Annotated in this window: 394 protein-coding genes, 7 tRNA genes, 3 rRNA genes, 2 other RNA genes and 2 pseudogenes (2 of these 408 running past the window's edge); 265 read left to right on the top strand and 143 right to left on the bottom strand. The window is 70.8% G+C overall.

The genetic code is table 11. The annotated features are described in order from the left end of the window. A protein-coding gene (locus tag AAEP80_RS15465; protein WP_420365046.1) for an acetate/propionate family kinase crosses the window boundary here: on the top strand, positions 1-147 show its final stretch. 1,050 nt of this gene lie to the left of the window's left edge; 147 of the gene's 1,197 nt are visible here — the last part of the coding sequence; its start codon lies off the left edge, out of view; the stop codon is at positions 145-147. A 15-nt stretch (positions 148-162) separates the two neighbouring features. Here AAEP80_RS15465 and AAEP80_RS15460 read toward each other — a convergent pair whose 3' ends face one another. Beyond that, the gene (locus AAEP80_RS15460) at positions 163-837 is read right to left on the bottom strand and encodes an NAD(P)H-binding protein (RefSeq protein ID WP_420365045.1); all 675 of its coding nucleotides are present in this window, start codon (positions 835-837) and stop codon (positions 163-165) included. A gap of 36 nt (positions 838-873) precedes the next feature. Here AAEP80_RS15460 and ffs point away from each other — a divergent pair. From ffs to AAEP80_RS15385, 15 genes are all read left to right on the top strand, one after another. Next, an RNA gene (gene ffs / locus AAEP80_RS15455) (signal recognition particle sRNA small type) lies at positions 874-970 on the top strand. Positions 971-1,144: 174 nt separating this feature from the next. Further along, positions 1,145-8,692, top strand: a complete 7,548-nt coding sequence (locus tag AAEP80_RS15450; protein WP_420365044.1) for a choice-of-anchor G family protein — start codon at positions 1,145-1,147, stop codon at positions 8,690-8,692. Positions 8,693-8,854: 162 nt separating this feature from the next. Next, positions 8,855-11,545, top strand: coding sequence for a DNA polymerase III subunit gamma and tau (locus AAEP80_RS15445; RefSeq protein ID WP_420365043.1), 2,691 nt, complete (start codon positions 8,855-8,857; stop codon positions 11,543-11,545). Next, positions 11,545-12,144, top strand: a complete 600-nt coding sequence (recR, locus tag AAEP80_RS15440) for a recombination mediator RecR (RefSeq protein ID WP_144763514.1) — start codon at positions 11,545-11,547, stop codon at positions 12,142-12,144. The genes AAEP80_RS15445 and recR overlap by 1 nt, the downstream gene beginning before the upstream one ends. Positions 12,145-12,289: 145 nt before the next feature. Next, the gene (locus AAEP80_RS15435; protein WP_420365042.1) at positions 12,290-13,552 is read left to right on the top strand and encodes an aspartate kinase; all 1,263 of its coding nucleotides are present in this window, start codon (positions 12,290-12,292) and stop codon (positions 13,550-13,552) included. Positions 13,553-13,563: 11 nt separating this feature from the next. Then, positions 13,564-14,619: an aspartate-semialdehyde dehydrogenase gene (locus tag AAEP80_RS15430; protein WP_420365041.1), complete on the top strand. Its 1,056-nt coding sequence runs from the start codon at positions 13,564-13,566 to the stop codon at positions 14,617-14,619. Between the two features lie 155 nt (positions 14,620-14,774). Beyond that, positions 14,775-16,262, top strand: a complete 1,488-nt coding sequence (locus tag AAEP80_RS15425; protein ID WP_420365040.1) for a malate:quinone oxidoreductase — start codon at positions 14,775-14,777, stop codon at positions 16,260-16,262. Positions 16,263-16,299: 37 nt separating this feature from the next. Further along, positions 16,300-17,436: an Rv2578c family radical SAM protein gene (locus AAEP80_RS15420; RefSeq protein WP_420365039.1), complete on the top strand. Its 1,137-nt coding sequence runs from the start codon at positions 16,300-16,302 to the stop codon at positions 17,434-17,436. Between the two features lie 157 nt (positions 17,437-17,593). Continuing rightward, on the top strand, positions 17,594-18,823 hold the full coding sequence (locus tag AAEP80_RS15415; protein ID WP_420365038.1) for a sensor histidine kinase: 1,230 nt from the start codon (positions 17,594-17,596) through the stop codon (positions 18,821-18,823). A gap of 44 nt (positions 18,824-18,867) precedes the next feature. Then, positions 18,868-20,013 carry a hypothetical protein gene (locus AAEP80_RS15410; RefSeq protein WP_420365037.1) on the top strand — a complete coding sequence of 382 codons (1,146 nt, stop codon included), beginning with the start codon at positions 18,868-18,870 and terminating at the stop codon, positions 20,011-20,013. Beyond that, positions 20,000-20,701 carry a DNA-binding response regulator gene (locus AAEP80_RS15405; RefSeq protein WP_281265086.1) on the top strand — a complete coding sequence of 234 codons (702 nt, stop codon included), beginning with the start codon at positions 20,000-20,002 and terminating at the stop codon, positions 20,699-20,701. Before AAEP80_RS15410 ends, AAEP80_RS15405 begins: the two co-directional genes overlap by 14 nt. Continuing rightward, a complete protein-coding gene (locus AAEP80_RS15400) occupies positions 20,701-21,333 on the top strand; it encodes a thymidine kinase (protein WP_413601513.1) in 633 nt (210 codons plus the stop codon). Before AAEP80_RS15405 ends, AAEP80_RS15400 begins: the two co-directional genes overlap by 1 nt. Before the next feature lie 58 nt (positions 21,334-21,391). Continuing rightward, the gene (locus AAEP80_RS15395; RefSeq protein WP_420365036.1) at positions 21,392-21,535 is read left to right on the top strand and encodes a hypothetical protein; all 144 of its coding nucleotides are present in this window, start codon (positions 21,392-21,394) and stop codon (positions 21,533-21,535) included. A gap of 73 nt (positions 21,536-21,608) precedes the next feature. Continuing rightward, positions 21,609-22,649 carry an LLM class flavin-dependent oxidoreductase gene (locus AAEP80_RS15390; RefSeq protein ID WP_281265084.1) on the top strand — a complete coding sequence of 347 codons (1,041 nt, stop codon included), beginning with the start codon at positions 21,609-21,611 and terminating at the stop codon, positions 22,647-22,649. 116 nt (positions 22,650-22,765) lie between these two features. Further along, positions 22,766-23,386 (top strand): hypothetical protein, encoded by a 621-nt coding sequence (locus tag AAEP80_RS15385; protein WP_420365035.1) that lies wholly within the window; start codon positions 22,766-22,768, stop codon positions 23,384-23,386. On the opposite strand, the gene AAEP80_RS15380 is transcribed toward AAEP80_RS15385, so the two are convergent. From AAEP80_RS15380 to AAEP80_RS15370, 3 genes are all read right to left on the bottom strand, one after another. Then, entirely contained in the window at positions 23,383-24,006 is a 624-nt protein-coding gene (locus AAEP80_RS15380; RefSeq protein WP_420365034.1) for a response regulator transcription factor, read from the bottom strand. The genes AAEP80_RS15385 and AAEP80_RS15380 overlap by 4 nt on opposite strands. Beyond that, complete coding sequence (locus AAEP80_RS15375; protein ID WP_420365033.1) at positions 24,003-25,028, bottom strand: sensor histidine kinase; 1,026 nt, start codon at positions 25,026-25,028, stop codon at positions 24,003-24,005. Before AAEP80_RS15375 ends, AAEP80_RS15380 begins: the two co-directional genes overlap by 4 nt. 112 nt (positions 25,029-25,140) lie before the next feature. After that, positions 25,141-25,214: transfer RNA gene (locus tag AAEP80_RS15370), tRNA-Pro, on the bottom strand. A gap of 129 nt (positions 25,215-25,343) precedes the next feature. On the opposite strand from AAEP80_RS15370, the gene AAEP80_RS15365 reads away from it, so the two are divergent. Beyond that, positions 25,344-25,733, top strand: a complete 390-nt coding sequence (locus AAEP80_RS15365) for a peptidoglycan-binding domain-containing protein (protein ID WP_420365032.1) — start codon at positions 25,344-25,346, stop codon at positions 25,731-25,733. A gap of 18 nt (positions 25,734-25,751) precedes the next feature. On the opposite strand, the gene AAEP80_RS15360 is transcribed toward AAEP80_RS15365, so the two are convergent. Together AAEP80_RS15360 and AAEP80_RS15355 are read right to left on the bottom strand one after the other, a co-directional pair. After that, positions 25,752-26,705 carry a metallophosphoesterase gene (locus AAEP80_RS15360; RefSeq protein ID WP_420365031.1) on the bottom strand — a complete coding sequence of 318 codons (954 nt, stop codon included), beginning with the start codon at positions 26,703-26,705 and terminating at the stop codon, positions 25,752-25,754. Further along, positions 26,702-29,341, bottom strand: a complete 2,640-nt coding sequence (locus tag AAEP80_RS15355; RefSeq protein WP_420365030.1) for a transglycosylase domain-containing protein — start codon at positions 29,339-29,341, stop codon at positions 26,702-26,704. The genes AAEP80_RS15360 and AAEP80_RS15355 overlap by 4 nt, the downstream gene beginning before the upstream one ends. Before the next feature lie 50 nt (positions 29,342-29,391). On the opposite strand from AAEP80_RS15355, the gene AAEP80_RS15350 reads away from it, so the two are divergent. Both AAEP80_RS15350 and AAEP80_RS15345 read left to right on the top strand, forming a co-directional pair. Next, positions 29,392-29,550 (top strand): hypothetical protein, encoded by a 159-nt coding sequence (locus AAEP80_RS15350; protein ID WP_022907077.1) that lies wholly within the window; start codon positions 29,392-29,394, stop codon positions 29,548-29,550. Next, positions 29,547-30,008, top strand: a complete 462-nt coding sequence (locus AAEP80_RS15345) for a RidA family protein (protein WP_420365029.1) — start codon at positions 29,547-29,549, stop codon at positions 30,006-30,008. Before AAEP80_RS15350 ends, AAEP80_RS15345 begins: the two co-directional genes overlap by 4 nt. 78 nt (positions 30,009-30,086) lie before the next feature. On the opposite strand, the gene acs is transcribed toward AAEP80_RS15345, so the two are convergent. Beyond that, a complete protein-coding gene (acs, locus tag AAEP80_RS15340) occupies positions 30,087-32,054 on the bottom strand; it encodes an acetate--CoA ligase (RefSeq protein ID WP_420365028.1) in 1,968 nt (655 codons plus the stop codon). A 626-nt stretch (positions 32,055-32,680) separates the two neighbouring features. On the opposite strand from acs, the gene AAEP80_RS15335 reads away from it, so the two are divergent. From AAEP80_RS15335 to AAEP80_RS15280, 12 genes are all read left to right on the top strand, one after another. After that, complete coding sequence (locus tag AAEP80_RS15335) at positions 32,681-33,706, top strand: TadA family conjugal transfer-associated ATPase (protein ID WP_420365027.1); 1,026 nt, start codon at positions 32,681-32,683, stop codon at positions 33,704-33,706. Positions 33,707-33,744: 38 nt separating this feature from the next. After that, positions 33,745-34,593 (top strand): hypothetical protein, encoded by an 849-nt coding sequence (locus tag AAEP80_RS15330; protein ID WP_420365026.1) that lies wholly within the window; start codon positions 33,745-33,747, stop codon positions 34,591-34,593. An 83-nt stretch (positions 34,594-34,676) separates the two neighbouring features. Continuing rightward, positions 34,677-34,889, top strand: coding sequence for a DUF4244 domain-containing protein (locus tag AAEP80_RS15325; protein WP_420365025.1), 213 nt, complete (start codon positions 34,677-34,679; stop codon positions 34,887-34,889). After that, positions 34,873-35,223: a TadE family type IV pilus minor pilin gene (locus tag AAEP80_RS15320; RefSeq protein ID WP_420365024.1), complete on the top strand. Its 351-nt coding sequence runs from the start codon at positions 34,873-34,875 to the stop codon at positions 35,221-35,223. Before AAEP80_RS15325 ends, AAEP80_RS15320 begins: the two co-directional genes overlap by 17 nt. Then, entirely contained in the window at positions 35,133-35,723 is a 591-nt protein-coding gene (locus tag AAEP80_RS15315; RefSeq protein WP_420365023.1) for an Rv3654c family TadE-like protein, read from the top strand. The genes AAEP80_RS15320 and AAEP80_RS15315 overlap by 91 nt, the downstream gene beginning before the upstream one ends. Next, the gene (gene topA, locus AAEP80_RS15310; protein ID WP_420365022.1) at positions 35,699-38,464 is read left to right on the top strand and encodes a type I DNA topoisomerase; all 2,766 of its coding nucleotides are present in this window, start codon (positions 35,699-35,701) and stop codon (positions 38,462-38,464) included. The genes AAEP80_RS15315 and topA overlap by 25 nt, the downstream gene beginning before the upstream one ends. Continuing rightward, positions 38,461-39,093: a dTMP kinase gene (gene tmk, locus AAEP80_RS15305; RefSeq protein WP_413601528.1), complete on the top strand. Its 633-nt coding sequence runs from the start codon at positions 38,461-38,463 to the stop codon at positions 39,091-39,093. Before topA ends, tmk begins: the two co-directional genes overlap by 4 nt. A 52-nt stretch (positions 39,094-39,145) precedes the next feature. After that, positions 39,146-40,288: a DNA polymerase III subunit delta' gene (locus tag AAEP80_RS15300; RefSeq protein ID WP_281265066.1), complete on the top strand. Its 1,143-nt coding sequence runs from the start codon at positions 39,146-39,148 to the stop codon at positions 40,286-40,288. 42 nt (positions 40,289-40,330) lie between these two features. Further along, positions 40,331-40,966 (top strand): TetR/AcrR family transcriptional regulator, encoded by a 636-nt coding sequence (locus AAEP80_RS15295; RefSeq protein WP_413601529.1) that lies wholly within the window; start codon positions 40,331-40,333, stop codon positions 40,964-40,966. Positions 40,967-41,010: 44 nt separating this feature from the next. Further along, positions 41,011-41,083, top strand: a tRNA-Thr gene (locus tag AAEP80_RS15290). Positions 41,084-41,226: 143 nt separating this feature from the next. After that, entirely contained in the window at positions 41,227-42,159 is a 933-nt protein-coding gene (locus tag AAEP80_RS15285) for an ABC transporter ATP-binding protein (protein ID WP_420365021.1), read from the top strand. Then, a complete protein-coding gene (locus AAEP80_RS15280) occupies positions 42,156-43,010 on the top strand; it encodes an ABC transporter permease (RefSeq protein ID WP_420365020.1) in 855 nt (284 codons plus the stop codon). The genes AAEP80_RS15285 and AAEP80_RS15280 overlap by 4 nt, the downstream gene beginning before the upstream one ends. Before the next feature lie 87 nt (positions 43,011-43,097). Here the strand turns inward: AAEP80_RS15280 and AAEP80_RS15275 are convergent, their stop codons facing one another. Together AAEP80_RS15275 and AAEP80_RS15270 are read right to left on the bottom strand one after the other, a co-directional pair. Beyond that, positions 43,098-44,786 carry a glycoside hydrolase family 13 protein gene (locus AAEP80_RS15275; RefSeq protein ID WP_420365019.1) on the bottom strand — a complete coding sequence of 563 codons (1,689 nt, stop codon included), beginning with the start codon at positions 44,784-44,786 and terminating at the stop codon, positions 43,098-43,100. A 51-nt stretch (positions 44,787-44,837) separates the two neighbouring features. Further along, entirely contained in the window at positions 44,838-46,517 is a 1,680-nt protein-coding gene (locus tag AAEP80_RS15270; protein ID WP_420365018.1) for an HAD family acid phosphatase, read from the bottom strand. Between the two features lie 129 nt (positions 46,518-46,646). On the opposite strand from AAEP80_RS15270, the gene AAEP80_RS15265 reads away from it, so the two are divergent. From AAEP80_RS15265 to AAEP80_RS15255, 3 genes are read left to right on the top strand one after another with little or no spacing between them, the layout of a single operon-like run. Beyond that, entirely contained in the window at positions 46,647-47,696 is a 1,050-nt protein-coding gene (locus AAEP80_RS15265; RefSeq protein WP_420365017.1) for a Gfo/Idh/MocA family protein, read from the top strand. Positions 47,697-47,707: 11 nt separating this feature from the next. Continuing rightward, on the top strand, positions 47,708-49,186 hold the full coding sequence (gene dacB / locus AAEP80_RS15260) for a D-alanyl-D-alanine carboxypeptidase/D-alanyl-D-alanine endopeptidase (RefSeq protein WP_420365016.1): 1,479 nt from the start codon (positions 47,708-47,710) through the stop codon (positions 49,184-49,186). A 23-nt stretch (positions 49,187-49,209) separates the two neighbouring features. After that, a complete protein-coding gene (locus AAEP80_RS15255) occupies positions 49,210-49,830 on the top strand; it encodes an isochorismatase family protein (protein WP_413601535.1) in 621 nt (206 codons plus the stop codon). Between the two features lie 10 nt (positions 49,831-49,840). Here the strand turns inward: AAEP80_RS15255 and AAEP80_RS15250 are convergent, their stop codons facing one another. The 10 genes and pseudogenes from AAEP80_RS15250 to AAEP80_RS15205 form a co-directional block, all read right to left on the bottom strand. After that, a complete protein-coding gene (locus AAEP80_RS15250) occupies positions 49,841-51,688 on the bottom strand; it encodes an ABC transporter ATP-binding protein (RefSeq protein WP_420365015.1) in 1,848 nt (615 codons plus the stop codon). A gap of 6 nt (positions 51,689-51,694) precedes the next feature. Continuing rightward, entirely contained in the window at positions 51,695-51,910 is a 216-nt protein-coding gene (locus tag AAEP80_RS15245) for a hypothetical protein (protein ID WP_123656074.1), read from the bottom strand. A 538-nt stretch (positions 51,911-52,448) separates the two neighbouring features. After that, positions 52,449-53,888, bottom strand: a complete 1,440-nt coding sequence (locus AAEP80_RS15240; RefSeq protein WP_420365014.1) for an MFS transporter — start codon at positions 53,886-53,888, stop codon at positions 52,449-52,451. Between the two features lie 199 nt (positions 53,889-54,087). Then, a pseudogene (gene ribA / locus AAEP80_RS15235) lies at positions 54,088-54,711 on the bottom strand (GTP cyclohydrolase II); the annotation flags it as partial. 29 nt (positions 54,712-54,740) lie between these two features. Continuing rightward, positions 54,741-55,799, bottom strand: a complete 1,059-nt coding sequence (gene ribD / locus AAEP80_RS15230) for a bifunctional diaminohydroxyphosphoribosylaminopyrimidine deaminase/5-amino-6-(5-phosphoribosylamino)uracil reductase RibD (protein ID WP_420366879.1) — start codon at positions 55,797-55,799, stop codon at positions 54,741-54,743. 75 nt (positions 55,800-55,874) lie between these two features. Continuing rightward, entirely contained in the window at positions 55,875-56,447 is a 573-nt protein-coding gene (locus AAEP80_RS15225; protein WP_413601538.1) for a GNAT family N-acetyltransferase, read from the bottom strand. Positions 56,448-56,449: 2 nt separating this feature from the next. Then, positions 56,450-57,460 carry a tryptophan--tRNA ligase gene (gene trpS / locus AAEP80_RS15220; RefSeq protein WP_420365013.1) on the bottom strand — a complete coding sequence of 337 codons (1,011 nt, stop codon included), beginning with the start codon at positions 57,458-57,460 and terminating at the stop codon, positions 56,450-56,452. 36 nt (positions 57,461-57,496) lie between these two features. Beyond that, positions 57,497-58,339: an exodeoxyribonuclease III gene (locus AAEP80_RS15215; protein WP_420365012.1), complete on the bottom strand. Its 843-nt coding sequence runs from the start codon at positions 58,337-58,339 to the stop codon at positions 57,497-57,499. 114 nt (positions 58,340-58,453) lie between these two features. Then, positions 58,454-58,726, bottom strand: a complete 273-nt coding sequence (locus AAEP80_RS15210; RefSeq protein WP_111106577.1) for an HPr family phosphocarrier protein — start codon at positions 58,724-58,726, stop codon at positions 58,454-58,456. 71 nt (positions 58,727-58,797) lie between these two features. Continuing rightward, positions 58,798-59,568: a DeoR/GlpR family DNA-binding transcription regulator gene (locus AAEP80_RS15205; RefSeq protein ID WP_420365011.1), complete on the bottom strand. Its 771-nt coding sequence runs from the start codon at positions 59,566-59,568 to the stop codon at positions 58,798-58,800. A 308-nt stretch (positions 59,569-59,876) separates the two neighbouring features. Between AAEP80_RS15205 and ptsP the strand changes: the two genes are divergently transcribed. From ptsP to AAEP80_RS15170, 7 genes are all read left to right on the top strand, one after another. Then, entirely contained in the window at positions 59,877-61,532 is a 1,656-nt protein-coding gene (gene ptsP / locus AAEP80_RS15200) for a phosphoenolpyruvate--protein phosphotransferase (RefSeq protein ID WP_413601540.1), read from the top strand. A 64-nt stretch (positions 61,533-61,596) separates the two neighbouring features. Beyond that, a complete protein-coding gene (locus AAEP80_RS15195) occupies positions 61,597-63,135 on the top strand; it encodes a PTS mannitol transporter subunit IICB (protein WP_420365010.1) in 1,539 nt (512 codons plus the stop codon). A gap of 73 nt (positions 63,136-63,208) precedes the next feature. After that, on the top strand, positions 63,209-63,646 hold the full coding sequence (locus tag AAEP80_RS15190) for a PTS sugar transporter subunit IIA (protein WP_281265048.1): 438 nt from the start codon (positions 63,209-63,211) through the stop codon (positions 63,644-63,646). Further along, the gene (locus AAEP80_RS15185) at positions 63,643-64,803 is read left to right on the top strand and encodes a mannitol-1-phosphate 5-dehydrogenase (protein WP_420365009.1); all 1,161 of its coding nucleotides are present in this window, start codon (positions 63,643-63,645) and stop codon (positions 64,801-64,803) included. Before AAEP80_RS15190 ends, AAEP80_RS15185 begins: the two co-directional genes overlap by 4 nt. A gap of 91 nt (positions 64,804-64,894) precedes the next feature. Next, on the top strand, positions 64,895-65,812 hold the full coding sequence (locus AAEP80_RS15180) for an NADP-dependent oxidoreductase (protein WP_420365008.1): 918 nt from the start codon (positions 64,895-64,897) through the stop codon (positions 65,810-65,812). 20 nt (positions 65,813-65,832) lie between these two features. Further along, positions 65,833-66,321, top strand: a complete 489-nt coding sequence (locus AAEP80_RS15175) for a DUF805 domain-containing protein (RefSeq protein ID WP_420365007.1) — start codon at positions 65,833-65,835, stop codon at positions 66,319-66,321. 97 nt (positions 66,322-66,418) lie between these two features. Further along, positions 66,419-66,988 carry a DUF805 domain-containing protein gene (locus tag AAEP80_RS15170; RefSeq protein ID WP_420365006.1) on the top strand — a complete coding sequence of 190 codons (570 nt, stop codon included), beginning with the start codon at positions 66,419-66,421 and terminating at the stop codon, positions 66,986-66,988. Positions 66,989-67,051: 63 nt separating this feature from the next. Here AAEP80_RS15170 and AAEP80_RS15165 read toward each other — a convergent pair whose 3' ends face one another. From AAEP80_RS15165 to AAEP80_RS15140, 6 genes are all read right to left on the bottom strand, one after another. Next, positions 67,052-67,696, bottom strand: a complete 645-nt coding sequence (locus AAEP80_RS15165) for a TNT domain-containing protein (RefSeq protein ID WP_420365005.1) — start codon at positions 67,694-67,696, stop codon at positions 67,052-67,054. Positions 67,697-67,747: 51 nt separating this feature from the next. After that, positions 67,748-68,518: a succinate dehydrogenase iron-sulfur subunit gene (locus AAEP80_RS15160; protein WP_402729691.1), complete on the bottom strand. Its 771-nt coding sequence runs from the start codon at positions 68,516-68,518 to the stop codon at positions 67,748-67,750. Continuing rightward, positions 68,518-70,311 carry a succinate dehydrogenase flavoprotein subunit gene (gene sdhA / locus AAEP80_RS15155; RefSeq protein WP_420365004.1) on the bottom strand — a complete coding sequence of 598 codons (1,794 nt, stop codon included), beginning with the start codon at positions 70,309-70,311 and terminating at the stop codon, positions 68,518-68,520. Before sdhA ends, AAEP80_RS15160 begins: the two co-directional genes overlap by 1 nt. Before the next feature lie 61 nt (positions 70,312-70,372). Continuing rightward, entirely contained in the window at positions 70,373-70,819 is a 447-nt protein-coding gene (gene sdhD, locus AAEP80_RS15150; protein WP_413601548.1) for a succinate dehydrogenase, hydrophobic membrane anchor protein, read from the bottom strand. A 14-nt stretch (positions 70,820-70,833) separates the two neighbouring features. Then, the gene (gene sdhC / locus AAEP80_RS15145; RefSeq protein WP_281265038.1) at positions 70,834-71,283 is read right to left on the bottom strand and encodes a succinate dehydrogenase, cytochrome b556 subunit; all 450 of its coding nucleotides are present in this window, start codon (positions 71,281-71,283) and stop codon (positions 70,834-70,836) included. Between the two features lie 75 nt (positions 71,284-71,358). Beyond that, positions 71,359-72,597, bottom strand: coding sequence for a glycosyltransferase family 4 protein (locus tag AAEP80_RS15140; RefSeq protein ID WP_420365003.1), 1,239 nt, complete (start codon positions 72,595-72,597; stop codon positions 71,359-71,361). 151 nt (positions 72,598-72,748) lie between these two features. On the opposite strand from AAEP80_RS15140, the gene AAEP80_RS15135 reads away from it, so the two are divergent. The 13 genes from AAEP80_RS15135 (at position 72,749) to AAEP80_RS15075 (ending at position 87,005) form a co-directional block, all read left to right on the top strand. Further along, positions 72,749-73,861: a mannose-1-phosphate guanylyltransferase gene (locus AAEP80_RS15135; RefSeq protein WP_420365002.1), complete on the top strand. Its 1,113-nt coding sequence runs from the start codon at positions 72,749-72,751 to the stop codon at positions 73,859-73,861. A 197-nt stretch (positions 73,862-74,058) separates the two neighbouring features. Then, on the top strand, positions 74,059-75,132 hold the full coding sequence (locus AAEP80_RS15130) for a BMP family lipoprotein (RefSeq protein WP_420365001.1): 1,074 nt from the start codon (positions 74,059-74,061) through the stop codon (positions 75,130-75,132). Between the two features lie 80 nt (positions 75,133-75,212). Then, positions 75,213-76,733, top strand: coding sequence for an ABC transporter ATP-binding protein (locus AAEP80_RS15125; RefSeq protein WP_420365000.1), 1,521 nt, complete (start codon positions 75,213-75,215; stop codon positions 76,731-76,733). After that, positions 76,730-78,058 (top strand): ABC transporter permease, encoded by a 1,329-nt coding sequence (locus AAEP80_RS15120; RefSeq protein ID WP_420364999.1) that lies wholly within the window; start codon positions 76,730-76,732, stop codon positions 78,056-78,058. Before AAEP80_RS15125 ends, AAEP80_RS15120 begins: the two co-directional genes overlap by 4 nt. After that, positions 78,055-79,347, top strand: coding sequence for an ABC transporter permease (locus tag AAEP80_RS15115; RefSeq protein ID WP_420364998.1), 1,293 nt, complete (start codon positions 78,055-78,057; stop codon positions 79,345-79,347). The genes AAEP80_RS15120 and AAEP80_RS15115 overlap by 4 nt, the downstream gene beginning before the upstream one ends. A gap of 16 nt (positions 79,348-79,363) precedes the next feature. Further along, positions 79,364-79,843 carry a cytidine deaminase gene (locus tag AAEP80_RS15110; RefSeq protein WP_420364997.1) on the top strand — a complete coding sequence of 160 codons (480 nt, stop codon included), beginning with the start codon at positions 79,364-79,366 and terminating at the stop codon, positions 79,841-79,843. Between the two features lies 1 nt (position 79,844). Then, positions 79,845-81,131, top strand: coding sequence for a thymidine phosphorylase (locus tag AAEP80_RS15105; protein ID WP_420364996.1), 1,287 nt, complete (start codon positions 79,845-79,847; stop codon positions 81,129-81,131). Positions 81,132-81,251: 120 nt separating this feature from the next. Then, entirely contained in the window at positions 81,252-82,367 is a 1,116-nt protein-coding gene (locus AAEP80_RS15100) for an adenosine deaminase (RefSeq protein WP_281265031.1), read from the top strand. Positions 82,368-82,371: 4 nt separating this feature from the next. Continuing rightward, a complete protein-coding gene (locus AAEP80_RS15095) occupies positions 82,372-82,818 on the top strand; it encodes a PTS sugar transporter subunit IIA (protein ID WP_420364995.1) in 447 nt (148 codons plus the stop codon). Further along, on the top strand, positions 82,815-83,102 hold the full coding sequence (locus AAEP80_RS15090; protein ID WP_420364994.1) for a PTS sugar transporter subunit IIB: 288 nt from the start codon (positions 82,815-82,817) through the stop codon (positions 83,100-83,102). Before AAEP80_RS15095 ends, AAEP80_RS15090 begins: the two co-directional genes overlap by 4 nt. A 62-nt stretch (positions 83,103-83,164) precedes the next feature. Continuing rightward, positions 83,165-83,992, top strand: a complete 828-nt coding sequence (locus AAEP80_RS15085; RefSeq protein WP_420364993.1) for a purine-nucleoside phosphorylase — start codon at positions 83,165-83,167, stop codon at positions 83,990-83,992. 56 nt (positions 83,993-84,048) lie between these two features. After that, positions 84,049-85,692: a phospho-sugar mutase gene (locus AAEP80_RS15080; RefSeq protein ID WP_420366878.1), complete on the top strand. Its 1,644-nt coding sequence runs from the start codon at positions 84,049-84,051 to the stop codon at positions 85,690-85,692. 191 nt (positions 85,693-85,883) lie between these two features. Continuing rightward, positions 85,884-87,005 carry a hypothetical protein gene (locus AAEP80_RS15075; protein ID WP_420364992.1) on the top strand — a complete coding sequence of 374 codons (1,122 nt, stop codon included), beginning with the start codon at positions 85,884-85,886 and terminating at the stop codon, positions 87,003-87,005. Here AAEP80_RS15075 and AAEP80_RS15070 read toward each other — a convergent pair. Further along, positions 86,938-88,716, bottom strand: coding sequence for an acetyl/propionyl/methylcrotonyl-CoA carboxylase subunit alpha (locus AAEP80_RS15070; protein ID WP_420364991.1), 1,779 nt, complete (start codon positions 88,714-88,716; stop codon positions 86,938-86,940). The two genes, AAEP80_RS15075 and AAEP80_RS15070, sit on opposite strands and share 68 nt — an antisense overlap. Before the next feature lie 79 nt (positions 88,717-88,795). Continuing rightward, positions 88,796-89,575, bottom strand: a complete 780-nt coding sequence (locus tag AAEP80_RS15065) for a Maf family protein (protein WP_420364990.1) — start codon at positions 89,573-89,575, stop codon at positions 88,796-88,798. 14 nt (positions 89,576-89,589) lie between these two features. On the opposite strand from AAEP80_RS15065, the gene AAEP80_RS15060 reads away from it, so the two are divergent. Genes AAEP80_RS15060 through AAEP80_RS15045 form a run of 4 tightly spaced genes read left to right on the top strand, consistent with a single transcriptional unit; the run spans position 89,590 to position 93,956 of the window. Next, the gene (locus AAEP80_RS15060; protein ID WP_420364989.1) at positions 89,590-90,849 is read left to right on the top strand and encodes a class I SAM-dependent RNA methyltransferase; all 1,260 of its coding nucleotides are present in this window, start codon (positions 89,590-89,592) and stop codon (positions 90,847-90,849) included. A gap of 59 nt (positions 90,850-90,908) precedes the next feature. Continuing rightward, complete coding sequence (locus AAEP80_RS15055) at positions 90,909-91,673, top strand: response regulator (protein ID WP_413601562.1); 765 nt, start codon at positions 90,909-90,911, stop codon at positions 91,671-91,673. A 7-nt stretch (positions 91,674-91,680) separates the two neighbouring features. Next, positions 91,681-92,907 carry a sensor histidine kinase gene (locus tag AAEP80_RS15050; protein ID WP_420364988.1) on the top strand — a complete coding sequence of 409 codons (1,227 nt, stop codon included), beginning with the start codon at positions 91,681-91,683 and terminating at the stop codon, positions 92,905-92,907. Continuing rightward, a complete protein-coding gene (locus tag AAEP80_RS15045; protein WP_420364987.1) occupies positions 92,904-93,956 on the top strand; it encodes a hypothetical protein in 1,053 nt (350 codons plus the stop codon). Before AAEP80_RS15050 ends, AAEP80_RS15045 begins: the two co-directional genes overlap by 4 nt. A 637-nt stretch (positions 93,957-94,593) precedes the next feature. Here AAEP80_RS15045 and AAEP80_RS15040 read toward each other — a convergent pair. Beyond that, on the bottom strand, positions 94,594-94,851 hold the full coding sequence (locus tag AAEP80_RS15040; RefSeq protein ID WP_420364986.1) for an acyl-CoA carboxylase subunit epsilon: 258 nt from the start codon (positions 94,849-94,851) through the stop codon (positions 94,594-94,596). Continuing rightward, the gene (locus AAEP80_RS15035; protein WP_420364985.1) at positions 94,848-96,443 is read right to left on the bottom strand and encodes an acyl-CoA carboxylase subunit beta; all 1,596 of its coding nucleotides are present in this window, start codon (positions 96,441-96,443) and stop codon (positions 94,848-94,850) included. The genes AAEP80_RS15040 and AAEP80_RS15035 overlap by 4 nt, the downstream gene beginning before the upstream one ends. Before the next feature lie 74 nt (positions 96,444-96,517). On the opposite strand from AAEP80_RS15035, the gene AAEP80_RS15030 reads away from it, so the two are divergent. Genes AAEP80_RS15030 through AAEP80_RS15020 form a run of 3 tightly spaced genes read left to right on the top strand, consistent with a single transcriptional unit; the run spans position 96,518 to position 99,218 of the window. Continuing rightward, on the top strand, positions 96,518-97,324 hold the full coding sequence (locus AAEP80_RS15030) for a biotin--[acetyl-CoA-carboxylase] ligase (RefSeq protein ID WP_420364984.1): 807 nt from the start codon (positions 96,518-96,520) through the stop codon (positions 97,322-97,324). Between the two features lie 4 nt (positions 97,325-97,328). Then, complete coding sequence (locus tag AAEP80_RS15025; RefSeq protein ID WP_420364983.1) at positions 97,329-97,856, top strand: PH domain-containing protein; 528 nt, start codon at positions 97,329-97,331, stop codon at positions 97,854-97,856. A gap of 54 nt (positions 97,857-97,910) precedes the next feature. After that, positions 97,911-99,218 (top strand): UDP-glucose dehydrogenase family protein, encoded by a 1,308-nt coding sequence (locus tag AAEP80_RS15020; RefSeq protein ID WP_420364982.1) that lies wholly within the window; start codon positions 97,911-97,913, stop codon positions 99,216-99,218. A gap of 57 nt (positions 99,219-99,275) precedes the next feature. Here AAEP80_RS15020 and AAEP80_RS15015 read toward each other — a convergent pair whose 3' ends face one another. After that, a complete protein-coding gene (locus tag AAEP80_RS15015) occupies positions 99,276-99,824 on the bottom strand; it encodes a GtrA family protein (RefSeq protein WP_420364981.1) in 549 nt (182 codons plus the stop codon). Between the two features lie 103 nt (positions 99,825-99,927). Here AAEP80_RS15015 and AAEP80_RS15010 point away from each other — a divergent pair, with 103 nt between their 5' ends. The 3 genes from AAEP80_RS15010 to purE all read left to right on the top strand — a co-directional run bounded on the left by AAEP80_RS15010 (position 99,928) and on the right by purE (position 103,743). Then, on the top strand, positions 99,928-101,091 hold the full coding sequence (locus AAEP80_RS15010; RefSeq protein ID WP_420364980.1) for a 5-(carboxyamino)imidazole ribonucleotide synthase: 1,164 nt from the start codon (positions 99,928-99,930) through the stop codon (positions 101,089-101,091). Between the two features lie 120 nt (positions 101,092-101,211). Next, on the top strand, positions 101,212-103,191 hold the full coding sequence (locus AAEP80_RS15005) for a glycoside hydrolase family 6 protein (RefSeq protein WP_420364979.1): 1,980 nt from the start codon (positions 101,212-101,214) through the stop codon (positions 103,189-103,191). Between the two features lie 42 nt (positions 103,192-103,233). Continuing rightward, the gene (purE, locus tag AAEP80_RS15000; protein ID WP_413601573.1) at positions 103,234-103,743 is read left to right on the top strand and encodes a 5-(carboxyamino)imidazole ribonucleotide mutase; all 510 of its coding nucleotides are present in this window, start codon (positions 103,234-103,236) and stop codon (positions 103,741-103,743) included. A 24-nt stretch (positions 103,744-103,767) separates the two neighbouring features. Here purE and AAEP80_RS14995 read toward each other — a convergent pair whose 3' ends face one another. From AAEP80_RS14995 to AAEP80_RS14980, 4 genes are all read right to left on the bottom strand, one after another. Beyond that, entirely contained in the window at positions 103,768-104,697 is a 930-nt protein-coding gene (locus AAEP80_RS14995; protein WP_420364978.1) for a GH25 family lysozyme, read from the bottom strand. A 98-nt stretch (positions 104,698-104,795) separates the two neighbouring features. Beyond that, positions 104,796-105,449, bottom strand: a complete 654-nt coding sequence (locus AAEP80_RS14990; RefSeq protein WP_413601575.1) for a hypothetical protein — start codon at positions 105,447-105,449, stop codon at positions 104,796-104,798. A 100-nt stretch (positions 105,450-105,549) separates the two neighbouring features. Then, a complete protein-coding gene (locus AAEP80_RS14985; RefSeq protein ID WP_413601576.1) occupies positions 105,550-106,692 on the bottom strand; it encodes a glycosyltransferase family 4 protein in 1,143 nt (380 codons plus the stop codon). Between the two features lie 82 nt (positions 106,693-106,774). Further along, the gene (locus tag AAEP80_RS14980) at positions 106,775-107,830 is read right to left on the bottom strand and encodes a lysylphosphatidylglycerol synthase transmembrane domain-containing protein (protein WP_413601577.1); all 1,056 of its coding nucleotides are present in this window, start codon (positions 107,828-107,830) and stop codon (positions 106,775-106,777) included. A 29-nt stretch (positions 107,831-107,859) separates the two neighbouring features. Here AAEP80_RS14980 and AAEP80_RS14975 point away from each other — a divergent pair, with 29 nt between their 5' ends. Next, positions 107,860-109,041 (top strand): glycosyltransferase, encoded by a 1,182-nt coding sequence (locus AAEP80_RS14975; RefSeq protein ID WP_420364977.1) that lies wholly within the window; start codon positions 107,860-107,862, stop codon positions 109,039-109,041. Positions 109,042-109,077: 36 nt separating this feature from the next. On the opposite strand, the gene AAEP80_RS14970 is transcribed toward AAEP80_RS14975, so the two are convergent. Genes AAEP80_RS14970 through AAEP80_RS14940 form a run of 7 tightly spaced genes read right to left on the bottom strand, consistent with a single transcriptional unit; the run spans position 109,078 to position 117,474 of the window. Next, the gene (locus AAEP80_RS14970) at positions 109,078-110,577 is read right to left on the bottom strand and encodes a hypothetical protein (RefSeq protein ID WP_420364976.1); all 1,500 of its coding nucleotides are present in this window, start codon (positions 110,575-110,577) and stop codon (positions 109,078-109,080) included. After that, a complete protein-coding gene (locus AAEP80_RS14965) occupies positions 110,574-111,581 on the bottom strand; it encodes an NAD-dependent epimerase/dehydratase family protein (protein WP_413601580.1) in 1,008 nt (335 codons plus the stop codon). The genes AAEP80_RS14970 and AAEP80_RS14965 overlap by 4 nt, the downstream gene beginning before the upstream one ends. Further along, positions 111,578-112,429 (bottom strand): dTDP-4-dehydrorhamnose reductase, encoded by an 852-nt coding sequence (gene rfbD / locus AAEP80_RS14960; protein WP_420364975.1) that lies wholly within the window; start codon positions 112,427-112,429, stop codon positions 111,578-111,580. Before rfbD ends, AAEP80_RS14965 begins: the two co-directional genes overlap by 4 nt. A gap of 27 nt (positions 112,430-112,456) precedes the next feature. Continuing rightward, positions 112,457-113,443, bottom strand: coding sequence for a dTDP-glucose 4,6-dehydratase (rfbB, locus tag AAEP80_RS14955; RefSeq protein ID WP_281265003.1), 987 nt, complete (start codon positions 113,441-113,443; stop codon positions 112,457-112,459). Further along, entirely contained in the window at positions 113,440-114,987 is a 1,548-nt protein-coding gene (locus tag AAEP80_RS14950; RefSeq protein ID WP_420364974.1) for a hypothetical protein, read from the bottom strand. The genes rfbB and AAEP80_RS14950 overlap by 4 nt, the downstream gene beginning before the upstream one ends. Next, the gene (locus tag AAEP80_RS14945) at positions 114,984-116,540 is read right to left on the bottom strand and encodes a glycosyltransferase family 39 protein (RefSeq protein WP_420364973.1); all 1,557 of its coding nucleotides are present in this window, start codon (positions 116,538-116,540) and stop codon (positions 114,984-114,986) included. The genes AAEP80_RS14950 and AAEP80_RS14945 overlap by 4 nt, the downstream gene beginning before the upstream one ends. Beyond that, positions 116,533-117,474 carry a glycosyltransferase family 2 protein gene (locus AAEP80_RS14940; protein WP_281265000.1) on the bottom strand — a complete coding sequence of 314 codons (942 nt, stop codon included), beginning with the start codon at positions 117,472-117,474 and terminating at the stop codon, positions 116,533-116,535. The genes AAEP80_RS14945 and AAEP80_RS14940 overlap by 8 nt, the downstream gene beginning before the upstream one ends. 171 nt (positions 117,475-117,645) lie before the next feature. Here AAEP80_RS14940 and AAEP80_RS14935 point away from each other — a divergent pair, with 171 nt between their 5' ends. Beyond that, positions 117,646-118,743, top strand: a complete 1,098-nt coding sequence (locus AAEP80_RS14935) for a hypothetical protein (RefSeq protein ID WP_420364972.1) — start codon at positions 117,646-117,648, stop codon at positions 118,741-118,743. A gap of 26 nt (positions 118,744-118,769) precedes the next feature. Here the strand turns inward: AAEP80_RS14935 and AAEP80_RS14930 are convergent, their stop codons facing one another. Continuing rightward, the gene (locus tag AAEP80_RS14930) at positions 118,770-120,311 is read right to left on the bottom strand and encodes a DUF2142 domain-containing protein (RefSeq protein ID WP_420364971.1); all 1,542 of its coding nucleotides are present in this window, start codon (positions 120,309-120,311) and stop codon (positions 118,770-118,772) included. A 133-nt stretch (positions 120,312-120,444) separates the two neighbouring features. On the opposite strand from AAEP80_RS14930, the gene AAEP80_RS14925 reads away from it, so the two are divergent. The 3 genes from AAEP80_RS14925 (at position 120,445) to AAEP80_RS14915 (ending at position 123,915) form a co-directional block, all read left to right on the top strand. Further along, positions 120,445-121,053: a dTDP-4-dehydrorhamnose 3,5-epimerase family protein gene (locus tag AAEP80_RS14925; protein ID WP_413601586.1), complete on the top strand. Its 609-nt coding sequence runs from the start codon at positions 120,445-120,447 to the stop codon at positions 121,051-121,053. A 67-nt stretch (positions 121,054-121,120) separates the two neighbouring features. Continuing rightward, positions 121,121-121,984: a glucose-1-phosphate thymidylyltransferase RfbA gene (rfbA, locus tag AAEP80_RS14920; RefSeq protein WP_281264996.1), complete on the top strand. Its 864-nt coding sequence runs from the start codon at positions 121,121-121,123 to the stop codon at positions 121,982-121,984. Between the two features lie 2 nt (positions 121,985-121,986). Beyond that, complete coding sequence (locus AAEP80_RS14915) at positions 121,987-123,915, top strand: glycosyltransferase family protein (RefSeq protein ID WP_420364970.1); 1,929 nt, start codon at positions 121,987-121,989, stop codon at positions 123,913-123,915. On the opposite strand, the gene AAEP80_RS14910 is transcribed toward AAEP80_RS14915, so the two are convergent. The 6 genes from AAEP80_RS14910 to AAEP80_RS14885 all read right to left on the bottom strand — a co-directional run bounded on the left by AAEP80_RS14910 (position 123,912) and on the right by AAEP80_RS14885 (position 131,864). Then, a complete protein-coding gene (locus AAEP80_RS14910) occupies positions 123,912-125,057 on the bottom strand; it encodes a glycosyltransferase family 2 protein (protein ID WP_420364969.1) in 1,146 nt (381 codons plus the stop codon). The two genes, AAEP80_RS14915 and AAEP80_RS14910, sit on opposite strands and share 4 nt — an antisense overlap. A gap of 53 nt (positions 125,058-125,110) precedes the next feature. After that, positions 125,111-125,956 carry a glycosyltransferase family 2 protein gene (locus tag AAEP80_RS14905; RefSeq protein ID WP_420364968.1) on the bottom strand — a complete coding sequence of 282 codons (846 nt, stop codon included), beginning with the start codon at positions 125,954-125,956 and terminating at the stop codon, positions 125,111-125,113. Then, positions 125,953-127,068: a glycosyltransferase family 4 protein gene (locus AAEP80_RS14900; protein ID WP_420364967.1), complete on the bottom strand. Its 1,116-nt coding sequence runs from the start codon at positions 127,066-127,068 to the stop codon at positions 125,953-125,955. Before AAEP80_RS14900 ends, AAEP80_RS14905 begins: the two co-directional genes overlap by 4 nt. Before the next feature lie 16 nt (positions 127,069-127,084). Then, positions 127,085-128,326, bottom strand: a complete 1,242-nt coding sequence (locus AAEP80_RS14895; protein WP_281264991.1) for an ABC transporter ATP-binding protein — start codon at positions 128,324-128,326, stop codon at positions 127,085-127,087. Positions 128,327-128,330: 4 nt separating this feature from the next. Further along, entirely contained in the window at positions 128,331-129,227 is an 897-nt protein-coding gene (locus AAEP80_RS14890) for an ABC transporter permease (protein ID WP_402729995.1), read from the bottom strand. Positions 129,228-129,296: 69 nt separating this feature from the next. Beyond that, positions 129,297-131,864, bottom strand: a complete 2,568-nt coding sequence (locus tag AAEP80_RS14885) for a glycosyltransferase (protein WP_281264989.1) — start codon at positions 131,862-131,864, stop codon at positions 129,297-129,299. 122 nt (positions 131,865-131,986) lie between these two features. On the opposite strand from AAEP80_RS14885, the gene AAEP80_RS14880 reads away from it, so the two are divergent. The 3 genes from AAEP80_RS14880 (at position 131,987) to AAEP80_RS14870 (ending at position 137,420) form a co-directional block, all read left to right on the top strand. Next, a complete protein-coding gene (locus AAEP80_RS14880; protein ID WP_420364966.1) occupies positions 131,987-133,015 on the top strand; it encodes a glycosyltransferase family 2 protein in 1,029 nt (342 codons plus the stop codon). A 218-nt stretch (positions 133,016-133,233) separates the two neighbouring features. After that, positions 133,234-135,327 (top strand): hypothetical protein, encoded by a 2,094-nt coding sequence (locus AAEP80_RS14875; protein ID WP_420364965.1) that lies wholly within the window; start codon positions 133,234-133,236, stop codon positions 135,325-135,327. Between the two features lie 26 nt (positions 135,328-135,353). Then, complete coding sequence (locus AAEP80_RS14870; RefSeq protein WP_420364964.1) at positions 135,354-137,420, top strand: DUF7657 domain-containing protein; 2,067 nt, start codon at positions 135,354-135,356, stop codon at positions 137,418-137,420. 32 nt (positions 137,421-137,452) lie between these two features. Here the strand turns inward: AAEP80_RS14870 and AAEP80_RS14865 are convergent, their stop codons facing one another. Then, on the bottom strand, positions 137,453-137,929 hold the full coding sequence (locus tag AAEP80_RS14865; RefSeq protein WP_420364963.1) for a GtrA family protein: 477 nt from the start codon (positions 137,927-137,929) through the stop codon (positions 137,453-137,455). Between the two features lie 123 nt (positions 137,930-138,052). On the opposite strand from AAEP80_RS14865, the gene AAEP80_RS14860 reads away from it, so the two are divergent. After that, positions 138,053-139,096, top strand: a complete 1,044-nt coding sequence (locus tag AAEP80_RS14860) for a glycosyltransferase family 2 protein (RefSeq protein WP_420364962.1) — start codon at positions 138,053-138,055, stop codon at positions 139,094-139,096. Then, positions 139,093-139,827, top strand: coding sequence for a polyprenol monophosphomannose synthase (locus AAEP80_RS14855; RefSeq protein ID WP_420364961.1), 735 nt, complete (start codon positions 139,093-139,095; stop codon positions 139,825-139,827). Before AAEP80_RS14860 ends, AAEP80_RS14855 begins: the two co-directional genes overlap by 4 nt. A 9-nt stretch (positions 139,828-139,836) precedes the next feature. Here the strand turns inward: AAEP80_RS14855 and AAEP80_RS14850 are convergent, their stop codons facing one another. From AAEP80_RS14850 to AAEP80_RS14830, 5 genes are all read right to left on the bottom strand, one after another. Beyond that, positions 139,837-141,729, bottom strand: coding sequence for a hypothetical protein (locus tag AAEP80_RS14850; RefSeq protein WP_420364960.1), 1,893 nt, complete (start codon positions 141,727-141,729; stop codon positions 139,837-139,839). 72 nt (positions 141,730-141,801) lie between these two features. Next, positions 141,802-143,133, bottom strand: coding sequence for a hypothetical protein (locus AAEP80_RS14845; RefSeq protein WP_420364959.1), 1,332 nt, complete (start codon positions 143,131-143,133; stop codon positions 141,802-141,804). Between the two features lie 125 nt (positions 143,134-143,258). Further along, complete coding sequence (locus AAEP80_RS14840; protein WP_420364958.1) at positions 143,259-145,205, bottom strand: hypothetical protein; 1,947 nt, start codon at positions 145,203-145,205, stop codon at positions 143,259-143,261. 38 nt (positions 145,206-145,243) lie between these two features. Next, entirely contained in the window at positions 145,244-147,244 is a 2,001-nt protein-coding gene (locus tag AAEP80_RS14835) for a hypothetical protein (protein ID WP_420364957.1), read from the bottom strand. 122 nt (positions 147,245-147,366) lie between these two features. After that, positions 147,367-148,680: an exopolysaccharide production protein gene (locus AAEP80_RS14830; protein WP_413601600.1), complete on the bottom strand. Its 1,314-nt coding sequence runs from the start codon at positions 148,678-148,680 to the stop codon at positions 147,367-147,369. 111 nt (positions 148,681-148,791) lie between these two features. Here AAEP80_RS14830 and AAEP80_RS14825 point away from each other — a divergent pair, with 111 nt between their 5' ends. Then, a complete protein-coding gene (locus AAEP80_RS14825; protein ID WP_420364956.1) occupies positions 148,792-150,114 on the top strand; it encodes a hypothetical protein in 1,323 nt (440 codons plus the stop codon). A gap of 27 nt (positions 150,115-150,141) precedes the next feature. Here the strand turns inward: AAEP80_RS14825 and AAEP80_RS14820 are convergent, their stop codons facing one another. Both AAEP80_RS14820 and AAEP80_RS14815 read right to left on the bottom strand, forming a co-directional pair. Beyond that, positions 150,142-151,521: an O-antigen ligase family protein gene (locus AAEP80_RS14820; RefSeq protein ID WP_420364955.1), complete on the bottom strand. Its 1,380-nt coding sequence runs from the start codon at positions 151,519-151,521 to the stop codon at positions 150,142-150,144. 19 nt (positions 151,522-151,540) lie between these two features. Further along, on the bottom strand, positions 151,541-153,667 hold the full coding sequence (locus AAEP80_RS14815; RefSeq protein ID WP_420364954.1) for an acyltransferase family protein: 2,127 nt from the start codon (positions 153,665-153,667) through the stop codon (positions 151,541-151,543). 78 nt (positions 153,668-153,745) lie between these two features. On the opposite strand from AAEP80_RS14815, the gene manA reads away from it, so the two are divergent. The 5 genes from manA to AAEP80_RS14790 all read left to right on the top strand — a co-directional run bounded on the left by manA (position 153,746) and on the right by AAEP80_RS14790 (position 160,971). Continuing rightward, the gene (gene manA, locus AAEP80_RS14810) at positions 153,746-154,963 is read left to right on the top strand and encodes a mannose-6-phosphate isomerase, class I (protein WP_420364953.1); all 1,218 of its coding nucleotides are present in this window, start codon (positions 153,746-153,748) and stop codon (positions 154,961-154,963) included. Positions 154,964-155,029: 66 nt separating this feature from the next. After that, positions 155,030-155,992 (top strand): UDP-glucose 4-epimerase GalE, encoded by a 963-nt coding sequence (gene galE, locus AAEP80_RS14805; RefSeq protein WP_420364952.1) that lies wholly within the window; start codon positions 155,030-155,032, stop codon positions 155,990-155,992. A 272-nt stretch (positions 155,993-156,264) separates the two neighbouring features. Continuing rightward, the gene (locus AAEP80_RS14800) at positions 156,265-156,597 is read left to right on the top strand and encodes a WhiB family transcriptional regulator (RefSeq protein ID WP_413601606.1); all 333 of its coding nucleotides are present in this window, start codon (positions 156,265-156,267) and stop codon (positions 156,595-156,597) included. Positions 156,598-156,724: 127 nt separating this feature from the next. Further along, a complete protein-coding gene (locus tag AAEP80_RS14795) occupies positions 156,725-159,577 on the top strand; it encodes a glycosyltransferase (RefSeq protein ID WP_420364951.1) in 2,853 nt (950 codons plus the stop codon). After that, entirely contained in the window at positions 159,574-160,971 is a 1,398-nt protein-coding gene (locus AAEP80_RS14790) for a DUF5719 family protein (RefSeq protein WP_420364950.1), read from the top strand. The genes AAEP80_RS14795 and AAEP80_RS14790 overlap by 4 nt, the downstream gene beginning before the upstream one ends. 31 nt (positions 160,972-161,002) lie before the next feature. On the opposite strand, the gene AAEP80_RS14785 is transcribed toward AAEP80_RS14790, so the two are convergent. After that, positions 161,003-161,443: a metallopeptidase family protein gene (locus AAEP80_RS14785; protein ID WP_420364949.1), complete on the bottom strand. Its 441-nt coding sequence runs from the start codon at positions 161,441-161,443 to the stop codon at positions 161,003-161,005. 57 nt (positions 161,444-161,500) lie between these two features. Here AAEP80_RS14785 and AAEP80_RS14780 point away from each other — a divergent pair, with 57 nt between their 5' ends. Then, positions 161,501-161,722, top strand: coding sequence for a DUF3499 family protein (locus AAEP80_RS14780; RefSeq protein ID WP_420364948.1), 222 nt, complete (start codon positions 161,501-161,503; stop codon positions 161,720-161,722). 76 nt (positions 161,723-161,798) lie between these two features. Continuing rightward, positions 161,799-163,277 (top strand): adenosylhomocysteinase, encoded by a 1,479-nt coding sequence (gene ahcY, locus AAEP80_RS14775; protein WP_413601609.1) that lies wholly within the window; start codon positions 161,799-161,801, stop codon positions 163,275-163,277. Positions 163,278-163,425: 148 nt separating this feature from the next. On the opposite strand, the gene AAEP80_RS14770 is transcribed toward ahcY, so the two are convergent. Next, entirely contained in the window at positions 163,426-164,295 is an 870-nt protein-coding gene (locus AAEP80_RS14770) for an RDD family protein (RefSeq protein ID WP_420364947.1), read from the bottom strand. A 48-nt stretch (positions 164,296-164,343) separates the two neighbouring features. Here AAEP80_RS14770 and AAEP80_RS14765 point away from each other — a divergent pair, with 48 nt between their 5' ends. Next, positions 164,344-165,339, top strand: coding sequence for a stage II sporulation protein M (locus AAEP80_RS14765; RefSeq protein ID WP_420364945.1), 996 nt, complete (start codon positions 164,344-164,346; stop codon positions 165,337-165,339). A 70-nt stretch (positions 165,340-165,409) separates the two neighbouring features. Here AAEP80_RS14765 and AAEP80_RS14760 read toward each other — a convergent pair whose 3' ends face one another. Genes AAEP80_RS14760 through AAEP80_RS14740 form a run of 5 tightly spaced genes read right to left on the bottom strand, consistent with a single transcriptional unit; the run spans position 165,410 to position 170,808 of the window. After that, on the bottom strand, positions 165,410-166,741 hold the full coding sequence (locus AAEP80_RS14760; protein WP_420364944.1) for a DUF58 domain-containing protein: 1,332 nt from the start codon (positions 166,739-166,741) through the stop codon (positions 165,410-165,412). Further along, entirely contained in the window at positions 166,741-167,745 is a 1,005-nt protein-coding gene (locus tag AAEP80_RS14755; protein ID WP_420364943.1) for an AAA family ATPase, read from the bottom strand. Before AAEP80_RS14755 ends, AAEP80_RS14760 begins: the two co-directional genes overlap by 1 nt. Then, positions 167,742-169,028, bottom strand: a complete 1,287-nt coding sequence (locus AAEP80_RS14750) for a DUF4350 domain-containing protein (protein ID WP_420364942.1) — start codon at positions 169,026-169,028, stop codon at positions 167,742-167,744. The genes AAEP80_RS14755 and AAEP80_RS14750 overlap by 4 nt, the downstream gene beginning before the upstream one ends. Continuing rightward, positions 169,025-169,666, bottom strand: a complete 642-nt coding sequence (locus tag AAEP80_RS14745; protein ID WP_420364941.1) for a DUF4129 domain-containing protein — start codon at positions 169,664-169,666, stop codon at positions 169,025-169,027. Before AAEP80_RS14745 ends, AAEP80_RS14750 begins: the two co-directional genes overlap by 4 nt. Then, on the bottom strand, positions 169,666-170,808 hold the full coding sequence (locus AAEP80_RS14740) for a glycerophosphoryl diester phosphodiesterase membrane domain-containing protein (protein ID WP_420364940.1): 1,143 nt from the start codon (positions 170,806-170,808) through the stop codon (positions 169,666-169,668). The genes AAEP80_RS14745 and AAEP80_RS14740 overlap by 1 nt, the downstream gene beginning before the upstream one ends. Before the next feature lie 280 nt (positions 170,809-171,088). Between AAEP80_RS14740 and mtrA the strand changes: the two genes are divergently transcribed. The 6 genes from mtrA (at position 171,089) to secA (ending at position 179,741) form a co-directional block, all read left to right on the top strand. Then, positions 171,089-171,763: an MtrAB system response regulator MtrA gene (gene mtrA / locus AAEP80_RS14735; RefSeq protein WP_281264960.1), complete on the top strand. Its 675-nt coding sequence runs from the start codon at positions 171,089-171,091 to the stop codon at positions 171,761-171,763. A 5-nt stretch (positions 171,764-171,768) separates the two neighbouring features. Continuing rightward, positions 171,769-173,433 (top strand): MtrAB system histidine kinase MtrB, encoded by a 1,665-nt coding sequence (gene mtrB / locus AAEP80_RS14730; protein ID WP_413601616.1) that lies wholly within the window; start codon positions 171,769-171,771, stop codon positions 173,431-173,433. Next, positions 173,430-175,154 carry a GerMN domain-containing protein gene (locus tag AAEP80_RS14725; protein ID WP_413601617.1) on the top strand — a complete coding sequence of 575 codons (1,725 nt, stop codon included), beginning with the start codon at positions 173,430-173,432 and terminating at the stop codon, positions 175,152-175,154. The genes mtrB and AAEP80_RS14725 overlap by 4 nt, the downstream gene beginning before the upstream one ends. Before the next feature lie 143 nt (positions 175,155-175,297). Further along, a complete protein-coding gene (locus tag AAEP80_RS14720) occupies positions 175,298-175,948 on the top strand; it encodes a ComF family protein (RefSeq protein WP_420364939.1) in 651 nt (216 codons plus the stop codon). Positions 175,949-176,121: 173 nt separating this feature from the next. Next, a complete protein-coding gene (gene hpf, locus AAEP80_RS14715) occupies positions 176,122-176,817 on the top strand; it encodes a ribosome hibernation-promoting factor, HPF/YfiA family (RefSeq protein WP_413601619.1) in 696 nt (231 codons plus the stop codon). A gap of 146 nt (positions 176,818-176,963) precedes the next feature. Further along, positions 176,964-179,741, top strand: coding sequence for a preprotein translocase subunit SecA (gene secA, locus AAEP80_RS14710; RefSeq protein WP_413601620.1), 2,778 nt, complete (start codon positions 176,964-176,966; stop codon positions 179,739-179,741). 69 nt (positions 179,742-179,810) lie between these two features. On the opposite strand, the gene AAEP80_RS14705 is transcribed toward secA, so the two are convergent. Next, on the bottom strand, positions 179,811-180,251 hold the full coding sequence (locus tag AAEP80_RS14705; RefSeq protein WP_420364938.1) for an Rv3235 family protein: 441 nt from the start codon (positions 180,249-180,251) through the stop codon (positions 179,811-179,813). Positions 180,252-180,369: 118 nt separating this feature from the next. Between AAEP80_RS14705 and AAEP80_RS14700 the strand changes: the two genes are divergently transcribed. Beyond that, the gene (locus AAEP80_RS14700) at positions 180,370-181,869 is read left to right on the top strand and encodes a sensor histidine kinase (RefSeq protein WP_402730029.1); all 1,500 of its coding nucleotides are present in this window, start codon (positions 180,370-180,372) and stop codon (positions 181,867-181,869) included. A 316-nt stretch (positions 181,870-182,185) separates the two neighbouring features. On the opposite strand, the gene AAEP80_RS14695 is transcribed toward AAEP80_RS14700, so the two are convergent. Further along, entirely contained in the window at positions 182,186-182,434 is a 249-nt protein-coding gene (locus AAEP80_RS14695; RefSeq protein WP_017888820.1) for a WhiB family transcriptional regulator, read from the bottom strand. Between the two features lie 266 nt (positions 182,435-182,700). Here AAEP80_RS14695 and AAEP80_RS14690 point away from each other — a divergent pair, with 266 nt between their 5' ends. Beyond that, positions 182,701-183,123, top strand: coding sequence for a hypothetical protein (locus tag AAEP80_RS14690; RefSeq protein WP_420364937.1), 423 nt, complete (start codon positions 182,701-182,703; stop codon positions 183,121-183,123). Positions 183,124-183,250: 127 nt separating this feature from the next. Here the strand turns inward: AAEP80_RS14690 and bcp are convergent, their stop codons facing one another. Continuing rightward, a complete protein-coding gene (gene bcp, locus AAEP80_RS14685) occupies positions 183,251-183,721 on the bottom strand; it encodes a thioredoxin-dependent thiol peroxidase (RefSeq protein ID WP_281264951.1) in 471 nt (156 codons plus the stop codon). Between the two features lie 114 nt (positions 183,722-183,835). Between bcp and AAEP80_RS14680 the strand changes: the two genes are divergently transcribed. The 9 genes from AAEP80_RS14680 to AAEP80_RS14640 all read left to right on the top strand — a co-directional run bounded on the left by AAEP80_RS14680 (position 183,836) and on the right by AAEP80_RS14640 (position 189,798). After that, positions 183,836-183,908, top strand: a tRNA-Lys gene (locus AAEP80_RS14680). Between the two features lie 58 nt (positions 183,909-183,966). After that, positions 183,967-184,407, top strand: coding sequence for a hypothetical protein (locus tag AAEP80_RS14675; protein ID WP_281264950.1), 441 nt, complete (start codon positions 183,967-183,969; stop codon positions 184,405-184,407). After that, positions 184,404-184,865, top strand: coding sequence for a hypothetical protein (locus tag AAEP80_RS14670; RefSeq protein WP_402730036.1), 462 nt, complete (start codon positions 184,404-184,406; stop codon positions 184,863-184,865). The genes AAEP80_RS14675 and AAEP80_RS14670 overlap by 4 nt, the downstream gene beginning before the upstream one ends. Further along, the gene (locus AAEP80_RS14665) at positions 184,862-185,788 is read left to right on the top strand and encodes a hypothetical protein (RefSeq protein WP_420364936.1); all 927 of its coding nucleotides are present in this window, start codon (positions 184,862-184,864) and stop codon (positions 185,786-185,788) included. Before AAEP80_RS14670 ends, AAEP80_RS14665 begins: the two co-directional genes overlap by 4 nt. Continuing rightward, entirely contained in the window at positions 185,778-186,623 is an 846-nt protein-coding gene (locus tag AAEP80_RS14660; RefSeq protein WP_420364935.1) for an alpha/beta hydrolase, read from the top strand. Before AAEP80_RS14665 ends, AAEP80_RS14660 begins: the two co-directional genes overlap by 11 nt. Positions 186,624-186,733: 110 nt before the next feature. Next, positions 186,734-186,946: an SCO4848 family membrane protein gene (locus AAEP80_RS14655; RefSeq protein WP_402730039.1), complete on the top strand. Its 213-nt coding sequence runs from the start codon at positions 186,734-186,736 to the stop codon at positions 186,944-186,946. Positions 186,947-187,142: 196 nt separating this feature from the next. Continuing rightward, positions 187,143-187,820 carry a response regulator transcription factor gene (locus tag AAEP80_RS14650; protein ID WP_420364934.1) on the top strand — a complete coding sequence of 226 codons (678 nt, stop codon included), beginning with the start codon at positions 187,143-187,145 and terminating at the stop codon, positions 187,818-187,820. Continuing rightward, a complete protein-coding gene (locus tag AAEP80_RS14645; protein ID WP_420364933.1) occupies positions 187,813-189,135 on the top strand; it encodes a sensor histidine kinase in 1,323 nt (440 codons plus the stop codon). Before AAEP80_RS14650 ends, AAEP80_RS14645 begins: the two co-directional genes overlap by 8 nt. A 48-nt stretch (positions 189,136-189,183) precedes the next feature. Next, complete coding sequence (locus AAEP80_RS14640; RefSeq protein WP_420364932.1) at positions 189,184-189,798, top strand: PepSY domain-containing protein; 615 nt, start codon at positions 189,184-189,186, stop codon at positions 189,796-189,798. 46 nt (positions 189,799-189,844) lie between these two features. Here the strand turns inward: AAEP80_RS14640 and AAEP80_RS14635 are convergent, their stop codons facing one another. Next, the gene (locus AAEP80_RS14635; protein ID WP_420364931.1) at positions 189,845-190,429 is read right to left on the bottom strand and encodes a TetR/AcrR family transcriptional regulator; all 585 of its coding nucleotides are present in this window, start codon (positions 190,427-190,429) and stop codon (positions 189,845-189,847) included. A 78-nt stretch (positions 190,430-190,507) separates the two neighbouring features. Here AAEP80_RS14635 and AAEP80_RS14630 point away from each other — a divergent pair, with 78 nt between their 5' ends. Beyond that, positions 190,508-191,419, top strand: a complete 912-nt coding sequence (locus AAEP80_RS14630; protein ID WP_420364930.1) for an aldo/keto reductase — start codon at positions 190,508-190,510, stop codon at positions 191,417-191,419. A gap of 19 nt (positions 191,420-191,438) precedes the next feature. Here AAEP80_RS14630 and AAEP80_RS14625 read toward each other — a convergent pair whose 3' ends face one another. Next, positions 191,439-191,744, bottom strand: a complete 306-nt coding sequence (locus tag AAEP80_RS14625; protein WP_420364929.1) for a hypothetical protein — start codon at positions 191,742-191,744, stop codon at positions 191,439-191,441. Positions 191,745-191,816: 72 nt separating this feature from the next. Continuing rightward, entirely contained in the window at positions 191,817-193,364 is a 1,548-nt protein-coding gene (locus tag AAEP80_RS14620; protein WP_413601630.1) for an amino acid permease, read from the bottom strand. Between the two features lie 429 nt (positions 193,365-193,793). Here AAEP80_RS14620 and AAEP80_RS14615 point away from each other — a divergent pair, with 429 nt between their 5' ends. The 4 genes from AAEP80_RS14615 to AAEP80_RS14600 all read left to right on the top strand — a co-directional run bounded on the left by AAEP80_RS14615 (position 193,794) and on the right by AAEP80_RS14600 (position 198,274). After that, the gene (locus AAEP80_RS14615; protein ID WP_420366877.1) at positions 193,794-195,119 is read left to right on the top strand and encodes a quaternary amine ABC transporter ATP-binding protein; all 1,326 of its coding nucleotides are present in this window, start codon (positions 193,794-193,796) and stop codon (positions 195,117-195,119) included. Further along, the gene (locus tag AAEP80_RS14610) at positions 195,116-196,081 is read left to right on the top strand and encodes an ABC transporter permease (protein WP_420364928.1); all 966 of its coding nucleotides are present in this window, start codon (positions 195,116-195,118) and stop codon (positions 196,079-196,081) included. The genes AAEP80_RS14615 and AAEP80_RS14610 overlap by 4 nt, the downstream gene beginning before the upstream one ends. A 14-nt stretch (positions 196,082-196,095) precedes the next feature. Continuing rightward, complete coding sequence (locus tag AAEP80_RS14605; RefSeq protein ID WP_420364927.1) at positions 196,096-197,010, top strand: glycine betaine ABC transporter substrate-binding protein; 915 nt, start codon at positions 196,096-196,098, stop codon at positions 197,008-197,010. Between the two features lie 103 nt (positions 197,011-197,113). Then, entirely contained in the window at positions 197,114-198,274 is a 1,161-nt protein-coding gene (locus tag AAEP80_RS14600; RefSeq protein WP_420364926.1) for a mechanosensitive ion channel family protein, read from the top strand. A 99-nt stretch (positions 198,275-198,373) separates the two neighbouring features. On the opposite strand, the gene AAEP80_RS14595 is transcribed toward AAEP80_RS14600, so the two are convergent. Continuing rightward, entirely contained in the window at positions 198,374-198,565 is a 192-nt protein-coding gene (locus tag AAEP80_RS14595; RefSeq protein ID WP_281264934.1) for a hypothetical protein, read from the bottom strand. An 86-nt stretch (positions 198,566-198,651) separates the two neighbouring features. On the opposite strand from AAEP80_RS14595, the gene AAEP80_RS14590 reads away from it, so the two are divergent. Next, complete coding sequence (locus AAEP80_RS14590; RefSeq protein ID WP_420364925.1) at positions 198,652-199,803, top strand: SLC13 family permease; 1,152 nt, start codon at positions 198,652-198,654, stop codon at positions 199,801-199,803. Between the two features lie 27 nt (positions 199,804-199,830). Here the strand turns inward: AAEP80_RS14590 and AAEP80_RS14585 are convergent, their stop codons facing one another. Then, positions 199,831-200,802: a magnesium transporter CorA family protein gene (locus AAEP80_RS14585; protein ID WP_420364924.1), complete on the bottom strand. Its 972-nt coding sequence runs from the start codon at positions 200,800-200,802 to the stop codon at positions 199,831-199,833. Positions 200,803-200,880: 78 nt separating this feature from the next. Then, positions 200,881-203,346 (bottom strand): hypothetical protein, encoded by a 2,466-nt coding sequence (locus AAEP80_RS14580; RefSeq protein ID WP_420364923.1) that lies wholly within the window; start codon positions 203,344-203,346, stop codon positions 200,881-200,883. Between the two features lie 136 nt (positions 203,347-203,482). Here AAEP80_RS14580 and otsA point away from each other — a divergent pair, with 136 nt between their 5' ends. From otsA to AAEP80_RS14455, 25 genes are all read left to right on the top strand, one after another. Then, on the top strand, positions 203,483-205,066 hold the full coding sequence (gene otsA / locus AAEP80_RS14575) for an alpha,alpha-trehalose-phosphate synthase (UDP-forming) (RefSeq protein WP_420364922.1): 1,584 nt from the start codon (positions 203,483-203,485) through the stop codon (positions 205,064-205,066). Continuing rightward, entirely contained in the window at positions 205,059-205,856 is a 798-nt protein-coding gene (gene otsB / locus AAEP80_RS14570) for a trehalose-phosphatase (RefSeq protein ID WP_420364921.1), read from the top strand. Before otsA ends, otsB begins: the two co-directional genes overlap by 8 nt. Before the next feature lie 92 nt (positions 205,857-205,948). Continuing rightward, complete coding sequence (ilvD, locus tag AAEP80_RS14565; protein ID WP_402730053.1) at positions 205,949-207,643, top strand: dihydroxy-acid dehydratase; 1,695 nt, start codon at positions 205,949-205,951, stop codon at positions 207,641-207,643. Positions 207,644-207,690: 47 nt separating this feature from the next. Continuing rightward, a complete protein-coding gene (locus tag AAEP80_RS14560; protein WP_402730054.1) occupies positions 207,691-209,514 on the top strand; it encodes an acetolactate synthase large subunit in 1,824 nt (607 codons plus the stop codon). Then, positions 209,511-210,011 carry an acetolactate synthase small subunit gene (gene ilvN / locus AAEP80_RS14555; RefSeq protein WP_144763790.1) on the top strand — a complete coding sequence of 167 codons (501 nt, stop codon included), beginning with the start codon at positions 209,511-209,513 and terminating at the stop codon, positions 210,009-210,011. The genes AAEP80_RS14560 and ilvN overlap by 4 nt, the downstream gene beginning before the upstream one ends. 46 nt (positions 210,012-210,057) lie before the next feature. Then, the gene (gene ilvC / locus AAEP80_RS14550) at positions 210,058-211,083 is read left to right on the top strand and encodes a ketol-acid reductoisomerase (RefSeq protein WP_402730055.1); all 1,026 of its coding nucleotides are present in this window, start codon (positions 210,058-210,060) and stop codon (positions 211,081-211,083) included. Positions 211,084-211,296: 213 nt separating this feature from the next. Beyond that, positions 211,297-212,487, top strand: a complete 1,191-nt coding sequence (locus AAEP80_RS14545) for a mannitol-1-phosphate 5-dehydrogenase (RefSeq protein ID WP_420364920.1) — start codon at positions 211,297-211,299, stop codon at positions 212,485-212,487. Positions 212,488-212,548: 61 nt separating this feature from the next. Continuing rightward, positions 212,549-213,013 carry a hypothetical protein gene (locus AAEP80_RS14540; RefSeq protein WP_281264924.1) on the top strand — a complete coding sequence of 155 codons (465 nt, stop codon included), beginning with the start codon at positions 212,549-212,551 and terminating at the stop codon, positions 213,011-213,013. Further along, the gene (locus AAEP80_RS14535; RefSeq protein WP_420364919.1) at positions 213,010-213,387 is read left to right on the top strand and encodes a hypothetical protein; all 378 of its coding nucleotides are present in this window, start codon (positions 213,010-213,012) and stop codon (positions 213,385-213,387) included. Before AAEP80_RS14540 ends, AAEP80_RS14535 begins: the two co-directional genes overlap by 4 nt. Before the next feature lie 147 nt (positions 213,388-213,534). Continuing rightward, positions 213,535-215,124 (top strand): phosphoglycerate dehydrogenase, encoded by a 1,590-nt coding sequence (serA, locus tag AAEP80_RS14530; RefSeq protein WP_420364918.1) that lies wholly within the window; start codon positions 213,535-213,537, stop codon positions 215,122-215,124. 10 nt (positions 215,125-215,134) lie between these two features. Next, positions 215,135-216,202, top strand: a complete 1,068-nt coding sequence (locus tag AAEP80_RS14525) for a 3-isopropylmalate dehydrogenase (RefSeq protein ID WP_420364917.1) — start codon at positions 215,135-215,137, stop codon at positions 216,200-216,202. Positions 216,203-216,217: 15 nt separating this feature from the next. Then, positions 216,218-217,327: a branched-chain amino acid aminotransferase gene (locus tag AAEP80_RS14520; RefSeq protein ID WP_413601640.1), complete on the top strand. Its 1,110-nt coding sequence runs from the start codon at positions 216,218-216,220 to the stop codon at positions 217,325-217,327. Positions 217,328-217,357: 30 nt separating this feature from the next. Next, the gene (locus tag AAEP80_RS14515; RefSeq protein ID WP_281264919.1) at positions 217,358-218,128 is read left to right on the top strand and encodes a fumarylacetoacetate hydrolase family protein; all 771 of its coding nucleotides are present in this window, start codon (positions 217,358-217,360) and stop codon (positions 218,126-218,128) included. A gap of 516 nt (positions 218,129-218,644) precedes the next feature. Further along, positions 218,645-220,166 (top strand): 16S ribosomal RNA (locus AAEP80_RS14510). Between the two features lie 425 nt (positions 220,167-220,591). After that, positions 220,592-223,720, top strand: a 23S ribosomal RNA gene (locus tag AAEP80_RS14505). 134 nt (positions 223,721-223,854) lie between these two features. Continuing rightward, positions 223,855-223,971, top strand: a 5S ribosomal RNA gene (rrf, locus tag AAEP80_RS14500). Together the 16S, 23S and 5S rRNA genes form the textbook arrangement of a ribosomal RNA operon. A 138-nt stretch (positions 223,972-224,109) precedes the next feature. Further along, positions 224,110-225,597 (top strand): glutamate--tRNA ligase, encoded by a 1,488-nt coding sequence (gene gltX, locus AAEP80_RS14495; RefSeq protein ID WP_420364916.1) that lies wholly within the window; start codon positions 224,110-224,112, stop codon positions 225,595-225,597. Between the two features lies 1 nt (position 225,598). After that, the gene (locus tag AAEP80_RS14490) at positions 225,599-226,522 is read left to right on the top strand and encodes an NAD(P)/FAD-dependent oxidoreductase (RefSeq protein ID WP_420364915.1); all 924 of its coding nucleotides are present in this window, start codon (positions 225,599-225,601) and stop codon (positions 226,520-226,522) included. A 45-nt stretch (positions 226,523-226,567) separates the two neighbouring features. After that, positions 226,568-226,639 (top strand) — tRNA-Gln (locus tag AAEP80_RS14485). A 205-nt stretch (positions 226,640-226,844) separates the two neighbouring features. Next, complete coding sequence (locus AAEP80_RS14480) at positions 226,845-229,577, top strand: alpha/beta fold hydrolase (RefSeq protein WP_420364914.1); 2,733 nt, start codon at positions 226,845-226,847, stop codon at positions 229,575-229,577. Positions 229,578-229,920: 343 nt separating this feature from the next. Then, the gene (locus tag AAEP80_RS14475; protein WP_420364913.1) at positions 229,921-230,745 is read left to right on the top strand and encodes a glycosyltransferase family 2 protein; all 825 of its coding nucleotides are present in this window, start codon (positions 229,921-229,923) and stop codon (positions 230,743-230,745) included. Beyond that, positions 230,742-231,713: a glycosyltransferase family 2 protein gene (locus AAEP80_RS14470; protein ID WP_420364912.1), complete on the top strand. Its 972-nt coding sequence runs from the start codon at positions 230,742-230,744 to the stop codon at positions 231,711-231,713. Before AAEP80_RS14475 ends, AAEP80_RS14470 begins: the two co-directional genes overlap by 4 nt. After that, on the top strand, positions 231,710-235,276 hold the full coding sequence (locus tag AAEP80_RS14465; RefSeq protein ID WP_420364911.1) for a glycosyltransferase: 3,567 nt from the start codon (positions 231,710-231,712) through the stop codon (positions 235,274-235,276). The genes AAEP80_RS14470 and AAEP80_RS14465 overlap by 4 nt, the downstream gene beginning before the upstream one ends. After that, positions 235,263-237,143 carry a DUF7402 domain-containing protein gene (locus AAEP80_RS14460; RefSeq protein WP_420364910.1) on the top strand — a complete coding sequence of 627 codons (1,881 nt, stop codon included), beginning with the start codon at positions 235,263-235,265 and terminating at the stop codon, positions 237,141-237,143. Before AAEP80_RS14465 ends, AAEP80_RS14460 begins: the two co-directional genes overlap by 14 nt. Then, on the top strand, positions 237,128-238,126 hold the full coding sequence (locus tag AAEP80_RS14455) for a glycoside hydrolase family 16 protein (protein WP_420364909.1): 999 nt from the start codon (positions 237,128-237,130) through the stop codon (positions 238,124-238,126). Before AAEP80_RS14460 ends, AAEP80_RS14455 begins: the two co-directional genes overlap by 16 nt. A 3-nt stretch (positions 238,127-238,129) precedes the next feature. Here AAEP80_RS14455 and AAEP80_RS14450 read toward each other — a convergent pair whose 3' ends face one another. From AAEP80_RS14450 to AAEP80_RS14435, 4 genes are all read right to left on the bottom strand, one after another. Continuing rightward, positions 238,130-239,281: a glycosyltransferase family 4 protein gene (locus AAEP80_RS14450; protein ID WP_420364908.1), complete on the bottom strand. Its 1,152-nt coding sequence runs from the start codon at positions 239,279-239,281 to the stop codon at positions 238,130-238,132. A 44-nt stretch (positions 239,282-239,325) separates the two neighbouring features. After that, on the bottom strand, positions 239,326-240,792 hold the full coding sequence (locus AAEP80_RS14445) for a lipopolysaccharide biosynthesis protein (protein WP_420364907.1): 1,467 nt from the start codon (positions 240,790-240,792) through the stop codon (positions 239,326-239,328). Further along, positions 240,789-241,697 (bottom strand): beta-1,6-N-acetylglucosaminyltransferase, encoded by a 909-nt coding sequence (locus tag AAEP80_RS14440; protein ID WP_420364906.1) that lies wholly within the window; start codon positions 241,695-241,697, stop codon positions 240,789-240,791. Before AAEP80_RS14440 ends, AAEP80_RS14445 begins: the two co-directional genes overlap by 4 nt. A gap of 93 nt (positions 241,698-241,790) precedes the next feature. Beyond that, positions 241,791-241,955, bottom strand: a complete 165-nt coding sequence (locus tag AAEP80_RS14435; protein WP_413601652.1) for a hypothetical protein — start codon at positions 241,953-241,955, stop codon at positions 241,791-241,793. A gap of 159 nt (positions 241,956-242,114) precedes the next feature. Here AAEP80_RS14435 and AAEP80_RS14430 point away from each other — a divergent pair, with 159 nt between their 5' ends. Next, the gene (locus AAEP80_RS14430) at positions 242,115-243,425 is read left to right on the top strand and encodes a glycosyltransferase family 2 protein (RefSeq protein WP_413601653.1); all 1,311 of its coding nucleotides are present in this window, start codon (positions 242,115-242,117) and stop codon (positions 243,423-243,425) included. An 85-nt stretch (positions 243,426-243,510) separates the two neighbouring features. Here the strand turns inward: AAEP80_RS14430 and AAEP80_RS14425 are convergent, their stop codons facing one another. After that, positions 243,511-244,842, bottom strand: coding sequence for a glycosyltransferase (locus AAEP80_RS14425; protein ID WP_420364905.1), 1,332 nt, complete (start codon positions 244,840-244,842; stop codon positions 243,511-243,513). 322 nt (positions 244,843-245,164) lie between these two features. Between AAEP80_RS14425 and AAEP80_RS14420 the strand changes: the two genes are divergently transcribed. The 8 genes from AAEP80_RS14420 to AAEP80_RS14385 all read left to right on the top strand — a co-directional run bounded on the left by AAEP80_RS14420 (position 245,165) and on the right by AAEP80_RS14385 (position 250,936). Then, positions 245,165-246,445 carry an ABC transporter substrate-binding protein gene (locus AAEP80_RS14420; RefSeq protein ID WP_413601655.1) on the top strand — a complete coding sequence of 427 codons (1,281 nt, stop codon included), beginning with the start codon at positions 245,165-245,167 and terminating at the stop codon, positions 246,443-246,445. Between the two features lie 97 nt (positions 246,446-246,542). Next, positions 246,543-247,565, top strand: coding sequence for a carbohydrate ABC transporter permease (locus AAEP80_RS14415; protein WP_413601656.1), 1,023 nt, complete (start codon positions 246,543-246,545; stop codon positions 247,563-247,565). A 50-nt stretch (positions 247,566-247,615) separates the two neighbouring features. Beyond that, on the top strand, positions 247,616-248,473 hold the full coding sequence (locus AAEP80_RS14410) for a carbohydrate ABC transporter permease (RefSeq protein WP_413603018.1): 858 nt from the start codon (positions 247,616-247,618) through the stop codon (positions 248,471-248,473). Between the two features lie 5 nt (positions 248,474-248,478). Next, positions 248,479-248,916: a hypothetical protein gene (locus AAEP80_RS14405; RefSeq protein WP_420364904.1), complete on the top strand. Its 438-nt coding sequence runs from the start codon at positions 248,479-248,481 to the stop codon at positions 248,914-248,916. 21 nt (positions 248,917-248,937) lie between these two features. Then, on the top strand, positions 248,938-249,942 hold the full coding sequence (locus AAEP80_RS14400) for a LacI family DNA-binding transcriptional regulator (RefSeq protein ID WP_420364903.1): 1,005 nt from the start codon (positions 248,938-248,940) through the stop codon (positions 249,940-249,942). Positions 249,943-249,990: 48 nt separating this feature from the next. Continuing rightward, a complete protein-coding gene (locus tag AAEP80_RS14395) occupies positions 249,991-250,620 on the top strand; it encodes an MBL fold metallo-hydrolase (protein ID WP_420364902.1) in 630 nt (209 codons plus the stop codon). A 128-nt stretch (positions 250,621-250,748) separates the two neighbouring features. Continuing rightward, positions 250,749-250,824 (top strand) — tRNA-Glu (locus AAEP80_RS14390). A gap of 36 nt (positions 250,825-250,860) precedes the next feature. Next, a tRNA-Glu gene (locus AAEP80_RS14385) sits at positions 250,861-250,936 on the top strand. 64 nt (positions 250,937-251,000) lie between these two features. Here the strand turns inward: AAEP80_RS14385 and AAEP80_RS14380 are convergent. The 3 genes from AAEP80_RS14380 to AAEP80_RS14370 are packed head-to-tail and all read right to left on the bottom strand — an operon-like array spanning position 251,001 to position 253,437. Continuing rightward, entirely contained in the window at positions 251,001-251,939 is a 939-nt protein-coding gene (locus tag AAEP80_RS14380; RefSeq protein ID WP_420364901.1) for a sucrase ferredoxin, read from the bottom strand. Continuing rightward, positions 251,936-253,183, bottom strand: coding sequence for a cupin domain-containing protein (locus tag AAEP80_RS14375; protein WP_420364900.1), 1,248 nt, complete (start codon positions 253,181-253,183; stop codon positions 251,936-251,938). The genes AAEP80_RS14380 and AAEP80_RS14375 overlap by 4 nt, the downstream gene beginning before the upstream one ends. Beyond that, the gene (locus tag AAEP80_RS14370; protein WP_420364899.1) at positions 253,180-253,437 is read right to left on the bottom strand and encodes a BatC protein; all 258 of its coding nucleotides are present in this window, start codon (positions 253,435-253,437) and stop codon (positions 253,180-253,182) included. The genes AAEP80_RS14375 and AAEP80_RS14370 overlap by 4 nt, the downstream gene beginning before the upstream one ends. A gap of 83 nt (positions 253,438-253,520) precedes the next feature. Between AAEP80_RS14370 and AAEP80_RS14365 the strand changes: the two genes are divergently transcribed. From AAEP80_RS14365 to AAEP80_RS14355, 3 genes are read left to right on the top strand one after another with little or no spacing between them, the layout of a single operon-like run. Next, positions 253,521-253,988: a fluoride efflux transporter FluC gene (locus tag AAEP80_RS14365; protein WP_420364898.1), complete on the top strand. Its 468-nt coding sequence runs from the start codon at positions 253,521-253,523 to the stop codon at positions 253,986-253,988. Then, entirely contained in the window at positions 253,985-254,359 is a 375-nt protein-coding gene (crcB, locus tag AAEP80_RS14360) for a fluoride efflux transporter CrcB (protein ID WP_420364897.1), read from the top strand. Before AAEP80_RS14365 ends, crcB begins: the two co-directional genes overlap by 4 nt. Then, entirely contained in the window at positions 254,356-254,958 is a 603-nt protein-coding gene (locus tag AAEP80_RS14355; protein ID WP_420364896.1) for a histidine phosphatase family protein, read from the top strand. Before crcB ends, AAEP80_RS14355 begins: the two co-directional genes overlap by 4 nt. A gap of 28 nt (positions 254,959-254,986) precedes the next feature. Here the strand turns inward: AAEP80_RS14355 and AAEP80_RS14350 are convergent, their stop codons facing one another. Both AAEP80_RS14350 and AAEP80_RS14345 read right to left on the bottom strand, forming a co-directional pair. Then, the gene (locus AAEP80_RS14350) at positions 254,987-255,397 is read right to left on the bottom strand and encodes a GNAT family N-acetyltransferase (protein WP_420364895.1); all 411 of its coding nucleotides are present in this window, start codon (positions 255,395-255,397) and stop codon (positions 254,987-254,989) included. Positions 255,398-255,446: 49 nt separating this feature from the next. Continuing rightward, positions 255,447-256,514, bottom strand: a complete 1,068-nt coding sequence (locus AAEP80_RS14345; protein WP_420364894.1) for an FUSC family protein — start codon at positions 256,512-256,514, stop codon at positions 255,447-255,449. Between the two features lie 182 nt (positions 256,515-256,696). Here AAEP80_RS14345 and leuC point away from each other — a divergent pair, with 182 nt between their 5' ends. From leuC to AAEP80_RS14315, 6 genes are all read left to right on the top strand, one after another. Then, positions 256,697-258,133, top strand: coding sequence for a 3-isopropylmalate dehydratase large subunit (gene leuC / locus AAEP80_RS14340; protein WP_420364893.1), 1,437 nt, complete (start codon positions 256,697-256,699; stop codon positions 258,131-258,133). Beyond that, positions 258,133-258,729, top strand: a complete 597-nt coding sequence (gene leuD, locus AAEP80_RS14335; RefSeq protein ID WP_420364892.1) for a 3-isopropylmalate dehydratase small subunit — start codon at positions 258,133-258,135, stop codon at positions 258,727-258,729. The genes leuC and leuD overlap by 1 nt, the downstream gene beginning before the upstream one ends. Beyond that, positions 258,729-260,096 (top strand): UDP-N-acetylglucosamine 1-carboxyvinyltransferase, encoded by a 1,368-nt coding sequence (gene murA, locus AAEP80_RS14330; protein ID WP_281264891.1) that lies wholly within the window; start codon positions 258,729-258,731, stop codon positions 260,094-260,096. Before leuD ends, murA begins: the two co-directional genes overlap by 1 nt. Further along, the gene (locus AAEP80_RS14325; RefSeq protein ID WP_420364891.1) at positions 260,093-260,935 is read left to right on the top strand and encodes a lysophospholipid acyltransferase family protein; all 843 of its coding nucleotides are present in this window, start codon (positions 260,093-260,095) and stop codon (positions 260,933-260,935) included. Before murA ends, AAEP80_RS14325 begins: the two co-directional genes overlap by 4 nt. Positions 260,936-261,038: 103 nt before the next feature. Next, on the top strand, positions 261,039-262,052 hold the full coding sequence (locus AAEP80_RS14320; RefSeq protein ID WP_281267598.1) for an NAD(P)H-dependent glycerol-3-phosphate dehydrogenase: 1,014 nt from the start codon (positions 261,039-261,041) through the stop codon (positions 262,050-262,052). Positions 262,053-262,084: 32 nt separating this feature from the next. Then, complete coding sequence (locus AAEP80_RS14315) at positions 262,085-263,173, top strand: D-alanine--D-alanine ligase family protein (protein ID WP_420364890.1); 1,089 nt, start codon at positions 262,085-262,087, stop codon at positions 263,171-263,173. A 97-nt stretch (positions 263,174-263,270) separates the two neighbouring features. On the opposite strand, the gene AAEP80_RS14310 is transcribed toward AAEP80_RS14315, so the two are convergent. Further along, complete coding sequence (locus tag AAEP80_RS14310; protein WP_420364889.1) at positions 263,271-263,756, bottom strand: DUF3515 family protein; 486 nt, start codon at positions 263,754-263,756, stop codon at positions 263,271-263,273. Positions 263,757-263,781: 25 nt separating this feature from the next. Here AAEP80_RS14310 and thiL point away from each other — a divergent pair, with 25 nt between their 5' ends. Further along, on the top strand, positions 263,782-264,771 hold the full coding sequence (thiL, locus tag AAEP80_RS14305) for a thiamine-phosphate kinase (protein WP_420364888.1): 990 nt from the start codon (positions 263,782-263,784) through the stop codon (positions 264,769-264,771). Positions 264,772-265,016: 245 nt separating this feature from the next. On the opposite strand, the gene AAEP80_RS14300 is transcribed toward thiL, so the two are convergent. Continuing rightward, entirely contained in the window at positions 265,017-265,580 is a 564-nt protein-coding gene (locus AAEP80_RS14300; protein WP_420364887.1) for an RsmD family RNA methyltransferase, read from the bottom strand. 139 nt (positions 265,581-265,719) lie between these two features. Between AAEP80_RS14300 and AAEP80_RS14295 the strand changes: the two genes are divergently transcribed. The 7 genes from AAEP80_RS14295 (at position 265,720) to AAEP80_RS14265 (ending at position 274,893) form a co-directional block, all read left to right on the top strand. Next, positions 265,720-267,909 carry an ATP-dependent DNA helicase RecG gene (locus AAEP80_RS14295; RefSeq protein WP_420366876.1) on the top strand — a complete coding sequence of 730 codons (2,190 nt, stop codon included), beginning with the start codon at positions 265,720-265,722 and terminating at the stop codon, positions 267,907-267,909. A gap of 30 nt (positions 267,910-267,939) precedes the next feature. After that, complete coding sequence (gene coaD / locus AAEP80_RS14290; RefSeq protein ID WP_413601671.1) at positions 267,940-268,431, top strand: pantetheine-phosphate adenylyltransferase; 492 nt, start codon at positions 267,940-267,942, stop codon at positions 268,429-268,431. Positions 268,432-268,501: 70 nt separating this feature from the next. Next, positions 268,502-269,017: a YceD family protein gene (locus tag AAEP80_RS14285; protein WP_420366875.1), complete on the top strand. Its 516-nt coding sequence runs from the start codon at positions 268,502-268,504 to the stop codon at positions 269,015-269,017. 85 nt (positions 269,018-269,102) lie between these two features. Next, complete coding sequence (gene rpmF / locus AAEP80_RS14280; protein WP_058728177.1) at positions 269,103-269,306, top strand: 50S ribosomal protein L32; 204 nt, start codon at positions 269,103-269,105, stop codon at positions 269,304-269,306. A 13-nt stretch (positions 269,307-269,319) separates the two neighbouring features. Continuing rightward, entirely contained in the window at positions 269,320-270,114 is a 795-nt protein-coding gene (gene rnc / locus AAEP80_RS14275; RefSeq protein ID WP_420364886.1) for a ribonuclease III, read from the top strand. Between the two features lie 3 nt (positions 270,115-270,117). After that, positions 270,118-271,089: a bifunctional DNA-formamidopyrimidine glycosylase/DNA-(apurinic or apyrimidinic site) lyase gene (gene mutM / locus AAEP80_RS14270; RefSeq protein WP_420364885.1), complete on the top strand. Its 972-nt coding sequence runs from the start codon at positions 270,118-270,120 to the stop codon at positions 271,087-271,089. 66 nt (positions 271,090-271,155) lie between these two features. After that, positions 271,156-274,893 (top strand): chromosome segregation SMC family protein, encoded by a 3,738-nt coding sequence (locus tag AAEP80_RS14265; RefSeq protein ID WP_420364884.1) that lies wholly within the window; start codon positions 271,156-271,158, stop codon positions 274,891-274,893. Positions 274,894-275,012: 119 nt separating this feature from the next. On the opposite strand, the gene AAEP80_RS14260 is transcribed toward AAEP80_RS14265, so the two are convergent. Further along, complete coding sequence (locus tag AAEP80_RS14260) at positions 275,013-276,044, bottom strand: TerC family protein (protein WP_420364883.1); 1,032 nt, start codon at positions 276,042-276,044, stop codon at positions 275,013-275,015. A gap of 204 nt (positions 276,045-276,248) precedes the next feature. On the opposite strand from AAEP80_RS14260, the gene ftsY reads away from it, so the two are divergent. Together ftsY and AAEP80_RS14250 are read left to right on the top strand one after the other, a co-directional pair. Continuing rightward, a complete protein-coding gene (gene ftsY, locus AAEP80_RS14255; RefSeq protein ID WP_281264880.1) occupies positions 276,249-277,118 on the top strand; it encodes a signal recognition particle-docking protein FtsY in 870 nt (289 codons plus the stop codon). Between the two features lie 58 nt (positions 277,119-277,176). Continuing rightward, the gene (locus AAEP80_RS14250) at positions 277,177-277,335 is read left to right on the top strand and encodes a hypothetical protein (protein ID WP_281264879.1); all 159 of its coding nucleotides are present in this window, start codon (positions 277,177-277,179) and stop codon (positions 277,333-277,335) included. Positions 277,336-277,486: 151 nt separating this feature from the next. Here AAEP80_RS14250 and lipA read toward each other — a convergent pair whose 3' ends face one another. Together lipA and lipB are read right to left on the bottom strand one after the other, a co-directional pair. Next, the gene (gene lipA / locus AAEP80_RS14245) at positions 277,487-278,470 is read right to left on the bottom strand and encodes a lipoyl synthase (protein ID WP_420364882.1); all 984 of its coding nucleotides are present in this window, start codon (positions 278,468-278,470) and stop codon (positions 277,487-277,489) included. Then, positions 278,467-279,174 carry a lipoyl(octanoyl) transferase LipB gene (gene lipB, locus AAEP80_RS14240; RefSeq protein ID WP_420364881.1) on the bottom strand — a complete coding sequence of 236 codons (708 nt, stop codon included), beginning with the start codon at positions 279,172-279,174 and terminating at the stop codon, positions 278,467-278,469. The genes lipA and lipB overlap by 4 nt, the downstream gene beginning before the upstream one ends. 93 nt (positions 279,175-279,267) lie before the next feature. On the opposite strand from lipB, the gene ffh reads away from it, so the two are divergent. Beyond that, positions 279,268-280,818 (top strand): signal recognition particle protein, encoded by a 1,551-nt coding sequence (ffh, locus tag AAEP80_RS14235; RefSeq protein ID WP_420364880.1) that lies wholly within the window; start codon positions 279,268-279,270, stop codon positions 280,816-280,818. Positions 280,819-280,887: 69 nt separating this feature from the next. On the opposite strand, the gene AAEP80_RS14230 is transcribed toward ffh, so the two are convergent. After that, positions 280,888-282,027: a glutamate--cysteine ligase gene (locus AAEP80_RS14230; RefSeq protein WP_420364879.1), complete on the bottom strand. Its 1,140-nt coding sequence runs from the start codon at positions 282,025-282,027 to the stop codon at positions 280,888-280,890. Positions 282,028-282,145: 118 nt separating this feature from the next. Between AAEP80_RS14230 and aroA (AAEP80_RS14225) the strand changes: the two genes are divergently transcribed. From aroA (AAEP80_RS14225) to trmD, 8 genes are all read left to right on the top strand, one after another. After that, positions 282,146-285,304 (top strand): 3-phosphoshikimate 1-carboxyvinyltransferase, encoded by a 3,159-nt coding sequence (gene aroA, locus AAEP80_RS14225; protein ID WP_420364878.1) that lies wholly within the window; start codon positions 282,146-282,148, stop codon positions 285,302-285,304. A 5-nt stretch (positions 285,305-285,309) separates the two neighbouring features. Then, the gene (locus tag AAEP80_RS14220; RefSeq protein ID WP_420364877.1) at positions 285,310-286,467 is read left to right on the top strand and encodes an acyl-CoA dehydrogenase family protein; all 1,158 of its coding nucleotides are present in this window, start codon (positions 285,310-285,312) and stop codon (positions 286,465-286,467) included. 88 nt (positions 286,468-286,555) lie between these two features. Then, complete coding sequence (locus AAEP80_RS14215) at positions 286,556-287,395, top strand: SDR family oxidoreductase (protein WP_420364876.1); 840 nt, start codon at positions 286,556-286,558, stop codon at positions 287,393-287,395. A 2-nt stretch (positions 287,396-287,397) separates the two neighbouring features. Continuing rightward, positions 287,398-289,521, top strand: coding sequence for an FAD-dependent oxidoreductase (locus AAEP80_RS14210; RefSeq protein ID WP_420364875.1), 2,124 nt, complete (start codon positions 287,398-287,400; stop codon positions 289,519-289,521). A 168-nt stretch (positions 289,522-289,689) separates the two neighbouring features. After that, positions 289,690-290,103, top strand: a complete 414-nt coding sequence (gene rpsP / locus AAEP80_RS14205; RefSeq protein WP_413601682.1) for a 30S ribosomal protein S16 — start codon at positions 289,690-289,692, stop codon at positions 290,101-290,103. A gap of 4 nt (positions 290,104-290,107) precedes the next feature. After that, positions 290,108-290,344, top strand: a complete 237-nt coding sequence (locus AAEP80_RS14200; RefSeq protein ID WP_022905822.1) for an RNA-binding protein — start codon at positions 290,108-290,110, stop codon at positions 290,342-290,344. After that, positions 290,301-290,906, top strand: coding sequence for a ribosome maturation factor RimM (gene rimM / locus AAEP80_RS14195; RefSeq protein WP_402730161.1), 606 nt, complete (start codon positions 290,301-290,303; stop codon positions 290,904-290,906). The genes AAEP80_RS14200 and rimM overlap by 44 nt, the downstream gene beginning before the upstream one ends. Before the next feature lie 3 nt (positions 290,907-290,909). Continuing rightward, entirely contained in the window at positions 290,910-291,602 is a 693-nt protein-coding gene (gene trmD / locus AAEP80_RS14190) for a tRNA (guanosine(37)-N1)-methyltransferase TrmD (protein WP_420364874.1), read from the top strand. A 135-nt stretch (positions 291,603-291,737) separates the two neighbouring features. On the opposite strand, the gene map is transcribed toward trmD, so the two are convergent. Further along, positions 291,738-292,520: a type I methionyl aminopeptidase gene (gene map, locus AAEP80_RS14185; RefSeq protein ID WP_420364873.1), complete on the bottom strand. Its 783-nt coding sequence runs from the start codon at positions 292,518-292,520 to the stop codon at positions 291,738-291,740. A gap of 167 nt (positions 292,521-292,687) precedes the next feature. On the opposite strand from map, the gene rplS reads away from it, so the two are divergent. From rplS to AAEP80_RS14125, 12 genes are all read left to right on the top strand, one after another. Beyond that, positions 292,688-293,044: a 50S ribosomal protein L19 gene (rplS, locus tag AAEP80_RS14180; RefSeq protein WP_144765525.1), complete on the top strand. Its 357-nt coding sequence runs from the start codon at positions 292,688-292,690 to the stop codon at positions 293,042-293,044. A gap of 109 nt (positions 293,045-293,153) precedes the next feature. Next, on the top strand, positions 293,154-293,900 hold the full coding sequence (gene lepB, locus AAEP80_RS14175) for a signal peptidase I (protein WP_420364872.1): 747 nt from the start codon (positions 293,154-293,156) through the stop codon (positions 293,898-293,900). Beyond that, positions 293,897-294,664, top strand: a complete 768-nt coding sequence (locus tag AAEP80_RS14170; protein WP_420364871.1) for a ribonuclease HII — start codon at positions 293,897-293,899, stop codon at positions 294,662-294,664. The genes lepB and AAEP80_RS14170 overlap by 4 nt, the downstream gene beginning before the upstream one ends. Further along, the gene (locus AAEP80_RS14165) at positions 294,657-294,980 is read left to right on the top strand and encodes a DUF2469 family protein (RefSeq protein WP_214978948.1); all 324 of its coding nucleotides are present in this window, start codon (positions 294,657-294,659) and stop codon (positions 294,978-294,980) included. The genes AAEP80_RS14170 and AAEP80_RS14165 overlap by 8 nt, the downstream gene beginning before the upstream one ends. Positions 294,981-295,089: 109 nt before the next feature. Next, the gene (locus tag AAEP80_RS14160; protein ID WP_420364870.1) at positions 295,090-295,440 is read left to right on the top strand and encodes a histone-like nucleoid-structuring protein Lsr2; all 351 of its coding nucleotides are present in this window, start codon (positions 295,090-295,092) and stop codon (positions 295,438-295,440) included. A 138-nt stretch (positions 295,441-295,578) separates the two neighbouring features. Continuing rightward, the gene (locus AAEP80_RS14155) at positions 295,579-295,932 is read left to right on the top strand and encodes a YraN family protein (protein WP_413601688.1); all 354 of its coding nucleotides are present in this window, start codon (positions 295,579-295,581) and stop codon (positions 295,930-295,932) included. After that, the gene (locus tag AAEP80_RS14150; protein WP_420364869.1) at positions 295,929-297,461 is read left to right on the top strand and encodes a YifB family Mg chelatase-like AAA ATPase; all 1,533 of its coding nucleotides are present in this window, start codon (positions 295,929-295,931) and stop codon (positions 297,459-297,461) included. Before AAEP80_RS14155 ends, AAEP80_RS14150 begins: the two co-directional genes overlap by 4 nt. Next, positions 297,458-298,699, top strand: a complete 1,242-nt coding sequence (gene dprA / locus AAEP80_RS14145; protein ID WP_420364868.1) for a DNA-processing protein DprA — start codon at positions 297,458-297,460, stop codon at positions 298,697-298,699. Before AAEP80_RS14150 ends, dprA begins: the two co-directional genes overlap by 4 nt. A 54-nt stretch (positions 298,700-298,753) precedes the next feature. Next, entirely contained in the window at positions 298,754-299,059 is a 306-nt protein-coding gene (locus tag AAEP80_RS14140) for a site-specific integrase (protein WP_420364867.1), read from the top strand. Continuing rightward, a complete protein-coding gene (locus AAEP80_RS14135; protein WP_420364866.1) occupies positions 299,041-299,670 on the top strand; it encodes a hypothetical protein in 630 nt (209 codons plus the stop codon). Before AAEP80_RS14140 ends, AAEP80_RS14135 begins: the two co-directional genes overlap by 19 nt. A 4-nt stretch (positions 299,671-299,674) precedes the next feature. Further along, a complete protein-coding gene (locus AAEP80_RS14130) occupies positions 299,675-300,412 on the top strand; it encodes a hypothetical protein (RefSeq protein ID WP_420364865.1) in 738 nt (245 codons plus the stop codon). A gap of 405 nt (positions 300,413-300,817) precedes the next feature. After that, positions 300,818-301,771, top strand: a complete 954-nt coding sequence (locus AAEP80_RS14125; RefSeq protein ID WP_420364864.1) for a tyrosine recombinase XerC — start codon at positions 300,818-300,820, stop codon at positions 301,769-301,771. 206 nt (positions 301,772-301,977) lie between these two features. On the opposite strand, the gene AAEP80_RS14120 is transcribed toward AAEP80_RS14125, so the two are convergent. Further along, positions 301,978-302,538, bottom strand: coding sequence for a murein hydrolase activator EnvC family protein (locus AAEP80_RS14120; protein ID WP_420364863.1), 561 nt, complete (start codon positions 302,536-302,538; stop codon positions 301,978-301,980). A gap of 396 nt (positions 302,539-302,934) precedes the next feature. Between AAEP80_RS14120 and AAEP80_RS14115 the strand changes: the two genes are divergently transcribed. The 7 genes from AAEP80_RS14115 to AAEP80_RS14085 all read left to right on the top strand — a co-directional run bounded on the left by AAEP80_RS14115 (position 302,935) and on the right by AAEP80_RS14085 (position 309,517). Continuing rightward, positions 302,935-304,377, top strand: a complete 1,443-nt coding sequence (locus AAEP80_RS14115) for a sugar porter family MFS transporter (RefSeq protein ID WP_420364862.1) — start codon at positions 302,935-302,937, stop codon at positions 304,375-304,377. A gap of 261 nt (positions 304,378-304,638) precedes the next feature. Then, positions 304,639-305,559, top strand: coding sequence for a 30S ribosomal protein S2 (gene rpsB / locus AAEP80_RS14110; protein WP_420364861.1), 921 nt, complete (start codon positions 304,639-304,641; stop codon positions 305,557-305,559). An 84-nt stretch (positions 305,560-305,643) separates the two neighbouring features. Then, complete coding sequence (tsf, locus tag AAEP80_RS14105) at positions 305,644-306,471, top strand: translation elongation factor Ts (protein ID WP_281264855.1); 828 nt, start codon at positions 305,644-305,646, stop codon at positions 306,469-306,471. Between the two features lie 120 nt (positions 306,472-306,591). Then, the gene (gene pyrH, locus AAEP80_RS14100) at positions 306,592-307,311 is read left to right on the top strand and encodes a UMP kinase (RefSeq protein WP_281264854.1); all 720 of its coding nucleotides are present in this window, start codon (positions 306,592-306,594) and stop codon (positions 307,309-307,311) included. Between the two features lie 46 nt (positions 307,312-307,357). Further along, on the top strand, positions 307,358-307,912 hold the full coding sequence (gene frr, locus AAEP80_RS14095) for a ribosome recycling factor (protein WP_144765499.1): 555 nt from the start codon (positions 307,358-307,360) through the stop codon (positions 307,910-307,912). Further along, positions 307,912-308,910: a phosphatidate cytidylyltransferase gene (locus tag AAEP80_RS14090; protein WP_420364860.1), complete on the top strand. Its 999-nt coding sequence runs from the start codon at positions 307,912-307,914 to the stop codon at positions 308,908-308,910. Before frr ends, AAEP80_RS14090 begins: the two co-directional genes overlap by 1 nt. A gap of 49 nt (positions 308,911-308,959) precedes the next feature. After that, a complete protein-coding gene (locus tag AAEP80_RS14085) occupies positions 308,960-309,517 on the top strand; it encodes a DivIVA domain-containing protein (protein WP_413601696.1) in 558 nt (185 codons plus the stop codon). A 3-nt stretch (positions 309,518-309,520) separates the two neighbouring features. On the opposite strand, the gene AAEP80_RS14080 is transcribed toward AAEP80_RS14085, so the two are convergent. After that, positions 309,521-310,105, bottom strand: a complete 585-nt coding sequence (locus AAEP80_RS14080) for a hypothetical protein (RefSeq protein ID WP_420364859.1) — start codon at positions 310,103-310,105, stop codon at positions 309,521-309,523. A 288-nt stretch (positions 310,106-310,393) separates the two neighbouring features. Between AAEP80_RS14080 and AAEP80_RS14075 the strand changes: the two genes are divergently transcribed. From AAEP80_RS14075 to AAEP80_RS14065, 3 genes are read left to right on the top strand one after another with little or no spacing between them, the layout of a single operon-like run. Beyond that, positions 310,394-311,248 (top strand): transglycosylase SLT domain-containing protein, encoded by an 855-nt coding sequence (locus AAEP80_RS14075; protein ID WP_420364858.1) that lies wholly within the window; start codon positions 310,394-310,396, stop codon positions 311,246-311,248. 15 nt (positions 311,249-311,263) lie between these two features. Then, positions 311,264-311,572 (top strand): hypothetical protein, encoded by a 309-nt coding sequence (locus tag AAEP80_RS14070; RefSeq protein WP_413601698.1) that lies wholly within the window; start codon positions 311,264-311,266, stop codon positions 311,570-311,572. Next, positions 311,569-312,345 carry an alpha/beta hydrolase gene (locus AAEP80_RS14065; protein ID WP_420364857.1) on the top strand — a complete coding sequence of 259 codons (777 nt, stop codon included), beginning with the start codon at positions 311,569-311,571 and terminating at the stop codon, positions 312,343-312,345. The genes AAEP80_RS14070 and AAEP80_RS14065 overlap by 4 nt, the downstream gene beginning before the upstream one ends. Positions 312,346-312,410: 65 nt before the next feature. On the opposite strand, the gene AAEP80_RS14060 is transcribed toward AAEP80_RS14065, so the two are convergent. After that, on the bottom strand, positions 312,411-314,222 hold the full coding sequence (locus tag AAEP80_RS14060; protein WP_413601700.1) for a hypothetical protein: 1,812 nt from the start codon (positions 314,220-314,222) through the stop codon (positions 312,411-312,413). A 187-nt stretch (positions 314,223-314,409) separates the two neighbouring features. On the opposite strand from AAEP80_RS14060, the gene AAEP80_RS14055 reads away from it, so the two are divergent. Together AAEP80_RS14055 and AAEP80_RS14050 are read left to right on the top strand one after the other, a co-directional pair. Beyond that, a complete protein-coding gene (locus tag AAEP80_RS14055) occupies positions 314,410-316,152 on the top strand; it encodes a hypothetical protein (RefSeq protein ID WP_420364856.1) in 1,743 nt (580 codons plus the stop codon). Next, the gene (locus AAEP80_RS14050; RefSeq protein ID WP_420364855.1) at positions 316,149-317,132 is read left to right on the top strand and encodes a tetratricopeptide repeat protein; all 984 of its coding nucleotides are present in this window, start codon (positions 316,149-316,151) and stop codon (positions 317,130-317,132) included. The genes AAEP80_RS14055 and AAEP80_RS14050 overlap by 4 nt, the downstream gene beginning before the upstream one ends. Positions 317,133-317,212: 80 nt before the next feature. Here the strand turns inward: AAEP80_RS14050 and glgB are convergent, their stop codons facing one another. From glgB to AAEP80_RS14035, 3 genes are all read right to left on the bottom strand, one after another. After that, positions 317,213-319,885 (bottom strand): 1,4-alpha-glucan branching protein GlgB, encoded by a 2,673-nt coding sequence (gene glgB / locus AAEP80_RS14045; protein WP_420364854.1) that lies wholly within the window; start codon positions 319,883-319,885, stop codon positions 317,213-317,215. Further along, positions 319,882-321,882 (bottom strand): maltotransferase domain-containing protein, encoded by a 2,001-nt coding sequence (locus AAEP80_RS14040; RefSeq protein WP_420364853.1) that lies wholly within the window; start codon positions 321,880-321,882, stop codon positions 319,882-319,884. Before AAEP80_RS14040 ends, glgB begins: the two co-directional genes overlap by 4 nt. A 291-nt stretch (positions 321,883-322,173) precedes the next feature. After that, positions 322,174-324,201 carry a glycogen debranching protein gene (locus AAEP80_RS14035; RefSeq protein ID WP_420364852.1) on the bottom strand — a complete coding sequence of 676 codons (2,028 nt, stop codon included), beginning with the start codon at positions 324,199-324,201 and terminating at the stop codon, positions 322,174-322,176. A 59-nt stretch (positions 324,202-324,260) separates the two neighbouring features. Between AAEP80_RS14035 and AAEP80_RS14030 the strand changes: the two genes are divergently transcribed. The 12 genes and pseudogenes from AAEP80_RS14030 (at position 324,261) to AAEP80_RS13975 (ending at position 335,542) form a co-directional block, all read left to right on the top strand. Then, positions 324,261-325,424, top strand: coding sequence for a cysteine desulfurase family protein (locus AAEP80_RS14030; protein WP_420364851.1), 1,164 nt, complete (start codon positions 324,261-324,263; stop codon positions 325,422-325,424). Positions 325,425-325,469: 45 nt separating this feature from the next. Continuing rightward, complete coding sequence (locus AAEP80_RS14025; RefSeq protein WP_420364850.1) at positions 325,470-325,898, top strand: 2'-5' RNA ligase family protein; 429 nt, start codon at positions 325,470-325,472, stop codon at positions 325,896-325,898. Between the two features lie 182 nt (positions 325,899-326,080). Next, positions 326,081-327,244: an MFS transporter gene (locus AAEP80_RS14020; RefSeq protein WP_420364849.1), complete on the top strand. Its 1,164-nt coding sequence runs from the start codon at positions 326,081-326,083 to the stop codon at positions 327,242-327,244. 178 nt (positions 327,245-327,422) lie between these two features. Further along, on the top strand, positions 327,423-328,427 hold the full coding sequence (locus AAEP80_RS14015) for an alpha/beta hydrolase (RefSeq protein WP_420364848.1): 1,005 nt from the start codon (positions 327,423-327,425) through the stop codon (positions 328,425-328,427). A gap of 9 nt (positions 328,428-328,436) precedes the next feature. Continuing rightward, positions 328,437-328,799, top strand: coding sequence for a hypothetical protein (locus AAEP80_RS14010; protein WP_413601710.1), 363 nt, complete (start codon positions 328,437-328,439; stop codon positions 328,797-328,799). A 132-nt stretch (positions 328,800-328,931) separates the two neighbouring features. Continuing rightward, complete coding sequence (gene prfB / locus AAEP80_RS14005; protein WP_281264837.1) at positions 328,932-330,041, top strand: peptide chain release factor 2; 1,110 nt, start codon at positions 328,932-328,934, stop codon at positions 330,039-330,041. Between the two features lie 61 nt (positions 330,042-330,102). Beyond that, positions 330,103-330,804 (top strand): annotated as a pseudogene (gene ftsE, locus AAEP80_RS14000) (cell division ATP-binding protein FtsE); the annotation flags it as partial. A gap of 53 nt (positions 330,805-330,857) precedes the next feature. Beyond that, complete coding sequence (gene ftsX, locus AAEP80_RS13995; RefSeq protein WP_402728954.1) at positions 330,858-331,772, top strand: permease-like cell division protein FtsX; 915 nt, start codon at positions 330,858-330,860, stop codon at positions 331,770-331,772. A 116-nt stretch (positions 331,773-331,888) separates the two neighbouring features. After that, positions 331,889-332,365 (top strand): SsrA-binding protein SmpB, encoded by a 477-nt coding sequence (smpB, locus tag AAEP80_RS13990; protein WP_144765472.1) that lies wholly within the window; start codon positions 331,889-331,891, stop codon positions 332,363-332,365. 96 nt (positions 332,366-332,461) lie between these two features. Further along, positions 332,462-332,839: a transfer-messenger RNA gene (gene ssrA / locus AAEP80_RS13985) on the top strand. Between the two features lie 117 nt (positions 332,840-332,956). Beyond that, a complete protein-coding gene (locus tag AAEP80_RS13980; RefSeq protein ID WP_420364847.1) occupies positions 332,957-333,748 on the top strand; it encodes a hypothetical protein in 792 nt (263 codons plus the stop codon). A gap of 126 nt (positions 333,749-333,874) precedes the next feature. Then, positions 333,875-335,542: an APC family permease gene (locus AAEP80_RS13975; protein WP_402728952.1), complete on the top strand. Its 1,668-nt coding sequence runs from the start codon at positions 333,875-333,877 to the stop codon at positions 335,540-335,542. A gap of 91 nt (positions 335,543-335,633) precedes the next feature. On the opposite strand, the gene AAEP80_RS13970 is transcribed toward AAEP80_RS13975, so the two are convergent. Further along, entirely contained in the window at positions 335,634-336,941 is a 1,308-nt protein-coding gene (locus AAEP80_RS13970) for an LLM class flavin-dependent oxidoreductase (RefSeq protein ID WP_420364846.1), read from the bottom strand. After that, positions 336,942-338,324, bottom strand: coding sequence for an O-acetylhomoserine aminocarboxypropyltransferase/cysteine synthase family protein (locus AAEP80_RS13965; protein ID WP_420364845.1), 1,383 nt, complete (start codon positions 338,322-338,324; stop codon positions 336,942-336,944). Between the two features lie 99 nt (positions 338,325-338,423). On the opposite strand from AAEP80_RS13965, the gene AAEP80_RS13960 reads away from it, so the two are divergent. Next, entirely contained in the window at positions 338,424-339,638 is a 1,215-nt protein-coding gene (locus tag AAEP80_RS13960) for an amidohydrolase family protein (RefSeq protein ID WP_420364844.1), read from the top strand. 18 nt (positions 339,639-339,656) lie between these two features. On the opposite strand, the gene AAEP80_RS13955 is transcribed toward AAEP80_RS13960, so the two are convergent. From AAEP80_RS13955 to aroA (AAEP80_RS13920), 8 genes are all read right to left on the bottom strand, one after another. Continuing rightward, the gene (locus AAEP80_RS13955; protein WP_420364843.1) at positions 339,657-340,196 is read right to left on the bottom strand and encodes an NUDIX hydrolase; all 540 of its coding nucleotides are present in this window, start codon (positions 340,194-340,196) and stop codon (positions 339,657-339,659) included. Positions 340,197-340,443: 247 nt separating this feature from the next. Further along, the gene (locus AAEP80_RS13950; protein ID WP_420364842.1) at positions 340,444-341,160 is read right to left on the bottom strand and encodes a M50 family metallopeptidase; all 717 of its coding nucleotides are present in this window, start codon (positions 341,158-341,160) and stop codon (positions 340,444-340,446) included. Positions 341,161-341,294: 134 nt separating this feature from the next. Beyond that, positions 341,295-343,076 carry a glutamine--fructose-6-phosphate transaminase (isomerizing) gene (gene glmS, locus AAEP80_RS13945; RefSeq protein WP_420364841.1) on the bottom strand — a complete coding sequence of 594 codons (1,782 nt, stop codon included), beginning with the start codon at positions 343,074-343,076 and terminating at the stop codon, positions 341,295-341,297. A 468-nt stretch (positions 343,077-343,544) separates the two neighbouring features. Beyond that, positions 343,545-346,256, bottom strand: a complete 2,712-nt coding sequence (locus AAEP80_RS13940; protein WP_420364840.1) for an AAA family ATPase — start codon at positions 346,254-346,256, stop codon at positions 343,545-343,547. Positions 346,257-346,845: 589 nt separating this feature from the next. Beyond that, a complete protein-coding gene (locus tag AAEP80_RS13935) occupies positions 346,846-347,628 on the bottom strand; it encodes an inositol monophosphatase family protein (RefSeq protein ID WP_420364839.1) in 783 nt (260 codons plus the stop codon). Positions 347,629-347,648: 20 nt separating this feature from the next. Next, entirely contained in the window at positions 347,649-348,812 is a 1,164-nt protein-coding gene (locus tag AAEP80_RS13930; RefSeq protein WP_420364838.1) for a hypothetical protein, read from the bottom strand. 298 nt (positions 348,813-349,110) lie between these two features. Then, a complete protein-coding gene (gene rsgA, locus AAEP80_RS13925; protein ID WP_281264823.1) occupies positions 349,111-350,169 on the bottom strand; it encodes a ribosome small subunit-dependent GTPase A in 1,059 nt (352 codons plus the stop codon). A 4-nt stretch (positions 350,170-350,173) separates the two neighbouring features. Next, a complete protein-coding gene (aroA, locus tag AAEP80_RS13920; RefSeq protein ID WP_420364837.1) occupies positions 350,174-351,574 on the bottom strand; it encodes a 3-phosphoshikimate 1-carboxyvinyltransferase in 1,401 nt (466 codons plus the stop codon). A gap of 36 nt (positions 351,575-351,610) precedes the next feature. Here aroA (AAEP80_RS13920) and AAEP80_RS13915 point away from each other — a divergent pair, with 36 nt between their 5' ends. Together AAEP80_RS13915 and AAEP80_RS13910 are read left to right on the top strand one after the other, a co-directional pair. Next, a complete protein-coding gene (locus AAEP80_RS13915) occupies positions 351,611-352,480 on the top strand; it encodes a sigma-70 family RNA polymerase sigma factor (protein WP_420364836.1) in 870 nt (289 codons plus the stop codon). Beyond that, positions 352,477-352,719, top strand: a complete 243-nt coding sequence (locus AAEP80_RS13910) for a zf-HC2 domain-containing protein (protein WP_281264820.1) — start codon at positions 352,477-352,479, stop codon at positions 352,717-352,719. Before AAEP80_RS13915 ends, AAEP80_RS13910 begins: the two co-directional genes overlap by 4 nt. Before the next feature lie 11 nt (positions 352,720-352,730). Here AAEP80_RS13910 and AAEP80_RS13905 read toward each other — a convergent pair whose 3' ends face one another. Together AAEP80_RS13905 and AAEP80_RS13900 are read right to left on the bottom strand one after the other, a co-directional pair. Further along, entirely contained in the window at positions 352,731-354,146 is a 1,416-nt protein-coding gene (locus AAEP80_RS13905; RefSeq protein WP_420364835.1) for a LamG-like jellyroll fold domain-containing protein, read from the bottom strand. Positions 354,147-354,190: 44 nt separating this feature from the next. Next, positions 354,191-354,772, bottom strand: coding sequence for a hypothetical protein (locus AAEP80_RS13900; RefSeq protein WP_420364834.1), 582 nt, complete (start codon positions 354,770-354,772; stop codon positions 354,191-354,193). 118 nt (positions 354,773-354,890) lie between these two features. Here AAEP80_RS13900 and AAEP80_RS13895 point away from each other — a divergent pair, with 118 nt between their 5' ends. After that, complete coding sequence (locus tag AAEP80_RS13895) at positions 354,891-355,331, top strand: GNAT family N-acetyltransferase (protein ID WP_420364833.1); 441 nt, start codon at positions 354,891-354,893, stop codon at positions 355,329-355,331. Positions 355,332-355,356: 25 nt separating this feature from the next. On the opposite strand, the gene AAEP80_RS13890 is transcribed toward AAEP80_RS13895, so the two are convergent. Then, a complete protein-coding gene (locus tag AAEP80_RS13890; RefSeq protein WP_420364832.1) occupies positions 355,357-359,085 on the bottom strand; it encodes a multifunctional oxoglutarate decarboxylase/oxoglutarate dehydrogenase thiamine pyrophosphate-binding subunit/dihydrolipoyllysine-residue succinyltransferase subunit in 3,729 nt (1,242 codons plus the stop codon). A gap of 144 nt (positions 359,086-359,229) precedes the next feature. Between AAEP80_RS13890 and AAEP80_RS13885 the strand changes: the two genes are divergently transcribed. After that, positions 359,230-360,669: a GuaB1 family IMP dehydrogenase-related protein gene (locus tag AAEP80_RS13885; RefSeq protein ID WP_420364831.1), complete on the top strand. Its 1,440-nt coding sequence runs from the start codon at positions 359,230-359,232 to the stop codon at positions 360,667-360,669. Between the two features lie 72 nt (positions 360,670-360,741). Here the strand turns inward: AAEP80_RS13885 and AAEP80_RS13880 are convergent, their stop codons facing one another. The 4 genes from AAEP80_RS13880 to AAEP80_RS13865 all read right to left on the bottom strand — a co-directional run bounded on the left by AAEP80_RS13880 (position 360,742) and on the right by AAEP80_RS13865 (position 365,012). Further along, positions 360,742-361,782, bottom strand: coding sequence for a hemolysin family protein (locus AAEP80_RS13880; protein ID WP_413601728.1), 1,041 nt, complete (start codon positions 361,780-361,782; stop codon positions 360,742-360,744). Further along, positions 361,779-363,140, bottom strand: coding sequence for a hemolysin family protein (locus tag AAEP80_RS13875; RefSeq protein WP_413601729.1), 1,362 nt, complete (start codon positions 363,138-363,140; stop codon positions 361,779-361,781). Before AAEP80_RS13875 ends, AAEP80_RS13880 begins: the two co-directional genes overlap by 4 nt. A 160-nt stretch (positions 363,141-363,300) precedes the next feature. Beyond that, positions 363,301-364,383 (bottom strand): NADH:flavin oxidoreductase/NADH oxidase, encoded by a 1,083-nt coding sequence (locus AAEP80_RS13870; RefSeq protein WP_420364830.1) that lies wholly within the window; start codon positions 364,381-364,383, stop codon positions 363,301-363,303. Further along, positions 364,380-365,012, bottom strand: coding sequence for an HAD family hydrolase (locus tag AAEP80_RS13865; protein WP_420364829.1), 633 nt, complete (start codon positions 365,010-365,012; stop codon positions 364,380-364,382). The genes AAEP80_RS13870 and AAEP80_RS13865 overlap by 4 nt, the downstream gene beginning before the upstream one ends. Positions 365,013-365,036: 24 nt before the next feature. Here AAEP80_RS13865 and AAEP80_RS13860 point away from each other — a divergent pair, with 24 nt between their 5' ends. Both AAEP80_RS13860 and AAEP80_RS13855 read left to right on the top strand, forming a co-directional pair. Beyond that, positions 365,037-365,882 carry an ADP-dependent NAD(P)H-hydrate dehydratase gene (locus AAEP80_RS13860; RefSeq protein ID WP_420364828.1) on the top strand — a complete coding sequence of 282 codons (846 nt, stop codon included), beginning with the start codon at positions 365,037-365,039 and terminating at the stop codon, positions 365,880-365,882. Positions 365,883-366,676: 794 nt separating this feature from the next. Continuing rightward, complete coding sequence (locus AAEP80_RS13855; protein WP_420364827.1) at positions 366,677-367,456, top strand: glycoside hydrolase family 16 protein; 780 nt, start codon at positions 366,677-366,679, stop codon at positions 367,454-367,456. Positions 367,457-367,472: 16 nt separating this feature from the next. Here AAEP80_RS13855 and AAEP80_RS13850 read toward each other — a convergent pair whose 3' ends face one another. After that, entirely contained in the window at positions 367,473-368,186 is a 714-nt protein-coding gene (locus tag AAEP80_RS13850) for a YceI family protein (protein ID WP_420364826.1), read from the bottom strand. 61 nt (positions 368,187-368,247) lie between these two features. Here AAEP80_RS13850 and AAEP80_RS13845 point away from each other — a divergent pair, with 61 nt between their 5' ends. From AAEP80_RS13845 to AAEP80_RS13830, 4 genes are all read left to right on the top strand, one after another. Then, positions 368,248-369,618, top strand: a complete 1,371-nt coding sequence (locus AAEP80_RS13845) for a hypothetical protein (protein ID WP_420364825.1) — start codon at positions 368,248-368,250, stop codon at positions 369,616-369,618. Beyond that, positions 369,615-369,923 (top strand): MTH1187 family thiamine-binding protein, encoded by a 309-nt coding sequence (locus tag AAEP80_RS13840; RefSeq protein ID WP_413601735.1) that lies wholly within the window; start codon positions 369,615-369,617, stop codon positions 369,921-369,923. Before AAEP80_RS13845 ends, AAEP80_RS13840 begins: the two co-directional genes overlap by 4 nt. Positions 369,924-369,998: 75 nt before the next feature. Continuing rightward, a complete protein-coding gene (locus AAEP80_RS13835; RefSeq protein WP_413601736.1) occupies positions 369,999-370,217 on the top strand; it encodes a hypothetical protein in 219 nt (72 codons plus the stop codon). A gap of 253 nt (positions 370,218-370,470) precedes the next feature. Further along, entirely contained in the window at positions 370,471-371,736 is a 1,266-nt protein-coding gene (locus AAEP80_RS13830; RefSeq protein WP_420364824.1) for an MFS transporter, read from the top strand. A gap of 242 nt (positions 371,737-371,978) precedes the next feature. Here the strand turns inward: AAEP80_RS13830 and AAEP80_RS13825 are convergent, their stop codons facing one another. The 6 genes from AAEP80_RS13825 to AAEP80_RS13800 form a co-directional block, all read right to left on the bottom strand. After that, complete coding sequence (locus AAEP80_RS13825; RefSeq protein ID WP_402728925.1) at positions 371,979-372,650, bottom strand: response regulator; 672 nt, start codon at positions 372,648-372,650, stop codon at positions 371,979-371,981. Positions 372,651-372,740: 90 nt separating this feature from the next. After that, positions 372,741-374,063 carry a hypothetical protein gene (locus AAEP80_RS13820; RefSeq protein ID WP_281264801.1) on the bottom strand — a complete coding sequence of 441 codons (1,323 nt, stop codon included), beginning with the start codon at positions 374,061-374,063 and terminating at the stop codon, positions 372,741-372,743. Then, entirely contained in the window at positions 374,060-375,067 is a 1,008-nt protein-coding gene (locus AAEP80_RS13815; protein WP_420364823.1) for a sensor histidine kinase, read from the bottom strand. The genes AAEP80_RS13820 and AAEP80_RS13815 overlap by 4 nt, the downstream gene beginning before the upstream one ends. 93 nt (positions 375,068-375,160) lie before the next feature. Continuing rightward, positions 375,161-376,360 carry a homoserine O-acetyltransferase MetX gene (gene metX, locus AAEP80_RS13810; RefSeq protein ID WP_420364822.1) on the bottom strand — a complete coding sequence of 400 codons (1,200 nt, stop codon included), beginning with the start codon at positions 376,358-376,360 and terminating at the stop codon, positions 375,161-375,163. A gap of 302 nt (positions 376,361-376,662) precedes the next feature. Further along, a complete protein-coding gene (locus AAEP80_RS13805) occupies positions 376,663-377,994 on the bottom strand; it encodes a bifunctional o-acetylhomoserine/o-acetylserine sulfhydrylase (protein ID WP_420364821.1) in 1,332 nt (443 codons plus the stop codon). 140 nt (positions 377,995-378,134) lie between these two features. Continuing rightward, entirely contained in the window at positions 378,135-379,226 is a 1,092-nt protein-coding gene (locus AAEP80_RS13800) for an acyltransferase family protein (RefSeq protein ID WP_420364820.1), read from the bottom strand. Positions 379,227-379,312: 86 nt separating this feature from the next. Between AAEP80_RS13800 and AAEP80_RS13795 the strand changes: the two genes are divergently transcribed. The 5 genes from AAEP80_RS13795 to AAEP80_RS13775 all read left to right on the top strand — a co-directional run bounded on the left by AAEP80_RS13795 (position 379,313) and on the right by AAEP80_RS13775 (position 382,807). Beyond that, on the top strand, positions 379,313-380,089 hold the full coding sequence (locus AAEP80_RS13795; RefSeq protein WP_420364819.1) for an SDR family oxidoreductase: 777 nt from the start codon (positions 379,313-379,315) through the stop codon (positions 380,087-380,089). Between the two features lie 91 nt (positions 380,090-380,180). Beyond that, positions 380,181-380,711, top strand: coding sequence for a phosphoribosyltransferase (locus tag AAEP80_RS13790; protein ID WP_281264794.1), 531 nt, complete (start codon positions 380,181-380,183; stop codon positions 380,709-380,711). Beyond that, on the top strand, positions 380,708-381,427 hold the full coding sequence (locus AAEP80_RS13785; RefSeq protein WP_413601740.1) for a Type 1 glutamine amidotransferase-like domain-containing protein: 720 nt from the start codon (positions 380,708-380,710) through the stop codon (positions 381,425-381,427). Before AAEP80_RS13790 ends, AAEP80_RS13785 begins: the two co-directional genes overlap by 4 nt. 8 nt (positions 381,428-381,435) lie before the next feature. Then, positions 381,436-382,122: a uracil-DNA glycosylase gene (locus AAEP80_RS13780; RefSeq protein WP_420364818.1), complete on the top strand. Its 687-nt coding sequence runs from the start codon at positions 381,436-381,438 to the stop codon at positions 382,120-382,122. A gap of 58 nt (positions 382,123-382,180) precedes the next feature. Continuing rightward, the gene (locus AAEP80_RS13775) at positions 382,181-382,807 is read left to right on the top strand and encodes a GNAT family N-acetyltransferase (RefSeq protein ID WP_420364817.1); all 627 of its coding nucleotides are present in this window, start codon (positions 382,181-382,183) and stop codon (positions 382,805-382,807) included. 89 nt (positions 382,808-382,896) lie between these two features. On the opposite strand, the gene AAEP80_RS13770 is transcribed toward AAEP80_RS13775, so the two are convergent. Next, positions 382,897-383,601 (bottom strand): FadR/GntR family transcriptional regulator, encoded by a 705-nt coding sequence (locus tag AAEP80_RS13770; RefSeq protein WP_420364816.1) that lies wholly within the window; start codon positions 383,599-383,601, stop codon positions 382,897-382,899. A 202-nt stretch (positions 383,602-383,803) separates the two neighbouring features. Between AAEP80_RS13770 and AAEP80_RS13765 the strand changes: the two genes are divergently transcribed. After that, complete coding sequence (locus AAEP80_RS13765) at positions 383,804-385,306, top strand: GntP family permease (protein WP_420364815.1); 1,503 nt, start codon at positions 383,804-383,806, stop codon at positions 385,304-385,306. Continuing rightward, entirely contained in the window at positions 385,303-385,848 is a 546-nt protein-coding gene (locus tag AAEP80_RS13760) for a gluconokinase (RefSeq protein ID WP_420364814.1), read from the top strand. Before AAEP80_RS13765 ends, AAEP80_RS13760 begins: the two co-directional genes overlap by 4 nt. On the opposite strand, the gene AAEP80_RS13755 is transcribed toward AAEP80_RS13760, so the two are convergent. Then, complete coding sequence (locus AAEP80_RS13755) at positions 385,841-386,749, bottom strand: L,D-transpeptidase (RefSeq protein ID WP_420364813.1); 909 nt, start codon at positions 386,747-386,749, stop codon at positions 385,841-385,843. The two genes, AAEP80_RS13760 and AAEP80_RS13755, sit on opposite strands and share 8 nt — an antisense overlap. Before the next feature lie 20 nt (positions 386,750-386,769). Next, on the bottom strand, positions 386,770-388,413 hold the full coding sequence (locus tag AAEP80_RS13750) for an ABC-F family ATP-binding cassette domain-containing protein (RefSeq protein WP_420364812.1): 1,644 nt from the start codon (positions 388,411-388,413) through the stop codon (positions 386,770-386,772). Between the two features lie 14 nt (positions 388,414-388,427). Between AAEP80_RS13750 and AAEP80_RS13745 the strand changes: the two genes are divergently transcribed. Together AAEP80_RS13745 and AAEP80_RS13740 are read left to right on the top strand one after the other, a co-directional pair. Continuing rightward, positions 388,428-389,312 carry an oxidoreductase gene (locus tag AAEP80_RS13745; protein ID WP_420364811.1) on the top strand — a complete coding sequence of 295 codons (885 nt, stop codon included), beginning with the start codon at positions 388,428-388,430 and terminating at the stop codon, positions 389,310-389,312. A 21-nt stretch (positions 389,313-389,333) separates the two neighbouring features. Then, positions 389,334-390,071 (top strand): sulfite exporter TauE/SafE family protein, encoded by a 738-nt coding sequence (locus tag AAEP80_RS13740; RefSeq protein ID WP_420364810.1) that lies wholly within the window; start codon positions 389,334-389,336, stop codon positions 390,069-390,071. Positions 390,072-390,158: 87 nt separating this feature from the next. Here AAEP80_RS13740 and AAEP80_RS13735 read toward each other — a convergent pair whose 3' ends face one another. Genes AAEP80_RS13735 through AAEP80_RS13725 form a run of 3 tightly spaced genes read right to left on the bottom strand, consistent with a single transcriptional unit; the run spans position 390,159 to position 392,225 of the window. Further along, the gene (locus tag AAEP80_RS13735) at positions 390,159-391,031 is read right to left on the bottom strand and encodes a phosphotransferase family protein (protein ID WP_420364809.1); all 873 of its coding nucleotides are present in this window, start codon (positions 391,029-391,031) and stop codon (positions 390,159-390,161) included. Continuing rightward, positions 391,028-391,549 carry an AAA family ATPase gene (locus tag AAEP80_RS13730; RefSeq protein ID WP_420364808.1) on the bottom strand — a complete coding sequence of 174 codons (522 nt, stop codon included), beginning with the start codon at positions 391,547-391,549 and terminating at the stop codon, positions 391,028-391,030. The genes AAEP80_RS13735 and AAEP80_RS13730 overlap by 4 nt, the downstream gene beginning before the upstream one ends. Positions 391,550-391,559: 10 nt before the next feature. Then, positions 391,560-392,225: a YigZ family protein gene (locus AAEP80_RS13725; protein ID WP_420364807.1), complete on the bottom strand. Its 666-nt coding sequence runs from the start codon at positions 392,223-392,225 to the stop codon at positions 391,560-391,562. Positions 392,226-392,302: 77 nt separating this feature from the next. On the opposite strand from AAEP80_RS13725, the gene AAEP80_RS13720 reads away from it, so the two are divergent. Then, entirely contained in the window at positions 392,303-393,742 is a 1,440-nt protein-coding gene (locus AAEP80_RS13720) for an amidase (RefSeq protein ID WP_420364806.1), read from the top strand. A 371-nt stretch (positions 393,743-394,113) separates the two neighbouring features. On the opposite strand, the gene AAEP80_RS13715 is transcribed toward AAEP80_RS13720, so the two are convergent. From AAEP80_RS13715 to AAEP80_RS13690, 6 genes are read right to left on the bottom strand one after another with little or no spacing between them, the layout of a single operon-like run. After that, complete coding sequence (locus tag AAEP80_RS13715; RefSeq protein WP_420364805.1) at positions 394,114-394,893, bottom strand: ABC transporter ATP-binding protein; 780 nt, start codon at positions 394,891-394,893, stop codon at positions 394,114-394,116. Then, entirely contained in the window at positions 394,890-395,708 is an 819-nt protein-coding gene (locus AAEP80_RS13710; RefSeq protein WP_420364804.1) for an ABC transporter ATP-binding protein, read from the bottom strand. The genes AAEP80_RS13715 and AAEP80_RS13710 overlap by 4 nt, the downstream gene beginning before the upstream one ends. Further along, positions 395,705-396,625 carry an ABC transporter permease gene (locus tag AAEP80_RS13705; protein WP_420364803.1) on the bottom strand — a complete coding sequence of 307 codons (921 nt, stop codon included), beginning with the start codon at positions 396,623-396,625 and terminating at the stop codon, positions 395,705-395,707. The genes AAEP80_RS13710 and AAEP80_RS13705 overlap by 4 nt, the downstream gene beginning before the upstream one ends. Continuing rightward, the gene (locus tag AAEP80_RS13700) at positions 396,622-397,572 is read right to left on the bottom strand and encodes an ABC transporter permease (RefSeq protein WP_420364802.1); all 951 of its coding nucleotides are present in this window, start codon (positions 397,570-397,572) and stop codon (positions 396,622-396,624) included. The genes AAEP80_RS13705 and AAEP80_RS13700 overlap by 4 nt, the downstream gene beginning before the upstream one ends. Positions 397,573-397,597: 25 nt before the next feature. After that, positions 397,598-399,112, bottom strand: coding sequence for an ABC transporter substrate-binding protein (locus AAEP80_RS13695; RefSeq protein ID WP_420364801.1), 1,515 nt, complete (start codon positions 399,110-399,112; stop codon positions 397,598-397,600). 57 nt (positions 399,113-399,169) lie between these two features. Beyond that, positions 399,170-400,111, bottom strand: coding sequence for an alpha/beta fold hydrolase (locus AAEP80_RS13690; RefSeq protein WP_420364800.1), 942 nt, complete (start codon positions 400,109-400,111; stop codon positions 399,170-399,172). A 65-nt stretch (positions 400,112-400,176) separates the two neighbouring features. On the opposite strand from AAEP80_RS13690, the gene AAEP80_RS13685 reads away from it, so the two are divergent. Together AAEP80_RS13685 and AAEP80_RS13680 are read left to right on the top strand one after the other, a co-directional pair. Next, complete coding sequence (locus AAEP80_RS13685; protein WP_281264773.1) at positions 400,177-401,070, top strand: siderophore-interacting protein; 894 nt, start codon at positions 400,177-400,179, stop codon at positions 401,068-401,070. 20 nt (positions 401,071-401,090) lie between these two features. Beyond that, positions 401,091-401,882, top strand: coding sequence for an ABC transporter ATP-binding protein (locus tag AAEP80_RS13680; protein WP_413601760.1), 792 nt, complete (start codon positions 401,091-401,093; stop codon positions 401,880-401,882). Between the two features lie 285 nt (positions 401,883-402,167). On the opposite strand, the gene AAEP80_RS13675 is transcribed toward AAEP80_RS13680, so the two are convergent. From AAEP80_RS13675 to AAEP80_RS13655, 5 genes are all read right to left on the bottom strand, one after another. Then, the gene (locus AAEP80_RS13675) at positions 402,168-402,524 is read right to left on the bottom strand and encodes a Fe-S oxidoreductase (protein ID WP_420364799.1); all 357 of its coding nucleotides are present in this window, start codon (positions 402,522-402,524) and stop codon (positions 402,168-402,170) included. 3 nt (positions 402,525-402,527) lie between these two features. After that, complete coding sequence (locus tag AAEP80_RS13670; RefSeq protein WP_420364798.1) at positions 402,528-403,931, bottom strand: dihydrolipoyl dehydrogenase family protein; 1,404 nt, start codon at positions 403,929-403,931, stop codon at positions 402,528-402,530. A gap of 57 nt (positions 403,932-403,988) precedes the next feature. Continuing rightward, positions 403,989-404,810, bottom strand: a complete 822-nt coding sequence (locus AAEP80_RS13665) for an arginase family protein (protein ID WP_420364797.1) — start codon at positions 404,808-404,810, stop codon at positions 403,989-403,991. 55 nt (positions 404,811-404,865) lie between these two features. Next, positions 404,866-405,591 (bottom strand): PspA/IM30 family protein, encoded by a 726-nt coding sequence (locus AAEP80_RS13660; protein WP_402728895.1) that lies wholly within the window; start codon positions 405,589-405,591, stop codon positions 404,866-404,868. A gap of 64 nt (positions 405,592-405,655) precedes the next feature. Next, a complete protein-coding gene (locus tag AAEP80_RS13655) occupies positions 405,656-407,647 on the bottom strand; it encodes a TPM domain-containing protein (RefSeq protein WP_420364796.1) in 1,992 nt (663 codons plus the stop codon). A 211-nt stretch (positions 407,648-407,858) separates the two neighbouring features. Between AAEP80_RS13655 and AAEP80_RS13650 the strand changes: the two genes are divergently transcribed. Together AAEP80_RS13650 and AAEP80_RS13645 are read left to right on the top strand one after the other, a co-directional pair. Continuing rightward, on the top strand, positions 407,859-408,062 hold the full coding sequence (locus AAEP80_RS13650; protein ID WP_144765352.1) for a hypothetical protein: 204 nt from the start codon (positions 407,859-407,861) through the stop codon (positions 408,060-408,062). A gap of 108 nt (positions 408,063-408,170) precedes the next feature. Beyond that, the gene (locus AAEP80_RS13645) at positions 408,171-408,758 is read left to right on the top strand and encodes a 4'-phosphopantetheinyl transferase family protein (protein ID WP_420364795.1); all 588 of its coding nucleotides are present in this window, start codon (positions 408,171-408,173) and stop codon (positions 408,756-408,758) included. Here AAEP80_RS13645 and AAEP80_RS13640 read toward each other — a convergent pair. From AAEP80_RS13640 to AAEP80_RS13625, 4 genes are all read right to left on the bottom strand, one after another. Continuing rightward, a complete protein-coding gene (locus AAEP80_RS13640; protein ID WP_420364794.1) occupies positions 408,755-410,068 on the bottom strand; it encodes a M1 family metallopeptidase in 1,314 nt (437 codons plus the stop codon). The two genes, AAEP80_RS13645 and AAEP80_RS13640, sit on opposite strands and share 4 nt — an antisense overlap. After that, a complete protein-coding gene (locus AAEP80_RS13635; protein ID WP_420364793.1) occupies positions 410,065-413,988 on the bottom strand; it encodes a Pls/PosA family non-ribosomal peptide synthetase in 3,924 nt (1,307 codons plus the stop codon). The genes AAEP80_RS13640 and AAEP80_RS13635 overlap by 4 nt, the downstream gene beginning before the upstream one ends. Before the next feature lie 44 nt (positions 413,989-414,032). Further along, on the bottom strand, positions 414,033-415,079 hold the full coding sequence (locus AAEP80_RS13630; protein ID WP_420364792.1) for a Gfo/Idh/MocA family protein: 1,047 nt from the start codon (positions 415,077-415,079) through the stop codon (positions 414,033-414,035). Positions 415,080-415,142: 63 nt separating this feature from the next. Further along, a tRNA-Arg gene (locus tag AAEP80_RS13625) sits at positions 415,143-415,214 on the bottom strand. 91 nt (positions 415,215-415,305) lie between these two features. Here AAEP80_RS13625 and AAEP80_RS13620 point away from each other — a divergent pair. Next, the gene (locus AAEP80_RS13620) at positions 415,306-416,034 is read left to right on the top strand and encodes a gamma-glutamyl-gamma-aminobutyrate hydrolase family protein (protein WP_420364791.1); all 729 of its coding nucleotides are present in this window, start codon (positions 415,306-415,308) and stop codon (positions 416,032-416,034) included. Positions 416,035-416,092: 58 nt separating this feature from the next. Here the strand turns inward: AAEP80_RS13620 and AAEP80_RS13615 are convergent, their stop codons facing one another. Beyond that, positions 416,093-416,701 (bottom strand): hypothetical protein, encoded by a 609-nt coding sequence (locus tag AAEP80_RS13615; protein WP_402728888.1) that lies wholly within the window; start codon positions 416,699-416,701, stop codon positions 416,093-416,095. 69 nt (positions 416,702-416,770) lie between these two features. Here AAEP80_RS13615 and argS point away from each other — a divergent pair, with 69 nt between their 5' ends. The 9 genes from argS (at position 416,771) to prmC (ending at position 428,645) form a co-directional block, all read left to right on the top strand. Beyond that, positions 416,771-418,435 (top strand): arginine--tRNA ligase, encoded by a 1,665-nt coding sequence (gene argS, locus AAEP80_RS13610; protein WP_420364790.1) that lies wholly within the window; start codon positions 416,771-416,773, stop codon positions 418,433-418,435. Positions 418,436-418,539: 104 nt separating this feature from the next. Further along, a complete protein-coding gene (locus tag AAEP80_RS13605) occupies positions 418,540-419,301 on the top strand; it encodes an LmeA family phospholipid-binding protein (protein WP_420364789.1) in 762 nt (253 codons plus the stop codon). A 93-nt stretch (positions 419,302-419,394) separates the two neighbouring features. Then, a complete protein-coding gene (lysA, locus tag AAEP80_RS13600; RefSeq protein ID WP_420364788.1) occupies positions 419,395-420,819 on the top strand; it encodes a diaminopimelate decarboxylase in 1,425 nt (474 codons plus the stop codon). A 29-nt stretch (positions 420,820-420,848) separates the two neighbouring features. Continuing rightward, positions 420,849-422,156: a homoserine dehydrogenase gene (locus AAEP80_RS13595; protein WP_402728885.1), complete on the top strand. Its 1,308-nt coding sequence runs from the start codon at positions 420,849-420,851 to the stop codon at positions 422,154-422,156. A gap of 70 nt (positions 422,157-422,226) precedes the next feature. After that, complete coding sequence (gene thrC / locus AAEP80_RS13590; protein ID WP_413601773.1) at positions 422,227-423,306, top strand: threonine synthase; 1,080 nt, start codon at positions 422,227-422,229, stop codon at positions 423,304-423,306. Between the two features lie 74 nt (positions 423,307-423,380). Next, entirely contained in the window at positions 423,381-424,295 is a 915-nt protein-coding gene (gene thrB / locus AAEP80_RS13585) for a homoserine kinase (protein ID WP_420366874.1), read from the top strand. Positions 424,296-424,477: 182 nt separating this feature from the next. Beyond that, positions 424,478-426,673 (top strand): transcription termination factor Rho, encoded by a 2,196-nt coding sequence (gene rho, locus AAEP80_RS13580; RefSeq protein WP_420364787.1) that lies wholly within the window; start codon positions 424,478-424,480, stop codon positions 426,671-426,673. A gap of 3 nt (positions 426,674-426,676) precedes the next feature. Further along, positions 426,677-427,756: a peptide chain release factor 1 gene (prfA, locus tag AAEP80_RS13575; protein ID WP_281264754.1), complete on the top strand. Its 1,080-nt coding sequence runs from the start codon at positions 426,677-426,679 to the stop codon at positions 427,754-427,756. A gap of 16 nt (positions 427,757-427,772) precedes the next feature. Next, positions 427,773-428,645, top strand: coding sequence for a peptide chain release factor N(5)-glutamine methyltransferase (gene prmC / locus AAEP80_RS13570; RefSeq protein WP_420366873.1), 873 nt, complete (start codon positions 427,773-427,775; stop codon positions 428,643-428,645). Here prmC and AAEP80_RS13565 read toward each other — a convergent pair. Next, positions 428,642-429,304 (bottom strand): HAD-IA family hydrolase, encoded by a 663-nt coding sequence (locus tag AAEP80_RS13565; RefSeq protein ID WP_420364786.1) that lies wholly within the window; start codon positions 429,302-429,304, stop codon positions 428,642-428,644. The two genes, prmC and AAEP80_RS13565, sit on opposite strands and share 4 nt — an antisense overlap. Before the next feature lie 37 nt (positions 429,305-429,341). On the opposite strand from AAEP80_RS13565, the gene AAEP80_RS13560 reads away from it, so the two are divergent. The 22 genes from AAEP80_RS13560 to AAEP80_RS13455 all read left to right on the top strand — a co-directional run bounded on the left by AAEP80_RS13560 (position 429,342) and on the right by AAEP80_RS13455 (position 456,630). Beyond that, a complete protein-coding gene (locus tag AAEP80_RS13560) occupies positions 429,342-430,016 on the top strand; it encodes an L-threonylcarbamoyladenylate synthase (RefSeq protein WP_281264752.1) in 675 nt (224 codons plus the stop codon). Beyond that, a complete protein-coding gene (locus tag AAEP80_RS13555; protein WP_420364785.1) occupies positions 430,013-431,245 on the top strand; it encodes an MraY family glycosyltransferase in 1,233 nt (410 codons plus the stop codon). The genes AAEP80_RS13560 and AAEP80_RS13555 overlap by 4 nt, the downstream gene beginning before the upstream one ends. Next, positions 431,242-431,718: a hypothetical protein gene (locus tag AAEP80_RS13550; RefSeq protein WP_420364784.1), complete on the top strand. Its 477-nt coding sequence runs from the start codon at positions 431,242-431,244 to the stop codon at positions 431,716-431,718. Before AAEP80_RS13555 ends, AAEP80_RS13550 begins: the two co-directional genes overlap by 4 nt. A 153-nt stretch (positions 431,719-431,871) precedes the next feature. Further along, on the top strand, positions 431,872-432,684 hold the full coding sequence (gene atpB, locus AAEP80_RS13545) for a F0F1 ATP synthase subunit A (protein ID WP_420366872.1): 813 nt from the start codon (positions 431,872-431,874) through the stop codon (positions 432,682-432,684). A 61-nt stretch (positions 432,685-432,745) separates the two neighbouring features. Continuing rightward, positions 432,746-432,982: an ATP synthase F0 subunit C gene (gene atpE, locus AAEP80_RS13540; RefSeq protein ID WP_027465781.1), complete on the top strand. Its 237-nt coding sequence runs from the start codon at positions 432,746-432,748 to the stop codon at positions 432,980-432,982. 9 nt (positions 432,983-432,991) lie between these two features. Beyond that, the gene (locus tag AAEP80_RS13535) at positions 432,992-433,558 is read left to right on the top strand and encodes a F0F1 ATP synthase subunit B (protein WP_281264748.1); all 567 of its coding nucleotides are present in this window, start codon (positions 432,992-432,994) and stop codon (positions 433,556-433,558) included. A 2-nt stretch (positions 433,559-433,560) separates the two neighbouring features. After that, positions 433,561-434,355, top strand: a complete 795-nt coding sequence (locus AAEP80_RS13530) for a F0F1 ATP synthase subunit delta (protein WP_420364783.1) — start codon at positions 433,561-433,563, stop codon at positions 434,353-434,355. A 107-nt stretch (positions 434,356-434,462) separates the two neighbouring features. Then, complete coding sequence (atpA, locus tag AAEP80_RS13525; RefSeq protein ID WP_420364782.1) at positions 434,463-436,091, top strand: F0F1 ATP synthase subunit alpha; 1,629 nt, start codon at positions 434,463-434,465, stop codon at positions 436,089-436,091. After that, positions 436,092-436,994, top strand: coding sequence for a F0F1 ATP synthase subunit gamma (locus tag AAEP80_RS13520; RefSeq protein WP_281264745.1), 903 nt, complete (start codon positions 436,092-436,094; stop codon positions 436,992-436,994). Positions 436,995-437,041: 47 nt separating this feature from the next. Beyond that, positions 437,042-438,496: a F0F1 ATP synthase subunit beta gene (gene atpD, locus AAEP80_RS13515; protein WP_420364781.1), complete on the top strand. Its 1,455-nt coding sequence runs from the start codon at positions 437,042-437,044 to the stop codon at positions 438,494-438,496. Position 438,497: 1 nt separating this feature from the next. After that, complete coding sequence (locus AAEP80_RS13510; protein WP_056124084.1) at positions 438,498-438,761, top strand: F0F1 ATP synthase subunit epsilon; 264 nt, start codon at positions 438,498-438,500, stop codon at positions 438,759-438,761. Then, a complete protein-coding gene (locus tag AAEP80_RS13505; RefSeq protein WP_420366871.1) occupies positions 438,758-439,528 on the top strand; it encodes a YaaA family protein in 771 nt (256 codons plus the stop codon). The genes AAEP80_RS13510 and AAEP80_RS13505 overlap by 4 nt, the downstream gene beginning before the upstream one ends. Before the next feature lie 98 nt (positions 439,529-439,626). Continuing rightward, on the top strand, positions 439,627-440,181 hold the full coding sequence (locus AAEP80_RS13500; RefSeq protein ID WP_420364780.1) for a hypothetical protein: 555 nt from the start codon (positions 439,627-439,629) through the stop codon (positions 440,179-440,181). Positions 440,182-440,248: 67 nt separating this feature from the next. Then, complete coding sequence (locus AAEP80_RS13495; protein WP_420364779.1) at positions 440,249-441,004, top strand: hypothetical protein; 756 nt, start codon at positions 440,249-440,251, stop codon at positions 441,002-441,004. Between the two features lie 3 nt (positions 441,005-441,007). Further along, the gene (locus tag AAEP80_RS13490) at positions 441,008-441,829 is read left to right on the top strand and encodes a PP2C family protein-serine/threonine phosphatase (RefSeq protein ID WP_420364778.1); all 822 of its coding nucleotides are present in this window, start codon (positions 441,008-441,010) and stop codon (positions 441,827-441,829) included. Positions 441,830-441,954: 125 nt separating this feature from the next. Further along, positions 441,955-443,367, top strand: coding sequence for a serine/threonine-protein kinase (locus tag AAEP80_RS13485; RefSeq protein WP_281264741.1), 1,413 nt, complete (start codon positions 441,955-441,957; stop codon positions 443,365-443,367). Beyond that, positions 443,364-449,219: an Ig-like domain-containing protein gene (locus AAEP80_RS13480; protein ID WP_420364777.1), complete on the top strand. Its 5,856-nt coding sequence runs from the start codon at positions 443,364-443,366 to the stop codon at positions 449,217-449,219. Before AAEP80_RS13485 ends, AAEP80_RS13480 begins: the two co-directional genes overlap by 4 nt. A gap of 50 nt (positions 449,220-449,269) precedes the next feature. Beyond that, entirely contained in the window at positions 449,270-450,241 is a 972-nt protein-coding gene (locus AAEP80_RS13475) for an AAA family ATPase (RefSeq protein ID WP_281264739.1), read from the top strand. Next, positions 450,238-451,650: a DUF58 domain-containing protein gene (locus AAEP80_RS13470; RefSeq protein WP_420364776.1), complete on the top strand. Its 1,413-nt coding sequence runs from the start codon at positions 450,238-450,240 to the stop codon at positions 451,648-451,650. Before AAEP80_RS13475 ends, AAEP80_RS13470 begins: the two co-directional genes overlap by 4 nt. Further along, positions 451,647-454,121, top strand: coding sequence for a transglutaminaseTgpA domain-containing protein (locus AAEP80_RS13465; protein WP_420364775.1), 2,475 nt, complete (start codon positions 451,647-451,649; stop codon positions 454,119-454,121). Before AAEP80_RS13470 ends, AAEP80_RS13465 begins: the two co-directional genes overlap by 4 nt. A gap of 68 nt (positions 454,122-454,189) precedes the next feature. Next, positions 454,190-455,860, top strand: a complete 1,671-nt coding sequence (locus AAEP80_RS13460; protein WP_420364774.1) for a hypothetical protein — start codon at positions 454,190-454,192, stop codon at positions 455,858-455,860. Positions 455,861-455,982: 122 nt separating this feature from the next. Further along, entirely contained in the window at positions 455,983-456,630 is a 648-nt protein-coding gene (locus AAEP80_RS13455; protein WP_420364773.1) for a hypothetical protein, read from the top strand. Here the strand turns inward: AAEP80_RS13455 and AAEP80_RS13450 are convergent. Further along, complete coding sequence (locus AAEP80_RS13450; RefSeq protein WP_420364772.1) at positions 456,627-457,619, bottom strand: asparaginase; 993 nt, start codon at positions 457,617-457,619, stop codon at positions 456,627-456,629. The genes AAEP80_RS13455 and AAEP80_RS13450 overlap by 4 nt on opposite strands. 54 nt (positions 457,620-457,673) lie before the next feature. On the opposite strand from AAEP80_RS13450, the gene AAEP80_RS13445 reads away from it, so the two are divergent. The 4 genes from AAEP80_RS13445 to AAEP80_RS13430 all read left to right on the top strand — a co-directional run. Then, positions 457,674-458,204: an OsmC family protein gene (locus tag AAEP80_RS13445; RefSeq protein WP_420364771.1), complete on the top strand. Its 531-nt coding sequence runs from the start codon at positions 457,674-457,676 to the stop codon at positions 458,202-458,204. Continuing rightward, positions 458,205-459,179: an FKBP-type peptidyl-prolyl cis-trans isomerase gene (locus AAEP80_RS13440; RefSeq protein WP_420364770.1), complete on the top strand. Its 975-nt coding sequence runs from the start codon at positions 458,205-458,207 to the stop codon at positions 459,177-459,179. Between the two features lie 4 nt (positions 459,180-459,183). Continuing rightward, a complete protein-coding gene (dxr, locus tag AAEP80_RS13435; RefSeq protein ID WP_420364769.1) occupies positions 459,184-460,290 on the top strand; it encodes a 1-deoxy-D-xylulose-5-phosphate reductoisomerase in 1,107 nt (368 codons plus the stop codon). A gap of 141 nt (positions 460,291-460,431) precedes the next feature. Next, positions 460,432-461,373, top strand: partial view of a M50 family metallopeptidase gene (locus AAEP80_RS13430; protein WP_420364768.1) — the 5' portion only. Its footprint extends 387 nt past the window's final position; only the first 942 of its 1,329 coding nucleotides appear in the window; the start codon lies at positions 460,432-460,434; its stop codon lies off the right edge, out of view.

Raw genomic sequence — 461,373 nt, 5'->3', positions numbered from 1 at the left:
GGGATCGAGGTCGACAACGACCGCAACGAACTGCACTCGAAGGAGGCGCGACTGATCTCGACCGACTCCTCCCGCGTCGCGGTGCTCGTGGTCCCCACGAACGAGGAGCTCGAGATCGCCCGGCAGTCCGCCGCGGTCGCGCTGTAGGGGGAGTGCTGCTCGTCAGCTGATCGCTGCCAGCGCCGCCGGGATCGGGGTGTTGCCGCTCGTGACCTCGAACTGCACGCCGACCGCGGTGTCGTCGAGGAGCGCGTGCAGGACGACAGCGGCGACGTCGGCACGGGGGATCGACCCCCTGGGGACCGTGCTGCCCACGGCTATCGTGCCCTGCGGCGGGGTGTCGAGCAGGCCACCTGGTCGGACGATCGTCCACCGCATGTTCCGCGCCCGCAGGTCGGCGTCCGCCTCGGCCTTCGCGCGGAGGTACACCTGGAACACCGCGGCGTCGTCCTTCGCCGGGACGACCGCGAGTTCCGGGTCGTAGGTGTCCGCGGCCATCGCCGACACCATGACGTACCGGTCGATCCCCGCCCGTTCGGCGGCGTCAGCGAGCAGGGCGGCGGCGTCGCGGTCGACGGAGAGCTTCCGTTCCGCACCGCTGCCCGGGCCGGCACCGGCGGCGAAGACGACTGCGTCGACACCGCGGAGTCGGAGTGCGAGCTGGTCGTCGTCGAGCTGCTCGAGGTCGGCGACGATCGCGGCTGCTCCCGTCTGCTCGACGTCCGACACGTGGGCGGGGTTGCGGACGATGCCGATGGCCTCGTGTCCGGCTTCGGTGATCAGGCGGGCGAGGAGCAGGGCGATCTGGCCGTGTCCTCCGGCGATGGCGATCTTCATGGTTCGATCGTGCTCCTCGTGTCCGGTAGACTGCTTGGCGGCTCCTCACGTGACGCCATCCAGGCCAACTCCCCCAGGGCGGAAACGCAGCAAGGGTAACCGGGCTCTGGCGGGTGCGTGAGGAGTCTTTTTCGTCCGCCTGGGGTGCGTGAGGAGTCTTTTTCGTCCCGGGACGCACATCCAGCCTGAACGTGTGCCAAGATCGCCCTCAGGAACTCCCAACCAGGGTTCCTGCCCTCACCGGCTCACCACCGGCGGGGATCCGAGGATCAGGTGGCGGGCATGCCCGCCAGGATGAGGAACACACATGCGCAAGCACGTGTCGCTCCGTGGTACCCGCGTACCCACCGGAGCCGGCGATGGCACACGACAGACCACTCCAGGCCGACGGGAACACCGACGACGAGCACCAGGCGGTGATCGGCTGCTGCTCCGCGGCGGCGTCGTCGCCACCGTGACCGCGCTCATCGCCGCGACGGTCGCGATCCAGCCGGCCGCCGCCGCGCCGAGCGACGTCGCGGAGAGCGAAGGCGTGCTGCTCGGCGGGTCCGGGCTGGTCGACGCCGACGCCATCGTGCAGTTGGCCGGTGCCTACTCCGCCCGTGGCGCGACCTCCGGTGGCGGGACCACCAGTCAGCCGGTGGACGTCACGGCACTGAACGCGGTGAACCTGGACCTCGGCAACGACATCGACCTCCTCGGGACGAACGGCATCCTGACCCTCGGCGCGGCCGGGCAGTACGCGACGTCCTCGGCGTCGGGCGCGACCGCGTCGTCCGGGCTCATCACCGGCAACGGCGGCATCGGTGTCGGCAACGGCGCGAACGGGTCGGGTGCTTCGGTGAACCTCGACCCGCTGCTGTCCCGCGTCGGCGCGAGCTCCAGCGTCCTCGCCGACGGCCGGCTCGAGGTCGGTGCGCTCGCCTCGACGATCTCCGCGACGCGCGGTACCTCGGTCGGGACGACGAGCGACTACCAGATCGCCGGGGCGAAGCTGAACCTGCAGAGCCCTGCGGTGTCGGGGCTGACGACGTCGCTCCGGAGCGACCTCAGGACGTTCTCGTCGGGGGTGAACTCCACCATCGGCGCGAACGGCGCACTCTCCGACATCACCGGGCAGCTGACCACCGGGCTCACGGGTGCGCTGTCGTCACTCGGTCTGATCTCGCTGAGCGGGACGACGGCGCAGGCGACCGTGAACCTGAACCTGGACGACACGCTCACCCAGGTGCTCGCCCAACCGCTCACCTCCGGGGCCGTCACGATCACGCCGGCCACCGGCGCGGTGTCGGTCGACCTCGACCAGCTCACCGCCCTGAACGGCCAGCCGGCGAACACCCCGGTGCTGACGCAGCAGGCGGTCACGTCGATCAACACGGCGATCGCGGACATCCTCGAACGCCAGCTGCCCTCGGCACTGCAGACCGCCGTCGTGAACACGATCAACTCGACCGCGATCTCGATCCGCGTCACCGCGAACGCCACGCTCGCCGGACTGCCGATCACCGGGTTGACGCTCAACGTCGCCACCACCCTCGGGCAGGTGCTCGGCACCGCGACGGGCACCACGACGGTGACCGCGTCCGGGCTCACCGGCGCCGCGCTCGTGCCGCTCCTGACACCCGTCGTGAACACCACCCTCATCCCGCTCGTCCGCGGGGTCGTCGGCCCGCTCCTCACGGGCGCCGCGATCACGACGCTCGGGCAGACCCTCACCACGACCACCACCGCGGTGGCGAACCTGCTGTCACCGGCGGTCCTGCTGCTGCGCCAGGTCATCGACCTGACCGTGAACGCGCAGGACACCACGACCGGGTTCCGTGACCCGCGCGGTTCCGACGCCGGAGCCAGGAGCGTGCACGCCCTGCGGCTGTCGATCCTGCCCGGTGCGAACGTCGCCACCGTCGACCTCGCGACGTCGACGGTGCGTGCCAGCGCGGTCGCTCCGGTGACGATCGCCACGCCGACCGCGAACCAGCAGTTCAGCGTCCCGTCCGCGTCGTCGACCAGGTCCATCACCGTCAGCGGTACCGGCGAACCCGGGGCGACCATCGCGGTCGACCTCGGTACCGGCCGGACGGGAACCGCCACGGTGGCCGCGAACGGCACGTGGACGACCTCGATCGCGGACGTACCGACCGGTGACCACACCGCGACGGCGACGCAGACCGTCGGCGGTGCGACGGCGGGGACGGCCACGCAGCCGTTCTCGGTCGTCGCGCAGCAGGCGCTGACGATCACGACACCCACCGCCGGGCAGACCTTCACCATCACGGGTGCCTCGACCCCGGTGACCCTCACCGGCACCGCGACCCCGAACTCCACGGTGGCCGTCGACCTCGGCGGCGGTCGTACCGGCACCGGCACCACGAACGGCTCGGGCGCATGGAGCGTCACCGTCCCCGGTGTCCCGGCGGGCAGCTACACCGCGAGCGTCACGCAGACCGTCGGTGACTCGACGTCGAACGCGGTCACCCGGGGGTTCCGGGTCGTGCAGGCCGCCGGTCTGACGGTCGCGACCCCGACTGACGGGCAGGACTTCGCGGTGGCCGACGACGGGACGCGCGACGTCCCGTTCTCCGGTACCGCCCAGCCCGGCGCGACGGTCGACGTCGACGCCGGTGACGGCCACACCGCCAGCACCACGGCCGGTGCGGACGGCACCTGGTCGACCACGGTCACGGGCATCCCGGCCGGCGAGCACACCGCGTCGGTGACCCAGACGGTCGGCGGATCGACGAGCGACCCGGTCGAGCGTGCGTTCTCGGTGACCGCGGCAGCGGCACTCACGATCACCGCTCCGACCGACGGCAGCGTCATCACGGTGGCCGACGCATCGTCCACCACGCCCGTGACGGTCAGTGGTTCAGCGGCGCCGGACGCCCGCGTCTTGGTCGGGATCGGCGGTGCGTTCACGGCGATCGTCACGGCGGACGACGACGGCGACTGGACGACGACGTTCCAGGGCGTCCCGGTCGGCGGCCGAACCGTGACCGCGACCCAGACCGTCGGTGGGACCACCTCGGCCGCGGTGACCTCGACCTTCTCCGTCAGCGCCGGCGATCCGATCGTGATCACCGCTCCGGCGGACGGCGCCGTGGTCACGGTGCTCGCGGGCACCACGGCGGACCTCCCGGTCTCCGGGACCGCCCAGGCCGGCGCCGACGTCGCGGTCGACCTCGGCGGCGGCCGGACCGCGTCCACGACCGCTGACGACGACGGCGACTGGTCGGTCACCGTCGACGACGTCCCGGTCGGCCGGTACACGATCGCGGCCACGCAGACCGTGAACGGCACCACCTCGCCGGTGCTCCGGCAGGTGGTGACGGTGCGGGCCGCGGCGGCGCTCGCCGTGACCGGGCCGGCGCAGGGTTCGACGACCACGGTCGCGCAGGACTCCTCGACGATCGACGTCCCGGTGACCGGGACCGCCGAGCCCCGCGCCGACGTCAGCGTCGTGTTCGACGGCGGGACACCGGTCTCCACGACCGCGGACGACAGCGGCGCATGGAGCGTCACGCTGCCCGACGTCGGGACCGGCGACCACACCGTGTCCGTCACGCAGACCGTCGGCGGGCAGACCTCGGCCGCCGTGGACCGGGACTTCTCGGTCGAGGCCGGTGACGCCCTGACCATCGACACGCCGACCGACGCGCAGGAGGTCCCCGCAGGTGGCGGGGGCACCGCCGGCGTCATCGCGAGCGGCACCGCAGAAGCCGGGGCGACCGTCACGGTCGTCTTCGACGGCGGTGACCCGATCACGGTGACGGCCGGGGCCGACGGGCGCTGGACGGCGCCGGCGACGGGCAGCACCACGCTCGGCATCGGCAGCCACACCGTCAGCGCGACGCAGACCGTGAACGGCACGGACGGTCCCACCGTGGAGCGTGACTTCACCGTGGTGCCCGGCCGTGCCGTCACCATCGACACCCCGCCGACCGGCTCCCGGTTCGTCGTGGTGGACGCGGACGCGACGACAGACGTGACGATCACGGGCACCGCGGAGCCGGGGGCCGACGTCTCCGTGTCCGTCGGCGGCCGGACGCCGCTGACGACGACCGCCGACGCGACGAGCGGGACGTGGACGGTCACGGTCGAGGGTCTCGCGCCCACCGGCACGTACACCGTGAACGCGACGCAGTCGATCGAGGACGTCGAGACGAGTGCGCTCCCGACCACCTTCCAGGTCGTGACCGCGTCGCCGGTCCGGATCACCGCACCGGGCGCCGACGCCACGACGGTCGTCGCGGGTCCTGACGTCTCCACCGACGTCACGGTCTCCGGGACGGCGCAGCCGGGAGCGACCATCACGGCGGGAACCGACGGAGCCGACGACCAGACCACCACGGTCCGGGCGGACGGCACCTGGTCGGTCACCTTCCCCGGCCTCGGCGTGGGAGCGCACCCCGTCTCGGTCACGCAGACCATCGGGGACGCCACGTCGAGCCCGGTCGACCGCACGGTGCGCATCGAGGCGGCCGACCCCGTCACGGTCACCGACCCGGCGGCGGGTGACGTCCTGTCCGTCATCGGCGACGACGGCACGCGTGACGTGACGGTCCGCGGCACCGCCGCCGCGAACGCACCCGTCACGGTGCGGCTCGGCGACGACGAGGCCACCACGACGGCGAACGGCGACGGCGCCTGGACGGTCACGTTCACCGACGTCGGGGTCGGTGTGGTCCCCGTGACCGCCACCCAGAGCGTCAACGGCACCACTGCCTCCAGTCCGGACCGCACGGTCGACGTCCGCGCCGTGGACGGCGTGGTCATCGACGCGCCGTCGGACGGCGAGCAGCTCACCGTGGCGGACCCGAGCGGGACGGCCGACGTCCGTGTGGCCGGGTCCGCGCAGGCGGGCGCCGACGTCACCGTCACGCTCTCCGATGGTTCCACCCACACGGTCACCGCCGACGACGGGGGCGACTGGGAGTGGACCTTCGCGGACAGGCCGGTCGGCGACTACCGGGTGACGGCGACCGAACGCTTCGACGGCCAGACGTCGCCGGCTGCGACCGTCGGCGTGTCCGTCGTCGCCGGAGCGGCGCTGACCGTCACCGACCCGGCCGGCGCCACCCGTGTCACCGTGGCCGACGGTGACGCGACGACCGACGTCGACTTCTCCGGGACCGGGGCACCCGGTGCGACGGTCACCGTCGACCTCGGTGGCGGCGGCTCGGCGACGGCGACCGTCGACGAGAACGGTGACTGGGCGACGACCGTCGAGGGGATCCCGACCGGGTCCTGGACGGCATCGGTGACCCAGGCGCTGAACGGCACGACGAGCGCCGCGGTCGAACGACCGGTGTCCGTCGTCCCCGCCGCCGACCTGACGATCCGCCAGCCGGGCGCCGACGAGCCGATCACGGTCGCGGACGCCGACCAGACGACGACCGTGACGGTCGCCGGTGACGCCCAGCCGGGTGTAACGGTGTCCGTGACGATCGACGACCGTGACCCGGTCGACGTCACCGCCGGACCGGACGGCACGTGGGCGCTCGACGTCGACGGCCTGGGTGTCGGGGACCACGACGTCAGCGTCACGCAGACGGTCGCCGGATCGACCTCGACGACCCCCGTCGAGTCGACGTTCACCGTCGAGGCCGGTGCACCGGTCGAGGTGACCACGCCGGAGACCGACCAGGAGTACACCGTGGCCGACGACGACGCCACGACCACCATCACGGTCAGCGGCACCGCCGAACCGGGCGCGACCGTGGTCGTCGACCTCGGCGGCGGACGGAGCGAGTCGACCACGGCCGGGACCAGCGGCGCGTGGAGCGTCGACGTGGCGGACGTGGGCGCCGGCGACCCGGTCGTCAGCGTCACGCAGCGCATCGGCGACACGGAGTCCGCTCCGGTCACCGTGCCGATCCACGTCGTCGTCGCCGACCCGATCACGATCGCGACCCCGGTCGCCGACTCGACCATCCGGGTGGCGGAGGACGACCAGACCACGACGGTCACCGCGACCGGCGCCGCCCAGTCGGGCGCCACCGTCCGGGTCACGCTCGACGACGGCGACCAGCAGACGGTCACCGCGACGGACGCCGGGACGTGGTCGGTCGAGTTCGACGGCGTCGGGATCGGCCAGCACACCGTGCGGGCCACCCAGACGACCGGTGGCTCGACCTCGGCACCGGTGGCCTCCCGCTTCACCGTCGCCGGCGCGACGACGCTCGCGATCGACGCCCCGGCAGCGGGGTCGACCATCACGGTTCCTGCGGGCGCCACGGGTGCGGACGTCGTCGTGAACGGCAGCGGCCAACCGGGCGCCACGGTCCGCGTCGTCGCCGACGGGCGTGACCCGGTCGAGACGATCGTCGGTCAGGACGGCCGCTGGACGACCACCGTCGACGGACTCGGCGAGGGAGACCACACCCTGTCCGTGACGCAGGTCGTGAACGGCACGACGTCCGATCCGGCCGGCCGTGGGTTCTCGGTCGCGATCGCCGACGCCGACGCGATCGTCGTCACGTCGCCGGCAGCCGGTACGGCGTACCGGGTGCTCGGCGGGTCGACGGACGTCACCGTCACCGGCGCGGCCGCTCCGGACGCACCGGTGTCGGTCACGATCGACGGCGGCACGCCGGTCACGACCACGGCGAACGGCGACGGGGCCTGGACGGTCACCGTGCCTGGGATCGGGCAGGGGCAGCACACGATCCGCGCGACGCAGACCGTCGGCGGGACGGACGTCGCCGCTCCGGAGGTCGGCTTCTCGGTCGTCGCCGCCACGCCGGTCTCGGTGACGAGCCCGTCCGACGGTCAGGTCGTCCCGATCACCGGCGGCAGCGCGTCGATCCCGGTGAGCGGCACCGCCGAGCCCGGGGCCACCGTGACCGTCGACATCGACGGCACCACGGTGAGCACGACCGCGGGGACCGACGGATCCTGGACCGTCACGGTGGGCGACGTCCCGCCGGGCGACCACACGGTGTCCGTCACCGAGACCGTCGGCGGCCGGACCTCCGACCCGGTCACCAGCGGGGTGACGGTCGTCGTCGCCGAACCGGAGGACGTGGTGATCACCTCGCCGGTCCCCGGCCAGCTGATCCCCGGCACCGGGGCGGGCGACACCGGGTCCTTCACGGTCACGGGCCACGCCACACCGGGTGCCACGATCACGGTCACGCTGTCGACCGGGCAGGTGCGCACGACGACGGCCGACGCGAACGGCAACTGGAGCGTCAGCTTCGACCGCGTCCCGGAGGGACGCTGGACGATCCGCGCCGTGCAGACGGTGAACGGGACGAACAGCACCGCTGCCGAGGTCCCGATCGTCGTCAGAGCGGTCGACCCGCTCGCGGTCACGTCGCCACCGTCCGGGTCGCACCGGACCGCCGGCAGCGACGGGTACGTCGACTGGCCCGTGACGGGCACCGCCGAACCGGGCGCGACGGTGACGGTCACGGCGGACGGAGGCGACCCCGTGACGGTGACGGCAGGGACGGACGGGACCTGGCGGGTCGTGCTGCGCCTCGCGGTCGGCACGCACCGGATCACGGCGACCCAGACGGTCGACGGTGCGACGTCCGAGCCACAGGTGTGGACGATGATCGTCGACGCAGCGGTCGCCCCGGGCGGCCCCGGCACGCCGGGCGATCCCGGTACGCCTGGGACGCCGGGCGACCCCGGTGCGCCGGGCACGCCGGGCACACCTGGGCTGCCGGGGACCGGCGCGGGCAACGGCGGCTCCGGGAACGGCGTCGGCAGCACCGCAGGCGGTCTCGCCTTCACCGGTGCCGACGTCGCCCCGCTCGCCGGGGCAGCTGGTGGCCTGGTGGTCCTCGGGTTCCTGCTGCTCGGCCTCTCCCGGCTGGCGCGCGGCATCCGCCGCCGCAACCAGGGGTAGGTCAGCACCTCCCGCAGCGCGCCTCCCGGTCGTCGTCCTGACGGCCGGGAGGCGCGGTGCCGTCCACGCACGCACCCGGCGTCACGACGTGGTCGGGTCCACCCCGCGCGGCGGCTCTCCACACCGGCCCCGGCTGTCGGTCGTCCCGGCTACCCTTGTCGCGTGGTCACCGCCCTGTATCGCCGTTACCGGCCTGAGAACTTCGCCGAGCTCATCGGGCAGTCGCAGGTCACCGACCCGCTGCGCACCGCGCTCCGGACCAACCGGGTCAACCACGCGTACCTGTTCAGCGGCCCGCGCGGCTGCGGCAAGACGACGTCGGCCCGCATCCTGGCGCGCTGCCTCAACTGTGCGGAAGGCCCGACCGACACCCCGTGCGGCGTCTGCCCGAGCTGCGTCGAGCTGGCGCGCGGCGGCAGCGGATCGCTCGACGTCATCGAGATCGACGCCGCCAGCCACAACGGTGTCGACGACGCCCGTGACCTCCGCGACCGGGCCGTGTTCGCGCCGGCTCGCGACCGCTACAAGATCTTCATCCTCGACGAAGCGCACATGGTCACGCCGCAGGGCTTCAACGCGCTGCTGAAGCTCGTCGAGGAACCGCCGGAGCACGTCAAGTTCATCTTCGCGACGACCGAACCGGAGAAGGTGATCGGGACGATCAGGTCCCGCACGCACCACTACCCGTTCCGCCTGGTCCCACCGGCGGCGATGCTCGAGTACGTCGAGCAGCTCTGCACGCAGGAGTCCGTGTCGGTGGCACCCGGTGTGCTGCCGCTGGTCGTCCGGGCCGGCGGCGGCTCCGTCCGCGACACGCTCTCGCTGCTCGACCAGCTCATCGCCGGCAGCGAAGACGGCGCGATCGCGTACGAACGTGCGGTCGCCCTGCTCGGGTACACCGACAGCGCGCTGCTCGACGACGTGGTCGACGCGCTCTCGGTCGCCGACCCTGGTTCCGCCTTCGCGGCGATCGACCGGGTGATCCAGACCGGGCAGGACCCCCGACGCTTCGTCGAGGACCTCCTCGAGCGGCTCCGCGACCTCATCGTCGTCGCCGCCACCAACGAGAGCGCCGGGGCGGTGCTCCGCGGCGTCTCGCCGGAAGAACTCGACACGATGACCCGTCAGGCGGGCGTGTTCGGCGCGAACGGGCTGTCCCGTGGTGCCGACATCGCGAACCGCGCCCTCACCGAGATGACCGGGGCGACCTCGCCCCGCCTGCACCTCGAGTTGATGATCGCGCGGATGCTCGTCCCCGAAGCCGACGACACGCAGCGTGGTGCGCTCGCACGGGTCGAGCGGCTCGAACGCCGGGTCGGTGTCGGCGACGCCGGTGGACACCAGGGTGGCCCGGAAGCCGTGCCGTCGGGGGCAGCCGCGGCAGCTCCCCGCCCGGCCCAGGCCGCTCCGACCGGCCAGGCAGCTCCGTCCGGCCAGGCAGCTCCGGCGGCGAAGACCGCTCCGGAGCAGCGCCGTCCCGAGCCCTCGACCACGCCGGCTGCTGCACCGCGCCCTGCCGAACCCGCGCCGGTCGAGGCCACCCCACCGACCAACGCCGCGCAGGACGCGGCTGCGTCCTGGGCGGCCGTCGCACCGGGGACACCCGAGGCCGCGCCTGCACCCGCACCGAGCGCTCCGCAACCGGACGGACACGCATCGGCGTCGTCGACGGGCATGGGCTCCGTCATCGGCACCGAGCCCGCGATCCAGCCGATCGCCGCGGTCGGGCTGCAGCAGATGCGGGACGCCTGGTCGCAGGTGCTCGAGCACGTCCAGCGCGCGAAGCGGTCGGCGTGGACCGTCGTCCAGCCGGCGCAGGTCACCGCCCTGCGTGACGACGTCCTCACGCTGACGTTCCCGAGTCAGCAGGACGTCGCCTCGTTCAAGGAGATGTCCGACCCGGCGACCAGCGTCAGTGAACTCGTCCGAGCCGCGATCATCGACGTGCTCGGGTTCCGCGTGAAGTTCGTCGCGCGTGGTCCCGGAGGTGCCGGTGGCCCCGGAGGAGCCCCACAGCGTCCGGCCCCGCGCCAGGACACGCCCGCAGCGTCCGAGCCCCCGTCCGCTCCTGCGCCGTCGGCCCCGGCCACCGCGTCGGCGGCGCCGGCTCCCGTGTCGGCGGCGCCGTCCCCGGCACCGCAGCCGCCCGTGCAGCCGACGAACGCCGACACCCCGGCCCCCGCCCCGAGTCCTGCACCGGCTGCGGCACCCGTCGCGGAGACCGCCGCAGCGCCGACCCCCGAGACACCGACCCCCGAGACACCGGCGCCGTCGGGCCCGGTCACCGAGTGGGCCGTCGCGACCATCCCGGCGACGGACCCCACCGTCGGTGCCGTCCCGGACGACGTCGAACCGACCTGGGCCGCACCGATGGGCTCGATCGGTCCGGACGACACGGTCGCTCCCGCGTCGACGCCCACGTCGGGACCGGTCGCCGAGACCCAGGCTGCCCTCGACGCCCTGAAGGCCGGCGGCCGTGGGCCCGTCGCGCAGCCGGCACCGGCGGCGGCACCGGCACCGGCGGCGCCAGACGTCCCCGTCGACGACTACCCGCTGGACGACGAACCGTTCGACGACGGCGCGCCGTTCCCCGACCCGGGGCCCGGCGGAGCACCGGCGCGGAGCGCCCAGACCCGGACCGCGCCGGCACCCACGCAGGCGCAGGCACCGGCCCAGGCACCCGCACCCGCACCGGCCCAGGCACCCGCGGCACCGGCACCCGCCGCGCCCGCCCAGCAGGCGGCTCCGCAGGTCCGTCGCCCGCCCGTCCCCGGTCGGTACGGCGAGGCGGTCGTGCGTGAGATCCTCGGCGCGCAGTTCATCGAGGAGACCTCCCTGAGCGAGGGCATCTGATGTACGACGGCATCGTGCAGGACCTCATCGACGAGTTCGGTCGTCTGCCCGGCATCGGACCGAAGTCGGCGCAGCGGATCGCCTTCCACATCCTCCAGAGCGAGTCGTTCGACCCATCACGGCTGTCCGAGCTCCTCGCCGACGTCAAGGAGCGGGTCCGCTTCTGCGAGATCTGCGGCAACGTGACCGAGTCGGAGCGCTGCAGCATCTGCCGCGATCCGCGACGCCAGCCCGCCGTGATCTGCGTCGTGGAAGAAGCGAAGGACGTCGCCGCGATCGAACGCACCCGCGAGTTCCGCGGGCTGTACCACGTCCTCGGCGGCGCGATCAGCCCGATCGACGGCGTCGGCCCCGACGACCTCAGGATCCAGCAGCTCATGACCCGGCTCGCGGACGGTACCGTGGAAGAGGTGATCATCGCGACCGACCCGAACCTCGAGGGCGAAGCGACCGCCACCTACCTCAGCCGCCTGCTCGTGCCGATGGGCATCCGCACGACCAGGCTCGCGTCCGGCCTCCCCGTCGGCGGCGACCTCGAGTACGCCGACGAGGTCACCCTCGGGCGTGCCTTCGAGGGGCGCCGGCTCGTCGGGGGCTGACCCGCGTCACCGCTGTGCCGCGCGGGCATCGTCACGCACGATCGTTGCGTGGACACCCGCTCACACGCAACATCCCCGAAACACCCCCTACCATTGTGGAAGCCGCGCATCGTCGCGGAACCGTCGTCCCCAGGAGTACCGACCCGTGGCCTTGATCGTGCAGAAGTTCGGTGGATCGTCCGTCGCGAACGCCGAGAGCATCAAGCGCGTGGCCAAGCGGATCGTCGAGACGAAGAAGGCGGGGAACGACGTCGTCGTGGCCGTCTCCGCCATGGGTGACACCACCGACGAACTGGTGGACCTCGCGCACCAGGTCACCCCGATCCCGGCCGGCCGTGAGCTCGACATGCTCCTCACCGCGGGGGAGCGCATCTCGATGGCGCTCCTGGCGATGGCGATCAAGAGCCTCGGCGTCGAGGCCTCGTCGTACACGGGCAGCCAGGCCGGCATGCTCACCGACGCCCAGCACGGCAGGGCCCGCATCGTCGACGTCACCCCGAAGCGCGTGCGTGAGGCGCTCGACGCCGGCCACGTCGCCATCGTCGCGGGTTTCCAGGGCTTCAACCGCACCACGGGTGAGATCACCACCCTCGGACGCGGCGGCTCGGACACGACGGCCGTCGCCCTCGCAGCCGCCCTCGACGCGGACATCTGCGAGATCTACACCGACGTCGACGGCATCTTCTCCGCCGATCCCCGTGTCGTGCCGAAGGCCCGCAAGATCGACCGCATCACCAGCGAGGAGATGCTCGAACTCGCAGCCTCCGGTGCCAAGGTCCTGTACATCCGTGCCGTCGAGTACGCCCGTCGGCACGGCGTCACCCTCCATGTCCGCTCGTCGTTCAGCAACGTCGAGGGAACCATCGTCTACAACCCTGCAGAGGGGGAAACCGTGGAAGAACCGATCATCACCGGCATCGCCGGAGACCTCTCCGAGGGCAAGATCACCGTGGTCGGCGTGCCCGACCAGCCGGGCAAGGCGGCCGAGATCTTCACGATCGTGGCCCGCGCCGGTGCGAACATCGACATGATCGTGCAGAACGTGTCGGCCTCCAACGGGCGTACCGACATCTCGTTCACCCTCCCGAAGGACCAGGGCCAGAGCGTCCTGACCGCACTCGGTGTCGCGAAGTCGGAGATCGGCTTCGAGGGGATCCAATACGACGACCAGATCGGCAAACTCGCCCTGGTCGGCGCCGGGATGCGCACGAACGCGGGCGTCTCCGCCGAGCTCTTCCGCGCGCTGCACCAGGCGTCGATCAACATCGAGATGATCTCCACGTCCGAGATCCGCATCTCGGTCGTCACCCGCGCCGACACCCTGAACGACGCCATGCGCGTCGTCCACCAGGCGTTCGGTCTCGATGCCGACAACGAAGCCGTCGTGTACGCCGGCACCGGCCGCTGAGAGGAGCAGCCATGTCCCAGGAGCTCACCGTCGCCGTCGTCGGCGCCACCGGCCAGGTCGGCGCCGTGATGCGCCGCCTGCTCGAGGAACGCGACTTCCCCGCCACCTCGGTCCGCTTCTTCGCGAGCGCCCGCTCCGCCGGCACGACGCTGTCGTTCCGCGGGCAGGACGTCGTCGTCGAGGACTCCGAGACCGCCGACCCGTCGGGCATCGACATCGCGCTCTTCTCGGCGGGTGCCACGGCGTCCCGCGCCCTCGCGCCGAAGTTCGCCGCAGCGGGCGCGCTCGTGATCGACAACTCGAGCGCCTGGCGGATGGACCCCGAGGTGCCGCTCGTCGTGAGCGAGGTCAACCCGCACGCGATCGAGACGGCGCAGAAGGGCATCGTCGCGAACCCGAACTGCACCACCATGGCGATCATGCCGGTGCTCAAGGTCCTCGACGCCGAGGCGGGGCTCCGTCGTCTCGTGGCGACGACCTACCAGGCGGTGTCGGGCAGCGGGCTCGCCGGCGTCGACGAACTCCTCGGGCAGGCAAAGGCCGCGCTCGAGCAGGACACCGCTCGTCTCACCCACGACGGCGGCGCCGTCACCTTCCCCGACCCGGTGAAGTACGTCCGCCCGATCGCCTTCGACGTGGTCCCGCTTGCCGGCAGCATCGTCGACGACGGCATGGGGGAGACCGACGAGGAGAAGAAGCTCCGCAACGAGAGCCGCAAGATCCTCGAGCTGCCAGACCTGCTCGTCGCCGGGACCTGCGTGCGCGTGCCCGTGTTCACGGGGCACTCGATCTCGGTGAACGCGGAGTTCGAGCGGACCCTCACGCCGGAGCGCGCGACGGAGATCCTCGCGAGCGCTCCGGGTGTGGAACTCTCCGACGTCCCGACGCCGCTGCAGGCCGCCGGGCAGGACCCGACGTTCGTCGGCCGCATCCGCGTCGACCAGTCCGCGCCAGCCGGCCACGGCCTCGCGCTCTTCGTGAGCAACGACAACCTGCGGAAGGGCGCAGCCCTGAACGCGGTGCAGATCGCGGAGGTCGTGGTCGCGCGTCGCGCGGTCGCCGCCTGACCACACTGCGGACTGGGCCCACGCCGCCGGTTCCGGTGCGACGCGCCAGCGGCGCGCCGGCCGTGTCGGTGGGGAGAGGCTCGTGGCGGATCCGCCACGAGCCTCCCGTCCGTTTCCTTGGTCGCCTTGTCAGCGCACGCCGGTAGGATCGTCGGGTGGCAGTGAAGCAGGTGGAACCGATCGACGTCGTCCTCATCGGGGGTGGCATCATGAGCGCCACGCTCGGCGCACTGATCCACCGGCTGGAGCCGAGCTGGAAGATCCGCGTGTACGAGCGCCTCGGCAACGTCGCGCAGGAGTCGTCGAACCCGTGGAACAACGCCGGGACCGGTCACTCCGCCCTCTGCGAGCTGAACTACACGCCGGAGCTGCCGGACGGCCGGGTCGACATCGCCAAGGCCGTCGTCGTGAACGAGCAGTTCCAGGTCTCGCGCCAGTTCTGGTCGTTCCTCGTCGAGACCGGCGCCCTGCCGGACCCGAAGAACTTCATCAACCCGACGCCGCACATCTCCTTCGTCTGGGGTGCCGACAACGTCGAGTACATGCGGGCCCGCTACGAGGCCATGAAGGACCACCCGCTCTTCGCCGGGCTCGAGTTCAGCGACGACGCCGAGCAGATCCGGAAGTGGGCACCGGCGCTCATCCCCGGTCGCAAGAAGGACCAGCCGATCGCGGCGACGTACTCCGCGGCAGGTTCCGACGTCGACTTCGGGTCGTTGACCCGCCAGCTGTTCGACCAGCTCGAGGTGGACGGCGTCGAGTTCGAGGCGAACCACCAGGTCACGAACATCAGCCGCGGCAAGGTGTTCGACGGCTGGGCGCTCGACGTCTTGAAGGAGGTCGGTCGTTCGAAGCAGTCGATCGCCGCGAAGTTCGTCTTCGTCGGCGCCGGCGGCGGTGCGCTGCACCTGCTGCAGAAGTCCGGCATCCCGGAGATCCGCGGGTACGGCGGCTTCCCGGTGTCGGGGGAGTTCCTGCGCACCGACGACCCCGAGGTCGTCCAGAAGCACTCGGCGAAGGTCTACGGCAAGGCGAGCGTCGGCGCGCCCCCGATGTCCGTGCCGCACCTCGACACCCGCATCGTCGACGGCAGTGCATCGCTGATGTTCGGCCCGTACGCCGGGTTCAGCCCGAAGTTCCTGAAGCAGGGGTCGCTGTTCGACCTGGTCCGGTCGATCCGGCCGCACAACCTCCGCCCGATGCTCAGCGTCGCGTTCTCGAACTTCGACCTGGTGCGCTACTTGATCGGGCAGCTGCTGGCGTCGAAGTCGACGAAGTTCGACGCCCTGCGTGACTTCATGCCGGCGGCGCAACCGGAGAACTGGCACAAGATCATCGCCGGGCAGCGCGTGCAGGTCATCAAGCCCGACAAGGACAAAGGTGGGGTGCTGCAGTTCGGGACCGAGGTCATCACGGCAGCCGACGGCTCGATCGCCGGGCTGCTCGGTGCGTCGCCGGGTGCGTCCACCGCCGTGCCGATCATGCTCGGACTGCTCCGCAAGTGCTTCCCGGACCGCTGGGACCGCTGGGAGGACGCGGTCCGCGTGATGGTCCCGACCTACGGCAAGGACCTCGGCGACGACGCGCAGCTCGCCGACGAGACGCTCGAGCGCACGGCGAAGGTGCTCGGACTGCACCACTGACCTTGCCATCCGTTCGAACGTGTGTTCGAATTGCTGGATGCGGTGGGACGGACAGGCGATCGACGCGTCGGGCAGCGACATGCTCCCCGGGCTCGAGTCGAACAGCGGGTTCGTGCGCAGTGTCACCACGCCCGAGTTCGCCGGCGTGACCTTCCACGAGGTCCTCGCGAAGTCCGCCCTGAACCGTGTCGGCGCGATCGACGGCGGCACGTGGGGGATGACCATCAACCCCTATCGCGGGTGCTCGCACGCGTGCGTCTACTGTTTCGCGCGTCCGACGCACACGTACCTGGAGTTCGACGGCGGCTCGGACTTCGACCAGCAGATCGTCGTGAAGACCAACGTCGCCGACGTCCTGCGGCGTGAGCTCGCGAAGCCCACCTGGGACCGCCACCCCGTCGCGCTCGGCACCAACACCGACCCGTACCAGCGGGCAGAGGGCAAGTACCGGCTCATGCCCGGCATCATCGACGCCCTCGCTGACTCGGGGACGCCCTTCAGCATCCTGACGAAGGGCACGCTCCTGCGACGGGACATCCCGGCGCTCGTCGCGGCGTCGGAGCGGGTCCCGGTCGACCTCGCCATGTCCATCGCGGTCTACGACGACGAGCTGCAGCAGTCCGTCGAACCAGGCACCCCGACGACGACGGCACGGCTCGCCACGGTGCGGGCGGTCCGGGACGCCGGGCTCTCGTGCTCGGTGTTCCTGATGCCCGTCCTGCCGTTCATCACCGACACGAAGGCGCACCTCGACGACGCGATCGGCCGCGCGGCGGCTGCCGGTGCCACCAGTGTCATGTACTCCGCGCTCCACCTGAAGCCCGGCGTCAAGCCCTGGTACATGGACTGGCTCGCTCGTACGCACCCGGACCTCGTCGGCAGGTACCGGTCGATGTACCTCGACAACACCTACCCGCCGAAGGACTACCGACGGTGGCTCGGCGAGCGGATCCGCCCCATCATGCGGGCGCACGGCGTCGGTCTCGGGCGGGTGGACCCGGCGACGGGCTCGATGGGGTTCTCGGTGGACGGCCCGGGGAGCGACCGGGCGGCGGGGGTCTCGCCGCTCAAGCGCGCCGATCCGGGCTGGGAACGTGGCCTCAGGCAGCAGGCGCTCGCACCCACCAGGTCCCGGGTGCAGGGCATCACGAACGGGGTGCCGACGCTCTTCTGACGATCGCTCGGTGCGCGTTCGGGGGACAGCAGGGGTGCAGCCATGCCCGGTATCATCGACCCAGTCGTCGCCCGGTGCCCGATCCGGGGTACACGGCCGGACCATCGGTGGTTGGATCGTGGGCGGCGCTCCCTGGCTCCCGGAAGGACGATGCACCGTGCTCGGCATCCCCACGCACCTCGCTCCGCGCGTGAACGCGTGGTCGACGGTGCGGGCGTTCCACGCGGCGGCCATCGGCTCCCTCGTCGCGGCAGCGATCACCCTGCTGCTGTTCCGTGCCAGCGACCCCGATGTCCGCGTCCTCGGCGCCGTGCTCGCGCTGGTGCCGATGCTCGGCATGATCGGCGTGCACGTGCAGTTCGGCACGTGGCGGTCGGCGATCGCCTTCCTGGTCGTCGGCGGGGCGTGCGCCTGGTGGTTCACGCACGTCGTCCAGAGCGAGATCGCCGTGCCGTGGGTGACCTCGTACCTGTTGTCGCTCGTCGTGATCCCGCTCGTGCTCGTCGGCGGTGCCGGCGCGGTGCCTGGCAGGGTCGTCCTCTGGTCCATCGCCGGCCTCGTCGTCGGCCGCATCGCCACGACCATCGCGATCGTCCAGGTCGGCGGTGCCGGCCATCCGCTCGTCCTGGCGTGGGTGACGCTCGTGTTCGTCGTGGCGATCGTGCTGGTCGCCGGCCGCAGCACGGCACGGTCGCAGCGCGTCCAGCCGGAGCTCCTCCGCTCGGCGCGCGAGGAGCACGTGTCGGCGTACCGCTCCGGCGTCGAGGCAGAGGCCTCCGCGATCCTGCACGACACCGTCCTCAACCACCTCGGCGCGATCGCGCTGGCACCGGACGGCCCGATGGACCAACACCTCGCACGCACCGTCGAGTCCGACGTGGCGATGCTCACCGGCCGCGAGTGGCTCGATCCGGAGCCGCGCGCCGACGGGGGAGCGGCGGTCGAGGCATTCGAACGCGTCGTCGAGGAGCACCGCGCCCACGGACTCGAGGTCGTCGTCACCGGGGATCCCTCGGTCATCGCGCGACTCGAGCCGGCCGCGGTGACGGCCCTCGTCCGAGCGGTCGGGCAGTGCCTGGCGAACGTGCGGAAGCACGCCGGCACCGACACCGCCGAGGTGAGCGTGTTCGACGACGGCGTCGCGTGCACGGTCATGGTGGTCGACGACGGCCGCGGCTTCGACGAACAGCAGACCGGCGCCGACCGGATGGGGCTGCGAAACTCGGTCCGGGAGCGCGTCGGCCGTGTCGGCGGCGACGTGCAGGTGTGGTCGTCACCCGGGACCGGCACGAGCGTGATGATGACGGTGCCGTACGGCGCGCTGACCGGGTCCGTCCGGTCGATCGGTCGCACCGACGGCGACGACCACCTGGAGTCCGCGTCGTGAGCGGCGGCCGGATCGGGTCGGCGCCGGACTCGACGACACGGAGGATGATCCGTCGCGCAGTCCTGGGCAGGACCGCGCAGCAGTACGACCCGCTCGGGGCGATGGGATCGAGGCCGCTCGCCGTGGTGCTCGGTGCGGTCGGCGTGGTGTGGGCGATCATCGTCTCGGTGTTCGACCGTGACGTCGTCGGCAGCCCGACGCTCAGCGCCCTGACCGTCCTGCTCCTCGCGGCGTCCGCAGCGGTGGTGATCACGGCGTCGAGCCCGTTCCGCGCGCCCTTCCCGCGCTGGGCGTTCGTCCTCCACGTCGGGCTGCTCGCGCTGGCCGCGGTCACGAGCGTCGCCGCGCAATGGGGGCCGGACGAGAGCGCACTGAACGACTTCATGTCGCTGCTCACGGCGACGGGCATCGTGATGGTGGCCCCGTACCGCCCGTGGCGTGACCTCGTGGTCGGCGGCGTGGTCCTCGCGGTGGTCGACGGTGTCGCCTGGGGCGTCGCGGCGGAGCAGTTCCCGAACGGCGTGCCGGTGGCCGTCGCGGCCTTCCTCGCGGCTGCTCCGACCCTGGTCCTCACCGCGGCCGCCGGGGTCTTCGCCTGGACGTTCGGCGGTCTCGCGGAGCGTGTCCAGATCCGCGCGGGCTCGTACTCGGTGGCGCGGGCCGAGCGCGACGGCATCGCCGCGAGCGTGCAGCAGGACCGCTCGATCATCCTCGCGCGGGACGTCGCACCGTTCTTCGCCGAACTCCGCACCCGCGAGACGATCACTGACGCGGACCGGGCCCGTGCCAGGTCGATCGCCGACGGGATCCGCCGCGCGATGGTCGCCGACGCCGACCGGACGTGGTTCGAGCAGGCCGTCCGTGCCGAGGGCGGCGCGGGAGCGGCGATCGACGATCCCGACGGGCTCATCAGCACGCTCGACGCCGACCAACGCACGGTCGTCCGCACGTTCGTCCGGGCCGCGCTCCGCGCCTCCACCGTCGATCCCGCGGGCTTCCGCGCCTCCGTGCAGCGCGTCGCGGACGACCGCGTCGAGATCGCCCTCGACGTCGCGGTCGCCGACTCGGACGTCGGCATCCACCGCACGTTCGACCCCTACTTCGCCGTCCTCCGCGTCACCTTCCCCGACCTCGACGTCGCGGTCCGTCCCTCGTCCCTCGCACTAAGGTTCTCGTATGACCAGCACTGACCCGAACAGGCTGACGGAAGGGATGCCAGCCCTGCCGAACCCCGGATCCCGCCGGGTACGACTGGCCATCCTCGACGACCACGAAGTCCTCCTCGACAGCCTGTCGAGCTGGATCGCCGTGAACGCCTTCGACTTCGACCTGGCCCTCACCGCGCACACGTGGCTGGAGATGGTGCACAGCGACAGCTTCCCGACGGACCTGGTGTTCCTGGACTTCCAGCTCAAGGAACCCGTCTCGATCGAGGCCCGCGTCCGCACCTGCCGCGCCGCGGGCGCGAAGGTCATCGTCCTGTCGAGCGTCGACACCCGGGAGTCCCGCGACCGGGCGCTCGCCGCCGGTGCCGCTGCCTTCCTGTCGAAGTCGCTCCCGATGCGCGAGGTGATGGACGTCGCCCGCGACGTGATGGGCGTGGAGCGGGAGACCCCGACCCAGCGTGAATGGCGTCCCCTCCCGACCGGCGCGACGGCCCACCAGCGCCCGAAGCTCAGCCACGGCGAGGAAGAGGCGCTCCGGCTGTACGTGTCCGGCTACTCCACGAACGAGGTCGCGTCGCAGATGAACGTGCAGTACGAGACCGCGAAGACCTACCTGCGCCGCGTCCGCGAGAAGTACGCCAAGGTCGGCCGTCCCGCGTCGAAGAAGTCCGACCTGATCCGTCGCGCGGCGGAGGACGGCTTCCTCTCCTAGTGGCGAAGCTGTACTTCCGCTACGGGGCGATGAACAGCGGCAAGAGCACGGGGCTCCTGCAGGCCGCGTACAACTACGAGGAGCGCGGCCACCGCGTGCTCCTCGCGAAGCCGTCCGTCGACACGAAGGGGGACCGCGAGATCGTCTCCCGCCTCGGCGTGACGCGGGAGGTCGACATCGTGCTGCCGGCCGATGTCGACGTGCGTGGTGCGGTCACCGACGCCGGTGCCACCGACCCCGAGTCCGACCGGCTCGACGGCATGGTCCGTCCGGTCAGCTGCGTGCTCGTCGACGAGGCGCAGTTCCTCACCCCGATCCAGGTCGACGACCTGCTGCGCATCGCGGTCCTCGACGAGATCCCGGTGATCGCGTACGGCATCCGCACCGACTTCCGCACAGAGGCCTTCCCCGGCAGCCGGCGCCTGCTCGAGGTCGCGCACTCGCTCGAGGAGCTCAAGACGATCTGCCGCTGCGGCCGCAAGGCCGTGTTCAACGCCCGCAAGGTCGACGGCCGCTTCGTGTTCGACGGGTCGCAGGTGGCGATCGACGGGGTCGACGTCGAGTACGAGTCCCTCTGCGCGAACTGCTACCTGACGGAGTCGGGCGGCCGTCTCGACGGCGAACCGGCCTGACCGCTCGCGCCCAGGCACGCGCGGGTGCAATGCCTGCACCGGGGCGACGCGACCGTCCATGGTCCGCCGTCGTCACCGGTCCGCCGTCGTCACCGGTCACGACACACCGCTCGCGTCCGGCGAGCGGCCGCAGATCGTCGTCGTCGGTGACGCCGCGCGACGAGTCGTGACCACCCGGCGGACGGGCGGCGGTGTGTCGTGACCGCTCGGCCCTCCGGCAGCGCTGCACCTGCGTACCGCGGAATGCACGCGCGGCGGCAGGCGTTGCCGCCAACATGAGCGACGCATCCGTGCACCTGTCCGTCCTCGACCTGGCGACCCGCGAGTACGGCCAGTCCAACACCGAGGCGCTGCAGGGCTCCATCGACATGGCCGTGCACGCCGAGAAGCTCGGCTACGAGCGGTTCTGGGTCGCCGAGCACCACGGCATGCCCGGGATCACCTCGTCGGCTCCTGCCGTGCTCCTCAGCGCCGTCGGGGCCGCGACCAGCACCATCCGCATCGGCTCCGGCGGGGTGATGCTGCCGAACCACGCGCCGCTCGTCGTCGCCGAGCAGTTCGGGACCCTCCGCGCGCTCTACGGCGACCGCGTCGACCTCGGCCTCGGGCGTGCCCCCGGGACCGACGGGGCCACCGCGATGGCGCTCCGCAGGACCGACCGGCTCGACGTCGACGACTTCCCCGAGCGGCTCGCCGACCTGATCGGGTTCTTCACCGGCATGGACGAGTCGAACCCGCTCGCGCGCATCCGCGCCGTCCCTGGGTACGGAGACGTGCCCGAGTTCTGGCTGCTCGGGTCCTCCGGCTACAGCGCGCAGGTCGCTGGCGCGCTCGGCATCTCGTTCGCGTTCGCGCACCACTTCGCGTCCGACAACACCGAGGCCGCGCTCGCGCTCTACCGGGACTCGTTCCGTCCGTCGCGCTTCCGGTCGGAGCCGAACGCGCTCATCGGCGTGCAGGTCGTCACGGACGAGGACCCCGCCGTCATCGAGGAGCAGAGCGCCCCGGGCATGATCTCGTTCATCCGGATGCGGCAGGGGGCGAAGCCCGAGCCGGTCTCGATGGACGAGGCCCGTGCCTACGAGTTCAGTGACCTCGAGCGCCGGTTCATCGCGGCGCGCACGGAACGCCAGGCGTACGGGTCCGCGGACCAGGTCGCGTCGAAGATCAACTCGCTGCTCGAGTCCACCGGGGCGAACGGCGTGATCGTCGCACCTGGTGCGGCACAGGCGCGGTACCGGCACCAGGCGCTCGACGTCGTGGCGTCGCTGCACGAGGCCGGCCGCCTGGTGCGGCCGTCCGTCGCGGTCGGCTGAGGGGAGCTGCTCGTCCGTCCGCGCTGATCCGGTCCGCCGGCTGTCGAGCCTGTGTCCGATGACACAAGCCGGCGAGACACGTCGCTGGCCGTGGTCGAACACGGCACGATGAGGTCGTGGCCATTCCGACCCCCACCGCCGTCCTCGGGGCCGCAACGTTCGGTCTGGCGCTCGCGGCCGCCGCATGGTGCGCTCTCGACGCAGCGGCGGCCGGTTCCCCCGGACAGCGGTTCGTCGTGGGTTCGATGGGTACCGGCTCGCTTTCCGTGGTCGTGTGGGTCGTCGGGTTGGTGTTCCTCATCGTGGCAGCCTCCGGGTGGACCTGGCGCGGTACACGACGGGCTCCGAGCGTGGTCCGCATCGCCGTGCGCATCCTCGTGACGTCGGCTCTCGTCGTCGCTGCTGCAGGGTCCGTCGCGACCCTGTTCTTCGTTGCGATGCTCGGGGCCCCGCCGGCGTACGTCGATGTCGGCACCGTCAACGGGCACACCGTCGTGGTCAGCGAGTCGGCCTCGCTGGGTGGATTGAGCACACAGATCGGGATCCGCGACGGTTTCTTGGTGCGGATGGCCACCGGCGAGCACGCGTTCGTCACCGTGGACGGGCTCCCGGGTGGACGGCCACCGTCGAGGACCGACGGCTACCGCCTCACGGAGGAGCACGGTCAGGCTGTGGTCCGGTTCACCCTCGGTGGCCGTCAGGAAATGCGGTTTCCCTTGCCGGGAGGCTCGGGCTAGGTGAGCAGGCCGAGTCGCGTGGCCGTCGCCACGGCTCCCACCCGGCTGGTCACGTCGAGCTTCCGGAACACGTTGTAGACGTGGCGCTTCACCGTCCCGATCGCGAGACCGAGGTCGGTGGCGATCTCGGCGTTCGAGCGCGCCGCGGCGACGAGCCGCAGCACCTCGATCTCCCGGTCGCTCAGCGGGGAGCCGGCGCGGGCGTCGGTGACCACGTCCACCGGGAACGTCACCGGTGCGGCGGGCTGGGTGCTCGCGCGGGCGATGCGCTCGACGAGCTCGCGGCTCGGGGTGTCCTTCGTGACGAAGTCGACGGCGCCTGCGTCCAGGAGCGTCCGGCGCAACACGGCGTCCCGGTGCATGGTCAGCACGACGACGGCGATGCCCGGGTGGTTCCGGCGAACGGTGGCGATGGTCGTGCGGGCGGGAGGACCGTCGAGCTCGACATCGAGGAGCAGCACGTCGATCGCCGCCGCCTCTGCGCCGTCCAGGACCTCGGCCGGGCGCTCTCCATGGGCGACGACGCGGATCGTCGGGACCGACGACAGGATCGTCGCGAGCCCCTCGCGGAACAAACGGTGGTCGTCGACGATCGCGACGTGCGTGACGGTCGGGTTCACAGCGTTCCCTTCGGCACGACGAGCGTGACGGTCGTGCCGGCGCCAGGTACGCTCGCGACGTCGATCCGTGCGCCGACGAGCGCGGCACGTTCCCGCATCGTGGACTGACCCAGTCGGCCGTCGGTGCTCCCGTCGGTGTCGAACCCGGGACCATGGTCCCGCACGGTCACGGTGAGGGCCTCGGCACCCCAGTCGAACCGGACGTGGACGGCGGCGTCGCGCGCGTGCTTCCACCAGTTGGTGAGTGCTTCGAGGAGGATCGTCAGCGACTCCTCGGCCCGCCAGTTCACGAGCGGCACCGGTGTGCCGTGCGACTCGATCGTCACCCGCTCGGTGTCCGGAAACAGGTCCTTGACGTGCCGGGCGAGCGCGGCGTCCAGGACGTCGTCCCCGACGCGGGCGTGCAGGGCGACGGCGAGGTTCTGGACGTCGCCGAGCGCGCGGCGCAGCTGCGTCGCGGCGGCCTCGAGCTGAGCGGTGCGCTCCGGGGCCGGGGGATCGGTGAGCAGCGCCAGGTCGATGCGCTGCAGTCCGGCGAGGATCCCGTGCGCGACCCGGTCGTGCAGGTCGCGGGCGATGTGCGCACGCGAGTCGAGGTTCGCCGTCGTGACGCGTTGCCGGAGCGCCTCGGTGTAGGCGACCGCTCCGGCGGGGAACCGGCTCCAGATGCCCCCGTGGAGGGCCCTGGAAGCACGCAGGAGCTCAGCAGGGGTGCTGGCGCCGACCTCCTCGACGAAGACCGGCAGGTACTCGTCGAAGAGCACCTCGGCCGCGAGCATCGCTCCTGCCGGGTGCTGCATGTGTTCGGCGTGCAGGGCGCCGGTGGCGAGGTGCTCGTCGGCGAGGAGGAGGTCGCTCGTGATCGACCCCTCGAGCCCCTCCGCGTAGCGACGATGGGCGTCTGCGAGCATCGACGTCACGTTCTCGAACAGGCTGGCGGCCATCACGGGGTCGTCTCGGAGTTCGGGGAACATCGTGCCGATGCGGGCGACGACGGGTGCGAGGCGGTCGGGGGTCTCCATGTCGCAGATCAGGCTAGCGTCGGCCGGCGGGGCCACGTCGTGGCGCACCGGTCGGTGTGTCCCCGGGCACACGGAGAAGGCCCGGATCCGTGCGGATCCGGGCCTTCATCTGTCGGGGTGACAGGATTTGAACCTGCGACCTCCTCGTCCCGAACGAGGCGCGCTACCAAGCTGCGCCACACCCCGAGGTGTGCTGGTCACTCCGTGAAGCGACCTGCAGAAGTCTAGCGGATGATCCGGGGTGCTCACGACCATCACGGCAAATCCTGTCGCATCTGCTTGCATGTCACATTCCACATCGGTCAGGATGAGCCCGTGACCCTGAACCGACGCAAACGGCTCTACCTCGTCGTCGTGGTGATCGCCACCGCCACCGCGACACCCCTCATCGCCGCCCCACCCTCGGCCTCCGCGGCACCGGCCGGGTGCGTGTCGAAGGTCCTGCGCGCGGGGATCGCCGACGAGTTCTGCGTCGCCCGACTGCAGTCGCTCCTCAACTACGACCGCTTCCGCTACGGGCAAGCGCCGATCGCCGTCGACCGGCGGTTCGGGCCGCTCACCGACGGTCGGGTCCGTGTCGTGCAGAGCCGGTCGTGGATCACGATCGACGGGATCGTCGGCCCGGGGACCTGGCGCGTGCTGTGTGTGCCGGAGGCCGCCGGGTTCACCGCGATGCAGGTCTCGGTGGGATGCGCGACGCTCTGACCGGGCTGGAGCGGCTGGTCAGACGCGGGCGGTCAGGGTGACGACGACTGCCTCCGGGCGGCACGCGAACCGCACCGGCGCGTAGATCGACGTCCCGAGGCCGGCCGACACCTGCAGCCAGGCCCAGTGCGTCCGGTTCTGCCAGCGGTGGAGGCCACTCGCGTACTTGCGGGGGAGGTCGCAGTTCGTGACGAGGGCACCCACACCGGGGACGGCGACCTGCCCGCCGTGCGTGTGCCCGGCGAAGATCGCGTCGGCACCCTGTCGGACGAACGCGTCGAGCACGCGGCGGTACGGGGCGTGCGTGACGCCGATCGACACCGGTGCCGGACCGTCTTCGTCCTCGGACCAGGGGACGTCGCCGCGCATCTCGTCCACGTTCGTCGGGAGCAGGTCGAGGCGATCCCAGTCGCGGTGTGCGTCGGACGTGCCGAAGAGCTCGAAGCGCGAGCCACGGACCTCGATGGCATGTGCCTTGTCGTTGAGGTCGAGCCAGCCGAGCGACTCGAAGAACGCTGTCTGGCGTTCGATGTCGAGGTCGACCGGCTTCGCGGACGCGTGCAGCTTGCTCGGGCCGCCGAAGTACTTCAGCGGGTTCCGGGGGGAGGGGCCGTAGAAGTCGTTCGAGCCGTACACGAACGCACCGGGGACACCACGGAACGGCTCGAGCGCGTACTCGACCGCTGCGTTCGCCGTCGGGTGCCCGAGGTTGTCACCGGTGTTCACGATGAAGTCGGGTTCGACCAGGCTCAGGTCGCGCAGCCACTGCTGCTTGTCCGCCTGCCAGGGCGCCATGTGGATGTCCGACAGGTGCAGGACGACGACGTCACGCGAACCAGGCGGCAGGATCGGCATCGTCTCCCAGCGGATCTCGAACCGCCGCCGTTCGACGAGCGTGCCCCACGCGGCAGCGCCGGCGCCGGCCGCAGCTCCTGCTGCGCGGACGCCGAGCGCTGCCCGGCCGCGGGTCACTTGCAGTCCTTGGGGGCCTTGCCGTCCTTGTTGCCGAACAGGGTGAGGTTGATCGTGGTGTCCTTCGACGCAGCGGTTCCTGCACCCGGATCGACCGCGGCCACCTTGCACTGGTTCTTGCCGTCCCCGGGCTGGTACTGATCGGAGACGCTCACGTTCCCGTAGCCGGCACCGTTCAGCGCCGAGCGGGCGTCACCGACGGACTTGCCCGCCACCTCCGGCACCGTCGACTGGGAACCGTCCGTCGTGTAGACCGTGACGCTCGAGCCCTTCGACAGCGCGGAACCACTGGCCGGGGAAGTCGACAGGACGGTCCCGGCAGTCCCTGCCCCTGGCTGCGTGCCGCCGTCGACGTAGGTGAACCCGGCACCGCTGAGCGTGGCGCGGGCTTCGTCGGTGGTCTTGCCCGCCACGTCCGGGACGGTGATGCTGTTCCCGCGGATCGACGACGAACTCGGCGCCTGGAACGGGGCCCCTGCGTACTGGGTGTTGACGATGCTCTGCGCCTGACGCCACAGCGACGTTCGCGACAGCGAGTAGAGGCCGTGTGGGCCGGCGACCTTGCGCAGACTCTGCTTGCCCTCGATGTTGCCGAGCCACGTGGCGGTCGCGATCTTCGAGGTGGAGCCGACGAGCCAGATCTGGTCCGCTTCGTCGGTGGTGCCCGTCTTGCCGAACTCGTCGTAGCCGTCCGGCGTCCGGCCGCCACCGGCGGTGCCGACCGTCAGGACCTTCTTCATCGCGTAGATGGCGGTCTGAGCGACCGAGGGGTCGATCGCCTGCGTGCACTCCTTCTGCTGCCCGCCGAGCGCCTTGCCCTCGGCGTTCGTGACGTTGTCGATCACGATCGGGCGGCAGAACGTGCCGTTGTTGGCGATTCCGGCGTAGGCGGCGGCCATGGTGAGCGGCGCGATGTAGTTCGTGCCGAGGACGGCCGACGCGTTCAACGCGATGTCCGTGGTCGTCTTCTGCGACATGTCGTCGCCGTAGCCCTGCACGGTGGCCCGGGGGTTGGCGAGGTGGACGCCGAGGCTGTCCGCGGTCTTCCGGATGTCGCAGTAGTCGAGCTTCTGCGCCATGTTCACGAAGGCGACGTTGACCGAGCGGTACGTCGCACTCTCGACGGACATGTTCCCGCCCTCACCGGCGGAGTCGTTCTTGGGCGTGTAGCCGCCGCCGATCCCGGAGCGGGAGCCGCAGATCGGGTAACTCGTGAAGGCACGCGGCGTCCCGCTCACGGTCTCGTTGAGCCCGTGCCCGTTCTGCAGCCAGTTCAGGAGCGTGAAGACCTTGAACGTCGAACCCGTCTGGAAGCCCTCACCGCCGCCGTACTTCGAGTCGACGTTGAAGTTGATGCCGGAGTCCGTCGACGGCGCACACGCGTTCGGATCGGCCCCCTGCACGTCGCACCCGACCAGCTGGTTGTAGTTCTTGTTCTGCACCATCGTGACGACCCGGCCGGTGTCGGCCTCGACGGAGTCGATGGTGCCGCCGAGCTTGAACCGCGCCTCGGTGTTCGGCGCGTAGCTGTCGATGAGGTCCTTCTGCTGGTTGTTCAGACCGACGTCCAGCGTCGTCTGCACGGTGTAGCCGCCGTTGCGCCAAGCAGCCTTGCGCTCCTTCGCGGTTGCGCCGAGCTGGGGCATCTCCTTGACGACCTGCACCGCGTAGTCGCAGAAGAACTGCGACCCGAAACCAGCCGAGGCCTTGCAGCCCTGCGTCGGCGCGGTGAGGTGCACGTAGTCCGCCGGCTTCGACGCGATGGCCGCGTCGAACTGCTCCTTCGTCAGGTGCTTCTGGGCGTACATCGACTTGAGGATGACGTCGCGACGCGCGACGTTGGCGTCGTAGTACTTCGGGTCGGAGAGGTTCCTGGTGTTCGGCGACTGCACGATGGCCAGGATCGACGCGGCTTCCTGCGGGGTGAGGTCGGTCGCGTTCTTGTTGAAGTAGTGCTGTGCGGCGGCCTGCACGCCGTAGGTCTGGTCGCCGAAGTACGCGATGTTGAGGTACCCGGTGAGGATCTCCTTCTTCGAGTACTTCTTCGCGAGCCCGATCGCGAGCTTCATCTCCTCGAGCTTGCGGGGGATGGTCTGCTCGACGGCGTCCTTGTACGCCTTCTGCTGCTCCTCCAGCGTCGGGAGCTCCAGTGCCTGCTGCATCTTGATGTTGCGGACGAGCTGCATCGTCAGGGTGGAGCCACCACCGGACTCGCCGAGCCCACCGGCGAGCGAGCCGACACCCGCGCGGACGAGCGAGGTCATGTCGACGCCGCCGTGGTCGTAGAAGCGCTTGTCCTCGCCGTCGATGGCGGCGTTCTTCAGCTGGTCGCTGATCTGGTCGAACTTCAGCTCCTGACGGTTCTGGTCGTAGACCGTCGCCAGGTGGACCGGCTGACCGTTCTGGTACGCGAGGACCTCGTTGCGCTGCGGGAGTTCGCCGATCTCGATGTACTCCGGGAGCGACTCGAACACGCCGATCGTCGAGGTCGTGGTGACCCCGGCGACGGCGATGGCCGGGGTGACACCGATGGTGACCAGGAGTCCGGCGAGCACACTGAAGCCGACGAATCCGATGAAGGCGCCGACTGCAGAGACGGGCTTGGTCCGCGAGGCAGACGTCTTCTGGGCAGACATAGGATGCAGCCTAAACGACACCCACGACCGGAAGGCTGGCAAGGAACCGCATGACTCGCTGGGAATACCTCACGACGCCGTTGATCATCCACAACACCACCGCCATCCTCAACAACTTCGGTGACGAGGGTTGGGAGCTGGTCCAGGTCGTCACCGGCCCCGAGGGCGGGCTCGTCGCGTACCTGAAGCGCCCGAAGGCCGACGCATGACCGTCGCGGCACGTCTCGCCGAACTCGGCCTCGAGATCCCCACCGTCGCGGCCCCCGTCGCCGCGTACGTCCCGGCGGTCGTGACCGGGCAGTACGTCTACACGGCAGGGCAGCTGCCCTTCGTCGACGGCGCGCTGCCCGTGACCGGCAAGGTCGGCTCCGAGGTCGACGCGGACACCGCGACGGCACAGGCGCGACAGGCGGCGCTGAACGCGCTGGCGGCCGTGCAGTCCGTCGCCGGGTCGCTCGAGCACGTCGCCCGTGTCGTGAAGGTCACGGTGTTCGTCGCGTCCGCCCCGTCGTTCACGGGACAGCCGGGCGTCGCCAACGGCGCGTCGACGCTCGTCGGCGAGGTCTTCGGTGACGCCGGCGTCCACGCGCGGAGCGCGGTGGGCGTCGCGGTGCTCCCGCTGGACGCGCCGGTCGAGGTCGAGCTGGTGGTGGAGCTGACCGCCTGACGGACCGTCAGCGACGCACCGAACGCAAGCAGGGCCTCCCGTCTGGACTGACTGGAGGCCCTGCTCGCGTTCCGTGCTCTACATCAGATCAGCGATGGTCGCCATGATCGTCGGGTCGGCCAACGTCGTCGTGTCGCCGATGCGACGGCCCTCCGCCGCGTCGCGGAGCAGCCGGCGCATGATCTTGCCCGACCGCGTCTTCGGCAGCTCCGGCACGATCGTGATCTGCCGAGGCTTCGCGATCGCTCCGATGCGCGTGCCGACCCAGGCGCGGAGCTCGGCGGCGACGGCATCGCGGTCGACGCCCTCCGCCGCTTCGGACGTCAGGATCACGAACGCGACGATCGCCTGACCCGTGGTCTCGTCGGCCGCGCCGACGACGGCCGCCTCGGCCACTCCCTCGTGTCCGACGAGTGCCGACTCGATCTCCGCGGTGGAGAGCCGGTGTCCGGAGACGTTCATGACGTCGTCGACTCGGCCCTGCACCCAGATGTCACCCTGCCCGTCGAGCCGCGCCCCGTCTCCGGCGAAGTACCGGCCGGGGAAGCGGTCCCAGTACGTCTCGACGAACCGGTCCGGGTCGCCCCAGATGCCGCGCGCCATCGACGGCCACGGCTCGGTGATGGTGAGGTAGCCGCTCTCGCCGGGGTCGGCGCGGTGGCCCTCGTCGTCGACGATCTCGGCGACGATGCCGGGCAGCGGGGTCTGCGCCGCGCCCGGCTTGAGCTTCGTGACGCCGGGCAGCGCCGAGATCATGATCGCGCCGGTCTCGGTCTGCCACCACGTGTCCACGATGGGCGTGCGGTCGTGGCCGATCACCTGGCGGAACCAGTGCCACGCCTCGGGGTTGATCGGTTCGCCGACGCTGCCGAGGAGTCGCAGGGTGTCCAGGCTCCGCGCGTCCGGCACCTGGCGCCCGCCCTTCATGGCGGCGCGGACCGCGGTCGGTGCCGTGTAGAGGACCGTGACGCCGTACGCGTCGACGATGTCCCACCAGCGGCCGGGCTTCGGCTCGTCGGGGGTGCCCTCGTACAGGACCTGCGTCACGCCGTTCGCGAGCGGGCCGTAGACGACGTACGTGTGCCCGGTGATCCAGCCGATGTCGGCGGTGCACCAGTAGACGTCCTTGCCCGGGTGCATGTCGAACACGTTCTTGTGCGTGTACGCGGCCTGCGTGAGGTAGCCGCCCGAGGTGTGCACGATGCCCTTCGGCTTCCCGGTCGTGCCCGACGTGTAGAGGATGAAGAGCGGGTTCTCCGCGGGAAAGGCCTGCGGCTCGTGGGTCGGGTCCGCCTTGGCGAACTCGTCGTGCCACCAGCGGTCGCGGTCGTTCCACGCGATGTCGTTGCCGCCGCGCTTGACGACGACGACGTGCTCGACGCTGTCGGTGCCCTCGCCCTGCAGCGCCTCGTCGACCGCGGGCTTCAGTGGGGCGACGGCCCCGCGGCGCCAGCCGCCGTCAGCGGTGACGACGAGCTTCGCGCCGGCGTCCTCGATGCGGGCGCGGAGGCTCTCGGCGCTGAACCCGCCGAACACCACGGAGTGCACGGCGCCGATGCGGGCGACCGCGAGCATCGTGACGACGGCCTCGGGGATGAGCGGCATGTAGACGACGACCCGGTCGCCCTGCTCGACGCCGAGGTCGGTCAGCATGTTCGCGGCGCGCTGCACGTCGGCGGTCAGCTCGGCGTAGGTGATGCGCCGCGTGTCGCCGGGAGCGCCCTCGAAGTGGATCGCCACCCGGTCGCCGTTGCCAGCGCGGACGTGCCGGTCGAGGCAGTTCTCGGCGACGTTCAACGTGCCGTCGTCGAACCACTTCGCGAACGGCGCCCCCGACCAGTCGAGGGTCCGCGTGAACGGCGTGCGCCAGTCCAGCAGGCTCTTCGCCTGCTCGGCCCAGAACGCCTCGCGGTCGGCGGCGGCGGCGTCGTGCAGACCCTGGTCCGCGACGGCGTCCGCGACGAACTCCGGGGGCGGCGGGAAGGTGCTGCTGTCGTCGTGGTGGCCGTCGTCGTGTCGTTCGTCGACGTTGGTCGGAGTGGACATCGATGTCCTTTCGCGTCGTTGCGTCCGGGGGTGCAAACGGAGACTACCCCTCGGTGTGGACCCGTCGTGCGCGGGGCCGCCAAGGCGTTCCGGGTGGTGGAACCCGTGTGTCGTCGACGGGTCCTCGTTCCGGTCGGAGGGATTCGGTGAGGACTCGGCGCGTCGGGGTTGCCCGCAGGGCCTCGTCGTGGGGTACAGTAGATCCCGCCGGACTCGTTTCCGGCGGCATCGGATCGGATTCCCCCCAATCCTCCGTTGTCCTGGCGGCACCTGTTCCCCCCAACCGGTGCCGCCTCTTCTTTTCCCCGGACCGGTCCGCCGTGCAACGTCGCACGACGGACCGGTTCCGTTCGGGACGATCCGCGTCCGTCCGCGGAACGGTGGACAGACCGGTCCATGCTGCCGCATCGACCTCCGGTGGCGTCGGGCCGACTCCGCGGCGCCTCGGACGGCGCGTGTCGGCGCTGCGCGGGTCGCACCGCGGCGTCGACCGGCGTCCGAGCGCTCCGGGGTACGCGCATTGTGACCGGGGGACAAAACTGTCCACTGGTGTGGACGACGAGCCCGTCCTCCCCGATTCGCGGCGAGCGGCGAGCAGAGCGGCGCGCAGACCTAGCGTTCCGGAGATGCACCGCCACCGCGCCGTCCCCTCGCCGTTCCTCCCGGGTGCGGCCGTGCCCCGACGCGCCCGACGGGGGATCGACCCGGTCGAGTTCGAGGAACTCGCCCCGCTCGTGACGGACGACAGCGTCACCGACGTGCTGGTCTCCGGCGGTCTGGGCGTGTGGATCGACCGGGGCGACGGGCTGGTCGACTCCGGGATCGTGCTGGACGAGGAACGGACACGCGAACTCGCGACACGACTGGTCGCGCTCGGCGGCCGGCACGTCGACGAGAGCGCCCCGGTCGCGGACGTCCGGCACGGTGACGGGGTCCGGGTGCACGTCGTCCTGGCGCCGGTCTCCGTGCGGGGGACGACGCTGTCCCTCCGCCTGCCTCGTGGTGCACCGCCGACGCTCGATGCGCTCGAGCGGAGCGGGACCTTCGAGCGGGTGCCTCGCGATCTCGTGGAGGACGCCGTCCGGCGCCGGCGCAACGTGCTCGTGTCCGGGGCGACGGGCAGCGGGAAGACGACGCTTCTCGCCGCGATGCTGGCCACCGTGCCGCGCGACGAGCGCATCGTGACGGTGGAGGACGTCGCAGAGCTCCGGATCGACCACCCGCACGTCGTGTCGCTCGAGTCGCGACAGGCCAACGCCGAGGGCGCCGGAGCAATCGGTCTCGACCGGCTCGTCCGCGAATCCCTCCGGATGCGCCCCGACCGGATCGTGGTGGGGGAGTGCCGCGGGGCAGAGGTCCGCGAGCTCATGTCCGCGCTCAACACCGGACACGACGGCGGAGCCGGCACGGTCCACGCGAACGGACTCGACGACGTCCCCGCACGCCTCGAGGCGCTCGGCGCGCTCGCTGGGCTCGGGCCGACCGTGCTGTCCCGGCAGGCGGTCAGTGCGTTCGACCTGGTCCTCCACGTGGAGCGTCGGCGGGGCGTGCGTCGGCTCGCAGCGGCCGGGAGGCTCGGGGTCGACCCGGCAGGGCGGCTCACCGTCGAACCCGTGGTCCTGGGTACCGGCCGGTCGGGTCGGCGCGGGTGACGCGTCCTGGTGGTCCTGGTCGTCCTGGTCGTCCGAGGGTGCTGCGTCCTGCCCGGCGGGGCGCGGCGGACGCTGTCGGCGCGGCTCGGCTGCTCGACCGTGTCGCGACGCTCGTCGCCGCCGGGGTACTGCCGTCCCGGGCGTGGGCGCTCGCGGCGGCGGCCGGCCCGCCCGTGGTAGCCGGCCCCGCATGGGAGGACGTGCGCGCCGTCACGACGGTCGCCGCCAGGACCGGTGCGCCGATCGCGCCGACGCTCCGCGCCCTGGCCGCGGCGCTCCGGCGGGCAGCGGCAGGGGACCGAGCCGTCCGGGTGGCGCTCGCCGGGCCCCGGACGAGCGCGAACGTGGTCCTCACGCTGCCGGTGCTCGGACTGCTGCTGGGATCGCTGTGGGGGATCGACACGGTCGGCGTGCTCACCGGGACGCCGATCGGCTGGGCGTGCTGCACCGGTGCCGCCCTGCTCGTCGGGGTCGGCCGCGCCTGGTCGACCCGACTCGTCCGCGCAGCGGCGCCCACCGGACGCATCCCCGGCGTCCTGCTCGACGCCTGGGCCGTGGCACTGTCCGGCGGCGGGTCCTGGTCCGGCGCCGGCGAAGCCGTTCGCACGGCCCTGCCAGACCGCGCCGAGGACGCTGCGGAACGACGACGGCTCGCCGAGGTGCTCGATCTCGCACGGCGCGCGGGGGTGCCGGCGGCAGCACTCCTGCGCAGTGCGGCCGAGGACCTGCGGGACGACGTCGCGTCGGAGTCGCTCGCGGTGGCGGAGCGGCTCGCGGTGCGCCTCGTGCTGCCGCTCGGGACCTGCGTCCTGCCGGCGTTCGTCCTCGTCGGGGTGGTGCCCGTCGTCGTCGGGATCCTCTCCTCCACCGTGACCGGAACGGGGTGATCGCTCCACGGGTTCGCCGCTCGTGGTCCGGCTCGGGCGGGTGATGGCGAGGCTGGATGCACCAGATCAGAAGGGACCCCATCATGACCGAACGACCGAACCCACCATCCGCACCGGCTCGCCGAACCCCGGGACTCGCTGCCCGGCTCCGCGACGACCGTGGTTCCGCGACCGCCGAGTACGCCGTCGTCATCCTGGCCGCCGTGGCGTTCGCGGGGGTCCTCGTCGCGGTGATGCGCTCCGGCGAGGTCCAGGCGATCCTGACCGAACTCGTCCGCGGTGCCCTTTCGCTGTGAGCGCGGGTCCGACGAGCGCGGGGCGGTCACCGTCGAGTTCGCGGTCGCGCTCCCCGTGCTCGCGGTCGTCGTGTCGCTGGCCATCGGGGGCGTCGTGCTCGTCGACGGGCAGGGACGGCTCCAGTCCGCTGCAGCGACTGCCGCCAGGGCGTACGGCCGTGACGACGACGCTGCTGCGCGAGCGGCGCTCGCCGGGATCGCCCCGGGAGCGACGAGCTCCGTGACCCGGTCAGACGAACTCGTGTGCGTCGTCGTCGAGCGTCGGTCAGGGCCGGGGCCGCTCGCGGCGATCACCCTCCGTGGTGCGTCGTGCGCGGCGACGGGCGGCCGGTGAACGAGCAGGGGTCGGCGACGGTCCTGCTCGTCGCGGTCGTCGCCGCGGCCACGATCGTCGTCGGCTCGGTGCTCACCGCCGCCGGTGCTCGGGTCGTGTCCGTCCGTGCGCAGTCGGCGGCGGACGCCGCCGCGCTCGCCGGTGCCGCGGCCGCCGTCCGGCTGGTGTCCGGTGCACCGTGCGACGCCGCGTCGCGGGTGGCCAGGCGCGGCGGGGCGGACCTCACCGGTTGCTCGACGAGCGGCGCGTTCGTCCGCGTCGTCGTCGAACTCCGGTCCGGTCCGCTCCGTCTCGGGGCGACCGCGGTCGCCGGTCCCCGACGGACCCCTGCCGATCGACCGGACCGACATCGTCCGGCGGGCATCCCCGCCACTGTGTGTATGGTGTGCCTGTCGGCCCGCCGGTCATCGATGTCCCGGTCGACCCGGACGCTTCCGTGTCCCAGGGCCGACAGCACCATCGATCAAGGAGTCACGTGCCAGGCACGAAGAAGCTCGTGATCGTCGAGAGCCCCGCGAAGGCGAAGACGATCGCGCAATACCTCGGTGACGGATACGAAGTCCAGGCGTCAGTCGGACACATCCGTGACCTCGTCGAGCCCAAGAATCTCCCGGCAGAGCTGAAGAAGGGCTCGCTCGGCAAGTTCTCGGTCGACGTCGACAACGGGTTCGAGCCGTACTACGTCGTCTCCGACGCGAAGAAGAAGACCGTCGCGGAACTCAAGCGTGCCCTCAAGGACGCCGACGAGCTCTACCTCGCAACAGATGAAGACCGCGAAGGCGAAGCCATCGCGTGGCACCTGCTGCAGGTCCTGAAGCCGAAGGTCCCCGTCAAGCGGATGGTGTTCCACGAGATCACCAAGGAAGCGATCAAGCGCGCCCAGGAAGCGACGCGCGAACTCGACACGGCACTCGTCGACGCGCAGGAGACCCGCCGCATCCTCGACCGCCTCTACGGGTTCGAGGTCTCTCCGGTGCTGTGGCGCAAGGTCGGTCCGGGGCTCTCGGCCGGTCGTGTGCAGTCCGCTGCCACCCGCCTCGTCGTGGATCGTGAGCGCGAGCGTCTCGCGTTCGTCTCGGCGAACTACTGGGACCTCACCGCACGGTTCGAGAAGGCCGGGGACAGTGCGTTCACCGCCAGGATCGCGCGGATCCACGGCACCCGTGTCGCATCCGGCCGTGACTTCGACGACCGGGGCACGACGACCTCGGACGCCGTCGTCCTCGACGAGGCCTCGGCAACCGCCCTGAGCTCCGTGCTCGAACGCGCCGGCGACGCCGTCGTCCGCAGCGTCGACTCGAAGCCCTACACGCGTCGTCCCGCCGCGCCCTTCACGACCTCGACACTGCAGCAGGAAGCCGCTCGCAAGCTCCGCTTCTCGGCCCGCCAGACGATGAGCGTCGCGCAGTCGTTGTACGAGAACGGCCACATCACCTACATGCGAACCGACTCCGCGTCGCTCTCGCAGCAGGCGATCGCCGCCGCCCGGAAGCAGGCAGCCGACCTGTACGGCGCCGAGACGGTGCCGGACAAACCCCGCAGCTACGCCGGCAAGAGCAAGAACGCCCAGGAAGCGCACGAGGCGATCCGCCCGGCCGGAGACGTGTTCCGCACGCCGTCGCAGATGGAGAAGGTGCTCCGCGGCAACGACTGGAAGCTCTACGACCTCATCTGGAAGCGTACGGTCGCCTCGCAGATGGCGGACGCGAAGGGATCGACCGCGTCGGTCGTCCTCGGCATCACCTCGACGGAGCCCGTCGAGGGCATCGCCTCCACCGCGAACGGCACGGACGTCGAGTTCACCGCGTCCGGGACCGTGATCACGTTCCGCGGCTTCCTCAACGCGTACGAAGAAGGCAAGGACGAGGAACGCCACGAGGCATCGTCGAACGGCGCGGACGCCAAGCTGCCGTCGATGACCGAAGGCGACCACCTCGGCGTGGACGAGGTGGAGGCGAAGGGCCACGACACGTCCGCCCCGCCGCGCTACACCGAGGCGAGCCTGGTCAAGACCCTGGAAGAGCTCGGCATCGGTCGACCCTCGACCTACGCGGCGATCATCTCGACGATCGTGGACCGTGGGTACGTCACGCCCCGTGGCAGCTCGCTCGTGCCGAACTGGATCGCCTTCAGCGTGGTGCGACTGCTCGAGGACTACTTCGGCGACCTGGTGCAGTACGACTTCACCGCCGAGATGGAGAACGACCTCGACCGCATCGCCAGCGGCGAGGAAGACCGCGTCGACTGGCTCAACGGGTTCTACTTCGGCGGCGGCGACCAGCGCGGTCTCCGGACGGTCATCGACAACCTCGGCGAGATCGACGCGCGAGAGATCAACTCCGTCGAGCTCTCGCCCGGCCTCACGCTCCGCATCGGCCGTTACGGCCCGTACATCGAGACGCCGAGCGACGACCCGGAGAAGCCGCGTCGGGTGAACGTCCCCGAGGACCTCGCCCCCGATGAGCTCACCGCCGAGAAGGCCCGTGAGCTGGTCGAGGCACCGGTCGTCGGTGACCGCGTCGTCGGCATCAACCCGGAGAGCGGGAAAGAGGTCCTCGCCAAGGACGGCCGGTTCGGCCCGTACGTGACCGAGCGCACGCCGGAGCCGGAGCCCGAGGTCGACCCGTCCACGGGAGAGGTCCTGAGCAGCAGCGCGTCGACCGCGACCGCGACCGCCACGAAGGCCGAGCCCGCCACGAAGGCGAAGAAGGCGACCAAGAAGGCCGCAGCGCCGAAGGAGCGCACGGCGTCCCTGTTCAAGTCGATGGACCCGCAGTCGGTCGACCTCGAGACGGCGCTGAAGCTCCTCGACCTGCCCCGCACGGTCGGCACCGACCCCGAGTCCGGCGACGAGATCACCGCGCAGAACGGTCGCTACGGCCCGTACCTGAAGAAGGGGACGGACACCCGCACGCTGCCGAGCGAGGACGCGATCTTCGACGTCGACCTCGCCGGTGCGCTCGAGCTGTTCGCGCAGCCGAAGTACGGCGCGAAGCGTGCGGCCAGCGCCGCGCTCAAGGAGTTCGACGCCGACCCGGTGTCCGGCAAGCCGATCAAGATGAAGGACGGCCGGTTCGGTCCCTACGTCACCGACGGTGAGACGAACGCGACCATCCCGCGCGGCGAGGACGTGGAAGCGGTCGACTTCGAACGTGCCGTCCAGCTCATCGCGGACAAGCGTGCAAAGGGCCCGGTCAAGAAGAGGACGACGACCCGGCGCGCTCCCGCCAAGAAGAAGTGACCGGCCGGTTCATCACCCTCGAGGGCGGCGACGGCGCGGGGAAGACCACCCAGGCCGAGTTGCTCACCGAGTGGCTCGAAGCGAACGGACGCACCGTCGTGCGGACGCGTGAGCCAGGGGGGACGGACCTCGGGCTCCGCATCCGCGAGATCGTGCTGCACGAACGCGGCCACGTGTCCGCCAGGGCCGAGGCGCTGCTCTACGCGGCGGACCGTGCCCACCACGTCGAGACGGTCGTGCGTCCGGCGATCGCCCGTGGCGACGTCGTGCTGCAGGACCGCTACATCGACTCATCGGTGGCGTACCAGGGTGTCGCACGCGGCCTCGGTGCCGAGCACATCCGCTCGGTGTCGGACTGGGCGGCCGCCGGCCTCGTGCCGGACCGGACGGTGCTCCTCGACCTCGACGTGACCGAGGGACGTGCCCGTGTGGCGGCCGCCCGCGGCGACACCTTCGATCGCCTCGAGTCCGAAGCCGCTGCCTTCCACGAATCCGTCCGCTCGGCGTTCCTCGACATGGCCGCTGTCGAGCCCGAGCGGTTCCTGGTCGTCGACGCTGCCGAGCCCGCCGACGTCGTCCAGCAGCGGATCCGTCGCGCACTCGCCCCGCTCGTCGGGATCGACGCGTGACCGGGCTCGTGGCTCGATCCGCGGCGTCGGTGGTCCCTGCGAGGATCTCCCTGTGAGCGTGTGGGACGGCCTGACCGGTCAGGAAGAAGCGGTCGCCGCCCTCCGCAGCGCCGCCGAGGCCCCGGACGGCACCGGTGGCATGACCCACTCGTGGCTGATCACCGGCCCTCCAGGGTCAGGTCGGTCGAACGTCGCGACGGCGTTCGCCGCCGCCCTCGTCGGCTCCGGCCCGGACGACGACCACACGCTGCGGCAGATCACGGCCCACACGCACCCCGACGTCTCCGTGCTCACGACGCAACGGGTCATCATCACCATCGACGAGATCCGCCAGCTCGTCACGTCCTCGTACTACTCGCCGTCGGTCGGTCGCTGGCGCGTGGTCATCATCGAGGATGCCGACCGGATGACGGAGCGCACGTCGAACCTGCTGCTCAAGGCGCTCGAGGAACCGCCGGAGCGCACGGTCTGGATCCTCTGCGCCCCGAGCGAAGCCGACCTGCTGCCGACGATCCGCTCCCGCGTCCGGTCGGTGCGGCTTCGGGTCCCCGGCATCGAGTCCGTCGCCGACCTCATCGTCGCGCGCACCGGTGTCGACCGTTCGCTCGCCATGGACGCCGCCCGGCAGGCGCAGAGCCACATCGGCATGGCGCAGCGCCTGGCCACGAGCGAAGACGCCAGGGACCGCCGACGACGGACCCTGCAGACCGTGCTCCGGATCCGCAGTGTCGGTGACGCCGTGACGGCCGCGGCGGAACTCCTCGCGGTCGCCGACGAAGACGCGAAGGCGATCACCCAGCAGCGGGATGCCGAAGAGCGGGACGCGGCACTCCGGTCGCTCGGGGTGGAGCCGGGCGGGACGGTGCCGCCGGCGCTCCGGTCGCAGCTCCGTGCGATGGAAGAAGACCAGAAGCGTCGTGCCACCCGGAGTCTCCGTGACGGCCTCGACCGGATCCTGGTCGACGTCTCCTCGCTGTACCGTGACCTGTTGCTCATCGGACTCGGTGCACCGGGGGAGCCGGTGAACCTCGCCATGCAGGACGACCTCGACCGGGTCAAGCAGTCGGTCCCGCCGGCCGCCGCCCTCGAGATCCTCGACGCGATCGCATTGGCGAGGCAGCGCATCGCCGCGAACGTGGCGGCACTGTTGGCACTCGAAGCGCTCCTCGTCACGGTGGTCCGGGCGCTGCGCTGACGCAGGCGTGGGGACCTGACCCAGACGTGGGACAATCAGCCCATGCCCGATGCAGAACCCGGCCTGCGTGAACGGAAGCGACGCGCCACCCGACTCGCGATCCAGCAGGCTGCCCTCCGCATCGCGGTCGAGGACGGCCTCGCCGCGGTCACAGTGGACGAGGTCTCACGCCGCGCCGACATCTCGCCGCGGACGTTCTTCAACTACTTCCCGAGCAAGGAGCAGGCGATCCTCGGGGACGACCCGACGCTGCCGGCGGACGAGGTGCTCGACGCCTTCGTCGCCGGCGGGCCGGCCGGGGACCTGCTCGCGGACGTCGGCGCCCTGCTCGTGCACTCGACGCAGGAGCTCATCGAGGAGCGCGGCCTGATCGAGGAACGGCAGCAGGTGCTCCGCGCCAATCCGGAACTCTTCAGCCAGCGCATGGCGTCCATGAAGGAGTTCCAGTCGACCCTCGAGTCCGTGATCGCACGGCGGCTCGCGAACGACGACCCGACCTTCGCCGAGGACGAGGTCGCGCTCCGTCGCCGCGCCCGGCTCGCCTCGCTGGTGTCACTCGCCACACTGCGACACGCATGGTGGGAGTGGTCGGAGTCCCCGGCCGAGTCCCACCTGGTGGACGATCTGCGGCGATCCTTCGACGAGCTCGGGGCGCTCGTTTCGCGCTCGCTCGTCTGAACCTGTATAGTTGTGACCCGTGCCGCTCCGGGAACGGAGCGTCCGCCGCCTTAGCTCAGTCGGTAGAGCGATTCACTCGTAATGAATAGGTCGTCGGTTCGATTCCGACAGGCGGCTCCGCCAAGAACCCCTCGTTTCCCCGGAAACGAGGGGTTCTTCCGTTCGCCGACCGCCCCTCCACCGCAGGGTGGAGGAAAGGTATGCCGCATCTCGTACGCAGGGATGACGCGCCCCGAACGGGGGTCCCGTAGCGTTGCCGCGTGATCGAAGTCGACCATCTCACCAAACGCTACGGTCCGAAGCTCGCCGTCGACGACGTCTCGTTCGTCGTGCGGCCGGGCAGCGTGACCGGCTTCCTGGGCCCGAACGGCGCCGGGAAGTCCACGACGATGCGCATGATCATGGGGCTGGACCGGCCGACAGCCGGCCATGCCATCGTGAACGGGCGGCCGTACCAGGCCTTCCGTGACCCCGTCCGCCAGGTCGGGGCGCTGCTCGAGGCGAAGGCGGTGCACCCCGGCCGGAGTGCGTACAACCACCTGCTCTCCCTCGCGGCGACCCACGGCATCCCGAAGTCGCGGGTGCACGAGGTCATCGACATGACGGGGCTCGACTCCGTCGCGCGCAAGCGTGTCGGCGGGTTCTCGCTCGGCATGGGGCAGCGTCTGGGAATCGCTGCCGCGCTGCTGGGCGACCCGAAGACCCTGATCCTCGACGAGCCGGTGAACGGCCTCGACCCGGACGGAGTCCTGTGGGTCCGGCAGCTCGCCCGGCGCATGGCCGCCGACGGTCGTACGGTCTTCCTGTCGAGCCACCTGATGAGCGAGATGGCGCAGACCGCCGACCGCGTCGTCGTCCTCGGTCGCGGCAAGGTCCTCGCCGACGCTCCGATCGCGGAGTTCGTCGCCGGTGCCGGGAACGCCGGTGGCGCTGCCGGCGGCGGCTCGCGGGTCGTCGTCCGGACGCCGTCCCCTGACCAGCTGTTCGCGGCGATCGGCCCGAACGCCGGCGTCACCGCACGTGACGACGGCTCCTTCCTCGTCGTGGGTCCCGATGCGCCGACCGTCGGTGCGATCGCCGCCGGTGCCGGGGTCGTGCTCCACGAGCTCACTCCGCAGGGCGCGAGCCTGGAAGAGGCGTACATGGCCCTCACCCGGGACGACGTCGAGTACCGATCGGAGGGCACCCGATGACCACCCAGCACGCGATGGCCACACCGGACACGATGTCCGGCGTGCGTCTGTCCTTCCCTCGTCTCGTCCGCAGCGAGTGGATCAAGCTCCGGAGCATCCGATCCACCGTCTGGTGCTTCGCGATCCTCGTCGCCCTCACCGTCGCGATGGCGGTGCTCCTCGGCACACTCGTGAACCAAGGTGGGCAGGCGATGCCGACGGACGCCGCGAACGGCACGCTGGTGAGCGTCAACACGGCGAGCGTCTCGTTCACCGCGCTCGTCGTCGGGGTGCTCGGCGTGCTCATCATCACCGGCGAGTACGGCACCGGGCAGGTGCGCTCCACCTTCACGGCCGACCCCGGCCGCACCGGCGTGCTGCTGGCGAAGGCCGTCGTGCTTGCCGTGAGCACCTTCGTGGTCAGCGCCGTCTCGACGTGGATCGGTGTCCTGATCTCGACACCGCTGCAGGCGGGCAACGGCGTGGAGGCCGACCTCGGGGATCCCTCGGTGTTCATGCCGATCCTCGGCAGCAGCGTCTACGTGACGCTCCTCGCGCTGCTGGCCTTCGGCATCGGGCTGCTCGTCCGGTCGAGCGCCGGCGGCATCGCGATCACGCTCGGCATCCTGCTCGTGCTGCCGATCATCCTGTCGCTCCTCAGCAGCCTGATCGACGCGCAGTGGATCCTCGACGTCGCTCGGTTCCTGCCGTCGGACGCGGGGGCGCAGCTCTACGCCTATTCGTCGTCCGGGCCGGCCCCTGACCAGCCGGGTGTCGTGTTGAACGGCTGGGGTGGGTTCGGCGTCCTCCTCGCAGAGGTCGTCGTGGTCGGTGGCGCCGCCATCGCCGCGGCGCGCACACGCGACGTGTGAGCGGGCCGACGACGCGTCGCTGACGCGACTGACGACCGACTGGAGGCTCGGTGCCGGACCGGCACCGAGCCTCCAGTCCGTCCGTGGTCACCCGAACTCGTGAATCCGCGCCTCCCACGGGCGCAGCGCGCCCGTCTCCGGCACACCGAGGTTGCCGAGGACCAGGTCGCCGAGGCGGGACCCCACGTCCTCCGGGAGTTCCTGGGCGGAGGACGACAGGTTCGCGACCACCGCGAGGCACGGCTCGGACTCGTCCGGCAGGGACCGCGTGAACGCCCACAGCGACGGGTGATCGGCTTCGAGCAGCTCGAACGCACCGAGCCGGACCGTCCGCGACGTGTGCCGGAGATCGATGAGTCGGCGCGTGTGCGCGAACACCGAGCGATCACCTGCTGCACGGTCCGCCGCCACCGTCACGGCAGGCCATCCCTGCCCCATGCCGATCCACGGCGTGGTCGAGGAGAATCCGCCGGCTGGCTCGCTGTCGTCCCAGGGGATCGGCGTCCTGGCGTTGTCCCGGCTGCGGAACGCCAACGCGTCGAGCGCCTCGGCCACGGGCATGCCGCGCCCGACCGCCCCACGGTACCAGTTGAGCGACTCGATGTCGCGGTACTCGTCGATCGTCCGGAACCCGGCGTTCACCATGCCGATCTCGTCGCCCTGGTAGACGTACGGCGTCCCGCGGTGCAGGTGCAGCACGGTCGCGAGGAGCGTCGCGGACTCGTAGCGGAACGCGAACGGGTCGGCCCCGAATCCGGCCGCTGCGGCCACGGCCGCGGCGCCGAACCGCGACACTGGCCTCGGCTGGTCGTGGTTGGCGAGGTAGAGCGAGTTCCAACCGGTCTCCGCGAGCGCGGTCTGCCACCGGGCGAGCGAGGCCTTGAGCGTCGGCAGGTCGAACGGACGGTTGTCGAACTTGGTCGTGGGCCCGTGGTCGAGTCCGACGTGCTCGAACTGGAAGACCATGTCGAGCTCGTGGCGGTCCGGATCCGTGAAGAGCGCGGCGTCCTGGACGGTGACACCGGGCATCTCGCCGACGGTGAGCATGGCATCGCGCCCGGCGAACACCCGTTCGTGCATCTCCTGCAGGTGGTCGTGGATGCGCGGCTGCATCACGTACGCGGCGCTGCCGTCCGACAGCGCTGCCGGGTCCTTCGCGATGTGGTTGATCACGTCCATGCGGAACCCGTCGACCCCGCGGTCCAGCCAGCCGTTCATCATGGCGTGGACGGCCGCCCGCATGTCCGGGTTGTCCCAGTTCAGGTCGGGCTGCTGCGGCGTGAACATGTGCAGGTAGTACTGGCCCGTGCCCGGGTCCCATGTCCACGCGGGCCCGCCGAACGCCGACCGCCACTCGTTCGGCTCGTGGCCGTCCACCGGGTCGCGCCAGATGTACCAGTCGTGCTTCGGGCAGGCCCGGGACAGCTTCGCGGCCTGGAACCACGGGTGCTGGTCGCTCGAGTGGTTCACGACGAGGTCCATGACGAGCTTCATGCCGCGTCGGTGCACTTCGACGAGCAGCGCGTCGAACTCGTCGATCGTGCCGAACAGCGGGTCGATGTCCTCGTAGTCGCTGATGTCGTACCCGTTGTCGGCCTGCGGCGACCGGTACACGGGGGAGAGCCAGACGACGTCGACCCCGAGGTCCGCGATGTGGTCGAGGTGCTGGCGGATCCCGGCCAGGTCGCCGACGCCGTCGCCGTTGCCGTCCGCGAAGCTCCGCGGGTAGACCTGGTAGACCACCGCGTCCGTCCACCACGGCTCCGGTGCGGTCACGGCAGACGCCTCCTCGCGTTCACTTCCCCCTGTGACGGACGGTACTTCTGATCAGGGCAGGTAGTACGTCGGATTCGGCAACTTCACGGCTCGGTCGGCCGAGCCGCCCGTGAGATCGCTGTACTGGTCGCCCACGTTCGCGACGATGTCGTACCGTCCGCCCGAGGCCGACTCGATGTGCGCGCGGGTCTGCGACTTGTACTCGATCGTCGTGCACTTCGCCGTCGCGCACTGGACGTACGACGGCTGCTGCGACGCGCCGACACCGGTCCACTTCGTGTAGTAGGTCTGCGTGCCGCGCTGCTCGGCGCGGAACTGCGGGTACCCGACCTTCTGCAGGTTCGCGATGGTCGCCGTCTTCTGGTCGTCGTTCCGACCGGTCAGCCCGATCACGGTGCAGCCGGAACGCTGGGCGATCGACACCAGGGACGTCATCGACGGGGTGGCGGGGAAGCGCTGGTCCTGGACCCAGACGTCCTGCTCGGTGGGGTCGAAGACGAAGTGCATGTCCGCGACCTCCATGTCGTAGGTCCACAGCGTGGTGTCGTCGGCGTCGAGCACGATCGCCGGGTTGCTGTGCTTCGCCCGGCCGACGGCGCACTGTGCAGCGATCACCGGGGCCTGGCGCGCCACGATCGACCGCATCTCGCGGATGTAGGGCGAGTCGGTGCGGTTCGCGATCCCGGTGCCGGGGTCGCCGTAGTACGTCGCGATCGTCTTCTTCACGGAGTCGATGTTCGGGATGCCCTCACCGCCCTGCGTCGCACCGGACGACCCGTCCGCGGCCATCGTGAAGTGCGTGCGAGGCGCCAGCGACGGCTCGGAGACCCCGGGGAGGTCGGCAGAGGGGAGGTAGTACGTGGGGTTCGGCAGCTTGAGGTTCCGGTCGGCGTACCCGCCCTGCAGGTCGCTCCACTGGTCGCCGATGTTCAGCGCGATGTCGTACCCGAGGTCCTGCTCGATGTGCTTGCGGGTCTGCGCCTTGTACTCGACCGTGGTGCACGACGCCGTCGCGCACGTGATGTACGACGGCTGCTGGCTGGTGCCGACGCCGGTCCACTTCGTGAAGAAGTGGTCCGAGGAGAACCCCTGGTAGCCGACCTTCGTCAGGTTGGCCACCGTCGCTGCCTTCTGGTCGTCGTTCCGCCCGGTCAGCCCGAAGACCGTGAACCCCATCGCCGATGCGGTGTTGACGAGGCCGACCATCGACGGGGTGGCGGGGAAGCGCTGGTCCTGGACCCAGACGTCCTGTTCGGCGGGGTCGAAGACGAAGTGCATGTCCGCGACCTCCATGTCGTAGGTCCACAGTGTGGTGTCGTCCGCGTCGAGCACGATCGCGGGCTTCTCGCCCTTCCGGACCGCCCGGTCGTGGATCTGCCGCAGCTGCGCGGTCTGCCGCGCGACGATCGACCGCATCTCGCGGATGTAGGGCGAGTCGGTGCGGTTCGCGATCCCGGTGCCGGGGTCGCCGTAGTACGTCGCGATCGTCTTCTTCACGGAGTCGATGTTCGGGATGCCCTCACCGCCCTGCGTCGCGCCGGAGGACCCGTCCGCCGCCATCGTGAACGAGGTCCGCGGCGTCAACCCGGCGTCCGGATCGTGTCCGTGCCCCGGGGACCCCCAGCCGTGCGCTGATGCGGGCGCGCCGCCGACGACGGTCGCCGCGACGACGATGGCCGCGCCGACGGCGATGGCGGAGAGGAGCCGGGAAGGAGACACGGGTCGACGCATGGCGTTCCTGATCGTCGGGGAGTGGCCCCCGGTCGGGGGACGTTCCAGCACGCTAGCTGGCAATCGGCAGTGGAGTCCATACCCGGGTGCTGGATGTGGACAACTCGTCGACGCTGGTAGACAGGGCACATGACGGTTCGCTGGGGAGTCATCGGCACGGGCGGCATCGCCCGGTCATTCGTGGGCGACTGCACCGCTGCGGGGGTGGAGTTCGTCGCGGTCGGCAGCCGCACCCGGGCGAGCGCCGACGCGTTCGCGGCGGAGTTCGACATCCCGCGGGCCCATGGCAGCTACGCGGACCTGGTGGCCGATCCCGACGTCGACGCCGTGTACGTCGCGACACCGCACTCCCGCCACGCGGAGGACGCCCTGCTCGCGATCGACGCGGGCAAGCACGTCCTCGTCGAGAAGGCCTTCACGATCACCGCCGAGCAGGCGCGTCGCGTGGTCGATGCCGCTCGCCGGGAGGACGTCGCGGTCATGGAGGCCATGTGGACGCGCTTCCTGCCGCAGATGACCATGATCCGAGAGCTCATCGCGGAAGGACGGATCGGTCGCCCGCGGTTCGTGGAGGCCACGCACCACCAGGCCCTCCCGACGGATCCGCACCACCGGCTGCGTGACCCGGACCTCGGGGGTGGCGCGATCCTCGACCTCGGCGTGTACCCGATCTCGTTCGTGGTTGACGTCCTCGGCGTCCCGACCGACGTCGTGGCGGCCGGCACGCTCAGCGCCGAGGGAGTGGACACACAGATGGGGATCGTGACGACCCACGACGGGGGAGCGCAGTCGATGGTGCACTTCTCGCTGGACGTCAGGAGCCCGAACACCGCATCGATCATCGGCGACGACGGACGGATCGACATCGACGCCACCTGGTACACGCCGACGACCTGGCGGGTGCGCGACCGCGACGGAGCGGTCGTGGAGGAGTACGACTCGCGTGAGGAACTCACCGGCTACGCGCACGAGGTCCGCGCGTTCGAGGCGATGATCGCCTCCGGCGACCACGAGGGTGGCGCGATGGACCCGGAGCAGACGGTCGCGATCATGGCGGTGATGGACGAGGCACGCAGGCAGGTCGGGGTCCGGTACGCGGCGGACGGCGGGTCGGCAGATGGCGAGTCGGCAGACGCCGAGTCGGCAGCAGGCCTGGAGGCTCCTCCCGCAGTTCCGTAGGATCGGTCCCGATGTCCGAGCACGAGTCCGTCCCCGACCGCCTCCGCGGCGTGTTCACCGCGATCCGCGGGTCGATCGCGCAGAAGCCCCTGCCGTGGGCGATCGGTGGCCTCGCCGCCGTCCTGGTGCTCGGCTCCGGCGGTGCCGTCGCGGTCGCCGCGGCGACCGCCCCGACCGGATCGGCGTCCAGGGCGCCGTCGGCCGCGGGGACGACGAGCAGCACCGCGACGCCGACGGCGAGCACGACGCCGACCCCGACGGTGGCACCCCGCACGGTGCCGTCCGACGCCCCCGGGCCGTCAGCGCTCCGGACCTGCTCGATCGCCGGCCCGGCGTCCGCCGCCGGTCTCGGGAACTTCGAGGGCTACGTGATGAACGCCTCCACCGGGGAGATGCTCTTCTCCAAGAACGGCGACACCGCCGCGCAGACCGGGAGCGTCATGAAGACGCTCACGACCGCGACCGCGCTGGCGGTGCTCGGCGGCGACCACACGATCCCGACGACGGTCACCGACGAGGGCAGCGGCACGATCGCACTCGTCGGACACGGCGACGCGACGCTCTCGGCGGGCGGCGCGACGGTGTACCCGGGCGCCCCGACCCTGGCCCAGCTCGCGCAGCAGGTGAAGACGAAGCTCGGCGACACCGCGGTCTCGACGATCGTCACCGACGACACCTACTGGAACGACGCCGACGCCTGGGACCCGACGTGGCCCGTCAGCGAGCGGACGATCGGGTACCAGCCGGAGGTCACCGCGTTGATGGTCGACGGCGACCGCGCGAACCCCGCCGCCGCGACCTCGCCCCGCTCCGAGGACCCGGTCGGGCGTGCAGGTGCGGCGTTCCGGACGGCCCTGGCGAACGCCGGCGTCGTCGGTGCCGCGAACGCCCAGATCGTGAAGCGCGCGACCACCAGCCAGAGCACCATCGCGCAGGTGTCGTCGCAACCGGTGTCGACCCTCATCGGGCAGATGATCCCGAACTCGGACAACACCCTCGCCGAGATGCTCGCGCGGATCTCGTCGAAGGAGTCCGGTTCAGACGGGTCTGCGGCGTCACTGACCGGCGTCTACCAGAAGGCCCTCGCGTCGTACGGCGTCGACCCAGCCGGCATCGTCATCAAGGACGGCTCCGGCGAGAGCGCCTCGAACGCCGTCTCGCCGAACTTCGTGGCGCACCTGATGGTCCAGGTCGCGGCCGGGGCGAAGGGCCTCGGGACGCTCGCCCAGGCGCTGCCGGTGTCCGGCCAGTCGGGCACGTTGTCCAGCCGCTTCACGGGGGCGAACGCCGTCGCGCGCGGCAAGGTGCACGCCAAGACCGGGTGGATCGACAGCGCGAACACGCTCGGCGGGTACATCGACGCGGCCGACGGCACGAAGCTGACGTTCGCGTTCTACGCCATCGGGTCCTCCCGCGCGGCCGCGCTGCCCGCCCTCGACGCGGTCACCGCTGCCGCCTACTCCTGCGGGAACAAGCTCACCAACTCCTGATCGACGTGGTGTTGGATGGGCCCATGACCAGGGCTCTCCTCGTGGTGGACGTGCAGAACGACTTCACCGAGGGCGGCGCGCTCGGCGTCGTCGGCGGTGCGGAGGTCGCCACACGCATCACGGCGTTCCTCGGGCGGCACGCCGACGAGTACGACCTCATCGTCGGGTCGCGCGACTGGCACCACGGCGACGACGACAACGGCGGCCACTTCGCGGTGGGCGGCGAGCCCGACTTCGAGACGACCTGGCCGGTGCACTGCGTCGCCGGGACCCCCGGTGCCGACTACCACTCGGGACTCGACACCGCACCCATCGACGTCCACGTCGTGAAGGGGCAGGGGGCGCCCGCGTACTCAGCGTTCGAGGGCACGACCGAGTCCGGCGAGGACCTCGCCGACCTGCTCTTCGACCGCAAGGTGCACGCCATCGACATCGTCGGCATCGCGACCGACCACTGCGTCCGGGCCACCGCGCTCGACGGTGTCCACGCGGGCCTCGACGTCGGCGTCTACACCGACCTCGTCGTCGGCGTGGATCCGGCGCGCAGCGAGGCGGCGCTGGCCGAGATCGCTGCCGCCGGCGGCCATGTCGAACGCAGCGACATGGACGAGGGGCTCGCGAACCCCGGCGGCGCGCAGCTCTGAGCCGAGCGGGTCAGACCAGGAGCTGGTGCTTCGCCAGCTCGCGGTACAACGGCGTGGACTCGACCAGCTCCGAGTGCGTCCCGACGCCGACGACCCGTCCGTGCTCGAGCACGACGATGACGTCCGAGTCGACCACGGTGGACAGTCGGTGCGCGATGACGAGCAGCGTGCGGTCCTCGGCGACGGCGTCGATCGCCAGGCGCATCTTCTGCTCGTTCACGCCGTCGAGCGACGACGTGGACTCGTCGAGCAACAGGATCGGGGGAGCGGCGAGCAGCGCACGGGCGATCGCCAGACGCTGGCGCTCACCACCGGAGAGCATCACGCCGTCCTCGCCGACCTGCGCGTCGAGCCCGCGGGGGTCGCGGTGCAGCACGTCGCCGAGGTTGACGGCCTCGAGGACACGGACGCAGTCGTCCTCGCTGGCGTTCGGCGACCCGAGCAGCAGGTTCGCCCGGATGGTGCCGGCGAGCACGGGAGCGTCCTGTTCGACGTACCCGATCTGTGCGCGGAGTTCGTCGCGGTCGAGCCCGCGGACGTCGATCCCGCCGAGACGGATGACGCCGTCGGCCGGGTCGTAGAAGCGCTCGATCAGCGCCAGGGTCGTCGACTTCCCGGCGCCGGACGGGCCCACGAGGGCGACACGTGCGCCTCGTGGCACACGGAACGACACGTCGTGCAGCACCGCCTGCTCGTCGTCGCCGACGTCGCGGCGGCGATCCGGGCCTCCCGGCTGGCCGCTGGCGGCTTCTGCGCCGTCGGGACCGGACGCGTCCGCGGAGCGGGCGTACCGGAACGACACGTGCTCGAACGTGATGGCGTCGTCGGTCGCGATGGCGGCGGCGGGGTGCACGGCGGCGTCGTCCTGGTCCTCCGTCGGCAGGTGCAGGATCTCCTCGATCCGGCCGAGCGCGCCGAGTGCCTGCGCGACGGCGACCGCCGCACCCATCGCCTGGCCGAGCGGCATGATCATCATGAAGAGCAGCAGGATGAACGTGATCAGCGTGGCGATCGTGATCGTCCCCGCGGCGACCTGTGCGCCACCGACGCCGAGCACGGCGATGAACGCGACCTGCATCACGATGCTCGCGACGGGCACGACGAACGCGGACATCTTCGCGATGTCGAGGCCGCGCTTGTACGCCTCGGTCGCGTGGCCGTCGACCTCGCGGACCTCGCGCTCGGTGGCGCCGGCGGCGCGGATGGTCCGGACGGCGCCGATGCCGCGTTCGACCGCGGCGGTGAGGTCGCCGACCTTCTCCTGGGCGCGCTTCGACGCGATGCGGATGCGGCGGCTGAGCCCACCGACCACGACGATCGCGACGATGACGATCGCGACGGTGATGCCGAGCAGCAGCGGGTCGATGATCGCCATCGCGATGATCGCCCCGATGAAGGTCAGCATGCCGCCGATGGACTCGATGAGGCCCTGTGTGAGGACGGCTCGGAGCAGGGTCGTGTCGCTGCCGACGCGGGACACGAGGTCGCCGGTGCGCCGGGTGTCGAACTCGGAGATCGGCAGGTTGAGGATGCGGGCGATCAGCTTGCGACGCGTGGAGAGGACGACGCCTTCACCCGCGCGCTGCAGCAGGAAGTGCTGGACGCCGTTGAGCACACCAGCGACGATCACCAGCACGACGAGCGCCCACACGAGCATGCTCAGCGTGTTGCCGTGCTGGACCGCGGTGACGACCTGGTTCACGAGCAACGGCTGGGCGAGTGATGCTCCGGCGCCGAGGATGCTCAGCACGATGATCACGACCATCGCGGGCTTGTTCTCGAACAGGTAGGACAGCAGGCGGCCGAAGGTGGCGCGGGGTCCGTCGGTCTGCTTCGGGCGGGCGAAGGGGGAGCTCATCGATTCCTAGTTTCTGCCGTACTTCTTGTGCACTGCCTGACGGCTCACGCCGAGGAGCGTCGCGATCTCCTGCCACGAGGCTCCGGCGTTCCGCGCACGGCGAGCAGCGAGTTCCTCGGTGCGGTCGAGCTCTCGGCGGAGCTCGCGCACGCTGGCGAGGGCGGAGAACGGATCGTCTCCCGCTGCCCCCGCCGCGAGGTTCGTGATCGTCGGCCGGTCCATGCGTGTCAACCTACATTGACGCCCCGACACTTGTCAACCTGAGTTGACGCGCAGGGTGCGGTGTGGGGTGGGGTGGGTGCTCTGGGTGCTCTGGGTGCGCTGGGTGCTCTGGGTGCGCTGCTGGCTTCGGCGGACTGACGGGATCGACTCGGAACGACACGATCGCTGTCGTACGACATCGACTTTGTCGCTGCGACGCGTCTGCAACATCCCGCGCGCGCAAGGAACGACAGCACCGCTGTCGTACGACAGCGATGCTGTCGTTCGGGAGCGGGCCGGGCCGCGGCGGGTCGCGTCGGGGCGGAGCGGGGCGGCGGAGCGGGGCGAGCGGTGCGGCGGAGCGTGGCGAGTAGAGCGCGGCGGGGTGGTCGAATCGCGCGGAACAGGTGGAATCGCGCGTAGGTGGCCCGTTGTTCCGCGCACCGACGCGCGATTCGGCTTTCCATCGCCCGCGTTGTGGGTGGGAACGTGCGCGCAGACGGACGGGAGGCCCGGTGCCAGCTGGCACCGGGCCTCCCGTCTCGGACGATGGTCGGGTCTACGGCGCGAGGCTGCCGGACGTGTGCACGTGCCCGTCCGAGGCGGTCGGGTCGGCGTGGACGCGCGGTGCGTCCCCGTCGCCGAAGTCCCCGCCCTTCGTCTCGCGGATGAAGAGCAGCGCGACGAGGGTGACGACCGCGGCGATGGTCAGGTACAGCCCGACCAGGAAGATGTTGCCGTCGGGCTTCCACAGCGCGAGCGCGATCGTCGGTGCGAGCGACGCCCCGAGGATCGACGCGACGTTGTACGCGATCGCCGAACCCGTGTAGCGGACGTTCGTCGGGAACAGCTCGGGGAGCAGTGCGCCCATCGGGCCGAACGTCAGCCCCATCAGCGACAGACCGACGATGAGGAAGGTGACGACGGTGATCGGGCCGGTCGAGGCGGCGAACCAGAACTGGAACGTCAGGCCGAAGAGCGCGATGCCGATGGTGGTCGGGATGAGGGTCTTCCGACGGCCGAACCTGTCGGCGAGGAACCCGGCGATCGGCGTGAAGATGCCGAAGAACACCACGCCGATCATCAGCAGCGTCAGGAACTCGCCGCGCGAGTAGCCGAGGCCGACCTTCGGGACGAGTGCCGAGGCGGTCGATCCGGTGGTGCCGTAGGACAGCGTGAAGGTCGTCATGAAGTAGAAGAGCACGTAGGTGGCGACCATGCCGAGCGTGCCGACGATGAGTGCGCGCCACGAGGTGCGGAACACCCGGCCCAGCGGGACCTTCGCGACCGTGCCGGACTCCTGCACGCCGCGGAACACCGTCGACTCGACGAGTCGGAAGCGGACGTACAGCCCGACGAGCACCAGCACGGCCGACAGCAGGAACGGCAGCCGCCAGCCCCATGCCTGGAAGTCGGCGTTCGGGGTGCCGTCGGCGCCGGCGGGCATCGCGGCGTTGATCGCGATGAACAGGCCGTTCGCGAGCAGGAAGCCGATCGGGGCGCCGAGCTGCGGCATCGAGCCGAAGACGCCGCGCTTGCCCTTCGGGGCGTTCTCGGTCGCGAGCAGGGCCGCACCGGACCACTCGCCACCGAGGCCGACGCCCTGTGCGAAGCGCATCACGGCGAGGAGGACCGGTGCCCAGATGCCGATCGAGTCGAACGTCGGCAGGCAGCCGATCAGGAACGTCGCCGTGCCCATCACGAGCAGCGATGCGACGAGGGTGGTCTTCCGGCCGATGCGGTCACCGAAGTGGCCGAAGATGATCGAGCCGACGGGACGCGCGAAGAACGCGAGCGCGAACGTCACGAACGACGACAGCTGCGACGCGGTGGGGTCCTCGTTCGGGAAGAACAGGGTCGGGAAGACGAGGACCGCGGCGGTCGCGTAGACGTAGAAGTCGTAGAACTCGATGGACGTGCCGATGAGGCTCGCGACGACGACGCGGGAACGCGGGTTCGTGGCGGGTGCGGGTGCTGGTGCTGCCGATGTGGCGGACATGGGACGGTGTGGACTCCGAGCAGAGCGTCGTGCAGGCGACGCAGCGGTACCGGACTGCGGACACCGATCGGTTCGCGCAGGTGGCGCTGGTGTTCGACCGGGTGCGTTCGGTTGGTGGTGTACCGCTTGTGACGGGAGACCTCAGTGTACGACGGATGTCGGCAACCTGCGAATCCGCCGAGGAGCTGGTATCCCAGTGTCAGTTGTGCGCGCCGACCTGCAGGTGTCCGGGGAGTTCGTGGCCCATGCGGTCGCGCTTGGTGTCCAGGTACCCGGCGTTCTGCGCCGAGACGCCGACGACCAGGGGGACCAGCGTGTCGACCGTGATGCCGTGCTCTTCGAGCTGACGACGCTTCTCCGGGTTGTTCGACAGCAGCCGCACCCGGCCGATGCCGAGGTCGGTGAGGATGCCGGCGGCACCGCCGTACTCGCGGGAGTCCGCGGGGAGACCGAGCGCCAGGTTGGCGTCGAGCGTGTCGAGGCCGTCTTCCTGCAGTCGGTAGGCCTTCAGCTTGTTGACGAGTCCGATCCCGCGTCCTTCGTGGCCACGCAGGTAGACCACGACGCCGCCTTCCGTGGCGATCGTGTCGAGGGCGGCGTCGAGCTGCGGACCGCACTCGCACTTCAGCGAACCGAATGCCTCTCCGGTCAGGCACTCCGAGTGCACACGCACGAGCGCGCCGTCGGTCGGTGCGGAGCCGTCGGGCAGGGCACCGATGATCGCCACGTGCTCGGCACCGGTCACCAGGTCGCGGTACGCGCGCATCTCGAAGGTGCCGTGGCTGGTCGGGACGTTCGTGGACACCTCGAACTGGACCGGACTCCCGGGGGTGGGGGAGGTCAGCGCGTCGGTCATGGGGTACTCCGGTCGTTACGGGCCCCGTCGTTCGTGTGGTCGTCGTGGCGGTGTCGCTCAGGGTCGCGACCGGACGGACGTGCACGCACCAGCAGGTCAGGGCCGAGGCTGGTTGTCGATAGTACGTCCAACCGCAGACGTTCGTTCATGCTTCCCACACCGACGTCACCGAGCGCGACACGGGGGCCGCCGAGCAGGACCGGCGCGACGTAGACGAGGTACTCGTCGACGAGTCCGGCGGCGATGAACGCCGACGCGACGGTCGGGCCGCCCTCGACGAAGACCGTGCGGACACCACGGTCGCCGAGCGCGCGGAGCGCCGCATCGAGGTCGTGTCCTGGCAGCTGCACGAAGCCGCGGGGGTGGCGTCGGACGGCGGCGTCTGCGGGGACGGGGCGGTCGCCGAGGACGACCGCGAGGGGCTGGTCGGCGAGGAGTTCGCCGGCGTCGCCGCGTGCCGTCAGGGACGCGTCGTCGGCGAGCACGGTGCCCGTCCCGACGACGATCGCGTCGTGCGAGGCGCGCTGCTCGTGCACGTGCTGGCGAGCAGCCGCTCCCGTGATCCACTTGCTCGTGCCGTCGGCTGCTGCTGCCCGGCCGTCCAGACTCGACGCCCACTTCACGGTCACCCAGGGGCGTCCCCGGCGGACCGATGCGAGCCAGCGTTCGAGGAACGCGGAGGCCTCGTCCGCCAGGACACCCGACACGACGTCGACACCGGCGGCTCGCAGTCGGTCGGCACCGCCGTGCACGTCCGCACCTGGGTCGTCGATCGCGTACACGACACGCCCCACGCCGGCCTCGATCAGCGCCACGGAGCACGGGCCGGTCCGCCCGGTGTGGTCACACGGCTCGAGCGTCACGACGACGGTCGCCCCGCTGAGATGCTCGGGTCGGAGCTTCGCCATCGCGTCGACCTCGGCGTGCGGCGTCCCTGCGCCCTTGTGCCAGCCCTCCGCGAGCACCTCGCCGGAGGGGGAGAGCACGACGGCGCCCACCCGGGCGTGGTCGCCGAGAACGGGGCCGAGCGCTGCCAGTTCGAGCCCGCGGCGCATCGCCCGGACCTCGGCCGGCGATGCCGACGGGGCCGGGTCGGGAGTCGTCGGTGCGCTGCCGTCCACGGTCCGAGACTACCGGGCGGCCGCGAACGACTCGGCGGGCCAGGCGAGGTCGGACGCGGGCGTGCCGTCCGCGCGACGGAGCCCCTTCCAGGCCGAGGCGGGCGTGCCGTCCCGGTTCGGGATCACGGCGTCGCCGGTACCCGTGTACGAGAACCCGGCACGCCGTGCGACGCTCGCCGATGCCACGTTGCCCTCGTAGCACTCCCAGTACACGTCGGGGGCGCCTCGGTCGAACGCCCAGTCCACGACGAGCGTGACCGCTTCGTGTACGAGTCCGTGGCCGCGCGCGGACGGCGCGAGCCAGAACCCGAGGTCGCGGCGCTGGGTGCGGTACGAGATGACGCCGACGAGCCAGGTGGAGCCAGGCTGCCGGATCGCCCACGTGTACTCACGGTCGGACGCCCACCCCGGCCCCACGAGCGCGTCGACGAACGCGTTCGCGTCCTGCGGCCGGTACGGCGTGGGGATCGTCGTCCAGCGGATGACGTCCGGGTCCTGGCACGCCTCGGTGATCGCGACGGTGTCCGCCCGGGTGGGGAGGTCGAGCCGGACCCGCTCGGACGCCAGCGTGACGGGGAGCACGGTCAGCGCCGGACGCGCGGGACGAACCCGATGCGGTCGTACACGCGCGCCAGGGTCGCATCGGCGATGGACTCGGCACGCTCGGCGCCGACGGCGAGCAGGCGGTCGAGCTCCGCCGGGTCGTCGAGGAGCTCGAGCGTGCGGGCGCGCACCGGCTCGAGCTCGGCGACCACCGCATCCGCGACCTCGCCCTTCAGGTCGCCGTAGCCCCGTCCGGCGAACGACGACTCGAGATCGGCGACGGGAGTGCGCGTGAACGCCGACAGGATCGCGAGCAGGTTCGTGACACCGGGCTTGGCGGCACGGTCGGCCCGGATCTCGCGCTCGGTGTCGGTCACCGCGGACTTGATCTTCTTCGCCGTGCGCTTCGGGTCGTCGAGCAGGCGGATGAGCCCGTTGTCCGACGCGGCCGACTTGCTCATCTTGCTCGTCGGGTCCTGCAGGTCGTAGATGCGCGCGGACTCGGTGCCGATCTGCGCCTTCGGGACGACGAAGGTGTCGCCGAACCGCGAGTTGAACCGGTTCGCCAGGTCGCGGGTCAGTTCGACGTGCTGCCGCTGGTCGTCGCCGACCGGCACCACGGCGGTGTCGTAGAGCAGGATGTCCGCTGCCATCAGGACGGGGTAGGTGAAGAGCCCCACCGACGCTGCCTCGGTCCCCTGGCGCGCCGACTTGTCCTTGAACTGGGTCATGCGGCTCGCCTCACCGAAGCCCGTCAGGGTGTTCAGCACCCACGCGAGCTCGGCGTGCGCGGGCACGTGGGACTGCACGAAGAGGGTCGACTTCGACGGGTCGATGCCCGACGCGATGTACTGCGCAGCGGTGGCGCGGGTGCTCGCGCGGAGCTCGGCCGGGTCCTGCGGGCTCGTGATGGCGTGCATGTCGACGACGCAGTAGATCGCGTCGTGGTCGTCCTGCAGGTCCCTCCACTGCATGAGGGCGCCGATGTAGTTGCCGAGGTGCAGCGAGCCGGCGGACGGCTGGATGCCCGAGAAGATGCGGGTCGTGGTCATGGTGGTGTTCCTGTACTGCTGGGAGAGGGTGGGGAGTCAGAGCTCGTAGTCGACGACCACGGGGGCGTGGTCGGACCATCGCTGGTCGTACGCCGCGGCGCGGTCGACCGTGTAGGAGCTCACCTTCGCGGCGAGGTCGGGCGTGGCCATCTGGTAGTCGATGCGCCACCCGGTGTCGTTGTCGAAGGCCTGACCGCGCCAGGACCACCACGTGTACGGCCCGTCGACGTCGCCGGCCTGGTCACGACCCACGTCGACCCAGCCGAGGCCGGTGCCCGTCGACCCGTCGGCGCCCTCGACCTGCTCGCCGTCGGCACCGAAGAAGCGGCTGAAGTACGCGCGCTCCCTGGGCAGGAAGCCGGCGCGCTTGACGTTGCCCTTCCAGTTCTTGATGTCGCGCTCGTCGTGACCGACGTTGAGGTCACCGACGACGACCGCGAGCCGGTTGTGCTCGCGGAGTTCCGGCAGTCGCTCCGTCATCGCGTCGAGGAACTTCCACTTCTCGTCCTGCTTCTCGGTGCCGACCTCGCCCGAGTGCACGTACGTCGACACGACCGTCACGAGGGTGCCGTCGATCTCGTAGTCGGCTTCGAGCCAGCGACCGGCGGAGTCGAACTCCGACGGTCCGAGCTCGACGCGGTGGATGTGCGCTCGGTGCCGTGACGCGATCGCGACGCCAGCGCGGCCCTTCGCCGAGGCGGGGTCGTGCACGATGTCCCACCCGTCGCCGAGGAGCCCGGTGAGGTCGTCGGTCGACGCGCGGACTTCCTGCAGGGCGAGGACGTCGACGCCCCGCCCGTCGAGCCAGTCGCCCATGCCCTTGCGGAACGCGGCGCGGACGCCGTTCACGTTGACGGATGCGAGGCGCAGGCGTGTCATGCAGAACACCTTATCGGCGGCCGCCGACAGCCCTGGACGCGACCAGGAAAGACAGGAGGCACGGTGCCATCCGGCACCGTGCCTCCCGTCAGGACGTGGTCGCGACGCGCGCGATCAGGCCGCGTCGTGGTCCGTCTTCAGGAACTCGACCAGGCTGTCGGCAGTCGTCTCGGCGTCGTCGCCGGAGACGGTGAGCGTGACCTCGTCGCCGTTCTCGACGCCGAGCCCGAGGAGCCCGAGGATGCTGCCGGCGTTCGCGGACTTGTCACCCTTGGCGATCGTGACCTGGTGACCCGACGCGGTGACGGTCTGGACGAAGAGCGACGCGGGACGGGCGTGCAGACCGGATCCGCTGGCGACGGTGACGGTGCGGGTGGCTTCGGACATCGATGAACTCCTAGTCGATGGGTGGTGCGCTCATGGTAGCGAGCAGGGGGTGGACGGAACCGGGCGGGCGGTCAGGGACGGCCGGGCCAGAAGACCTCGGTGCCTGCTGCCTCGACCTCGCGGACGAGGTCCAGGTTGACGGCGGGGTCGGTGATGATCGTGTCGATCGCGGCCAGTGGGGCGACGCGACCGAACTCCTCCCGGCCGAACTTCGTGTGGTCGGCGAGCAGGATGCTCCGACGGGCCGACTTGATCATGGCGCTCTTCACGGCGGCCTCCGCCATGTTGTGCGTCGTGAGGCCACGCTCCGGGGTGATGCCGTTGATGCTGATGAAGGCGACGTCGACGCTCACCATGCCGATGAGCTGGTGTGTCCAGGTGCCGACCCCGGCCAGGGAGTCGCTGCGGATGTTGCCGCCGAGCAGGTGCAGGTCGATCCCCGGGCGGTTGGCGACGGCCATCGCGACGGGGAGCGAGTGCGTGACGACGGTCAGGCCGCGGTCGGTGGGGAGCATCTCGGCGAGGCAGATCGTGGACGTGCCGGCGTCGATCATGACCGAGCCGTTCTCCGGCAGTTCCTCGAGGGCGGCCTCGGCGATGACCATCTTCTCCGCCTGGTTGATGCCGCCACGATCGCCGACACCGGGGTGCAGCGTGATGCGCTCGACGGGGATCGCACCACCGTGGGCGCGGCGGACGAGGCCGCGACGCTCGAGCGACGTCAGGTCACGCCGGATCGTCTCCGGAGTGACCTCGAGCAGCTCGGCGAGGTCCTTGACGTCGACCCGGCCGTTGGCACGCGCCTGCTCGACGATGCGCTGGTGGCGCTCTGGTGCGTACATCGGACCTCGGTGTCTCGGGAGGGTGTCGGATGGAACGGTCCGGCCCCGAACGGATCGGAACGGGCACGGATGGCGGTGTTCGTCGGGATCGACGCCCGAACTGGGGGCGGCTCAGACCGAAACGGGCATCTGTTTGTGCATTTTTATCCCCGGATGTGTTTGTTTGTCAACGCGGATCGATGTAGTGTGCTGCCAAGCCGCACGGGCGTGGTCCGTTCGTGCCGCTGCGCACCGAACCACCAGGACCACCAGAACGACCTGAACCACCGGCCCCCACCGCAAGCGCGCGTGAGATGAAGGAGTCTCGAATGTCCGAACTGCTCGGAACCGGCGTCGGCCGCGGCGTTGCCCACGGCCCCGTGCTCCGGATGGCGGACCCGCTCGGCGAACCGTCGACCACCGCGCTCGAGGGCTCGGCGGACGACGCGAAGCAGGCGGTGCACGAAGCGCTCGCCGCGGTGGCGGAGGACCTCACGAAGCGCGGGCAGCTCGCCGGTGGCGACGCCCAGGCCGTGCTCGAGGCGCAGGCGCTCATGGCGCAGGACCCGACGCTCCTCGACGACGTGCACACCCGCATCGACGGCGGCACCAACGCCGAGCGTGCGGTGTTCGAGGCGTTCGGCCAGTTCCGCGACCTGCTCGTCTCGATGGGCGGCTACATGGGGGAGCGCGCGACGGACCTCGACGACGTCGCCCAGCGCATCATCGCCAAGCTCCGCGGCGTGCACGCACCCGGCGTCCCCGAGTCGGACACCCCCTTCGTGCTCGTCGCCCGCGACCTCGCCCCCGCCGACACCGCGCTCCTCGACCTCGACAAGGTCCTCGCCCTCGTCACGCGTGACGGCGGCCCGACCTCGCACACCGCGATCCTCGCCCGCGCCAAGGGCATCACCGCGATCGTCGGCGTGACCGGCGCCGACGACCTCGCCGACGGACAGACGGTCGTCGTCGACGCCGCTGCCGGCACCGTCGTCACCGAGCCGTCCGCCGAACTCGTCGCCGATGTCGAGCAGCGCATCGCAGACCGCCTCGCCGCTGCCGCAGCACCGCTCACCGCTGGTGCTCTCGCCGACGGCCACGTCGTGCCGCTCCTGGCCAACCTCGGGAGCCCTGCAGACGCCGCCGGCGCCGTCGCTCTCGGTGCGGAGGGCGTGGGGCTCTTCCGCACCGAGTTCCTCTTCCTCGACTCCCCGAAGGCCCCGACGGTCGACGAGCAGAAGGAGTCGTACAAGCAGCTCCTCGCCGCGTTCCCCGGCAAGAAGGTCGTCGTCCGCGCGCTCGACGCCGGCGCCGACAAGCCGCTGCCGTTCCTCACCGACAAGGACGAGGAGAACCCGGCACTCGGACGCCGCGGGCTCCGTGCGCTCCGGAACCACCCCGAGGTGCTCCGCGACCAGCTCACCGCGCTCGCGCAGGCCGACGCCGAGACCGAGGCCGACCTCTGGGTGATGGCCCCGATGGTCGCCGACGCCGAGGAGACCGAGTACTTCGTCGACCTGGCCCGTGAACTCGGGATCAGGACCGCCGGCGTGATGGCCGAGGTACCCTCGCTCGCGCTGATGGCCGAGCAGGTGTTCCAGTCGGCCGACTTCGTGTCGATCGGCACGAACGACCTGACCCAGTACACGATGGCGGCCGACCGCATGCTCGGCACCGTCGCGAGCTACCAGGACCCCTGGCACCCCGCCGTCCTCCGTCTCGTCGCGCAGCTCGGCACCGCCGGTGTCGGCGCGTCGAAGCCCGTCGGCATCTGCGGCGAGGCCGCCGCCGACCCGCTCCTCGCCGTCGTCCTCGTCGGACTCGGCGCAACCACCCTCTCCATGACCCCCGCAGCCCTCGCCGACGTGCGTGCCGAACTCGGCAAGCACACCCTCGACGAGGCCCGCGAGATGGCCCAGGCGGCACTCGCCGCGTCCACGGCGGCAGCAGCCAAGTCCGCCGCCGCGGCCGCGCACGCCGTCTGAGCCCACCCAGCACCACCCCCTCCCTGACACAGCAGCAGCACCACCACACAGAAAGTCACCGCACATGACAACGTCGTCCGTTGCAGCGCCCGACGCCCCCGCGAAGTCGCGGGGCGGCGCACGCGTCGCCGTTCAGAAGTTCGGCACGTTCCTCTCCGGCATGGTCATGCCCAACATCGCGATCTTCATCGCGTGGGGCATCATCACGGCCTTCTTCATCGAGACCGGCTGGACCCCCGTGGGCATCCTCGGCGGGTTCGGCGAGACGAACGGCGTGGCCAACATCGGCCTCGTCGGTCCGATCCTGACCTACCTCATCCCGCTCGCGATCGCGATCCAGGGTGGCCGGATGGTCTACGAGACCCGCGGCGCCGTCGTCGGCTCGATCATGACGATGGGTGTCATCATCGGAGCCTCCGGCACGACGATGATCCTCGGCGCGATGATCTGCGGTCCGCTCGGCGCGTACCTCATCAAGCAGATCGACCGCATCTGGGACGGCAAGATCAAGCCGGGCTTCGAGATGCTCGTGAACAACTACGCGGCCGGCATCCTCGGCTTCGTGCTCGCGATGATCGGGTTCTTCTGGCTCGCGCCGCTGTTCAAGCTCATCGCCGAGGGCCTCGGTGACGTGGTGAACTTCCTCGTCCAGCACTCGCTGCTGCCGCTCGCCAGCGTCATCATCGAGCCGGCGAAGGTGTTCTTCCTCAACAACGCGATCAACCACGGTGTGCTCGACCAGCTCGGTGCGCAGCAGGTCCAGGAGTCGGGCAAGTCGATCCTGTTCCTCCTCGAGGCGAACCCCGGCCCCGGTCTCGGCATCCTGCTCGCCTTCACGTTCTTCGGTGTCGGCATCGCCCGCTCGACCGCTCCCGGCGCGATCATCATCCAGTTCCTCGGTGGCATCCACGAGATCTACTTCCCGTACGTGCTGCAGAAGCCGGTCCTCTTCATCGCCGTGATCCTCGGTGGTGCGACCGGTGTCGCGACGAACGTGGCGTTCCACTCCGGCCTCGTCGCCCCGGCATCGCCCGGATCGATCTTCGCCGTGCTCGGTGCGACCGCGAAGGACAGCTTCGTCGGCGTCATCCTGTCCGTGCTCTTCTCCGCAGCGGTGTCCTTCGCCGTGGCGTCGTTCTTCCTCATCGCCACCCGCAAGCGCGACCTCGCGTCCGGTGGCGGCGACATGGCGGCGGCGTTCGACAAGATGCAGGCCACCAAGGGCCGTGACGCCAACGCGGCGACCGCCGGTCTCTTCGGCGGCAACGCCCCGGCGAACGCCGACGAGGCAGCTGCCGTCGGCGGCACCACGACCGCGACCCGGGTCGAGAACGTGGTGTTCGCCTGCGACGCCGGCATGGGCTCGAGTGCGATGGGTGCGAGCGTCCTCCGCAACAAGATCAAGAAGGCCGGCATCGAGGGCGTCACCGTCGTCAACAAGGCCATCGCGAACCTGTCCGGCGACGAGGACCTCGTCATCACGCAGGAAGAGCTGACGGATCGCGCCAAGCAGAAGACCCCGAACGCACAGCACGTGTCGGTCGGCAACTTCATGAACGCGCCGCAGTACGACCAGGTCGTCGAACAGCTCAAGAACCAGTAACGCAGTGCAGTATCGGAGGGGGTGGGCCACGGCCTGCCCCCTCCACCACGTCCACGAAGCAAGGAGAACACCCATGCCCGTCCTGCAGGAGAGCCAGATCCGCATCCACGCCGAGGACACCGCTCCGACCAAGTCGGAAGCGATGAAGGAGGCGGCCGAGATCCTCGAGGCTGCAGGCGCGGTCACCGGTGAGTACTACCCGGCGATGCTCGAGCGCGAGAAGAGCGTCTCGACGTACATGGGCAACTTCCTCGCCATCCCGCACGGCACCAACGACGCGAAGGACGCCATCAAGTCGTCCGCGCTGTCGTTCATCCGCTACGCGGCCCCGATCGACTGGGACGGCAACGAGGTCCGCTTCGTCGTCGGCATCGCCGGGGTGAACAACGAGCACCTCGACATCCTGTCCAAGATCGCGATCGTGTTCTCCGACGAGGACCAGGTCCAGGCGCTCACGGACGCCCCCGACGTCGCCGCGATCCTGGCCATCCTCGGCGAGGTCAACGAGTGACCGACCAGCGCACCGCCGTCCACTTCGGCGCGGGGAACATCGGTCGCGGCTTCGTCGGGCTGCTCCTGCACGAGGCGGGCTACGAGGTCGTCTTCGCCGACGTCGCCGCGCCGCTGATCGACGCCCTGGCCGCCGCCGACTCGTACACCGTGCACGAGGTCGGTGCCGGTGCCCGTGACCACGAGGTCACGGACTTCCGTGCACTCAACAGCGCCCAGGACGAAGCCGCCGTGGTCGCCGAGATCGCGGCGGCCGACATCGTCACCTGCGCCGTCGGTCCGAACGTCCTGAAGTTCATCGCCCCCGTGATCGCCGCGGCACTGCAGGCACGACCGGCCGACGCCGCACCGATCGCCGTGATGGCGTGCGAGAACGCCATCAACGCGACCGACCGGCTCCGCGAGTTCATCGTCGACGCGCTGCCGTCGGACGCCCGCGACCAGGCGCTCGCGAAGGCCGTCTTCGCGAACACCGCGGTCGACCGCATCGTCCCGGCCCAGCCGGAGGGCGCCGGCCTCGACGTCACCGTCGAGACGTACTTCGAGTGGGCCATCGACCGCACGCCGTTCGGGGGCTCCGAGCCGGAGATCCCCGGCGTGCACTACGTCGACGGCCTCGCGGCGTCGATCGAGCGCAAGCTCTTCACGGTGAACACCGGGCACGCCACGGTCGCGTACCACGGGTTCCTCGCGGGAGCGGACAAGATCTCCGACGCCATCGCGATCCCCGCGGTCCGGTCCGAGCTCGAGTCGGTGCTCGCCGAGACGAGCGACCTCCTCGTCCGTCGCCACGAGCTCGACCCGGAGGTGCACCGCGCCTACGTCCAGGCGATCATCGGCCGGTTCGAGAACCCGCACCTGCCGGACACGGTCACCCGTGTCGGTCGGCAGCCGCTCCGCAAGCTCTCCCGCGACGAGCGATTCGTCTCACCGGCAGCGGCACTCGCGGAGGACGGCACCGAGCCCGTCGCGCTCCTCGACGCCATGGGCGCTGCGCTCCGCTTCGACGTCCCCGACGACGAGCAGAGCGTCGAACTGCAGGCACTGCTCGGATCCGACAAGTCGGATGCCGACGTGGTGACCGAGATCACGGGTCTGGGTGCGGAACACCCGCTGCACGCGGCGTTCGCGGACCGCGTGCGCGTGGCGCGCTCCTAGCCACGCGCGGACGGGAGGCCCGGTGCCAGCTGGCACCGGGCCTCCCGTCTGTCTCGGACTCCTGTCCAGGGCGGCGGGTACCGTCCGGGACATGACGACACAGTGGGTGGCGCCGCGTCCCGGCGGCAGCGAGGTCCTGGAAGCGATCGACGTGGAGGTCCCGGCGCCGGGACCCGGCGAGGTCACGATCGAGGTGCGCGCCGCTGGCATGAACCCCGCCGACACGAAGCACACCCGCGGAGGCGACCCCTCCGCGTACCCGATGCCGATCGGCTACGAGGTCGCCGGGGTCGTCTCCGCCGTCGGACCCGACGTGTCGTTCGTGGTCGGCGACGAGGTCCTGGCCTTCCGCATCGCCGGCGGGTGGACGGCATCGCTCACGGTGCCAGCGGTCGACGTCTTCCGGAAGCCGGCATCGCTCGGGTTCCCGGAGGCTGCGAACCTGCTGCTCGCCGGGGCCACGGCGGCCGACGTGATCCGGGTCACCCGGGCCTCCGGCAACGACACGGTGCTCGTGCACGGCGCCTCGGGTGCCGTCGGGCTCAGTGTCCTGCAGCTGCTCCGTCCGCTCGGAGCCCGGGTGCTCGGCACTGCGTCGGAGCGTGGAGCAGCAACCGTCCGGCGGTACGGCGGCGAATGGGTGCCCTACGGTGACGGGCTCGAGGACCGGGTGCGCGAGGCCGCACCGAACGGGGTCGACGTCGCGATCGACTGTGTCGGGACCGACGAGGCCGTCGACGTCTCACTGGCACTCGTCGCCGACCGGAGCCGCATCGTCACGATCGCCGCGCAGGCCAGGGCGGCGGCGGACAGGTTCCCGGCGGTCGGCGGTGCCCAGCCGGAGAGCAAGGCGTTCCGGGACTCCGTCCGGCAGCGGCTGGTCGACCTCGCCGGAGCCGGTCAGCTCGACGTGCTGGTCGCGCGGACGTTCCCGTTGGCGTCGGCACGCGAAGCCGCCGAACTGCTGGAGTCCGGGCACCCGGGCGGGAAGCTCGCACTCGTTCCCTGAGGATGTGCCAAGATCACGGTGTGAGCGATCAGTATCCACCGTACGGCCAGCCGAACCACAACCCGTACGGGCAGAACCCCTCCGGTCAGCAGCCGACCTCGGGCCAGCCGCCGCTCTGGGCGCCCTGGTACGGGATCCCGTTCCCGCAGGCCTTCCTGCGGTTCTGGAAGAAGTACGTCCGCTTCGACGGACGCGCCAGCCGCAGCGAGTTCTGGTTCTGGGCGCTCTGGTACGTCCTCGGCAACGTGGCGACCGGCATCGTCGGGGGCGTCTTCAACGCGCTGCCGTTCATCGACAACGCGGACGACGGGCTGAGCAGCCTGTGGGCACTGGCATGCGCGCTCGGGTTCATCGCGCTGACCGTCCGTCGCCTGCACGACGTGAACCTCAGCGGCCTGTTCGCGCTGCTCTTCATCATCCCGCCGATCGGTGTCCTGTTCTCCCTGATCGTCGGGTGCCTGGGGACGAACCCGCAGGGACAGCAGTACGACCGGCCGGACCGCGGCTGACATCGAGCATCGGCGGGAGTCGAGACTTCTTCGGACGGACGGGTGCCGTTCTGATTGACTCTGACAGGAGTATCAGCCGACACCCAGGGGGTCCACCATGACCGATCAGTACCCGTCCGACAATCCGTACGGGCAGCAGCCCGCCGGCCACACGCCGCAGTACGGCGCGCCCGCATCGACGGGGCCTGATGGCGAGCCGCCACTGTGGGCACCGTGGTACGGGATCTCCTTCGGGGGAGCCGTCCGCCGGTTCTTCAAGAAGTACGCCCGGTTCGACGGTCGTGCGAGCCGCAGCGAGTTCTGGTGGTGGTACCTCGCGAACACCATCATCGGCATCGTGCTCGGCATCCTCTACGGCATCGGCGTCGCCACCTCCGGGCGATCGACGATGACGTCCACGACGTCGACGTCGGCCAGCTACCAGACCATGATCACCGATCCCTCGGCGCTCTTCATCATCATGGCGATCGTCATCGGCATCTGGTCGCTCGCGATCATCGTCCCGTCGATCGCCCTGTTCTGGCGCCGCCTGCACGACGCGAACCTCGCCGGGCCGTTCTGGTTCCTCGGGTTCATCCCGTTCGTCGGCGGGATCATCCTCATCATCCTGGCGATCCTGCCGTCGAAGCCCGAGGGGCAGCGGTTCGACCAGCCCGGTCGCGGCTGACCGGTCAGACCACGAAGCAGGGCCCCGGCACACGCCGGGGCCCTGCTTCGTCATGGGGAGGCGTCAGATCGCGCGGACGCGGACCAGGGACCCGTCGACGACGAGGTCGCGGATGGTCGTGGTCGGGTCGGCGATCTGGAAGCGGAGCGCACCACCCGGCTGCTCGAACCACGGCTGCACGAACCGGACCGACACCAGGAACGGACGGTCGACGACGTAGCGGTGCACCTCGGGTGCCGCGGCGACGTGCGGGGGGAGTGACCGCGACGGCATCGGGGTGTCGAGGGGGTGCAGCAGGTACCCGTCCGGACCGCCGATGCGGTCGACCGGGACACCGGCCGGGATCTGGATGGTGAGGCCGTCCGGGCCCGCCTGCGACACCTGCTGCGCGAGCTGCGGGTACGTCGACGCTGCGCGGTCGCGGAGCCCGTCGAGCTCGTGCCGCTGGATGTCGCGCGGCGCGGGGAAGGGACGGTTCAGGAACCGGCGGAGCATCTCGACCGCGTCCGACTCGCCACGAGCCGTCGCCAGCCGCCGCGCGGTGCCGTAGTCGACGACCTCGAGCGCGAAGGTGTCCGCGCCGTCGGCCGGCACGAGGCGCAGCGCACCCTCGACGGGAGGCTCGTGCAGTGTCTCTCCGGGGAGCTGCACGTAGCGGATCGTGTAGCCGAGCTGGTCGAGGATGGGGCGGGTGTCCGCGAACGTCATGAGCGGGAGCCTAGTGGTCTGACCTCTGCCGATCCTGGTGCCGCGACGGACCTACGCCCGACCACGCATGACCGCCTGCTTGACCTCCGAGATCGCCTTGGTGACCTGGATGCCGCGGGGGCAGGCGTCGGTGCAGTTGAAGGTCGTGCGGCAGCGCCACACGCCTTCCTTGTCGTTGAGGATGTCGAGGCGCACGTCGGCCGCGTCGTCGCGCGAGTCGAAGATGAAGCGGTGCGCGTTGACGATCGCGGCGGGACCGAAGTACTGGCCGTCGGTCCAGAACACCGGGCAGGACGACGTGCACGCTGCGCAGAGGATGCACTTCGTGGTGTCGTCGAAGCGGGCGCGGTCGGCGACGGACTGCACGCGCTCCTTGCCCTTCTCCGGCGTGGAGTTCGCCTGCAGGAACGGCTGGACCTCTCGGAAGGACTTGAAGAACGGCTCCATGTCGACGACGAGGTCCTTCTCGAGCGGCAGGCCCTTGATCGCCTCGACGTAGATCGGCTTCGACACGTCGAGGTCCTTGATGAGGGTCTTGCACGCCAGACGGTTGCGCCCGTTGATGCGCATCGCGTCGGAGCCGCACACGCCGTGCGCGCAGGAGCGGCGGAAGGTCAGCGACCCGTCCTGCTCCCACTTGATCTGGTGCAGCGCGTCGAGGATGCGGTCGGTCGGCAGCATCATGACGTCGAAGTCCTGCCACCGCGGCTCGTCGTCGACGTCCGGGTCGAAGCGCCGGACGATGATCGTGACGGGGAACGACCCGGGAGGTGCTGTCGCCGCGTCGGTGCGGGGGGCGTCGGAGACCAGGGTGTCGGTCATCAGTACTTCCTCTCCATCGGCTCGTACCGCGTCACGACGACGGGCTTCCAGTCGAGCGTGATGTGGTCGTCGGCGAGTGACGAGTGCGGGTCGCCCGTCAGGTACGCCATGGTGTGCTTCATGTAGTTCTCGTCGTCGCGCTTCGGGTAGTCGTCGCGCATGTGGCCGCCGCGGGACTCCTTGCGGTTGCGTGCCGAGTAGACGACGACCTCGGCGAGGTCGAGCAGGAACCCGAGTTCGACGGCCTCGAGCAGGTCCGTGTTGAACCGCTTGCCCTTGTCCTGCACGGCGACGTTCATGTACCGGTTGCGCAGCGTGTGGATGGTCTCGGTGACGCGTGCGAGCGACTCGTCGGTGCGGAACACCTGCGCGTTCTTGTCCATCTCCTCCTGCAGCTCCTTGCGGAGCGCGGCGACGCGTTCGGTGCCGGTGGAGGCGCGGAGCTGTTCGAGCATGCCGCGGACGTTCGCGGCCGGGTCCTCGGGCAGGGGCAGGAACTCCGCCGTCTTGACCCACTCGGCGGCGTTGTTGCCGGACCGCTTGCCGAAGACGTTGATGTCGAGGAGCGAGTTGGTGCCGAGACGGTTCGACCCGTGCACGGAGACGCACGCGCACTCGCCGGCGGCGTACATGCCCGGCACGACGTGGTCGTTGTCGGACAGGACCTCGGCGTTGGTGTTCGTCGGGATGCCGCCCATCGCGTAGTGCGCGGTCGGCATCACGGGCACCGGCTCGGTCACGGGGTCGACGCCGAGGTAGGTGCGGGCGAACTCGGTGATGTCCGGGAGCTTGGTCTCGAGGACCTCGGCACCGAGGTGCGTGCAGTCGAGCAGCACGTAGTCCTTGTTCGGGCCGGCGCCTCGGCCCTCCGCCACTTCCTGCACCATGCACCTCGCCACGATGTCGCGTGGGGCGAGGTCCTTGATGGTGGGGGCGTAGCGCTCCATGAAGCGCTCACCAGAGGCGTTGCGGAGGATCGCGCCCTCGCCGCGGGCGCCCTCGGTCAGCAGGATGCCGAGTCCGGCGAGCCCGGTCGGGTGGAACTGGAAGAACTCCATGTCCTCGAGCGGCAGGCCCGTCCGCCACAGGATGCCGACGCCGTCACCGGTGAGGGTGTGCGCGTTGGACGTCGTCTTGTACATCTTGCCGAAGCCGCCGGTGGCGAAGATCATCGCCTTGGCGTGGAAGACGTGCAGCTCGCCGGTCGCGAGCTCGAACGCCACGACGCCGGCGGGCTGCTTGCGGGTGACGCCGTCCTCGCCGACGACGTCCACCATGATGAGGTCGAGCGCGTAGAACTCGTTGAAGAAGTTCACGCCGAGCTTCACGCAGTTCTGGAACAGCGTCTGCAGGATCATGTGGCCGGTGCGGTCCGCGGCGTAGCAGGCCCGTCGGACGGGGGACTTGCCGTGGTCGCGGGTGTGGCCGCCGAATCGACGCTGGTCGATCTTGCCCTCTGGCGTGCGGTTGAACGGCAGGCCCATGTTCTCGAGGTCGATGACCGCGTCGATGGCCTCCTTCGCCAGGATCTCGGCGGCGTCCTGGTCGACCAGGTAGTCGCCGCCCTTGATCGTGTCGAACGTGTGCCACTCCCACGAGTCCTCTTCGACGTTCGCGAGCGCGGCCGCCATGCCGCCCTGCGCCGCACCGGTGTGCGAGCGGGTCGGGTACAGCTTCGAGATGACCGCGGTGTTCGCCTTCGGGCCGGCCTCGATCGCGGCACGCATGCCCGCGCCGCCCGCGCCGATGATGACGATGTCGAACTGGTGGTGATGGACGGTGATGTCGGTCACGTGGATCTCTCGAGTCAGGGGTGCAGAAGGAAGAAGTGGTGTGCCGCGGCTAGTGGACCGTCTACTGCGCCGGGCAGAACGACGGCAGGTCGGCGGCGGCAGCGCCGGCGGGGCACGGGTCGAAGGTCCAGCAGACCAGCGTGCCGAGGACGATGAGCAGCACGCACGCGACCAGGATGGCGACGAGCAGCGTCTTGCGGATGCCGGGCTTCGACACGTAGTCGTTGACGATCGTGCGCATGCCGTTCGAGCCGTGGATCAGCGCGAGCCAGAGCATGAGGGTGTCCCACACCTGCCAGAACGGGTTGGCCCACTTGCCGGCGACGAAGGCGAAGTCGATCTGCTTGACCCCTTCGCCCGCGACCATGTTCACGAACAGGTGGCCGAAGATCAGGACGACGAGCAGGACGCCGGATCCGCGCATGTAGATCCAGCCCCACTTCTCCCAGTTGGTGGAGCGGCGGGCGGCCTCGGAGCTGCGAGGGGGTGCGATGGTGTCGGTGGTCATGTGGTGCCCCCTGGTCAGTGGAAGTCGGCGACGAGGTTCATGAGCTGGCGCGGCAGGAAGCCCGCGATCGCGATCGCCCACAGGACGATGACGATCCAGAACATGGCCCGCTGGTACTTCGGCCCCTTGGACCAGAAGTCGACCAGGATGATGCGCAGCCCGTTGAACGCGTGGAAGACGATCGCCATCACGAGGGCGATCTCGCCGAGGTTCATGATCGGGGTCTTGTACGTGCCGATGACCGCGTTGTAGGCCTCTGGCGACAGGCGCACGAGCGCGGTGTCGAGGATGTGCACGAGCAGGAAGAAGTAGATCGCGACGCCGGTGATGCGGTGCAGGACCCACGACCACATCCCGGTGCTACCGCGGTACAGCGTCCCCTTGGGGGTCCGAGACGCGCGGGGCGCCTCGATGGTCACCTGTGGCACGGCTGTCGCCGTACTCCCTGCGGTCTGCTCGGCCATGAGCTCGCCCTCCGTTGAGACCGGGGCGCCGATCGGCGCACCGTTGCCGTCGTGTTCGTGTGGAACACGACCATCCTATGACCGCGAGCTGACCTTCTCGTTCCACTCGGCACGGACACCCCGTGCGGCGGCGGGCGGCGCGCCGATGTTCCTCGCCGTGTCGTGGTGCGCCAGCAGCTGGTCGCCGACCGCCTCCCACGTGGTGCCCTCCACCCGCAGCCGCCCGGCCGACCCCATGCGCGCGGCGCGGCCCCGGTCGAGGTGCAACCCGACGACCGCCTGCCGGAGCGCCTGCGGTACCTCCGGGTCGTAGAGCTCGCCGTCGAGCCCCGGCGCGACGAGGTCGAGCGGCCCACCGGATGCCGGCGCCACCACCGGCAGGCCGGTGGCGTGCGCCTCCTGCAGCGTCTGTCCGAAGGTCTCCGCCGGTCCGGTGTGCACGAACACGTCGAGTGCCGCGTAGGCGTCGGCGAGGGCGTCGCCGCGCAGCGGACCGGTGAAGGTCACGTCCAGGTGGCGGAGCCGTCGCTCCAGTACCTGCCTGGAGGGCCCCCCTCCCGCGACCACGATCCTGATGCCCGGGATACCGCCGAGTTCGGCGAGTCGTTCGACCTCCTTCTCCGGTGCGAGCCGGCCCACGTAGCCCACGACGGTCTCGCCGCGCGGAGCGAGTCGCCTCCGGAACGCGCGGACGTGCGCCGACTGCCGTCGCGACGGGTGGAACAGGTCGGTGTCCACGCCGCGACCCCATCGCGTGACGCGCGGGACGCCGTCCGCGGCCAGCATGGCCGCGGTCGCGGACGACGGCGCGAGCGTCAGCGACGCGCCCTGGTGGATCCGGGCGAGCACCCGTCTCGCCAAGGGGGCGGCAGCTGCCAGGCCGTTGCGGCGGGCGAACCCGGCCACGTCGGTCTGGAACACGGCGACGGACGGGATGCCGAGCCTCCCGGCTGCCGTGATCGCGCGCCCACCCAGCAGGAGCGGACTGGCTGCGTGCAGCACGTCGGCGCCGGAGGCGGCGAGGATCGTGTCGAGGACCGGGTGGGGGAGGGCGACCGGGAACTGGCGGTACGCGACCGCCGGCACACGGTGCACGTCGAACCCGCGGTACCGCTCGAGCTCGGTGCGGGATCGCCAGGCCGCGAGACCAGGGGCGTCCGGCGCGATGACGACCGCGCGGTGGCCGCGGCGCTCCAGGTGGTCGAGGACCGCCAGGACGCTGGTGGTCACGCCGTTGAGGGTGGGCAGGAAGCTCTCGGTCACGACGGCGACGGTCCGCTGGACCTGGCCGCGCTCCACGCTGCGTGCGTTCATGGCACTCGCCATGCTCCGCGGCGCACGTGACGCGGACGGGGGCCGCACGGTGAACGGCGCGTTCGGCGGGGGTGAACAGGTCGTGCGGCTTCCCGCACATCCGAGCGGTCGGTACCCAGGAACGGCGACGACCGGACGGTACGGTGAGCGGGTGGCTGACCCTCTCGACGACTTCTACGCGATCATCCCCGCCGGTGGGATCGGTTCGCGCCTCTGGCCGCTGTCGCGCGCCGACGCCCCGAAGTTCCTCCACGACCTGACCGGCTCTGGCACCTCGCTCCTCCGGCAGACGTGGGACCGCCTCGCGCCGCTGTCCGGGGACCAGCGGATCATGGTCGTGACCGGGCGTGCCCACCGGGTCGCGGTCGAGTCGCAGCTGCCGGGCATCGACGACCACAACGTCGTGCTCGAGAGCGAGCCGAAGGACTCGACGGCCGCCATCGGTCTGGCCGCAGCGATCCTCCGCCGGCGCGAGCCCGACGTGGTCATCGGGTCGTTCGCCGCCGACCACGTCATCGGCGACGCCCGCGGGTTCCGCCGGTCGGTGCGCGAAGCGGTGCTCGCGGCCCGCGCCGGCTACGTGACGACCATCGGCATCACGCCGTCCGAGCCAGCGATCGGGTTCGGGTACATCCACGCGGGCGACTCGCTCGGCATCGACACCGCCCCACGTGCGCACGCCGTGCTGGACTTCGTCGAGAAGCCGGACCTCGACACCGCGACGGGGTACCTCGCCGACGGCAGCTACCTCTGGAACGCCGGCATGTTCATCGCCCGCGCCGATGTGCTCCTGGCCGAGATCGGTCGGAACGAGCCCGACCTGCTCGCCGGGATCGAGGAACTCGCCGCCGCGTGGGACACCTCGTCCCGGGGCGCCGTCGTCGACGCGATCTGGCCGGGGCTGAAGAAGATCGCGATCGACTACTCCGTCGCCGAGCCGGCAGCCGCCGCCGGTCGGCTCGCCGTGGTGCCCGGCGACTTCGACTGGGACGACGTCGGCGACTTCGCGTCCCTCGCGAAGCTGCAGTCCGGTGGGCGGACGAACAACCTCGCGGTGCTCGGCGACAACGCCCGCATCCTGGCCGACTCGTCGAGCGGCATCGTCGTCGCGCACAGCCAGCGGCTGATCTCGCTCATCGGCGTCGAGGACATCGTCGTCGTGGACACCCCCGATGCGCTCCTCGTCACGACGAGCGCGAACGCCCAGCGGGTCAAGGGTGTGGTGGATGCACTGAAGATCAGCGGCCGGGACGACGTCCTGTAGCGCTCCACCACGAAATCCCCCGAACTGGGGACACCGGCGTTGCGCCGCGTTACGAGCCTGTTACGGCGCGGTCGCGATCCCGTAACCGATCATCCGGGTGGCCGGAACGGGCTCTGTACCGGCCGGGCGGTCGTGTACTGTCGCCACGATCGCCCGGTGCGCAGTGACCCGGGCCCTTGCTCCCGGAGGAACATCCCGTGTCATCTCGTACCCGTCAGATCGCACTCAGCGGCCTCGCGCTCCTCGGCACCGCCGCCGTCCTGGCCGGCTGCTCGGCCGCTCCGTCCGACTCCTCGTCGGCGAAGTCCACCGACTTCCGCCCGTGCATGGTGTCGGACTCCGGCGGCTTCGACGACAAGTCCTTCAACCAGCTCGGCTACGAGGGGCTCAAGGACGCCGCCAAGGAGCTCGGCGCGACCTACAAGTCGGCCGAGTCGAAGGACTCGACGGTCTACGACTCGAACATCGAGCAGCTGATCAACCAGAACTGCAAGCTCATCGTCACGGTCGGGTTCAACCTCGCCGACGCCACGAAGAAGCAGGCGGCGGCGAACCCCGACACGGACTTCGCGATCATCGACGACAACTCGATCGACGCCAAGAACGTCAAGCCGATCACGTTCGACACCTCCCAGGCGGCGTTCCTCGCCGGCTACGCGGCCGCGTCGTACTCCAAGAGCGGCGTCGTCGGTACCTTCGGCGGCATGCAGATCCCGACCGTCACGATCTTCATGGACGGCTTCGCGGACGGCGTGAAGTACTACAACGAGCAGAAGAAGAAGGACGTCAAGGTCGTCGGCTGGGACGTCGACAGCCAGAAGGGCTCCTTCACCGGTGGCTTCGAGGCCGGCACGCAGGCCAAGTCGGTCGCGCAGACGCTCCTCGACCAGAACGCCGACGTGATCCTGCCCGTCGGTGGCCCGATCTACCAGTCGGCGGCGGAGGCGATCAAGGACGCGAACAACGGTTCCGTGCTGATCGGTGCGGACAGCGACCTCTACGAGGCCGACCCCCGCTACAAGGACATCGCGCTGACGTCGGTCGAGAAGGGCATGCGCCCGGCGACCAAGGACGTCGTCGAGCAGGCCGCCAAGGGCGACTTCTCGAAGACCCCGTACGTCGGCACGCTGAAGAACGACGGCGTCGGCATCGCGCCGTTCCACGACTACGAGTCGAAGGTCGACTCGGGTCTGCAGAAGGAGCTGGACACCATCAAGTCCGGCATCATCGACGGCTCGATCAAGGTCGAGACGAAGGCGACCGTCAAGTAGCACGATGTGATGCGGGCGGGGGAGCAGTCCTCCGCCCGCATTCCCGTGCGCTCCGCAGCGACAGAAACGTAAACCCCGACATGAAGCTCGAGCTCCGCGGCATCACCAAGCGGTTCGGCCCCCTGGTCGCGAACGACCACATCTCCCTCACCGTCGAACCGGGCGAGGTGCACTGCCTCCTCGGCGAGAACGGTGCAGGCAAGTCCACCCTGATGAACGTGCTCTACGGCATGTACCAGGCCGAAGAGGGCGAGATCCTCCTGGACGACGTCGTCCAGGACTTCGACGGCCCAGGCGACGCCATGCGTGCCGGCATCGGCATGGTCCACCAGCACTTCATGCTCGTCCCGGTCTTCACCGTGGCCGAGAACGTCATGCTCGGACAGGAGGAGACGTCCTTCGGTGGCCGTCTCGACCTCGCCGGCGCCCGGAAGCGCGTCCGCGAGATCTCCGAGCGGTTCGGCTTCGACGTCGACCCGGACGCGAGGGTCGAGGACCTGCCCGTCGGCGTGCAGCAGCGCGTCGAGATCATCAAGGCGCTCTCCCGCGATGCCTCCGTGCTGGTGTTCGACGAGCCGACGGCCGTCCTCACGCCGCAGGAGACCGACGAGCTGATGGGCATCATGCGCCAGCTCCGCGAGGCCGGCACCGCGATCGTCTTCATCACCCACAAGCTCCGTGAGGTCCGCGAGGTGGCGGACCGCATCACGGTGATCCGCCTCGGCAAGGTCGTGGGCGAGGCATCGCCCACCGCGACGAACAACGAGCTCGCAGCGCTCATGGTCGGCCGAGCAGTGTCGCTCGTCGTCGAGAAGGAGCCCGCGACCGGCGGCGAGGACGCCCTCGTCGTCGAGCACGTCACCGTCACCGACCCGTCCGGCATCGTGCTCGTCGACGACGTCTCGTTCACCGTCCGTCGCGGCGAGGTCCTCGCGATCGCCGGCGTGCAGGGCAACGGCCAGACCGAGCTCACCGAGGCGATCATCGGCCTCGAGCACATGCGCTCCGGCCGGATCACCCTCGACGGCCGCGAGATCAGCGGCCGCAGCGTCAAGCAGATCCTCGACGCCGGGGTCGGGTTCGTCCCCGAGGACCGGAAGGAGGACGGGCTCGTCGGCGAGTTCACGATCGCCGAGAACCTGATGCTCGACCGCGCCGACCACGCCGAGTTCGTCCGCGCCGGCACCATCCGGTCGGCCGAGCGGGACGCGTTCGCCGACGAGAAGATCGCCGAGTTCGACATCCGCACGCCCTCGCGCACCACCGCCGCCGGTCGGCTGTCCGGCGGCAACCAGCAGAAGATCGTGCTGGCACGCGAGCTCAGCCGCGAACTGCGCCTCTTCGTCGCCGCGCAGCCCACGCGCGGCATCGACGTCGGGTCGATCGAGTTCGTGCACAAGCGCATCGTCGCCACCCGCGACACCGGCGTCCCGGTCATCGTCGTCTCCACGGAGCTCGACGAGGTCGTGGCGCTCGCCGACCGCATCGCCGTGATGTACCGCGGCGCGATCATCGGCATCGTCCCCGCGGACACCCCGCGTGACGTCCTCGGCCTCATGATGGCCGGGGAGCTTCCCGAAGGAACGGAGCTGGCAGCGTGAGCACCCCCACGCCAGACGAGACCCCGCAGACCGACGACCGACTGCAGGACGTCGAGGGCACGCCGCACCTGATGACGGACTCCGCCGACGACACCGAGCGTCGCGCCGGCGACTCGGGCGGCGACCGCTGGAACACCGCGCTGCAGAGCATCCTGAACGGCTCCGTCCTCGTCACGATCCTCGCGATCGTGCTCGCGCTCGTGGCGTGCGGCGTCCTCATCGCGGTCACCGACCCCGCCGTGCAGCAGGCCGCCGGGTACTTCTTCGCCCGTCCCGCCGACACCTTCCAGGCGATCTGGACCGCCGTCGGCGGCTCGTACGCCTCGCTGTTCCAGGGCTCGGTCGTCAACTTCGGCGCGAGCTCGTTCGCGCAGGCGATCGTCCCGATCACCCGGTCGATCGACTACGCCGTCCCGCTCATCGCCGCGGGTCTCGGCATCGCGCTGTCGTTCCGTGCCGGCCTCTTCAACATCGGTGGCCAGGGGCAGATCCTGATGGGGGCTGCGGCCGCCGGGTGGGTCGGCTTCGCGTTCGACATGCCCGCGATCATCCACATCCCCCTGACCATCGTCGCCGGCATCGTCGGCGGTGCGGTGTGGGGCGGCATCGTCGGCGTGCTGAAGGCGCGGACCGGTGCGAACGAGGTCGTCCTGACGATCATGCTCAACTACGTCGCGCTGTACCTGGTCAGCTACCTGCTCCGCACGCCGGGGCTGCTGCAGGCACCGGGGAGCCCGAACCCGATCTCGCCCGCCATGAAGGACTCCGCGGTGCTGCCGGCGCTGTTCGGGCCGCGCTACGGCGTCGACCTCGGGTTCATCGTCGCGATCATCGCCGTCGTCGTCGTGTGGTGGCTCGTCAACAAGTCGTCGCTCGGCTTCCGGTTCCGCACGATCGGTGAGAACCCGCGTGCGGCACGCGTCGCCGGCATGAGCGTCCCGTCGCTGACCATCTGGGTGCTCGTCATCTCCGGTGCCCTCGTCGGCATCGCCGGGGCGTACCAGGTGCAGGGTGCCGTGACGAGTGGCTTCACCTCGAACATCGACGCGGGCATCGGCTTCGACGCCATCACCGTGGCGCTCCTCGGCCGCTCGAAGCCGTGGGGCACCTTCTGGGCGGCGATCCTGTTCGGCGTGCTGAAGAACGGTGGCTACGCGATGCAGGCCGCCAACGGCATCCCGATCGACATCGTCGGTGTCATCCAGGCCCTCATCGTCCTCTTCATCGCGGCACCGCCGCTCGTCCGCGCGATCTTCCGGATCCCGCAGCCGGGCGCCCGCCGCAAGGTCTCCAAGAAGTCCCAGCGGAAGGCAGTCGCCGCGTGAGCACCATCAGCCCCTCCATGCCCTCCGGAGCGGAGACGCTGGCCGACCGCGCCGTCGAGTCCACCCGCAGCTGGAAGGCCCCGATCGCCTTCGCCGTCTTCACGGTCGTCGCGTTGGTGTTCTTCGTCCTGCTCGGCCGTGACGGCTCGGCGACGTTCCGCCTCGCGAACGCGGGCGACTTCGTCCAGCTGCCGGACGTGCAGCTCCCCGCCACGGGGACCGGCATCACCGTCACCGTCCTGCTCGCCCTGGCGACCGTGTACGCGTTCGTCCAGGCGAACGGGTACCGGAGGATCCCGCTCTGGGTCACCTCGGTCTTCGCCGTCCTGTTCGTGGTCGGGTTCCTCACCTGGGCGGCGGCCGGTGCGACGATCCCGCTCCCGGGGCTGCTCGTCGGCGCGCTCGGCCTGAGCGTCCCGCTGGTCTTCGGTGCCCTCGGCGGCGTGATCTCGGAGCGCGTGGGCGTCGTGAACATCGCGATCGAGGGGCAGTTCCTCGCCGGGGCGTTCGTCTCCGCGATGATCGGCTCGCTCACCGGTTCCGCATGGGTCGGTCTCGTCGGTGCGCTCGTCGCCGGTGTCCTGGTGTCGTTCGTCCTCGCGACGTTCAGCATCAAGTACCTCGTCGACCAGGTCATCGTCGGTGTCGTCATCAACGCGTTCATCTCCGGACTGACCGGCTTCCTCTACTCGCAGGTGCTCTCGCCGGCCGAGCAGACGCTCAACGTCGGCATCCGGTTCCCGGTCCTGCCGATCCCGGTCCTGCACCAGATCCCGGTCATCGGCCCGGTGTTCTTCGAGCAGAACGTCATCGTGTACCTGGCCTACATCGCGGTCGCGGTCGTCACGTTCGCCCTGTTCAAGACGCGATGGGGCCTCCGGCTCCGCGCGGTCGGCGAGCACCCGCAGGCAGCGGACACCGTCGGCATCAACGTGCTCAGCACGCGGTTCTGGAACGTCTCGCTCGCCGGTGCCATCGCTGGGCTCGGTGGCGCCTACTTCACGCTCGGCTCCGTCGGGCCGTTCGCCAAGGACATGACCGCAGGGGCCGGCTACATCGCCCTCGCCGCGGTCATCTTCGGCCGCTGGGACCCGATCCGCGCGACGCTCGCGGCGCTGCTGTTCGGCTTCGCGTCGAACCTGCAGAACGTCCTCGGGTCGATCAACTCGCCCGTCCCGAGCGAGTTCCTGCTCATGCTGCCCTACGTGGTGACGATCTTCGCGGTGGCCGGCCTGGTCGGGCAGTCGCGCGGTCCCGCCGCGTCCGGCAAGCCGTACATCAAGAGCTAGCCGGGAGGCTCGGCACATGACCGACACGAACGCATCAGGTGACCGGGGGGTCACCGACACCGCCGCTGCGGACCCGGCCAGGAGCCTCCCGTCCGATCTGGACTGGGCGTCACTGCGTGACGCGGCCACGGCCGCGATGCGGCACGCCTACGCGCCGTACTCGTCGTTCCCGGTGGGTGCCGCTGCGCTCACCGACGACGGCCGGATCGTGTCCGGCTGCAACGTCGAGAACGCCTCGTACGGGGTGACCCTCTGTGCGGAGTGCTCGCTCGTCTCGCAGCTGCACATGACCGGCGGCGGCAAGCTCGTCGCGTTCACCTGCGTGGACGGCGACGGCGCGACGCTCATGCCGTGCGGTCGGTGCCGGCAGCTGCTGTTCGAGCACTCGGCCGAGGGCATGCTGCTCGAGACCGTCTCCGGGATCCGCACCATCGACGAGGTGCTCCCGGACGCCTTCGGGCCGCGCACCCTCGTCACGTACCAACAGGAGCACTGACATGGCCGTCGAGCCCTTCGACACCGTCGACCTCATCCGCACCAAGCGTTCGGGTTCCGCATTGAGCACCCCCGAGATCGACTGGCTCGTCGACGCCTACACGCGCGGCTACGTCGAGGACCCGCAGATGGCGGCGCTCGCGATGGCGATCTTCCTGAACGGCATGGAGCGTCGGGAGATCAAGGACCTGACGCTCGCGATGATCGCGTCCGGGGAGCGGATGTCGTTCTCCTCGCTCGGCAAGACGACCGTGGACAAGCACTCCACCGGTGGTGTCGGCGACAAGATCACGCTGCCGCTCGCACCGCTCGTGGCGTCGTTCGGGGTGGCGGTGCCGCAGCTGTCCGGCCGTGGGCTCGGGCACACCGGGGGCACGCTCGACAAGCTCGAGTCGATCCCGGGGTGGCAGGCGTCGCTGTCGAACGACCGCATGATGTCGATCCTCTCCGACGTCGGAGCGGTCATCTGCGCGGCGGGGTCCGGCCTCGCCCCTGCCGACAAGAAGCTCTACGCGCTCCGGGACATCACCGGCACCGTCGAGTGCATCCCGCTCATCGCGTCGAGCATCATGTCGAAGAAGATCGCCGAGGGCACCGGTGCGCTCGTGCTGGACGTGAAGTTCGGATCCGGGGCGTTCATGCCGACGTACGAGGCGTCCAGGGAACTCGCGCAGACGATGGTCGACCTCGGGAAGGACGCAGGGGTCGCCACCTCGGCGCTCCTGACCGACATGGAGGTCCCGCTCGGCCTGACGATCGGCAACGCGCTCGAGGTGCGGGAGTCGATCGAGGTGCTGGCGGGCGGTGGACCGTCGGACGTCGTGTCGCTGACGCTCTCGCTGGCTTCCGAGATGCTCCGGCTCGCTGGTCTGCCGGACGCGGACCCGGCTGCGGCGCTCGCCGACGGACGCGCGATGGACACGTGGCGGCGGATGATCTCGGCGCAGGGCGGCGACCCGTCCGCCGCGCTCCCGGTGGCCCGCGAGCAGCACGTCGTCACCGCGCCGTCCTCCGGCGTGCTCGTGACGCAGGAGGCCCTGCCGTTCGGCGTCTCCGCCTGGCGTCTCGGCGCTGGTCGAGCCCGTGCGCAGGACCCGGTCCAGGCGGGTGCCGGCATCGAGCTGCACGTGAAGCCCGGCGACGAGGTCGTCGAGGGGCAGCCGCTCTGGACCCTGCACACGGACGAGGAGTCCCGGATCCCGCGCGCGCTCGAGGTGCTCGAGGGGGCATGGTCGATCGGGACGTCCGCTCCCGAGCGTGGACCGATCGTCCGTGAGCGCCTGACCTGACCTGCTCGGTTCCGCGGCGTGAGCCGGTCGGCTCACATGTAGCGAGCCTCCAGTCAGTTCTCCACAAACCTGTGGGACGTCACGGGCGAGGCGGACGCGACCACCGATAGCCTGGTCGTCATGAGCGCCCACGACGCCCCCACGTACCGACTGCCCGACGCGGGTGCCGTGATCAACGACCTGCCGAAGGTCTCGCTGCACGACCACCTCGACGGCGGACTCCGCCCCGAGACGATCGTCGAGCTCGCCTCGGACGGCGGCATCGACCTGCCGACCACCGACCCGGCAGAACTCGGCCAGTGGTTCGCCGACCAGTCGAACTCCGGTTCGCTCGTCGAGTACCTCAAGACCTTCGACGTCACCACCAGCGTGATGCAGACCGCGCACGGCCTGACCCGCGTCGCCCGCGAGTTCGTGGAGGACCTCGTCGCCGACGGCGTCGTCTACGGCGAGATCCGTTGGGCGCCCGAGCAGCACCTGCAGGGCGGCCTGACGCTCGACCAGACGGTGGAAGCCGTGCAGGCCGGCATCGAGGAAGCGGTCGTCGCAGCGGACGGCGCGATCCGCGTCGGGCAGCTCGTGACGGCCATGCGCCACGCGGACCGTGCGCTCGAGATCGCCGAGCTCGCCGTCCGCCACCGTGACCACGGCGTGGTCGGGTTCGACATCGCCGGGGCCGAAGCCGGGTTCCCCGCGTCGAACCACCGCGCGGCGTTCGACCACCTCGCGTCCGAGCTCTTCCCGGTCACCGTGCACGCCGGAGAGGCGGACGGCATCGCCTCGATCCGTTCGGCGCTCGTCGACGGCCGAGCCCTGCGGCTCGGGCACGGCGTCCGCCTGTTCGAGGACATCCAGCTCTCGGACGCCGGTGACGGTTCGACGCTCGCCTCCCTCGGCGAGGTCGCCTCGTGGGTCCGCGACCGGGAGATCCCGCTCGAGCTCTCGCCGCAGTCGAACCTGCAGACCGGGGCGATCGCGGCGTGGGGCGACGACCTCGCCGACCACCCGTTCGACGTGCTGTACCAGCTCGGCTTCCGGGTCACGGTGAACACCGACAACCGCCTGATGAGCAACACCTCGCTCAGCAAGGAGCTCGCGCTCCTGGCCGGCACCTTCGGCTACGACCTCGACGACCTGGCCGCGTTCCAGATCAACGCGGCGCTCGGTTCGTTCCTGCCGCTCGAAGACCGCGAGGAGATCATCTCGATCATCACGACCGGGTACGCGGAGGCCTGATCGCATGGGTCTCCCGCCGCTGTCCGACGACGCCGTCGTGCTCGGTGCGTCCGCGCCGTCGTGGCGTGACGCGCTCCGGCTCGCCGGTGGTGCGCTCGTGTCGTCGGGCGCGGCGACGGACGCCTACACGGACGCCATGATCGCCATGGTGGACGAGCACGGGCCGTACATCGTGATCTCACCAGGGCTGGCGTTCGCGCACGCCCGGCCGGGGTCCGCGGTGCTGCGGGACGGCCTGTCCGTGGTGACCCTGGCATCGCCGGTCGCGTTCGGCCACCCGCACAACGACCCCGTGTCGGTCGTGCTCGGGCTCGCCGTCGCCGAGGTCGGCACGCACCTGGAGTCGATCGGCGAGATCGCGAACCTGTTCAACGACGCGTCGGTGACCTCGCGGCTCGCGGCGGCGTCCTCCGCTGCCGAGGTCAGGACGATCATGGGGGTGTCCACGTGAAGATCGTGACCATCTGCGGCGCAGGCATCGGGTCGAGCGGCATCCTCAAGGTGAACGCCGAGAAGGCCCTCGCGGCGCTCGGGCTCTCCGCCGAGGTGGTGGCGGCCGACGTGGCATCCGTGCGAGAAGTCTCCGAGGACGCGAACGTGATCCTCACCTCGGAGGAGTTCGTCGAGGCGATCGGCAGCACCTACGCCGAGGTCATCGTCATCCGGAACCACTTCGACCAGACCGAGATCACCGCGGCGGTGCAGAAGTCGCTGGGGGATCCGACAGCCCCGTAGGAGTCGGTGGCGGGGTCCGCCCACGGTCCCTGGGTCGGGTGCCCGCCCCGTAGCATTGCCACATGGCAAGTACGAACCCGCTCAACGACCCCTCCGTCGACCCGTTCGACGTCGCACGCGACGCCGCAGCCGTCATCGCGGAGCGGTCGGGCATCGAGCGTCACGACATCGCCCTGACCCTCGGGTCCGGATGGGGCAAGGCCGCCGACCTCATCGGCGAGACGGTGTCGTCGATCGACGCCGCCGACGTCCCCGGTTTCAGCGCGTCCGCGGTCCCCGGACACTCCGGCACGGTCCGGTCCATCCGGCTGACGGACGGACGGCACGCGCTCGTCATCGGTGCGCGGACGCACTACTACGAGGGGCACGGGGTCCGTCGTGTCGTGCACAGCGTCCGGACCGCGGCGGCGACCGGTGCGACCACCATGGTGCTCACGAACGGTGCCGGTGGCATCAAGGAGCACTGGACGCCCGGCACCCCGGTGCTCATCAGCGACCACATCAACCTGACCGCCGACAGCCCGCTCGAGGGCGCGACGTTCGTCGACCTGACCGACCTGTACTCGGCGCGGCTGCGTGCCGTCGCCCGGTCGATCGACCCGTCGCTCGACGAGGGCGTGTACACGCAGTTCCGCGGGCCGCACTACGAGACGCCGGCCGAGGTCCAGATGGCCAAGACGATCGGCGGGCACATCGTCGGCATGTCCACGGCGCTCGAGGCGATCGCGGCGCGACAGGCGGGGATGGAGATCCTCGGGTTCTCGCTCATCACGAACCTGGCTGCCGGCATCCAGAAGACGCCGCTCTCGCACGCCGAGGTGCTCGAGGCCGGCAAGTCGGCCGAGCCGGTGATCGCCGACCTGCTCGCGCGGGTGGTGGCGGCGCTGTGAGCCCGTACACGGGGGCGTCCGACGGGGCGATCGGGGACGGGGACCTCGCCGAGGACGTGTCGGTCCTCGACGTCGCGCGGGCCTGGCTCGCGCAGGACCCTGACGACACGACGCGGGACGAGCTGTCCGAGGTGCTGACCTCGGCGACCTCCGGCGATCCGACCGCGCTCGCGACGCTCGACGAGCGGTTCGCCGGGCGCCTGCAGTTCGGCACCGCTGGTCTCCGAGCCGAGCTCGGGTGGGGGCCGTTGCGGATGAACCGCGTGGTGGTCTCCCGAGCGGCCGCCGGGCTCGCTCGCTTCCTCATCGACACCGGGCGCGACCGCAGTGTGGTGATCGGCTACGACGGACGCGTCAACTCGGACGTGTTCGCCCGTGACTCGGCAGAGGTCATGCGGGGCCTCGGCCTCGACGTCACGCTGCTGCCGTCGGCGCTCCCGACTCCCGTGCTGGCGTTCGCCGTCCGGCACCTCGGCGTCGGCGCGGGGGTGATGGTGACCGCGAGCCACAACCCGCCACGGGACAACGGCTACAAGGTGTACCTCGGCGGGGACGACGACGGCTCCCAGATCGTCCCGCCCGTCGACGCGTCGATCGCCGACGCCATCGCGTCGGTGGGCCCCGTCAGCGGGCTCGACCGGGCGACGGACTACACCGTCGCCGGTTCGGAGCTCGTCGACGCCTACGTGGCCGCGACAGCCGCGATCGTGCCCGCCCCGGCGCTGCCGGTCGATGCGCAGCCCTCGGTCGTCTACACGGCCATGCACGGCGTCGGGTGGGAGACCGCGCGGGCCGTGTTCGCCGCGGCCGGGTTCGCCGAGCCCGCGGTCGTCCCGGAGCAGATCGAGCCGGACGGCGCGTTCCCGACGGTGTCGTTCCCGAACCCGGAGGAACCCGGCGCGATGGACCTCGCCACGGCCAGGGGCACGGAGGTCGGCGCCGACCTGGTCATCGCGAACGACCCGGACGCGGACCGACTCGCGCTGGCGATCCCGGACGGTTCCGGTTCGTTCCGCCGACTGTCCGGCAACGAGGTCGGGTGGCTGCTCGGCTGGCGTGCGGCGTCCCGTGCCGTCGACGCCGGTGCGTCGGGCGTGCTCGCCGCCTCGATCGTGTCGTCGCCGGCGCTGTCCCGCGTCGCCGCACGGTACGGACTCGGGTACCGCGACACCCTCACCGGCTTCAAGTGGGTCTCCCGCGTGCCCGATCTGCTCTTCGGGTACGAGGAGGCACTCGGCTACCTGGTCGACCCCGAGGTCGTCCGTGACAAGGACGGCATCTCCGCAGCCCTCGTCCTGCTGGACCTCGCGACGTCGCTCGCTGCGGCCGGCTCGTCCATCGCCGGGCAGCTGGAGGCGTTCGCCGCGGAGTTCGGCGCGTTCGCGTCCGGGCAGGTCGCGACCCGCGTGGACGACCTCGCCCGCATCGGCCACATCATGGCGGCGCTGCGGACCTCCCCGCCTGCCACGCTCGGTCCGCTGACGGTCCTGTCGACGACGGACTACGCGTCGGGCGTTGACGGCTTCCCGCCATCGGACATCCTGCGCTACGACCTCGAGGGCGACGCGCGCGTCATCGTCCGCCCGAGCGGCACCGAGCCCAAGGTGAAGGTCTACATCGACACGGTGGCGTCGACCCCCGCCGAGGCCCAGTCGCTCGTCGACGCCCTCGCCGACGCGATCCGCCCCCGGGTCTCGTAGGCGGCGGGCCAGCGTCGGCGCGTTCGCACAACCGAAAGCGATGCGCACCACGTCTCGACGTGGTGCGCATCGCTTCGTGTTGTGCGAACGTACCGCGCACCTTCCTCCACAAGCGAGCCGGTCGCGGTCGCCCTCCACACCGCCGGCCGGGTGGCTCCGCTCGCTGAGCTGGATCGGCCAGCGTCATGCGCATGGCGCGTTTGGAGATCATCGTCGGGGGCACGGCGGACACGACCGGCCGGCGTGGCCGCGCGCTGCGAGCCGAGGAACGGAACGGCGGTGTCGTCCGACTCGCACCGGGGCGGTTCGTGGACGCCGACGCCTGGCGTGCGGCGAACGCCGCCGAGCGACACATCGCTCGGATCAAGGCGCTGCACGACCGGCTGGCGTCACGACTCGTGGTGTCGCACGCCTCCGCGGCGGCGCTGCACGGACTTCCCTGGCCCGGCGAGTTCCCCGAGGTGATCGACGTCCTCGACCCGGAGCGGGCAACGCCGCAGAGCCTGCGCGGTGTCCACAAGCGAGCCGGCGCGGGCAGGTCGATCGCCACGAAGACGATGACCGCGACGGGCCGACAGCTGACCGATCTCGTGGTGACCGGGGTCGACCTCGCGATCACGCAGCCGCTGCGGACCAGCGTGCCCGCGCTCGACGTGGTGCTGGCACGAGGGGTGACACGATCGGCTCTCGAGACGGAGCTGGCGGAGCGCGGTCCGGTCCACGGGCGCCATCGAGCCGAGCGGGCGATCGAGCTCGCCGATGGACGTTCGGGATCACCAGGTGAGTCCGTGGCGCGGGTCGCCCTGGACGAGGTCGGGGCGCCTGTCCCGGTCCTGCAGCAGCGGTTCGACGACGGGCAGGGGCACATCGGGACCGTCGACTTCTGGTTCCCCGAGCAGCGTGCGGTCCTCGAGTTCGACGGCCGCGTGAAGTACAGCGACCCGTCGATGCGGCGGGCGGGACAGACCGCGGCGGACGTCGTGGTCGCGGAGAAACGTCGTGAGGACCGTCTCCGACGCCATACAGTCGTGGACGCTGTCGGGCGGATCGGGTTCGCGGAGACCAACGACACCGAGGCCCTCCGTGCGGTCCTCCGCGCGATCGGCGTACCGTCCCGAGTCCGGCGCTTCACACGCTTGCGCTCACCTGGTGCCGATCGAATCCGCACAACCGAAAGCACTCCGCACCGCCGAAGTCAGTGGTGCGAAGTGCTTTCGGTTGTGCGAACGCGAAGCGGCCGAAGCGCTACGCGAGCTCGAGCAGCACGTGGCCGGACGAGATCGTCTGGCCGACGGGGGCGTTCAAGCCGGTGACGACGCCGTCCTTGTGGGCCTGCACGGGCTGTTCCATCTTCATGGCCTCGAGCACGACGAGCAGGTCGCCCTTGACGACGGTGTCGCCCTCGGCCACGGCGAGCTTCACCACGGTGGCCTGCATCGGCGACGCGACCGAGGAACCCGATGCGGCACGGCCACCCTTCACCGCCGACGAACGACGACGCGGGGGAGCGGACGGACCGGCAGGGCGACGGGCGGCGCCACCGGCACCACCACCGACGATCGACGGCATGGTGACCTCGATGCGCTTGCCCTGCACCTCGACGACGACCGAGTCGCGTGCGGCCGGTGCCGGGAGCTCCTCGGGGGAACCGCTCCACGCCGGGATCTCGTTCACGAAGTCGGTCTCGATCCACTGCGTGTAGACGCTGAACGGGGTGGAGTCGTCCGTCGCGAACGCCGGGTCCGACACGACCGCACGGTGGAACGGGATCACGGTGGGGAGCCCGGCGACCTCGAACTCGGCAAGCGCACGACGAGCCCGCTCCAGCGCCTCGGCACGCGTGGCACCGGTGACGACGAGCTTCGCGAGCATCGAGTCGAACGAGCCGGAGACGACGTCACCGGACACGACGCCCGAGTCGACGCGGACGCCGGGGCCGGACGGCGCGTGGAACACGTGCACCGGGCCTGGTGCCGGGAAGAAGTTGCGACCGGGGTCCTCGCCGTTGATGCGGAACTCGAAGGAGTGGCCGCGGGGCGCGGGGTCCTCGTAGTCGAGCACACCGCCCTCGGCGATGCGGAACTGCTCGCGGACCAGGTCGATGCCGGTGACCTCCTCGGACACGCAGTGCTCGACCTGCAGACGGGTGTTCACCTCGAGGAACGACACGGTGCCGTCGGCCCCGATGAGGAACTCGCACGTGCCGGCACCGACGTAGCCGACCTCGCGGAGGATCGCCTTGGATGACTCGTACAGCCGGTCGTGCTGCTCCGCCGTGATGTACGGCGCCGGTGCCTCTTCGACGAGCTTCTGGTGGCGACGCTGCAGCGAGCAGTCGCGCGTGGAGACGATGACGACGTTGCCGTGCTCGTCGGCCAGGCACTGGGTCTCGACGTGGCGCGGCTTGTCCAGGTACTTCTCGACGAAGCACTCGCCGCGGCCGAACGCCGCGATGGCCTCGCGGGTCGCCGACTCGAACTGCGAGACGATCTCGTCGCGCGAGCGCACGACCTTCAGCCCTCGGCCACCGCCGCCGAACGCCGCCTTGATCGCGACGGGCAGTCCGACCTGGTCGACGAAGTCGAAGACCTCGGACACGTCCTGCACGGGCTCGATGGTGCCCGGGGCGAGCGGCGCGCCGACCTTCTCGGCGACGTGCCGCGCGGAGACCTTGTCGCCGAGCTGCTCGATGGACTCGGGCGACGGGCCGATCCAGATCAGCCCGGCGTCGATGACGGCGCGGGCGAAGTCGGCGTTCTCGGCGAGGAAGCCGTAGCCGGGGTGCACGGCATCGGCGCCGGAACGGCGGGCGACGGACATGATCTTGTCGATGACCAGGTACGTGTCCGCGCTGGTGGTGCCGTTCAGCGCGTAGGCCTCGTCGGCGAGGCGTGCGTGCAGAGCGTCACGGTCCTGGTCGGCGTAGACCGCGACCGAGGCCTTTCCAGCATCGCGGGCCGCGCGGATGATGCGGACGGCGATCTCGCCGCGGTTCGCGATGAGGACCTTGCTGATACGGGGCATGGTAAGTCAGCGTATTCGTGCTGCGGGAGTGCGAATTGACCGGCATCCACAAAGAACGGCGCCGAAGCAGTGTGGATGTCTACAGTGCCCAGAAGTCGTGCCACGCCACGCCGAAGCCCCGCAGCAGCATCGACCGGAGCACGGGCAGCGACAGCCCGACCACGGCGGACGGCGCGCCGTCGATCCGGGTGATGTACGCAGCGGCCCGACCGTCGATCGTGAACGCCCCGGCGACCTCGAGCGGCTCACCGGTCGCCACGTACGCGTCGATCTCGTCCGCGGACACGTCGTCGGCGAAGGTCAGGACCGCGCTGTCGACCGCGACGACGCGGTCGCCGTCGGCGACGAGTGCGGAGCCGCCGGGCGCGACCTCGCTGAGCGGACCGGCCCACGGCCCGAGACCGGAACCGGGGCGGACGGGAGGCTCGGTGCGGGCCACACCCGGGCCTCCCGTCCGGTGGGCGGTGACGTCCAGGTCCCGGCGCCGGTCGACCACGCAGTGGCCGCTCCAGAGCGTGCCGCCGCCGGCGGCCAGCATCTGCCGCCAGCGTTCCTTCGCGACGGCCGGGTCGTGCGGTTTGCCGTACAGGTGCCCGTCGACCTCGAACGCGGAGTCGCCGCCGAAGACGAACCCGTCGACCGGGGAGCCCGCCACCTCGGCGTCCGCGACCGCCGACGCCTTGGCGACGGCGAGGAGCGCGACGAGCTCCGGACCGGTGAGGTCGCGCCCGAGCGATGCCGAGGCTGCTGCCGCCGCTGCGTCCTCGTCGACCCCGGGGGAGACGAGCACCGGCTCGATCCCGGACTGGGCGAGGAGTGCTCGACGGGCGGGGGAGGTACTCGCGAGGTACAGACGCATGGGAACATCGAACCATGGGTGAATCCGTCGGAACGCTGCTCGAACTCGACGTCACCGGGATCGCCCACGGCGGCATCTCGGTGGCACGGCACGAGGGGCGCGTGGTGTTCGTCTCGGACGCGATCCCGGGCGAGCGTGTCGTCGTGCGGGTGACCGAGGACCGGAAGAAGTCGTTCTGGCGTGCGGACACCGTCAGCGTCGTCACCCCGAGCGAGCACCGCGTCGACCACGTCTGGCCCGAAGCCGGCCTCGACCGCGACCCCGCCGTCCGCCCGGGCGGCGCGGAGTTCGGGCACATCGCCCTCGCCCACCAGCGCACCCTGAAGCACGACGTGCTCGTCGACTCCTTCTCCCGCTTCGCACACATGGACCTGGCCGAGGTGCTCGGGCACGACGTGGTCGTCGAGCCGGCTCCCGGTGACGACGAGGCGAACGGTCTCGGCTGGCGCACCCGCGTCCGGTTGCACGTCGACGAGGAGGGCACGGCCGGGCCGTTCGCCGCGCGTTCGCACGACGTCGTGCAGGTGTCCTCGCTGCCCCTGGCCACCGCTGCCGTGCAGGAGAGCGCGCCGATCGGCCGGGCGGCGATGCCCGGGGCATCGGTCGTCGACGTCCTCGCGCCGAGCAGCTCCGACGGGGCGCGCCTCGTCATCGACGAGCAGAAGCCGACGATCGTGACCGAGGTCGTGGGGGAGCGGATGTTCCAGGTCGACGACAACGGCTTCTGGCAGGTGCACCACCGTGCCGCCGAGGTGCTGACGGCTGCCGTGCAGGACCTCGTCGACCGGGACCGGCTCGACCCGGAGGGCACCCACCTCGACCTCTACGGCGGTGTCGGCCTGCTCGCCGCGGCACTCGGCGACCTCGTCGGACCCAAGGCGCGCATCACGAGCGTCGAGAGCGCCCCGCGCGCGACCGAGCACGCGCAGGAGAACCTCGCCGAGTGGATCGGGGCCCGCGCGGAGACCGGTCGGGTCGACCGCTGGCTGTCGCGCACCACGTCGACGGCGTCCGCGGCCGAGAAGCAGCGCTTCCGGGCCGGGACGGTCGTGCTCGACCCGCCGCGTGCCGGTGCCGGGCGCGAGGTCGTCGTGCAGATCGCCGCGCTGCAGCCCGCGCAGGTCGTCTACGTCGCCTGCGACCCGGTCGCGCTCGCGCGGGACGTCGCCACGTTCGCCGACCTCGGGTACCGCCTCGAGGCGCTGCGTGCGTTCGACCTGTTCCCCCACACGCACCACATGGAGGCCGTCGCACGCCTGGTGCCGACCGCATAGCGCAGACTGTGTGTGGCGAGACCTGAACCTGAGACGGACCTGGGTATCCTTGGTTGCTGATGGCAACCCGGTTTCAGGGGCCGGGCCCGTCGGAACGAGAGGTCACCGTGCCAGCAGAATCGACCACCACCACAGGGACGACCGGACTCACCACGAGGCCGGTCCGCGTCGCGATCGTCGACGACCACGAATCCGTCCGGCTCGGCATCCAGGCCGCATGCCAGAACGAGGGGTTCGAGGTCGTCCTCACCGCAGCGAGCGTGCCCGAGTACATCGCGAACCTCGAGGGGCGAGAGGTGGACGTCGTCGTCCTCGACCTGTCGCTCGGCGACGGTTCGACCGTGACGGAGAACGTCAAGGGCGTGCAGGGGACCGGTTCGGCCGTCCTCGTGCACAGCATCGCCGACCGCGTCGCGAACGTCCGTGAGGCACTGGCGGCAGGGGCCGCCGGGGTCATCCCGAAGTCGTCGGCGACGAAGACCGTGATGGCGGCCGTCGCCACGGTCGCGCGCGGCGACGTCCTCAACAACCTCGAGTGGGCGAGCGCGATCGACGCCGACCGCGACTTCGCGAAGGCGCAGCTCGGCCGTCGTGAGCGCGAGATCCTCCACCTCTACGCATCCGGCCTGCCCCTCAAGCTCGCGGCGCAGCAGCTCGGCATCGGGTACTCGACCGCGCGCGAGTACCTCGACCGGATCCGTGTGAAGTACGTGGAGGTCGGCCGTCCGGCCCCGACGAAGGTGGACCTGCTCCGCCGTGCGGTCGAGGACGGCATCCTGCCGGGGCTCGACTCCGGGATCGATCCGGACAGCGACGGACGCTGATCCGACCATGACGACGGAGGCCGCGCCCTTCGGCGTGGACCCGGCGCGGAGCGTCCGGGCGACCATCACGCAGGCGTCCACCGAGCGGGCGTTCGCGATCCTCCTCGCCGTGGCCGCGATCGGCTTCGGCGCGGCCTTCGCCCCGTCGGTGGTCACGCAGCTGCCGTACCTCGACCCGGTGTGGGGGCCCGCCTCGGCGCTCGCGGTGGGGGCGTCCTTCGTGCTGGTCGGGGTGTCGGCGTTCGTGCAGCGCCTCGCCCAGCCGGCGCAGATCATCTGCGCGCTGCTGTTCCTCGTCGCGCTCGTCACCTGGCCGATCACGGTCAGGGACGTGCTGCCGTCGACACAGCTGCCGTGGCCGTGGTGGCTCTGCAACGTCGCCACGATCGCCGCAGCGATGGGGTTCGCAACGTGGCGTGCGAGCGTGTACAACGCCCTCGTGCCGGCGGTGTACGTGCTGATCCGGTTGACCCCGGCCGGCGGTGGGGTGGGGATCTCGCGTGCCCTCCTCGACGGCGTCTACACGGCCATCCTCGGCGGTGCGGCGCTCGTGCTCATCGTCGTGCTCCGACGAGCGGCAGCGGACGTCGATGCCGCGCAGGCGACCGCCGTCCGCCGGTACTCGCGGGCGATCCGGGAGCACGCCACCGAGGTCGAACGCGTGCAGGTGGACGCGATCGTGCACGACAGCGTCCTGACGACGCTGCTCTCCGCTGCCCGTGCCGACACCATCGAGGCGAAGACACTGTCGGCACGGATGGCCAGGAACGCGATCGACCACCTCGATGCGGCGGCGTCCGACGGACCGGGAAGCACGGTCCCGCCGGTGCCGCTCGTGGAGCTCCGGCAGCGCATCGCCGCCGCGGTGTCCGCACTCGCGGCGCCCGTCGACGTCCACGGCGGCCCGCTCGGGTCGCGGACCGTGCCGGCGGCGGTGGCGGACGCCATGGCCTCCGCCGCGTTGCAGGCCGCCGTCAACAGCGTCCAGCACGCGGGCGCCGGCGTCTCCAGGTGGGTGGTCGTTCGGCAGGAGCGCGACGCCGTGACCGTCGAGATCGGAGACGACGGCACCGGATTCGACATGTCGTCGATCCCCGCGGAGCGCCTCGGGGTCCGCCGTTCCATCGTCGAGCGCGTCGCAGCGGCCGGTGGTGTCGCGGACGTCCGGACGGCACCGGGCGCCGGCACCACGGTCGTCCTGACCTGGTCGGCTGCGAAGGAGACCAGCGAGTGAGGGTCTCGATCCCGGCCGGCATCGCGACGAGCCTCGCCGCGCTGTTCTCGGTCTACCACCTGGTCCTCGCCGCCACGACCCTCCCGAGGGTGTCCGACGTCGGGCCGGTCGTGGCCTGCATGGTCCTCTACGCAGCCGCGACCGGGGTGGCCCTGTTCGTCAAGGGCACTGCGCTGCCGGTGTGGGCCACCTGTTTCGCCCTCGCCACCGCGGTCATGATGCCCGTCGTCGCGGCGCCGGTCGTCGAGCCGGGGGTGGCACCCGGGTACACGACGTGGTGGATCGCCGCCGTCGGCACGCTCATGGTGATCCTGGTCGTGCGGCAACGAGGTCCGTTCGCGTGGGCCGGAGTGCTGTTCCTCGCCGTGCACACCGTGCTCTGGGCCGGCCTCGGAGCGCTCGGCTCCCTCGGGGTGCTCGGCAGCGTGACGTGGGTGGCGGTCGCGACGGCCTTCGCCGCTGCGACGAACCGCGCGACCCGCATCACCAGGGACTTCGTCCGAGCCGAGCGGGAGACTGCCGACTGGCAGGCGGCGCAGGACGCCCACGTGTTCGAGCGGCAGTTCCGCCTCAGCCAGACCACCAGGATGGCGCTGCCGATGCTGCAGCGCATCATCGACTCGTGCGGGGACCTCACCGACGCCGAGCGCACCGAGTGCCTGCACCTCGAGCAGGCGATCCGCGACGAGATCCGCGGCAGGTCCCTGCTCTCCGACGACGTCCGTGAGGAGGTCATGCGCCTCCGTCGCCGTGGTGCGGTGGTCCAGCTGCACGACGACGGTGGTCTCGACGAGCTCGAGGCCGACGACGTCCGGCGCATCCACGCACAGCTCGCAGACGCGCTCCGGCAGGCGTGGGACGCGGACAACGTGATCGTCCGGACGGTGCCGGAGGGGTCGGGCGCTGCGGTGACGGTGGTCGGCCTGCGGCTCGACGTCGCCGCGAGCGAGTCGGCGGCGCTGGGCACCGCCCACGATGACGACGATGACGGCGACGAGGACGACTCGGTCGCGCTCTGGCTCGAGATCCCGCGGCACGAGCGCGCGTAGCCGGCGCGGCCCTGGACGCGCTCCGCGCCGGACGGGAGGCCCGTGGCGGCGCTGCCACGAGCCTCCCGTCCGACGGGTGGTCGCGACCACAGCACGTGGTGCGGTGCCGGCGCTCGTTGCGTCCGCAACGAGCGACAGCGTCGTTGTCGTACGACAGCGGTCCTGTCGCTGGTGCGCGCGTGCAACAGTTGCGCGCGCGTGCTGACGACAGCGTCGTCGTCGTACGACAGCGAGTCTGTCGTTCCGAGTCGGCAGCGCCCGAGAAGCGGCGGCGCACGAGACGCGGCGGCGCACGAGACACAGCACGCCCGAAACGGGGAACGGGCCGGTCAGGAAACCCGACCGGCCCGTTCACGACCCGAGGCAGAGCGACAACCCGAATATCGCCCTGGCTCGCAGCGGACAGTGGCGTCGTACCCTAGTCGGCCACCGTCCGGCGATGTACTTCGTACACCGAACACCAGTAACTATGCCCGGAAGTACGCATCGTGTCAGTCATCATTATGGGGGACAAACACGCCCTTTCCGGTCCCCCTCGAGCGACACGTGTCCCCCGCACGAGGGGAGACCGACCGGGAAGTGCACCCTGCAACGCGCATACCGCCTGGTATCCCAGGGGTACATCGCAGCCCGGTCGTCAGCGCAGCGAACGGACCCAGGCACCAGGACCGTGGGGCAGTGGGCCGCGGAGCCCACGAGCGGAGGTCTCCCAGCCCACGCGCGGAGACACCTCGATCTGCGCACGGCCAGCGGCCGCCGCTTCGTCGGCCTGGTGCTGCAGGACGGCGATGACCGCGGCGAGCTCCTCGGGCGTCGGCTCGCCGGAGACGACGTGGACGTCCGCGACCGGGGTCGGTTCGTCCGCGGGGACGGCTGCTGCGTGGCGCGGCGTCACAGCGGGATGTTCCCGTGCTTCTTCGGCGGCAGTGTCGCCCGCTTGCCGCGCAGCGCCCGCAGCGCCTTGATGACCGAGACGCGCGTGGCGTGCGGCTGGATGATGCCGTCGAGCTCCCCGCGCTCGGCGGCGAGGTACGGCGACGCCACGTTGTAGGTGTACTCGTTCGCCAGGCGGGAGCGGACGGCTGCGACGTCCTCGCCCGCCTCCTCCGCGCGCTTGATCTCGCTCCGGTAGAGGATGTTCACGGCGCCCTGGCCGCCCATCACGGCGATCTCGGCGGTCGGCCACGCCAGGTTGATGTCGGCGCCGAGCTGCTTCGACCCCATCACGATGTACGCGCCGCCGTAGGCCTTGCGCGTGATGACGGTGACGAGCGGGACGGTGGCCTCGGCGTACGCGTAGAGCAGCTTCGCGCCGCGTCGGATGACGCCGGTCCACTCCTGGTCGGTGCCTGGCAGGTACCCGGGGACGTCGACGAGCGTCAGGATCGGGATCCCGAACGCGTCGCAGAACCGCACGAAGCGCGCCGCCTTCTCGCCGGCGTCGATGTTCAGTGTGCCGGCCATGGCCTGCGGCTGGTTCGCGATGATGCCGACGGTACGTCCCTCGACCCGGCCGAAGCCGATGAGGATGTTCGGTGCGAAGAGCGGCTGCACCTCGAGGAAGTCGGCGTCGTCGACGATGTGCTCGATGATCTGCGTGACGTCGTACGGCTGGTTCGCGGAGTCCGGGATGACGACGTCGAGTTCGCGGTCGGCGTCGGTCGTCTCGAGCTCGGGCGTCAGGTCGTAGGCGGGTGCGTCGGAGAGGTTGTTGTCCGGCAGGAACCCGATGAGCGAGCGCGCGTAGTCGAGCGCGTCGTTCTCGTCGTCGGCGAGGTAGTGCGCGACACCGGAGACCGCGTTGTGGGTCTGTGCGCCGCCGAGCTCCTCGAAGCCGACGTCCTCACCGGTGACGGTCTTGATGACGTCGGGGCCGGTGACGAACATGTGGCTGGTCTTGTCGACCATGATCACGAAGTCGGTGAGTGCGGGGGAGTACACCGCGCCGCCGGCCGCCGGGCCCATGACGATCGAGATCTGGGGGATGACGCCGGACGCCTGCGTGTTGAGGCGGAAGATCTCGCCGTACTTGCCGAGCGCGACGACGCCTTCCTGGATGCGGGCGCCGCCGGAGTCGAGGATCCCGATGATCGGCACGCCGGTCTTCAGCGCGTGCTCCATGACCTTGACGATCTTCTCGCCGGCGACCTCGCCGAGGGAGCCGCCGAAGACGGTGAAGTCCTGCGCGTACACCGCGACCTGTCGGCCGTGGATCGTGCCGAGTCCGGTGACGACCGCGTCGCCGTACGGCCGCTTCGACTCCATGCCGAAGGCGTGCGTGCGGTGCCGGACGAACTCGTCGAGCTCGACGAACGAGTTCTCGTCGAGGAGCAGCTCGATGCGCTCGCGCGCCGTCATCTTGCCCTTGGCGTGCTGCTTCGCGATGGCTGCCTCGCCCGCAGCGGTCACGGCCTCGTGGTACCGCTCGCGGAGGTCGGCCAGCCGGCCTGCCGTCGTCGAGAGATCGGGGGTGTCTCCTGAAGTCACCCGCTCACCCTACCGGCGGCGGGGCGGGCGTCGGTTGGAGGACCTCCACGGTTCCTGCCCGTAGATTTGCGTGCATGTCCACACCGGTCCTCCCGCTCTCGCGCGCCGCACTCGACCGGGCGGGTGCCGTCCTCGACGTCCGCGACACCACCGGTTCGACCAACGCGGACCTGCTCGCTGCCGCGTCCGATCTGCCGGACGGCAGCGCGATCGTGACGCTGGACCAGACCGCCGGCCGCGGACGCCTCGACCGTTCGTGGTCGGCACCGGCCGGGGAGACCCTCGCTGCGAGCGTGCTCGTCCGTGCCGCGCTGTCCGATCGCGACCGCGGCTGGCTGCCCCTGGTGGCCGGCGCGGCGATGCGCGACGCGGTGAGCGGAGCGCTCGAGCCGAGCCGACCCTCCCCGTCGGAACGGGTGCTTGTGAAGTGGCCGAACGACGTCCTGGTGGACGGCAGGAAGCTCTGCGGCATCCTCTGCCAGGTCGCCGCCGACGGCTCCGTCGTCGTCGGCGCCGGCGTCAACCTGACCATCCCGGCCGACCGGCTCCCGACCCCGACGTCCACCTCGCTCGCCGTGGCCGGAGCGACCGGCGAGGCGGTCGACCTGGCCGACGCGGTCCTGTCCGCCTTCTGGTCGGGCGTCCGGGAGGCCGTGGTCGCCCTGGTCGCCGGCGGCGCGGCTGCCGAGGCGGTGCGGTCGCACGTCCGCGCCGGCTGCGGCACGATCGGCGCGCGGGTGCGCCTCGAGCTGCCGGACGGCAGCACCGAGGAAGCCGACGCGACCGGCATCGACGACGACGGCCGGATCACGATCCGGGATCGAGACGGCGCGGAGAGGGGCGTCGCCGTGGGTGACGTCACTCACCTGCGGTATGCATGACGGCATGACCGCCGAGCCACCGCCCGAACGCGTCGTGGCTCGGCTCCGGCCCCACGCGCGTCGTCTGGTGCGTCCGGCGGTGTTCGTCGTCCTGGTCGCGGTCGCCGGTGGGTTCGGGTTCGGGGTCTTCCAGGCGCAGCTCGCGTGGGTCAACGCCGTGGTCGCAGGACTCGTGCTCGTACTGGTGCTGTTCGGCGGCGTCGTGCCGCTGGTGCGGTGGATGACCGAGCGGTACGTGGTCACCACGAGGCGACTCGTCGTCGTGCACGGCTTCGGCACCAGGACCCGGCAGGAGCTCCTGCACTCGCGCGGGTACGACGTGACCGTCCGGCGGCGTGGGCTGCAGGGGCTGTTCCGGTCCGGAGACGTCCTCGTGTTCCCCGGCGACGACCCCGCCGTGGTGCTCGCCGATGTGCCGCACGCCGACCTCGTCGTCGCGGTGCTGCACGACATGGTCGAGGCGTACGAGGCCCGCCGTCGGCACCGCGAGCCGGACTGGGACGAGATCGTGCGGGGCCCTGACCGCTCCTGAGACGTCGTCATCGCTCTCGGCGGAAGTTCGCGCGGGGTCCGGTACCGTCGTCCCGTGCGTATCTCTGTCATCGGCTGCGGGTACCTCGGTGCCGTGCACGCCGCATCCATGGCCAAACTCGGACACGAGGTCGTCGCGGTCGACGTCGACCCGGTGAAGATCGAGCGGCTTGCCGCGGGCGACGCCCCCTTCTTCGAACCAGGACTCCCCGAGATCCTCGCCGAGGCGATCGCCTCCGGCCGCATCCGCTTCACCACGGACTACGCCGAGGTCGCCGGGTCCCGCGTGCACTTCCTCGCCGTGGGGACTCCACAGGGGCCGAACGGCGCTGCGGACATGACCTACATCGACTCCGCGATCGCGTCGCTGACACCGCACGTGGCCGCCGGGGAGTTCGTCGTCGGCAAGTCGACCGTGCCCGTCGGGACCGCTGCTCGGCTCGCCGCCGGCCTGCAGGACGCGGTGCCCGGCGCGACGCTCGTGTGGAACCCGGAGTTCCTCCGCGAGGGCTTCGCCGTGCAGGACACCATCTCGCCCGACCGGCTGGTCTACGGCGTGCCGTCCGGTCCAGCGGGATCGTCGGCGGTCGAGGCCCTCGACGAGGTGTACGCGACGACGCTGGCCGAGGGGACCCCGCGTCTCGTCGTGAACCTGCCGACGGCCGAGCTCGTCAAGGTCAGCGCGAACGCGTTCCTGGCGACGAAGATCTCCTTCATCAACGCGATGGCCGAGATCGCCGAGGTCGCCGGGGCGGACGTGACGGCGCTCGCCGACGCGATCGGGCACGACGACCGGATCGGCCGCAAGTTCCTGAACGCCGGACTCGGGTTCGGCGGCGGCTGCCTGCCGAAGGACATCCGCGCGTTCCAGGCCCGTGCCACCGAGCTCGGCGTGGGGGAGTCGCTCGACTTCCTGGCCGACGTCGACGCGATCAACCTGCGTCGCCGCGCCCACGTCGTGACGCTCGCTTCGGAGCTGCTGGGCGGCGCGGTCGCCGGCAAGCGGGTCGCGGTGCTCGGGCTCGCGTTCAAGCCGAACTCCGACGACGTCCGCGACTCTCCGGCGCTCGACATCGCCGCGCGCCTGCTCGAGCTCGGCGCCACCGTGTCCGCGTACGACCCGGAGGCGAACCACACCGCGGCGCGCATCCACCCGTCGCTGTCCTACGTCGACAGTGCGTCCGCCGCGCTGCAGGACGCGGACCTCGTGCTCGTGCTCACCGAGTGGAACGAGTTCCGCACGCTCGACCCGGCAGCGGTGGTCGCGCAGGTGGCGAGCCCCGTCGTGATCGACGGACGGAACTGCCTGGATCAGGACGCCTGGACCGCGGCGGGCTTCACCTACCGCGGGATGGGGCGCTAGTCAGCGCTGCTCGCTGCTCGCTGCTCCCTGCTCCCTGCTCGCTGACCGCGCTTCGCGTCAGCGTGCGACCGGTTCGTCCGTGACGGCGTCGGTACCGATGGTGCCGGCGCCGTTCGCGCCGGCGCCGTTCGCGCCGGTGCCGGTCGTGCCGGTGCCGTCCGCGACCGGGCGGTCGGCGGTCTGGCGGTCGGGGTGGTACACCCAGACGCGGTAGAGCCAGAAGCGGAACGCGGTCCCGAGCAGCAGCCCGATGACGTTGCCGGAGATGTTGTCGGCGAGCGCGGACGTGAACCCGAACACGTAGTGGGAGAGACCCAGGCAACCGAGCGAGATCACCATGCCGCCGAGCGAGACGACCACGAACTCGAAGCCCTCTCGTGCAGCCACGGCTCGGCGCTGGTCGCGGAACGTCCAGTAGCGGTTGCCCATCCAGTTCACGAAGATCGCGACGACCGTCGAGATGACCTTCGCGATGAACGGGCCGGCGTGGACGTCCTCCGGCGCGAGCACCGTCGCGCGCAGCACGTTGAAGATGACCGTGTCGACGACGAAGCCCACGGCCCCGACGACGCCGAACCGGGCCAGCTGCGCAATGAGTCGCCGCACGTGTTCTCCAGTGTCCGTAGAGTTGTCGCTGACCGCTCCGGCGGTCCCGGCCGGTGAACACCCGGCCGAACAGCGATTGTAGACAGCGCGCACTCACCGTGCGGTGAGAGCGGCGGAAGGAACACACAGCATGGCGTTGCGGGTCGGTGTGATCGGCGGAGGACAGCTCGCCAGGATGATGGTCCCGGCGGCCGTCGAACTCGGCATCGACATCCGCGTGCTCGCGGAGGGGCCCGGGATGTCGGCTGCCATCGCCGCGACCGCCGAGGGCGACTACCACGACGCCGAGACGGTGCTCGCCTTCGCCCGCGACGTCGACGTGGTCACCTTCGACCACGAGCACGTGCCGCAGAGCGTCCTCCGGGCACTCGTCGATGCCGGTGTGGCCGTCCGACCAGGGCCGGAGCCCCTCGCGGTCGCGCAGGACAAGATCACGATGCGGACCCGCCTGACCGAGCTCGGGCTCCCGGTGCCCGACTGGGCAGCGGTGCACGACCCCGACGAGCTCCGTGCCTTCATCGACGAGCACGGCGGTCGTGCGGTCGTGAAGACCCCGCGCGGCGGCTACGACGGCAAGGGCGTCCGGGTCGTGTCCGACCCCGCCGAGGTCGAGGACTGGTTCATCGCCGTCGCCGAGGCCGGTGGCGGGCAGTCGCTCCTCGTCGAGGAACTCGTCTCGTTCACCCGGGAGCTCGCGCAGTCGGTGGCACGTCGCCCGTCCGGCGAGATCGTCGCGTGGCCCCTCGTCGAGACGGTGCAGCGCGACGGCGTGTGCGCCGAGGTGCTCGCGCCGGCACCGGACAGCGCCGGCCGGATCGCGGACCTGACGGAGTCGATCGCCGTGCGGGTCGCGGAGGAACTCGGGGTGACGGGAGTCCTCGCCGTCGAGCTGTTCCAGACCGACGACGAGCGGATCCTGATCAACGAGCTCGCGATGCGGCCGCACAACACCGGGCACTGGACCATCGACGGCGCGACCACGAGCCAGTTCGAACAGCACCTGCGTGCCGTCCTCGACCTGCCGCTGGGCGCCACCGGGATGAACGCCCCCGTCGCGGTCATGATCAACGTCCTCGGTGGTCCGTCGGACGGCGACCTCGCCGGACGCTACCCCGCCGCGCTCGGGGCGTTCCCGGAGGCGAAGTACCACTTCTACGGCAAGGCACCCCGGCCCGGCCGGAAGATCGGGCACGTCACGGTCACCGGAGCGGACCCGGACGACGTCGTGTACCGGGCACGGTCGGCAGCGTCGCACTTCGACGACTGACGAGCGCCCGGTGCGGGTGCCACCCGTCGTGGTGGCACCCGTTCTGGCGGCTGGTTGCACGAGGCAACGCATGGTGCCATGGATCGGTCAGGGGACGACCGACCAGCCAGGGGATCGCGCATGCGCACCAGTACCGCCCTCACCGTCTGCATCGCGCTCGCCGGGGTGCTCGGTGGTGTGATCGCGCCCGTCGCGCCGATCGGGGCCGACCGCGCGACCGCCGCGACGACGGCGGCCGACCTGCGCTCGCGGACGGCGGCGCAGCTGTTCGGCAACGGGCAGTACAACTCGCCGACGAGCGAGGCCGCGAAGAACGCCGCTGCCCTCGCCTCGAGCGACCCGGCGGGCGCTGCGGCCGCATCGACGATCGCGAAGTACCCGGTCGCCACGTGGCTCGGCGAGTGGTCGACCGGCACCGGCCTGACGAAGACGCTCCAGAGCGCGACTGCGGGGGCCGAGGCGAACGGCACCACGGCGGTCTTCGTCACCTACGCGATCCCGGAGCGTGACTGCGGCGGCTACTCGGCAGGCGGGTTCGACGAAGCCGGGTACGACGCCTGGGTGGACCAGATCGTCGCGGGGCTCGCCGGGAAACGTGCTGCGGTCATCGTGGAGCCGGACTCCCTCGCCATGCTGAGCGACAGCAGGTGCACACCGGCGCTCGACCAGCAGCGGTACCGGATCCTCTCGAGGGAGGTCGCCGCGCTCACCGCGGCCGGCATCCCCGCGTACCTCGACGCCGGCAACTCGAACTGGGTGCAGCCCGCGACGATCGCCGCCCGGCTCGACGCCGCCGGCGTGCGGCAGGCCCGCGGGTTCTTCACCAACGTCGCGAACTACTACCCGACCGCACAGGAGCAGTCGTACGCGCAGAAGGTCTCCGCACTCACCGGCGGCTCGCACTACGTGATCGACACCTCCCGGAACGGTCGTGGGTGGCGGGGGACGTGGTGCAACGGCCCCGGCGCCGGACTCGGGACCTCGCCGCGGGTGGCGACGGACGGGACGGCCCTCGACGCGCTGCTCTGGGTGAAGACCCCCGGTGCGAGCGACGGGACCTGCAACGGGGGCCCGGCCGCAGGCAAGTGGTACTCGGCGTACGCGCAGCAGTTGGTCGCCAACGCCTCGCTCGGCGTCCCCGCCACGGTGACGTCGCCGCAGGGCACGGTGGACGCAGCAGCGGGTGGGGCGGGCACCGTCCGGGTCCGCGGGTGGACGTTCGACGCCGACGACCCGGAGTCCCCGGTCACGGTGCGGGTGTCCGTGGACGGCACGGTCGTCGGCACCGCACTCGCCGACACGACCCGTCCCGACGTCGACCGGGCGGCAGGGGTCGGGGCGGACCACGGCTTCGACACGACCGTCGCCGCCGGCCCCGGCACGAGGAACGTCTGCGTGACAGCGGTCAACGTCGGCGCAGGGGCCGATCGACAGCTCGGCTGCGTCGCGGTGACCGTGTACGGACACGACCCCGTGGTGCAGCTCGAACGGGTCGGTGTCGCTCGTGCGGGCATCGTGGTGACCGGGTGGGCCGTCGACCCCGACGAGGCGGCGTCCCCGGTCAGGATCGCGGTGACCGTCGACGGGCGGGGTGTCGCGGCCGCGACGGCGAACCTGCAGCGCGCGGACCTCGGTGCCGTGCCGGACGGGGCCGGGACGGGGCACGGCTGGGACCTCACCGTGCCAGGGGGTTCCGGCAGGCACAGCGTGTGCGTCGTCGCGCGGAACCGTGGCGTCGGCACCGACACGACGTCGGCGTGCCGAACGGTCACCGTCGCGGCGAGTGCACCCTTCGGGACGTTCGGATCCGCCTCGTCACCGTCCACGCGGCGCGTCGATGTGTCCGGCTGGGTGTTCGACCGCGATGCCGTCAACACCGCTGTGAGCGTCGTGGTCACCGTCGACGGCAACACCACCGGACGCCTCACGGCGAACCAGGCACGCGCCGACGTCGGCACGACCTACGGTGCCGGGCCGGCGCACGGCTACGGCGGACGGGTGGTGAGCCCGTCAGGGACGCACCGGATCTGCGTCCGGGCGATCGGCCTCGGCAGCGGCGGCGACGCTGACCTCGGGTGCCGGACCGTCGCCGTCCGCTGACGGGCCGCCGTCGCGGTGACCGGCCGCCGGTAGGCTCGACGTGTGACCGACACCGCCCAGCCCGCACCGCTCGTCTCGATCATCATGGGGTCCGACTCGGACTGGCCCACGATGCGTGCGGCAGCCGACATCCTGACCGAGCTGGGCATCCCGTTCGAAGCGGACGTCGTCTCGGCGCACCGCACCCCGGACAAGATGATGCGCTTCGGCCGCTCGGCGGCGGGACGTGGCATCCGGGCGGTGATCGCCGGGGCCGGTGGCGCAGCACACCTCCCCGGGATGGTCGCATCGGTGACGACGCTGCCGGTCATCGGCGTCCCCGTGCAGCTCGCGCGGCTCGACGGCATCGACTCCCTGCTGTCGATCGTCCAGATGCCGGCGGGCATCCCGGTCGCCACGATGGCGATCAACGGAGCCGCCAACGCCGGACTCTTCGCCGCCCGGATCATCGGGGCATCCGACCCGGACGTCGCGGCCAGGCTCGCCGAGTACGCGGCCGGGCTCGAGGACGTCGTCGAGCGGAAGGCGCAGGCCCTCCGCGACGCACTCTGAGCCCGGCCGCCGGTCGAGCCCTCGTCAGTCGGTGCGGCTGGCGAACACGCGGAGCGACGCGACGGAGTGCACGGTCACGTCCTGATCACCCGGGAACGTGCCGGTCGACGCCCACTGCCAGAAGGTCCACCGTCCCCAGCTCGCGCCGACGGTGCCTGGCGTGGTGAAGTCGTTGACCGGGTAGAGCGCGACGAACAGCGGGTTGCCCGGGAACTTCGCGGAGTTGCCGGTGCAGCGCTTCCACCAGTCGGTCGTCGTGTAGATCGCCGGCCAGCGGTGGACCTTGTCGTACACGGCCGTCGAGTACTCCAGGATCCAGTTGACCATCGCCGTCTGGCTCAGCCCGTAGCAGGTGCCCTGCGCGGCGCTGCCGTACTCGATGTCGAGGAGCGGCGGCAGGGTCTTGCCGTCGTTGCTCCACCCGCCGCCGTGCGAGAAGAAGTACGCGGCCGTCGCGGTGCCGCTCGCCTGGGACGGTTGCGCGTACGCGTACCCCCCGCGGATCACGCCAGCGTTCTTCGAGGCGTTGTACTGCCGTGGGTAGTACGGACTCGTGTAGCTGACGCCCTCGGACACCTTGATGTACGCGAAGCGGGCACCCTTCGCGTACGCGCTGCGGAAGTCGACGTCGTGCTGCCACGCGCTGACGTCCATGCCCTGCACCCGTCCAGGCGGCGGACCACCGGTCGCGGCCTGCGTGGTCGCCTGGGCCCTGGCGCCGGCAGCCGACCCCGCCGAGGCGGCGTGCGCCGCGATGCTCGCACCCATGGCGTGGTTGCCGGTCTGGTCCATCGTGGCGATCGACGGGTCCTCGGCCGTCGACGTGCTGCTGGTCGCGGTCGGTGTGGGATCCACACCGGTCACGGCGGCGGCCGGCCCGCTCGCCATGGCGGTCACCGCCCCCACCCCGAGGATCGTCCCCACGGCGATCGTGCGCCATCTCGTCGTTCGCATCCGGTCTCGTCCTCCCTGTCGACGGTGACCGTGGCGGACCCACCTCGGTCACGTTCGGGAGAGCATACGCGCCGTGCGCAGACGGCGCGTGCCGTCGCTCAGGAGGCCGTGGTCGCCCCCGTCGTGCCGTCGACCGTCACCGTCGTGGTCGCGCCGGACACGGTCAGCGTCGCCGTCCACACCGGTGCGGCCCCGGTCCCGCCGAGCACGAGTGACGAGAGCTTCGCCCCAGCGGTGGACTTCTCGGCGTCGGCGGCGGCCGCGGCGGCGTCGACCTTCAGCGCCGCCGCGCGCGCGACGTCGTCGGCCATCGTCTGGCTGTCCGATTCCTTCGGGAACGGTCCGGAGGTCACCCGTGCGAGCGTCGCGGACACGACCGACTGCGTCCGGGCACCGCTGGCGTCGGCGACGACCACGGTCCAGTTGTCGCCGGCTCCGGTGAGCGAGACGACCGTGCCACCACCGGCTGCCGCGAGCCCCTGCTTCGTCACGGTCGCCCAGTCGACCGAGGTCGGGTTGTCGACGCCGCTGCCGTTGCCCGTGCCGGGACCGGTGCCGTCGTCGGCGGAACCGGTCTGGTCGTCGGTCGGGGTCGCGCTCGGGGAGGTCGACGCGCTCCGCGACGCCGACGGCGACGCCGATCCGCTGGGCGCCGCGTCGTCCCCGGTCGAGCAGGCCGCGAGCACGGCGGTCATGCCGATGCCGATGACGAGGGAAGCGGTGAGGACCGTGATGCGGTTGCGGCGTGCCATGAGCCGATGATGGCAGGTGCCCGCGCCGACGGAGCTGGACGACACGGTGGCCGGAGGCGATCGATGCGGAGCCGTGATTCAGCGCCGGATGCCCGTCGCGTCAGAGGTCGGCGTGCAGCTGCCAGGTCTCGAGCGCCGAGTCGCGCCAGTCGAACATCCGGGCACGGTCCGGCCCCGCGATCGCGAGCTGCGACCGGAGGAGCGGGTCGTTCACGACCTGGAACACGGCCTGCGCCAGTCGCTCCGGGTAGCGATCACTCGGGGAGCGCTCGACGCACACGCCGGCGTCCGAGGCGACTTCGCGGACGGCCGGGTCGTCGGAGTGCACGACGGGCGTCCCCAGGCTCATGGCCTCGATGACGGGGAGGCCGAACCCCTCGGCGAGGCTCGGGAACACGAACACCGTCGCGCGGTCGTAGGCCACGGCGAGGTCGGCGTCGTCCACACGGCCGAGCACCTTCACCCGGTCGGGCGCGAGTCCGGCACGCTCGGCGGTGCCGACGACGTCCACGTCGCCCCAGCCGTCGGGGCCGGAGATGACGAGCGGGACGTCCTGCGGGGCATCCGGGTGGGCCATCGCCTCGATCAGGGCGGTGAGGCCCTTCCGCGGCTCGAGGGTGCCGACCGCGAGCACGTAGCGCTCCGGGAGGCCGAGGCGTTCGGCGCGGAGGTCCGCGTCCACGGGCACCCTGAGGCGACCGCTCGGAGCGCCGCCGATGACCCGGAGCCGTTCGTCGAAGCGGTGGATCTCGTTGAGCGCCGAGGCGACCGCGTGCGTGGGGACCACCACGGCGTCGGCGTACTTGTACGCGCGCTTCACCATGGCCTTGTGGAAGTGCACGCCGCGCGGCGTGAGGGTCTCCGGGTGCGTCCACGGCACGGTGTCGTGCACCGTGACGACCGTCTGACGACCGGGCTCCTGCGTGCGATCGTGCTTCACGAGGGGCGCGAGGACACTCGGTGCGTGCACCATGCCCTGCGAGGCCCCGCGCGCCATCCCGCCCTGCCAGGCGAGCGCGAGCTCGCGACGGGGGAGTGCCAGCCGGTCCATCCCGGACAGCCCGGGGAGGAGCGTGGTGAGGTGCTCGATCTCCGCCGGCGATGCCGCGGAGACCACGGCCTCGACGTCGCATCCGCTCGGGGCGGTGGCGATCAGCTGCCGGGTGAGTTCCTCCGCGTAGCGACCGATGCCGCCGGGGACCGGTGCGATCACCTGGTCCACGATCACACGGAGTGTGGTCATCTGGTGCGCCTCCTGCTGGCCGTCGGTCGGAACGGCTCGGCCGTCGATCGGAGCGGTCCGGCCGCTCCGATGGCAGACACTATCAGTGGCCGCCGGGAGGAACCGGGCCGCCCACCCGGGCACCGGGAACGGCTGTCCGCCGACGGTGGCGCACCGCCAGCGCGGCACCGAAGCCGGCGAGCACGACGTCCCCGACGGTCATGAACGCACGGCTGATCACCGCGAGCGCGAGTGCGGCGGACGGGCTGGCGATCGAGCCGAGGAGCAGGACGAGCACCGCTTCCCGAGGACCGACACCGGCTGGTGCGATGACGACCAGGAACCCGACCAGCCACGCGACCGCGTAGGCACCGGTCGCCACCGGGAACAGCGTCGGGTCGTCGGCTCCGAACACGCGGAGCACGAAGGAGGCCTGGACGCCGTACGCGATCCACATCACGACGGACCACACCATCGACATCGTGGTGCCCGACCACGTGAGCGAGATCTCCTGCGGCGGGCGCCGGAGCAGCCGGAACGCGAGCGCGATGAGCCGTCCGAGCACCGGCGGGGTGAGCGCCACGAGCCCGATCACGACGACGATGGCGAGCCACCAGAAGTGTGCGAGGCCGTCCGTGGCGGAGAGGAGGAGGGCGACGATGCCGACGAGCGCCGCGGTGACCATGCTGACGAGCATCGACGCGAGCGACGCGACGGCGCTGCCGGTCCTCGCGAGTCCGTGGGCGCGACCGAGCTCGGCCTGCGCGGCGATCGACCACACGCCACCTGGGATGTACTTGCCGAGCTGCCCGACGAAGAAGATCGACGAGGACGGGGCGAGGCGCACCCGGTGCCCGGTCGACGCCATCATCGACCGCCACGACAGCATGTTCGCGACGAGTGCAGCGAAGGTGAGGAGGAGCCCGAGGGTGATCGTGGTGGCGTCGAGACGGGCGAAGTCGCGGGCGATGTCGTCCCACTGCTCGACGACGCCCCGCACGAGCAGCCCGACGGCGACGACGGCCGCCACCCACTTCACGACGGTCAGGACGCGCTCTCGACGGCCCCGCCTGGCGGGTGGGTCCGGAACGGGCCCCGCCGTCGTGTCGAGGGGTTCCGGGGAGGTCGGGGTCGACCCCGTAGGCTGTCGTGCGTCCATCGACCGACAACTCTAAGCGAGTGCGCTGCATGCAACCCGACCCCGCTGTCCGACCGACACTGCTCGTCGCCGCGTCGACGTTCCCGGCCGAACCGGGCGACGGGACGCCTGGGTTCGTCCTCGACCTCGCGACGGCGCTGTCCGACGAGTACCGGATCGTGGTCGTCGCACCGATGACGAAGGGTGCACGGAAGCACCAGCGGATCGGTGACGTCGAGGTCCGGCGGTACACCTACTTCCCGAGCCGCTGGCAGGACCTCGCCGACGGCGCGATCGTCGACAACCTGCGTGCGAAGCGCTCCCGCTGGGTGCAGGTGCCGTTCTTCTTCGGTGCGATGGCGACCGCGCTCGGTCGTGAGCGCCGGCGGTCGCGGCCCGACGTCGCCCTCCTGCACTGGATCATCCCCCAGGGGGCCGTCGGCCGGCTCGTGCTCGGCGACCTGCCGCGCGTGGTGACCACGCTGGGCGGCGACCTCTACGCCCTGCGCAACCCGGTCCTCCAGGCGGTCAAGCGTGCCGTCATCCGGAACGCCGCCTCCGTGACCTGCATGAGCACGGACATGGCGAGCGAACTCGGCAAGCTCGGCGCACGACCCGACCAGGTCCACGTCGTCCCGATGGGCGTCGACCTGGCGCCGATCACCGCGGCGGTCGCCCGCGAGTCCCGCGTGCCCGGTCGGGTGCTGTTCGTCGGCCGACTCGTCGAGAAGAAGGGTGCCGTGGTCCTGCTCGACGCGCTCGACCGCATGGCGGAGCGCGCGGCGGAGGTCGTCGTCGTCGGGGACGGACCGCTCCGCGGGGCGCTCGAGCGTCGTGCGGGCGACGGGGTCACGTTCCTCGGCGCCAGGGGCAAGGACGACCTTGCCTCGGAGTACGCGCGCGCGTCGATCGCGCTCTACCCGTCGGTCCCCGCGGCGAACGGCGACCGCGACGGTCTGCCCGTCGCGCTGCTCGAGGCCATGTCCGCCGGCTGCGCGATCGTCGCCTCGGCGGTGCCCGGCATCGTCGACGTGATCCGGGACGGCGAGAACGGGCTCCTGGTCCCACCAGGGGACGCCGCCGCACTCGCCGCCGCTGTGGATCGACTGCTCGCCGATCCGGTCCTCGCAGAGCGCCTCGGACGCGCAGCAGCGGTAACCGCGGCCGCGCACACCGTCGACGCCGTCGCGGACCGGTACCGCGGCCTGCTCACCTCGGCGCTGCGCGGCTGACCACTCGGCGCTCCCGGACCGGGAGCGCCGCGCGGGTCAGCGTTCGACGTCGACCGGTTCTGCGGTCTCGCGGGGCTCCGACACGGCGGCGGGTCCGGCGCGCCGAGCGTCGAGGAAGGCGCCGACCGCGCACCCGACCGCGGCGACCACCGAGATCGCGAACATGAGCTGGACGACGCGCGCGGCGTGGGGCACGATGCCGGCGACGTGGAGGTCGACCAGCGACAGGTACGGCACGAACGACACGGCGATCCACACGGTGACGAGGATCCCGGAGGCGCGACGCCACCCCGTCAGTCCAGCCGCCATCGCGATCGTGATGACCGGCAGGATCGTCAGGGCGTACCGCGTGTTCGGCGCACCGCCGCCGTGCACGTAGTCGATCTCGGTCACGCTGAGCAGTGCCGACACCGCCACGAACATCAGGACGATGAGCAGCGTCGACAGGCGGTCGCGGCGCTGTGCGGTGACGGCGGCGCGGGCGTCGAGGCCGGCGGGTGTGTTCCGGCGGCGTCGGACCAGGAGGGTGACGCCGACCACGACCGCGAGGGCCATCGGCAGGATCATCAGCACCCACTGGATCGGGTCGGACTGTGGCAGCACGCCTCGGTAGATCCCGTACAGGTCGGTCCAGAACTTGCCGTCGAACGCGACCTCCGGGATGGGGCGCTCGACACGGCCCATGTTCTGGATGCCCCAGTCGGCGTGCCGGCCGCTGAAGTTGCCGGCCGTGCGCTTGTTGTGCAGGTAGAACCACCCGGAGGCTGCGACCGCGGCGACGACCGGTGCGGCACCGGCGACGATCCGCGCCCAGATCCCGGACAAGCCCCAGAACCGCACGCGGCGGGCGAGGACGACGGCGACGACGATCGCGACGAGCCAGAGCGCGAACGACAACCGGGTGGTCATCCCGGCCGCGCCGACCAGGGCGGCGCCGACGAACAGGCCAGGACCGACGCCGGAGCGCAGCGCGGCACCGGCGATGCCGCACGCGAGCACGCAGAACAGCACGAACAGGACGTCGTTGTAGATCGAGCCGCCCTGCTGGATGAGCATGCCCGCGAGGGCGGTGACGATCGCGACGCCGCCGGGGAGCCGACGCGCGGTGGGGAAGCACCGCCACGCAGCCCACGCCGAGGCCACGACCACGGCACCGGCCATCAGCGCGCTGATCAGCCGTCCGGCGATGACGGCCATCAGGGGGTGTCCGCCGTCGAACAGCGGTCCGACGACCGGCGCGAGCACGAGGTAGTACAGCGGCGGGTGCTGCGACACCCACTGCACCGGCGTCGTGGCGCCGAACGGGGCGTGGTAGGTGATCCCGTTCTCGAACACCGGTAGATGCAGGTGCCAGACGGTGATGACGTAGTCGAGGTGCGCCGGCTCGTCGCCGCCGTTCAGCGGCGGGTACGTGAAGGCGCGGGCCGTGGACGCGGCGAGGACGAAGACCAGGGCACAGAGCACGGTGAACCCGGCCCATGGGTGCGCCGCGGTCCACGCGACGAGCCGTTCGCGGCGGGTTCCGGTGCGGGTCATCCTCGTCGTTCTCCTCGTTCGTCCTGCGGGTGTGTCGTCGAGCTCGCCGCGGATCGGATCGCGTCGACGGTGCGCGCCACCCCGTCCGCGAAGGGCACGAGCTGCCGGTCGTCGACGCTCGGGAGCACCGTCGACCGGAAGCGGAGGTCGGTGCCCTGGAAGGACGCCGACGGGTCCTGCCCGGCGATCACGTCGAGCGACGAGCCGAGTGCCTGCTCGACGGCCGTGATCACCTCGGCGATGGACCGGCCCTCCTGCGAGGCGAAGATCTTGGTCCGCGCCGATCCGACCGGGTCGGCGGCGACCGCGTCCAGCGCGTCCACGATCATCGCGGCGGCGTCGTCGATGTACAGGTAGTCCCGCGTGGTCTCGAACGGCACGTAGATCGACGACGGGCGCCCCTCGACGTGCGCGAGCGCGAGCTGCGACACCAGACCCTGCGGCTTCGTCAGGTTTGCACCCGGTCCGTAGAGGTTCGCGATCCGGCCGACGAGCGCGCGGGTGCCGGTCGCCGCCGCCCAGTTGCGGAACTGCGCTTCGGCCGCCAGTCGGCTCGAGCCGTACGGTGCGAGCGGGCGGGGATCGGTGGACTCGTCGAACGGGACCCCGGTCGACCCGGCGTACGTGGCACCCGCGGACGACGCGAAGAACACGACGCCGGGGGTGCCCGCCGCTCCCGCGACGGCCGGGGTGTTCGCCACGGCGGCCCCGTCGGGGGCGGTCGCAGCGGGGTCGAGCACGCGGGCCAGCAGCGCGGCCTCGGTGGCGAAGGCGTCCGCCCCGGTCGCCACGAAGCCCGTCCCGGCGCACCAGACCAGCCGCCAGGGGCCGTCGCCTGCACGGAGCGCACGGACGGCGTCGACCAGGACCGCCGCTGCTGCGTCCTGGTCGCCCCACGGCACGCGGGGCACGAGCACCCGGTCGCCGGCGTCCTCGAGCGCGGCGACGACCGCACGGCCGAGGAACCCGCCGCCCCCGACGACGAGCGAAGTGGTGACCGTCACGCGGCGAGGACCCCGTCCACGGCCGCGGCGTGGAGCGCCTCGCGCCAGTCGCGCATCGGCGGGATGCCGGCGCGCGACCATGCGTCGTGCCCGAGCACGGAGTACGCGGGGCGTGGGGCCGGGCGGACGAACGCGGCGCTGTCCGTCGGGAGGACCCGTGCAGGGTCGAGGCCGGCCTCGGTGAAGATCGCCTTGGTGAAGTCGAACCAGGACCCCTGGCCGCCGTTGGTGCCGTGGTAGATCCCGGCCGGCGCGTCGGCGTCGAGCATCGCCACGATCTGCCGGGCGAGGTCGCCGGTCCAGGTGGGCTGCCCGATCTGGTCGGTGACGACGCGCACGGTGTCGTGGGACGCGGACAGTCGGATCATCGTCTTCGCGAAGTTCGGACCGTGCGCACCGTAGAGCCACGCGGCCCTGACGATGTACGACGAGTCCGGCGCGATCGCGAGGACGGCTGCCTCACCAGCGGCCTTCGTCCGGCCGTACGCACCGATCGGGTCGGTGGGCTCGTCCTCGGCGTAGGGGGACGTGCCGTTGCCGTCGAAGACGTAGTCCGTCGAGACCTGCACGAGCTTCGCGCCGGCCGCGACCGCGGCCGTCGCGAGGACGGCCGGGCCCTGCGCGTTCACGGCGTGGGCGTCGTCCTCGTGCGACTCGGCGTCGTCGACCTTCGTGTACGCGGCCGCGTTGATGACCACGTCGTGCCCGGCCACCGCTGCGGTGACGGCAGCCTGGTCGGTGATGTCGAGGTCGGCTCGGGACAGTGCGGTCACGTCACGCCCGGCCAGGGCCTGCTGGAGGTCCTGACCGAGCATGCCGGCGGCGCCGGTGATGAGGTAGCGGGTCATGCGTGCGTCCGTCGTTCCTGGCCGTGCTCAGGCGAGCGCGGCGCGCTCCTTGAGGGGCTCCCACCACGAACGGTTGTCGCGGTACCACTGGACGACGTCGGCGAGGCCCTGGGCGAAGGGGACCTGCGGCTCGTAGCCGAGCTCCGCCTGGATCTTCGAGATGTCGACCGAGTAGCGGAGGTCGTGGCCGAGCCGGTCGGCGACGCGGTCGACGTACGACCAGTCCTTGCCGGTCGCTTCGAGGAGGAGCTCGGTGAGCTCCTTGTTCGTGAGCTCCGTGCCGCCACCGATGTTGTAGATCTCGCCGGCGCGACCGCGGGTCAGGACCATCGCGATGCCGCGGGTGTGGTCGTCGACGTGCAGCCAGTCGCGGATGTTGTTGCCCTCGCCGTAGAGGGGGACGTGCACGTCGTCGATGAGGTTCGTGACGAAGAGCGGGATGACCTTCTCGGGGAAGTGGTACGGCCCGTAGTTGTTCGAGCAGCGCGTGATCGAGAGGTTGAGTCCGTGGGTGCGGTGGTAGCTGCGGGCGAGGAGGTCGCTGCCGGCCTTCGACGCCGAGTACGGCGAGTTCGGCTCGAGCGGGCGCTCCTCGTCCCACGAGCCCTCGCTGATCGACCCGTACACCTCGTCGGTGGAGACGTGCACGAAGCGCTCGGTGCCGTGGCGGAGCGCGGCGTCGAGCAGACGCTGGGTGCCGACGACGTTGGTCTCCACGAAGATGCCCGAGTCGCGGACCGAGCGGTCGACGTGGGACTCGGCGGCGAAGTGCACGATCGCGTCCACGGTCGGCACGACCTCGTCGAGCTTCGCGGCGTCGCGGATGTCGCCCTGCACGAAGCTGTACCGGGGGGAGTCGGCGACGGGAGCGAGGTTCGCCAGGTTCCCCGAGTAGGTCAGTGCGTCGTAGACGACGACCTCGGCGCCCTCGAGGCCCGGGTAGGCGTCCTGGAGGGTCCGGCGGACGAAGTTCGAGCCGATGAAGCCGGCTCCTCCGGTGACGAGGATCTTCACGGATTGTTCCTTTGTGTCGGTTCGACGGTCGGCGGAGAGTCTAGCGGGAGCGGCGGCGGCGTACTCCTGGCGGCCACGACCAGCACGAGGGCGACCACGGCTGCGACCGACGCCGCGCCGAGGAGCGCGGCCACTGCGGCCAGGACCTGCCACCCGAGCGGGGTCGACCCGGCGAGGGCGGCGAGCCCGGCGCCGGTCAGGCCGACACGGCCGGCCTGGTACGCGCCGGAGAAGCCGATGAGGAGCCCGTACGCCGCGATGAGGAGCGCTCCGACCCCGCCGATGAGCGCCGTGGTGCGACGGGCTCGGGTGCTCGGGAGGAGCGACGCGGCGGCGGCGACGAACCCCGCGACCAGGGCGGGGACGGCGACGAGCAGGAAGCGGCCGCTCGACGTGGCGATCTGGTTGTCGGCGAGGGCGTTGCGCCACTCGTAGCCGAGCACGGCCGCGACGACGAGCGCCGGCCACAGCAGCACACCCCACGTCGGACGCAGGGCACGGTCGGCGCGGACGGCCGCCCAGAAGAGCACGCCGAGGCCGACCACGGTGAGTCCGGCGACGAGCGGTGGCGTGAATCCGAACGCGTCGTCGCCGAGTCCGCCCCAGAACGTGGCCGTGCCGCCGTTCCACTGCCCGTTGAGGAAGTCGCCGGGGTTCATCCCGGTCGGGGATGCCGGGGGGATCGGGTCCGGCTGTGGGGCGGCGTCCGGGACCCATCCGGTCCGGAGGCTCCGCCAGAACACGGCTCCGACGATCGCCGCCGGGACGATGACGACCACGACGTCGATCGCGCGGCGGACGAGGGTCTCGGACCACCGCAGGTCGTGGCGGGCGACGAGCACGATCGTGAGCGCGAAGACCACGAGCAGCAGCCCCATCGCGTTGATCGTCGCGCCGCACGCCGCCGCCACGGCGAGTCCGACGGACGTCCACCACGACCGGTCGCCGGTGAGGACGCGTGCCGCGAGCCAGGTCACGATCGCTGCGATGAGGACGAGCGGAGCCCAGAGCGTGACCGATGCGCCGAACTGCGCGGCCTTCGGGACGGCGAAGAGCAGCAGGGGTGCGACGACGGCGACACGCGGCGATCCGACGAGTCGACGGGCGGTCCCGGCGACGAGCAGCGGGAGCGGTGCGAGCAGGACGACGTCGACCAGGCGGATCAGCAGGACGGCGTGGTCCCAGCGGAGCGACTCCCAGTGCGCGATCCGCAGGACGGCGCCCGCGGCGAGGAAGAAGGTCTGGGGATGCTGCGACAACGGGTTGACGATCGTCGTCTCGCCCGGGTGCGCCGCGAGCACGGCGGCGACCGTGGACCGATCGGCGGGGTTCTCGAACAGCCATCGTGTCGAGGCCAGCGCGTGCATCTGCCCCGGGGCGGGCCAGCCGGCCCCGAGCGCGGTCCGGAAGACCGCGTCGACGCCGTCGACCTCGCCGTGCGTGCCGAACGCCGGGGTGACGAGGGCCCAGAGCGTCAGCAACGCGATCCACGCGATGGTCGTGAGCGCGAGGAGCAGGACGGTCGGACGGGTGAAGCGCCTCACGCTGTGCCTTCCGTCGACGGGACCACGGACCGGGTCGCGCGCACCACGAGCACCACGGCGACGACGGCACCCACCAGGAGCGCCACCACGACGACCGCCAGTGCGGCGAGCGGCACCGGGCCGTTCGCGGCGTAGTCGTCGATGCCGCCGGTGGTCACGAGGAACGACCGTCCCTCCCAACCCGCACGCCACTGCAGCCAGACACCGTAGACGGCGATCGCGATCGCGACGATCGCGATGCCGGCGGCGAGTCGGCGACGACCGGCCTCGGTGCGGGGGAGCCGTCGCCAGGCGAGCGCGCTGAGGGCGATGAGTGCGACCAGGGCGGGGAAGTAGTACCGGCCCTGGGTTCCGGCGATCTCGGTCGACCGGAGGTACGCCGACCAGGTGGTCTGCGTCTGCAGCAGCAGGATCACGACGGGCAGGACCGCGAGGGTGATGGCCGGCACGAGCGTGCGTCCCCGACGGAACGCGAACACCGCGATGACGACGATCCCGAGCACGGTGCCGACGACCGACAGGTACGGGGTCACCGCGTTCGAGGCGCCGACCCCCGAGCTGCCCCAGAACGTCCGGACGATCGTGTCCCAGGTGACCTGGACGAACTGTGCGAGATCAGGTCCCTGTCCGTCCGGGAACGACTGTGCCTTGCGTGCGACGAACCCGTCCGGCTGCACGGTGCCGTAGGCGAGCAGGTTGTGCAGCCACCACCACGAGCCGACGGCCGCGGTGACCGCGCCGACGACGACGGTCCGCAGGAGGGCGCGTGGCCAGCCCCACCAGCGCACCGCCGGCAACAGGACGGCGACGAGGACGAAGGGCACCGCCGGCAGGCCGGTGCCCTTGAACCAGACCAGGGCGCCGGTGAGCAGCGCGAGGAGGATCGCGACCAGGAGCCGTCGGTCACCCGTGAGTACCCGGACCGCCACGAGCGTGACCAGTCCGGAGAACAGGAGGACGGGGGCGTCGTTCGTCACGGCCGATCCGACCACCGCGACCTGCGGGACCGCCAGCACGGCTGCAGCACCGACGACCCCGGCGCGCCCGGACCGGGTGAGCCGTCGGACGGTGGCCCAGGCGATCACCGGGAGCGGGGCGACGAACGCGACGTCGAGCAGACGCAGCGCCAGCACGCCGTCGGACCAGTGCAGGTCCTCGAAGCCGATGAGGTGGAGGAACCCGGCACCGATCAGGTAGTAGGTCGGCGGGTGCTGCGTCATCTGGTCGGTGATGCGCTCGTAGTACCCGGGGTGCCCGGCGAGCAGCTCACCCCACGTGGCCGTCGCGGCCGACGCCGACGACACCGAAGCGTGCACGGCGTCGAGGACGTGCATCGTCCCCGGGGCCGCCCAGGCGTGCCCGGTCGCGAGCTGCAGTACCGCGTCGACGTGTGCCATCTCGTCGGCGGCGTCGTACGGGTGGGTGATGACGGCGAACGCGCAGAGCACGAGCACGAAGAGGGCGGTGACGACCGTGACGGTGATGCCCTCGGACCGGGTCGGACGGGGCGCGCCGAGCCCGCGTTCGCCCGCCACGGTGCCGCGGTCAGTCACCGTACCGTGCGAGCTTCTGCAGGTCGAGCTGCTCTTCCGCGAGGGTCCGGTTCAGCCTGGTGAGGTCGGCGACGACACCGATCACGATCGCGAGGACCGCGGTGATGAGCAGCACCACACCGAGGATGATCGACTGGAGGTGGTTCCCGCCGGTGTGCATCGCGAGCAGCACCAGGTAGCGCACCAGCGGCCACGCGCCGAGTCCGCCGAGGACGAGCGCGACCCAGAGGAACAGCGCCATCGGCCGGTACATCAGGTAGACACGGGCGATCGCCGAGCCCGACTGGAACATGTGCTGCCAGATGTTCTTGAAGAGGCGCGATTCCCGGGTCTTGGCGTTCGTCGTGATCGGGATGCTCGCGATCGCCAGGCGCTTGTACCCGGCCTGGACGATCGTCTCCATGCAGTAGCTGAAGCGCGTGACGATGTTCAGCCGGATGAGCGAGTACTTCGAGTACGCGCGGAACCCACTCGCGGCGTCGGGGAGGTCGAGCCCGGCTGCGCGGCTCGCGACCCACGAACCGAAGCGCTGCATGAGCTTCTTGAAGCCGGAGAAGTGCTCGATCGTACGCGTCTGCCGGTCGCCGATCACGATCTCCGCCTCGCGTCGGAGGATCGGCTGGACGAGGTCGGCGATCTGGGACTGCGGGTACTGGTTGTCCCCGTCGGTGTTCACGACGATGTCCGCGCCGTGCAGCAGGGCGTAGTCGACCCCGTCGCGGAACGACCGGGCGAGCCCCATGTTCGTCGTGTGCCGCACGAAGTGCCGGACGCCGTGCGCCTTCGCGACCTCGACGGTGCGGTCGGTCGAGCCGTCGTCGATGACGAGGATCTCGATCTCGTCGACCCCGGGGATCGACGTGGGGATGGTCTCGAGCACCGAGGGGAGCGTCTGCTCCTCGTTGAGGCAGGGGATCTGCACGAACAGTTTCACGGGGGAGTGGGTCCTGTGGGGTCGTCGGCCGGCGGGTTCCGGCCCGGAAGTCGCCGGACATTCTATGCGGATGCACTGATCGCGTGGGCGCACAGACGACTCAGTCTATGCAGACCGGAGCCGGGCCGTGGGCGCGCGCCTGGCTGGGCGTCGCCGTGCCACGATGGTCGGATGGCACCCTTCCGGTCGTCCGTCGCCCGACTCCTCCGCCGTCCAGGCTCCGCACCGGCACCCGATGCCACCGTGTCCACACCGCCGCCGCTGGTCGGGTTCGTCGTGCACGGTGCAGGCGGCGTGCACCCCGCATCCGCGCACATCCGCGTCACCGGTCGGATGTCGGCCCTGGCCGCGACGGGTGCCGCGATCGTCGCGCAGGTCGACCCGGTGCGGTGGGCGGACGGCTCCGACACGGCGCACATCGACGCGCTGCTGGTCCAGCGCGACGCCTTCCCCCTGGCCTCCGTGGACGCCGCGCTCGAGCGGGCAGCCCGGGAGGGCACCCGGATCGTGGCCGAGATCGACGACGACTTCTTCAGCGACGACGCCCGGGCGCGGCTCGCCCGTGCCGAGTACGCGCCCGATCGGCTCGAGTCCGTCCAGCGGATCGTCCGAGCGGCGGACATCGTGGTCACGTCGACCGAGCCCCTCGGTGCGGTGCTCCGTGCCGAGGGGCTCGACGTCGTTGTCGTCCCGAACGCGGTGCAGCCGGGCATGTGGGGCGACGGGCCGGTGCGTCCCGACCCCGACGGTCCCAGGCGGGTCCTGTACATGGGCTCCGCGACGCACGGGGGCGACCTGGACCTGCTCCGGCCGGTGTTCGACGGGTTCGCCGACGCCACGGGCCGACCGGTACGCCTCGAGGTGATCGGCGTGACCGACGTCGACGACCAGTGGTTCGACCGCCTGCCGCTGCCGGAGGGCGGGACCCACTACCCGGAGTTCGTGGCGTTCCTGCGCGCGAACGCCTCGCGGTGGTCGGCCGGTGTCGCGCCGCTCACCGCCGATCCGTTCAACGACGCGAAGAGCGACCTCAAGTTCCTGGAGTACGCGATGCTGGGCCTGCCGTTCGTCGGGTCGGATCGTCCGTCCTACGCCGGGGTGGATGCCCACGGCGGGCTCCTCGCCGGGGACGGCGTCGACCCCTGGCGCCGCGCCCTGCTCACGGCGTTCGCCGAGTCGGACGACCGGGTCGCGCTGGCACAGGCGTACGTCAGGGCCGAGCGGTCGATCGGTGCCGAGACGGCGTGGCGAGGGGCCCTCGGCGTCTGACGGCTCTGGCGGTCAGCGCCGCGCCGTCAGTAGAGCGTCACGTGCCACTGCACCACGGACGCGACCAGCGGCACGACCGCGAGCGTCGTGAACAACGCCGCGCCGCCGCGGTCGCTCACCCGTGCGCGGATCGGGACGAGTCCGGCGATGCCGACCCCGAGCAGCGCCACGAGCGGAGCGAAGTACCGACCCTGCACGCCGACGACGTCGGGGGACCCCACCACGTTGAAGGTCAGGTAGAGCGCGACGATCACGGCGAGCGCGGTCACGGCTCCGACGACGGCCATCCCGAGCGCGACGAGCCGCGGCAGCCGGTCCGCGACGACCGCCGCGAGGACGACGCCGATGATGGCGATCGTGCTGAACGGCTGCATGAGGTCGACGGCGTTGTACCCGAACGCCCCGACGAGGCCGTGCACCCACCACTCGCCGAACGATGCGACCGACCGGCCGAGGATGCCGGCCAGCGCCGTCGGGTGCTCGAGCAGGAAGTGCACCTGCCGGCCGGAGTCGATGCCCTGCCAGACGCCCACCCGCTGGAGTCGGATGGCCTTCGCGATCGGGCTGGTCACGGACAGCAGCACGAGCGTCGGCACCGCGGCGACGACCAGGAACGCTGCGGCCGCACCGAACTCGCGGAGCGTCCTGGGTCGCCCGGCGGCGTCCGATCGACGAGCGGTGGTCCACCTGGCGAGCGGGACGAGGAGCGCGAGCGCGAGGAGCAGCACGTACGTGGGTTTCGCGGCCACGACGCCGAGGCCGGCGGCGGCTGTCCCGATGACGATCGCGAGGCGGGGGTGCTGGTCCGTGCAGAGCCGCACGATGCCGGCGACGAAGAGCATGCAGATCGCGGTCGTGAAGGAGTCGGCGGTCGTGTACGAGTCCAGGAACAGCACGCTCGGCAGGAGCCCCACCGCCATGAACAACCAGCGGGACCGGCTGCGTCGGAGCAGACCGATGGCGAGTGTCGTCAACCCGATCGCGACGAGGGCGTTCACGACCCGGCCGAGCACCATCACCGTCGCGACGTCCTGGTGCAGTGCGAGGCCGATCCGCATCCCCACGGCACTCGGCAGGTACGGCACGAAGCTCGACGCGCCCGCGTTGGTGAAGTCGACGGACTCGGTGGGGGAATCCGGGTCGAGGACGACGGAGCCCAGCCTGTCGTACTGCGCGCGGTCGCGGAAGTCGTGGCGCTGGAAGTACGGCGCCCGGTAGTCGACGTGGTTCGCCCAGTCCCACCCGAGCATGTCGAAGCGCTGCAGGTCGGTCGGGATCTGCCCGCCGAAGGTCCGGCCGTCGTCCCGGAGCTGGGGGAGCAGCTGTCCCTGCTGCACCTGGTACGCCCGGTTGACGTGCGACTGCTCGTCGAGCCCCCAGCCGGCCGGCACCGCCGCGATGAAGTACCCGACCGTGACAGCCGCGACGATCGCGTAGAGCACCGGTGCGGCACCGAGTCGGCGCAGCAATCGGCCGATCGGTGCGAGCACCGGGTCGAGGACACGCCGCGGTCGAGGTGGCAGCTCCCGCACCGTGGTGCCGGATGGTTCATCGACGTTCGCGAGCATGTTCTCTGGTTCCCCCAAGGATGTGACATCCGGAAAAGTAGCGGATCAACGACTGGCAATCGGGCAACGGCGCGGCTCGATTTGGTGAAGGTGCTCGCAGGGCGGCGATCGGGGTCCTTGCTAGGCTGCTCCGGTGCAGATCCGCGAACTGAAGATCCCCGGCGCGTGGGAGTTCACCCCCGTCCAGCACGGCGACGCACGAGGAGCATTCCTCGAGGCCTACCGCGCCGACGTCCTCGAGGAGACCGTCGGGCACCCGCTCGACCTCCGCCAGGTGAACATGTCGATCTCGTCGCGCGGCGTCGCGCGCGGGATCCACTACGCCCTCGTCGCGCCGAGCCAGGCCAAGTACGTGACGGCCGTCCGTGGCGCGTTCATCGACTACATCGTCGACATCCGCGTCGGGTCGCCGACGTTCGGGCAGTGGGACTCGGTCCGCATCGACGACGTCGACCGCAAGGCCGTCTACCTCTCCGAGGGGCTCGGTCACGCGATCGTGGCGCTCGAGGACTCCTCCACCGTGAACTACCTCGTCAGCGCGCACTACAACCCGGAGCGCGAGAAGGGCATCACGATCCTCGACCCGACCGTCGGGCTCGAGCTGCCGGACGGCATCGGCGAGCCGGTGCTCTCCGAGAAGGACACCAGCGCACCGACGCTCGAGCAGGCCGCAGAGCTCGGTCTGCTGCCGACGTACGACGAGTGCGTCGCCTACACCGAGTCCCTCCGGACCACGAACTAAGGAGACCCGTGAAGGGCATCATCCTGACCGAAGTAACCGACGCGTCGTACATGGGGGGAGTCCGATCATGAAGGGCATCATCCTCGCCGGCGGTTCCGGCACGCGCCTCTGGCCGATCACCAAGGGCATCAGCAAGCAGCTCATGCCGATCTACGACAAGCCGATGGTCTACTACCCGCTGTCGACGCTCATGATGGCCGGCATCCGCGAGGTCCTCGTGATCACGACGCCGGAGTACAACGAACAGTTCAAGGCGCTCCTCGGCGACGGCTCGGCCCTCGGCATGGAGATCCAGTACGCCGTGCAGCCGTCCCCGGACGGCCTCGCGCAGGCCTTCGTCATCGGCGAGGACTTCATCGGCGACGACAGCGTCGCGCTCGTCCTCGGCGACAACATCTTCCACGGCACCGGTCTCGGCACCAGCCTGAAGAAGAACACCGAGGTCCAGGGCGCGACGATCTTCGCGTACCACGTGGCCGACCCGAAGGCGTACGGCGTCGTGGAGTTCGACGACGACTTCACCGCGGTCTCCATCGAGGAGAAGCCGGCGGAACCGAAGTCCAACTACGCCGTTCCCGGCCTGTACTTCTACGACAACAAGGTCATCGAGATCGCGAAGACCATCGAGCCGAGCGCCCGTGGGGAGCTCGAGATCTCGACGGTCAACGAGCGCTACCTCGAGGCGGGCGAGCTCGGCGTGCAGGTCCTCGACCGCGGCACCGCCTGGCTCGACACCGGCACGTTCGAGTCGATGATGCAGGCCTCCGAGTACGTGAAGGTCATCGAGGACCGTCAGGGATTCAAGGTCGGCTGCATCGAGGAGATCGCCTGGCGCAACGGCTGGATCGACGACGCACAGCTCGCCGACCTCGCCGCACCGCTCGTCAAGGGCGGCTACGGCGTCTACCTGCAGAACCTGCTGCGCGGCTGACGATGGCCCGAGCGGGGCTGCGCCGGTTGCTCGGACGGCCCGGCACGTCCGAGCCGGTCACGCCGGAACCGGACCCGGCCGACGGGGCCGAGCCGGGCCTCCCGGTCGACACGTCCCTCGTGACGGACGCGCCGCGACCCGGTGACGACGGCTTCGACGTCGTCGTCACCGTCGCGGAGTCCGCGTACCGCGACGGCACACACCTGGCGGCGGTCGCGGCCGCGCGCGCGGCCGGCGCGGCGTCGGTGGTGGTGAGCGCGTACGACGTGCACGCCGGCCCGACGAGCGTCTACCCGGCCGTCGGCGACGGCGACGGCCACGTCGCCGCCCGCGCGACCGTGGCGGCCACCTGGGGCGGCGCGGTCGCCGCGGCACGCCCGCTCCTCACGAGCGCATCGGTCGTCGTCCAGGACGCGTCCGTCACGGTGCCGCTCGACGGGTACGGCCGCCTGCTCCGCGCGCTCGGCCAGGAGGCACGGGTCGCCCTGGCCGTCGTCCGCACCGGGGACGACGTGGTCGCGAGCGCCGGTGCGGTGCTGCCGCGTGCGACGGCTCCCGTCGCGTCGCTGCTCCGAGGTCACCCTGCCGAGGACGCCGAGGCCCTCGACGGCGTCGCCGTCTTCGCCGCCGACGAGCCGTGCTTCGCCACCCGCACGGCGGACCTGGCGGTACCCGTCCGCACCGTCGACACCCGCACGGCGGTCGCCCGGCTCACCCGGGACACCGCGGACGGTGCTGACGGCGACTGCGTCGTCGTGCCGCTCGGCCGGGTCTACCGGACGACCGCGCTGCGTGAGCGGCGCTACGACACCGACGCCGCTGACGCACTGCTCGCCTGGGGTGGACGGACGGACGACACCGCCACCGCCGCGCTCGGCCGACTCGGCTTCGTGCCGGGCGTGCCGTCGGCCGACCAGGTGGGTGCACCGGTCGCGCTGCGGGAGCCGATCGTCCGGGCCGAACGCGGTCAGGGGCGGCTGACGCTCCTCGACCGCGGCGAGCGGCTCCGCTGGTCGATCCGGATCGCCGCACACCCGGGACCCCGCGGGGACGACTGGGGCGACACGTTCTTCGCGCGCGACCTCGCCGCCGCACTCCGCTCCCTCGGGCAAGAGGTCGTGGTCGACCACCGCGAGTCCCACGTCCGGCCGTTCTCCGAGCACCTGGACGACGTCGCGCTGACGCTGCGCGGGCTCGACGACACCCCGGTGCACCCCTCGGCGACGAACGTGCTCTGGGTGATCTCGCACCCCGACCTGCTGACACCGGCCGAACTCGCCCGCTACGACCTGCGGTTCGCTGCCGGACCGGCGTGGGCGTCCCGCACGACGTCGTCGACCGGACTGCCCGTCGCCCCACTCCTGCAGGCCACCGACCCGGCGCGGTTCCACCCGGGCAGCCAGGACCCGGCGTACGCGGGGCTCGACACGGCGTTCGTCGGCAAGACCCGGGCGGTGTTCCGGCCGGTGGTCCGCGACGCCGTGGCGGCCGGTGCCGACCTGGCGGTGTGGGGCGAGGGCTGGGAAGGGCTCCTGCCGGAGGGCGTGCACCGCGGTGTCTTCGTGCCGAACGACGAGCTCCCGGCGCTCTACCGCAGCGCTCGCGTCGTGCTGAACGACCACTGGGACGACATGGCGCGGGACGGGTTCCTGTCGAACCGGCTCTTCGACGCCGCGGCATCAGGAGCGCTCGTCGTCACGGACCCGGTACCCGGCGTCGACGAGCTGTTCCACGGCGCGGTCCGGACGTACGACTCGGTGGAGGCGCTGCGCGCGCTCGTCGGCGTCGGGTTCGTCGGAGACGGGGAAGCGGCGACGGCCGAGCAGCGCCGCGTCCGCGGGGAACGGATCGGCGCGGAGCACTCGTTCGCGCGCCGGGCAGCGGTGCTGCTCGACGCCGTCAGGAGCGCGCGCGCCGCGTCGGCTCGCTAGCGGCGGCGGACCCGGCGTGCGAGGTCTCCGGCCTTGTCGGCGAGCCGGACGACCCGCCTGGCGTGCATCGCGGCGAGCTCGGCGTCACGGGCGGCGGTCTCGCGGATCGCGGCCTCGGCACGCTCCCGTTCGAACTGCACGGCCGAGCGGAGCGTGTTCGCCGTCTCCTCGCCGGCGCGGACCCGGTCCTCGAGTTCCTCGATCCGCAGGTCCCGCTCGGTGATCGCGCGCCCGAGGGTCTGCAGGCGGAGGAACTCTGCCGCGGGGACGAGCGGGTCGCTTCCGGCGTCCACGGCGGGGGAGCCGGCGCGGCGCAGCACCTCGGCCACGCCGTCGTCGCGGGTGAACGGGCCGTCGACGGCGGCCTCGTCGGTGACGAACCGGAGCGCGAAGGTCGACTGCAGCACGCCCTCGTGCAGCCGCCGGTAGTCGCGCATGCCGTGGTGGCGCGGGCTCGGGGTGAGGTCCGGGTTCGCCTCGTAGGCCTTGCCGCTCACGTCGACGCGGTGCTCGTACTGCTTCCAGGAGCGCCACGGCAGGTGCAGGACCTCGAGCCGGAGCGCATCGGGCACCGGGGCCCCGTTGGCGACGCTCACCTGGTGGTTGCCCTGCACGACGGTGACGTCGGGCGAGCCGACGTGGATCGCGTTGGTGGTCGGCGGCGCGACGAGACCGGCCGCACGGAGCTCGTCGACGGAGCGCTCGTCACGCCAGTGCAGTCGCTCGATGCCCCCGCCGGACTTCGCGAGACGACCGGTGAGGTTCACGACCGGCACGGTGAACGCGCCGATGGCGGGGTCGAGCCGTTCGAAGACCTGTCGCACCGTCAGGGAACGGTCCACCGGGACGATGAACTCGTCGGCGTCGGCGTTGACGACCCAGTCGGCGTGGTGGACGGTCGCCGCGTCACGTGCCATGCCCGTGACGACGGTGCCCTGCTGCTTCCGGTGCACGGGGTCGTGTCGCAGGTCCACGGTCACGTCGTCGCGTTCGGCGAAGGCCGTCAGGAGCTCGGTCGTGCCGTCGACTGATCCGTTGTCGGTGATGACGAAGACGTCGAACCCCTGCGCGACGTGGTAGTCGAGCCAGGCAGGGATGACGTCCGCTTCGTCGCGGACCATCAGGGTGACGGCGAGGATCATCGGGGAGAACTCCGGTTCGGGAACGGGTCGGGCTGCGGTACGACGCTAGTGGGTCAGCGGGTGTGGGTGGCGCGGGCACGCACGGACAGTGCGACCTTCAGCGCGACGCGGAGTGGCCAGAGCCACCACGCCGAGTACTTCTGTGCGAGGAACCGGTAGGCGCTCTCGTGGTGGGCCTTCCGCATGCGCTCCGACGACCCCTTGGTGGCGGTGCCGCCGACGTGGACGGCGGTGGCCGACGGGTCGAACACGTTGCGGAAGCCGGCCTTGCCGATCCGCCAGCCGAGGTCCACGTCCTCGAAGTACATGAAGTAGCCCTCGTCGAAGCCGCCGAGCCGGTCGAACACGTCCCGGCGGACGAGCACGCACGCGCCGGACAGCCACCCGGCGTCGCGCCGGGCGGAGTGGTCGCCGTCCTGGCGGTAGCGCTTGGTCCACGGGTTCCCCGGCCAGACGTTCGCGAACGCGGCGTGCCCGAGTCCGGTCCGGAGCGACGGCACCAGCCGCGCCGAGGGGTAGACCTCGCCGGTGGGTTCGAGGAGCCGGGGCCCGACGGCGCCGATCGTGGTGTCGGCGGACGCCGTGGCGATCATCCGGTCGAGTGCGAGCGGTTCGAGCACGACGTCGGGGTTCGAGACGAGGACCCATCGGACGTCCTGGTCGAGCGTGGCGACCGCGCTGTTCGCCGCGGCCCCGTACCCGCGGTTCTCGCCGAGCTCCAGGAAGCGTGCGCCGGCCGCCTCGGTGACGCGGCGGAGCTCGTCGGCGTCGGCGGAGTCGTTGTCCGCCACGACGACCTCGACGTCGTCGGCGCTGGCGTCCGCCGTGGACGCGAGGAACGGCGGCAGCACGTCGAGGGAGTTGTAGGACACCGTGACGATCGCGGCCCGCCCGCTCATGCGAACACCCCGAGGTGGGCGCGGGCACACGCGGCCCAGGTGAAACCGTCGGCACGAGCACCGGCGCGCTCCACGCGGTCCGCCCTGACCGCGGGGTCCTGCGCGAGCAGCTGCTCGAGTGCGTCCGCGATGGGGCCGGCGTCCGGCTCGGTGTAGGTGACGGTGTCGCCGCCGACCTCCGGGATCGCCAGTCGGTCGGTGGTCAGGACGTCGGCACGCGACGCCATCGCCTCGAGCACGGGGAGGCCGAAGCCCTCGGCGATGCTCGGGTAGGCGACCACGCGGGAGCCACCGAGGAAGGCGCGCAGTTCATCGATCGGCAGGTAGCCGAGGTAGCGCAGTGGCGCCCCCGGTCGGTCACCGGCCGCTTCGAGCTGTCCGCGGGCGGTCTCGTCCCAGCCGAGGCCACCGGCGACGAGCAGCGTCGGGACGTCGGTGCCGGTGCGGTCGGCGAGGGCGCGGTGCGCTGCGATGAGCTCCGGCACGCGCTTCCGTGGTTCGACGGTGCCGAGGAACGCGATCCACTCCGTGCCGTCGTCGATCCGGTGGGTGCTGCGGAACGCCGCGACCTCGTCGGCGCTCGGCGCGTGGAACAGGGCGGCGTCCACCCCGAGGTGGGCGACCGCCGTCGCCGTCCGTGCGGGACCGGCGAACCGGTCGAGCTCGCTGACCGTGGCGGCACTCGGTGCCACCGTGGCACGGGCGAACCGGCGCGCCAGGCGCGTCCAGGTGCGGAAGAAGAGCACCTTCAGGCGCGAGTGCGCGGCCGGGTCGCTGAAGAAGGTCGCGTCGTGCAGGGTGACGACCGTCCTGGAGGCACGGGTCACCGGGAACGTGTAGTGCGGGCTGTGCAGGATGGTCGCCCCGACACGGCGCACCGCCCGGGGCAGGCCGACCTGCTCCCAGACGAACCGCGCCGGCCGCGAGGCGGTCCAACCCGGCGCCGCGTGGTAGCGGTGCACCGGCGCGAGCCCGCGGAGCCAGTCGAGGTCACCGGGCTTCGCGATCACGTCGACGCGGACGTCGAGGTCGGCCAGGCCGGTGAGGAGCCCGGAGATGTACCGAGCCACCCCGCCACGGTTCGGCGGGACCGACGTGGCGTCGATCAGCACCGGCCGTTCCTGCACGTCAGCCCTTGACCTGGCGTTCGGTGGTCTTCGTCCAGGCGATGCCGGACTGCGTGTCCTCGTCGACGACCACGAACCGCGCGGCCTCGCGCTCGATGACGATGTGTTCGCCGTTCGGCTTCGCGAGGAAGACGTGCACGAAGTACTGACCGCCACCGAGCCGCAGGTCCGTGAGGTGCCACTCGACGGTGGCCGTGCCGCGCAGCGGATCGTGCCGCACCTGCGTCTGGCGGCTGTCGATGCCGAACGCGGGGTGGCCGAGGTGCGTCTCGATCTTGATGCCGGCACGCCACTCGGGCAGGACGTCCTTGTGCGAGAAGGTCGCACGGATCACCAGGTCGTCGCCGTGGCGGTGTTCGGCCCCGGGGGCGCGGCCGGGGATCTCGAGCTCGACGTGCTCGACCTTGCCGGGGTTCGCGTCCGCCTCCGGGTTCGCGGCCTCGGCCTCGGCGACACGACGGCCCTCGAGGATCTCGCGGAAGTTCTTCACCGCGAGACGCGCCGAGCCCTGGAACTTGACCTCGCCGTGGTGCAGGACGACGGCGGAGTCGCAGAGTTCCTGGACCTGTCCGAGGGAGTGCGACACGAGGATGATCGTGCGGCCCTGCTCCTGGAACTCGCGGATCTTGTCGAGGCACTTCTTCTGGAACTGCTCGTCACCGACCGCCAGGACCTCGTCGACGAGCAGGACGTCCGGGTCGGTGTTGATCGCGACCGCGAAGGCGAGCCGGACGTACATGCCGGACGAGTAGAACTTCACCTGGGTGTCGATGAAGTCGCCGATGCCGGAGAACTGCAGGATGTCCTCGAAGCGGGCCTCGGTCTCCTCCTGCGTCTGGCCGAGGATCGCGGCGTTGAGGTAGACGTTCTCGCGGCCGGTCAGGTCGGGGTGGAACCCGGCGCCGAGCTCGATGAGCGCGGCGAGACGACCACGGCGCTCGACCGAACCCGTCGTCGGTTCGAGGATGCCGCCGATGGTCTTCAGCAGCGTCGACTTGCCGGAGCCGTTCGGGCCGAGCAGCCCGATCGTGGTGCCGGCCGGGATGTCCAGGCTGATGTCCTTGAGCGCCCAGAAGTCCTCGCTGTGCCGACGTCCGGCGCGGCCGAGGGTGACGATGCGCTCCTTGAGGGAGTTGTCCTTGCGGATCGTGAAGCGCTTCGAGACGTTCTTGACCGTGACGACGGCCGGTGCGTCGGTGAACGGGGACCGGGTCTCCTGGGCGATGTCGTTGTCGATGCTCATCGGGTCAGATCTCCTGGGCGAAGTTGCCCTGCAGCTTGGCGAACACCCGCTGGCAGACCAGCAGCGCGACGAGGCCGACGACGCCGGCGACGACCAGGCGGATCAGCAGGTGCGAGGGGTACTCGGAGTCGGCACCGGCGGTCCAGAACGCACGGTGGATGCCGAGGACGGCGAGGGTGATCGGGTTGGACGTGTAGATGCTCAGCAGCCACTCTGGTGCACGGGTCGCGACCATCTGCCAGCTGTAGACGATGGGGGAGCCCCACATGAGCAGGAGCACGAGGACCTCGACGAGGTACTGCATGTCACGGAGGTAGACGTTCGCCGCGGCGAGCAGCAGCGCGAACGCGGTGGCCCAGATCAGGATCACCAGGGTCGCCGGGAAGAAGTACAGCAGGTCGGGACGGATCCAGGCGAAGCCGCTCTGCAGGATCGCGGCCGCGAGCAGGACGACGAGCTGGACGCCGAAGTTGAACAGCGCGGCGCCGACGCTCGCCAGCGGGTAGATCTCACGGGGCAGGTAGATCTTCTTGATCAGGCCGGCGTTCCCGACGATCGACGCGGTACCGGCCGCGACGATCTCGCTGAAGAGCCCGTACAGGGTCAGCCCGGAGAACACGTAGATCGCGAACTCGGGGATGTTCCGGGACGCGCCGAGGATCTCCCCGAGCACGAAGTAGTAGATCGCCAGCTGGACGAGCGGACGGATCAGGGTCCAGGCGAACCCGAGGGCACTGTCCTTGTACCGCGACTTCAGGTCGCGGCGGATCAGCAGGTCGAGCAGCTGCCGGTGCGCGAAGATCTCGCGCAGCGACCCGATGACGGCCGTGGCCGGTCGACCGGCGGGAACCATGTGTTCCTGCCGGAGGCGATCGAACCGCTCGGTGACGATGTTGCTCAAAAGGGGTCCTTACATTCGACGCGGGCGACGGACAACTGTACATCGGCGGCCGTTGGGGGCCGCCTGAGGTCAGCGGCCGTTCTTGCTCTCCCGCATGATGCGCACCCGGTTCTGCACCTTGTCGCGGAGCCCGGAGACGCCGTTCTCGCGGAGGTACCAGGTCGCAAGACGGACGTCACGGGAGATGCCGTGGCGGCTGTTCGCGATCTGGTGGAACTGCAGCTCGCGCTGGCGGGCCGGGCTGAGGGCGACGCGCGGACGTCCGCCGGCCGCGACGGACCCTGCGGGCACCGCGGCTTCGTGGGCGCGGTCCGCGGCCACGTGCGGGTCCTTGCAGAACTCGACGAGCGGCGCGAGGGCGCGGTCCCACGTGAAGTCCGAGCGGACACGGCTGACGGCGTCACGAGCGGCCTGCGCCGCCTGCTCGTCGTAGAGCATCGACTCGAGTGCGGCGGCGAGGCCGTCGACGTCGCGCTCCTTGACCGCGACGCCCATGCCCTCCGCTGCGACGAGGTCGCCGAAGCTGTCGCCGTCCGTCGTGACGATGGGCAGGTTCGCCCACATGTAGTCGAGGATGCGCGTGCGGAACGAGAACGTGGTCTCGATGTGCGCGAAGTGCGTCGACACGCCGGCGTCGGCCTCGAGCAGGTAGTTCTGCCGGTCGTCGAGTGCGACCCACTGCTCGTTGAAGAACACGTGCTTGTTCGTCAGGCCGAGCTGGTCGCTGATGCGGCGGGTCTCGGAGACGATCGCCATCTCGGGCACGTCCGGGTTCGGGTGCGCGACGCCGAGGAAGAACAGCCGGATGTCGTCGTGCGTCTCGGCGACCTTCGCGACGGCGCGGACCAGCGACGGGGTGTCGAACCAGTTGTAGATGCCACCGCCCCAGATGACGACCTTGTCGTCCTCGCCGATGCCGGGCGTCACGCCGCGGATCGCCTTGCGCTCGTGCTTCGGCGGGGTGGAGTCCATGCCGAACGGCGCGATGGCGATGAGCTTGTTGAGGTTGTCGTCCGCCAGGTAGTTGTCCGGGTTGACACGACCGACGCCGGCGAGCTGGCCGAGCCAGAACAGGCGCTGGCGCTCCGAGGCGCACAGGAAGAAGTCGCCGCGCTCGAGCTGGGCGTTGATGACCTCGGTCGTCGAGGTCACCTGGTTGCGCCAGCCGACGTCGCCGTTGTCACGAGCCTGCTCGAGCTGCTCGAGGTGCATCGGGTCGTACAGGTCGACGACCATGATCTTGTTCGAGCGCTGCAGCGTCTGGAAGTGGTGGAGCGCGTAGCCCTGGAAGAAGATGACGTCGGCCCACTCTTCGTGGTCCTTCATGGTGCGCTCGTGCTGGAGCGGCACCCGGGAGACCTCGAACGTGTCGGACTTGCGGTTCGCGACGTTCCAGGTCACGAGACGGACGTCGTTGTGCTCGCTGAGCGCCTCCGCGATCTTCCACGCGCGCATCCCGGGGCCGGCCATCTTCTCGCCGAGGGCGTCGCCGGTGATGACGAGCACGCGGTTGCGGTGCATCGGCTGCTCGACGTCGAAGGCCTCGATGATGGCCTGGTAGCCCTCGAGGAAGTAGCCGTCCTCGAACAGCGGCTTGAACGCGTCCCCGAAGAGCCGGAAGACCTCCTTGTCGGTCTTCACCCGCTGGCCCTGGATGCGGCGACGGTCCTCGGACAGACGCGGCAGGTCGGCGACGAACTGGTCGAGCGCGTAGAGGCCGGCGACGGCTTCCTTGGACATCGGCGTCGTCGGGTCGAACTCGTCCGGTGCGCCGGTGAATCGGCGGATGTCGAACTCGCCGGAGTCGCGGCCGCTCTTCGCCACCGCGCGGCGGGCCAGGAGCGCCAGCGCTGCCGGCAGGAAGGTGCCGAGGTTCTCGTCGGAGAGGTTCTTGTAGAGCAGGTGCAGGGCGTTCCGCTCGAGCAGGTACATCTCGCGGTGGTCGCCGAACGACTTCATCGAGCCGTGGTGCTTGTGGTAGACCACCGAGCGCGGCGCGAACCGGACGCGGTAGCCGAGCAGGTTGAGGCGCCAGCCGAGGTCCACGTCGTCGTAGAACATGAACAGGCCCTCATCGAAGCCGCCGACCTCGAGGAAGACGTCGCGGCGGACGAAGAGTGCCGAGCCGGTGCCGAAGAGCAGGTCCCGCGGCTCGTCGAAGCGGCCGTCGTCGAGCTCGGCGATGTGGTTCTTGTAGCCCATGCCGAACCAGCTGAGCCCCGATTCGACGAAGTCGATCGTCTTGCCCTCCCAGTCGAGGACCTTGCTGGCCACGGCGGCGACGCGGGGGCTCGGTGCGAACCCGGCGATGCCCTCCTTGACCCAGTTGACGTCGGGCTTGGCGTCGTTGTTGAGGAACGCGACGACGTCGCCGCTCGCCTCACGGGCACCGAGGTTGCTGCCGCCGGTGAACCCGAGGTTCTCCTCGGAGACGATGATCCTGACGTTCTTCTGCTCGCCGAGCGCGGCACGGAGGCGCGCTTCGCTGTCGTCACCCGACCCGTTCTCGACGACGACGATCTCGAGACGGTCCGCCGGCCAGTCGACCTCGCTGAGGCGGGCGATGCACTCGAGCGTGTCGTCGGTTCCGCGGAAGTTGATGACGACGACGGACACGCGAGGCGCGAAAGTGGACACGGACGAACTCCATACGTCGGCTGGCGGTGGTGCCCCGGAAGGCGGCACCACTATACCGACGCCGTGTCCACGGTGCGGGCGGCCGGGGCTCGGACCGCCCGGGAGCCTGGGAGACTGGCGGCGTGGACGTCTCCGTGGTCATCGTCGATTGGCACCAGCCCGAACTCACCCGTCGGGCGATCGACTCCGTGCGCTCGCAGCGCGTCGAGGCGACGATCGAGCTCGTGGTCGTGGTGAACGAGGCCGACGACGCGACCGTCGCCGCCTACCGCGCCGACCACCCGGACGCGGTCGTCGTCGCCGAGCCGACCAACTCCGGGTTCGCCGGCGGGGTCACCCGCGGGATCCGCGCGTCCTCCGGTGACGTCGTCGTGCTCCTCAACAACGACGCGGTCGCGGACCACGGGTTCCTCGACCGCGGGCTCGCGGTGCTGGCCGCCGGCGGTGACGTCGTCGCCGCGGTGGCCGCCACCGCGGTGCTGGAGGGCGCGTTCACCCGGGTCACCGGCGCCGACCGCGGCGACGACGACCTGGTCGCCGGGGACGGGACGCGCTGGCGTCGGTCCGGCGCCGGTCAGACGCTCGTCAACGGCACCGGCGTCGTCGTCGACCGCGCCGGCAACGGTCGCGACCGGGACTGGCTGCGCCCGATCGACGACGCGCCGGAGTCGGCGCCGCTGTTCGGGTTCTCCGGGGGAGCGGTGTTCCTGCGTCGCGGACCGCTCGAGCAGGTCGGCGGCTTCGACGAGTCCCTCTTCATGTACTACGAGGACCTCGACGTCGCGTGGCGGCTCCGGCTCGCCGGGTTCGACGTCCGCTACGCCCCCGATGCGGTCGTCGTCCACCGGCACGCCGCCAGCTCCGGCAGCGACTCACCGCTCGTCCGGTACCAGAGCATGCGGAACCGCCTCGCGGTCGTGGTGCGCAACGGCTCACCGGCCTTCGCGCTCCGGGTCGGTGCGCGCACCGTCGTGCGCATGCTGCGCGACCTGGCGCGTCCGTCCGGCGCGCAGCTCACGCCGTCGGCGTGGCGCCGGCTCGTCCTGGAGGCCCCTGCCGTGCTCCGCCACGCGCGTCGCGCCCGCCGGGCGGACGGTTTCGACCGCGCCGCGCGGGTCCGCGTCGAGACGCTGGTCGACACCGCAGGCTGAACACGCACTCAGGTGGCGACCGTCTCGGGAACGCACTGACGGCGCGGAGCCGCGCCGCGCCTCCCGTTCGGGGGAGGGTTTGGGGGCTGTGTGATCACTGTGATCGGGGTAGCCTGCTGTGGCACGTGTGACTTGGCCGGTTCCAGGGATCCGGCCTCGGCCGCCACCGCGAAGCGCGTGCCAACCACCCCCGTCGCCGCCCCAGGGAGGCCCCCGACGTGAAAAAGCTCATCGCCGTCGCCGCGAGCGTGCTCGCCGTCGCGAGCGTCCTGGTCGGCTTCCAGATCACCGGACCGAACGCGTCGCAGGACTCCGCATCCGCACTGAGCGGCTCGCAGTTCGACCCGGGCAACATCATCCCGGACTCCGAGTTCTACAACGGGGGAGGGATGTCCGAGACGGCCATCCAGACCTTCCTCAACGCCCAGATCGGCACCTGCTCGTCGAGCTCGTGCCTCAACGTCGGGCGCTACTCGCTCAACAGCCACGGTGCCGACGCGATGTGCAACGCCGTCGCCGGCGGGACCTCGCTCTCCGCGGCGCAGATCATCGCCCGCGTCGGTGCCGCGTGCGGCATCAACCCCAAGGTCATCCTCGTCACGCTCCAGAAGGAGCAGGCGCTGATCAACGGCGGCACTGCCCGCAACCCCTCGGCTGCGGTGCTCTCGCGAGCGATGGGGTACGCATGCCCGGACAGCGCCAACGGCGGCTGTGACCCGGCGTACTCGGGTGTCGGCAACCAGGTCTTCTGGGCGTCGTGGCAGTGGAAGCGCTACGGCAACCCCGCCGGGACGAGCAACTACTTCACCTGGTTCGGTCCCGGCGCGAACCGCAACGTGCAGTACAACCCGAACGCGGCGTGCGGCACGAAGAGCGTCTACATCCAGAACAAGGCGACGGCGGCGCTGTACTACTACACGCCGTACACGCCGAACCAGGCGGCGCTGAACAACCTGTACGGCACGGGCGACGGCTGCTCGGCCTACGGCAACCGCAACTTCTGGCGGCTCTACAACGACTGGTTCGGCGTCTCCACCGCTGACAACCCCTTCGGCGGCATCGACGCCAAGCAGTACGGCCCCGGCTACGTGCAGGTCGGCGGCTGGGCGATCGACCCGAACGACAAGGCAGCCACCGTGCAGGTGCAGTGGTACTCCGACGGCAAGCTCCTCGGCACCCTGCCCGCCAACGCGTCCCGACCGGACGTCGGCCGCGCCTACCCGGGTGCCGGGAACAACCACGGCATCCTGAACACCCTGACGGTCGGCGGCGGCACGCACTCGATCTGCGCCGTCGGCGTGAACATCGGCTCCGGGTCCAACGCCCAGATCGGCCAGTGCGTCACCGTCGCGGTGTCCACCGGGTCCCCGATCGGTGGCATGGACGTGTCGTCCCCGTCGGCCGGCACGATCGCCGTCGGCGGCTGGACGATCGACCCGGACACCGCCGCGTCGATCTCCGTGGACGTCTACGTCGACGGGCGCAACCGCGGCCGCTCGGTCGCGAACGCGTCACGACCCGACGTGGGGCGTGTCTACGCCAACTACGGCAACGCACACGGCATCGCCACGACCGTCTCGGCGTCGGCCGGCACGCACCAGGTCTGCGTCTACGGGCTGAACGCGACCGGGCCCGGCGGCAGCACGAACCTCGGCTGCCGCAGCGTGACCGTCGCCGACGCGTCGCCCTTCGGTGGCATGGACGTCACGACGAGCGGGTCGACCGCGACCGTGAACGGTTGGACGATCGACCCGGACACCACGGCACCGGTGCAGATCGCCCTGACCGTCGACGGTGTCGCCATGGGCACCTCCACCGCGAACGCCACGCGCGGCGACATCGGTCGGGTGTACCCGAAGTACGGAGCGAAGCACGGGATCAACGTGTCCTACGACCTCCGGCAGGGTGCACACACGATCTGCGTGACCGCGAAGAACGTCGGTGGCGGCAGTGACACCGCGCTCGGCTGCGACACGGCCACGATCGCTGCGAACTCCTCGCCGTTCGGCGGCATGGACGCCGCGTCGCCCGCTGCCGGCCGCGTGCAGGTGAACGGGTGGACGATCGACCCCGACCAGCAGAAGACGGCCATCCGCGTCGACACGTACCTCGACGGCGTCGGCGTCGCGTCCGGGCCGGCGAACGCGGCGCGCGCCGACGTGGGTCGGATCTACCCGGCGGCGGGCTCCGCGCACGGCATCAACCAGTCCTTCGCCGCGCGAGCCGGTTCGCACACCGTCTGCTCGTATGCGATAAATGTCGGGGCCGGGAAGAACGTCCTCCTCGGCTGCCAGGCCGTCACCGTCGGGTGAGGCGAACCAACCCGAAAGATCACCGCGTGAGCGCACCCACCACCGACCGAGCCCGCACACGGAACCCGCTCCTGACAGCGTGGGTCCGCCTCGAGGCCGGCTGGCAACGGGTCGTCGAGCCGAGGGCGTCCGGACTCCCGAACCTCGTCGTGCTGCTCGGCTTCCCGGTCGTCGCGGCGCTCATCGTGGTCGTGCTCGTGGCGCTCGGCATCTCCGGGAGCTCCACCGGCGTGTACTGGCAGAGCTTCGGCACGGGAACCGACCCGAACCTCCTCGCCGGCCACCCCCAGGGCATCAGGAGCGACGAGTGGCTCGTGCAGTCGAGCTGGATCGTGTCGCAGGTGCGCGAGGGCTTCCCGGTCGTCAACCAGTCGTTCCCCGGTGGCATGGACGCGACCATCCAGAACGACCTGCCGTCGTGGGACTGGTCGAGCGTCTTCCGCCCGCACGTCGTGGGCTTCCTCTTCCTGCCGCTCGACCAGGGCATGGCCGTGCGGTGGTGGATCCCGGTCCTCGGCGCCCTGGTCGCCGCGTACGTGTTCGCGGTCACCGTGATGCCGCGCCGCCCGGCGACCGCGGCGTTCCTGGCCGTCGCGCTCTGCCTGTCGCCGATGATCCAGTGGTGGTTCCTGCCGACGACGATCTGGCCGGTGGCATGGGCCTTCGCCGGCCTCACCGCCGTGCTGTGGGCGTTCCGCTCCACCCGGCGCTGGCCGTCGATCGTGGCCGCCGTGATCACCGGGTACCTCACCGTCACGATGGTGATGAGCATCTACGTGCCGTACATGGTCCCGGCCGGCGTGGTGCTCGTGGCGCTCGCGGTCGGGTTCCTCGTCGAACGGCTCCGCACCCCCGGCGTCCCGTGGCGCGGCACGCTCCTGCGGCTCGTCCCGCTCGCGTCGGCCGCGGTGGGGGCCGTCGTGGTGATCGGCGTGTGGGCGCTCACCCGCATCGACACCATCAAGGCCGTCCTCGGCACCGTGTACCCGGGCCAGCGCCTCGAGGCGACCGGTGCATCGAACTACAACGCGCTGATGTCGCTGTTCAGCGGCCCGTTCCAGCGGTCGTTCCAGAGCGGACACATCGGCGGCCTCGCGGTGAACCAGTCGGAGGGCGCCGCGCCGATCATGGTCGTCGTCTTCGTGCTGCCGGTCCTGCTCTGGCTGCTCGTCACCTCGCTCCGACGCCGGCGGATGGACTGGCCGGTGCTCGCGACCGTCGTCGTGCTGCTCATCCTGCTCGCGTTCGTCTTCGTCCCGCACTGGGACGCCGTGGCACACCTGCTCCTGCTCGACCGCAGCACGGACGCGCGACTCCGGCTCGCGTTCGACCTGCTCGGGTTGGCCTCCGTCGCCCTCATCGCGACACGACTCGACCGCCGGCGCGTCGAAGCCGGGACCGGCGCGGCGCGCACCCCGTGGCTCGTCGCCGGGTACTCGGTCGTCCTCGTGGCCGGATCGATCGCCGTCGTGTACACCCACCTGCACGCGAGCCAGTCGATCGTGCTCGCCTCCCACGCCTGGCGGTACGCCGCCGTCCTGCTCGTCGTCGCGGTCGTCTGCATCGCGCGTCGGTGGATCGCCGTCGGCGCGCTCCTCGTGCTCGCCGTCTCGGTCGCGGTCGGCGGACAGGTCAACCCGCTGTACCGCGGCGTGTACGACCTCGGCACCGAGACGACGGCAGGCCGTGCGGTCTCGGCCATCGTCCGGGACGACCCGGACGCGCGCTGGGTCGGCATCGGCGGGTACGTCCCGACGGCGATGCTCCTCGAGAGCGGCGCGCACTCCTACAACGGTGTGCAGACCTACCCGCCCGAGGAGATGTGGGACGAGATCGACCCGTCCGGGAAGTCCTCGGACGTCTGGAACCGTCTCGCGAACGTCAACTGGCTCGACGGCGTCGGGGCGCCGCAGCTCTTCCTGCCGGTCCGTGACCAGATCCAGGTGAGCTTCGACGGGTGCAGCCGCTTCGCGCAGGAGAACGTGCAGTACGTGCTGTCCGACCAGCCCGTCACCGACGACTGCATCTCGCCGGTGCGGAAGATCACCGAGGGTGCCGAGACGCTCTGGATCTACGAGGTCGACAAGCGCTGAGCGTCCGCCGGTCGGCCGGCCGCGTCCGTCGCTCAGACCGCCTGGCGGACCGCTTCCTCGGCGCCGTCCTCGCGGTCCGGGAACACCCACTTGCCGTACGCGAAGTAGCGGAAGACGGTCGCGACGGCCTGCCCGACGAGCGTGCCGGACACGTTGTCGGCGAGCGGGGAGTCGAGGTGCAGCACGTAGCGCGAGAACCCCAGGCACCCGAGCTGCAGCAGGATCGCGATGACGTTGAGCAGCGCGAAGACGCCGAAGCTCTTGAGCGTCTGCTCGCCGCTCCGGTCCCGGTAGGTCCACAGCCGGCTGCCGAAGTAGGTGGCGACGCTGGCGACGGCGATCGCGATGACCTTGCCGAGCAGGGGGAGCGCGAAGAGGGGGCCGTGGCCGCCCCAGAAGACCAGCACGTTGTAGACGACTGCGTCGACGACGAAGCCGATGCCCCCGACGACGAGGAACGAGCCCCCTCGGCGCAGGTGCCCGACGAACCACTCGGATGCTCTCGACACGGTGTCCTTCCTGTTCCGCGGGGCGCGTCCGCCGTCGAGCACGGGAACTGTTAGCCTCTCGCAGGGGTTTCGTGACCACGACCCCGCCGCTCGACGGATCCGTGACACTGAAGGACCCTACCCGTGACTCTCGACGACCTCGTCATCGCCGCGATCGTCCCCTGCTACAACGAGGCACCCGCGATCCACAAGGTGGTGACCGACCTCAAGCAGGCGGTCCCGGGCATCCACGTGTACGTCTACGACAACAACAGCACCGACGGCACCGACGACGAAGCCCGTCGTGCCGGTGCCGAGGTCCGGTACGAACACACCAAGGGCAAGGGCAACGTCATCCGCCGCGCGTTCGGCGACATCGACGCCGACGTCTACCTGATGATCGACGGCGACGACACCTACGACGCCGCAGCCGCCCCCGAGATGATCAGGACCCTGCTCGAGGGACCGTACGACCACATCCTCGGCGTCCGGCAGGACGATCCGACGTCGACCGCCTACCGTCCCGGTCACGAAGCCGGCAACCGGATGTTCAACCGCGTGGTCGGCCGGCTCTTCGGCACGCCCGTCTCGGACATGCTGAGCGGGTACCGCGTCATGTCGCGTCGCTTCGTGAAGTCGTTCCCCGCGCTCTCCCGCGAGTTCGAGACGGAGACCGAGCTCACCGTGCACGTGATGAACCTCCGCGTCCCGCACACCGAGGTCCCGGTCGGGTTCCGCGACCGCGCCGCCGGCACCGAGTCGAAGCTCAACACCTACAGCGACGGCTTCAAGATCCTCTCCCTCATCGCGCACCTGATCCGGTTCGAGCGCCCGGTGCTCTTCCACGGGATCATCGGCGCCCTGTTCGCGGTCGTCGGCATCGTCCTGGCGATCCCGCTCTTCATCGAGTTCGGACGCACCGGACTCGTCCCGCGGTTCCCGACCGCGTTCCTCGCCGCATCGCTCATGGTGATCGCGTTCCTGACGTGGATACTGGGCTTCGTGCTGGAGGGGGTGACGCGGCTCCGACGCGAGACGAGCCGGCTCAACTACCTGACCTACGCGGCGCCGGGTGCCGCGCAGCGCCGGCTGCCGACCGAGCACTCCGCCCCGGAGTCCGCGACGCCGTCCGAGATCGCCAGCAGGACGATGGGCCGTGACGAGCCGGGGAGCACCCCCGCCCGATGACCACCAGTCCGGTTCCCCTCGTCATCGTCCCGACGTACGACGAGGCCGAGAACGTCGGTGACATCCTGTCGCTCGTCCTCGGTGCCGTGCCGACCGCGCACGTGCTCGTCGTCGACGACGGCAGCCCCGACGGCACCGGCGACGTCGTCGCGGGGATCGCGGCCCACGACGATCGCGTCCACCTGATGCGGCGGGCCGGCAAGCTCGGTCTCGGGAGCGCGTACGTCGCCGGGTTCCGGTGGGGGCTCGAGCGGGGCTACGACCTGCTCGTCGAGATGGACGCGGACGGGTCGCACCCGGCAGACCGGCTGCCCGCCCTCATCGAGGCCGTCGTCGGCGACGAGGGGGTCGCACTGGCGATCGGGTCTCGGTGGGTCCCCGGCGGCTCCGTGGTCGACTGGCCGAAGTACCGCGAGGCACTGAGCCGCGGCGGGAACGCCTACGCCCGGTGGATGCTGCGCATCGACGTCCGGGACATCACCGCGGGGTTCCGCGTCTACCGCGCCGACGTGATCGCCCGGATGGACCTCGATTCGATCGACTCCAAGGGCTACTGCTTCCAGGTCGACATGACGCTCCGCGTGCACGACCTCGGCGGCACCATCGTCGAGGTGCCGATCCGGTTCCGTGACCGGCTCCGTGGTGTCTCCAAGATGAGTCAGGCCATCGTGCTCGAGGCCATGCTCCGCGTCACACAGTGGGGACTGCAGCGCCGGTTCGCCCGGCGCTGAGTCCCAGCCCTACACGCAGGTGGCGTTCCGGTCGAACCCGTCGGCGACGTACTGGACCATCTCGATGCGCCCGCCTGCGGTGAACGGGGTGGCCGCACACGACTGCTGCGCCGTGGCGAGCGTGGCGGTGCCGACCGCGCGCCAGCTCGGCAGGCGGTACAGCGTGCTCGACGACGGGACCGACCCGAACAGCGTGCTCCACTCCGACGGCGAGGAGTAGAGCCCGACGGACGCCCCGATCGACGTGAAGTACGCGGTCATCCCCTCGAGGGTCGCGCGGTTCTGACCGACCCCGCTCTGCCACGTGCCGTTCGTCTCGGCGTCGAGCCACCACCGGTAGCTGCCCGGGTTCGAGACGCTGCGGTCGTTCGCGTCCTCGACCGCGCGGTTCCAGCCGTACATCCACGAGCACGCGGTCGACGTGAGCCCCGCGGTGTCGTTCGTGCACGTGCCGTACGGGTTCGTCGGACGCGTCGAGTCGCTCCCCGCGTTGCTCGTCGGCCAGGAGGCCCGGCTCGCGCCGGGGTTGTTCTTGAAGTACTCACCCGGGTTCGCGGTGTTCACGTAGAGCTGGACCTTCGGCTGTGTCGTCCCACCGGCCGATCCCAGCGCCCAGACGAGCTGCTGGCCGAAGCACGGGTTGTCGTTGTTCGCGAGGCCGTTGTTGACGCCGATCAGGCCGAACGCCATGTCGTCTGGCCACGTCGACGCCGAGCCGCACTGCGGCCACGAGATGTCCGCACCGATGCCCGATCCGGACGACCCGTCCATGAAGTACCCGGCGACGTCGAGGTCGAGCGTGGCCGACCCGGCCGACACCTTCGCCTGGACGCCGCGGTTCACGGTGCTGCCGGTCACCTTCGCCATCACGAGGTTCGACACCGCGCGGTTCGCCCCGAAGACCTGGGTCGCGACCTGGGCGTCCTTGCCGGCCGGGGTGACCCGGAGGTACCCGGCCGCCGTGGTCTTCTCGGTCTCGGCGTTCGCGACGACGGCGGTGGCGGTCCCCGGGACACCGGCCGTGCCGGAGAGTCGGACGACGCGTGCCGTGGTCGTGACCGGGCCCGCGTAGGCGCGCGTGGTGTCGAGGGGCACGAACACCGAACCGCTGTCCGAGTCCTCGTAGTACCCGGAGACGTCCATGAACACCGTCGCGGTGCCGCTCGACACCTTCACCTGGGCCGCGCCCCCGACGAGCTTCACGATGACGAGGTTGGAGATCGCGGTCCCGCGGGTGAACACCTGCGCCGCAACCTGGGGGTCCTGGCCGGACGGGGTGACGCGCACGTACCCGTTCGCGGTCGTGTCCTGCACCTGCGTGTTGACGGCGACCGCGGTGGCCGTCGACGGGACCCCGCCGACTCCGGTCAGCGGGACCCGGACGGGCGTCGTGCCGACCGTACCCTGGAAGACGCGCGTCGCGTCGAGGGGGGTGTACGTCGCACCGGAGCCGTCCACGTAGTACCCGGAGACGTCCATGAACACGGTGCCGGTCCCTGCCGACAGCTTGACCTGCACACCGCCTCGGGCGAGCTTCACGGTCGAGAGGTTCGAGATCGTCTGCCCAGCGGAGAACTCCTGGGTCGCCACCTGCGGGTCCGACCCGCGCGGCGTGACGCGGACGTACCCGTTCGCGGTCGGGGTGCCCACCTCGACGTTGACGACGACGGCGGTGGCGTTCGACGGGACGCCGACCTTGCCGGCGATCGTCACCACGGTGGGGGAGGTGCCGACGGTCCCGGACCAGACGCGGGCGGTGTCCACCGGCACGTACCGCCCGGTGGTGGGCGCGGCTGCCGCTGCCGGTGACGGTGTGACCGCGACGACGCCGGCGCTGACCAGGTCGATCGCGACGAGTGCGGTGGTGACGACGAGGGCGAACCGGTGGAGCGGGCGCGTCATGGCGTTCCTTCGATCAGGACCGTCCCCCTGACGGTCACCGGAAGTGTACGGGCACGAGGTGTCCGGCCGTCGTCACCGCGCGGGTGCTGCGTCCACGGACACATCGGCGCGACGCCTCCCGGTGGTCGTCCGGTCGGCGAGCGGCCGGCGGACCACCGGCGTCCGGAGGAACACCACCACGAAGACGACGAGCAGCGCGGCACGCACCCAGATCCCCGCGGTCATCATCTGCGATGCCCAGGTGTCCCCGGTCTGGCCGATCGCCGCGTAGTACCCGTTCCGGAAGAAGCCCGTCGTGAGCGCGACGTCCGTCACCAGGTACGCGGCGATCCACCACCCCCCGAGGCGGAGCACCACGAAGAACGGCAGCAGCCAGAGCACGTACTGCGGCGAGTCGACCTTGTTGCAGACCATGTACACGCAGAGCATCGCGGCCGAGGACTGGATCCAGGGGGTGCGTCCCGTGCGGACGCCGATCACGACCGTGACGCCGAGGACGACCAGGATGCCGAGGCCGGTCGACACGGTCGCGAGCATCGACATCGTGTCCTGGAACGGGCCGTCGAGGTCCGCCGACCACGGGAGCAGTCCGTAGTACCAGACCGACAGCGTCGAGGCGCCGATCGGTCGCCCCGCCTGGAACTGGAAGACGGAGAGCCAGCCCTCGAAGTTCACGACCATGAACGGCACGTTCGCGACGAGCACCGCACCGACACCAGTGCCGAGCGCGATGAGGGACCTGCGGAGGCGGCCGGGCAGGTCGAGGTCACGGTCGAGGAACGCGGCGAGCACGAGCGCGGCGAGGAACATCAGCGGGTAGAGCTTGAACGCCCCGCCGACTCCGAAGGCGAAGCCGGTGACGGCCCAGCGGACGAGCGGCGGCCAGGACCGGGGCGCCGCGGTCATCACGAGCAGACCGGCGACGGTGCAGGCGACCGGCAGGAGGTCCCAGTTGTAGGCCGCGTACAGCGCGAGCGGGGGCGTCGCGGCGAACACCCACGCACGCCGCCCGGCGATGCGAGCGAGCGCGAGGGTGACGACGACGGCGAGGAGCGCAGCGACCACACCCGTGACGACGAGGAACGACGCCGCCGAGTGCGCGAACAGCGCGGTGAACCACACCCAGACGCCGGTGAGGGTCGGGTACTCGACCGTGCCGCCGCCGAGGACGGGCGGATCGCCGCGGTAGGTCCCGAACACGTACGGGAACACATGCGCGCCGAGGTCGCGCTGGTTCCACAGCGACACCACGTCCGACCAGCAGCCGTAGCGGTTGACGTACTCGCCGCGGGACACGTCGGCGGGCTGGGGAACCGTGCAGAGGAGCTTGTCGAGCAGGTTCAGCGCGGAGAACGCGGCGGCGACGACGCACATCGCGATGCGTTCGGGGAGGCGGAGCGGCACGTGATCACGGTAGCCGGTCGCGGCACGCGACCACGGACGCCTGGCCAGCCACGGCCGTCCTGGAAGCACGGGGCGGTCCCGCATCGTGCCTCCCGTCCGGTGCTCCCAGCGTCCGGAGCCGTGGTTCAGCGGCAGGACACGACGCGGCTGCCGCCGCCGCCGGAGTACACCACCTGTTCGAGCGGGCCGCCGAGCAGCGGCGCCCCGGTGACGCACATCCGGTGCGCGTCGGTGAGGTCCCCGGCGACGATCGCCGCGGACGGCAGGTCGGCGATGACGCTGGTCGCTGGCACCGGTCCGAGGTGCTGCCACAGCTCGTCGGCCGTCCCCCTGATGCCCACGCGGGCACCGCGGGACTCCAGGTAGGTCGTCGCGCCCTCCAGGTACGCCTGGCCGAACGCCGGGTCGTCCTGCACCGCCCATCTGGCGTTGTGGACGTCGAGCCACCACATCTGGTCGGCCGGATCGGGGACACCGGCGACGGAGGTCGCGTCCCACGCCGCCCAGACACCGAGCACGTAGGAGCACGCCTCGTCGAGCGCGCCGGCACACGAGCCGTACCGGTTGCCCGTGACGACCGGGCCGCCGGTGGGAGCGGTGTCACTGGTCGGCCAGGGGAGGACGTCGGGGAACCGTGCCGCGTACTTGTCGCCGTGGTTGCCGGCGTGCATCAGGTACTGCACGCGGTCCTCGCCGGTGATGCCGACCGCCGTCTGCGCGGCCGTGAGGAGCGGGGGCACGCAGCCCGACCGGTAGGCGGCGCTCGTGCGGCTCCCGACGTCGACGACGCCGAACGCGGCGTCGGACGGTGCGCGCCTGGTGTCGACCGTGTTCGCGGGGCTCGAGCACGCGCCCTGCCCGTAGTCGACCCCGACGGCCGATCCGGTGGACCCGTCGACGAAGTACCCGGCGACGTCGAAGAACACCGTCGCCGACCCCGCCGAGACCTTCACCTGGAGGTTCCTCGTCCGGTCCGTCCCGCTCACCGGCGTCATCACGAGGTTGGAGACCGCCTCACCAGCGCGGAACGACTGGACCGCGACCTGCGCGTCCTGACCGGGAGCGGTGACCCGGACGTACCCGGCCGCGCTGGGTCCGCTGACCCCGACCGTGGCGACGACCGCCGACGCGGTCGCCGGGACCGGGCCCGTGCCGGTGACGGGGACCAGGCTCGCTGTCGTGGTGGGGTGCACGGTCGCGGTCCTCGTGGGGGCGACGGACACGAAGGCGGAGCCGCGGTCGTCCGCGGTGTAGTACCCGGCGACGTCCATGACGACCTGGGCGCGTCCTGCCGACACCTTCACCTGGGCGGCGCCGTCGACCAGGCGCACGATCGCCAGGTTCGACACCGGACGGCCCGCCGTGAACTCCTGGGTGGCGACCTGCGCGTCGCGGCCGGCCGGTGTGACACGGACGTAGCCGGACGTCGTCGGGGAGCCGATGCCGGTGTTCACGGCGACGGCTGTGGCGTCCGTCGGGATCCCGGCCCGGCCGGCCAGCGGGACGCGCACCGGAGCGGTGCCGACCGTGCCGGTGAACGTCCGGACCGCGCTCACCGGGGTGAAGGTCGAGCCGACGGTGTCCGCGTAGTACCCCGACAGGTCGAGGGAGACCGTCGCCGTGCCGGTCTTGATCGACACCAGGACGGCGCCGTCGACCACGCCGACGGTGGTCAGCGCGGAGATCGTCTGGTCTCGGGCGAACACCTGGTCCGCGACGGCTGCGGTCGCGCCGTCCGGGGCGATCCGCACCCATCCGGCAGCGGTCGGGTGCTCCACCTCGACGTTCAGCACCGCTGCGTTCCCGAGGCCGGGGACACCGACGAGCTGCGGGACCTCGACGCGCACGGGCTTCGTGCCGACCGTGCCACGCCAGATCCTCGTCGTGTCCACCGGTGTGAACCGGCCGCCCGCCGGCAGGGTCCTGGCGGTCTGGCCGGCCGGGGCCACCGCGGCGGGCGCGGTCGGATCGGCCTGTGCCGCCGCGGCTGCTCCGGCCTGTGCGGTGCCGATGCCCGCGACGGCGAGGGCGGACGCCAGGAGGACGATCGCGAGACGGCGGAGTGTGGTCACGGGCGGGGAGTTCCTCTCGGGGGTCCGGTGTGCGCGGGTCATCGGCAGCTCACCAGCGCCGAGCGGTCGTACCCCTGGAAGCTGAGCATCTCGACCGGGCCGCCGAGGATCGGGGGGACCGTCGTGCACGCTCGCCGGGCCGCGGCCAGGTCGAGTGCGTTCTGCCAGATCGTCGAGGTGGGCAGCTGGGCCAGGTCGCTCTCGGGGGGAACGGTCCCGATCAGCTGCGCGACGGTCCCCGGGGTGTGACCGATCACGCCGACGGACGCGCCGATCGACTCCAGGTACGCGGTCTCGCCCTCGAGGTACGCCCGGTTCCTGCCGAGCTCGCGCGTGGACCCGAGCCACGGGACGACCCACCCGCCGTCGGTGTCGACCTTCAGCCACCAGCGGTGCGCGCCGGGGTCGGTGATCCCGGGCTGCCGCGCGGCGATGACGGCGTGCCAGTACCCGAGCACGTACGAGCACGCCTGGTCGACGATCGCGTGACACGATCCGTACGGACTCCCGGTCACCGTCGGACCGCCCGGGATCGTGTCGCTGGTCGGCCAGGGGTGCGCGGGGTCCGGCGCCGAGCTCGTGAACCAGTGTCCGGCCTGCAGGGAGAACTGCACGGCCGGCTGTCCGAGGGCGCCGACCGCGGTGGAGGCGACGTCGAGGGCGGCGCCGAGGCAGGGGTTCGGCTCGCCGGGGCCGTGGTCGGCGGACACGACGACGAACGCGGCGTGCCGGGTCGCGGCGCTCGCGGGCAGCTTCGATCCGACGCACCCGAGGCTCGAGACGGACTCGCCGAAGCCGATGCCCACGGAACCGTCGAGGAAGTACCCGACGACGTCGACGTCGACCCGTGCGGTGCCCGCGGAGACGCGGACGTCGATCGACCTGGCCGTGTCCGTGCCCGTGACGGCGGGCATGACGGTGTTGGACTGCGCCCCGCCGGCGGAGAACACCTGGGTCGCGACCTGCGCGTCGGTCCCGGGCGTCGTGACCCGCACGTACCCGTCCGCCGTGGTGCGCTCGACCTCGACGGTCGCCGCCACCGCGCTCGCAGCCCCCGGGATGTCACCGATGCCGGTCACCTGGACCGGGGTCGCCGTGCGTCCGACCGTGGTCGTCCCGACGCGGACGGGATCCTCGGGCACGAACACCGAGCCGTCGTCGCCCGGTCGGTACGCTCCGACGACGTCGACGTACACCGTCGCGCGTCCAGCGGAGAGCTTCACCTGCGCGGCGCCGTCCCGGAGCCGGACGATGACCAGGTTCGAGATGGTCCGCCCCCGTTCGAACTCCTGCGACGCGACGGCCGCGTCACGGCCGGCCGGCGTCACCCGGACGTAGCCGGCGGCGGTCGGGGAGCCGACCTCGACGTTCAGCGCGACGGCGGTCGCGTCCGTCGGGACGCCGCCCCGACCCGCGACGGGCACGCGCACGGGAGCGGTGCCGACGCTCGGCGCCGCGATGCGGGCGGGCGGGAGCGGGTCGTAGGTCGACCCGGTCGGCCCGTACGAACCGGCGACGTCGAGGTACACCGTCGCCGACCCGCCGGAGAGGGTGACGTCGACCATGCCGCCGACGTTCACCCGGAGTGCCACCGTGGTGAGTCCGGAGACGGTCTGGCCCGCGCGGAACACCTGCGTCGCCCCCTGGGCCGGGGACTCGTACGGAGCGACCCGGATCCACCCGTCCTGGGTCGGGTGTTCGACCTCGACGTTGACCACGACCGCCGTCGCGTCCGCCGGCAGGTGCGCGAGCGTCTGGAGTTCGACGGCGGTCCCAGGGGCCCTGACCGTTCCGTGCCATGCGCGGGTGGTGTCCAGCGGCGTGTAGCGGCCGCCGTCGGGGAGGGAGCGCGCCGGGGGCTGCGCACCGGAGGCGGACGACGCGGCGGCCGACGCGGCCGTAGCGGCCAGCGCGGTCGCGGCTGCGGACGGCGCGGCTGCGTCTGTCGAGGGCGCTGCGAACGCCGGACCGGCGATGGCCGTCGTCACGAAGGCCGCGAGGACGACGGCGACGACGGCGAGTCGACGAGACGACAGCATGGTTCCCCCTCGGAACACGTCGCTCCCGCGACGGTGGCCCGCACGGGCACCTTGGGATCGTACGGGCGCGCGGGGGCCAGGCGGCTGTCGATCCGTACAGGCCGACGACCCCTCTTCTGGTGTCAGCCCGCGTGGTCGTTCCGCGGCAGCAACCGCCGCCACGACCGCCGCCTGGCCGCGACCACGAGCACCGTCGTGAAGACCATCAAGCCCGCGCCGTGCAGCAGGTAGCTCTCCGCGGTGCTCGTCACCCCGAGGAGCACCAGGATCGCCGCCGGCCAGACGTAGGCGACACCGGGGAACGTGGTGGCGGTGACCCAGGCTCGGGCGAACGCGAGCAGCGCCGTGAGCAGCAGGATCAGCATGCCGGCGAGCCCGATCTGCAGCCACGCGTCCACGAAGGCGTTGAGCCCTGACGTGAACCGGGCGCCGGAAGGGTCGACGAAGACGGCGAACGGCACGACCGGCTCGCTCGGCCACGTGCCGACCCACCCCCAGCCCTGGATCGGGAACTGCCCGATGAAGACGCGGATCTGCGACCAGAGGTCGATCCGGATGGCGCTGCCGCCCGCCGCACCGATCTCGGCCAGGATGCGGTGCCGCGCGAGCACCCCGACGATCCCGACCCCCACCACGAAGGCGGCGAGCACCCCGTTCACGACCGGCCGGGTCCGTGCCTGCGCGTGCCGCAGCGACCAGAGCGCGAGGGCGGTCACCGCGAGCGCGATCATCGCGAGGCCGGTGATGGGGGACTGCACGAGCATGAGCGCGATCACGGCGAGCGCGGTGGACCCGACGGCGCGCCACATCGTCACGGAGCGTGTGAGGAACTCGACGACGAAGGTGACGAGTGCCGTTGCCGCGACGAACCCCATGAAGTTGCGGGTCCCGCCGATGCCCTGGATCGGTCCGCCGTACGCGATGTCGCCGTGGATCCCGAACGCCGGGATCGGCACGTCCAGCACCAGCCCGGACAGGACCTCGAGGCCGAGACCCACGACGAGCAGGATGCGGAAGGCGTCACCCGACGCGCGGATCACCTGCACGAGGTCGCGGCCGAGCGCCAGGTAGAGCCCCAGCCCGACGAAGCACACGGTGCCGACGAACCCACGGAGCGCCACCCAGGAGTACTCGCTCCACAGGACGCTGAGCGCGCAGTAGCCGACGAAGGCCAGGAGCGACAGCGGCAGCACACCGTGCCACTCGATCCGGTAGCGCTGGCCGAGCAGACTGAGCCCGGCGAGGACCACGAGCGTCACGAGGACCGCCCACGTCCCCGCGGTGCCGACGAGCGCGTGCACGGTGGGCTGCCCGAACGCGAAGAGGAGCATCACGGTCGCGAGGGCCTGGCTGAAGCGGCCACCGGCCGAGAACCCGATCCACGCCGACAGGTACCGGCGTGCGAGCGCTCGCCTGGTCACCCTGCCGTCCGTCACCGCACCATCCTCTCGCACCGCCCCGTGTCCCGGCTCCCGGTCCGCCCGGTGCGTCGACATCGCACTGGGTTGATATCGCTGTACGCGATGAACCGGTAGCGTCGGCCGTCGATGGAACGCACGAGGAGGACCCTGCTGACGGCGCTCGCCGCGGTGGTGGTCGGCATCGGGGCGGCAGCGCTCGCGTGGTACCGACTCGGCCCGGTCACCCGCGGGACGGCGTGGGCCGAGGACGGCGGGCTGTTCCTCCGCGAACGTCTGGCGCTCGGCGTCGACGGGTCGCTGCTGCACCCGTACGCCGGGTACCTGCACCTCCTGCCCCGGCTGGTCGTCGACCTCGGCGTCGCCCGCCCGATCGAGCAGTACGCACTGACCGTCTCGGCGGCGTCGTGCGCGATCGCCGGAGCGGTCTGCGCCGCCGTGTTCCTGCTGTCCCGAGACGTCGTCAGGGCGTGGCCGCTCCGCCTGGTGCTCGCCGCCGTGCCCGTCGTGTTGCCGCTGGCGCCGTACGAGATCAGCGGCACGGCGGCGAACCTGCACTGGTACATGCTCGTCGCGGTCCCGTGGCTGTTCTCGTACCGCGCCAGGACGTGGTGGGGCGCCTCGGTCGTCGCCGTGCTCGCGCTGGTGGCGGTCCTCACCGAGTTGCAGACTGTGCTGTTCCTGCCGCTGCTGCTCCTGGCGTGGTTCCCGAGGTCGGTGCCACGGCTGCGGGCGCTGCCCGTCACCGTCGTCGCACTCGGTGCCGGTGCGGCGCAGGCCGTCGTCGCGCTGACGACGCACCGGTCGTCCGTCCGCGGCGACCCGTCGGTCGTCGACGTCGTCGCCGGGTACCTGGTGCAGCCGGTCGCAGCGACGTGGGACCGGGACGTGGCCGCGGTCGGCCGGGCGGTCGCCGCGCACGGCTGGTGGGTCGTGGCCGTCCCCGTCGTCGTCCTCGTGCTGCTCGTCCTCGCCGCGATGGTCGTCGGCACCTGGCGTGCGAGGTTCCTGCTCGTCGGCCTCGCGGGCGGGTCGGTCGCCGTCTGGGTGGCGGCACTCGTCGCGAACAGCTCGGCGGACGGACGCTGGGGATCGCTCGACGACGCGCACCTCGCGACGCTCGGTGCGACCCGCTACGCGGCCGCCGCCGGCATGCTGCTGCTCTCCGCGGTCGTGCTCACTGCGGCCGTCCTGGTCGAGCAGCAGCGGACGGGAGGCACGGGGCGCGTGATCGGGGCGGCCGTCGGTTGGTGCGTGGTCGCGCTGGTCGTCGCGGTGTCGGTCCTGAACGTCGCACCTGGTCCGGCGCAGCGCAGCGCCGGCCCCGTGTGGGCGCCGCAGGTGACGGAGTCGATCGCTGCCTGCCGCGCCGACCCCGGACGCATCCTGGTGATCAGGACGGCGCCGTGGGCGGCCGAGGTTCCGTGCTCGTTGGTGCTGCGGGACCGCTGAGACGAGGCGGGTGGCCTCGGCGGCCGGTCAGGACCGTGCTGCCCAGCGGAACTCGCGCTTGCCGTGCGGGGTGCGCGGGCCGTCGCCGATGGACACCGGTTCCTCGCCGACGAGCACGATGCGCGTCTTGATCGCGATGAGGGCGAAGAGGACCCAGTTGCCCTGGTAGAGCAGCCGCGACTCGGCGAGGGACTGCACGAGGAGCGCCACGACGACGAGCAACGGGAAGAGCGACACCGGGTCGAAGGGGCGGGCGAGCTGGTCGGCGCCGTACCCGATCCGCGTCGCGCAGGACCACGAGCGGTTCAGCGTCGTGAGGACGTAGATGCCGAACAGGATCAGCCCGATCAGACCGGTCTGCATCCACACGTCGAGGAACGCGTCGTGCGCCTGCAAGTAGGTCACGCCCTTGCGCGGTGCCAGGTCGGCGAGCTGGTGGATGCTCGGCCACCAGTACCCGATCCAGCCCCAGCCGACGACGGGGTGCTGGTCGATCATGCCGAGCACGGCCGACCAGATGTCGCTCCGGCCGGTGAAGTCCGAGCTCTTGCCGAGCAGGCCCGCGATCGCGCCCCTGGCCAGGACACCGACGACGACCACGACGACGGCGACGGCGGCGATGAGCAGGTACCGCGGTGTCCGGCGCTCGGTCGGGACCCGTCGGACGAGGACGGCGAGCGCGAACGCCACCGCCACGACCGCGGCTGCGACGATCACGGTCGACGATCGCGTCAGGACGAACACCGCTGCGGCGACCACGAGCCACCCGATCGCGCGGTTCCTGCCCATCCGACCCTCGGCGAACTGCACGGCGACGGCGATCGCCGCGAGGAGGGCGACCATCGCGAGCAGGTTGGCGTTGCCGGGGAAGCCCTGGATGCGTCCGCCCGTGAAGAGCTCGGCGCGGGAGAAGTAGAACGCGTCCGGGATCTTGCGGTCGCCGTAGTGGGTCCAGATCGGCGCGATGGGGTGCCGCACGATGACGGCGACCACGGCCTCGAAGAGGAGCGACAGGCCGAGGACCCAGCGCAGCGCGGCGCTGACGGCGTCGAGGATGCGCCGCCACGTCAGCGTGTAGGCGATCGCGAAGGCGACGAGCACGCAGAGGAGCTGGGCGGCCATGCTCGCGAGCGTCGCGGCACGCCAGTGCGACCAGGCGACCGAGACCAGGCACCAGGCGAGGAACAGCCACAGCGCCCTCGGGGTCCGCGCGACGGTGGGCTTCGCCCGGACGACGATCGTGATGCCCCACGCTGCCTCGAGCGCCCAGACGACGGCTGCGCCGTACCAGGTCAGCATGTTCGGCACGGCGTCGCCGGCGAACATCGTGAACAGGATCGTGGTGGCGAAGGCGAAGGCCTCACGCTCGGGCACGGTGCCGCGTGCCAGGGGCCAGGTGTTCGTCACCGGGACAGGCTAGCGCCGGTCACGCCCCGAACGATCCGAGTGCCTTCGCGATGTCGGCGCCGAGGTACGGCGCGAGGGTCGTCGCGAACGTCGCGGTCAGGTGCGTGGGATCGCGGTGCACGACGACGCCGCCGATCACCGCGGGACAGGTGGTCGCGGTGCAGTACGAGTCGGTGAGGTCGATGGTGCGTGCACGGTCACCGAGCGTCGCGGCGGCCTCTGCGGATCCGTCGAACGACGACAGCGCGTCGGCCCTGGGGGAGTCGCACGCGTCGGTGGTCGGTCCGGACATCTTCCCGAGGCAGGTCAGCACGTCGTCCCGCGCGACCGGGTTGTCCCGGATGGCGATGACCGGCACACCGGCCTCGGTGGCGGCGCTCCACGCCCCGACGAGTCCCCGGACGACGGTGTCCTCGTTCGTGGAACCCTCCGGGACGATCACGGGCGACTTCGTCGTCGCGTGGGTGACCACGAGGGCGTCGAGCCCGGGGTGCTGCCGGATCCAGGTGAGTGCCGACCGCTTCCAGCCGTCGCACGAGTCCGTGTACGCCTGGGACGGCGCCTGCTGCTCCGCGGTGGTGAGGTAGCAGCCCACGTGCCCGGCGACGTCGATCCGCCAGTTCCGCTGCTTCGCGATCGCGGCGTAGGCGCTGAGCAGGGCGTTGTTGTGCGAGTCGCCGATCGCCGCGATGTGCTTCGTGTACCCGGTCTTCGGCCCGAGCGAGCAGACGTTGAAGTCCGCTGTGGTGTTCGACCAGCACGCGTAGCTGTTGACGTCGTCCTTGCCGGCAGCGGCGGGAGTCGGCACCCGCACGTCCGCGAGCTTCGGGTTCACGCAGGGGTGGGCGCTCCCGATCCGGGCAGCGGCGCCGAAGCAGTCCACGTCGCCGGCCTCGAGCGACTTCTGGAACGCCGCCGCCTGCACCTGCTGGACCTGGAGCGCGCCGAGGGTCGAGGCGCCGAGCGCGACGACGAGCACGGTGCTCAGCGCTCCGTACAGCGCGACACGACGCGGGCGGAGCGCACGGACCCAGGTCGAGAACCGGAGCGGTTCCTCGACGAAGAGCGTCGTCACGGCGGCGATGACGAGCGAGGCCACGAGGATCGCGACCTTGCTCCGCGTGCCGAGCGGGTGCCCGGTGGCGATCGGCAGCAGGACGACGGCCGGCCAGTGCCAGAGGTACACGGCGTAGGAGATCCGGCCGAGGAACGCGACGGGCGCGAAGCGGCCGAGGACGTCGAGTCCCGAGCGGGCGCCGAGCAGGACGACCAGCGTTGCCCCCGCGACCGGGAGGAGCGCGGCGATCCCGGGGAACGCCGTCGCCGGGGTGATCACGACGAGCGACGCGAGCAGCAGTGCGACACCCAGCCAGGAGCCTCCTGTCCGGACCAGCCTGGCCACCTGCGTACGGGGAACCGCGAGCGTGACGGTGGACGCGAGCCCGCCGAGCGCGAACTCCCACGCACGCGTCGCCGTGGAGAAGTAAGCGATGCCGGGGGCCGTGCGGGTCTCGACGACGCACCAGACGAGCGACACGACGACCACCGCGCCGAGCAGCACCCGTGCGGTGCGGACCGGGGCGTGCCACCTCGTGCGCCGCAGCGCCAGCGCGAGCAGCACGAGCAGGATCGGCAGCGCGATGTAGAACTGCTCCTCGACCGACAGGGACCAGAAGTGCTGGAACGGCGACGGCTGGTTGTCCGACGCCAGGTAGTCCACCGAGTCGGACGCGAGCTGCCAGTTCTGGACGTAGATCGTCGACGCGATGAGCTCGCGACCGTACTGCCCCCAGAGTGTGCTCGGGACCAGCACGAGGACGGCAGCACCCGTCGCGAGCAAGGTCAGGAACGCCCCGGGGAGCAGGCGCTTCGCCCGCCGCGACCAGAACCGGCCGAGTGCGATCCGCCCGGTCGCGGTCTGCTCGCGGAGCAGGTGCCCGGTGATGAGGAAGCCGGAGATGACGAAGAACACGTCGACGCCGACGAACCCGCCGGGGAGCCGGTTCGGCCAGAGGTGGTAGAGCACCACGGCGAGCACGGCGAAGGCGCGGAGCCCCTGGATGTCCCACCGAGTGGTGTCGGGCCGCGTGGCGTCGGGCCGCGTGGCGTCGGGACGGCGGCGAGTGGCGGCTGGCTGGTCGGACATCGCGGAAAGTCTATGTATCGCGGATCGTGCCAGTGCGCAGGAGGCGGCCTGACGGTCGTGCCCGATACGCTTCGGGGCATGTTCCTCGGCATCACCAACACGGCGCGCGACTACGCGTGGGGGTCGGTCACCGCGATCCCAGAACTCCTCGGCCGGACCGTCACCGGCGCCCCGCAGGCCGAACTCTGGCTGGGCGCGCACCCCGGCAGCCCGAGCGTCGTCGTGAACCCGGCGATGGTCGGTGGGGCGGACACCGTCCTCGACTGGATCGCCGCGGAACCGGAGACCGCGCTCGGCGCCGGGCGCACCGGGCTGCCGTTCCTGCTGAAGCTCCTCGCCGCCGCCGCACCGCTGTCCCTGCAGGCGCACCCCACCCCGGAGCAGGCACGAGCGGGGTATGACCGCGAGAACGCGGCTGGCGTCCCGCTCGACGACCCCGCCAGGAACTACAAGGACCCGTTCCCGAAGCCGGAGCTCGTGGTCGCGCTGAGCGAGCGGTTCGAGGCGCTGAGCGGGTTCCGGCCGATCGAGTCGACGCTCGCCGACGTCGAGGTGCTCGACGCGGACAGCGGACGCCTCGGCCCGCTCGTCGCACACCTGCAGCAGGGGCTCGAGGACACCGTGCGCTGGCTCGAGACCGCCGACCCGTCCGCCTTGGCGATCGTCGACGCCGTGGGCCACCTCGCCACCGACGCGGTCGCAGCGGGGGACGTCAGCCCGAACCTGGCCACCGCCGCGGCGCTCGCCGAGCGCTACCCGGGCGACCCCGGTGTCGTGGTCTCGCTGCTCATGCACCGCGTGACGCTCGCGCACGGCGAGGCGATGTACCTGCCGGCCGGCAACATCCACGCGTACCTCGACGGCCTCGGGATCGAGCTCATGGCGCCGTCCGACAACGTCCTGCGCGGGGGACTCACGCCGAAGCACGTCGACGTGCAGGAGCTGCTGCACGTGCTCGACTTCACCGCCTACCCGGCGCCGGTGCTCGTGCCGGAGCCGCTCGCCTCTGGCGTCGACCGGTTCGCGCCGGACGGCGTCGGCTTCGCGCTCGTCCGGGTGACCGGCGACGGCAAGCCCGTGGGGCTCGGCACCGGTGGCGTCGCGCCGCTGTCCGGCCCGTCGATCGCGATCTGCACCGAGGGCGTCGTGACACTCGTGGGCGCCCGGTCCGCGACCCTGCTGCGGCAGGGGGAGTCGTGCTTCATCACGCCCGACGAAGGCGATGTGACCGTCGAGGCCGACTCGACCACCGGGCTCACGTCCACCGTCTTCATCGCGACGGGAACCAGCGAGTAGCGACGAGCGGATTCGCGCACCGGGTGCGCGGGAGTCCGCGTCGCGCGTTCCGCTAGCGTGGCTCGCATGAGTTGGCTGGTCACCGGCGGTGCCGGGTACATCGGATCCCACGTCGTCCGCGCGCTGCGCGCAGACGGCATCGACACCGTCGCGCTGGACGACCTCTCGAGCGGCTTCCGCGCGTTCGTGCCGTCGGACGTGCCGTTCGTCGAGGGCACGATCCTCGACGCCGACCTGCTCGCGCGGACGATCCGGGAGCACGACGTCACGGGCGTCGTGCACGTCGCCGGGTTCAAGTACGCGGGCGTGTCAGTCGAGCGTCCGCTGCACACCTACGAGCAGAACGTCACCGGGATGGCGACCCTCCTGCGGGCGATGGCCGACGCGGACGTCGACAAGGTCGTGTTCTCCTCGAGCGCCGCGGTGTACGGCACGCCGGACGTCGAGACGGTCGTGGAGTCCACCGCGAAGAACCCGGAGTCGCCCTACGGCGAGTCGAAGCTCATCGGCGAGTGGCTGCTCCGGGACATGGAGGTCGCCCGCGGGTTCACCACCACGTCGCTCCGCTACTTCAACGTCGTCGGGTCGGGGGAGCCGGACCTCTACGACGCGAGCCCCCACAACCTCTTCCCGCTGGTGTTCGACGCGCTCCTCGCCGGCAGGACCCCCCGGATCAACGGCGACGACTACGCCACCCCCGACGGCACCTGCGTGCGGGACTACGTGCACGTCGCCGACCTGGCGCACTCGCACGCCGTGGCGGCACGGAAGCTCGAGGCGGGGGAGCCGCTCGACCGTGCGTACAACCTCGGCAGCGGCGACGGCGTCAGCGTCCGGCAGATCATGGACGCCATGGCCAGGGGAACCGGCATCGCCTTCGAGCCGGAGGTCGCCCCGCGCCGCCCCGGCGACCCGGCACGCATCGTCGCGACCGGCGAGGCCGCATCCCGCGACCTCGAGTGGGCGATGCGCCACACCCTCGACGAGATGGTCACGAGCGCGTGGGAGGCCCGCCGCCGCGTGGCGTAGGGCTCCCGCCGCTCGCACAACCGAAAGCAGCTCGCGCCGCGTCCTTGCGTGGTGCGAGCTGCTTTTGGTTGTGCGCCGTGCCGGCAGGTACCGCACCCCGCTGTCCCCCGAGACGCCGACAGAACCGGCGCGACACGCCCGAATGGGGGACATGACACGCCGGAACGGTCAGTGCCTTCTATGATCCGCGACTTGACTCCGACGAATCACACCGCTGTAATTACAGGCAACGACACGCTGCGACAGGCGGCGACAGCGAGACGAACCAAGGGGTGATCAGGGTGAGCGGTTCCGACTTCCACGCCGGAGTTCCAGAGGACTGGCACGTCGACCCCGTGGCGCTCGGCGTCCCGGGTGTCCGCCGAGCCACTGGCGACGACGAGGAGAACCCGCTCGCCTGGCAGGTCGACTCCCTCTGCGCGCAGACCGACCCGGAGGCGTTCTTCCCCGAGAAGGGCGGCTCGACGCGGGAGGCGAAGAAGATCTGCACCTCGTGCGAGGTCCGGGCCCAGTGCCTCGAGTACGCGCTCGAGAACGACGAGCGCTTCGGTATCTGGGGCGGCCTCTCCGAGCGCGAGCGTCGCAAGCTGCGCAAGCGCGCGTAGCCCGGTCCCGTCCTGGAGGCGCGGCGTGCGCCAGGCGCACACCGCGCCTTGATCCTGTCCACAGGTTCACGGCACGCCGTCTCGTCGGGCTGTGGCCGGGCCTCCAGACCGTAGAGTGACGCCCGTCATGCAGCCCAGTTCCGCTCAGCCCCGTGTCACCGCGATCCTCGTCTGCGCGAACGGTGCCGACCACCTCGACCGGACGCTGGCCGCCCTCGCGAACCAGACCCGCCACCCCGAGAACCTGGTCGTCGTCGACGTCGGTTCCACCGACGGGTCGACCGCCGAGCTCGAGTTCGGCGGATCCGCCCAGCTCACCAGGATCCCAGCCGGACGCTCCTTCGGTGACGCGGTCGCCGCGGGCGAGAAGGCTGCTCCGCACCCCGAGTCCGACGAAGCGGTCGACGAGTGGCTCTGGCTGGTCGGTCACGACAACGCGCCGGCGCCGACGGCACTGGCCGAGATGCTCGCGGCCGTCGAGATCGCCCCATCCGTGGCGGTCGCCGGCCCGAAGCTCGTGGACGACGAGGACCCCTCCCGCATCCGCGCGTTCGGCGAGAGCATGACCCGGTTCGGCCGCTCGCTGGTGCTCGTGCAGGACGAGCTCGACCAGGGGCAGCACGACCGGAACACCGACGTCCTGGCGGTCGCCGCCGGCGGCATGCTCGTGCGCCGCTCCGTGTGGGTCGCGCTCGGCGGCTTCGACCAGGCGCTGCCCGACGTCGACGCCGCACTCGACTTCTGTGTGCGCGTGCGCCTCGCTGGCCACCGCGTCGCGGTCGTCCCCGATGCGCGGATGACGAGCGCCGGCCCGATCGAGGAGTTCGGACGCAAGCGCGTCTCCGAAGGTCGTCGCGTGCGCCTGCACCGGCAGGCGCAGCTGCACCGCCGCATGACGTACGCATCGGCCGGGGTGCTCTGGATCCACTGGCTCACGCTCGTGCCGTTCGCACTCGGCCGTGCGATCGGGCACCTCGTCGCGAAGCACCCGGCAGCGGTGTCCGGTGAACTGGCCGCAGCGTTCGCCGTGGCCTTCGGCGGCGGCGCCGGTCGGTCCAGGACGGCACTGGCACGCACGAAGAAGCTCGGATGGGCGGCGGTCGAGCCGCTGCGCGTCAGTTGGCGCCGCGTGCACGAACGGCGCACGACCTCGCGCGACGTCGAGCTCGCGCGGGTGGAGGACGCACCGATCGCCCGGGCGTCGTTCCTCGGCGACGGCGGTATCTGGGTCGTCCTCGCCGCTGCCGTCCTCAGCGTCGTCACGCTCTTCCCGCTGCTCGGCTCCCCGGCGCTGACCGGTGGTGGCCTGCTGCCGCTCTCGACGACGGTCGGACAGCTCTGGCAGAACGTCGGCTACGGCTGGCACACCCTCGGCACCGGGTTCACCGGTCCGAGCGACCCCTTCGCCGCGGTGCTCGCCGTGCTCGGGTCGATCGTCTTCTGGTCGCCGTCCACCGCGGTCGTCGTCGTGATGCTGCTCGCCTTCCCGGTGTCGGCGCTCGGTGCGTGGTTCGTGGTCCGCAAGGTCACGACCCGGACGTGGGTGCCCGTCATCGGTGCGGCGCTGTACACGATCGCGCCGCCGCTCGTCGGGGCCGTCACGACCGGCCACCTCGGTGCCGTGATCGCCCACGTGCTCCTGCCGTGGCTCTTCCTCACCGTGCTCGAGGCGCACCGCTCGTGGGCGTCGGCGTCCGGTGCGGCCCTGCTCTTCGCCGGCGTCGCCGCGTCCGCGCCGTCGCTCCTGCCCGTGCTGCTCGTCGGGTGGCTCGTGGCGCTCGGGATCGGCTGGCGCCACGCGCACCGCCGGGTGTTCATCGCGGTCCCCGCCGCGGTGCTCTTCCTGCCGCTCGTGCTGACCCAGCTCGCCCGCGGCAACGTGCTCGGGATCTTCGCCGACCCCGGCGTGCCGTCCGCGACCAGGGCCCCCTCCGCGCTGCAGCTCGCGATCGGGCAGCCGCTGCCGGACTGGAACGGGTGGCTGCCGGTCAGCGAGCCGCTGTCCCTCGTCCTCGCGGCGCTGCCGATCGCGTTGGCGATCCTGGCGCTGCCGATCGCGGTGACCGCGCTCGGCTCGATGCTCGGGCACCGCTGGTCCGTGGCCGGCGCCGCGCTCATCGCCGCACTCCTCGGCTTCGCCACCGCGTTCGCCGCCACCCATGTCACCGTGACCGGCGTCGGCTCGACCACCACCATCGTGTGGCCGGGCAGCGGGCTGACCGTGTACTGGCTGGCGATCGTCCTCGCGGCCTGCATCGGCATCGACACCGTGCCGCGGCAGGCTCCGGTCATCGGGCTCGTCGCGACGGTCTTCGCCGGGGTCGCCGTCGCGCCGGCGTTCGCGGCGTTCTACCTCGGCAACGCGGTGATCCAGCCGACCACCGGCCGGGTGCTGAGTGCCTACGTGAACGCCGAGGCGCAGGCGAACCCCGACGTCGGCACCCTCGTCGTCGACCCGCAGACCGACGGCTCGCTCGCGGTCTCGCTCGAGCGCGGACAGGGCTCCACGCTCGACGACCAGTCCACGCTCGACGCCACGGCGCTGTCGCTGTCGCCGGCCGGGTCACGCCTGGCCACCCTCGCGGGGAACCTCGCCAGCCGGAGCGGCTACGACCCGCGTCCCGCGCTCAAGGAGCTGGGCGTGAGCTTCGTGCTGCTCGACGACGCCCCGGCGGACGACCAGGCGAAGGCCGTGCACGACCGCGCTGCCGGTGCGATCGGGCAGAACGCGCTCTTCACCAGCATCGGTGAGACCACGAGCGGTCAGCTGTTCCACTACGAGGGCGACGTCGACCGCACCGGGACCGGGTCGGCCGCCGCGAAGACCACCCACGTGCTGTACCTCGTGGTCCTCGGGGTGGTGTTCGGCGCGGCAGCACTCCTCGCCGTCCCGACCGCTCCGCGCCGGCGCCGTGCCACCTCGAACGTCATCGAGGCCGAGGAACCCGCCACCACCTTCGACGAGGAGCGCGACGAATGAGCACCACCCCCGCGCGCCGCTGGATCGTCCGCGGCACGGCGACCGCCATCGCGGTGGTCGTCGCGGTCGGCACGATCGGAGCCGCCCACGCGTTCGGGACCACCGAGGCCCCCGGCAGACCGGCCGGACGCACCGTGACCCCGGTGCCGGCCGACGCCGAGCGCGTGTGCGCCGGCAGCGCCCTCCGGCTCTCCGACGACGCGGGCAACGACGCGACGAAGGCGACCACGGTCGGGACGGCCACGGTGGCGACGGCCACGACGGGGGAGTCCGTCGAGCGATCCGACCTGGCGTCGAGCACGAACGGCAGCAGCGACCCGACCCTGCTCACCGCGCCGGCGGGCGACACCACCCCGCAGGTCGCCGGCTCGAGCTACCAGAACGTGTCGAACGGCGACCTCGTCGGCGTGGCAGCCGCGTCGTGCGACGACCCGTCGCAGTCGACGTGGCTCGTCGGCGGCTCGACCGAGACCGGCCGCACGAGCCTCATCACCCTGTCGAACCCGACCGACGTGAACGCCACCGTCGACCTGTCGATCTACGACGGCACGGGCACCGTCAGTGCTCCCGGCACCACGGGCATCGTCGTCGCGCCGAACTCGCAGAAGGTCGTGCCGCTGTCCGGGTTCGTCTCGGACCAGGGCTCCACGGTCGTGCACGTCACCTCCTCCGGCGGGCAGATCGTCGCGCACATGCAGGAGACCGTCGTCCGCACGCTGACCCCCGGTGGGTTCGACATCGTCTCCGGCGGTGCGGCCCCGTCGCGCAGCCAGGTCATCCCCGCCGTCATCCTCCGCGGAGCCCAGGAAGCCCAGCGTGGCGACGACACCGCTGATGCGGCCCCGATCGTCCGGCTGTTCGTCCCCGGGGACAAGGCTGCTCGCGTCACGCTCGGGATCACCACCGCGGACGGCGGCGGCACGACGGTGAACACCACCGCGGAACCCGGGGTGGTCACGGACGTCTCGCTCGACGACTTCCCGGACGGCCGGTACTCGTTCTCGGTGAGCTCGACGGAGCCCGTCGTGGCGGGTGCCAGGACGACGACGCCGACCGACCACGACTGGACGGACCTCGGGTGGTTCGCCTCGGCCGAGCCGCTCGGCGCGAAGGCGATCACGTCGGTCGCGCCTGGCGACGGCGCCCGGCTGAACGTCGTCAACCCGACCACGGAGGACGCGACCGTCGTCATCCGGTCCGGCGACGACCGGAAGTCCGTCCGCGTGCCGTCCGGTTCCACCGAGACGGTCGGCGTGGACACCGCCAAGCAACTGACGATCACCGGTGCGAAGGGCCTCGTCGCCGGGGTCACGTACCAGGGCGACGACGGTGTGGCCGGCTTCCCGATCCGCCCCGAGACCGAGGTCTCGACCCCGGTGCGCGTCTACCCCTGACGCGCGGCCCGCGTCCCGCGCGGGCGCGACCTCACCAGTGGCGGTAGCGGTCGGGAGCCAGGTCCCACGGGTCCTTGTCGATGAGTTCGGCGACCGCACGGAAGACCGCGGTCTCCACGATGATCCGTCGGTCGACGTCGTCCTTCTCGGGGGAGCGGGTCACCCGTTCGACGGGGATCCGGAAGACGGTCACCCGGCGCTCGGCGTGGTCCACCCGCCACCGCGGCATGCTCTCGGGGAGCGTCGGGTCGGTCGGCATGTCCGCCACCTGGAAGACGACGCCGTGCAGCTCGTCCGGCCACAGCCCGAGCAGGTAGTGCGCGGTGTCGCCGACGATGCGGTCGAACGCCTCTGCCCTCGTGATGATCGGAGCGAGGTCAGGACCGGTGACGCTCGACCGGTACCCACGACCGTGGCGTGAGCGCCCTCGGCCACGGTCGACCGGGGTGACGAGACGGGGCTTGCGGCGCATCCCCACATCGTACGCGGCGGGCCGGCCACCGCCTGGTTCGGTAGGGTCGTCGACGGTATGGACGTACGGATCTGCAGCAAGGTCGCCTGTGGCGCGAGCGCATCGTCGACCCTGACGTACGACTACGGCGACTCGATGGTCGTCGTCGGCCCGCTGTCCATCCGCGTCGAGCCGCACGGCTACGACCTCTGCGCGCGGCACGCCGCGCGCCTGCGGGTGCCGCAGGGCTGGCACGTCATCCGGCGCGAGCCGCTCCGCGAGGAGCGCGCCGCGGACTGACCCGGCCACCACCGGACAGGAGGCTCGGTGCGGCCCCGCCACGAGCCTCCAGGCCCTGCGTGGGAGACTGGACCACATGCCCACCGAAACCCAGGCCGCAGCTCCGTTCCGCGTCGCCGACCTCGGCCTCGCCGAGGCCGGTCGTCACCAGATCCGCCTCGCCGAGAACGAGATGCCGGGGCTCATGGCGCTCCGCGAGGAGTTCGGCGCGTCGCAGCCGCTCGCCGGCGCGCGCATCGCCGGGTCGCTGCACATGACCGTGCAGACCGCCGTGCTCATCGAGACCCTGACCGCGCTCGGCGCCCAGGTCCGCTGGGCGAGCTGCAACATCTTCTCCACCCAGGACGAAGCCGCCGCCGCGATCGCCGTCGGCCCGACCGGCACACCGGACGCACCAGCCGGCGTCCCGGTGTTCGCGTGGAAGGGCGAGACGCTCGAGGAGTACTGGTGGTGCACCAACCGGATCTTCGACTGGAGCGCCGAAGCCGCTGCCGCCGGAGCCGACTGGGCTGGCCCGAACCTGATCCTCGACGACGGTGGTGACGCGACGATGCTCGTGCACACCGGTGCCGACGCCGAGGCCGCCGGTGCCGTTCCCGCAGCGGGTGACGACGCCAGCGCCGAGTACCGCATCGTGCTCGACACGGTCGCCGCCTCGCTCGCCGAGTCCTCGGACCGCTGGACCCGCATCGCCGCGGACATCCAGGGCGTGACCGAGGAGACCACCACCGGCGTCCACCGGCTGTACGAGCTGGCACGCACCGGTGAGCTGAAGTTCCCGGCGATCAACGTCAACGACTCGGTCACCAAGTCGAAGTTCGACAACAAGTACGGCATCCGGCACTCGCTGCCCGACGGTCTGAACCGCGCGACCGACGTGCTGATCGGCGGCAAGGTCGTGTTCGTCGTGGGATACGGCGACGTCGGCAAGGGGGCGGCGGAAGCGCTCCGCGGCCAGGGCGCGCGCGTCATCGTGTCCGAGGTCGACCCGATCTGTGCGCTGCAGGCATCGATGGACGGCTACCAGGTGGCTCGCCTGTCGGACGTCATCGACCAGGTGGACATCGTCGTGACGTGCACGGGCAACCTCGGCGTCGTGGGCGTCGACGACATGCTCGGCCTCAAGCACCTGGCGATCGTCGCGAACGTCGGACACTTCGACAACGAGATCGACATGGCCGGCCTCGAGGCACTGCCCGGCGCCGAGAAGATCGAGATCAAGCCGCAGGTGCACGAGTGGCGCCTGCCGACCGGACGCTCGATCCTGGTGCTCAGCGAGGGCCGTCTGATGAACCTCGGCAACGCCACCGGGCACCCGTCGTTCGTGATGAGCAACTCGTTCACGAACCAGGTGCTCGCCCAGATCGAGCTCCACACCCGGCGCTCGGAGTACCCGACCGGCGTGTACGTCCTGCCGAAGCACCTCGACGAGAAGGTCGCACGCCTGCACCTCGACGCGCTCGGCGTGCAGCTGACGACGCTCCGCCCGGAGCAGGCGTCGTACATCGGCGTCCCGGTCGAGGGTCCCTACAAGCCGGACCACTACCGCTACTGACGCGGTCGGCGGTGGCCGGTGTGCAGTGATGGCCGGCCGCAGTGATGGCCGGCCGCACAACCAAAAGCCGTCCGCACCACGGAATGTCGTGGCGCGGACGGCTTTTCGTTGTGCGAACGGCGGGCAGACGCCCACCCCCGGCGCCGCGTCAGCGCGGGAAACCCGGCGGGCGCGCACCAGCGGTCGCGGCTGCCGCGTCGAGCGTCGCCGCGCGGGACCCGAACGCCCGCCGGTCCCGCGCACGACGGAGCGCGACGACCCCGGCGAGGAACTCCTCGGCCGGCACGGGCGGCACGGGATGCGCGTACTCGGCGACCTCGGCCGCCAACGCCGTCGCCGTCGCGAGCCGCAGGGAGGGCTGCACCGAGGCCGCACCCCGGAAGAACGCGCCGAGCCGGTTCTCGAGCCGCTGGGGGAGCGCCCGGACGTCGGCGACCGCGGCCCAAGCCTGCAGCGACGGGGGCAGCAGCACGACCGGGTCGGTGGACCGTGCGAGGCGCTCGTGCTGCACGACCGTGCCGGCGAGCAGGTCACCGAGACGCCGGGGCCGCGAGCCGAAGAGCGCGACGAGCAGCGCCAGGGACCCGAACGTCGACCAGAGTTCGAGCAGCCCGACGAGCGCCCTGGCGAACGCGTGCCGGAACGTCACGGCGCCGCCGTCGAGCCGCACCACACGGGTTCCGAGGGCGTAGCGGCCGACGCTCTTCCCGCGCGTGACCGTCTCGACCGCGGCGGGCACGAGCACGAGCACGACGACCAGGACGGCGATCTGCGCGGCGGCCAGCCATGCCTCGTCGACTCCAGACGGCCACACCCTGGCGATCCCGATCAGCAGCATCACGTACAGCGCGACGAGGCAGAGCCCGTCGAGGAGCGCTGCCGCGAGCCGCGCGACGATGCCGGCCGGCACGACGTCGAGCGCGACGGCCTCGCCCACGACCAGCTCGTCGGTGGTCTCGTCGAGCGCCCGCACGAAGCGGCGGTCGGCGAGGTCCCTGGGTGTGGCGCGCGTCGGCATGGGAACATTCTGTCGGACACACCGCAAGCGGCACGAGGGGGACACCGCATGGACCTGGACGCGTACGCCGACGTCCACCGGCAGCAGTGGCAGGAGCTCGACCGGCTGGCGCGCCGTCGGCCGTCGAGCGGCGAGGACGTCGACCGCCTGGTGACCGGCTACCAGTCCGCTGCGACGGACCTCGCCCGGATCCGTGGTGTCGCTCCGCGCTCCGCCACCGGCGACCGGCTCTCCCTGACGCTCTTCCGCGCACGGCTCCGCTTCACCGGCGCGCCGACCGACCCGCTGACGATGCTCACGTCGTTCTTCGTCCTGCAGCTCCCGGCGGCGCTGTACCGGATCCGATGGGTGACGATCTGGGTGGCCGTCGCGACGGCGGTGATCGCGCTCGTCTCCGGCGTGTGGATCACGACGACGCCCGGCGCGGTCGCCACGTTCGGCACCCAGGAGTCCCTGCGGCAGTACGCCACGCAGGACTTCGTGGACTACTACTCCGACCACGGCCTCGGCGCGTTCACGGCGCAGGTGTGGACGAACAACGCGTACATCGCCGCGAGCATGGTGGCGTTCGGCATCACCGGGCTCTTCGTGCCGTACTCGATCGGCCAGAACGCGTTGAACCTCGGTGTCTCGGGCGCGATCATGCACTCGCAGGGGCGTCTCGGCGACTTCTTCCTCTACATCGCCCCGCACGGGCAGCTCGAGCTCTACTCGATCTTCCTCGCGGGCGGTGCCGGCCTGACGATCTTCTGGTCATGGGTGGCACCGGGACAGCGCACGCGTGCGCAGGCCCTGGCCGAGGACGGACGCGCCCTCATCGCCGTCGCGATCGGACTCGTGCTGACCCTGCTGCTGTCCGGGATCGTCGAGGGGACGGTGACGCGCCAGGACTGGCCGTGGCCCGTGAAGATCGGGATCGGGACCGTGGCGCTGGCGGGCGTCCTCTCCTACCAGTGGGTGATCGGTCGGCGCGCGGCTCTGGCGGGGGAACGGGGCGACGTCGAGGAGTTCGACCGAGGCGCCTCCGCCATCGTCGCCGGCTGACCGGTCCGCACCGAGACCCGGTCACGACCCGGACCAGCCGCCCCTGGCCGGGACCCGGACGGCGGGGCGCTCAGAGCCTCCCGGCCGCCTTGGCGCGCAGGTAGGCGTCCGCGACCAGCGGCGGCACCTGTTCCGGCGTGCCACGGACGACCTCGACGCCCGCCCGGCGGGCGACGTCGGCCACGCCCTCGGCATCGAGCAGCGAGCGTTCCGCCGCAGCACGGCGGTAGACGTCCCGACCGGCGGACGGGAGGCCCGGTGCACGTCCGTCCCGTTCGTCGCCCCCTGGACCGCGAGCCATCATGGCCACCGCCGGGTCGTCGACGGCCGTCACGACCACCGCGTGCCGCCGCGCCAGCGCCGGCAGCACCGTGAGCAGGTCCCCTGATGCGCCGACGGAGTCGAGGCTCGTCGCGAGGACCACCAGCGACCGCTGCGTCGTGACGGAGGCCACCAGAGCCGGCACCGCTGCCCAGTCGGTCGCGGCCAGGCCCGGCTCCACGAGCGCGAGCGTCTCCCCGAAGCGCTGCACCACGTCCGCTCGCGTCGCGCCGTGCACGCGCCCTCGGACACCGTCGTCGACGACGGCGAGGTCCACCCGGTCGCCGGCCGCAGCAGCGAGGGCGCCGACGAGGAGCGCGGCCTCGATGAAGGTGTCCAGGCGCGGTTCGTCGCCGACCCGACCGGCTCCTGCCCGGCCGGCGTCGACGACGACGATCACCCGCCGGTCCCGCTCGGGGCGCCAGGTCCGCACGACCAGGTCCTGCCGCCTGGCCGTCGCCCGCCAGTCGATCGAGCGGACGTCGTCGCCGCGGACGTAGTCACGGAGCGAGTCGAACTCGGTGCCGTGCCCGCGGAGCTGCAGGGTGGTCTCGCCGTCGAGCTCCCGGAGCCGGGCGAGGCGCGACGGCAGGTGTCGACGGGAGCGGAACGGCGGCGTGACGACGAGCTCGGCCGGAGCCGCGAGGACACGCTGCCGCGCGGCGAGCCCGAGGGGTCCGAACGCCCGCACCGCCACGCCGGAACTCCTCCGACGGCCACGACGGAACGGCGCGAAGCGCATCCGCGCGGTCCGACGCTCACCGCCGGGCACCGTCATGGTGATGCGCCGGGGTGCCTGCCCGGCAGACGGCTCCCACATGTCGCGCACGAGTGCTCGGAGCGTCCTCGCGCCGTCGTTCGCGAGCACGAGGGTGCCGTCCGCGGTGGTGTCCCGTCTGGCGAGCCGAGGCATCCGCCGATCGACGCGCACGGTGCGCAGGTCGGCGGCGAGCAGCAGGTCGAGCGCGGCCGCGAGCACGACGACGAGCACCCACGCCAGACCGCCCCATCCGCTGCCGAGCAGCACGGTGGGGACGATCGCGACGGCGAGGAGCGCGACGAACCGGCCGGAGATCGCCACTAGATCGGCACCCGCACCTGTTCGAGCACCTGCTGCAGGACCCCGTCGGCGCCCACGCCCTCGAGCTCGGCGTCGGCGGCCACCCGGAGCCGGTGCCGCCACACCGGCAGCAGCATCGCCTGCACGTGGTCGGGGGTGATCGCGTCGTAGCCGGTGATCCACGCCCAGGCCTTCGCGGCGGCGAGCAGGGCCGTGGCTCCACGTGGGCTCACGCCGACCCGGACGGACGGTGCCTGCCTGGTCGCGCGGGCGAGGTCGACGATGTACGCCAGGACGTCGTCCCGGGCGCCGACGCCGCGGACGGCACGCTGTGCGGCGGTGACCTCGGCGGCGCCCACCACGGGGACGATGCCGGCGGACCGGACGTCGCGCGGCACGAACCCGTCGGCGTGCCGGCGGAGCACCTGCCACTCGACGTCACGGGGTGGCACGTCGAGCGTGAGCTTCATCAGGAAGCGGTCGAGCTGCGCCTCCGGCAGCGTGTAGGTGCCCTCGAACTCGATCGGGTTCATCGTCGCGGCGACGAAGAACGGGTCGGGGAGGGGCTTCGCCGTGCCGTCGACGCTCACCTGGCGTTCCTCCATGGCCTCGAGGAGCGCCGACTGCGTCTTCGGCGGGGTGCGGTTGACCTCGTCGGCGAGCAGCACGTTCGTGAACACCGGACCCTCGCGGAACGGGAAGGTCCCCGTCGAGGCGTCGTAGACGAGCGAGCCGGTGACGTCACCGGGCATCAGGTCCGGGGTGAACTGGATCCGCTTCGTGTCGAGCGACATCGCCGCGGCGAGGCTCCGCACGAGCAGGGTCTTCGCGACGCCGGGGACGCCCTCGAGCAGGACGTGCCCCTGGGCGAGCAGGCCGACGATCATGCCGGAGACCGCGCCCTCCTGTCCGACGACGGCCTTGCCGACCTCGGCGCGGACCCGGCCGAAGCCGTCGCGGAGCGGATCCGCCGTCACGGTGGGTGCGCCGGGTGCGCCGGGTGCGCTGGTGGGGTGGTCGGTCACGGTCGTCCTCCTGGTCGGGGATCGGTGGCAGGTGCGGGTGCTGACGGGGCCGGGGCAGCCGGACGGGAGGCCCGTGGTGCGTCCCCGGAGACGGCTCGGCTCACGGCGCACTCGAGATGGTCGAGCGCATCGGCTCCGTCGACCAGCGCGCGGTCGTCGGTGGTCGGTCCTCCGACGAGCACCGCGCCGACGTGCCGCGCGGGCAGGCCCGTCGCGGTCGCCGCGCGGTGGACGACGTCATCGACGTGCGCCGAGCGGGGGAGCCCGAGCGTCCTGCCGATGCGGCGGATCGCGGCGAGCCGGAGCGTGTCCAGGGTGTGCGTGCGGTCGCGGGTCCTGGCGTACAGGCGTGCGCGGCCCTCGGTGGTCTCGGAGGCGCGGACGACGACGGGGAGCTGCTCGACGACGAGCGGGCCGAGCCTGCGACCGCGCCAGACACCGGTCGCCACCGCGACGAGCGCCAGGATCGCGATCGCACTCGGTACCCACGGCGGCGCGAGTTCACCGAGGGTCGGTGCTGCGTCGGCGGTCCCGGCGGTCGGCACGTACCAGGCGAGGTGGTCGTCGCTGCCGAGCAGCCCGAGCGCGAGCGCCGCGTTGCCGGCCGTGGTGATCGTGTCGTTCCGGAACGCGGCGGTCGTGCCGACGAGGGTGACGCTCCCGGCGGCGGTCCGGGATTCGACGAGGCCCCACGTGCGGTCGGCGCCCGTCCCGGTCGGGGCGCAGCGGATCCCAGCGGACGCGGGCACCGAGTAGCCGGTCCCCGTCGTGGTCACCCGGCCGGCGGAACGGGCGGCGGCGATGTCGCACGACGTGGTCGACACCGTGTCGGTCGTGTCGATCGACGCGGCGGGTTCGGCGTCGATCTGGAAGGCCTCGAGCACGGCCGGGTCGCTCGCCACGAGGACCACGTCGGGAACGGTCCGGGCGATGCGCCGAGCGACCGCCGGGGCGAGGACCCCGGCGGAGTCGTCGACGAACACCGTGCCCCTCAACGACGCCGTCCCGCTGCCGAGCCGGTCGGCGTCGTGCACCACGTCCACGTCCGTGCCCTGCTGCTCGAGCACCCGCACGAGCGCCTTCGAGCCGCTCGCGGTCGCCGAGGACGGGTCGAGCGGGGCGTTCGACGGGCCGTCGTCGGTGCCGATCATCGCGGTCAGTGCCGCGAGCAGCACCCCGACGAGCACGGTCACGATCCAGAACAGGAACCGTGGACCGCGGCGATCGGTGGTGGCTGCTGCGGGCGCCGTGTCGACCGCGAGCGCGTTCGTCGTCGCGCTCACGCGGGCACCGCCGGTGTCGCCGTGCGTGCCGGTCGGGTGCCCCTGATGGTGCGCTCCGTCTCGACGACCTGCCGGGCCGCGCGTTCGTCGGCCTCGGCCCCGAGGTACCGGACGGCGTCGAAGGTGCTCGCGGCGTCGTGCAGGGCTGCCTCGGACGCAGGGAACACGACCGCGGCCCGCACAGCGATCGCCCGAGCGGTCGCACCGGGGACGTCGGGGACGAGGTCGCGCTCGCCGAGTCCGCGGGCCAGGGCACGGTAGCCCTCGATGACCGCGGTCGACCAGTAACCCGCCCGCAGTGCGGCGCGAGCGGCTTCGGCGATCGACGCCGCCGAGCGCAGGTCGTCGTCGTCGAGCACCCCACCGAGGCGCTCGGCGCGCAGACGGGCCCGTCGCCGGGGGAGACCGCGGGCGACCACCACGAGGACGACCACCGCGACGATGACCACGATCGCGATGACGAGCAGGGTCCGGCCGAACGCGGGCGAGCCGATGCCGTCGGGACGGAGTGTGCCGAGCCACTCGAAGAACTCCCGCGAGAGCCGGTCCCACCACGTGACGTGCGCGCCGTCGTACTCGGCACGACCGAGTTCGCGTTCGAGGAGTCGACGGGCCTCGTCGGGGTCGACCGCCGCCATCACTGCGCGCCGGGTCGCGGCGGACCCCACTGCTGCGGCGCCTGCGGCCAGCCGTACTGCTGCGGCTGTCGCGGGTCCTGTTGCCCTGGCCAGCCCTGCTGCCACGGGCCGGCCCCTGGCCACGGCGGCCGGGAAACGGGCGGTGCCGGCGCGAACGGGTCGACGGGCTGCCCGGTCTCCAGGTGCGACGCGATCCGCTGGTCGAGCGCCTCGGTCCGGATCCGTCGGTCGATCGCCAGGAACGTCGTGACCGATGCGCTCAGCACGTCGGTGATGCACTGCACGGCGATCACCAGGAGGCTGCCGACCACGAGCGCCACGACGGCACCGGCCGAGACGCCGGAGCCCGTGTCGGTCTGCCCGAGCGGGTCGAACACGCCCGAGAACAGCGCGGCCCCGATCGTCAGCGGCGTGCTCGCGATCCCGGCCGCGAACGAGAACACCACCGTCACGAGCAGCCGGATCCCGAACGTGCGCCAGAACGCCCCGCGGGTGAGCCGCCACGACTGCGCCGCCGCGGCGAACACCCCGCGGCCCTCCAGCGCGATCGTCGCGACGGTGAACGCGAACCGTGTGTCGAGGAACGCGATGAGCACGATGAAGCCGAGGACCATCCCGATGATCCCGAGCACGAAACCGCCGACGCCGCTGTTGCTCGCGGTCAGGGCACCGACGAACCCGACGACCACGACGCCGAAGAGCACCCCGACGACGAGCCCGGCGGCGAGCTGCAGGAGCATCCACCAGACGACCGGGAGCCGACGCCCGGCGAGCAGCGACCAGAGCCCGCGGAAGGTGCCTCGCCGTCCGAGCACGCGCTGCCCGGTGTCGACGGCGACGGGTGCGACGAGGAACCCGCGGGCGAGCCACGCGAGGAAGGGCACCGCGACGGAGAGCACGAGGTACAGCAGCACGGACCCGGCGAAGATCGTGTCGGCGTCACCCGATCCGGAGCCGTCCACCGCGGAGAACATCCTGGACTGCAACGACTGTCGGCCGAGCGTCGACACGAGCGTGGACACCAGCCCGAGCACGCCGGAGAGCAGCAGGCTCCAGAGCAGGAGCACGCGGGCGTTCCGCCGGAACACCGTGAACGCACCGGCCAGGACGTCGCCGAGGCCGAGCGGCCGCAGCGGGATCACCGGACGCGACGCGGCCGGACGTGGCGGTGGGGGCAGTGGAGCCGACCCACCCGGGAACGGGGGCGGCGTCGGGACCGGACCGGGGCCTCCCGGCTGTGCACCCGTCCCCGGAACGCGCCATTCGTCGCCGGCCATCGAACCGCCCCCTCACGTCGGCCGCGCGAGGCAACACGCGGTCCCTCCCATCCTGTCGGAAAACGCAGCCTGATGGGGGCTCGGCTATCGTGAACGGGAGGTGCCTGCCCGGGCACCCCCGCACCGCACCCGGAGTCCACATCACATGACACCGCGCATCCTCGTCGTCGACGACGACCAGGCCCTCGCCGAGATGATCGGCATCGTCCTCCGCTCGGAGGGCTACGAGCCCGAGTTCAGCGCCGACGGCAACGACGCCGTCGACGCCTTCCACTCGACGAAGCCCGACCTGGTCCTCCTCGACGTCATGCTCCCCGGTATCGACGGCATCGAGGTCTGCCGTCGCATCCGCGCCGAGAGCGGCACACCGATCATCATGCTCACCGCGAAGGGCGACACCTCCGACGTCGTCGCCGGGCTCGAGAACGGTGCGGACGACTACGTCGTGAAGCCGTTCAACCCGAAGGAACTCGTCGCCCGCATCCGCACCCGTCTGCGCCCGACGGCGTCCGACGCCGCCGTGCTGCACGTGGGGGACCTCACCGTCGACGTCCCGGGGCACGAGGTCCGTCGCGGTGACGCCGTCATCGCGCTCACGCCGCTCGAGTTCGACCTGCTCCGCGCCCTCGCCGAGAAGCCGAACCAGGTCTTCACCCGCGAGATGCTGCTCGAGCAGGTCTGGGGCTACCACTACAAGGCGGACACCCGCCTGGTGAACGTGCACGTCCAGCGCCTCCGCGCGAAGATCGAGCACGACCCGGACAACCCGCGCATCGTGTCCACCGTCCGTGGCGTCGGCTACCGCGCCGGGGGAGCCTGACCACCGTGCCGCCGTCCTCGGCCGGTCTGACGTCCCTCGGGCGCGCGCGCCGACGGATGCGGTCCTGGGCGAGGCGACTCTGGCGCGGCGTCGCGTTCCTGTGGCGCCGCTCCCTGATGGTCCGGTCCGTCGCGATCACGGTGACCACCACGGGTCTCGCGGTCGCGATCATCGGCACCGCCGTGATGGTGAGCATCTCGACGAACGTGTACTCGCAGCGCCGGGACCAGATCGAGGCGGAGTCCGCCCGTGCGACGAACGTCGCGCAGGGCATCTTCGACGCGGCCACCGCGGCCGAGGACAACAACCAGTCCGAGCTGGAGACCCTGCAGAACGAGGCGCAACAGGCGATCCTGTCGAACACGACGAGCCCCGGCGGCACCAGGATCGCGATCGAGCGCTCGCCGAAGCAGTCCACGTCACAGACGCTGCAGAACCTCGCCAGCCCCGACTTCCCGGACGCCGTCATCACCGACGCCCTGCGGAAGGAAGTGGGGAAGAACACCGGCAACCTCAGCCTGCAGCCGGTCCGACTCGACGACGCCGGTCGGAGCGAACCCGGGCTCGCGGTCGGGTCGACGCTGCAGATCCCGAGTGCCGGGCAGTACGAGCTCTACCTGGTCTACGACCTCTCAGACGCGCAGCAGACCCTCGACTTCGTGTCGCAGACGCTGTCCATCGGCGGTGTCGCGCTCATCGTGCTCATCGCCCTGGTGACGTCGCTCGTCGTCCGGCTCGTCGTCGTGCCGATCCGGGGCGCGGCCGAGACCAGCCGGAAGATCGCCGCCGGCCGTCTCGACGAACGCATCCCGGTGAAGGGCGAGGACGACGTCGCGGTCCTGGCGCGGAGCTTCAACGGCATGGCCGATGCCGTGAGCCGCCAGATCACCCAGCTGGCGGAACTGTCCCGCGTGCAGCAGCGCTTCGTGTCCGACGTCTCACACGAGCTCCGCACCCCGCTCACCACGATCAGGCTCGCCGGCGACGTGCTCTACGACGCCCGGCACGCCTTCGAACCGGCGGTCGGACGGTCGGCCGAGCTCCTCCACGACCAGATCGAGCGGTTCGAGCTCCTGCTCGCCGACCTGCTCGAGATCTCCCGGTACGACGCGCAGGCCGTCGAGCTCGAGACGGAGCCCGTCGTGCCGGCATCGCTCACGACCGACATCGTCGACGAGTTCCGTCCGCTCGCCGAGCGCGTCGGCGTGGACCTCCGGCTCGCGACCCCGGGCGGGCACACCACGATGCAGCTCGACGCCCGGCGGATCCGGCGCATCCTCCGCAACCTCGTCGGCAACGCCATCGAGCACGGGGACGGCAAGCCGGTGCACGTCGTCGTCGACAGCGACGCGAAGACCGTCGCGATCGCCGTCCGCGATCACGGGGTCGGCATGCCGGCAGAGGACACCGCTCGCGTGTTCGACCGCTTCTGGCGAGCGGATCCGAGCCGCAAGCGAACCATCGGCGGGACCGGTCTCGGCCTCGCGATCAGCCTCGGCGACGCGAACCTGCACGGTGGCCGCATCGACGTGTGGAGCCGGCCGGGCGAGGGGTCCGCGTTCGTGCTCACGGTCCCGCGCAAGGGGCAGGAGGTCACGGCGACGTCGGCGATCCCGCTGCCGGAGCTCGACGAGTCCTACGACGGTCCCCGAGAAGGAGGCTCCAGATGATGCCGCGCCGCACCGTCACGCGTACCGGCGCGGGCGCGCGCACGCGTGTCCGCCGCACCGTCGGCGTCGCGCTCGCCGCGGTCGCGCTCGTCGCCCTCACCGCGTGCGCCGCGATCCCCACCGGCGGCCCGGTCCGCGACGGCCAGAGCCTCAAGGGCGACTCCGTCTCCGGGGTGGACTTCCGGCCGAGCGGTCCGCAGGACGGGCAGGACCAGGACACCGTCCTCGAGAAGTTCATCGACGCCGCGACCGGCGCCCAGGACAACTACGCGATCGCGAGGGAGTTCCTCAGCGACTCGTTCTCGCAGAAGTGGAACCCGCGGCAGAGCGTCACGGTCCGCCAGGGCGACGGCGACATCGAACGGGTCGGCACCCGCGAGCTCACCTACACGCTCACCGCCAGTGCGACCGTCGACGGCGACGGCGAGTACACGCCCGCGGTCCGTCCCACCTCGTCGACGCTCACCTTCCAGTTCGTGAAGGAAGGGGGCGAGTGGCGGATCAGCTACGCGCCCGACGGCATCATCCTGTCGCCGGTGAGCTTCGAGCAGGTGTTCCAGGCACACGCGCTGTACTTCTACGACCCGACGTACCGGTACCTGATCCCCGACGAGCGCTGGTTCCTCGCCCGGTCGTCGACGAGCACCCGGATCGTGAGCGCGTTGCTCGCCGGCCCGGCCGGGTGGATGAAGGGCGCCGTCGTGACGTCGTTCCCCGAGGGCACGCAGCTCTCGCTGAACGCGGTGACCGTCGACAACGGCAACGCCCAGGTCGACCTGTCGCGTGACGCCCTGCGGGCGACGACGGTGGACAAGGTCCGGATGCGGGAGCAGCTCGCTCGGTCGCTGTCGTCCGTGGCGACCATCTCGTCCGTCGACCTGACGGCCGAGGGCGCGAGCTTCTCGGTCCCGGACTCCAGCGGCACCTCGGCGGTGCTGAACCCCGACGTCGACCCCCGACCGCTCGTCGACGACGGCGACACGGTCGGGTACGCGGCGCCGGGCACCGGGGACGTCACGGCGCTCGGGGGTGGCATGGGGAGCACGATCGCGAAGCTCCGGCCGACCTCCATCTCGCTCAGCGCCGCCGGTTCGGAGGCCGCCGTGGGCAACGCCGACGGGATATTCGTGGTGCGCAGCGGGAAACCGGAGCTCCGGATCGACACCAGGAGCTCCACGATCGCGCCGTCCATCGACGACGCCGGGTTCGTCTGGGTCGGTGAACGGTCCGACACCAGGAGCATCACCGCGTACGGTCTCGGCGGCGACCCGCACCAGGTGTCGTCGACGCTGCCGGACGGGAAGCTGGTGTCGTTCCAGGTGTCCCGTGACTCGGCCAGGGCCCTCGCGCTCATCGACACCGACGACGGGCCGGGACTGTACGTGATGGCGATCATCCGCGACTCGGACCGGACGCCGACGGCGCTCGGTGCCCCGGTGCGGCTGCAGGCGGCGTCGGGGACCGCGATCGGTGCCACGTGGGCCAGCGACCTGGACGTCGCGTCGCTCGGGCAGACCTCGACCGGGCAGACCGTGGTCCGCTCGACGATCGGCGGGCAGTCCATGACGCTCCAGCGTCCGGACGGCACGGCCACCGCGATCACCGGGGGCAGCGGGGGATCGCTGCTGCTGCGGACGATGGGCGGGCAGGTGCTGCAGTCCACCGGCGGCGGGTGGGACCGCACCGGGGTCACCGCGGACGTGCTGGGGACGCAGCGCTAGCCCGCCTCCTCCACAGGCGGTCGTCCTCCACAGGCGGCCCTCCTCCACAGGCGGTCGTCCTCCACAGGCGGTCGTCCTGGAGGCTCGTCCACCGTCCGGCGGACCACCTCCCGTCCGGCGCCGGGTGCGGTGAGGATCGTGGCATGCCCTCCACAACTGGTCCCTGCACCTGGCGCGATGCGATCCTCGCCGTCGTCGGGCTGGTCCTGCCCGTGTCGTGCCTGGGGTGCGGCGCCCCGGATCGTGCCGTGTGCCCGGCCTGTCGAGCCGACCTCGCACGTCGGCCCCGGCGCGTCCGGCTGGTCGCAGGCGTCCGTCTCGACGCCGCGTTCGAGTACGAGGGCTTCGTCCGCACGCTCCTCCTCGAACTGAAGCTCCGCGGCCGGGTCGACGTCGCAGGCCTGCTCGGTCGTCCGACCGCTGCACTCGTCCGGCGGGCACTGGCCGCGTCGCCGCCGGGGACCGTCGTGGTCCGGGTCCCGCCGTCCGCACGGGGCAGACGTCGGCGCGGGTTCGACACCGTCGTGCTCCTGCTGGCGCGCGGTGGTGTCCGCGGGACACGGCCGCTCCGGCGTGGGCGTGGCGATGCGGACGGGCAGAAGGAACGCACCGCCGTCGAACGCGTCACCGCCACCGTCGGCACCCTGTCCGCAGCGCGGTTCGCCGGACGCGACGTCGTGGTGGTCGACGACGTCGTGACCACCGGCGTCACCATGGCAGAGGCCATCCGCGCCGTCCGGGCTGCCGGTGGACGTGTCACGCGATGCGTCGCGACCGCCAGCGTGGACAGCTGACGCGCGACGGCGGGATCGGTGAACACCCGATGTCCACTGGGTATCCGGTGGGTGTCCGGCACGACTCGCCAGCAACGGGTGACGCGGGGGTCCCGGCGGGTCTAGCCTCCGGGACAAGGCGTTCGGGTTCGCCGGATGGAGGCGACGCGCCGAAGTACGGATGGGAGCCGCGCATGGACGTGACGATCACGGGCCGGAACGTCGGGATCACCGACCGATTCCGCACCTACGTCGAACAGAAGTCCGACAAGATCGACGTGCTCGCCGACCGCGCCCTCGCCTTCGAGGTGCGCATCAGTCGTCACCACGAGAAGAGCGGTGGCAGCCAGGGCGAGGACCGTGTCGAGCTGACGTTGATCGGCCCCGGTCCGCTCGTCCGGGCGGAGTCGGCGGCATCGGACAAGTACGCGGCGTTCGATCTGGCATTCGCGCGGATCATGGAGCGGTTGCGCCGAGCGCGTGACCGCAGGAAGGTGCACCGTGGGCGTCACCGCCCGACGTCCGTCGCCGAGGCCTCTGGGGCGGCCTTCGACGGGATGGGCGTCACGCCGGCGGACGGCAAGCTCATCGACGACGTCGCGACCGGAGCGATCACGGTGGTCGACGAGGACCACCACGAGGAAGAAGACGACGTTTACTGCCCCGTGGTCATCCGCGAGAAGGTCTTCCAGGCCGCGCCGATGAGCGTCGACGACGCGCTCTACTACATGGAGCTCGTCGGGCACGACTTCTACCTCTTCGTGGACGCGGAGAGCGGCCGCCCGAGCGTGGTCTACCGCCGCAAGGGATGGGACTACGGCGTGATCGGCATCGACGGCGACGGCGCAGACGCCCCCGCCGAACGGACGCCGGCAGCGGCGATCGCCTGATCCCCACCGCCGGTTCGACGTGTGCGCGGTCCGTTCGCGGGCCGCGCACACGTGTGCGGCTCCCAGCGGAGGGATCGAGCGGGTTGCTAGCATGACTGGCTGAATCGGACGCGCCGACCGGGTGCGTCCACTCGTAAGGAGTTCACGTGGCAAACGTGCTGGAGAAGGTCCTCCGCGTCGGTGAAGGGCGCACCCTCCGCCGGCTGAAGGCGTACGCCTCGGCCATCAACGACCTCGAGGACGACTTCGCGAGCCTCACCGACGAGGAACTCCAGGACGAGACGAAGGAGCTCCGCGAGCGCTACGCGAACGGGGAGACCCTCGACGACCTCCTGCCGGAGGCGTTCGCCGCCGTGCGGGAAGCGTCGAAGCGGACCCTCGGCATGCGGCACTTCGACGTCCAGCTCATGGGCGGTGCGGCGCTCCACCTCGGCAACATCGCCGAGATGAAGACCGGTGAGGGCAAGACCCTCGTCGCCACGACGGCCGCGTACCTCAACGCGATCCCGTCCCGCGGCGTGCACGTCATCACGGTCAACGACTTCCTCGCGTCGTACCAGTCCGAGCTCATGGGCCGCGTGTTCCGCGCCCTCGGCATGTCCACGGGCTGCATCGTCGCGAACCAGTCCCCGGCCGAGCGTCGCGAGCAGTACGCCGCCGACATCACCTACGGCACGAACAACGAGTTCGGCTTCGACTACCTCCGCGACAACATGGCGTGGCAGGCATCGGACATGGTCCAGCGCGGCCACTTCTTCGCGATCGTCGACGAGGTCGACTCGATCCTCATCGACGAAGCGCGCACGCCGCTCATCATCTCCGGCCCGTCCTCCGGTGAGGCGAACCGCTGGTTCACCGAGTTCGCGTCGATCGCCACGCGCCTCGTCCCCGGCGAGGACTACGAGGTCGACGAGAAGAAGCGCACGGTCGGTGTCCTCGAGCCCGGCATCGAGAAGGTCGAGGACTACCTCGGCATCGACAACCTCTACGAGTCGGCGAACACCCCGCTCATCTCGTTCCTGAACAACGCCATCAAGGCGGACGCGCTGTTCAAGCGCGACAAGGACTACGTCGTGATGAACGGCGAGGTGCTCATCGTCGACGAGCACACCGGCCGCATCCTGATGGGCCGTCGCTACAACGAGGGCATCCACCAGGCCATCGAGGCGAAGGAGGGCGTCGAGGTCAAGGCCGAGAACCAGACGCTCGCCACGGTGACGCTGCAGAACTACTTCCGTCTGTACCAGAAGCTCTCGGGCATGACCGGTACCGCGGAGACCGAAGCGGCCGAGTTCATGTCGACCTACAAGCTCGGCGTGGTCCCGATCCCGACGAACCGCCCGATGCAGCGCATCGACCAGACCGACCTCGTCTACAAGAACGAGAAGTCGAAGTTCGAGCAGGTCGCGGAGGACATCGCGGAGCGCCACGAGAAGGGCCAGCCCGTCCTCGTCGGCACCACCAGCGTCGAGAAGTCGGAGTACCTCTCGAAGCTCCTCGCGAAGAAGGGCGTCAAGCACGAGGTCCTCAACGCGAAGAACCACGCGCGTGAAGCCGCGATCGTCGCCCAGGCCGGTCGCCTCGGCGCCGTGACCGTCGCGACGAACATGGCCGGTCGTGGAACCGACATCATGCTCGGCGGCAACGCGGAGTTCCTCGCCGTGCAGGAGATGCACGCCAAGGGCCTCTCGCCGACGGAGACCCCGGACGAGTACGAGGCCGCATGGGACGAGGTCTTCGACCGTGTCAAGGCCGAGATCAAGGAAGAGGCCGACAAGGTCCGCGAAGCCGGCGGCCTGTACGTCCTCGGCACCGAGCGTCACGAGTCCCGCCGCATCGACAACCAGCTGCGTGGTCGTTCCGGCCGTCAGGGCGATCCCGGTGAGAGCCGGTTCTACCTGTCGCTGACCGACGACCTGATGCGCCTTTTCAACTCCGGCGCTGCCGAGAGCCTGATGGGCCGCTCGAACGTCCCCGACGACCTCGCGATCGAGAACAAGCTCGTCGGCCGTGCGATCCGTTCGGCGCAGTCGCAGGTCGAGGGCCGCAACGCCGAGATCCGCAAGAACGTCCTGAAGTACGACGACGTCCTGAACCGCCAGCGCGAGGCGATCTACGGCGACCGTCGGCAGATCCTCGAGGGCGACGACCTCCACGAGCGCACGCAGACGTTCCTCAAGGACGTCATCGACGACGTGATCGACACCCACACCGGGGAAGGCAGCCCGGACGACTGGGACCTCGACGCGATGTGGACCGAGCTCGGCACGCTGTACCCGATCTCGATCACCATCGACGAGGTCATCACCGAGGCCGGCTCGAAGGGCAAGGCGACGCGGGAGTTCCTCGGTCGCGAGATCCTCTCCGACGCCAAGCTCGCCTACGCCAAGCGCGAGGAGACCCTCGGCGAGGAAGCGATGCGCGAACTCGAGCGTCGCGTCGTGCTCTCGGTCGTCGACCGCCGCTGGCGTGACCACCTCTACGAGATGGACTACCTCAAGGACGGCATCGGCCTCCGTGCGATGGCCCAGCGCGACCCGCTGGTCGAGTACCAGCGCGAGGGCTACGCGCTCTTCCAGAGCATGATGGGCCAGATCCGCGAGGAGTCGGTCGGCTTTCTGTTCAACCTCGAGGTGCAGGTCCAGTCCGACGGCGAGAACGCGGTGATCGAGGCGAAGGGCCTCAGTGAGGACGAGGTCTCCGGCCTCGAGTACTCCGCTCCGTCGATCGACGGCGAGGTCGAGGTCCGTGACGAGCGTGGTCGCCTCGAGCAGGCCGCAACGGCCCTCGCGCAGCGTGCGCAGGCGGAGGAAGAGGCCGCAGCCGGCCCGGAGAAGGGTTCCGCGTTCGGGTCCGCGGCCACGGCCTCCGGCCAGGCGTCGACCAACCGAGCCGAGCGTCGTCAGGCTGCCAAGAAGGGCTGACGCGACACGCCGACGGACGGGAGGTCCGGTGCCAGCTGGCACCGGGCCTCCCGTCCGTCTGCGCGCTGGTCAGAGCATGCCGACGGCGGTCGCCCGCCATCTCCCGGCCCGCTCCTCGAGCCGGATCGCGACGGCGCGCGCGTGGCTCCGGGTGTGGACCACGACGCTCGCCTCGGCGACCCCGTTCCGCGGCCGGCTCACGACGACGCTGCCGGCCCGGATCGTCGCGCGTGCGTGTGTCCGCCTGGTCGCTGACCGTGCGCGAGCGGCGTACGCGGCCCGCTGCTGCAGGTGCCGGTGCACGTCGTCGGTGATCCACCGCGCGATGCTGTCGACCTCCCGCGCTCCGGTCAGGATCTCCGCGACGCACAGTGCCAGCGCTCGAGCCGTGTCGGCCGGGTCGGCGAGGGCGGTGTCGTCGGCCCCCGGATCCGGCGGAGCGACCGGGACGACCGCCTGTGCCTCGACCTTCCGCGCATCGTCGTCGATCCGCTGTGCTTCCCGCGCCACCCCGGCCCCTTTCGTTGGTGGGGCGAGCGTATGGTGCATGTGAGATGAGAAATTGACGCACGTTTCACCTGTGGACGGCGGCGAACTGTCCACAGGCCGCCGCACCTAGACTGGGCCGGTGTCGACCCTCAGTGATCTCGTCCTCGCACAAGGCCGATCCTCCGAAGCGGACGTGGAGTGGCTCCATCTGCTCGTCGGGGACTGGCAGCTCCTCTCCGACCTGTCCTTCGCGGACATGGTGCTGTGGGTCCCGACTGCCGAGGACGGCTCCTTCGTGGCCGTCGCGCACGCCCGTCCGTCGTCAGCCGCGACGCTCTTCTACCGCGACATCGTCGGCCAGGAGATCCGCGAGGAGTGGCGCGAGCAGGTGACCGAGAGCTTCGTGAGCGCGAGGGTCGTCGACTCAGCCGAGCCGGACTGGTACGAGGACACCCCGACCCGCGTGCGTGCCATACCGGTGCTGCGGCGCCTGAGCCCGAAGAGCAAGCAGACCACCGAGCGTCCCATCGCGGTCGTCACGCGCCACTCGAACCAGGACGAGATGCGCACGCCGAGCCGGCAGGAGCTCAACTTCACCGCCAGCGCGAACGACCTGTTCGGCATGATCGCCACCGGCGACTTCCCGGACCTCGGCGCCCCGGCCGGACCCCGTCGTGGTGCTCCTCGCGCCAGTGACGGGCTGCTCCGCCTCGACACCAACGGGATCGTGACGTTCGCGAGCCCGAACGGCCTCAGCGCGTTCAACCGCATGGGCTTCGAGGGGGAGCTCGAGCGGAAGTCCCTCGCCGAGGTCACCACGGAGCTCCTCGGTCAGCAGCTCGACGTCGACGAGTCCCTGCCGCTCGTCGTCACCGGGCGGGCCCCGTGGCGCGCGGACATCGAGTCGAAGGGCGTCACCGTGTCGCTCCGCTCGATCCCGCTCCGTGACCACGGTGAGCGGATCGGCGCGGTCGTCCTCTGCCGCGACGTCACCGAGATGCGGCACCAGGAGCGGGAGCTCATCACCAAGGACGCCACCATCCGGGAGATCCACCACCGGGTGAAGAACAACCTGCAGACCGTGGCGTCGCTGCTGCGGATCCAGGCGCGTCGCACCCACTCGGACGAGGCCAGGACGTCGCTGCAGAACGCGATGCGCCGGGTCGCGGCGATCGCCGTCGTGCACGACACGCTGTCGACCGGCCTCAGCCAGAACGTCGACTTCGACGAGGTCTTCGACTCCGTGCTGAAGCTCGTGACCGAGGTCGCGGCGTCGCACAACACCACGGTCCACCCGAAGAAGACGGGGGAGTTCGGGGTCCTGCCGTCCGAGGCGGCCACCCCGCTGGCGCTCGGCCTCACCGAGCTCGTGACGAACGCCGTGGAGCACGGGCTGGACGGCCGCGACGGCGAGGTCGAGATCGTGGCGAACCGCAGCGACGACCACCTGTCGATCCAGGTGCGCGACAACGGCGTCGGCCTGCCGGAGGGCAAGGTCGGCTCGGGCCTCGGCACGCAGATCGTCCGCACGCTCATCCAGGGTGAGCTCGGCGGCACGATCGACTGGCACACGCTGACCGGCAGCGGCACCGAGGTGACCATCTCGATCCCGTTCCGCTGGGAGACCGCGGCCGCGTAGCGCGGCGGCGGGATGCTCGGGTCGGCGCCGCCCGTCCGGAGGCCGTCTGCGCAACGCAAAGCAGTCCGCGCCATGTCATCGCGTGGTGCGGACTGCTTTCCGTTGCGCGGTCGCGCCCGGCTGCGAACGTCGCGCCCCGTCGTGACGGGGCGCGGTGTACGCAGCGGGGCGCGACGCGATAGTCGGGAGGCCCGGGCCGTGTCCGCCGGACGGGCACCGGTCTTCCCGCGGAACGGACGCGGCGCCGGCAACGCACCAGCGGGCACGACGACGCCCGCCGCACCCCGAGGGGTGCGGCGGGCGTCAGGTCAGCGCGTCAGGAAGCGCGACGGGCGCGGGCGGCGCGGCGCTTGAGCGCGCGACGCTCGTCCTCGCTGAGCCCGCCCCAGACACCCGAGTCCTGGTTGTTCTCGAGTGCGTACTGCAGGCACATCTCGGTCACGGTGCAACGGGCGCACACCGACTTGGCCTTCTCGATCTGGTCCACGGCCGGCCCGGTGTTCCCGACGGGGAAGAAGAGCTCGGGGTCCGCAGTGAGGCAGGCAGCCTTGTCACGCCAATCCATGTGGTGGTGCTCCTTGAAAATCGATGCTCGAACGGCAGGCCGGGGCCGTGGTTCGGGGCTGGAGAACTCTGCACATGGTCATGTGACGTGCGGGGGGAACCTGTGGGGAGGTGATTCCGCGCGGGGAGAGTCTGACGCCCGCAGAACGCTCGGAAGAAGAGCGTCGAACCACGGGAGACGCACACCACATCGTGCCGTCCAAACGACCTCCAACATCGTTCCATACTGGTATGGCCAAATCAAGGGTTGCATGCTGGAGGAACACTGTGTCTGACACCACCCCGACCACCCCGGACGTCCACGAGCCGAGGTCCAGGGCGATGATCGTGCTCCTCATCGTGCTCGCGCTCGAGTTCGCCGCACTGGTCGTCGTCACTGTCGTGCTGCTCGTCGAGGTGCTCGTCTCGCCGGCCACGAGCCTCGCCTCCGGCATCGCCCTGACCATCCTCACCGCGATCGCCGCGCTCTGGCTCGGGTCGATGCTCGTCGGCCTCTGGCACCGGCGCGCCTGGGTCCGCAGCGGCATCATCGTCTGGCAGGTCATGCAGGGCGCACTCGCGATCGGTGCGTTCCAGGGCGTCTTCCGGGTGCCGGCCGTCGGGTGGGCGTTGCTCATCCCGGCGCTGCTCGCGATCACGCTGGTGCTGTCGAAGTCGGTGACGTCCGCGCTCGCGCGTCGCGTCGAGTAGACGGCCACTGCAGGACGGACGGGAGGCGCGGTGCCAGCTGGCATCCCTCCCTCGCAGGCTCGGTCGGCGCGCCCCGCGTGCCGCTGGCGCGTCACCGTTGAGCGGGGCGCGCCCGTCCGTCCTGGTGTCAGACCAGGCCGAGCTTCTTCCGGAGGCTCGCCACGTGGCCGGTCGCCTTCACGTTGTACAGGGGGAGCTGCACGGTGCCGTCCTCGTCGACGACGATCGTCGAGCGGATCGTGCCGGTGACGACCTTGCCGTAGTTGTTCTTCTCGCCCCATGCGCCGTACGCCTTGTGCACGGCGAGGTCGGGGTCGCTGAGGAGCGGGAAGGTGAGCGCCTGCTCGTGCTGGAACTTCTTGAGCGCAGGGAGTTCGTCCTTCGACACGCCGAGGACCTCGTACCCGGCCGCCTGGAGCGACGACATGTTGTCGCGGAAGTCGCAGGCCTCGGTCGTGCACCCGGGGGTCGACGCAGCGGGGTAGAAGTACACGATGACCTTGCGTCCACGCAGGGATCCGAGGGTGTGCTCGGTGCCGTCCTGGTCCTGCAGGGTGAAGTCGGGGGCGGTGTCGCCGGCGGCGAGACGGTCGGTCATGGTGCTCCTGTTCGGTCGGCACCCGGAGGTGGTCACGGGCGCGCAAAACCCATGCTATTGTTGATTCCCGTTGCGGCACACAAGCTGCGACGGAGTCCAGAGCGATCTGGACATGCACCTCTAGCTCAATTGGCAGAGCAACTGACTCTTAATCAGTGGGTTCTCGGTTCAAGTCCGAGGGGGTGCACACGACTGGGACCCTCGCTTCGGCGGGGGTTTCCGTGTATCCGAGGGGGTCGGGACCGATGATCACCAGGGAGCCGAAGGGCGGGGCCCTCGACGCCGCCGAGCTTGCTCGCCGTCTCAACCTCCTGCTCGACTTCGAGGAGTCGCAGCGCGGTGCTCCGGTGCCGTTCTCCGCGATCGAGGACTACGTCGACGCCCGCGGCGGATCGCTCTCGCGTGCGAAGTGGACCTACATGATCTCGGGCGACGGCCGTCGCAACCGGGACACCGAGCTGCTGCAGCTCCTCGCCGGCTTCTTCGAGGTGGACGAGCGCTTCCTGCTCGAGGACAGCGAGGTCCCCGAGCGGATCGGTGCCCAGCTCGCCCTCGTCCGGTCGCTCCGTTCGGCGCGCGTCAGCGGCTTCGCGGCACGGACGTTCCCCGGCGAGCTCTCGCCGGAAGCGCTCCGACGGATCGCTGCGGTGATCGAAGAGGAGTCGCAGCGCGGGATCGAGCCGTGACCGCGTCCCGCATCGACGCGTTCTGGGCGCGCGGGCGCGACGAGGGCTGGTCCGGCGTGGACCAGGCCGTCGCCGCCGCGTCGGAGCTCGTCGGCAAGCCGGTCGTCGTGCGCGAAGAGGCGTTCCTCGCGACCGAGCCGGTCTGCGGGTTCGTCGCGACGCTCGAGCACGAGCACCTCATCATGATCTCGCCGACGCCGTCGCAGACCTTCCGTTCGTTCGTGATCGGACACGAGCTCGGGCACGTCCTGCACGCGCACCACGAGGTCTCCGCGCAGTCGGCGTACATCCGCGACGTCATCCCGGACCTGCCCGAGTACAAGGTCGAGCGTGCCATGGCCCGCGGCCTGTTCGAGAACGAGTTCGAGCGAGAGGCTGAGCTCTTCGCGGACCGGCTCGCACAGCTGATCCGGGACCACCGGAGCCGCCCGAGCGCCTTCCGCGGGGTCTTCGGGTGATCCTGTCGGTCGTCCAGGCCGTCCTGCTCGTCGCCGGGGCCGTGGCGCTCTTCGTGCTGCAGCGCGGCCAGGACCGCACGCTCGCGGTGACGTTCCTGCTCTTCTGCGCGACCATCGTCACGAACGTCGACCCGCTGTACCTCTGGCTCGACCCGCTGTTCGGCGGGGTCAACGTCGTCACGGTCGGCAGTGACTGCCTGATGATCGCCGGCACCAGCACGCTGCTCTGGGGTGTGGCGAAGGCCGTCGGCGCCGCGGGGCCGTGGCTCCGGAACGCGATCGTCGTGTCGTGCATCGTCGTCGGCGTCGTCATCGTGACCGCGTTCGTCGTGCTCGACAAACCGGCGACCACGACGACGTTCATGCTCGTCGCGGGGACGCACCCCGCCGCGGCCGTGTACTCGATCGCCCAGACGCTCTACCTCGGGGTCGCGCTCGGGGCGACCGGCATCATCTGCGTGCTGCACGTGCGCGAGGCCAGGACCCGCACCGACCTCGTCGGGCTGTGGGTGCTCGTCGTCGGCGGTGTGTTCGGCGTGGTCCGGATGGTCGTCGTCGTGGTGATGGACCTGGCGCACGTGTTCGGCGACGTCGCCCTGACCCGCACGCTCTCGCCGCCGTACGACGTCACCACGCCCGGCGCGGTGATCTGCGTCGCGTCCGGCATGCTGCTCCTGGTGATCGGACACCGTGTCGCACAGGCGCGTCGGTCCCGTGCGGTGACGACGGCGATCCGCGCCCTGGAGCCTCTGCACGCCCGGGTGGGCACGGACAACGAGTACCCGGTGTCGGCCGACCCCGCCACGCGACTCAGTCGGCTGATCGTCGAGATCAACGACGGTGTCCGGAGCTCCCGGGCGGCCCTGACCGACCGGGAGCGCGCGGTGCTCGCGCGTGCGGAGGCCGCGCTCGATGTGGCCTAGGGCCGTCACGCGCGGGGCGGTCGCGGTCACGGCGCTCGGTGGCCTCGGCGTCGCGGCAGCGTCCTTCGTGGGCAGGCGCGCGGCCGCGCTGTACGACACCCTCGAGATCGTCCCGGACCCGTCACTGACGAGGGTGTCGATCGACGACCTGCCCGGGTGGATCGCGCCCGGACCCGACGGCGGCGGGCGGTGGGCGCTGTTCCTGCCCGGGCTCGGGTCGCACCCGCTCCGACACCAGGAGGTGGCCCCGGCGTTCCGGGAGCTCGGATACGCCTGCCTGTTCGCGTCGCACTCCGCTCGGCGACCGGCACGGCGGCACGCGTTCGGTGCCCGAGAGGCAGCAGAGGCCCGCGCGTGGATCCGATTCGCAGCGGATCGTGGCGCCGAGGAGGTCACCCTGCTCGGCTGGTCGTTCGGTGCGTCCCTGTGGCTCAGGGCGCTGGCAGAGCCGCTCCCGGTGGCGATCCGTGCCGTCGTGCTCACCGGCCCGCTCGTCGACTGGTCCGAGACGATCACACACGGTGCTGGTGGGGGCGTGTTCGGCAGGATCCTCGCGACCGCGGCGCGGGCCGTCCTCGCCACGCCCGTCCTCTGCCGGTTGGCGGGGCAGCCAGCACCCGTGTCGCTCCGACCGGCGCGACGCCCGCTGGTCACCCCACCGCTCGTCGTCGTCCACGGCGATGCCGACACCACCGTGCCGCTCGGGACGAGCGAACGACTCGTCGCCGCGTGGCCGGCGCCGGCGCGCCTGCACGTCGTCCCTGGTGCCCGGCACGGAGCGGAGCGGGACGTCGATCCCACCGGATGGCTCGACGTGGTCACCCCCACCGTGTAAGGTCTGTAGCAATTGCTACACAGCGTGTGGCGATCAGCCGGTGGGACTCGGCCGCGTTGGGGGCGGCCGAGCACCACCGATCTCCGACGCCTGCTGCGTAGACTCGTCGGGTGCTCGTCTTCGCCGCAATCGTCCTGTTCGTCGGTGCCCTGTTCAACCTGATCGCCTGGCCGCGCTTCTTCCAGCGCGTGGCGAAGGACACCAGGGCGCGCGACGCATCGGGGCGCCCGACCACGTTCTACACGGTCCACCTCGTGCTCCTGCTGGTCGCGCTGGCGATCACCGCCGCGTCGATCGTCGCGGGCATCCTGCTGCTGGTCTGACGGCGCCTGGGCCGCCGTGTCCGGACCGTCGGTCGGACGGGAGGCGCGCGGCGGGCCCGCACCTGGGCCCACGCCGCCGGTTCCGGACCGACGCGTCAGCGGCGGGTCGGCCGTGCCGGTGGGGAGCCTCCCGTCCGGCTCTGGTCGGGACCATCGCTTCAGGCGCGCTTCAGCGCCGGCCGCCACAATGCACGACATGCGTGTGCTGGTGGTCGACGACGAGGTACGGCTCGCCGACGGCGTCCGCCGCGGGCTCGAGGCCGAGGGGTGGGCGGTCGACGTCGCCCACGACGGTGTCGACGGACTGTGGCACGCGCGGGAGTTCGGCTACGACGCGATCGTGCTCGACCTCATGATGCCCGGGATGAGCGGGTGGGCGGTCTGCGGCCAGCTCCGCGCCGAGGAGAACTGGACCCCAGTGCTCATGCTCACGGCGAAGGACGGCGAGTGGGACCAGGTCGAGGCCCTCGATGCCGGTGCCGACGACTACGTCACGAAGCCGTTCTCGCACCCCGTCCTCGTCGCGCGGATCCGCGCCCTCGTCCGCCGGGGAGCGCGTGAGCGACCGAGTGTGCTCACGGTGGGGGACCTGGTGGTCGACCCGGCGGCCAGGACCGTCGCTCGGGGCGCGCACCGGCTCGACCTGACGAGCCGCGAGTTCGCGGTGCTCGAGTTCCTCGCCCGCCGTGCAGGCCAGGTCTGTTCGAAGCGCGAGGTCATCGAGAACGTCTGGGACGTCGACTTCGACGGCGACCCGAACATCGTCGAGGTGTACGTCGGACACCTGCGGCGGAAGGTCGACCGGCCCTTCGGGCGGAACTCGATCGAGACGGTGCGTGGTGCTGGCTACCGACTGGCGGCCGACGGTGCCTGAACGACGCCGGCGGCTCCGCAGTCTCCGCGCGCGGACGACGTTCGGCGCGGTCGCGCTGGTCCTCGCGGCGCTCGTGGTCGGATCGGCCGCGTTCGTGGTGGTCCTCCGACTGGTGCTCGTCGAGGGGGTCAGGTCGAGTGCGGAGAGCGGGCTCGAACAGGCGTCCGCCAGGGTCGAGGCGGACGGTGCCGGCGCGGTGGACGGTTACGACGACGTCCTCGTGCAGGTCGTCGGCGACGACGGGCGGGTCCTGGCGCACGGTGACGACGCCGACCCGCCGGCACTCCCGACCGACGACGAGAGCCGCTGGACGCACGACGGTGAGCGGTGGCTGCTCGTGTCCGACGACGTGGACCTGCCGGACGGCACCGAGGCGACGATCGTGTTCGGCTCGTCGTTGGAGTCGGCGGACACGGCGACGACGGCCGTCACCACCCTGCTCGCGATCGGCGTCCCCGTCCTCGTCGCGCTGATGGGCGTCGGGACCTGGATCGTCGTCGGGCGCTCGCTCCGCCCCGTCGACCGGATCCGGCGCGAGGTCGACGCGGTCCGCGGCGACGCTCGCGGCGCCCGGATCGCCGTGCCGGACACCGGCGACGAGGTCGCCCGGCTCGCGGACACCATGAACGCGATGCTCGAGCGGCTCGACCGGTCGGCATCGGCGCAACGGCAGTTCGTCGCGGATGCGTCGCACGAGCTGCGGTCGCCGATCGCATCCGTCCGGCAGCACGCGTCGGTGGCGGCTGCGCACCCGGACCGGATCGGGGTCGGTGAGCTCGCCGAGGTCGTCACGGCCGAGAACGACCGCCTCGCGCGGTTGGTCGACGGACTCCTCGTGCTCTCGAAGCTCGACGAACGCGGGGTCGCCGACGGCCGCGCGGTCGACCTGGACGACCTGGTGCTGGCCGAGGTCTCCCGGGTGCGTTCCGCCGGGCTCGTGACGGTCGACGGATCCGGAGTCGGGCCGGCCAGGGTGCTCGGTGATGCCGGCGTGCTGTCGCGCGTCGTGCGGAACCTCGTCGACAACGCCGTCCGGCACGCGTCGGGGCGGATCGCGCTGGGCGTGCGTGCGGAGGCCACGTGGGCGGTCCTCACCGTGGACGACGACGGTGTCGGGGTGCCGGGACCGGAACGCGACCGCGTGTTCGAGCGGTTCGTGCGCCTCGACGAGGCCCGCAGCCGCGACGACGGGGGATCGGGGCTCGGGCTCGCGATCGTGCGGGATGCGGTGCGCGCGCACGGTGGATCCGTGGTGATCGAGGACGCGCCGCTCGGTGGTGCCCGCTTCGTCGTGCGCATCGCACTCGGTGGATGACCAGCGGGCTTCAGGGCTGCTTCAGCACCCTCTCGCCAGGCTTGCCGCATGAACCTCACCGACATGCCCCGCACCCGCCGCCTCGCCCTGTCCGCCACCGTCCTGGTCGCCGGCGCCCTAGCCGTGACCGGGTGCGCGAGCGGCTCGGGCGATCCGTCCGGATCCGCTTCGTCCGGGTCGGGATCGTCCAGCGCGGCGGCGTCCGGATCGGCCACCACGGTCGACGCGTCGAACGACGCCCTGCTCGCCGCGGTCGCGACCGCTCGCGACGCCGTCGGCTCCGGGACCGTCATCTCGGTCGAGCAGGAGCAGAACGGCTCCGCGTGGGAGGTCCTCGTCGTGACCTCCGACCACGCCGAGCACGAGGTCCACACGAACGCCGACGGCACCGCGACCACGGGCGACCCGGTGACCGACGACTCCGACGCCGACGACCGTGCCGAGAACCAGCGCTTCGTCGACGCCGCGAAGATCGACGTCCGGGATGCTGCAGCGCGTCTGTCGGACGAGGTGGCAGGGGCGGTCACGGAACTCGGCCTCGACGACCACGCCGGCACGGTCGTCTGGGAGGGTGACGTCCGGGACGACTCCGGGACGAAGCACAGCATCCGCATCGACGCGGGCTCCGGCGACGTCGTCACGAACGTCGTCGACACGGACTGAGCCGGCAGCGCCCGACGGTGCAGCGGCCGCTGGCGCGTGGGGACGCCTACCGGTCGTGCAGGCGGAGTCCGTCCACCACGATGTCGAGCAGCCGGCCGGTCTGCGCCGGATCGATGGTGTCCCGCGTGGACAGCAGCACGCCGATCAGGGCTGCGGTGACGTCATCTGCGACGACGTCGGTGCGGAGGGTCCGGTCAGCCACACCCGCGTCCAGGAACCGCTGCACGGCGGCGTTCACGCGCTCACGGGTGTGCACGGTCTCGGCCGCGCCGCGGATCGCCCCCACTCGCACGGTCTCCGCCATGCCCCGCTTGGTCTGGACGAACCCGGCGTACCGGTCGGCGAAGGCGCGGAGTGCCCGGTCGGCGGGGAACTCGGCGAGGAATCCGTCGACGGTGCCGAGGACGGCATCGAGCTCGACGGCGTAGACGGCGGCGACGAGGTCCTCGCGCGTCGGGAAGTTCCGGTAGAGCGTCCCGATCCCGACGCCGGCGGAGCGGGCGACGGCTTCGAGGGAGGCGTCCTCGCCGGCGGTCGTGAACGCCGCTCGTGCCGCATCGACGAGCTTCTCGCGGTTGCGCGCGGCGTCGCCGCGGGGGCGACGGGACACGTGCGCGTCGGGACTGGACAAAGTGGAGGTGCCTCCGTTTACTATGGGACCACAAACGGAGGAACCTCCGCTTGCTGACCAGACTACCGGAGGCTCCCCATGACAGCACCCCTGGACACCGGCTCGCTCGGCGGCCGCACCGTCGCACGCATCGGCTACGGCGCGATGGCGCTCGAGCGGTTCGAGGACGACCGCGCGGCCGGCGTCGCGCTGCTCCACCGCGCCGCGGAGCTCGGGGTCGACCACGTCGACACGGCCGACTTCTACGGCGACGGCGTCGCGAACGACGTCATCCGCCGGGCGTTCGGCGACTCCGACGCGATCACGGTCGTCAGCAAGGTCGGGGCCGTGCGCGTCGACGCGCCGGTGCCGCTCGCCCTCGCCCAGCGCCCGGCGGAGCTGCGCGCGCAGGTCGAGGCGAACCTCCGCACGCTCGGACGCGAACGCATCGACGTCGTCAACCTGCGTCGGGCGGACGCGGGCCCCGGACTCCGAGCCGAGGGGGAGCAGCTCGTCGACCTCGACGATCAGCTCGCGGAGATGGTGGCGATGCGGGACGAGGGGCTCATCGGTGGCATCGGGCTCAGCGCGGTGACGACCGACGTCGTCCGCCGCGCGGTGCCTGCTGGCATCGTCTGCGTGCAGAACGCCTACTCGCTCGTCGCCCGCGAGTTCGAGGACCTGCTGGACCTCTGCGTCGCCGAGGGCATCGCGTGGGTCCCGTTCTTCCCGCTCGGTGGGGCCTTCCCCGGACTGCCGAAGGTGGGGGAGGAGCCCGCCGTGGTGCGGGTCGCGGCCGAGGTGGGGGCGACACCGTCGCAGGTGGGGCTGTCCTGGCTGCTCGGGCACGCGTCGAACGTGCTGCTCATCCCCGGGACGTCGAGCGTCCAGCACCTCGAGGAGAACGTCGCCGTCGGCGGGGTGGTGCTCGACGCGGGTCAGACAGCCGCACTCGACGCCGTATGGGGCGGCCGGGTCGCCGCGGGCATCGACGCGCCGAGCTGGCCGTGACGCGGCTCCGTCAGCGGAGTCAGTTCGCGGCCGGTGCCGGCGTGCCGAGGGTCCGGCGGAGTGCCAGGGCAGCGACCCCCTCGTCCGAGGTGTCGAGCAGCACGCGGTAGGTGTCGTCGGGCGTGAGGAACTCGACGCACACCGCGTCGAAGTCGCACGGCTCGATGCGCCATCCGTACACGGCGTCCATGGGGACCGTCGTCAGCGCGTCGCGTTCGTAGCTCGTCTCGGCGTGCACCCGGTCGCGGAACACTCGGACGCGTCCGAAGGCGCCCCGCCACGTGAGCTGCAGGTCGAGTTCGGGAGGAGGAGAGAGGTCCGGCACCCGCTGATCGTACCGACGGGTGCCGGACCTCTCGACATCACCGAGACGCCGCGTTGCGCGATGCGGACACGATCAGGCCCGATCGTCCCCGTCGCGGTCGTCGCCGCGACGCACCTGGTTCGCGGGGTCGCGGCCGGTGATCGGGTACGGGCCGGTGACGCCCTCGCGGAGGGACGCGATGCGCAGGATCCGGTCGCGCTGCAGGAACCACCCGACGATGAGCAGCGGGATCACGATCACGAGCGACGCGATCGTGTACGTGCCGACGGGGTAGTCGATCGCCATCAGCACGATGACGGACGCCAGGAACGCGAGTGTCAACCACGAGGTCACCGGAGCGCCGGGGAGCTTGAACGACGGTTCCTTCGCCAGGCCCTGCTTCGCCCAGGACCGCAGGCGCATCTGGCAGAGGATGATCGTGCCCCACGCGGTGATGATGCCGAGGCTCGCGATGTTCAGGGCGATCTCGAACGCCTGGCTCGGGATGAAGTAGTTGAGGACGACACCGGCGACGGTGAACGCCGCGGTGAGCAGGATGCCGGCGTACGGCACACCGCCGCGGGTCATCTTCGTGGTCCACTTCGGCGCCGAGCCGTTCATGCCCATCGAGTGCAGCGCACGGCCGGTCGAGTAGAGGCCGGCGTTCAGCGAGGACAGCGCTGCGGTGAGCACGACGAAGTTCATGATCGACCCGACGACCGCGCCGACCTGCGGGTTGCCGATCGACGAGAAGAACGTGACGAACGGGCTCTCGCCCTCCTTGTACGCCGTGTACGGCAAGAGGAGCGACAGCAGCACGACCGAGCCGACGTAGAAGACCGCGATGCGGAAGACCACGGAGTTGATCGCGCGGGGGATGACCTTCTCGGTGTTCTGCGTCTCGCCGGACGCGGTGCCGACGAGTTCGATGGCCGCGTACGCGAAGACGACGCCCTGCACGACGAGCACGGTCGGGAGCAGGCCGTTCGGCAGGAGCCCGCCGTTGTCCGCCCAGATCGAGAAGCCGGTCTGCACCTGCTGGCCACCGGCCTCGACCGGGAACGCCCAGATGAGCCAGATGAGCGCGATCACGAGGAAGGCGACGAGCGCGGCGACCTTGATGATCGCGAACCAGAACTCGAGCTCGCCGAAGACCTTGACCGCGACCATGTTCGCGGCGAGGACGACGATGAGCGCGATGAGCGCGAGGAGCCACTGCGGAGCGGCGGTGAACGCCGACCAGTACTTCAGGTAGACGGCGACGGCGGTCGTGTCGACGATCGACGTCATCGCCCAGTTGAGGAAGTACATCCAGCCGGCGGCGTACGCGAACTTCTCGCCGTAGAACTCGCGGGCGTACGAGATGAAGGACCCGGAGGACGGGCGGTGGAGCACGAGCTCGCCGAGCGCACGCAGGATGAAGAACCCGAACACCCCCGCGATCAGGTACACGACCGCCAGTGCCGGTCCCGCCGTGTGGAGTCGCCCGCCGGCACCGAGGAAGAGGCCGGTCCCGATCGCACCGCCGATCGCGATCATCTGCAGCTGGCGGGGCTTCAGACCGTGCTGGTAGCCCTCCTGCTCGTGCGAGAAGTCGTTCGCGGGCGCGCGGTCCACCCCGGTGTCGTTCTGCGCTGTCATGCGCGCCACGCTACATGCGCGGTGCAACAGGGGCGGCACACAAAACTCCGAGCAGCCTGAAATGTAACGAGACGGTTACGATCGCGACCCGCATGGGTGCCCGCGACACGCCGTGTCCGGGGTACACAGGTGCCGGTCCTCCGGCGGACGTCGATTCGCGACGGGGGACAACGGTCGATAGCGTTGAACGTCCCCTCAGGGGACACCGACGATCAGGACGCGTCCTCCGGGCAACACAGCGGGGGCCGTACGGTCGGCCGGACCGGGGTCGTCCCGAGTACGACCCCCGCGTGCGTGATCGCTCGCCCTGCGCCCGTCGCGCACGGCTTGCAGCGGTCGCGACGAACAGGGTGCCGGACGACCCGTTCGCAACCACAACACGTCCGTCGTGCGCCACGCGTCACGGTCGTGCGAGGAGCACCGTTGACCATCGCCCCACCCGAGAGCCGGCACGCATCCGCGCCGGACACCCCTGCGACGGCACCCGCTGTCCGGGTCCGTGACATCACCAAGGTCTTCGGGCGACGCCCCGCCGAGGCCGTTCGCCGTCTCGCTGCAGGCGCCTCCCGCGACGACGTCCGCGAGTTCGGCTCCGCGGCCGTCATCGACGCGTCGTTCGACGTCCAGCCGGGCGAGATCTTCGTCGTCATGGGCCTGTCCGGCTCCGGCAAGTCGACCCTCATCCGGATGCTGAACGGGCTGCTCGAGCCGACCGCCGGCACCGTGGAGATCGGCGGCCGCACCGTCACCAAGGCCGCGCCGAAGGAGATCCGTGACATCCGCCGGTCGAGCGTGTCGATGGTCTTCCAGCACTTCGCCCTGCTGCCGCACCGCACGGTGATCGAGAACGTCGCGTACGGCCTCGAGGCCAACGGCGTCGAGAAGTCCGAGCGACTCCGCAAGGCCCGCGAGGTCATCGACCTCGTCGGGCTCGACGTCTGGGCCGAGGCCAAGCCGGACGAGCTCTCCGGCGGCATGCAGCAGCGCGTCGGCATCGCCCGTGCACTCGCCGCCGAGACCGACGTCCTGCTGATGGACGAGGCGTTCAGCGCCCTCGACCCCCTCATCCGACGCGAGATGCAGGAACAGCTCGTCGACCTGCAGCAGCGTCTCGGCAAGACGATCGTGTTCATCACGCACGACCTCAACGAGGCGATGTTCCTCGGCGACCGGATCGCCGTGATGCGCGACGGACGGATCGTGCAGATCGGGTCCCCGGAGGACATCCTCACGGACCCGGCGAACGACTACGTCGCGCAGTTCGTGCAGGACGTCGACCGCGCCCGTGTGCTCACCGCCTCGAGCGTCATGGAGCCCGCGCGCGCCGTCGTCCCGCTCACCGCGGGTCCGCGTGGCGCGCTCCGCGTCATGCGCGACCTGCAGACCGCTGCCGTCTTCGTCACCGGCCGCGGGCGGAAGCTCGAGGGCTGGGTCCGCGACCGGCACGTGATGCGCCAGGTCAAGGCCGGCGACACGAACCTCGACGCGATCGTGAACACCGAGTTCGCCCAGGTCGCACCGGACACGGCCCTCACCGACCTGTTCGAGCTCGCCGTCGAGTCGCCGCTGCCCATCGCGGTCGTCGACGACGAGCAGCGGCTGCTCGGCGTCGTGCCGCGCGTGACGCTCCTCGCCGCCCTCGGCAACGTCCCGACGACGACGAGCCCGATCCAGACGCTCGAGCCCGTCACCCGGATCTCGAACGACGACCTCGACGAGACCCTCGCCGCGACCACGGAAGGAGATCACGCGTGATCACCCCCGGTACGAACTCCTTCGGGGACTTCCACTTGCCCCTCGGCAGCTGGGTGTCCGCCGTCGTCACCTGGATCACGACGTACCTCTCCGGGTTCTTCGACGTGGTCCGCTACGTCTTCACCTGGATGGACGCGTGGATGGAGTACTTCCTCTCCACCCCGCCGTTCTGGGTCGTCACCCTGGTCCTCGTCGCGCTCGCCTTCGCCCTGAAGGGCTGGAAGCTCGCCCTCGGTTCCGCGATCGGCCTGCTGTTCATCGTCAGTGTCGGGCAGTGGACGAACGCCATGGACACCCTGGCGCTCGTGATCGTCGCCGCCGGGCTCGCGGTCGTCTTCAGCATCCCGCTCGGGGTCTGGGCCGCGCGCTCCGACGCCGCCAGCCGGGTGATCCGGCCCGTGCTCGACTTCATGCAGACGACCCCGGCGTTCGTCTACCTGATCCCGGCGCTGCTGCTCTTCCGCGTCGGTGTCGTCCCGGGCATCGTCGCGACGATCGTCTTCGCGATGGCTCCTGGTGTCCGGCTCACCGAGCTCGGCATCCGTGGCGTCCCGAGCGAGATCGTCGAGGCCGGCGCCGCGTTCGGCTCCAGCCCGTGGCGCATCCTCCGCCAGATCCAGCTGCCCCTCGCCAAGGCCAGCATCATGGCCGGCGTCAACCAGGTCATCATGCTGTCGCTCTCGATGGTCGTCATCGCCGGCATGGTCGGCGCCGGCGGTCTCGGGGAGCAGATCGTCGCGTCGCTGAACCGCATCGACGTGGGGCTCGGAGCGGAGGCCGGTCTGTCGGTCGTGGTCCTGGCGATCCTGTTGGACCGCCTGACCGCAGCGCTCGGCGGCGACGCTGGGGGAGCCTCCCGGCCGTGGCGTCGCAAGCAGAAGCCGGCGTCGAACGCCGCGACCGCGCCGACCACCGCCACCACGGAGGCGACCGCCTCCGACCGTCAGACCGTCGACGCGTGAGGAAGGACCCCACCATGAAGCGCACCAAGCGAATCGTCGCGACGCTGGCCCTGGCCGCCGCGACCGCCGTCGGGCTCTCCGCCTGCATGCCCCCCGGGTACTACGGCGCGACCGGCAACGTCGCGAACGGCGACCAGAAGTCCATGTCGATCGTCGTCTTCAACGGCTGGGACGAGGACACCGCCGCCAGCCAGCTCTGGAAGTACGTCCTCGACGAGAAGGGCTACGACGTCCAGCTGACGAACGCCGACGTCGCGCCCGCCTACCAGGGGCTGTCGTCCGGTGACTACGACGTCGTGCTCGACACGTGGCTGCCGAACACGCACAAGCAGTACATGGAGCAGTACGGCGACCAGCTCACCGACCTCGGTGCCTGGAACGAACAGGCGTCGCTCGAGCTCGCCGTGCCCGAGTACTCGAAGATCGACTCCATCGAGGACCTCAAGGCGAACGCCTCGGACTTCGGGAACAAGATCATCGGCATCGAGCCGGCCGCCGGTGAGACCGCCGTCGTGCAGGACGAGGTCATCCCGCAGTACGGCCTCGGCTCGATGGACTTCATCACGAGCTCGACGCCGGCGATGCTCGCGGACCTCAAGGCCTCGATCGCCAAGAAGGAGGACGTCGTCGTGACGCTGTGGCGTCCGCACTGGGCGTACGACGCGTTCCCGATCAAGGACCTGGAGGACCCGAAGGGCGCGCTCGGCAAGAACGAGGAGATCCACACCATCGCGAAGAAGGACTTCGCCAGCGACTTCCCGCAGGCGGCGAAGTGGATGCAGGACTTCACGATGGACTCCGACACGCTCTACTCGCTCGAGAACGCGCTGGTCAACAGCGGTGCGAAGGCGAGCGAGTACCCGGCGATCACGAAGAAGTGGGCGTCGGAGCACCAGGACTACGTGGACTCGCTCACGTCGTCGAAGTGACAGCTCGACACGGACGGGAGGCACGGTGCCGGTCGGCACGGTGCCTCCCGTCGTCTTGTGGCCGGCTGGGCGACGGGCGTCGTCCAGTTGGTTGCATGGAGGGATGGACATCCTCCTCCGACTCCTCGTCTCGATCGGGTTCGCCCTGCTCCTGACCGCGGTCGCCGCCCTGGTCCTGCGTGTCGTCTTCCGCTCGCTCGGCCGGCGGGAACGCTGGGCCGCCTCGCTGTCCAGACGGACGAAGCACCCGACGAGGACACTGCTGCTCGTCACGCTGCTGTGGGCCGCCTTCGCGTCGTCGATCCCCGCGACGTCCGCGTACGAGTGGCGCGCGACCGTATCGCACGTGTTCCTGGTCGCCACGATCGGCGTCGGCACGTGGTTTGCCTGCGGCCTCGCGATCTTCCTCGAGAGCCTGGGGCTCCACAAGTACCGCGTCGACGTGCCGGACAACCGCGTCGCCAGGCGGATCCGCACGCAGGTCCTCATCCTCCGCCGCCTCACCGTCGCCGTCCTCGTGATCATCGGCGTCGGTGCGATCCTGCTGACGTTCCCCGGGGTCGAGGCCGCCGGTGCCAGCGTCCTCGCCTCCGCCGGGCTCATCTCGGTGATCGCCGGACTCGCGGCGCAATCGACGCTCGGCAACGTGTTCGCCGGCATGCAGCTGGCGTTCTCCGGGTCGATCCGGGTCGACGACGTCGTCGTGGTCGAGCAGCAGTGGGGGCGCATCGAGGAGATCACCCTGACGTACGTCGTCGTGCACCTGTGGGACGACCGTCGGTTCGTGCTGCCCTCGACCTACTTCACGTCGACGCCGTTCGAGAACTGGACCAGGACGAACAGCGAACTGCTCGGTGCCGTGGAGTTCGACCTGGACTGGCGCGTGCGACCGGGGGAGATGCGCGTCGAGCTCGACCGGATCCTGTCCCGCACCGAGCTCTGGGACCAGCGCGTGAAGGTGCTGCAGGTCACCGACGCCGTGCAGGGGTACGTACGGGTCCGGGTGCTCGCGACGTCGCACGACGCCCCGTCCCTGTTCGACCTGCGGTGCTACATCCGCGAGGAGCTCGTCGACTGGATCCAGCGCACCCACCCGGACGCGCTCCCCATCCAGCGCGTGCAGATGGTCGACGAGGTCGCGCCGCGCCGGCGGACCGCGTCGACGGCGTCCGACTCCGCGCTCTTCACACCCGACCAGGACGACCGCGCAGCGCTCTTCACCGGTCCGATCCAGACCGCGCACATCCCGCGGTCGGAGCAGTAGACGCGTTCCGCGCAGACGGGAGGCCCGGTGCCAGCTGGCACCGGGCCTCCCGTCCGTCAGACGGCCCGGTCGGGCCGTCCGGCTGATGGTGCGTTCAGCTCACGGCTGACGCGCCCGGACGGCGCGGTCGTCCTCGACGACCGTGCCGATGGCCACGATCGTGGTGGCCAACCAGGCAACCCACGTCAGGGCGAGACGCCAGTCACGCGGCCCCTGCCTGGTGGTCTGCAGCACGCTGTAGCCGCTGATGATCGAACTCCACACCGCACCGTTGAACAAGAACTTGCGCACGGATTCCTCCTGTCGTCGTCGGCGTCCACGCTACTGGTCTGTACATTGGAGCGCCGCCGATCGCGGCCGCTCATGGAGGAGTCATCGTGCGTCAAGCCGTCATCGGGGCAGGTCTGTTGGTCGTCGGCGCCGTGTGCGTCGCACTCGGGCTGCTCCCGTTGCCCGAACTCGCCGAGCTCGCCGACCGGGTCGTGCCCGTGCTCGGGTTCGTGCTCGGGCTCACGATCGTGTCCGAGCTCGCCGCCGACGCCGGCGTGTTCGACCGCCTCGCCGACGTCGCCGCACGCATCGGCGGTGGGCGGACCATCGGGCTGTGGGGAGCGGTCGTCGTCCTCGCCGTCCTGTGCACGGTGTTCCTGTCGATCGACACCACCGCGGTGCTGCTCACCCCGATCGTGATCGCCCTGGCCCGTCGGGTCGGGCTCCCGCCGATGCCGTTCGCGCTGACCACCGTGTGGCTCGCGAACACCGCGTCACTGCTGCTGCCCGTCTCGAACCTGACCAACCTGCTCGCCGTCGACCGCATCGGGCTCGACGGGCCGATCCCGTTCGCCGGGCTCATGGTGTGGGCGGCGCTCGCCGGGGTCGTCGTGCCGTGTGCCGTGCTGCTGGTCGTCTTCCGCGGGCGGCTGTTCGGTCGGTACACGCCCGTCGACGTCCGTCGTCCGGCCGACCCGGTCTTCTTCACCGCCGCATCGGTGGTGCTCGTCGCGCTCGTCGTCGCGCTCACCGTCGGGGTGACGGTCTGGATCGCGGCACTCGCGGCCGCTGTGGTGCTCGTGGTCGTCGCGGCGTTCCGCGCTCCGGGCGAGCTGCGGCCGTCACGGGTGCCGTGGTCGACGCTGGTGTTCGCCGCCGGGTTGTTCGTCGTCGTCGAGACGTTGCACGCCACCGGGGTGACCGACCCGATCGTGCGCGCGCTCTCCGGCGGCACCGACACCGGGTCGCTGCTGCTCCTCGCCGGTGCCGGCGGGGTCGCCGCGAACGTGATGGACAACCTGCCCGCGTACCTGGTGCTCGAGCCGGCCGCCGGCCACGAGGCCCTCCGCTACGCGGCGCTGCTCATCGGGGTGAACGCCGGGTGCCTCATCACGCCGTGGGCATCCCTCGCCACGCTCCTCTGGCACGCCCGGCTGTCCGCCGAGGGCATCCGGTTGTCGTGGGGGAAGTACATGGCGCTCGGCTGCGTCGTCGCGCCGCTGACCGTCGTCGCCGGCGTGCTCGCCCTGGGGGTGTAGCGCGCCGCTCGGTGTCTGCGTCCGGCGCTACAGCCAGTCGCGGTGCTTGAACACGCGGTAGAGCACCAGGCTCGACACGACGATGAGTGCCACGGAGACGAACAGCCCGCCCCACTGCCCCTCGCCGGGGAACGTCACGTTCTGCCCGAAGAACCCCGTGATGGCGGTCGGGATGGCGATGATCGCCGCCCAGCTCGTCACCTTCTTCATGACGGTGTTCTGCCGGTTCGACGCCAGGTTGAGGTTCGTGTCCAGCACGCTCGACACCGCGTCCCGCAGCTGGTCGGCGGAGTCGGCGATCGACACCAGGTGGTCCTCGACGTCGCGGAAGTACGGACGGATGCCGTCGGCGATCGTCTCGGCGTCCCCGTGGAGCAGGGACGCGACGCTGTCCTTCGTCGGGACGACCAGCCGACGGATCACCCCGAGTCCCTTCCGGAGCGCGAACGACCGGCGCTGGATCTGCTGCTCGCGGGGGTTGCCGCGTTCGAACAGGTCGTCCTCGAGCTCGTCGATGTCCTGCTCGATGTCCTCGACCACCGCGGACGCGTGGTCCACCACCGCGTCGAGCAGCCCCCACACCAGCCACGGCACCCCGTGGTCCGCCTGGTCGGCGTTCGCGTCGAGGCGACTCGAGACCTCGCCGATGTCGAAGTCTGCACCGTGGATCGTGACGAGTGCACGGGGGGTGACGAACGCCTTGACCTCGTGCACGACGACCGAGCCGTCCGCGTTCCGCCCGGCGATGTCGTAGACGACCAGGAACAGGCTGTCGCGGTACCGGTCGAGCTTCGGGCGCTGCCCGCGTTCGACCGCGTCCTCGACGGCGAGCGCGTGGATGCCGAGTTCGACCTCGACGTGTTCGAGGTCCGTCGCGGTCGGGTCCGTGTAGTCGATCCAGACGAACGTGTCATCCTCGGCGACCAGGTCCGAGACGCGTTCGACGGGGAAGTCCCGCTCGGCTGCCGATCCGTTCCGCCACGAGCGAGTGCTGACCATGCGCGCCAGCCTAGTGACGGGACGACTGCGCGCCCGGCGGGGAAGCCCCGCCGAGCGCGCAGTCCGTACAGGTCCGGCTCAGTACGCCGAGACCAGCTTGCCGTCCTCGACCTTCAGGAACTCGTAGACGTCGAAGGTGTCCTCCTGGTGCCCGCTGTCCCCGAAGTACGACGTGTAGTCGTACCCGATCACACCGTCCGAGGTGCTCGTCACCTGGATGCTGCCAGAACCCGAGGTCTCCACCTTGAGCTCCGGCATCGTCTTCACCTCGTACTCGACCGCACCGTCCGCGTCGTACGGGCCGTACCAGGGGCAGCCGCTCAGTGCGTCGACGTCGGTCTTCGCGGCGCACGCCGTGATCTCGTCCGTGACGAACTTCTCCGCGTCGGTCGTGAGCTGCTTCGTCGGCTTCGGGGTGAAATCGACGTACGGGCTCGACGAGCCGCCGATCGAGAGCGTCTTCGTCCCACCGGTGAAGTACTTCGTCCCGCCGACCTGTACCCGGTAGGTGCCCGGGTAGGCGAGCGACCGGAAGGTCCCGTCCGAGATCGTCCCGACCCGCTTCCCGCCGACCGTGACCGGGGCGCCCTCGAGCGCGGACGCGGCAGTGATCGACACGGACTCCGCCAGGGGAGCGGTGACACGCCACTCGTCCTTCACGAGCCAACTTGTCCCGGTCCGACGGAGCTCCACCTGACCGGAGCGGTTCTTGCCGCCCTGCGTGTAGCTCACGGTGGCCACGGCACGGTCGCCGCTCGTCGCGACCCGCCCCACACGGACGTCGCTCGGGCGGTTCTCCGCGCTCTTCAGCACGGCGGCGTCGAGCATCGCGGCGTCCTCGGGGACCTCGCTCATCCGCTCGGCGGTCGCGGCGTCGCCCCGAGCGATCGCGTCGACGTAGCTCCGCACCGTCGGCGCAGGGCCCCACACGTTCGACCGGAGGATCCCGGTGGTCACCGCGCCGGCGACGACCACCACCACGACGGCGCCACCGGCGACGAGCGACCGGACCAGGACCTTCTTGGCACGCGGCGACATGGGCGCAGCGGCGCTCGCCGCATCCGGCCCGACGAACGGCTGCGACGCGCCGACGGACGGATGCGATGCGCCGACGAACGGCTGCGAGGCATCGGCGGTCGGCTGGTCCCCGGCGGCCGGGGCGGAAGCGGGACCCGACGCGCCCGTCGGCGCCGCGCCGGCCGTCGGCGCTGCCCAGCCGGGTGCCACCTGGCGCGGGTCGGCACCGACCAGGCGCGACGTGAACAGGACGATGCGCGATCCCAGGCGGGGGACGAGCAGCGGCGCCAGGTACCGCGCGACGACCTCGATCGCCGCACCCCACGCGGCGAACACGACCGGGGTCCACGGCGCGACGCCCATCGACCCGGAGCCGCCGACGACGCTGGACCCGGTCGCCGAGTACGAGAACACCCCGGTACCGAGCACGAACACGACCACGCCGACGACGAGCCAGACCGCTGGTGACACGACCCAGTCGAGGGTGGTCCTGACGCGATCGTTCCGTCGGACGGCGAGTGCGAGGCCGGCGGCGACGGCGGTGAGGGCGACGAACAGCACGAGCAGCCAGAGCCAGCCGGACGCGCCGCCGAACGCGGAGGCGGTCTGTGCGCCGCTGCCGAAGCCGGACACCCCGACGCCCCCGAGGAACCCGAGCGACACGATCGCCGACGCCAGGTTCCCGACGACGAGCGGCAGCGCCGACCCCCACGACGGCTGGACGACGAGCGCGACGACCACCAGGACGACCGTGACGAGCACCACCAGGAACCCGACCTGCCCGACGGCGACGCGAGCGGTGCCGAGCGTCCGGACGGCGAGCACCCGGCCTCGTGCGAGCACGGACGGGCGGGCCAGGAGCGCGGACGCCGCGCCGACGACGAACGCGCCGAGGACGCTGCCGATGCCGATCGCGTGCACGGCGCTGATCGACACCCCGGACGACGCCGGGAACCGGATGGCGAGCACGAGCCCGGCCAGCGTCGTGAACGCGGTGAGCACCAGCCCGGTCACCGCCGAGGTGACGAGGAGCTGCGGCACGCCCAGCGAGCGGCTGCGGATCCGGCGGGTGAGCACGACGGCGATGACGACCTGCGCCGCGAGCACGAGCGCCGGCGCGACGCCGAGCGACGCGGAGCCCGCGAGGCCGAACAGCGGCACGGACCCCGACACGTGCAGTCGTCCGAAGTCGGCGAGGGCGACGAGCTGCGCAGGAGCCCCGAGCAGCACGCTGATGCCGGACAGCAGGCTCTGCAGGTCGGGAGCGGAGGTCGCCGCGCCCGAGTCGGGCACGAACCCGCCGTCGATCGACGCGCCTCCGGACGACCCGGACCCGACGGCGACGATCGCCACGGTCAGCAGCAGCGAGATCCCCGCGACGACGTAGGCCGCGACCCAGGCGCCGGCGCCGGCGATCGCTGCGGCCAGCCAGTCCCGACCGCCGATCGAGCGGAGGAGTCGGCCGAGCGCATCGGGCTCTCGTGGTGCGTCGGGCTCTCGAGGGGGGACGGGTGGGGTGTCGCTCACGGCGGGAGTCCTCTCCGGCCGGGCGGCCGCGCACCAGCCCCTCCGGCACGCCGTGTCCCCCCGACACGGATGCAGCATATCGGAAGCCGCGGATCCTCCGGGAATCAGCTGTCGGCACGCTGGTAACTTCGGACCCGTGCCAGCACCCCACAGCTCTTCCGCCAAGTACTCCTTCGTCGTCGCCTCCAACCGCCTGCCCGTCGACCGCGTCGTGGACGACGAGGGCAACGAGGGCTGGCGGCACTCGCCCGGCGGGCTCGTGACGGCGCTCGAGCCGGTGATGCGTGCGAACGACGGCGCATGGGTCGGCTGGGTGGGGCAGCCGGACGTCGAAGTGGACCCCTTCGACAACGAGGGCATCCACATCGTCCCGGTCCCGCTCAGCACGAGCGAGGTCGAGGAGTACTACGAGGGCTTCAGCAACGACACGCTCTGGCCGCTCTACCACGACGTCATCGAGCACCCGAGCTACCACCGCGACTGGTGGAACTCCTACAAGGGCGTCAACAAGCGCTTCGCCGAGCAGATCGCCGAGATCGTCGAGCAGGACGGCATCGTCTGGGTGCAGGACTACCAACTGCAGCTCGTCCCGGCGCTCCTCCGCGAGCTCCGCCCGGACCTGACGATCGGCTTCTTCAACCACATCCCGTTCCCGCCGGTCGGCATCTACGCGCAGCTGCCGTGGCGTGCGCAGATCCTCGACGGCCTGCTCGGGGCGGACGTGATCGGATTCCAGCGGCACGACGACGCCAGCGACTTCCTCCGCGCGGTGCGGCACATCAAGGGCTACACGACGAAGGGCTCGACGATCGACGTCCCCGTCGACGACCCGAACGCCCCGCGGAGCCGCAAGGGCGTCACGGTCCGCCACGTCGAGGCACGACACTTCCCGATCTCGATCGACGCCGAGAGCTTCGAGGAGATCGCCAGGCGCCCCGAGGTGCAGGAGCGCGCCCGCGAGATCCGACAGGGGCTGGGCAACCCGAAGACCGTGCTGCTCGGCGTCGACCGTCTCGACTACACCAAGGGCATCCGGCACCGCATCAAGGCCTTCGGCGAGCTCATCCAGGACGGCAGGGTCAAGGTCGAGGACGCCACGCTCGTGCAGGTCGCGAGCCCGAGCCGGGAGCGTGTCGACACGTACCGGATGCTCCGCGACGAGATCGAACTGAGCGTCGGGCGGCTGAACGGCGACCTCGGCACGATCACGCACCAGCCCATCTCGTACCTCCACCACGGCTACCCGCGGGAGGAGATGGTGGCGCTCTACCTGGCCGCCGACATCATGCTCGTGACCGCGCTCCGCGACGGCATGAACCTCGTCGCGAAGGAGTACGTCGCCACCCGCTTCGACAACGACGGCGTGCTGATCCTCTCCGAGTTCGCCGGCGCCGCCGACGAACTGAAGCAGGCGGTGATCATCAACCCGCACGACATCGGCGCCCTGAAGGACTCGATCCAGCGTGCGATCGAGATGCCGAAGCGCGAGCGCTCGACGCGGATGCGCGCGCTCCGGAAGCGGGTCCGCGACAACGACGTCGCCCGCTGGTCGCGGTCATTCCTCGAGGCCCTCGACCGGCACGCTCCGCGCAAGGCGCGGATCGACCCGACCGGCGCGGAGCAGCACCGCGAGGCCCAGACCGACAACATGTCGATCTTCGACCAGGACGCGCAGACCGCGCGTGCAGCGGAGGACACCCGGGAGGCTCGTGATGCGTGACCAGTCCACGAACGTCGACGAGACGGCGGCTCCGGAGCTCGAAACGGCCCTCGCGGACCTGGCGGCGTCCGGCACGCTGCTGGTCGCGCTGGACTTCGACGGCACGTTGGCGCCATTCGCCGACGACCCCGGTCAGGTCGGTGCTCTGCCGGGGAGCTGGGCGGCGGTCCTGACGCTGCAGCGCGCGAAGGACACCGAGGTGGTGCTCGTCTCCGGCCGCCCGCTCGACTCGCTCGCCCGGGTCACCGGGGCCCCGTCGGACATGTCGCTCGTCGGCTCGCACGGCGTGGAGTGGCGCGTCGACGGCCACGACCAAGAGGCCCTGACCGCCGAGGAGCACGACCGCGTCGCGCGGATCGGTGCGGCGCTCGACGCCGTCGGGGAGCGCTTCCCCGGGGTCGTCATCGAGCACAAGCCGGCAGGGCACGGCGTGCACACGCGCCGGGTGAGCGCCGAGGTCGCGGCCGAGGCGAACGCCGCAGCGAGTGCGGCGGCGCACGAGGCCGACGCCGACGTCCTCGAACGCGGCGGCAAGGACATCCTCGAGTTCGCGGTGCGACACGTCACGAAGGGCGACGCCATCGACCGGCTCCGCGAGCTCCGTGGCGCCGACGCGGTGTTCTTCGCCGGGGACGACGTCACCGACGAGGACGCCTTCCGGGTGCTCCGCGACGGCGACGTCGGTGTGAAGGTGGGGGAGGGCGACACGCTCGCCGGCCACCGGGTCGCCGATCCCGAGGCCCTGACCGACGTCCTGAAGCAGCTCGCGAGGCTGCGTGCGGTGCGCTGACGAGGTGATCCGAGCCTCCCGTCGGGCCGTTGCAACCATGCGAACGCATCGAAGTGCGCCACTGGTATCCCAATCGGTCCTAGACTCACTCCATGCCTGATATCGACGTCAAGCCGCGGAGCCGGGTCGTCACCGACGGGATCGAAGCAACCACCTCGCGTGGGATGCTGCGTGCCGTCGGGATGGGGGACGAGGACTGGGAGAAGCCGCAGATCGGCATCGCCTCGTCCTGGAACGAGATCACCCCGTGCAACCTGAGCCTCGACCGGCTCGCCCAGGGCGCCAAGGAAGGCGTCCACGGCGGCGGCGGGTACCCCCTGCAGTTCGGCACCATCTCCGTCTCGGACGGCATCTCGATGGGCCACGAGGGGATGCACTTCTCCCTCGTCTCCCGTGAGGTCATCGCCGACAGCGTCGAGACCGTCGTGAACGCCGAGCGCCTGGACGGCACCGTCCTGCTCGCCGGCTGCGACAAGTCGCTCCCCGGCATGCTCATGGCCGCCGCGCGGCTCGACCTCGCGAGCGTCTTCCTCTACGCGGGGTCGGTCATGCCCGGCTACGTGAAGCAGGCAGACGGTTCGATGAAGGAAGTCACGATCATCGACTCCTTCGAGGGTGTCGGCGCGTGCAAGGCCGGCACCATGAGCGAAGAAGAGCTCAAGAAGATCGAGTGCGCGATCGTCCCCGGTGAAGGTGCCTGTGGCGGCATGTACACGGCGAACACGATGGCGTCGGTCGCGGAAGCACTCGGGATGTCGCTCCCGGGATCCGCCGCGCCGCCCAGCGCCGACCGCCGCCGCGACTACTACGCGCACCGCTCCGGCGAGGCCGTCGTGAACATGCTCAAGCACGGCATCACCGCTCGTCAGATCCTGACGCGCGAGGCGTTCGAGAACGCCATCGCCGTCGCCATGGCGCTCGGAGGCTCGACCAACGTCGTGCTGCACCTGCTGGCGATCGCGCACGAAGCCGAGGTCGAACTCAGCCTCGACGACTTCAACCGCATCGGCTCCAAGGTCCCGCACCTGGCGGACATGAAGCCCTTCGGCAAGTACGTCATGGTCGACGTCGACCGCAACGGCGGTATCCCCGTGATCATGAAGGCGCTGCTCGACGCCGGCCTGCTGCACGGCGAGTGCATGACCGTGACGGGCAAGACCGTCGCCGAGAACCTCGCCGAGATCGACCCGCCGGAGCTCGACGGCGAGGTGTTCCGCACGCTGGACAACCCGATCCACGAGACCGGTGGCCTGACGATCCTGCAGGGCTCCTTCGCGCCGGAGGGCGCCGTGGTGAAGACCGCGGGCTTCGACGCATCGGTGTTCGAGGGCCCTGCGCGCGTGTTCGACCGCGAGCGCTCCGCGATGGACGCCCTCACCGAGGGCAGGATCCAGAAGGGCGACGTCGTCGTCATCCGGTACGAGGGCCCCAAGGGCGGTCCCGGCATGCGTGAGATGCTCGCCATCACCGCTGCCATCAAGGGCGCTGGCCTCGGCAAGGATGTACTACTCTTGACCGACGGACGATTCTCAGGCGGCACAACCGGCCTGTGCATCGGCCACATCGCACCGGAAGCAGTGGACGCAGGTCCAGTTGCATTCGTGCGCGATGGCGACCGCATCCGTGTCGACATCGCGGCTCGCTCGCTCGACCTACTGGTCGAGCCTGCCGAGCTGGAAGCCCGCCGTGACGGCTGGGCTCCGCTGCCCCCGCGCTACACCCGCGGAGTCCTCGCGAAGTACGCCAAGCTCGTGCAGTCCGCCGCCAAGGGCGCGGTCACGGGCTAGCGTTCGACACCCGCACCACCGCCATCTCTCCAGGCAAGGAACCCTTCATGCCCACGGAAGCCACACCGCTGTCCGCGGCCACCGGAGCGCGTCGCACTCCCGAGGTCCTGACCGGCTCGGGAGCCGTCCTCCGGACCCTCGAGCACCTCGGGATCACCGACGTCTTCGGGCTGCCCGGCGGCGCGATCATCCCGTTCTACGACGAACTCATGGCGTCGAAGACGATCCGCCACATCCTGGTCCGCCACGAGCAGGGCGCCGGTCACGCGGCCGAGGGCTACGCGTCCGCGTCCGGCAAGGTCGGCGTCGCCATCGCGACGTCCGGCCCCGGCGCGACGAACCTCGTCACCGCGATCGCCGACGCCTACATGGACTCGGTGCCGTTCATCGCGATCACCGGCCAGGTGTTCTCGACGCTGATGGGCACCGACGCCTTCCAGGAAGCGGACATCGTCGGCATCACCATGCCGATCACGAAGCACTCGTTCCTCGTGACCGACCCGGCCGACGTGCCGGCGACCCTGGCCGCCGCGTACCAGATCGCGACGACCGGCCGCCCGGGTCCCGTACTGGTGGACATCACGAAGGACGCCCAGCAGAAGTCGGCGCCGTACGTCTGGCCGCCCAAGATCGACCTGCCCGGCTACCGGCCGGTCACCAAGGCGCACGGCAAGCAGATCACCGCTGCCGCGCAGCTCCTCGCCGGTGCCGAGCGTCCGGTGCTCTACGTCGGCGGCGGTGTCGTCCGCTCCCGCGCGACGGCCGAACTGCTCGCGTTCGCCGAGGCCACTGGTGCGCCCGTCGTCACGACGCTGATGGCTCGCGGGGCCTTCCCGGACTCGCACCCGCAGCACCTCGGCATGCCCGGCATGCACGGCACCGTCCCCGCGGTGCTCGGCCTGCAGGACAGCGACCTGATCGTCGCGCTCGGCGCCCGGTTCGACGACCGGGTGACCGGCAAGGCCGACGAGTTCGCGCCGGACGCCAAGGTCGTGCACGTCGACATCGACCCCGCCGAGATCTCGAAGATCCGCTTCGCCGACGTCCCGATCGTGGGCGACGCGCGCGAGGTGCTCATCGACCTGCTCGACGCGTGGGGCGGCATCCCCGTCGAGGACCGCGCGTCGACGGCCGACTGGTGGACGAAGCTCCGCCAGCTCAAGGTCGACTTCCCGCTCGGGTACGCGGAGCCCACCGACGGACTGCTCGCCCCGCAGGCGATCATCCGACGCATCGGCGAGCTCACCGGACCAGAGGGCATCTACGCCTCCGGAGTCGGCCAGCACCAGATGTGGTCGGCGCAGTTCATCCAGTACGAGCGCCCGAACGCGTGGCTGAACTCCGGCGGCGCCGGGACGATGGGCTACTCGGTCCCCGCCGCCATGGGGGCGAAGGTCGCCGAGCCCGACCGGGTGGTCTGGGCGATCGACGGCGACGGCTGCTTCCAGATGACGAACCAGGAACTCGCGACCTGTGTCATCAACGACATCCCGATCAAGGTCGCGATCATCAACAACTCGTCGCTCGGCATGGTCCGGCAGTGGCAGACGCTGTTCTACGACGGCCGCCACTCCTTCACGGACCTGGAGACCGGCCACTCGACGCGTCGTGTCCCGGACTTCGTCAAGCTCGCCGACGCCTACGGTGCGCTCGGCATCCGGGTCGAGAAGGCCGACGAGGTCGACGCGGCGATCAAGCTCGCCCTCGAGACGAACGACCGGCCCGTGGTGATCGACTTCGTCGTGAGCCGTGACTCGATGGTCTGGCCGATGGTCCCGCAGGGGGTCAGCAACTCGTCCATCGAGTACGCCCAGGCCCTCGCTCCCACCTGGGACGAGGAAGACGCCGACATGACGGGGGAGACCGCATGAGCCACGTCCTGTCCCTCCTGGTCGAGGACAAGCCAGGTCTGCTGACCCGCGTCGCCGGGCTCTTCGCCCGCCGCGGCTTCAACATCGAGTCCCTCGCCGTGGGCAACACCGAGGTCGCTGGCCTGTCCCGCATCACGGTCGTCGTCGACGTCGAGGACCTGCCGCTCGAACAGGTGACCAAGCAGCTCAACAAGCTCGTCAACGTCATCAAGATCGTCGAACTCGACTTCTCGCAGTCGGTCCAGCGCGAGCACATGCTCGTGAAGGTCCGTGTCGACAACCAGACGCGCTCGGCCGTGCTCGAAGCAGTGAACCTGTTCCGCGCCCAGGTCGTCGACGTCGCGAACGACTCGCTCATCGTCGAGGTGACCGGTGACCCCGGCAAGATCCAGGCGATCCTCCGCGTGCTCGAGCCCTACGGCATCAAGGAGCTCGCCCGAGCGGGCCTCCTCGGCATGGGCCGCGGACCGAAGAGCATCACCGACCGGGTGCGCTGAGCGCCACCCGGCCCCGAACGAACCACAACCAAGGAGATCACGCACCGTGACTGACATCGTGTACGACGCCGACGCCGACCTGACCCTCATCCAGGGCAAGAAGGTCGCGGTCATCGGCTACGGATCGCAGGGCCACGCCCACGCCCTCAACCTCCGCGACTCCGGCGTCGAGGTGAAGATCGGTCTGCAGGAAGGCTCGAAGAGCCGCCAGAAGGCCGAGGAGGCGGGCTTCGAGGTCCTCACCCCTGCCGAGGCCACCAAGTGGGCCGACGTCGTCGTGATCCTCGCGCCGGACCAGGTCCAGCGCATCGTCTACAAGGACGACATCGAGCCGAACCTCAAGCAGGGCGCGACCCTCGTCTTCGGCCACGGCTTCAACATCCGCTACGGCTACATCGAGGCACCGGAGGGCGTTGACGTGTCGCTCGTCGCGCCGAAGGGCCCCGGCCACACCGTGCGCCGTGAGTACGAGGCCGGCCGTGGCGTCCCCGTGATCGTCGCCGTCGAGGTCGACGCCTCCGGCTCCGCCTGGGACCTCGCGTGGTCGTACTCCAAGGCGATCGGTGGCCTCCGCTCCGGCGGCATCAAGACCACCTTCACCGAGGAGACCGAGACCGACCTGTTCGGTGAGCAGGCCGTCCTCTGCGGTGGCACGTCGCAGCTCATCCAGTACGGCTTCGAGACCCTCGTCGAGGCGGGCTACCAGCCGCAGATCGCCTACTTCGAGGTGCTCCACGAGCTCAAGCTCATCGTCGACCTCATCTGGGAGGGCGGCCTCACCAAGCAGCGCTGGTCGATCTCCGACACCGCCGAGTTCGGTGACTACGTCTCCGGCCCCCGCGTGATCTCGCCCGAGGTCAAGGAGAACATGAAGGCGGTGCTCGCCGACATCCAGGACGGCACCTTCGCCAAGCGCTTCATCGACGACCAGGACGCCGGCGCCCCGGAGTTCAAGGCGCTCCGCGAGAAGGGCGAGGGCCACCCGATCGAGGCGACCGGTCGCGAGCTGCGCAAGCTGTTCGCGTGGAAGCAGTCGGACTCCGACTACGTCGACGGTTCCGCAGCGCGGTAGTCTTCCCCAGACCACTCGACGACGAGGCGGCGGTGTGCACCCGTGCACCGCCGCCTCTCGATGTGACCCGAACGTTATGCAGCAGCACTCCAGCACCTCCGACGCCGTCGACCGGCGTCCCTCAGGCGACGCGCAGCGCGTTGCGCGACATGCGTCGTCCGTGGCGCCCGCACGGTGGCAGAACCGTACCGATCGGCATGGGATGATCGACGGATGGCGGTGACGAAGCGAGCGGTCCACATCGGCGCCGGCAAGATCGGGCGCGGATTCGTGGGCCAGTTCCTCGTGGCCAGCGGTTACGAGTTGACCTTCGTCGACGTCGACGAGCGGGTCGTCCAGGCCCTCAACGAAGCCGGTCGCTTCGTGGTGCACGAGGTCGGCGAGATGCCGGTCGAGCACCTCGTCTACGGGTTCCGCGCGCTCAGCAGCAAGACCGACCGCGACGCCGTCATCCGGGCGATCGCCGAGGCGGACGTCGTCACCACGGCCGTCGGTGCCCGCACGCTGCCGCTCGTCGCGCCGGTCATCGCCGAAGGGCTCGCGGCGCGGCCGCTCGAGCGCGGTGACGTCACGATCGTCGCGTGCGAGAACGCCTTCAACGCGACGGACTCCCTGCACGCCAGCATCCGTCGTGCCCCGATCCTCGAAGACCGCGACATCGCCGCCGTCTTCGCGAACTGCGCGATCGACCGCATCGTCCCCGACCAGTCCGGCGTGCTCGGGCAGTCCGGCGGACTCGACGTCGTGCTCGAGCCGTTCTACGAGTGGGTCATCGAGCGCACCCCCTTCGCGAGCTCGGACGCCGAGCCCCCGGAGATCGAGGGCGTGACCTGGGTCGACGACCTCCAGCCGTTCGTCGAGCGCAAGCTCTACACGGTGAACACGGCCCACGCGACGGCTGCCTACCACGGCTACGTCCGCGGGATCCGGCTCATCCGCGAAGCGCTCGAGGACACCGCCGTGAAGGCCGAGGTCGACGGCGTCCTCGCGGAGACCACGGCGCTCCTCATCGCGAAGCACGGCTTCGACCCCGAGGAACACGCGCGCTACGTGGCCGCGAACCTCTCCCGGATCGCGAACCCGCACCTGCCGGACACCACCGTCCGCGTCGGTCGGAACCCGCTCCGCAAGCTCGGGCGCCGCGAACGCTTCGTCGGGCCGGCAGCGCAACTCGCCGAGCGCGGCCTCCCCGTGGAGCACCTGCTCGGCGCCGTCCGCGTCGCGCTCGAGTTCGACGACGAGAACGATCCAGAGTCGATCGAGCTGCACGCGTTGCTCCGGTCGGGGGCCACGGCACACGCGCTCACCGAGATCCTCACCGGTCTCATGGAGAGCCACCCGCTGTTCCCGTCCGTCCGGGACGTCGTCGCCGAGGTGCTCGAGTCCCAGGCCGCCGACGCCTGACCGGCGTCGTCAGCCGGGCGTCCGGTCCCGGAGTCGCCACGTCTCTCGTAGAATCGTGGGCATGACCCCGGCACCTCCCGCACACGACGACGCCGCGGCGTCCCCGCCGGACGGCGCGCTCGACCACGACGACGACGCAGCCCTGCAGTGGGGCGACGCGGACGACGCCACCCACGTCGACGCCGCGCACAACCCGGTCCGCGTCAAGGCACGCCGCGAGCACGACCCCGAGGAACCGCTCGGTTCGAGCGCACTCGTCGGCATGGGCGTGTTCGGTGGCATCTACCTGCTCTACACGGTGGCGTGGCTCGTCAGCGCGAGCCTCCTCACCGTCACGGGCTCCGGTGTCGCGGGCATCGTGTCCGAGGTGATGCGCGTCCTCGCGATCATGGCTCCCGCCTTCTGGTTCGCCGCCACGCTCTGGCTCGGGCAGGGGAGCAGGAACCGCACCAAGTTCGTCTGGCTCCTCATCGGGGCGGTCGTGCTGATCCCGTGGCCGTTCATCATGACCAGGAGCTTCGGGTGAGCGCCGCGGTCGCCGAGCGGCCGCGCACGGTCACCGTCGGCAAGGCGGTCGTCTGGGGTGTCGCGGCCGTGTGCCTGGCGTACGTGACCTGGCAGGCCGTCGGCAACCTCGTCGGCGTCTCGAAGTCCGTGTCGGACTTCAACGAGTTCGTCCGGAAGAACGGCGGCACCGGCCTCGAGACGTCGACGCCGTGGGTGGCGCTCGTCCTCGACGTGCTGATCGCGCCGGCCGCCTTCGTCGCCGCCTGGCTGGTGTCGCGCCGGATGGACCTGGTCCGCACGGTCGTCGTCTTCGTCGCCGCGCTCTGCGCGGTCTCCGCGCTCTGGTTCACGCTCCTGCAGTACGTGTCCTCGACGCTCCGCATCGGTTCCTGACACCGGACTGGAGGCTCGTGGCGACGCCGCCACGAGCCTCCAGTCCGTCTTTCGGTTCTCCACAGGGCTCCTGCCGCGGTCGTAACGGCCTGCTCGCCTCGATACGATGGTGGGATACCGCCCGTCTCGTGTGAGGAAACAGCAGCTGTGCCGAAGCCGGTCGTCCTGATCGCCGAAGAACTCTCGCCCGCCACAGTCGACGCCCTCGGGCCCGACTTCGAGATCCGGAACGTGGACGGCACCGACCGATCCGCACTCCTGGCCTCCCTCGCCGACGCGCACGCCATCCTGGTGCGCTCCGCCACCAAGGTCGACGCCGAAGCGATCGCCGCAGCCCCGAACCTCAAGGTCGTCGCCCGTGCGGGTGTCGGCCTCGACAACGTCGACATCAAGGCGGCCACCACAGCCGGCGTGATGGTCGTCAACGCCCCGACGTCGAACATCATCTCGGCGGCCGAACTGACGGTCGGGCACATCCTGTCGCTCGCGCGTCACATCCCGGCGGCGCACGCGTCGCTCGCGGCCGGCGCGTGGAAGCGTTCCGCGTACACCGGCGTCGAGCTGTACGAGAAGACCGTCGGCATCATCGGCCTCGGCCGCATCGGCGCGCTGATCACCCAGCGCCTGCAGGCCTTCGGCGTCTCGGTCATCGCGTACGACCCCTACGTCACCACCGCCCGTGCGCAGCAGCTCGGGGTGGAGCTCGTCTCCCTCGACGACCTGCTGCGGCGCGCCGACTTCGTCACGATCCACATGCCGAAGACGCCGGAGACGCTCGGCATGATCTCGGACGACCAGTTCGCGATCATGAAGCCGACGGCCTTCGTGGTGAACGTCGCCCGCGGTGGCCTCATCGACGAAGACGCGCTGCACCGTGCGCTCACGTCGGACCAGATCGCCGGTGCCGGCCTCGACGTCTTCGTGTCGGAGCCCCCGACGGACTCGCCGCTCGTCTCGCTGCCGAACGTCGTCGTCACGCCGCACCTCGGAGCGTCCACTGACGAAGCCCAGGAGAAAGCGGGCGTCTCGGTCGCCAAGTCGGTGCGGCTCGCCCTCGGCGGGGAGCTCGTGCCCGACGCGGTGAACGTCGCCGGCGGCGTCATCGACCCGTACGTGCGCCCCGGCATCCCGCTCGTCGAGAAGCTCGGCCAGGTCTTCACGGCCCTCGCCACCTCGCCGGTGACCAGCATCGACGTCGAGGTCCACGGCGAGCTCGCCGAGTTCGACGTCAGCGTCCTCAAGCTGGCGGCGCTCAAGGGCGTCTTCACCGACGTCGTGAGCGACCAGGTGTCCTACGTCAACGCCCCGCTCATCGCGGAGCAGCGCGGGGTCAGCGTGCGGCTCATCACCGACTCGGACAGCCCGGAGTACCGCAACGTGCTGACGATCCGTGGCGCCCAGTCCGAGGGCCCGGCGATCAGCGTCTCCGGCACGCTCACCGGCCCGAAGCAGGTCGAGAAGCTCGTGGAGATCAACGGCTACGACGTCGAAGTGGCACTCGACAAGCACCACGTGGTCATGGACTACACCGACCGGCCCGGCATCGTCGCGGTCTACGGCAAGGAGTTCGGCGAGGCGGGCATCAACATCGCCGCCATGCAGATCGCGCGGCACTCGGCCGGTGGTCAGGCGCTCAGCGTCCTGACCGTCGACTCGCCCGTGCCGGCGGACATCCTCGAGCACGTCCGTTCGACGATCGACGCCTCCTCGCTCCGCGAGATCGACATCACGCTCTAGGGGAGCACTCATGACGCAGACGCTCAAGCTCGCCGTCATCCGTGGTGACGGCATCGGACCAGAGGTCGTGGACGAGGCCCTCAAGGTCCTGCACGCCGTCACCCCGGACGACCTCGTCATCGAGGAGACCCCGTTCTCGCTCGGAGCCACTCGGTTCCTCGAGACCGGCGACATCCTGACGGACGAGGACATGGCTGCTGTCGCGACGCACGATGCGATCCTGCTCGGCGCGGTCGGCGGGGATCCCCGTGATCCCCGCCTGGCCGGCGGCATCATCGAGCGTGGGCTGCTGCTGAAGCTGCGGTTCGCCTTCGACCACTACGTCAACCTGCGTCCGACGAAGGTCTACGACTCCGTCGTCACACCGCTGGCCTCCCCGGGGGACGTGGACTTCGTCGTCGTGCGGGAAGGCACCGAGGGGCCCTACGTCGGCAACGGGGGAGCGATCCGCGTCGGCACGCCGCACGAGATCGCGACCGAGGTCTCGGTGAACACGGCGTACGGCGTCGAGCGCACCGTGCGGTACGCGTTCGACCTGGCGAGCCGTCGTCCTCGCAAGCACCTGACACTCGTGCACAAGAGCAACGTGCTCGTGAACGCCGGGGCGCTCTGGCAGCGCACGGTGGCCGCGGTCGGGGCGGAGTACTCGGACGTCACCGTGGACTACCAGCACGTCGACGCCGTCACCATCCACATGGTGCGGGAGCCTGCTAGGTTCGACGTCATCGTCACCGACAACCTCTTCGGCGACATCATCACCGACCTGGCCGGCGCGATCAGCGGCGGCATCGGTCTGGCGGCCTCGGGCAACATCAACCCGGACGGCACCTTCCCCAGCATGTTCGAGCCGGTGCACGGATCCGCGCCGGACATCGCGGGTCAGCAGAAGGCCGATCCCACGGCCGCCATCCTCTCCGTCGCACTCCTGCTCGACCACATCGGTCGGGGTGACCTGGCGACGGCGGTGACACGGGCGGTGGAAGCGGACCTGGCTGACCGGGGCACCACGCAGCGTCGCACGGCCGAGATCGGCGACGCCATCGCCGCCGCGGCCACAGCGCGCACCACCACCGCCTGAAAGGGAGCCACACCGATGAGCACCGAGACAGTCTTCGGACTCGAGTTCTCCACCACCCCGTCCGCCGAGCGCCGTGCCGAGGCGGAGCGCGAGACGATCCTGGCGGACCCGGGGTTCGGCAAGCACTTCACCGACCACATGGCCACCGTCGAGTGGACGCTCGACGCCGGCTGGCACGACGCCTCGATCCACCCGTACGGGCCGCTCTCGCTCGACCCCAGCGCCAGCGTGCTGCACTACGCGCAAGAGATCTTCGAGGGGCTGAAGGCGTACCGCCACGCCGACGGCTCGGTGTGGACGTTCCGTCCGGAAGCGAACGCCAAGCGGTTCCAGCGCTCCGCCCGCCGACTCGCGCTGCCGGAGCTGCCGGTCGAGGTGTTCGTCGAGTCCATCCGGCAGCTGGTCAGGACCGACGTCGACTGGGTACCGGGTGCCCCGGAAACGAGCCTGTACCTGCGGCCGTTCATGATCGCCACCGAGTCGTTCCTCGGGGTCCGTGCGGCGCAGGCGGTGTCCTACCACTGCATCGCGAGTCCGGCCGGCGCGTACTTCACGTCCGGGCCGAAGCCGGTGTCCATCTGGCTGTCGTCGAACTACGCCCGTGCGGGTCGGGGCGGTACCGGTGCTGCCAAGACCGGCGGCAACTACGCCGCCTCGCTGCTGCCCCAGCAAGAGGCATACGAGCACGGCTGCCAGCAGGTGATGTTCCTCGACTCCGAAGAGGGCAAGTACCTCGAAGAACTCGGCGGCATGAACGTCGTGCTCGTGAAGGCGGACGGCACGCTCGTGACGCCCGACTCGGACTCCATCCTCGAAGGGATCACGCGCGACTCGATCCTGCAGCTCGCGGAAGACCGCGGCCTGCGGGTCGAGCGGCGTCGGGTGACCCTCGACGAGTGGCGTGACGGCGTCGCGGACGGCTCCATCACCGAGGCCTTCGCGTGCGGCACCGCCGCCGTGGTGACCCCGATCGCCGAACTCCGCGGCGACGGCTTCACGATCGGATCGCCCACGGTCGGTGCCGGCGAACTGACGATGTCCCTCCGAGAAGAGCTCACCGACATCCAGTCCGGCCGTCGTCCCGACCCGCACGGGTGGATGACCAAGCTGACCGACGCGTCCTGATCCCGGGCTCGGCGTCGGTAGGGTCGAACGGTGAAGATCGCACGGTTCAGCAGCAAGGGTGAAGACCCCCGGTACGGCATCCTCGACGAGCGCGCTCTGGTGGTGCTCGCGGGAGACCCGATGTACCAGGGCTTCGAGACCACGGGGGAGCGGGTGCCCCTGTCGGAAGCGAAGCTCCTCGCACCGGTGATCCCGCGCTCCAAGGTCATCGGCGTCGGACTCAACTACGCCGAGCACGCCGACGAGATGGACGACGTGTCGGGTGACGACCCCGTGGTGTTCCTCAAGCCGAACACCTCGGTCATCGGCCCGGACGACCCCATCCGTCTGCCGGAGGGTGTCGGCCGCGTCGACCACGAGGGCGAACTCGCCATCGTGATCGGTTCGCTCGCGAAGAACGTCACGCGCGAGGACTTCGCGAGTGTCATCCTCGGGTACACGATCGCGAACGACGTGACCGCCCGTGACCTCCAGGCCCGCGACGGCCAGTGGACCCGGGCGAAGGGGTTCGACACGTTCTGCCCGCTCGGCCCGGTGATCGAGACCGAGATCGACCCGTCGGACATCCGTCTCGAGACCCGAGTCGACGGCGACCTGCGCCAGGTGGCGTCGACGAGCGAGATGGTGCACGACATCCCGTCGCTCATCGAGTTCGTGTCGTCGATCTGGACGTTGCTGCCCGGGGACGTCATCCTCACCGGGACCCCCGCCGGCGTGGGGGAGATCCGTGACGGCGAGGTCGTCGAGGTGACCATTTCCGGCATCGGCACGTTGAAGAACCCGGTCATCGCCCGCAAGTGACGACCAGACGAAGGGCCCCACATCCACCCGGATGTGGGGCCCTTCGTCGTTCGACGACACCTGTTCCCCGTCGTTCCGGGCGACACGCCGTCGTGCAGCCCCGGTTTGCCCGATCCGCGGATCGTGCGTAGAGTTCTTACTCGTCACCCCAAAGGTGCGGCGGAGAAGCCGAGACGGTCACCCGGAGCGAAAGCCCCGATGATGCAGTCCAGCCGAGCCGACCTCAAGTGGGACCACCCACTCCAATGAAGCCGGTCGAAAGACCGCCACTGAAGTAGTGGTACAGTACCGAAGTTGCCCGAGCGGGCATTCCCTCCAGGGAGAAGAAGCTCGGCGCGTCTGGTCCTTGAGAACTCAACAGCGTGCACATTGTCAATGCCAATTTATTGACCCCGTGCTCGGCCGGTTTTGCTGGTCGAGTCGGAGACAATTCCTTTTGGATTGAAGATTGTCAGTAGACAGTCAACAGTCAAGATCAACTCGGCCTGACGCTTTCGGGTGTTGGGTCTGTAATTTTTTACGGAGAGTTTGATCCTGGCTCAGGACGAACGCTGGCGGCGTGCTTAACACATGCAAGTCGAACGATGATGCCCAGCTTGCTGGGTGGATTAGTGGCGAACGGGTGAGTAACACGTGAGTAACCTGCCCCTGACTCTGGGATAAGCGTTGGAAACGACGTCTAATACTGGATATGATCACTGGCCGCATGGTCTGGTGGTGGAAAGATTTTTTGGTTGGGGATGGACTCGCGGCCTATCAGCTTGTTGGTGAGGTAATGGCTCACCAAGGCGACGACGGGTAGCCGGCCTGAGAGGGTGACCGGCCACACTGGGACTGAGACACGGCCCAGACTCCTACGGGAGGCAGCAGTGGGGAATATTGCACAATGGGCGAAAGCCTGATGCAGCAACGCCGCGTGAGGGATGACGGCCTTCGGGTTGTAAACCTCTTTTAGTAGGGAAGAAGCGAGAGTGACGGTACCTGCAGAAAAAGCACCGGCTAACTACGTGCCAGCAGCCGCGGTAATACGTAGGGTGCAAGCGTTGTCCGGAATTATTGGGCGTAAAGAGCTCGTAGGCGGTTTGTCGCGTCTGCTGTGAAATCCCGAGGCTCAACCTCGGGCTTGCAGTGGGTACGGGCAGACTAGAGTGCGGTAGGGGAGATTGGAATTCCTGGTGTAGCGGTGGAATGCGCAGATATCAGGAGGAACACCGATGGCGAAGGCAGATCTCTGGGCCGTAACTGACGCTGAGGAGCGAAAGCATGGGGAGCGAACAGGATTAGATACCCTGGTAGTCCATGCCGTAAACGTTGGGCGCTAGATGTAGGGACCTTTCCACGGTTTCTGTGTCGTAGCTAACGCATTAAGCGCCCCGCCTGGGGAGTACGGCCGCAAGGCTAAAACTCAAAGGAATTGACGGGGGCCCGCACAAGCGGCGGAGCATGCGGATTAATTCGATGCAACGCGAAGAACCTTACCAAGGCTTGACATACACCGGAAACGGCCAGAGATGGTCGCCCCCTTGTGGTCGGTGTACAGGTGGTGCATGGTTGTCGTCAGCTCGTGTCGTGAGATGTTGGGTTAAGTCCCGCAACGAGCGCAACCCTCGTTCTATGTTGCCAGCGGGTTATGCCGGGGACTCATAGGAGACTGCCGGGGTCAACTCGGAGGAAGGTGGGGATGACGTCAAATCATCATGCCCCTTATGTCTTGGGCTTCACGCATGCTACAATGGCCGGTACAAAGGGCTGCGATACCGTAAGGTGGAGCGAATCCCAAAAAGCCGGTCTCAGTTCGGATTGAGGTCTGCAACTCGACCTCATGAAGTCGGAGTCGCTAGTAATCGCAGATCAGCAACGCTGCGGTGAATACGTTCCCGGGCCTTGTACACACCGCCCGTCAAGTCATGAAAGTCGGTAACACCCGAAGCCGGTGGCCTAACCCTTGTGGAAGGAGCCGTCGAAGGTGGGATCGGTGATTAGGACTAAGTCGTAACAAGGTAGCCGTACCGGAAGGTGCGGCTGGATCACCTCCTTTCTAAGGAGCATCTGGCATCGCTTGCGATGTCCAGGCGCCGGATCGAGACGAACGTTCTCGCCGGTAGCTCATGGGTGGAACATTGACAGTGCAGTCGGGAGCGCGGCTTCCGGTCTTAGTACGCCAGGTCTTCGGGTCTGGTTGGAAGGGGTCGGGGGTGAGCGGGCTGGCTGGTGCACGTTGTTGGGTCCTGAGGGACCAGGCTTCCTGCCGTCCACGTGAGTGGTGGTGGGGGTTGGGCCGGCGGAGTGATCCGCATGGTTCTTCGATGGGCCACATGAAGCTAGCTGTTATGGCTGGGGGAGTGTGGTGCCGATCGTATGTTGAGAACTACACAGTGGACGCGAGCATCTTAGATCGCTCGCAACGATGACTGCTCTTCGGGGTGGTCGTGTTGTCGAGTCGATCGCAATTTTAATCTTTGTGGTCAAGTTTCTAAGAGCAAACGGTGGATGCCTTGGCATCTGGAGCCGAAGAAGGACGTAGAAATCTGCGATAAGCCTCGGGGAGCTGATAATCGAGCTGTGAGCCGAGGATTTCCGAATGGGGAAACCCCGCCAGGCGACTTGTCGACCTGGTGACTCCCGCCTGAATATATAGGGCGGGTAGAGGGAACGTGGGGAAGTGAAACATCTCAGTACCCACAGGAAGAGAAAACAACATGTGATTCCGTGAGTAGTGGCGAGCGAAAGCGGATGAGGCTAAACCGATCATGTGTGATAGCCGGCGGGCGTTGCATGGTCGGGGTTGTGGGACACGTCGCTCAGTTCTGCCGGACTGGGGCGGTTACAGCGCATCATAGTCGAACCGGTTTGAAAGCCGGGCCGTAGTGGGTGCCAGCCCCGTAGACGAAATGGTGTTATGGCCGGATGTGTATCCCAAGTAGCACGGGGCCCGAGAAATCCCGTGTGAATCTGTCAGGACCACCTGATAAGCCTAAATACTCCCAGATGACCGATAGCGGACAAGTACCGTGAGGGAAAGGTGAAAAGTACCCCGGGAGGGGAGTGAAATAGTACCTGAAACCGTTTGCTTACAAACCGTCGGAGCCTCCTTGTAGGGGTGACGGCGTGCCTTTTGAAGAATGAGCCTGCGAGTTAGTGATATGTGGCGAGGTTAACCCGTGTGGGGCAGCCGTAGCGAAAGCGAGTCTGAATAGGGCGATTTTAGTCGCATGTCCTAGACCCGAAGCGAAGTGATCTATCCATGGCCAGGTTGAAGCGACGGTAAGACGTCGTGGAGGACCGAACCCACTTCAGTTGAAAATGGAGGGGATGAGCTGTGGATAGGGGTGAAAGGCCAATCAAACTTCGTGATAGCTGGTTCTCTCCGAAATGCATTTAGGTGCAGCGTTGCGTGTTTCTCGCCGGAGGTAGAGCTACTGGATGGCCGATGGGCCTCAACAGGTTACTGACGTCAGCCAAACTCCGAATGCCGGTGAGTGAGAGCGCAGCAGTGAGACGGTGGGGGATAAGCTTCATCGTCGAGAGGGAAACAACCCAGACTACCAACTAAGGCCCCTAAGCGTGTGCTAAGTGGGAAAGGATGTGGAGTTGCATAGACAACCAGGAGGTTGGCTTAGAAGCAGCCACCCTTGAAAGAGTGCGTAATAGCTCACTGGTCAAGTGATTCCGCGCCGACAATGTAACGGGGCTCAAGCACACCGCCGAAGTTGTAGATTTCGCATGTTAGACAAGCCTTCGTGGTTCAGTCGTGCGGAGTGGTAGGAGAGCGTCGTGTGGCGAGTGAAGCGGCGGAGTAATCCAGCCGTGGACGCCACACGAGTGAGAATGCAGGCATGAGTAGCGAAAGACGGGTGAGAAACCCGTCCTCCGAAAGACCAAGGGTTCCAGGGCCAGGTTAATCCGCCCTGGGTAAGTCGGGACCTAAGGCGAGGCCGACAGGCGTAGTCGATGGACAACGGGTTGATATTCCCGTACCGGCGAACAACCGCCCAAGCTAATCCAGTGGTGCTAAGAGTCCTAACCCGTATCCAGCGGATCCCTTCGGGGTGAAGCGGTGCGGTCTAACGCTCGACCCCATGCTGGTGCGGTTAGCGTATGAACAGGTGTGACGCAGGAAGGTAGCTGAGCCAGGCGATGGTATCCGTAAGGTGAACCTGGTGTAAGGATGTAGGGCTGACGATAGGCAAATCCGTCGTCTGTACGCCTGAGATCCGACGCGTACCCGTTAGGGGAAATCAGTGATCCTATGCTGCCGAGAAAAGCATCGACGCGAGGTTGCAGCCGCCCGTACCCGAAACCGACTCAGGTGGTCAGGTAGAGAATACCAAGGAGATCGAGAGAATCGTGGTTAAGGAACTCGGCAAAATGCCCCCGTAACTTCGGGAGAAGGGGGGCCGGACACGTGACCGGATTCACTCCGTGAGCGTTGAAGGCCGCAGAGACCAGTGGGAAGCGACTGTTTACTAAAAACACAGGTCCGTGCGAAGTCGCAAGACGATGTATACGGACTGACGCCTGCCCGGTGCTGGAAGGTTAAGAGGAGGGGTTAGGTTTCGGCCGAAGCTCTGAATTTAAGCCCCAGTAAACGGCGGTGGTAACTATAACCATCCTAAGGTAGCGAAATTCCTTGTCGGGTAAGTTCCGACCTGCACGAATGGCGTAACGACTTCCCAGCTGTCTCAACCGCGAACTCGGCGAAATTGCACTACGAGTAAAGATGCTCGTTACGCGCAGCAGGACGGAAAGACCCCGTGACCTTTACTACAGTTTGGTATTGGTGTTCGGAGTGGCTTGTGTAGGATAGGTGGGAGACTGTGAAGCGGGCACGCTAGTGTTCGTGGAGTCATTGTTGAAATACCACTCTGGTCACTTTGGATGTCTAACGTAGGACCCTGATCGGGTTCATGGACAGTGCCTGATGGGTAGTTTAACTGGGGCGGTTGCCTCCCAAAGAGTAACGGAGGCGCCCAAAGGTTCCCTCAACCTGGTTGGCAATCAGGTGGCGAGTGTAAGTGCACAAGGGAGCTTGACTGTGAGACTGACAGGTCGAGCAGGGACGAAAGTCGGGACTAGTGATCCGGCAGTGGCTTGTGGAAGCGCTGTCGCTCAACGGATAAAAGGTACCTCGGGGATAACAGGCTGATCTTGCCCAAGAGTCCATATCGACGGCATGGTTTGGCACCTCGATGTCGGCTCGTCGCATCCTGGGGCTGGAGTAGGTCCCAAGGGTTGGGCTGTTCGCCCATTAAAGCGGTACGCGAGCTGGGTTTAGAACGTCGTGAGACAGTTCGGTCCCTATCCGCTGCGCGCGTTGGAAATTTGAGAAGATCTATCCCTAGTACGAGAGGACCGGGATGGACGAACCTCTGGTGTGTCAGTTGTTCTGCCAAGGGCACCGCTGATTAGCTACGTTCGGACCGGATAACCGCTGAAAGCATCTAAGCGGGAAGCCGTCTTCGAGATGAGATTTCCATGCACCTTGAGTGTGAGAGGCTCCCAGCAGACTACTGGGTTGATAGGCCGGATGTGGAAGCGGGGACTAACGACCCGTGGAGCTGACCGGTACTAATAAGCCGAAGACTTGACAACACAATTATTTCCGTGACTTTCGGGTCACGGGCTCGCGTCCACTTTGTGGTTCCCGACAGACGATCGGGAATCAATTGAATACTTCAGCAACGGCTTGAAGGAACATGTTGAGACCAGATCATGGTCGACAGTGTTCCGGTGGTCATAGCGAGAGGGAAACGCCCGGTCACATTCCGAACCCGGAAGCTAAGCCTCTCAGCGCCGATGGTACTGCAAGGGGGACCTTGTGGGAGAGTAGGACGCCGCCGGACTTCTTTTGCAACACCAGGGAACCCCTGACCAGTACTGGTCAGGGGTTTTCTGCGTTTACGGTGCGTCCCAGGACCGCTTCAACGCCGTCCACACAGGCCGCCGCCGCCTGGGTCGCCCGCGATAGGATCGTCGGCGTCATGACTGCGCCATTCACCACCGCCACCGGTTCCGACGTCCGCGTCCGATTCTGCCCCTCGCCGACAGGGACGCCGCACGTCGGCCTCGTGCGGACGGCCCTGTTCAACTGGGCCTACGCTCGCCACACCGGCGGCAAGCTCGTGTTCCGCATCGAGGACACCGACGCGGCACGGGACAGCGAGGAGTCGTACCAGCAGATCATCGAGGCGCTGCGGTGGCTGCAGCTCGACTGGGACGAAGGCGTCGAGGTGGGGGGACCGCACGGCCCCTACCGGCAGTCCGAGCGGTCCGACGTCTACGAGGACGCCATCGCGAAGCTCAAGGACGCCGGCCACCTCTACGAGTCCTTCGTGACGCCGGAAGAGATGGAGGCGCGGAACATCGCGGCCGGTCGAGACCCGAAGCAGGGCTACGACAACCACGAGCGCGACCTGAGCGACGACGAGCGCCAGGCGTTCCGTGACCAGGGGCGTGCGCCGGCACTGCGGCTCCGCGTGCCGGACCGGGATCTGAGCTTCGACGACCTGGTCCGCGGCGAGATCACGTTCAAGCAGGGCACGTTCCCGGACTTCGTGGTGGTGCGTCCGAACGGCAAGCCGCTGTACACGTTCACGAACCCGGTCGACGACGCGCTCATGGGTGTGACGCACGTGCTCCGTGGCGAGGACATCCTGTCGTCGACGCCGCGACAGATCGCCCTCTACGAGGCGCTGTTCGAGATCGGGATGGCTGAGTTCATCCCGCGCTTCGGGCATCTTCCGTACGTGATGGGCGAGGGCAACAAGAAGCTCTCCAAGCGCGACCCGGAGTCGAACCTCTTCCACCACCGCGCGAACGGCATGATCCCCGAGGGGCTCATCAACTACCTCGCACTGCTCGGTTGGTCGATCGGTCCCGACCGCGACGTGTTCTCGATCGACGAGATGGTCGAGGCGTTCGACGTCGCCGACGTGAACCCGAACCCGGCCCGCTTCGACCACAAGAAGGCCGAGTCGATCAACGGCGACCACATCCGCCTGCTCGAGCCGGGGGACTTCCGGGACCGCCTGAAGCCGTACCTGACCGATTACCTCTCGGACCCGGCCACCCCCGAGCAGGAGCACGTGCTCGAGGCCGCGGCGCCGTTGGTGCAGGAGCGCATGCAGCTGCTCAGCGAGGCCCCGGGGATGCTCGGGTTCCTGTTCACGGCGGACGGCGACCTGGTCGTCGAGGAGGACGCGCTCGCGAGCCTCAAGGGCGACCCGACCGAGGTCCTCACCGCGAGCATCGCCGCGCTCGAGCCGCTCGACGACTGGCGGACCGAGGCGATCGAGGGTGCGCTCCGCGTCGCGCTGATCGACGGTCTCGGCCTGAAGCCGCGCCTGGCGTTCGGACCGCTGCGTGTCGCGGTCTCCGGTCGTCGGATCAGCCCTCCTCTGTTCGAGTCGATGGAGATCCTCGGCAAGGACTCGACGCTCGCACGGCTCCGCGCACTCTCGGCTCGCTGACGTGTACGACGTCGCGGTGATCGGTGCGGGGCCTGCTGGTCTCAGTGCCGCGCTCAACCTGGTGCGGGCGAAGCGGTCCGTGCTGCTGCTCGACGCGAACCGTCCGCGGAACGCCGCCACCCTGCGGTCGCACGGCTTCCTGACTCGCGACGGGGTGTCGCCGCTCGAGCTCCGGAAGCTCGGACGCGCGGAGGTCGAACAGTACGCAGAGGCCACGGTCGTGCAGACGATCGTCGACCGGGTCGCACCGGACGGCGGCGGCTGGCGTGTGCACGGGACCTGGCGCGGCGCCGAGGTGGACGAGACGGCGCGCACCGTGGTCATCGCGACCGGGCTCCGTGAGGAGTTCCCGGCGCTGCCGTCCCTGCGGGCGTTCTACGGCACCGCGATGCACAGCTGCGTCGAGTGCGATGCCTACGAGCGGTCCGGCGAACCCCTGGCGTTCGTGTGCGAGACCGCCGACGTCGTCGATCGGGCGCTGCTCATCGCGGCGTGGACGGACGACCTCGTCGTGTACACGAACGGGATCGCGCCGCTCGATGCCGACGGCCGCCGACGGCTGGCCGACGCGGGCGTGCGGATCGACGAGCGGCCCGTTGCCGACCTGGAGGGGGACCGGTCCGGGATGACCGGCGTGCGCCTCGCAGACGGCCACGTGGAGCCGCGCACGGGCGGGTTCGTCCGGCCGACGTGGCACGTCGACCTGGACTGGGTCGACGCGGCACTCGACCGCGACGCCGAGGGACTCGTGGTGGTCGACCGCGTCGGACGCACGACGGTCCCCGGGCTGTACGCCGTCGGCGACGTGACCCCGCCCGGGCCCGAGCAGCTCATCGTCGCCGCCGGGCACGGTGCGACGACCGCCGCCGCGGTGCACCGTGACCTCGTCGGTGGTCTTGCGGACCTCCGGGATGCTGTACAGTAGATGACCGTGCCCCGGACAACGGGGACGGAAGACCGACAGGTCTTTTGGGGTATGGTGTAATTGGCAACACAGCGGTTTCTGGTACCGTCGTTCTTGGTTCGAGTCCAGGTACCCCAGCAGATGTGAGAACGGCCCCCGGGATGTCCCGGGGGCCGTTTTCGTGCGCCGTTCCCAGCACGTTCAGTGGAACCCGCAAGGATGCGCGGAACCGCAGGATGTCCGCACCCGCCGTCGTCACCCCTGGAACGGGGACCACTCGTCGACTTACTGTCCGAGTGGCCGTACCGGACGGGCGGTCAGCAGACGATCCAGGGGAACTGCCATGACGTCCACCGACGCATTGCTCCACCACCGTTGGGACCACACCGCCGTGGTCCCCGTCGCGGACGACCACTCGGTCCTCGAGCGCTGGGCACGCGTCGTCACCGCGTACCCGGACGAACCGGCTCTCGCCGGCAACGGCCGCGCGTGCACGTTCGCCGAGGCTGATGCCCTCGCGTCGTCGCTCGCAGCGGTGCTCGCCGAGCGGTTGCACCCGGACGACCGGACCGGTGCCGGCGTCGGGGCGGTCCCCGGCGGTGCTGCCGTCCCCGTCGGCGTCATGGCCGGTCAGACGACCGAGGCCGTCCTGGCGATCCTGGCGCTGACGATGGCGAACCGCGTCGTGGTGGTCCTCGACGACCACCTGCCGGAGGCCCGGTTGCGCCACGTGGTCGAGCTCGCGGGCGTCTCGGAGGTCCTCGCGGACTCCGAGCACGCGGACCTCGCCGCCTCGGTCCTCGGCGACGCCGGGACGGTCCACGACCTGGGAGCACTGCTCGACGCCTCGGCGGACGCCGCGGACCGCACGGCCAGCGCCGATGCGGTGGCGCGGAGCACCGCCGTCACCGAACAGGAGCGGCGCGGGACGGACCCCCTCGTGCTGGTCTTCACCTCGGGGTCGACCGGCATGCCGAAGGGCGTCGCGATGACCCACCGGCAGCAGCTGCAGAACGCCGAGCAGGACGCCGTCGCGCTCGGGCTCCGACCGGGGGACCGGATGGGCCTCGTGCTCCCGCTGTCCTTCGCCGCCGGCTACCTCATGGCCTTCGACAGCCTGCTGAACGGCGGGGCCATCGTGCTCCTCGACCCGCGGGACCTCGGCACGGACCGCCTCCTGGACCGGATGCCCGAGGAGGACGTGAACGTGCTCGTCTGCACCCCGCACCTCCTCCGGTCCATCGTCCAGACGAAACAGGCGGTGCCCGGCGGCGCACGGCTCCCGTTCCGCCTCCTGATGACCGTGGGCGAACCGATCACCGGCACGGACGTCATCGCCGCTCGCCCGGTGCTCGACGCCGGGACGGTGATCTGGAACGGCTTCGGAGCGAGCGAGATGGGCTGTGTCGCCTACTGCTCGGTCGCGCCGGGCGACGACGTCGGCCCCGGCGTGATCCCCGCAGGCTTCCCGCTCCCCGGCAAGACCGCCAGGATCATCCGCGAGGACGGCTCCCCGGCGAACCTCGGCGAGACCGGCGAACTCGTGATCGAGTCCGACGGCCTCTCCGCCGGGTACTGGGGCGCACCGGACAAGACCGCCGAACGCCTCGGCGCGACGGACGACGGCACGCCGACGTGGCGACAGGGCGACCTCGCACGGCTCGAGGCCGACGGCAGCCTGGTGCTCCTCGGCCGCTCCGACGATGCCGTGAAGGTCCGCGGGTACCTCGTCGAACCGAGCGAGGTCGAGGCAGCGCTCCGCGCCGTCGAGGACGTGCACGACGTCGTCGTCACCGCGCTCGTCGAGCCGCCGGCCGTCACCCGCCTCGTCGCCTACGTCGTCGGTCGCCCTGGACGTCGAACCCCGGCACCCGCGGCGATCCGCCGTGCGCTCCGTGATCGGCTGCCCGAGTACATGGTGCCTGCATCGATCGTCCCGATGCCCGAGCTGCCGCGCAACGAGCGCGGCAAGGTCGACCGCGCGCTGCTCCCCGGCGCGCCGTCGATCGAGACCGAGATGGTGGAGGGCGAGTACGACCAGTGGGAACTCGTCGTGGGGCAGATCTGGGCGGAGGTCCTCGGCCTCCGCGGTGTGCACCTCGACGAGGACTTCTCCGCACTCGGCGGCGACTCGCTGTCCGCCGAGGAGATGCTCGCGATCGTGCACGCCCGGCTCGGCGTCGACATGCGCGCGTCCGAGCTGCTCGAGCACCCCACCCTGCGCACCTTCGCACGACACGTCCGCTCGGGTGCCAGCGCGCTGCCGAGCCATCCGGACATCGTCAAGGTGTCCGAGGCGCGGACCCCTGGACGCCCGCCGGTGTTCTGCCTGTCCGGCGGCGGCGCGCTCGGCCTGACGTTCCTGCCGCTCTCCCGGTACCTGCCGGAGCACGACGTCTACGCGATCCAGCAGCACGGCCTGGAGCGGCGCGCGATCCCGGACTGGAGCATCGAGCAGAGCGCCCGGCGGTACATCGCGCTGATGCGCATCGTGCAGCCGCGCGGCCCGTACATCATCGTGGGCCACTCGCTCGGTGGCATCGTCGGACTCGAGGTGGCACGGCTCCTCACCGAGGCAGGGGAGGAGATCGAACACCTCGCACTGCTCGACTCGTACCTGCCGCGCACCCGGACCGAGGCAGCGCAGCTGAACTTCGCCAGGATGCAGCCCCGTGAGCCGCGGAACGCCGCCGTCCGCGCGCTCCGACACGGACTCGACCGCGCCGTGAAGCGCGTTCTGCCGTCCGGCGTGCCGTACGGGGACCTCTTCGTGCGTCGTGCACGGGCCTACGGCGCCGGGGTGCTGCGCTACGGCGGGCAGAAGGACTTCGACGCGATGTTCGACCACGCCGAGATGATCGTGCGCCGGCACACGCCGACGCCCTTCCACGGGCGGTCGACCTTCGTGCTCGCGGAGGACAACCCGGACGTCGAGCGCTGGTCCTCGGTGCTCCGCGGGGACAACCGCACGGTGCACATCCAGGCTGAACACACGTCGATCCTGCGCGAACCGCACGTCGCGGAGCTCGCGGCGGAGCTGCGCGCCGCCCTCGGGACGGACCCGACCCGGCCCTGACGGCCCCAACAGACGGACGGGAGGCTCGTGGCGACCCCGCCACGAGCCTCCCGTCCGTCCCGTGGCGACCCGACGACCCACCGCAGCCCGCTTGCGGGTTTCCGTATCCGCACCCGGGGGCCCGCAACGGATCACCGATCGCATTGACCGGCCTCCCCACCCCGACGAAGGTGGGAATCCCCAGGGAACGGCGTACCCCCGCTCCCGACGGGAACGACGGTGCACCCTCACCGCCGCGCACCGCAGCTGACGTACCCGCGTCCTGTCCTCGCGTACCCCGAGGACCAACGACCGTCGCCGTGACGGTCTTCCCGATTGCAGCCCTGAACCCGACAGGAGCACCATGTCCGCCAGCACGATCCGACCCCTGGACCCTCGCGTCTCGGTAGTCATCCCCGCACGCAACGAAGCGAGGAACCTCGAGATCATCCTCCCGAAGCTCCCGCCGGTGTACGAGGTGATCCTGGTCGACGGCAACTCCGTCGACGACACCATCGCGACCGCGCAGCGGCTGATGCCGACGATCAAGGTCGTGCAGCAGACCCGGAAGGGCAAGGGCAACGCGCTCGCCTGCGGGTTCGAGGCCGTCACCGGCGACGTCGTCGTCATGTTCGACGCCGACTGCTCGGCGGACCCCGACGAGATCCCGCGCTTCGTCGACGCCCTCGTCGCCGGCGCGGACGTCGCCAAGGGCACCCGATACGCCCTCGGCGGTGGCAGCGACGACATCACGATCGTCAGGAGCCTCGGGAACCGCGGGCTGAACCTGCTCTGCAACCTGCTGCTCGGCACCAGGTACAGCGACCTCTGCTACGGCTACAACGCCTTCTGGGCGGACGCGCTGCCGAAGATCGGCCTGCTGTCCTCGACGCTCCCGCAGCCGTCCGACGGTTCGATGCTGTGGGGCGACGGGTTCGAGATCGAGACCGTCCTGACCTGCCGCTGGTCAGCAGCGGACCTGGCGATCTCCGAGGTCCCGAGCCACGAGAAGCTCCGTGTGCACGGCGCCAGCAACCTCAACGCCGTCACGGACGGCATCCGTGTCCTGAAGTCGATCATGCACGAGCGCCGACGTGCCGCCGACGCCCAGGCGAGCGCGCGCCTCACCCCGGTCACGCCCCGCGTCGTCCCGACCGCCGTGCCGGCACTGGACGAGGAAGCCGCGTGAGCGTCCAGACGGTCGCGGTCGTCATCTGCGCGTACACGCAGCAGCGCTGGGGCGACCTGCAGGACTCGGTCGAGTCCGCGAAGCGACAGCCGAACGCCACCGAGGTGGTGGTCGTCATCGACCACGAGCCCGAGCTGTTCCTGCGTGCGAAGGCACGCTGGCCGGAGCTGCTGGTCGTCGAGAACGCCGAGGACCGGGGCCTGTCCGGCGCGCGGAACACCGGCGTGGCGCTCGCCGAGTCGGACGTCGTTGCGTTCCTCGACGACGACGCGACCGCCGACGACGACTGGCTGGCCCACCTCGTCGAGGCGCTCTCGCTGCCGTCCGTCGTCGGCGTCGGTGGTCGGGCGACCCCGTCGTGGCCGACCGCGACCGGTGCGGGTCCCTACCCCGACGAGCTCCTGTGGATCGTCGGCTGCAGCTACACCGGACTGCCCACCGAACCGGGCGACGTCCGCAACGTGATCGGCTCGAGCATGGCGTTCCGCCGTGACGTGCTCCTCGCCGCTGGCGGGTTCCGGTCCGGGATCGGCCGGGTCGGCAACCAGCCGCTCGGATGCGAGGAGACGGAGCTCTGCATCCGGATCGCGCAGGCCGACCCGACCGCGAGGATCCGCTTCGAGCCGCGGTCGAACGTCTCGCACCGTGTGTCCCCTGATCGCGTCGCGATGCGGTACGTGCGGCGCCGGAGCTACTACGAGGGGATCTCGAAGGCGGTCCTCAGCCGTCGTGTCGGGGCGAAGGACTCGCTGTCCAGCGAGTCGACCTACCTGACGAAGGTGCTGCCGAAGGCGCTGTTCCGTGAACTCGGTCGGCTCGGGCGAGGCGGCGGGACCCGTGCGGTCGCGATCGTCTCGTGCGTGCTCGGCACCGTGACCGGCTACGCCGTCGGCCGGTTCCTCGGCGGCGTCGTCGTGGCGTCGCCCGCACCCGCCCCCGTCGCCGTGCAGCCGGTGGGTGCACCGTGACGCGTGCGACCCTGGCGATGGTCGTCTCGCCGATCACCACGGGTCCGCTGTTCCCCACGTGGGACGGCGCCCTGTGGGTCGGCGAGGTCGACCGCGCGGACGTGCACGCCTCGAGCCACCGCGACGTCATCGCGCTCGACGGGGCCGAGGGGTACCGGCGTGCCCGGCTGCTCGTGCGCGACCACGGCGAGCCCCTCGGGTTCGTCGAGGCGGAGATCACCGAGCGCCGGCGCATCGGCGCGACGATCGACGTCCGCTCCCTGCAGCGCGCGATCCGGCCGATGCCGGCGCCGGCAGCGCGGGTCTCGTCGGTGCCCGCGACGGCAGCAGGTCTGGTGCTGCCGTCCGTCACCGTCGTGCTCTGCACGGACGGTGCTTCGGACTCGACGATGCGCTCGGTGCTCGCCTGCCGGTACCCGTCCTTCGACGTCGTCGTGGTCTCGCACGCGGCCGAGCCGGGTGACGACGCCGTCGTGACGATCGACGGCCGCACGGTGACCACGATCGCCGCACCGTCCGGCGGGCTCGCCGCAGCGCGGAACGCCGGCCTGCTCGCGGCGACCGGTGCGGTCGTCGCGTTCGTCGACGAGGGGGCCGTCGTCGACGCCGGGTGGCTCGACGCCCTCGGGACCGCGTTCGCCACGGACCCCGACGTCGCGTGCGTGACCGGCCTCGTGCCCAGTGCGGAGCTCCGCACGCCGGCGCAGCGGTGGCACGACGAGCGCACCCCGGCGGCCAGGACGATCCGCCGCCGTGTCCTGCGGCTCGGCGACGACCCGGGCGACCTCCCCCTGCACCCCTTCGCCGCGTCCGCGTACGGCACCGGGGCGAACCTCGCCGTGCACCGCGCGACGGCCCTCCGGATCGGCGGGTTCGACACCGCCTTCGGACCGGGCACCCGCGTCGGCGGCGGGGACGACCTCGACCTCTTCACACGACTGCTGTTCGCGGGTGCCGCGATCGCGGTCGAACCCGCCGCGATCGCGTGGCAGCGGTCGGCGGACGACGTCGCGTCGTTGCGCCGCGCCGCCGCGGCGAACGGCCACGGACTCGGAGCCTGGATGACCAAGAACGCCTTCGACCGCGAGACGCTCACCGCCTCGATCGACGCTGCTCCCGAGGCCATCAGCGCCTTCGCGCGCCTCGGACTCGAGCAGGGGGACCGTGCGGGTGCCGTCGACGGGTCCGCCGCGTCCGAACCGCTCGACGTCGTCGACGCCGAGTTCGCCGCGACGAAGCGTCGGCTCCGCGGGGTCGAACGACGGTCGGCGTTCACGGCGCCGTTCCTCGCACTGCGCGAACGGATCGGCGGCGCCGGGACGATCGACCGGACGGCGCACGGCCGTCACGAGCTGCAGCGTGGTCTCGAGACCGCTGGTCCTGCACGACCGGCACCGAGCGGCGCGATGGGACCCGGCGCCCGTCTCGGGGCGGCGGCGCTCGTCGTCCTGACGCTCGTCGTCGCGGCGGTCGGCTCGCTCGCCGGACTGCCCGATCTGCGTGCGGCTGCGATCGGCGTGTTCCTCTTCGCCCTGCTCGGCGTCGCGCCGCTGCTCCTGGTCCGCCCGATGCCGCTCGCGCGGTTCGCGGTGTTCGCGGTCGCGGCGTCCCTCGTCGGGACGATCGGCATCGGGTACACGATGGCGACCTTCCACATCTGGCACCCGACGGCCCCATTCGTCGTGGTGACCGTGCTGACCGCGATCGCCGTCGCTGTGGCCGTGCCGCGCGACCTCACCGACCTCCGCCGCGCGCGGTACGCGCCGCACGCGGTGCCGAGCCAGGTCCGCTGGACCGCCACCGCCACCGCCACGGTGACCACCATGTCCGTCGCCGGGCTCGTGGTGGTCGTCGCCTCGGCGGTGACGCACATGGGGGACCCGGTCCGCGCTGGTCTCTTCGGGTCGCTCGGTCCCGGCCTCGTCGTCGGCATGGCACTCGTCGTCGCCGCTGCGGTGGTCGCCCTCGTCCGTGGCCGCGGCGTGGCCGTGCCCGTGGTCGTGCTCGGCGGCGCCGTCCAGCTCGCACAGGCGATCGCGTACGGGATGCCGACGGTCATGGCGGCGGCCCGGCACGTCGGCGTCATCGAGTACATCCGACAGTACGGCGGGACGAACCCAGCAGCCGACATCTTCCAGACCTGGTCGGGGCTCTTCGCGGGCGGCGCGTGGGTCGCCGACGTCGGTGGCATCCAGAACGCGATGCTCATCGCCGCGTGGGTGCCCGTCCTGCTGGCGTTCAGCACGACGATCGCGGTCGGGGTGCTGGCAGCGCACTGGTTGCCAGGGGCCAGGCGTCCGTGGATCGCCGCCTTCCTGACGGCGATGACCGGGTCGCTCAACACGACCTACTTCTCGCCGCAGTCCACCGGCGTGCTGCTGTCGATCGTCGTCCTGGTGCTCGCGACCGGGCAGCTGCGGACCACCGTCGTCACCGGACCCGACGGTCACGTCGCAGCGAAGCCCCGCGCCCGCAGGGTGGGGCTGACCAGGCTCGCCGCGATCGCCGCGATCAGCGTCGTGCTCGCCGTGACCCACCAGATCTCGCCGTACCTCACCGTCGCAGCCCTCGTGGTGCTCGTCGTGTTCCGCATGGTGCGGCCGTGGTGGCTGCCCGTCGTCGTGCTCGTCCCCGCCGTCGTCTTCGCGGTGATGAACGGCAGCGTGCTCGACAAGTTCCTGTCCTTCGCCGCGGTCGGTCGGGTGCTCGACAACGTCCAGCCGCCGACGCACGACATGACCGTGCTCCCGAAGCCGCTCGTCACCCGACTGGCGTTCGACGTCCCCGCCGCGGCGCTCGTGGTGCTCGGGCTCGTCGCGCTCGTCACCGTCCTGCTCCGGCGCGACCGCGTGCACTGGGGACTCCTCGTCGCCGCCGGGAGCCCGATCTCGCTGCTCGTCGCGACGAACTACGGGCAGGAAGGCATCTTCCGTGTGGTGCTCTTCGCGACGCCGTGGATCGCGATCCTCGCCGCAGCGGTTCCGCGACCAGGCGGCCGCCTGGCGTGGATCGGCGGCTTGGTCACCTCGGCGATGCGTCCGTCCGCGGTGCGGGTGACCGTCGCGGCTGCCGGGGTCGCCGCGCTGGTGGCGATCGGGGCGTTCGGTCAGACGTCGCTCGACTGGAACCGGGTGATGACGAGGAGCCAGTCGGCTGCGACGCAGTACTACGACGCCACCGCCCCGAAGGGGTCCGTCCTGTTGCTGACCGGCTCGGCCAACGCGGTGCCGAGCAACACCGGCGCGCGGTACTTCGACGTCGGCTACCTGTCGCGCGAGGCGCTCGGGCCGTACCCCGACCCGGCGGGGCCGTACGACGCCGCGGCCGACGTGTCGACCATCACGAAGGACCTCGTCGGCAACTGGACGGCGACGAAGTACTACGCGCTCGTCGCCGAGCCGTTCGGCGCGTACGACGAGCGGTACGGCTACCAGAGCGACGCCGACTACCAGCGGCTCGCCGCGGCGATGGCGTCGTCGCCGTACTGGAAGCGGGTCTGGTCGTCCGGGACGACCGCGGTCTACGAGCTGACGAGGGAAGGCATCATCCATGCGACGAACTGAACCGGGCGCCGGGAGACGTGCGGGGCGGTACACCGTCGCGTTCGTCGTCGCAGCAGTCACCCTGACCGCCGCGATCCTGGGCGCGCCGACTGGCGGCACCGCGAACGCCGCCACCACGGTCGACTGCAGTGCCGGCAAGGTGCTCACCGTCGTCGCGCACGCCGACGACGACCTGCTCTTCGACGGCACCGAGCTCCGCAAGGACATGGACGCGGGGCGGTGCGTCCGCTCCGTCGTGGTCACGGGCGGGGACGCCGGCATGTCCGCGTCCTACTGGAAGGGACGGGAGGCCGGGGTGATGGCGTCCTACGCGCGGATGGCCGGTGTCGCCTCGACGTGGACGAACGGCACCACCACGGCGGCGGGACGCACGCTCCGCACCGTGACGCTCGCGACCGACCCGAAACTCAGCCTGGTGTTCATGGAGCTGCCCGACGGCAACGTCGACGGTTCGGGCTTCGCCGCCGACGGTTCGCAGAGCCTGCAGAAGCTCTACCAGGGCACCATCACCACGATGCGGACCCTGACCGGGGCCACGTACTCGGCGACGTACACGCTCGCGCAGCTCGAGGCGACACTCCTCGCCGTCGTGACGGCCTACCAGCCGACGGACATCCACACCCTCGACCAGAAGGGCACCTACGGCGACGGCGACCACAGCGACCACCACACCGTCGCCTACCTGACCGATGCCGTGCAGCAGCAGTACGCGACCGCGCACTCCTTCACCGGGTACATGGGCTACCCGATCGCGAACCTCCCGTCGAACCTCACGCAGGCCCAGATCGACGCCAAGGGCGACGCGTTCTTCACGTACGCGCAGCACGACGGTCAGACGTGCGCGTCGTGGCAAGCGTGCTCGTCCCGGCCGGAGGGCTCCTGGCTGAGCCGCGAGTACACCGCGGGATCGACCGTGCCGACCACTCCTGGCGACCCGGACCCGGGAACCCGCGGCGCTGACGTCACCTCGGGCGCGACCGTCACCGCGAGCGCCGAGAACCCCGCGGACGGACAGACCGCCGCGAAGGCCGTGGACGGCGTGGTGAGCGGGTACCCCGACGCTCCGACGGCCGAGTGGGTGGCACCGTGGGGCGGCGTCGGCACCTGGATCCAGCTCGCGTGGGGCTCGCCGACGTCGCTCGGCGAGGTCGACCTCTCCGACCGGCCCAACCCGGACGACCAGGTCACCGGCGGCACGCTGACGTTCTCGGACGGATCCAGCGTGAGCGTGCCCGCACTCGACAACGGCGGCGCGGTGCAGCGGGTCGCGTTCAGCGCTCGCCCGGTGACGTGGGTGCGGTTCACCGTCTCGGCGGTCAGCAGCTCGACGCGGAACGTCGGGCTCGCCGAGATCCGGACGTACGCGCCGGCCGACGCGTCCACACCGACGACGCCGACCGACCCGACGACGCCGACCGACCCGACGACGCCGACCGACCCGACCCTGACCGACGTCACCGGTTCCGCGACGCCGACCGCGGCCTGGGACAACCCCGCCGACGGTCAGACCGTCGCGAAGGCGGTGGACGGTGTCGTGTCCGGCTACCCGGCGAACGCCGCTGCCGAGTGGGTCGGGCCGTGGGGTCGCACCGGTGTGTGGATCCAGCTCGACTGGAGCAGGACGGTGGCTCTGCAGCGCATCGTCCTCGACGACCGCCCGAACGCGTCCGACCAGGTCACCAGCGGGACGCTGACGTTCTCGGACGGCAGCCAGGTCGCCGTCGGGACCCTGCCGAACGACGGCAGCCCGCTCACCGTGGACTTCAGCGCCAGGAACGTGACGTGGGTCCGGTTCACCACGACCGGTGTCTCGGACAGCACGGTGAACGTCGGGCTCTCGGAGATACGGGCATGGGCGGCCGGGTGATCCCCACCGCGTCGCACGGCGCCGGGGTTCCGCGGCACCGGCCCCCCGTCGACACCAGGTGGCGACGGCTCGCGCTCGTCGCGGGGGCGCTCGTCGTCGCGGCGGGGGTCGTCGCGGCGTCTGCGACCGTCGCGACCCGCGGCGACGACCCGCCGGACACCGTGGCGGTCGCCGACCCGAGCGGGGTGACCATGCCGACCGGCGACGGCAGCGGGTGGAAGCGGGTCTTCTCCGAGGACTTCGCCCGGCCGACACCCACCGGCGGGTTCGAAGCGGACTACGCAGACCGGTTCTCGGTCTACCACGGCTTCGCGGACACGGCGGGCACCGGGCGATACCAGTCCTCGGCGCTGACCGCGCACGATGGTGTGCTGGACATGCGACTGCGGACGACGAGCAGCGGGACGCCCCTCGCCGGCGGCGTCGTCCCGCTCGTCGACGGTTGGTGGGGTGGACAGACCTCCGGCAGGTACAGCGTCAGGATGAAGAGCGACGAGGTCGACGGCTACGGCGTCGCGGTGCTGCTCTGGAGCGACGACAACGCGTGGGCGGACGGCGAGGTGGACTTCCCCGAGGGCGCACTCGGGGCACCGGCCGGCCTGAACGTGCACTGCCTCGCGGACCCCGCCGAGAAGTGCATCCAGCACCAGACGGGGGCGTCGCTGGCGGACTGGCACACGTACACGATCGAGTGGACACCGACCAGGATGTCGTTCCTCGTCGACGACACCGTGGTCGGCACCACCACCGAGAACATCCCGACGGCGCGCATGCACCTCGTGGTCCAGGCCGGTTCGAACGACGGCCGGCCGCCGCGCAGCGCGTCGGGATCGCTCCTCATCGACTGGGTCACGATCGACGTCCCGGCCGCCGGTGCGGAGCCCCAGGCGACCATGCCGGACGACGTGACGGCTCGGGACGTCCCGAGCTGGGTCGGTGACGCGCGCACGCAGGGCGACGCGGCCGCCGCGCGAGCCGGCTGAGCCTCAGCTCCTGGCGTGCTCGAGCAGTGCGCGGAGGAGCCCGGCGACGTGCGGCGCACGGCCGTGGTGTTCCTGGACCCACGCCCGGCAGCGGACACCGAGCGACGGGTCGTGGACGGTCTCGTCGAGGGCGTCGAGCACCGTCCGGGCGAGCGCTTCGGTGTCCGTCGGGTCCACGGTGAACCTCGCCCACTCGCCGGACAGGATCTCGCCGGTGCCGCCACCTGCAGCGGCGACCACGGGACGACCCGTCGACATCGCCTCGACGACGACACGGCCGAAACCCTCCGGCTCGATCGACGGCGCGACCACCAGGTCGGCGGCGTGCAGCAGCGGGACGACGTCGTCCCGCTCCGGCAGCACGAGCACCGAGCCCGTGGGGAGCGCATCGACCGCGCGACGGACGGCGTCCGCGTCGTCCGGGTACAACGCGCCTGCGAGCACCAGGAGCGGCTGCCGGCGCGCGGACCCGGCCTCGGCGGGGACGGTCACCGGCTGCCGGGCTCGAGCTGTCGCGAGGACTCGGCCCCATGCCTCCAGGAGGGCCAGGACGCCCTTCGAGCGCGTCAGCCGGCCGTAGTACAGCACCGTCGGCGTGGCGCTGTCGATCCCGAGTGTCCGACGCGCGTGCCGGACGTCCGCGGTGGACGGTGCCGGGAACGTCGACGTGTCGACGCCGTTCGGCACGACGGTGATCCTGGCGGCGGGGATGCCCGCCTCGGACCACGCCCGCGCCATCGACTGCGAGACCGCGAGGTAGCGGGTGCGCCCTCCGGAGATCGGGCCGAGGCGCCGGTAGTTCGGCGCATGGTGCAGGTGCACGGCGAGGGGGACGCCGGAGAACGTCGAGACGACACGGCCCCACGGCAGGAACTCCGGCCGGTTGAGCCAGAGCACGTCGAGGTGCGAGCGCCGCAGACGCAGCCCCTCCCACGCGAAGCGGGCGGCGTCACGCAGCGCGGTCGTGACGCCGAAGCGGTAGTCACGGGCGTCGTGGAGCCGGACTCCGAGTGCGTCGAACGGTGCGCGCCCGTCGTCACCCTGCTCGGAGGACCGGTGCCAGATCTCGACGTCGTGCCCCGCGTGCACGAGCTCGCGGGTGTCCTCGAGCACGCACCGTTCGACCCCGCCGGTGATCGCCAGCCCGTTGGTCACCACACCGACGCGGAGGCGTCTGGCCCCTGACCGGGCGCCGTGGCTCACGCCACACCCCCGCGCGCACGCCGCAGGCGACGGAAGAACCAGGGGACGCAGGCGATCACGCCGACGAATCGGACCCAGTTCCACAGGACGTCCTGCGGGACGAACACCGACACGGCGGCCACGGCGAGCGCCGCGGCGACCGTGAGGACGACGCGTGCTCTCGGTCCACGCCAGTCGCGGCGGTCGGGGAGCGCCGCCAGCTGCAGCACGGCCAGGATCACGTACGCGACGACGGTCGCGACCGCGGCACCCGCGATGCCGAGGAGCGGGACGAGGACCAGGTTCGCGCCGATGTTCACCGCGCCCGCGATCGCCGCGATCACTCCGACGACGACTCCGCGTCGCTCGACGAGGAGCAGCCGGCCGGTCGCACCGCTCGCGACGACGGGGAACGCGGTGATCGCGACGACGAACACGACGACGGTGAGTTCCTGCACGCGGTACGACGCCGGAGCCAGGATCGGCAGCGCCAGCGGTGACACCAGGGTCACGGCGAGGAGCACCGGCGCCAGCAGCAGGTACAGCTCGTCACGGGAGTGCATCGCGAGGCGTCGGCGGGCAACGGCGTCGCGGAGGGCCGCGAAGTGCGGCGCCCACGCCTGGTTCGTGAAGGTCAGCAGCAGGATGACCGCCGACCCGACGACGTAGGCGATCTGGTACCGCGCCACCTCGTCGGGGCCCAGCAACCGCTGCACCACGATCCGGTCACCGGCGTTCAGCACGAAGTAGGACAGGTTGCCGAGCGCGATCGGGATGCCGAGCCGGAACGCCCTGGCGGTGGTCCTCCGGTCGAGCAGGCCGGCGAACCGAGGACGGGTCGCGGCGATGCCGATGCCCATCGCCACCGCCTGCGCGACGACGCCGCCCCACGCGTACGTCGTGGCGTCGGCTCGCACGAACGTCAGGAGGCCGAGACCGATGATCGAACCGCCGATCGACGACAGCAGGCTCGTCACCGCGAACACCCTGATGCGGTCCTGCGCGACGAGGAGCGCCAACGAGATCTGCACGATCGCCGCCGGTCCGGTCCAGAGCACCGCGACGAGCAGCAGCGGGTGTTCGCCGATGAAGCCGGCCGCGTCGCCCCACACCGGGATCGTCGTGAGCGCGAGGACCGTGACGATGCTCGCGGTGACCATGCCGACGGCCAGGAGCCCGCGGGCCTTCCGGTCGTCGCCGTCCTCGGCGCGCTGCAGCACGGACGCCTGGTCGATGCCGGCGACCGCGAGCACGACGAGCGCCTGGTAGAGCGCGATCGCCGACGCGAGCACGCCGAACTCCGCCGGCGGCATGAGGTGTGCGAGCACCGGGGAGATGAGCGACGACACGACGAGCTGCATCGACCACACGACGACGTACAGCAGGCCGCGGCCGAACAGGACGTTGGCGCCCTTGCGGACGGCGACGGACCCCGTGTCGACGGACTCCGGCACCGGCGTGACGGGTTGCGTCGGAGACGTCACGCCGTGACCTCCCTCGGTGCCCCGGTCGATCGGCGCAGTTCGAACGCGCCGTCGACGACGTCGAGCAGGTCGGAGCTCTGCTCGGTCGAGAACTTCCGGGCGAACACGTGCGGGAGTCCGCCGGGGAACGTCCGGCGTTCGAGCAGCCGTCCGGCGTCGGCGGTCGTCAGCCACGGTGGGCTCTTCATCGCGCTGCCGTCCCACCCGATCCACCACAGCGCGTGCGGGACGTGCTGCTCGGCGAACCCCGGCGTCAGGGCGGGGGACTGCAGCACCGTCGGCACGAACGTCTCGTCGGCGATCCACGTCCGTCGCCAGAACCGCACGAGGTCGGGGCGACGGTCGACCGCGTCGACGACCGAAGCGGCGTGGTGCCGCGCGAGGACCTTCAGCTGCGAGCCCCCGGCCGGCACGATGCCGCGGGGCAACCGGCGTGGGATCGGTAGCCGCACCATGTGCTTCCGCCACGCCCAGTGCGGGAACCGGAGCCGTGCCCGGCCACCGTCGCGTCCCCACGCCTCGTACGGCAGCGGGTGCACGGCGACGAAGGACTCCTCACGGTGCGCCGCGAGGAGCGCCGCGATCTCGGTCGCGTTCGCCAGCGGGTAGTCACTTCCGGTGAGCACCGCCACGTGCGACGCGTCGGTGTCGGCGAGTGCTGCCCGGTACCCGGAGACCTCTGCCTCGACGTTCTCCCACTTCGCCCAACCGGTCCGGATCCGCGGCAGCAGCCGGACACGATCGGGGAGCCCGTCGGTCATCGCCCCGAACACTGACTTCGAGGTCCGCGCGTCGCAGTGCAGGAACACCGGGAACGGGTCGAGCGACTCGATGAGCCGGCGCACGTGCACAGGGTCCTCGTGAGCGAGGACGATGCACGCGAGTGCGGCGGAGGGGGTGGCCATGGACGCGACGCTAACCGCGCCGCTCCCGGGCCGACAAGGCGACCATGACCCCTCTGCGGGGAAGCGGCGGTTTTCCGCACCACCGGCGTCGGATCAGCGTTTCCGGCGGAACTTCGGGCAGTCGCAGAGGGCGCAGTCGGTGCCGGGTCGGTAGTGCTCGTGCGCGACCTGCTCGTGGCCGCAGACGCACACGACGTGGTCACCGGTGTCGACGACAAGGAACGGACCGCCGAGCTCGGTCGTGGGGCCCAGCGGCATTCGTCCTCCTCGTGCCCGGCGTGCTGCCGCCGGGTCGTGTCCCCGATCCTACGGGCAGCACGGCTCCTGATGGCGGCAAACCGCAAGAGGGACGACCGTCGCCGCAACGGGTACGGACCCGCGTTGACCACGCGACGGCCGCACCCGACCATCGGGAGCATGACCGCACCCCAGGCGACCAGGTCCAGCGTGCTCACGCTCACGCCCGCGATGCCCTCGCCCGATGCCCCCACGTGGGCCGGAGCAGCATGGGTCGGCTCCGTCGACCGGCGGGAGGCGCTCGCCGCGGCCGTCGTCGAACTCGCCGGCGCCGAGGGCTTCCGCCGCGCGCGCCTGCTCGTCCGCGACGGCCGTGAGATCGCCGGCTTCGTCGACGTCGCGGTCGACGCCAGCGGGGACGTGGAGCCAGCCGAGCTGGGGCCGGCCCTGCGTGCGCTACGTGCCACGAGCCTCCCAGCCGTGCCCGCGGGACCGGCCACCGGACGCATGTCGGTCGTCATCGGCACGCGCGACCGCCCCGAGGACGTGCGCCGCTGCGTCGCCTCGGTGCTCGCCTCGGCGTACGACGACTTCGAGGTGCTCGTCGTCGACAACGCGCCCACCACCTCCGCGACCCGCGACGTGGTCGCGTCGTTCGCGGACGCCAGGCTCCGGTACGTCCTGGAGGCCCGACCCGGCGTCTCCCGCGCACGGAACGCCGGTCTCGCCCTCGCGTCCGGAGCCGTGGTCGCCTTCGTCGACGACGACGTGGTCGTCGACACCCACTGGCTCGCGGCGCTCGCCGCCGCCTACGACCGGGACGACGACGTCGTCTGCGTCACCGGGCTCGTCCCGAGCGGGGAGCTCCGGAACCCGACCCAGCGGTACTTCGACGAGCGCGTCACGTGGGCGCGGAACCTCGACCGCCGGGTGTTCCGGACCTCGGCGCCGCCGGCGGACCTGCCGCTGTTCCCGTTCTCGGTCGGTGCGTTCGGCACCGGCGCGAACATGTCCCTCCGGCGCTCCGCGGCCCTGGCGCTCGGCGGCTTCGACGTCGCCCTCGGCCCGGGGACCCCGTCCCGCGCGGGGGAGGACCCCGACCTGTTCACCCGCGTGCTGCTGTCGGGTGGCGCACTCGCCGTCGAGCCGTCCGCGTTCGTCTGGCACAAGCACCGCTCGGACCGCGAGGCCCTGCGCGGGCAGGCGCTCGGCTACGGCACGGGTCTCGGGGCGTGGGTCGCGAAGCTGATGACCCGGCCGCGGACCGCGCTCGCCGTGCTGCGTCGGGCCGTCGGGGCGCTCCGTCAGCTCGGGGCGCTGGGGCAGGGTGGCGCCGACCAGGTGTCGACCGCCGTGTCCGCGACCGCCGGATGGCCCGTCGATGACGAGTTCCGCGCGGCGACCGCCGGGCTGAAGCGGGTCGAACTCGTCGCAGCGCTCGGCGGCCCCTGGCGGTACGTGCTCGGACGCCTCCGCGCCCGCCGCGGGTAGCCCGCCGCGGGTAGCCCGCCGCGGGTAGCCCGCCGTGCGGGAGCGTCGCCGTTGACGCCCCCGCACGTTCTGTGCGGCGCTCCCGCTATGCCCGGAAGCGCCCGGCCTCGACGTCACGCCAGCGCCGGCGGCTGCGGAGCCACGCGGCGGGACCTGCGGGGAAGCCCCTGAGCTCGTGGTAGGCCAGGGAGCGCGGGATGCGGGTCGTCGACGCCTCGTTCGTGGACTCAGCCGCCGCATCGCGACGTCCGGCGAGACGTGACGCCATCTGCTTCGCCTTCACCTTCGCGGCGAGGGGCATCAGCCGCGCGAGCACGGCGAGGTGACGCCGGTCCTTCGCGGCGAGCGCGCACATGAGCGCGGTGAACCCGACGCCGTTGCCGTGCAGCTGCTTGTGGAGGTCCTCGATCGTCTGGCGGTGCCGGTGGTGGACGACGGCGTGTGGCTCGAAGCCGATGCGGCCACCGCGCCAGAGCGTCTCGATGAACATCGCGAGGTCCTCACCACCACGTGCGGGGGAGCCGGCTCCGAGCGTCGTGTCGAAGCCACCGACGGCGTCGATGAGCGAGCGCCGGTAGGCCATGTTCGCGCCGGCGCCGTACGCGCCGATGCCGTACACCGCGAAGTGCTTCCTGACGGTGCCGTCCGGCCGCACGGCCGAGACCCGCGCGTGCCGCATGGCACCGGCGACGTCGTCGGGGACGATCGTCACAGGGGCGAAGGTCCGCTCGGCGCTGAAGCCGCCGTAGTACGCCTCGTACCAGATCTGCGCCGGTGTCGAGAGCTCCACCGGGAGGATCACACCGGTGACCGCGTCGAGGTCGGGCTCGCGCACGAACCGCGAGCCGATCGCCCGGAGCCACTGCGGGTCGACACGGACGTCGTCGTCCGTGAACGCGATGACCTCGCCGGTGGCCGCCGCGACGCCGGCGTTCCGGCCGGCGGAGAGACCTGGACGGCGCTCGGTGACGAGTCGCACGTCGCGACCGTCGAGGAGCGCCGGGAGCGCGTCGATGTCCGGCAGGTGCACGCGGTTGTCGACGAGGACCACCTCGTGCCGCGGGTAGTCGAGGTGCTCGAGCACGTCGAGCAGCTTGCCGAGGTCCTCGACGCGGTCCACGACGGTGGAGACGACGACGGAGATCATCGGGAGGTCGTCGTCGGAGACCGGAGCGAGGCTGTCGTACGCACCGTCGAGCGCGCTCTGGTCGACGAGCGGTGCGAGGGCCCGTGCCGCGTCGTCGGGGTCGGCGGTCAGCAGGACGTCGAGCGTCGTGACGGGATGACCGTCGCGGTACCCGATGACGAGGGCCGATGCGCCGGTCTCGTCGGCGACGAGTCGCGGCAGCGGGGCGTCGAGGTCGACGCTGATGACGCGACGGGGGCCCGGCGTGGTGACGGCGGAGGTGGTGGCCATGGCACCGGACGCTACGGACCCGTTCTCCCGGTCACAACGACCGGGGAACGAGGTGGCGGGGATCGTGCGGAACACCGCACGCCCCGTCGTTGAGGGTCGCCGCGGTTCAGGTCACCGCGGCGCCGACCCGGTGAGCGCTCACCCAGGAAGTCTCACGAAGCCCGAAGGTCACGCTCAGGTCACGGGTTGGATGCAACCGGTTGCAGAACGCCGGGCGCGGGCGTAGCTTCCACTCCCAGCAGGCAGCGTCGCCTGCTCCAGGTTGTCGTCGTCCGGTACCCGAGCCGACGACTCCTGGTGATCTCGATGAGGAGACAACGCTGTGAAGAACACACGCGCGAAGGTGCGACTCGCATCAGTGGCCGGGGTCGCCGTGATCGGCCTCGCCCTGGCCGGGTGCTCGAGCGGGAGCTCGGCCTCGAACGACGCCAAGAGCGGGCAGGACAGCCGCGGCCCGATCACGTACGTCCAGGGCAAGGACAACTCGAACGTGGTCCGCCCCCTGATCGCCAAGTGGAACAAGGCGCACCCGGACGAGAAGGTCACGTTCAAGGAGCAGTCCGACCAGGCCGACCAGCAGCACGACGACCTCGTGCAGCACTTCCAGGCGAAGGACGACGGCTACGACGTGGTCGACGTCGACGTCGTGTGGACCGCGGAGTTCGCCGCGAAGGGCTGGCTGACACCGCTCACGGGATCGATGAAGGTCGACACGTCCAAGCTGCTGCCCGCCACCGTGAAGACGGCGACGTACAACGACACGCTCTACGCGGCACCGCAGACGTCCGACGGCGCGCTGCTCTACTACCGCAAGGACCTCGTCAAGACCCCGCCGACCACGTGGTCGGAGATGATGGACGACTGCAAGATCGCCAAGGACAACGGCATCGGCTGCTACGCCGGCCAGTTCGCGAAGTACGAGGGACTCACCGTCAACGCTTCGGAGGCCGTGAACGGCGCCGGCGGGTCGATCCTCTCCAAGAGCGGCACGCCGGACGTCGACACGACGAAGGCCAAGGCCGGTCTGCAGAACCTGGTCGACGCGTTCAAGGACGGGAACATCCCGGCCGAGGCGATCACCTACCAGGAGGAACAGGGCCGCACGGCGTTCGAGGACGGCAAGCTGCTGTTCCTCCGCAACTGGCCGTACGTCTACAGCCTGGCCAAGACCGACGGCTCGTCGAAGGTCAAGGACACGTTCGGCATCGCCCCGATCCCGGGTGCCGACGGCGTCGGTGCATCGACGCTCGGCGGTCACAACGCCGCGATCAGCGCGTACTCGAAGCACAAGGCGACGGCGCACGACTTCCTCGAGTTCCTGATGTCGAGCGACACGCAGAAGTTCTTCGCGACCCAGGGCTCGCTCGCCCCGGTGCTCGGTGACCTCTACACGGACTCCGAGCTGACGGCGAAGCTGCCGTACCTGCCCACCCTGCTGAAGTCGATCCAGAGCGCGGAGCCCCGCCCGGTCACGCCGTACTACCCGGCCGTGACGAAGGCGATCCAGGACAACTCCTACGCGGCGCTCAAGGGCTCGAAGAGCGTCGACGAGGCAATGAAGGACATGGAAGCCGCCCTGAAGGCGGCGACCACCAGCAACTAGCGGCTCGCGCCGCGTCGGACGGGAGGCTCGTGGCAGCCTGGCCACGAGCCTCCCGTCCGCCCCTACTTGCGTCCCGACACCGGCAAGGAGGCCGTCAGTGTCAGCAGCAACCGAGATCCCAGCCGCCATCCCGAACCCCCAGGGTCTGGAGCCGCCCAAGCGGCGGCGCGGCGGACTGAACGCCGAACACGGCCGATGGGCCGTGTACCTGATCGGCCCGACGATCGTGCTCCTCGCCGTCGTCATCGGCTACCCCGTCGTCAGCGCGATCATCCAGTCGTTCCAGCTCGACGCCGGACTCGACAAGGCGACCGGCCTGTTCGTCGAGGGCGGCTTCGCTGGCGTCACGAACTACGTGCACTGGCTCGGCCAGCAGTGCGGCAACGTGACGTGCCCCCCTGGCAGCCTCGGCGCCCAGTTCTGGGTGTCGTTCGGCAACACGTTCTTCTTCACGGTCGTCACCGTGCTCGCCGAGACGCTCATCGGCGTCTGGATGGCGATCATCATGAACCGCAACTTCAAGGGCCGCGCGCTCGTCCGCGCCGCGATCCTGGTGCCGTGGGCGATCCCGACCGCCGTCACCGCGAAGCTCTGGTACTTCATCTTCGACGCGAACGGCGTGCTGAACCACGTCATCGGCCACCAGATCCTCTGGACCAGCGGCGAGTGGGCGTCCCGGTTCGCGGTCATCATCGCGGACACCTGGAAGACGACGCCGTTCATGGCGCTGCTCATCCTCGCGGGCCTGCAGCTCATCCCGGAGGAGGTCTACGAGGCCGGCAAGATGGACGGCGCCTCGACCGTGCAGCGCTTCATGCTCATCACGCTCCCGCTGCTGAAGCCGGCGCTGATGGTCGCGATCCTGTTCCGCGTGCTCGACGCGCTGCGCATGTACGACCTCCCGGCGATCCTCACCGGCGGCGGCGGTGGTTCCGGCAACGCCACGACCACGCTGTCGATCCTCGTCGTCGACCAGATCAGGCAGGGGTTCAACTCCGCCTCAGCGCTGTCGACGATCACCTTCCTCATCATCTTCGTCGTCGCGTTCCTGTTCGTGCGGTTCCTCGGCGCGAACGTCGTGCAGACGCAGGCAGCCCAGCAGAAGGGTGAACTCAAGTGACCCTCGCAGCAGACCGTCCCCGGTCGTCGACGCGTTCGCGCGAGCGGTCGATCGACCGCGCCGACGTCCGCGTCCAGCGGCACACCGGCCCGCGGGTGCGCACCGCGATCCAGGCGATCATCATCGCGGTGTGGTGCCTCCTGCCGTTCTACTGGATGGTGGTGACGAGCTTCCGCGACGTCGGGTTCACGTTCGACGCCACCCCGTGGCCGACGCACGTGACGCTCGACAACTACGCGACGGCGTTCTCCACCGAGCTCGGCAACCACCTCGGCCGGGCGCTGCTGAACAGCCTGCTGATCGGCGGCGTCGTGACGATCATCGCGCTGCTCGTCGGCACCTCGGCGGCGTACGCGCTGGCCCGGCTGGAGTTCACGGGCAAGTCCCTCATCGCCGGCGCGATCCTCGCGGCGTCGATGTTCCCTGGTGTCGCGCTCATCTCACCGCTGTTCCAGCTCTTCACGGACATCGGGTGGATGGGGACGTACCAGGCGCTCATCCTGCCGAGCATCTCGTTCGTGCTGCCGCTGACGGTCTACACGCTGGCGTCGTTCTTCCGTGAGATGCCGTGGGACCTCGAGGAAGCGGCGCGCATCGACGGGTGCACCCGCGTGCAGGCGTTCCGGCGGATCATCCTGCCGCTCGCCGCACCCGCCGTGTTCACCACCGCGATCCTGGCGTTCATCTCGTCCTGGAACGAGTACCTCATCTCGTCCCAGCTGTCCTCGGACGCCACCCAGCCGGTCACCGTCGCCATCGCGTCGTTCGCCGGGACCCAGCCGCACCAGGAGCCCTACACGGCGGTGATGGCAGCGGGGACGATCGTCACGATCCCGCTCGTGATCCTCGTGCTCGTCTTCCAGCGGCGCATCGTGGCCGGCCTCACCGCCGGCGGCGTGAAGGGCTGATCGCCATGGCGTACCGCGCACCGCGTCGACCGTCGGCACCGATCGAGGAGGCCATGGGCTTCGTCGGCTTCTTCGGCGTCGCGTTCCTCGCCGTCACCGTGTTCTGCGAGTTCACCGGGCGACCGGCGCTCGGCTGGGCGCTCACCCTGCTGGCGTGCGTGCTCGTGCTCGTCGCGCTCGACCGCTGGCGGGTCCGGGTGGTCCGTCGGACGGAGGCCGCAGAGGCCCTGGCCGCCGGCCGCGTCCTCCGCCGCGACGAGCACCCGGTCGGGGTGCACGTCCCCGGTGGCCGCGCGCCCGTCGAGACCGTGTTCCGCGACCACGTGCACGTCGGGTTCGACGAGCGAGCACCGCGTCCGCATCGCACGCGAGCCGTCGCGCGGACCGGCGCCGGGCCCGTGACCCGTGACGCGGGGGACGCGACGCACGGCGCGGACGGCTGACCGGCCTCCCGGCAGTGTCCGATGGGGATCCAGGAGATCGCGACCGTCACCGGGCTGTCGAAGGCCACCGTGTCCCGCGCCCTGCGCGGCCTCCCGACCGTGGCCGACACCACGATCGACCAGGTGCGCCGGGTCGCCGACGAGCTCGGGTACGTCCCGAGCTCGGCGGCGGCCGGACTCGCCACCGGGCGGCAGCGTGCCGTCGGGGTCGTCGTGCCGGTGTTCGACCGCTGGTTCTACGTCAAGGCGCTCAGCGGGGTCGACGCCGAACTGCGCCGGGCGGGGTACGACCTCGTGCTCTACAACCTCGGCGGCCCAGGGGGAGACCGTGACCGGGCGTTCCGACGGTCGATGCTGCGGCAGCGCGTCGACGCGCTCGTGCTGCTGTCGCTCGTGCTCGACGAGACCGAGCGGAGCGAGCTGCAGGTGAGCTCGCTGCCCACCATCGTCATCGGCGGGCCGGCTCCCGGGCTCCGGAACGTCGGGATCGACGACGTCGAGGTCGCCGGCATCGCGACGGAGCACCTCGTCGGGCTCGGGCACCGGCGGATCGCGTACGTCGGTGGGCAGGACGAGGCGGGCATGAACGTCGCGGTGCCGTACCGGCGGCGGGACGGGTTCGTCGACGCGATGCACGGCGCCGGACTCTCGGTGCCTCCGTCGTGGATCGCGGACGGACGGTTCTCGTTCGCCGGCGGGGTGGACGCCGGCCTGTCGTTGCTCGGGCCGGGTCCCGATCGGCCGACCGCGGTGTTCTGCGCCTCGGACGAGATGGCGCTCGGCGTGATGCTCGCCGCGGCTCGGTTCGGCCTGTCGGTGCCGGATGACCTGTCGGTGATCGGCATCGACGGGCACGAGTACGGCGCAGCTGTCGGGTTGACGACGATCACGCAGGACCCCGAGGCGCAGGGGCGTCTCGCCGCCCGCGCGGTGCTCGCCGAGGTCGACGGCGCCGCGGTCCGTCCGGTGCCGACGTCGCCGGCGTCGCTCGTGGTGCGGTCGTCCACGGCGCCGCCGCGGTCCTGACGGGGCGACGAACGGAACCACATCAGCACCCCGCGTACGCTCGGCAGCATGGAGGTCACGAAGCTCGAGCACGCCTGCCAGATCGTCGACGTCGACGGGGCCCGGCTGGTGATCGATCCGGGGAACTTCACGCGGGACGTCGAGGTCACGGGTGTCGTCGCGGTCGTGCTCACCCACGAGCACCCCGACCACGTCACGCCGGCGCAGCTGTCCGGCATCCTGTCCCGGAACCCCGGCGCGGTGGTGTTCGGTCCGGGCGGAGTCGCTGCCGCGCTGCCGGACTTCGCGGTCGACGTCGTCACGGATGGGTCCTCGCGCTCGGTCGGGCCGTTCGCGCTGACCTTCCACGGCACCCGGCACAACGTCATCCACTCGTCCGTCCCGGTGATCGACAACACCGGCGTCATGGTGGACGGGCGGCTGTTCTACCCCGGCGACAGCTACACCGATCCCGGCATCCCGGTCGAGGTCCTCGCGGCACCCGTAGGCGCCCCGTGGCTCAAGGTCGCCGAGATGATGGACTACGTCGCCGCGATCGCGCCCCGACGCGCCTACCCCGTGCACGAGGCGACCCTCTCCGACATCGGCTACGGCATGCACACCGGCCGGCTCCGCGAGATGGTCGAGCCCGGCGGTTCGCTCGTCCTGTTGCAACCGGGCGAGTCGCTCACGATCTGAGCGGGGGACCGGACTGGAGGCTCGGGTCGGCTCGTGCATGCACGCTGCGGCATGACGGCACACCCGGGCGACACGCCTCGTTTTGGCAGGTCGGACCGCTTGTGCCATACTTGTCGAGTTGTCGGAACGGCCCCATCGTATAGCGGCCTAGTACGCTGCCCTCTCACGGCGGTAACGCGGGTTCGAATCCCGCTGGGGTCACCACAGGTGGCTTAGCCCGAGTCCGACAACGTGTGCCGCGGCCCCATCGTATAGCGGCCTAGTACGCTGCCCTCTCACGGCGGTAACGCGGGTTCGAATCCCGCTGGGGTCACCAACCGAAGGTCCTCGTCCACACGGACGGGGACCTTCGTCGTTCCCGGCCCGGTCGTGCATGCCGGTCACCCCGCGGTGGCCACGTCGCGGACGACGAAGCGCGGGATCTCCACGGCGACCGTCGCGCGACACGTCGAGAACGTCGGGTCCGAGTGCACTCGGTCGAGGGTGACCACGACGGCTCCGGCGTCCGAGTCGAGTTCGACCGACCATCCGGCCGGGTCGTCGAGCGTCTCCGGAGCGCGCACACCGCGCGGCCGGAAGGCGTCGATGCGGTGGTCTCCGGAGCGTGCGGCGGCTGCGGCGACGGCAGCCTGTTCGACGTGGGAGTACAGCGACCGCCCGCGGAAGCCGTCCGGGGCGACGATCCCGCGCGTCGACGCCTCGGCGATCGCGACGGGATCGAGTTCGTCGACGCGTCCGTGGCTGAGGCCGTACGGGAACAGCATCGTCGTCGCCGCGAACCGGTCACCACCGAGGTGCGAGCACTCCCAGGTCTCGTCGGGGAACGCCCCCGCCAGCCTGGCTGCGACCGACCGTCCGCGCACGGCGCAGCACTCGTCGTGCCGGCCGTGCGCGCACACGGCGAAGACGGGCCGGTCGGATGGCGTTCCGGTGCTGCCGTCGAGCGGGAGCGACAGCAGCTCGTCCGGGCCGTCGGCCTCACCCCACCGCACGGTCGCGAGCCCGGTGTCGACGACAGCCCAGCGCCACCGACCGGCACCACGGGACCGGCCGGGGCGGCGGATCGCGAGGATGCGCATCCCGGCACGCTGCACCCGGCGCGCGAGGGCGATGCCGGTCTCGGGCGGGAGTGCGGGTGAGTCGGCCCAGACGTTCCAGCCCCACGCACCCGCGACCTCGACGAGCAGCCAGCGGCGACCGGGGGACGCGGTGGCGGTGAGGTCCTCGTCGCGTGACCGGGAGCGGTCGCTGCACGCCGGCCCACCGGCCGAGCGGGGGAGTCGTGGATCAGCCGGACCCGTGCGTCGCCACTCGCTCACGACGCCGGTACCAGCACGCCTTCCCGGAGGAGCCGACGGACCACGACGACGGCGTCGTCCTCGTCGAGGCCTGGCAGAGACCCGACGGCGTGCGTCCCTCCGGTGTGCAGCGCGCGCAGGGCAGGACCACACGATGCCGGCAGGCGGATCGTCGTCGTCGGCAGGACGAGCGCCACGCGTTCGCCCTCGTCGCGGACGTCGGCGCGGAGTCCCTCGCGCCACCGGATCCGATCGCCGCCCGAGAGCGTGCCGAGGAGGTCGACCGTCTGCAGCGGGCGGACCGGCTCCGGTCGGGTGGAACGACGGAACCGCGACCCGACGGCGTGCGCGACCTCGTCGACGGCCGAGCCGACCGACGCCGACTCGAGGAACCCGATGAGGTCCTCGGCAGCGGCGCGGACGTCCGTCGCGATCTGGTCCGGGTCGCCGAGGTCGACACCGAGGGGCAGCGATGCGCGGAGTCGGTCCGATCGGAGCGCACGGGTGATCAGTTCCCGCGCGAGGTCGGCCCGGGTGACGGCGGGGATGCCGATCGTCAGGTGGATGGTCGTGCCGCCGAGTGCGGTCGCCGAGTGCAGCCAACCGCGAGGGAGGTAGAGCGCGTCACCAGGACGGAGCACGGTGTCGATCGCGGGTGCCCCCGCTGCCCGCGCGGCGACCTCGTCGCGTCGGTCGCTCCACGGTTCGTCGGCGAACGGGAGCTCGTGCACGGGCTCGTGGATCACCCAGCGCTTCGCCCCGGCGATCTGCAGGACGAACACGTCGTGCACGTCGTAGTGCGGGTCGAAGCCGCGCGACGACGCCGGCGTGATGTAGGCGTTGACCTGCGCGGGGTGCCCGAGCTCCGCGACGAGGCGTCGTGTGAACTCCTGGATCGGCGGCCACGTGCGGTGGAGGCCCTGCAGGACGATGGTCGAGCCGGCAGCGAACTCGGCGAGGACCTTCTCGGAACTGACCTGGTCGCCGACCTCGGCGCCGTAGCCACCGGGTGCGGTGAAGGCGCTCTGCGGGAGCACGGTGCCGTCCTTCGCCATCCGGATGAACGGCGTCCGGAGTCCTCGGACCGAGAGCAGCTCGTCGGCGGCCTCGGTGGAGAACAGGTCGTCGAACGTCGAGCCGAGGTCAGGGGCGCTGCTCAGGAGCGCGCGGCGGCCCCAGTACTCGTCGGCGAACCGGGCGACGGGGACGGCGATGCACCGCTCGAGGGCGCGCGCCGTCTCCGTCGTCTCCGGTCCTCGGCTCACGCGGAGCCGTCCGCGCCGCCGTCGTGTCCGTTCGGGTTGGCGCCGCCGTCAGCGGGGCCTTCGCCGGCGTCTGCGGAGCCGTCCGCGCCGCCGTCGTGTCCGTTCGGGTTGGCGCCGCCGTCGGCCGGGCCTTCGCCGGCGTCTGCGGAGCCGTCGGCACCGCCGTCGTGTCCGTTCGGGTTGGCGCCGCCGTCAGCGGGGCCTTCGCCCCCGCTCTGGGGGTCCGTGGTGATGTCGTCGTCGTTGATGCTCATGTGCGTCCCTCTCCGTCATGCGGCCGGGTGCCGTCTGTGCCCGAGCGTAGGACGTCCGGCTGGCGGTGGTCCAAGATTGTCGCGTGAGCAGCGTCCCGATCGACCCCGACGTCGCAGCCGACCAGGCCGCCGCCCGCCCGCCGCACCTCCGCTGGGGGTACCTCGGCGTCGTGGCGCTCGGTGGAGCCATCGGGACCGCGATCCGCGCCGTGCTGGCCGACCTCGTCCCCGCCGTGGACGGGATCAGCTGGACGATCCTCGCGATCAACGTGGTCGGGGCGTTCTGCCTCGGGCTGCTGCTCGAGGCGTTGGCGCACCGCGGGCCGGACGTCGGTCGGCGTCGGCGCCTGCGGCTCTTCGTCGGCACAGGGGTGCTCGGCGGGTTCACGACGTACAGCACGCTCGCCGACGACACCGCGCAGCTGCTCGGGGACGGACGGTGGGGTGCTGGGAGCGGGTACGCGCTGCTCACGGTCCTGCTCGGACTGCTCGCCGTGGTCGCCGGGCTCTGGGTGTCGACGCTGCTGTGCCCACGGGCGGCCTCCCGGTGAGCGCGCTCGAACTGCTGCTCGTCGCCGTCGGCGGGGGAGTCGGGGCGGCGCTCCGCTTCCTGCTCGACGGGCTCGTGAAGGCCAGGGTCAGCGGCTTCCCGCTGGGTACCGTCGTCATCAACGTCTCCGGTTCGCTGGTCCTCGGGCTCCTGACGGGCCTCGGGCAGGCCGGGACGCTCGCGCTCCCGGCGGTCGCCATCCTCGGCACGGGCATGATGGGTGGGTACACGACGTTCTCGACGGCGAGTGTCGAGACCGTGCAGCTCCTCCGATCCGGCAAGACCCGGCTCGCCGTCCTGAACGGCCTCGGCATGCTCGTCGTCTCGGTCGGCGCAGCCGCGCTCGGCCTCTTGCTCGGAAGGAACACATGACCTCGGAACGCCCCGGCGAACTCGTCCTCGTCCGTCACGGAGAGACGGAGTGGTCGAAGAGCGGGCAGCACACCGGCCGCACCGACATCCCGCTCACCGAGAACGGGGTCGGGCAGGCGAAGCGTGCCGGCCGGTACCTCGCGGACCGCGACTTCGCGCTCGCGCTGTCGAGCCCGCTGCAGCGTGCTCGCGACACCGCCGCGCTCATCGGCGTGGACCCCGAGGTCGACGAGGACCTGTACGAGTGGGACTACGGCGCGTACGAGGGCCTCACGACACCGCAGATCAAGGTGCTCCGGCACGGGCCGTGGGACCTCTGGACCGACGGCGTGCCCGCAGGGGACACACCGGGTGAGAACGCCGCCGAGGTCCGTGTCCGGGCCGAGCGCGTGCTCGACCGAGCGCGTCCGGTGCTCGCGGAGGGGCAGGACGCCGTCTTCATCGCCCACGGGCACGTGCTCCGTGCGATCGGCGCCGCGTGGATCCGGCTCGCGCCGCAGGACGGTGCCGTGCTGAAGCTCGGGACCGCGTCCGTCAGCACGCTGGGGTACGAGCACGGGCGTCCGGTCATCGACTCCTGGAACGTCCAGCCCGACTGACCTCCAGCCCGACTGACGGTTGTCCCGGCTACCGCAGGACGGCGGCCATCCCGAGGCTCGGCGCGACATCGTCGAGCCCGAGTGAGCGGTACAGCCGCTGCCCGGGCGGGTCCCCGATGAGCGACACGTAGGCGCCCTCCGGTGCCCGCGACCGGATGTCCGCGAGCAGCCACTCGAGCACGCGCCGACCGAGACCGCGCCGCTGGTGCGCCGGATCGGTGGCGACGTCTGCGATGTGGAAGTACCAGCCGCCGTCGCCCAGCACGCGACCCATCGCGACCGGCGTACCAGCCGCGTCGACCACGTGGCAGGCTGACCAGTTCCCGCTGATCGCGCCGGCGCCCTGGTCGGCCCGGACCGGGGTCAGTCCGGAGTCGCGGCGGAGGCGGAGGTAGTCGTCGAGCGGCGGCGGCCCGGCGACGAGTCGGTAGTCGTCCATGTGTCGATCCTGCCGGGCGCCGCCGACAGTCGCCGACGGGGCCGCCCGGTCAGACCGTGCGGATCGAGGTCGTCGCGCCGAGGGCGCGACCGCGGCGCCGTTCGATCGCGCGTCCGACGAACAGCAACGCGACGCTCACCAGTGCTCCGAGCGTCGTCTGTGCGACGCGGTCCAGGGCGAGGAGCTCCGGCGCCTCCGGGAGGCTCAACCAGGACACCGCGAGCGCGAGCGGCGTGAGGAACAGCAGGCAGACCGCGTAGTTCCGCGCGACGAAGATCTCCGCGAAGAACTGTCCGACGACCGCGATGAGCACGATCCACCACGCTCCGGGTTCGAGGAGCAGGATCCCGACCGCGATCACCGTGCCCCCGATCGTGCCGATGAAGCGCTGGAACGCCCGGAGGACGGTGTGCCGTTGCCGGATGGCCGGGAGCGTCGACACGACGGCGATGACCGCCCAGTACGGGTGCCCGAGCCCTGGGATGGTCTCCGCGATCGCACCGGCCACCAGGGCCCCGACGACGTTGAGCGCGACGGTCTCCCACAGTGCGGGGGTGCTGAGGATCCAGAAGCCCCGTTCCTTCATCGGCGCGAGCGGTCGGAAGCGGTGCGGCGCGCGCGGGTTCCACACGCGCCGGATGACGAATCCGGACATCGCGACGAGCCACGCCCACGCGACGGAGCACACGATGATCGTCGCGACGAGCGGCAGGTCCGACGGCTCGAGTGGCACGAGCGAGGACACCAGGAACGCGAACGTCGGGAAGATCGGCTGCGCCGGGATCGACCGGAGCGTGCTCAGCGTGCAGACCGCGACGACGAGCACGACGACCAGCCCGACGGCCTGCAACCAGAGGGGTGCACCGACGATCGAGACCGCGATCCCTGCGAACATGCACAGGGCCTGCAGTCCCCCGGCGACTCCCGTGGTCACGGCGCGCTGCCGGTACGGCTCCGTGGCGCCGAAGATCGCGGTGAACCCCGCGAACATCGCGAAGGCTGCGTACCCCGGCATCCCGAGGGCGATGAGCAGTGCGAGGGGAGCGGCGCCCGCGATCGCGGCGCGCGTCGCGCCCTCGAGGTTGACCGTGCGGGCGGAGTGCGTCGGAGTCGTCATGTCCCGGCCATTCTCCCACCGCGACAGGTGTCGGAGAACGCGAGTCGAGCCTCCAGTCCGGCCCGGAACCGGCCGCGATGCGGGCTGCACCGGCGTCGGACGCGTTGGTATACCAGTGCTAGACTCGCCGGATCGCGCCGCGTCAGCGGCATCGAACCGATGCGAACGGAAGGGTCGAGGTCATGGGTAGGACACTCGCCGAGAAGGTCTGGGACGACCACGTCGTGGTCAAGGGCGAGGACGGCAACCCCGACCTCCTCTACATCGACCTCCACCTCGTGCACGAGGTCACGAGCCCCCAGGCGTTCGACGGTCTCCGCCAGGCCGGCCGCCCGGTGCGCCGCCTCGACCTGACGATCGCGACGGAGGACCACAACACCCCGACGCTCGCGATCGACCGACCCATCGCCGACCCGACGAGTCGCACCCAGATCGAGACGCTCCGCCGCAACTGCGAGGAGTTCGGCGTCCGCCTGCACTCGCTCGGCGACAAGGAGCAGGGCATCGTGCACGTCGTGGGCCCGCAGCTCGGCCTGACGATGCCGGGCATCACCGTGGTCTGCGGCGACTCGCACACCTCGACGCACGGTGCGTTCGGCGCGATGGCGTTCGGCATCGGGACGAGCGAGGTCGAGCACGTGCTCGCCACGCAGACGCTGCCGCTGAAGCCCTTCAAGACGATGGCCATCACCGTCGAGGGCACCCTGCGCCCCGGCGTGACGGCGAAGGACATCATCCTCGCGGTCATCGCGAAGATCGGTACCGGCGGCGGACAGGGCTACGTGCTCGAGTACCGCGGTTCGGCGATCCGGGCGCTCTCGATGGAGGGGCGCATGACGATCTGCAACATGTCGATCGAAGCGGGTGCCCGCGCCGGCATGGTCGGTCCCGACCAGACCACCTACGACTACGTGCAGGGCCGCGACCACGCCCCGACCGGTGCCGACTGGGACGAGGCCGTCGCGTACTGGGACACGCTGAACACCGACGACGACGCGGTGTTCGACGCCGAGGTGTTCATCGACGCCGACGCGCTCGAGCCCTTCGTCACCTGGGGAACGAACCCGGGCCAGGGCGTCTCGCTCTCCGAGTCCGTGCCCGACCCCGCCGACTACACCGACCCCAACGACCAGGCAGCGGCACAGCGCGCGCTGGAGTACATGGACATCACCGCCGGCACGCCGATGAAGGACATCGCCGTCGACGCGGTCTTCATGGGCTCCTGCACGAACTCGCGCATCGAGGACCTCCGCGCGTTCGCGTCCGTCATCAAGGGGCGCACCAAGGCCGAGGGCGTCCGCGTCATGGTGGTGCCCGGCTCCGCACGGGTCCGGCTCGAGGCCGAGGCCGAGGGACTCGACAAGGTGTTCACCGACTTCGGGGCCGAATGGCGCTTCGCCGGTTGCTCGATGTGCCTCGGCATGAACCCCGACCAGCTCGCGCCGGGGGAGCGCTGCGCGTCGACCTCGAACCGCAACTTCGAGGGACGCCAGGGCAAGGGCGGCCGAACCCACCTCGTGTCGCCGCTCGTCGCGGCCGCCACCGCCGTGCGCGGGACGCTGTCGAGTCCGTGGGACCTGGAAACCGAAGCAGCAACCGCTCTGGAAGGGGCAGTCTGATGGAGAAGATCGGCACCGTCACCGGGGTCGCCGCACCGCTGAAGCGGTCGAACGTCGACACCGACCAGATCATCCCCGCCGTGTACCTCAAGCGCGTCACGAAGACCGGCTTCGAGGACGCGCTGTTCTCCGGGTGGCGCCAGGACCCGTCGTTCGTGCTGAACCAGAAACCCTTCGACCGCGCGAAGGTGCTCGTCGCCGGTCCCGACTTCGGCACCGGGTCGTCGCGCGAGCACGCCGTCTGGGCCCTCCGCGACTTCGGCTTCCGGGTCGTCATCTCGCCCCGGTTCGCGGACATCTTCAAGGGCAACGCGGGCAAGCAGGGCCTGGTCACCGCAATCGTGACCGAACCGGAAGTCGAGCGCCTGTGGGCCGCCATCGAGGCGAACCCGGGCATCGAGGCGACCGTGGACCTGGCGGCGCAGCGCGTGTCGCTGGGCGATGTGGACGTGGCATTCGAGATCGACGCTTACACTCGTTGGCGGTTGATGGAAGGGCTCGACGACATCGGGCTCACCCTCCGTGACGAGACCTCGATCACGGAGTTCGAATCCCGCCGTGGAAACTGGCGGCCGAAAACATTGCCGGTGAAGTAGTGAACTCTCTCGTACAGGACGCAGCAGCAGCTGGGGCACGCGTCGGGTTGAAGTCGGACGAGATCGTCATCCGCGGCGGCAAGCCGCTGGTCGGACGCATCGAGGTCCGCGGCGCGAAGAACCTCGCGACGAAGGCCATGGTGGCCTCCCTGCTCGGCGACACCCCGTCGATCCTCAAGGACGTCCCGGACATCTCCGACGTCAAGGTCGTCCGCGCGCTGCTCGAGGTGCACGGTGTGCGCATCACGGATCCTGCACGAGGCGAGCTCATCCTCGACCCGTCGAACGTCGAGTCGGCGCACTTCGCCGAGATCGACGCGCACGCCGGGTCGAGCCGCATCCCGATCCTGTTCTGCGGCCCGCTGCTGCACAAGCTCGGCGAGGCGTTCATCCCCGACCTCGGTGGCTGCCGCATCGGCGACCGTCCGATCGACTTCCACCTCGACGCGCTGCGCGCCATGGGTGCTGTCGTCGACAAGCAGGTCTCCGGCATCCACATCACGGCGCCGAACGGCCTCAAGGGCGCGAACATCGAGCTGCCGTACCCGAGCGTCGGAGCGACCGAGCAGGTCCTGCTGTCCTCGGTGCTCGCCGATGGCACGACCGAGCTCCGGAACGCCGCGATCGAGCCCGAGATCATGGACCTCATCGCGATCCTGCAGAAGATGGGCGCGATCATCACGGTCGAGCCGAGCCGCACGATCTTCATCGAGGGCGTCGAGTCGCTCCGTGGCTACACCCACCGCGCGATCAACGACCGCAACGAGGCAGCGAGCTGGGCCTCCGCCGCACTCGCGACCAATGGCGACATCTTCGTCGAGGGCGCGAAGCAGCAGGAGCTCATGACGTTCCTCAACGTCTTCCGGAAGGTCGGCGGCGGGTTCGACATCCAGGAGGACGGCATCCGGTTCTACCGGGAGCTCGAGGTCCTGAAGCCCGTCGTCATCGAGACCGACGTGCACCCCGGCTTCATGACGGACTGGCAGCAGCCGCTCGTCGTCGCGCTGACCCAGGCCGACGGCCAGAGCATCGTGCACGAGACCGTCTACGAGAACCGCTTCGGCTTCACCGAGGCGCTCAACGAGATGGGCGCCGACATCGTCGTGCACAAGGAAGGGCTCCCCGGGCACGACCGCCGGGTCGCCCGTCGTCCCTTCGAGCAGGCAGCGGTGATCACCGGGCCGACGAAGCTGCACGGCGCGAACGTGCGTGTCCCGGACCTCCGCGGCGGCTTCAGCCACCTCATCGCGGCACTGACCGCCGAGGGGGAGTCGCACATCACGAACGTCGGCATCATCAGCCGCGGGTACGAGCACTTCATCCCGAAGCTGCGCAAGCTCGGGGCGGACTTCGATTTTGCGGGATGAGCACAGGGCCTGAGATGGCTGACGACCACCGCGACGTGCCCGACGGTACGCCCGGCCGCGACCTCGACCGTGTGACCACCGGCCTGCCGAACCCCGGCCGCCGGTGGAAGCGCGGCGACCTGAACCTGGCGTTCCGGATCACCGCGCTGTTCGTCATCCCGACGTTCCGGTTCACCGCGCGCTACCACTGGCGCGGCGCGAACCGCCTGCCGGCCGATGGCGCCTTCGTGCTCGCCCCGAACCACTACACGAACATCGACCCGCTCGTCGTGGGCACCGCGGTCTACCTCAGCCGCCGGCAGCCCCGCTTCCTGGCGAAGGCGTCGCTGTTCCGCGTCCCGGTGCTCGGCAAGCTCATGAGCGGCATGGGGCAGATCCCCGTCGAGCGTTCCGGGCGGACCCGCATCAGCGACCCGCTCGGCGGTGGGCGCTCCCTGGTGGAGAGCGGTGGTGCGGTGATCGTCTACCCCGAGGGGACGCTCACGCGCGATCCCGACCTGTGGCCGATGCGCGGCAAGACCGGCGCGGTGCGGATCGCGCTCGAGAACGACGTGCCGCTCATCCCGATGGCGCACTGGGGGACGCAGCAGATCATGGCGCGGTACTCGAACAAGCTCCGGCTGTTCCCGCCGTCCCGTGTCGACATCGTCTTCGGCGACCCGGTGGACCTCTCGGCCTACCGCGGTCGTCCGATCGACCAGCAGATGCTCATCGAGGCGACCGCGCTCCTGATGGACCGGATCACCGAGCTCGTCGAGCAGCTCCGCGGCGAACGGGCGCCGGCAGCCCGCTGGGACCCGTCCGCCAACAACCAGAAGGAGACCGGCAAGTTTGAGTGACGCGAGCTCCTCGGGAGCACCAGGCCTCCGCCCGCACGACGATCACCCGGATCCCACGGCTGCCGCACGTGGCGCGGTCGACACCGCCGCGATCCGCGTCGTCATGCAGTCGACGGACAAGCCCCGCGTGGCGGTCATCGGTGCCGGCAGCTGGGGGACCACGTTCGCGAAGGTCCTCGCCGAGGGCGGCGCCGAGACCGTCGTCTGGGCCCGTCGACCCGAGGTCGCCCGGGAGATCACCGAGACCAAGCGCAACTCGGACTACCTGCCCGGCATCAACCTGCCGCGCACGCTGACCGCGTCGACCTCGTTGGCCGCCGTGTTGCAGGGCGCGCAGCAGGTCTACGTCTCCGTGCCGTCGCAGACGCTGCGGTCGAACCTCGAGGCCATCCGCGAACTCCTCCCGGCCGACGTCCCCGTCGTCAGCCTGATGAAGGGCGTGGAGAAGGCCACCGGTCTCCGGATGAGCGAGGTCCTGCTCCAGGGACTCGAGATCGACCAGGACCGCATCGCGGTGGCCAGTGGTCCGAACCTGGCGCTCGAGATCGCGCGACGGCAGCCGACCGCGGCCGTGGTGTCCTCGACGAGTGCCGACACCGCCAGTGCGGTCGCCGCGGTCGCGACGAACCCCTACTTCCGGTCGTTCATCAACACGGACGTCATCGGCACCGAGTTCGGCGGGGTGCTGAAGAACCTCATCGCCGTCGCGATCGGCATCGTGGACGGCGTCGGCTACGGCGAGAACACGAAGGCGTCGATCATCACGCGCGGGCTCGCGGAGATGACGGAGTTCGCCGTGTCGCTCGGCGCCCAGCCCTCGACGCTGTCCGGTCTCGCGGGGCTCGGCGACCTCATCGCGACCTGCCAGTCGCCGCTGTCGCGGAACAACACCGCCGGGCGCCTGCTCGGCCAGGGATACCGCTTCGACGAGGTCGTCCGGCAGATGAACCAGACAGCGGAGGGGCTGGCGTCCGTCGCGCCGATCCTCGAACTCGCGCGGGCGAACGGCGTCGACATGCCCATCGTCGGGCAGGTCGGCGAGGTCCTCGCCGGTAGGCTCGATCCGCGCAACATCGCGCCGCACCTCACCGAGACCGACGAGCCCCAGGGCGAGTGACCGGTCCGGCCACTCTGCAATCGGGAGCGCCCATGACCACCAGCAGCACCACCGTCGTCGTCCTGTTCGGCGGCCGGTCGAGCGAACACGAGATCAGCTGTGTGACCGCCGGCGGGATCATGGACGTGATCGACCGCACCGCGTACGAGATCGTCCCGGTCGGCATCACCAAGGACGGTGCCTTCACGCTGCAGCCGGACGACCCGGCGCAGTGGGCCCTCGTCGGCGAGCACCTGCCGACGGTGCCGGACAACGGCACGCGCGTCCGGTTCCCGAGCGCCGCCGAGCCGCGGCAGCTGACCGTCGAGCACCAGGACGGCACCGTCACCACGATCCCCGTCGACATCGTCTTCCCGATCCTGCACGGTCCGTTCGGCGAGGACGGCACCGTGCAGGGCATGCTCGAGATCGCCGGGCTGCCGTACGCCGGGGACGGCGTCCTGGCGAGTGCGCTCGCGATGGACAAGCACGTCGCGAAGGCCGTCCTCGAGCACGCCGGGCTCCGCGTGGCCCCGTGGACGACGGTGCTCCGCCGACAGTGGCAGGCTGACGCGCTCGGGGTCGCCGAGACGATCGCCGCGCACGGCTGGCCGCTCTTCGTGAAGCCCGCCCGGGCCGGTTCGAGCATGGGCGTGTCCCGGGTCGACGGGCCCGAGCAGCTGGCAGCGGCCATGCACCTGGCGTTCGAGCACGACAGCAAGGTCATCGTCGAACCCCGCGTCGTCGGGCGTGAGGTCGAGGTCGCCGTCCTCGAGGGTCGCGACGGCACGCCGCGCACGAGCCTGCCCGGCGAGATCGTCGTCGCGGAGGACGGCTTCTACGACTTCGCGTCGAAGTACCTCGGCGGGGACGAGCAGCTCCTCTGCCCGGCACCGCTGACCGAGGCCGAGACCGACGAGATCCGCTCGATCGGTGCCCGCGCCTTCGAGGCGATCGGCGGCTCCGGACTCGCCCGCGTGGACTGCTTCCTCACCGACGACGGCTTCGTCGTGAACGAGGTCAACACGATGCCGGGCTTCACCCCGTTCTCGATGTACCCACGCTGCTGGGCGGCCACCGGGGTCAGCTACCCGGAGCTCGTCGCCGAACTCATCGAGCTGGGTCGCGCCGCCGTCCGCTGACGCGGTCTCGGACCGTCCGGGGCATCGACGCGCCCCGGGACGGACGGGAGGCTCGTGGCGGGCCCGCCACGATCCTCCCGTCCGGTGGCAGGTCGCGTCAGCCCTGCACGTCGGACGGGTCGAGGCACTCGTGCCCGTCCTTCGGCAGCGTCTCGACGGCGTTGCCGATGTCCTGCAGGACCTGGTCCGTGGTCTTCGTCGAGTCGATGACGACCTGCACCGCGGGGTCCCGCCCGAACGTCGTGTAGACGACCTGCTTCCCCTCGTCGTCGCGGATCCAGTCGACCGACCCTTTCGAGAAGCACGGCAGGTCGGAGACCGTCGGGACCGCGACACCGCAGTGGTAGAGCGCCGCTGAGGGATCGCCCCACGCAGCGGTGGACTGGGCGTTCGTGTTGCGGAGCGCGTACTTCGTGTCGACCGTGTCCGGCAGGCGGACCTGGGCCGCTGCACACGCGGCGGCGTTCGCCGACGGAGCGGCGGTCATCGTGACGGCGTTCGTGCACCCGCTCAGTCCGGCGGCGAGGGCGACCACGACGCCGAGTCCGGCGAGGATCCGCAGGGGGCGGCGCACAGTGTCCATCGAGAGTCCAGGCTACCGTTCTCGTGTGGACGCGAAGGACGAGCCCTGGACCGGACCGACCGTCGGGGAGCTCGGTGAACTCGTCGTGCTCGACCGGGTGACGTCGCGGCTGCCGCAGGGGTCGCCGCTCGTCGGGCCGGGGGACGACTGCGCGGTGGTGGCGGCTCCCGACGGCCGGTTCGTCGTGACGACCGACATGATGGTGCACGGTCCGGACTTCCGGTGGGCGTGGTCGTCGCCGTCGGACGTCGGGTGGAAGGCCGCGGCGACGAACCTCTCGGACGTCGCCGCGATGGGTGCGGTGCCCTCTGGACTGGTCGTCGCGATCGCCGCACCGCATGACACGCCCGTCGCGGTGCTCGAGGGCATCGCGGACGGGTTCCGGCTCGCGGTCGACGCGCTCGCTCCCGGGTGCGGGGTCGTCGGGGGAGACCTGTCCACGTCGTCGGCGTTCACGGTCGCCGTGACCGCCTTCGGCGACCTGCAGGACCGTGCTCCGGTGTTGCGGTCGGGGGCGCGCGTCGGCGACGTCCTGGCCGTCTCGGGGGAGCTCGGTCGCGCGGCGCGCGGGCTCGCACGGCTGTTCCGTTCCGGTGTCGACGCGCACGGTGAGCCGTCGCGGGCCGCGGTGGTCGCCGCCGGTCTCGACGAGGACCCGGACGTCGGGCGGCAGCGTCGACCGGTGCCGCCGATCGCCAACGGGCCGCTCGCCGCCGCTGCCGGCGCGACGGCGATGCTCGACCTGTCGGACGGGCTCGCGATCGACGCCGGGCGGCTCGCACGGTCGAGTCGGGTGACGCTGGAGATCTCCGCGGCGCTCGACGACATGGCGTTGCACGGGGGCGAGGACCACGGGCTGCTCGCGACGTTCCCGGCGGACGCCGTGTTGCCCGGGGAGTTCCGGCGGATCGGTGTCGTGCTGGAGCGTGGCGCGGCCGACCTCGTGCGCGACGGTGTCGGCGTCCCGACGACCGGGTGGGACCCGTACGCGGACTGGGACGGCGTCGCGGGCTGAGCGGGCGCGGGCGCTTGCGCGGGTGCGGCGCGCGGGCGGCGCGAGGTGGTTGCGCGTGCAAGGAACGACAGAGTCGCTGTCGTACGACGTCGATGGTGTCGTTGCCAGGCGCACGCAACTGTTGCGCGTGGAAGGAGCGACAGGATCGCTGTCGTACGACAACGGCGGTGTCGTTCCGAGTCGGCAGCGCCGCCCGTCGGCAGCGTCGCCCGTCGGCAGCGTCGCCCGTCGGCAGCGCACGCGCGTCAGGCGGTGGCGACCACGGCCTCCCACGCGACGGTCTCGCCGTAGCTGCGCTTGCTGAACGGCTCGAGCCCGGCGGGCCAGGTCGGTTCCGGCGATCGCTTGCTGCGTTCGACGATCACGACGGCGTCGCGCGTCAGCCGGGGGACGAGCGCGTCGAGCACCTCGGCGATCTCGGACTCCGTGACGTCGTACGGCGGGTCGATGAACACCAGGTCGAACGTCCGGACGGTCCCGCGGAGGAACCCCAGGGCCGGCTGCGCGTGCACGTCGATGCGGACACCTGGGACCCGCTGCTGCACGGTGCGCGCGTTCTCGCGACAGACCATCGCGGCAGCAGCAGCCCGGTCCACCAGGACCACCTCGACCGCACCGCGCGACGCGGCTTCGAGCCCGAGCGCACCCGTCCCCGCGTAGAGGTCGGCCACGGCGATGTCGTCGACGAGCCCGCGCGACTCGAGCGAGGAGAACAGTGCTTCGCGCACCCGGTCGCTCGTCGGTCGGGTGCCCGACTTCGGCACCCGGAGCGTCGTGGAACCGGCGGCGCCGGCGATGATGCGGGTCATGCAGCAACCGTAGCGGCCACCAGGTCGCGTTCCGACGTTCTCCACAGGTCGTCCTGGAGGCTCGGTGCACGTCGGTCGTGCCGGGTACCGTTGCCGTGTGGTCACCTCAGGATCCGCCGCGCCGGCCGCCCCGTCCGACCTGCAGTGGGGTCCGGCGCCGCTGGACACGAAGCTCGCGAACGTGCTCGGCGGCCGCACCGCCAAGGCGGTCGAGAAGGCGTTCGGGTACCGCACGGTGGGGGAGTTCCTCGAGCACGCTCCGCGTCGCTACGCCGAGCGCGGTGCCCTGACGGCGCTCGACTCGCTCGCCATCGGGGAATCGGTGACGATCGTCGCCGAGGTCGTCGACGTCCGCGAACGCACGATGCGCCAGCGCAGGGGCTCCATCCTCGAAGCGAAGATCGGCGACGGCAAGGGCCTGCTGACGCTGACGTTCTTCAACCAGGGGTGGCGGACGAAGGACCTCGTCGTCGGCGCCCGCGGGATCTTCGCGGGCAAGGTCGGCGACTACCGCGGTGCCCGGCAGCTCGCGCACCCCGACTACGAACTCTTCGACGCGGACGACCCCCGTGCGACCGCCGACCCCGGGTCCGAGGAAGCGATCCGGTTCTCCCGGCAGCCGATCCCGATCTACCCGGCCACCGCGTCGCTGTCTTCGTGGCAGATCGCGAAGGCCATGGCGGTGGTGCTCGACACCCTGCCGGACATCGCCGACCCGATCCCGTCCGGCGTCAGGACCCGACTCGACCTGGTGCCGTTCCGCCGCGCGCTCGAACTGCTGCACCGCCCGGAGAAGGTGTCCGACTTCAAGCGTGCGCAGGACGCCCTCCGCTACCGAGAGGCGTTCGTGCTGCAGACCGCCCTGGTGCAGCGCCGCATCGCCGCACGTGCGACCGCCTCGACCCCGCGGACCGCGTCACCTGGTGGGATCCTCGAGCGCTTCGACGCGACGCTGCCGTTCACCCTGACGGACGACCAGCGTGCCGTCGGCGACGAGATCGCGCACGACCTGACGGAGTCGTGGCCGATGCACCGTCTGGTCCAGGGCGAGGTCGGCTCCGGCAAGACCCTCGTCGCCATCCGCGCGATGCTGACGGTCGCGGAGTCCGGCGGGCAGTCGGCCCTCATCGCCCCGACCGAGGTCCTGGCGGCGCAGCACCTGCGGTCGATCGTGAAGTTCCTCGGCCCCGACCTCGCCGCCGAACTCCGGCCGGTCATCCTCACCGGGTCGCAGTCCACCGACGAACGCCGTCGTGCGCTCCTCGCGGCGGCGTCCGGCAGCTCCCGGCTCGTCGTCGGCACGCACGCGCTGCTCGGCGACAAGGTGGACTTCGCCGAGCTCGGCCTCGTGGTCGTCGACGAGCAGCACCGGTTCGGTGTCGAGCAGCGTGAGGCCCTCCGCACCAAGGGCGAGCGGCCGCCGCACGTACTCGTCCTCACCGCCACACCGATCCCGCGCACCGTCGCGATGACCGTCTTCGGCGACCTCGACGTCTCCACGATCGCCGGCATGCCATCGGGCCGCGCGGGGGTGGAGACCTTCACGGTGGGGCTCGCCGAGCACCCCGGGTGGGAGTCGCGGATCTGGACGCGAATGGCCGAGGAACTCGGCGCCGGTCGGCAGGCCTTCGTGGTCTGCCCGGCGATCGACGACGCCCACGCCGAGGACGACGGCGAGCCGGAAGTCGACGCGGATGACGACACACCGAAGCGTGGGCCTGCCACGGTGCTCGCGACGGCGGAACGGATGCGCACGATGCCGGTCCTCGACGGCCGCCGGATCGAGGTCCTGCACGGCCGGATGACCGGCGACGAGAAGGACCGTGTGATGACGGCGTTCGCGGCCGGCCAGATCGACGTCCTGGTCGCGACCACCGTGATCGAGGTCGGTGTCGACGTGCCGAACGCGTCGATGATGGCGATCCTCGACGCCGACCGGTTCGGCGTCTCCCAGCTCCACCAGCTGCGCGGGCGCATCGGTCGTGGGCAGTACGCGGGCGTGTGCCTGCTCGTCACCACCGCCGAGCTCGAGACCACCTCGCGCGAGCGAGTCGATGCGGTGGAAGGGTCCGACGACGGCTTCGAGCTCGCCCGCGTGGACCTCGAGCTCCGCCGCGAAGGCGACGTGCTGGGGGAGCGGCAGTCCGGCGGCCGGTCGTCCCTCAACTTGCTCCGGGTCGTGCGGGACGCCGACATCATCGTCGACGCGCGGGAAGAAGCGGAACGACTGCTCGGGATCGACCCGACGCTCGACGGGCAGCCCGAGCTCCGAGACGCCCTCGCCCGGCGTCTGGACGAGTCCGACGCGGCCTTCCTCGGCAAGAACTGAACCGGCGGCTGGGCAGGTATCGTCGCGGGTATGACGCAGATCGCGGTCGTCCCCGGCTCCTTCGACCCCGTGACCCTCGGGCACCTCGACGTGATCGGTCGGGCGGCAGGACTCTTCGACGAGGTCCACGTCCTCGTCGTGCACAACCCCGACAAGAAGACCGCGATGTTCGACGCCGTCGATCGTGTCCGGCTGATCGAGGAGTCGTTGGCCGAGACCGATGCGCCGGCGAACATCCGGGTCGGGGAGTGGACCGCCGGACTCCTCGTCGACTACTGCCGGCAGGTCGGCGCGACGGTCCTGGTGAAGGGCGTCCGCTCGGGCGAGGACGTCGCGTACGAGACCCCGATGGCGATCATGAACCGGCACCTCGCCGACGTCGAGACGGTGTTCCTGCTGCCCGAGGCATCGCGTGCCCACGTCTCGAGTTCGCTGATCCGGCAGGTGGCGACGCTCGGCGGAGACGTGTCGCCGTACGTGCCCGCCGTGGTGGACGACGCACTCCGGAACGCCGTCGGCTGAGACGACACGGCATCGCGCTCCTCGACGTCAGCCGTCGTCCGCGCTAGGATGGTCGATCGTGTCTTCCCCCGTGAACAGCCCCTACGCCCTGCGCGTGCGTGACCTCGCGCACCGCCCGGGCGAGATGCGCGAGCACACGCTCGACATCACCGTCCCCGAGGCCCTCGGGGCAGGGGTCGTGGCCGTTCGCGAGGGCGCTCCGATCCACATCGAGCTCCGGCTCGAGGGCCTCCACGAGGGCGTGCTCGTCTCCGGGCACGCTTCCGCAGAGGCCACCGGGCAGTGCTCGCGCTGCCTCATCGACATCAGCGAACCGGTCGAAGTCGATTTCGCCGAGCTGTTCGCGTATGATGCCTCGGAGGATTTCGACTTCCATGTTCACGAAGACCACGTGGATTCTGAACCGGTCGTTCGAGACGCGGTGGTGCTGTCACTGCCGTTCCAGCCGGTCTGCCGACCGGACTGCCCAGGACTCGACCCGGTGACGGGCGAGCGCCTGGCAGACACGGGGCGTACGGCTCCCGAGCCGACGGATCCCCGCTGGGCTGCGCTCGACGGACTGACGTTCGACGAGAACGACAGCTGAAGTCCGAGAACGACAGCTGAAGACCGAGCACGGCGCTCACAGCACCTCCACCGACTGACCACCGACCAACCGAAAGAGAACCACCATGGCCGTTCCCAAGCGCAAGCAATCCCGTGCCAACACGCACGCCCGTCGTTCGCAGTGGAAGGCCGCGCCGGTCCAGCTCGTGAAGACGATCGAGAACGGCAAGGTCACCTACAGCCTCCCGCACCGCGCGAAGGTCGTCGAGGACTCGGCCGGCACCGCCCTGTACATGGAGTACAAGGGCCGCAAGGTCGCCGACGTCTGATTCGGTAGCACGCATGGCAGCGACGTCCGGCTCCACGGGGTCCAACCCCGCGGGGTCGGACGTCGCTCGTCTGCGTGCACTGCTCCGGGTCGACGTGTCCCCGGAGCTGCTCCAGCTCGCCCTGACGCACCGCTCGTTCGCGTACGAGCACGGCGGCATCGGGCACAACGAACGCCTCGAGTTCCTCGGTGACTCCATCCTCGGCCAAGCCGTGACGGTGAAGCTCTACCGCGACTTCCCGGATCTCGACGAAGGCGACCTGGCCAAGCGCCGGGCGAGCCTCGTCTCGACGGTGGCCCTCGCGGAGATCGCCCGGCTCAACGGCCTCGGCGCCTACCTGCGGCTCGGCAAGGGCGAGGAACTGACCGGCGGCCGCGACAAGTCGTCGATCCTCGCCGACACCGTCGAAGCCGTCATCGGCGCGACGTACCTCTCCGCCGGACCGGACGAAGCGACCGCGCTCGTCCTGCGCCTCGTGGAGCCGCTGCTCATCGACCCCGACCGGTTCGGTGCCGCGATGGACCCGAAGACGAGCCTGCAGGAGCTCGCGTCGTCGCTGGCCCTCGGCAACCCGGCGTACCGGGTCACCGAAGAGGGCCCCGACCACGACAAGACCTTCCACGCCACCGTCGTGCTGCAGGGCGAGGACATCGCCTCTGGCTCCGGGTCGAGCAAGAAGACCGCAGAGATGGCCGCGGCGCTTGATGCCTGGACGCGCCTCTCCGGCCGCAGCACCGACGAAAGCACGACGGCGGCGCCAGACCGCGCGGCAGAGCCCGCCGGTGCCGCAGAGCCCGCCGGGTCCTAGCGCGTGCCCGAACTCCCCGAGGTCGAGGTCGTGCGCGCCGGCCTCGAACCCGCGGTCAGCGGCGCCCGGGTCCTCGCCGTGCACGTCGCCGACGAACGGGCCCTCACGCGCCACGACGGCCCCGCCGAGGACTTCGCACACCGACTGACCGGCAGGACCATCGCCGCCGCCGTCCGCCGTGGCAAGTTCATCTGGCTCCCGCTCGCCGAACCGGGCGCCGACGGCCGGGCAGAGGCACTCGTGGCACACCTCGGCATGAGCGGACAGATCCTGCTCGGCCGCGACCGTCCAGCGGCGAAGCACCGCCGCATCGTCATCGACGTCCAGCCGGGCGGGTCGGACCGCGACGGCACGCCGGAGTCTCCCGTCGAGCTCGAGTTCGTGGACCAGCGCACGTTCGGCTCGATGGCGATCGACGCGATGGTGCCCACGATCGACGGCGCCCCGGCAGGGTTCGCCGGCGTCGTGGACGACCGACAGCCCGATGCCCCGTGGCGTCGGAGCATCCCGACCCAGGTGTCCCACATCGCCCGCGACCCGCTCGACCCCGCGTTCGACGACGACCGGTTCGTGCAGATGGCGAGGAAGCGTTCCAGCGGCATCAAGCGGGTGCTGCTCGACCAGGGCGTCGTGAGCGGCATCGGCAACATCTACGCCGACGAGTCGCTGTGGGCCGCGAAGCTCCACTACGACCGGCCGGCGGACCGTCTTCCGCGGGCATCGGTGCTGCTGCTCCTCCACGAGGTCCGCAGCGTGCTCGCGCGTGCACTCGAGGACGGTGGCACGAGCTTCGACGCCCAGTACGTCAACGTGAACGGGCAGTCCGGTTACTTCTCGCAGCGCCTCAACGTCTACGGGCAGCAGGGGAAGCCGTGCCCGCGGTGCGGCACGACGATCGTGCGCGAGGCGTTCATGAACCGGTCCAGCCACATCTGCCCCGTGTGCCAGCCGCGTCCGCGCGCTCGCAGGCGTTAGCCTGACGCCGAACAGCGAGACACCAGCCAGCGAGCAGCGCGACGAGCGACACACCCGGAGACCGCCATGTACTTGAAGAGCCTGACCATCAAGGGGTTCAAGTCCTTCGCGCAACCGACGACGTTCGCGTTCGAACCAGGGGTGACCTGCATCGTCGGCCCGAACGGCTCCGGCAAGTCCAACGTGGTCGACGCCCTCGCGTGGGTGATGGGGGAGCAGGGGGCGAAGACGCTCCGTGGCGGCAAGATGGAGGACGTCATCTTCGCCGGCACCTCGACCCGTGGCCCGCTCGGCCGGGCACAGGTGCTCCTGACGATCGACAACACCGACGGGCTCCTGCCGATCGACTACAGCGAGGTGACGATCTCCCGCACGCTGTTCCGGAACGGCGGCAGCGAGTACGCCATCAACGGTGAGAACTGCCGGCTGCTCGACGTGCAGGAACTGCTCTCGGACACCGGTCTCGGGCGCGAGATGCACGTCATCGTCGGCCAGGGCCAGCTCGACAAGGTCCTGCACGCCACCCCCGAGGACCGCCGCGGCTTCATCGAGGAGGCGGCCGGCATCCTGAAGCACCGTCGGCGCAAGGAGAAGACCCTCCGGAAGCTCGACGCGATGCAGACGAACCTCACGCGGCTGTCCGACCTCGCCGGCGAGATCCGTCGTCAGCTGAAGCCCCTCGGTCGCCAGGCCGAGGTCGCACGCAAGGCCCAGTCCGTCGCGGCCGTCGCCCGCGACGCCAAGGCCAGGATCCTGGCGGACGACGTCGTCCGCCTGCGCCGCGAGCTGCACGAGCACCAGGAGGTCGAGGCCGGCCGGAAGTCCGAGCGCATCGTCCTCACCGAACGCCTCGACCAGACCCGCGCCCGGCAGCAGCACGTCGAGCAGAGCATGGTCGGCGACGACGTCGACCGCGCCCGCACGGTCGTGCACCGACTGGAGAGCGTGCAGGAACGGCTCCGCGGCCTGTCGAGCCTCGCCAACCAGCGGCTCATGCTCCTCGCACAGCAGTCGGACGCCCCACAGCAGGGCCCCACGATCACCACCGAGCAGGTCGCCGGCGTCCGGGCCGAAGGAGACCGGCTCGACGCCCAGGCCACCGCGATGCAGCAGGGGATGGCAGCAGCCGCCGAGCGGGTCCGGCAGGCCCGTGCGACCCTCGACGCCCTCGACGAGCGGATCGCCGCGCAGGCAGCGCTCGTCTCCCAGCACGACCTCGACGCGCAGCGACTCGCCAGTGCGGTCGACGTGGCACGGTCCAAGCGGGGCTCCGCCGTCGCCGACCGCGAGCGACGGGAGCGCGCGCTCACCGAGGCCGCCGAACGTTCCCGGATCGCCGAGGCGGCCCTCGCGGACGTCGGGACGGACCCGTCGGCGGACACCGACGCCGATGCCCTGCAGGCTGCGCTCGACGCCGCGCGCGAGCGGCTCGAACGGACGCAGACCGCCCGCGACGAGCTCCGCGACCGGCTGCACGGCATGGAACGCGAGCGGGACGCGCTCGAGGCGCGCGTGGCCGCACTCGGCATGTCGATCGACGTCCGCGACGGTTCCCAGGCGCTCATCGAGGCGGGGCGTGCCGGGATCGTCGGCCGGCTCGCCGACCACCTCACCGTCACCTCCGGCTTCGAGGCCGCCATCGCCGCGGCGCTCGACGGACTCGCCGACGCCGTCCTGGCCGAGGACCGCGCAGCTGCCCTCGACGCCGTCGCACACGCCCGCACCGAGGACATCGGCCGCATCGACGTGGTCGTCGCGGACGCCGCAGGGACCGCGGCCGGCTCCTCCGCACCCGCTGGCGTCCGCCGCGCCCTCGACTTGGTCAGCGGCCCGCCCGCGCTGTCCGCGATCCTCGCGGACACGCTGGTCGCCGACTCGGACGACGTCGATCTGGAGGCCGTGCTCACCGCCGCCCCGCAGGCGACGGTCGTGACGCGGTCGGGTGACCTGGTCCGTGCGGTCCGCGTGACCGGCGGCGGTGAGCGGACCACCTCGCGCATCGAGCTCGTCGCGGAACGGGACGACGCGGTGACGCGTCGCGATGCCATCGCGACATCCGCGGCGGAGCTCGCCACGAGCCTCCAGGCCGCTCGCACCGACGTCGACGACGCACGCCGCGCTGCGGAGGACGCGGACCGGACGAGCCGCGCGCACGCCGCTGCGGTGGCGGAGTACGACCGGACGAGCGCGTCGGTCCGGGCGAAGGCGGAGAACGCCCTCGCCGAGGTCGAGCGACTCCGGGCCGCGCTCGGTGAGACGGACGGTGCCGTCGAGTCAGCGGAACGTGTCCTCGCCGAGGCCGAGCAGGCGCAGCAGGAGCACGCGGAGAAGCCGCGACCGACCGTCGACGCCACCGGACGACCGGCGCTGCAGGACGCGCTCGAGGCGGCGCGTGCCGCGGAGATCGAACAGCGCATCCAGATCGACACCGTGCGCGAGCGGGCGCGGGCCGAACGGTCGCGTGCCGACCAGCTCGACCGGCAGCTCGAGGCGGAGCGTGCGGCGGCCGAGGAAGCGGCACGGCTCGCGGTCATCCGACGTGGACAGATGGCGACGGCCGAGAGTGTCCTCGCGGACCTGCCGGAGGTGCTCGGCGCGGTCGACCGCTCGCTGGCCGAGGCGCGCGTGCAACTCGCGACCGCGGAGTCCGAGCGGTCGAAGCGCAACACCGAGCTGCAGACGATCCGGAACGAGGAACGCGAGCTCCGCGACCGGCTGCAGTCGATCACCGACGGTGTGCACTCGCTCGAGATGGAGATCTACGAGAAGAAGCTCCACGTGTCCGGCGTGCTCGACCGGGCGCAGAGCGAGCTCGGGCTCGTCGAGGCCGTCCTGGTGGCGGAGTACGGGCCCGACGTGCCCGTGCCCGTCGACGTGCTCATCGACCCCCGGGTGCTCGCGCGGAAGCACCGGGATGCCGCACGGGCGGCCGCCGCCGCAGCCGCGGTCGCTCCGGACGAGGACGTCGACGCGGACTCCCTCGACTCCGCCGACGTGGACTCCGTGGACGTGGACGTGGACGTGGACGTGGACGTCCCCGAGCTCGTCGACGCCGAGTCGACCCTGCCCGGCGGCCCCGCGCTGCCCGAGTTCGACGCGACCGAGGACGTCGACCTCACCGACGTCGAGACGGTGCCCTACGTGCGCGCCGAACAGGAGCGCCGGCTGAAGGCGGCCGAACGCGACCTCGGTCAGCTCGGCAAGGTCAACCCGCTCGCGCTCGAGGAGTTCCAGGCGCTCGAGCAGCGGCACGCGTTCCTCGCCGAGCAGCTCGAGGACCTGCAGAAGACCCGCACCGACCTCATGACGATCATCGAGGAGCTCGACTCGAAGATGCAGACCATCTTCGAGTCGGCGTTCAACGACACCCGCGAGGCCTTCGACGTCATCTTCCCGATCCTCTTCCCCGGTGGGTCCGGGTCGATCACGCTGACCGACCCCACCGACCTGCTCGGGACGGGGATCGACGTGCAGGTGAAGCCGGCAGGCAAGAAGATCGACCGGCTGACGCTGCTGTCGGGCGGCGAGCGGTCCCTGGCGGCGGTGGCGCTCCTCGTGGCGATCTTCACCGCGAGGCCCTCGCCGTTCTACATCATGGACGAGGTCGAGGCGGCGCTCGACGACGCGAACCTCGGGCGGCTACTGACCGTGTTCGAACGACTCCGCGAGGCCTCGCAGCTCATCGTGATCACGCACCAGAAGCGCACGATGGAGATCGCCGACGCGCTGTACGGCGTCTCCATGCGGCAGGACGGCGTCTCGGCCGTGGTCGGCCAGCGCGTCCAGCGTCGCGACGCCGCGTAGCGCCTGCCCGCGGGCGCCGGCTGCCCGGCTGCCCGGCTACCCGCGGGGGAGTACCGCGAAAGCGACAGTTCCCCGCTGGACTCCGGCGGGGAACTGTCGCTTTCGCGGCTACTTCGCGGCTACTTCGCGTCGGCCTCGGCGGCGACCGTGGGCTGCGAGCCCGTCGGGGTCAGGCCGCGCGCACGGCGCTTGTTCGAGACCACGAGGGACGCGACCGTCGCGACCGCGATCGTCAGCATGATGAACCCGAGCGAGAACCAGATCGGGATCTCCGGCGCCCACTCGATGTGCTCGCCGCCGTTGATGAACGGCAGCTCGTTGACGTGCATGGCGTGGAACACGAGCTTCACGCCGATGAACCCGAGGATGACGGCGAGCCCCTGGCCGAGGTAGATGAGCCGCTCGAGCAGTCCCGCGATGAGGAAGTAGAGCTGTCGGAGCCCGAGGAGCGAGAACGCGTTCGCGGTGAAGACGATGAAGGCGTCCTGCGTCAGACCGAAGATCGCGGGGATCGAGTCGAGCGCGAACAGCACGTCGGTGAGGCCGATGGCGACCATGACGAGCAGCATCGGGGTGAACAGCCGCTTGCCGTCGACCTTCGTGGTCAGGCGGTCACCGTCGTAGTGGTCCGACGTCGGGATGACGCGCTTGAGGATCCGGATGAGGCGGGAATCGCCCTCGTCTGCGCCGTGGTCGTTCCCACTGCGGGCCTGGGACCACGCGAGCCAGAACAGCAGCGCCCCGAACAGGTAGAACACCCACGAGAAGTTGTCGATGATCGTGACGCCGAGCGCGATGAACAGACCACGGGCCACGAGGGCGATCGCGACACCGACGAGGAGGACCTTCTGCTGGAACTCCTTCGGCACCGCGAACGACGACATGATGATGAGGAAGACGAACAGGTTGTCGACCGACAGGGCCTTCTCCGTCAGCCACCCGGCGAAGTACTCACCGCCGGCCTGGTGGCCGCCCAAGACCCAGATCCCGATGCCGAACACGATCGCCAGGGCGATGTACACGACGGACCAGAACGCGGACTCGCGGATGTGGGGGACGTGCGGCTTGCGCACGTGCGAGAAGAAGTCGAACACCAGCAGGCCGAGGATGCCGGCGATGGTGATGATCCAGACGAGGAACGGGACGTCCAAGGAGTTTCCCTTCAGGGGGCGTACCGGGTACGCCGAGGCCTGAAGGTCTCTTCCGCCGCGACCTGCTGCAACCGATCGCGACCGGCGCCCCGGGTCCGGATCGTTCCGGACCGTACTGACGGGGTCACCGAGAGGGAATACTCCCCTTCGTGTGGCCGAGCATACCGGGGACCGGCATCAGCCGCCGCGCCCTAAGCTGGGAACATGGCGAGTTCCTGGTCACTGTCCTCCCGGCTGCGCGGGCTCTTCCAGCGGAAGACCATCGACGAGACGACGTGGGACGACCTCGAGACGGCCTTGATCGGCGCTGACTTCGGCCCGGACATCTCCGAGGAGATCATCGAGGACCTGCACGCCCGCGTCGACCGCTACGGCACGACCGACCCCGCCGACCTGCAGCGCATGCTCCGCGAGGTGCTCGAGGAACGGCTCTCGAAGCTCGACACCACCCTGAAGCTCAGCGCGCGTCCCGCGGTGGTCCTGGTCGTCGGCGTGAACGGCGTCGGCAAGACGACCACGATCGGCAAGTTCGCCAAGTTCCTGAAGACCTACGACCGGACGGTGCTCGTCGGCGCGGCGGACACCTTCCGTGCGGCGGCGGTCGAGCAGGTCGCGACGTGGGCCCAGCGTGCGGGGGTCGACGTTGTCCGCCCCGCCCAGCCCGGCCAGGACCCGGCGTCGGTGGCGTACCAGACCGTCGAGAAGGCCATGCGAGAGGGCACCGAGATCGTGGTCATCGACACCGCGGGTCGTCTGCACACCAAGGCCGGCCTGATGGACGAGCTCGGCAAGATCAAGCGCGTCGTCGAGAAGCAGACCGAGATCTCCGAGGTCCTGCTCGTGCTCGACGCGACGACCGGGCAGAACGGGCTCGCGCAGGCGCAGGCCTTCATCGAGGGCGCCGGTGTGACCGGGCTCGTCATCACGAAGCTCGACGGCTCCGCGAAGGCCGGGTTCGTGCTGAGCGTGCAGGAGAAGACGGGCATCCCGATCAAGCTGATCGGGCAGGGCGAGGGCATCAACGACCTGACCGGTTTCACCCCGCACGTCTTCGTGCAGAACCTCGTCGGCTGATTCCGGGTACCGTCTCGGCAGTACAGGGATCGTCCAGGTACACGGAAGGAGCCCTCACATGCCCGCACTCCTGATCATCGCGATCGTCGTCGGCCTCGTCCTGCTCTTCAGCGGCATCTTCGTCGGTGCACTGAAGTTCCTGCTCTGGGTCGGCATCGTCCTCATCATCCTCGCCGTCATCGGCTGGCTGCTGCGGAGCATCCGCGGTCGCGCGTAGCAAGCAGCGTGCCCTGAACGGGCACCACGCAGACGGGAGGCCCGTCACCAGCTGGTGACGGGCCTCCCGCGCGCGCTCCGCATGTTGCGACGCGCCAGCGGCGCGCGGCGCCAGCGCCGACCGAGCCTGCGAGGTCGGTTCGATGGTTGCGCTAGACCGCCTGGCGGCCGACCGGGGCGTCCACCAGGTGCGCGAGGTGCGCCGGCACCGTGCCGCCGCGCGCGACGGTCGCGCGGGCCCAGAGCCGTCCGGCACGGTACGAGGACCGGACCAGCGGACCGGCGAGGACCCCCGCGAAACCCATGTCCTCGGCGAGTTCGCGGAGCTCGACGAACTCCTCGGGCTTGACCCACCGTGCGACCGGCAGGTGCCGGGGTGACGGACGGAGGTACTGCGTGAGCGTGATGATGTCGGTGCCGGCGTCGTACAGCTGCCGGAGGGCGTCCTCGATCTCGGCACGTTCCTCGCCCATGCCGAGGATGAGGTTCGACTTCGTCACGAGGCCCGCGTCGCGCCCCTGCGTGATGACGTCGAGCGAGCGCTCGAACCGGAAGGCCGGACGGATGCGTTTGAAGATGCGGGGGACCGTCTCGACGTTGTGCGCGAAGACCTCCGGGCGCGCGTCGAACACCTGGCCGAGCTGGTCAGGGCGTCCGTTGAAGTCCGGCACGAGGATCTCGACGCCGGTGCCGGGGGAGTGCTCGTGGATCGCCCGGATGGTCTCCGCGTAGAGCCATGCCCCGCCGTCGTCGAGGTCGTCGCGTGCGACACCGGTGACCGTGGCGTAGCGCAGGCCCATGCTGGCGACGGAGTCCGCGACGCGTCGGGGCTCGTCACGGTCGAGCGGCTCGGGCTTGCCGGTGTCGATCTGGCAGAAGTCGCACCGGCGGGTGCACTGGGCACCGCCGATGAGGAACGTCGCCTCCCGGTCCTCCCAGCACTCGAAGATGTTCGGGCACCCGGCCTCCTGACAGACGGTGTGCAGCTGCTCGGCCTTGACCAGGGCGGAGACCTCCTTGAACTCCGGACCCTGGGTCGCGCGGGTCTTGATCCACGCGGGCTTCGTCTCGATCGGTGTCTCGGCGTTCCTGGCCTCGACGCGGAGCATGCGGCGGCCTTCTGGAGCGAGGGTCATGCGGGGATCCGTTCGGCTGTGCTGATGACGGCGCCGCTGATGCGTGCGCCGGTGTGCATGCCGTCGAGCGCGTCCTGGACTCGACGTGCGACGGTGTCGGCGATGTCGTCGACGGTCACGGTTCGCGCTGCCGCCGCGCCGAGGGTGGTCACGCCGGCGTCGGCGATCCCGCACGGCACGATCGCGGCGTACGCGTCGAGCGCGTTGCCGCAGTTGATCGCGATGCCGTGGCTCGTGACGCCCTCCGCGACGTGCAGGCCGATCGCGCCGACCTTGTCGAACGTGCCGGCCTTGTCGAACCTGCTGGCCGGATTCCTGACCCAGGCGCCGCTGCGACCGTCGACCCGTTCGGCGACGACCCCGACGGAGGCTGCGGCGTCGATGATGACCTGCTCGAGGTCGCGCACCCACGCCACGACGTCGAGGGGGTCGGCGAGCCGGACGACCGGGTAGGCGACGAGCTGCCCGGGGCCGTGCCAGGTGATGCGTCCGCCCCGGTCGACCTCGACCACGGGGGAGCCGTCCGTCGGCAGGTCGGACCGCTCGGTGCGTCGACCGGCCGTGTACACGGAGGGGTGCTCGCAGAGGACGAGTGCCCCGGGGGAGCGGCCAGCGACGACGTCGGCGTGGAGCGCTCGCTGCAGTGCGAGCCCCTCGGCGTAGTCGAGCAGTCCGGGCGGACGGAGGACCTCGAGTTCCGGCATGTTCCGAGCGTACGACGTTTCTGGACTCCGTCCAACAAGTCCGTGTCGGCGTGACAGGACGCTGCAGAACGGGGCCTGTAGAATCGTCGGATCATGGCGCAATTCGGATCCCTCTCTGATCGGCTGACCGAGACCTTCCGCAACCTGCGGACGAAGGGACGGCTCTCCCCGTCGGACGTGGACGGCACCGTCCGCGAGATCCGCCGGGCACTCCTCGACGCGGACGTCGCGCTCGAGGTCGTCAAGGCGTTCACCGCATCGGTGCGCGAGCGTGCCCTCTCCGACGAGGTCAACCGGGCGCTGAACCCGGCGCAGCAGGTCGTCCAGATCGTCAACGAGGAACTCGTCGGCATCCTCGGCGGCCAGCAGCGGCGGCTCGAGTTCGCGAAGAAGCCGCCGACGGTCATCATGCTCGCGGGTCTGCAGGGTGCCGGCAAGACGACCCTCGCGGGCAAGCTCGGCAAGTGGCTCAAGAAGGACGGCCACACGCCGATGCTCGTCGCGGCGGACCTCCAGCGTCCGAACGCCGTGCAGCAGCTCCAGGTCGTCGGCGAGCAGGCCGGTGTGCACGTCTTCGCGCCGGAGCCCGGCAACGGCGTCGGGGACCCGGTCAAGGTCGCGAAGAACGCGATCAAGGCCGCGGTCGACCAGCAGTACGACACCGTCATCGTGGACACCGCCGGTCGACTCGGTGTCGACGCCGAGCTCATGAAGCAGGCGGCGAACATCCGCAAGGCCGTCGACCCGGACGAGGTCCTCTTCGTGATCGACGCGATGATCGGTCAGGACGCCGTCACCACGGCGCGTGCGTTCCAGGAAGGCGTCGACTTCACCGGTGTCGTCCTGTCGAAGCTCGACGGCGACGCCCGCGGTGGTGCTGCCCTGTCGGTCGCCAGCGTCACCGGGCGCCCGATCATGTTCGCGTCCACGGGAGAGTCGCTCGACGACTTCGAGCCGTTCCACCCGGACCGCATGGCGAGCCGCATCCTCGACCTCGGCGACATCCTGTCCCTCATCGAGCAGGCCCAGGGCGCGTTCGACGAGGAAGAAGCGCGCAAGGTCGCGGACAAGATCGCGTCGGACAGCTTCACGCTGAACGACTTCCTGCAGCAGATGCAGCAGCTCCGCAAGGCCGGCTCGATCAAGGGCATGCTCGGCATGCTCCCCGGCGCCAAGCGCATGCGCGAGGCGCTCGACAACTTCGACGAGCGCGAGATCGTCCGCACCGAGGCGATCATCCAGTCGATGACCCCGCAGGAGCGCGAGCTCCCGAAGCTCCTGAACGGCTCGCGTCGGCTCCGCATCGCGCGCGGCGCCGGCTCCACCGTGACCGAGGTCAACCAGCTCGTGAACCGCTTCGAGCAGGCGGCCAAGATGATGAAGACCGTCGCCCGTGGTGGCGTCCCGCAGATGCCCGGCATGGGGCCGATCCCCGGCATGCACGGCGGCAAGAAGCAGCAGCAGGGCGGCGGCAAGAAGAAGAAGGTGGGCAACCCCGCGAAGCGTGCGGCCCTCGCCGCCGGCGCGGCTGCTGCGCCGCAGCAGGCGCCGAAGGGCTCCGGCCTCGGCCTCGGTGGCGGCAAGAACGGCAAGGCGCCCACCGAGGAAGAGCTGGCGAGCCTGCAGAAGTTCCTGGGTCGCTAGTCGCGACCACCTGACGGACGGGAGGCCCGGTGCCAGCTGGCACCGGGCCTCCCGTCCGTATCGGGGCGGCTAGAGGGAGTCGCGCAGCTCCCCGACCAGGTGGCGGACGACCGAGCGCAGGTCGCCGTCGTTCTCCTGCGCGACCTGGAGCTGCCGCTGGTACGACGCGCCGCGCTCGATCATCGTGTCGAGGTGGTGCAGTTCCTGCTGGCAGCCGAGCCGCTCCGCGATCGGGTCCAGTCGCTCGACGAGGTCGTGCACCTCGTCCGTGACGAGCCGTTCGTCGCCGGCGGCGTTCGTGATGATCTCCGCTTCCATGCCGTAGCGGGCCGCGCGCCACTTGTTCTCGCGGATGAACCACGGCTGCATCGTCGGCAGGGTCTCCCCGGCGTCGAGCCGGTCCGAGCAGGCGGTGACGAGGCACTGCACGAGCGCGGTGACGGCACCGACCTCGTGGAGGGTCGAGATGCCGTCGGAGACCCGGTTCTCGAGCGTGCCCCACTGCGGCGACGGGCGGATGTCCCACCGGAGGTCCCCGACGCCCTCGATGACGCCGGTGTGCGTCAGGTCGCCGACGACCTCCTCGAAGTTCGCCCACGCGCCGAGCTGCGGCGGGAGTCCGCCGGTCGGCAGCTGCTGGAACATCAGGGCCCGGTTCGACGCGTACCCGGTGTCGGTCCCGGCCCAGAACGGGCTGGACGCCGTGAACGCCTGGATGTGCGGCACGTAGGCGAGCATCGCGCCGAGGATCGGGAGTGCCTTGTCGCGGTCGTCGATGCCGACGTGGACGTGCACACCCCAGATGAGCATCTGACGGCCCCACCACCTGGTGCGGTCGATGAGTGTCGTGTAGTGCTCGCTGTCGGGGGTGATCTCCTGCTGGTCCCACACCGCGAACGGATGCGTCCCGGAGCACATGACCTGCGCGTCGAGGGGTTCAGCGGCGTCGACGACCTCGCCGATGATGCCGGAGAGCTCGTTCGTCGCGCCCCCGACGGTGTGGTGGACGCCCGTGACGACCTCGACCGTGTTGGTCAGGAGCTCCTCGGTGACCTGTTCGTGCGAGCCGAGCCGCTCGCGGACGGCGGAGATGACCGCTGGGGCTCGTGGGGTCAGGTCGCCGGTGTCGCGGTCGACCAGTGGGAGTTCCCACTCGACGCCGATGGTCGATGCCGGGGACTCGGTGAAGCGGATGTCCATGCTGAACATCCTGCCCGGATCCTTGTCGGACACGCACAAGGAACGCTTGTCCCGATCGTGCGGTTTCGATTCTCAGGATTTCCCCATCAGGACTACCGTAGAAGCGCTCAACAGGGAAGAGGAACGCATGCAGCTGGTCGTACGAGGTACTTCTGCCCCGCTCATCGGAGAGCTCGACATCCCGGTCTCGAAGTACCACGCGCACCGCGCGCTGGTCCTCGCGTCGCTGGCGAAGGGGACGAGCATCGTCTCCGGGATCAGCACGACACGGCAGGTCGAGTGGACCGTCGGCACCTTGCGTGCCCTCGGCATCGACATCAAGCGCCGCGGGAACGAGTACCACGTCACCGGGCTCGGTGGGCGGTACGAAGCGACCGACGTCGTCGACCACGGGTCACGCGGCGCCGACGGCGTCCTGAACATGGGCTCGTCGGGCACGACGCTCTACTTCATGACCGGACTGGCATCCCTCGCGGACAAGCCGATGACGCTGTCGGGCATGAAGTACTTCCAGCGCCGACCGATCAAGGCGCTGCTGACCTCGCTGACCCAGATGGGCGTCGAGCTCGAGGCGACGAACGACTGCCCGCCGGTCACCGTCCAGCCGAAGCGTCCGCGCGGCGGTGACGTCCAGATCGCGGGCACGCTCTCGCAGTGGATCTCCGGCCTGCTCCTCGTCGCGCCGTTCGCGGAAGAGGAGACACGCATCCACATCACGGGCGGCCGCCTCAACGAGCAGCCGTACGTGGAGCTCACCGTGCGCATGATGCGCCAGTTCGGCCTGCGGGTCGAGGTCTCCGACGACTGGCTCGAGTACCGGATCCCGGCGAACCAGCAGGCGACCCCGCACGACTACGTCATCCCGCCGGACATCGGCTCCGCCGCCTTCGGCATCGCCGCTGCCGGCATCCGCGAGTCCAACGTGCTGCTCCGCGGCATGACCTCGTTCACCACCGCGGACACCGACCACCCGGAGAGCGAGTTCCTCGACCTCGCGACGGCGATGGGCGTCCCCATGCGCATCGACGAGGAGACCGGCTTCGTTCGGATCGAGCATGACGGCTCCCCGCTGAAGCCCCTCGACATCGACTGCCAGCCGATCCCGGACCTCCTGCCGATCCTGTCCACGATGGCGACCTTCGCCGAGGGTACGACCCGGCTGTGGAACGTGGCGCACATCCGGCTCAAGGAGTCGGACCGCGTCGCCGCCATGCTGCAGCTGAACCGGATGGGTGGACGTGCCGAGCAGGGCGCCGACGAACTCCGCGTGACCGGCGTGGGCGCCGGTGAGCTGCACGGCGCGTCGATGTCGTCGTTCAACGACCACCGCGTGCTCATGTCGCTCGCGGTCGCAGCGTCGAAGGCCGACGGGGTCTCCGCGCTCACGTATCCGCGTGCCTACCGGATCTCCTACCCGACGTTCCTCGAGGCGATGAACTCCGTCGGCCTCGAGATGGAGGTCGGCGACGCCGAGGCGGCGATGGCGGCAGCGGACACCCGCGCCGACCGTGCCGACGTGTCGAACCAGCACACCGACCTCGGCGAGGACACCGACGCCGCGGCCCGTGCCGCCGACCTGCCGGAGCTCACCGGCGTCGACGCCGACCCGCTCGTGCTCTCCGAGAAGGTCCGGACGCTGTCCGAGACCGACCCGGACGGCCTCGCCGTGATCGAGGTCGGCGGTCCCGAACCCGTGAACACGACCTGGAAGGAGCTCCAGGACGAGGCGGACAAGGTGTCTGCGCTACTCCTCGAGCTCGGTGTGCGCCGTGGTGAGTCCGTCGCCATGCAGCTCCCGAACTGGCGCGAGTTCGTGTCGATCACCCTCGGCGCGATCCAGATGGGTGCCGTCGCCACGCCGATCATGCCGGTGTTCGGCCCGCGTGAGACCACGATGACCCTGGCCCGCTCTCGTGCCCGCGTCGTGTTCCTGCCGAACGTGTTCCGCAAGCGTCGCCCAGCGCTCGAGCTCCTCGACGTGGTCGACGAGGCGAAGGCGCAGAAGCGTCGTCTCTCGGTCGAACACGTCATCGTGATCCGGTCGGAAGCGCGCGGTCAGGGCGACACCCCGACCAACCAGGCACCGCTGCCCGCCGATGCCGCCGAGCGCGTCGCGGCGAGCGAGTGGAACTGGCGCTACTTCGACACCGCGCTCGAGAGCGTCCAGGTCGACGTCGAGCAGATCCGCTCGCACGCGCCGACGCCGGACGACATCTGCCAGCTGCTGTTCACCTCTGGCACCACCGGCGAGCCGAAGGGCGTGCAGCACCCGCACCGCACGCTCGGCCTCGCCACCGCGATGCACGTCGCGCAGTCCGGGCTGACGAGCGACGACCGGATCTACATCCCGTCGCCGCTCGCGCACCAGACCGGCTTCCTCTACGGCATGCTGCTGGCGTTCCGGCTCGGCGCGCCGCAGGTCATCCAGCCGGTGTGGGACGGCACCGTCGCCCTCGAGCAGGCCTTCGGTGCGGCCGGGGCGACCTTCGTGCAGTGCGCGACGCCGTTCCTGACCGACCTGGTCGACCTGGTCGAGGCGGGTGCACCGCAGCCCGAGTCGCTCCGCATCTTCGTCCCGACCGGAGCCGCGGTTCCCCGTGCCCTCGCCCAGCGGGCCAGCACCGTGCTCGGCACCGCGATCCTCGGTGCGTTCGGCACGAGCGAGACGTGCCTCGGCGCGTTGTCGAGCCCGTCCGACGACCCGGCGGACGCCTACGGACACGACGGCCGCGCGCTGCCCGGCATCAGGATCCGCATCGTGGACGACGAGGGCAACGAGCTGCCGGCCGACACCGAGGGCAACTACGAGCTGCACTCGCCGACGATGTTCGACGGGTACCTCGACCGCCCCGACCTGACCGACGACGTCTTCACCGAGGACGGCTGGTACAAGACCGGCGACCTCGCGAAGGTGTCGGCGAAGGGCTTCCTGTCGATCACCGGCCGCGTCAAGGACGTCATCAACCGCGGTGGTGAGAAGATCCCGGTCGTCGAGATCGAGAACCTGCTCTACCAGCACCCGCTCGTCACCGACGTCGCCATCGTCGCGATGCCCGACGAGCGCCTCGGGGAGCGTGCCTGTGCGTTCGTCGTGTCCGCCCGTCAGGGTGAACCGCTCGATTTCCGGACGATGCAGCAGTACCTCGAGAAGTCCGGGGTGTCCAAGTACTACTGGCCGGAGCGGCTCGAGTACATCGCCGAGCTGCCGCGCAACGCGGTCGGCAAGGTCCAGAAGAACGTCCTGCGCGAGCAGGCTGCCGCGCTCGTCGCGACGAAGGAGAAGTAACCGAGATGACCACGTTCAACGAGGCCGAGTTCCAGCAGCTCAAGGCCGAGGTCACCGAGTGGGTCCGCGGCCGCGGCGAGGACTGGGCGAACGAGATCGAGCGCACCGGCCAGGTGAGCCCTGAGCTCTTCCAGGAGCTCAAGGACAAGGGCTGGCTGTCCCTCGCGGCGCCGACCGAGCTCGGCGGGCGGGCCATCCCGTTCTCCCGCTACCTCGAGATCATGGAGATCGTGTCGCGCTCGCACGCGTCGATCCGCATGCTCGTGCACGTCATCAACGGCACCTGGCGCGCCATGCAGCCGTACGCGACCCCGGAACAGATCGAGCAGGTCGTCAAGCCCTCCGTCGCCGGTGACAAGCTCGTCGCGTTCACGCTGACCGAGGCCACGGCCGGCACCGGCGCGGACATCCGCACGACGGTCCGTCGCGAGGGCGACACGTACGTGATGAACGGCGAGAAGCACCTCATCACGTTCGGCGTCAAGTGCGACTACTGGCTCATCGCGGCGCGGCTCGAGGGCACGACGGGCCAGGACGGCACCGTCGCGTTCCTCATGCCGAACACCGGGCTCCCCGGTGCCGAGGTGATCGACGACTCGGACACCATGGGCATCCGCGGCACCGATCACGCGATCCTCCGCTTCACCGACACCCCGATTCCCGCGAGCGCGCTGCTCGGCGAAGAAGGCCAGGGGCTGGAGGTCGCACTGGGTGGCTTCCTGCTCCCGAGCCGCGTGTCGGTCGCGATGAGCGCCGTGGGCCTGGCGGAGCGTGCGAACGAGCTCGCCGTCGAGTACGCCAACGAGCGCGAGACCTTCGGCAAGAAGCTGTCCACGCGCCAGGCCATCCAGTTCTACATCGCCGAGAACTACGCCGACATCGCCGCGGCACGGGCCCTCGTGCTCGAGGCCGCCCGCGCCTACGAGGAAGGCCGCCCCGACGCCGGCACGCTCTCCAGCGCATCGAAGATGATCGCGGTCGACATGCTCGCCCGCGTCACCGACAAGGCACTCCAGGTGCACGGCGGCCAGGGCTACTGGAAGCGCAACGCCATCGAGCGCGTCTACCGCGACGCCCGTGCGCAGCGGTTCGAAGAGGGCACGAACGAGATCCAGAAGCTGGTCGTCGGCCGCGCCGTCGTGACCGGCCAGGCCGGGTTCTGACCCGCACCACGCAACCGACGGGAGGCTCGTGGCGAGCCCGCCACGAGCCTCCCGTCCGCACTCTGCTCACGCAACAAGAAGGACTGAAGTGACCGACAGCACCGCACCCATCGCGCTCATCACCGGAGCCTCCCGCGGCATCGGCCGGCTGCTCGCGCAGAAGCTCGGCCAGCGCGGCGCGACCGTCGTCGTGACGTACAAGGGCAACGCCGACCTGGCCGAGGAGTCGCTCGCCGACGTCAAGGCGGCCGGTGGCGACGGCATCACCGCGCAGGTCGACATCGAGCAGCCGGAGTCGATCGACGCCCTGTTCGACCTGGTGCGCGACACGTACGGACGCCTCGACTACTTCGTCGCGAACGCCGCGGCCAGCGCCTTCAAGCCGGTTGCCGACCTGAAGCTGCACCACCTGGACCGCAGCTACGCGACGAACGCCCGCTCGTTCGTCCTCGGTGCCCAGCGCGCCGCGCAGCTCATGGACAAGGGCGGCCGCATCGTGGTCGTCACCTCGTACGGCTCGCTCCGCGCCTTCCCGACCTACGCCGCGCTCGGCGCCGCGAAGGCGATGAGCGAGTCCTACATGAAGTACATGGCGGTCGAGTTCGGCCCGCGCCAGATCACCGTCAACGCGGTCAACGGCGGGCTCATCGACACCGACTCGCTCGAGTACTTCTACACGAAGGTCCCCGGCCAGGCGCCGATCGAGACCGTCTACGAGAAGCTGCCGCTGCAGCGCCCGGGCACCGCGGACGACATGGCCGACGCGGTGGACTTCCTGCTGTCCGACAAGGCGTCGTACATCACGGGCCAGGTGCTTTCCGTCGACGGCGGGCTCACCGTCATCGCGCCGCCGTACTGGGCGGACACGACCTCGCCGCTTCGCGACGCCGTGCTGCCGGCCGCTCCGAGCGCATCGGACGCCTCCTAGCCATGACGATCGCCGCTGCCGACACCGCCGTCGCCACCGTCGCGTCCCCGTGGACGCTCGGCCCGCTGCACCTGCCCAACCGGGTGGTCATGGGGTCGATGCACACCGGACTCGAGGTGCACGACGACGGCGGTGCCGGGATGGCGGCGTTCTACCGTGAGCGTGCGGCCGGGGGAGCCGCGTGCATCATCACCGGTGGCATCGCGGTCAACGACGAGGCCCGGGGCGGCCCGGACTTCGCGGTGTTCGGAGTCGACGGTGCCGACGAGCGGTTCCGCGTGGCGGTCGACGCCGTGCACGAGTCGGGCGGCACGATCCTCGCGCAGCTCTTCCACGCCGGGCGGTACGCGCTCGTCGGCGGGATGACCGACCGGAACGGCGAGCCGCAGCGCGCGATCGCCCCGTCGGCGCTGCCGTGGGCCGCCGCCCGTGGGGTCGTCCCCGAGGCGATGACGGCAGCCGACGTCGAGCGGACGATCGCCGACTTCGCCGCGGCCGCGCGATCCGCCAGGGACATCGGCTTCGACGGCGTCGAGATCATGGCGTCGGAGGGCTACCTCATCAACCAGTTCCATTCGCCGCTCACGAACCTGCGTGAGGACGAGTGGGGTGGTTCGGCAGCGGCACGCCGGCGGTTCCCGGTCGCCGTCGTGCAGGCGGTGCGTGCAGCGGTGCCGGACATCGCCGTCACGATCCGGTTGTCCGGCGCCGACCTGATGCCAGGGTCCTCGACCGACGACGACGTCGACGCCCTGGTGCACGACCTGTTGCCGCTCGGGCTCGACGGGATCTCCGTCGGCATCGGGTGGCACGAGTCCCGGACGCCGACCGTGCAGGCCGCGGTGCCGCACGGCGCGTGGCTGACCCACGCGTCCCGGATCGCTCGTGTCGTCCGCGCGTCGGCGTACCCGGACGTGCGGGTCATCGCCTCGAACCGCATGACCGACCTCCGCGACGGCGAGGCCGTGCTGGCCGACGGGCTCATCGACGCCGTCGCCCTCGCTCGCCCGTTCCTCGCGGACCCACAGCTCGTGTCGCGGTCCCTGGCCGGGCGCTTCGAGCTCGTGAACACCTGCATCGGCTGCAACCAGGCGTGCCTCGATCGTTCGATCGTCGGGCAGCCGGTCTCCTGCCTGGTGAACCCCCGCGCCGCGCGTGAGGTCGCGTTCCCGGCGCGTCCCACCACCGACCCCAAGCGTGTGGACGTCGTCGGCGGTGGGCCAGCCGGGCTGGCCGCGGCCGTGGACGCAGCCCGTCGGGGCCACGACGTCACGCTCTGGGAGGCCGCGCCGGAGCTGGGCGGGCAGTTCGGCCTCGCCGCGCTGATCCCCGGGAAAGAGGACTACGCCGCGACCGTCCGCGCCGCCCGGGCCGAGCTCGACGACCGCGGTGCGACCGTGCACCTCGGACGCGCCGCCACCGCTGCCGACCTGGTGGACAGCGACGCCGTGGTCCTCGCGCCCGGTGTGGTCCCGCGCGTGGTCGACATCCCGGGAGCGGAGCTGCCGCACGTCCTGACGTACGAGCGTGCCCTGCGTGACGGCGTCCCCGCGGGCACCGTCGCGATCATCGGCGGCGGCGGCATCGGCGTCGACACGGCGGCGTTCCTCACCGAGTCCCCGTCCGAGGCGGTCCGTGCGACGTCCTTCGCCGAGCGGTGGGACGTCCCGGTCGCGCAGGACGTCGTGGGAGACCTGCCGCAGCGCCAGCCGGTAGCGTCGCGCACGCTGCGGCCGGGTGACCAGGTCACCGTGCTCCGCCGTTCGGGCAAGTTCGGCCAGGGTGTCGGCCTGACGTCCCGCTGGGTCGCGCTCGGTCGGCTGCGCGACGCGGGCGTCCGGATGGTCGGCGGCGTCCAGGAGTACCTGCGGATCGAACCCGGTGCGCTCTGGATCCGTGACGAGGACGGTGCCGAGCGGATGATCCCGGCGGACTCCGTCGTGATCTGCGCGGGGCAGGAGACCGCTGTGCACGCGGACCGGGCCGGTGCCGCCGGACTCGAGCCGGGCCTCCAGGCTGCCGGCGTGCCCTACGCGATCGTGGGCGGTGCGCGCGACGCGCGGAGCGTCGACGCGGTGCGCGCGACGTCCGAGGCGCTCGAGGCGGTCCGCGCACTCGCACCGTGACGGCGCGTCCCGACTCGCTTCTCGCCGCGAAACCTGCAAGAATGAACGGTCGAATCGTGTCCGCTCGACCCTCTATCCAGCGGTACACGAATCTCTCGAGCTTTCACCGCGCGTGCCCCCACGCCCGCGGTTCCGGTTCAACCACAACAACACGCAACAGGAGCATTTGTGGCTGTCAAGATCCGTCTCAAGCGTCTCGGTAAGATCCGGGCGCCGTACTACCGTGTCGTCGTCGCCGACTCGCGCACCAAGCGCGACGGTCGCGTCATCGAGGAGATCGGTCAGTACCACCCGACCGAGGAGCCCTCGGTCATCAAGATCGAGTCCGAGCGTGCGCTGTACTGGCTCGGCGTCGGCGCGCAGCCGACCGAGCAGGTCGCCGCGCTGCTGAAGCTCACCGGTGACTGGGCCAAGTTCAAGGGCGAGAAGGACACCGAGTCCAAGGTCAAGGTCGCGGAGCCGAAGCAGGCCTTCGTCGCTGACACCGCCAAGAAGGCCGTCCTCAAGCCGAAGTCGGAGAAGAAGGCCCCGGCCGCTCCGACCGAGTCGGCCGACGACGCCGCAGAGACGACCGAGGCGTAATTCCTTGCTCGAATCCGCGCTGACGCACCTCGTCAAGGGGATCGTCGATCACCCTGACGACGTGCGCGTCGCCAGTTCCACCTCCGCGCGGGGCGAGGTCCTCGAGGTGCGTGTGCACCCCGAGGACCTCGGCCGCGTGATCGGACGCGCCGGTCGGACCGCCAAGGCGCTCCGCACCCTCGTCACGGCTCTCGCCGATGGCAAGCGGGTGCGGGTCGACGTGGTCGACACCGATTCCTGACGAGGCGACCCAGCTCCGGGTGGGTCGCATCACCAAGGCGCACGGGCTCAAGGGCGGTCTCAAGCTCGAGCTCTACACCGACGACCCGGATCGTCGGTTCACGCGCGGAGCGGTCTTCACGCTCCAGGTCCCCGAGGACTCTCCCTGGTCGGGGAAGACCATCGCCATCGACGAGCTCCGCTGGTACAACGGCCACCCGGTCGCGTTCTTCACCGGGATCGCCGACCGCGACGCCGCCGAGACCCTCGCACGGGCCATCCTCTGGGTCGATCAGGATCCCTCCGAGGAGACCGGCGAAGAGGACGCCTGGTACGACCACCAGCTGGTCGGCCTGCGTGTCATGCGCGACGGCGTCCAGGTCGGGACGGTCGCGCGCGTCGACCACCTGCCCGCGCAGGACCTGCTGGCCGTCGACACCCCCGATCGTGGCGAGGTGCTCGTGCCCTTCGTCGGCGCGATCGTCCCCGCGGTCGACGTCGCAGGCGGCACCGTGACGGTCACGCCCCCGACGGGTCTGTTCGAGGACCCCGAGGACACGTCGCGCCCCGAGACGATCTCGTAGCCCGTGCGCATCGACATCGTCACGATCTTCCCGGAGTTCTTCGGGGTGCTCGACGTCTCGCTCCTCGGCAAGGCACGACAGGGCGGGCTGCTCGACCTGCACGTGCACGACCTGCGGAAGTGGACGACCGACCGGCACCGCACCGTCGACGACACCCCGTACGGCGGTGGTGCCGGGATGGTCATGAAGCCGGAGCCGTGGGCCCAGGCGCTCTCGGCGCTGCTGCGGCCGGACGGGTCGTCGACGCTCGTCGTCCCGACGCCGGCCGGCACGCCGTTCACGCAGTCGATCGCCCGGTCGCTGGCTGCTGACTCGGACCACCTCGTGTTCGCCTGCGGGCGGTACGAGGGGATCGACGCCCGCGTGTTCTCGTGGGCGTCGTCGCGGTGTTCGGTGGTCGAGCTCTCCCTCGGCGACTACGTCCTGAACGGTGGCGAGGTCGCGGCGATGGCGATGATCGAGGCCGTCGGGCGACTCGTCCCCGGTGTCGTCGGCAACCCGGAGTCCCTCGTCGAGGAATCGCACGAGGACGGCCTGCTCGAGTACCCCTCGTACACCAAGCCCGCGTCGTGGCGTGATCTGGACGTCCCCGAGGTCCTGCTCAGCGGGCACCACGGGCGCATCGCTGCGTGGCGCCGCGAGCAGCAGGTGGAGCGGACGCGGCGCGTCCGGCCGGACCTGCTGCCGGACGCGTAGCGGGCCGAATCGCGCGTCGGTGGTCGATTTTTTCGGTCACCTACGCGGGATTCGGCTTTCCAGGGCGGGCGCGATGGGACAGAACGCGCACCGGACGGGAGGCTCGTGGCCAGGCCGCCACGAGCCTCCCGTCCGTCAGTCCGCGCGCTGGGCGCGACGCAGGGTCAGGATCTCCGGTCCCGCCGCGGTGACCGCGACGGTGTGCTCGACGTGCGCGGCACGCGAGCCGTCGACGCTCTTGAGCGTCCAGCCGTCGTCGTCCTGGTAGAGCTCGTCGGTGCCCTGCATGAGCCAGGGTTCGATCGCGACGACGAGCCCCGGTCGGAGCTTCAGTCCGCGTCCGGGGCGGCCGTCGTTCGGGACGTGCGGCTCACCGTGCATCGTCCGACCGACGCCGTGCCCGCCGAACTGCAGGTTCACGTCGTAGCCGCCTTCGTGCGCGATGGCGCCGATGGCGTGGGACACGTCGCCGAGCTTGTTGCCAGGTGCGGCCTGTGCGATGCCGGCGGCCAGTGCACGCTCCACGGTGTCGATCAGCCGCTGGTCCTCGGGGTCCTTGGTGCCGACCTGCACGGTCACCGCGGAGTCCGCGACCCACCCGTCGACGCTCGCCGCGAAGTCCATGCTCACGAGGTCGCCGTCCTGCAGGACGTGGTCGTGGGGGAGTCCGTGCAGCGCGGCGTCGTTGACCGAGGTGCACAGGTTCTTGCCGAACGGGGAGTTGCCGAACGACGGGTGGTAGTCCACGTAGCAACTGACGGCACCACGCTCCGCGATCATCCTTTCGGCCACCTGGTCCAGGTCGAGCAGGTTCACTCCGACGTCCACGGTGGTGAGGAGTTCGTCGAGCACGTCGGCGACGAAACGGCCGGCGACCCGGAGTCCGTCGAGTTCGGCGGGGGTGCGGAGTTCGATCATGCGTCCATCCTGCCGCGTTTCGTGTCTCGGCTCTTCTGTGGCAGAATCGATAGCCGTGCCCTGGCTGGACTCTGCCACGGGGGAGTCGCCGACACCGGGCACACACCACTTCTTTTCCGAAACCGATCCGCGGCGACCCGTGTGCGTCCGCAGAGAGTGACCCAATCATGAGCCAGCTCCTCGACTCCGTCGACGCAGCGTCGCTGCGTACCGACGTCCCGGACTTCCGCCCGGGCGACACCGTCAAGGTCCACGTCAACATCATCGAAGGCACGCGCTCGCGTATCCAGGTCTTCCAGGGTGTCGTCATCGGCCGTCAGGGCCACGGCCTCGGCGAGACCTTCAAGGTCCGCAAGGTCAGCTTCCAGGTCGGCGTCGAGCGCTGGTTCCCGGTGCACTCGCCGATCATCGACCACATCGAGGTCGTCACCCGCGGTGACGTCCGCCGCGCGAAGCTGTACTACCTCCGCGAGCTCCGCGGCAAGGCGGCTCGTCGCAAGATCAAGGAGAAGCGCGACAACTGATCGCCTTCACAGCGACGGTCCGCTCGCGGATCGCCGTTCCGGGCCCCTCGTCGATGTACGGTTGTGCATCGACGGGGGGCTCTCCCCGTTTCTTGACTTCGAGGGTGGAATGACCGACACGACCGAGACCGAGGGCCGTCGGCCGCGTTCCACGAAACAGCGGAACGGTGTGCTCACCTTCCTGCGTGACCTGCTCATCATCTTCGTCGCAGCGCTGCTCGTCTCGTTCCTGGTCAAGACGTTCTTGATCCGCTCGTTCTACATCCCGTCGGCGTCGATGGAGAACACGCTGCAGATCAACGACCGGGTGATCGTGAACGAACTCGTTCCCGACGCGGTCTCGCTGAAGCGCGGCGACGTCGTCGTCTTCAAGGACCCGGGCGGGTGGCTGACGGGAGCCGAGGTGCCGAACGTCACGCCGCAGTCGCAGCCAGCGAAGGCGATCGACTGGCTCCTCACGCAGGTCGGTCTCGGTACCGGTGACAGCGACGACCACCTCATCAAGCGCGTCATCGGCCTGCCGGGTGACAAGGTCGCCTGCTGCAACGACCTCGGACAGATGACGGTCAACGGCGTCCCGGTCAAGGAGCCCTACCTCAAGCTGCCTGCAGGCGAGACCCGTGCGTCCGGGACCGACTTCTCGGTCACCGTGCCGAAGGGCACCATCTGGGTGATGGGCGACAACCGCTACGACTCGAAGGACTCCCGCTACAACGGGGACACGCCGTCGAAGGGGTTCGTGCCGTTGTCGGACGTCACGGGTCGTGCATTCGTGATCTCGTGGCCGACGAGCCGGTGGACCTGGCTCGACGACTACCCTGACGTCTTCGCGGGTGTGGAGGAGAAGGACCGGTGAGCGCGGTGCGGCCGTCGTTGCGCGTCGAGAAGGCGTTCTTCGCCGCCGGACGCGTCACGGTCATCGGCGTCGACGAGGTCGGGCGCGGTGCGATCGCGGGCCCCGTCGCCGTCGGAGCCGCCGCGGTGACCATCGACGTCCGGCGCGTGCCCCAGGGGCTCGCGGACTCGAAGGCCGTCTCCGCCGCCCGCCGCACCGAGCTCGTGCCGGTCGTCACCCGGTGGGCGCGGACCGCCGTCGGGATGGCATCGGCGACGTACGTGGACGAGCAGGGGATCGTGCCGGCGCTGGGGCTCGCCGGTGCACGGGCGCTCTCGTCACTGGCCGACTCGGGAGTATCGTTCGACGGTGCCGTCGTGCTGCTCGACGGCTCGTTCGACTGGCTGTCTCGGGCGCTCCCCCCTGGATCGTCGCCGCTCGACGTCACCGTGCGCGTGAAGGCCGACCGTGACTGCGCCTCGGTCGCGGCGGCGTCGATCGTCGCGAAGGTGGAGCGGGACGCGCTGATGGTGTCGGCGCACGACGATGCCCCGCACTACGCGTGGGCGTCGAACAAGGGGTACGGGTCGACCGCGCACTACGACGCCATCCGGTCGGTCGGTGCGCATCCGCTGCACCGGAAGAGTTGGCTGCACGCGGCGTCGAGCGTGGCGCTGGACGGGTTCGAGTCGCTGGGGTCGGTCGACGGGTTCGAGTCGCTGAGTGCTCCGGCGCTGGTGTCCCCGGAGGGGTCGTCGGCCGTAGACTGTGGGGGCAATGGATGACGACGAATTCGACGACTACGACCGAGAGGTCGAGCTCGCCCTCTACCGTGAGTACCGCGACGTCGTGTCGCAGTTCCGATACGTGGTCGAGACCGAGCGCCGTTTCTACCTGGCGAACGAGGTGGAACTCGCCCGGCGCGACACCGAGCACGATTTCTACTTCGAACTGACGATGAACGACGTCTGGGTCTGGGACGTCTACCGGTCCGACCGTTTTGTGAAGTCCGTCCGGGTGCTGACGTTCAAGGACGTCAATGTCGAGGAACTCACCACGCGAGAACTCGAACTGCCGAAGGAACTCGCACTCGACGAGTGATCGTCAATTCGACCGAATTGCTGGGAAACGCGCTGCCCTTTTCACGGGTGGGCGGAATCCGCGATACTCTGGCCGGGATTTCACTTTCCCCACGCGCCAGGAGGCCACAATGGCACAGAAGGTCACCGTCCAGCTCGTCGACGATCTCGATGACTCGCCGATCACCCCGGGTGGCGGACGCACCGTCGAATTCGCATTCGACGGATCCACCTACGAGATCGACCTGTCGAACGACAACGTCGACAAGTTCCGCGAAGCGATCTCCGACTACGTCGCCGCCGCGCGCAAGGTGAGCGGCCGCCGGACCGGCGGTGCCGGTGCCCCGAAGTCGGCGCCGAAGCGCGGCAATTCCGAAGAGCTCGCGAAGGTCCGTGAATGGGCCAAGGAGAACGGTTACGAGGTCTCCTCGCGCGGTCGTATCTCGACCCAGGTGCAGGAAGCGTACGCAGCGGCGCACTAGTCCCTGTCCCCGAAGCCCGGTCGATCATCACGGTCGACCGGGCTTCGTCGTTCCTCCACAGGTCGATTGCTTCGGCATTCTCTGCACAGAGTTCTCATTCGTGGTCGGACGGTCGCGCCCGGTGGCGACGCTTGCCCCATGACATCAGGGACATTGGGAGCGCGTGGTGAATCCATCGCCGCGGACTGGCTGGAACAGCGGGGCTACGTCGTCGTGGACCGCAATTGGCGCTGTGCCCGTGGCGAACTCGACATCGTCGCGCGGAAGGGCACCGACCTGGTCTTCGTCGAGGTGAAGACCCGCGCAACCGCTTCGACCGGTCACCCGCTCGAAGCGCTCACCGCTCAGAAGCTCGCGCGGCTCCGGCTGCTCGTGCCGCTCTGGTTCTCGGCGCACCCGACCGAGCACGCGCGCCGCATCCGGCTCGATGCGATCGCGGTGCACGTGATGGGGGACCACGCGGTCGTCGAGCACGTCGAGGCGATCGCGTGACCGACATCGGGCGGTCCGCAGCGGTCGCGTTGCTCGGGGTCAGCGGGCGGCTGGTGGAGGTCGAAGCCCACCTGACGAGTCAGCTCCCCGGGTTCAGCATCATCGGGCTCCCGGACACGTCGCTGGGGGAAGCGCGCGAACGCGTCCGGTCGGCGGCGGCGAACGCCGGGTGTCCACTGCCGGCGCGGCGCATCACGGTGAACCTGACGCCGGCGGCAATCCCGAAGCGCGGCTCGGGGTTCGACCTCGCGATCGCGATGGCGGTGCTCGCTGCCACCGGTACGGCACCGGGTGTGTCACAGCGCGTCGTCTACATCGGGGAGCTCGGGCTCGACGGCAGGGTCCGTCCGGTGCCCGGCGTGATCCCGATGACCGTCGCGGCACGGGACGCCGGCGCCGACCGGGTGGTGGTACCCGTCGGCAATCTCGCCGAGGCGCAGGCGGTCCCCGACGTCGCGGTGACGGCCGTCGACTCGCTCCGTGGCGCCGCGATCGACGCCGGTGCGCTGCTGCCTCCGGTCGAGGTCGAGCCGGTGATGACGGACACGACACCGGCGCTGCCACCCCCGGCCGCCGAACTCGCTGACGTCGTCGGCAACGAGGTCGGGGTCCGCTCGATGCTCGTCGCCGCCGCCGGTGGCCACCACGTCCTGCTGCTCGGTCCACCGGGAGCGGGGAAGACGATGCTCGCCGAGCGACTGCCTGGGCTCTTGCCCGACCTCGATCCACCGGCAGCGCTGGAGGTCGCTTCCGTCCGCTCGATCGCGGGCCTCGGCGCCCACTCCTGGACGACGCGTCCCCCGTGGGAGGCACCGCACCACTCGGCCTCGGCGATCGCGCTGATCGGTGGCGGGTCCGGGACGATCCGTCCAGGCGCGGTCTCCCGGGCGACCAGGGGCGTGCTCTTCCTCGACGAGGCGCCGGAGTTCCCGCGCGCGGTGCTCGACGCACTGCGGCAACCGTTGGAGTCCGGTCGGATCACGGTGCACCGGGCAGCCGGAGCTGCGGAGTTCCCCGCCAGGTGCCAGGTCGTCCTCGCGGCGAACCCGTGTCCCTGCGGGAACGCCGGCACCCGGGCGGACCTCGGCGGGCCGCCGTGCGACTGCACCCCGACGACGGTCCGTCGGTACCTCGGACGGATGTCCGGGCCGCTGCTCGACCGGATCGACATCCGTGTGCACGTCCACCGGATGACGACGGCCGAGATGCGGAGGACCGACGGCACGACGCCGACCAGCGAGGAGGCCAGGGCGATCGTGTCCGCTGCCCGGGCGCGGATGGCCGAACGACTCGAGGGCACCGGGTGGTCCAGGAACGCCGAGGTGCCCGGCACCTGGTTGCGCGGGGACGGTCGGCCCGAGCCGGGTTCCACCGCGGTGCTCGACCGGGCGCTCGACCTGGGGACGCTGACGATGCGCGGCTGGGACCGGGTGATGCGCCTGGCGTGGACGATCGCGGACCTCGACGGCGTCGACCGGCCGGCGCGGCGCCAGGTCGGTGCTGCGGCGGCACTCCGGAGCGCGCTGTGACGGGCGGGTCCGCGCTCGGCGGGGTGGACCTCAGCGGTGTTCGGCCGGTGGCGTCGGTGGCGTCAGTGGCGTCGGCGACGGAGGACGCAGAGGTGGTGGCGCGGGTCGCGTGGAGTGCGTTGGCGGAACCCGGCGACTCCGGTGCCGGTGCCCTCGTGGCGGCGCTCGGGGCAGCGCGTGCGCTGGAACTCGTGTACGCCGAGGCGTCCGGCCGGGGCGGCGCGGTCGTGCGTGCGTGCGTCGGTGCCGTGGCTCCCGACGAACTCCTCGGGCTGCAGGCCACGGTCGATGCCGGACTGCTGCGCTGGGGCCCGCGCCTCGACCGCACCGATGTCGCGCGTGCGGTGGAGCGTGCCGAGGCGGTCGGTGCGACGCTGCTGGTGCCCGGTGATCCGGACTGGCCCGAGCGGACCGCGGACCTCGGCGACCATGCGCCACTCGTGCTCTGGTGTCGCGGTCGGGCGACCCCCGTGTTCGAACGGCCGACACTCGCGGTCGTCGGCGCCAGGGCGAACACCCTCGCCGGTGCAGAGGCCGCTGCGGAGATCACGTCGTCGGCCGCGGATGACGGGTGCGCCGTCGTCAGCGGGGGAGCCTACGGGATCGACGCGGTCGCTCACCGCGTGGCGATCGCCGCAGGCGCCCCCACCGTGGCGGTGCTCGCCGGTGGGATAGACCAGCTCTACCCCGTCGGACACGTCGAACTGCTCCGGAACGTCAGCCGACAGGGGATGCTCCTCGCCGAATCGCCCCCCGGTACGCGTCCGACCCGGTGGCGCTTCCTCGCCCGGAACCGGATGATCGCCGCCATGAGCGATGCGGTCGTGGTCGTCGAGGCCGCCGCGCGATCCGGGGCGCTCAACACGGCGAACCACGCCGCACAGCTCGGACGGCCCGTGTTCGCCGTCCCCGGCGCGTTCTCGTCGCCTGCGTCGGTGGGGTGCCACCGTCTCGTCGCAGACCGGCGTGCGGAGCTCGCCGTCGAGCCCTCCGACCCGGCACGAGCCGCACTCGGGTTCCACGACGGGACGGACTCGCAGGAGCCCGTCCCTTTGCGTTCGTCGGTCGAGGATCCCGATGTCGTCCGGGTGCTCGATGCGCTCGGGCGACGGCCGATCGGTGACCTGGAGGCGGCTCGTCGATCGGGCCTGTCGGTGGCAGGGGCGGCCGATGCGCTCGCGCTCGCCGAACTCCAGGGGCTCGTGCGGCGACAGCGAGACGGCTGGACCGTCGCATGACGCGCCGCCGCCGCCAGCCTGCTGCCGTCTTCGAACGCGCCTACGCTGGTCGCCATGGACGGCGACCGCGGAACCCTGGGCGGTGCGGTCACGTCCTTCCTGCGGGAGGCGCGAGACGTCCGCGGGCTCAGCGAACAGACCGTCCGGGCGTACCGGGGCGACCTCGAGGACCTCCTCCGTTTCGCCGACGCCCGCGGGATCGACTCCGTCGGAGCGGTGACGCTCAAGGTGCTCCGCGAGGGGATGCTCCTCGCCGAATCGCCCCCCCTGTTACGCGTCCGACGCGGTGGCGCTTCCTCGTCCAGCATGTCAAGTCGATGCGTCCGGATAGGATCCTTCGCGTGCCCTCACGGTCAGTGAACTTCCGAGGCGACGTGCCTCCTGTTGCAGCGATTCGCGAGACCCTGACTCGACTGAACGACGTCATCACGGCTTCGTACAAGGAGTACACGTGGTCGATGTTTCAGGCCCAGTACGACTCGCCTGCGTCTGTGCCGGACCCACCGGTCGAGAGCGTGTACGCGGACACAACCTTCACTATGGCGGATGAGACGGGTTCGCAGTCCTTCCCGACTCTGAGTTCGTTCCTCGCGTACATCGAGACCCATGACTACAAGTCGGCCTACGCGCACACGCGCTCGTCTGCGCCGGGCGAAATGAGTTCCGGTTTCACGCTTAACATGAGGCCGTTCGCTTCCTTTGACGACCACGGATCGGTAGAGGTGCACGTTTCCAACTCCGATGCGCTCGGGGGCATCCTCGCACCTGTGCAGGTCGAGGTGCGGCGGATCGTCCGAGAGTCCGAGGAGCGCACGTTGCAAACTCTCCAGGACTCAATCGACGCCATGAATCGGGACGACGACACCAGGCGAAAGCGACACTCAATCCCGAAGGGCGCGTGGGGGTGGATCGGGAGCGTGATCGCGGGACTCATCGTTGCGGCGCTCGCCAAGTGGTTCGGCTGGGTCTAAAGCTTTGACGGACGAACAGCCGGACGGTGTCGAGGACACTGCTGCAGATTGGTCTGCCCAGCTCGCCAGCATCATGAGCGCTGACGGGAGCGGCCGAGTTATCGAAGTGACGCCGGGGATATGGGAAGAAGCCAGGGTTGCTGTAAAAGACCCCGACGACCTCGTGCATCCCGCCTTCTATGCAGTTGGCAGCCTGATGACGTCCACGGCGAGCTTGGAACACGTTGCCCGCCTCCTGACTTCGTACTTGCTCAATCCGGCGCTACCCGGCTGGGCGGGGCCATCGGTCAGATCGCTCTCTGCCAACTCCGTTCGGCAAGTCGCGCGGTCGCTCATCGTTCAGCGTTGGCCCGACACTAAGCGGCTCATGGATGAGATGGGACTCATCGCGCAGGCTCGCAATCGGTACGCGCACAACCCGCTGAGCAGTTTCCACCTGTCGGATGACGGCTCTCGGATCGTTCGTGAACTTACGCTGGAGACAGTCCAGAGCACGCCGGAAGGCTTCCGAGAGGTGCGCGAACCTACTTCGGTTGAGGCCATCGTTGGATGGGTCAATCGTGCCGACCTGGCGAATCGGGTCTCAAGGGAGGTCATTCGCATCCTCACCGTGCTCGCCCCCCACGAAGGCCGTCCGGTCATGGAGGCACCGCTCGAAGCGATCTTCGAGATCGCCGCTAGTTCGCCTTCGGTGTCCGCGTTCGTGGAGGGAGACCGAGAGCTGTTTGACAAGTTCTACTGACTCGGGCCGGTTCGAGGTAGCGGAGTGAGTGGGCGCGCTGATTGATCGTGATCGAGATCGTGCCGCTCTGCGACATCATCAGGAACGTCACAACGTCCCCCGCTGCCAGGTAGACCGAGGGCAGTTCGATGTTGTTGAAGAGATCCGTCAGCTTCGTGGCAGCGCCCGCGGTCGTCGAGCCTCGTGCCGCGGTGTGAATCGAGTAGGGAACCGGCGTGGCGACGGCCGATCGGTGACCTGGAGGCGGCTCGTCGGTCGGGCCTGTCGGTGGCAGGGGCGGCCGATGCGCTCGCGCTCGCCGAGCTCCAGGGGCTCGTGCGGCGACAGCGGGACGGCTGGACCGTCGCATGACGTGTTGCGGGTGCCTCCCTGCCGTCGCGTCCCGACGCGCCTACGCTGGTCGCCATGGACGGCGATCGCGGAACCCTGGGCGGTGCGGTCACGTCCTTCCTGCGGGAGGCGCGAGACGTCCGCGGGCTCAGCGAACAGACCGTCCGGGCGTACCGGGGTGACCTCGAGGACCTCCTCCGATTCGCCGACGCCCGTGGGATCGAGTCCGTCGGAGCGGTGACGCTCGAGGTGCTCCGCGACTGGCTGTGGGACGCGAACGAGCGGGGGCTCGCGCGGTCGAGCATCGCGCGCCGGTCCTCGTCGGTCCGCGCGTTCACCCGCTGGGCGACCGAGGGCGGTGTGCTCACCGTGGACCCCGGTGTACGACTCCGTGCGCCGAAGGGGGCGGCGCACCTCCCACGGGTCGTGACCGAGGACCAGGTCCGAGGGCTCCTCGACGGGCTGGCAGATCGGGCTGCTGGGGACGATCCCGGAGCGCTGCGTGACATGGCGCTCGTCGAGCTGTTGTACGCGGCGGCGATCCGCGTCAGCGAACTCGTGGGGATCGACCTCGCCGACGTGGACCGGTCACGGTTGACCGTCCGGGTGCTGGGCAAGGGCGGCAAGGAGCGCGTGGTGCCGTTCGGGGTGCCCGCCAGGGACGCGCTCGAGGCCTGGCTCGAACGGGGACGTCCGATGCTCCTGGCGGCTGCGGCCTCGACTCAGGCCACGGGTTCCGGGACGCCGGCCCACGACGCGCTCTTCCTCGGGGATCGCGGTGGACGGCTCGGTGTCCGCAGCGCCTACCGCATCGTCGCGCGACTGCTCGAGGGGCTCCCCGGGGAGGGGCCGAGCGGGCCGCACACGTTCCGGCACACCGCGGCGACGCACCTGCTCGACGGGGGAGCCGACCTCCGTGCCGTGCAGGAGATGCTCGGCCACGCGAGTCTCGGCACGACGCAGATCTACACGCACGTCTCCTCGGCGCGACTCCGCGAGGTCTACCGCACGGCACATCCGCGCGCCTGACGCGGGCTGTCCGACCGCCGGGCGAGCCGCCGTCCGTCCCGCCGCCGCGGGCCACCCCGTCCGGTGCTGTTCTCGTCCGCACCGCCGCCCGGTGCGACGTTGCGCCCCGGTGGGGACGTCGCGCCCCGGTGCGACGTTGCGCACCGGTGGGAACGTCGCGCCCCGTCACGATCGGGCGCGATGATCACGGCGGGGTGCGAACGCGGTCATCCCGGCCACGCCGACTCGGGGAGCAGCACGGGCCACTCCGGTGCGGGCAGGTACGGCGTCGGGTCGACGTACCGACCGTCCACGCGAGCGCCGAGGTGCACACACGGTGAACTCGCCGGACAGTGCCCCACCGCGACGTGTCCGACGACCGACCCCTGCCGCACGGAATCGCCGGCCGAGACGACCGGGGCGACCGAGTCCAGCGTGCTCACGAGCCCCTCGCCGTGGTCGATCGTCACCACCGGCCGCCCGGCGACCGACCCGGCGAAGGCGACGATGCCGTCATCGACCGCGATCGCTGCCGTGCCGATGGCCGCCGGGACGTCGATCCCGCGGTGCCCGGCGGCGTAGTCGTCGGGCGGGGCTTCCCACCCCCGCTCGACCACCCGCACCCCGGTGGGCCACACCCAGCGCGCCGCTGCCTCCCCGACGATGATCGTCGTCGCGGGGTGGGCCGCTGCCGGCGGGGCGGGGGACTGGTTCGTCCCGACGTCGCACCCGCCCAGCGCGACGAGCATTCCGGCGGCGAGTGCGGGTGCCAAGGTGGGTCGGATCACCGGACCAGCCTGGGGCGGTGGGCGCGAGCGCAGGTCCGTCGATGCCGATCTGTGGAAGGTGAGCCGTGCCTCCAGGCTGTGGAGGGCCCGCGCGGACGCAACCAGCGACAAAACCGATGTCGTACGACGGCGACGGTGTCGTCAGGACGCGCGTGCAACTGTTGCGGACGCAACCGACGACAGAGTCGCTGTCGCACGACAGCGGATCTGTCGTCCCGAGTCGGCCGGGCCCACCCGGGCCACCCCACCCCACCTCGGAATCCGGTTATGACCACCCGCCGCCGAGGGAGTATCGTCGGGGCCGCTCCGGACCACGCAACGCCGCTCGGACGGCGAACGAGCCGACCGCCGGGGCACCGTGCAGCATCCCGCACGGCGGCAGAACCCAGGAGCATCGTGGCAAACACGTCCACCGGGCACGGCACCGACCGTGCGTTCAAGGGGAAGGTCACCGCGTTCGCCATCGCAGCAGCGGTGGGCGGTTTCCTCTTCGGTTTCGACTCGTCCGTGATCAACGGCGCGGTCGACGCGATCAAGGGCGAGTTCGGCCTGTCGGAGGCCGCCAGCGGGTTCGCCGTCGCCTCCGCCCTGATCGGCTGCGCGTTCGGCGCGTTCTTCGCCGGCCGCCTCGCGGACCGCTGGGGTCGCACCCGGATCATGTTCTGGGCAGCGGTGCTGTTCCTCGTCTCCTCGATCGGCAGCGCGTTCGCGTTCGCCACCTGGGACCTCGTGATCTGGCGTCTCGTCGGTGGTCTCGGCATCGGGACCGCGTCGGTCATCGCGCCGGCGTACATCTCCGAGGTGTCGCCGAAGGCCATCCGTGGCCGGCTCGCCTCGTTCCAGCAGCTGGCGATCACGCTCGGTATCTTCGCCGCGCTGCTCTCCGACCAGGTCTTCGCGGTCACCGCGGGCGGCGCTTCCGAGACCGTCCTCGGGCTCGCGGCGTGGCGCTGGATGTTCCTCGTCGGCGTGATCCCGTCGGTCGTCTACGGCATCCTGGCGATCACCCTGCCGGAGTCGCCGCGCTACCTGCTCGCCAAGGGCAGGACGGACGACGCGCGCCAGGTCATGACGAAGATCGTCCCGCGTGACACGGTGAACACGAGCCTGGAGGAGATCCAGGACGGCATCGAGAAGGAAGCCAACGAGAAGAAGGGCTCCATCAAGGGCAACCGCTTCGGGCTCCAGCCGATCGTGTGGGTCGGCATCATCCTCGCCGTGCTGCAGCAGTTCGTCGGCATCAACGTGATCTTCTACTACTCGACGACGCTGTGGCAGGCCGTCGGGTTCAAGGAGAGCGACTCGTTCCTCATCTCGACGATCACGTCGGTGGTCAACGTCGCGGTGACGTTCATCGCGATCTTCCTGGTCGACAAGGTCGGACGGAAGCCGCTGCTCGTGGCCGGTTCCGCCGGCATGTTCGTGTCGCTGACGATGGTGGCGATCGCGTTCTCGCAGGCCACGATCGTGAACGGCGCGCCGCAGCTGCCCGGCGCGTGGGGCATCATCGCGCTGATCTTCGCGAACCTGTTCGTCGTGTCCTTCGGTGCCACGTGGGGTCCGCTCATGTGGGTGCTGCTCGGCGAGATGTTCCCGAACCGCATCCGCGCGACGGCGCTCGGCGTCGGCTCCGCGGCGAACTGGATCGCGAACTTCGTGGTCACGATCTCGTTCCCGGTGCTGTCCGGCTTCAACCTGACGGTCACCTACGGCATCTACGCGCTCTTCGCCCTCATCTCGCTGTTCTTCGTGATCGCCAAGATCCCGGAGACCAAGGGGCGCTCCCTCGAGGAGATGGGCATCACCGCGGAAGGCGACACGGTCGACGCCAAGGCGTGATCGCAACCCCAGACGGGAGGCGCGGTGCGGGTCCGACCCGCACCGCGCCTCCCGTCTGTGCTCTGCTAGTATCTCTCCAGCAGCGCGCTGAGCGCGCTGACTTCGCGTGTCCACGCAAACCATCCGGCCAACGGTCCAGCTCGCAAGCGCTGGCGGCCGCATGTCAGGGCACCAGGGATCACGACCTCCGGTCGGGATCGACACAACCGCAACGGGCGCACGGCCATGCCGCGCGCCGAGAACACAGAAGGAGGACGGCACATGGCCGTCGTCACCATCCGCCAGCTGCTCGACAGCGGCGTCCACTTCGGACACCAGACCCGTCGGTGGAACCCGAAGGTGAAGCGCTTCATCCTCGCCGAGCGCTCTGGCATCCACATCATCGACCTGCAGCAGTCGCTCGCCTACATCGACCGCGCGTACGACTTCGTCAAGGAGACGGTCTCGCACGGTGGCACGATCCTCTTCGTGGGCACCAAGAAGCAGGCGCAGGGCTCCATCGCCGAGCAGGCGACCCGCGTCGGCCAGCCGTACGTCAACCAGCGTTGGCTCGGCGGTCTGCTCACGAACTTCCAGACGGTCTCCAAGCGCCTCGCGCGCATGAAGGAGCTCGAGGAGATCGACTTCGACGACACGACGAAGGGCTTCACCAAGAAGGAGCTCCTCATCAAGAAGCGCGAGCTGGACAAGCTCCACAAGACCCTCGGTGGTATCCGCAACCTCACGCGGACCCCGAGCGCGCTCTGGATCGTCGACACCAAGAAGGAGCACCTCGCCGTCGACGAGGCGCAGAAGCTCGGGATCCCGGTCATCGGCATCCTCGACACCAACTGCGACCCCGACGAGATCGCCTACCCGATCCCGGGCAACGACGACGCGATCCGCTCCGTCGGCCTGCTGACGCGCATCATCGCGGACGCCGCAGCCGAGGGTCTCAAGACCCGCCACAACGGTGGCTCCGACGACGAGGCCGCCGAGCCGCTCGCCGAGTGGGAGCAGGAGCTCCTCGGTGGCGAGTCCGCTGCTCCGGCTGCTGCCGCTGCTGAGACGCCCGTCGAAGAGAACGACGCTGACGCGCAGGTCGCCGCGAAGGAGATCGGCGAGCCGATCGCCGACGAGGCGAAGAACGTCGAGCCGACCGCCGAGGCCGAGGCCGCTGCGGAGACCACCCCCGCCGAGTGAGTGTCCGAGGGCGCCGGGCCACACGGCTCGGCGCCCTCGACTCCGCTCTCCACACACGCATAGTCCAGAAAGGACGCCATTCGAATGGCAAACTTCACCGCTCAGGACGTGAAGAAGCTCCGCGAGGACCTCGGGGCCGGCATGATGGACGCGAAGAACGCGCTCGTCGAGGCCGACGGCGACTACGACAAGGCCGTCGAGCTGCTCCGCATCAAGGGTGCGAAGGCCGTCGCCAAGCGCGATGACCGTGCGACCTCCGAGGGCGTCGTCGTCGCGACCGCCGAGAACGGTGCGGCCACCGTCGTCGAGCTCGCCTCCGAGACCGACTTCGTCGCGAAGAACGAGAAGTTCACCACCCTCGCCGACAAGGTCCTCGCCGCGGTCGCCGCTGCGGGTGCCGCCGACGTCGCCGCCGCCAACGAGGCCCCCCTCGACGGCAAGACGGTGCTCGAGGTCGTCAACGAGAGCGCCGCCGCGCTCGGCGAGAAGCTCGAGGTCCGCACGGTCCGCCGTGTCGAGGGCTCGAACTTCGAGATCTACCTGCACAAGACGAGCCAGGACCTGCCCCCGCAGATCGCCGTGGTCGTCGCCTACGACGGTGACAACGCCGCCGAGGCCCGCTCCATCGCGCAGCACGTCGCGTTCGCCAACCCGTCGTACCTCACGCGCGACGAGGTCCCGGCCGAGGCGATCGAGAAGGAGCGCGCGACCGTCGAGGCGATCACCCGCGAGGAGGGCAAGCCGGAGGCTGCGCTCCCGAAGATCGTCGAGGGTCGCGTCAACGCCTTCATCAAGGGCATCGCGCTCCTCGACCAGGACTACGCGAAGGACAACAAGATCTCCGTCGCGAAGGCCGCCGAGAACGCCGGCATCACGATCCAGGGCTTCGCCCGCGTCAAGGTCGGCGCGTAACGAACCCGTGACGGGGTCAGGAACCATTCGGTTCCTGGCCCCGTTTTCGCGCCCGCCGCAGCACGACCGCACGGGCGCTAGTAGATTCCCACGAGACTCCTCAACGAAGGGTGCGAGCACATGACCGACGAGAAGACCGGACGACGACGGGTCCTGCTGAAGCTCTCCGGAGAGGCGTTCGGCGCCGGCTCCCTGGGGGTCAACCCGGACGTGATCAGCAGCATCGCGAAGGAGATCGCGATCGCGGCCCGGGAGGTCGAGGTGGCGATCGTGGTCGGCGGTGGCAACTTCTTCCGCGGCGCGGAGCTCTCGCAGCGCGGGATGGACCGCGGCCGGGCGGACTACATGGGCATGCTCGGGACCGTGATGAACGCGCTCGCGCTCCAGGACTTCCTCGAGCAGGCCGGTGCCGCGACGCGGGTGCAGTCCGCGATCAGCATGACCCAGGTCGCCGAGCCGTACATCCCGCGGCGCGCCGAGCGACACCTCGAGAAGGGCCGCGTCGTCATCTTCGGTGCGGGTGCCGGCCTGCCCTACTTCTCCACCGACACCGTGGCTGCCCAGCGCGCGCTCGAGATCGGCGCCGAAGAGGTCCTGGTCGCGAAGAACGGCGTCGACGGCGTCTACTCGGCCGACCCGAAGAAGGACCCGACGGCCGAGAAGCTCCACCACGTCACGTACCAGGACGCACTGCTGAAGGGCCTCAAGGTCGTCGACGCCACCGCGTTCTCCCTCTGCATGGACAACGGCATGCCGATGCACGTGTTCGGGATGGAGCCGGGCGGCAACGTCCAGGCCGCGATCCGGGGTGAACGCATCGGCACGGTGGTCAGCAACTGACCTGCACGGCTGACTAGACTCGACGACGTACCGAAGGAGAACCACCGTGATCAGTGATGTCATGACCGAGGCCACCGAGAAGATGGCGAAGGCGGTCGACGTCGCCAAGGACGACTTCGCAACCGTCCGCACCGGCCGCATCAACGCCGCGCTCTTCCAGAAGATCCCGGTGGACTACTACGGGTCGCCGACGCCGCTCGCGCAGCTGGCGTCCCTGCAGACGCCGGAAGCGCGCACGCTCATCGTGACGCCGTACGACAAGTCGGCGCTCAAGGAGATCGAACGCGCGATCGCGACGTTCCCGAACCTCGGCGCCAGCCCGACGAACGACGGTGAGATCGTCCGCGTGACGATCCCCGAGCTCACCCAGGACCGCCGCAAGGAGTTCGTGAAGCTCGTCCGCGGGAAGGGCGAGGACCACAAGGTCGTCATCCGGAACATCCGCCGCAAGGCGAAGGACGACCTCGACGCACTGAAGGGCGAGATCTCGGACGACGAGATCGCCCGCGGTGACAAGGACCTCGAGGTCCTCACGAAGAAGCACGTCGACCAGATCGACGACGCGCTGAAGAAGAAGGAAGCCGAACTCCTCGAGGTCTGATGCCGCGTCGAGACGAGGGCGTCGACCGCCCGACAGCAGATGACCCACGGCCGCCGGCGAAGGGGCTCAGGCACGACTTCGATGCCAGGGCCCGCGCCGCGCGGTCGGACTTCGAGGCGCAGATCCGCCAACGCCGTGCGTCCTTCGACGCTCGCAACGAGGCACTGACCGCGCGGACCGGCAGGAACCTCCCCGCAGCCATCGCGATCGCCCTCGCCTTCGCCGTGGTCATGCTCGGCTCGCTCCTGATCTGGCTGCCCGCATTCATGGTGGTGGCGGCGTTCCTCATCGGGTTCGGCGTCTGGGAACTCGCGAGCGCCATGCGTTTCGCCGGCCGAGACGTACCACGCATCCCGAGTGTCGCGACCGCGATCGCGATGGTGCCCGCGGCGTTCCTCGGCGGTCAGGTCGAGGCGCTCTTCACGATCCTCGGCGGCATCGTCCTGATCACCGTCTGGCGCCTGGTCGAGGTCGCGGTCAGTCGCGACCGCCCGTCGGCGGCGAACGTGTTCCGCGACCTGACGAACGGCCTGTTCGTCCAGGCGTACGTCACCCTGCTCGGCGCCTGCGTGGTGCTGCTGTCCGCGCAGGACGGCGGGCCGCTGTGGGTCGTCGGGTTCATCCTGGTCGTCGTCGCGGTCGACACGGGCGCCTACGCGACCGGGCTGAACCTCGGCAAGCACCCGATGGCGCCGCGGATCAGCCCCAAGAAGACGTGGGAGGGCTTCGCCGGCTCCGTCGCCGCGAGCATCATCGTCGGCATCCTCGTGTCGTGGCTCATGCTCGGGCTCCCGTGGTGGGCGGGCATCGTCCTCGGCGTGCTGATCTCGGGATCGGCCACGCTCGGCGACCTGACCGAGTCGATGATCAAGCGCGACCTCGGCATCAAGGACATCTCGTCGTTCCTGCCCGGTCACGGTGGACTCCTCGACCGCATCGACAGCATCCTGCCGTCCGCCGCCGTCGCCTACGTCCTGTACCTGATCGTCAACCACTGAGGGACCCGGTCCGCGCGTCCAGCTTCCACCAGGGGAGGGGACTGGCAGAATGTCGCCCGTGCCCACGACGTTCCCGACAGCCCCCCGCTCGGTCCTCGGCTACGACATCGACGAAGTCGAGCGTTTCCTCGAGGACGCGCGTCGCGCCTACACGGCGAACGACAGCGCACCAGGCATCGAGGCGGCCAAGATCCGCGCGACGGCCTTCTCGATGAAGAAGGGCGGGTACTCGACGCAGCACGTGGACGCCGCACTCGAACGACTCGAGGACGCGTTCGCCTCCCGGGAGCGTGAGCGTGAGATCGCCGACGTCGGGCAGAAGACCTGGTACGCCGAGGCCCGCACGAAGGCATCCGACGTCGTCGAGCGGCTGGACCGCCCCGACGGGCAGCGCTTCCACCGCGTGAACGTCCTGTCGACCGGCTACCACCCGAAGGACGTCGATGCATTCGCGAAGCGCCTCGGCGGGTACTTCCGAGAAGGCAAGCCGCTCAGCCTCACCGAGGTGCGGTCGATCGTGTTCCGCCCGAAGCACGGCGGCTACCGCGAGGCCCAGGTCGACGCGCTCCTCGACGCGGTCGTCGAGGTCATGCTCGCGGTCCGCTGAGCGTCAGTCCCACCACTCGCGCTGCAGCTCCCCGTGCGCGCAGTCGATGGGTTCGTTCGTCCACCGGGCGGTCTGTTTCTCCATCTGATCCGGGTCCCCGTTCCGGTCTCCCGGCGCCGGCCCGGTGACCGACACCGTCGTCGTGAAGTTGCCGGCGACGATGCCGTCCCAGTCGAGCCGGATCCAGTGCGGCGCGAAGTCGTCCCTGCTGAGGTCGAGGTGCACGATGACCCGGTACGACGTCTGCTGCTCGATCTCGTAGTGGTCCTCCGGGATATCCGTGTGCATCGTGACGTGGAAGCCGCCCGCGGCCGGGCGGTCCGTCTCGAAGATCAACTGCGTGCGCAACGGGAGCTTCGGCCCCCAATCCGGGTGGCTCGTCCCGTAGTTGACCCACGGGGCCATGTCCCACGGCCGCTGACAGGAGAAGCCGAAGTAGGCGCTGTCCGGGAAGATGACGTTCGGTACTGGGGTGTCGGTGGCGGAACTGTCCGGTGCTGCCACGGCGGTGGCGGCCGGCGCGGTGGCCGTCCCGATGAGTGCGACGGCGGCCGCGATCGCGACCCAGGTCCTCGTGCGTGTCGTCATGTCGGCAGCCTGCACAATTTCACATACCACGTCAAGGAGTTGCAGAGAATCGCCGGTCTGGCGCGGTGCTTCGTTTTCCGTGATCGTTCCGTTATCCTGGTCGGACTCATGGGCAGGCACACGGCAGACATTCGATCCGACCGCGCAACCCGGCAGCAGCACGACCACCCCGTGGTCAGCGAACGCCGCGCGGCACTGAACCGAATCCGCACCGCGGAGACTCCGGTTCCACTGGCGAACCCGGCAGCAGCGAATCGGGCAGCCCCGAATTGGGCAGCGGCGAACCCGATGGCCGAGGCCGCGGTCACCCAGCCGGTGATCGCTCCCAAGTCGGTCGCGGAGAACCGCGTCAGCGATGCCACACAGGCCGTCGCGCACGCAGCGGCAGTTCCGTCCACGCCGTCGGACCCGCGCATCGTCAAGCAGCGGCGCGCGACGACCGCGCAGCGCCGCCCGGGGCTCGCACCGTCGTCGTCGACGGCCAAGACCACCGACACGACGCTCAACGGCTTCATGCGCCGTCGCTCGACGATCCCGGCGCTGTCCTTCTTCGCCGTGGCGTTCCTCGCCGGCGGTTCGCTCTTCAACCCGCTGCAGGCCGACGTCGCCCAGGCTGCGGTCTCGACGCCGGTGCTGACGAAGGCCCCGGCCCCGCAGGTCTACACGGCTCACGGCACGTACGGCTCGTTCGAGGTCTCCCGTGACGGCTACGAAGTGACGAAGCCCGCGCCGAAGGTCGTCACCCCGCCGGTGACCGAGACCGACGACACGGCTGCGACGTCGACCGCGAAGAAGGCCGTCACCCCGTCGAACAGCATCGCCGCCGTCGCCGCGACCCCTGACCCGGGCAGCGCGCAGGCCATCGCGCTCGAGCTCGTCTCCGCCCGCGGGTGGGGCACCGACCAGTACAACTGCCTCGTCTCCCTCTGGAACAAGGAGTCGGGCTGGCGCGTCAACGCCTACAACCCGAGCGGTGCCTACGGCATCCCGCAGGCGCTCCCCGGCAGCAAGATGGCCTCGGCCGGCGCCGACTGGCAGACCAACCCCGCGACGCAGATCACGTGGGGCCTCAACTACATCTCCGGTGTCTACGGCACGCCGTGCGGTGCGTGGGGTCACAGCCAGTCCTTCAACTGGTACTGATCGGCGGTCCCGCAGGTGCCGCGCAGCAACCGGCCGCGGCGCCCTCGTGGTGACCGTCGCCCGGACGAGGTCGAGGAGTCGGTCGGCCTCGATCGCCTGATGAGCGGGTGGAAGCGGACCGAGGTCCGTCGTGGGCGTGCGTACGCCGTCCAGCCGATCTCGGCAGCGTCCGCACAGAAGGACTACCTGTGCCCCGGGTGCGGCTTGACCATCGAGCCCGGCGTCGCACACGTGGTGGTGTGGCGCGCCGACGGCGTCCTCGGCGACGCAGCGGACCTCGCCTCGCGTCGGCACTGGCACAACCACTGCTGGAGGACGGCATGAGCGACGCCGCGGACGCTCCCGGCACCGAGGACGCACCCGAGACCGAGGACACCGAGATCCGATCCGGCACGGTGCTCCCAGCCGTGCGGACCGACATCGAGCTCGTCACCGATGACCACCTCACCCTCGTCGGGGAGCTCGCAGAGCCGCACGGTCGTCCGGCGCGCGGCACGATCGTCACGCTGCACCCGCTGCCGACCGCGCACGGGTTCATGGACTCGCACGTCCTGAAGAAGGCCGCTGCCCGGTTGCCGGAGCTCGCGGACATCGCGGTGTTGCGGTTCAACTTCCGCTCGGTGACCTCTCCCCGCGGGACGTCGGAGGGCACGTTCGGCGACGGTGTCTCCGAGGGCTTCGACCTGCGCGCGGCGGTCGCCGACGTCGCCGCACGCGGCCTGCCCACCCCGTGGCTGGTGGGGTGGTCCTTCGGGACCGAGGTGATCCTCAAGCACGCGCTCGAGCACGTCGATGCCGGCACGGTCGCTGGCGTGGTCCTGCTCTCACCGCCGCTCCACCGCACGAGCGACGACGAGCTCGCACGATGGGCCGACGTCGGCGTGCCGGTCGTCGCCCTGGTCCCGGAACACGACGACTTCCTGCAGCCGGAAGCGGCCGAGCGGCGCTTCGCCGTCGCGCCGAACGTCCGCGTCGTCCCGGTGGCGGGCGCGAAGCACCTCTGGGTGGGGGAGCGGTACGTGCGGATCGTGCTGGACGCGATCGCGGACCTGGTGGTGCCGGGAAGCGCGCCGCTGCCGACGCACGTCACGCACTGAGCCCGACCGCCTGTCGGCGGTGACCGGACAGGAGGCCCGGTGCAGGGCCTCCAGTCCGGGCCGGTTCAGGAGTCGGTGGCGTCCGCGTCGGCCGGGGACTCGACGACGCCGGCGGCGTGCGACAGCACGCCACGGAGGTTCTCGAGGTAGCCGGCGACCGCTTCGCGCTCGGTGCGGATCGCGGCGAGGCGGTCCTCCGCCTCGGCGATCTGTGCGGCCGAGCGTTCCTCGGCCTCGGCCACGAGGCGGTGCGCACGCTCCTGGGCTTCGGCGAGGACGGTGCGGGCACGTTCCTCGGCGTCGGATGTGCTGGTGCGCTCGAGGTCGTTGGCCTCTTGCTGCAGCCGCTCGGCACGCTCGCGCGCCTCGGTCGCGCGGCGCGTGGCCTCCGCGAGCTGGAGGTTCGCCTCGTCGAGGTACTTCTGCGTCTCGGTGACGGTCTCGTGGTGCTTCTGGAGGTAGTCCTGCTCGGCGTCGTCGCGGCGGGCTGCGAGCTCGGACTCGAGGGTCGTCCGGGCCTCGTCGCGCTCGCGGGCGATCTCGGCCCTGACCTCGTCGCGCTCCTTCGCGAGGCCGGCGCGTGCGGTGTCGATCTCCTGCCGGAGTGCGGTGCGCTCGGCTTCGAGCGCGTCCAACTCGGCACTGCGGCGCTCGGCGATCTCGGTGTCGATCTCGCCGTGCTCGCGCTCACGGCGTGCGGCGAGCTCGGCGGCGTGCTCTTGGGCGAGCCGCTCGGCGGTCGCGGTGGCCTCGGCGCGCTCCCGCTCGATGCGTCCGCGGTGCTCCTCGGTCTCGCGCGCGATGCGGTCGGCGGTCTCCTGCACGAGCCGCTCGTTCTCGGCAGCGGTGTGCTCCTGGTCGACGCGCAGCTGTGCACGAGCCGCTTCCAGCTCCTGCTCGAGGGCCGCGCGGGCCGACGCCAGTTCTCGATCCCACTCGGCCCGGCCGGCGGCGAGCTCCTCGTCGAGGGTCCGGCGGCGGTCGGCGAGCTCCGACTCGAGTTCGTCGCGGCGGCCGTCCACCTCGGCGGCGAGGTCGGCGCGACCCGTTGCGATCTCGAGCTCGAGCGCACGGGAGCGTTCGCCGTGCTCGTGCTCCCACGCGGCCCGACCGTCGGCGATCTCGCGCTCGAGGGCGTCGCGGCGGGTGCGCTCCTCGCGGTCGAGGTCCTCGATGCGTCGGGTGTGGTCGGCCTCGAAGACGCTGCGGCGGTGTTCGGTCTCGCGGTCCAGTTCGGCCGCTGCGCTCCGGGCGTCGGCGGACTCGCGCTGTGCGAGTTCCCGGAGTTCGGCGACCTCGTGCTCGACACCCGCGCGGAGTGCGTTCGTCTCCCGGATCGCGATCGAACGGGTCTCCGCGGCCTCGGTCACCGCGGCACCGCGGATCGCCGCTGACTCGTTCCTGGCGTCCTGCGTGAGCATCCCGGCTTCGGCGCGGGCGCGCTCGACGGTGTCGGCGGCCTCGGCGCGCGCTCGGGCGAGTTCGTTCGTGGCACGGGTCCTGGCGTCCTCGAGGGTGTCGCGCGCCTCTTCCTGGGCTTCGCGGACGGTGCGCTCGGCCTCGGCACGGCTGGACGCCCGCAGGCGCTGCGCGTCGATGTCCGCCTGACTGATCAAGCGGGTGGACTGCTCCTCGGCGACCCGGAGCGTGGACTCCAGGCGCGTGCCGAGTCCGCTGTACGTCGGGGTGCCCGCTTCGTCGAGTTCCGCCTGCATGTCGGAGAGGCGGGACTGCAGGAGCCGGATCTCCTTCGCGGCCTCCGCGCGGTCGTTGTTCGACTTGATGAGCTCGCGGCGGAGGTCGTTCAGAGCGCGGTCCACGTCGTCCTTGCGGTACCCCCGCATCTCGGTCCCGAACTCTGCCTCGTCGTTCGCCACGTGTCGCTCCTGCTGGTCCTCCGGACGGCGCCGTACCGCCCGCGCGTCGAGTGTAGTGGTGCGGCACGGACCCCGTCTGAGCCGGTGGACAGCGAGCAGGGATGCGCTCTCCAGCCTCTCTCGCGTATCCTGGGCCGTTGATTCGCGCGCCGATTCCCCCCACCCCGGCGCGGAGGGAGAGAGATCCGTGCGATTCGTCCTGGCGATCGTCAGTTTCGTGATCGGGCTGCTGCTCGTCGGTCTGGGCGTCGCCCAACGCACCGTCTTCGCGCCACCGTCCTCCACCGTGGCGCAGGCGTCGTCGATGACCACGGCGCCCGTCACCGTCATCCCCGGCTCCACGCTCAACGCGAACCCGGGCTACCAGCGCATCAACGTCACCGGCTCGGGGACCGTCTTCGCCGCCTACGGCAAGACCTCCGACGTCGACGCGTGGGTGGGCGACGCCAAGCACAACACGCTCCGCTACGACGCGGAGGGCGAGCGTCTCGTCGCGAGGACGACGGGCAGCGACGACTCCGTTCCCGACCCGAAGGGCAGCGACCTCTGGTACCAGGAGTACGACGGCGCCGGGCAGTTCACCGTGCGACTGCCGCAGGACGTCTCCGTGGTCCTCGTCGGCGACGGCAAGTCCGCCGCTCCCTCCGACGTCTCCGTGACCTGGCCGCGTGACACCGCGACCCCCTCGGTCGGACCGCTCATGGTGGCCGGTGGCGTGTTCGTGCTCGGCGGGATCGTCCTGCTCGTCTGGGCGTTCCTCCACCAGCGGCGTTCCCGTGGTCCGCGGCGTCGCAGCGGTGGGACCCGGCCGCCGCGCGTGCGCGCCTCGCGTCGCGCAGCGGCGGCGGGGGCCCAGGTCCCGGCTCGGTCGCGCCGAGGCCGCCGCTCGATGATCGCTGTGCCGGTCGTGCTCGTGGGCACGCTCGCACTCGCCGGGTGCTCCTCGGAGTACTGGCCGCAGGGCGGTGGAGACGCGACGGCGACCGCCACCCCGACGGCGTCGGCCACCGGTGCCGCCGAACAGGCCGAGCCGACCGCCGCGACTCGGCAGCAGATCAACCGGATCGTCGGTCGGATCGCAGAGGTCGCGACGAAGGCCGACGCCGACAAGGACGCCGATCTCGCCGCGACCCGGTTCACCGGACCGGCGCTCGAGCTCCGCAAGGCCAACTACCAGATCCGCGACAAGGACCAGGACGTGCAGGCCCCACCGGCGATCTCGGCCGCGGACATCTCGGTGTCGCTCCCGCAGCAGACCGACACCTGGCCGCGCACGGTGTTCGTGGTCGCCTCCGACCCGGACGACCAGAAGACGGCGCCGCAGGCCCTGACGCTCGTGCAGGAGTCCGCGCGCGACGACTACAAGGTCGCGTACGACGTGTCGCTCGAAGCCGACGCGAAGCTCCCGTCGGTCGCCCCGGTCTCGATCGGCACCGCGCAGCTCGCGTCCGACTCGAAGCTCCTCGCGCTCGCCCCGGACGCGGTGGGGCCGGCGTACGGCGACATCCTCTCGAAGGACGCGGACAGCAAGTACGCCGACCTCTTCCAGTCGGACGGCGACGACCTGCGCGGCAAGATCGGCAAGGACTACAAGGACAAGAAGTCCGCCTCCCTGCCGGACACCGCGAAGATCGAGTACTCGTCCGAGTCCCCGGACGGCTCCGCCATCGCCCTGGCGACGAACGGGGCGGGTGCGCTCGTGTCCGTGAACCTGAACGAGATCGAGAAGGTCACCCCGACCGCCGACGGCGCCGAGGTCAACACCGAGGGCGCGGTGAAGGCCCTGTCCGGGGTCGACTCAAGCAAGAAGGGCATCAGCGCCACGTACGGCGTCCAGCTGCTCTTCTCCGTGCCGGCCGTCGGGTCGGACGACAAGATAGTCCTGCTCGGGTTCACGCAGGGCCTGACCGCAGCGAGTGAGGTGCAATGACGAACGTCCCCCCGACCCCGTCCGGACTCCGCGGAGCCGTCGACCTGTCATCCCTGGTCGAGCGTGCCCAACGTCCGGCAGCCCAACAGGCAGCCCCGGCCGCACCAGGGACCGGCTCCGAGACCGGTGCGGACCTGACCGTCCCGTCGCTCGTCATCGACGTCACCGACGACACGTTCCAGGACGTCCTGCAGCTGTCCACGATCGTCCCGGTGATCGTCGACATCTGGGCCGAGTGGTGCGGGCCGTGCAAGCAGCTCTCGCCCATCCTCGAGCAGCTCACCGAGGAGTACGCCGGACGCATCGTCCTGGCCAAGGTGGACGCCGACACGAACCCGCAGCTCGTGCAGGCGTTCCAGGCGCAGTCGATCCCGACCGTGGCCGCGGTCATCGGCGGTCGCCCGCTCGGGCTCTTCGTCGGCGCGCTGCCGGAGGCCCAGGTTCGCGACGTCTACGAGCAGGTGCTCCAGGCCGCCGAGCAGAACGGCGTCTCCGGTCGCGTCACGGTCGACGGCGCGGGCACCGACACCGAGCCGGTCGAACAGGGCGAGCCCGAGCCGGAGCCGCTGCCGCCGCACCACCAGGCGGCGTACGACGCGATCGAGCAGGGCGACTACGCCACGGCGATCCAGGAGTACAAGACCGCGATCGCGCAGGACCCGCACGACCAGATGGCCGTCGCCGGGCTCGCGCAGGTGTCGCTCCTCGACCGGTTGAACGGCCGGACGGCGGAGGAGATCCGGTCAGCGGCGGGTGCGGGGCCGTCCGACGTGGGCGCGCAGCTCGCCGTCGCCGACCTCGACATCAGCGGCGGCCACGTCGAGGATGCCTTCGGGCGCCTGCTCGACCTGGTGCCGACGGTGTTCGGCAGCGACCGTGAGTCCCTGCGTGTCCGGCTCGTCGAGTACTTCGAGCTCATCGGCGCGGAGGACCCCCGCGTCATCGCGGCGCGTCGGCGCCTCGCGAGCGCGCTGTACTGAGCCCATCAGGACCGCCAAAGCGACAGATCCCCGCGAGATGCTCGCGGGGATCTGTCGCTTTCGCGATGCAGACGGACGGGTCAGCGGGTCAGCTTCAGCCAGACCGCGCCGAGCGGCGGCACCACGAGGTGCGCCGAGGCCGGGCGCCCGGCCCACGGGGTGTCATCCGCGGTGACGACTCCGAGATTCCCGACACCCGAGCCGCCGTACTCTGCTGCGTCGGTGTTGAGGACCTCCTGCCACTGCCCGGCGGCCGGGAGCCCGAAGCGACGCTCGACGGGCACGCCCGAGAAGTTCACGAACACCGCCAGCCGCTCGTCGCCGGTCTTCCGCAGGAATCCGATCGTGGAGTGCGGGGCGTCGCCGCCCTCGATCCACTCGAAGCCCTCGGACGTGGCGTCGTGCGTCCACAGCGCCGGTGTGTCCTTGTACACGCGGTTGAGCGCCGCGACGAGGTCCTGCACCCCTCGGTGGCCGGGGTCGTCGAGAAGCCACCAGTCGAGGCCGCGTTCCTCGGACCACTCGGACGACTGCGCGAACTCCTGGCCCATGAACAGCAGCTGCTTGCCGGGGTGCGCCCACATGAACGCCAGGTAGGCGCGGACGTTCGCGAGCTTCTGCCACTCGTCCCCTGGCATCTTGCCGTAGAGCGATCCCTTGCCGTGCACGACCTCGTCGTGGCTGATCGGCAGGGTGAACTGCTCACTGAACGCGTACACGAACGAGAACGTCAGCTCGTCGTGGTGGTAGCTGCGGTACACCGGTTCGCGCTGCACGTACTCGAGCGAGTCGTGCATCCAGCCCATGTTCCACTTCTGGCCGAAGCCGAGCCCGCCGGCGTCCGTCGGCTGTGTCACGCCGGGCCACGAGGTGCTCTCCTCGGCGATCATCACGATGCCCGGGTAGCGCTTGTACGCGGTGGCGTTCGTCTCCTGCAGGAACGAGATCGCCTCGAGGTTCTCGCGGCCGCCGTGGATGTTCGGCAGCCAGTCCGTACGGGAGTAGTCGAGGTAGAGGATCGATGCGACGGCGTCGACCCGGAGGCCGTCGATGTGGAACTCCTCGAGCCAGTACAGCGCGTTCGCGACGAGGAAGTTGCGGACCTGCGGCTGCCCGAAGTCGAACACGTAGGTGCCCCAGTCGAGCTGTTCGCCGCGGCGGGGGTCCGGGTGCTCGAAGAGCGCGTGGCCGTCGAACTTGCCGAGCGCCCACTCGTCCTTCGGGAAGTGCCCTGGAACCCAGTCCATGATCACGCCGATGCCCGCGGAGTGCAGCCGGTCGATGAGGTAGCGGAGGTCGTCGGGCGAACCGAACCGCGAGGTCGCCGCGTAGTACCCGGTGACCTGGTAGCCCCACGAGCCGCCGAACGGGTGTTCCGCGAGCGGCAGGAACTCGATGTGCGTGAACCCGAGGAACTGCACGTGGCCGATCAGCTGGTCGGCGACCTCGCGGTAGCTCAGCCCGGGGCGCCACGAGCCGAGGTGCACCTCGTAGACGCTCATCGGACGGTCGTGCGTGGTCGTCTTCGCCCGGTGTTCCATCCATACCCGGTCGCCGTCGGACCACTCGTAGTCGGAGGTCGTGACGACGGACGCGGTCAGCGGTGGGACCTCGGTGCGCCGCGCGAACGGGTCGGCACGCTCCACCCAGCCGCTGTCGGTCAGGATCTGGAACTTGTACCGCTGTCCCTCGACGGCGCCCGGCCAGAACAGTTCCCAGACGCCGAGGTCGCTCAGGCGCCGCATCGCGGTCGTGCGCCCTTCCCAGCCCTCGAAGTCGCCGATCACCCGCACGGCGGTGGCCCGCGGCGCCCAGACCGAGAACGCGACGCCCTCGACCCCGTCCATCGTGCGGACGTGTGCGCCGAGGTGCTGCCAGAGCTGCTCGTCGCGGCCCTCACCGAACAGGTGCAGGTCGAGCTCGCCGAGCGTCGGCGGGAACCGGTACGCGTCGTCGGTCGTCCAGGTGGTGTCGTCGGTGTCGGTGCTCTCGTCGTAGTCGTAGTCGGCCTCGACCCGGTAGCGCCCGAGCGGTTCGACGGTGGCGCCGGCCCAGAGTCCGTCGCCCTCGTGCGTCAGCTCGATGTCGTCGCCCTCGAGTCGCACGAGCCGGACGGCGCGGGCGAGGTGACGGACGACACGGACGCTCGTCCCGCCGTCGACGGGGTGTGGGCCGAGGACGTCGTGCGGCTGGGACCAGCGGCCCTCGGCGACGGCGGTCCGCAGCCACTCCTCGACGGGGGCGGGGCGCGGTTCGGCCGCCGCGTCGGCCACCGGGCTGGAGGCTCGGCTCGGCTCGGGCGCGTCCGTCCCGTCCGCTCCGGCTTGCGACACCGCATCGGGCTGCGTCTCCGCCACGCTCGAGGCAGCCGGCTCCTGCACCGCTTCCGCGGTGACGTGGCGCGGGTGCGCGGAGTCGGCCGCGTGCCCGGACAGTGTCGCCGATTCCTGCACACCGCGGTCGGGTGCTTCGCGTCGCGGGAGTCGGGCGCCCGGCATGTCCTCGCCGGGTGCGGAGCTCCGCGGCTCGTACCGCGGCGACTCGAAGCGTGCGGAGGGCGGCGTCGGAACAGGGGTCGGCTCCGGCGGCGTCGGGGGATCGACGTGCTTCGCCGGGTGTGTCGGCCGGGGGGTGTCCTCGGGCATCAGACGGGGGAGCACGGGCGGGGGCGGCGGCTGGACCGGCGGCACGCTCGGCCCCTGCCCACGGTCCTGACCGGTGCTGCGGTCTGGCTGTTGGGGGTCGGTGGTCATCGGTGCGGTCCTTCCACGACGAGCAGGTGTACGGGTTCCTGGAACGCGTCCAGGCGGACGTAGTTGGACGAGCCCCAGACCCAGCGCTGGCCGGTGACGACGTCGCGGACGTCGAAGGACTGCTCGGGGTCGAGGCCGAGGGCGGCGAGGTCGAGGTGCACGGTCGTCTCGCGGGCCGAGTGCGGGTCGACGTTGGCGACCACGATCACGGTGTCGTCGCGGCCGGACCGGATGAACAGACCGGGCAGGTGCTTGGAGTAGACGACGATCGCATCGTCCTCGGCGTCGTGCACGTGCAGGTTCCGGAGCTGCCGGAGTGCCGGGTGCGCCGAGCGGAACCGGTTGAGCATCGTCACGTACGGCGCCAGGCTCGCGCCCTCTGCCTCGGCCAGGGCGAAGTCGCGCGGCTTGTACTCGTACTTCTCGTTGTCGATGTTCTCCTCGGAGCCCGGACGTGCGACGTCCTCGAAGAGCTCGTAGCCGGAGTACATGCCCCACGTCGGAGCCCCGGTCGCGGCGAGCGCAGCACGGACCTTGTAGCCGGCCCGGCCGCCGAACTGCAGGTACTCGGTGAGGATGTCCGGCGTGTTCACGAACAGGTTCGGACGGAGGTACGCGCTCGTCTCGTGGGCGAGCTCGTCGAAGTAGTCCGCGATCTCGTCCTTCGTGTTCCGCCAGGTGAAGTACGTGTACGACTGCTGGAAGCCGGCTTCGGCGAGCGCGCGCATCATGGCCGGACGCGTGAACGCCTCGGCGAGGAACACCGTCTCCGGGTGCTCGTCGCGGATCTCCCTGATGACGCGCTCCCAGAACCACAGCGGTTTGGTGTGCGGGTTGTCGACGCGGAAGATCCGGATCCCGAACGCGATCCAGTGTCGGAGCACCCGTTCGACCTCGGCGACGAGTCCTTCGGGATCGGTGTCGAACTGGATCGGGTAGATGTCCTGGTAGCGCTTCGGCGGGTTCTCCGCCGTGGCGATCGAGCCGTCGGCGCGGACCGTGAACCACTCCGGGTGTTCGGTCACCCACGGGTGGTCGGGGGAGCACTGCAGTGCGAAGTCGAGCGCCACTTCCATCCCGGTGTTCTTCGCCGTCTCGACGAAGTCGCGGAAGTCCTCTTCCGTCCCGAGATCGGGGTGGATGGCGTCGTGCCCGCCGTCTTCGGAGCCGATCGCCCACGGGCTGCCCGGGTCGTTCGGGCCGGCGTCGAGGGTGTTGTTCGGGCCCTTCCTGGCGGTGTGCCCGATCGGGTGGATCGGCGGGAGGTAGACGACGTCGAAGCCCATCCGTGCGACGCCGGGGAGCCGACGGGCCGCTGTGCGGAAGTCGCCGCTCTTCCAGGAGCCGTCCGGGTTGCGCTTGGCGCCTTCGCTCCTGGGGAAGAACTCGTACCAGGCACCGACCCCGGCCCGCGTCCGCTCGACGTCGAGCAACTGCACGGGGGAGTGCGTCCGGAGCGATGTGAGGGGTGCCTCGGTGACTTCGCCGGTGATGCGGGGGTCGTCGACCGCTGCGAGCCGTTCGGCGGGGTCGAGGTCCTCGTCGCGGACGCGTTCAGCGGCGCGAGCAGCGGCGGGGGAGTCGGTCTCGGCGGCGAGCCGATCGAGCAGTGCTGCACCGTCGAGCAGCGTCGCTTCGGTGTCGACGCCCGCCGCGATCTTCAGCCGTGCACCGTGCAGCCAGGTCTCCCAGTCGTCGGAGTAGGCCTCGACGTGCCAGGCCCACACGCCCGTGTGGTCGACCTGCACCGTCGCTTCGTACCGGTCGGTCCCCGGTGCGACGAGGGCCAACGGGACGGTCCTGGTCCCGCCGTCGGGGCGCTCCACGACGAGGTCGGCGCCGATGACGCCGTGTCCTTCTCGGAAGACGGTCGCTCCGAAGGTGATCACCTCGCCGTCGAACGCCTTGCCCGGGAAGCCGTTCGGCGTCGTCGGGGCGAGATCGGTGATCGGGATGCGCCCGATCTTCGGACGCCGGGGTCGGTCTGCGGTGGCCACGGAACCGACGCTACCCGGCGGCGCCCTCCGTGTTCGCCGGAACCCGGAGACTGTGGAGAACGCGTTGCTGCCGATCGGCGGACGGGAGGCTCGTGGCGGCCCGGCACCGAGCCTCCCGTCCGCCGTCCGCGCACGTTCCTGCCCATAACGGGCTGGATGGAAAGCCGAATCGCGCGTAGGTGGTCGGGAGTTCCGACTTCCTAAGCGCGATTCGACCCCCTACGCGCGATTCGACCACCCACAGGGCGAGCGGACGCCAGCAGGCGCACGCCAGCGGCGGACGACAGCGCGTCAGACGATCTCGAACACGTGGATGCCCGGGCCGTACGCGGTGAAGACCGTGCCCGCCGGACGATGCCGGTCGTGGTCACGGTGCTTCTCGCTCGACCACGCCAGGCGGTAGGCGAGCACGTCGTCCCGAACCGGCAGGGTCAGGTCGCGTGTCCGGCCGCTGCCGTGCACCACGACGAGCACCCGGTCGTACGGCTCGTGCTCCGGCGTCGACTCGACGAAGTACTGCAGCGCTCGATGGATCGGCTGGTCCCACCACTCACCGGTCATCGGACCGCCATCGGGGCCGTACCACGTCATCCGCGACGCCGACGGCGTCACCTGCCCGTCGACGCCGTACCGCGACGGTCGGAGCGCCGGGTGGGCGGCACGGAGCGCCGTCAGCGCGGCGACCGTCTCGGTCATCGACTCGGCGTCCTCGTCCGTCGACCAGTCCACCGGTGTCAGGTCGTCGGACACCACGTACGCGTTGTTGTTGCCGTGCTGCGTGCGGCTCCGCTCGTCGCCGGCGGTCAGCATGGGCACGCCGGCGGAGAGCAGGAGCGTGCCGAGCAGATTCCGCATCGAACGACCCCTGGCTGCCCGGACGCCGCGGTCCTCGGTCGGCCCCTCCACCCCGTGGTTGAACGAACGGTTGTCGTTCGTCCCGTCGCGGTCGTCCTCGCCGTTCGCCGCGTTGTGCTTGTGGTCGTACGCCGTCAGGTCGTGGAGCGTGAAGCCGTCGTGCGCGGTGACGAAGTTGATGCCGGCGAGGGGCCCCCGTGGCACGCCGAAGAGGCTCCGGGAACCGGTCAGGGCCCCTGCGAGCGGACCGATCCCGGCACCGGGCACCCCCGTGCGCCGCTCCTGCGCCACGTCGGTCAGCCAGAACTGCCTGACGGTGTTCCGGAACCCGTCGTTCCACTCGCTCACGCGCTCGCCGAAGTGCCCCGTCCGCCATCCGTCCGGCCCGACGTCCCAGGGCTCGGCGATGACGAGCACGTCCTGCAGGTCCTCGTGGTGACGGATGCGGTCCAGCAGGGGGTGGTCAGGATCGAACGCGTGGTCGGCGTCGCGGGCGAGGGCGGCCATCAGGTCGAAGCGGAACCCGTCGACCTGCATCTCGCGCGCCCAGTACCGCAAGCTGTCGACGACGAGGTCGGCGGTGGCCTCCACCGAGGTGTCGAGCGTGTTCCCGCAGCCGGTGGTGTCGTAGTACGTGTCGTCGTCGGCCCAGCGGTACCGGTTCGCGCCGTCGATGCCGCGGAGCGACGATGTCGGGCCGCCGAGCCCCTCTTCGGCGGTGTGGTTGTAGACCACGTCCAGGACGACCTGGATGCCGGCCTCGTGCAGGAGCCGGACCATGCCCTTGAACTCGCGGAGCACCCCGTCGGCGCCCTGCTCGCGCGCAGGGGCCGAGGCGTACCCGGCGTGCGGCGCGAAGAACCCGAGGGTGTTGTAGCCCCACGCGTTCTCACGGCCGGCCTCCTGCAGCCAGTGCTCGGTGTCGAACGCCTGCACCGGGAGGAGCTCCAGCGTCGTCACGCCGATGCGGTGCAGGTGCGCGATGGTGCTCTCGTGCGCGACGCCGGCGTACGTTCCGCGGAGGTGCTCCGGCACGGCGTGGTTCTCGCTCGTCAGCGTCCTGACGTTCGCCTCGTAGACGACGACGCGGTCGAGCGGCACCTCGGGCTTGCCGACGTCGCCCCAGTCGAAGGACCCGTCCACGACGACGCTCGACCAGCGGCGCTCGCCGTCGGTCCGCACGATGCCGCGTGCGTACGGGTCGAGCAGCGGCCGCGTGCCGTCGAACTCGTGCCGCGGTCCCTCGGGCCCGTCGAGGAGCAGGTGGTACGTGTCACCGACCTGGACCCCGTCGACGCTCCCGGTCCACAGGTCGGTGCCGTCGACCCGCTCCAGGGCGACCGATCCGCGACCGTCGACGACGAGCGTCGCCGACGTGGCCGATGCCGACCGCATGCAGAAGCGCGCGGTGCCGTCGGGGCCCAGGAGGAGCCCCTGGGGTGTCTCGATCGCGGTCTCGTGCACCCGACAAGGGTACGAGGACCGGCGGGTATCCTGAAAACGCTCGAAAAGGGGGTACCTGCGTGCCGGTCTACCTCGACCACGCTGCGACGACACCGATCCTGCCGGAGGCGCTCGCCGCCTTCACGGACGCGCTCGCGACCGTCGGCAACCCGTCGTCGATCCACAGCGCCGGCCAGCGCGCCAAGATGCTGCTCGAGGACGGACGAGCGCGCGTCGCCGCGTCCCTCGACGCCGAACCGGTGGAGGTCGTCTTCACCTCAGGCGGGACCGAGAGCATCAACCTCGCGATCAAGGGCCTCTACTGGGCCAGACAGCAGGACCGGCCGCGGCCCCGCATCGTTGTCGCCGCGGGGGAGCACCACGCGACCGTCGACACGGTCGACTGGCTCGAACGCCACGACGGAGCGGTCGTCGACGTGGTCCCGTTGGACGTGGACGGTCGCCTCGACCTCGCCGGACTGGAGGCACGGCTCGCCTCCGCCGACGACGTCGCCCTGGTCACGTTCCTCTGGGCCAACAACGAGGTCGGCACGATCCAGCCGGTCACCTCGATCGTCGCGCTGGCGCACGCCGCCGGCGTCCCCGTGCACTCCGATGCCGTCGCCGCCTACGGGCAGGTCCCCGTCTCCTTCCGAGCATCCGGGTTGGACGCCCTGAGCGTCTCCGCGCACAAGATCGGCGGTCCCGTCGGCATCGGCGCGCTCGTCCTCGGGCGCACCGCGACCGTCGAGCCGCTCATCCACGGCGGAGGGCAGCAGCGGCAGGTCCGCAGCGGGACGCAGGACGCCCCGGCGGCGATCGCGTTCGGTGTCGCCGCGTCCGCACCGCACGCCGACGTCCGGGCGCTCCGAGACCGCCTGATCGCTGGCGTGCTCGAGGCCGTGCCGTCCGCCGTGCTCCGCGGCGACCCCGTCGACCGACTGCCCGGCAACGCGCACTTCACCTTCCCGGGTTGCGAGGGCGACTCGTTGCTCTTCCTGCTCGACGCCGCAGGGGTCGCCGTGTCGACCGGGTCGGCATGCCAGGCGGGCGTCCCCGAGGCGTCACACGTGCTGCTCGCGATGGGGCTGTCGGAGGACGAGGCCCGCGGTGCGCTCCGCATCACGCTCGGACACACCTCGACCGATGCCGACGTCGACGCGTTCCTCGCGGCGCTGCCCGATGCGGTGGCGCGCGCAGGTGCTGCGGGGATGGCGTCCCGGACGCCGTCGATGGGGCGGTGACGGGGCGGGATGGAACGGCTGGTCGTCGTGGGAACGCCTGAGCGCTTGCCTGCACCTGTCGACCGCGCGAACTGGCCCGTGCACGTGACCGTCCTGCCGAACTTCGTCGTCGACGGCTCCGCGGTCGCTGCCGTGACGTCGATCGTCCGCGAGGCCGCCGACCGGCAGTCGGCGTTCGACGCCGACCTGGGACCACGCGCGATGTTCGGCCCGCGCCGCGACGTCCCGGTGCTGCTCGCCGAACACCCGGTCTTCCACACACTGCACGGATCCTTGTCCGGATCGGTCGAGTCGCTGCCGGGGTTCGGACCCGACCATGCCAGGTTCTGGGGAGCGGGGTACCGGCCCCACGCAACGGTCGTGTCTGGAGCGGAAGGCGCCCGGCGGATCAGCATCACGAACCTCGCGGTGGCGTCCCTCGCCGGTCCTCAGGCGCGCGTCCTCGTGAACTGCCAGCTCGCCGCCCGGTCGTAGCGGCCGAGCCGGAGGTACGGGGCTCCGCTCCGGCAGCGGCGGCGAGTCGTCCCGCGGCGAGATCGCCTCTCGAGACGTCGACATGACGTGCTTCGTGTGCCTACCATCGGCGCAGTCGGCGACTCCGTCGACGCAAGGGGAGTGTGTCTCCCGGGTGGGTGGGCTCCCCTTGTGGAGCCCACATGACCGTCGTCTACCGACGCCTGCTGGCTGACCGTCCCTTCGTGATCGGTGTCGGAGCAGTTGCCCTGTCAGCCGTCGCGCTGGGGATGATCCCGCTGTCGCTGATCCTGTCGCCCGGCGAGTCCCTCGCCACCGGGGCAGTTGCTGCCGGCGCCTTCGGGCTGGCGAACGCAGTGGGCGTCCCGGTTCAGGGGGCGGTGATGGCGCGAGTCTCGGCCCGCTGGGTCGTGAGCATCGGAGCGGGCGTCAGCAGCAGCTTCATGCTCTTGGTGGCCGCATCGCCGGGGTCGACTGCGCAGTCGGTGCTCCTCGCCGGAGCCGGGGTCTCGTTCCCGGCGCTGGCGGCAGCCCTTCGAGCTTCGATCCCGCGTTCCTTCTCCGAGCCCGCGGAACGGTCTGGTGCCTACGCTCTGCTCTCGGTCGCATTCCAAGCGGGACTCGCGACAGGACCGGTGGTGGCGGGCCTGCTCGTGGCCTCGGCGCCTCGGCAGCTGGACTTCGTGGTCGTCGCGGCGGTCATCGGGGCCGCCGGCGCCCTGCTGGCAGTGTCGATGGGGACGACCACGCCGACACCGCCTGCCGGTTCGTCACTCCCGCTGGCCGGTGCGGCGCCGTTCGCTCGGATCGTCTCGATCGGTGGTCTGGTGAGTGTGGCGACGGGATCGTTGACGGTGATCGTGCCGGCCGTCGTGGAGGCGGCGGGCAGGGGCGAACTGGCAGGGCCGGTGTTGGCCTGCCTGGCACTCGGAGAAGCCGTCGGTGCCCTGCTCTTCGGTGCACGACCGGTGCCGAGCAGCCGGCGGGCGCAGCTCCTCACCGCTCTTGCCCTGACCGCCGGCGGATACGCGACGTTGGTGATCGCTGCTGATCGGATCGTCCTCCTGGCCGCCCTGGTGTTCGTCGTCGGTGGGCTGTCGAGCCCGGTGGCGATCGTCCTGTCCGGCGCGCTCGACGTCGTCGTCCCGCCGCCGTTCATCGCGAGCGCGTACGGCGTCGTCGTCGTGGCTGCTGTCGGAGGTTCGGCAGTCGGGACGAGCGTTGCGGGGCTCATCGTCGGGAGCGGGGGCGGCGTCGCTGCCGCGGCGGCCGTGGCCGCTCTGGCGATCTCGATCGCAGGAGTGCTGTCGGTTCGACACGTCGAGCGCAGGACGACATCCCGCTGATTCACCGAAGACGAGTGTCGATGCTCCAGACGACGTCGTCGGCGTCCGCCGTTGTGCTCAGTCCCCGGACGGTGCGCTACTGTCGTCGGTAGAGGGAAAAAACCCGCTCTGCTCCGGCGGATCGGATCGCACACGCGTCTCACGGGAGTCGCCACTTCTTCATCGAAGGAGTCCGCCCGTGCTCGATCAAACCCCCGTGTCCGACCCCGTCGTCCGTCCGCCGTTCGATGCCGAACTCGCGACGTTCCTCACCGCGCTCGAAGCCCGCGGCCCCTTCACCATCACCGAGGAGATGCTGCCCCACATGCGGCAGCTCGACGTGCCCGAGCAGGTCCTCGACGAACGCCTGCGATCGCGCGGGTACCAACGGCGGAACGTCACGGTTCCCGGTCACCTCGGCGACCCGATCGACCTCGCGATCATCGACCGCATCGAGCGCACCGGCACGACCGCGGCCGTCTACACCATCCACGGCGGGGGAATGGTCTTCGGCCATCACCTCGGGAACCTCGACGGCTACGACGACTGGCTCCTCGACCACGACGTCGTCCTCGTCAGCGTCGACTACCGGCTCGCACCCGAATACCCGGACCCCTACCCGGTCGAGGACTGCTACGCCGGCCTGGTCTGGGTGGCCGAGCACGCCGCGGAGCTCGGCATCGACCCGGCGCGGATCGTCGTCGCGGGACAGAGCGCCGGCGGTGGCCTCGCAGCGGGCACGGCGCTCCTCGCACGCGATCGGAAGGGGCCGGAGCTGCTGGCGCAGATCCTCGTGTCCCCGATGCTCGACGATCGCGACGACACCGTGTCCACCATGCAGATCGACGGCGTCGGGGTCGCGGACCGTCAGATGACCCGCTTCGGCTGGGATGCGTACCTCGGGGACCGCCGTGCCACGGCCGGCGTGTCCGTCTACGCCGCGCCGGCTCGTGCCACGGACCTCTCCGCGCTCCCGAAGACCTACATCGACTGCGGCAGCGCCGAGGTGTTCCGGGACGAGGACGTCGCCTTCGCCAGTCGCCTCTGGGCGTCCGGTGTCGACGCGGAGTTGCACGTCTGGCCAGGGGCGTTCCACGGCTTCACCAGCATGGTGCCCGACGCCGCGATCTCGAGGACCGCGACCGCAGCCCTCGCCGACTGGACGACGCGACTGTTCGGCGCCCCGTCTCCGATCGCGCCCTAGTCTTGTCGGATGCTCTCCCGACGCGAAGCGGCCATCCGGCTCGACATCCCCCTCGAGATGGCGGCCCATCACGGGATCCCCGCACGCCTGAGCGAAGTCGAGCTCGAGGCGATCGAGCAGGATCCGCCAGCCTGGCTCGTGCAGTCGCGCGCGAACCGCACGGGGAAGAAGAAGGTCTGGGTCAGCCTCGAGTGCGTGGTCTGCGGGTACGCGGAGGACGCCCGGCCGAAGAAGTGGTGGCCGGACTGGGACTACCTGATGTGCGACTACCACGCGCCGTACCAGGCACCGGACCCGACGGTGGGGCTCACCCGGCGCGAGGTCGAGGGCATCGGCAGCCGGTTCGTCGCCCTCGTCGACGAGAAGCCGTAGCGGGGACCGGGACCGGCGGGGCGGGGACCGGGACCGGCGGGGCGGGGACCGGGACCGGCGGGGCGGACCCGCACCGAGCCTCCTGTCCGGACGGTCGGCCGTGTCGGACGCGCGCCGGTAGGATCGGTGACCATGGTCGAACTGGACTTCACCGAGCAGCTCTCCGCACTCCGAGAGACCTTCGGCAACATCCGCTCGGTGGTCGACGTCGACCGCCTGGAGCGTGACATCGCCGATCTCAGCGAGCAGGCGGGGGCACAGGACCTCTGGGACGACGTGGAGCACGCGCAGCAGGTGACGAGTGCGCTCTCGCACCGGCAGTCGGAGCTCAAGAAGATCACCGACACCGAGCGGCGCATCGACGACCTCGAGGTGCTCGTCGAGATGGCGAACGAGGCCGACGACCAGGAGTCCGCCGACGAGGCCGCCGCCGAGCTCAAGGCGATCACCAAGACCATGGGCGACCTCGAGGTGCAGACGCTCCTCGACGGCGAGTACGACGACCGTCCCGCCGTCATCACGATCCGCGCCGGGGCCGGAGGCGTCGACGCGGCCGACTTCGCCGAGATGCTCATGCGCATGTACCTGCGGTACGCCGAGCAGCACGGCTACAAGACCACCGTGATGGACACGTCCTACGCCGAAGAAGCGGGGATCAAGTCCGCCACGTTCGAGGTGGACGCCCCGCACGCCTTCGGCACGCTGTCGGTCGAAGCCGGCACGCACCGCCTGGTCCGGATGTCGCCGTTCGGTGCCGCCGGCAAGCGCCAGACGTCCTTCGCCGCCGTCGAGGTCATCCCGCTCATGCCGGAGACCGCCGTCATCGACATCCCGGAGAACGACATCCGCGTGGACGTCTTCCGCTCGTCGGGTCCTGGTGGGCAGTCGGTCAACACGACCGACTCCGCGGTGCGCCTGACGCACATCCCGACCGGCACCGTGGTCTCGATGCAGAACGAGAAGTCGCAGATCCAGAACCGTGCTGCGGCCATGCGTGTGCTGCAGTCGCGCCTGCTCCTCCTGAAGAAGGAAGAGGAGAACGCGAAGAAGAAGGAGCTCGCCGGCAACATCACGGCGAGCTGGGGCGACCAGATCCGCTCCTACGTCCTGGCGCCGTACCAGATGGTCAAGGACCTCCGCAGCGAGCACGAGGTGAACAACCCCTCAGCGGTGTTCGACGGCGACCTGGACGGGTTCATCAACGCCGGCATCCGCTGGCGGAAGCAATCCGTGGAGTCCTGAGCGCCAGCGTGCCGCGCGCCTGGCTTGTTTTCCAAGCGGGGCGACCTACCCTGATCCGGTCATGATCAAATTCGACCAGGTCACCAAGGTGTACTCGGGCAACCCGAGTCCAGCGCTCGACAACATCACCCTCGAGATCCTCAAGGGCGAGTTCGTCTTCCTCGTCGGCGCGTCCGGCTCCGGGAAGTCCAGCTTCCTGCGCCTCGTGCTCAAGGAGGAGAAGCCGTCCCGCGGGCAGATCCACGTGCTCGGCCAACGCCTCGGCGCCCTGTCCTCGCGGAAGGTGCCGTACTTCCGACGGAACCTCGGCGTGGTCTTCCAGGACTTCCGACTCCTGCCGAACAAGACCGTCTTCGACAACGTCGCGTTCTCACTGCAGGTCATCGGCAAGAGCAAGGGCTTCATCAGCGAGGCCGTCACCGACGTGCTCAAGCTCGTCGGGCTGAACGGCAAGGCGACCCGCATGCCGCACGAGCTCTCCGGTGGTGAGCAGCAGCGTGTGGCCATCGCCCGCGCCGTCGTGAACAAGCCGTCGGTGCTCCTCGCCGACGAGCCGACCGGCAACCTCGACCCGACGACCTCGGCGGGCATCATGGCGCTCCTCGAACGCATCAACCAGGGAGGCACCACCGTGCTCATGGCGACGCACGACGCCAGCATCGTGAACCAGATGCAGCGCCGGGTGATCGAGCTCTCCGGCGGCACCGTCCTCCGTGACGAGCAGTCCGGCGGGTACCAGACCCAGGCGCTCCCGACCATCCAGCAGTCCGGCGTCTCGAACACCACCGGCATCCAGACCATCCCGGGGCTCATCCGATGAGGCTCGGGCTCGTCATGTCCGAGGTCGGTTCCGGCCTCCGACGGAACGCCTCGATGGTCGTCTCGGTCGTCCTGGTCACCTTCATCTCGCTGACCTTCGTCGGCACCGCGATCCTGCTCCAGATGCAGATCAACCAGATGAAGGGGTACTGGTACGACCGCGCCCAGGTCGCCGTGTACCTCTGCACGGACACCGACACGACCGGCAACTGCACCGGCGCCAAGGCGACCGACGACCAGCGGAAGCAGGTGGAGGAGCAGCTCAAGGGCTCGACGCTCGCGCCGTACATCGAGAAGACGTACTACGAGGACCAGCAGCAGGCGTACGACCGCTTCAAGCAGCAGTTCAAGGACTCACCCGCCACGGAGTTCGTCAAGCCCGAGTACCTCAACGAGACGTACTGGGTGAACCTGAAGAACCCGTCGCAGGCCGACGTCCTGCAGGAGAGCCTGTCGAAGGTCGCCGGCGTGCAGAGCGTGGTCGACCAGCGCGGCTACCTGCAACCGATCTTCAACCTGTTGAACGCGTCCTCGTACACGGCGATCGGCATCGCGGCGCTCATGCTCATCGCGGCCGTGCTGCTGATCGCGACGACGATCCGGTTGTCGGCGTTCAGTCGACGGCGAGAGCTCGGCATCATGCGCCTCGTGGGCGCGTCGAACCGGTTCATCCAGACACCCTTCGTGCTCGAGGGGGTGATCGCGGCGGCCATCGGGGCGGTCCTGGCCGGTGGTGCGATCACCGCGGTGGTCTGGTTCTTCGTCCGCAACTACCTCACGAAGCGGTTCTCCGGCACCGCGTTCATCGGGATGAGCGACGCGGCGGTCGTCGTGCCGGCGGTGATCGTCATCGGGGTGGTCCTGGCGGCGGTCTCGGCATCGATCGCGATCCGCCGGTACCTCAAGGTCTAGCCGGGCGCTGCGGAGCAGTGCGGACGGGCGGCGCGCCGGGAAGGTGCGCCGCCCGTCCGGTGTTCGCTAGTCTGTAGGGCTGCACATCGGCAGCGACCGTTCGAGAGGAGACGCGCATGGCGAAGGAACGCGGCGAGAAGATCGTGGCGACCAACCGTCGCGCGCGCCACGACTACCTGATCGAGGACACGTACGAAGCGGGCATGGTGCTCTCGGGCACCGAGGTGAAGTCGCTCCGCGAAGGGCGTGCGTCGCTCGTGGACGGGTACGCGTTCGTCGACGGGGGAGAAGCGTGGCTCGACGCCGTGCACATCCCCGAGTACACCGAGGGGACGTGGAACAACCACGCCCCACGGCGCAAGCGGAAGCTGCTGCTCCACAAGCAGGAGATCGTGAAGATCTCGCACAAGACCCAGCAGGGCGGCTACACGCTCGTCCCGCTGCAGATCTACTTCCACGACGGTCGTGCCAAGGTCGAGATCGCGGTCGCGAAGGGCAAGCGCGAGTTCGACAAGCGCCAGGCCCTGCGCGAGAAGACGGACAAGCGTGAGGCCGAACGGGCCATGCGCAGCCGGAACCGCCTCGGAGAGTAGCGGCGAGAGCCGTTCCTCGGTAGACTGAACAGCTGCCTGCGAGAGCGGGCATTCAGAACTCCACAGTGTGACAGCGGCTCGCTGCTCGGCCCCCATGGGGATGATCGGTTTCGACATCGCCTGTGTGCCGACGGGAAGCGGGCCGAGGACCCACGGTTATCTCGTTAACGATCCGTGGAAAACAACAAGTGCCAATTCCAAGCGCACTGACTTCGCTCTCGCTGCGTAAGCAGCCCAGCACATGAAGTCCGTCGGCCAGGTGATCGTCTCCTAACCTGAGTTCCGGCGTCATCTAGGGGACTTGCTGCACGGTTGCGCCTCAGGGCCGTGCGGGACTTGCACTGAGACTGGGCCCGTCGTCCTAGAAGCCGGTAGCAAAGGACGGGGCCGAGCAGAACGAATCATCCGGATACGCCCGTAGAAGACGTCGAATTGCAGCGATGGACGGGGGTTCGATTCCCCCCATCTCCACCAACGCCGAAGCGACGCAGCCGCTGTCACACCGTGGTCACTCTTCCGGTTCACCCGGCAGGACTACGCTCCGCACCAGGCGCAGGAACACGCCAGCGCCGGTGAGTGGAAGGTCCCGTCGTGCAGGAGATCGCGATCCGTGTCCGGCTGCGAGAGCAGGAACGAGTCGGCCTGGCCGAGTACGAGCGCATCGTGGGGTCCGTCGCGACCGTCGCTGCACTCACGGCCTGGCTGCCCACCCCCGACGCCCGCCTGGTGATCCGCGGCCGCGGTGCCGAGCCGGTCCGCCTCGAGACCGTGTCGTACGGGTCGACGTTCGAGATGCTCGTGGTCCTCGACCAGCGCAGCGCCGCGGTCGAGCGGGCCGCCGCGACCGTGGCTGCCCTCATCGAGTCGGTGCGGTACGAGCACGTCGAGGACGACGTCTCCGGTGTCGCCGGCGAGCTCGACCGCCTCGATCGGTCCGCGCCCCGTGGTCGGTCGGTCGCCGAGCGGTCCCTCCGTGCGTTCCTCGAAGGGGCACGCGCCGATGTGCTCGCCCGGAAGAGCACGACGCGCCTCCGAGCGGCGTCCGCGCTCGTCCGGCTCGCCGAGGACGCCGCCGAGATCACCGTCGAACGGGTCGAGGACGCGTTGGCGTCGGAGCTCACCGAGCAGCCCGTCGACGTCCTCGCCGACACCGGTGCCGCGGTCGTCGTCGAGCCCGTGGACGGGATCGAAGCGCCGGAGGAGCCGTCGACACCGAAGCGGGACGAGCTCGGTAGCGCCGGCGAGAAGCAGGCGAAGCAGAAGTCCAAGGACAAGGACGAGGACAAGGGCAAGGGCAAGGACAAGGGCGACAAGAAGCAGTCGAAGAAGAAGTCCAAGGACAAGGACGACAAGAAGACGAAGAAGAAGGCGAAGAAGAAGTAGCCTGAGTGCCTATACAGGGCATTTGTTTCCACCTCGTTAACAAATCGTCCGAGATCGCCACCAAGTGCCAGAGTCGATGACCACGCCCCCTGCAGAGGGGACGTGGTCATCTCGACAGGAGCAACAGTGGCAACATCGACAGCACAGGCGCTGCCCGACTCAGGGCTCAAGCGCAACGTCGGCTTCATCGGCCTCATCTGGGCCTCGACCGGTTCGATCATCGGATCCGGGTGGCTCTTCGGCTCGCAGGAAGCACTGAAGACCGCCGGTCCCGCAGCGATCATCTCGTGGCTCATCGGCGGCGTCGCGATCCTCGTCCTCGCACTCGTGCACGCCGAACTCGGCGGCATGTTCCCGATCGCGGGTGGAACAGCGCGGTTCCCCCACATCGCGTTCGGTGGCGTCGCCGGTGCATCGTTCGGCTGGTTCTCGTGGCTGCAGTCCGTGACCGTCGCCCCGATCGAGGTCGAGGCGATGATCAAGTACGCCCAGCACTGGCAGTTCGCCCACCCGTGGTTGCACACGACCACGATCGACGGCGAGACCCAGCAGCTGCTCACCGGTGCGGGCATCGCGGTCGCGATCGTCCTGATGGCCGTCGTCACCGTGATCAACATGCTGAGCGTCCGGATCCTCGCGAACACGAACTCCGCTGCGACCTGGTGGAAGGTCGCCATCCCCCTGCTCGTCATCATCGTGCTGGCGTTCAGCGGCTTCCACGGCTCGAACTTCACCGCAGCCAACGGGTTCATGCCAGAGGGTGCGAAGGGCATCCTCGCGGCGGTGTCCACGTCGGGCATCATCTTCGCGTTCCTCGGCTTCGAGCAGGCGGACCAGCTCGCGGGCGAGGCGAAGAACCCGAAGCGCGACATCCCGCGCGCCGTGATCGGTTCTGTGCTCATCGGGCTCGTGATCTACCTGCTCCTGCAGATCGTGTTCCTCGGCGTGCTGCGCTCCGACGCGATCCAGGGCTCGTGGGCGACCGCGGACTTCACGAAGTACACCGGTCCGTTCGCGGACATCGCGATGGCGGCTGGCATCACCTGGCTGGCCGTGGTCATCTTCATCGACGCGATCATCTCGCCGGCCGGTACGGGGCTCATCTACGTCACGGCCACGTCCCGCATCTCCTACGGGCTCAGCCGCAACGGCTACTTCCCGAAGGCGTTCGAGTGGACGACGAAGCAGGGCGTTCCGTGGGTCGGCCTCATCGTGGCGTTCGTCGTCGGGTGTGCGTGCTTCGCGCCGTTCCCGTCGTGGCAGGGCCTCGTCAGCCTCATCACGAGCGCGTCCGTCCTGATGTACGCGGGGGCGCCGCTCGCGCTCGGCGCGTTCCGCAAGCGCATCCCGGAGATCGAGCGGCCGTACCGGATGCCGGCGGCGACGGTCCTGTCGCCGATCGCGTTCATCGTCGCGAACCTCATCATCCTCTGGACCGGGTGGGACACCGACTGGAAGCTCGGCGTCGCGATCCTCATCGGTGCCGTGGTGATCATCCTGAACAACGTGTTCCGCGGGGCGTCGAGTGTCCGGCCGCGCTGGGACTGGAAGGCGGCGCAGTGGCTGCTGCCGTACCTGATCGGGATGGGGCTCATCGTGTTCCTCAGCGACTTCGGCCCGCTGACGCACCCGGTGTTCCCGCTGTGGATCGACATCGTCGTGGTCGCGGTGTTCTCGCTGGTGATCTACTACTGGGCGATCAACTCGGCGTCGCCGCGTGAGGAGATCCTCCGGACCGCCGAGGACGTCCGCGACACCGAGGAGTCGTCCGTGGTCGAACCCGTCCACCACTGACGATGGTTCCGGCGGTCGTCAGGCGACCAGCAGACGGACGGGAGGCTCGTGGCGGCGCCGCCACGAGCCTCCCGTCCGTTGCGTGACGCGACTAGAAGTCGAACAGGTTCGCGCGGATCCCGCCGGCTCCGTACTCCCGCCGGAGCAGCCCGCGCTGCCGGAGGACCGGCACCAGGTCACCGAACATCCGGTACACCTGCGCCGGGTGCAGGTCGCCGGAGAAGATGATGCCGTCGTTGTCCGCGTCGGCACCGAGCTCCTCGATGAAGTCCGCGAACTCGTCAGCGGTACCGACGAAACCGGCGCGCTCCGAGACCCGACCCTTCCTGGCCTTCCGGGTCAGGAGCTCGCGGAGCGGAGCGTCGGGGGTGTCGCCGACCAGGCCGCGGATCGTCCCCGCGGAGACGTGGTCCCCGAAGGTGCCGTCCGGGATCGGCGCGTCGAGGTCGAGCGCGAGCAGGTCCGTCTCGGAGTCGCTCGACCACGCGATCGCCGCCGTTCGGAGGTCGTCGTCCGAGGGGTGCCGCGACGCGTCGACGATCCGGTCGGCCTCTGCTGCCGAGACCGTGATCTCGGGCTTGAGGACGAACAGGATGCGCAGGTCGGCGGCGGTGCGGCCGGCCTCGAGCGCGGCGGCGATCACCCGGGCGCGGTAGTCCGACACGGCCGATGCGGACAACGGCGCGAGCGCGAGCTGCACGTCGGAGTGCGTCCCGGCGAACCCGAGGCCGCGACCGGAACCGCCGGGGGAGACCACGATCGGGTCGGAGCCGAGCGGCAACGCGTTGAGCGGGCCGTCGGCGGTGAAGTGCGCGCCCTCGTGGTGGAACGCGTCGAGTTCGGACCCGTCGGCGAAGTGCCAGTCCGGACGCGATCCGACGTACCCGTCCGACCCCCACGAACGCCAGAACCGGCGGAGCAGTGTGATCCACTCCTCGGCCCGGTCGTACGCCTGGTCGTGGGGGAGCGGTGGGAGTCCCGCGTGCCGGGCGCTGCCGACGTCCGTGACGACGTTGATCCCCAGGCGCTCCGAGGACAGGTGCGCGAGCGTGGCGAACTGCCGGGCCGCGAGGTACGGCGGCGTGATCCCGGCGTTCACCGTCGGCGCGATGCCGATGTGGCTCGTCGCGGCGAAGAGGTACGGCGCGAGGAGCAGCGGGTCGTGCTTCGGCCCGCCGTACGCCTGGCGGATCCGGAGGTCGAGCGTCGACGGGTTCCCGAGCGAGATCGCGTCCTCCGCGATCACCAGGTCCATCCCCGCCTGCTCGAGGGCCCGGACGGACTGCTGGTACAGGTCGGGCTTCGTCCAGTCGTGGCCCCAGTCCCAGTCGGACCGGCCCCACGCCTGCGGGCCGAACCCGCGCGAGAAGAAGTACCCGAAGTGTTGCAGGTCCGCCATCTAGAGCTCCTCGGCGATCACGTGCCGCCCTGGGACCGAGTGTTCCAGGGAGGCGAGTTCGGTGTCGGAGCCGCGCCGGGCCTCCCGTCCGCCCCGCAGGGCGGCGAAGCCGCGCTCGAGGTCGCGGATCAGGTCCGCGACGTCCTCGATGCCGATCGACAGCCGGATCAGTCCGTCGTCGATACCCTGCGCCGCACGTTCCTCCGGCGTCCGACCGGCGTGCGTCGTCGTGGCCGGGTGCAGGACGAGCGAGCGGACATCGCCGAGGTGGGTCATCCGGCTGAACAGCTGCACCGCGTCGATGAAGGTGCGCGCGGCCGGCTCGCCGCCGGCGAGCGTGAACGCGAACACCGACCCGGCTCCTCGGGGCAGGTACCGCTCCGCCAGGTCGTGGAACGGACTGGAGGCAAGGCCCGCGTGGTCGACGCTCGTCACCTCCGCCTGCTGGTCCAGCCATTCCGCGACGGCCAGCGCGTTCGCGCTGTGCCGCTCCACGCGCAGGCTCAGGGTCTCGATGCCCTGGCGGAGCAGGAAGGCGTTGAACGGCGACGGCGTCGGGCCGATGCGGGAGCTGATCACGTCGCGTGCGAAGACGACGTACGCGCGGTTGCCGTACTTCTCCACGTAGCTCTGACCGCCGAGCGCGCGCTCCGGGGTCGTCAGGTGCGTCCAGCGTTCCGGCGAGGCGGACCAGTCGAACGTGCCACCGTCGACGACCACGCCGCCGAGGCCGGAGCCGTGGCCGCTGAGGAACTTCGACGCCGAGTGGATGACGATGTCGGCGCCGAAGTCGATCGGCCGGACCAGGTACGGGGTCGCGAGGGTGTTGTCGACGATGAGCGGGACGCCCGCCCGGTGCGCGGTGTCCGCGACGCCCGTGATGTCGAGCACGTCGTTCTTCGGGTTGGGGATCGTCTCCGCGAAGAGCGCCTTGGTGTTCGGGCGGACCGCCGCCGCCCACGCGTCCAGGTCGCGTGCATCGGCGACGAAGTCGACCTCGATGCCGAGCCGGCCGAGGTTCTGCAGCAGCAGGCCGCGCGTCCCCTCGTAGATGCTCCGGGCGCTGACGACGTGGTCGCCGGCCTGCAGCAGTCCGAGGAACGCCACCGTCGCCGCCGCCTGGCCGCTCGACACGAGGATCGACTCGGTGCCGCGCTCGAGCAACGCGATCCGCCGCTCGACGTCGGCGTTCGTCGGGTTGCCGAGGCGGGTGTACGTGTACCCGTCGTCGGTGCCGGCGAAGCGGTCACGGGCCTGCTCGAAGTCGTCGAAGAGGAAGCCGGACGACATGTGGATCGCGGGAACCCTCGCACCGTGTGCGGCGTCGGGGACGAACCCGCCGTGCACTTGCTCGGTCGCGAATCCGTGGTCGTCGTTCGACATGTGGTACCTCCGTGTGCGTTGTCACGTACTCTCGCAGGCTTCGCTTCGCGGATACTCCATTGCGGCGCTCCGTTACATCCGCTGTGGCAGCATGAGGGCGTGGCGAACGACGACGTGGACCTGGTCATCCGAGACGTGCGGCCATGGGGAGGTGCGTCCTCGGACATCGTGGTCAGGGGGTCGCGCATCGACTCCGTGCTCCCGAGCGGCACGGCGTCGGCGGAGGGTACGCGGATCGTCGAAGGGCGTGGCGTGCTCGCGCTGCCCGGCCTGGTGAACAGCCACGCGCACGCGGACAAGAGCTGGTGGGGCCACCCGTGGGAGTCGTTCGGTGGGGAGCCGACGACCGAGGGGCGGATTGCGCACGAGCGCGCACGCCGTGACGACCTCGGTATCCCGAGCGTCGGGATCGCGAAACGGGTGCTGCAGGAGTACCTCCGCACCGGGACGACGCGGGTCCGGACGCACGTGGACGTCGACCTCGGCCTGGGCCTGCGCGGCATCGACGCCGTGCGGGAGGCAGCGGCCGAACTCGACGGGGCGATCGAACTGTCGATCGTCGCGTTCCCGCAGGACGGCGTGCTGCGTCGACCCGGCGTGCTCGACCTGCTGCGCCAGGCTGCGGCGGACGGCGTGGAGCACATCGGGGGACTCGATCCGTCCCTCATCGACCGCGACCCGGTCGGGCAGCTCGACGGACTGTTCGACATCGCCGCCGAGTACGGGTGCGGGATCGACATCCACCTGCACGAGCCGGCGGACCTCGGTGCGTTCTCGTTCGACCTGGTGCTCGACCGGGTGGAGCGGCTCGGCATCGCCCCGGGGAAGGTCAACATCGCGCACGGCTTCGCGATCGTGGACCTCGAGCCGGTCCGGCGGCGCGACCTGCTCGCTCGGATGGCAGGGCTCGGGGTGACGATGACGACCGTCGCGCCCGTTCGGATGCGGCAGCTGCCCCTGCACGAATTCGACGACGTCGGGGTGCGGTTCGGGCTCGGCACGGACGGCATCCGTGACCTCTGGAGCCCCTACGGCGACGGCGACCTGCTCGGCATCGCCTGGCAGTACGCCCGCGGCGGCGGGTACTCGCGTGACGAGGACATCACGCGGGTGGTGGAGCTCGCCACGCGGGACGGCGCCCGGTTCGTTACCGACGAGGAGCACGACCTGGTGGCGGGTGCCCGCGCGGACGTCGTGCTCGTCGACGCGGAGAACCCGATGGACGCGCTCGTCCGTCGGGTGCCGCGGTCGCTCGTCGTCGCCGGTGGCATGGTGGTCGACCCCGCCGACCTGGCGCGACACCCCTGGGAGTGAGGGCAGGTCCGCTCCGCGTCAGTGGACCTCGTCCCTGACCGTCGACAGGACGGCGTCGAGGCGGCGGGCGAAGCCGTCGGGCAGTGATTCGGGAAGGGCGTCGACCGGGAACCACCGGACGTCGTCGCTCTCGTCGCTGACCGTCGTGTCGGTGTCGCGGGGGACGGTCGCGACGAAGCCGACGTCCCAGTGCGCGGCGCACGAGAACCCGCCGTGCAGATCGTGCCGGTCGAGGTCGATGACGCGCGTGGCGGCGAGTTCGAGCGTGGCGATGCCGGACTCCTCTCGGGCTTCGCGGCGGGCGGCGTCGACGAGCGATGTGTCGCCCGGTTCGAGGTGCCCGCCGAACTGCACCCAGAAGGCACCCTTGCGGTGGAGGCAGAGCAGCACGTGCGTCAGGTCCGGCGAGAACACGAAGCAGGACGCCGTGAGGTGCTCGGGGCCTCCCGCACGCCACAGCGCTGCGTCCCCGTGCTCCCTGACGAACGCGAGGTACCGGTCACGGAGGGTGCTCGCGGGCGCATCGGCGAGGACGCGGGCGACGTCGGCTGCGTACATGGCGTCCATCGTGGCAGGCGTGCGCGGGTGGTTGCGCTCGCAACGGACGACAACGCCGTTGTCGTACGACAGCGGTTCCGTCGTCGCCCCGCGCGCGCAACGATTGCAGCCGCGTGCGAGCGACAGAGTCGATGTCGTACGACAGCGAGCGTGTCGTTCCGAGTCGGCAGCGCGGGGCGGGGAGCGCGGCGCGGGGGCGGGCGGGGCGGGGCGGGCGCGGGGCAGGGCAGCGCGGCGCGGGCCAGCGCTAGACGAGCGCGCGGACGCCGGCGACGATCGTGCGCCAGACGGTGAGCAGCGGATCGCGCGCGAGCCAGACGGCGACACCGTTGACGAACACGAACAGCACGAACCACACTCCGGCTGGCAGGCGCATCTCGGCCGCCGCGATGTGGAAGTCGGTCTGGACACGGGCGCCGGTGAGGAGCCAGCGGGCGACCTGCACGACCGAGCGCAGGCCGTCGACCACGAACAGTGCACCAACGGCCGCGACGACCAGCACGGTGAGCTCGGACGGGCGGAGGGCGACCCACAGCGCCAGGACGTCGAAGCCGATCACCACGAGCAGCCCGAACCAGTTCCGGACGAACACGAGCGCGATGAGCCCGATCACCCCGAGCACGACGACCGGGAGCCACCGCGACCCGTGCAGCACCCCGGTCAGCAACAGCGCACCGGCCCAGAGCGGCGTGCTGTACCCGGCGTAGAGGTTGAGGATCCGCACCAGCCAGCGCACCGCGCCGGGGACACCGCCGAGCTGCACCCAGGCCTCACCCGACCCGTCCGGGCGGAGGTCGATCCGGCGGATCCGGCCGCCGAACGGGACGACCACGATGCAGTGCCCGACCTCGTGCGTGATCGTCGCGGCGATCCGTGCCACCCGCCCGACGACGGGGACGAACGGGAGCACGGCGCCGACGAGGATCGCGACGAAGACGAGGGACGAGGAGGAAGCGAGGGACATCAGCCGCCACTGTGGCAGAGCAGCCTAGGAGGGCACCGAGGGCAGCAGCGCGATCACGACGACCGTCGCGAGCACGGCGATCGCAGTGAGGACGAGGAGGAACACCGTGAGGCGGTTCATGGGCTTCGGCACGCCTACTCGACCGTCACCGACTTCGCGAGGTTCCGCGGCTTGTCGACGTCGCAGCCGAGCTGCAGCGCGAGCTCGCGGGCGAACATCTGGAGCGGCACGACGGCCTCGAGCGGACCCCACGGTCCGGTCGGTCCGAGCGCGGGGACGTCGGAGCCCGGCCCGCCGATCGTGATCACGAACCCGCCTCGGGCCCGGACCTCGGCGATGGCGGCCTGCAGTCGGTGCTCCCCGTGGTCGACGACCACGACGGGCGTGCCCTCGTCGACGAGCGCGAGCGGGCCGTGCTTGAGCTCGCCGGCCGGGTACGACTCGGCCCACCGGTAGCTGAGCTCCTTGAGCTTCAGGGCGCCCTCCGCCGCGTAGGGCAGGCCGACGCCGCGCCCGAGGAACAAGAACCCGGTGGCGTCCTTCACGCTCGAGACCAGCAGCGGGATCCGGTCGGCTGCGACCCGACCGGCTCGCTCGATGCGCGCCGGGAGCTCGCGGAGACCCGCGACGTGGGTTGCCGCCTGTGTCGGGTCGATGCGCCCGGACGCGACCAGCGCGGAGATCATCGCCGCGACCCCGACCACCACCTGGGCGGTGAACGTCTTCGTCGCCGCGACGCCGATCTCGGGGCCGGCGTGGCAGTCCAGGACGGCGTCGGCTCGGCGGGCGAGCGACGAGTGCACGTTGTTCGTGAGCGCGAGGACGGGGTACCGGTCCGCGAAGCGGTCGAGCGCCCGGAGGACGTCAGCGGTCTCACCGGACTGACTGATCGCGACGACGAGCGTCCCCGGACCGAGCACGGCCTGGTCCGCCTCGCTCGCGACGACGATGTCGGTGGGCACCCCGCCGATGCCGCGGAGCGCGGTCGCGATGACCTGTCCGGCGTTCAGGGAGGTGCCGCAGGCGACGATCGCGAGGCGGTGGAACCCGGGGAGCCCGAGGCCGACCCACATGTTCCCGTCGGCCGCGCGTCCGGCGATCCGGTCGACAATCGAGGCCACGACCGCCGGCTGCTCCTCGATCTCCTTCGCCATGTGGTCCGGATGGTCGCCGAGGTCGAGCGCCGCGGCCGCGAACGGCGACGGCGTCGGGAACGGCACCGGCACCGAGATGCCGGCGGAGGACCAGTTCCAGGACTCGCCGAGCTCGACGACGTCGCCGTCGCGGAGCGCCACGAAGGTCTCGCACCACTCGGCGATCGCACCGATGTCGCTCGCGACGAAGTCGCCACGGGATGCTCGGGCCACCACGAGTGGGGAGCGCTCCGCCGCGACGACCATGCGGTTCGTGCGGGAGTCGAGCACGACGATCGCCCACGAGCCCTCGAGCTGTGCCGTCGCGATCTGGACGGCGAGCATCAGGTCGGCGTCCACGGCGAGCGCACGCTCGACGAGGTGCGTGATGACCTCGGAGTCGACGTCCGACGCGAAGACGTGCCCCTGCGCCTCGAGCATCGCGCGGAGGCGCTCGGCGTTCTCGACGATGCCGTTGTGCACGACGCTGATCCGGCCGGTGCAGTCCGTGTGCGGGTGGGCGTTCCGTTCGGACACGCCACCGTGCGTCGCCCAGCGGGTGTGCCCGATGCCGGTGCCGGTGAGGGCATCACCCGATCGGGCAGCGACGAGCGTTCGGAGGTCGCCCACCCGGGACACCGACCGGATGGTCTCGGTGCCACCGGTGGCCGTGCGGACGGCGATGCCCGCGGAGTCGTACCCGCGGTACTCGAGCCGTTCCAGCCCGTCGAGGAGGTAAGGAGTCGCGTCGTCGGTGACGCGGGCCGCGATGATGCCGCACATCGGATGTCCCTTCGGGTGGGAGGACGGTGGGGGAGCGGTGCATGAGCGGGGCGGCACCGACCGCCGCGTTCGGGTCTGCCACGCGATCGGGGCCGCCGGCCCGGACCGCCGCCCGTCCTCGGATCAGGCGAGGACGGACGACGGCGTACCGGGGCCGACGGTTCGGGTACCGATCGGGGTACCGTGGGCCGGCCTCCCGGGGGAGGCGCGGCGGTCGGTGCATGGACAGCATCACCGGCGGCGGGGCCGGTGGACAACGCTCCGCGACGCTTGTTGCGGTTCTTCGCGCGGACCGTGCGAATCCGCGCGGTCGCGTGCGGTGTCACGCAATGCCGATTGAACCGACCTCGCAGGCTCGGTCGGCGCTGGCGCCGCGCGCCGCTGGCGCGTCGCAACATGCGGAGCGCGCGCTGGAGGCCCGGTGCCAGCTGGCACCGGGCCTCCAGTGTGTGGATGCGGTTATTCAGATCACGTGAGCAGCGCGACCAGGTGGGACCGGGACCGCGCCCCGACCTTCCGGTAGATCTGGGTCAGCCGCAGCTCCACCGTCCGCTGCGACATGTACAGCGACGAGGCGATCTCGCGGTTGCGGTACCCCTCCGTCACCTTCTGCACCACTGCACGCTCCTCGGCCGTCAGCGACGTGAGCACCGCTGCGGCGTCCGGGGCGCTCCGCGGTGTGCCGGGTGTCACCGGCGTCGACGCGGAGAGGAGTGCGCCGGAACGCACCCCGCCGGAGAACGGACCTGATCCGATCGCGTTGCCGCCGAGCGACGGCATGGCGGCCGTCGACGCCGGCGTCGCGAGCGGCCGGCGGAGTCCAGCCGCCTCGTACGCCGCGGCGGCTGCCGCACCGAGTCGTGCGCGGTCACCGGGTGCGCCGATCGCGGCGAGCGCTGCCAACGTCCTGGCCCGCTCGAACTGCGAGTCGGCCGCCTGGAAGATCTCCAGCGCCCGACGCCGCGAGGTGTCGCGGGTGGTGTCGTCCGCGATGAGCGCGAGGCTCCTCGCGAGGACCAGCGCACCCCACCTCGACGGTCGGGCGTGGTGGTCGGCGGCGAGACGCGCCGTGATGGTGCGCGCGTCGTCGATTCGTCCGAGCCGCACGTACACCTCGACCAGGTCGCCCAGGTGCCGGAGCACCGCGGGGTTCCTGAGGCTGCGACCGATCGCGTCGGCCGCCTCGAGGGAGGACGCGGCCTCCTCGAGTCGCCCGTCGAGCAGCAGCACGCGGCCGCGGAGTGCGTACAGCTTCGCCGTCGCTCCCCAGAGCCGGTTGGTGGAACGCTGCCGCAGGCAGTGGTCGACGACGTCGAGCGCGTCGGCGGAGCGGCCCTCCGCGAAGTGCCGCCAGGCGACGGCGATCGCCCTGGACGGTTCGCGGAGGCGTTCGATGACGGCCGAGCCGGCTTCCCACACGTCGATCGCGCGGAGCGCCTGCCGGAAGTTGCCGGAGCGCACCTCGTTCTCGGCGGACAGGTACCGCGCCGCCTCGAGCCACACCGGTGCGGTTGCGGTCGTCCTGGCGAGGACCAGGGCGAACACCCGTCGGGCGCTGCGGTAGCGCTCGGCGAGGCTCAGTGCGTGTGCGAGGAGGAGCAACGCCGGGTCGGACATGACGAGCAGTCGCTGCGCGGCCAGTCCCTCGTGCAGGTCGGCGTCCGGCGGCAGCGTGCCGTCGACCGCCGCCACGAGTTCGCGCGCCGTGCCGAGGATCTCCGCGGTGTGCGCGGAGGCACGGTCCTCGAAGGGCTCGGCCCGGTTCAGGAGGTCGCGTGCCTGGTCGAGCTCCCACGCCTCGGCGCGGAAGCAGGCGACCATGGCGAGCAGCCCGGAGAGCGCGTCCGCGTCACCCTCGTCGGCCGTGTCGACGGGCACCGAGAGCTCGTCGGCGTGCACGGCGTCACCGCTGAGGTACTGCACCGAGTACTGCAGACGGAGACGCCTGACCTCGTCGCGGAGTTCCCGGAACGGCCGGATCGCCGCCAGGTACCTCGCCGCGAAGCCGAGGAGGCGGTGCGCGAGGAGGGCTTCGGCCACGCCCAGCAGAGCGGCGTGTTCGGCCTCGGACGCGGTGCCGATGTGCAGGGCGCGCTCGGTGAGGGCGACCGCCGCGTGGGCGTCGCCGTCCACCGCGTACGACCGCGCGGCGGCGAGCAGTGCGATGGCGTCCGGGACGTCGTCGACGAAGCTCGCGTGCCAGGCGGCCGATCGGTCGTCGTACGCCGCTGCGCTCGTCGCCAGTGCGGTGTGCGCCTCGCGGCGGTCCCGTGCGGGCATGCTCCAGTACAGCGCGGAGCGGACGAGCGGGTCACGGACGGCGATCGACGGCCCGCGGACGGTGGCGAGACCGGCGCCCACGAGGTCGTCGATCGCGTCCCGGTCCCAGGCGGCGACGCGCGCCGTCGGGACGAGGGCCAGTCGTGCGAGGACGTCCAGATCGCGTCCCGCAGCGGCTTCGAGGACGAGCGCCGCAGCAGCGGAGGTCGTCGGCGTCGGCCGCAGCGGCAGCACGAGCGGTTCGGTGCCGACGAGTTGTTCACGTCGGAGCACACCGATCTGCTCGCGGAGCGCGCCAGGGTTGCCGCCGGTCTCGTCGGCGAGGACGGCGAGGACACCGTCGTTCGCCTCCTCCGGCGCCATGTCGCGGGCGAGCACGAGCGCCTCGTCCGGCTGCAGCGGCTGGAGCCGGAGCATCGGGAGGGCCGCGAGCGGACCGTTCGATGGCACTCGACGGACCGTCGCCACGAGGCGCATGGCGGTGCCGGCGAGTCGCCCGGCCAGGAACGCGATGAGCTCCTGGCTCTCGGCGTCCATCCGGTCGAGGTCGTCGATGAGCACGAGCGTCGGCGGGAGGGTCAGCGCGTGCACGGCGTCGAGGAAGTCGTGCGCTGCGGCGAGGCCCTCGTCGACGTTGCGGACCAGCCGCGCGATGTGCGCCGAGGCCCTCGGGTCGTCGAGTGCGGTGAAGAGGGATGTCACTCCGGACATGGGCCAACGGGCTTCAGAGCCGTTGACGCCGAGCCGGACGACGGGGATGGAGACGCGGTTCGAGACCGCGTCGAGGACGCTGGTGCGTCCGGAGCCAGGGTCGCCGACCACGACCATCGCGGACTCCCGAGGGAGTACAGCGAGGGCCGCGATCCGGTCGACCTCAGAACGTCGACCGGTGAGTTCCATGGGGACTCACCGGCCTCCGGGTCCGGAGGCGAGCGTGGAGACGGGACGGAGTGCGCCCGGGCGTGCTGCGCCCAGGGTCACTGCGGAGATCCGGGCGGTGGTGCGGCGGGTGACCGCACGGGTGCTCGGACGCGAGGCGGCAATCAGATGCGCGCCGGACTGATCGTGGTTGGAATGCGGTCGAGTGAGGGTGCACTCGATCCTGCTCGGGAACGATGATGTCATCGTCTGTATCACCCCTCGGGTTAGGGTCTTCGACGAACACGACCGGTCCGGATCTGCTTCGGGACTAGGGATCCCGAGACGCCACCTGACCTGTCGTCTTCGGCAAAGATAACCCAGCGGTCACGGCCGTAGTCCGGTCAGCGCAACGAAATGTGAATCATGGTCACCCCAAAATGGGGGGTCCTGCCCCGAGTCCGGGGGTCGCGCTCCGTACCCTGTGGTATGCGATCGGGGTACGGCCTGCATCGGTTCCACCCGGTGCGTCGTGGAGTTCCGGGACTGGCTCGTCGCCGAGCTCGTCGTCCCGGGGTACGGGTGCCCGTCACGTGTCGGGATGACACTCGAACGGGGGTGATCGGGTCGCTTACCGGCGGATGACCTCGACGACGGCGTCGTGGACCAGGCCGTTCGTCGCGAGTGCGCTGCCGTGCCAGGGGCCCGGGTCGCCGTCGAGCGAGGTGAAGCGGCCGCCGGCCTCTTCGACGATGGGGACCAGCGCGGCGATGTCCCATGGCTTGAGGTCCGGCTCGCCGGCGACGTCGAGGACGCCCTCGGCCACCATCATGTACGACCACATGTCCCCGTAGGCACGGGTGCGCCAGACTGTGCGCGACAGGTCTATCAGCGCCTGCAGACGGTCGTCGTCGTCCCACTGCTGGATGCTGTTGTAGCTGAGGCTCGCGTCGCCGAGGTCGGCGACTCCTGACACGTGCAGCTCGCCCTCGAGCGAGTGCGCACCGAGCCCCTGCGCGGCCCACCACCGCTTGCCGAGCGCCGGGGCGCTGACCACGCCGAGGACCGGGCGGCCGTCCACGGCGAGCGAGATGAGCGTCGCCCAGACCGGGACGCCGCGGAGGTAGTTCGCGGTGCCGTCGATCGGGTCGACCACCCACTGACGGTGTCCTTCGCTCGTCGCCTCGGCGCCGGAGTCCGCTGTCGTCTCCTCGCCGAGGAACGAGTCGTCCGGTCGTTCGGCCGCGATCCGCTCCCGCAGGGCCCGCTCGACGGCCTGGTCGGCATCGGTGACGTGCGTGCTGTCGGCCTTCTTCGACACGTGGAGATCGGCCGCACGGAACCGCTCGAGGCTGATCGCGTCGGCGGTGTCGGCGAGGGAGCGGGCGAAGTCCAGGTCGGCGCTGAGGTCCACGGGATCGAGCGTAGCGGGGGTCAGGCCGCGACGACCTCTTCCTCCTCGAGGCGGGACACCTCGCGCTCGCGGGCGATCCGGGTGCGGCGGGCGACGAGGCCGTGCACGACGACGCAGAGGAGCACGGCGCCGACGAGCCACAGTGTCAGCACGAGGGAACTCCGACCGAGTGAGGCGCCGGGGAAGTACTGCAGGTCCTGTGCTGCCTGGAGCCATGCGGCGCCGGACCAGAAGGAGTTGAGCGCCGCGAAGAACCCGGGCTGGAACGCCGGCTGGAAGATCCCGCCGGACGACGTGAAGTTCAGCATCACGAAGAGCATCGTCAGCACCGGGGTGGTCCAGCGTCCGAGGATCGGGTGCAGGCCGATCCCGAGCCCGATGATGATCGCGTCGTACATCCACGCGAACAGGAAGACCTGCCACTGGTGCGTGGTGATGACGCCGTAGATCGGCCCGGCGATCACGATCCCGATGCCCGCGACGACCCCGGCGGTGGCGAGCCCGATGACGGCGGTCCACACCGTGCGGAGCTTCGTGGCGAACGCTGCGACCGCGATCGCCGATGCGTAGCCGCCGACGCTCAGAGCGACGAGCAGGAAGAAGAGGCCCTGGCCGGTGCTGTCCTGGTCGCCCGAGGGGACGATGTCGACGACGTGGAACGGCAGGTGCTGCTCGTACGCGATCGGCATGAAGATCTTCTGCGCCGCGGTGGCGGTGGTCTCGCTGGCCGCCGTGGAGACGTAGAGTGACGCGTCCGTCGTGGTCGGGGCGAAGACCGCGGCGAGCTCGCGGTCCCGGACCTGCTGCTTCGCCGAGGCGTCGGTGGCGACGACGTGTGCCACGAGGGCGCCGTCGGACTGGTCCGTCACGGACTGCGCGAACACCTGCGCGGTCGCTCCCTGGCCGACGATGCCGACGGGGAGGTCCTTCGGTGCGGGGGCGTGGAAGGCGCCGAGGTACGCCAGGCCCATGCCTGCGGCGAGGAACAACGGCACGAGGATGTGCGTCGCGAAGGTCAGGAGCGTCTTGCCGAGGCCGGCCGGACGGAGGACGTTGGGTGCACGATGCGGAGGCCGGGGAGCGGCGTGGCCCCGGTGTGCGGACGCGGCGTCGTCGGCGCGGTCGAATGAGGCGGGAGCGTCGACGCGGGTCGGCGCAAAGTTGTACTTTGCAACTTCAGACACGAGTGGCAACTGTACAACTTCGTTGCCCGCTTGTCGACCGGGAGCGGAGCACACCGCTCCGCACCGGATTGGACTGTCATGGTCGTCGGCGTCGGCGTCGGCGTCGTCGTCGATCGAGCGGTCACGACACCCCGGCCCTGCCTCGCCGATCGGTCTCGTTCCGTCGGTTGACGGCTTCGGAGACGACGATTCGCGACCGCCCGGCGGAGGTGAGCGGGGTGTCGTGACCACTCGGGGACGAGAAAGACGGGGCAAGGAAGACGAAGGGGCGGGACGAGCGAGTGGGGCAGGAGTCCTGCTAGTCCGTACCGGGGTCGGCGGCTCCCATGCCGGTCAGCAGCGCGCGGAAGGAGTCCAGCCGCTCGATGCCCGTCGGGCCGAGCTCCCCGGCGTTCACCCGGTCGACGATCTCCCAGTCGTGCGCCTGGTCGAGCGGGATGCCGGTGTCCTCCAGCCCGGACTCGGACGGGGCGACGGGGATCGCGTGCGAGGCGAACGCCCGGAACACGTTCGCGGGGTCGACGTGCCCGAGCCCGAACGACCGGACGCCAGGCGTGTCGATGATCCACCCGCCGTCCTCGACCCGGAGCGCGATCGACGACGACGAGGTGTGGCGCCCCCGCCCGGTCACGGCGTTCACGACACCGGTCGCCCGCGTGGACCCGGTCAGGGCGTTCACGAGCGTGGACTTCCCGACGCCGGAGTGCCCGACGGTCACGGTCACCTCGCCGTCGAGGAGTTCGTGCAGGGCCTCGAGCGGGAAGTCGTCCTGACGGCTCGTGACGATCCGGATGTCCAGGCACGCGAAGTGCGCGAGGAACGGAGCCGGATCGGCGAGGTCGGTCTTCGTGATGCAGAGGATGGGGTCGAGCCCGGCGTCGAACGCGGCGACGAGGTACCGGTCGATGAGCCGGGTCCGGGGCTCGGGGTCGGCGGCCGCGACGACGATGAGCATCTGCGTCGCGTTCGCCACGACCACGCGCTCGACCTCGTCGCTGTCGTCGGCACTCCGGCGGAGGAGCGTGGTGCGCTCGGCGACCCGGACGATCCTGGCGAGCGAACCCTCGGCGCCGGAGACGTCACCGGTCAGAAACACCGTGTCACCGGTGACGACGGACTTCTTGCCGAGCTCACGGGCCTTCGTGGCGGTGATGAGTTCCCCGTCGACCAGTACGCCGAACCGACCGCGGTCGACGTTCGTCACCCAGCCCTTCGGCGCGTCGTCGTACGTCGGGCGGGTCTTCGTGCGGGGCCGGTTGCCCTTCGGGTTCGGGCGGACCCGGACGCTCGACTCGTCGTACTGGCCGTACGGCTCGTCTTCGTCCGCGTCACCGTCGACGTCGTCCCACCAGCTCATCGCGTCACACCCCCGGAGACGAAGCCGTCGCCACGAGCGCCGCCCACAGCGACGGGAACTGCGGCACCGTCTTCGCGGTCGTCCCGATGTCGTCCACCGCGACGCCCTCCGTCACGAGTCCGATCACCGCGCCGGCCGTCGCCATCCGGTGGTCCTCGTACGCGGCCCACGCCGCGCCGTGGAGCCGGGCCGGCTCGATCCGCAGGCCGTCGTCGAGTTCGTGCACCGAGCCTCCCGTCCGGTTCACGTCGGAGGCGAGCGCGGCGAGCCGGTCGGTCTCGTGTCCGCGCAGGTGGCCGATGCCGGTGATGGTCGTCGGGCCGTCCGCGAGCGCCGCGAGCGCGACGAGCGCAGGTGCCAGTTCGCCTCCGCGGGTCAGGTCCAGGTCCAGACCCGGGAGGGAGGCTCCGCCCAGCACCCCGACGCCGCCGTCGAACACAAGGTCGTCACCGTCTCGGGCCACGGTCGCGCCCCACATGGGCAGGAGCGTCTCGAGATCGGCGCCGACCTGCGTCGTCTCCGTCGGCCACGTCCGGATCCGGACGGTCCCGCCTGCGACGAGTGCGGCGACCGCGAAGGGTGCCGCGTTCGAGAGGTCCGGTTCGATGGTCACGTCGCGCGCCGCGATCGGTCCCGGGTGCACGATCCACTCGCCGACGGCGGGCTCGTCCACCCGGACGCCGCGCGCTCGGAGCACCTCGACGGTCATCTCGATGTGGGGGAGGCTCGGGAGCCGCTCGCCCTCGTGCTTCAGGTGCAGCCCCTCGTCGAACCGCGGCGCGGAGAGGAGCAGCCCCGACACGAACTGGGACGAGGCACTCGCGTCGATGGTGAGCGTGCCGCCCCGGACCGATCCGGTGCCGGTGAACGTGAAGGGCATCGCGCCGTCGCCGTCGTCGGTGACGTCCACGCCGAGGTCGACGAGCGCGCTGATGATCGCGTGCATCGGGCGCTTGCGTGCGTAGGGGTCGCCGTCGATCGTGACCTGCCCGGTGGCCAGGGCGGCGAGCGGGGGCAGGAAGCGCATCACGGTGCCGGCGAGGCCGCAGTCGACGCGGACGCCGCCGGTCATCGGGGCCGGCGTGATCCGGAGGTCCGGGCCGTACGGGTTCGGCGCGCCGTCGGGTTCGACCTCCTCGATGCCGACGCCGAGCTGCCGGAGACCCGCGACCATCAGGGCGGAGTCGCGCGAGTGCAGGGGGAGGTGGATGGTGGACGGCCCGTCGGCGAGTGCTGCGAGGATCAGTTCGCGGTTCGTCAACGACTTCGATCCGGGCAGTGCGACGTCGCCGTGGAGCGGGCCAGCCGCCACGGGGGCGATCCAGGGCGCGGTCTCGCGCCCGCTGCCCGCTGCGGTCTCGCGCCCGCTGCCCGCTGCGGTCTGGGAATGCGTCGTCTCTGCCATCGGTTCACAAGACTACTGAAACGATCGGGAGGACCCTTGGCGACAGCACTCGCACCCGCGCGGCAGCACCTGCCCGCAGCGGCCACCGCGCTCGCTCTGGAGCAGCAGCCACCCGCCGCGGTCACCGCGCTCGCTCTAGACTGGCCCGCGATGACGACCGACGAGCCACAGGCAGCACCGCACGACCTGGTCGACGAGACCGAGGCGCAGCTCGACGCTGTGCAGGCAGAGGCGGACGTCGTCGACGCGACCACCGCCTCGGACGCCGAGCTCCGCGCCCTGTTCGAGGACCAGGCGCTGCCCTTCATGGACCAGCTCTACGGTGCCGCGATGCGCATGACGCGTAATCCCGCCGACGCGTCCGACCTGGTGCAGGAGACCTTCGTCAAGGCATTCGCCGCGTTCCGGCAGTTCAAGCAGGGCACGAACCTCAAGGCCTGGCTGTACCGGATCCTCACGAACACGTTCATCAACACGTACCGCAAGAACCAGCGGAACCCGTACCAGGGCACGATCGACGAGCTCGAGGACTGGCAGCTCGGCGGCGCAGAGAGCGTCACGCAGTCGATCTCCGCCCGGTCTGCCGAGGCGGACGCCATCGACCACCTGCCGTCCTCCGCAGTGAAGGACGCGCTGCAGGCCATCCCCGAGGACTTCCGGATGGCCGTCTACTTCGCCGATGTCGAGGGGTTCTCCTACCAGGAGATCGCCGACATCATGAAGACCCCAGTGGGGACGGTCATGAGCCGCCTCCACCGTGGTCGCCGGCTCCTCCGTGGGCTCCTGGCGGACCACGCACGTGAGACCGGCATCGTCCCGGACGCAGCGTCGACGGCGACGATGCGCGGGCGGGGACGGAAGGTTGCTGCGACCACCGGTCGCGACGGACGGAAGGAAGCGCGATGAGCGGCTGCGACTGCTCGAAGGCCAAGGCGGAGCTCGAGGAGTTCCTGCACGACGAGCTCTGCCGCGAGGACGCGGCGGACATCCGCGAGCACATGGACGGCTGCGAGGACTGCACCACCGAGCACCGCGTCAACGTCGTGCTCATGGAGACGGTCCGTCGAGCCTGCAAGGAGTCCGCTCCTGAGCAGCTCCGGAGCGAGATCCTCGCGCGCATCCGGGTGGAGCAGGCGACGCACTGACCTCGTGACGGTCACCGGCCGGCTGCGAAGCGAGCCGTGATCTGCGCAGGACTGAGGGTGTCGTGGTGGACGCGTACCGAGTCGATCGCACCCACGAACGTCGGGTCGGTCGGCGGGTTGGGCCACGTCGATTCGATCCTGCCGTGGCCTGCCCGCCAGTACCCGTTGTAGGACACGGCAGTCAGCACGTCCGTCCGTGACGCCGCGAGGACGCCGTCGACGTGGAGTTCGAGCCGGCCCGCGGTGAACTGACCCACCGCGTGGTGCCAGGTGCCGTCGTCGATCCGGCCCGGGCTCTGCACGACCTTCGCCACGGACGTGTCCCACACGCCGAACACCAGGCGGCCGTCTGTGCCGACGTAGAAGTTGCGGTCGTACGCGCCCGTGGTCCCCGTCGGTGTCCCGGTGAACCCGAACAGCCTGCCCTGGGGTCGGTCGGTCCGGAACCACAGCTCGACAGCGAACGTCGGCGGCGCCGTTGTCGAACTCGTCGTGTGGACGACGGCGGACTGGGACGAGCCGTCGGAGAACGTGACGAAGGGGTTCTCGGTGCACGAGCCGTTCGTGCGGGCGGCACCGGCACCCAGGAGTCCGTCGCGGCCGTTGCCGGAGGAGTCCAGCGCCGTCGAGCCGCCGCGTTCCGCGAAGTCCCACGCCAGGGCGGTACCAGCGACACCGCGGTGGAAGCACGGGAACGAGTCCGTCGTGCCGAGTGCGGCATCACTCGTGGTCGACCCGCTGAACCCGGCGCCGGCCGTGGTCGCGGCGATCGCGACGAGTGCCACGGTCGCGGCGAGGCGGAGCGCGAGCGACGTCCCTCCAGGCGCGTCGGGGCCGGTTCGCACGACGGTCGTGTGCAGGTCCCAGCGGGGCGTCCCGCAGCGGCGGCAAGGAACTCCGGTCCGGAGGTCACGGTCGACGCGCCCGAGCAGGACGAGCGCGATCACCCCGAGGCCCGTCGCGGCGAGCTGCACCCAGTCGCCGGAGCGGAGCCACACGCTCGGGAGCCCGACGACCGGGAAGCGCAGCACGCCGACGCCGAGGACGGTGTCCGCATCGACCGCGGTCCGGTCCGGCTCCGGGTTGGCGTCCCCGCGGAGCCGCAGGGCGCCGTCGGACTCGATGCGCTCGAGACGGTGGAGTCGCCGACGGTCCTCGTGGTCAGGGTCCTCGACCAGGAGCACCTGCCCGATGGAGGCCGATCCCGGTTCGATCGGCATCGCCGCGACCACGTCTCCGGTCCGGATGGCCGGGGCCATGGAGTCCGAGACGACGGTGGTCACACGCCAGTCGAGAGCAGCTGGGAGTGCTGCCCAGACAGCGAGCAGGTACACGGTGGCGAGGGTCGTCCGTGCTGCGATCCCGAGGAGCAGGAGGACGAGGTCGCCGGTGCACCGGGTGGTGCGACGAGCGGACGTGCGTGTCATCAGGTGCTCCTCGGGATCGTCGGGTCGGGTCCGTCCGCTCCGGGTCAGTCGGTCTGCGCTTCCCAGACGAACGTGGTGCTGACCTCGGAGTCCTGCGCGGTGTTCGGGGTGTCCGCGTCGAGGGCGTACGAGAACCGGTAGGTCGTGGAGGACGTCCCGGTCGCCGGCTTCCAGTCGTCGATGCCGTCGCCGAACGACCCGGCGGCGAGCAGTCCGGCGAGCGTGCCGTCGTGCACGGTCGACGCACCCGTGAAGGTGGTGCAGTCCCCGGCGGTGGCGAGGGTGCCGCGCTCGACCGTCATCTGGAGGTGCTGGCCGATGGCGTCCTCGTCCGACTGGGCTGCGGTGTAGAGCCGGACCTCGGACGGGTTCGACGTGGTCGACGTCACCGTGATGCAGTTCGAGCCGGTGCTGCCTGGTACGAGGTCGTCGACGTCGAAGAGCGCCGCGCCCTGGTCGTCGTCGGTGAGCGTGACTGCGCCGGTGCGCCAGGCGTTGGACGCATTGTCGGTCGTGTCGGAGAACGCAGCGTAGGACGCGGTCGCGATGACCGCTGCACTCGCGACCACCGCCAGAGGGAGGGCGATCCAGGCTGCGGTGCGGCTGTGACGCGCGGAGATGTGCATGGTCGATCCTGTCGTTCGGCAATCACCCCTGTGGTGATATGCAAACAGGATATATCAATATCTACCGATATGCCAGGTGTGCTGTAACGCGCTGCGACCTCCAGGTAGGGTCGCGTGCATGACCCTCTCCGTCGAGTCGATGACCACCTGGTCCGACGCGGACGTCGCTGACGTCACCGCCCTCGTCCGTCTGCTCGGTCACACCGTCGACGAACCCGCGATGCGGGCGCGGCTCGCACGGCTCACCCCCGAAGCCGGCCACCGCACGTGGCTGGTGCGCGACGACGACGGCCGAGCCGTCGCCGTCGCCGGCGCGCAGGTCACCTGGGCGTACGCCTCCGACGAGCCGACGGCGCAGCTGCTCCTACTGGTGGTCGACCCGACGGCCAGGAGGCTCGGTACGGGTTCCGCGCTCATCGGCACGTTCGAGACGTGGGCGAGCGAGCAGGGCGCGCGGCGGCTCTCCGCCGTCAGCGCGGCCGCGACGGACAGCGCGCACCGGTTCTACCAGAAGCGCGGGTACCACGAGGCCGGGGTGCGGTACACGCGGATCGTGTAGCGCACCCCGGCCTCGTGGTCGTGGTCTAGCCGAGGGCCTTCGTGATGACCTCGGTGGCCTCTTGTGCGGAGCGCTTCGACGAACCCGTCGCCGGAGCGGCACTCGCGGGGCGGGCGGCCACCGACAGCGGCCGGCCGTCCAGGTGCGGTGAGAGGTTCATGCACACGAACGGCCACGCGCCCTGGTTCTCGGGCTCTTCCTGGGCCCACACGACGTCGGCGTTCGGGTAGCTCGCGAGCACCTCGAGGATCCGCTCGAGCGGGAGCGGTGCCAGCTGCTCGAGCCGGACCAGGGCGACGTCGGTCAGCTCACGCTTGTCCGCCTCGGCGCGCAGGTCGTGGTGGACCTTGCCGGAGTGCAGCACGACGCGGCGCACAGCATCCTTGTCGGTGACCTTCCCGTCGTCGATGACCTCTTCGAAGGTGCCGCTCGTGAACGCCTCGACCGGGCTCGTCGCCTGACGGAGCCGGAGCATCGCCTTCGGGCTGAACAGGACGAGCGGCCGCTGCGGGCGTTCCCACGCCTGACGACGCAGCAGGTGGAAGTACGACGCCGGGGTCGACGGGCGGGCGACCACCATGTTGTCCTCGGCGCAGAGCTGCAGGTAGCGCTCGATGCGAGCGGACGAGTGGTCGGGTCCCTGGCCCTCGTAGCCGTGCGGCAGCAGGAGGACGAGGCCGGAGCGCTGCCCCCACTTCTGCTCGGCGGAGGAGATGAACTCGTCGATGATCGTCTGCGCGCCGTTGGCGAAGTCGCCGAACTGCGCCTCCCAGAGCACGAGCGCCTCCGGACGTTCCACCGAGTAGCCGTACTCGAAGCCCATAGCCGCGTACTCACTGAGCAGCGAGTCGTAGATGTAGAAGCGCGCCTGGTCCTCGGTGAGGTTCGACAGCGGCAGCCACTCCTGGCCGTTCACCCGGTCGTGGAACACCGCCTGACGCTGCACGAACGTGCCACGACGGGCGTCCTGGCCGGCGAGCCGGACCGGCTTGCCCTCGGTCAGGAGCGACCCGATCGCCATGAGTTCCGCCATCGCCCAGTCGACGCCGCCCTTGCGGGTCATGTCGGTGCGCTTCGACAGCAGCGCCTGCAGCTTCGGGTGGATGGAGAACCCGGCGGGCGGGTTGCCGTGCGCGTCGCCGATGAGCTCGACGAGATCCTTCGAGATCGCGGTCTCGTGGACGTCGTTCTCGGAGTCGTCGCGCTGCGCGGTCGGTCGTTCGAGGCCCTGCACGGCGCCGTCGTCGTCGACGGTGATCACCGGGATGGTGCCGGTCTGTGCCTCGTGCGTCTCCGCGAACGCTCGCTCCAGGCGGTCCTGGAAGTCGCGGTGCGCTTCGTCGTACTCCTCTTGCGTGATGTCCCCGCGGCCGACGAGGGCCTCGGTGAAGAGCGTGCGGACCGAGCGCTTCGCCTCGATGAGGTTGTACATGAGCGGCTGCGTCATCGAGGGGTCGTCGCCCTCGTTGTGGCCGCGCCTGCGGTAGCAGACCAGGTCGATCACGACGTCGCGGTGGAACTCCTCGCGGTACGCGAACGCCAGGTCGGCCACGCGTGCGACGGCCTCGGGGTCGTCACCGTTGACGTGGAAGATCGGCGCCTGGATCGTCTTCGCGACGTCGGTGGAGTACACCGAGCTGCGTGCCGACTCCGGCGGGGTGGTAAACCCGACCTGGTTGTTGATGACCAGGTGGACCGTGCCGCCGGTGCGGTACCCGCGGAGCTGGGACATCTGGAGCGTCTCGACGACGACACCCTGTCCGGCCATCGCGGCGTCACCGTGCACGAGCACGGGGAGCACACCGAACTCGCCGGCGGGCTTCCGGTCCTGCTTGGCGCGGACGATGCCCTCGAGGACACCGTCGACCGCTTCGAGGTGGGACGGGTTCGCGGCGATCGTGATGGGGATCGACGAGCCGTCAGAGGCCTTGAACACGCCTTCGGTGCCGACGTGGTACTTCACGTCGCCGGAGCCCTGGCCCTGCACGGCGCCGGGGAGCGTGGTGCCCTCGAACTCGCGGAAGATCTGGCCGTAGGTCTTGCCGGCGATGTTGGTCAGCACGTTGAGTCGACCGCGGTGGGCCATGCCGATCGCGACCTCGTCGAGTCCGGCTGCCGCGGCGCCCTGGATCAGGGTGTCGAGGAACGCGATGGTGGACTCGCCGCCCTCGAGGGAGAAGCGCTTCTGGCCGACGTACTTGGTCTGCAGGAAGGTCTCGAACGCCTCGGCCTCGTTGAGCTTGCCGAGGACGCGCAGCTGCTCCTCCTTCGACGGCTTCGAGTACGGCACCTCGATGCGGGACTGCACCCAGCGGCGCTGTTCCGGGTCCTGGATGTGCATGTACTCGATGCCCACGGTGCGGCAGTACGCGTCGCGGAGGACACCGAGGATGTCGCGGAGCGGCGCGCTCGTGGTGCCGGCGAGCCCACCCGTGACGAACTCGCGGTCGAGGTCCCAGAACGTCAGCCCGTGGCTCTCGATCTCGAGGTCCGGGTGGGTGCGCTGGCGGTACTCGAGCGGGTCGACGTCGGCCATCAGGTGGCCGCGGACCCGGAAGCTGTTGATGAGCTCCTGCACGCGGGCCGTCTTGCCGACGCGGTGCGCGAGGTCGACGTTGATGTCGTTCGCCCACTGGATCGGCTTGTAGGGGATGCGGAGCGCCGAGAAGATGCCCTCGTAGAAGTCGTGCTGGCCGATGAGCCGCTCGTGCACCTTCTTCAGGTACTCGCCGGAGCCGGCGCCCTGGATGACGCGGTGGTCGTAGGTGCTGGTGAGCGTGATCGTCTTGCCGACGCCGAGCTCGACGAGCGTCTTCGGCGACGACCCCTGGAACTGTGCCGGGTACTCGAGCGCACCGGCGCCGATGATCGCGCCCTGGCCCTTCGTCAGGCGGGGGACCGAGTGCACCGTGCCGATGCCACCTGGGTTCGTCAGGGAGATCGTCGTGCCCTGGAAGTCCGTCGGCGTGAGCTTGTTGTCGCGGGCGCGCTTGACGAGGTCCTCGTAGGCGGAGAGGAACTGGCCGAACGTCAGCGTCTCGGCGCGCTTGATGCTCGGGACGAGCAGGGAGCGGGTGCCGTCCTTCTTCGGGACGTCGATCGCGATGCCGAGGTTGACGCGCGCGGGCTGCACCACGAACGGCTTGCCGTCGCGCTCCTCGTAGAAGACGTTCTGGCTCGGGAAGTCCTTGAGCGCCTGGACCATCGCCCAGCCGATCAGGTGGGTGAAGGAGATCTTGCCGCCGCGGGCACGCCGCAGGTGGTTGTTGATGACGATGCGGTTGTCGATCATCAGCTTCGCCGGGATCGTGCGGACGCTCGTCGCGGTCGGGACGGTGAGCGAGGCGTCCATGTTCGACGCGAGGGTCTTCGCCATGCCACGGAGCGGGGTGGCCACGTCCTCGTGGGTCTCGTCGTGGTCGTCGGCCTCGTCGTTCGCCTCGGCAGGGATCGGCTGGGGCGAGGGCTGCTTGGACGTGGTCTTCGCCTGGATCTGCCCGCCCTTCGCCTCGGCTGCGGGTGCCGCGGATGCCGGTGCTGCGGTCGCGGGTGCTGCGGTCGCGGGCGCCGGTGCTGCTGGTGCCGTGCCGGCGCCCTTGCCGGCGGTCTGGTGGTAGCTCTCGAGGACCGGCCACCACGACTTGTCGACCGACTCCTTGTCGGCGAGGAACTGTTCGTACAGCTCGTCCACCAACCACTCGTTCGCGCCGAATTCGCCCGCGGTCTCGTCAGTTCCGGTCAGATGGCTCGACACAGCCGATCGCCCACTCTCCGTCGATTGATGCTCGTGTGTGTCGTGCGGGGCAACCCTGCTCCACACAGGGGTCAAGCGTAGCCGTTTCCACATGTCCGTTCGGTGTCAGACCGAGGCATGTCGCCGAGCCGTACAGTGGGCGGCATGAGGTTCTACGAGACTCGGCCGACGCACGATCTGACCTACTCCGACGTCTTCCTGGTCCCGAGCCGTTCCGCGGTGACCAGCCGCTTCGACGTGGACCTCTCCGCGAACGACGGCAGCGGCGCCACGATCCCGATCGTCAGCGCCAACATGAACTCGGTGACGGGCCCGCGACTCGCGGCGACCCTGGCGCGTCGTGGTGGCCTCGGGGTGCTGCCGCAGGACATGCACCTGCAGGACCTCGACGCCGCGATCCGCTGGGTGAAGGAACAACCGGTGGAGTTCGACACCGCGATCGAGATGGGCGCGGACACCACCGTCGCCGAGACCCTCGAACAGCTCCTGCCGGTCGCCGGACGCGGTGTGGTGGTGCGTGACGGCGAGGGGGAGTACCTCGGGTGCGTGCCGGCCACCCGCCTCGGCACGGCCGGCCCCGACGCCACGCTGCGCGACCTGCTGCACGGCGCCTCCACGGGCATCGACGCCGAGGACGCCGGCACCCCGCGCCACGTGTACGACGTCCTCACCGCGGCCGGTGCCGACTTCGCTCCGGTCACCCGGCACGGTCGCGTCGTCGGCACCACGAGCCCGACGAGCGCGATCCGGTCGAGCATCTACCGTCCTGCGGTCGACGCGTCCGGTCGACTCCGCGTCGCGGCCGCCATCGGCATCAACGGCGACGTCGCCGCCAAGGCCCAGGCCCTCGCTGCGGCGGGGGTGGACGTCCTCGTGCTCGACACCGCGCACGGCCACCAGGAAAGCATGCTCCGCGCGCTCCGCACCGTCGCGGCGCTCGACCTCGGCATCCCGCTCGTCGCTGGCAACGTCGTCACCGCCGACGCGGTCCACCACCTCGTCGAAGCCGGAGCGTCGATCATCAAGGTCGGTGTCGGCCCCGGCGCGATGTGCACCACCCGCATGATGACCGCGGTGGGACGACCGCAGTTCTCCGCCGTGCTCGAGACCGCCGCCGCCGCTCGGTCCCTCGGCGCGCACGTGTGGGCGGACGGTGGCGTGCGGTACCCGCGCGACGTCGCACTCGCACTGGCCGCCGGCGCGAGCGCGGTCATGATCGGCTCGTGGTTCGCGGGCACGCTCGAAGCTCCCGGTGTCCTCCGTCGCGACGCGAAGGGCGCCGCGTACAAGGAGAGCTGGGGGATGGCGTCGGCCAAGGCGGTGCGCGAGCGCTTCGAACGGCTCGACCCCTACGAGCGGGCGCGCAAGGCGCTCTTCGCCGAAGGCATCTCGTCGTCGACGATCTACCTCGACCCGGAGCGTCCGAGCGTCGAAGACCTGCTCGACATGATCACGACCGGTGTCCGCAGCTCCGCAACGTACGCCGGCGCGACGAGCCTCGCCGAGTTCTCCGAGCGTGCGCTCGTCGGCATCCAGTCCGCCGCGGGGTACGAAGAGGGCAAGCCGCTCCCCGTCAGCTGGTAGCGGCTCTGGTCGCAGCCGACTGGAGGCCCGGTGCCGGTCCGTCGGACCGGCACCGGGCCTCCCGTCTGGTGGTCAGCGGCGTCTGGTCGCGTCCTCGACGGTGCCCACGAGCTCTTCGAGGATGTCCTCGAGGAAGAGCACGCCCGTCGTCCGACCGTCCGCGTCGAACGCCCGCGCCACGTGGCGCCCGGCCGCGCGCATCGTCGCGAGTGCGTCCTCGAGGTCCATCTCGGTCCAGAGCGAGATGAGCTGCCGGATGCGCTTCGGCGGGACCGGGTCGTCGAACTCGTCCGGACGCAGGTCGATGACGTCCTTGACGTGCACGTACCCAGTCGGCTCGCCCGTCTCACCGGTCAGCACGTAGCGGGAGAAGCCCCGCTGCGCGACGGCACGCTCGACGTCGCCGGGGGTGGCGTCCTCGGGCAGGGTGACGAGCTCGGACATCGGCACGGCGATGTCCCTGACCTTCTTCTCGGTGAACTCGAACGCCATCTTGAGCGTGCCGCCGTCGTCGGACAGGGTGCCCTCGCGACGGGACTGCTCGACGATCGTCTGCACTTCTTCGACGGTGTAGGCGCTGACGGCCTCGTCCTTCGGCTCGACCTTGAAGAGCCTGAGCACTGCGTTCGCGACCTCGTTCAAGCCGACGACGACCCAGTGCAGGCCGTGCCCGATGTACCAGAGCGTCGGCACGAGGAGCAGGGCGGCGCGGTCGGGCATCGAGAACGAGATGTTCTTCGGGACCATCTCGCCGAACACCACGTGCAGGAACGAGACCAGCAGCAGGGTGAACACGAACGCGACGATGCCGATGACCTCGACGCTCCACCCGGTGAGGTGCAGCGGGACCTCGAGCAGGTGGTGGATCGCCGGCTCGGAGACGTTGAGGATGAGCAGCGAGCACACCGTGATCCCGAGCTGGGTGGTGGCGAGCATGCGGGTGGCGTGCTCCATCGCCCACAGCGTCATCTGTGCGGCGCGGGAGCCCTCCTCGGCGCGGGGCTCGATCTGGGAGCGGCGCGCGGAGATGACGGCGAACTCGGCCGCGACGAAGTAGGCGTTGCCGAGCAGCAGCACGACGAGCCAGAAGATGCCCCACCAGTCGGAGCTCATCGGACCGACTCCTTCCGACTGCCCCTGCCAGGGATGGTGACGCCTCCTGGCGGGGTGTCCGTCGGGGTCGGAGTCCAGCGGATCCGGTCGATCCGACGACCGTCGAGGCGTTCGACGCGGAACACGCCGTCCTCGAGCGGGACCTCGTCGCCGACGACCGGCAGCCGGCCGAGCGTCGCCATGATGAACCCGCCGACGGTCTCGTACGGGCCGTCCTCGGGGACCTTCACCCCGGCGCGGTCCTCGAGCTCGTCCGGGCGGAGGAGCCCGGGGAACGTCAGCCAGTTGCGGGAGCGGACCACGTCGATGCGTGCCCGGTCGTGCTCGTCGGACACCTCGCCGACGATCTCCTCGATGAGGTCCTCGAGCGTGACGACCCCTGCGGTGCCGCCGTACTCGTCGACGACGATCACCATCTGGTAGCCGCGACCCCTGACCTCGGTGAGGAGGGTGTCGCCCGGCATCGTCTCGGGAACCCGTTCGGCGTCGGTCATGAGCGCCCCGACCGGGACCTCCGCGCGCTTCTCGCGCGGGACGGCGACGGCCTGCTTGACGTGCACGATGCCCACGACGTCGTCCGCGTCCTCCTCGATGACGGGGAAGCGGCTGAAGCCGGTGCGGCGTGCGAGCGCGATGACGTCCTCGGCGGACTCGGACACGCGGATGGTCGAGAGCCGGGGGCGCGGGGTCATCACGTCGCTGGCGTCGAGCTCGGAGAACGACAGCGTGCGCTGCAGGAGCGTCGCGGTGTCCTGTTCGAGCGAGCCCTCCGACGCGGAGCGGCGGAGCAACGAGGTGAGCTCCTCGGCGCTGCGCGCGCCGGAGAGCTCCTCCTGCGGCTCGATGCCCATCGCGCGGAGCACGGCGTTCGCGGTGCCGTTCAGCACGGCGACGGCCGGCTTGAACACCGTCGTGAAGGCGATCTGCAGCGGGACCACGAGCTTCGCGGTCTGCAGGGGCAGCGCGAGCGCGAAGTTCTTCGGCACGAGCTCGCCGAGGATCATCGACAGCAGGGTCGCGATGACCAGCGCCACGATCGACCCGACCGTCTCGACGATGCCCTCAGGCAGGTTCATCGCGAGGAACGGCGCTTCGAGGAGCTTGGCGATCGAGGGCTCGAGCAGGTAGCCGGTCAGCAGCGTCGTGAGCGTGATGCCGAGCTGCGCGCTCGACAGGTGCGTCGAAGTGACCTTGAGCGCACCGATGACGGGTGCCAGGCCGGCCTCGCCGCGGTCACGGCGTGCTTCGACGTCGGCGCGGTCGAGGTTCACGAGCGCGAACTCGGACGCCACGAAGACGCCGGTGCCGAGCGTCAGCAGGATGCCGCCGATCAGCATGACGATGTCGACGACGCTCATCGGGTCCACCCCCGCGACGAAGCGGTGCGGGCACACGACGAGTCAGGGCAGCTCACTGAGTGAGCGCCGGATGAGTGATGGGGCGAAGAGCTGTTCGGAGGATCGTCCACAGTGTCTGCAATCGTAGTGCCGCGCCGGGCTCCCTTTCCGAGAATCCGCCTTACTTCGTGACGGTTGCTCGGTGGTACTGCTGCGGCTCGTAGTCGACCTGCACACCGAGCTCGCGGGCTGCCCGCAGCGCGAACGACGGGTCGCGGAGGAACTCGCGCCCGACCATCACGACGTCGGCCTGCCCGGTCGCGACGATCTGCTCCGCCTGGAACGCGTCGGAGATCATCCCGACCGCGATCGTCCCGATGCCGGCACCCTGCTTGACCGCGGCCGCGAACGGCACCTGGTACCCGGGGCCGACGGGGATCGGCGCGCTCGCGACGTTGCCGCCGGTCGAGACGTCGGCGAGGTCGGCGCCGTGCTCCGCCGCCCAGCGAGCCACCTGGACGACCTCGTCGAGCGTCAGCCCGCCATCGGTCCAGTCCGTCGCCGAGAACCGGACGACGACCGGGAAGCCGTCACCGACCTCGGCGCGGACGGCGTCGACGACGTCGAGCAGCGCCCGCGCGCGGTTCTCGAGCGAGCCGCCGAAGTCGTCGGTGCGGTGGTTGCTCAGCGGCGAGAGGAACTCGTGGAGCAGGTACCCGTGCGCGGCGTGGATCTCGACCAGGTCGAACCCGGCCTCGATCGCACGACGGGCAGCGGCGGCGAAGCCGAGCGCGACCAGACGGATGTCCTCGACTCCGAGCTCGCGCGGGACGTCGTAGCCGGGGAACGCGACGGCCGACGGCGCCACGGCGGTCCATCCACCGTCCGAGGCCGGAACGGTGCCCTGCGTCGGCGACCAGCTGCGGTACGTCGAGGCCTTGCGCCCGGCGTGCGCGAGCTGCACGCCGGCGGCGGCGCCCTGCGAGTGGATGAAGTCGACGATCGGCCGGAACGCGTCGCGCTGCTCGTCGTTCCAGAGGCCGAGGTCCTGCGGGCTGATCCGACCCTCCGGCACGACACCGGTGGCCTCGACGACGACCGCACCCGCGCCGCCCTTCGCGAACCCGCCGAGGTGCACGAGGTGCCACGGCGTCGGGACACCGTCCTGCTGTTCGACCGAGTACTGGCACATCGGGGAGACCCAGATGCGGTTGCGGACCGTCAGGTCGCGGATGGTGATCGGTTCGAACAGGGCGTGCGTCACGCGGTGGCTCCTTCGGTCTCCGACAGGCGCTCCAGGAAGCTCCGCAGCCCGGCCGGTGAGGTGTAGTGGTGGCCGACCGCCCCGATCGCTTCCGCACCGGTGGCGTTCTCGGCCCTGTTGTCCACGAACACCATCTGCGCCGGGGTGATTCCCAGCCGGTCGCAGGTGGTGCGGTAGATGGACGGGTCGGGCTTCAGCACGTGCTCCTCCGCGCTGACCACGACGGTCCCGAACATCGACGCCATCGGGGAGCGGCGGTAGGGGTCGCCGAAGTCGAACCCGGCGTTCGACAGGAGGGCGATGCGGGTCCCGGCCTCGTGCAGCTCTTCGACGAGGTCGAGCACGTCGGGGTCGACCTCGAACCAGCCGGTGAAGTCGAGGGCCCAGAAGCGGTGGATCTCGCTGACCGACCAGGTCCGACCGGTGCGGGCGGCGATGGCGCGCCAGTAGTCGAGCACCGAGAGGTCGCCACGGTCGAGGTCGTGACGAAGCTCCTGGTACACGGGGAAGAGCTCGTCGGCGGCGAGCCCCGTCGCCGCGAGCAGGGCGTCCCTGGCGGCGTGCGGTGTCCGGCTGATCACCTCGCCGTAGTCGAAGACGACGACACGACCGGGCAGGAACAGGCTCATGCGCTCCACCGTAACGTGGGGGTGGTGAACGACTTCGTCCCCGTCTCCCCGTCCGACGCCGCCACGTGGATCACGGTCCCGACCGGCGACACGACGAAGTACCGGCGGGGGGTCCTCGGCGTCGCGACCGGCTCCGCCGCCTACCCGGGCGCCGCGGTGATGGGGGTCGACGCCGCCGTGCACACCGGGGTCGGCATGGTCCGGTACGTCGGGCCCACCCGTGCGACGGACTCCGTGCTCGCCCGCCGCCCCGAGGTCGTGTCCGGTGTCGGTCGTGTCCAGGCCTGGCTCGTCGGGTCGGGCATCGCCGCGGACTCCCTCGACGACCTCGACGAGACCACCGCCGACGCCTTCCGGCACGCGTCCGATGACGGCGTGCCGGTGGTCGTCGACGCCGGGGCCATCCCGCTCGTCGACCTCGGCCCGCTCGCGGTGCTGACCCCGCACGCCGGGGAGCTCGCTGCGCTGCTGCAGGTGTCCCGGGATGCCGTCGAGGACGACCCGCGGGGGTCGGCACTCCGCGCCGCCGAGCGGACCGGGAGCGTCGTGCTCCTCAAGGGATCCGACACACACGTCGTGACGCCGGACGGTTCGGTCCGGCTCGTGGCCTCCTCCGCCACACCCTGGCTCGCCGCCGCCGGCGCCGGAGACGTCCTCGGCGGGGTGCTCGGTGGGCTCGTCGCCGGCCGGGCCGGTCAGGGCGAGGTCGGTCCCGAGGAGCTCGCGCACCTCGCTGCCGCCGCCGCCGTCGTGCACGGTACCGCGGCGCGGCGTGCGTCCGGGGGTGGGCCCTTCACGATGACCGCCCTGATCGAGGCCCTGCCCGGCGTGGTCCGCGACCTCGCCGTCACCGGGGACGCCACCGTGTGAGGCACGCCGTCGGCTGATTCGTGCGGGTCGGCTCGCGTGTGCTTGTGCGCGCTTGTGCACCGATCGGAGCCCGACTCGGAACGACAGCGTCGCTGTCGTACGACGTCCGCGTTGTCGTCGCAAGGCGCCTGCAACTGTTGCGCGCGCGGGGCTGCGACAGCACCGCTGTCGTACGACAGCGACATCGTCGCTGGTTGCAGACGCAAGTACACGGCGTGACGGACGGACGGGAGGCTCGGTGCCGGACGTGCGCCGAGCCTCCCGTCGGGCGGGTGGCGGTGGAGCCGACTCGGAACGACAGCACCGCTGTCGGACGACGTCCACGTTGTCGTCGCACCGCGCCCGCAACTGTTGCGTGCGCGGGTCAGCGACAGGATCGCTGTCGTACGACAGCGACGTTGTCGCTGCTTGCAGACGCGCGGGTCCGCGGGCTGGCCACCCACCGGACGGGAGGCTCGGTGCCGGACGTGCGCCGAGCCTCCCGTCCGGTGGGTGGCGGTGGAGCCGACTCGGAACGACAGGCGCGCTGTCGCTCACCTCGCGCGTCACGACCCGGTTGCGACGTCGCGTGCAGTGTCGCGGGAACACGCAACCGCAGCGGGAACACGCACCGCGCGTGGGAGCCCGCACCGATCCCGCCAGCGGTGGCGCAGAGCCTCGTGGGACCGCCGGAGGACGCGTAGACAGACAGCCGAGGGACGACACCCGACCGATCAGACACGGTGGCCCGTCCTCGGAAGGCGATCCACGACCATGCAGTACGCGCAGCACCCCGTCCAGCTCCGGGACGACCGATGAAGGTCGCTCGGGCGCTCCTCGTGTTCTCCGCCGTTCTCGCCGCCGCCGTGACGCTGGGTGCCGTCACGACCGCTGATGCCCGCCCGTGGGTCGGCGATCCCGCCTCGCCGCTCGCGGTGGCACCGACGCCGACGCCGACGCCTCCCGCCGATGGTGCGGCTCCGACGTTCTCCGAGGACTTCGACACCCCTGCGGCCGCAGGCGGACAGTTCGCCGCCACGTACGCCGGGTCGTGGCAGCCCTACCCGGACGGCATGAGCGGCAAGTACTGGTCCGGCGAGGTCATCAGCGCCCACGACGGGATCATGGACGTCTCGATGGACGGGAAGCGTGGAGCCGCCGGCACGTTCGGCACGCCGGACGGAGCATGGTCACACGTCGGCGGGACCTTCAGCGTGCGGGCACGAGCCATCGGTGGGGACGGCAACGGCGCCGCCTTCATGCTGTGGCCGACCTCGAACGTCTGGTCGGAGGGCGAGCTGGACTTCCCCGAGGGGACCTTCCAGGGCACCGTCGGGGCGTTCAGCCACTCGATGGTGCCCGGTCAGGAGCGGAACGCGATCGGCCTGCACACGGACGCGACCTGGCGGCAGTGGCACACGTACACGACCGAGTGGATCCCCGGCGTCTCGGTCCGGTACTTCGTGGACGGCGAGCTCGTGCTCACGGTCACCAAGCACGTGCCGACCACCGCGCACCGGTTCATGTTCCAGATCGGGAACTACGGGAACCCTGGGCACCTCGAGATCGACTGGGTGAAGACCTGGGACCGATGAGGTAGGGCGGGGTGCTCTACACGGCGGGTGTCGCGTGGACGAGGAACTCGACCGCGCCGTCCGCGTCGACCTTCACGAACCCGAGACTCGGTGCCTGCACGCCGTAGTCGGCGAACGTGATCGGGATCGAGCCGGAGATGTCGACGCCGTCGCCGTTCAGGCCGACCTGCAGCGTCGCGGTGACCGACTTCGTCACGCCGTGCAGCGTCAGGTCGCCGGCGGCCTGCACGGTCGTGGTCCCACTCCCGGACGGGACGGCATCCGCGATCGGGCTCGTCAGCGTGAAGGTCGCCTTCGGGAACGCCGCGGTGTCGAGCGCGGAATCGCGGAAGTACGAGTCCCGCTGTGCGGAGTCGGTGGCGATGTCGGCGACCTCGACCTCGATCGACGCCGCCGTGATCGACGAGCCGTCGACCGTCGCGGTCCCGCTGACGCTGTCCGTCCGCCCGGTGACGGTCACGTCGGAACCGTTGAGGACCTCGTGCAGCCGGTAGCCGGCCTCGGAGCCGCTGCCGACGGTCCAGTCGCCGGCGAGATCGCTCGCGTCGAGTGTCGACGGGGCACGACTCGCGGCGACGCTCGGCTCCGCCTCGGCCTTGGCGTTCTCGGTGTTCGAGTACACCGTCGTGCCGATCACCGTCCCGACGACGCCGAGGACCACGACGGCTGCCGCGATCGAGATCCAGATGGTGGCCCTGCGCTTGCCGGTGCGCTTGCGTGGAGTGGTCACCCTCAGACGGTGACACGTCATCCTCGGGAAGTCCTGGGGATCGCGCCGCTACGATCCTGGGGTGCTGAGGTCCAGGTCGTTCGAGGTCGTGGGCTTTGCCGTCGCGTTCGTCGCGGTGCACGCCGTGCTCTGGTGGCTGACCGCGACGACCGCGAACCTGCCGCTCGGCGACGTCACGATCACCTACCGACGGTGGATCGAGACCGGGCTCACGTCCCACTACTGGGTCGGCATGGACTCGGACTGGGTGTACCCGATCCTGGCGATCGTCCCCATGGCCGCAGCCGCACTCGGCGGAGCGGCGTCGATCGGCACCGGGTGGCTCGTCCTGATGGTCTTGCTCGACGCCGCCGCGTGCGCGTTCCTCTGGCGGTTCCGGGCGCTCGGCGTGCGGGTCGTCTGGTGGTGGCTCGTGTTCCTCCTCGCGCTCGGGCCGATCGCCCTCGGGCGGATCGACACCGTCGCGACCGCGGTGGCGATGGTCGGCGTGTGCTTCGTCGCGTCCCGGCCGGCGGTGGCCTCTGCCGTGTTCACCGCCGCCGCGTGGATCAAGGTGTGGCCGGCCGCGCTCGTCGGTGTGCTGCTCGTCGTGCGGCGCGGGCACCGGAGCGGGGTCCTCGTCGGTGCGCTCGTCGTCACCGCGCTGGTCGTCCTCGTCGACGTGCTGTTCGGCGGTGCCGCCCACCTGCTGTCCTTCGTCGGACAGCAGAGCGGTCGGGCGCTCCAGATCGAGGCGCCGCTCGCGACGCCGTTCATGTGGGCGGCCGCCGCGCATGTCCCGGGGTCCGCGGTGTTCTACGACCGGGAGATCCTGACCTTCGAGGTCTCGGGGAACGGCACCCACCTGGCCGCAGCCGCCTCCACGCCCCTGATGGCGCTCGTGGTCCTCGGCGGCATCGCGCTCGCCGCGTGGGCCGTCGTCCGCGGCGCCCGTCGAGCCGAGGTCGCGCCGCTGCTCGCACTGGTGCTCGTCGCGGCGCTCATCGCCACGAACAAGGTCGGGTCCCCGCAGTACATCGGGTGGTTCGCGGTGCCGATCGTGTGGGGATTGATCGCCGGCCGGGGGAGTGCACGACGGTTCCTGCCGATCGCGATGGCGGCGCTGCCCATGGCGTTCCTGACGCAGCTGATCTACCCCGCCTACTACGACCAGGTGCTCACCGTGCGGCCGTGGATCCTCGTCGTGCTCACGATCCGGAACGCGCTCGAGGTCGCGATCCTCGTCTGGGCCCTCGTGCTCGTCGTCCGGATCGGGCTCCGGGCGCGGCGAGGTGCGCTCGCCGGGTCCGGGCCGGGCGTCGCCGGATCGGCGCCGGGAGTCACGGAGTCCGGACCGGGCGTCGCCGGATCGGCGCCGGGAGTCGCCGGGTCCGGGCCGGGCGCCGCCGGGTCCGGGCCGGGCGCCGCCGCAGAGGGCAGGATGGACCCATGATCGTCGCCTTCTCCGTCGCCCCGTCCGGTGGCCCGTCAGCCTCGTCCGACGGGTCCGTCCACGATGCCGTCGCCGCGGCCGTCCGTGTCGTACGCGAGTCGGGTCTGCCGAACCGCACCTCGTCGATGTTCACCGAGATCGAGGGGGAGTGGGACGAGGTCATGGACGTCGTCAAGCGTGCGACCGAGGCCGTCGGCGCGTACGGCACCCGGGTGTCCCTCGTCCTGAAGGCCGACATCCGCCCTGGCCACACGGGCGAGCTCGACGGCAAGCTCGAGCGGCTCGAGGCTGCGCTCGACTCCTGAGTCCTCGCCGCGGCGCCGGCGACACGCCGTCGTCCTCCCGAGGATGTCGGTGGTCGGGTGTGTCATGTTGCGCAGATGGTCGCACCGGGCGGCCACCGACGTGACGAGGAGATCGTGATGATGCACGACGGCTGGTGCCCCGACTGCGACCTGCGAACGGTCGTCATCGACGTGGACTCCGACGAGCAGAACGCCTGGGCCACCTGCACCGAGTGCGGTGCTGGGTGGGTGCACCGCGACGACGTCCCCGCGCCGGTGGTCGTCCACCGGCAGCCGGAGCGTCGCGCCGCCTGAACGGCGGGCATCGAATCGATTCGGTCCGACGGGTTCCGTTGACCGTTTGGAGCGGTCTACACTGATCCGACCGGACCGTCCATTCGGACCGGTCTCTTCCGTTCACCGACGAGCGGACCGGCGAACGCCGGCCGCGACGACGCCGTCCCGAACGGGAGGCCCGGCGCGCTCCGCCACGCGCCGCACCTCCAGCCCCTCCTCCGTGAGCTCCGTGGCTGGTCCCGAACCGTCCGTCACGTCCGAAACAGGCACCATGTCCCAGCTCACGCCGGCGCGTCGCGCGCTCGCGCTCATCGCCCTCGCCCTCGGTGGCTTTGCCATCGGGTCGACCGAGTTCGTCGCGATGGGGCTCCTCCCGAACATCGCCGCGGCGCTCCTGCCGACGCAGTACGCGGCGAACCCGGACGCCGGCATCGCCCACGCCGGATGGCTCGTCAGCGCCTACGCGCTCGGCGTGGTCGTCGGTGCGCCGACGATCGCCGCGATGTCGGCGAAGTTCCCACGCAAGGGGCTCCTCATGGTGCTGCTCGTCGGGTTCGTCGTCGCCACGATCGCCAGCGCGCTGCTGCCGTCCTTCGGGCTGGTGCTCGTCGCCCGGTTCGTCGCGGGCCTGCCACACGGTGCGTACTTCGGTATCGCCTCGATCGTCGCCGGCGACATCATGGGTCCCGGCAAGCGTGGCAAGGGCATCGCGATGGTGCTCCTCGGCCTGTCCGTCGCGAACGTCATCGGCGTCCCGGCGATCACGTTCATCGGGCAGAACGCCGGGTGGCGTGTGGCGTACGGCGTCGTCGCCGTGCTCTTCGCCGCGACGTTCTTCGCGGTGTCGGCCTTCGTCCCGCGCTCGGCCCGCGACGAGCACGCGTCGATCGGCCGTGAGCTCCGGGCGTTCCGCGTGCCCCAGGTCTGGCTCGTGATGGGGCTCGGCGCGGTCGGGTTCGGCGGGTTCTTCGCGGTGTACTCGTACATCTCGCCGCTCGTCACGAACGTCACGGGGCTGTCCGAGTCGGTGGTGCCCCTGGTGCTCGTGGTCGTCGGCCTCGGCATGGTCGTGGGCGGTGTCCTCGGCGGGCACCTCGCCGACCACAGCGTCAAGCGCACGATCTACGTCGGCATGTTCGCACTCATCGGCGCGCTGCTCGTGACGGTGCTCACCGCGCAGTGGGCCGTCGGCGTGTTCGTCGGGGCGTTCCTGCTCGGTGCGACTTCGTCGGCGATCCCGCCGGCGGTGCAGTCGCGCCTGATGGACGTCGCCGGAGACGCGAAGACGATCGCCGCGGCGCTGAACCACTCGGCGTTCAACATCGGGAACTCGCTCGGTGCTGCCCTCGGTGGCGCGGTCATCGCCGCCGGGTTCGGCTTCGTGGCACCGGGGTGGCTCGGCATCGTGCTCGCGCTGCTCGGTGTGGTGATGACCTCGATCAGCTACGCCGTCGAGCGTCGGTCGAACCGCCGCGCTGAGCTGTCAGCTCCGCACCCCACGACCGGCCCGATCACGTCCCCGATCCCGCTCGTCTGACGCGCGCGGGCCGGGCCCGGGGCGCCGAGATCGGGGTACCGGGCATCACATGCACGAGCGAGTGCGCAGAAAGTGTGGCCTCCGGGGGTGTCCGGACGCATTTTCTGCGCACTCGACGTTGCGACCCACCCGGAGGGCCACGAGCGAGTGCGCAGAAAGTGTGGCCTCCGGGGTTGTCCGGACGCTTTTTCTGCGCACTCGATGGTCAGGGGATGGCCCGCGCGGACGCCCGCGACAAGGACCTACAGGCCGTGGGGGCTGCCGTCCTCGAAGATGATGCCGTCGGTGATCGCACGCTTCCGGAGGGCGACCTTCGTGCCGACGTCGAAGCCGGCCACGCGGTACTTCTCACGGATGCGCTTGAGGTAGCTCTTCGCGGTCTCCTCGGAGATGCCGAGCTGGTACGCGACGCTCTTCACCGGTTCGCCACCGCCGTAGAGCGCCATGACCCGGCGCTCCTGCGCGCTGAGCTTCGGCACGCCACCGACGTCACCGGAGTTGATCGCCAGGTCGAGCTCGGCGGAGACGTACTGCTCGCCGCGCTGTGCCGAGCGGATGGCCTCGACGATCATCTCGGCGTCCTCGCTCTTCACGAGGTACCCGAGGGCACCGGACCCGAGCGCCTCGCGCACCACGTTCGGCTCGGAGTACGTGCTCATGACGACGGTCTTCACGCCGGCCGTCTTGAGCGTCGAGATCTTCAGCGAGACCGGGATGGAGTCCTTGAGGTCCAGGTCGAGCAGCACCACGTCGACCGGGAACGACGGGCTGGTGAGCAGCTCGGGCCAGGTCGTGACGGCGGCGACGAGCGTGATGTCGTCGGCAGCGCCACGGATCCACTCCGTCAGGGCGCCGAGCAGCATCTTGTGGTCGTCGACGAGTGCGAGTCGGATCGGTTCCTCTGGAGTCGCCATGCTGGCGTCCTTTCTCGTGGTCTGCGTGGCAGAGCCTAGGTGGTGGGCGCACTCGGCGAGCGCAGGCTGGTCAGGGTGTCCGACAACCCGTCACATCGTGGGATGTCGGCTCACGACGCAGTGGGCGACGATGTGCAGCGCCCCGTCCCGCACCGTGTCGGTGTAGCTCCCGATGCGGGCGAGTCCGCTCCAGGCAGTCGGGCCGAGCCGTCGGCGCGGGACGCCGCGGGACTCGATGACGATCGGCACGTCCATCTCCTCGTCCGAGACCGGGTGCCCGTCCGAGCCGACCGGCCCGAGCGTGACGGAGACCATCGGGACGCCGGGCTGCAGCCCGCGGCCGTCGCCGACCATCTGCCAGAGCGCCTGGAGCAGTCCGTCGCGCTGTGCCGGGGAGAGGTGCCCGGCGAGCGACCCGGGGTCGGCGACGCTGACGGCACGGCCGAGGTGGTCCGACTCGGTGATGGCGTGGTACAGCCAGGTCTCGCGGCGGCCCTCGATGAGGTGCAGGCGGAGCTCGGTGGCCAGTGACGCCGCCACCGACGAGGACGCGTCCGACAGGGGCAGCGGGTCGGTGCCGTTCGCGACGGCGTCGAGGAGCTTCTCGGCGGCGAGGTCGAGTCGGGCGAGTTCGTCGGATGCGAGCATGCCGACGGCGAACTGCGGCGCGGAGACGTTCGACTGCACGAGCACCCGGTCGAGTTCACGCTGCACGAGCTGCCGGAAGCGGTGCGTGACGAAGATCGCCACGGACGGCGGGACGATCACGAGCGCCAGCAGTGAGAACAGCCCGGGGATGGTGTCGGTCGTGATCGGGGTCGATGCGACCGCCATGCCGATGAACGCGAGCCCGAGCACCGTGATCGCCGCGGCGACCTCGCGAGCCGGGCGGAGCGTCGCGACGGGGAGCAGGGCGAACCCTGCGGCGATCGAGGCGCTGGCCGTGTGGGCGAGGTCGTGCTCGGGCCAGATGCCGATGAAGTCGAGGGTGACGACGCACCCGAGGACGACGCAGATCAGTACGAAGGCCAGCCCGGTGAGTCGTTCGCCGTAGGTCAGGACGCTCAGGCCGACGCCGACCGCCGCGATGACGAAGAGCATCCACGCGGCAGCGGGGAGCCAGGGGTCGGAGAAGTCCGTCCAGTGTGCGAGGAAGAAGACGATGCCCGCGATCGCCTCGAGTGCGGTGAGCACCGCCGCGCCGAGCCCGAGGTGCCCGGCGCCGAGCGATGCTCCGGGCTTCGCGGCCTGCCGCAGCGACCGCGCACCGGTGGAGGTGGAGGGGAGGCCGCGCGCCTGCCGACGTTCCGTGCCCCGGTACCGTTCCCGAGCCTCCCGTCGGGTCCGCGGAGCGGGCTGCTGGGTCTCGCCGGGGAGTCCGCGGCCGATCGTGTCCTCGGGGACGCGACTCATCGGGGTGCCTCCAGGACGACGGTGGTGCCCGATCCGGGCGCGGAGAAGAGGCGTGCGTCCCCGCCGACCTCGCGGAGGCGGTTCACCACGCTCTCCTTGAAGCCGAGACGCTCTTCGTCGACGGCGCCGAGTTCGAAGCCGACGCCGGAGTCGGTGACCATCGCGCGGACCATGTCGTTGTCGTGCACGATCGTGACGTGCGCCTCGGCGACCCCGGCGTGGCGGCGGACGTTCTCGAGGCACTCCGCGAGGGCGAGCAGGAACGCGTCGAGGACGTTCGACGGCAGGAGGACCTGCCCGGTGCCGTGCCAGCTGACCTCGAGCCCCATCCGGCCGAAGCGCTGCTTCACGGACTCGAGCGTCTGCCCGAGTGGTGACTCCTCGGTGCGGGTGAGCGAGTAGTCGCCGGACTGCTGTGGTTGCGGTGTCGCGCCGAGCCGGAGGTGCCGCAGGAGCCTGGCGTCCTCGGCGGCCTGCTCGCGCATCGCCTGCTCGGAGACGCCGACACCGGAGTGGGCGAGGAGGGTGAGCGTGGCGAGGACGGTGTCGTGGAGCAGCCGCGCACCCTGGCGGCGCTGCGCCTCGGTCTCGCTGGCCTGGCGTTCCGCACGGTGCGCGGTGCCGATGCTGTAGATGCGACGCGCGACGCGGGGGATGCTCCGGGAGATCCAGTACGCGACCACGGCGGTGAGGACCCAACCGAGGACGGTCCCGCCGACGGCGTTGGAGACGAGTCCGCCGGCGGCGAAGGCCATCACGATGATCGACGCGACGCCGCCGAGGATGGTCAACCCGAGTCCGACGAGGTGTCCGCGCTGCGCCATGAGGAGCGAGGAGAGGCCGCCGGCGGCGAGGGGGACGAGCGCGCTCGCGAGCACCGTACGCTCGAGACCGTCGACGCTCGTCGTGAGGAGGACCATGGCGCCGAGGCCCGCCACGAGCGTGAGTGCGGTCCACCACGTCGAGCCGTTCCAGCCGAACGCGACGAGCGCACCGATCATCATTCCACGCGCGGCACCCGTTGGGGGGTGTTCGGCACGCCCGGTCGTTCCGATTGGAAACGGTTTTGTTATAGCGAATGCGATGAATTCGTCGGTTCAGCCCAGCAGGCGACGGAGGTGCGTACCGACCGCCGCGTGCTCGATGAGGAACCCGTCGTGGCCGAACTCGCTGTCGATGACGGCCGCGTGGTCGCCGTCGAGGGTGTCTGGGATACCGGCGGCGATCCGGTGCTGGTCCTCGACGGGGAAGAGCCGATCGCTCGAGATGCCGACGACGAGCGTCCTCGCCGTGATCGCGCCGAGGGCCGACGCGACGCCGCCTCGTCCGGCGCCGACGTCGTGCGAGTCCATCGCGTGCGTCAGCGTCACGTACGTCGATGCGTCGAACCGCCTGGTGAACTTGTTGCCGTGGAAGTCGAGGTAGCTCTCCACGGAGAACCGGCCGTCGTCGCCGAGCGGGGACACGTCCGACTGCCAGGAGCGGTCGAACCGCCCGTTGAGCTCGTCGGACGCGCGGTAGGTCATCATCGCCATCCGTCTGGCCAGGGACAGCCCCCTGGACGGCCCGTCGCCGGGTTCGGCTTCGTAGTAGTCGCCGCCCGCGAAGCCCGGGTCCATCTGGATCGCGGCGCGCTGCAGCGAGTTCGCCGCGATCTGGTCCGCCGTGGTCTGGGCCGTGCTGGCCAGGATCGCCAGTCGGGCGACACGGGACGGGGCCGACGCCGCGAACTCGAGCGCGTGCATACCGCCCATCGACCCGCCGACCACCGCGGCGAACCGGTCGATGCCGAGCGCGTCGGCGAGCTGCACCTGTGCGGCGACCTGGTCGCGCACGGTGACGAACGGGAACCGCGAACCCCACTCCACCCCGTCTGGCGAGACCGACGACGGGCCGGTCGAGCCCTGGCAGCCGCCGAGCATGTTCGGCGCGACGACGAACCACCGGTCGGTGTCGATCGCCCGACCAGGTCCGACGACGTCGCCCCACCAGCCGGCGGTCTTGTGCCCGGGGCCGGCATCACCCGTGACGTGCGAGTCCCCGGTCAGCGCGTGGAACACGAGGACGGCGTTGTCCTTGGCGTCGTTGAGTGTGCCCCAGGACTCGTACGCGATCCGGACGCTCGGCAGCCGTCCGCCGCGGACCCACTGCTCGCCGAGCGCGACGAACTGCCGGGAACCGGGGTGGTCGCCCGGACGCCAGGCTCCGGTGACCGGGGGTTTGCCGATCACCCCGAGCGCGGTCCCCGGGACCAGGGTGGACGGGACGGAGTCCTCGGGAGTCGTCTGCCAGTCCATGGTCCGTCCATTGTCCCGGTCCGTGGACTGTCCGGACGCCGTGTTACGTCGGTTGCGTGGCCGGATCGGGGCGGACGGGAGGCCCGGGTCGGCTCCGCGGCGTCGTTGCGTCCGCAGGGTGGTTGCGTCCGAGGGGTCGTTGCGTCCGCAAGGGACGACAAGACCGCTGTCGTACGACATCGACGTTGTCGCAAGCAGGCGGACGCAACAGTTGCACACGCGTGGGAACGACGAAGTCGCTGTCGTACGACAGCGACTTCGTCGTTCTGAGTCGGGTCCGGAGGGGCGGGTCAGTCGTGCGCCTACGCGCGCAAACCAGCCTGGGCGACCGCACGAGCTGCTGCGAGCCCGGCCTCGAGGTCCGCCTTCAGGTCCTCGACGTTCTCGATGCCCACCGACAGGCGCACGAGCCCCGGCGTCACACCGGTCGTCAGCTGCTGCTCCGGCGTGAGCTGCGAGTGCGTCGTCGACGCCGGGTGGATCACGAGCGAGCGCACGTCACCGATGTTGGCGAGGTGCGAGAACAGCGTCAGGTTGTCGACGAGTGCACGACCCGCGTCGACGCCGCCCTTCAGCTCGAACGACAGCACCGCCCCGACGCCCTTCGGTGCGTACCGCGTCGCGGCGCCGTACCAGGGGGAGGTCGGCAGGCCCGCGTACGCCACCGTCGCCACGTCCGGGTGCTGGTCCAGCCACTCGGCGATCTCCTGCGCGTTCGCCACGTGCCGCTCGATGCGGAGCGACAGGGTCTCGATGCCCTGCAGCAGCGCGAACGCGGTGTCGGGGGAGCTCGACGCACCGAGGTCGCGGAGGAGCTGCACGCGCGCCTTGATGATGTAGGCGAGCGAGTTGCCGACCGCCTCTGCGAAGACCGCCCCGTGGTACGAGGGGTCCGGCGAGTTGAACTCCGGGAACTTCTCCGGGTGCTGGGACCACGGGAACGTGCCGCCGTCGACGATGACGCCGCCGATGACCGTGCCGTGCCCACCGAGGAACTTCGTCGCCGAGTGCACCACGATGTCGGCGCCGTGCTCGAACGGACGGATCAGGTACGGCGTCGCGATCGTGTTGTCGACGATGAGCGGCACCCCGGCCTGGTGCGCGATGTCCGCGACCGTCGTGATGTCGAGCACGTTGATCTTCGGGTTGCCGATCGTCTCCGCGAAGAACAGCTTCGTGTTCGGTCGGACCGCGCGACGCCACTCCTCGGGGTCGTCCTGGTCCTCGACGAAGGTCGTCTCGATGCCGAGCCGGGCGAGCGTGTACTTGAAGAGGTTGTACGTGCCGCCGTAGATCGACGACGAGGACACGATGTGGTCGCCGGCCTGCGCGATGTTGAGGACGGCGTAGGTCTCCGCCGCCTGACCGCTCGCGACCAGGAGCGCCCCGGAGCCACCCTCGAGCGCGGCGATCCGCTGCTCGAGGACGTCGTTCGTCGGGTTCATGATGCGCGAGTAGATGTTGCCGGGCTTCGCGAGGGCGAAGAGGTCACGCGCCTCGTCCGAGTTCGCGAAGACGTACGAGGTCGTCTTGTAGATCGGGGTGGCGCGTGCGCCGGTCGTCGGGTCCGGCTGCGCTCCGGCGTGGACCTGCGTGGTCTCGAACCGCCACTGCGCGGCGTCGTTCTCGGTCATCTCGTGCTCCTGTCCGGTGCGGTCGGTCGTCGGGTCGCCGTGCGCTCGGCCGGGAGGCTCGGCGCGTCGTCACGTCGGAGGCAACGGTACGGACGTGGCCGGTTCCACACCACCGCACCCGTCTCGTGACGTAACGAGCGTCAGGCGGGGTCGCGCCGGAAGAGCCAGCGGACGTTCGGCTCGAGGAGCCAGCGCATGCCCTTCCTGACGAACGGCTGCGCCAGGAAGAGGCTCACCGCACAGGCGAACGCGACCATCAGGAGCACGTACGGCCACGCCGAGTGCTGGCCGGCGAGGATGCCGGACTCACGCACCGGGTAGAGCACGAACGTGTGCAGCAGGTACACGTACATCGTCGCCGCGCCGAACTGCGTGATCCAGACGTTCCGCCGGGGCACCAGCAGGAGGAACGACGCGGTGAGCAGCGCGGCGAGGAGCATCAGCCCGAAGCGCACGGCACCCGCCCACCACGCGTCCTCGCCGAGACCCGAGTACGAGTCGTCGTAGAAGAACCAGTGGTGCAGGTCGAACTCCTTGAACTGCGGGATCCACACCGCGCAGGCGACCGCCCACGCCGCGAACACCGCACCGGCCACGATCCGGAGCCGGACGACGATCCTCTGTGGCGCCTCGTACCAGCGGTCGAACAGTCCCCACTGCTTCACCTGCCAGCCGACCAGGAAGAACGGCAGCAGGCTGATCGCGCGGGAGAGGGACAGCGTGGAGTCGACGTTGTCGAAGTACCCGACGCCGATGCTGAAGACGACCGCCCAGAACAGCGGCCACCGCAGCTGCGCCAGGTACGGCAGGATCAGCTTGAAGATCCCCAGCGCGAGCAGGAACCAGAGCGTCCAGGTCGGCTGGGTCGGGTTGAACTTCTTGCCGCCCTCGACGAGTGACTGCACGACGGTCCAGATCGTCTGCATGATGATGTACGGCACCACGATGTCCGTGATGGTCCGACGCATGCGCTTCGCCGTGGGGGTGTCTGCGGACGAGAAGTACCCGCTGATGACACCGAACGCCGGCATGTGGAACGCGTAGATGAACGTGTACAGCGCCAGGGCGTGCTCGCTCGCCGTGGTCTGCCGTTGGATCGCGTGCCCGATGACGACGAGCGTCACGGCGACGAACCGCGCGGTGTCCCACATCGGGATGCGCCGCTTCGCGCGACCCGGTTCGAGGTTCGTGATCGGCGCAGCGGGCGCGGGAGGGGCGGCGTCCATGGTCATCCCTCGTGACGTTACCGGAACGTGACCTTCGCCGTACTGGGTACCGTTGTCGTGACATTCGTCGACGGAGCACTGGAGGCACGGACATGGCAGCACGACGCGCGGTCGTCACGGGAGCGAGCTCGGGGATCGGGGCGGCCACCGTCCGCCTGTTCCGCGAACGGGGCTGGGACGTGCTCGCCGTCGCCCGGCGTGCCGACCGGCTCGACGCGCTCGCCGCGGAGCTCGGGATCGACACGCTGACGGCGGACATCACCGACGCCGCCGATGTCGAGCGCCTGGCGACGCGCGTCGCGGAGCTCGGCGGCGCGGACGTGCTCGTCAACAACGCCGGGGGAGCGTTCGGCTCGGCGACCGTCGAGGAGTCGGACGTCGACGACTGGCGCGCCATGTTCGAGGTCAACGTCATCGGCACCAAGCGTGTGATCGCGGCGCTGCTCCCGCATCTCCGGCAGCGTGCGTCGACCACGGGCGGCGCCGACATCGTCACCGTCACGAGCACCGCCGGGTTCGTCTCCTACGAGAACGGAGGCGGGTACAACGCCGCGAAGGCCGCCGAGCACGCCCTGGTCGGTGCACTCCGCCTGGAGCTGAACGGCGAACCGATCCGCGTCGTCGAGATCGCTCCCGGGCTGGTGAAGACCGACGAGTTCGCGCTCGTGCGGTTCGGCGGCGACGAGTCGAAGGCCGCGGCGGTCTACGACGGTGTCGAGGACCCGCTCACGGCCGACGACGTCGCCGAGGCGATCGTGCACGCGGTGGAGCTGCCGGCGCACGTGAACCTCGACCTCGTCACGATCCGTCCGGTCGCGCAGTCCGCCCAGCACAAGCTGGCGCGCGGACACCTGTCGCCCAAGTCCTGACCAGGCAGCCGTCGGCGGTTCTCCGCCCCACACGCGCCCGGGCGGGGAACTCGGGTCGCGGGGGCGGGGTACCTGCCGGTACCGTGGACGGATGCCGATCAGCAGCGAACCCGCCGAGCCCTCCTCGCCGGCCGTCGTGACCGTGACGAGCGGGCCCGAGGTGCTCGGCTGGCTCGAGTTCGGGGACGCCGCTCGGCTCCTCGCGAAGGACGTCCTGTCGTCCGGCTTCGAGCCAGAGGTCGTCGTGGCCGTCGCCCGTGGCGGGCTCATCATCGCCGGTGCCGTGGCCTACGCGCTCGGCACGAAGGAGTGCGGCTCGATCAACGTCGAGTTCTACACCGACGTCGAACAGCGTCTGGACGAGCCCGTCGTGCTCGCGCCGGCGCTCGACGCCCCGAGCCTCGCCGGCAAGCGCGTGCTCGTCGTGGACGACGTCTCCGACTCCGGGCGCACCCTGGCGCTCGTCGTCGACATCATCGCGAAGGCCGGCGCCGACGTGCGGAGCGCCTGCCTGTACTCGAAGCCAGGCACCGTGCTCGAGCCCGACCACGTCTGGCGACGGGTCGACGGCTGGATCACGTTCCCGTGGAGCGCCCTCGCACCGGTGACGGCCGAGTCGTGAGCATCCACCTCGTCGGCGGCGGACCGTTCGCCGCCTCCGACGCCGCTGCGCCCTTCCTCGCCGAGGCGACCGCCCGTTCCGCCGCCGTCGGCCGCACCGTCCCGCGCATCGGGCTGCTCTCCGTCGCCGACGCCACGGGCACGAGCCCGTCGTCGACCGCCGACATCGCGGAGGTCCTCGGCGGTGCCCGCGCGGCGGAGGTCCTCGTGACCGAGGTCGCTCCTGGGCAGCCGTTCAGCACGGCGGTCCTCAGCGACATCGACGCCCTGGTCATCGGCGGCGGGCGTACCCCCGACTACCTCGACGCGATCGCGCCGCTCGTCGACCAGATCCGCCTGCTCGTCTCCGATGGCCTGCCGTACCTCGGCTACTCGGCGGGCGCGATGATCGCGTCCGACCGTGCGCTCGTCGGCGGCTGGCGCGTCGGTGGCGTCGAGGTCTGCCCCGAGGGAGCATCGGAGGGCCTCGACGAGGTCGAGCTCCGCGAAGGACTCGGACTCGTGGACCTGACGATCGACGTGCACGCCGTGCAGGCCGGCACGATCGCGCGGCTCATCGCCAGCGCCGAGGCCGAGTTCGTCACCGCCGGACTCGCCATCGACGAGGACACCGTCCTGGTCGTCGGTGAGGGCGCGCTCGAGGTCCGCGGAGCCGGCAGCGTCTGGCGCGTGGTCGCCGGCGACGAGTCGGTCTCCGTCGCCACGATGGGTGCGTAGCGACTCCGATGCAGGCGCAGCCGCTCGCCGAACTGGTCGACCCCGGGTGGGCGGAGGCCCTCGCCCCGGTCGAGGACGACGTCCACCGACTCGGTGCGTGGCTCCGTGAGGAGACGGCGTCGGGGCGGCCGTACCTGCCGGCCGGCGCGTCCGTGCTCCGGGCGTTCGAGTACCCGTTCGACCAGGTGAAGGTGTTGGTCATCGGGCAGGACCCGTACCCGACGCCAGGACACCCGATCGGCCTGTCCTTCGCCGTCGACCCAGGGGTCCGTCCGGTGCCGCGCAGCCTCGCGAACATCTACCGCGAGCTCCACGACGACCTCGGCGTCACCTCGCCGGCGCACGGTGACCTGCGTCCGTGGTCGGAGCGGGGCGTGATGCTGCTCAACCGCGTGCTGACGGTCGGCGCCGGGGACGCCGGCAGCCACCGCGGCAAGGGGTGGGAGCGGGTCACCGAGCAGGCCGTCCGCGCGCTCGTCGCCCGGGACCGCCCGCTCGTCGCCGTGCTCTGGGGCGCGCAGGCCGGGTCCGTTCGGCCGTTCCTCGGGGACACGCCGATCGTCGCGTCGGCACACCCGAGTCCGCTCAGCGCGTCCCGCGGGTTCTTCGGGAGCCGCCCGTTCTCCCAGGTGAACGAGCTGCTCGTCGCCCAGGGTGCCGACCCCGTCGACTGGACGCTGCCCGCCCAGGTGTGACGAGCCTCCAGTCCGGTGTCGTGACCGCCTGCCGGACGCGACCCGTAGGCTCGTGACCGTGCTCGAGGAGGAATACCGTCAGCGGCGGGTGCTGCCGCGTCACCTGCGTGCGCCCGCTCCGTCCGAGACCGCGTTCGCCTGGTCGATCCGCGCCGCCGAGCCGTCGGACCTGCCGGACATCCGCGAGATCCACGCGCACTACGTGCGGAACTCGTCGGTGACGTTCGACGGCGCCGTGCTGACGTTCGCGGCGTGGAAGCAGCGGTACGACGAGATCCGTCGGCGGAAGCTCCCGTTCCTGGTCGCGGTGAACCCGTCTGGACAGTTGCTCGGGTACGCGCTCGTCGACCCCTGGAACCCGCGTGACCGGTCGAACCACGTCGTCGAGAACTCGATCTACCTCGGACCGGCGTCCGGCGGGAAGGGGCTCGGGCGTGCGCTGATGGAGGCGCTGCTCGACGAGTGTCGTGCTGCCGGAGTACGGGAGGTGGTCGCGGTCATCGCCGATCGGTCAGCCGATGCCTCGATCAAGTTGCACCGACGGCTCGGCTTCGAGGAGATCGGCCGCATGGGCAAGGTCGGGTACAAGTACGACCGGTGGCTCGGGACCGTCACGATGCGCCTCCGCCTGCGGGGTCCGCGCACGCGCCGCGGGGCCGGCACCCGGAGCCGAGACTCGGGCTGAGCGACGTTCCTCGGGCCCCGGGCCGCGAGATCGGTCGCTCACGCCGAGTCTCGGACCCGCGACGCCGAGTCTCGGGGCCGCGACGCGCGTCAGCGCCCCGCGGCCTCGGCGACGAACTCGTCGCGGGTCACACCGACCATCGCGGTCGCCGCGGCCGCGGCAGCGTCGGCGTCCCCGGCGACGACGGCCCGCCCGACGGCCTCGTGCCGACCGGCAGCGGCGCCGGTCCACCGCGTGATCGTGTCGCGCGACTCCGACGTGCGGGTGCGGAGGAGCGCCTCGACGGTGCCGGCGAAGTGCCCGAACACGGCGTTGCCCGACCCGGTGAGGAGCGCGCGGTGGAAGCGGACGTCCGCCTCGAGGTAGGAGCGGCCGTCCCCGCTCGCCGCCGCGGCGACCATCTCGAGCGCCGCGGCCAGCACCGGAGCCCCGGCCTCGGCCCCACGCCCGGCGAGCAGCGACGCCGCGACGGGCTCGATCCCGAGCCGGAGTTCGAGGAGTTCGCGCTGCTGGACGAAGTACCCGTCGGAGAGACCTCGCCACCGGATGACCGACGGCGAGAGCAGCTCCCACGACGTCACGGGCAGCACCTGGGTCCCGATGCGCTGTCGCGGCTCGACGAGTCCGAGTGACTGCAGGACGCGGAGCGCCTCGCGCACGACGGAGCGCGACACGCCGAACTCGGTCGCGATCTCCTCAGGACGCAGCACGACGCCCGCTGGCGATGCGCCGGACACGATCCGCTGACCGAGGGTGTCGAGCACCTGGGCGTGCAGTCCGCGGGGCGTGCTCATCGTTCCTCCATGCAGTACGGATCGCGCACCGGGCGCGACGTGTGCTCCATCAGACCGGCAGACTGCCCCGACGGGTGTGTGCCGCGCGGAAGACCGACGTATAGTCTGATTAATCAGATTATTCGATGTCGCTCCGAACGGCATCGAAGCCCGGAACCAAGGCGACGGAGCCGCGCGGAAGCGTCTCCAGGAAGGGGCGCAGATGCCTCACCTCGCACCAACCAGCGCGAGCACCGTGCTCGCTGCCGGCACCGACACGGTCGATCCGTCCGGTCCGGTCTCGCAGCTCGTGATCGCGGCGCTCATCGGCATCGTCGTGATCATCGTCCTGATCACGTGGCTCAAGATCCACCCGTTCATCGCGCTGACGGTCGGCGCGGTCGGCGTCGGCATCGGCGCGGGACTGGCACCGGACAAGGCCGTGACGAGCTTCGGCGTCGGTTTCGGCGCGACCATGACGAGCGTGGGCATCCTGGTCGGGCTCGGGTCGATGTTCGGCAAGATGCTCGTCGACTCGGGCGCCGCGGACCGGGTGGTGGACACCCTCGTCCGGAAGTCGTCGAAGGCGGCGCTGCCGTGGACGATGGCGCTCATCGGCGCGCTGATCGGCCTGCCGATGTTCTTCGAGGTCGGCCTGGTGCTCCTCATCCCGATCATCGTCCTCGTCGCCAAGCGCAGCGACGTGCCGATCATGAAGATCGCCGTCCCCGCCCTCGTCGGTCTGTCCACGATGCACGCGTTCGTCCCGCCGCACCCCGGCCCGCTCGTCGCGATCTCGACGGTCGGCGCGAACCTCGGCACGACACTCGCCTTCGGCATCGTGCTCGCGATCCCGGTCATCATCCTGGCCGGCCCGGTCTTCGCCCGCTTCGCGGCCCGCTGGGTCGACATCCCGGCACCCGACCTGTTCGGCTCGCGTGGCAGCGACCCGGCTCACGAAGGACGGGAGGCCCGGCGCGGCCCCGCCACGCAGGACACCGCGTCCCTGCCGAACGGCAAGAGCGACTTCACCCGCGTCATCAGCGAACCGCGCAGCCCGTCGTTCGCGGTCGCGCTGATCGGCATCCTGCTGCCGGTGGTGCTCATGCTCGCGCAGGCGATCCGCGAGGCGACGATGCCCGACGCCGCTGGCGCCTGGGTGAGCTTGCTCGACTTCCTCGGTTCGCCGATGGTCGCGATCGGAATCGCTGCGCTGTACGCGATCGTCTTCTTCGCGATCGGCGGCGGCATGGACCGCTCGGCCGTGTCCCGGTCGCTCGAGAGCGCGCTGCCGCCCGTCGCCGGCGTGCTGCTCATCGTCGGCGCGGGCGGTGGGTTCAAGCAGGTCTTGATCGACACCGGGATCGGCGGGGTGATCGCCGACGCCGTGAAGGACTCCGGGATCTCGGTGCTCCTCGTCGCATGGGTCGTCTCGGCGCTGGTCCGTGTCGCCACCGGTTCGGCCACGGTCGCGACCGTCACGGCTGCCGGCATCATGGCCCCGATCGCGCAGGACCTGTCGTCGCCGGTGGTGTCGCTCCTGGTGCTCGCGATCGGCGCGGGCTCGGTGTTCCTGTCGCACGTCAACGACGCCGGGTTCTGGCTGGTGAAGGGGTACCTCAACACCACGGTGGGGCAGACGTTCAAGACGTGGACGGTGCTCGAGTGCCTGATCTCGGTGTTCGGGTTGCTCGGCGTCCTGCTCGCGGGGGTGTTCATCCGATGAGCACGCATCCATTGAGTACCGACAACGCGCTCGACGCCCGCGTCCTCGTCGTGATGGGGGTCTCCGGGTCCGGCAAGTCGACCGTGGCCGAGATGGTCGCGAAGCGGCTCGGGTGGGACTTCGCCGAGGGCGACGCGATGCACCCGCAGGCGAACGTCGACAAGATGCACGCCGGGATCCCGCTCGACGACGACGACCGCTGGCCGTGGCTCGAGGTCGTCGCGAGCTGGATCCGCGACCACCTGGACTCCGGCACGAACGGTGTCGTCACGTGCTCGGCGCTGAAGCGCTCGTACCGTGACGTCCTCCGGGCGCCCGGTGTGGTGTTCGTGCACGTCGCCGGCGACAACTCCTTGATCGAGGACCGGATGACGGCCAGGTCGGGGCACTTCATGCCGGCGTCGCTCCTGGCGTCGCAGCTCGCGACCCTGGAGCCGCCGCAGGACGACGAGGCGCACATCACCGTCGCCGCCGACCGCACGCCGGAGGAGGAGCGCGACGAGGTGATCGAGCGGCTGGGGCTCGAACCCGGCGTCAGGTGAACTGGATCGGGGTACCGACCGGCAGCGCCGCCAGGGTCTTCGTCATCTCGGCGGAGATCCGCACGCATCCGTGCGAGCTGCCGGTCGGGTCCGGGTAGAAGTGCAGCGCCGTCAGTGCGGCGTTCCCCCCGTACGACGGGATGCGGGAGGAGTGCGCGCCGGTCAGGATGATCGGGTTGCCCTGCGTGTAGGTCACCCGCGCGTCGACGTATGCCGCTTCGACGTAGGTCGCCGTGGCGGTCGGGGTCGGGTCGTCCGGTGTGCCGAGCCGTGCCGGCTCGCTCGCCACGACCTGGCCGCTCCGCGCCACGACCGAGACGGTGTCCGCCGCGACGTCGACCCGGATCGTCCGGTCCGTGTCCACGACGCTGAAGTCGGCGGCGCGGGCCCACGCGAACGTCGCACTCGGGGCGTCGGGCACGCCACCGTCACCCGGCGTGCGGTTCCGCGCCGGGGTCGACACGAGCAGCATCCCGCCGTCGACGCCGGCGGAGCGACCCCACACGGCCGTGGCGGCGGGGAGCTCCACCGTCGACACCGTCGCCGAGAGCGTCCCGATGGGTGCAGCGTCGGCGTCCGGGCTGGCGTACAGCGCGACGAGCTGCTCGTTCGGGGTCGCGATCTGCCAGCCGTTCTCGGGGTGGACGTCCGAGCCGTCGAGGAGCGCGGGGATCACCGCGTCGTGGAACGCGAGCGGCAGGGCCGCGAGTTCCGCCGCCGACGGTGCCGCGGGCACGGCGGCGAGGGCCGGCGTCGGCGTCGGCGTCGGCCGCCGGGCGGCGGCGGTCGTCGGTGGGCTCGCCTGGTCGCGGTCCGGTACCAGGGCGAGCCCGACGCACACGACGGTACCGACGAGGGCAGCACCGGCCACACTCGCCACGATCCACGTCCGCCGTCGCACCACGGGCCTCCTGTCCGGTCCTAGCGTTCCGTGACGCGGCCGGACTCGACGCGCCACTGGCGGTCCAGCCGGACCGTCTCCAGCATCCTCCGGTCGTGCGTGACGAGCAGCAGCGTGCCGTCGTACGAGTCGAGTGCCTGTTCGAGCTGCTCGATCGCCGGGAGGTCGAGGTGGTTCGTCGGCTCGTCGAGGACCAGGACGTTCACACCGCGGGCCTGCAGCAGCGCGAGGCCGGCGCGCGTGCGTTCGCCGGGGGAGAGCTCGCCGGCCGCGCGGCCCACGTGGTCCGCCTTGAGACCGAACTTGGCGAGGAGGGTCCGGACCTCGGCGGTGGCCAGCTCCGGCACGAGGCCCTCGAACACCGCGGCGAGGGGCTCCGTGCCGGTGAACAGCCCGCGGGCCTGGTCGATCTCGCCGACCGCGACGCTCGACCCGCAGCTCGCCGTCCCGGTCGTCGGCGACTGCTTGCCGAGCAGGGCGCGGAGCAGCGTCGACTTGCCGGCGCCGTTGGGGCCGGTGATCCCGATGCGGTCGCCGCCGTCGACCTGCAGCGACACCGGACCGAGCGTGAAGTCGCCCTGCGTGAACGTGGCGTCCGACAGGGTCGCCACGACCGCGGAGCTCCTCGGCGCCTGGCCGATCGTGAACTCGAGCTGCCACTCCTTGCGGGGCTCCTCGACCTCGTCGAGGCGTGCGATGCGGGACTCCATCTGGCGAACCTTCTGCGCCTGCTTCTCGCTCGACTCCGATGCAGCCTTGCGCCGGATCTTGTCGTTGTCCGGCGCCTTCTTCATCGCGTTCCGGACGCCCTGGCTCGACCACTCCCGCTGCGTCCGGGCCCGTGACACCAGATCCGCCTTCGTCGACGCGTACTCGTCGTAGGCGTCCCGCTTGTGCTGTCGGGCGATCTCGCGTTCTTCCAGGTAGGCGTCGTAGCCGCCGCCGAAGAGCCGGTTCGACGACTGCGCGAGGTCGAGCTCGAGGACGCCGGTGACCGACCGGGCGAGGAACTCCCGGTCGTGGCTGACGAGGACGACCCCGCCGCGGAGGCCCGTGACGAACGCCTCCAGCTTCGCCAGACCGTCGAGGTCGAGGTCGTTGGTGGGTTCGTCGAGCAGGACGACGTCGAACCGGGACAGCAGCAGCGCGGCCAGTCCGACCCGTGCGGCCTGACCGCCGGACAGCGACGTCATGAGCGCGTCCGTGTCCACGGTCAGCCCGAGGTCCGCGAGAACGGCCGGGACGCGCTCGTCGAGGTCGGCCGCGCCCGACGCGAGCCACCGGTCGAGCGCGGTGGAGTACCGGTCGGCGGCGTCGGCCGGGGCATCCGGGTCCCCGAGGGCAGCCGCGGCGGTGTCCATCTCCGCGGTCGCCGCGGTGCAGCCGGTCCGTCGTCCGAGGTACCCGGTCACGGTCTCCCCGTCGACCCGCTCGTGTTCCTGGGGCAGCCAGCCGACGAACGCGTCGGCCGGGGCGAGCGACACAGTGCCCGCGAGCGGCTCGTCGACGCCCGCGAGGAGCCGCAGCAGGGTGGACTTGCCGGCGCCGTTCACGCCGACGACGCCGATCACGTCCCCGGGGGCGACCGTGAGGTCGAGCCCCTCGAACAGTGTGCGTGCGGCGTAGCCGCCGGCGAGGCCCTTGACGACGAGCGTGGCGGTCATGGTGCAATCGTCCCATGGACGCATCAGTGGCCGTGGTCGGGCCGGGAGCCATCGGGACCGTCGTCGCCGCAGCACTGCACGACGCCGGTCGGACGCCGCTGTTGTTCGGTCGTACGGCTCGGGACCACCTGGAGCTCGTGGACGTGTCCGGGCGGATCGTGGTGCCAGGGCCCGTCGAGACCGATCCGCGCGCCGTGACGGACCCCGTCGACGTCGTGCTCCTCGCCGTGAAGGCGACGCAGGTACCGGCCTGCGCGCCCTGGCTCGCCGCGCTCTGCCGACCGGGCACCGTGGTCTGCGTGCTGCAGAACGGGGTCGAGCAGGTCCGTTCGCTCGCGCCGCACGTCGCGGGTGCCGACGTCGTGCCGTCGGTGGTCTGGTTCCCGGCCGAGACGCAGCACGACGGCACCGTCTGGCTCCGTGCGACGCCGCGGCTGACCCTGCCGGACGCGCCGGGTACCGGAGCCCTGCTGCGCGCGCTGGACGGCACGCGGGTCGAGGTCGACGTGGCGCAGGACTTCACGAGTGTCGCGTGGCGGAAGCTCCTGCAGAACGCCGTCGCGGGCCTCATGGTCCTCACCGGGCGTCGCGCCGGGATGTTCGCGCGGGACGACCTCGCGCGGCTCGCGCACGACTACCTGCGGGAGTGCCTGCTCGTCGCCCGTGCGGAGGGGGCGGACCTCGGCGACGACGTGCCCGACGCACTCGTCGAGCAGTTCCGTGGCTCGCCCCCGGACATGGGGACCTCGATCCTCGCCGACCGGATCGCGGGGAACCCGCTCGAGTGGGACGTGCGGAACGGCGTGGTGCAGCGGCTCGGAGCGGCCCACGGCATCCCGACACCCGTGAGCGACGTGCTCGTGCCGCTCCTCGCCGCCGCGAGTGACGGACCGGGCTGATCCCGTGGCAGGATCTCCGGTGTGCTGACCGCGGTGTTCCTGCTCGTCGCCGGGGTCCTCGCCGGCGTGATCGGCACCGCTGGCGGCATCACGTCGCTCGTCGCCTACCCCGCGCTCCTCGCCGTGGGTGTGCCGCCCCTCGCCGCGAACGTCACGAACTCGGTCGCGCTGCTCGGCAGTGGTGCGAGCTCCGCCCTGCGCGCCCGAGCGGACCTCGTCGGACACGGCCAGACCCTGCGGCGGTGGATGCCGATCACGGTGATCGTCTCCGCGGCGGGCGCGGTGCTGCTGCTCCTCACGCCGTCGCACCTGTTCGACCGGATCGTGCCGTTCCTCGTGGCGGCCGGGTCGGTGCTGCTCCTGGCGCAGCCGTGGATCGACCGACGGCGCGGATCGGCCACGATGCGGCCAGGGGTCGCGACGACGAGCGTCTCGGCGGTCTCGCTCTACAACGGGTACTTCGGCGCGGGGTCCGGCGTGCTCATGATCGCCGTCATGCTCCTGGACGGGGAGCCCGTGCTGCACCGGGCGAACGCGCTGAAGAACGTGCTCCTGCTCGCGGCGGACGTCCTGCCAGCGGTGGCGTTCGCCCTGTCCGGGACCGTGGTGTGGGGGATGGTGTGGCCTCTCGGCATCGGGGCGGTCCTCGGTGGCCTGATCGGACCGAGCGTCGCGCGTCGCGTCCCGCCGACGCCGCTGCGCATCGCGATCGCCGTCTGCGGGTTCGTGTTGGCCGTGTACCTGTTCGTCGAGGCGTGACGCGGGACCGTTCCATGCCAGAGCCGGACGCCCGCAGGCTCGCCGGGGTCACCGCGTCAGCGTCGGGCGTCCGCCGGCACGCCGGGATCACCGGGTCAGCAGCTCGATCCACTCCGCGCGCTCGGTGAGCAGGTGGCGCTGCCGAGCGCGACCATCAGCGGTCGAGTGCTCGTCGCGTCGGCTGAACCGCAGGAGGTCGAGGAACACCACGGCCACGCAAGCGCGGAACACCACCGGTTCGGCAGCGTCCGTCCCAGCGGCGACGATGCGCACGAGCGCGTCCTGGTCGACCCGGTCGTGGCTCAGCAGCGTCGCGAGGTCGAACGTTCGCGGCCCGCTGCCGATCGCCTCGACGTCGACCACGCCGCTGACCGAGCCGCCGTCGAACAGGACGTTGGCCGGCCGGAAGTCCCCGTGCACCATGTCCGTGCGCGGCCACGTGGCGCGGTCCGCGTCCCGGAGGAGCCGGTCGCAGACGTCGAGCATCGGCCCGGGCGCGCCGGACTCCGCGCGGAGCCGTTCCCGACCCGCTCCGATCTGCTCCTGCAGGAAGTCCGTCCAGCAGTGCTCCGGCGACGGGTCGATCCCGGCCTGCGACTCGACGACCGCGATCAACGCCTCCGCCGTCGCCGTGTCCACGTCGTCGGTCGTGTGCCCTGGGCACCACTCCTGGACCTGGTAGCCGATGCCCGCTCCGGTCGTCCCGGACGCGAGCCACGCCGGCGTCGGGTAGCCCGCGTGCCGAGCGACGTCGACCGCGTGCCGGGCGGCGACGATCCGCACCGCCCACTCCGCGTCCGCCGTCGTCTTCAGGACGGCAGCGGAGTCGTCCTCGGCGCGGACCAGCCAGGCGCCGGTCTGCCGACCACCGTCGAGCCGTTCCGCGAGGTGCCAGCGCCGTCCCGTCACGGCCGACGCGTCGCGGAGCGCCGCCTCGGCCTGTGCGCGGTCCGTCGTCATCGGCGCACGCGTTCCACGATCGTCCGGGCGACCTCCGGCGCCGGGGTCGTGGTCGTGTCGACCACCTCGGCTGCGTCGCCCAACCACCCGTCGAACGCCGCCGCGTACCGGTCGACGCGGCTGTGCCGGAACGTGGACGGCCCGAGCACCTCGTCGCCGTCGATCCGCGCCCGGAGCGTCGCCGGCTCGGCGTGCAGCACGAAGTGCCGGATCGGGACGTCGTACCGGGCGAGTCCGTCGCTGATCTCGCGCCAGTACGCCTCGACCAGCACCGTCATCGGCATCACGAGCGTCCCGCCGGTGTAGTCGAGCACCCGACGGGCGGTCTCGACGACGAGGGGACGCCACGGGTCCCAGTGCTGGAAGTCATCGAGGTCCGGGAGCGGTGGCGAGACGTCCATGAGCGTCTCGCCCACCTTCTCGGCGTCGAGGACGTGCGAACCGGGCAGCAGGTCCCGGACGAGCGCGGCCGTCGTCGTCTTGCCCACCCCGTGCGTGCCGTTCAGCCATACGATCACGGCACCGACGCTAGCGCGACGCGGGTCGGGAAGCCGGGACGTCGACGATCCGCTCGGCACCGACGACCGGATCGAGCGTGCCGGCCGACGTGGCTGCGAGGTCCGCCACGAGGGTCGGGATCGCCGGGGCGGGGACCCACAGTTCGAAGGTCGCGGCCGTCCCGTACCGGGTCTCCGCCAGCGTCGCGCCGTGGTGCCGCACCCAGTCGCGCAGCACGTTGTCGACCCGCCCGGCATCGGCGTGCCGGACGTCCACGGTCACCGACGTCAGGGCTTCGCGGCGGACGGTCTCGGCTCGGTCGAGTGCTTCGGACACCGACGTCGAGTACGCGCGGACGAGTCCGCCTGCACCGAGCTTGACACCGCCGAAGTACCGCGTCACGACCGCAACGACGTCGGTCAGTTCGCGGCGTCGCAGGACCTCGAGCATCGGTACGCCAGCGGTGCCGGACGGTTCGCCGTCGTCCGAGGAGCGCGCCTGGTCACCGAGGACGCCGGTCACCATCGCGGTGCAGTTGTGTCGCGCGTCCCAGAACCGCTTCCGGACCTCGGCGATCGCCTGGTCCGCCGCGTCCGGGTCGGACACCGGGACGAGGGTGGTGATGAACCGCGACTTCGTGATGACGATCTCGTGCTCGACCGTGGCCGCGATCGTGGACGGGTAGCGGCGGCTCACCCATCGAGCGTACCCGCGCGGGGGTGCAGCTCAGCTGCGGGCAGGGACGAGGACCAGGGCGAATAGGCTCGGGAACCGTGTTCGAACTCCACCACCTCTCCGCGCAGGAACTCTGGGACTGGATTCGCCGCGGCGACACCACGGCCCGCGAAGCGACCGAGCACTTCCTCGCCCGCATCGAGCGGTTGGACCCGGGACTCGGTGCCTTCGTGACGGTCACCGCGGACGCTGCGCGCGAACGAGCCGACCGTCTCGGCCACCTGGTGCCGACGTCGAGACCGTTGTGGGGCCTCCCGTCCGGCGACAAGGACCTGTACGACCGCGCCGGCGTGCCCACCGGATCCGGGACGGCGTCGTTGCCGGAGCGGCCGGCGACGGCCGACCACCCGCTCGTTGCGGCGCTCGACGCCGCCGGTGCGGTGAGCCTCGGCAAGACGGCGAGCCCGGAGTTCGGGATGTCATCGTCGTCCGAGACGGCGCGCGGTGTCACGCGCAACCCGTACGACACGAGCCGGGCTCCTGGTGGGTCGTCGAGCGGCGCCGCGGTCGCGGTCGCGGCGGGACTGCTGCCGGCGGCCGTCGGCTCGGACGGCGGGGGATCGGTGCGGATCCCCGCTGCCGCGACGGGCCTCGTCGGGCTGAAGCCGAGCCGGGGCCGCGTACCGTCGTTGCCCGGCCGCTCGGGCGTGGGCGGGCTCTCGGTGGCCGGGCCGCTGACGCGCTCCGTCGCGGACGCGGGCATGTACCTGGACGCGCTCGTGGCGCCCACGGGCCTCGACGAGCCCGCGCCGTACGCGCTCGTCACACCGGACGTCGGTGACGGACCGTTCACCGCGGCGGCCGTGCGAGGCGAGGGGCGGTTCGTCCTCGGCGTGCTCGACGGGTCGCCGTGGGACGACGCGGTCGACATCGTGGTCGATCCGGCGGCACAGGCGGCTGTTGACAACGCACTCCGGGTGCTCGGCGAGCTCGGCCACGGCATCGAGGACGTCGCGATGCCGCGCGTGCCGTACGCGTCGGCGTTCCGGGTCGCATGGGAGAGCTCTGCCGCGCGGCTGCCGTCCGTCCCCGGCATCGACCTGTCCGCGCTCACCCCGTTGGTGTCCTGGCTGGTCGCCAGGGGCCGGGCGCTGACGGGAACGCAGGTCCTCGACGCGATGACGGCGCTCGACTTGTTCTCGACGACGCTCATCGGTGCGTTCGACCGATTCGACGCCGTCGTCACGCCGACGCTCGCGCTCACGCCGCGTCCGCTCGGCTGGTACGGCGAGGACCCCGAGGAGGACTTCCGCCGCCAGTGCGCGTACTCGCCGTGGACGTCGATGGCGAACGTGGCGGGGCTCCCGGCGATCACGCTCCCGGTCGGGGTGACCGAGGACACGCACCCGGACGGCGGTGGGCTCCCGATGGGCGTGCAGCTCATCGGCCGGCCGGGTGGGGAGCGCACGCTGCTGGCGCTCGGCGCGCAGCTCGAGCGGCGCATCCGCTGGCAGCGGCGGCACCCGCCGGTGTGGTGAGGCGCGCTGGCGAGTGGCACCGGCTCCGCCCGCGGACGCACCCAGACGGGAGGCTCGTGCCGACCCCGCGCCGACCCTCCCGTCCGGCCCGTGTCAGGTGCTCCCGCCGCGCCGGTCTCGGCTCCCCGCCGGTCGGGTCTCGGCGCTCCGCCGGTCGGGTCGGCTCCCCGTCGGTCGGGTCGGCTCCCCGCCGGTCGGGTCGGTTCGTGACTGGTCACGACATCCCGTTGGTTGATCGTCGAGTGGTCGGGGGCCGTCGTCTGCGCTGCGCGCGGCCGACGACGTCGGACCCCTCGACGTACGTGAGCGGGGTGTTGTGACCAGTGGGCGAGGGACCAGTGGGCGACGCGCCTCGCCCGGCCCGGCCCGCCCTACGGGAGCGTGGGGGCGGCGTCGACCAGCGCGCGGGTCAGCGGGTGTGCCGGGGCGTCGAGCAGGGACACCGGACCGTGCTCGACGATGCGGCCGGCCGACATCACCGCGACCGAGTCGCACAGCCGCTGCACCACGCCGATGTCGTGCGACACCAGGACGAGCGTCAGCCCGAGCTCGGCGGCGAGCGAGTGGAACAGGTCGATCACCCGCGCGCGGACGACCACGTCGAGGGCACTCATCGGCTCGTCCCCGAAGAGGATCCGCGGCCCGTGCACCACCGCCCGGGCGATCGCGATCCGCTGCCGCTGCCCACCCGAGAACTCGTGCGGGTACCGGTCGGCAGCGTCGGCGGGCAGGTCCACCCGCGACAGCGCCGACGCCACGAGCGCCGTGTGCGACCCCGGGATCCGGAGCGCCCGCAGCGGCTCCCCGACGATCGCCCCCACGCGCATCCGCGGGTCCAGCGACGAGTACGGGTCCTGGAACACCACCCCGGTCTCGCGACGGAACCAGCGCATCGCGGCCGCGGACCCGGAGGCGACCACCGGACGGCCGCCGGCCGACACGGTGCCTGCGGAAGGGGCCTCCAGTCCGGCCAGCAGGCGGACGAGGGTCGACTTGCCGGAACCGGACTCACCGATGATCCCGAGCCGCGCACCGTCGGGGACCGTCAGGTCCACGCCGTCCACGGCGGTGCGGACCGGGCCGGGCTCGAACGGGCCGCGCCGGGGGAGTCGGTACGTGCGGTGCAGTCCGACTGCTTCCAGGGCGGTCACGGGGTCCTCCTCGCGGTGGCGCGGGCGGCATCGACGAGTGCGCGCGTGGCGGGGTGCTGCGGGGCGGCGAGGAGGTCGGCGACCGTTCCCGTCTCGACGACCCGGCCGGTATCGAGCACGACGGCCGTGTCCGCGATCCGGGCGAGCACGGCGAGGTCGTGCGTCACGAACAGCACGGAGACGTCGAGTCCCTCGAGCAGGTCGAGGATCCGCGCCTCGGTCGTGACGTCGAGCGCCGTCGTGGGTTCGTCGGCGACGAGGAGGTCCGGCCGGCCGGCGATCGCCATCGCGATGCAGATGCGCTGCCGCTGCCCACCGGAGAGCTGGTGCGGGTACTGCCGGAGCAGCGACGCGGGATCAGGGAGCCCGACCTGCTGGGCGAGTTCGACCGCTGCGCGGTCGGCAGCCCGCCGGTCGAGTCCGCGGTGCAGTCGGAGCGGCTCGGCGATCTGCTTCCCGACGCGACGGAGCGGATCGAGCGCGGTGCCCGGCTCCTGGAAGACCATGCCGATCCGCGCGCCGCGGAACGCGGCACGCGACCGGTCGGGCATCCCGACGAGCTCCTCGCCGTCCAGCCGGATGCTGCCGGTCACGTCGGCGCCGCTCGGCTCCAGGCCCATCAGCGCCAGCGACGTCATGGACTTGCCGGATCCGGATGCGCCGATCACGCCGACCCGCCGGCCGGGAGGCACGGTGAACGACACGCGGTCCAGGACCGTCCGCCCCGTGATGCGGACCGACAGGTCACGCACCTCCAGTCCGCCGGCCGCGGTCGCGTCGGTGGTCGCCGCGCTGGTCGCGTCGGTGGGCGTCATGCGATCCCCTCGGTCCCGGTCACCCGTGCGGAGTCCGCGCCAGGCACGGGTCCGGTATCGGGTGCACGATCGGCGTCCCGCGCGGCGTCGCCCGTCGTCAGGCGCGGGTCGGAGGCGTCGCGGATGGCGTCGCCGAGCAGCGAGAGCGCCGCCACGACGAGGGCGATCGCCGCACCCGGCCACGTCGCGCTCCATGGGTGCACGCCGATGTACGTCTGCAGGTCGGACAACAGGCTGCCCCACGACGCCGTCCCGGAGCCCGCGCCGTAGCCGAGGTAGGACAGGCCCGCCTCGGCGAGGACCGCGGTCGCCATCGCGAGCGAGAGCTGCACGGTGAACAGCGGCGCGGCGTTCGGGACGAGGTGCCGGACGAGCACGCCCCAGGGACCGACGCCGGACGCCTTGGCCGCGACGACGTAGTCGCTCCTGGCGATGCGACGGATCTCCCCGCGGGCGACGCGGGCGATCGTCACACCGAACGCCAGGCCGACCGACACGATGACGACGCCGAGCGACCCGCCGAAGATCGCGGTGAGCAGCATCGCCGTGAGCAGCGTGGGGAAGGCCACCAGGATGTCGAGGAGCACGGCCATCCCCTCGCGCACCCACCGCGCGGTGAGCGCCCCGATCGCCGTGAGCACGATGCCGACGACGCTCGCGATGACCCCTGATCCGACCGCGACGATGACGGTGGTGCGGGTGCCGGCGAGCAGGTAGCTCGCGATGTCGCGCCCGACCCCGTCGGTGCCGAACCAGTGCGCGCCGCTCGGCGGCTCCCACTGGTGGAACGGGTCGGTGCGGAACGGGTTCTCCGGCGTCCAGAACAGGGACACGACGGCGAGCACCACGAGCAGGCCGAGCACGACGACGGCGAACACGCCCGTCGGCCGGGCGAGGATGCGGCGGAAGGCCGTCACGACGCCTCCCGCTGTCGGGGGTCGAGCGCACGGTGGACGACGTCCACGGCGAAGCCGACCAGGAGCACCAGGCCGGTGAGGACGAGCAGCTCGGACTGCACCTTCGTGATGTCGCGGCGACCGACGTCGGTCACGAGCATCCGGCCGACGCCCGGCAGCGAGAACAGCTGCTCGACGACGACCGCGCCGACGAGGAGCCCGGCGATCTGCACGCCGAGGACCGCCAGCACGGTGAGCGCCACGCTCGGCAGGCCGTGCCGGACGAGCGCGCCGTTCCGGGTCAGCCCGATCGCCGCAGCCGTCCGGACGTGGTCGGCGTCGAGCACCGACAGTGTGGCCGAACGGGTGAAGCGGAGGATGACGGCGCCCTCGACCGCACCGATCGTCAGCGCGGGGAGGACCAGCGACGAGAACGCCCGTCCGGGTTCCGACCAACCGTCGAGCGGGAAGCCCTGCGTCGGCAACCAGTGCAGCGTCACCGCGAAGAGCGCGACGAGCAGCATCCCGGCCCACACGATCGGGACCGCGGCGACCGCCTGGGCGACGAAGGCGATGACCGCACCGCCCGCCCGTCGACGGAGCACGGCTGCGACGACCCCGAGCGGGACGCCGAGCACGAGGGCGGCGGCGAGCGACATGCCAGCGAGGGGGAGCGTCACGCCGAGCTTCTCGGTGATCTCCGGGGCGACCGCGCCGTCGGTGACGAGCGACCGACCCAGGTCCCCGCCGAACACGCCGCCGATCCAGTCGAGGTACTGCACCACCACGGGGCGGTCGAGGCCCAGCTGCTGCCGGAGCTCCTCGACCTGCGCCGGGGTGGCCTGCGTGCCGGCGACGATCTGGGCGACGTCGCCGGGCAGCACGCGGAGCGTGGCGAAGATGATGATGCTCGCCACGAGCAGACCGACGACGAGCAGCAGCAGTCGCCCGACGAGGAACCGGGTCACGAGTCGATGCTAGTTGGCCGGTCGCTCACTTCACCGCGAGCTTCGAGAGGTCGAAGCGCGAGTTCGTGCCGTCGAAGGGCACCCCGGTGACGCCCTTCCGGACGGCCGTGATCGACGTCGACGTGTACAGCCACTCGCCGGCCGCGTCCTCGCTGACGATCTTCGCCGCCTTCCGGAGATCGGCCGCCTTCTCGTCCGCACTGGTCGCTGCGACCGAGTCTGCGTAGAGCTGCTGCACCTCGGCGTTGTCGTACCCGAAGTAGTAGTCCGGGTTCGCCCAGTTGCCGAAGTCACGCGCCTCGACGTGGTCGACGATCGAGAGCTGGAAGTCCTTCTTCTCGAAGACCTGCGAGAGCCAGGTGGCGAAGTCGACGCGCTTGACCGTCAGGGTGATCCCCACGTCGGCGAGCTGCGACTTCAGCACGTCGCCGATGGTCGACGGGTAGATGTTCGCGTACGTCAGCGTGAGGTCGAGCTTCGGGGAGCCGGCCTCGGCCAGCAGCTTCTTCGCGTTCGACGGGTCGTACGCGTCGATGTCCGTCAGGTCCTCGTAGCCCGGGTCCAGCTGGGGGATCGGGCCGCCCTGCTCGACGCCCGTGCCACCGATGGCCTTGATGATCGCCTTGGAGTCGATCGCCTGCCGGATCGCCTGGCGCACCCGCTTGTCGGTGAACGGTGCCGCCTTGTCGTTGAACGCGAGCGTGTACTTGTCGGTCGTCTTGCCCGTGTGGAGCGTGATGTCGGACGAGTTCTGCAGCTGGCTCTTCAGCGTGCCGTCGACGGCGGTCTGCACGTCGAGGTCGCCGTTCGCCATCGCGTTCACGGCCGTCGAGGGCTGCGTGATGTACCGGAAGACGATCTTCGCGACCTTCGCCTTCGTGCCCCAGTAGTCCGCGTTCCGCTCGAACGTCAGGGAGTCGCCCTGCTTCCAGCTCGCGACCTCGTACGGTCCGGTGCCGTTCGCGGTGTCCGAGCGGTCGTTCTTCGCCGCCTTCTCCAGCACGAGGCCCGAGCGCCCGGTGAGGTTCCAGAGCAGGTCGGAGTCCGGCTTCGACAGCTTCAGGACGACGGTGTCCGCCGACGGCGACGCGATCGACGACACGTTCGCGAGCTTCGCCGAGTCGACGTAGGACGCGTTGTCCTTGACCTGCTGCAGCGACCAGACGACGTCGTCCGCGGTGACGGGCTTGCCGTCCTGGAAGGTGGTGCCCTTGCGGAGCGTGAACGTGTACGTCAGGCCGTCGCTCGACACCTCGTGCTTCGACGCGAGCACGTCGCGGACGTCACCGTCGGCCGTGCGCCCGACGAGGCCCTGGTACACGTTGTCGATGAGGACCTGGTCGAGCGCAGCGCCCGACTGGGTGCGGATGTCGAGGCTCGTGGGCTCGAGGACCAGGCCGACCCGGACCGTGGCGTCGGTGCCGCCGGTCTCGTTCGACGATCCGGCGCAGCCCGCCAGCGCGATTCCGGTGACGAGCGCCACGGCGGTCGCGACCATCGCGGTGCGATGGCGGCTGCTGCGGGGGAGGGAGAAGCTCATGGGTTGTGGGTTCCTTCCGGCGCTGGAGCGACGGTCGTCGCGCGCGCTCGGAAGAGGCTACCGGCGCGCGGGGGTTTCTTCGATCCCGTGCAACAAACCGTTACGAGTCGCCCATTCCCGGATCGCCGCCGCGAGCTCGAGCGGTGCCTGCGTCTGCACCGCGTGCCGTGCCTCGACCGTGACGATCGTCGCGTCGGGGAGTCGTTCCGAGAACGTGGTCACCAGCTTCGGGGACACGTAGCCCCGGTCGCCGCGGACGAGCAGGATCGGGACCTCGAGTGACTCCAGGTCGGGCCAGGCGTCCGCGAACCGACCCACCGACGAGGTCCGTCCCTCCGGCAGGTGCGGGAAGTGGTGCCGTCGGACGAGCGTGCCGTCCTGACCGAGTCGGGTGGTGTGCCGGGCCTCGCGGAGGAGGACCTGACGATCGTCACCGACTCGGGCCTCGATCGCCCGGTCGACGACCTCGTCGAGGGAGGTGAACGGCGTCTCCGACTCCAGTGCCCGGGCGATCCGGTCCACGGCACGCTGGGCGAAGTCCGGGGACATGTCGACGAGCACGAGTCCGGTGACGCGTTCCGGAGCGGTGGCAGCGATGCGCGCCGCGAGGATCGCACCGAGGGAGTGCCCGACGAGGACCCCCGGCGGCACGTCGAGCGCGTCCATCGCGGCGAGGACGGTGGGTGCGGTCGCGGACGCCGCGTAGTCGGCGTCGTCCCGCCAGGCCGACCGGCCGTGGCCCGGGAGGTCCAGGGCGACGGCCGGCTGGCCGACGGCGATCGCCGTCTGGTCGAAACTGTGGGCGTCGATCCCGAGCCCGTGCAGGTAGGTGATCCGAGCCTCCCGGCCCGGCGCCGCCGGATCCTGCCACCGGATCGCGGAGACGGCGCCTCCCGTCGTGGTCCGGATCTCCTGCCGGGAGGCTCGGAGCGGCTCCGCCACGCCGCTCGCGCGGGCGAGGTCGGCCAGGTCGCGGAATTCGTCGTCGGAATCGGGCACGAGCGTCAGTCTCGCAGGTGGTCGCCGCCCTGGAGTCGTTAGGTAAGGCATGCCATACTCGAACCGTGGCAGCCCGGTACCGTGTCTTCTCCGTCCGCGTGGCAGCCGTCACCTCGCTCACCCCGCACTTCGTCCGGGTGACGCTGACCGGTGACGAGCTCGGTGCGTTCTCCTCGGTCGGGCTCGACCAGCGGATCAAGGTCGTCCTGCCGATCCCGGGGCTCGGGTTCACGGACCTGCCGGACGGCGAGGACTGGTATGCGGCCTGGCGTGCGCTGCCCGACGAGGCGCGGAACCCGCTCCGCACCTACACGGTGCGTTCGTTCCGCCCGGACGCCCACGAGCTCGACATCGACTTCGTCGCCCACGGCGACGCCGGTCCCGCGTCGCGCTGGGTGTCGTCGTGCCGGGTCGGCGACGAGCTCCGGATCGTCGGGCCCGCGGTGCCGTCGTCACCGGCGGAGCTGCCGACGGGTGCCGCCGAGTTCGCGCCCGGTTCCGCGAACCGGATCCTGCTCGCTGGCGACGAGACCGCCGCTCCGGCCATCTGCGCGATCCTCGAAGCCCTCGACGTCAGCACCGTCGGACACGTCTTCATCGAGGTCCCGACCGACGCGGACCGGCTGCCGGTCACCGCGCCCGCCGGGGTCGAGGTCCGCTGGATCGCCCGGAACGGCGCATCCCACGGCGTGCGGATGACGGACCAGGTGCACGCGTGGGCGTCGACGGCGGTGGCCGGTGGTGCCTGTTCCTCCTCGGACGAGCTGGTGGACGTGGACGTCGACCAGCAGGTCCTCTGGGACATCCCGCCCGTGACCGACTCGCAGCTCTACGCCTGGATCGCCGGGGAAGCCGGGTGCATCAAGGAGCTCCGGCGGCACCTCGTGCGTGGCGTCGGGCTCGACCGCAAGCAGGTCGCGTTCATGGGGTACTGGCGGCACGGCAAGGCCGAGAACTGAGCGCCGCGGCTCCGTCGGCGGTGGCTGCTCCGGCCACCGCGCTCGGCGCCAGGGGTCTGACACTCGCCTACGACGACCGGGTCGTCGTGGACGGACTCGACGTCGACATCCCCGACGGTGAGCTGACCGTCATCGTCGGACCGAACGCGTGCGGGAAGTCCACGCTGCTGAAGTCGCTCGCGCGGACGCTCAAGCCGACCGCCGGCACGGTCTACCTCGACGGTGCACCCATCTCGTCGTTCCGCCCGAAGGCCGTCGCGCGCCGCGTTGCGATGCTGCCGCAGACCCCGATCGCCCCCGACGGGATCACCGTCCGCGACCTCGTGTCCCGCGGACGCTTCCCGCACCAGGATCTGTTGCACCCGACGTCCGGCTCCGACCGCATCGCCGTGCAGCGGGCCCTCGAGCAGACGGACACGGTGTCGCTCGCCGACCGGGCAGTCGGAGAGCTCTCAGGTGGGCAACGGCAGCGGGTGTGGATCGCCATGGTGCTCGCGCAGGAGACCGACATCGTCCTGCTCGACGAACCCACGACGTTCCTCGACATCGCGCACCAGTACGACGTGCTCGAGCTCGCGTCGACGTTGCACGCGGCCGGTCGGACCGTCGTCGCGGTGCTGCACGACCTCAACCAGGCCGCGCGGTACGCCACGCACGTGATCGCGATGCGGGCGGGGTCGATCGTCGCGTCCGGTCCGCCCGCGTCGGTCCTGACGGCGGACCTCGTCGAGGACGTCTTCGGGCTGCCGTGCGTGGTCGTCCCCGACCCCGAGACCGGCACGCCCCTCGTGGTCCCGCGCCGCCCGCGCTGAGGCGCGCTGCGCGCCGCGTTCGCTCCGCGTTCACCCTGGTCCCGCCGCGCTCGCGTCGAGATGCACGGCGCGGTGTGTGCCCGTGTCCACGTGTGCCCCGACTGGTGTGCCCCGACTGGTGTGCCCCGACTGGCCACAACACCCCGCTCAGCTTCGGCGAGTGGTCGAAGATCGTCGTCGTACGCCCGGCCGGGCGACAGTTTATGGCCGCTCGACGAACGCGAGCGGCGAGTCACGACCACTCGCGGGCACTCGCGGGCGGGTGCGGGCGCAGGCGCGGGCGGACTAGCGGTAGCCGCCGTCCTCCAGGCCCGCCTCGATCTCGAAGCGGTTGCGCAGGGGATCGCGGCCGGCGATCGCGTACAGGATCGGCATGAGCATGCCGTACCGGCGCCACTGCGACACGTGGACGCGTTCGTGCCGGAGCACCCGGTCGCCGTCGTTGTCCCTGGTGAGGTACACCGACCCGACGCACGTGCCGCCGCGCCGGAACACCCACCGCGGCAGCCCAGAGCACACGATCAGCCCGTCGACGCGGCGGATCGGGCCGGTCGACAGCGGCACGCCGATCGACAACCCGACGAGTGTCGCGAACGCCCAGCCCGCCCACGACACGGGGGAGTCGAGCAGCGGGTTGCGCATCCGCTACTCCGGGCGGCCGTAGGTCTCGAGGAGGCGCAACCAGATCTCGTTCATCGTCGGGTACGCGGGGACGGCGTGCCACAGGCGGTCGAGCGGGACCTCTCCGACGACCGCGATCGTCGCGGCCTGGAGCATCTCCGCGACGTCCTGGCCGACGAAGGTCATGCCGACGACGACCCCGCGGTCCTCGTCGACGACCATGTTCGCGCGCCCCGTGTACCCGTCCGCCTGCAGGGCGGCGCCCGCGATGTTCCCGAGTTCGTACTCGACGGCGCGGACGTTCAGCCCCTGCTGCTTCGCCTTTGCCTCGGTCAGGCCGACGCTCGCGACCTCCGGGTCCGTGAAGGTCACCTGCGGTGCCGCGGCGTGGTCAGCGGTGGCGACGTGCGCGCCCCACGGCTCGGTGTGCAGCGGCGTGCCCTGGTACCGCGCGGCGATCGCCTCGCCGGCGGCACGCGCCTGGTACTTGCCCTGGTGGGTGAGGAGCACGCGGTGGTTGACGTCGCCCACGGCGTACAGCCAGTCCGTCCCCGTCACGAGCATCGTGTCGTCGACGTCGAGCCAGTCACCCGCGGTGAGCCCGATGGACTCGAGTCCGAGGTCGGCGGTGTGCGGCGTGCGCCCGGTTGCCGCGAGGACCTCGCTGGTGATGACCGTGGTGCCGTCGTCGAGGGTGGTGGTGACCAGTCCGTGCTCGTCACGGTCGACGCGCGTCGGGTTCACGCCCGTGCGGACGTCGATCCCGGACTCGCGCATGGCGTCGGCGACGAGTTCGCCGGCGAAGGGCTCCATCCCACCGAGCAGCCCATGGCGAGCGACGAGGGTGACCTTCGCGCCGAGGGACGCCCACGCGGTCGCGAGCTCGGTGCCGGCGACGCCGCCACCGATCACCAGGAGGCTCTCCGGCACCGACCGGGCGCTCGTGCCCTCCCGGGTGCCCCACGGCTTCGCGTCCGCGAGCCCTGGGACGTCCGGCAGCGCGTGCAGCGAGCCGGTGACGACGGCGACGGCCGCACCGGCGGTGTGGGTGGTGCCGTCGACCTCGATGGTCTTCGGGCCGGTGATGCGGGCGTGGCCGCGGACGAGGTCGATGCCGGCGGACTCCAGCCAGGAGACCTGCCCGTCGTCCTTCCAGTCGCTCGTGAATGAGGTGCGTCGTGCGAGGACCGCCGCGGCGTCGAGCGAACCCGTGACCGCCTCTGCCGAACCGGCGAGCCGCTTCGCCGCCGCGAGTGCGTGGCCACTGCGCAGGAGCGCCTTCGAGGGCATGCACGCCCAGTACGAACACTCACCGCCCACGAGTTCCGCCTCCACGATCGCGACCGAGAGGCCGCGCTTGTGGGCGTAGTCCGCCACGTTCTCGCCGACAGCGCCGGCGCCGATCACGATGAGGTCGTAGTCCGTCATGCGGCCGAGCGTACGCGGAGCGGCATGAACCGGACCGAGTGCGGGTCGTCCCCCGGGCTACACCACCCGGGCGGCCGCGCTCAGGGCGCCGACGGCCCGCAGGATGACGCCCATGTCGTCCACGGCACGGTCCGGGTCGACCGGCGCGAAGCCGGTGAGCGCTGCACCGACCAGCCGGCGTCCGCGCGTGGCGGCCTGGATCCGCTCGACGAGCGCCGCACCGTCGATGCCGAACGGAACGGGTTCCAGGAGCCCGTCGAGTTCGGACGGGTCGAGGACGTCGAGGTCGACGTGCACGTAGACCGAGTCGGCACCGGTCGCCTCGACGGCGGCGGCGATCGCGTCGGGAGTGGCCGCGTCGACGTCGAGGTGCGCGATGCCCGCCCTCGTGACGGCGTTTGCCTCGGCCTCGTCGATGCCCCGCGTGCCGGCGAGCACAACGGACGCGGGAGCGACGGTCGGCAGCGACGGGAAGAGCTCGGTCGGACGGTCGACCAGGATCCGGAGCGCAGCGGTCTCGGCGGCGATCGGCTGGGCACGGTTCAGCGCCCGGTAGCCACTCGACCCCGAGATCCGGACGAACGCGGTGCCTGGCTCGAGGGCGACGCTGCCACCGAGTGCGCTCGACCCGTCGCCACCGATGACGAGCACCGGTTCGGATGCGATCGCGGTCTCCTCCGCCACGCGCTCCGCGACGTGGAGCACGGAGGTGTAGCGAGCGAGCGCGGTCTCGAGTCGGTCGCCGGCCCCGGTCGGGACGTCGACGACGGTGGTCGCGGTGCGGGGGAGATCGGCTGCTATGGCTGCGGCACCGTCGCCGAGGCGCATCGCACGCGACGACGCCGAACCCTGCCACTGACCGACGACGAGGAACTGCATCTCCTCAGTCTGTCAGGCGGGTCCGGCGTCGTCCGCAGTGCGTGGCCGGTTCAGCTCAGAGCGTCGACGAGCCGCCGGACTTCAGCGCGGCGAGACGCGCCTCGACCTCGGCGTCCTTGCCGACGTCCTCGAGGCTCTCGAACTGGGAGTCCAGGCTGGACGACTGGAGTTCCTGCTGACCGATGACCTTCGCCTCTTCGCGGCGGACCTTCTCCTCGAAGCGGTTGAGGTCGCTCGTCGGGTCGGTGATGTCGATGTTGCCGATCGCGTCGTTGACCTTCGACTGGGCTTCGGCCGTCTTCGAACGCGCCACCAGGCTGTCGCGCTTGGACTTCAGCTGCTCGAGCTTCTGCTCCATGTTCGTGATGCCGGTCTTGAGCTTCTCGACCTGCTCGTTCTGGGTGGCCAGCGGGGAGGCGTTGTCCTTGACCTCTTGCTCGGCGGCGATCTGCTTGCCGATCGCGATCTTCGCGAGGTTGTCGAACTTGTCGGCGTCCTCGGTCTTGCCCGCTGCGCGGTACTTGTCCGCCGCTGCCGATGCGTTGAGTGCCTTCTGGCCCCACTCCTGCGCGGCCTTGACGTCTTCCTCGTTGTCCTGTTCGAGCAGGCGGAGATTGCCGATGGTCTGGGCGACCGCGCTCTTGGCGTCCGCGATGTTGTTCGTGTAGTCGCGCACGAGCTGGTCGAGCATCAACTGCGGGTCTTCCGCGTTGTCGATGAGCTGGTTGATGTTCGCCCGGACGAGCGTGGAGATGCGACCGAAGATCGACTGCTTTGCCATTGCTGTTTCCCCTTCTTGGGATGGTGGTTGTGCCGTGCGAGGTGGTGCGACTCAGCGGATCAGCTCAGAAGCGACCTCCGCCCGAGAAGCCTCCGCCGCCTCCGCCTCCGCCTCCGCCGAAGCCCCCGCCTCCGCCGCCGAAACCGCCCCCGCCGAACGACCCGCCGCCGTAGCTGCCGCCGCGGCCACCGAGGAGCCCGCCGAGGATGATGCCGGTGACGAGGCCGCCGAGCTGGGCGCCGTTCCCGCCACCACCGCCGCCTGCGCCGGGCCACCCGCCCATGTCGTTGCCGGCTTCGTCCATCGCCGCCGCCGCGTACTGCTCGGCGGCGCGGGCCGCCTGCAGCGCCCGCTGCGGGTCGGTGGTGGCGAGCTGGACCGCGTCGTCGAGTGCCCGTTCCGCCTCGGACAGGCGGGTCCGTGCCGTCGGGCCGACGCCACCACGACGGAGCGAGATGAACTCGCGCGCCTGACTGATCCTGGTCCGGGCGTCGCGGAGCGCCGCGTCGAGCGCCTGCATCGCGCGCTGGTTCTGCTCCTCGGCACCGCGGGCGGAGGCGAGCGCGGCGTCGATGGCGGTGTTCGCCTGCGTCAGCGCGTCGACGGCGGCGATCGGGTCCTTCGGGTCGAGGCGTTCTCGCAGGACCGTCTCCGCCGTGACGACGGCCGACGCAAGGTCGGGTCCGCCGGTCTTCATGGCGCGGGCCGCCGCGACGTCGCCCTCGATGTCGAGGCGCATCGCGTCCACCCGAGCGGTCGCTTCGCGGAACGACGCCTCTGCGCCGGTCGCCGACGCGCTGAGCTGCTGCACCTGCGCGAGCGCGTGTTGGGCGTCCCGGACGGCGACGACGGCTTGGCCCTTGTCACCGTTCGCGATGGCGGCGTCTGCTGCCTGCGATCGTTCGGTCGCGTACTCGAGGACCTGGCGCGCCTGGCCGACACTGTCGGCGACGGTCGCGAGCGTGCGGCCGCTGTAGGTGCTCCTGATCCGCTCGAGCGATGCAGCCGCCTCGGTCACCGTCGCCGGGGCCGCGCGGACCGCCTCGCCGAGCGACACGGCCGCCGCCTCGACGCCGTCTTCCAGCGATCGGAGCTTGTCGAACGAGTCGGTCTGTTCCTCGATCGCGGCATGGGCCTGCTCGCAGATCGCGATGATCTGGTTCGACCAGTCGGCTCGCTGCTGGGGGGAGTCCGGGATCTCGTCGTCGAGCTGCTGCTGGAACGTGAACGCCTTGCGGACGTTCTTCTGCGCGGTTGCGACGGCATCGGCGAAGGGCTTCGCGGCGTCGGGGCCGAACTGGGCCGTCGCGAAGCCGACCTCTTGTTCAGCGGTCCGGAGCTCGTCGTCGATGGTCACGAGCGCGGCACCCGCTGTGCGCTCGAGGTCCGCCAGGGACGCCTGCTGCGCCTTGGTCGCGGCGGCGGTCCTCCGCTTGTTCCGCGTCCGGATCACGAGCACGATGACGACGATCGCGACCACCACGACGAGCAGCAGGATCCAGACCCACGTGAGGTTCGGCGGCTGCTGCGTCTCGGCGAGTCCGTTCGCGAAGGCGGTGGCGGCCCCTGCCCAGTCGTCCGCCTTGAGTTTGGGGAGCAGGTCGTCGTTGACGGCTGACTCGACGTCGCCGGAGCTGATGGAGGTCTCGTTGGTCTGCTGGACGTCGTAGTTGCGCTCGTCCACCGCGATCGAGAGCAGGATGCTGTCGTTCTGGATCTGGTTCTTGCTCATCACCGCGTCGCCCCATGCGCCATGGTCGGTCGGATCCGTGAACTCCGGCACGAACACGACGTAGAGCTGCGTCTTCGTCTCCGAGTAGAGGTCCTGGACCGCTTGCTCGACGTCGGACTGCTGCGACGACGTCAGCGCATCGGCGTCGTCGAGGACGTACGCGCCGTCGAGGTCGACCGGCGCGGTCGCCCGAGCCGCGGTCGCCGGCGCGAGCACCAGCAGGGCGGTGATCGTCGCCGCAGCGAGTCGCGCTGCCCAGCGCCTGGACGTCCCCCTGCCCGTGGTCGACCCGATCCTGCTCGATCCGCCCTGGACCGCTCGCATCCGTCCTCCGTCCGTCGGCGGCACCGTCCCGATCGTCCCGGTGGATCCCCGGAACGCCGCGGAACGGCGCCGTCGCCCGGAGTCTATCCAGGCAGCGCAGCACTCGTCCGGGAAGCGTCGCACCTGTGGAGAACACTCACGGGGGACACCGTCTGTCCCCCGATCGGGGTAGTATCCGCGGTGACCGTTTCGACGACGAAAGGGGTCGACGATGGAACGAACGACCAGCACCGAAGTAGTCCCGCTCGAGGACGGCTTCCACCGCGTCTCGACGCCCGCCAGTGGGGTGATCGGGTTCGTGCGCGAGCACGACGGCCGCTACGAGGTGCTCCGCGGACGCGTGCGTCAGGCCACCCGCTCAGAGGGGCTGTACTCGACGATGAACGTCGCGCTCATCGCCCTGACGCACGCCTGATCACCGCGGACTCACCGAGACACCGCAGGACCTCCGAGACACCGCCGCATCCGGCGGTGTCTCGCTGTGTTCGCAGGACGTCGGGACGCGCCGCCGTAAGGTGCATGTGTGGGTGATCCGGGCCTCCAGACCGTGTCGGTGCGCGTCAGCGCGCCCGGCGTGACGCGGGCGGCCGACCGGGAGGCCCTGCTCGCCTTCGTCGCGGAGGTCACCGGAGCGGACCCCACGACGGTTCGCGGCGGGCGCCGGTGCGCCCACTGCGGCAGCACCGCGCACGGGCGGCCGTGGGCAGTGGTGGAAGACCGGGCAGCGAACAACCGGATCGTCGGCGTGAGCCTGTCGCGGACGGACGGCGCCGTCGCACTCGCGGTCGGTCCTGCAGCGCTCGGCGTCGACGTGGAGCGTATCGGACGGGTGGCCGCGGCACGCCTCGACGCGTTCACGGCGGGGGAGCGTGCGCGGTCCGAGGGTGATGCGGCGCTCCTCGCGGCGTGCTGGGCGGGCAAGGAAGCCGTCCTGAAGCGCGACGGGAGAGGCATGCGTGTCGACCCCGGCGCAGTCGACGTCGACGTGACGACCGCGTCGGCCGTCCTCGAGGGGGTGGCGCAGGCGGTCTCGGTCGTGCGCCTCGAGGAGGACCTCGTGCTCGCCGTCGCAGCGGACGGGATGCCGCTGGAACTCGAGGACCGCCGCTAGGGGAGCTCCGGGACTCCAGGGTCGTCGATCCACGGTGCGACGACGGCGTCGATCGCCGTCACCGATCGGTCGGACGCCGTCGCGAATGCGTCCAGCACGTCGGACGGCGCGACCGTGCCGTGGCGGTGTCGCTCGGTGATCGTGCGCAGCCCGGCGAAGAACGGGTCGTCGCCGATGGTCCGACGCAGTGCGTGCAGTGCGAGTGCGCCGCGCTTGTAGACCCGGTCGTCGAACATGTCCTTCGGCCCGGGGTCCGCGACGACGAGGTCCTGCGGCTGGTCGAGCAGGCCGGCGCGGTGCTCGTCGGCGAGTCGATCGGCGTCGTCACCGCCGCGGTGCTCGGACCAGAGCCACTCCGCGTAGCAGGCGAAGCCCTCGTGCAGCCAGATGTCCCGCCACCGTCCGAGCGTCACGGAGTTGCCGAACCACTGGTGGGCGAGCTCGTGGGCGATGAGTCGATCGGTGCCGTGCTCACCGTCGACGTGGTTCCGGCCGAAGACCGCCAGCCCGTGGGCCTCGAGCGGGATCTCGAGTTCGTCGTCGGTCACGACCACGCCGTACGCGGGGAACGGGTACGGCCCGAACCGGTCGGCGTAGAGCGCGAGCATGTCCGGCACCTGCCCGAAGTCGGTCTTCGCCGCAGCGGCCAGGTCGGCCGGGTGGTGCAGCGTCACGGGGACGTCGGCACCGCGGAGCGCGTGCGTCCGGTAGCGCCCGATCTGCACGGTCGCCAGGTAGGTGGCCATCGGGTCGGTCGTCGCGTACGTCCACCTGGTGCCGCGACCGGTGCGCTCCTTGCCGAGCAGCTCGCCGTTCGCGACGACGTCGTACCCGGTCTCGCACGTGATCTCGAAGCGGTACGTGGCCTTGTCGTCCGGTCGGTCGTTGCACGGGAACCACGACGGCGCACCGGTGGGCTGGGCGGCGACGATGACACCGTCGGTCAGTTCCTCCCAGCCGATCTGGCCCCACGGGCTCCTGAGCGGTCGTGGGGTGCCGCGGTACCGGACGTGCACCGTGAACTCGGTGCCCGACGCGATCGGGGTCGCCGGCGTCACCGTGCTCTTGTGGACGGCGGTGGTCGTCTTCCGCGCACGCTGCCCGTCGATGTCGACCCGGTCGACCGACAGCCCGTGCAGGTCGACGACGACCTTGTCCAGGTCCTCGAGGGCGGTCGCGGTGATCGTCGCGGTGCCGTCGAGCCGATTCGTCGCGACGCGGTAGTCGAGCCGGAGCTCGTAGTGGTCGGCACGCCAACGACGGTCTCCACTGTGCGGGGTGTACGGGTCGGCTGCGTTCGTCGGCTTCACGGTGCCGTCGAGTCTGCCACGCGGGCGGACGACCCATCCCAGGCGGAGTCCTCCCACGGCGCGATGGGGTTCCCTGCCCAGCGGGTGCCGCCAGGGACCTGCTCGCCGCGCATCACCAGGGACGCGGGTGCGACGGTGGCTCCCGGGCCGATCCCGGCGGCGGGCAGGACGACGCTGTGCGGCCCGAGGGTGCCGCCAGCGTCGACGCGGACCTCGTCGAGCTGCATGACGCGGTCGTGGAACAGGTGCGTCTGCACGACGGTGCCGCGCGCGATGGTCGCCCCGGCACCGATCGTGACGAGGTCGGCCTCCGGCAGCCAGTACGTCTCCAGCCAGGTGCCCCGCCCGATCGTCGCGCCGAGGCTCCTGAGCCACGCCGCCAACGCCGGCGTCCCCGTCGCCTGCTCGGCGAACCACGGCCGTGCGACGGTCTCCACGAACGTGTCCTGCACCTCGTTCCGCCACACGAAGGACGACCAGAGCGGGTGTTCCGTGGCGGTGATCCGCCCGACGAACGCCCACTTCGCGATCGTCGACACGATCGCGGCAACGGCTCCGGCGACGATCAGGACGGGCGCGGCGAGGAGGACCGTCCACCCGATCCCGACGGCCGACCACAGCGCGACGAGGGAGGCGCCGACACCGAGCGCGATCGCCGCGGAGACCATCGGTGCGAGCACCCGCAGCACCTCCCAGCAGCCGCGGGCGACACGGAGGCGCGCCGGCGGACGGAAGGTGCGCTCCTCGTCGAACGTCGTCGCGGCACGTCGGAGCCGGACCGGCGGGGAGCCGAGCCACGACGACCCGCGCTTGGCCTTCTTCGGCACGGCGGAGAGCACCGCGACGAGCGCCTCGCGCGGGACGTTGCGCCCGGCGCCGGTCATGCCGCTGTTGCCGAGGAACGCGCGACGCCCGACCTTGGACTTCCCGATGGTGACCCGGCCACCGCCGAGTTCGTACGTGGCGACCATGGTGTCGTCGGCGAGGAACGCCCCGGATGCGATCTGCGTGAGGGAGGGCAGGAGGAGCACCGTGGAGATCTCGGTGTTGCGACCGACCCTGGCACCCAGGAGCCGGAGCCACAGCGGCGTCACCAGGCTCGCGTACAGGGGGAACAGCAGCGTCCGTGCCGCGTCGAGGACCCGCTCGGTGCACCACGCCTGCCACCCGATCCGGGAGCGGACCGGGTGCCTGCCCTCGTGCAGGGCGATCCCGAGCAGCCGGACGACCGCCACGACGAGCCCGGCGTACACCGCGCCGGCCACGATCGTCGCGAGGGGGACCACGGCGAGGGCGTGCAGCACGGCGGAACCGAGCGACGGGGCACGGCCGACGATCGCGACGGCGACCAGCAGGCCGACCGCGACGCCGATCACCGGCAGACCGGCCACGGCCACCGACCCGGCCCCGTACGCGACGAGCCATCGACGTCGGGCCGGGGGACGGGCCTCCCGGTCGTGCCTGGCCGAGCCGACGCGTTCGGCCGGCGATCCCGCCCAGCGCTCCCCGTCCGGGACCTGCCCGGCGACGGCGGAGCCGGCCTCGATCGCGGCACCCGCGCCGACCGCTGCGCCAGGCATGAGCGTCGACCGGCTGTGCACGACCGCGTCCGCGCCGACCTGGACGCGCCCGAGTCGGAACACATCGCCGTCGACCCAGTGGCCAGCGAGGTCGACCTCGGGCTCGATCGACGCACGCTTGCCGATCGTGAGCATGCCGGTGACCGGCGGCAGCGTGTGCAGGTCGACGTCGCGGCCGATCGTCGCACCGAGGGCCCTGGCGTAGTAGCTGATCCACGGGGCCCCGGCGGTGGACGGGCCGTCGACGGCCTCGGCGATCCGTTCCGCGAGCCAGACCCGGACGTGCACCGATCCGCCGCGCGGGTGGTCTCCCGGTCGGACGCCGAGCAGCACCAGCCGGACCAGGGCGACGGTGAGCGCCATCTTCCCGATCGGGGTGACGAACACGAGCAGTGCGAGCACCAGCACCGGGACCGGGAGTGCCGGCAGGAACGGCAGCGTGGTGACGTGCAGCACCCCGGCGACGAGCGCCGTCCACGTCAGGACCCGCAGGCCGCGGAGCAGCTGCACCGGGAGGCCGAGGAGCGTGAGGGTCAGCCCCGTCGCCGGCGGTGTCGGACGGACGTCGCGCGAGGCGGCGGCGACCGGTCCCGATGCGTCGAGCGCATCGGCCAGCGCGCCGATCCGCGGGTGGTCGTACACGTCGGCCACGGTCGTCGTCGGGTAGCGCTCACGGATCGCGGACACGAGCTGCGCGGCCGTCAGGGACCCGCCGCCGTGGGCGAAGAAGTCGTCGTCCTCGCCGGTGACGGGCACGCCGAGGATCGCGGTCCAGCGCTCGGCGATCCAGGCGACCGTCGGCGGGAGCACCGCGGTGTCGCCGCCGGCGGGACCGGTCAACGGCCAGGGGAGCGCGGCACGGTCGACCTTGCCGGACGTCCGGGTGGGCAGGGAGTCGACGACGGCGAGGAACGGGACGAGGGCCGCAGGCAGTTCCTCGCGGAGCCTGGCGTTCGCTGCTGCGGTGTCGATCGTCGCACCGGCGACGGGGGCGACGTACCCGACGAGGACCTGGTTGCCCGCCGGGGTCCGCTGCACGACGGCGGCACCGCCCGCGACGTCGTCGAGGGCCTGCAGTGCGGCGTCGATCTCGCCGAGTTCGATGCGGCGGCCGCCGAGCTTCACCTGGTCGTCCGCACGACCCTGGAACACGAGACCCTCCTGGTCGTACCGGACCAGGTCGCCGCTCCGGTACGCGCGCTCCCACCCGAGCGACGGGAACGGCGCGTACTTCTCGGCGTCCTTCGCCGGGTCGAGGTACCGGCCGAGTCCGACGCCGCCGATGACGAGTTCGCCGACCTCGCCCGGCGCGACCCTGGCGCCCGCCGGGTCCACGACGGCGAGGTCCCAGCCGTCGAGGGGCAGGCCGATGCGGATCGGTGCCGACCCGTCCAGCAGGGAGCCGCAGGCGACGACGGTGGCCTCGGTCGGACCGTAGGTGTTCCAGACCTCGCGGTCCCTGGAGGCGATGCGGGCGGCGAGCTCCGGCGGGCATGCCTCGCCGCCGAAGATCACCAGGCGGACCTGTTCGAGGGCGTCGTCCGGCCAGAGCGCCGCGAGGGTCGGCACGGTGGACACGACGGTGATGCCGTGCACGATGAGCCACGGACCCAGGTCCACGCCGGTCCGGACGAGGGAGCGGGGCGCCGGCACCAGGCACGCGCCGTGCCCCCACGCGAGCCACATCTCCTCGCAGGACGCGTCGAACGCCACGCTCAGCCCGGCGAGCACGCGGTCCCCCGGCCCGATCGGTGCGCGCTGCAGGAAGATCCGCGCCTCGGCGTCGACGAAGGCCGCCGCGGAACGGTGGGTGACCGCGACGCCCTTCGGGACGCCGGTGGAGCCGGACGTGAAGATGATCCATGCGTCGTCGTCGACGGTCGGAGCCGCCGTCGGCGCCTGGTCCCCGTCGTCGCCGACCGGGATCGCGGCGCCGTCGCGGGTGCGCAGCACCCCGCCCGCTCCGATCACGCCGACGACGCCGGCCTCGCCGAACACGAGCGTCGCGCGCTCCTCGGGGTCGTCCGCGTCCACGGGCACGTACGCCGCGCCGGCAGCGAGCACCGCGAGGATGGACAGGTACAGGTCACGGCCGCCGGACGGGATGCGAATGCCCACCCGGTCGCCCCGCCGGACACCGCGGGCCGCGAGGTCGTCCGCTCGCTCGCGCACCAGCGACACGAGCGTCCGGTAGTCGATCGTCCCGTCCGGGTCCTCGAGCGCGAGGGCCTCCGGGTGCGCGTCCGCGGTCGCGGTGAGGACGTCGAGCAGTGTCCGCGGGTCGGCGGCGAGGTCGCCGCGGGCGAGTTCCCGCTGCGGGTTCCCGGTGACGATGGGCATCGCGTCCTCTTCCCGGTCGTGGACTGGTCGACCGGCCGGTGATCCTAGGGGGCCGAGGTGTCGTGCTCGGAAACACCCCGGACGCCGAGGGCGACCCTGGCGTCGTCGAGCGCCGTCGCGAGCCCGATCGAGTCGTCGAGCCCGTGCAGCGGCGACTCCGTCCGACCGTCCGCGACGTACCGTGCGAGCGCTGCCGCCTGCCACGCCAGACCCTGCCTGCCGCGGAGCCCGGTCGGTTCGGACCACCGGTCCTCACCGGCCGCGTGGTGCAGCACGAACGAGGCGGGGAAGACGAAGTGGTCGGTGTACCGAACGGTCGCATCGGTGCCCGCGACGACGGCGAGGCCGGGCGTCCACGCCGTCATCGACGTGGTCACCACGGACTGCGCGCCGCCGGTGGCCGTCGACACCGTGACGGACTGGAGGTCCACCCCGCGATCCGAGACCGCTCCCGTCGTCCGGCTGGTCACCGGGGCACCGGTGGCGAAGCGGGCGAACCAGTGGCCGTAGACGCCGGCGTCGAGGAGCGCGCCTCCGCCGGCCTCCGGATCGAACATTCGGTCTGCCGGGTCCGGCTCGTGCGGCCAGCCGACGTCGACGGTCGCCAGGTGGACGTCGCCGAGGACACCGTCCGCGATGAGCTGTGCGATGACGGTGGTTCCAGGGAGGTACCTGGTCCACATCGCCTCCATCGCGAGCACCCCGGCGCCGCGGGCCGCGTCGGCGAGGCGTCTGGTGTCCGCGGCCGAGGTCGTCATCGGCTTCTCGACGAGGACGTGCTTGCCGGCGGCGATCGCGAGGAATGCGTGTCCGAGGTGCTGCGGGTGTGGGGAGGCGACGTAGACGACGTCGACCGCGGGGTCCGCGACGAGTGCCTCGTACGAGCCGTGCACGCCGTCGACCCCGTGTCGGGCGGCGAATGCCGCGGCGCGTTCGGGGGAGCGGGACCCGACGGCGACGACGCGCTGATCGGAGTTCGCGTGCAGGGTGCTCGTGAAGTCGTGTGCGATCTTGCCGGGCCCGATCACACCCCAGCGGAGTGTCGGCCCGCCTCGGAGCGGCTCAGCGGTGTGCACCGGAAACGAGAACATGCACGGACGCTACCGCGAATGGTGCGCTCAGCATCGGAGGTGACCACGGCGGGGATGTCACTGTGCCCCCAGGAGGATTCGAACCTCCGCCCCTGCCTCCGGAGGGCAGTGCTCTATCCCCTGAGCTATGGGGGCCCTGGGTGGGAACAACCGTAGCAGGTCCCGACCCCGCCCCGGGACCACCGGCTGCACCCCGGGCGTGCCCGACTTCCGCCAAGATCGTCCCATGCAGCCAGGAGCGCGTCCCGTCCTCGCCGTGGTCGACGTCAGCGACGCCGACCGACACGATCCCGCGTTCCACGACGCCCTCACGACGCTGACCAGGCGTGCCGTCGAGGTCGCCCACGCAGCGGGGTGGGAGCCGCGTCGGGTGGCCGCCGAGCAGCTCGGGCCCGCTGGACTGCGGCGGGCGCTGGCGGACGCCGACGGCGTGCTCGTGATGGGCGGCGAGGACGTCGCCCCGGCGCACTACGGCGGCCCCGAGGACTACGAGGGGCGCGGCCAGCACTTCGCCGTCGCCGACCTCGCGCAGATCGAGGCGGTCCGGGCGGCGGTCACGGACGGGCTGCCGACGCTCGGCATCTGCCGTGGCATGCAGGTGATCAACGTGGCGTTGGGCGGCGACCTGGTCCAGCACCTCGAGCACGGCGGGCACGTGGCGACGGGAGACCCCGCGGAGAGCATGGTCGACCACCGGGTGTCGGTGGCGGCGGGCAGTCGGCTCGCAGCGGCGCTCGGATCCGAGGAGCTCGACGTGCGGTCGTCGCACCACCAGGCGGTCGGCCGGGTCGGCAACGGACTCCGCGTGGTCGCCACCGCGCCGGACGGCACGGTCGAGGCGGTCGAGCACGAGACTGCGCCGCTCTGGGCGGTGCAGTGGCACCCGGAGGACTCCGGTGCCCGTGGCACCGCGCTCCGCGACCTGCTGGTCGCGATGCTGCCGTCGCGCGACTGACGACCGACGGGAGGCTCGTGGCGGTCCGGCACCGCGCCTCCAGTCGGTCCGACCCGCGTCAGCCTGCCGGAGTCGCGGTCGAGGAGGCGGCCGGCGCGAGGGCCTGGCGGACGGCATCGACGACCGGCTGGGCGGAGCCGGGCTCGGTGAACAGCGTCGAGGACGTGGTGATCCAGTACGGGTCGGCGAACGCGTCGGCACGGCCGACGTCGTCGGTCAGGGCGAAGTACCCCTCCACGCGGTAGGTCGGCACCGACCCGCCGCGTTCGTAGAGTGCGTCCTTGAGGTTCGTGAGCGACTTCTCAGGCAGGTCCGCGACGGCCAGCGTGATCGTCATGGACTCGTCCGTCACCTCGTGGAAGACGCAGACGCGGCCGCGCTGCTGCGCGATCTTCGCCGCTGCCGACCCCTTCTCCGGGGTCGCGGACGCGTCGAGTTCGAACTGCTTCCCGTACACGGCGAAGGTGGTGTCCGGCACGAGCTCGGCGCACGTCTGACTGATGCGCTTGCCGATCGGGGCGGCCGTGGCGCTCGCACTCGGAGCCGTCGTCGGGGTCCGCGTTGGGGACCCGCCGGAGTCGCCGCCGGAGCAGGCGGCGAGCACGAGGGCTGCGGGGACGGCGAGCGCGGCGACGCTGATCGCCCGGGCGGATCGTCGGGTGGTCATGCGGACATGATGCTGCACGTCGCCGGGTGCGACCGGTGGGTCCTCGCTCGCCCGGTAGACTCGTGCGCCGTGACTCCTGCCGAACTCTCCGCCGCGTACCTGTCGATCCTGACCGGGATCGTCGAGCGCCGAGGCGCGTCCGACACCGTGACCGTCGAGGAGTCGCACGTCGCCCTCGAGCGCCCCAAGAACCGGGCGCACGGCGACTGGGCGTCGAACGCCGCGATGCAGCTCGCGAAGCGCCTCGGCACGAACCCGCGGGAGCTCGCGACCGAGATCGCCGGCGAGCTGACCGAACTCGACGGTGTCGCCTCGGTGGACGTCGCTGGCCCCGGCTTCATCAACATCACGCTCGAGGCCGCGGCGGCCGGCGAGATCGCCCGCACCATCGTGGAGTCCGGCGAGTCCTTCGGGCACGGCGACCTGTACGACGGTGTGCGCATCGACCTGGAGTTCGTGTCCGCGAACCCGACCGGACCGATCCACATGGGCGGTGTCCGCTGGGCGGCGGTCGGCGACAGCCTCGCCCGGGTCTTCCAAGCGCAGGGTGGCCTCGTCACCCGCGAGTACTACTTCAACGACCACGGCAGCCAGATCGACCGGTTCGCCCGGTCGCTCGTCGCGTCGGCGCTCGGGGAACCGGCACCGGAGGACGGCTACGGCGGCGCGTACATCGCCGAGATCGCGGCCCGCGTGCTCGCCACCTTCGACGGGGACGTCCGCGACATCCCCCGCGACGAGGCGCAGGAGATGTTCCGCCGTGAGGGCGTGGACTTCATGTTCGCCGACATCAAGCAGTCGCTCCACGAGTTCGGCGTCGACTTCGACGTCTACTTCCACGAGAACTCGCTGCACGAGTCGAAGGCCGTCGAACGCGCCATCGAACGCCTGCAGGAGCAGGGCCAGATGTACGAGGCCGACGGCGCCCAGTGGCTCCGCACGACCGACTTCGGCGACGACCGGGACCGCGTCGTCATCAAGTCCGACGGGGAGCCCGCGTACATCGCCGGCGACCTGGCGTACTACCTCGACAAGCGCGAGCGCGGGTTCGAGCGGAACCTCATCATGCTCGGCGCCGACCACCACGGCTACGTCGGCCGCATGATGGCGATGTGCGCCGCGTTCGGTGACGAGCCGGGCAAGAACCTCGAGATCCTCATCGGCCAGATGGTCAACCTGCTGAAGGACGGCCAGCCGTTCCGGATGTCGAAGCGCAACGGCACGATCGTCTCGATGGAGGACCTCGTCGAGGCAGTCGGTGTCGACGCCGGCCGGTACGCGCTCGTGCGGTTCGCGATCGACACCGCGATCGACATCGACCTCGACCTGCTGACCAAGCGCACCAGCGACAACCCGGTGTTCTACGTGCAGTACGCCCACGCCCGCACGCAGTCCGTCGCGCGGAACGCCGCGGCCTCCGGTGTCGACCGTTCGGCGTTCGACGCGTCGCTCCTCACGCACGACACCGAGGGTGCGCTCCTCGGGGCACTCGCCGAGTACCCGCGCGTGGTCCGGCAGGCCGCCGAGCTCCGGGAGCCGCACCGCATCGCGCGGTACATCGAGCAGCTCGCCGGCCTGTACCACCGCTGGTACGACGCCTGCCGGGTGACGCCGCTCGGGGACGAGGACGTGACCGACCTGCACCGCACGCGGCTCTGGCTGAACGACGCCACGGGCCAGGTCGTGCGCAACGGCCTCGGGCTCCTCGGCGTGAGCGCCCCCGAGCGCATGTAGCCTCCGCGGGAGCATTCCGCACCACGCGCCAGACGCGACACATGCGCCCGACCCGCGCCGAGCCTCCAGGCGGGCTGCCGGGGGACGCTGGCAAGGTGGGACGCATGTCCACCGCAACCGACACCCCGAAGCGGCGCCGCCGCGGCCGCACCCTGACGATCGTCGTGATCGGCATCGTGGTCGTGCTCGCCGCGCTCGTCGTCATCGCCGAGTTCGTGCTCCGCGGCGTCGTGGACCGGATGATCGCGCAGCAGGTGGAGCAGTCCCTGCCCGCCGGGACCGAGGGGACGGTCGACGCCCACGCGAACGGCGTCCTCATCCCGCAGCTGATCGGCGGCTCCCTCGACGAGGTCGAGATCTCGTCGAGGAAGATCACCGTCGACGGCGTCCCGCTCGCCGCCGACGTCACGGCGCACGACGTACCGATCGACGGTGCCGGTGCCGTGCACGACGTGGACGGCACCGTGACGCTCGCGGCGTCGAGCGTGAAGGACCTGTCGAAGTACAGCCCACTGTTCGACCGGATGTCGCTCGTCGACGGCGGCGTGCAGCTGTCCGGCACGACCGCGGTGCTCGGGTACGACATCTCGTACGAGGCCCGCGGTTCCGTCGTCGCCCAGAGCGACGGCAAGGGCATCACGATCACCCCGAAGACGGTCAGGATCACGAACTCGGCACTCGACCTCAAAGTGGACGACATCCCCGGGGTGACGAACACGCCCGTGTCGGTGTGCACGGCGCAGTTCCTCCCGGAGTCACTGCGGGTCCGGTCGCTCGACGTGACCGCGGCGCACGCGACGGTGCGCGTCACGGCGGACGAGTTGCCGCTCAGCGAGCAGGGCCTCCAGACCACCGGAACGTGCTGACTGCTGCGCAGTGGTTTTCTCCCTAGTGGGTTTTGTCCACAGCGGCGTAACGCAGGCCGGGAGGCCCGTCCCGGCTCGGTAGGATCGGGTCTCGTGAGCGAGAACCCACTTGCCCCGCCGCGGCTGCGGTTCCCGACGGACGCCTCCGCGCTGACCGCGCGGATCTGGCCCGCCTCCGCGACCAGGACGGACGACGGCTCGCTCGCGGTCGGCGGCGTGTCCGCCGACGACCTGGTGGCCGAGTACGGCACGCCGCTCTACGTGGTCGACCAGCGTGACGTGCAGTCCCGCGCGGTCCGGGTGCGCGACGCCTTCGCCGAGGCGTTCGGTCGCATCGGCACGACGGCGCACGTCTACTACGCGGGCAAGGCGTTCCTCACGACCCAGGTCGCCGCGTGGATGGCCGAGGCAGACCTCCGCGTCGACGTGTGCACCGGGGGAGAGCTCGCGGTCGCCCTGGCCGGCGGTGTCGACCCCGGTCGGCTCGGGTTCCACGGCAACGACAAGTCCGACGCCGAGATCGCCCGCGCGGTGCAGGTCGGTGTCGGGACGATCGTGCTCGACAGCCACGAAGAAGTGCAGCGGGTCGCCGAGGCAGCGGCCGCCGCCGGAGTCGTCCAGCGTGTCCGCATCCGGATCAACAGTGGGGTGCACGCCTCGACGCACGAGTACCTCGCGACCGCTCGGGAAGACCAGAAGTTCGGCATCCCGTTGACCGAGGCGGTCGCCGCCGCGGAGACGATCCGATCCCTGCCGTCCCTGGCGTTCGTCGGGCTGCACTCGCACATCGGTTCGCAGATCTTCGACGAGTCCGGTTTCCGTGAAGCCGCTCGTCGTCTGATGGACGTGCACGCGACGCTCGTGCAGTCCGGTCCGGTGCCGGAGCTCAACCTCGGCGGCGGGTGGGGCATCGACTACACCGAGGCGGACTCGGCGTTCGAACCGGAGGACGTGGCGGACGCCCTCGCGACGATCGTGGCGGATGCCTGCGCCGAGCGCGGCATCCCCGTGCCGGAGGTCGCCGTGGAGCCCGGGCGGTACATCGTCGGGCCGGCGGGGCTCACGCTCTACCGAGTCGGCACGATCAAGCCCGTGACGCTCGAGACCCCCGACGGGCGCGACCAGGCGACGCGCACCTACGTGTCGGTGGACGGCGGCATGAGCGACAACGCACGTCCCGCCCTCTACGGCGCCGAGTACACCGCGCGCCTGGCTCGTACCTCCGACGCCGATGCGGTGCTGACCCGCGTCGTCGGCAAGCACTGCGAGAGCGGGGACATCGTCGTCCACGACGAGTACCTCCCCGGGGACGTCCACCGCGGCGACCTGCTGGCGGTCGCGGCGACCGGTGCCTACTGCTGGAGCCTCGCGAGCAACTACAACCACGTCGGTCGCCCGCCGGTCGTGGCGGTCGCCGACGGCCGAGCCCGTATCCTCGTCCGTGGTGAGACGGTCGACGACCTCCTCGCCCGCGACACCGGGGTGTCGCCTGCGGCCGCAGCCGGTGCCGCGCGGTGAGCCCCCGAGATCCCGGAGACACGCACCACATGATCGAATACCGCAACGTCCGCGTCGCGCTGCTCGGAGCCGGCTCGGTCGGCTCGCAGGTCGCGCGACTCCTCCTCGAGCACGGCGACGAGCTCGCATCGCGCGCCGGCGCCGGCCTGGAGCTCGTCGGCATCGCCGTCCGTGACGTCGACGCCCAGCGCGACGTCGATCTCCCGCGGGAGCTCTTCACCACGGACGCCGGTTCGCTGATCCTCGGCGCGGACATCGTCGTCGAGCTCATCGGCGGCATCGAGCCGGCACGCACCCTCGTGCTGCAGGCGCTGCAGTCCGGTGCCGACGTGGTGACGGGCAACAAGGCGCTCCTCGCGACGCACGGCCCCGAGCTCTTCGCCGCGGCGGAGCAGGTCGGCGCGCAGCTCTACTACGAGGCCGCCGTCGCCGGGGCGATCCCGATCATCCGCCCGTTGCACGACTCGCTCGCGGGGGACCGCATCGAGCGGATCATGGGCATCGTCAACGGCACCACGAACTTCATCCTCGACCTGATGGACCGCGAAGGCGCCACGTTCGAGGACGCTCTCGCCACCGCGACGGAGCTCGGGTACGCCGAGGCCGACCCGACCGCCGACATCGAGGGCTACGACGCCGCGCAGAAGGCCGCGATCCTGGCGTCGCTCGCGTTCCACACCTCGGTGCCGCTCGCCGCCGTGCACCGCGAGGGCATCACCTCGGTGACCATCGAGCAGGTCCGTGCCGCGCGCAAGGCCGGCTACGTCGTGAAGATCCTCGCGACGTGCGAACGCCTGACGGACGAGAACGGTCGTGAAGGCGTCAGCGCCCGCGTGTACCCGGCGCTCGTCCCGGACACCCACCCGCTCGCGAGCGTCCACGGCGCGAAGAACGCCGTCTTCGTCGAGGCAGAAGCCGCCGGCGACCTGATGTTCTACGGCGCGGGTGCCGGTGGTGTCGAGACCGCCTCCGCGGTCCTCGGCGACCTGGTCTCCGCTGCTCGTCGGCACGTGATCGGCGGCCCCGGTGTCGCCGAGTCGACGCAGTCCGCGCTGCCCGTCTTCCCGATCGGCACCGTCCGGACGAGCTACCAGATCACCCTGCACGTGACGGACGCCCCCGGCGTGCTGTCGACCGTCGCGGGCGTGCTCGCGAAGCACGGCGTCAGCGTCGAGACCGTCGAGCAGTCCAGCGCGCACGGTGAGGGCGGCACCGCCACCCTCGTGATCGGCACGCACGAAGCACGCGAGTCCGACCTCGCCGACACCGTCGCAGCCCTCCGTGGCGAGGCGACCGTGACCGACGTCGCCAGCGTGCTCCGCGTCGTCGGCGCCTGAGCAGCACCGTCCCGACCAGCACCGCCCCCGTTCCACCAGCCCCGAAGCACCAGACAGAGAGAGAACCCTGATGGCCCACCAGTGGCAGGGAGTCCTGCGCGAGTACGCCGACCGTCTCGACGTGACCGAGGCGACGCCCGTCATCACGCTGGGGGAGGGCGGCACGCCGCTCATCCCGGCGCGGCGGCTGTCTGAGCGCACCGGCGCGGACGTCTACGTGAAGTTCGAGGGCATGAACCCGACGGGCTCGTTCAAGGACCGCGGCATGACGATGGCGATCTCGAAGGCCGTCGAGCACGGCGCGAAGGCCGTCATCTGTGCATCGACCGGCAACACGAGCGCCTCGGCCGCCGCGTACGCGACGCACGCGGGCATCACCGCCGCCGTGCTCGTCCCCGAGGGCAAGATCGCGATGGGCAAGCTCAGCCAGGCCGTCGCACACGACGCCCAGCTGCTGCAGGTCCAGGGCAACTTCGACGACTGCCTCGACATCGCGCGCGACCTCGCCGCGAACTACCCGGTGCACCTCGTCAACTCCGTGAACAACGACCGCATCGAGGGGCAGAAGACCGCCGCGTTCGAGGTCGTCGACGTCCTCGGCGACGCGCCGGACTTCCACTTCCTGCCGGTCGGCAACGCCGGCAACTACACGGCGTACTCCCGCGGCTACCGCGAGGACGTCGCCGCCGGTCGTTCGACCAAGATGCCGCGCATGTTCGGCTTCCAGGCTGCCGGCTCGGCGCCGATCGTCAACGGCGCGGTCGTCGAGCACCCCGAGACGGTCGCGTCGGCGATCCGCATCGGCAACCCCGCTTCGTGGAAGTACGCCCTCGAAGCGCGTGAGGAGACGGACGGCTACTTCGGTGCGATCACCGACGCCGGCATCCTCGCCGCACACCGCATCCTGTCGGCCGAGGTCGGCGTCTTCGTCGAACCAGCATCGGCCATCGGTGTCGCTGGGCTCCTCGAGCGTGCCGACGCCGGGCAGATCCCGAAGGGCGCGACGGTCGTCATCACGGTGACGGGCCACGGTCTGAAGGACCCGCAGTGGGCCCTCCGCACCGAGGACGGCAGCGACGTGACGCCGACGAGCGTCCCGGTCGACACCGCGGCGGTCGCGGACGTGCTCGGACTGGCCGGCGCGCAGTGAGCACCGACCGCTCGTCCGGGCCGGACGGGGGCGTCACCGCCCGCAACGCTGTACCGGCCGGACGGGCGGTCCGCGTGCGGGTGCCGGCGACATCCGCCAACCTCGGGCCGGGGTTCGACTCGCTCGGCCTCGCGCTGTCCCTGTACGACGAGGTCGAGGTCCGTGTGCGGCCCGAGCCGGGTGCGACCGTCACGGTCGACGGTGTCGGTGCTGGCGAGGTCGCGACCGACGACTCGAACCTCGTGGTCCGAGCGATCCGGCGTGGTCTCGAGCACGCGGGCGTCGAGCAGCCGGGGCTCGAGCTGCACGCGGTGAACGCGATCCCGCACGGCCGCGGCATGGGGTCCTCCGCCGCCGCGATCGTCGCCGGGCTGATGGCGGCCAGGGGACTGCTCGAGGGCGTCGTCGACCTGGACGCGTCGACCCTGCTGACCCTCGCGACCGAGATGGAGGGGCACCCGGACAACGTCGCGCCGGCACTCTTCGGCGGGCTCACCATCGCGTGGATGACCGCAGAGGGCCCCGCGTACAAGCGACTCCTGGTGCACCGCGGCGTCTCGCCGGTGGTCTTCGTGCCGACCTCGACGCTGTCGACCAAGCTCGCGCGGTCCCTGCAGCCGGCCAGCGTGCCGCACGCCGACGCCGCGTTCAACGTGTCCCGCTCGGCACTCCTCGTCGCGGCGCTCATCCAGAGCCCGGAACTCCTGCTCGCTGCGACCGAGGACCGGCTCCACCAGACGTACCGGGCGAGCGCGATGCCGGAGACCGACGCGCTCATCCGGCTGCTCCGGCAGCACGGGCTCGCCGCCGTCGTGTCCGGTGCCGGGCCGAGCCTGCTGGTGCTCGGGAGCGATCCCGCGCAGCGTCTCACCGCCGCCGGGCTGGTGGAACGACACGCCGAATCCACCTGGCGCCCGCTCATGCTGGCCGTCGATCTGGGTGGTGCTACAGTGGTGCCGCACCCGGCGGTCCACGAAGAACGCCCCTAGCGCGGCTGAACAGCCAGCAGGGGATCTCCGACCCCAGGTGTGATCTCCCTCAGATCACCGATTCCCGGCCCGTCGTCTGAACGGCGGCCGATGCACTGCGCTTGCCCACCCGTGCAAGTGCGCTCCGTGCGGGAGTCGGTGAAAAATCTCCGCGCTCTGCGGTTCGGAAGGAACACAGGAACTTGACCGACGTGAACAACTCTGCCGACACGGTGGAGATCCCCAGCGACCTGCGCGCACTGCGCCTGCCCGAGCTGCAGCGCATCGCCTCCTCCCTCGGCATCACGGGGCTCTCGAAGCTCCGCAAGGGCGACCTCATCGCCGCCATCGAGGACAAGCGCCCCGCCGAGGCGACGACGCCAGACACCACGGCCCCCGCGGCTGCCGCTCAGAAGCCCGAGCAGCCCACCCTGCCCGAGGTCGAGGCACCCGCCGCCGAGGCGACCACGACCGAGGCGCCCTCGCGTGCTCGTCGCTCGCGCCGCGCCACCTCCGGCGGCAACGTGACCACCGCGCCGACCACGGCAGCGGAGCACACCAACCACGGTCAGACCGGTACCGAGGACCTCCTCGCCGGGCTCGACCAGGTCCGCGCCGAGAAGGACGCAGCCGAAGCCGGCCAGAACGGTGGCCAGCCCGCCGGCCAGAACGGTGGCCAGCGTCGTCGTCGTGGGCAGAAGCCCGCCGAGCAGGCTCCGACCAGCGCTGCCGAGGCACCCGACGCCGAGCCGTCGACCGACGCGGTCGACGACCAGTCGAACCAGAACGACCAGAACGACCAGAACGACCAGCAGAGCGACCAGAACGGCGAGCACGAGGGCGGTCAGCGCCGCGGTCGTCGCAGCCGTGGCCGTGGTCGTGGACGTGGCCAGAACGCCGACACCGCCGACCAGCAGGGCCAGCAGGCGCAGGACGACCAGAACGGTCGCCAGCAGAACGGCAAGCAGGACGCCGACAAGGGTGACCAGCAGAAGCAGGGCGACCAGCAGAAGCAGGGTCAGAACCAGGGCGACCAGCAGAAGCAGCAGCAGCAGAAGCAGAGCCAGAACCAGCAGGGCCAGCAGAAGCAGAACCAGGGCCAGAGCAGCCAGAACCAGCGCGACGAGCAGCAGCGTCACAACGACGAGGCCGAGAGCGGCCGCAGCCGTCGCCAGCGTGACCGCAAGCGCGGCCGTGGTGGCCAGAACGACGACTTCGAGCCGGAGATCACCGAGGACGACGTCCTGATCCCGGTCGCCGGCATCCTCGACGTGCTCGACAACTACGCGTTCGTGCGGACGACCGGGTACCTCCCGGGCCCGAGCGACGTGTACGTCTCCCTCGGCCAGGTCAAGAAGTACCACCTGCGCAAGGGCGACGCGGTCGTCGGCGCGATCAAGCAGCCGCGTGACAACGAGCAGCAGAGCCGCCAGAAGTACAACGCCCTGGTGAAGATCGACACGATCAACGGCCAGTCCGCCGACGACGCCGCGAACCGCGTCGACTTCCAGGACCTCACCCCGCTGTACCCGAACGAGCGCCTGCGCCTCGAGACCGAGCCGGCGAAGCTGTCGACCCGGATCATCGACCTGGTCGCCCCGATCGGCAAGGGCCAGCGCGGCCTGATCGTCTCGCCGCCCAAGGCCGGCAAGACCGTCGTGCTGCAGGCCATCGCGAACGCGATCTCGAAGAACAACCCCGAGGCGCACCTGATGGTCGTCCTCGTGGACGAGCGGCCCGAAGAGGTCACCGACATGCAGCGCACGGTGAAGGGCGAGGTCATCGCCTCGACCTTCGACCGCCCGGCCGAGGACCACACCACGGTCGCCGAGCTCGCCATCGAGCGTGCGAAGCGCCTGGTCGAGCTCGGTCACGACGTCGTCGTGCTCCTCGACTCGATCACCCGACTCGGCCGCGCATACAACCTCTCCACGCCGGCCTCCGGTCGCGTGCTGTCGGGTGGCGTCGACTCGTCCGCGCTGTACCCGCCGAAGCGCTTCTTCGGCGCAGCGCGCAACATCGAGAACGGCGGCTCGCTCACCATCCTCGCCACGGCGCTCGTCGAGACCGGGTCGAAGATGGACGAGGTGATCTTCGAGGAGTTCAAGGGCACCGGCAACATGGAGCTCCGCCTGAACCGTCACCTGGCGGACAAGCGGATCTTCCCGGCCGTGGACGTCAACGCGTCCGGCACCCGTCGCGAGGAGCAGCTGCTCTCCGCCGACGAGGTCAAGATCACGTGGCGACTGCGTCGTGCCCTCGCCGGGCTCGACCCGCAGCAGGCGCTCGAGATCGTGCTGCGGAACCTCAAGGAGACGCAGTCCAACGTCGAGTTCCTCGTCCAGGTGCAGAAGTCGGTCCCGGCGACCGGCAACGGTCACCACGGCCACCAGGAGTAACCGGTGTTCGAGTCGGTAGCAGGGCTGCTGGCGGAACACGAGGACCTGACGCAGCAGCTGTCGGACCCCGCGCTCCACGCCGATCCGGCCCGGGCGAAGAAGGTCAACCGCCGCTTCGCCGAACTGAACCAGATCAAGTCCGCGTACGAGGCCTGGACGGCGGCGGGGGACGACCTCGCCGCCGCCCGGGAGCTCGCGCGCGAGGACCCGGCGTTCGCCGAAGAGGTCCCCGCGCTCGAGGAGCAGCTCGCGGAGCGCCAGGAGCGTCTCCGCCGGCTGCTCGTCCCGCGTGACCCCGACGACGGTCGCGACGTCATCATGGAGATCAAGGGCGGCGAGGGCGGCGAGGAATCGGCGCTCTTCGCGGCCGACCTCCTGCGCATGTACTCGCACTACGCCGAGTCCAAGGGCTGGAAGATCGAGCTCCTCGAGCGCACCGAGAGTGATCTCGGCGGCTACAAGGACGTCCAGGTCGCGATCAAGTCGAACTCGTCCGACCCCGCACAGGGCGTCTGGGCGCACCTGAAGTACGAGGGTGGCGTGCACCGCGTCCAGCGTGTGCCGGCGACCGAGTCCCAGGGGCGCATCCACACCTCGACGACGGGCGTGCTCGTCTTCCCCGAGGTGGACGAGCCCGAAGAGGTCGAGATCAACCAGAACGACCTGAAGATCGACGTGTACCGGTCCTCGGGCCCCGGCGGTCAGTCGGTCAACACGACGGACTCCGCGGTCCGCATCACCCACCTGCCCACGGGCATCACGGTCGCGATGCAGAACGAGAAGTCCCAGTTGCAGAACCGAGAGGCCGGCATGCGCGTCCTGCGCGCCCGCATCCTCGCGAAGCAGCAGGAGGAGCTGGACGCGATCGCGTCGGACGCCCGTCGTTCGCAGATCCGCGGCATGGACCGGTCCGAGCGCATCCGCACGTACAACTTCCCGGAGAACCGCATCGCGGACCACCGCACCGGGTACAAGGCGTACGACCTGGACCGCGTGATGAACGGTGCGCTCGAGCCCGTCATCGAGTCCGCCATCCGTGCGGACGAAGAAGCACGCCTGGCCGCCGTCGGCGACCAGAGCTGAACTGGAGGCTCGGCTCCTGTCCGGCACGCACGGTACGTTCACAGCGGATCGCCTCCTCGACGAGGCGACCGCTGCGCTCGTCGCGCACGGTGTCCCGACACCGCGGGTGGACGCGGAACTCCTGCTCGCGTGGGCGACCGACACCTCGCGCGGTGCCGTCCAGGCGCGTGCGATGACGAGCGGGGCGATCGCGGGGGAGCACGTCGAACGCTTCCGTCAGGCCGTCGCGCGACGCATGACCCGTGAGCCGCTCCAGCACATCACCGGCGAGGCACACTTCCGCGCGTTGACCCTGGCCGTCGGCCCAGGGGTGTTCGTCCCGCGGCCCGAGACCGAGGGCGTCGTGCAGTTCGGCATCGACGCGCTCCGGGCGACGGCGGTGCCGGAGCCGATCGCCGTGGACCTGGGGTCGGGCAGCGGCGCCATCGCGATCGCCATGGACACCGAGGTGCCGAACGCCCTCGTCTACGCCGTCGAGCGCTCTGCCGAGGCCCTGCCGTGGACCCGTCGCAACGTCGAGCGGTACGGCGGCACGGTCCGGCTCGTCGAGGGCGACCTCGCCGACGCGTTCCCGGAGCTCGACGGGACCGTCTCGGTCGTCGTGTCGAACCCGCCGTACGTCCCCGACGACGCGATCCCGGTGGACCCGGAGGTCCGTGACCACGACCCGGCGCTCGCGCTGTACGGCGGACCGGACGGTCTCGATGCCGTCCGTGCCCTCGCCGAGACCGCCTGGCGCCTGCTCGTCCCCGGCGGTGCGCTCGTCATCGAGCACGCCGAGCCGCAGGGTGCAGCCGTGCGGGACGTCCTGGCGCGCCGGGGGTTCCGATCCCCGGAGACGCACCAGGACCTGACGGGCCGCGACCGCACGACCACCGCGACCCGCTAGGCGGAGGTGAGCCGAGCCTCCAGGCTGTCGTTCCGGGACGCGACGAAGTCCCGGACCGCCTCCCGCAGGTCGGTGTCGTGCTCCACGAGCACCGCGGAGATGCCGACACTCCTGGCGCCCTCGATGTTCTCGGGCATGTCGTCGGCGAAGAAGGTGTCCTCCGCCCGCGCGCCGTGGTGTGCAAGCGCACGGCGGAAGACCTCGGGGTCGGGCTTCCTGGCACCGAAGTTGCTCGACGTGTCGAGGTGCTCGCCGAACAGCGGCGGCAGTGATGGTGCCCATCGGTGTATCCAGCGGCCGGCGAGCGGACCGTTGTTGGTGAGGAGCGCGACACGCCCGTGTTCGCTGGCGATGCGGACCGCCTCGATGCGCTGCGGGAGCTCGGTCATCGCGGAACCGCGGATCCGCGCCCACTCCGTCTCGGGGACGTCGCACTCCATCGCGGCCGCGAAGGCGGCGAGGTACGCGTCGCCGTCCGGGAAGTGTCCGGCCTCGGCACGGGACTCGTTGCCGGACAGCCACCACCGGCGGCGGAGCTCGTCGAGCTCGTGCCCGGTGAGGTCGGTCAACCCGGCCATCCGGGTCTTCCAGTCGTAGCGGACGAGGACGTCGTCCATGTCGAAGAGGAACAGGAGTCGGGGCGCTGGCGTCTCGTTCACGATGTCCTCCATTGTGTCGCACTATCATCGTCGAGTCATGGCATCCCGATACGACTGCACCGACCCCGACGGACTCCTGACCGGGATGCGGCTCGCACGTGCCGCACTCGGCCGGGGAGAACTCGTCGTCGTCCCCACCGACACCGTCTACGGCCTCGCCGCCGACGCCTTCGACGCGGCCGCCGTCCAGCGGCTGCTCGACGCGAAGGGGCGGACCCGGCAGTCGCCGCCGCCGGTCCTCATCCCCGGTCCGCCGACGCTCGACGCGCTCGCGAGCGAGGTCCCGCAGCAGGTGCGCGACCTGGTCGCCGAGTTCTGGCCGGGCGGGCTGACCGTGATCCTGCACGCGCAGCCCTCGCTGGACTGGGACCTGGGGGAGACCCGCGGTACGGTCGCGCTCCGCATGCCCGACTCCCGGATCGCGCTCGAGCTCCTGCAAGAGGTCGGCCCGCTCGCGGTGTCGTCGGCGAACTCGACCGGTGACCCTGCCGCGATGACGATCGACGCAGCCGAGTCGATGCTCGGCGACAGCGTGTCCGTCTACCTCGACGGCGGTTCCCTCGAACCGCACGACGGGTTCGAGGCGTCGACCGGGTCGACGATCGTCGACGCCACCGGGCTCTCCACCGGTGGCGGGCTGCGCATCGTGCGGCACGGCGTGATCCCGGACTCGGAGATCGAACGGGTCGTCGGGGCCGACCTCGTCACGTGAAGTACTACCTGCTCGCGGGGCTCATCTCCGCGGTCGTGAGCTTCCTGGTCAGCTGGCTGGTCTGGAAGCTCGGCCTGAAGTACAAGTGGTACCCGAAGGTCCGCGAACGCGACGTGCACCGCACCCCGACGCCGCGGCTCGGCGGGATCGCGATGTTCATCGGCGTGATGGTGTCGCTGCTGTGTGCGTGGTTCCTGTTCCCCGAGATCGCGGGCGTCGACTACTTCCGCCTGGTGTTCGCCGAACCCGGGCGCGTGCTGGCGGTGCTCGCCGGGGCGACGATCATCGTGGTGCTCGGTGTCGCCGACGACATCTGGGACCTCGACTGGATGACGAAGCTCGCCGGCCAGATCATCGCCGCGGGGATCCTGGCGTGGCAGGGCGTCGCGATCGTGTCGCTGCCGATCGGCAACACGCTCGGCGTCGGCTCGTCCTACATGAGCCTGATCTTCACGGTGCTCGCCGTCGTGCTGGTGATGAACGCCGTCAACTTCATCGACGGGCTCGACGGGCTCGTCGCCGGCGTCGCGATCATCGCCGGCGGGGTGTTCTTCCTCTACACGTTCTTCATCAACCGCGTGGTCGTGCAGACCGAGTTCTTCTTCAACCTGCCGTCGCTGCTGACGGCGGTCCTCGTCGGCGCGTGCTTCGGGTTCCTCATCCTGAACTGGCACCCGGCGAAGCTCTTCATGGGGGACGCCGGCGCGCTGCTCGTGGGCTTCCTGATGGCGACGAGCGCCGTGTCGATCACGGGCAACATCGATCCGGCCGCCGTGCGCACCCGCACCGACCTGCTGCCGGCGTTCATCCCGATCCTGCTGCCGTTCGCGATCCTCATCGTGCCGATCCTCGACTTCGGGCTCGCCGTCGTCCGGCGACTGAGCGCGGGGAAGTCGCCTTTCTCGGCGGACCGGAAGCACCTGCACCACCGGCTGCTCGACATGGGCCACTCGCACTTCCACGCCGTGCTGATCTTCTACGCGTGGACGGCGACCGTCGCGATCGGCTGTCTGCTGTTCCTGTTCCTGCAGTGGTGGTGGGTCGTGGCCTTCGTCGCGATCGGGTTCACGATCTGCGCGATCGCGACGTTCGCCCCGCTCGGCCGGAAGCGTGCCGAGATCGCCGCCCAGAGCCGAGCAGGAACGGGAGCGGCCGTCGATGCCCGGCTCGACCCGCTCGACCGCGCCGCAGCCACCCGCGACATCCCGACCCCAGGAGACCCCTCGTGACCACGCCGAACGGCCTCGACCACGTCAGCCCGCTCTTCCGCCGCATCCTCGTGCAGGGGGCCGTGCTCGCGGTCGCCCTCGCGGTCGTCGGGGGAGTCGTCGGCTTCTTCGTCGCCGGGACGCCGGGGCTGGTCGGGGGACTGATCGGCGCGGTGATGAGCGTCGTGTTCTGCGGGCTCACGGCGGTGAGCGTCCTGCTGGCGATCCGGTTCTCCCGCGGGCAGATGATCTCCGGTGCCTTCTTCGGCACGATCATGGGGATGTTCCTCGTGAAGTTCGTGCTCTTCATCGTGGTGCTCGTGCTGCTGAAGGACCGGGACTGGGTGAACACGCCCGTGCTCGCGATCGCGATCATCGCCGGCGTCATCGGGTCGCTCGTGATCGACGTGACGGTCATCGCCAAGGGACGTGTGCCGATCGACGTGCCCCTGCCCGGCTCTGCGGATGCTGAGAAGGACGACCCGGGCGTCTGAGAGCCCGGGAAGGCTCTCACACCTGATAGGGTTTGAGGAGTCCGCGCCCGGAGCCATGCTCGGAGCGGACGAGCCTCCACACAGTCCACCATCGCGTGCCATGACGGGCGCGCGCCGACACAGGAGACAGCGCTGCTATCCCACGCTCTTCCCCTGTCCCTCACCGCTGCGGCCAACACCGTTGCGGCGGGGAGCAGTAAGGCCGCCGAGTTCCATGGTCCGTCGATCAACGAGTTCTTCCCCGACCCGATCTTCTTCGCGGGGACGCCGTTCGAGATCGACCGGATCGTCATCATCCGCTTCATCGCGGTCGCAGTGCTGCTCGTCTTCGCGTTCGCGGGGACCCGGGCGCTCAAGCTGATCCCCAACCGCGGTCAGGCGTTCATCGAGTACGGCTTCGACGTCGTCCGCCGGAACACCTTCGACAACCTCGGTGAGAAGGACGGCAAGCGGTTCCTCCCGCTCCTGGCGACCATCTTCTTCGGCGTCCTCTTCATGAACCTGACGGGGCTCATCCCGTTCATGAACATCGCCGGCACGAGCCGCATCGCGATGCCGCTGATCCTCGCGATCGTCGCGTACGTGGCCTTCATCTACGCCGGTCTCCGCAAGCACCCGGGAACGTTCCTCCGGAACTCGCTCTTCCCGCCCGGTGTCCCGTGGTACCTGTACATCATCGTGACGCCGATCGAGCTGGTCTCGACCTTCGTCCTCCGCCCGGTCACCCTGACCCTGCGACTGCTGATGAACATGGTGGTCGGCCACCTGCTCCTGGTGCTGTTCTTCTCGGCCACCTGGTTCTTCTTCTTCGACTCGCACAGCCTGCTGGCGTTCTTCGGGATCGGCACGCTCGCGTTCGGCATCGCCTTCAGCTTCTTCGAGATCCTCGTCGCGCTGCTGCAGGCCTACGTCTTCATGCTCCTCACCGCCGTCTACATCCAGCTGGCGCTGGCAGACGAGCACTGATTCCTCACTGACCCCCTACGGGGCCGGCAACCGTCGGGCCCGCACCTCGAAAGGAAAACACGTGGACGCAACGACCGTTCTCGCGGAGATCAACGGCAACATCGCGACGGTTGGCTACGGCCTCGCTGCGATCGGCCCGGCCATCGGCGTCGGCATCGTCGTCGGCAAGACGATCGAGTCCGTCGCTCGCCAGCCCGAGCTCCAGGGCCGACTGACGACCCTCATGTACATCGGTATCGCCTTCACCGAGGCCCTGGCCTTCATCGGTATCGCCACGTACTTCATCTTCACCAACTAAGGTTCCTCGATGCAGAACGCACTCATCATCGCGGCGGAGGAGACCCACAATCCGCTGATCCCGCCGGTGTACGACATCGTGTGGTCTGCGGTGGCCTTCGTCATCATCTTCCTGGTGTTCTGGCGTGTCGTCACGCCGCGCATCACCAAGATGCTCGATGAGCGCACCGAGGCCATCGAAGGCGGCATCAAGAAGGCCGAGGCCGCTCAGGAGCAGGCTGCTGCTGCGCTCGAGGAGTACAACAAGCAGCTCGCCGACGCCCGTGCCGAGGCCTCCCGCATCCGCGAGCAGGCCCGTGCCGACGCCACGGCGATCGGCAACGAGGTCCGCGAGCAGGCTGCTGCCGACGCCGCGCGAATCACGTCGAACGCCCAGGCGCAGATCGAGGCAGAGCGCCAGAGCGCGCTCCAGTCGCTCCGCACCGAGGTCGGCTCGCTCGCACTCGACCTCGCGTCTGGTGTCATCGGCGAGTCCCTCAAGGACGACGCCAAGGCCACCGCGGTCGTCGACCGCTTCCTCGCCGACCTCGAGTCGTCGAAGGACGCGCAGGCGTCGCAGGCAGAGACGGAGCGCTGAGCATGCGGAGCGCCACTCGTTCAGCACTCTCGTCGACGCAGGCGGTCCTCGCCGAACTCGGCGGGAGCGCCGATCTGGCGACCGGTGCTGAGATCCTCGCCGCCGGGCGAGTGGTCGCCGGTTCTTCGCAGCTCCTCACGCTGCTCGCGGATCCCACGGCGGACGTCGTCGGCAAGAAGGCGGTCATCGACCGCGTCTTCGCCGGGCAGGCGACCACCACGCGGGCTGTCCTGACGGCGGTCGCCGGGGCGCGCTGGTCCTCGCAGCAGGACCTGCTCGCCGGCATCGAGGACGCGGGCATCCGCGCCGTCGCGGCCACCGCCGGACCCGGGACCTCGATCGAGGCGGAGCTCTTCGCCTTCGAGACCGCCGTCCGGTCCGACGCGGGCCTCGAGCTCGCGCTCGGCACGAAGCTCGGCAGCCCCGCTGAGAAGAGCGCGCTCGTCGAGCGGCTCATCGGCGGCAAGTCGTCGGCGCAGACGGTGACGATCCTGTCGGCACTCGTCCAGCAGCCCCGTGGCCGCCGGATCGGTGAACTGGTCCGCGATGCCTCGCGCATCGTCGCCGACCAGGCCGAGAAGGTCGTGGCGACGGTCATCACCGCGACGGCGCTGTCGGAATCACAGGCGGCTCGTGTCGCCCGTGGGCTGTCGGCGCGCTACGGCAAGGACATCATCGTCAACCACGTCGTCGACCCCAAGGTCGTCGGCGGGGTCAGGGTGCAGGTCGGCGGCGACGTCATCGACGGCACCGTGTCCACGCGCCTCGCCGACCTCCGGCTCCAGCTCGCGGGCTGAGCGTACGGTCGTACCCGACACCCCAAGTCCACAACGGGAACTGTCCTGACCGGACAGCATCACCCTCTCGGAGCCGAAGGGCCCCGGAAACCAACAAGGAAAATCCCATGGCAGACATCACCATCAGCCCCGATGAGATCCGTGATGCCCTGAAGGACTTCGTCTCGAACTACGAGCCGACGAAGGCCTCCACGGCCGAGGTCGGGCACGTCACCGACGCCGGTGACGGCATCGCCCACGTCGAAGGCCTCCCCGGCGTCATGGCCAACGAGCTCATCCGTTTCGAGGACGGCACGCTCGGCCTGGCCCAGAACCTGGACGAGGACGAGATCGGCGCCATCGTGCTCGGCGAGTTCGCCGGCGTCGAGGAGGGCCAGGAGGTCACCCGCACCGGCGAGGTCCTCTCCGTCCCCGTCGGCGACGCCTTCCTCGGTCGGGTCGTCGACCCGCTCGGCGCCCCGATCGACGGCCTCGGTGAGATCGCGGCGGAGGGCCGTCGTGCCCTCGAGCTGCAGGCTCCCGGCGTCATGGCCCGCAAGTCGGTCCACGAGCCGCTGCAGACCGGCATCAAGGCGATCGACGCGATGATCCCCGTCGGCCGTGGTCAGCGTCAGCTGATCATCGGCGACCGCCAGACCGGCAAGACGGCGATCGCGATCGACACGATCATCAACCAGAAGGCAAACTGGGAGTCCGGCGACGAGGACAAGCAGGTCCGCTGCATCTACGTCGCGATCGGTCAGAAGGGCTCGACGATCGCCTCCGTGAAGGGTGCGCTCGAGGACGCCGGCGCGATGGAGTACACCACCATCGTCGCCGCCCCGGCATCCGACCCGGCCGGCTTCAAGTACCTCGCCCCGTACACCGGCTCGGCCATCGGCCAGCACTGGATGTACCAGGGCAAGCACGTCCTCGTCATCTTCGACGACCTGTCGAAGCAGGCAGAGGCCTACCGTGCGGTGTCGCTCCTCCTGCGTCGTCCGCCGGGACGCGAGGCCTACCCGGGTGACGTCTTCTACCTGCACTCCCGTCTGCTGGAGCGTTGCGCGAAGCTGTCCGACGAGCTCGGCGCCGGCTCGATGACGGGTCTCCCGATCATCGAGACCAAGGCGAACGACGTCTCGGCGTACATCCCGACCAACGTCATCTCGATCACCGACGGCCAGATCTTCCTGCAGTCGGACCTCTTCAACGCGAACCAGCGTCCGGCCGTCGACGTGGGCATCTCGGTGTCCCGCGTCGGTGGTGACGCCCAGGTGAAGTCGATCAAGAAGGTCTCCGGCACGCTGAAGCTCGAGCTGGCGCAGTACCGCTCGCTCGAGGCGTTCGCGATGTTCGCGTCCGACCTCGACCAGGCCTCGCGTCGTCAGCTGGACCGCGGCGCCCGTCTCACCGAGCTCCTCAAGCAGCCGCAGTACTCGCCGTACCCGGTCGAGGAGCAGGTCGTCTCGATCTGGGCCGGCACGAACGGCAAGCTCGACACGGTCCCCGTGCCGGACGTGCTCCGCTTCGAGTCCGAGCTGCTCGACCACCTGCGTCGCAACTCCGACGTCCTCACGACGCTGCGCGAGACCAACCAGCTCAGCGACGAGACGGTCGCCGAGATGTCGAAGCAGATCGACGAGTTCTCGAAGAGCTTCCAGACGAGCGACGGCAAGACGCTCGGGTCCGAGCAGTTCGACGCCGCCGACGCCGAGGACGTGGACCAGGAGCAGATCGTCAAGGGTCGTCGCTAGATGGCAGCGCAGGTCCGGGTCTACCGACAGCGAATCAAGTCGGCGAAGACCACGAAGAAGGTCACTCGCGCGATGGAGCTGATCTCGGCGTCGCGGATCCAGAAGGCACAGGCCCGCATGGCCGCGTCCGGCCCGTACTCGCGGGCCGTGACCCGGGCGGTGTCGGCCGTGGCGACGTTCTCGAACGTCGACCACGTGCTGACCACCGAGCCGGAGTCGTCGACGCGTGCGGCCGTCGTGCTGTTCACCTCGGACCGTGGCCTCAACGGCGCGTTCAGCACGAACGTCCTCAAGCAGGGCGAGGAGCTCGCCTCCTTGCTCCGCAGCGAGGGCAAGGACGTCGTGTACTACCTGGTCGGGCGCAAGTCCGTCGGGTACTTCGCGTTCCGTGAGCGCCCCTCCGAGCAGCAGTGGGTCGGCAACACCGACCAGCCCGAGTTCTCGACGGCGAAGGAGATCGGCGACGCGGTCGTGTCGAAGTTCCTCCAGGACACGGCAGAGGGCGGCGTGGACGAGATCCACATCGTGTTCAACCGCTTCCTCAGCCTCGCGACCCAGGAGCCGCAGGTCGTTCGCCTGCTCCCGCTCGAGGTCGTCGAGGGTGTCGAGGAGCCGACGGACAACGAGCCGCTCCCGCTGTACGAGTTCGAGCCGGACGCCGATGCGGTGCTCGACTCGCTGCTCCCGGTCTACATCGAGAGCCGCATCTTCAACGCCATGCTCCAGTCGGCTGCCTCCGAGCACGCCGCCCGGCAGAAGGCGATGAAGGCGGCCAGTGACAACGCCGACTCGCTGATCCGTGACTTCACCCGTCTCGCGAACAACGCACGCCAGGCCGAGATCACCCAGCAGATCTCCGAGATCGTCGGCGGCGCCGACGCCCTCTCGTCGAAGAAGAAGTAGTCCGCGTCGTTCGCGGACAGATACCCACCCTCAGGAAGGCACCAGCCATGACCGACACCGCAACCACCGCGGTCGAGACGTCGTCGGCGCCCGGTGTCGGCCGGATCGCCCGTGTCACGGGTCCCGTCGTCGACATCGAGTTCCCGCACGACGCAATCCCGGAGATGTACAACCTCCTGTTCACGACCATCACCATCGGTGAGTCGTCGCAGGAGATCGGCCTCGAGGTCGCGCAGCACCTCGGCGACGACCTCGTCCGTGCCATCTCCCTGAAGCCGACCGACGGCCTCGTCCGTGGTCAGGAGGTCCGTGACTCGGGCGCCCCGATCTCGGTCCCCGTCGGCGACGTCACCAAGGGCAAGGTCTTCGACGTGCTGGGCAACGTGCTCAACACCGACGAGAAGCTCGAGATCACCGAGCGCTGGCCGATCCACCGCAAGGCCCCCGCGTTCGACCAGCTCGAGTCCAAGACCTCGATGTTCGAGACCGGCATCAAGTCGATCGACCTCCTCACCCCGTACGTCCAGGGTGGCAAGATCGGTCTGTTCGGTGGTGCCGGTGTCGGCAAGACCGTCCTCATCCAGGAGATGATCCAGCGCGTCGCGCAGGACCACGGTGGTGTGTCGGTGTTCGCCGGTGTCGGTGAGCGCACCCGTGAGGGCAACGACCTCATCGGTGAGATGGAAGAGGCGGGTGTCTTCGACAAGACGGCCCTCGTGTTCGGCCAGATGGACGAGCCGCCGGGAACGCGTCTGCGCGTCGCCCTGTCGGCGCTGACGATGGCGGAGTACTTCCGCGATGTCCAGAAGCAGGACGTGCTCCTCTTCATCGACAACATCTTCCGCTTCACGCAGGCCGGCTCCGAGGTCTCGACGCTGCTCGGCCGCATGCCGTCCGCGGTGGGCTACCAGCCGAACCTCGCCGACGAGATGGGTGTGCTCCAGGAGCGCATCACCTCGACGCGTGGTCACTCGATCACCTCGCTGCAGGCGATCTACGTCCCGGCCGACGACTACACCGACCCGGCACCGGCGACCACGTTCGCGCACCTCGACGCCACGACCGAGCTCTCGCGTGAGATCGCGTCGCAGGGCCTCTACCCCGCGATCGACCCGCTGACCTCCACGTCGCGGATCATGGACCCCCGGTACCTGGGCGCCGACCACTACCAGACGGCGACCCGCGTCAAGCAGATCCTCCAGAAGAACAAGGAACTGCAGGAGATCATCGCCATCCTCGGTGTCGACGAGCTCTCCGAAGAGGACAAGATCACGGTCGAGCGCGCTCGTCGTATCCAGCAGTTCCTCTCGCAGAACACGTACATGGCGAAGAAGTTCACCGGTGTCGAGGGCTCCACGGTCCCGCTCAAGGACACGATCGAGTCCTTCCGCGCCATCGCCGACGGCGAGTTCGACCACGTGGCCACGCAGGCCTTCTTCAACGTCGGTGGCATCAACGACGTCGAAGAGAAGTGGGCGCAGATCCAGAAGGAGAACCGCTGACATGGCGGGTCTCACCGTGAGTGTCGTCTCGGCGGACCGCGAGGTCTGGACGGGCGACACCACCATGGTCGTCGCGCGCACGACAGAAGGCCAGATCGGCATCCTGGCGGGTCACGAGCCGATGCTCGCGATCCTGGCTCAGGGCCAGGTCCGCATCACGCGGGCCGACGGTTCGACCGTCGCGGTCGACGCTGAGGACGGGTTCCTCTCGGTCGAGCACGACACGGTCACGATCGTGGCGCGGCAGGCCGCGCTGGCCTCCTGACCGGACTGACCGTCCTCCTCCCGCCTTCGGAGACGAAGCGGGAGGGCGGGGACACGGGAACCACCCTCGACCTGGGTGGTCTCTCGTTCCCGGAACTGACCCGAGAGCGGGCCGCGGTGATCGCCGCGGCCCGCTCCGTCAGTTCCGAGGAGTCCACCGCGCGGACGGCGCTCAAGCTCGGACCGAAGTCGATCGCCGAGCGGTTCCGGAACCTCTCGCTGGACACGTCGCCGACGCTGCCGGCGATCGAGCGGTACACCGGGGTGCTCTACGACCCGCTGGACGTCCCGTCGGCCTCTGCGGAGGTCCGTTCCTGGTGGTACCAGCACGTGGTCGTCCAGTCCGCGATGTTCGGGCCGATCGGCGCGGGGGACCGGATCCCGGCCTACCGGTTGTCGCACGATTCGCGCCTCGGGTCGTTGCGCCTCGCGTCGCACTGGCCCGCAGTCGCGACCGCAGCGTTGTCAACCAGGGGTGGTGGACTGGTCCTGGACCTGCGCTCGGAGGGCTACCGCGCGCTCGGTCCGGTCGACGGCGCCGCGGCCCTGCGGGTCGTGAGCGTCGACGGCAGCGGCCGCCGGAAGGCGCTGAACCACTGGAACAAGACCGCGAAGGGGCGACTGGTGTCGTTGCTGGCTCGGACCGGTGCGTCGATCGGGTCGATGGACGACCTCGTCGCATGGGCGACGTCCGTGGGCGTGCTGGTGGAGCGCTCGGACACCGGGTGGGACCTGGTCGCCGAGAGCCTGGAGCCGGCCGCCGTCTGATCGGCGGCCGTTCCTCCACAGGCGCCCCGTACGTCGCGGTCGCCACGGACTCGCCTCCGTCACCGCTCTGGAGGCTCGGTGCGCGTTTCGATGGACGCATGAACCTCGACGTCGCACGATCGTCCAGCTCCCCGTTCGTCCACTACCCGCGCGAGATCGCGGCAGCCGTCACCCTGCCGGTCGCCGCCGCCGCGCTCGTCGCGCCCGGCACCGCGCTCCTCGACACCGCCGGCCGGTCGGCCGTCGCGACCGCGTGCGCCGCACTCGCGACCCGGATGGCCCTGGTGCGGTTCATCGGTGCCGCATCCGGACCGGATCTGCGGGCGGTCCGACCGTTCGATCCCTTCACGGACCCGACCCCGTCGGCGTTCCACGGCCGCGGCCCGGCTCCGTCGCGCGACCGCATCCGGACCGCTGGCGCACGGTGCACCGCGGTCTGGCACGGCTGGAAGCAGCAGGGCGCACCGCGTGACGAACGTCGGGGCGTCGCGGGAGCCGTCGCGCTCGGCGCCTGGTGCTCATGGGCGATCGGTGCGTTGACGGAGGCCGAGGTCCGAGCCGGGTACGCGCTCGACGTGGTGCCGGACGACGCGTTGGCGCTCGTCGTCCATCGATCGGCCCGTGCCGGGGCGCGCCCGGAATGGTGGGGGTGACGGGGCGTGCACCGGATCGTCTACGGTTGTGAGACCGCACCGCGGGCAGGACGCAGGGAGGCACCACGTGCACGACGACGCCGATGACGTCGAGGACACGGTGATCCGTCCTCGGTCGCGGCCGCTCGGATCCGCTCGCGCGCAGGACGCGATCGACGACACGGTCCTCCGGGTCCCCTCGGGTGGCGGGTCGCACGGATCGGACCTGCTCGACGACGGCCCGCTCGGGGACACCGTCATCCGTGGGCCGCGCACTGCGCCGGACCCGTCGACGGTCCCCGAGGACACGGTCCTCGGGCCGCGTCGGACCGCGCCGTCCACGCGGCTGGCGGCCTCCCTGTCGGACGCGCCCCCGAGCCTCCCGGCCGTCCCGGAACCAGCACGCACCCGCGTGCCGTCGATCCGCGTCGGCGGACGCGTCATCCGACTCGACCACCCGGTGGTGATCGGCCGGCGTCCCGCGTTGCCGCGTGTGGTCCGAGGGCCGGCGCCCGAACTCGTGACCGTACCGTCGCCGCTCGGACAGGTGTCGTCGTCCCACCTGCTCGTGCACGCCGAGGGCGAAGCCGCGGTGGTGGACGACCTGCGCTCGACCAACGGGACCGTCGTCCGGCCCGCCGGCTCGGCGCCGTACCGGATGGCGTCAGGTGCGTCGATCGTCGCGCTGACGGGTACGGTAGTCGAGATCGGGGACGGCATCGTGGTGGAGATCCTCTCGCCGCACCTCCGGCTCACGCCAGGGGCCGACGGTGTCCCGCCGTCGCTCCACCAGCCTCCGACCCCTCAGACCGGCACGCCCCGAACCCCCAGAGAGCGATCCTGAAACGTGACCGAACTCGGCCGAGCAGCCGCCGCCCACGCCATCGACGTCCCCGGAACGGACGGCGTCACCCTGACGCTCTCGTGGGGAGCCGCGACCGACGTCGGTCGTCGCCGAGACCACAACGAGGACAGCTACATCGTCGAAGCACCGTTCTTCGTCGTCGCGGACGGCATGGGTGGACACCTCGCCGGTGACCGCGCGAGCGACGCCGTGGTCCGTCGCCTCGGTGACTCGGTCGACGGGCCGTTCGGGACCCGGCAGTCGATCCAGCGCGCGCTCCTGCTCGCCACGGCGGACATCGAGCGTGCGGCGGGCGGCAACGCGATCGGTGCCGGCACCACCGTGACCGGTCTCGCGCTCGTCGCGTCGAACGGGCAGCCGGCAGCGCTCGTCTTCAACGTGGGCGACTCGCGCACCTACCGGGTCGACGACGGCGTCCTCCGTCGGATCACGGTCGACCACTCGGTCGTGCAGGAGATGGTCGATGCCGGTGTGCTGCGGGCAGAGGACGCCGAAGCGCACCCGGACAGCAACGTCATCACCCGCGCGGTCGGCTTCGGCGAACCGCCGGAGCCGGACTGGTGGACGTTGCCGCTCCGCACCGGCGACCGGTACATCGTGTGCTCGGACGGTCTGACGAAGGAGATCGGCGACGCGGTCATCGGCCGCATCGCCGCGAAGGTCGCCGACCCGCAGGAGCTCGCCGAGCGCCTGGTGGGCGATGCCCTCATCGCAGGTGGTCGCGACAACGTCACCGTCGTGGTCCTCCAAGTGGAGGACGCACCGCAGGACGGCGACCTCGAGGACACGCTGCCTCGCCACTGACGTCCCCCGAATTGGGGGCAGCGGATGGAATCCCGTACTCTGGTGTGCGGAATTCCGGCCGGCTCGTTTCCGTAGACTGAAGGGCCGAGGGGACGATCGGCTGCGGCCGGGGAGGAGAGGGTGCCATGGCGCGACGGCTGCCGTCCACCCCTCCCGTGATCGCCGGGTTCAGCCCGGTGCACGTCCTCGGCTCCGGCGGCTTCGCCGACGTGTTCCTCTACGAGCAGGACATGCCGCGGCGCCAGGTCGCGGTGAAGGTCCTGCTCGACGAAGTCGTCGACGACCGGGTCCGGCAGATGTTCCAGGCCGAGGCGAACCTGATGGCTCGGCTGAGCACGCACCCGTCCATCCTCACCGTGTTCCAGGCGAGCGTCGCGGCCGACGGACGTCCGTACCTCGTGATGGAACTCTGCTCGTCGTCGCTCAGCGAGCGCTACCGGCGCGAGCCGATCCCGGTCTCCGAGGTCCTGTCGATCGGGGTGCGCATCGGTTCCGCGCTCGAGACGGCGCACCGTGAAGGCGTGCTGCACCGCGACATCAAGCCGTCCAACATCCTGCTCACCGCGTACGGCAACCCCGTGCTGTCCGACTTCGGCATCGCGGCGACCATCGGTGAGTCCGATCCCGACGAGCCGATCGGCATGTCCATCCCGTGGTCGGCGCCAGAGGTCCTCATCGACGAGTCCCGCGGGACCATCCAGTCCGAGGTGTACTCCCTCGCTGCGACGGTCTTCTCGCTCCTCGCCGGGCGCAGCCCCTTCGAGGTCCCCGGCGGCAAGAACGGTGCCGCCGACCTGATGGCGCGCGTGGACAAGGGCGGTGTGAAGCCGTCCGGTCGCACGGACGTGCCGCCGTCGCTCGAGCGACTGCTCGCCACCGCGATGTCCCGCAAGGTCCAGCAGCGTCCGGCCACCGTGATGGAACTCGTCCGCGGGTTCCAGCAGGTCCAGGCCGAGCTCGGCATCCCGCAGACTGCTGCCGACGTCGCGGTCGAGGCATGGGCCGTCGCCACGCCCACGCCGGAGGGTGACCGCACGATGATCCGGGAACTCCAGCCGCCGAGCCGGGTCGGTCGTCGGCGCCGGACGCGTCGCCCGGTGCAGGGCGGCGTGGCGGCCACCGGTTCGCGGAGCGTCGGCACCGTCCACCGGACGGGCTCGGTCACCCTGGCCCGACGTCGATCACGCCGAACCGTGATCTGGGCGTCCTCGGTCGCCGCGGCGGTCGTGGTCGCCCTCGCCGTGACGTCCTTCGTCCTCGTGACACGCGTCGGTTCCGGGGCGATCCCCACGGTCTCCGACGTCCGCGCGTCGACCGCCGGTCAGTCCGTCACGTTCCGCTGGAGCGACCCAGGGCTCCGGAACGGCGACACCTACGTGATCTCCTCGAACGGCGCGTCGAGCCAGCAGTCGGGCACGTCGTTCGTCGTCTCCGGCAGCAAGGGCGACGAGGAGTGCATCTCGGTCGCGGTGAACCGTGACGGCAAGACCGGCGTCGCGAGTGCCGAACGGTGCGCCACGATCGGCGGCGGATCGTGATCCGGCGGCTCATCGCACAACACCGGTCCGCCGCGATCACCGTCGGCGCGTCCGTGGTCGTCGCTGCGCTCGTCGCCGGGGCCGCCGTCGTCTCGAGCGGGTACCACACGCAGCGGGTCGCGCTCGGGGACGGCACCGTCTGGGTGCCCTCGTCGCAGTACGGGGCGGTCGGCCGCGCGAACACCGCGGTCCTGCAGCTGAACACCGCGGTGGAGTCGTCCACGGACGCGCTCTCCGTGCTGCAGAGCGGATCGATGGTCTACAGCGTCGACGAGACCAAGGGCACGGTCGCCAAGGTCGACGTGGCGGACGCGACGATCGGTGACCCGGTCACCCTGCCCTCCGGGTCGCCGCAGGTGTTCTTCTCGGGATCGACCGCGGTCATCGGCAACCAGGAGACCGGAGAGGTCTGGTCCACGCCGGCCAAGGAGCTCGCCGATTTCGACGCATCCACCAAGGCGGATCTGACGCTCGGCGCGGACGCGGTGTTCGACGCGTCGGACGAGCACGTCGCGGTGTACTCGCCGCGGACTGGGACGGCGTCCCTCGTCGAGGTCGGCTCGACCCTGTCCGTCGCGAAGCGCTGGACCGTGCGGATGGACCGCAAGGACGACTTCCAGGTCGCGGCGTTCGGCTCCCACATGGCGGTGCTCGACCAGACGACCGGCGCGCTCTCGGTCGACGGCGACACGGTCGACCTCGGCGACCGGGTCGGTGGGTCCCCGGCGCTCCAGCGGTCCTCGGCCGACGGGGACTCGGTGGTCGTCGCCGGTGCCGCGGGTCTCGTCCGCGTCACGCCGTCGGGCGCAGCGACCACGACCGCCCTGGCGGTGTCGGGACGCGCGGCCCGACCCTACGTCGACGGCAACTGCACGTTCGGGGCGTGGAGCGGCGGGCAGGCGATCGACACGTGCGCCGGCCGCGCGCTGCAGCAGCTCGACCGGGTGCCCGGCGGTGCCGCCCTCCAGATCGTCCACAACGCCGACACCGTCGTCGCCAACGACCCGGCGACCGGGCGCTCCTGGGCGATCGACCGCAGCGGTCAGCTCATCGACAACTGGTCCGACCTGATCAAGCGGGACGACGACCAGCAGCAGGAGCAGATCTCGGACGACAACCCCGAGGTCGACAAGGACCAGAAGCCGCCGGTCGCGGTGGACGACGACCTGGGAGCCCGTCCGGGGCGCACCACGAGCCTCCCGGTCCTGCTCAACGACTACGACCCCAACGGCGACCCGATCATCGTCAGCGAGGTCGGGTCCGTCGACCAGGCCGCCGGGAAGGTCGCGATCGTCGACGACGGGCAGCGGCTTCAGATCGCCCTGTCGGACAGTGCGTCCGGGACCGTGACGTTCCCGTACACGATCACCGACGGCAACGGCGGCTCGGCCACCGCGACCGTCCGGGTCAGCGTGCGACCCGAGTCCGAGAACGACGCGCCCAGGCAGGTCAGGGACACCACGGCCGACGTGGTCCAGGGCGGGCACGTGTCGAGCAACGTGCTCGGCGACTGGGTCGACCCCGACGGCGACCCGGTGTACCTGAAGTCGGCGACCGCGACGGACGGGGACGAGGTCTCGACGACGCCGGACGGCCTCCTCGACTTCCGCAACAAGAGCGGTCGCACCGGCGACCGCAGCGTCCAGCTCGTGGTGAGTGACGGTCGCGCGGACGGGCGTGGATCCCTCACCGTGCACGTCGCCGCGCAGGGGAGCGTGCCGCTCCGGGCAGACGCGTTCCCGGTCAAGGGCTACGCAGGCAAGTCCTTCACGGTGAATCCGCTCGAGCACGTGCGGGGCGGCAACGGGAGCATCACGCTGACGAGTGTCTCGTCGGCGAGCGGCGTGACGATCACCCCGAGCTACGACGCCGGGACCTTCCGGGTGCAGAGCGACGCAGTGGGGGACCACCAGGTCGAGTACACCGTGACGGACGGCACGAAGACGTCCAGCGGGATCGTCCGCATGACGATCGCGGCACCGCCGGACGCGTCGACCGCACCGATCACGACCCCGAAGACCGTGTTCGTCAACACGCTGTCGACGAAGGACACCGACGTCACCGCCACCGACATCGACCCGGCGGGCGGGGTCCTCCTCGTCACGGCGCTCGACGGACCCGCGCGGGGTTCCGGCGTGCAGGCGAGCATCCTCGACCAGCACACGATCCGGACGACCCTGTCGGCACCGCTCGACGGGCCGGTGACCTTCACCTACACCGAGACGAACGGCCTCGCGTCGTCGCCCGGCACCGTCACGGTCGTCGAGATCCCGAAGCCGGACCGGATCCAGCCGCCCGTGGCGCAGCCGGACACCGCGACGGTCCGGGTCGGGGACGTCGCGAACATCGACGTCCTCGCGAACGACACCCAGCCGGAAGGCGAGCCGCTGACCCTGCAGCCGGACCTCGTGCAGAACGTCCCCGGCGACGGCGGTCTGCTCTTCGCCTCCGGCGACCACCTCAGGTACCTCGCGCCGAAGACCCCTGGTAACTACACGGCGGTGTACCGCGTCGCCGGCCCGGACGGACAGTCCGCGGACGCCGCGGTCTCGATCTCTGTCCGTGAGAAGGACAGTGCCACGAACAACCCGCCGGTGCCACAGACCGTCACGGCTCGTGTGGTCGCGGGTCAGGCGGTCAGCATCTCCGTGCCGCTGAACGGCATCGACCCGGACGGCGACTCCGTGCAGCTGGTCGGGGTGGCGTCGAACCCCGACAAGGGTTCGGTCAGCGACATCGGTTCCGATTCCCTGACCTACGAGGCCGGGGACTACTCGGCCGGCACCGACGAGTTCACCTACACGGTCGTCGACGCGCTGGGCGCTCGCGCCACGGGCACCATCCGCGTCGGCATCGCACCGCGGGCCGAACAGGCGTCGAACCCGGTGGCCGAGGCGGACCACGTGACGATCCGGCCGGGCGGCTCCGTGACGGTTCGCGTGCTCCAGAACGACTCGGACCCCGAGGGCGGCGACCTCACCGTCTCCAAGGCCGAGCCGACTGCGAAGGACGTCACCGCGAAGGTCCTGCGGAAGCAGGAGATCCGCGTCACCCCGCCGAAGACCGCGAAGAGCGGAGACTTCGCGGTGCTCTACACGGCGTCGAACGAGAGCGGCGGCGCGAGCACGGCGTTCCTCACGGTCACCGTGGACAAGGACGCGCGCCCGCTCCGTCCCGAGGTCGACGACACCACGCTCGACCTGCAGGACATCCTGCACCGGCAGAGCGTGACCGTCGACGTGCTGAAGAACGTGTTCTTCGCCGAGGGGTCGACGTCGTCCCTGACCGTGGGTGTGGTGGACGGCTACGGCGACACCGCCCGCACCACGACCGACGGCCGGATCTCCGTTCGGCTCACGGACGACTCGCAGGTCATCCCGTTCTCGGTCGCCCGGCAGGACCACCCGGACATCGTGTCGTACGGGTTCATCCACGTCCCGGGGTTCGACGACGCCCTCCCGCAGGTCAACCGGTCAGCAGGCGCGATCACGGTGAAGAGCGAGTCGACCATCAGGATCCCGCTGTCGAAGTACGTCGTGACCGCGAACGGGCAGACCGCCAAGATCACCGACCCCGGCACGGTCAAGGCCACCCACGCGAACGGCGACGACCTCACCGTCGACTCGTCCACGTTGCAGTTCACGTCGGCGAAGCTGTACTACGGCAACGCGTCGATCTCGTTCGAGGTGACCGACGGCTCGAACGCCAACGGCGGCAAGGGGCGGGTCGCGACCCTGGTCCTCCCCGTGAAGGTCACGCCGCGCTCGAACCAGCCGCCCGCGTTCACCGGGTCCTCGATCGAGATGCAGCCGGGCGACTCCCGGACGCTCGACCTCACGCGGCTGACGGACTACCCGTACCCGAAGGACCTGCCCGAACTGCAGTACTCCGTCGTCAGCCAGCCGTCCTCCGGGACCACGGCCACGATCTCCGGCCAGCGACTGACGATCAAGGTCGCAGACTCCGCCCAGAAGAACACCTCGGCGACGATCGGCGTCGGCGTCGCCGATGCCGCGAACGCCGGTCGGTCCGGTCTCGTGACCGTCGGGATCGTCGCGTCCACCAGGCCGCTCGTGCAGCCGGGGGCGGACAGCGCCGTCGCGAAGCGTGGATCGTCGACGACGATCGACGTCCTCGCGAACGATCAACCGACCAACCCGTTCCCGAACGAGCGCCTGCGCGTGGTGAACATCCGCGGGCTCGCCGGCGGCCTGCCCTCCGGCGTCACGATCACCCCGAGTGCCGACAAGTCACGGCTCCAGGTGTCCGTCTCGGGCACCGCCAAGCCCGTGAACACGAACCTGCAGTACCAGGTCGCCGACGCGACGAACGACCCCGACCGGTACGTCTGGGGCGACGTCACGATCTCGGTGCAGGACGTCCCGGACGCCCCCGGTACCCCGACACGCACCGGGTCGTACGACGGCGGGCAGATCACGCTGACCTGGTCGGCGCCGCAGGCGAACAACTCGGCGATCACCGGCTACCGGGTCACCGGCACGAACGGCGTGTCGAAGGACTGCGGGACCTCCACCGTCTGCACGCTCACTGATCTCGACCCGAGCGCGTCCTACCGGTTCTCGGTCATCGCGGTGAACGCCGTCGGGACGTCTGATCCGTCGCCGCAGTCGGCGCCGTTGAGTGCTGACTTCGTCCCGGCACCGCCGACCGGAGTCAAGGCAGTGCCGAACTCGTCCTCGCCGAACCGACTGGACCTGTCCTGGAACGCGGTTCCGCGGCCCGGACGAGGAACGGCCGTCGACAACTACGTGGTGACGATCGACGGACCCGGGTCCTCCACGACCAGGAGCGTCGGGACGGCGACGAGCGCCTCCTTCGACGGCCTCACCGGCGGGGGCAACTACACCTTCACGGTCTCCGCGCGCAACGACGCGGGCCGGGACGGCAGCCCGGTCCAGTGGAACTCCGCCTCGGCCTCGGCGACCGCGGTGGGCAACCCCTCGGCGCCGAGCGGGCTGTCGGCGACCGGGCAGTCGAGTGGCGGACAGACCAAGGTCTCGATCACCTTCGGACCGTCGGACGGCGGCGGGACCGACATCCGGGAGTACTGGCTGTTCCGACTGTCGTCGCAGTCGTTCAACTGCTCGGCCGTCACACGCAACGACGCGACGCAGATCGGCGGCGCAGGCACCCAGTCGTTCGCCGACACCCCCGGCGGTGACTCGAATTACTACTACGCGGTGGTCGCGGTCAACTCCCTGGGCTTCTGCGCGTCGAGCGTCGTCGGCCCGGTGCAGTCGTACCTCACGCCGTCGGGTCCACGAGCGGACGTCGGTCTGCCCGGCCAGTCCGACAGCGCCGGTCGGTACCCGGTCGTCGTCTCGAACTTCCGAGTGGACTCCGGTCGCGCGACGCTCTACCGCGTCGCGCTCGCGAACGGTGACAGCACCACCACGTCAGGGGACGCCGTGACGCTCTACCCGTCGGCGCAGGACTTCGGGAACTCGCTGGCCGTGACGGTCTCGGCCTGCCGGCTGGCGAACAACGGCGGGCAGTACTGCACAGACGACACCGCTGTCGGGAACGCGGTCCCGCTGAACACTCGGGCCACGGCCGTGGCGCCCACCGCCGGCGGGAAGATCGCGCTCAACCCGCCGCAGAACGCCGGGTCGCCGACCGTCACCTACTCCATCCGCATCTGCACCGGTGCCGTCGGCGAAGGCGTCTTCGGATGCGCCGACGGTGACGCGAACGGGAAGTACGCGGAAGGGTCGACGATCCCCGCGGACGCGACGAAGATCACCGTGCAGGCGACCGTGGCCGGCAGGACCGACTCCAACCCCACCGAGCAGGACGTCGCGCCGGCCCCGGATGCCCCGCCGGCGGGCTGAACGACCCACAACGACCGACCCGAGCCGACCGACACGAGGAACCCCTTCACATGAGCATGACCCCCGAGCAGGCCACCTGGTTCGCCGACGTCTCCGGCCGCATCGTGACCAACGTCGAGCAGGTGCTCCTGGGGAAGACGTTCGTGATCCGACTCGCGGTCACGGCGATGCTCAGCGAGGGCCACCTGCTGCTGGAGGACGTCCCCGGCACCGGGAAGACGAGCATGGCGCGGGCGCTGGCGCAGAGCGTGCAGGGCTCGACGAACCGGATCCAGTTCACCCCGGACCTGCTGCCTGGTGACATCACCGGCATCAGCGTCTACGACCAGCGCGCCCAGGAGTTCGAGTTCCACCGCGGCCCGGTCTTCGCGAACATCGTGCTCGCCGACGAGATCAACCGCGCGAGCCCGAAGACGCAGTCTGCGCTCCTGGAGGCGATGGAGGAATCCGCGATCACGGTGGACGGCGTGAACCACCGGCTCGCGGCGCCGTTCATGGTCATCGCGACGCAGAACCCCATCGAGCAGGCGGGCACGTACCGGCTCCCGGAGGCGCAGCTCGACCGCTTCCTGATGAAGACGTCGATCGGCTACCCCGACCACGCGGCGACGGTGAAGATACTCGAGACCTCCTCGGCGCCGGCCTCGTCGGTCCCGCTCGCGAGCGTGGTGCCCGCTGCGACGATCACGGAGATGGCGGCGCTGGCCCGCACGGTGCACGTCGACGCGACGATCGCCGACTACGTCGCCCGCCTCGTGGACGCCACGCGTTCGGCGAGCGAGGTCCGCCTCGGCGTCAGTGTCCGTGGTGCGATGGGGCTCATGCGCGCGTCGCGCGTGTTCGCGGCGCTGAGCGGCCGGCACTACGTCACCCCCGACGACGTCAAGGCACTCGCGGAGCCCGTGCTCGCCCACCGTCTCGTGCTCGACGCCGAGGCGGAGTTCGACGGCGTCAGTGCCTCGAGCGTCGTCTCCCAGCTCCTGGTGGAGACCCCGCCGCCCGCGGACCGGGTCACGTCGTGACGGACCGCCGGCCCGTCTCCACGCGCTCGCGCCGTCCCTCGTCGACGCGGTCGCGTCGTTCGAGCACGGCGTACGAGCGCACGGGGACGGTCGCCGGCCTGACGAACGTCCGCACGCGGCTGGTCGGCGACCGCGACGGCGTCGCCGCCGACGCGGTCGTCGGGATCGTCCGTCTGTGGCGCACGGCCTGGAGGCTCGTGGCACGCGGGTGGGCCGAGGTCTCGTCGGTGGTCACCGGCCTGGGCTGGACGGTCGCCGCGCTCACGCTCGTCGCGTTCGTCACGGGGTACGTCTTCGGCCTGCGCGAGGTCGTCGTCGTCGGCTTCGCCGGTGCCCTGCTCGTGGTCGTCGCAGCCGTCGCGCTCATCGGCGGGTCGAGGCTGCTCATCCGGATGAGCCTCCCGGTCCGCCGGGTCGCGGTCGGTGACCCGGCGGGCGTGACCGTCACCGCGGAGAACCCCGCACGTCTGCCGTCCGTCCCGATCACGGTCGAGGTGCCGGTCGGCGCCGGACTCGTGGACGTCGCGATCCCGACCATCGCTCCTCGTGGCACGTTCGAACGGGAGGTGCCCGTCCCGACGGTCCGCCGAGGGGTCCTCGACGTCGGTCCGGTGACGGGTGTCCGCGCCGACCCGGTGGGCCTCGTGCGCCGGGAGATCGTCTGGACCGCTCGCGAACAGGTCATCGTGCACCCGAGGACGGTTGCGATCCCGTCGACCAGCACCGGTCTGGTCCGGGACCTCGAGGGGCAGGCGACGACCGACCTCTCGCCTGCCGACATCTCCTTCCACGCGATCCGTGAGTACATGCCGGGTGACGATCCCCGGAACATCCACTGGAAGTCGACGGCCAAGACCGGCGCGCTCATGGTGCGCCAGTTCGAGGACACGCGTCGGTCGCACCTGGTGATCGCGCTCGGCATCTCCAGGACCGAGTTCGCTGACGACGAGGAGTTCGAGCTCGCGGTCAGCGCTGCGGCGTCCCTCGGCAGCCGTGCGGTGCGAGACGGCCGAGAGGTCACGGTCGTCGTGTCCGAACGCACCCCGGAGTTCGCCAAGCGCGCCGTCTACGCCGTGCACCGCCTACCGACCGTGACCCCGACGCGACTGCTGGACGACTTCGCGACCGTCGGCCTGGCGGACGCCTGCCTGCCCGTCGCCGAGGTCGCTCGCATCGTGGGCAACGACACAGCCGGGATCTCGGTGGCGTTCCTCGTCGTCGGCTCTGTGGTCGAACTCCCCGCGCTCCGCCTCGCCGCCACCCGCTTCCCGATCGGCGTCGAGGTCGTCGCCGTGATCTGCGAGCCCGAGGCCGTCCCGCGGTTCGTGCGAGTGCCAGGACTGACCGTGATGACGATCGGCTACCTCGACGACCTCCGTCACGCGCTGCACCGATCGGCCGCCGCATGAGCGCCCCCGCGGTGGTGCCGTCGCGCGCACGGCGGGACACGCGACGTCGGGCCCGACGGGTGCCGGCGTTCCGGCTCGTCGGCGGCACGCTCGTCGTGTGGCTGCTCCTGGCGGTCGCGAGCGTCGCGTGGTGGCCGGTGTACCGCGACGACGGCATGGTCGTCGCCGCGGTCACCGCGGTGCTCGTCGGTTCGCTCGTCGCGCTGCTCGGGGCCGTCTTCCGTCTGCCGACCGCGGTCGTCGCGATCGCGACGGTCGCGGCGTTCACGGTGACCGGTGTCCCCGCCGCCGTGCCGGGGGAGGCGAACGGGGTGCTCCCGACCGGCCAGGGCCTCCTGGACCTCTTCTCCGGCGTCGCGCTCGGCTGGAAGCGGCTCGTCACCATCAGCCTGCCGGTCGGGACCTACGAAGCCCTCCTGGTGCCGTTCTTCGTGACGCTCCTCGTCGCGACGGTGACGTCCGTGAGCGTGGCGACCCGTGCCTCCAGGCAGGAACTGGCGAGCATCCCGGCACTGGTGCTGTTCGCCGCCGGTGTGGTCGTCGGGCCGAGCCGTCTCGACACGTCGCTCGCCCTCGCGGTCGTGCTCACCGGCATCGCGCTCGTCTGGGCGCTCACGGTGCGCCACGCGCGCCGCGCGGTCGCGGTGGCCGAGACGATCGGCGCCCGTGTCACGGTGACCAGGTCCGTCGTCCGGCCGGCCCTGGTCGGGACGGGGACGATCGTCGCTGCGGCGGTCGTCGCGACCGGACTGGGGCTGGTCGCGCCGCCGACCACCGCGCGGACGGTCGCGAGGACGGACGTCGTCAAGCCGTTCGATCCCCGCGACTACGTCAGCCCGCTCAGCGGCTTCCGGGCCTACGAGGAATCGACCGAGGCGGACACCACGCAGCTCCGTGTCACCGGCCTGCCGGAGAACGGGTTCGTCCGGATCGCCACGCTGGACACGTACGACGGCGTGGTCTACCGCGTCGGCGGGACGGACGGCGCGTCGGCGTCGGGCACCTTCGAGCGTGTCCCGACGTCGGTGGACGTCCGCGGCGTGAGCGGGACCACCGTGCACGTCGGGGTGACCGTGGACGGCTACTCCGGGGTCTGGCTCCCGACCGTCGGCGACCTCGAACGCGTCGAGTTCGCGGGCGCTGCGGGGGAGCGGGAGCGCAGTGCGTTCTTCTACAACGCATCGACCCGCACCGGAGCGGTCGTCGGCGGGGTGCAGGACGGCACGCGGTACGACCTCACCGCGGTGGTCCCCGACCAGCCGACGGAGGAACAGCTGGCGACCGCGCGTCCGGGAACCGCAACGGTCCCTGCGGCTCGCAACGTCCCCGACGCCGTGCGCGACACCGTCGAGTCGACGACCACCGATGCCCAGAGCGACGGGGCGAAGCTCGTGGCCGTGGTGCAGGCGCTGCAGCGGAACGGGTACGTCAGCCACGGTGTGGGGGACGACCGGGTCAGCCGTTCGGGCCACGGTGCCGACCGCATCCAGGAACTCCTCACCTCGCCGCTGATGCTCGGCGACCAGGAGCAGTACGCCGTCGCGGCGGCGCTGATGTCCGAGTCGATCGGCTTCCCCACCAGGGTCGTGCTGGGCTTCGCAGCGGGGGGTGACTCCGGATCGACGCCGTCCTCCTCCGGTGCTGCCGGCACGACGACGTTCCGCGGTTCCGACGTGACGGCCCGCATCGAGGTGGACACGGCGCAGTGGGGATGGGTCACCCTGAACCCCAACCCGACCGTCCGGGAGATCCCGAAGGAGCAGGAGCAGACCTCGCAACCGGTCACCAGGCCCGAGACGGTGGTGCCGCCGCCGCCAGTCGACCAGCAGGACCAGGACCAGCAGACGCCGCCGCAGAGCGACCGGAACACGCCGGACCAGCCACCGCTCTGGTTGCAGATCCTGCTCGCGGCACTGCCGTGGGTGCTCGGGACCCTCGCGTTCGTCGCCCTGGTGTTGCTGCCGTTCGGCGTGATCGTGCTCCTGAAGCGGATCCGTCGTCGTCGCCGCCGCCGGGCCGCGACTGCCAGGGGCCGCATCGTCGGCGCGTGGGACGAGTACCGGGATGCGTTGCTCGACCGCGGACACGACGTCCGCGCGGAGTCGACGCGACGAGAGGTCGCGTCGAGCGCCCCGGGGGACGGCGGCACCGGACTCGCCGCGCTGGCGGACCGAGCGGTGTTCGGCCCGAGCGAGGCGGACGACCGCACTGCGGACCGCATGTGGGAGGCCACCGACACCGCGATCGGGCAGCTCCGCGACGGACGGACCCGGCGGGAGCGCATCCGGACCGCCGTGTCGACGAGGTCGCTGCGCAGCACCGCACCGGGCGCAGCTGTCGCACGTGTCGGCGGCGCACTCCGACGGCGTGTGGGTGCCGGCCAGCGACGGGGTGGAGCCGGCGGTGACTACGATGTCCGGAGGCCCGACGAGCGTCACGGCGGGCCGGACGAGGACAGAGGCAACCTGTGATCAGATGCGAACACTGCGGATCGGTGCTCCCGGACGGAGCGATCTTCTGCGGTGAGTGCGGTCGAGCGGTGAACGCGGCTCCCGGGCGACGATCCGTCGCGCCCGAGCCCGTCGACCGTGCGACACCGCCGCCGCTCCAGCAGCCGGACCAGCACGGCCGTCGCCAGGACCCCGCCGCTGAGGCGTGGCTGCCGGAGTCGACGCTCGACCCCGCCACCAGGGCCTGGCTCACCGGTGTCGATCGCCAGCAGGCCGGTCCGACCGCGCCCGTTCCCGTCCGGACGCCGGACGCCTACGCGCCCCGCTCCGCGCCGACCCACGTGCACGGTGCCGGCAGCGGCCTCGGTGCGTGGACGGGCGGCGAGGGTTCTCCGAGCACGCAGGCGCCGACGGAGCCGCCGCTCGACCCGGACGCGTTCCCGGCCGAGCCCGTTGCCGTCGAGGACGACCCGGAGGTCACGCGCGTCGCACCCCGCTCCGGCGCAGGGACCACCCCGGTGCCGCCGACGTTCCAGCCGTCGCAGCCCGTGGCCGAGGCCGCGGCCGCGCCGTTCTGGGCGCCGGAGCCTGCACCCGCGACCGCTCCGAGCGCGCCGTCCTGGTGGATCGGACGAGCCGTCGACGAGCAGTCGGCCACTGCCGAACCGGTGACGGAGTCGGTGTCCGCCGATCGCGACGACGCAGTCTCGCCGGCCGAGCCGTCGGCCGCGCAGGTTCAGGACGAGGCCACGCCCGATGTCCTCCCTGAGGTCGACACCGCTGCCCGGCCGGGCGACACCGCGGTCGTCGAGCCGCTGGTCGACCGCCGGCCGATGCGTCCCACACCGTTGGTCCAGCCTGGGCTGCAGCCGACGACGTGCCACGTGTGCGGCCACCGGCTCGAGCCCGACGACATCTTCTGCGGCGAGTGCGGGGCGGTCCGTCCCGCGGTCACCGCCGCGTTCACCGGTCCCGTGATGCCGTTGCCGATGGACCGTCCCGACTGGGCGGCGAACGACGACGGGTCGCCGGTGGAAGCACCGGACGACGAGATCCCGGTCGACGCGCCGACGGACGACGTCGAGCGGACGGACGACCCCGAGCCGACGGACGAGGTCGGGCCGACGGACGACGTCGAGCCGACGGACGACGTCGAGCCGACGGACGACGCGAAGCCGACGGACCAGGTCCAGGCGGCGGACGACGTCGAGGTGTCGCGAGAGGACGTGCCCGCGCGCGAGGACGCATCCGTCCCGACCGCAGCACCCCTCCCGCCTGTCCCGACCGTTGCGCCCCTGCCGCCCATTCCCGGTGCGGAGCCTGCTCGACCGTTGTCCGACGCAGACGCCGTGCCCTCGAGCAGCGACGCCGACGAGTCCGCACAGCTCGACGAGGACGTGGACGAGACGCGGATCGTCACGAAGACCCCGACGCGTGCGCCCTTCGTCCTGCACTTCAGCACCGGTGAGCGCATCGGCATCCACGGGACCGGACTGCTCGGGCGTCTGCCCCGCCCCGAGCCCGGCGAACGGTTCGACGACCTGCTGACGATCCACGACCCGGGCAAGTCCGTGTCGAAGACGCACCTCGAGCTCGGGCGCGATGACGCCGACCTCTGGGTGTCCGACCGGTTCTCCGGCAACGGGTCCGTCATCCGGCACATCGACGGATCGATCCGCCGTTGCGAGCCGGGTCGTCGGTACCGGGTCGAGCGCGGCGCCCGCGTGGACATCGGCGAGCAGTTCTTCCTCGTGCAGTAGCACCTCCCTGCACACGACGGCTGGCGCCGGGGTTCTCCACGGGCTCCGGCGCCCGCTCTCGTTCGTCGTCGTGGTGCGATGGACTCGACGACATGGGAGCACCAGCCGTTCGATGGTCCGTGTTGGCCGTCGCCGTCGTGGCCGGAGCTGCCGCGTCGCTCCCGGGCCCACCAGGACAGCGAACCGCTGCCCTGTCAGCGGCCGTCGTCCTCGGTGCGATCGCGTCGGTCGTGCGGTCGCGGTCGGCGGACACCGACCGCCCCGCGTCGGTGGAGGCGCGCTTCCCCATGGACGAGGTGGTCGCCGAGCCGGCGCCCGATGGCCGTGCGCTCGACGGCGGTGCACTGCACGTCGGCCGGGTGATCGGGGGAGGACCGGTGTCGATCGACCGCCTCGACGGCGTGCTGGTCGTCGGTCGTGGCGCACTGGCCGCCGGTGTCTTCGCGGCGGTCACGGCAGCCCTCGGGGCGACGGCGACCGCCGATCAGGAGCTCCGGGTCGCCCACGGCGCCGACGTCGTCCTGCCCGAGCTGGCCTGCGCGCCGGTCGCGACGCTGCCGTCCGGGTTCGCGGTGGCCGTGCTTGTCGGCGCAGACGGCAGCAGGGGCGGGTCCGTCGTGCTCGTTCCCGATCTGCGGTTCCGACCACGCCGACCCTGTCCCACCATCGAGGTCACCCGGTACGGCTGCACGCTCCGCGGCGACCCGGACGAATCCGTCGGGATGGCACTGGCCCCGGTGCTCCCGGGCCTCGACCCGCCTGCGGTCTAGCGGAGCCCGGCACCGGGGCGGATCGACCCGACCGGGACGCCGCCGCCCAGGACCTTCTCGCCGGTGGTGCCGAGCACGTCGGCGACACCGTCCGCCGAGACGACGCCGTTCCGCTCGAGCAGCGTGAGTGCTGCCAGCGTGCCGGCGCGGAGTGCTCCGTCGAGGACCTTGACGACGACCGCGGGACCGCCGGGCGCAGCCATGACCATGACCCCCTCGGCGCCGAGCTTGGCGACGAGCCCGAGCCGCTCGATCGTGACCGTGTTCGCTCGCCCGACCCCGTCGATCGCCCAGGGGTTCGCGAGGATCGCGTCGGTGAGGGCCGCCGTGTCGGGGTCGCCGCGCTGTACCACTCCCGCGATGCCACGGGCCATGCCGGTGAACGTCAGCGGGAACACCGGCGCCCCGCACCCGTCGACGCCGACCACGTCGACGACCTCACCGGTCGCGTCCTCGACGGTGGCCCGGACGGCGCGCTGCATCGGGTGGTCGATGTCGAGGTAGGTCGCGGCGTCCCACCCGTTCACCCGGCAGGCGGCGAGCATGCCGGCGTGCTTGCCGGAGCAGTTCATCGCGAGCCGGCGGGGCTCGGTCATGGTCCGCGCCGTCGCCCGGTCGTACGGCATGTCCGGCGGACACCCGAGGTCGGCCTCGACGTGGTCGAAGGAGGCCAGCATGTGCTCGGCCAGCGCCTGGTGCGACGGCGTTCCGGCGTGGCTCGCCGTCGTCATCACGAGTTCCGCGTCCGAGAACCGCGCGCCGGCCCGTCGGATGGCGAGCGCCTGGAACGGCTTCATCGTGGAGCGCGGGAAGATGCTCGCGGAGATGTCCCCGACGGAGTCGATCACCGTGCCCGAGGCGTCGACGACGACACCGGCTCCGATGTGCCGGCTTTCGTCGAAGCCGGAGCGTTCGAGCACCGCGAGCTCGACGGAGCCGTCGGCGGTGAGAGGATGGCGGTCGGTGCGGACATCGGAGCTCTCCGTCATACCGAGATCGTACCGAGCCGCACGGCACCGGATCGCCCTGGAAGGGGAGCAGGCATGCACGACCACACCTACGAGGTCGAGGTCCGCTGGACCGGCGACCGTGGGACCGGCGCCAGTGGGTACCGCGAGTACGGACGCGACCACGTGGTCTCCGCCACCGGCAAGCCCGATGTCCTCGGGTCCGCCGACCCGACGTTCCGTGGCGACCGCGATCGCTGGAACCCGGAGGAGATGGTGACGGCGGCGCTCGCCCAGTGCCACATGCTCAGCTACCTGCACGTCGCGGTGACGCAGGGATTCACCGTCCTGGCGTACGAGGACCGTGCCACCGCCTCGATGAACCTGAACCGCGACGGCTCCGGCGAACTGACCGGCGCGACGCTCCACCCGGTCGTGACGATCGCCGAAGCCGACCGCGTCGCAGATGCCGAGGCGGCGCACGCGGCCGCGAACGCCCTCTGCTTCATCGCCCGGTCGGTGGCCTTCCCGGTCCACCACGACGCCACGACCATCGTCGCCGACCCGGCCGGTCGACCAGGCGAACCCCGACTCGGAGCCGACTCATCGACGAGTGAGGCAGACTAGGTGCCCGTGAAGCGTCTCCGCCTGCTCCCGATCGCCCTGGTGCCCGCCGTCGTCCTCGGACTGGCCGCCTGCTCCGGTTCCGGTTCCACCGACTCGTCGGCGACCCCGTCCGCGTCGTCCAGCGCGACCGCGTCGGCGATCACCAGCTGCCCGAAGCCAGGGAAGGCCTCGGCTGCGATCGACGTCTCCGGTGACTTCGGCGGCAAGACGGCCCCGACCGTGACGTTCTCCAAGGGGATCAAGGCGACGCCGCCGCAGGCGACGACCGTCACCAAGGGCTCCGGCGCGGCGCTGAAGAACGGCGACTACACACAGGTCGCCTACAGCGTCTACCAGGCGTCGGACGCGAAGAAGCTCGGGACGGTCGGGTTCGACCAGGGCAACGCCCAGGTCCTGTCCGTCGGTGGCAGCGGCTTCGGTGCGCTCCTCGCGTGCTCGCACGTCGGCGACCGCATCGCTGCCGTCGGCGCTTCGTCCGCGCTCGGGTTCAACACCGGCGGCAACATCGTCGTCGTGGCCGACGTCATCGCGCAGACGCCGACGAAGTCCACGGGGGCGGCTCAGACGCAGAACCCCGACCTGCCGACCGTCAAGGACAAGTCCGACGGTGAACCGGAGATCACCATCCCGGACACCACCGCTCCGACCAAGACCACCGCCGAGGTCATCAAGCAGGGCGACGGCGACGAGATCGCCGAGGGGGACACGGCGCTGGTGCAGTACAAGGGCGTCCTCTACGACGGCGGCAAGGAGTTCGACTCCTCGTGGTCGAAGGGCGCGCCGACGACCTTCACCATCGCCGAGGGCTCCCTGATCAAGGGCTTCGTGACCGGACTGGTCGGCCAGAAGGTCGGCTCCCAGGTCATGATCGTCGTCACCCCGGAGGACGGCTACGGCGCCAACCCACCGGAGGGATCCGACATCCCGAAGAACGCGACCCTGGTCTTCGTCGTGGACCTGCTCGCGAAGGGCTGATCCCGTGACCGCGGTCCCGCAGACGGAGCACGAACGCCGCCGCATCATCGTCCTCGGCAGCACCGGCTCGATCGGCACGCAGGCGCTCGACGTCGTCGCCCGCAACCCCGACCGCTTCGAGGTCGTCGGCCTCACCGCGGGGACGAACGCCGCCACGATGGCCGAGCAGGCTGCCGAGTTCGGCGTCCGCGACACCGCCTTGGGGGCCGCAGACGCCGAGCGCCTGATCCGCAGCGTCGAGGCGGACGTCGTGCTCAACGGCATCACCGGCTCCGTGGGCCTCGGCCCGACGCTCGCGACGCTCGAGACGGACGCCACCCTCGCCCTGGCGAACAAGGAGAGCCTGATCGTCGGCGGCCCGCTCGTGCAGGCGGCAGCGTCACCCGGCCAGATCGTCCCGGTCGACAGCGAGCACTCCGCCATCGCGCAGGCCCTCCGCTCGGGCACCGACGCCGAGGTCCGCCGCCTGGTCCTGACGGCCAGCGGTGGCCCATTTCGCGGCAGGTCCCGTGCGAGCCTCCTCGACGTGACGCCGCAGCAGGCACTCGCGCACCCGACGTGGGACATGGGCCTCGTGGTGACGACGAACTCGGCCACCCTGGTGAACAAGGGCCTCGAGGTGATCGAGGCGCACCTGCTCTTCGGCGTGCCGTACGACCGCATCGACGTCACGGTGCACGCCCAGTCGATCGTGCACTCGATGGTGGAGTTCACCGACGGGTCCACGATCGCGCAGGCATCGCCCCCTGACATGCGGCTGCCCATCGCGCTCGGCCTCGCGTGGCCGCACCGTGTGCCCGGTGTCGGGGTCCCGCTCGACTGGACCTCGGCGAGCACGTGGACGTTCGAGCCGCTCGACGACGAGGCGTTCGGTGCGGTGGCACTGGCGAAGCGGGTCGGCGAACTCGGCGGTACGTACCCGGCCGTGTTCAACGCAGCGAACGAGCAGGCCGTCGCCGCGTTCCACGCCGGCGCGATCGGCTTCCTCGACATCGTGGAGACGATCGAGCGGGTGGTGGAGTCGCACGAGCCCACGGAGCCGTCGCTCGACGGCGTCCTCGCGTCGGAGCGGTGGGCACGCACCGCTGCGGACCGCGCGCTGGCCCGCTGACGCGGAGACGGGCAGGGCCCACGCCGCCGGTTCCCGGGCGACGCGCCAGCGGCGCACGGGCCGTGCCGGTGCGGAGAGGCACGGGTCACCACCCAGGACACGTTCGGCTGCTTCTTTGCCAGCGTCCCGTACGCTTCTCCGGTGACCGTCGGAACCGTGCTCCTCTTCGTCCTCGGCGTGGTCGTCTTCATCGTCGGCCTGCTGATCTCGATCGGGCTCCACGAGCTCGGTCACCTCGCGTTCGCGAAGCTCTTCGGCGTGAAGGTGACGCAGTACTCGCTCGGCTTCGGCAAGGCGCTCTGGTCGTTCCGTCGGGGCGAGACCGAGTACGGCATCCGCCCGATCCTGCTCGGCGGCTACATCTCGATGGTCGGCATGCTGAAGCCCCGCGCCTCCGGCCGCGCCATCACGAACACGGGCATGTACAGCGCGTTCGTGCAGGACGCCAGGCAGGCCAGCGCCGAGCAGATCGCGGAGTCCGGCGGCGACGACTCGCGGGCGTTCTACCGGTTGACCCCGTGGAAGCGCATCATCGTGATGGTCGCCGGTCCGGCGATGAACCTGGTGATCGGGATCGTCCTGTTCGGTGTGCTGCTCGTCGGGTTCGGCGCGCCGACCACGACCTTCACGTCGAGCGTCGACTGCGTGCTCCCGACGACCGCGACGACCACGTGTTCACCGGGGGACGCCGTCTCTCCGGCGAAGGAAGCGGGGATCCGCTCCGGCGACGTGGTCCTCGCCGTCGGGGGCAAGGAGAACCCGACGATCACCGAGGTCTCCGACACGTTCCAGGAGTCGGCTGGCAAGTCGGTCGAGGTCGTCGTCGAGCGCGACGGTGCACGGAAGACCCTCGAGGTCACGCCGGCGCTGGCCACCCGCGACGTCTACGACGCGCAGGGGAAGGTCGTGAAGAACGACGACGGCACCGCGAAGACCCAGCAGGTCGGTGTGGTCGGGGTCTCGATCGGCCAGACGCTCGTGCGGCAGTCGCCCGCTGCGGTGCTCCCGGCCACCGGGGCGCAGATCGGGGCGTCCGCCCACCTCATCATCGACCTCCCGCAGCGCCTCGTCGCGGTCTGGAAC

The sequence above is a fragment of the Curtobacterium sp. L3-7 genome, assembly GCF_048756585.1.
GTDB lineage: Bacteria > Actinomycetota > Actinomycetes > Actinomycetales > Microbacteriaceae > Curtobacterium.
Note: the sequence above shows the minus strand (reverse complement) of the source record. Positions and strands in the feature narration are given on the sequence as shown.

What these genes read in the sequence shown, in the direction of transcription:
- AAEP80_RS14325 (WP_420364891.1), top strand. Translation starts at nt 260,093, where the DNA reads ATGAGCACAGGGCCTGAGATGGCTGACGACCACCGCGACGTGCCCGAC.
- recR (WP_144763514.1), top strand. Translation starts at nt 11,545, where the DNA reads ATGTACGACGGCATCGTGCAGGACCTCATCGACGAGTTCGGTCGTCTG.
- AAEP80_RS13760 (WP_420364814.1), top strand. Translation starts at nt 385,303, where the DNA reads ATGAGCACGCATCCATTGAGTACCGACAACGCGCTCGACGCCCGCGTC.
- AAEP80_RS13855 (WP_420364827.1), top strand. Translation starts at nt 366,677, where the DNA reads ATGAAGGTCGCTCGGGCGCTCCTCGTGTTCTCCGCCGTTCTCGCCGCC.
- AAEP80_RS13650 (WP_144765352.1), top strand. Translation starts at nt 407,859, where the DNA reads ATGGAACGAACGACCAGCACCGAAGTAGTCCCGCTCGAGGACGGCTTC.
- AAEP80_RS13665 (WP_420364797.1), bottom strand. Translation starts at nt 404,810, where the DNA reads ATGCAGTTCCTCGTCGTCGGTCAGTGGCAGGGTTCGGCGTCGTCGCGT.
- AAEP80_RS14020 (WP_420364849.1), top strand. Translation starts at nt 326,081, where the DNA reads ATGACCGTCGTCTACCGACGCCTGCTGGCTGACCGTCCCTTCGTGATC.
- AAEP80_RS13885 (WP_420364831.1), top strand. Translation starts at nt 359,230, where the DNA reads ATGAGGTTCTACGAGACTCGGCCGACGCACGATCTGACCTACTCCGAC.
- AAEP80_RS15245 (WP_123656074.1), bottom strand. Translation starts at nt 51,910, where the DNA reads ATGGACCGGCCGACGATCACGAACCTCGCGGCGGGGGCAGCGGGAGAC.
- AAEP80_RS14440 (WP_420364906.1), bottom strand. Translation starts at nt 241,697, where the DNA reads ATGGCCACCCCCTCCGCCGCACTCGCGTGCATCGTCCTCGCTCACGAG.
- AAEP80_RS13660 (WP_402728895.1), bottom strand. Translation starts at nt 405,591, where the DNA reads ATGGCAAAGCAGTCGATCTTCGGTCGCATCTCCACGCTCGTCCGGGCG.
- AAEP80_RS13825 (WP_402728925.1), bottom strand. Translation starts at nt 372,650, where the DNA reads ATGGCGACTCCAGAGGAACCGATCCGACTCGCACTCGTCGACGACCAC.
- map (WP_420364873.1), bottom strand. Translation starts at nt 292,520, where the DNA reads ATGATCGAACTCCGCACCCCCGCCGAACTCGACGGACTCCGGGTCGCC.
- AAEP80_RS14140 (WP_420364867.1), top strand. Translation starts at nt 298,754, where the DNA reads ATGGACGGCGACCGCGGAACCCTGGGCGGTGCGGTCACGTCCTTCCTG.
- rplS (WP_144765525.1), top strand. Translation starts at nt 292,688, where the DNA reads ATGAGCCAGCTCCTCGACTCCGTCGACGCAGCGTCGCTGCGTACCGAC.
- AAEP80_RS15125 (WP_420365000.1), top strand. Translation starts at nt 75,213, where the DNA reads ATGAAGCTCGAGCTCCGCGGCATCACCAAGCGGTTCGGCCCCCTGGTC.
- AAEP80_RS15165 (WP_420365005.1), bottom strand. Translation starts at nt 67,696, where the DNA reads ATGACGTTCGCGGACACCCGCCCCATCCTCGACCAGCTCGGCTACACG.
- AAEP80_RS15210 (WP_111106577.1), bottom strand. Translation starts at nt 58,726, where the DNA reads ATGTCCGAAGCCACCCGCACCGTCACCGTCGCCAGCGGATCCGGTCTG.
- AAEP80_RS15325 (WP_420365025.1), top strand. Translation starts at nt 34,677, where the DNA reads ATGACCGAACGACCGAACCCACCATCCGCACCGGCTCGCCGAACCCCG.
- AAEP80_RS15375 (WP_420365033.1), bottom strand. Translation starts at nt 25,028, where the DNA reads ATGGAGACCCCCGACCGCCTCGCACCCGTCGTCGCCCGCATCGGCACG.
- AAEP80_RS14675 (WP_281264950.1), top strand. Translation starts at nt 183,967, where the DNA reads ATGATCACCAGGGAGCCGAAGGGCGGGGCCCTCGACGCCGCCGAGCTT.
- AAEP80_RS14310 (WP_420364889.1), bottom strand. Translation starts at nt 263,756, where the DNA reads ATGGACACTGTGCGCCGCCCCCTGCGGATCCTCGCCGGACTCGGCGTC.
- AAEP80_RS14600 (WP_420364926.1), top strand. Translation starts at nt 197,114, where the DNA reads ATGGACATCCTCCTCCGACTCCTCGTCTCGATCGGGTTCGCCCTGCTC.
- AAEP80_RS13450 (WP_420364772.1), bottom strand. Translation starts at nt 457,619, where the DNA reads ATGACGGAGAGCTCCGATGTCCGCACCGACCGCCATCCTCTCACCGCC.
- mtrA (WP_281264960.1), top strand. Translation starts at nt 171,089, where the DNA reads ATGACACCGCGCATCCTCGTCGTCGACGACGACCAGGCCCTCGCCGAG.
- AAEP80_RS13615 (WP_402728888.1), bottom strand. Translation starts at nt 416,701, where the DNA reads ATGACCACCCGACGATCCGCCCGGGCGATCAGCGTCGCCGCGCTCGCC.
- bcp (WP_281264951.1), bottom strand. Translation starts at nt 183,721, where the DNA reads ATGACCGACCGTCTCGCCGCCGGCGACACCGCCCCCGACTTCACCCTG.
- AAEP80_RS13445 (WP_420364771.1), top strand. Translation starts at nt 457,674, where the DNA reads ATGCACGACCACACCTACGAGGTCGAGGTCCGCTGGACCGGCGACCGT.
- ptsP (WP_413601540.1), top strand. Translation starts at nt 59,877, where the DNA reads ATGTCCGAACTGCTCGGAACCGGCGTCGGCCGCGGCGTTGCCCACGGC.
- AAEP80_RS13635 (WP_420364793.1), bottom strand. Translation starts at nt 413,988, where the DNA reads ATGCCCATCGTCACCGGGAACCCGCAGCGGGAACTCGCCCGCGGCGAC.
- AAEP80_RS14790 (WP_420364950.1), top strand. Translation starts at nt 159,574, where the DNA reads ATGAGCACCACCCCCGCGCGCCGCTGGATCGTCCGCGGCACGGCGACC.
- AAEP80_RS15335 (WP_420365027.1), top strand. Translation starts at nt 32,681, where the DNA reads ATGCACCGCCACCGCGCCGTCCCCTCGCCGTTCCTCCCGGGTGCGGCC.
- AAEP80_RS15105 (WP_420364996.1), top strand. Translation starts at nt 79,845, where the DNA reads ATGGCCGTCGAGCCCTTCGACACCGTCGACCTCATCCGCACCAAGCGT.
- dacB (WP_420365016.1), top strand. Translation starts at nt 47,708, where the DNA reads ATGTCCGAGCACGAGTCCGTCCCCGACCGCCTCCGCGGCGTGTTCACC.
- AAEP80_RS13475 (WP_281264739.1), top strand. Translation starts at nt 449,270, where the DNA reads ATGAGCATGACCCCCGAGCAGGCCACCTGGTTCGCCGACGTCTCCGGC.
- AAEP80_RS14780 (WP_420364948.1), top strand. Translation starts at nt 161,501, where the DNA reads ATGGACGTACGGATCTGCAGCAAGGTCGCCTGTGGCGCGAGCGCATCG.
- AAEP80_RS13940 (WP_420364840.1), bottom strand. Translation starts at nt 346,256, where the DNA reads ATGGAACTCACCGGTCGACGTTCTGAGGTCGACCGGATCGCGGCCCTC.
- AAEP80_RS14895 (WP_281264991.1), bottom strand. Translation starts at nt 128,326, where the DNA reads ATGAGCATCGACAACGACATCGCCCAGGAGACCCGGTCCCCGTTCACC.
- AAEP80_RS13500 (WP_420364780.1), top strand. Translation starts at nt 439,627, where the DNA reads ATGAACCTCGACGTCGCACGATCGTCCAGCTCCCCGTTCGTCCACTAC.
- ftsY (WP_281264880.1), top strand. Translation starts at nt 276,249, where the DNA reads ATGGCGAGTTCCTGGTCACTGTCCTCCCGGCTGCGCGGGCTCTTCCAG.
- AAEP80_RS13815 (WP_420364823.1), bottom strand. Translation starts at nt 375,067, where the DNA reads ATGATGATCGGTGCGCTCGTCGCGTTCGGCTGGAACGGCTCGACGTGG.
- tsf (WP_281264855.1), top strand. Translation starts at nt 305,644, where the DNA reads ATGGCAAACTTCACCGCTCAGGACGTGAAGAAGCTCCGCGAGGACCTC.
- AAEP80_RS14970 (WP_420364976.1), bottom strand. Translation starts at nt 110,577, where the DNA reads ATGACCCGCACCGGAACCCGCCGCGAACGGCTCGTCGCGTGGACCGCG.
- AAEP80_RS15075 (WP_420364992.1), top strand. Translation starts at nt 85,884, where the DNA reads ATGGCGCGTTTGGAGATCATCGTCGGGGGCACGGCGGACACGACCGGC.
- ffh (WP_420364880.1), top strand. Translation starts at nt 279,268, where the DNA reads ATGGCGCAATTCGGATCCCTCTCTGATCGGCTGACCGAGACCTTCCGC.
- acs (WP_420365028.1), bottom strand. Translation starts at nt 32,054, where the DNA reads ATGTCCACTCCGACCAACGTCGACGAACGACACGACGACGGCCACCAC.
- lepB (WP_420364872.1), top strand. Translation starts at nt 293,154, where the DNA reads ATGACCGACACGACCGAGACCGAGGGCCGTCGGCCGCGTTCCACGAAA.
- AAEP80_RS14455 (WP_420364909.1), top strand. Translation starts at nt 237,128, where the DNA reads ATGGGCGGCCGGGTGATCCCCACCGCGTCGCACGGCGCCGGGGTTCCG.
- AAEP80_RS13520 (WP_281264745.1), top strand. Translation starts at nt 436,092, where the DNA reads ATGGCAGCGCAGGTCCGGGTCTACCGACAGCGAATCAAGTCGGCGAAG.
- AAEP80_RS15195 (WP_420365010.1), top strand. Translation starts at nt 61,597, where the DNA reads ATGACAACGTCGTCCGTTGCAGCGCCCGACGCCCCCGCGAAGTCGCGG.
- AAEP80_RS15460 (WP_420365045.1), bottom strand. Translation starts at nt 837, where the DNA reads ATGAAGATCGCCATCGCCGGAGGACACGGCCAGATCGCCCTGCTCCTC.
- AAEP80_RS13905 (WP_420364835.1), bottom strand. Translation starts at nt 354,146, where the DNA reads ATGACACGCACGTCCGCTCGTCGCACCACCCGGTGCACCGGCGACCTC.
- AAEP80_RS14085 (WP_413601696.1), top strand. Translation starts at nt 308,960, where the DNA reads ATGTCGCCCGTGCCCACGACGTTCCCGACAGCCCCCCGCTCGGTCCTC.
- lipA (WP_420364882.1), bottom strand. Translation starts at nt 278,470, where the DNA reads ATGACCCTCGCTCCAGAAGGCCGCCGCATGCTCCGCGTCGAGGCCAGG.
- AAEP80_RS15355 (WP_420365030.1), bottom strand. Translation starts at nt 29,341, where the DNA reads ATGTCTGCCCAGAAGACGTCTGCCTCGCGGACCAAGCCCGTCTCTGCA.
- AAEP80_RS14090 (WP_420364860.1), top strand. Translation starts at nt 307,912, where the DNA reads ATGCCGCGTCGAGACGAGGGCGTCGACCGCCCGACAGCAGATGACCCA.
- AAEP80_RS13805 (WP_420364821.1), bottom strand. Translation starts at nt 377,994, where the DNA reads ATGACCGAGAACGACGCCGCGCAGTGGCGGTTCGAGACCACGCAGGTC.
- AAEP80_RS15390 (WP_281265084.1), top strand. Translation starts at nt 21,609, where the DNA reads ATGAGCGACGCATCCGTGCACCTGTCCGTCCTCGACCTGGCGACCCGC.
- AAEP80_RS15140 (WP_420365003.1), bottom strand. Translation starts at nt 72,597, where the DNA reads ATGAACGCACGCAGCGTGGAGCGCGGCCAGGTCCAGCGGACCGTCGCC.
- AAEP80_RS14400 (WP_420364903.1), top strand. Translation starts at nt 248,938, where the DNA reads ATGGGGATCCAGGAGATCGCGACCGTCACCGGGCTGTCGAAGGCCACC.
- AAEP80_RS14160 (WP_420364870.1), top strand. Translation starts at nt 295,090, where the DNA reads ATGGCACAGAAGGTCACCGTCCAGCTCGTCGACGATCTCGATGACTCG.
- AAEP80_RS14065 (WP_420364857.1), top strand. Translation starts at nt 311,569, where the DNA reads ATGAGCGACGCCGCGGACGCTCCCGGCACCGAGGACGCACCCGAGACC.
- sdhC (WP_281265038.1), bottom strand. Translation starts at nt 71,283, where the DNA reads ATGGCCGAGCAGACCGCAGGGAGTACGGCGACAGCCGTGCCACAGGTG.
- AAEP80_RS13970 (WP_420364846.1), bottom strand. Translation starts at nt 336,941, where the DNA reads ATGGCGGACCTGCAACACTTCGGGTACTTCTTCTCGCGCGGGTTCGGC.
- AAEP80_RS14230 (WP_420364879.1), bottom strand. Translation starts at nt 282,027, where the DNA reads ATGTTCAGCATGGACATCCGCTTCACCGAGTCCCCGGCATCGACCATC.
- rimM (WP_402730161.1), top strand. Translation starts at nt 290,301, where the DNA reads ATGGCAAGCGGGTGCGGGTCGACGTGGTCGACACCGATTCCTGACGAG.
- AAEP80_RS15025 (WP_420364983.1), top strand. Translation starts at nt 97,329, where the DNA reads ATGACCGCCGAGCCACCGCCCGAACGCGTCGTGGCTCGGCTCCGGCCC.
- AAEP80_RS15005 (WP_420364979.1), top strand. Translation starts at nt 101,212, where the DNA reads ATGCGCACCAGTACCGCCCTCACCGTCTGCATCGCGCTCGCCGGGGTG.
- AAEP80_RS15405 (WP_281265086.1), top strand. Translation starts at nt 20,000, where the DNA reads ATGACCAGCACTGACCCGAACAGGCTGACGGAAGGGATGCCAGCCCTG.
- AAEP80_RS13840 (WP_413601735.1), top strand. Translation starts at nt 369,615, where the DNA reads ATGATCGTCGCCTTCTCCGTCGCCCCGTCCGGTGGCCCGTCAGCCTCG.
- AAEP80_RS14355 (WP_420364896.1), top strand. Translation starts at nt 254,356, where the DNA reads ATGACCTCGGAACGCCCCGGCGAACTCGTCCTCGTCCGTCACGGAGAG.
- AAEP80_RS15205 (WP_420365011.1), bottom strand. Translation starts at nt 59,568, where the DNA reads ATGTACGCACCAGAGCGCCACCAGCGCATCGTCGAGCAGGCGCGTGCC.
- AAEP80_RS13830 (WP_420364824.1), top strand. Translation starts at nt 370,471, where the DNA reads ATGTCCCAGCTCACGCCGGCGCGTCGCGCGCTCGCGCTCATCGCCCTC.
- atpA (WP_420364782.1), top strand. Translation starts at nt 434,463, where the DNA reads ATGGCAGACATCACCATCAGCCCCGATGAGATCCGTGATGCCCTGAAG.
- AAEP80_RS13655 (WP_420364796.1), bottom strand. Translation starts at nt 407,647, where the DNA reads ATGCGAGCGGTCCAGGGCGGATCGAGCAGGATCGGGTCGACCACGGGC.
- AAEP80_RS14855 (WP_420364961.1), top strand. Translation starts at nt 139,093, where the DNA reads ATGACCACCAGTCCGGTTCCCCTCGTCATCGTCCCGACGTACGACGAG.
- aroA (WP_420364837.1), bottom strand. Translation starts at nt 351,574, where the DNA reads ATGGCAGAGACGACGCATTCCCAGACCGCAGCGGGCAGCGGGCGCGAG.
- AAEP80_RS14010 (WP_413601710.1), top strand. Translation starts at nt 328,437, where the DNA reads ATGCTCTCCCGACGCGAAGCGGCCATCCGGCTCGACATCCCCCTCGAG.
- AAEP80_RS13560 (WP_281264752.1), top strand. Translation starts at nt 429,342, where the DNA reads ATGGCATCCCGATACGACTGCACCGACCCCGACGGACTCCTGACCGGG.
- AAEP80_RS14300 (WP_420364887.1), bottom strand. Translation starts at nt 265,580, where the DNA reads ATGACCCGCATCATCGCCGGCGCCGCCGGTTCCACGACGCTCCGGGTG.
- AAEP80_RS15095 (WP_420364995.1), top strand. Translation starts at nt 82,372, where the DNA reads ATGGGTCTCCCGCCGCTGTCCGACGACGCCGTCGTGCTCGGTGCGTCC.
- AAEP80_RS14910 (WP_420364969.1), bottom strand. Translation starts at nt 125,057, where the DNA reads ATGATCCTCGCCGTCACCCTGATGGTCCGCGACGAAGCGGACGTCATC.
- AAEP80_RS13880 (WP_413601728.1), bottom strand. Translation starts at nt 361,782, where the DNA reads ATGAGCTCCGACTGGTGGGGCATCTTCTGGCTCGTCGTGCTGCTGCTC.
- AAEP80_RS15395 (WP_420365036.1), top strand. Translation starts at nt 21,392, where the DNA reads ATGGTCCGCCGTCGTCACCGGTCCGCCGTCGTCACCGGTCACGACACA.
- AAEP80_RS13965 (WP_420364845.1), bottom strand. Translation starts at nt 338,324, where the DNA reads ATGTCGAACGACGACCACGGATTCGCGACCGAGCAAGTGCACGGCGGG.
- AAEP80_RS14480 (WP_420364914.1), top strand. Translation starts at nt 226,845, where the DNA reads ATGACGTCCACCGACGCATTGCTCCACCACCGTTGGGACCACACCGCC.
- AAEP80_RS14605 (WP_420364927.1), top strand. Translation starts at nt 196,096, where the DNA reads ATGAAGCGCACCAAGCGAATCGTCGCGACGCTGGCCCTGGCCGCCGCG.
- ilvN (WP_144763790.1), top strand. Translation starts at nt 209,511, where the DNA reads ATGAGCCACGTCCTGTCCCTCCTGGTCGAGGACAAGCCAGGTCTGCTG.
- galE (WP_420364952.1), top strand. Translation starts at nt 155,030, where the DNA reads ATGAGTTGGCTGGTCACCGGCGGTGCCGGGTACATCGGATCCCACGTC.
- AAEP80_RS15055 (WP_413601562.1), top strand. Translation starts at nt 90,909, where the DNA reads ATGGCAACCCGGTTTCAGGGGCCGGGCCCGTCGGAACGAGAGGTCACC.
- AAEP80_RS15350 (WP_022907077.1), top strand. Translation starts at nt 29,392, where the DNA reads ATGACTCGCTGGGAATACCTCACGACGCCGTTGATCATCCACAACACC.
- AAEP80_RS14425 (WP_420364905.1), bottom strand. Translation starts at nt 244,842, where the DNA reads ATGGCCACCACCTCCGCCGTCACCACGCCGGGCCCCCGTCGCGTCATC.
- AAEP80_RS15160 (WP_402729691.1), bottom strand. Translation starts at nt 68,518, where the DNA reads ATGACCGACACCCTGGTCTCCGACGCCCCCCGCACCGACGCGGCGACA.
- AAEP80_RS13865 (WP_420364829.1), bottom strand. Translation starts at nt 365,012, where the DNA reads ATGAGCCTGTTCCTGCCCGGTCGTGTCGTCGTCTTCGACTACGGCGAG.
- AAEP80_RS13750 (WP_420364812.1), bottom strand. Translation starts at nt 388,413, where the DNA reads ATGACCGCCACGCTCGTCGTCAAGGGCCTCGCCGGCGGCTACGCCGCA.
- AAEP80_RS15180 (WP_420365008.1), top strand. Translation starts at nt 64,895, where the DNA reads ATGACGACACAGTGGGTGGCGCCGCGTCCCGGCGGCAGCGAGGTCCTG.
- leuD (WP_420364892.1), top strand. Translation starts at nt 258,133, where the DNA reads ATGGAGAAGATCGGCACCGTCACCGGGGTCGCCGCACCGCTGAAGCGG.
- AAEP80_RS13670 (WP_420364798.1), bottom strand. Translation starts at nt 403,931, where the DNA reads ATGACGGACTACGACCTCATCGTGATCGGCGCCGGCGCTGTCGGCGAG.
- AAEP80_RS14975 (WP_420364977.1), top strand. Translation starts at nt 107,860, where the DNA reads ATGCAACCCGACCCCGCTGTCCGACCGACACTGCTCGTCGCCGCGTCG.
- AAEP80_RS15240 (WP_420365014.1), bottom strand. Translation starts at nt 53,888, where the DNA reads ATGTCCGCCACATCGGCAGCACCAGCACCCGCACCCGCCACGAACCCG.
- AAEP80_RS14165 (WP_214978948.1), top strand. Translation starts at nt 294,657, where the DNA reads ATGGATGACGACGAATTCGACGACTACGACCGAGAGGTCGAGCTCGCC.
- AAEP80_RS14395 (WP_420364902.1), top strand. Translation starts at nt 249,991, where the DNA reads ATGGAGGTCACGAAGCTCGAGCACGCCTGCCAGATCGTCGACGTCGAC.
- leuC (WP_420364893.1), top strand. Translation starts at nt 256,697, where the DNA reads ATGGGTAGGACACTCGCCGAGAAGGTCTGGGACGACCACGTCGTGGTC.
- aroA (WP_420364878.1), top strand. Translation starts at nt 282,146, where the DNA reads ATGCAGCTGGTCGTACGAGGTACTTCTGCCCCGCTCATCGGAGAGCTC.
- AAEP80_RS14155 (WP_413601688.1), top strand. Translation starts at nt 295,579, where the DNA reads ATGACATCAGGGACATTGGGAGCGCGTGGTGAATCCATCGCCGCGGAC.
- rnc (WP_420364886.1), top strand. Translation starts at nt 269,320, where the DNA reads ATGGCAGCGACGTCCGGCTCCACGGGGTCCAACCCCGCGGGGTCGGAC.
- AAEP80_RS14990 (WP_413601575.1), bottom strand. Translation starts at nt 105,449, where the DNA reads ATGGCACGCCGCAACCGCATCACGGTCCTCACCGCTTCCCTCGTCATC.
- prfB (WP_281264837.1), top strand. Translation starts at nt 328,932, where the DNA reads ATGGTCGAACTGGACTTCACCGAGCAGCTCTCCGCACTCCGAGAGACC.
- AAEP80_RS14540 (WP_281264924.1), top strand. Translation starts at nt 212,549, where the DNA reads ATGACCCCGGCACCTCCCGCACACGACGACGCCGCGGCGTCCCCGCCG.
- AAEP80_RS14640 (WP_420364932.1), top strand. Translation starts at nt 189,184, where the DNA reads ATGAACCTCACCGACATGCCCCGCACCCGCCGCCTCGCCCTGTCCGCC.
- AAEP80_RS14770 (WP_420364947.1), bottom strand. Translation starts at nt 164,295, where the DNA reads ATGCCGACGCGCGCCACACCCAGGGACCTCGCCGACCGCCGCTTCGTG.
- AAEP80_RS14250 (WP_281264879.1), top strand. Translation starts at nt 277,177, where the DNA reads ATGCCCGCACTCCTGATCATCGCGATCGTCGTCGGCCTCGTCCTGCTC.
- rfbD (WP_420364975.1), bottom strand. Translation starts at nt 112,429, where the DNA reads ATGACCCGCTACCTCATCACCGGCGCCGCCGGCATGCTCGGTCAGGAC.
- AAEP80_RS14905 (WP_420364968.1), bottom strand. Translation starts at nt 125,956, where the DNA reads ATGAGCGGGCGGGCCGCGATCGTCACGGTGTCCTACAACTCCCTCGAC.
- AAEP80_RS13895 (WP_420364833.1), top strand. Translation starts at nt 354,891, where the DNA reads ATGACCCTCTCCGTCGAGTCGATGACCACCTGGTCCGACGCGGACGTC.
- AAEP80_RS15450 (WP_420365044.1), top strand. Translation starts at nt 1,145, where the DNA reads ATGCGCAAGCACGTGTCGCTCCGTGGTACCCGCGTACCCACCGGAGCC.
- AAEP80_RS14075 (WP_420364858.1), top strand. Translation starts at nt 310,394, where the DNA reads ATGGCCGAGGCCGCGGTCACCCAGCCGGTGATCGCTCCCAAGTCGGTC.
- AAEP80_RS15050 (WP_420364988.1), top strand. Translation starts at nt 91,681, where the DNA reads ATGACGACGGAGGCCGCGCCCTTCGGCGTGGACCCGGCGCGGAGCGTC.
- AAEP80_RS15345 (WP_420365029.1), top strand. Translation starts at nt 29,547, where the DNA reads ATGACCGTCGCGGCACGTCTCGCCGAACTCGGCCTCGAGATCCCCACC.
- otsB (WP_420364921.1), top strand. Translation starts at nt 205,059, where the DNA reads ATGCGTGACCAGTCCACGAACGTCGACGAGACGGCGGCTCCGGAGCTC.
- AAEP80_RS15170 (WP_420365006.1), top strand. Translation starts at nt 66,419, where the DNA reads ATGACCGATCAGTACCCGTCCGACAATCCGTACGGGCAGCAGCCCGCC.
- pyrH (WP_281264854.1), top strand. Translation starts at nt 306,592, where the DNA reads ATGACCGACGAGAAGACCGGACGACGACGGGTCCTGCTGAAGCTCTCC.
- AAEP80_RS14125 (WP_420364864.1), top strand. Translation starts at nt 300,818, where the DNA reads ATGGACGGCGATCGCGGAACCCTGGGCGGTGCGGTCACGTCCTTCCTG.
- AAEP80_RS13695 (WP_420364801.1), bottom strand. Translation starts at nt 399,112, where the DNA reads ATGAGCTTCTCCCTCCCCCGCAGCAGCCGCCATCGCACCGCGATGGTC.
- AAEP80_RS13710 (WP_420364804.1), bottom strand. Translation starts at nt 395,708, where the DNA reads ATGACGCCCACCGACGCGACCAGCGCGGCGACCACCGACGCGACCGCG.
- AAEP80_RS13535 (WP_281264748.1), top strand. Translation starts at nt 432,992, where the DNA reads ATGCAGAACGCACTCATCATCGCGGCGGAGGAGACCCACAATCCGCTG.
- AAEP80_RS13485 (WP_281264741.1), top strand. Translation starts at nt 441,955, where the DNA reads ATGGCGCGACGGCTGCCGTCCACCCCTCCCGTGATCGCCGGGTTCAGC.
- AAEP80_RS13875 (WP_413601729.1), bottom strand. Translation starts at nt 363,140, where the DNA reads ATGAGCGTCGTCGACATCGTCATGCTGATCGGCGGCATCCTGCTGACG.
- AAEP80_RS13900 (WP_420364834.1), bottom strand. Translation starts at nt 354,772, where the DNA reads ATGCACATCTCCGCGCGTCACAGCCGCACCGCAGCCTGGATCGCCCTC.
- AAEP80_RS13735 (WP_420364809.1), bottom strand. Translation starts at nt 391,031, where the DNA reads ATGACGACGGACCGCGCACAGGCCGAGGCGGCGCTCCGCGACGCGTCG.
- AAEP80_RS13745 (WP_420364811.1), top strand. Translation starts at nt 388,428, where the DNA reads ATGGACGCATCAGTGGCCGTGGTCGGGCCGGGAGCCATCGGGACCGTC.
- AAEP80_RS15100 (WP_281265031.1), top strand. Translation starts at nt 81,252, where the DNA reads ATGAGCGCCCACGACGCCCCCACGTACCGACTGCCCGACGCGGGTGCC.
- metX (WP_420364822.1), bottom strand. Translation starts at nt 376,360, where the DNA reads ATGGACTGGCAGACGACTCCCGAGGACTCCGTCCCGTCCACCCTGGTC.
- AAEP80_RS13530 (WP_420364783.1), top strand. Translation starts at nt 433,561, where the DNA reads ATGCGGAGCGCCACTCGTTCAGCACTCTCGTCGACGCAGGCGGTCCTC.
- AAEP80_RS14080 (WP_420364859.1), bottom strand. Translation starts at nt 310,105, where the DNA reads ATGACGACACGCACGAGGACCTGGGTCGCGATCGCGGCCGCCGTCGCA.
- AAEP80_RS15295 (WP_413601529.1), top strand. Translation starts at nt 40,331, where the DNA reads ATGCCCGATGCAGAACCCGGCCTGCGTGAACGGAAGCGACGCGCCACC.
- AAEP80_RS13800 (WP_420364820.1), bottom strand. Translation starts at nt 379,226, where the DNA reads ATGACCATGGACGCCGCCCCTCCCGCGCCCGCTGCGCCGATCACGAAC.
- sdhD (WP_413601548.1), bottom strand. Translation starts at nt 70,819, where the DNA reads ATGACCACCGACACCATCGCACCCCCTCGCAGCTCCGAGGCCGCCCGC.
- AAEP80_RS14520 (WP_413601640.1), top strand. Translation starts at nt 216,218, where the DNA reads ATGAGCACCGAGACAGTCTTCGGACTCGAGTTCTCCACCACCCCGTCC.
- AAEP80_RS14995 (WP_420364978.1), bottom strand. Translation starts at nt 104,697, where the DNA reads ATGCGAACGACGAGATGGCGCACGATCGCCGTGGGGACGATCCTCGGG.
- AAEP80_RS13780 (WP_420364818.1), top strand. Translation starts at nt 381,436, where the DNA reads ATGCAGGCGCAGCCGCTCGCCGAACTGGTCGACCCCGGGTGGGCGGAG.
- AAEP80_RS14585 (WP_420364924.1), bottom strand. Translation starts at nt 200,802, where the DNA reads ATGGTCAGCACTCGCTCGTGGCGGAACGGATCGGCAGCCGAGCGGGAC.
- AAEP80_RS14050 (WP_420364855.1), top strand. Translation starts at nt 316,149, where the DNA reads ATGACGAACGTCCCCCCGACCCCGTCCGGACTCCGCGGAGCCGTCGAC.
- AAEP80_RS13790 (WP_281264794.1), top strand. Translation starts at nt 380,181, where the DNA reads ATGCCGATCAGCAGCGAACCCGCCGAGCCCTCCTCGCCGGCCGTCGTG.
- AAEP80_RS14930 (WP_420364971.1), bottom strand. Translation starts at nt 120,311, where the DNA reads ATGCTCGCGAACGTCGATGAACCATCCGGCACCACGGTGCGGGAGCTG.
- glmS (WP_420364841.1), bottom strand. Translation starts at nt 343,076, where the DNA reads ATGTGCGGCATCATCGCGGCCCGCGTCACCGACGACGCGACTCCTTAC.
- AAEP80_RS14795 (WP_420364951.1), top strand. Translation starts at nt 156,725, where the DNA reads ATGCAGCCCAGTTCCGCTCAGCCCCGTGTCACCGCGATCCTCGTCTGC.
- AAEP80_RS13820 (WP_281264801.1), bottom strand. Translation starts at nt 374,063, where the DNA reads ATGAGTCGCGTCCCCGAGGACACGATCGGCCGCGGACTCCCCGGCGAG.
- trpS (WP_420365013.1), bottom strand. Translation starts at nt 57,460, where the DNA reads ATGACCACGACCCGCATCTTCTCGGGCATCCAGCCGTCCGCCGGCTCG.
- AAEP80_RS15030 (WP_420364984.1), top strand. Translation starts at nt 96,518, where the DNA reads ATGTCCACACCGGTCCTCCCGCTCTCGCGCGCCGCACTCGACCGGGCG.
- AAEP80_RS13765 (WP_420364815.1), top strand. Translation starts at nt 383,804, where the DNA reads ATGCCTCACCTCGCACCAACCAGCGCGAGCACCGTGCTCGCTGCCGGC.
- AAEP80_RS15070 (WP_420364991.1), bottom strand. Translation starts at nt 88,716, where the DNA reads ATGCCCCGTATCAGCAAGGTCCTCATCGCGAACCGCGGCGAGATCGCC.
- rpsB (WP_420364861.1), top strand. Translation starts at nt 304,639, where the DNA reads ATGGCCGTCGTCACCATCCGCCAGCTGCTCGACAGCGGCGTCCACTTC.
- gltX (WP_420364916.1), top strand. Translation starts at nt 224,110, where the DNA reads ATGACTGCGCCATTCACCACCGCCACCGGTTCCGACGTCCGCGTCCGA.
- AAEP80_RS15085 (WP_420364993.1), top strand. Translation starts at nt 83,165, where the DNA reads ATGGCAAGTACGAACCCGCTCAACGACCCCTCCGTCGACCCGTTCGAC.
- AAEP80_RS13910 (WP_281264820.1), top strand. Translation starts at nt 352,477, where the DNA reads ATGAGCGGCTGCGACTGCTCGAAGGCCAAGGCGGAGCTCGAGGAGTTC.
- AAEP80_RS14630 (WP_420364930.1), top strand. Translation starts at nt 190,508, where the DNA reads ATGACAGCACCCCTGGACACCGGCTCGCTCGGCGGCCGCACCGTCGCA.
- rfbA (WP_281264996.1), top strand. Translation starts at nt 121,121, where the DNA reads ATGAAGGGCATCATCCTCGCCGGCGGTTCCGGCACGCGCCTCTGGCCG.
- AAEP80_RS15065 (WP_420364990.1), bottom strand. Translation starts at nt 89,575, where the DNA reads ATGCGTCTGTACCTCGCGAGTACCTCCCCCGCCCGTCGAGCACTCCTC.
- AAEP80_RS14220 (WP_420364877.1), top strand. Translation starts at nt 285,310, where the DNA reads ATGACCACGTTCAACGAGGCCGAGTTCCAGCAGCTCAAGGCCGAGGTC.
- AAEP80_RS14370 (WP_420364899.1), bottom strand. Translation starts at nt 253,437, where the DNA reads ATGAGCATCAACGACGACGACATCACCACGGACCCCCAGAGCGGGGGC.
- AAEP80_RS15250 (WP_420365015.1), bottom strand. Translation starts at nt 51,688, where the DNA reads ATGAGCTCCCCCTTCGCCCGCCCGAAGCAGACCGACGGACCCCGCGCC.
- rpmF (WP_058728177.1), top strand. Translation starts at nt 269,103, where the DNA reads ATGGCCGTTCCCAAGCGCAAGCAATCCCGTGCCAACACGCACGCCCGT.
- AAEP80_RS13770 (WP_420364816.1), bottom strand. Translation starts at nt 383,601, where the DNA reads ATGAGCACGCCCCGCGGACTGCACGCCCAGGTGCTCGACACCCTCGGT.
- AAEP80_RS14350 (WP_420364895.1), bottom strand. Translation starts at nt 255,397, where the DNA reads ATGGACGACTACCGACTCGTCGCCGGGCCGCCGCCGCTCGACGACTAC.
- AAEP80_RS15215 (WP_420365012.1), bottom strand. Translation starts at nt 58,339, where the DNA reads ATGACACGCCTGCGCCTCGCATCCGTCAACGTGAACGGCGTCCGCGCC.
- ahcY (WP_413601609.1), top strand. Translation starts at nt 161,799, where the DNA reads ATGCCCACCGAAACCCAGGCCGCAGCTCCGTTCCGCGTCGCCGACCTC.
- AAEP80_RS15255 (WP_413601535.1), top strand. Translation starts at nt 49,210, where the DNA reads ATGACCAGGGCTCTCCTCGTGGTGGACGTGCAGAACGACTTCACCGAG.
- AAEP80_RS14765 (WP_420364945.1), top strand. Translation starts at nt 164,344, where the DNA reads ATGGACCTGGACGCGTACGCCGACGTCCACCGGCAGCAGTGGCAGGAG.
- AAEP80_RS14405 (WP_420364904.1), top strand. Translation starts at nt 248,479, where the DNA reads ATGGCGTACCGCGCACCGCGTCGACCGTCGGCACCGATCGAGGAGGCC.
- AAEP80_RS14785 (WP_420364949.1), bottom strand. Translation starts at nt 161,443, where the DNA reads ATGCGCCGCAAGCCCCGTCTCGTCACCCCGGTCGACCGTGGCCGAGGG.
- AAEP80_RS15060 (WP_420364989.1), top strand. Translation starts at nt 89,590, where the DNA reads ATGGGTGAATCCGTCGGAACGCTGCTCGAACTCGACGTCACCGGGATC.
- AAEP80_RS14915 (WP_420364970.1), top strand. Translation starts at nt 121,987, where the DNA reads ATGGCCCGAGCGGGGCTGCGCCGGTTGCTCGGACGGCCCGGCACGTCC.
- AAEP80_RS15265 (WP_420365017.1), top strand. Translation starts at nt 46,647, where the DNA reads ATGACGGTTCGCTGGGGAGTCATCGGCACGGGCGGCATCGCCCGGTCA.
- AAEP80_RS13795 (WP_420364819.1), top strand. Translation starts at nt 379,313, where the DNA reads ATGGCAGCACGACGCGCGGTCGTCACGGGAGCGAGCTCGGGGATCGGG.
- AAEP80_RS15410 (WP_420365037.1), top strand. Translation starts at nt 18,868, where the DNA reads ATGATCCGTCGCGCAGTCCTGGGCAGGACCGCGCAGCAGTACGACCCG.
- AAEP80_RS14850 (WP_420364960.1), bottom strand. Translation starts at nt 141,729, where the DNA reads ATGACGCGCCCGCTCCACCGGTTCGCCCTCGTCGTCACCACCGCACTC.
- atpD (WP_420364781.1), top strand. Translation starts at nt 437,042, where the DNA reads ATGACCGACACCGCAACCACCGCGGTCGAGACGTCGTCGGCGCCCGGT.
- rsgA (WP_281264823.1), bottom strand. Translation starts at nt 350,169, where the DNA reads ATGAGCTGGTGGGACGACGTCGACGGTGACGCGGACGAAGACGAGCCG.
- AAEP80_RS14725 (WP_413601617.1), top strand. Translation starts at nt 173,430, where the DNA reads ATGATGCCGCGCCGCACCGTCACGCGTACCGGCGCGGGCGCGCGCACG.
- AAEP80_RS14345 (WP_420364894.1), bottom strand. Translation starts at nt 256,514, where the DNA reads ATGACGACTCCGACGCACTCCGCCCGCACGGTCAACCTCGAGGGCGCG.
- AAEP80_RS14835 (WP_420364957.1), bottom strand. Translation starts at nt 147,244, where the DNA reads ATGCTGTCGTCTCGTCGACTCGCCGTCGTCGCCGTCGTCCTCGCGGCC.
- AAEP80_RS13835 (WP_413601736.1), top strand. Translation starts at nt 369,999, where the DNA reads ATGGTCGCACCGGGCGGCCACCGACGTGACGAGGAGATCGTGATGATG.
- AAEP80_RS13620 (WP_420364791.1), top strand. Translation starts at nt 415,306, where the DNA reads ATGCAGCCAGGAGCGCGTCCCGTCCTCGCCGTGGTCGACGTCAGCGAC.
- AAEP80_RS13595 (WP_402728885.1), top strand. Translation starts at nt 420,849, where the DNA reads ATGATCGAATACCGCAACGTCCGCGTCGCGCTGCTCGGAGCCGGCTCG.
- AAEP80_RS14210 (WP_420364875.1), top strand. Translation starts at nt 287,398, where the DNA reads ATGACGATCGCCGCTGCCGACACCGCCGTCGCCACCGTCGCGTCCCCG.
- manA (WP_420364953.1), top strand. Translation starts at nt 153,746, where the DNA reads ATGTTCCTCGGCATCACCAACACGGCGCGCGACTACGCGTGGGGGTCG.
- AAEP80_RS15280 (WP_420365020.1), top strand. Translation starts at nt 42,156, where the DNA reads ATGACCACCCAGCACGCGATGGCCACACCGGACACGATGTCCGGCGTG.
- AAEP80_RS14560 (WP_402730054.1), top strand. Translation starts at nt 207,691, where the DNA reads ATGCCCACGGAAGCCACACCGCTGTCCGCGGCCACCGGAGCGCGTCGC.
- AAEP80_RS14980 (WP_413601577.1), bottom strand. Translation starts at nt 107,830, where the DNA reads ATGGACGCACGACAGCCTACGGGGTCGACCCCGACCTCCCCGGAACCC.
- AAEP80_RS14620 (WP_413601630.1), bottom strand. Translation starts at nt 193,364, where the DNA reads ATGACAGCGCAGAACGACACCGGGGTGGACCGCGCGCCCGCGAACGAC.
- AAEP80_RS13950 (WP_420364842.1), bottom strand. Translation starts at nt 341,160, where the DNA reads ATGTCCCTCGCTTCCTCCTCGTCCCTCGTCTTCGTCGCGATCCTCGTC.
- AAEP80_RS14430 (WP_413601653.1), top strand. Translation starts at nt 242,115, where the DNA reads ATGACCGCACCCCAGGCGACCAGGTCCAGCGTGCTCACGCTCACGCCC.
- AAEP80_RS15190 (WP_281265048.1), top strand. Translation starts at nt 63,209, where the DNA reads ATGCCCGTCCTGCAGGAGAGCCAGATCCGCATCCACGCCGAGGACACC.
- AAEP80_RS14545 (WP_420364920.1), top strand. Translation starts at nt 211,297, where the DNA reads ATGGCGGTGACGAAGCGAGCGGTCCACATCGGCGCCGGCAAGATCGGG.
- smpB (WP_144765472.1), top strand. Translation starts at nt 331,889, where the DNA reads ATGGCGAAGGAACGCGGCGAGAAGATCGTGGCGACCAACCGTCGCGCG.
- AAEP80_RS14720 (WP_420364939.1), top strand. Translation starts at nt 175,298, where the DNA reads ATGCCCTCCACAACTGGTCCCTGCACCTGGCGCGATGCGATCCTCGCC.
- AAEP80_RS14985 (WP_413601576.1), bottom strand. Translation starts at nt 106,692, where the DNA reads ATGACCACACTCCGTGTGATCGTGGACCAGGTGATCGCACCGGTCCCC.
- AAEP80_RS15430 (WP_420365041.1), top strand. Translation starts at nt 13,564, where the DNA reads ATGTCCCAGGAGCTCACCGTCGCCGTCGTCGGCGCCACCGGCCAGGTC.
- AAEP80_RS14435 (WP_413601652.1), bottom strand. Translation starts at nt 241,955, where the DNA reads ATGCCGCTGGGCCCCACGACCGAGCTCGGCGGTCCGTTCCTTGTCGTC.
- AAEP80_RS14475 (WP_420364913.1), top strand. Translation starts at nt 229,921, where the DNA reads ATGTCCGCCAGCACGATCCGACCCCTGGACCCTCGCGTCTCGGTAGTC.
- coaD (WP_413601671.1), top strand. Translation starts at nt 267,940, where the DNA reads ATGACGCAGATCGCGGTCGTCCCCGGCTCCTTCGACCCCGTGACCCTC.
- AAEP80_RS14660 (WP_420364935.1), top strand. Translation starts at nt 185,778, where the DNA reads ATGTGGCCTAGGGCCGTCACGCGCGGGGCGGTCGCGGTCACGGCGCTC.
- ilvD (WP_402730053.1), top strand. Translation starts at nt 205,949, where the DNA reads ATGCCTGATATCGACGTCAAGCCGCGGAGCCGGGTCGTCACCGACGGG.
- AAEP80_RS14935 (WP_420364972.1), top strand. Translation starts at nt 117,646, where the DNA reads ATGGCACCCTTCCGGTCGTCCGTCGCCCGACTCCTCCGCCGTCCAGGC.
- AAEP80_RS14650 (WP_420364934.1), top strand. Translation starts at nt 187,143, where the DNA reads ATGCGTGTGCTGGTGGTCGACGACGAGGTACGGCTCGCCGACGGCGTC.
- ftsX (WP_402728954.1), top strand. Translation starts at nt 330,858, where the DNA reads ATGAGGCTCGGGCTCGTCATGTCCGAGGTCGGTTCCGGCCTCCGACGG.
- AAEP80_RS13465 (WP_420364775.1), top strand. Translation starts at nt 451,647, where the DNA reads ATGAGCGCCCCCGCGGTGGTGCCGTCGCGCGCACGGCGGGACACGCGA.
- hpf (WP_413601619.1), top strand. Translation starts at nt 176,122, where the DNA reads ATGGACGTGACGATCACGGGCCGGAACGTCGGGATCACCGACCGATTC.
- AAEP80_RS15270 (WP_420365018.1), bottom strand. Translation starts at nt 46,517, where the DNA reads ATGCGTCGACCCGTGTCTCCTTCCCGGCTCCTCTCCGCCATCGCCGTC.
- AAEP80_RS13675 (WP_420364799.1), bottom strand. Translation starts at nt 402,524, where the DNA reads ATGCGCAACCCGCTGCTCGACTCCCCCGTGTCGTGGGCGGGCTGGGCG.
- AAEP80_RS14460 (WP_420364910.1), top strand. Translation starts at nt 235,263, where the DNA reads ATGCGACGAACTGAACCGGGCGCCGGGAGACGTGCGGGGCGGTACACC.
- AAEP80_RS13605 (WP_420364789.1), top strand. Translation starts at nt 418,540, where the DNA reads ATGTCCACCGCAACCGACACCCCGAAGCGGCGCCGCCGCGGCCGCACC.
- AAEP80_RS14815 (WP_420364954.1), bottom strand. Translation starts at nt 153,667, where the DNA reads ATGTCCGACCAGCCAGCCGCCACTCGCCGCCGTCCCGACGCCACGCGG.
- AAEP80_RS15110 (WP_420364997.1), top strand. Translation starts at nt 79,364, where the DNA reads ATGACCGACACGAACGCATCAGGTGACCGGGGGGTCACCGACACCGCC.
- AAEP80_RS15420 (WP_420365039.1), top strand. Translation starts at nt 16,300, where the DNA reads ATGCGGTGGGACGGACAGGCGATCGACGCGTCGGGCAGCGACATGCTC.
- AAEP80_RS14265 (WP_420364884.1), top strand. Translation starts at nt 271,156, where the DNA reads ATGTACTTGAAGAGCCTGACCATCAAGGGGTTCAAGTCCTTCGCGCAA.
- AAEP80_RS13630 (WP_420364792.1), bottom strand. Translation starts at nt 415,079, where the DNA reads ATGTTCTCGTTTCCGGTGCACACCGCTGAGCCGCTCCGAGGCGGGCCG.
- AAEP80_RS14315 (WP_420364890.1), top strand. Translation starts at nt 262,085, where the DNA reads ATGACCACCAGCAGCACCACCGTCGTCGTCCTGTTCGGCGGCCGGTCG.
- ribD (WP_420366879.1), bottom strand. Translation starts at nt 55,799, where the DNA reads ATGCGCCGCGGGCTCGAACTGGCAGCGCTCGGCCCCGTTCTCGGCGAC.
- AAEP80_RS14825 (WP_420364956.1), top strand. Translation starts at nt 148,792, where the DNA reads ATGGAACGCACGAGGAGGACCCTGCTGACGGCGCTCGCCGCGGTGGTG.
- AAEP80_RS14320 (WP_281267598.1), top strand. Translation starts at nt 261,039, where the DNA reads ATGCAGTCGACGGACAAGCCCCGCGTGGCGGTCATCGGTGCCGGCAGC.
- AAEP80_RS13510 (WP_056124084.1), top strand. Translation starts at nt 438,498, where the DNA reads ATGGCGGGTCTCACCGTGAGTGTCGTCTCGGCGGACCGCGAGGTCTGG.
- AAEP80_RS14695 (WP_017888820.1), bottom strand. Translation starts at nt 182,434, where the DNA reads ATGGATTGGCGTGACAAGGCTGCCTGCCTCACTGCGGACCCCGAGCTC.
- AAEP80_RS14745 (WP_420364941.1), bottom strand. Translation starts at nt 169,666, where the DNA reads ATGGCGGCGGTCGACCCCGACGAGGCCCGTCGACTCCTCGAACGCGAA.
- lipB (WP_420364881.1), bottom strand. Translation starts at nt 279,174, where the DNA reads ATGCCGGAACTCGAGGTCCTCCGTCCGCCCGGACTGCTCGACTACGCC.
- AAEP80_RS13955 (WP_420364843.1), bottom strand. Translation starts at nt 340,196, where the DNA reads ATGTACGCAGCCGACGTCGCCCGCGTCCTCGCCGATGCGCCCGCGAGC.
- AAEP80_RS14525 (WP_420364917.1), top strand. Translation starts at nt 215,135, where the DNA reads ATGACGCAGACGCTCAAGCTCGCCGTCATCCGTGGTGACGGCATCGGA.
- glgB (WP_420364854.1), bottom strand. Translation starts at nt 319,885, where the DNA reads ATGACCACCGACCCCCAACAGCCAGACCGCAGCACCGGTCAGGACCGT.
- thrC (WP_413601773.1), top strand. Translation starts at nt 422,227, where the DNA reads ATGGCCCACCAGTGGCAGGGAGTCCTGCGCGAGTACGCCGACCGTCTC.